This is a genomic window from Nocardia sp. CA-135953 (assembly GCF_050955735.1).
Lineage (GTDB): Bacteria > Actinomycetota > Actinomycetes > Mycobacteriales > Mycobacteriaceae > Nocardia.
Window position 1 is genome coordinate 5235686 of record NZ_CP192082.1, and the last position, 461373, is coordinate 5697058.

Annotated in this window: 440 protein-coding genes, 5 tRNA genes and 6 pseudogenes (1 of these 451 running past the window's edge); 176 read left to right on the plus strand and 275 right to left on the minus strand. The window is 65.0% G+C overall.

From position 1 onward, the window contains the following. Window positions 1–44 precede the first annotated feature (44 nt). Window positions 45–257 carry a hypothetical protein gene (locus ACQPXH_RS24055; RefSeq protein WP_433598756.1) on the plus strand — a complete coding sequence of 71 codons (213 nt, stop codon included), beginning with the start codon at window positions 45–47 and terminating at the stop codon, window positions 255–257. Window positions 258–1044: 787 nt separating this feature from the next. Then, window positions 1045–1560 (plus strand): hypothetical protein, encoded by a 516-nt coding sequence (locus ACQPXH_RS24060; RefSeq protein WP_433598757.1) that lies wholly within the window; start codon window positions 1045–1047, stop codon window positions 1558–1560. 50 nt (window positions 1561–1610) lie between these two features. Here the strand turns inward: ACQPXH_RS24060 and ACQPXH_RS24065 are convergent, their stop codons facing one another. Continuing rightward, entirely contained in the window at window positions 1611–2537 is a 927-nt protein-coding gene (locus tag ACQPXH_RS24065; RefSeq protein ID WP_433598758.1) for an SEC-C metal-binding domain-containing protein, read from the minus strand. Window positions 2538–2743: 206 nt separating this feature from the next. Here ACQPXH_RS24065 and ACQPXH_RS24070 point away from each other — a divergent pair. Beyond that, window positions 2744–3144, plus strand: a pseudogene (locus ACQPXH_RS24070) (alcohol dehydrogenase catalytic domain-containing protein); the annotation flags it as partial. Window positions 3145–3314: 170 nt separating this feature from the next. Here ACQPXH_RS24070 and ACQPXH_RS24075 read toward each other — a convergent pair. After that, complete coding sequence (locus ACQPXH_RS24075; protein ID WP_433598759.1) at window positions 3315–5123, minus strand: serine/threonine-protein kinase PknD; 1809 nt, start codon at window positions 5121–5123, stop codon at window positions 3315–3317. Between the two features lie 304 nt (window positions 5124–5427). Between ACQPXH_RS24075 and ACQPXH_RS24080 the strand changes: the two genes are divergently transcribed. The 7 genes from ACQPXH_RS24080 to mmsB all read left to right on the plus strand — a co-directional run bounded on the left by ACQPXH_RS24080 (window position 5428) and on the right by mmsB (window position 15344). Then, window positions 5428–6903, plus strand: coding sequence for a glyceraldehyde-3-phosphate dehydrogenase (locus tag ACQPXH_RS24080; RefSeq protein ID WP_433598760.1), 1476 nt, complete (start codon window positions 5428–5430; stop codon window positions 6901–6903). A 576-nt stretch (window positions 6904–7479) separates the two neighbouring features. Continuing rightward, the gene (gene araB / locus ACQPXH_RS24085) at window positions 7480–9150 is read left to right on the plus strand and encodes a ribulokinase (RefSeq protein ID WP_433598761.1); all 1671 of its coding nucleotides are present in this window, start codon (window positions 7480–7482) and stop codon (window positions 9148–9150) included. After that, entirely contained in the window at window positions 9147–9842 is a 696-nt protein-coding gene (locus ACQPXH_RS24090; protein ID WP_433598762.1) for an L-ribulose-5-phosphate 4-epimerase, read from the plus strand. The genes araB and ACQPXH_RS24090 overlap by 4 nt, the downstream gene beginning before the upstream one ends. A gap of 32 nt (window positions 9843–9874) precedes the next feature. Further along, a complete protein-coding gene (locus tag ACQPXH_RS24095; RefSeq protein ID WP_433598763.1) occupies window positions 9875–11269 on the plus strand; it encodes an L-fucose/L-arabinose isomerase family protein in 1395 nt (464 codons plus the stop codon). 16 nt (window positions 11270–11285) lie between these two features. Then, window positions 11286–12380: a multiple monosaccharide ABC transporter substrate-binding protein gene (gene chvE / locus ACQPXH_RS24100; RefSeq protein ID WP_433598764.1), complete on the plus strand. Its 1095-nt coding sequence runs from the start codon at window positions 11286–11288 to the stop codon at window positions 12378–12380. A 97-nt stretch (window positions 12381–12477) separates the two neighbouring features. Then, complete coding sequence (mmsA, locus tag ACQPXH_RS24105; RefSeq protein ID WP_433598765.1) at window positions 12478–14031, plus strand: multiple monosaccharide ABC transporter ATP-binding protein; 1554 nt, start codon at window positions 12478–12480, stop codon at window positions 14029–14031. Beyond that, window positions 14028–15344, plus strand: coding sequence for a multiple monosaccharide ABC transporter permease (gene mmsB / locus ACQPXH_RS24110; RefSeq protein ID WP_433598766.1), 1317 nt, complete (start codon window positions 14028–14030; stop codon window positions 15342–15344). The genes mmsA and mmsB overlap by 4 nt, the downstream gene beginning before the upstream one ends. A gap of 43 nt (window positions 15345–15387) precedes the next feature. Here mmsB and ACQPXH_RS24115 read toward each other — a convergent pair whose 3' ends face one another. Then, window positions 15388–16458 carry a LacI family DNA-binding transcriptional regulator gene (locus tag ACQPXH_RS24115; protein ID WP_433598767.1) on the minus strand — a complete coding sequence of 357 codons (1071 nt, stop codon included), beginning with the start codon at window positions 16456–16458 and terminating at the stop codon, window positions 15388–15390. A gap of 228 nt (window positions 16459–16686) precedes the next feature. On the opposite strand from ACQPXH_RS24115, the gene ACQPXH_RS24120 reads away from it, so the two are divergent. From ACQPXH_RS24120 to ACQPXH_RS24160, 9 genes are all read left to right on the plus strand, one after another. Then, window positions 16687–17646: an ABC transporter substrate-binding protein gene (locus ACQPXH_RS24120; RefSeq protein ID WP_433598768.1), complete on the plus strand. Its 960-nt coding sequence runs from the start codon at window positions 16687–16689 to the stop codon at window positions 17644–17646. 13 nt (window positions 17647–17659) lie between these two features. Continuing rightward, window positions 17660–19192 (plus strand): sugar ABC transporter ATP-binding protein, encoded by a 1533-nt coding sequence (locus tag ACQPXH_RS24125; protein WP_433598769.1) that lies wholly within the window; start codon window positions 17660–17662, stop codon window positions 19190–19192. Beyond that, on the plus strand, window positions 19189–20220 hold the full coding sequence (locus ACQPXH_RS24130; RefSeq protein ID WP_433598770.1) for an ABC transporter permease: 1032 nt from the start codon (window positions 19189–19191) through the stop codon (window positions 20218–20220). The genes ACQPXH_RS24125 and ACQPXH_RS24130 overlap by 4 nt, the downstream gene beginning before the upstream one ends. Then, window positions 20217–21230 (plus strand): galactofuranose ABC transporter, permease protein YjfF, encoded by a 1014-nt coding sequence (gene yjfF, locus ACQPXH_RS24135; RefSeq protein ID WP_433598771.1) that lies wholly within the window; start codon window positions 20217–20219, stop codon window positions 21228–21230. The genes ACQPXH_RS24130 and yjfF overlap by 4 nt, the downstream gene beginning before the upstream one ends. A gap of 242 nt (window positions 21231–21472) precedes the next feature. Then, window positions 21473–22486 (plus strand): NADP-dependent oxidoreductase, encoded by a 1014-nt coding sequence (locus tag ACQPXH_RS24140; RefSeq protein ID WP_433598772.1) that lies wholly within the window; start codon window positions 21473–21475, stop codon window positions 22484–22486. Further along, complete coding sequence (locus ACQPXH_RS24145; protein WP_433598773.1) at window positions 22486–23295, plus strand: SDR family oxidoreductase; 810 nt, start codon at window positions 22486–22488, stop codon at window positions 23293–23295. Before ACQPXH_RS24140 ends, ACQPXH_RS24145 begins: the two co-directional genes overlap by 1 nt. Beyond that, window positions 23292–23912: an HAD family hydrolase gene (locus ACQPXH_RS24150; RefSeq protein ID WP_433598774.1), complete on the plus strand. Its 621-nt coding sequence runs from the start codon at window positions 23292–23294 to the stop codon at window positions 23910–23912. The genes ACQPXH_RS24145 and ACQPXH_RS24150 overlap by 4 nt, the downstream gene beginning before the upstream one ends. A 58-nt stretch (window positions 23913–23970) precedes the next feature. After that, window positions 23971–25188: an acyl-CoA dehydrogenase family protein gene (locus ACQPXH_RS24155; protein ID WP_433598775.1), complete on the plus strand. Its 1218-nt coding sequence runs from the start codon at window positions 23971–23973 to the stop codon at window positions 25186–25188. Window positions 25189–25203: 15 nt separating this feature from the next. After that, window positions 25204–26259 carry a phosphotransferase family protein gene (locus ACQPXH_RS24160; RefSeq protein WP_433598776.1) on the plus strand — a complete coding sequence of 352 codons (1056 nt, stop codon included), beginning with the start codon at window positions 25204–25206 and terminating at the stop codon, window positions 26257–26259. 104 nt (window positions 26260–26363) lie between these two features. On the opposite strand, the gene ACQPXH_RS24165 is transcribed toward ACQPXH_RS24160, so the two are convergent. The 6 genes from ACQPXH_RS24165 to ACQPXH_RS24190 form a co-directional block, all read right to left on the minus strand. Next, window positions 26364–26498, minus strand: a complete 135-nt coding sequence (locus ACQPXH_RS24165) for a hypothetical protein (protein ID WP_433598777.1) — start codon at window positions 26496–26498, stop codon at window positions 26364–26366. Window positions 26499–26502: 4 nt separating this feature from the next. Then, window positions 26503–27258 (minus strand): SDR family oxidoreductase, encoded by a 756-nt coding sequence (locus ACQPXH_RS24170; protein WP_433598778.1) that lies wholly within the window; start codon window positions 27256–27258, stop codon window positions 26503–26505. A 148-nt stretch (window positions 27259–27406) separates the two neighbouring features. Next, on the minus strand, window positions 27407–27985 hold the full coding sequence (locus ACQPXH_RS24175; protein WP_051181827.1) for a TetR/AcrR family transcriptional regulator: 579 nt from the start codon (window positions 27983–27985) through the stop codon (window positions 27407–27409). A gap of 409 nt (window positions 27986–28394) precedes the next feature. Next, the gene (locus tag ACQPXH_RS24180) at window positions 28395–29810 is read right to left on the minus strand and encodes a phytoene desaturase family protein (protein WP_433598779.1); all 1416 of its coding nucleotides are present in this window, start codon (window positions 29808–29810) and stop codon (window positions 28395–28397) included. Window positions 29811–29846: 36 nt separating this feature from the next. Then, window positions 29847–31658, minus strand: coding sequence for a DUF3556 domain-containing protein (locus ACQPXH_RS24185; protein WP_433598780.1), 1812 nt, complete (start codon window positions 31656–31658; stop codon window positions 29847–29849). Window positions 31659–31748: 90 nt separating this feature from the next. After that, window positions 31749–33200, minus strand: coding sequence for a class I adenylate-forming enzyme family protein (locus tag ACQPXH_RS24190; RefSeq protein WP_433598781.1), 1452 nt, complete (start codon window positions 33198–33200; stop codon window positions 31749–31751). A 168-nt stretch (window positions 33201–33368) separates the two neighbouring features. On the opposite strand from ACQPXH_RS24190, the gene ACQPXH_RS24195 reads away from it, so the two are divergent. Beyond that, window positions 33369–34610 (plus strand): PucR family transcriptional regulator, encoded by a 1242-nt coding sequence (locus ACQPXH_RS24195; RefSeq protein ID WP_433598782.1) that lies wholly within the window; start codon window positions 33369–33371, stop codon window positions 34608–34610. 3 nt (window positions 34611–34613) lie between these two features. Here the strand turns inward: ACQPXH_RS24195 and ACQPXH_RS24200 are convergent, their stop codons facing one another. Together ACQPXH_RS24200 and ACQPXH_RS24205 are read right to left on the minus strand one after the other, a co-directional pair. Beyond that, window positions 34614–35060, minus strand: a complete 447-nt coding sequence (locus ACQPXH_RS24200) for a MarR family winged helix-turn-helix transcriptional regulator (protein WP_433598783.1) — start codon at window positions 35058–35060, stop codon at window positions 34614–34616. 132 nt (window positions 35061–35192) lie between these two features. Further along, complete coding sequence (locus ACQPXH_RS24205) at window positions 35193–35636, minus strand: nitroreductase/quinone reductase family protein (RefSeq protein ID WP_433598784.1); 444 nt, start codon at window positions 35634–35636, stop codon at window positions 35193–35195. A gap of 576 nt (window positions 35637–36212) precedes the next feature. Here ACQPXH_RS24205 and ACQPXH_RS24210 point away from each other — a divergent pair. Beyond that, window positions 36213–36950 carry a GNAT family N-acetyltransferase gene (locus ACQPXH_RS24210; protein ID WP_433598785.1) on the plus strand — a complete coding sequence of 246 codons (738 nt, stop codon included), beginning with the start codon at window positions 36213–36215 and terminating at the stop codon, window positions 36948–36950. Between the two features lie 9 nt (window positions 36951–36959). Here ACQPXH_RS24210 and ACQPXH_RS24215 read toward each other — a convergent pair whose 3' ends face one another. Continuing rightward, a complete protein-coding gene (locus tag ACQPXH_RS24215; RefSeq protein ID WP_433598786.1) occupies window positions 36960–37397 on the minus strand; it encodes an ATP-binding cassette domain-containing protein in 438 nt (145 codons plus the stop codon). Window positions 37398–37421: 24 nt separating this feature from the next. Then, entirely contained in the window at window positions 37422–38732 is a 1311-nt protein-coding gene (locus tag ACQPXH_RS24220) for a bifunctional o-acetylhomoserine/o-acetylserine sulfhydrylase (RefSeq protein ID WP_433598787.1), read from the minus strand. 226 nt (window positions 38733–38958) lie between these two features. Between ACQPXH_RS24220 and ACQPXH_RS24225 the strand changes: the two genes are divergently transcribed. Beyond that, complete coding sequence (locus tag ACQPXH_RS24225; RefSeq protein ID WP_433598788.1) at window positions 38959–39537, plus strand: DUF2267 domain-containing protein; 579 nt, start codon at window positions 38959–38961, stop codon at window positions 39535–39537. Window positions 39538–39660: 123 nt separating this feature from the next. Beyond that, window positions 39661–40155 carry a YbhB/YbcL family Raf kinase inhibitor-like protein gene (locus tag ACQPXH_RS24230; protein ID WP_433598789.1) on the plus strand — a complete coding sequence of 165 codons (495 nt, stop codon included), beginning with the start codon at window positions 39661–39663 and terminating at the stop codon, window positions 40153–40155. Window positions 40156–40302: 147 nt separating this feature from the next. Here the strand turns inward: ACQPXH_RS24230 and ACQPXH_RS24235 are convergent, their stop codons facing one another. Further along, window positions 40303–40836: a DUF3145 domain-containing protein gene (locus ACQPXH_RS24235; protein WP_433598790.1), complete on the minus strand. Its 534-nt coding sequence runs from the start codon at window positions 40834–40836 to the stop codon at window positions 40303–40305. Between the two features lie 120 nt (window positions 40837–40956). Next, complete coding sequence (locus ACQPXH_RS24240) at window positions 40957–41787, minus strand: serine hydrolase domain-containing protein (RefSeq protein WP_433598791.1); 831 nt, start codon at window positions 41785–41787, stop codon at window positions 40957–40959. Window positions 41788–41872: 85 nt separating this feature from the next. Between ACQPXH_RS24240 and ACQPXH_RS24245 the strand changes: the two genes are divergently transcribed. Then, a complete protein-coding gene (locus tag ACQPXH_RS24245; RefSeq protein WP_433598792.1) occupies window positions 41873–43060 on the plus strand; it encodes a serine hydrolase domain-containing protein in 1188 nt (395 codons plus the stop codon). Window positions 43061–43124: 64 nt separating this feature from the next. On the opposite strand, the gene ACQPXH_RS24250 is transcribed toward ACQPXH_RS24245, so the two are convergent. Together ACQPXH_RS24250 and ACQPXH_RS24255 are read right to left on the minus strand one after the other, a co-directional pair. Next, a complete protein-coding gene (locus ACQPXH_RS24250) occupies window positions 43125–44255 on the minus strand; it encodes an NDMA-dependent alcohol dehydrogenase (protein WP_433598793.1) in 1131 nt (376 codons plus the stop codon). Window positions 44256–44404: 149 nt separating this feature from the next. Further along, a complete protein-coding gene (locus ACQPXH_RS24255) occupies window positions 44405–45394 on the minus strand; it encodes a phosphotransferase family protein (RefSeq protein ID WP_433603565.1) in 990 nt (329 codons plus the stop codon). A gap of 309 nt (window positions 45395–45703) precedes the next feature. On the opposite strand from ACQPXH_RS24255, the gene pabB reads away from it, so the two are divergent. The 3 genes from pabB (at window position 45704) to ACQPXH_RS24270 (ending at window position 50845) form a co-directional block, all read left to right on the plus strand. Beyond that, window positions 45704–47788 (plus strand): aminodeoxychorismate synthase component I, encoded by a 2085-nt coding sequence (gene pabB, locus ACQPXH_RS24260; protein WP_433598794.1) that lies wholly within the window; start codon window positions 45704–45706, stop codon window positions 47786–47788. 209 nt (window positions 47789–47997) lie between these two features. Beyond that, window positions 47998–49950, plus strand: coding sequence for a TerD family protein (locus ACQPXH_RS24265; RefSeq protein WP_433598795.1), 1953 nt, complete (start codon window positions 47998–48000; stop codon window positions 49948–49950). A 130-nt stretch (window positions 49951–50080) separates the two neighbouring features. Next, entirely contained in the window at window positions 50081–50845 is a 765-nt protein-coding gene (locus tag ACQPXH_RS24270) for an SDR family oxidoreductase (RefSeq protein ID WP_433598796.1), read from the plus strand. On the opposite strand, the gene ACQPXH_RS24275 is transcribed toward ACQPXH_RS24270, so the two are convergent. The 5 genes from ACQPXH_RS24275 to ACQPXH_RS24295 form a co-directional block, all read right to left on the minus strand. Next, on the minus strand, window positions 50835–51560 hold the full coding sequence (locus tag ACQPXH_RS24275; protein ID WP_433598797.1) for a TetR/AcrR family transcriptional regulator: 726 nt from the start codon (window positions 51558–51560) through the stop codon (window positions 50835–50837). The genes ACQPXH_RS24270 and ACQPXH_RS24275 overlap by 11 nt on opposite strands. A gap of 8 nt (window positions 51561–51568) precedes the next feature. Further along, entirely contained in the window at window positions 51569–52798 is a 1230-nt protein-coding gene (locus ACQPXH_RS24280) for a cytochrome P450 (RefSeq protein ID WP_433603566.1), read from the minus strand. A gap of 202 nt (window positions 52799–53000) precedes the next feature. Further along, a complete protein-coding gene (locus ACQPXH_RS24285) occupies window positions 53001–53720 on the minus strand; it encodes a hypothetical protein (protein ID WP_433598798.1) in 720 nt (239 codons plus the stop codon). Window positions 53721–53808: 88 nt separating this feature from the next. After that, a complete protein-coding gene (locus tag ACQPXH_RS24290) occupies window positions 53809–55209 on the minus strand; it encodes a DUF1254 domain-containing protein (protein WP_433598799.1) in 1401 nt (466 codons plus the stop codon). Between the two features lie 114 nt (window positions 55210–55323). After that, a complete protein-coding gene (locus ACQPXH_RS24295; protein WP_433598800.1) occupies window positions 55324–55620 on the minus strand; it encodes a hypothetical protein in 297 nt (98 codons plus the stop codon). A gap of 157 nt (window positions 55621–55777) precedes the next feature. Here ACQPXH_RS24295 and ACQPXH_RS24300 point away from each other — a divergent pair, with 157 nt between their 5' ends. Beyond that, complete coding sequence (locus ACQPXH_RS24300) at window positions 55778–56053, plus strand: hypothetical protein (RefSeq protein ID WP_433598801.1); 276 nt, start codon at window positions 55778–55780, stop codon at window positions 56051–56053. A 31-nt stretch (window positions 56054–56084) separates the two neighbouring features. Here the strand turns inward: ACQPXH_RS24300 and ACQPXH_RS24305 are convergent, their stop codons facing one another. Next, window positions 56085–57341 (minus strand): vWA domain-containing protein, encoded by a 1257-nt coding sequence (locus tag ACQPXH_RS24305; RefSeq protein ID WP_433598802.1) that lies wholly within the window; start codon window positions 57339–57341, stop codon window positions 56085–56087. Window positions 57342–57388: 47 nt separating this feature from the next. Beyond that, window positions 57389–58282 (minus strand): DUF5995 family protein, encoded by an 894-nt coding sequence (locus ACQPXH_RS24310; RefSeq protein WP_433598803.1) that lies wholly within the window; start codon window positions 58280–58282, stop codon window positions 57389–57391. Between the two features lie 422 nt (window positions 58283–58704). On the opposite strand from ACQPXH_RS24310, the gene ACQPXH_RS24315 reads away from it, so the two are divergent. Further along, the gene (locus ACQPXH_RS24315; protein WP_433598804.1) at window positions 58705–59472 is read left to right on the plus strand and encodes a hypothetical protein; all 768 of its coding nucleotides are present in this window, start codon (window positions 58705–58707) and stop codon (window positions 59470–59472) included. Between the two features lie 94 nt (window positions 59473–59566). On the opposite strand, the gene ACQPXH_RS24320 is transcribed toward ACQPXH_RS24315, so the two are convergent. The 4 genes from ACQPXH_RS24320 to ACQPXH_RS24335 form a co-directional block, all read right to left on the minus strand. Continuing rightward, the gene (locus tag ACQPXH_RS24320; protein WP_433598805.1) at window positions 59567–60787 is read right to left on the minus strand and encodes a cytochrome P450 family protein; all 1221 of its coding nucleotides are present in this window, start codon (window positions 60785–60787) and stop codon (window positions 59567–59569) included. 12 nt (window positions 60788–60799) lie between these two features. Beyond that, a complete protein-coding gene (locus ACQPXH_RS24325; RefSeq protein WP_433598806.1) occupies window positions 60800–61258 on the minus strand; it encodes a hypothetical protein in 459 nt (152 codons plus the stop codon). A gap of 631 nt (window positions 61259–61889) precedes the next feature. Next, the gene (locus ACQPXH_RS24330) at window positions 61890–62714 is read right to left on the minus strand and encodes a phosphotransferase family protein (protein WP_433598807.1); all 825 of its coding nucleotides are present in this window, start codon (window positions 62712–62714) and stop codon (window positions 61890–61892) included. Between the two features lie 95 nt (window positions 62715–62809). Continuing rightward, on the minus strand, window positions 62810–64075 hold the full coding sequence (locus ACQPXH_RS24335) for a hypothetical protein (protein ID WP_433598808.1): 1266 nt from the start codon (window positions 64073–64075) through the stop codon (window positions 62810–62812). 536 nt (window positions 64076–64611) lie between these two features. Between ACQPXH_RS24335 and ACQPXH_RS24340 the strand changes: the two genes are divergently transcribed. The 6 genes from ACQPXH_RS24340 to ACQPXH_RS24365 are packed head-to-tail and all read left to right on the plus strand — an operon-like array spanning window position 64612 to window position 67697. Continuing rightward, complete coding sequence (locus ACQPXH_RS24340; protein ID WP_433598809.1) at window positions 64612–65103, plus strand: DNA-directed RNA polymerase subunit beta; 492 nt, start codon at window positions 64612–64614, stop codon at window positions 65101–65103. Next, entirely contained in the window at window positions 65090–65371 is a 282-nt protein-coding gene (locus ACQPXH_RS24345) for a hypothetical protein (RefSeq protein ID WP_433598811.1), read from the plus strand. The genes ACQPXH_RS24340 and ACQPXH_RS24345 overlap by 14 nt, the downstream gene beginning before the upstream one ends. Further along, entirely contained in the window at window positions 65368–65706 is a 339-nt protein-coding gene (locus ACQPXH_RS24350) for a hypothetical protein (RefSeq protein ID WP_433598812.1), read from the plus strand. The genes ACQPXH_RS24345 and ACQPXH_RS24350 overlap by 4 nt, the downstream gene beginning before the upstream one ends. After that, window positions 65699–65917 carry a hypothetical protein gene (locus ACQPXH_RS24355; RefSeq protein WP_433598813.1) on the plus strand — a complete coding sequence of 73 codons (219 nt, stop codon included), beginning with the start codon at window positions 65699–65701 and terminating at the stop codon, window positions 65915–65917. The genes ACQPXH_RS24350 and ACQPXH_RS24355 overlap by 8 nt, the downstream gene beginning before the upstream one ends. A gap of 53 nt (window positions 65918–65970) precedes the next feature. Beyond that, window positions 65971–66504: a hypothetical protein gene (locus ACQPXH_RS24360; protein WP_433598814.1), complete on the plus strand. Its 534-nt coding sequence runs from the start codon at window positions 65971–65973 to the stop codon at window positions 66502–66504. A gap of 47 nt (window positions 66505–66551) precedes the next feature. Beyond that, window positions 66552–67697: a hypothetical protein gene (locus tag ACQPXH_RS24365; protein ID WP_433598815.1), complete on the plus strand. Its 1146-nt coding sequence runs from the start codon at window positions 66552–66554 to the stop codon at window positions 67695–67697. A 304-nt stretch (window positions 67698–68001) separates the two neighbouring features. Here the strand turns inward: ACQPXH_RS24365 and ACQPXH_RS24370 are convergent, their stop codons facing one another. Together ACQPXH_RS24370 and ACQPXH_RS24375 are read right to left on the minus strand one after the other, a co-directional pair. Further along, window positions 68002–68475, minus strand: coding sequence for a hypothetical protein (locus ACQPXH_RS24370; RefSeq protein ID WP_433598816.1), 474 nt, complete (start codon window positions 68473–68475; stop codon window positions 68002–68004). A gap of 77 nt (window positions 68476–68552) precedes the next feature. Then, window positions 68553–68771: a hypothetical protein gene (locus tag ACQPXH_RS24375; protein WP_433598817.1), complete on the minus strand. Its 219-nt coding sequence runs from the start codon at window positions 68769–68771 to the stop codon at window positions 68553–68555. A 1651-nt stretch (window positions 68772–70422) separates the two neighbouring features. Between ACQPXH_RS24375 and ACQPXH_RS24380 the strand changes: the two genes are divergently transcribed. Further along, window positions 70423–71700 carry a hypothetical protein gene (locus tag ACQPXH_RS24380; protein WP_433598818.1) on the plus strand — a complete coding sequence of 426 codons (1278 nt, stop codon included), beginning with the start codon at window positions 70423–70425 and terminating at the stop codon, window positions 71698–71700. Further along, complete coding sequence (locus ACQPXH_RS24385; RefSeq protein ID WP_433598819.1) at window positions 71697–72251, plus strand: GNAT family N-acetyltransferase; 555 nt, start codon at window positions 71697–71699, stop codon at window positions 72249–72251. The genes ACQPXH_RS24380 and ACQPXH_RS24385 overlap by 4 nt, the downstream gene beginning before the upstream one ends. 300 nt (window positions 72252–72551) lie before the next feature. On the opposite strand, the gene sigJ is transcribed toward ACQPXH_RS24385, so the two are convergent. Next, window positions 72552–73442, minus strand: a complete 891-nt coding sequence (gene sigJ, locus ACQPXH_RS24390) for an RNA polymerase sigma factor SigJ (RefSeq protein ID WP_433598820.1) — start codon at window positions 73440–73442, stop codon at window positions 72552–72554. A 138-nt stretch (window positions 73443–73580) separates the two neighbouring features. Here sigJ and ACQPXH_RS24395 point away from each other — a divergent pair, with 138 nt between their 5' ends. Together ACQPXH_RS24395 and ACQPXH_RS24400 are read left to right on the plus strand one after the other, a co-directional pair. Then, entirely contained in the window at window positions 73581–74210 is a 630-nt protein-coding gene (locus tag ACQPXH_RS24395) for an NADPH-dependent FMN reductase (protein WP_433598821.1), read from the plus strand. Beyond that, the gene (locus ACQPXH_RS24400) at window positions 74176–74667 is read left to right on the plus strand and encodes a YybH family protein (protein WP_433598822.1); all 492 of its coding nucleotides are present in this window, start codon (window positions 74176–74178) and stop codon (window positions 74665–74667) included. Before ACQPXH_RS24395 ends, ACQPXH_RS24400 begins: the two co-directional genes overlap by 35 nt. Before the next feature lie 64 nt (window positions 74668–74731). On the opposite strand, the gene ACQPXH_RS24405 is transcribed toward ACQPXH_RS24400, so the two are convergent. From ACQPXH_RS24405 to ACQPXH_RS24435, 7 genes are all read right to left on the minus strand, one after another. Next, the gene (locus ACQPXH_RS24405; RefSeq protein WP_433598823.1) at window positions 74732–75469 is read right to left on the minus strand and encodes a glutamine amidotransferase; all 738 of its coding nucleotides are present in this window, start codon (window positions 75467–75469) and stop codon (window positions 74732–74734) included. 25 nt (window positions 75470–75494) lie between these two features. Continuing rightward, window positions 75495–76259 carry an ectoine/hydroxyectoine ABC transporter ATP-binding protein EhuA gene (gene ehuA, locus ACQPXH_RS24410; RefSeq protein WP_433603568.1) on the minus strand — a complete coding sequence of 255 codons (765 nt, stop codon included), beginning with the start codon at window positions 76257–76259 and terminating at the stop codon, window positions 75495–75497. A 4-nt stretch (window positions 76260–76263) separates the two neighbouring features. Further along, window positions 76264–76932, minus strand: a complete 669-nt coding sequence (gene ehuD, locus ACQPXH_RS24415; RefSeq protein WP_433598824.1) for an ectoine/hydroxyectoine ABC transporter permease subunit EhuD — start codon at window positions 76930–76932, stop codon at window positions 76264–76266. After that, entirely contained in the window at window positions 76932–77657 is a 726-nt protein-coding gene (locus tag ACQPXH_RS24420) for an amino acid ABC transporter permease (RefSeq protein WP_433598825.1), read from the minus strand. Before ACQPXH_RS24420 ends, ehuD begins: the two co-directional genes overlap by 1 nt. 4 nt (window positions 77658–77661) lie before the next feature. Beyond that, window positions 77662–78549, minus strand: coding sequence for an ectoine/hydroxyectoine ABC transporter substrate-binding protein EhuB (gene ehuB, locus ACQPXH_RS24425; RefSeq protein ID WP_433598826.1), 888 nt, complete (start codon window positions 78547–78549; stop codon window positions 77662–77664). 98 nt (window positions 78550–78647) lie between these two features. Then, window positions 78648–79745: a tartrate dehydrogenase gene (locus ACQPXH_RS24430; RefSeq protein ID WP_433603570.1), complete on the minus strand. Its 1098-nt coding sequence runs from the start codon at window positions 79743–79745 to the stop codon at window positions 78648–78650. A 23-nt stretch (window positions 79746–79768) separates the two neighbouring features. Continuing rightward, window positions 79769–81241, minus strand: a complete 1473-nt coding sequence (locus tag ACQPXH_RS24435; RefSeq protein ID WP_433598827.1) for an NAD-dependent succinate-semialdehyde dehydrogenase — start codon at window positions 81239–81241, stop codon at window positions 79769–79771. Between the two features lie 123 nt (window positions 81242–81364). On the opposite strand from ACQPXH_RS24435, the gene ACQPXH_RS24440 reads away from it, so the two are divergent. The 3 genes from ACQPXH_RS24440 to ACQPXH_RS24450 all read left to right on the plus strand — a co-directional run bounded on the left by ACQPXH_RS24440 (window position 81365) and on the right by ACQPXH_RS24450 (window position 84203). Further along, window positions 81365–82612 carry an aspartate aminotransferase family protein gene (locus tag ACQPXH_RS24440; RefSeq protein ID WP_433598828.1) on the plus strand — a complete coding sequence of 416 codons (1248 nt, stop codon included), beginning with the start codon at window positions 81365–81367 and terminating at the stop codon, window positions 82610–82612. 16 nt (window positions 82613–82628) lie between these two features. Next, entirely contained in the window at window positions 82629–83123 is a 495-nt protein-coding gene (locus ACQPXH_RS24445; RefSeq protein ID WP_433598829.1) for a DUF3830 family protein, read from the plus strand. A gap of 204 nt (window positions 83124–83327) precedes the next feature. After that, complete coding sequence (locus ACQPXH_RS24450) at window positions 83328–84203, plus strand: glycosyltransferase family 2 protein (RefSeq protein ID WP_433598830.1); 876 nt, start codon at window positions 83328–83330, stop codon at window positions 84201–84203. A 209-nt stretch (window positions 84204–84412) separates the two neighbouring features. Here the strand turns inward: ACQPXH_RS24450 and ACQPXH_RS24455 are convergent, their stop codons facing one another. Both ACQPXH_RS24455 and ACQPXH_RS24460 read right to left on the minus strand, forming a co-directional pair. Beyond that, window positions 84413–85804, minus strand: a complete 1392-nt coding sequence (locus ACQPXH_RS24455; RefSeq protein ID WP_433598831.1) for an amidase — start codon at window positions 85802–85804, stop codon at window positions 84413–84415. Between the two features lie 12 nt (window positions 85805–85816). Then, window positions 85817–86782, minus strand: coding sequence for a D-2-hydroxyacid dehydrogenase (locus ACQPXH_RS24460; RefSeq protein WP_433598832.1), 966 nt, complete (start codon window positions 86780–86782; stop codon window positions 85817–85819). 85 nt (window positions 86783–86867) lie between these two features. On the opposite strand from ACQPXH_RS24460, the gene ACQPXH_RS24465 reads away from it, so the two are divergent. The 6 genes and pseudogenes from ACQPXH_RS24465 to ACQPXH_RS24490 all read left to right on the plus strand — a co-directional run bounded on the left by ACQPXH_RS24465 (window position 86868) and on the right by ACQPXH_RS24490 (window position 91020). After that, window positions 86868–87608 (plus strand): maleate cis-trans isomerase family protein, encoded by a 741-nt coding sequence (locus ACQPXH_RS24465; RefSeq protein WP_063040696.1) that lies wholly within the window; start codon window positions 86868–86870, stop codon window positions 87606–87608. A gap of 10 nt (window positions 87609–87618) precedes the next feature. After that, entirely contained in the window at window positions 87619–88350 is a 732-nt protein-coding gene (locus tag ACQPXH_RS24470) for a maleate cis-trans isomerase family protein (protein WP_433598833.1), read from the plus strand. Then, window positions 88337–89017 carry a GntR family transcriptional regulator gene (locus tag ACQPXH_RS24475; RefSeq protein WP_433598834.1) on the plus strand — a complete coding sequence of 227 codons (681 nt, stop codon included), beginning with the start codon at window positions 88337–88339 and terminating at the stop codon, window positions 89015–89017. Before ACQPXH_RS24470 ends, ACQPXH_RS24475 begins: the two co-directional genes overlap by 14 nt. A gap of 293 nt (window positions 89018–89310) precedes the next feature. Next, window positions 89311–89460: pseudogene (locus ACQPXH_RS24480) on the plus strand (DUF5996 family protein); the annotation flags it as partial. Window positions 89461–89578: 118 nt separating this feature from the next. Continuing rightward, window positions 89579–90136: a DUF5996 family protein gene (locus tag ACQPXH_RS24485; RefSeq protein WP_433598835.1), complete on the plus strand. Its 558-nt coding sequence runs from the start codon at window positions 89579–89581 to the stop codon at window positions 90134–90136. Window positions 90137–90186: 50 nt separating this feature from the next. After that, entirely contained in the window at window positions 90187–91020 is an 834-nt protein-coding gene (locus tag ACQPXH_RS24490; protein ID WP_433598836.1) for an SAM-dependent methyltransferase, read from the plus strand. Window positions 91021–91217: 197 nt separating this feature from the next. Here ACQPXH_RS24490 and ACQPXH_RS24495 read toward each other — a convergent pair whose 3' ends face one another. Continuing rightward, window positions 91218–91415, minus strand: coding sequence for a hypothetical protein (locus tag ACQPXH_RS24495; protein WP_433598837.1), 198 nt, complete (start codon window positions 91413–91415; stop codon window positions 91218–91220). A 234-nt stretch (window positions 91416–91649) separates the two neighbouring features. Here ACQPXH_RS24495 and ACQPXH_RS24500 point away from each other — a divergent pair, with 234 nt between their 5' ends. After that, the gene (locus ACQPXH_RS24500; RefSeq protein ID WP_433598838.1) at window positions 91650–92027 is read left to right on the plus strand and encodes a DUF6508 domain-containing protein; all 378 of its coding nucleotides are present in this window, start codon (window positions 91650–91652) and stop codon (window positions 92025–92027) included. A 191-nt stretch (window positions 92028–92218) separates the two neighbouring features. On the opposite strand, the gene ACQPXH_RS24505 is transcribed toward ACQPXH_RS24500, so the two are convergent. From ACQPXH_RS24505 to ACQPXH_RS24515, 3 genes are all read right to left on the minus strand, one after another. After that, a complete protein-coding gene (locus tag ACQPXH_RS24505) occupies window positions 92219–92716 on the minus strand; it encodes a hypothetical protein (protein ID WP_433598839.1) in 498 nt (165 codons plus the stop codon). Between the two features lie 321 nt (window positions 92717–93037). After that, entirely contained in the window at window positions 93038–93406 is a 369-nt protein-coding gene (locus ACQPXH_RS24510; RefSeq protein ID WP_433598840.1) for a hypothetical protein, read from the minus strand. Between the two features lie 458 nt (window positions 93407–93864). Then, window positions 93865–94539, minus strand: coding sequence for a hypothetical protein (locus ACQPXH_RS24515; protein WP_433598841.1), 675 nt, complete (start codon window positions 94537–94539; stop codon window positions 93865–93867). A gap of 71 nt (window positions 94540–94610) precedes the next feature. Between ACQPXH_RS24515 and ACQPXH_RS24520 the strand changes: the two genes are divergently transcribed. Continuing rightward, the gene (locus ACQPXH_RS24520) at window positions 94611–94931 is read left to right on the plus strand and encodes a hypothetical protein (RefSeq protein ID WP_433598842.1); all 321 of its coding nucleotides are present in this window, start codon (window positions 94611–94613) and stop codon (window positions 94929–94931) included. Window positions 94932–94952: 21 nt separating this feature from the next. Beyond that, window positions 94953–95321, plus strand: coding sequence for a hypothetical protein (locus tag ACQPXH_RS24525; protein ID WP_433598843.1), 369 nt, complete (start codon window positions 94953–94955; stop codon window positions 95319–95321). 704 nt (window positions 95322–96025) lie between these two features. Here the strand turns inward: ACQPXH_RS24525 and ACQPXH_RS24530 are convergent. The 3 genes from ACQPXH_RS24530 to ACQPXH_RS24540 form a co-directional block, all read right to left on the minus strand. After that, window positions 96026–97375, minus strand: a complete 1350-nt coding sequence (locus ACQPXH_RS24530) for a hypothetical protein (protein ID WP_433598844.1) — start codon at window positions 97373–97375, stop codon at window positions 96026–96028. 415 nt (window positions 97376–97790) lie between these two features. Further along, complete coding sequence (locus ACQPXH_RS24535; protein WP_433598845.1) at window positions 97791–97979, minus strand: hypothetical protein; 189 nt, start codon at window positions 97977–97979, stop codon at window positions 97791–97793. Window positions 97980–98138: 159 nt separating this feature from the next. Next, window positions 98139–98309 (minus strand): hypothetical protein, encoded by a 171-nt coding sequence (locus ACQPXH_RS24540; protein ID WP_433598846.1) that lies wholly within the window; start codon window positions 98307–98309, stop codon window positions 98139–98141. 612 nt (window positions 98310–98921) lie between these two features. Here ACQPXH_RS24540 and ACQPXH_RS24545 point away from each other — a divergent pair. Further along, the gene (locus ACQPXH_RS24545; RefSeq protein WP_433598847.1) at window positions 98922–99596 is read left to right on the plus strand and encodes a hypothetical protein; all 675 of its coding nucleotides are present in this window, start codon (window positions 98922–98924) and stop codon (window positions 99594–99596) included. Window positions 99597–99645: 49 nt separating this feature from the next. After that, window positions 99646–100689 (plus strand): XRE family transcriptional regulator, encoded by a 1044-nt coding sequence (locus ACQPXH_RS24550; protein ID WP_433598848.1) that lies wholly within the window; start codon window positions 99646–99648, stop codon window positions 100687–100689. Window positions 100690–101810: 1121 nt separating this feature from the next. On the opposite strand, the gene ACQPXH_RS24555 is transcribed toward ACQPXH_RS24550, so the two are convergent. Both ACQPXH_RS24555 and ACQPXH_RS24560 read right to left on the minus strand, forming a co-directional pair. Further along, window positions 101811–102149, minus strand: a complete 339-nt coding sequence (locus ACQPXH_RS24555) for a hypothetical protein (protein ID WP_433598849.1) — start codon at window positions 102147–102149, stop codon at window positions 101811–101813. After that, on the minus strand, window positions 102149–102319 hold the full coding sequence (locus tag ACQPXH_RS24560) for a hypothetical protein (protein WP_433598850.1): 171 nt from the start codon (window positions 102317–102319) through the stop codon (window positions 102149–102151). The genes ACQPXH_RS24555 and ACQPXH_RS24560 overlap by 1 nt, the downstream gene beginning before the upstream one ends. A 560-nt stretch (window positions 102320–102879) precedes the next feature. Here ACQPXH_RS24560 and ACQPXH_RS24565 point away from each other — a divergent pair. Continuing rightward, window positions 102880–103197, plus strand: a complete 318-nt coding sequence (locus ACQPXH_RS24565; RefSeq protein WP_433598851.1) for a hypothetical protein — start codon at window positions 102880–102882, stop codon at window positions 103195–103197. Between the two features lie 246 nt (window positions 103198–103443). Here ACQPXH_RS24565 and ACQPXH_RS24570 read toward each other — a convergent pair whose 3' ends face one another. The 18 genes from ACQPXH_RS24570 to ACQPXH_RS24655 all read right to left on the minus strand — a co-directional run bounded on the left by ACQPXH_RS24570 (window position 103444) and on the right by ACQPXH_RS24655 (window position 117770). Beyond that, window positions 103444–104301 carry a hypothetical protein gene (locus ACQPXH_RS24570; protein ID WP_433598852.1) on the minus strand — a complete coding sequence of 286 codons (858 nt, stop codon included), beginning with the start codon at window positions 104299–104301 and terminating at the stop codon, window positions 103444–103446. A gap of 1845 nt (window positions 104302–106146) precedes the next feature. Beyond that, window positions 106147–106596, minus strand: a complete 450-nt coding sequence (locus ACQPXH_RS24575; protein ID WP_433598853.1) for a hypothetical protein — start codon at window positions 106594–106596, stop codon at window positions 106147–106149. A gap of 210 nt (window positions 106597–106806) precedes the next feature. Then, window positions 106807–107106 carry a hypothetical protein gene (locus ACQPXH_RS24580; RefSeq protein WP_433598854.1) on the minus strand — a complete coding sequence of 100 codons (300 nt, stop codon included), beginning with the start codon at window positions 107104–107106 and terminating at the stop codon, window positions 106807–106809. A 37-nt stretch (window positions 107107–107143) separates the two neighbouring features. After that, window positions 107144–107986, minus strand: coding sequence for a DUF2637 domain-containing protein (locus ACQPXH_RS24585; RefSeq protein WP_433598855.1), 843 nt, complete (start codon window positions 107984–107986; stop codon window positions 107144–107146). Beyond that, window positions 107983–108417 (minus strand): hypothetical protein, encoded by a 435-nt coding sequence (locus ACQPXH_RS24590; protein WP_433598856.1) that lies wholly within the window; start codon window positions 108415–108417, stop codon window positions 107983–107985. Before ACQPXH_RS24590 ends, ACQPXH_RS24585 begins: the two co-directional genes overlap by 4 nt. Further along, window positions 108414–109538, minus strand: a complete 1125-nt coding sequence (locus ACQPXH_RS24595) for a hypothetical protein (protein ID WP_433598857.1) — start codon at window positions 109536–109538, stop codon at window positions 108414–108416. The genes ACQPXH_RS24590 and ACQPXH_RS24595 overlap by 4 nt, the downstream gene beginning before the upstream one ends. Next, complete coding sequence (locus ACQPXH_RS24600) at window positions 109535–110884, minus strand: hypothetical protein (protein ID WP_433598858.1); 1350 nt, start codon at window positions 110882–110884, stop codon at window positions 109535–109537. The genes ACQPXH_RS24595 and ACQPXH_RS24600 overlap by 4 nt, the downstream gene beginning before the upstream one ends. A gap of 55 nt (window positions 110885–110939) precedes the next feature. Beyond that, the gene (locus ACQPXH_RS24605; protein ID WP_433598859.1) at window positions 110940–111260 is read right to left on the minus strand and encodes a hypothetical protein; all 321 of its coding nucleotides are present in this window, start codon (window positions 111258–111260) and stop codon (window positions 110940–110942) included. Between the two features lie 85 nt (window positions 111261–111345). Further along, window positions 111346–112344, minus strand: a complete 999-nt coding sequence (locus ACQPXH_RS24610) for a hypothetical protein (protein ID WP_433598860.1) — start codon at window positions 112342–112344, stop codon at window positions 111346–111348. After that, window positions 112341–112844, minus strand: a complete 504-nt coding sequence (locus ACQPXH_RS24615) for a hypothetical protein (protein ID WP_433598861.1) — start codon at window positions 112842–112844, stop codon at window positions 112341–112343. The genes ACQPXH_RS24610 and ACQPXH_RS24615 overlap by 4 nt, the downstream gene beginning before the upstream one ends. 29 nt (window positions 112845–112873) lie before the next feature. Further along, the gene (locus tag ACQPXH_RS24620) at window positions 112874–114958 is read right to left on the minus strand and encodes a hypothetical protein (RefSeq protein ID WP_433598862.1); all 2085 of its coding nucleotides are present in this window, start codon (window positions 114956–114958) and stop codon (window positions 112874–112876) included. Between the two features lie 2 nt (window positions 114959–114960). After that, the gene (locus ACQPXH_RS24625) at window positions 114961–115731 is read right to left on the minus strand and encodes a hypothetical protein (protein ID WP_433598863.1); all 771 of its coding nucleotides are present in this window, start codon (window positions 115729–115731) and stop codon (window positions 114961–114963) included. Beyond that, window positions 115728–116153, minus strand: coding sequence for an RRQRL motif-containing zinc-binding protein (locus tag ACQPXH_RS24630; protein WP_433598864.1), 426 nt, complete (start codon window positions 116151–116153; stop codon window positions 115728–115730). Before ACQPXH_RS24630 ends, ACQPXH_RS24625 begins: the two co-directional genes overlap by 4 nt. Then, on the minus strand, window positions 116150–116401 hold the full coding sequence (locus tag ACQPXH_RS24635; RefSeq protein ID WP_433598865.1) for a hypothetical protein: 252 nt from the start codon (window positions 116399–116401) through the stop codon (window positions 116150–116152). Before ACQPXH_RS24635 ends, ACQPXH_RS24630 begins: the two co-directional genes overlap by 4 nt. Before the next feature lie 8 nt (window positions 116402–116409). Beyond that, on the minus strand, window positions 116410–116844 hold the full coding sequence (locus ACQPXH_RS24640) for a hypothetical protein (protein ID WP_433598866.1): 435 nt from the start codon (window positions 116842–116844) through the stop codon (window positions 116410–116412). Between the two features lie 145 nt (window positions 116845–116989). Next, on the minus strand, window positions 116990–117271 hold the full coding sequence (locus tag ACQPXH_RS24645; RefSeq protein WP_433598867.1) for a hypothetical protein: 282 nt from the start codon (window positions 117269–117271) through the stop codon (window positions 116990–116992). Then, window positions 117268–117546 (minus strand): hypothetical protein, encoded by a 279-nt coding sequence (locus tag ACQPXH_RS24650; RefSeq protein WP_433598868.1) that lies wholly within the window; start codon window positions 117544–117546, stop codon window positions 117268–117270. The genes ACQPXH_RS24645 and ACQPXH_RS24650 overlap by 4 nt, the downstream gene beginning before the upstream one ends. Continuing rightward, window positions 117543–117770, minus strand: a complete 228-nt coding sequence (locus ACQPXH_RS24655; RefSeq protein WP_433193827.1) for a helix-turn-helix domain-containing protein — start codon at window positions 117768–117770, stop codon at window positions 117543–117545. Before ACQPXH_RS24655 ends, ACQPXH_RS24650 begins: the two co-directional genes overlap by 4 nt. 149 nt (window positions 117771–117919) lie before the next feature. On the opposite strand from ACQPXH_RS24655, the gene ACQPXH_RS24660 reads away from it, so the two are divergent. Further along, window positions 117920–119188: a helix-turn-helix transcriptional regulator gene (locus ACQPXH_RS24660; protein ID WP_433598869.1), complete on the plus strand. Its 1269-nt coding sequence runs from the start codon at window positions 117920–117922 to the stop codon at window positions 119186–119188. 8 nt (window positions 119189–119196) lie between these two features. On the opposite strand, the gene ACQPXH_RS24665 is transcribed toward ACQPXH_RS24660, so the two are convergent. From ACQPXH_RS24665 to ACQPXH_RS24680, 4 genes are all read right to left on the minus strand, one after another. After that, entirely contained in the window at window positions 119197–119874 is a 678-nt protein-coding gene (locus tag ACQPXH_RS24665) for an HAD family hydrolase (protein WP_433598870.1), read from the minus strand. A 24-nt stretch (window positions 119875–119898) separates the two neighbouring features. Further along, window positions 119899–120663, minus strand: coding sequence for an HD domain-containing protein (locus tag ACQPXH_RS24670; RefSeq protein WP_433598871.1), 765 nt, complete (start codon window positions 120661–120663; stop codon window positions 119899–119901). Beyond that, window positions 120564–121496, minus strand: coding sequence for a tyrosine-type recombinase/integrase (locus ACQPXH_RS24675; RefSeq protein WP_433598872.1), 933 nt, complete (start codon window positions 121494–121496; stop codon window positions 120564–120566). Before ACQPXH_RS24675 ends, ACQPXH_RS24670 begins: the two co-directional genes overlap by 100 nt. Before the next feature lie 99 nt (window positions 121497–121595). Then, window positions 121596–121669: transfer RNA gene (locus tag ACQPXH_RS24680), tRNA-Ile, on the minus strand. Between the two features lie 148 nt (window positions 121670–121817). On the opposite strand from ACQPXH_RS24680, the gene ACQPXH_RS24685 reads away from it, so the two are divergent. After that, window positions 121818–122249: a nitroreductase family deazaflavin-dependent oxidoreductase gene (locus tag ACQPXH_RS24685; RefSeq protein ID WP_433598873.1), complete on the plus strand. Its 432-nt coding sequence runs from the start codon at window positions 121818–121820 to the stop codon at window positions 122247–122249. 2 nt (window positions 122250–122251) lie between these two features. Here ACQPXH_RS24685 and ACQPXH_RS24690 read toward each other — a convergent pair whose 3' ends face one another. Both ACQPXH_RS24690 and ACQPXH_RS24695 read right to left on the minus strand, forming a co-directional pair. Next, on the minus strand, window positions 122252–122398 hold the full coding sequence (locus ACQPXH_RS24690; RefSeq protein WP_433598874.1) for a hypothetical protein: 147 nt from the start codon (window positions 122396–122398) through the stop codon (window positions 122252–122254). A gap of 66 nt (window positions 122399–122464) precedes the next feature. Continuing rightward, complete coding sequence (locus tag ACQPXH_RS24695) at window positions 122465–123463, minus strand: zinc-binding dehydrogenase (RefSeq protein WP_433598875.1); 999 nt, start codon at window positions 123461–123463, stop codon at window positions 122465–122467. Window positions 123464–124513: 1050 nt separating this feature from the next. On the opposite strand from ACQPXH_RS24695, the gene ACQPXH_RS24700 reads away from it, so the two are divergent. Continuing rightward, a complete protein-coding gene (locus tag ACQPXH_RS24700) occupies window positions 124514–124972 on the plus strand; it encodes a hypothetical protein (protein ID WP_433598876.1) in 459 nt (152 codons plus the stop codon). Window positions 124973–125129: 157 nt separating this feature from the next. Continuing rightward, window positions 125130–126527 (plus strand): WS/DGAT/MGAT family O-acyltransferase, encoded by a 1398-nt coding sequence (locus tag ACQPXH_RS24705; protein WP_433598877.1) that lies wholly within the window; start codon window positions 125130–125132, stop codon window positions 126525–126527. A gap of 52 nt (window positions 126528–126579) precedes the next feature. Here ACQPXH_RS24705 and ACQPXH_RS24710 read toward each other — a convergent pair whose 3' ends face one another. Then, a complete protein-coding gene (locus ACQPXH_RS24710) occupies window positions 126580–127488 on the minus strand; it encodes an alpha/beta fold hydrolase (RefSeq protein ID WP_433598878.1) in 909 nt (302 codons plus the stop codon). A gap of 125 nt (window positions 127489–127613) precedes the next feature. Here ACQPXH_RS24710 and ACQPXH_RS24715 point away from each other — a divergent pair, with 125 nt between their 5' ends. The 3 genes from ACQPXH_RS24715 to ACQPXH_RS24725 all read left to right on the plus strand — a co-directional run bounded on the left by ACQPXH_RS24715 (window position 127614) and on the right by ACQPXH_RS24725 (window position 129755). After that, window positions 127614–128357, plus strand: coding sequence for a glucose 1-dehydrogenase (locus ACQPXH_RS24715; protein WP_433598879.1), 744 nt, complete (start codon window positions 127614–127616; stop codon window positions 128355–128357). A gap of 500 nt (window positions 128358–128857) precedes the next feature. Then, window positions 128858–129463 (plus strand): Uma2 family endonuclease, encoded by a 606-nt coding sequence (locus ACQPXH_RS24720; protein ID WP_433603571.1) that lies wholly within the window; start codon window positions 128858–128860, stop codon window positions 129461–129463. 58 nt (window positions 129464–129521) lie between these two features. After that, window positions 129522–129755, plus strand: a complete 234-nt coding sequence (locus tag ACQPXH_RS24725) for a hypothetical protein (RefSeq protein WP_433598880.1) — start codon at window positions 129522–129524, stop codon at window positions 129753–129755. A 197-nt stretch (window positions 129756–129952) separates the two neighbouring features. Here ACQPXH_RS24725 and ACQPXH_RS24730 read toward each other — a convergent pair whose 3' ends face one another. The 13 genes from ACQPXH_RS24730 to ACQPXH_RS24790 form a co-directional block, all read right to left on the minus strand. Then, a complete protein-coding gene (locus ACQPXH_RS24730) occupies window positions 129953–130633 on the minus strand; it encodes a TetR/AcrR family transcriptional regulator (RefSeq protein ID WP_433598881.1) in 681 nt (226 codons plus the stop codon). Further along, window positions 130630–132894 carry an MMPL family transporter gene (locus ACQPXH_RS24735; RefSeq protein WP_433598882.1) on the minus strand — a complete coding sequence of 755 codons (2265 nt, stop codon included), beginning with the start codon at window positions 132892–132894 and terminating at the stop codon, window positions 130630–130632. Before ACQPXH_RS24735 ends, ACQPXH_RS24730 begins: the two co-directional genes overlap by 4 nt. 115 nt (window positions 132895–133009) lie before the next feature. Then, window positions 133010–133807, minus strand: a complete 798-nt coding sequence (locus ACQPXH_RS24740) for an N-acetylmuramoyl-L-alanine amidase (protein ID WP_433598883.1) — start codon at window positions 133805–133807, stop codon at window positions 133010–133012. A gap of 38 nt (window positions 133808–133845) precedes the next feature. After that, window positions 133846–134649, minus strand: coding sequence for a hypothetical protein (locus ACQPXH_RS24745; protein WP_433598884.1), 804 nt, complete (start codon window positions 134647–134649; stop codon window positions 133846–133848). 235 nt (window positions 134650–134884) lie between these two features. Next, window positions 134885–136030 (minus strand): galactonate dehydratase, encoded by a 1146-nt coding sequence (gene dgoD / locus ACQPXH_RS24750; RefSeq protein WP_433598885.1) that lies wholly within the window; start codon window positions 136028–136030, stop codon window positions 134885–134887. Further along, window positions 136027–136782 (minus strand): SDR family NAD(P)-dependent oxidoreductase, encoded by a 756-nt coding sequence (locus ACQPXH_RS24755; RefSeq protein WP_433598886.1) that lies wholly within the window; start codon window positions 136780–136782, stop codon window positions 136027–136029. The genes dgoD and ACQPXH_RS24755 overlap by 4 nt, the downstream gene beginning before the upstream one ends. A 10-nt stretch (window positions 136783–136792) precedes the next feature. Beyond that, window positions 136793–137737, minus strand: coding sequence for a sugar kinase (locus ACQPXH_RS24760; RefSeq protein WP_433598887.1), 945 nt, complete (start codon window positions 137735–137737; stop codon window positions 136793–136795). 48 nt (window positions 137738–137785) lie between these two features. Next, the gene (locus tag ACQPXH_RS24765) at window positions 137786–137953 is read right to left on the minus strand and encodes a hypothetical protein (RefSeq protein ID WP_433598888.1); all 168 of its coding nucleotides are present in this window, start codon (window positions 137951–137953) and stop codon (window positions 137786–137788) included. A 60-nt stretch (window positions 137954–138013) separates the two neighbouring features. Further along, window positions 138014–138625, minus strand: a complete 612-nt coding sequence (locus tag ACQPXH_RS24770; protein ID WP_433598889.1) for a bifunctional 4-hydroxy-2-oxoglutarate aldolase/2-dehydro-3-deoxy-phosphogluconate aldolase — start codon at window positions 138623–138625, stop codon at window positions 138014–138016. After that, window positions 138622–139506, minus strand: a complete 885-nt coding sequence (locus ACQPXH_RS24775) for an SMP-30/gluconolactonase/LRE family protein (RefSeq protein WP_433598890.1) — start codon at window positions 139504–139506, stop codon at window positions 138622–138624. Before ACQPXH_RS24775 ends, ACQPXH_RS24770 begins: the two co-directional genes overlap by 4 nt. Window positions 139507–139525: 19 nt before the next feature. Continuing rightward, window positions 139526–140566, minus strand: coding sequence for an ABC transporter permease (locus ACQPXH_RS24780; protein WP_433598891.1), 1041 nt, complete (start codon window positions 140564–140566; stop codon window positions 139526–139528). After that, complete coding sequence (locus ACQPXH_RS24785; protein WP_433598892.1) at window positions 140563–142083, minus strand: sugar ABC transporter ATP-binding protein; 1521 nt, start codon at window positions 142081–142083, stop codon at window positions 140563–140565. The genes ACQPXH_RS24780 and ACQPXH_RS24785 overlap by 4 nt, the downstream gene beginning before the upstream one ends. Beyond that, window positions 142074–143120: a substrate-binding domain-containing protein gene (locus ACQPXH_RS24790; protein WP_433598893.1), complete on the minus strand. Its 1047-nt coding sequence runs from the start codon at window positions 143118–143120 to the stop codon at window positions 142074–142076. The genes ACQPXH_RS24785 and ACQPXH_RS24790 overlap by 10 nt, the downstream gene beginning before the upstream one ends. A gap of 147 nt (window positions 143121–143267) precedes the next feature. Between ACQPXH_RS24790 and ACQPXH_RS24795 the strand changes: the two genes are divergently transcribed. Next, window positions 143268–144488: an ROK family protein gene (locus ACQPXH_RS24795; protein WP_433598894.1), complete on the plus strand. Its 1221-nt coding sequence runs from the start codon at window positions 143268–143270 to the stop codon at window positions 144486–144488. A 77-nt stretch (window positions 144489–144565) separates the two neighbouring features. Here the strand turns inward: ACQPXH_RS24795 and ACQPXH_RS24800 are convergent, their stop codons facing one another. Both ACQPXH_RS24800 and ACQPXH_RS24805 read right to left on the minus strand, forming a co-directional pair. Further along, window positions 144566–145264 carry a hypothetical protein gene (locus ACQPXH_RS24800; protein WP_433598895.1) on the minus strand — a complete coding sequence of 233 codons (699 nt, stop codon included), beginning with the start codon at window positions 145262–145264 and terminating at the stop codon, window positions 144566–144568. A gap of 95 nt (window positions 145265–145359) precedes the next feature. Then, window positions 145360–146286 (minus strand): PDR/VanB family oxidoreductase, encoded by a 927-nt coding sequence (locus ACQPXH_RS24805; RefSeq protein ID WP_433598896.1) that lies wholly within the window; start codon window positions 146284–146286, stop codon window positions 145360–145362. Between the two features lie 144 nt (window positions 146287–146430). Between ACQPXH_RS24805 and ACQPXH_RS24810 the strand changes: the two genes are divergently transcribed. The 10 genes and pseudogenes from ACQPXH_RS24810 (at window position 146431) to ACQPXH_RS24855 (ending at window position 154887) form a co-directional block, all read left to right on the plus strand. Further along, window positions 146431–147588, plus strand: a complete 1158-nt coding sequence (locus tag ACQPXH_RS24810; protein ID WP_433598897.1) for an acyl-CoA dehydrogenase family protein — start codon at window positions 146431–146433, stop codon at window positions 147586–147588. A 10-nt stretch (window positions 147589–147598) separates the two neighbouring features. After that, window positions 147599–148123 carry a YiiD C-terminal domain-containing protein gene (locus ACQPXH_RS24815; protein ID WP_433598898.1) on the plus strand — a complete coding sequence of 175 codons (525 nt, stop codon included), beginning with the start codon at window positions 147599–147601 and terminating at the stop codon, window positions 148121–148123. Beyond that, entirely contained in the window at window positions 148120–149013 is an 894-nt protein-coding gene (locus tag ACQPXH_RS24820; protein ID WP_433598899.1) for an alpha/beta hydrolase family protein, read from the plus strand. Before ACQPXH_RS24815 ends, ACQPXH_RS24820 begins: the two co-directional genes overlap by 4 nt. A gap of 8 nt (window positions 149014–149021) precedes the next feature. Continuing rightward, entirely contained in the window at window positions 149022–150149 is a 1128-nt protein-coding gene (locus tag ACQPXH_RS24825; RefSeq protein ID WP_433598900.1) for an ABC transporter ATP-binding protein, read from the plus strand. 39 nt (window positions 150150–150188) lie between these two features. Continuing rightward, window positions 150189–151562 carry an ABC transporter substrate-binding protein gene (locus ACQPXH_RS24830; RefSeq protein WP_433598901.1) on the plus strand — a complete coding sequence of 458 codons (1374 nt, stop codon included), beginning with the start codon at window positions 150189–150191 and terminating at the stop codon, window positions 151560–151562. Next, entirely contained in the window at window positions 151559–152410 is an 852-nt protein-coding gene (locus ACQPXH_RS24835) for a metallophosphoesterase (protein ID WP_433598902.1), read from the plus strand. The genes ACQPXH_RS24830 and ACQPXH_RS24835 overlap by 4 nt, the downstream gene beginning before the upstream one ends. Then, window positions 152411–153352 (plus strand): carbohydrate ABC transporter permease, encoded by a 942-nt coding sequence (locus ACQPXH_RS24840; protein ID WP_433598903.1) that lies wholly within the window; start codon window positions 152411–152413, stop codon window positions 153350–153352. Continuing rightward, on the plus strand, window positions 153342–154154 hold the full coding sequence (locus ACQPXH_RS24845; RefSeq protein WP_433598904.1) for a carbohydrate ABC transporter permease: 813 nt from the start codon (window positions 153342–153344) through the stop codon (window positions 154152–154154). The genes ACQPXH_RS24840 and ACQPXH_RS24845 overlap by 11 nt, the downstream gene beginning before the upstream one ends. A gap of 30 nt (window positions 154155–154184) precedes the next feature. After that, window positions 154185–154415 (plus strand): annotated as a pseudogene (locus ACQPXH_RS24850) (amidase family protein); the annotation flags it as partial. Window positions 154416–154533: 118 nt separating this feature from the next. Then, window positions 154534–154887 carry a DUF4870 domain-containing protein gene (locus tag ACQPXH_RS24855; RefSeq protein WP_433598905.1) on the plus strand — a complete coding sequence of 118 codons (354 nt, stop codon included), beginning with the start codon at window positions 154534–154536 and terminating at the stop codon, window positions 154885–154887. 184 nt (window positions 154888–155071) lie between these two features. Here ACQPXH_RS24855 and ACQPXH_RS24860 read toward each other — a convergent pair whose 3' ends face one another. The 11 genes from ACQPXH_RS24860 to ACQPXH_RS24910 form a co-directional block, all read right to left on the minus strand. Next, window positions 155072–156625 carry a PfaD family polyunsaturated fatty acid/polyketide biosynthesis protein gene (locus ACQPXH_RS24860; RefSeq protein WP_433598906.1) on the minus strand — a complete coding sequence of 518 codons (1554 nt, stop codon included), beginning with the start codon at window positions 156623–156625 and terminating at the stop codon, window positions 155072–155074. After that, entirely contained in the window at window positions 156622–158664 is a 2043-nt protein-coding gene (locus ACQPXH_RS24865) for a beta-hydroxydecanoyl-ACP dehydratase (protein WP_433598908.1), read from the minus strand. Before ACQPXH_RS24865 ends, ACQPXH_RS24860 begins: the two co-directional genes overlap by 4 nt. After that, on the minus strand, window positions 158661–165176 hold the full coding sequence (locus tag ACQPXH_RS24870) for an SDR family NAD(P)-dependent oxidoreductase (RefSeq protein WP_433598909.1): 6516 nt from the start codon (window positions 165174–165176) through the stop codon (window positions 158661–158663). Before ACQPXH_RS24870 ends, ACQPXH_RS24865 begins: the two co-directional genes overlap by 4 nt. A 28-nt stretch (window positions 165177–165204) precedes the next feature. After that, a complete protein-coding gene (locus ACQPXH_RS24875) occupies window positions 165205–165810 on the minus strand; it encodes an SGNH/GDSL hydrolase family protein (protein WP_433598910.1) in 606 nt (201 codons plus the stop codon). Continuing rightward, window positions 165807–167057: an NAD(P)/FAD-dependent oxidoreductase gene (locus tag ACQPXH_RS24880; protein WP_433598911.1), complete on the minus strand. Its 1251-nt coding sequence runs from the start codon at window positions 167055–167057 to the stop codon at window positions 165807–165809. The genes ACQPXH_RS24875 and ACQPXH_RS24880 overlap by 4 nt, the downstream gene beginning before the upstream one ends. Window positions 167058–167106: 49 nt before the next feature. Next, complete coding sequence (locus ACQPXH_RS24885; RefSeq protein WP_433598912.1) at window positions 167107–168783, minus strand: AMP-dependent synthetase/ligase; 1677 nt, start codon at window positions 168781–168783, stop codon at window positions 167107–167109. Between the two features lie 88 nt (window positions 168784–168871). Continuing rightward, entirely contained in the window at window positions 168872–169804 is a 933-nt protein-coding gene (locus tag ACQPXH_RS24890; protein WP_433598913.1) for a LysR family transcriptional regulator, read from the minus strand. Window positions 169805–170029: 225 nt separating this feature from the next. Further along, window positions 170030–171271, minus strand: coding sequence for a cytochrome P450 (locus ACQPXH_RS24895; protein WP_433598914.1), 1242 nt, complete (start codon window positions 171269–171271; stop codon window positions 170030–170032). 112 nt (window positions 171272–171383) lie between these two features. Further along, window positions 171384–172736 carry an NAD(P)/FAD-dependent oxidoreductase gene (locus ACQPXH_RS24900; protein ID WP_433598915.1) on the minus strand — a complete coding sequence of 451 codons (1353 nt, stop codon included), beginning with the start codon at window positions 172734–172736 and terminating at the stop codon, window positions 171384–171386. 79 nt (window positions 172737–172815) lie between these two features. After that, window positions 172816–174081: a cytochrome P450 gene (locus ACQPXH_RS24905; protein ID WP_433598916.1), complete on the minus strand. Its 1266-nt coding sequence runs from the start codon at window positions 174079–174081 to the stop codon at window positions 172816–172818. Then, window positions 174078–175316, minus strand: coding sequence for a cytochrome P450 (locus tag ACQPXH_RS24910; RefSeq protein WP_433598917.1), 1239 nt, complete (start codon window positions 175314–175316; stop codon window positions 174078–174080). The genes ACQPXH_RS24905 and ACQPXH_RS24910 overlap by 4 nt, the downstream gene beginning before the upstream one ends. A gap of 225 nt (window positions 175317–175541) precedes the next feature. Here ACQPXH_RS24910 and ACQPXH_RS24915 point away from each other — a divergent pair, with 225 nt between their 5' ends. From ACQPXH_RS24915 to ACQPXH_RS24940, 6 genes are read left to right on the plus strand one after another with little or no spacing between them, the layout of a single operon-like run. Beyond that, window positions 175542–177191: a fatty acyl-AMP ligase gene (locus ACQPXH_RS24915; protein WP_433598918.1), complete on the plus strand. Its 1650-nt coding sequence runs from the start codon at window positions 175542–175544 to the stop codon at window positions 177189–177191. Between the two features lie 24 nt (window positions 177192–177215). Continuing rightward, window positions 177216–178004 carry a ferritin-like domain-containing protein gene (locus ACQPXH_RS24920; protein WP_433598919.1) on the plus strand — a complete coding sequence of 263 codons (789 nt, stop codon included), beginning with the start codon at window positions 177216–177218 and terminating at the stop codon, window positions 178002–178004. A 3-nt stretch (window positions 178005–178007) separates the two neighbouring features. Further along, window positions 178008–178535, plus strand: a complete 528-nt coding sequence (locus ACQPXH_RS24925) for a PaaI family thioesterase (protein WP_433598920.1) — start codon at window positions 178008–178010, stop codon at window positions 178533–178535. Next, window positions 178532–178792, plus strand: a complete 261-nt coding sequence (locus ACQPXH_RS24930; RefSeq protein WP_433598921.1) for an acyl carrier protein — start codon at window positions 178532–178534, stop codon at window positions 178790–178792. The genes ACQPXH_RS24925 and ACQPXH_RS24930 overlap by 4 nt, the downstream gene beginning before the upstream one ends. Beyond that, a complete protein-coding gene (locus ACQPXH_RS24935; RefSeq protein ID WP_433598922.1) occupies window positions 178789–179664 on the plus strand; it encodes an SAM-dependent methyltransferase in 876 nt (291 codons plus the stop codon). Before ACQPXH_RS24930 ends, ACQPXH_RS24935 begins: the two co-directional genes overlap by 4 nt. Window positions 179665–179673: 9 nt before the next feature. Then, window positions 179674–180516, plus strand: a complete 843-nt coding sequence (locus ACQPXH_RS24940) for an acyl-ACP desaturase (RefSeq protein ID WP_433598923.1) — start codon at window positions 179674–179676, stop codon at window positions 180514–180516. A gap of 44 nt (window positions 180517–180560) precedes the next feature. Here the strand turns inward: ACQPXH_RS24940 and ACQPXH_RS24945 are convergent, their stop codons facing one another. From ACQPXH_RS24945 to ACQPXH_RS24955, 3 genes are all read right to left on the minus strand, one after another. Further along, window positions 180561–181028, minus strand: a complete 468-nt coding sequence (locus ACQPXH_RS24945; protein ID WP_433598924.1) for a PaaI family thioesterase — start codon at window positions 181026–181028, stop codon at window positions 180561–180563. 106 nt (window positions 181029–181134) lie between these two features. Continuing rightward, on the minus strand, window positions 181135–181296 hold the full coding sequence (locus tag ACQPXH_RS24950; protein WP_433598925.1) for a hypothetical protein: 162 nt from the start codon (window positions 181294–181296) through the stop codon (window positions 181135–181137). A gap of 48 nt (window positions 181297–181344) precedes the next feature. After that, complete coding sequence (locus ACQPXH_RS24955; protein WP_433598926.1) at window positions 181345–182586, minus strand: cytochrome P450; 1242 nt, start codon at window positions 182584–182586, stop codon at window positions 181345–181347. Between the two features lie 159 nt (window positions 182587–182745). On the opposite strand from ACQPXH_RS24955, the gene ACQPXH_RS24960 reads away from it, so the two are divergent. Together ACQPXH_RS24960 and ACQPXH_RS24965 are read left to right on the plus strand one after the other, a co-directional pair. Beyond that, window positions 182746–183012: a hypothetical protein gene (locus ACQPXH_RS24960; protein ID WP_433598927.1), complete on the plus strand. Its 267-nt coding sequence runs from the start codon at window positions 182746–182748 to the stop codon at window positions 183010–183012. Between the two features lie 58 nt (window positions 183013–183070). Then, complete coding sequence (locus ACQPXH_RS24965; RefSeq protein ID WP_433598928.1) at window positions 183071–184414, plus strand: TerD family protein; 1344 nt, start codon at window positions 183071–183073, stop codon at window positions 184412–184414. Between the two features lie 137 nt (window positions 184415–184551). Here ACQPXH_RS24965 and ACQPXH_RS24970 read toward each other — a convergent pair whose 3' ends face one another. Together ACQPXH_RS24970 and ACQPXH_RS24975 are read right to left on the minus strand one after the other, a co-directional pair. Then, window positions 184552–185022, minus strand: a complete 471-nt coding sequence (locus ACQPXH_RS24970; protein ID WP_433598929.1) for an SAM-dependent methyltransferase — start codon at window positions 185020–185022, stop codon at window positions 184552–184554. Window positions 185023–185034: 12 nt separating this feature from the next. Then, a complete protein-coding gene (locus ACQPXH_RS24975; protein WP_433598930.1) occupies window positions 185035–186306 on the minus strand; it encodes a helix-turn-helix domain-containing protein in 1272 nt (423 codons plus the stop codon). A 398-nt stretch (window positions 186307–186704) separates the two neighbouring features. Between ACQPXH_RS24975 and ACQPXH_RS24980 the strand changes: the two genes are divergently transcribed. The 4 genes from ACQPXH_RS24980 to ACQPXH_RS24995 are packed head-to-tail and all read left to right on the plus strand — an operon-like array spanning window position 186705 to window position 189063. Next, window positions 186705–187016 carry a hypothetical protein gene (locus ACQPXH_RS24980; RefSeq protein ID WP_433598931.1) on the plus strand — a complete coding sequence of 104 codons (312 nt, stop codon included), beginning with the start codon at window positions 186705–186707 and terminating at the stop codon, window positions 187014–187016. 44 nt (window positions 187017–187060) lie between these two features. Beyond that, window positions 187061–187336, plus strand: a complete 276-nt coding sequence (locus ACQPXH_RS24985) for a hypothetical protein (RefSeq protein ID WP_433598932.1) — start codon at window positions 187061–187063, stop codon at window positions 187334–187336. Then, a complete protein-coding gene (locus ACQPXH_RS24990; protein WP_433598933.1) occupies window positions 187323–187883 on the plus strand; it encodes a hypothetical protein in 561 nt (186 codons plus the stop codon). Before ACQPXH_RS24985 ends, ACQPXH_RS24990 begins: the two co-directional genes overlap by 14 nt. 55 nt (window positions 187884–187938) lie before the next feature. After that, window positions 187939–189063, plus strand: a complete 1125-nt coding sequence (locus ACQPXH_RS24995) for a hypothetical protein (protein WP_433598934.1) — start codon at window positions 187939–187941, stop codon at window positions 189061–189063. A gap of 170 nt (window positions 189064–189233) precedes the next feature. On the opposite strand, the gene ACQPXH_RS25000 is transcribed toward ACQPXH_RS24995, so the two are convergent. Together ACQPXH_RS25000 and ACQPXH_RS25005 are read right to left on the minus strand one after the other, a co-directional pair. Continuing rightward, the gene (locus tag ACQPXH_RS25000; RefSeq protein ID WP_433598935.1) at window positions 189234–189851 is read right to left on the minus strand and encodes a hypothetical protein; all 618 of its coding nucleotides are present in this window, start codon (window positions 189849–189851) and stop codon (window positions 189234–189236) included. Between the two features lie 311 nt (window positions 189852–190162). Further along, a complete protein-coding gene (locus ACQPXH_RS25005) occupies window positions 190163–193177 on the minus strand; it encodes an alpha-mannosidase (RefSeq protein ID WP_433598936.1) in 3015 nt (1004 codons plus the stop codon). A 209-nt stretch (window positions 193178–193386) separates the two neighbouring features. On the opposite strand from ACQPXH_RS25005, the gene ACQPXH_RS25010 reads away from it, so the two are divergent. The 3 genes from ACQPXH_RS25010 to ACQPXH_RS25020 all read left to right on the plus strand — a co-directional run bounded on the left by ACQPXH_RS25010 (window position 193387) and on the right by ACQPXH_RS25020 (window position 195116). After that, window positions 193387–193635 (plus strand): hypothetical protein, encoded by a 249-nt coding sequence (locus ACQPXH_RS25010; RefSeq protein WP_433598937.1) that lies wholly within the window; start codon window positions 193387–193389, stop codon window positions 193633–193635. 72 nt (window positions 193636–193707) lie between these two features. Then, the gene (locus ACQPXH_RS25015) at window positions 193708–194112 is read left to right on the plus strand and encodes an SRPBCC family protein (protein ID WP_433598938.1); all 405 of its coding nucleotides are present in this window, start codon (window positions 193708–193710) and stop codon (window positions 194110–194112) included. 137 nt (window positions 194113–194249) lie between these two features. Continuing rightward, entirely contained in the window at window positions 194250–195116 is an 867-nt protein-coding gene (locus ACQPXH_RS25020; protein ID WP_433598939.1) for a class II glutamine amidotransferase, read from the plus strand. Between the two features lie 137 nt (window positions 195117–195253). Here the strand turns inward: ACQPXH_RS25020 and ACQPXH_RS25025 are convergent, their stop codons facing one another. Further along, window positions 195254–195892, minus strand: a complete 639-nt coding sequence (locus ACQPXH_RS25025) for a glyoxalase (protein WP_433598940.1) — start codon at window positions 195890–195892, stop codon at window positions 195254–195256. Between the two features lie 237 nt (window positions 195893–196129). Between ACQPXH_RS25025 and ACQPXH_RS25030 the strand changes: the two genes are divergently transcribed. Further along, window positions 196130–196513, plus strand: a complete 384-nt coding sequence (locus ACQPXH_RS25030) for a VOC family protein (RefSeq protein ID WP_433598941.1) — start codon at window positions 196130–196132, stop codon at window positions 196511–196513. 109 nt (window positions 196514–196622) lie between these two features. Next, window positions 196623–197963 (plus strand): family 1 glycosylhydrolase, encoded by a 1341-nt coding sequence (locus ACQPXH_RS25035; RefSeq protein ID WP_433598942.1) that lies wholly within the window; start codon window positions 196623–196625, stop codon window positions 197961–197963. Window positions 197964–198219: 256 nt separating this feature from the next. Here the strand turns inward: ACQPXH_RS25035 and ACQPXH_RS25040 are convergent, their stop codons facing one another. After that, the gene (locus ACQPXH_RS25040) at window positions 198220–198870 is read right to left on the minus strand and encodes a hypothetical protein (protein WP_433598943.1); all 651 of its coding nucleotides are present in this window, start codon (window positions 198868–198870) and stop codon (window positions 198220–198222) included. A gap of 18 nt (window positions 198871–198888) precedes the next feature. Here ACQPXH_RS25040 and ACQPXH_RS25045 point away from each other — a divergent pair, with 18 nt between their 5' ends. The 4 genes from ACQPXH_RS25045 to ACQPXH_RS25060 all read left to right on the plus strand — a co-directional run bounded on the left by ACQPXH_RS25045 (window position 198889) and on the right by ACQPXH_RS25060 (window position 201348). Next, window positions 198889–199125, plus strand: a complete 237-nt coding sequence (locus ACQPXH_RS25045) for a hypothetical protein (protein ID WP_433598944.1) — start codon at window positions 198889–198891, stop codon at window positions 199123–199125. 306 nt (window positions 199126–199431) lie between these two features. Further along, window positions 199432–199851 (plus strand): YciI family protein, encoded by a 420-nt coding sequence (locus ACQPXH_RS25050; RefSeq protein ID WP_433598945.1) that lies wholly within the window; start codon window positions 199432–199434, stop codon window positions 199849–199851. A gap of 9 nt (window positions 199852–199860) precedes the next feature. After that, window positions 199861–201135 carry an RNA polymerase sigma factor gene (locus ACQPXH_RS25055; RefSeq protein ID WP_433598946.1) on the plus strand — a complete coding sequence of 425 codons (1275 nt, stop codon included), beginning with the start codon at window positions 199861–199863 and terminating at the stop codon, window positions 201133–201135. A gap of 30 nt (window positions 201136–201165) precedes the next feature. Then, window positions 201166–201348, plus strand: a complete 183-nt coding sequence (locus ACQPXH_RS25060; protein WP_433598947.1) for a hypothetical protein — start codon at window positions 201166–201168, stop codon at window positions 201346–201348. 5 nt (window positions 201349–201353) lie between these two features. Here the strand turns inward: ACQPXH_RS25060 and ACQPXH_RS25065 are convergent, their stop codons facing one another. From ACQPXH_RS25065 to ACQPXH_RS25080, 4 genes are all read right to left on the minus strand, one after another. Beyond that, the gene (locus tag ACQPXH_RS25065; protein ID WP_433598948.1) at window positions 201354–201554 is read right to left on the minus strand and encodes a DUF6186 family protein; all 201 of its coding nucleotides are present in this window, start codon (window positions 201552–201554) and stop codon (window positions 201354–201356) included. Continuing rightward, on the minus strand, window positions 201551–201955 hold the full coding sequence (locus ACQPXH_RS25070; protein WP_433598949.1) for a hypothetical protein: 405 nt from the start codon (window positions 201953–201955) through the stop codon (window positions 201551–201553). The genes ACQPXH_RS25065 and ACQPXH_RS25070 overlap by 4 nt, the downstream gene beginning before the upstream one ends. A gap of 237 nt (window positions 201956–202192) precedes the next feature. Further along, window positions 202193–202849 (minus strand): response regulator, encoded by a 657-nt coding sequence (locus ACQPXH_RS25075; protein WP_433598950.1) that lies wholly within the window; start codon window positions 202847–202849, stop codon window positions 202193–202195. Then, window positions 202846–203958: a sensor histidine kinase gene (locus ACQPXH_RS25080; protein ID WP_433598951.1), complete on the minus strand. Its 1113-nt coding sequence runs from the start codon at window positions 203956–203958 to the stop codon at window positions 202846–202848. Before ACQPXH_RS25080 ends, ACQPXH_RS25075 begins: the two co-directional genes overlap by 4 nt. Before the next feature lie 165 nt (window positions 203959–204123). Between ACQPXH_RS25080 and ACQPXH_RS25085 the strand changes: the two genes are divergently transcribed. Further along, window positions 204124–204816: a hypothetical protein gene (locus ACQPXH_RS25085; RefSeq protein ID WP_433598952.1), complete on the plus strand. Its 693-nt coding sequence runs from the start codon at window positions 204124–204126 to the stop codon at window positions 204814–204816. 512 nt (window positions 204817–205328) lie between these two features. Continuing rightward, entirely contained in the window at window positions 205329–205616 is a 288-nt protein-coding gene (locus ACQPXH_RS25090) for a putative quinol monooxygenase (protein WP_433598953.1), read from the plus strand. Between the two features lie 242 nt (window positions 205617–205858). Here the strand turns inward: ACQPXH_RS25090 and ACQPXH_RS25095 are convergent, their stop codons facing one another. Further along, window positions 205859–206797 carry a fatty acid desaturase family protein gene (locus tag ACQPXH_RS25095; protein WP_433598954.1) on the minus strand — a complete coding sequence of 313 codons (939 nt, stop codon included), beginning with the start codon at window positions 206795–206797 and terminating at the stop codon, window positions 205859–205861. Between the two features lie 352 nt (window positions 206798–207149). Between ACQPXH_RS25095 and ACQPXH_RS25100 the strand changes: the two genes are divergently transcribed. Next, window positions 207150–208121, plus strand: coding sequence for a hypothetical protein (locus ACQPXH_RS25100; protein ID WP_433598955.1), 972 nt, complete (start codon window positions 207150–207152; stop codon window positions 208119–208121). A 22-nt stretch (window positions 208122–208143) separates the two neighbouring features. Here ACQPXH_RS25100 and ACQPXH_RS25105 read toward each other — a convergent pair whose 3' ends face one another. Beyond that, entirely contained in the window at window positions 208144–208377 is a 234-nt protein-coding gene (locus ACQPXH_RS25105) for a hypothetical protein (RefSeq protein WP_433598956.1), read from the minus strand. Between the two features lie 1665 nt (window positions 208378–210042). Further along, window positions 210043–210177, minus strand: a complete 135-nt coding sequence (locus tag ACQPXH_RS25110; RefSeq protein WP_433598957.1) for a hypothetical protein — start codon at window positions 210175–210177, stop codon at window positions 210043–210045. A gap of 206 nt (window positions 210178–210383) precedes the next feature. On the opposite strand from ACQPXH_RS25110, the gene ACQPXH_RS25115 reads away from it, so the two are divergent. The 3 genes from ACQPXH_RS25115 to ACQPXH_RS25125 all read left to right on the plus strand — a co-directional run bounded on the left by ACQPXH_RS25115 (window position 210384) and on the right by ACQPXH_RS25125 (window position 214063). Further along, the gene (locus tag ACQPXH_RS25115; protein WP_433598958.1) at window positions 210384–210737 is read left to right on the plus strand and encodes a hypothetical protein; all 354 of its coding nucleotides are present in this window, start codon (window positions 210384–210386) and stop codon (window positions 210735–210737) included. A gap of 105 nt (window positions 210738–210842) precedes the next feature. Further along, complete coding sequence (locus ACQPXH_RS25120; protein WP_433598959.1) at window positions 210843–212096, plus strand: FAD-dependent monooxygenase; 1254 nt, start codon at window positions 210843–210845, stop codon at window positions 212094–212096. A gap of 476 nt (window positions 212097–212572) precedes the next feature. Further along, on the plus strand, window positions 212573–214063 hold the full coding sequence (locus ACQPXH_RS25125; RefSeq protein ID WP_433598960.1) for a WS/DGAT/MGAT family O-acyltransferase: 1491 nt from the start codon (window positions 212573–212575) through the stop codon (window positions 214061–214063). 75 nt (window positions 214064–214138) lie between these two features. On the opposite strand, the gene ACQPXH_RS25130 is transcribed toward ACQPXH_RS25125, so the two are convergent. The 6 genes from ACQPXH_RS25130 to ACQPXH_RS25155 all read right to left on the minus strand — a co-directional run bounded on the left by ACQPXH_RS25130 (window position 214139) and on the right by ACQPXH_RS25155 (window position 221767). Then, on the minus strand, window positions 214139–214690 hold the full coding sequence (locus ACQPXH_RS25130; protein WP_433598961.1) for a hypothetical protein: 552 nt from the start codon (window positions 214688–214690) through the stop codon (window positions 214139–214141). A 537-nt stretch (window positions 214691–215227) separates the two neighbouring features. Further along, window positions 215228–216415, minus strand: coding sequence for an McrC family protein (locus ACQPXH_RS25135; protein WP_433598962.1), 1188 nt, complete (start codon window positions 216413–216415; stop codon window positions 215228–215230). Between the two features lie 61 nt (window positions 216416–216476). Further along, window positions 216477–218222 carry an McrB family protein gene (locus tag ACQPXH_RS25140; RefSeq protein ID WP_433598963.1) on the minus strand — a complete coding sequence of 582 codons (1746 nt, stop codon included), beginning with the start codon at window positions 218220–218222 and terminating at the stop codon, window positions 216477–216479. 51 nt (window positions 218223–218273) lie between these two features. Continuing rightward, entirely contained in the window at window positions 218274–218777 is a 504-nt protein-coding gene (locus ACQPXH_RS25145; protein ID WP_433598964.1) for a hypothetical protein, read from the minus strand. Between the two features lie 113 nt (window positions 218778–218890). Next, complete coding sequence (locus tag ACQPXH_RS25150) at window positions 218891–219211, minus strand: CU044_2847 family protein (RefSeq protein WP_433603572.1); 321 nt, start codon at window positions 219209–219211, stop codon at window positions 218891–218893. A gap of 69 nt (window positions 219212–219280) precedes the next feature. Beyond that, window positions 219281–221767, minus strand: coding sequence for a hypothetical protein (locus tag ACQPXH_RS25155; protein ID WP_433598965.1), 2487 nt, complete (start codon window positions 221765–221767; stop codon window positions 219281–219283). A gap of 368 nt (window positions 221768–222135) precedes the next feature. Between ACQPXH_RS25155 and ACQPXH_RS25160 the strand changes: the two genes are divergently transcribed. From ACQPXH_RS25160 to ACQPXH_RS25175, 4 genes are all read left to right on the plus strand, one after another. Then, window positions 222136–224961 carry a S1 family peptidase gene (locus tag ACQPXH_RS25160; protein ID WP_433598966.1) on the plus strand — a complete coding sequence of 942 codons (2826 nt, stop codon included), beginning with the start codon at window positions 222136–222138 and terminating at the stop codon, window positions 224959–224961. A gap of 26 nt (window positions 224962–224987) precedes the next feature. Then, window positions 224988–225521, plus strand: a complete 534-nt coding sequence (locus ACQPXH_RS25165) for a cysteine hydrolase family protein (protein WP_433598967.1) — start codon at window positions 224988–224990, stop codon at window positions 225519–225521. Continuing rightward, window positions 225518–226537 (plus strand): HypE family hydrogenase expression/formation protein, encoded by a 1020-nt coding sequence (locus tag ACQPXH_RS25170; RefSeq protein ID WP_433598968.1) that lies wholly within the window; start codon window positions 225518–225520, stop codon window positions 226535–226537. The genes ACQPXH_RS25165 and ACQPXH_RS25170 overlap by 4 nt, the downstream gene beginning before the upstream one ends. A 210-nt stretch (window positions 226538–226747) precedes the next feature. Beyond that, window positions 226748–227149: a hypothetical protein gene (locus ACQPXH_RS25175; protein WP_433598969.1), complete on the plus strand. Its 402-nt coding sequence runs from the start codon at window positions 226748–226750 to the stop codon at window positions 227147–227149. A gap of 180 nt (window positions 227150–227329) precedes the next feature. Here the strand turns inward: ACQPXH_RS25175 and ACQPXH_RS25180 are convergent, their stop codons facing one another. The 3 genes from ACQPXH_RS25180 to ACQPXH_RS25190 form a co-directional block, all read right to left on the minus strand. After that, window positions 227330–228901, minus strand: a complete 1572-nt coding sequence (locus ACQPXH_RS25180; protein ID WP_433598970.1) for an AAA family ATPase — start codon at window positions 228899–228901, stop codon at window positions 227330–227332. A 128-nt stretch (window positions 228902–229029) separates the two neighbouring features. Then, on the minus strand, window positions 229030–229500 hold the full coding sequence (locus tag ACQPXH_RS25185; RefSeq protein ID WP_433598971.1) for an NUDIX hydrolase: 471 nt from the start codon (window positions 229498–229500) through the stop codon (window positions 229030–229032). Window positions 229501–229504: 4 nt separating this feature from the next. Next, complete coding sequence (locus ACQPXH_RS25190) at window positions 229505–230089, minus strand: XRE family transcriptional regulator (protein WP_433598972.1); 585 nt, start codon at window positions 230087–230089, stop codon at window positions 229505–229507. 314 nt (window positions 230090–230403) lie between these two features. On the opposite strand from ACQPXH_RS25190, the gene ACQPXH_RS25195 reads away from it, so the two are divergent. Next, on the plus strand, window positions 230404–230703 hold the full coding sequence (locus tag ACQPXH_RS25195) for a hypothetical protein (RefSeq protein WP_433598973.1): 300 nt from the start codon (window positions 230404–230406) through the stop codon (window positions 230701–230703). A 237-nt stretch (window positions 230704–230940) separates the two neighbouring features. On the opposite strand, the gene ACQPXH_RS25200 is transcribed toward ACQPXH_RS25195, so the two are convergent. Further along, a tRNA-Asn gene (locus ACQPXH_RS25200) sits at window positions 230941–231013 on the minus strand. Between the two features lie 212 nt (window positions 231014–231225). Between ACQPXH_RS25200 and ACQPXH_RS25205 the strand changes: the two genes are divergently transcribed. Further along, window positions 231226–231471: a hypothetical protein gene (locus ACQPXH_RS25205; RefSeq protein WP_433603573.1), complete on the plus strand. Its 246-nt coding sequence runs from the start codon at window positions 231226–231228 to the stop codon at window positions 231469–231471. A gap of 110 nt (window positions 231472–231581) precedes the next feature. Here the strand turns inward: ACQPXH_RS25205 and dnaG are convergent, their stop codons facing one another. Genes dnaG through ACQPXH_RS25220 form a run of 3 tightly spaced genes read right to left on the minus strand, consistent with a single transcriptional unit; the run spans window position 231582 to window position 235485 of the window. Continuing rightward, window positions 231582–233507, minus strand: a complete 1926-nt coding sequence (gene dnaG, locus ACQPXH_RS25210; RefSeq protein WP_433598974.1) for a DNA primase — start codon at window positions 233505–233507, stop codon at window positions 231582–231584. Between the two features lie 46 nt (window positions 233508–233553). Further along, window positions 233554–234795, minus strand: coding sequence for a deoxyguanosinetriphosphate triphosphohydrolase (locus ACQPXH_RS25215; protein ID WP_433598975.1), 1242 nt, complete (start codon window positions 234793–234795; stop codon window positions 233554–233556). A gap of 6 nt (window positions 234796–234801) precedes the next feature. Continuing rightward, window positions 234802–235485: a YdcF family protein gene (locus ACQPXH_RS25220; RefSeq protein ID WP_433598976.1), complete on the minus strand. Its 684-nt coding sequence runs from the start codon at window positions 235483–235485 to the stop codon at window positions 234802–234804. Between the two features lie 177 nt (window positions 235486–235662). On the opposite strand from ACQPXH_RS25220, the gene ACQPXH_RS25225 reads away from it, so the two are divergent. Further along, on the plus strand, window positions 235663–236532 hold the full coding sequence (locus ACQPXH_RS25225; RefSeq protein ID WP_433598977.1) for an NAD(P)-dependent oxidoreductase: 870 nt from the start codon (window positions 235663–235665) through the stop codon (window positions 236530–236532). Window positions 236533–236535: 3 nt separating this feature from the next. Here the strand turns inward: ACQPXH_RS25225 and ACQPXH_RS25230 are convergent, their stop codons facing one another. Continuing rightward, a complete protein-coding gene (locus tag ACQPXH_RS25230) occupies window positions 236536–237210 on the minus strand; it encodes an MBL fold metallo-hydrolase (RefSeq protein WP_433598978.1) in 675 nt (224 codons plus the stop codon). 30 nt (window positions 237211–237240) lie between these two features. Between ACQPXH_RS25230 and ACQPXH_RS25235 the strand changes: the two genes are divergently transcribed. Both ACQPXH_RS25235 and ACQPXH_RS25240 read left to right on the plus strand, forming a co-directional pair. Next, on the plus strand, window positions 237241–239211 hold the full coding sequence (locus tag ACQPXH_RS25235; protein WP_433598979.1) for a TPM domain-containing protein: 1971 nt from the start codon (window positions 237241–237243) through the stop codon (window positions 239209–239211). 45 nt (window positions 239212–239256) lie between these two features. Further along, window positions 239257–240072, plus strand: a complete 816-nt coding sequence (locus tag ACQPXH_RS25240; RefSeq protein WP_433598980.1) for a MerR family transcriptional regulator — start codon at window positions 239257–239259, stop codon at window positions 240070–240072. Between the two features lie 8 nt (window positions 240073–240080). Here ACQPXH_RS25240 and ACQPXH_RS25245 read toward each other — a convergent pair whose 3' ends face one another. Continuing rightward, window positions 240081–240452, minus strand: a complete 372-nt coding sequence (locus ACQPXH_RS25245; protein ID WP_433598981.1) for a hypothetical protein — start codon at window positions 240450–240452, stop codon at window positions 240081–240083. A gap of 91 nt (window positions 240453–240543) precedes the next feature. Then, window positions 240544–240966: a MarR family winged helix-turn-helix transcriptional regulator gene (locus ACQPXH_RS25250; RefSeq protein WP_433598982.1), complete on the minus strand. Its 423-nt coding sequence runs from the start codon at window positions 240964–240966 to the stop codon at window positions 240544–240546. Between the two features lie 48 nt (window positions 240967–241014). Here ACQPXH_RS25250 and ACQPXH_RS25255 point away from each other — a divergent pair, with 48 nt between their 5' ends. After that, window positions 241015–241410 carry a PPOX class F420-dependent oxidoreductase gene (locus ACQPXH_RS25255; protein WP_433598983.1) on the plus strand — a complete coding sequence of 132 codons (396 nt, stop codon included), beginning with the start codon at window positions 241015–241017 and terminating at the stop codon, window positions 241408–241410. A 12-nt stretch (window positions 241411–241422) separates the two neighbouring features. Here the strand turns inward: ACQPXH_RS25255 and ACQPXH_RS25260 are convergent, their stop codons facing one another. Beyond that, window positions 241423–242664: a phthiocerol/phthiodiolone dimycocerosyl transferase family protein gene (locus tag ACQPXH_RS25260; protein WP_433598984.1), complete on the minus strand. Its 1242-nt coding sequence runs from the start codon at window positions 242662–242664 to the stop codon at window positions 241423–241425. A 96-nt stretch (window positions 242665–242760) separates the two neighbouring features. Between ACQPXH_RS25260 and ACQPXH_RS25265 the strand changes: the two genes are divergently transcribed. Then, complete coding sequence (locus ACQPXH_RS25265) at window positions 242761–243387, plus strand: TenA family protein (RefSeq protein WP_433598985.1); 627 nt, start codon at window positions 242761–242763, stop codon at window positions 243385–243387. On the opposite strand, the gene ACQPXH_RS25270 is transcribed toward ACQPXH_RS25265, so the two are convergent. Beyond that, window positions 243384–244304: an NADP-dependent oxidoreductase gene (locus tag ACQPXH_RS25270; RefSeq protein ID WP_433598986.1), complete on the minus strand. Its 921-nt coding sequence runs from the start codon at window positions 244302–244304 to the stop codon at window positions 243384–243386. The genes ACQPXH_RS25265 and ACQPXH_RS25270 overlap by 4 nt on opposite strands. 123 nt (window positions 244305–244427) lie before the next feature. Here ACQPXH_RS25270 and ACQPXH_RS25275 point away from each other — a divergent pair, with 123 nt between their 5' ends. Then, complete coding sequence (locus ACQPXH_RS25275; protein WP_433598987.1) at window positions 244428–244868, plus strand: DUF1707 domain-containing protein; 441 nt, start codon at window positions 244428–244430, stop codon at window positions 244866–244868. A gap of 77 nt (window positions 244869–244945) precedes the next feature. On the opposite strand, the gene ACQPXH_RS25280 is transcribed toward ACQPXH_RS25275, so the two are convergent. Further along, a complete protein-coding gene (locus tag ACQPXH_RS25280; protein WP_433598988.1) occupies window positions 244946–246337 on the minus strand; it encodes a glycine--tRNA ligase in 1392 nt (463 codons plus the stop codon). 194 nt (window positions 246338–246531) lie between these two features. On the opposite strand from ACQPXH_RS25280, the gene ACQPXH_RS25285 reads away from it, so the two are divergent. The 3 genes from ACQPXH_RS25285 (at window position 246532) to ACQPXH_RS25295 (ending at window position 248395) form a co-directional block, all read left to right on the plus strand. After that, window positions 246532–246882 carry an ArsR/SmtB family transcription factor gene (locus ACQPXH_RS25285; protein ID WP_433598989.1) on the plus strand — a complete coding sequence of 117 codons (351 nt, stop codon included), beginning with the start codon at window positions 246532–246534 and terminating at the stop codon, window positions 246880–246882. Continuing rightward, window positions 246879–247319: a Fur family transcriptional regulator gene (locus ACQPXH_RS25290; protein WP_433598990.1), complete on the plus strand. Its 441-nt coding sequence runs from the start codon at window positions 246879–246881 to the stop codon at window positions 247317–247319. Before ACQPXH_RS25285 ends, ACQPXH_RS25290 begins: the two co-directional genes overlap by 4 nt. Window positions 247320–247432: 113 nt before the next feature. Then, a complete protein-coding gene (locus ACQPXH_RS25295) occupies window positions 247433–248395 on the plus strand; it encodes a hypothetical protein (protein WP_433598991.1) in 963 nt (320 codons plus the stop codon). 61 nt (window positions 248396–248456) lie between these two features. Here the strand turns inward: ACQPXH_RS25295 and ACQPXH_RS25300 are convergent, their stop codons facing one another. Next, window positions 248457–249428 (minus strand): hypothetical protein, encoded by a 972-nt coding sequence (locus tag ACQPXH_RS25300; protein ID WP_433598992.1) that lies wholly within the window; start codon window positions 249426–249428, stop codon window positions 248457–248459. A gap of 102 nt (window positions 249429–249530) precedes the next feature. Between ACQPXH_RS25300 and ACQPXH_RS25305 the strand changes: the two genes are divergently transcribed. Then, window positions 249531–250151 carry a TetR/AcrR family transcriptional regulator gene (locus ACQPXH_RS25305; RefSeq protein WP_433598993.1) on the plus strand — a complete coding sequence of 207 codons (621 nt, stop codon included), beginning with the start codon at window positions 249531–249533 and terminating at the stop codon, window positions 250149–250151. 186 nt (window positions 250152–250337) lie between these two features. Here the strand turns inward: ACQPXH_RS25305 and ACQPXH_RS25310 are convergent, their stop codons facing one another. The 9 genes from ACQPXH_RS25310 to ACQPXH_RS25350 all read right to left on the minus strand — a co-directional run bounded on the left by ACQPXH_RS25310 (window position 250338) and on the right by ACQPXH_RS25350 (window position 259148). Beyond that, entirely contained in the window at window positions 250338–250748 is a 411-nt protein-coding gene (locus ACQPXH_RS25310; protein WP_387290797.1) for a hypothetical protein, read from the minus strand. A gap of 31 nt (window positions 250749–250779) precedes the next feature. Beyond that, window positions 250780–251604, minus strand: coding sequence for an isoprenyl transferase (locus tag ACQPXH_RS25315; RefSeq protein ID WP_063040848.1), 825 nt, complete (start codon window positions 251602–251604; stop codon window positions 250780–250782). A 53-nt stretch (window positions 251605–251657) separates the two neighbouring features. Continuing rightward, window positions 251658–252443: a DNA repair protein RecO gene (gene recO, locus ACQPXH_RS25320; RefSeq protein ID WP_433598994.1), complete on the minus strand. Its 786-nt coding sequence runs from the start codon at window positions 252441–252443 to the stop codon at window positions 251658–251660. Between the two features lie 272 nt (window positions 252444–252715). Continuing rightward, window positions 252716–253627, minus strand: a complete 912-nt coding sequence (gene era / locus ACQPXH_RS25325) for a GTPase Era (RefSeq protein WP_433598995.1) — start codon at window positions 253625–253627, stop codon at window positions 252716–252718. Further along, window positions 253620–253979 (minus strand): cytidine deaminase, encoded by a 360-nt coding sequence (locus ACQPXH_RS25330; protein ID WP_433598996.1) that lies wholly within the window; start codon window positions 253977–253979, stop codon window positions 253620–253622. Before ACQPXH_RS25330 ends, era begins: the two co-directional genes overlap by 8 nt. After that, on the minus strand, window positions 253976–255325 hold the full coding sequence (locus ACQPXH_RS25335) for a hemolysin family protein (RefSeq protein ID WP_433598997.1): 1350 nt from the start codon (window positions 255323–255325) through the stop codon (window positions 253976–253978). The genes ACQPXH_RS25330 and ACQPXH_RS25335 overlap by 4 nt, the downstream gene beginning before the upstream one ends. Next, window positions 255322–255876 (minus strand): rRNA maturation RNase YbeY, encoded by a 555-nt coding sequence (gene ybeY, locus ACQPXH_RS25340; RefSeq protein WP_433598998.1) that lies wholly within the window; start codon window positions 255874–255876, stop codon window positions 255322–255324. Before ybeY ends, ACQPXH_RS25335 begins: the two co-directional genes overlap by 4 nt. A 64-nt stretch (window positions 255877–255940) precedes the next feature. Continuing rightward, window positions 255941–258031, minus strand: a complete 2091-nt coding sequence (locus tag ACQPXH_RS25345) for a PhoH family protein (protein WP_433598999.1) — start codon at window positions 258029–258031, stop codon at window positions 255941–255943. A gap of 490 nt (window positions 258032–258521) precedes the next feature. Continuing rightward, window positions 258522–259148, minus strand: a complete 627-nt coding sequence (locus ACQPXH_RS25350) for a TetR/AcrR family transcriptional regulator (RefSeq protein WP_433599000.1) — start codon at window positions 259146–259148, stop codon at window positions 258522–258524. A gap of 228 nt (window positions 259149–259376) precedes the next feature. Here ACQPXH_RS25350 and ACQPXH_RS25355 point away from each other — a divergent pair, with 228 nt between their 5' ends. Both ACQPXH_RS25355 and ACQPXH_RS25360 read left to right on the plus strand, forming a co-directional pair. Next, window positions 259377–260309: a metal-dependent hydrolase gene (locus tag ACQPXH_RS25355; protein ID WP_433599001.1), complete on the plus strand. Its 933-nt coding sequence runs from the start codon at window positions 259377–259379 to the stop codon at window positions 260307–260309. After that, a complete protein-coding gene (locus ACQPXH_RS25360) occupies window positions 260309–261547 on the plus strand; it encodes a hypothetical protein (protein WP_433599002.1) in 1239 nt (412 codons plus the stop codon). The genes ACQPXH_RS25355 and ACQPXH_RS25360 overlap by 1 nt, the downstream gene beginning before the upstream one ends. On the opposite strand, the pseudogene ACQPXH_RS25365 reads toward ACQPXH_RS25360, so the two are convergent. The 3 genes and pseudogenes from ACQPXH_RS25365 to hrcA all read right to left on the minus strand — a co-directional run. Beyond that, window positions 261476–262099, minus strand: a pseudogene (locus ACQPXH_RS25365) (16S rRNA (uracil(1498)-N(3))-methyltransferase); the annotation flags it as partial. The gene ACQPXH_RS25360 and the pseudogene ACQPXH_RS25365 overlap by 72 nt on opposite strands. Window positions 262100–262156: 57 nt before the next feature. Continuing rightward, complete coding sequence (dnaJ, locus tag ACQPXH_RS25370) at window positions 262157–263308, minus strand: molecular chaperone DnaJ (RefSeq protein WP_433599003.1); 1152 nt, start codon at window positions 263306–263308, stop codon at window positions 262157–262159. Between the two features lie 93 nt (window positions 263309–263401). Continuing rightward, window positions 263402–264433, minus strand: a complete 1032-nt coding sequence (gene hrcA / locus ACQPXH_RS25375) for a heat-inducible transcriptional repressor HrcA (RefSeq protein WP_433599004.1) — start codon at window positions 264431–264433, stop codon at window positions 263402–263404. Window positions 264434–264927: 494 nt separating this feature from the next. On the opposite strand from hrcA, the gene ACQPXH_RS25380 reads away from it, so the two are divergent. Next, window positions 264928–265113, plus strand: a complete 186-nt coding sequence (locus tag ACQPXH_RS25380) for a hypothetical protein (protein ID WP_433599005.1) — start codon at window positions 264928–264930, stop codon at window positions 265111–265113. A gap of 20 nt (window positions 265114–265133) precedes the next feature. Here the strand turns inward: ACQPXH_RS25380 and ACQPXH_RS25385 are convergent, their stop codons facing one another. The 3 genes from ACQPXH_RS25385 to hemW all read right to left on the minus strand — a co-directional run bounded on the left by ACQPXH_RS25385 (window position 265134) and on the right by hemW (window position 267847). Further along, a complete protein-coding gene (locus tag ACQPXH_RS25385; protein WP_433599006.1) occupies window positions 265134–265937 on the minus strand; it encodes an alpha/beta fold hydrolase in 804 nt (267 codons plus the stop codon). Between the two features lie 385 nt (window positions 265938–266322). Further along, window positions 266323–266538 carry a hypothetical protein gene (locus ACQPXH_RS25390; RefSeq protein WP_433599007.1) on the minus strand — a complete coding sequence of 72 codons (216 nt, stop codon included), beginning with the start codon at window positions 266536–266538 and terminating at the stop codon, window positions 266323–266325. 103 nt (window positions 266539–266641) lie between these two features. Beyond that, window positions 266642–267847 carry a radical SAM family heme chaperone HemW gene (gene hemW, locus ACQPXH_RS25395; protein ID WP_433599008.1) on the minus strand — a complete coding sequence of 402 codons (1206 nt, stop codon included), beginning with the start codon at window positions 267845–267847 and terminating at the stop codon, window positions 266642–266644. A 643-nt stretch (window positions 267848–268490) separates the two neighbouring features. Here hemW and ACQPXH_RS25400 point away from each other — a divergent pair. The 5 genes from ACQPXH_RS25400 to ACQPXH_RS25420 all read left to right on the plus strand — a co-directional run bounded on the left by ACQPXH_RS25400 (window position 268491) and on the right by ACQPXH_RS25420 (window position 273728). After that, a complete protein-coding gene (locus ACQPXH_RS25400) occupies window positions 268491–268583 on the plus strand; it encodes an Ms4527A family Cys-rich leader peptide (RefSeq protein ID WP_357470198.1) in 93 nt (30 codons plus the stop codon). Window positions 268584–268718: 135 nt separating this feature from the next. Next, complete coding sequence (locus ACQPXH_RS25405; protein WP_433599009.1) at window positions 268719–270530, plus strand: nitrite/sulfite reductase; 1812 nt, start codon at window positions 268719–268721, stop codon at window positions 270528–270530. Between the two features lie 14 nt (window positions 270531–270544). Beyond that, on the plus strand, window positions 270545–271279 hold the full coding sequence (locus ACQPXH_RS25410) for a phosphoadenylyl-sulfate reductase (protein ID WP_433599010.1): 735 nt from the start codon (window positions 270545–270547) through the stop codon (window positions 271277–271279). Then, on the plus strand, window positions 271276–272205 hold the full coding sequence (gene cysD / locus ACQPXH_RS25415) for a sulfate adenylyltransferase subunit CysD (protein ID WP_433599011.1): 930 nt from the start codon (window positions 271276–271278) through the stop codon (window positions 272203–272205). Before ACQPXH_RS25410 ends, cysD begins: the two co-directional genes overlap by 4 nt. Window positions 272206–272438: 233 nt before the next feature. Beyond that, window positions 272439–273728: a sulfate adenylyltransferase subunit 1 gene (locus ACQPXH_RS25420; RefSeq protein WP_433599012.1), complete on the plus strand. Its 1290-nt coding sequence runs from the start codon at window positions 272439–272441 to the stop codon at window positions 273726–273728. 193 nt (window positions 273729–273921) lie between these two features. Here ACQPXH_RS25420 and ACQPXH_RS25425 read toward each other — a convergent pair whose 3' ends face one another. Then, a complete protein-coding gene (locus tag ACQPXH_RS25425; RefSeq protein WP_433599013.1) occupies window positions 273922–274260 on the minus strand; it encodes a zinc ribbon domain-containing protein in 339 nt (112 codons plus the stop codon). Window positions 274261–274312: 52 nt separating this feature from the next. On the opposite strand from ACQPXH_RS25425, the gene ACQPXH_RS25430 reads away from it, so the two are divergent. Then, window positions 274313–275113: a sirohydrochlorin chelatase gene (locus tag ACQPXH_RS25430; protein WP_433599014.1), complete on the plus strand. Its 801-nt coding sequence runs from the start codon at window positions 274313–274315 to the stop codon at window positions 275111–275113. A gap of 289 nt (window positions 275114–275402) precedes the next feature. On the opposite strand, the gene ACQPXH_RS25435 is transcribed toward ACQPXH_RS25430, so the two are convergent. Beyond that, a complete protein-coding gene (locus tag ACQPXH_RS25435; RefSeq protein WP_433599015.1) occupies window positions 275403–276017 on the minus strand; it encodes a TetR/AcrR family transcriptional regulator in 615 nt (204 codons plus the stop codon). A 105-nt stretch (window positions 276018–276122) separates the two neighbouring features. On the opposite strand from ACQPXH_RS25435, the gene ACQPXH_RS25440 reads away from it, so the two are divergent. Both ACQPXH_RS25440 and ACQPXH_RS25445 read left to right on the plus strand, forming a co-directional pair. Continuing rightward, on the plus strand, window positions 276123–277532 hold the full coding sequence (locus tag ACQPXH_RS25440) for an MFS transporter (protein WP_433599016.1): 1410 nt from the start codon (window positions 276123–276125) through the stop codon (window positions 277530–277532). An 8-nt stretch (window positions 277533–277540) separates the two neighbouring features. Further along, on the plus strand, window positions 277541–278227 hold the full coding sequence (locus tag ACQPXH_RS25445; protein ID WP_433599017.1) for an SGNH/GDSL hydrolase family protein: 687 nt from the start codon (window positions 277541–277543) through the stop codon (window positions 278225–278227). Between the two features lie 604 nt (window positions 278228–278831). On the opposite strand, the gene ACQPXH_RS25450 is transcribed toward ACQPXH_RS25445, so the two are convergent. Continuing rightward, window positions 278832–279662 carry an HAD family hydrolase gene (locus ACQPXH_RS25450; protein ID WP_433599018.1) on the minus strand — a complete coding sequence of 277 codons (831 nt, stop codon included), beginning with the start codon at window positions 279660–279662 and terminating at the stop codon, window positions 278832–278834. A gap of 698 nt (window positions 279663–280360) precedes the next feature. Further along, on the minus strand, window positions 280361–282484 hold the full coding sequence (locus ACQPXH_RS25455) for an Hsp70 family protein (RefSeq protein WP_433599019.1): 2124 nt from the start codon (window positions 282482–282484) through the stop codon (window positions 280361–280363). Window positions 282485–283196: 712 nt separating this feature from the next. Between ACQPXH_RS25455 and ACQPXH_RS25460 the strand changes: the two genes are divergently transcribed. Continuing rightward, window positions 283197–283958, plus strand: a complete 762-nt coding sequence (locus ACQPXH_RS25460) for an SDR family NAD(P)-dependent oxidoreductase (RefSeq protein ID WP_433599020.1) — start codon at window positions 283197–283199, stop codon at window positions 283956–283958. A gap of 156 nt (window positions 283959–284114) precedes the next feature. Here ACQPXH_RS25460 and ACQPXH_RS25465 read toward each other — a convergent pair whose 3' ends face one another. From ACQPXH_RS25465 to ACQPXH_RS25510, 10 genes are all read right to left on the minus strand, one after another. Beyond that, on the minus strand, window positions 284115–285698 hold the full coding sequence (locus tag ACQPXH_RS25465) for an FAD-dependent oxidoreductase (RefSeq protein ID WP_433599021.1): 1584 nt from the start codon (window positions 285696–285698) through the stop codon (window positions 284115–284117). A 1-nt stretch (window position 285699) separates the two neighbouring features. Beyond that, window positions 285700–286704, minus strand: coding sequence for an AurF N-oxygenase family protein (locus ACQPXH_RS25470; RefSeq protein ID WP_433603574.1), 1005 nt, complete (start codon window positions 286702–286704; stop codon window positions 285700–285702). 126 nt (window positions 286705–286830) lie between these two features. Then, on the minus strand, window positions 286831–287487 hold the full coding sequence (locus ACQPXH_RS25475) for an Hsp70 family protein (RefSeq protein ID WP_433599022.1): 657 nt from the start codon (window positions 287485–287487) through the stop codon (window positions 286831–286833). Between the two features lie 68 nt (window positions 287488–287555). Beyond that, on the minus strand, window positions 287556–287942 hold the full coding sequence (locus ACQPXH_RS25480; protein WP_433599023.1) for a hypothetical protein: 387 nt from the start codon (window positions 287940–287942) through the stop codon (window positions 287556–287558). A 513-nt stretch (window positions 287943–288455) separates the two neighbouring features. Beyond that, the gene (locus tag ACQPXH_RS25485) at window positions 288456–289166 is read right to left on the minus strand and encodes a hypothetical protein (protein WP_433599024.1); all 711 of its coding nucleotides are present in this window, start codon (window positions 289164–289166) and stop codon (window positions 288456–288458) included. A gap of 225 nt (window positions 289167–289391) precedes the next feature. Then, the gene (locus ACQPXH_RS25490) at window positions 289392–290387 is read right to left on the minus strand and encodes a sulfate/molybdate ABC transporter ATP-binding protein (RefSeq protein ID WP_063047837.1); all 996 of its coding nucleotides are present in this window, start codon (window positions 290385–290387) and stop codon (window positions 289392–289394) included. Beyond that, window positions 290384–291190 carry a sulfate ABC transporter permease subunit CysW gene (gene cysW, locus ACQPXH_RS25495; RefSeq protein WP_433599025.1) on the minus strand — a complete coding sequence of 269 codons (807 nt, stop codon included), beginning with the start codon at window positions 291188–291190 and terminating at the stop codon, window positions 290384–290386. Before cysW ends, ACQPXH_RS25490 begins: the two co-directional genes overlap by 4 nt. Next, window positions 291187–291987: a sulfate ABC transporter permease subunit CysT gene (cysT, locus tag ACQPXH_RS25500; protein WP_433603575.1), complete on the minus strand. Its 801-nt coding sequence runs from the start codon at window positions 291985–291987 to the stop codon at window positions 291187–291189. The genes cysW and cysT overlap by 4 nt, the downstream gene beginning before the upstream one ends. Window positions 291988–292195: 208 nt before the next feature. After that, window positions 292196–293254 (minus strand): sulfate ABC transporter substrate-binding protein, encoded by a 1059-nt coding sequence (locus ACQPXH_RS25505; RefSeq protein ID WP_433599026.1) that lies wholly within the window; start codon window positions 293252–293254, stop codon window positions 292196–292198. Between the two features lie 163 nt (window positions 293255–293417). Next, window positions 293418–293507, minus strand: a complete 90-nt coding sequence (locus ACQPXH_RS25510) for an Ms4533A family Cys-rich leader peptide (protein ID WP_433599027.1) — start codon at window positions 293505–293507, stop codon at window positions 293418–293420. Window positions 293508–293613: 106 nt separating this feature from the next. Here ACQPXH_RS25510 and ACQPXH_RS25515 point away from each other — a divergent pair, with 106 nt between their 5' ends. After that, window positions 293614–294684 carry a M48 family metallopeptidase gene (locus tag ACQPXH_RS25515; RefSeq protein WP_433599028.1) on the plus strand — a complete coding sequence of 357 codons (1071 nt, stop codon included), beginning with the start codon at window positions 293614–293616 and terminating at the stop codon, window positions 294682–294684. Window positions 294685–294703: 19 nt separating this feature from the next. On the opposite strand, the gene ACQPXH_RS25520 is transcribed toward ACQPXH_RS25515, so the two are convergent. Continuing rightward, complete coding sequence (locus tag ACQPXH_RS25520) at window positions 294704–296692, minus strand: glycoside hydrolase family 15 protein (protein WP_433599029.1); 1989 nt, start codon at window positions 296690–296692, stop codon at window positions 294704–294706. Between the two features lie 106 nt (window positions 296693–296798). Between ACQPXH_RS25520 and ACQPXH_RS25525 the strand changes: the two genes are divergently transcribed. Beyond that, the gene (locus ACQPXH_RS25525; RefSeq protein WP_433599030.1) at window positions 296799–297083 is read left to right on the plus strand and encodes a hypothetical protein; all 285 of its coding nucleotides are present in this window, start codon (window positions 296799–296801) and stop codon (window positions 297081–297083) included. Between the two features lie 268 nt (window positions 297084–297351). On the opposite strand, the gene ACQPXH_RS25530 is transcribed toward ACQPXH_RS25525, so the two are convergent. The 5 genes from ACQPXH_RS25530 to ACQPXH_RS25550 form a co-directional block, all read right to left on the minus strand. Beyond that, entirely contained in the window at window positions 297352–299151 is a 1800-nt protein-coding gene (locus ACQPXH_RS25530) for a hypothetical protein (protein ID WP_433599032.1), read from the minus strand. A gap of 85 nt (window positions 299152–299236) precedes the next feature. Next, a complete protein-coding gene (locus ACQPXH_RS25535; RefSeq protein ID WP_433599033.1) occupies window positions 299237–301462 on the minus strand; it encodes a hypothetical protein in 2226 nt (741 codons plus the stop codon). A gap of 449 nt (window positions 301463–301911) precedes the next feature. Then, window positions 301912–302496, minus strand: coding sequence for a Uma2 family endonuclease (locus ACQPXH_RS25540; RefSeq protein WP_433599034.1), 585 nt, complete (start codon window positions 302494–302496; stop codon window positions 301912–301914). Window positions 302497–302604: 108 nt separating this feature from the next. Beyond that, window positions 302605–304467 (minus strand): translation elongation factor 4, encoded by a 1863-nt coding sequence (lepA, locus tag ACQPXH_RS25545; RefSeq protein ID WP_433599035.1) that lies wholly within the window; start codon window positions 304465–304467, stop codon window positions 302605–302607. 86 nt (window positions 304468–304553) lie between these two features. Continuing rightward, window positions 304554–305207 (minus strand): DUF6304 family protein, encoded by a 654-nt coding sequence (locus ACQPXH_RS25550; protein ID WP_433599036.1) that lies wholly within the window; start codon window positions 305205–305207, stop codon window positions 304554–304556. Between the two features lie 65 nt (window positions 305208–305272). Between ACQPXH_RS25550 and ACQPXH_RS25555 the strand changes: the two genes are divergently transcribed. Then, complete coding sequence (locus ACQPXH_RS25555; protein WP_433599037.1) at window positions 305273–306001, plus strand: hypothetical protein; 729 nt, start codon at window positions 305273–305275, stop codon at window positions 305999–306001. 72 nt (window positions 306002–306073) lie between these two features. After that, window positions 306074–306652: a type II toxin-antitoxin system PemK/MazF family toxin gene (locus ACQPXH_RS25560; protein ID WP_433599038.1), complete on the plus strand. Its 579-nt coding sequence runs from the start codon at window positions 306074–306076 to the stop codon at window positions 306650–306652. Window positions 306653–306711: 59 nt separating this feature from the next. On the opposite strand, the gene ACQPXH_RS25565 is transcribed toward ACQPXH_RS25560, so the two are convergent. From ACQPXH_RS25565 to ACQPXH_RS25580, 4 genes are all read right to left on the minus strand, one after another. Next, window positions 306712–307500 (minus strand): aquaporin, encoded by a 789-nt coding sequence (locus tag ACQPXH_RS25565; protein WP_433599039.1) that lies wholly within the window; start codon window positions 307498–307500, stop codon window positions 306712–306714. Between the two features lie 163 nt (window positions 307501–307663). Next, complete coding sequence (locus ACQPXH_RS25570) at window positions 307664–308506, minus strand: transglutaminase family protein (RefSeq protein ID WP_433599040.1); 843 nt, start codon at window positions 308504–308506, stop codon at window positions 307664–307666. After that, entirely contained in the window at window positions 308503–309477 is a 975-nt protein-coding gene (locus ACQPXH_RS25575; RefSeq protein WP_063046805.1) for an alpha-E domain-containing protein, read from the minus strand. The genes ACQPXH_RS25570 and ACQPXH_RS25575 overlap by 4 nt, the downstream gene beginning before the upstream one ends. Further along, window positions 309477–311063, minus strand: a complete 1587-nt coding sequence (locus ACQPXH_RS25580; protein ID WP_433603576.1) for a circularly permuted type 2 ATP-grasp protein — start codon at window positions 311061–311063, stop codon at window positions 309477–309479. The genes ACQPXH_RS25575 and ACQPXH_RS25580 overlap by 1 nt, the downstream gene beginning before the upstream one ends. A gap of 432 nt (window positions 311064–311495) precedes the next feature. Here ACQPXH_RS25580 and rpsT point away from each other — a divergent pair, with 432 nt between their 5' ends. Both rpsT and ACQPXH_RS25590 read left to right on the plus strand, forming a co-directional pair. Next, a complete protein-coding gene (gene rpsT, locus ACQPXH_RS25585; protein WP_040687883.1) occupies window positions 311496–311756 on the plus strand; it encodes a 30S ribosomal protein S20 in 261 nt (86 codons plus the stop codon). Between the two features lie 359 nt (window positions 311757–312115). Beyond that, complete coding sequence (locus ACQPXH_RS25590) at window positions 312116–312361, plus strand: hypothetical protein (protein ID WP_040687907.1); 246 nt, start codon at window positions 312116–312118, stop codon at window positions 312359–312361. Between the two features lie 49 nt (window positions 312362–312410). Here ACQPXH_RS25590 and ACQPXH_RS25595 read toward each other — a convergent pair whose 3' ends face one another. Then, entirely contained in the window at window positions 312411–313322 is a 912-nt protein-coding gene (locus tag ACQPXH_RS25595) for a helix-turn-helix domain-containing protein (RefSeq protein WP_433599041.1), read from the minus strand. Window positions 313323–313445: 123 nt separating this feature from the next. Between ACQPXH_RS25595 and ACQPXH_RS25600 the strand changes: the two genes are divergently transcribed. Further along, window positions 313446–314516 carry an aldo/keto reductase gene (locus ACQPXH_RS25600; protein ID WP_433599042.1) on the plus strand — a complete coding sequence of 357 codons (1071 nt, stop codon included), beginning with the start codon at window positions 313446–313448 and terminating at the stop codon, window positions 314514–314516. A gap of 137 nt (window positions 314517–314653) precedes the next feature. On the opposite strand, the gene holA is transcribed toward ACQPXH_RS25600, so the two are convergent. The 4 genes and pseudogenes from holA to ACQPXH_RS25620 form a co-directional block, all read right to left on the minus strand. Beyond that, the gene (gene holA / locus ACQPXH_RS25605) at window positions 314654–315625 is read right to left on the minus strand and encodes a DNA polymerase III subunit delta (protein WP_433599043.1); all 972 of its coding nucleotides are present in this window, start codon (window positions 315623–315625) and stop codon (window positions 314654–314656) included. A gap of 294 nt (window positions 315626–315919) precedes the next feature. Then, window positions 315920–318496: a ComEC/Rec2 family competence protein gene (locus tag ACQPXH_RS25610; RefSeq protein WP_433599044.1), complete on the minus strand. Its 2577-nt coding sequence runs from the start codon at window positions 318494–318496 to the stop codon at window positions 315920–315922. Beyond that, entirely contained in the window at window positions 318493–319581 is a 1089-nt protein-coding gene (locus tag ACQPXH_RS25615) for a ComEA family DNA-binding protein (RefSeq protein WP_433603577.1), read from the minus strand. The genes ACQPXH_RS25610 and ACQPXH_RS25615 overlap by 4 nt, the downstream gene beginning before the upstream one ends. A 210-nt stretch (window positions 319582–319791) precedes the next feature. Then, a pseudogene (locus tag ACQPXH_RS25620) lies at window positions 319792–320010 on the minus strand (histidine phosphatase family protein); the annotation flags it as partial. 231 nt (window positions 320011–320241) lie between these two features. Between ACQPXH_RS25620 and ligD (ACQPXH_RS25625) the strand changes: the two are divergent. The 3 genes from ligD (ACQPXH_RS25625) to ACQPXH_RS25635 are packed head-to-tail and all read left to right on the plus strand — an operon-like array spanning window position 320242 to window position 322049. Next, window positions 320242–321192, plus strand: a complete 951-nt coding sequence (gene ligD / locus ACQPXH_RS25625; RefSeq protein WP_433599045.1) for a non-homologous end-joining DNA ligase — start codon at window positions 320242–320244, stop codon at window positions 321190–321192. Between the two features lie 33 nt (window positions 321193–321225). Next, a complete protein-coding gene (locus ACQPXH_RS25630; RefSeq protein WP_433599046.1) occupies window positions 321226–321543 on the plus strand; it encodes an ArsR/SmtB family transcription factor in 318 nt (105 codons plus the stop codon). Further along, window positions 321540–322049: an SRPBCC domain-containing protein gene (locus ACQPXH_RS25635; RefSeq protein WP_433599047.1), complete on the plus strand. Its 510-nt coding sequence runs from the start codon at window positions 321540–321542 to the stop codon at window positions 322047–322049. Before ACQPXH_RS25630 ends, ACQPXH_RS25635 begins: the two co-directional genes overlap by 4 nt. A gap of 148 nt (window positions 322050–322197) precedes the next feature. Here the strand turns inward: ACQPXH_RS25635 and ACQPXH_RS25640 are convergent, their stop codons facing one another. From ACQPXH_RS25640 to ACQPXH_RS25705, 14 genes are all read right to left on the minus strand, one after another. Further along, window positions 322198–322689, minus strand: a complete 492-nt coding sequence (locus tag ACQPXH_RS25640) for an FBP domain-containing protein (protein WP_433599048.1) — start codon at window positions 322687–322689, stop codon at window positions 322198–322200. 86 nt (window positions 322690–322775) lie between these two features. Beyond that, on the minus strand, window positions 322776–323435 hold the full coding sequence (gene lexA / locus ACQPXH_RS25645) for a transcriptional repressor LexA (protein ID WP_433599049.1): 660 nt from the start codon (window positions 323433–323435) through the stop codon (window positions 322776–322778). Between the two features lie 171 nt (window positions 323436–323606). Continuing rightward, complete coding sequence (locus ACQPXH_RS25650) at window positions 323607–324449, minus strand: DegV family protein (RefSeq protein ID WP_433599050.1); 843 nt, start codon at window positions 324447–324449, stop codon at window positions 323607–323609. Between the two features lie 3 nt (window positions 324450–324452). Then, a complete protein-coding gene (gene octT / locus ACQPXH_RS25655) occupies window positions 324453–325148 on the minus strand; it encodes a diglucosylglycerate octanoyltransferase (protein WP_387291419.1) in 696 nt (231 codons plus the stop codon). 493 nt (window positions 325149–325641) lie between these two features. Beyond that, window positions 325642–326301 carry a histidine phosphatase family protein gene (locus tag ACQPXH_RS25660; protein ID WP_433599051.1) on the minus strand — a complete coding sequence of 220 codons (660 nt, stop codon included), beginning with the start codon at window positions 326299–326301 and terminating at the stop codon, window positions 325642–325644. A gap of 55 nt (window positions 326302–326356) precedes the next feature. Beyond that, on the minus strand, window positions 326357–326809 hold the full coding sequence (rsfS, locus tag ACQPXH_RS25665) for a ribosome silencing factor (RefSeq protein ID WP_433599053.1): 453 nt from the start codon (window positions 326807–326809) through the stop codon (window positions 326357–326359). 83 nt (window positions 326810–326892) lie between these two features. Then, window positions 326893–327534, minus strand: a complete 642-nt coding sequence (nadD, locus tag ACQPXH_RS25670) for a nicotinate-nucleotide adenylyltransferase (RefSeq protein WP_433599054.1) — start codon at window positions 327532–327534, stop codon at window positions 326893–326895. A 48-nt stretch (window positions 327535–327582) separates the two neighbouring features. Next, window positions 327583–328269: an RsiV family protein gene (locus ACQPXH_RS25675; protein ID WP_433599055.1), complete on the minus strand. Its 687-nt coding sequence runs from the start codon at window positions 328267–328269 to the stop codon at window positions 327583–327585. Between the two features lie 65 nt (window positions 328270–328334). Continuing rightward, window positions 328335–329075, minus strand: coding sequence for a DUF3298 domain-containing protein (locus ACQPXH_RS25680; protein ID WP_433599056.1), 741 nt, complete (start codon window positions 329073–329075; stop codon window positions 328335–328337). 117 nt (window positions 329076–329192) lie between these two features. Next, window positions 329193–331145, minus strand: coding sequence for a hypothetical protein (locus ACQPXH_RS25685; protein WP_433599057.1), 1953 nt, complete (start codon window positions 331143–331145; stop codon window positions 329193–329195). Window position 331146: 1 nt separating this feature from the next. Then, window positions 331147–333000: an HSP90 family protein gene (locus ACQPXH_RS25690; RefSeq protein WP_433599058.1), complete on the minus strand. Its 1854-nt coding sequence runs from the start codon at window positions 332998–333000 to the stop codon at window positions 331147–331149. 91 nt (window positions 333001–333091) lie between these two features. Next, on the minus strand, window positions 333092–334507 hold the full coding sequence (locus ACQPXH_RS25695) for a vWA domain-containing protein (protein WP_433599059.1): 1416 nt from the start codon (window positions 334505–334507) through the stop codon (window positions 333092–333094). A 3-nt stretch (window positions 334508–334510) separates the two neighbouring features. Further along, on the minus strand, window positions 334511–335422 hold the full coding sequence (locus tag ACQPXH_RS25700) for an AAA family ATPase (protein ID WP_433599060.1): 912 nt from the start codon (window positions 335420–335422) through the stop codon (window positions 334511–334513). An 84-nt stretch (window positions 335423–335506) separates the two neighbouring features. Continuing rightward, on the minus strand, window positions 335507–336844 hold the full coding sequence (locus tag ACQPXH_RS25705; RefSeq protein ID WP_433599061.1) for a glutamate-5-semialdehyde dehydrogenase: 1338 nt from the start codon (window positions 336842–336844) through the stop codon (window positions 335507–335509). A gap of 282 nt (window positions 336845–337126) precedes the next feature. Between ACQPXH_RS25705 and ACQPXH_RS25710 the strand changes: the two genes are divergently transcribed. Both ACQPXH_RS25710 and ACQPXH_RS25715 read left to right on the plus strand, forming a co-directional pair. After that, on the plus strand, window positions 337127–338500 hold the full coding sequence (locus tag ACQPXH_RS25710; protein ID WP_433599062.1) for a glutamine synthetase: 1374 nt from the start codon (window positions 337127–337129) through the stop codon (window positions 338498–338500). Between the two features lies 1 nt (window position 338501). Continuing rightward, window positions 338502–339557: an amidohydrolase family protein gene (locus ACQPXH_RS25715; protein WP_433599063.1), complete on the plus strand. Its 1056-nt coding sequence runs from the start codon at window positions 338502–338504 to the stop codon at window positions 339555–339557. Here the strand turns inward: ACQPXH_RS25715 and ACQPXH_RS25720 are convergent. Further along, entirely contained in the window at window positions 339554–340294 is a 741-nt protein-coding gene (locus ACQPXH_RS25720; RefSeq protein WP_433599064.1) for a DsbA family protein, read from the minus strand. The two genes, ACQPXH_RS25715 and ACQPXH_RS25720, sit on opposite strands and share 4 nt — an antisense overlap. 204 nt (window positions 340295–340498) lie before the next feature. On the opposite strand from ACQPXH_RS25720, the gene ACQPXH_RS25725 reads away from it, so the two are divergent. Continuing rightward, on the plus strand, window positions 340499–341722 hold the full coding sequence (locus tag ACQPXH_RS25725) for an RtcB family protein (protein WP_433599065.1): 1224 nt from the start codon (window positions 340499–340501) through the stop codon (window positions 341720–341722). Between the two features lie 186 nt (window positions 341723–341908). On the opposite strand, the gene ACQPXH_RS25730 is transcribed toward ACQPXH_RS25725, so the two are convergent. Further along, the gene (locus ACQPXH_RS25730; protein ID WP_433599066.1) at window positions 341909–342391 is read right to left on the minus strand and encodes a hypothetical protein; all 483 of its coding nucleotides are present in this window, start codon (window positions 342389–342391) and stop codon (window positions 341909–341911) included. 325 nt (window positions 342392–342716) lie between these two features. Between ACQPXH_RS25730 and ACQPXH_RS25735 the strand changes: the two genes are divergently transcribed. Together ACQPXH_RS25735 and ACQPXH_RS25740 are read left to right on the plus strand one after the other, a co-directional pair. Beyond that, entirely contained in the window at window positions 342717–344849 is a 2133-nt protein-coding gene (locus ACQPXH_RS25735; protein WP_433603578.1) for a RecQ family ATP-dependent DNA helicase, read from the plus strand. A gap of 206 nt (window positions 344850–345055) precedes the next feature. After that, a complete protein-coding gene (locus ACQPXH_RS25740; RefSeq protein ID WP_433599067.1) occupies window positions 345056–345214 on the plus strand; it encodes a hypothetical protein in 159 nt (52 codons plus the stop codon). A gap of 28 nt (window positions 345215–345242) precedes the next feature. On the opposite strand, the gene ACQPXH_RS25745 is transcribed toward ACQPXH_RS25740, so the two are convergent. After that, window positions 345243–345452: a hypothetical protein gene (locus ACQPXH_RS25745; protein ID WP_433599068.1), complete on the minus strand. Its 210-nt coding sequence runs from the start codon at window positions 345450–345452 to the stop codon at window positions 345243–345245. Window positions 345453–345731: 279 nt separating this feature from the next. On the opposite strand from ACQPXH_RS25745, the gene ligD (ACQPXH_RS25750) reads away from it, so the two are divergent. Both ligD (ACQPXH_RS25750) and ACQPXH_RS25755 read left to right on the plus strand, forming a co-directional pair. After that, window positions 345732–346688, plus strand: coding sequence for a non-homologous end-joining DNA ligase (gene ligD, locus ACQPXH_RS25750; RefSeq protein ID WP_433599069.1), 957 nt, complete (start codon window positions 345732–345734; stop codon window positions 346686–346688). Between the two features lie 109 nt (window positions 346689–346797). Next, window positions 346798–347754, plus strand: a complete 957-nt coding sequence (locus ACQPXH_RS25755; protein WP_433599070.1) for a D-isomer specific 2-hydroxyacid dehydrogenase family protein — start codon at window positions 346798–346800, stop codon at window positions 347752–347754. 628 nt (window positions 347755–348382) lie between these two features. Here ACQPXH_RS25755 and ACQPXH_RS25760 read toward each other — a convergent pair. From ACQPXH_RS25760 to ACQPXH_RS25805, 10 genes are all read right to left on the minus strand, one after another. Beyond that, on the minus strand, window positions 348383–348619 hold the full coding sequence (locus ACQPXH_RS25760; protein ID WP_433599071.1) for a response regulator transcription factor: 237 nt from the start codon (window positions 348617–348619) through the stop codon (window positions 348383–348385). Window positions 348620–348757: 138 nt separating this feature from the next. Continuing rightward, complete coding sequence (locus ACQPXH_RS25765; protein WP_433599072.1) at window positions 348758–348964, minus strand: hypothetical protein; 207 nt, start codon at window positions 348962–348964, stop codon at window positions 348758–348760. 121 nt (window positions 348965–349085) lie between these two features. Then, window positions 349086–350024, minus strand: coding sequence for a hypothetical protein (locus ACQPXH_RS25770; protein WP_433599073.1), 939 nt, complete (start codon window positions 350022–350024; stop codon window positions 349086–349088). Beyond that, window positions 350021–350653: a nitroreductase family protein gene (locus tag ACQPXH_RS25775; protein ID WP_433599074.1), complete on the minus strand. Its 633-nt coding sequence runs from the start codon at window positions 350651–350653 to the stop codon at window positions 350021–350023. Before ACQPXH_RS25775 ends, ACQPXH_RS25770 begins: the two co-directional genes overlap by 4 nt. Next, on the minus strand, window positions 350653–351639 hold the full coding sequence (locus tag ACQPXH_RS25780) for a ScbA/BarX family gamma-butyrolactone biosynthesis protein (protein ID WP_433599075.1): 987 nt from the start codon (window positions 351637–351639) through the stop codon (window positions 350653–350655). The genes ACQPXH_RS25775 and ACQPXH_RS25780 overlap by 1 nt, the downstream gene beginning before the upstream one ends. Then, complete coding sequence (locus tag ACQPXH_RS25785; RefSeq protein WP_433599076.1) at window positions 351636–352556, minus strand: nucleoside-diphosphate kinase; 921 nt, start codon at window positions 352554–352556, stop codon at window positions 351636–351638. The genes ACQPXH_RS25780 and ACQPXH_RS25785 overlap by 4 nt, the downstream gene beginning before the upstream one ends. Next, window positions 352553–353644, minus strand: coding sequence for an SDR family oxidoreductase (locus tag ACQPXH_RS25790; protein ID WP_433599077.1), 1092 nt, complete (start codon window positions 353642–353644; stop codon window positions 352553–352555). The genes ACQPXH_RS25785 and ACQPXH_RS25790 overlap by 4 nt, the downstream gene beginning before the upstream one ends. Next, complete coding sequence (locus ACQPXH_RS25795; protein WP_433599078.1) at window positions 353641–353967, minus strand: acyl carrier protein; 327 nt, start codon at window positions 353965–353967, stop codon at window positions 353641–353643. The genes ACQPXH_RS25790 and ACQPXH_RS25795 overlap by 4 nt, the downstream gene beginning before the upstream one ends. After that, window positions 353964–357359, minus strand: coding sequence for an AMP-binding protein (locus tag ACQPXH_RS25800; RefSeq protein WP_433599079.1), 3396 nt, complete (start codon window positions 357357–357359; stop codon window positions 353964–353966). The genes ACQPXH_RS25795 and ACQPXH_RS25800 overlap by 4 nt, the downstream gene beginning before the upstream one ends. Next, window positions 357346–360213 (minus strand): phosphoenolpyruvate synthase, encoded by a 2868-nt coding sequence (locus ACQPXH_RS25805; RefSeq protein WP_433599080.1) that lies wholly within the window; start codon window positions 360211–360213, stop codon window positions 357346–357348. The genes ACQPXH_RS25800 and ACQPXH_RS25805 overlap by 14 nt, the downstream gene beginning before the upstream one ends. Before the next feature lie 251 nt (window positions 360214–360464). Between ACQPXH_RS25805 and ACQPXH_RS25810 the strand changes: the two genes are divergently transcribed. Together ACQPXH_RS25810 and ACQPXH_RS25815 are read left to right on the plus strand one after the other, a co-directional pair. Further along, entirely contained in the window at window positions 360465–361178 is a 714-nt protein-coding gene (locus ACQPXH_RS25810) for an ESX secretion-associated protein EspG (protein ID WP_433599081.1), read from the plus strand. An 84-nt stretch (window positions 361179–361262) separates the two neighbouring features. Then, window positions 361263–361637, plus strand: coding sequence for a hypothetical protein (locus ACQPXH_RS25815; RefSeq protein WP_387291065.1), 375 nt, complete (start codon window positions 361263–361265; stop codon window positions 361635–361637). A gap of 34 nt (window positions 361638–361671) precedes the next feature. Here the strand turns inward: ACQPXH_RS25815 and ACQPXH_RS25820 are convergent, their stop codons facing one another. Together ACQPXH_RS25820 and ACQPXH_RS25825 are read right to left on the minus strand one after the other, a co-directional pair. Continuing rightward, the gene (locus ACQPXH_RS25820) at window positions 361672–362154 is read right to left on the minus strand and encodes a hypothetical protein (RefSeq protein WP_433599082.1); all 483 of its coding nucleotides are present in this window, start codon (window positions 362152–362154) and stop codon (window positions 361672–361674) included. Between the two features lie 145 nt (window positions 362155–362299). Beyond that, complete coding sequence (locus ACQPXH_RS25825; RefSeq protein WP_433599083.1) at window positions 362300–362710, minus strand: hypothetical protein; 411 nt, start codon at window positions 362708–362710, stop codon at window positions 362300–362302. A 458-nt stretch (window positions 362711–363168) separates the two neighbouring features. Here ACQPXH_RS25825 and ACQPXH_RS25830 point away from each other — a divergent pair. Beyond that, a pseudogene (locus ACQPXH_RS25830) lies at window positions 363169–363466 on the plus strand (hypothetical protein); the annotation flags it as partial. Here ACQPXH_RS25830 and proB read toward each other — a convergent pair. From proB to ACQPXH_RS25875, 9 genes are all read right to left on the minus strand, one after another. After that, the gene (gene proB / locus ACQPXH_RS25835) at window positions 363463–364578 is read right to left on the minus strand and encodes a glutamate 5-kinase (RefSeq protein ID WP_433603579.1); all 1116 of its coding nucleotides are present in this window, start codon (window positions 364576–364578) and stop codon (window positions 363463–363465) included. The pseudogene ACQPXH_RS25830 and the gene proB overlap by 4 nt on opposite strands. 210 nt (window positions 364579–364788) lie before the next feature. After that, window positions 364789–366243 carry a GTPase ObgE gene (obgE, locus tag ACQPXH_RS25840; protein WP_433599084.1) on the minus strand — a complete coding sequence of 485 codons (1455 nt, stop codon included), beginning with the start codon at window positions 366241–366243 and terminating at the stop codon, window positions 364789–364791. Window positions 366244–366397: 154 nt separating this feature from the next. Beyond that, window positions 366398–366664: a 50S ribosomal protein L27 gene (gene rpmA / locus ACQPXH_RS25845; RefSeq protein WP_364501315.1), complete on the minus strand. Its 267-nt coding sequence runs from the start codon at window positions 366662–366664 to the stop codon at window positions 366398–366400. 54 nt (window positions 366665–366718) lie between these two features. Beyond that, a complete protein-coding gene (gene rplU, locus ACQPXH_RS25850) occupies window positions 366719–367030 on the minus strand; it encodes a 50S ribosomal protein L21 (RefSeq protein WP_433599085.1) in 312 nt (103 codons plus the stop codon). Between the two features lie 305 nt (window positions 367031–367335). Continuing rightward, on the minus strand, window positions 367336–370611 hold the full coding sequence (locus ACQPXH_RS25855; RefSeq protein ID WP_433599086.1) for a translation initiation factor IF-2 N-terminal domain-containing protein: 3276 nt from the start codon (window positions 370609–370611) through the stop codon (window positions 367336–367338). Window positions 370612–371096: 485 nt separating this feature from the next. Further along, on the minus strand, window positions 371097–371513 hold the full coding sequence (ndk, locus tag ACQPXH_RS25860; RefSeq protein ID WP_433599087.1) for a nucleoside-diphosphate kinase: 417 nt from the start codon (window positions 371511–371513) through the stop codon (window positions 371097–371099). A 95-nt stretch (window positions 371514–371608) separates the two neighbouring features. Continuing rightward, complete coding sequence (locus tag ACQPXH_RS25865; protein ID WP_433603580.1) at window positions 371609–371935, minus strand: DUF4233 domain-containing protein; 327 nt, start codon at window positions 371933–371935, stop codon at window positions 371609–371611. Window positions 371936–372176: 241 nt separating this feature from the next. Then, on the minus strand, window positions 372177–373637 hold the full coding sequence (gene folC, locus ACQPXH_RS25870; protein WP_433599088.1) for a bifunctional tetrahydrofolate synthase/dihydrofolate synthase: 1461 nt from the start codon (window positions 373635–373637) through the stop codon (window positions 372177–372179). Further along, the gene (locus ACQPXH_RS25875) at window positions 373634–376312 is read right to left on the minus strand and encodes a valine--tRNA ligase (RefSeq protein WP_433599089.1); all 2679 of its coding nucleotides are present in this window, start codon (window positions 376310–376312) and stop codon (window positions 373634–373636) included. The genes folC and ACQPXH_RS25875 overlap by 4 nt, the downstream gene beginning before the upstream one ends. A gap of 402 nt (window positions 376313–376714) precedes the next feature. On the opposite strand from ACQPXH_RS25875, the gene ACQPXH_RS25880 reads away from it, so the two are divergent. Next, window positions 376715–377395, plus strand: coding sequence for an AAA family ATPase (locus ACQPXH_RS25880; RefSeq protein ID WP_433599090.1), 681 nt, complete (start codon window positions 376715–376717; stop codon window positions 377393–377395). A 10-nt stretch (window positions 377396–377405) separates the two neighbouring features. On the opposite strand, the gene ACQPXH_RS25885 is transcribed toward ACQPXH_RS25880, so the two are convergent. Both ACQPXH_RS25885 and ACQPXH_RS25890 read right to left on the minus strand, forming a co-directional pair. Beyond that, window positions 377406–378362, minus strand: a complete 957-nt coding sequence (locus tag ACQPXH_RS25885; RefSeq protein ID WP_433599091.1) for a YegS/Rv2252/BmrU family lipid kinase — start codon at window positions 378360–378362, stop codon at window positions 377406–377408. Continuing rightward, complete coding sequence (locus ACQPXH_RS25890) at window positions 378359–379936, minus strand: FAD-binding oxidoreductase (protein ID WP_433603581.1); 1578 nt, start codon at window positions 379934–379936, stop codon at window positions 378359–378361. Before ACQPXH_RS25890 ends, ACQPXH_RS25885 begins: the two co-directional genes overlap by 4 nt. A gap of 152 nt (window positions 379937–380088) precedes the next feature. Here ACQPXH_RS25890 and ACQPXH_RS25895 point away from each other — a divergent pair, with 152 nt between their 5' ends. Continuing rightward, window positions 380089–380697, plus strand: coding sequence for a TetR/AcrR family transcriptional regulator (locus ACQPXH_RS25895; RefSeq protein ID WP_433599092.1), 609 nt, complete (start codon window positions 380089–380091; stop codon window positions 380695–380697). Window positions 380698–380725: 28 nt separating this feature from the next. Then, window positions 380726–382279 (plus strand): glycerol-3-phosphate dehydrogenase/oxidase, encoded by a 1554-nt coding sequence (locus ACQPXH_RS25900; RefSeq protein ID WP_433599093.1) that lies wholly within the window; start codon window positions 380726–380728, stop codon window positions 382277–382279. Window positions 382280–382281: 2 nt separating this feature from the next. On the opposite strand, the gene ACQPXH_RS25905 is transcribed toward ACQPXH_RS25900, so the two are convergent. Beyond that, window positions 382282–382809, minus strand: a complete 528-nt coding sequence (locus ACQPXH_RS25905; protein WP_433599094.1) for a GNAT family N-acetyltransferase — start codon at window positions 382807–382809, stop codon at window positions 382282–382284. A 576-nt stretch (window positions 382810–383385) separates the two neighbouring features. Here ACQPXH_RS25905 and ACQPXH_RS25910 point away from each other — a divergent pair. The 4 genes from ACQPXH_RS25910 (at window position 383386) to ACQPXH_RS25925 (ending at window position 389019) form a co-directional block, all read left to right on the plus strand. Beyond that, a complete protein-coding gene (locus ACQPXH_RS25910) occupies window positions 383386–384903 on the plus strand; it encodes an FHA domain-containing protein (protein ID WP_433599095.1) in 1518 nt (505 codons plus the stop codon). 374 nt (window positions 384904–385277) lie between these two features. Continuing rightward, complete coding sequence (locus ACQPXH_RS25915; protein ID WP_433603582.1) at window positions 385278–387587, plus strand: FdhF/YdeP family oxidoreductase; 2310 nt, start codon at window positions 385278–385280, stop codon at window positions 387585–387587. Then, on the plus strand, window positions 387584–388417 hold the full coding sequence (gene fdhD / locus ACQPXH_RS25920) for a formate dehydrogenase accessory sulfurtransferase FdhD (RefSeq protein WP_433599096.1): 834 nt from the start codon (window positions 387584–387586) through the stop codon (window positions 388415–388417). Before ACQPXH_RS25915 ends, fdhD begins: the two co-directional genes overlap by 4 nt. Before the next feature lie 68 nt (window positions 388418–388485). Then, the gene (locus tag ACQPXH_RS25925) at window positions 388486–389019 is read left to right on the plus strand and encodes a hypothetical protein (protein WP_433599097.1); all 534 of its coding nucleotides are present in this window, start codon (window positions 388486–388488) and stop codon (window positions 389017–389019) included. Between the two features lie 63 nt (window positions 389020–389082). Here the strand turns inward: ACQPXH_RS25925 and ACQPXH_RS25930 are convergent, their stop codons facing one another. Both ACQPXH_RS25930 and mihF read right to left on the minus strand, forming a co-directional pair. Then, complete coding sequence (locus ACQPXH_RS25930; RefSeq protein ID WP_433599098.1) at window positions 389083–389493, minus strand: NUDIX hydrolase; 411 nt, start codon at window positions 389491–389493, stop codon at window positions 389083–389085. Window positions 389494–389509: 16 nt separating this feature from the next. Then, on the minus strand, window positions 389510–389824 hold the full coding sequence (mihF, locus tag ACQPXH_RS25935; protein ID WP_040687687.1) for an integration host factor, actinobacterial type: 315 nt from the start codon (window positions 389822–389824) through the stop codon (window positions 389510–389512). A 553-nt stretch (window positions 389825–390377) separates the two neighbouring features. Here mihF and ACQPXH_RS25940 point away from each other — a divergent pair. Continuing rightward, window positions 390378–390755 carry a nuclear transport factor 2 family protein gene (locus ACQPXH_RS25940; RefSeq protein ID WP_433599099.1) on the plus strand — a complete coding sequence of 126 codons (378 nt, stop codon included), beginning with the start codon at window positions 390378–390380 and terminating at the stop codon, window positions 390753–390755. A gap of 59 nt (window positions 390756–390814) precedes the next feature. Here the strand turns inward: ACQPXH_RS25940 and ACQPXH_RS25945 are convergent, their stop codons facing one another. The 6 genes from ACQPXH_RS25945 to ACQPXH_RS25970 form a co-directional block, all read right to left on the minus strand. Beyond that, window positions 390815–391165 carry an STAS domain-containing protein gene (locus tag ACQPXH_RS25945; RefSeq protein WP_433599100.1) on the minus strand — a complete coding sequence of 117 codons (351 nt, stop codon included), beginning with the start codon at window positions 391163–391165 and terminating at the stop codon, window positions 390815–390817. Window positions 391166–391446: 281 nt separating this feature from the next. Beyond that, window positions 391447–392727, minus strand: a complete 1281-nt coding sequence (gene clpX, locus ACQPXH_RS25950) for an ATP-dependent Clp protease ATP-binding subunit ClpX (protein ID WP_063044679.1) — start codon at window positions 392725–392727, stop codon at window positions 391447–391449. Between the two features lie 429 nt (window positions 392728–393156). Continuing rightward, entirely contained in the window at window positions 393157–393825 is a 669-nt protein-coding gene (locus ACQPXH_RS25955) for an ATP-dependent Clp protease proteolytic subunit (RefSeq protein ID WP_063044696.1), read from the minus strand. A gap of 47 nt (window positions 393826–393872) precedes the next feature. Beyond that, window positions 393873–394481, minus strand: coding sequence for an ATP-dependent Clp protease proteolytic subunit (locus tag ACQPXH_RS25960; protein WP_084509095.1), 609 nt, complete (start codon window positions 394479–394481; stop codon window positions 393873–393875). Between the two features lie 338 nt (window positions 394482–394819). Next, the gene (gene tig / locus ACQPXH_RS25965; RefSeq protein WP_433599101.1) at window positions 394820–396193 is read right to left on the minus strand and encodes a trigger factor; all 1374 of its coding nucleotides are present in this window, start codon (window positions 396191–396193) and stop codon (window positions 394820–394822) included. 168 nt (window positions 396194–396361) lie between these two features. Continuing rightward, a complete protein-coding gene (locus ACQPXH_RS25970; RefSeq protein ID WP_433599102.1) occupies window positions 396362–396952 on the minus strand; it encodes an FKBP-type peptidyl-prolyl cis-trans isomerase in 591 nt (196 codons plus the stop codon). Between the two features lie 271 nt (window positions 396953–397223). Between ACQPXH_RS25970 and ACQPXH_RS25975 the strand changes: the two genes are divergently transcribed. Next, window positions 397224–399710 (plus strand): phosphoketolase family protein, encoded by a 2487-nt coding sequence (locus tag ACQPXH_RS25975; RefSeq protein WP_433599103.1) that lies wholly within the window; start codon window positions 397224–397226, stop codon window positions 399708–399710. A 268-nt stretch (window positions 399711–399978) separates the two neighbouring features. Here the strand turns inward: ACQPXH_RS25975 and ACQPXH_RS25980 are convergent, their stop codons facing one another. The 4 genes from ACQPXH_RS25980 to ACQPXH_RS25995 all read right to left on the minus strand — a co-directional run bounded on the left by ACQPXH_RS25980 (window position 399979) and on the right by ACQPXH_RS25995 (window position 403013). Beyond that, entirely contained in the window at window positions 399979–401961 is a 1983-nt protein-coding gene (locus ACQPXH_RS25980) for an FAD-dependent oxidoreductase (protein ID WP_433599104.1), read from the minus strand. A gap of 495 nt (window positions 401962–402456) precedes the next feature. Then, entirely contained in the window at window positions 402457–402765 is a 309-nt protein-coding gene (locus tag ACQPXH_RS25985) for a hypothetical protein (protein WP_433599105.1), read from the minus strand. 56 nt (window positions 402766–402821) lie between these two features. Beyond that, window positions 402822–402895, minus strand: a tRNA-Pro gene (locus ACQPXH_RS25990). 44 nt (window positions 402896–402939) lie between these two features. After that, window positions 402940–403013 (minus strand) — tRNA-Gly (locus tag ACQPXH_RS25995). A 508-nt stretch (window positions 403014–403521) separates the two neighbouring features. On the opposite strand from ACQPXH_RS25995, the gene ACQPXH_RS26000 reads away from it, so the two are divergent. Then, a complete protein-coding gene (locus ACQPXH_RS26000; protein WP_433603583.1) occupies window positions 403522–404475 on the plus strand; it encodes a diguanylate cyclase domain-containing protein in 954 nt (317 codons plus the stop codon). Window positions 404476–404604: 129 nt separating this feature from the next. On the opposite strand, the gene ACQPXH_RS26005 is transcribed toward ACQPXH_RS26000, so the two are convergent. Together ACQPXH_RS26005 and ACQPXH_RS26010 are read right to left on the minus strand one after the other, a co-directional pair. Further along, window positions 404605–405420 (minus strand): Fpg/Nei family DNA glycosylase, encoded by an 816-nt coding sequence (locus tag ACQPXH_RS26005; RefSeq protein WP_433599106.1) that lies wholly within the window; start codon window positions 405418–405420, stop codon window positions 404605–404607. Window positions 405421–405493: 73 nt separating this feature from the next. Beyond that, a complete protein-coding gene (locus ACQPXH_RS26010) occupies window positions 405494–405967 on the minus strand; it encodes a ribose-5-phosphate isomerase (RefSeq protein ID WP_433599107.1) in 474 nt (157 codons plus the stop codon). A 308-nt stretch (window positions 405968–406275) separates the two neighbouring features. On the opposite strand from ACQPXH_RS26010, the gene ACQPXH_RS26015 reads away from it, so the two are divergent. Then, window positions 406276–407418: a M48 family metallopeptidase gene (locus ACQPXH_RS26015; RefSeq protein ID WP_433599108.1), complete on the plus strand. Its 1143-nt coding sequence runs from the start codon at window positions 406276–406278 to the stop codon at window positions 407416–407418. Between the two features lie 8 nt (window positions 407419–407426). On the opposite strand, the gene ACQPXH_RS26020 is transcribed toward ACQPXH_RS26015, so the two are convergent. Then, entirely contained in the window at window positions 407427–408071 is a 645-nt protein-coding gene (locus ACQPXH_RS26020; RefSeq protein WP_433599109.1) for a mycothiol-dependent nitroreductase Rv2466c family protein, read from the minus strand. A 180-nt stretch (window positions 408072–408251) separates the two neighbouring features. On the opposite strand from ACQPXH_RS26020, the gene ACQPXH_RS26025 reads away from it, so the two are divergent. The 5 genes from ACQPXH_RS26025 to ACQPXH_RS26045 all read left to right on the plus strand — a co-directional run bounded on the left by ACQPXH_RS26025 (window position 408252) and on the right by ACQPXH_RS26045 (window position 412782). Next, the gene (locus ACQPXH_RS26025) at window positions 408252–409499 is read left to right on the plus strand and encodes an NAD(P)/FAD-dependent oxidoreductase (protein ID WP_433599110.1); all 1248 of its coding nucleotides are present in this window, start codon (window positions 408252–408254) and stop codon (window positions 409497–409499) included. 97 nt (window positions 409500–409596) lie between these two features. Further along, window positions 409597–409995 carry a YciI family protein gene (locus ACQPXH_RS26030; RefSeq protein WP_433599111.1) on the plus strand — a complete coding sequence of 133 codons (399 nt, stop codon included), beginning with the start codon at window positions 409597–409599 and terminating at the stop codon, window positions 409993–409995. Between the two features lie 9 nt (window positions 409996–410004). After that, complete coding sequence (locus ACQPXH_RS26035) at window positions 410005–411222, plus strand: RNA polymerase sigma factor (RefSeq protein WP_433599112.1); 1218 nt, start codon at window positions 410005–410007, stop codon at window positions 411220–411222. 249 nt (window positions 411223–411471) lie between these two features. Continuing rightward, complete coding sequence (locus ACQPXH_RS26040; protein WP_433599113.1) at window positions 411472–411948, plus strand: NUDIX domain-containing protein; 477 nt, start codon at window positions 411472–411474, stop codon at window positions 411946–411948. A 90-nt stretch (window positions 411949–412038) separates the two neighbouring features. Beyond that, window positions 412039–412782 (plus strand): SDR family NAD(P)-dependent oxidoreductase, encoded by a 744-nt coding sequence (locus tag ACQPXH_RS26045; protein WP_433599114.1) that lies wholly within the window; start codon window positions 412039–412041, stop codon window positions 412780–412782. A 35-nt stretch (window positions 412783–412817) separates the two neighbouring features. Here the strand turns inward: ACQPXH_RS26045 and ACQPXH_RS26050 are convergent, their stop codons facing one another. Further along, on the minus strand, window positions 412818–413654 hold the full coding sequence (locus ACQPXH_RS26050) for a phosphoribosylaminoimidazolesuccinocarboxamide synthase (protein ID WP_433599115.1): 837 nt from the start codon (window positions 413652–413654) through the stop codon (window positions 412818–412820). Between the two features lie 137 nt (window positions 413655–413791). Between ACQPXH_RS26050 and pepN the strand changes: the two genes are divergently transcribed. Further along, window positions 413792–416374, plus strand: a complete 2583-nt coding sequence (gene pepN, locus ACQPXH_RS26055; protein ID WP_433599116.1) for an aminopeptidase N — start codon at window positions 413792–413794, stop codon at window positions 416372–416374. 139 nt (window positions 416375–416513) lie between these two features. Here pepN and ACQPXH_RS26060 read toward each other — a convergent pair whose 3' ends face one another. The 4 genes from ACQPXH_RS26060 to ACQPXH_RS26075 form a co-directional block, all read right to left on the minus strand. Next, window positions 416514–416978 carry a DUF5130 domain-containing protein gene (locus tag ACQPXH_RS26060; protein ID WP_433599117.1) on the minus strand — a complete coding sequence of 155 codons (465 nt, stop codon included), beginning with the start codon at window positions 416976–416978 and terminating at the stop codon, window positions 416514–416516. After that, on the minus strand, window positions 416965–417240 hold the full coding sequence (ctaJ, locus tag ACQPXH_RS26065) for an aa3-type cytochrome oxidase subunit CtaJ (protein WP_433599118.1): 276 nt from the start codon (window positions 417238–417240) through the stop codon (window positions 416965–416967). Before ctaJ ends, ACQPXH_RS26060 begins: the two co-directional genes overlap by 14 nt. A gap of 130 nt (window positions 417241–417370) precedes the next feature. Further along, window positions 417371–418975 carry a glycoside hydrolase family 13 protein gene (locus ACQPXH_RS26070; protein ID WP_433599119.1) on the minus strand — a complete coding sequence of 535 codons (1605 nt, stop codon included), beginning with the start codon at window positions 418973–418975 and terminating at the stop codon, window positions 417371–417373. 134 nt (window positions 418976–419109) lie between these two features. Further along, window positions 419110–419514 (minus strand): globin, encoded by a 405-nt coding sequence (locus ACQPXH_RS26075; RefSeq protein WP_040687594.1) that lies wholly within the window; start codon window positions 419512–419514, stop codon window positions 419110–419112. A 190-nt stretch (window positions 419515–419704) separates the two neighbouring features. On the opposite strand from ACQPXH_RS26075, the gene ACQPXH_RS26080 reads away from it, so the two are divergent. Next, window positions 419705–420412: an HNH endonuclease gene (locus ACQPXH_RS26080; protein ID WP_433603584.1), complete on the plus strand. Its 708-nt coding sequence runs from the start codon at window positions 419705–419707 to the stop codon at window positions 420410–420412. A gap of 186 nt (window positions 420413–420598) precedes the next feature. Here the strand turns inward: ACQPXH_RS26080 and ACQPXH_RS26085 are convergent, their stop codons facing one another. Further along, the gene (locus tag ACQPXH_RS26085) at window positions 420599–421159 is read right to left on the minus strand and encodes a helix-turn-helix domain-containing protein (RefSeq protein ID WP_433599120.1); all 561 of its coding nucleotides are present in this window, start codon (window positions 421157–421159) and stop codon (window positions 420599–420601) included. A 79-nt stretch (window positions 421160–421238) separates the two neighbouring features. On the opposite strand from ACQPXH_RS26085, the gene ACQPXH_RS26090 reads away from it, so the two are divergent. Together ACQPXH_RS26090 and ACQPXH_RS26095 are read left to right on the plus strand one after the other, a co-directional pair. Then, window positions 421239–421937, plus strand: coding sequence for an AzlC family ABC transporter permease (locus ACQPXH_RS26090; RefSeq protein WP_433599121.1), 699 nt, complete (start codon window positions 421239–421241; stop codon window positions 421935–421937). Between the two features lie 64 nt (window positions 421938–422001). Beyond that, entirely contained in the window at window positions 422002–422322 is a 321-nt protein-coding gene (locus tag ACQPXH_RS26095) for an AzlD domain-containing protein (protein WP_433599122.1), read from the plus strand. Window positions 422323–422590: 268 nt separating this feature from the next. Here ACQPXH_RS26095 and ACQPXH_RS26100 read toward each other — a convergent pair whose 3' ends face one another. The 17 genes from ACQPXH_RS26100 to ACQPXH_RS26180 all read right to left on the minus strand — a co-directional run bounded on the left by ACQPXH_RS26100 (window position 422591) and on the right by ACQPXH_RS26180 (window position 439818). Next, window positions 422591–423256 carry a hypothetical protein gene (locus ACQPXH_RS26100; protein ID WP_433599123.1) on the minus strand — a complete coding sequence of 222 codons (666 nt, stop codon included), beginning with the start codon at window positions 423254–423256 and terminating at the stop codon, window positions 422591–422593. A 183-nt stretch (window positions 423257–423439) separates the two neighbouring features. Then, window positions 423440–423862: an acyl-CoA thioesterase gene (locus ACQPXH_RS26105; RefSeq protein WP_433603585.1), complete on the minus strand. Its 423-nt coding sequence runs from the start codon at window positions 423860–423862 to the stop codon at window positions 423440–423442. Window positions 423863–423903: 41 nt separating this feature from the next. Next, window positions 423904–428841 (minus strand): NAD-glutamate dehydrogenase, encoded by a 4938-nt coding sequence (locus ACQPXH_RS26110; RefSeq protein ID WP_433599124.1) that lies wholly within the window; start codon window positions 428839–428841, stop codon window positions 423904–423906. Between the two features lie 681 nt (window positions 428842–429522). Then, window positions 429523–431199 (minus strand): energy-dependent translational throttle protein EttA, encoded by a 1677-nt coding sequence (ettA, locus tag ACQPXH_RS26115; protein ID WP_433599125.1) that lies wholly within the window; start codon window positions 431197–431199, stop codon window positions 429523–429525. 74 nt (window positions 431200–431273) lie between these two features. Next, window positions 431274–432500 carry a tyrosine-type recombinase/integrase gene (locus ACQPXH_RS26120; RefSeq protein ID WP_433599126.1) on the minus strand — a complete coding sequence of 409 codons (1227 nt, stop codon included), beginning with the start codon at window positions 432498–432500 and terminating at the stop codon, window positions 431274–431276. A gap of 72 nt (window positions 432501–432572) precedes the next feature. Beyond that, entirely contained in the window at window positions 432573–432761 is a 189-nt protein-coding gene (locus ACQPXH_RS26125) for a helix-turn-helix domain-containing protein (RefSeq protein WP_433599127.1), read from the minus strand. A 15-nt stretch (window positions 432762–432776) separates the two neighbouring features. Then, on the minus strand, window positions 432777–434522 hold the full coding sequence (locus ACQPXH_RS26130; RefSeq protein ID WP_433599128.1) for a replication initiator: 1746 nt from the start codon (window positions 434520–434522) through the stop codon (window positions 432777–432779). After that, window positions 434519–435514, minus strand: coding sequence for a hypothetical protein (locus ACQPXH_RS26135; protein ID WP_433599129.1), 996 nt, complete (start codon window positions 435512–435514; stop codon window positions 434519–434521). The genes ACQPXH_RS26130 and ACQPXH_RS26135 overlap by 4 nt, the downstream gene beginning before the upstream one ends. Then, window positions 435511–436149 carry a hypothetical protein gene (locus tag ACQPXH_RS26140; protein WP_433599130.1) on the minus strand — a complete coding sequence of 213 codons (639 nt, stop codon included), beginning with the start codon at window positions 436147–436149 and terminating at the stop codon, window positions 435511–435513. Before ACQPXH_RS26140 ends, ACQPXH_RS26135 begins: the two co-directional genes overlap by 4 nt. Then, the gene (locus ACQPXH_RS26145; protein ID WP_433599131.1) at window positions 436130–436297 is read right to left on the minus strand and encodes a hypothetical protein; all 168 of its coding nucleotides are present in this window, start codon (window positions 436295–436297) and stop codon (window positions 436130–436132) included. The genes ACQPXH_RS26140 and ACQPXH_RS26145 overlap by 20 nt, the downstream gene beginning before the upstream one ends. Then, a complete protein-coding gene (locus tag ACQPXH_RS26150) occupies window positions 436294–436476 on the minus strand; it encodes a hypothetical protein (RefSeq protein ID WP_433599132.1) in 183 nt (60 codons plus the stop codon). The genes ACQPXH_RS26145 and ACQPXH_RS26150 overlap by 4 nt, the downstream gene beginning before the upstream one ends. Further along, complete coding sequence (locus ACQPXH_RS26155; RefSeq protein ID WP_433599133.1) at window positions 436473–436799, minus strand: hypothetical protein; 327 nt, start codon at window positions 436797–436799, stop codon at window positions 436473–436475. Before ACQPXH_RS26155 ends, ACQPXH_RS26150 begins: the two co-directional genes overlap by 4 nt. After that, window positions 436796–438094 carry an FtsK/SpoIIIE domain-containing protein gene (locus ACQPXH_RS26160; RefSeq protein ID WP_433599134.1) on the minus strand — a complete coding sequence of 433 codons (1299 nt, stop codon included), beginning with the start codon at window positions 438092–438094 and terminating at the stop codon, window positions 436796–436798. The genes ACQPXH_RS26155 and ACQPXH_RS26160 overlap by 4 nt, the downstream gene beginning before the upstream one ends. After that, entirely contained in the window at window positions 438094–438330 is a 237-nt protein-coding gene (locus tag ACQPXH_RS26165) for a hypothetical protein (RefSeq protein WP_433599135.1), read from the minus strand. Before ACQPXH_RS26165 ends, ACQPXH_RS26160 begins: the two co-directional genes overlap by 1 nt. Further along, complete coding sequence (locus ACQPXH_RS26170) at window positions 438330–438581, minus strand: hypothetical protein (protein ID WP_433599136.1); 252 nt, start codon at window positions 438579–438581, stop codon at window positions 438330–438332. The genes ACQPXH_RS26165 and ACQPXH_RS26170 overlap by 1 nt, the downstream gene beginning before the upstream one ends. Then, window positions 438581–439363 (minus strand): DUF2637 domain-containing protein, encoded by a 783-nt coding sequence (locus ACQPXH_RS26175; protein ID WP_433599137.1) that lies wholly within the window; start codon window positions 439361–439363, stop codon window positions 438581–438583. Before ACQPXH_RS26175 ends, ACQPXH_RS26170 begins: the two co-directional genes overlap by 1 nt. Next, window positions 439363–439818 (minus strand): hypothetical protein, encoded by a 456-nt coding sequence (locus ACQPXH_RS26180; protein ID WP_433599138.1) that lies wholly within the window; start codon window positions 439816–439818, stop codon window positions 439363–439365. The genes ACQPXH_RS26175 and ACQPXH_RS26180 overlap by 1 nt, the downstream gene beginning before the upstream one ends. A 185-nt stretch (window positions 439819–440003) precedes the next feature. Between ACQPXH_RS26180 and ACQPXH_RS26185 the strand changes: the two genes are divergently transcribed. Then, window positions 440004–440741: a GntR family transcriptional regulator gene (locus ACQPXH_RS26185; protein WP_433599139.1), complete on the plus strand. Its 738-nt coding sequence runs from the start codon at window positions 440004–440006 to the stop codon at window positions 440739–440741. A 286-nt stretch (window positions 440742–441027) separates the two neighbouring features. On the opposite strand, the gene ACQPXH_RS26190 is transcribed toward ACQPXH_RS26185, so the two are convergent. The 6 genes from ACQPXH_RS26190 to ACQPXH_RS26215 all read right to left on the minus strand — a co-directional run bounded on the left by ACQPXH_RS26190 (window position 441028) and on the right by ACQPXH_RS26215 (window position 446974). Further along, on the minus strand, window positions 441028–441342 hold the full coding sequence (locus ACQPXH_RS26190; protein WP_433599140.1) for a hypothetical protein: 315 nt from the start codon (window positions 441340–441342) through the stop codon (window positions 441028–441030). A gap of 380 nt (window positions 441343–441722) precedes the next feature. Next, the gene (locus ACQPXH_RS26195; protein ID WP_433599141.1) at window positions 441723–442205 is read right to left on the minus strand and encodes a hypothetical protein; all 483 of its coding nucleotides are present in this window, start codon (window positions 442203–442205) and stop codon (window positions 441723–441725) included. Between the two features lie 364 nt (window positions 442206–442569). Then, entirely contained in the window at window positions 442570–442962 is a 393-nt protein-coding gene (locus ACQPXH_RS26200; RefSeq protein WP_433599142.1) for a hypothetical protein, read from the minus strand. Between the two features lie 297 nt (window positions 442963–443259). Then, on the minus strand, window positions 443260–443772 hold the full coding sequence (locus ACQPXH_RS26205; protein WP_433599143.1) for a single-stranded DNA-binding protein: 513 nt from the start codon (window positions 443770–443772) through the stop codon (window positions 443260–443262). 173 nt (window positions 443773–443945) lie between these two features. Next, window positions 443946–444914, minus strand: coding sequence for a threonine/serine dehydratase (locus ACQPXH_RS26210; protein WP_433599144.1), 969 nt, complete (start codon window positions 444912–444914; stop codon window positions 443946–443948). 20 nt (window positions 444915–444934) lie between these two features. Continuing rightward, window positions 444935–446974 carry a cytochrome c oxidase assembly protein gene (locus tag ACQPXH_RS26215; RefSeq protein ID WP_433599145.1) on the minus strand — a complete coding sequence of 680 codons (2040 nt, stop codon included), beginning with the start codon at window positions 446972–446974 and terminating at the stop codon, window positions 444935–444937. 222 nt (window positions 446975–447196) lie between these two features. Here ACQPXH_RS26215 and ACQPXH_RS26220 point away from each other — a divergent pair. Beyond that, window positions 447197–447273: transfer RNA gene (locus ACQPXH_RS26220), tRNA-Arg, on the plus strand. A gap of 658 nt (window positions 447274–447931) precedes the next feature. Beyond that, window positions 447932–448525: a hypothetical protein gene (locus tag ACQPXH_RS26225; RefSeq protein ID WP_433599146.1), complete on the plus strand. Its 594-nt coding sequence runs from the start codon at window positions 447932–447934 to the stop codon at window positions 448523–448525. A 37-nt stretch (window positions 448526–448562) separates the two neighbouring features. Here the strand turns inward: ACQPXH_RS26225 and ACQPXH_RS26230 are convergent, their stop codons facing one another. The 3 genes from ACQPXH_RS26230 to ACQPXH_RS26240 form a co-directional block, all read right to left on the minus strand. Next, a complete protein-coding gene (locus ACQPXH_RS26230; RefSeq protein WP_433599147.1) occupies window positions 448563–449171 on the minus strand; it encodes an Rv1733c family protein in 609 nt (202 codons plus the stop codon). A 148-nt stretch (window positions 449172–449319) separates the two neighbouring features. Beyond that, window positions 449320–449799: a DUF4383 domain-containing protein gene (locus tag ACQPXH_RS26235; protein WP_433599148.1), complete on the minus strand. Its 480-nt coding sequence runs from the start codon at window positions 449797–449799 to the stop codon at window positions 449320–449322. 152 nt (window positions 449800–449951) lie between these two features. After that, the gene (locus tag ACQPXH_RS26240) at window positions 449952–450323 is read right to left on the minus strand and encodes a VOC family protein (protein ID WP_433599149.1); all 372 of its coding nucleotides are present in this window, start codon (window positions 450321–450323) and stop codon (window positions 449952–449954) included. Window positions 450324–450439: 116 nt separating this feature from the next. Here ACQPXH_RS26240 and ACQPXH_RS26245 point away from each other — a divergent pair, with 116 nt between their 5' ends. Next, on the plus strand, window positions 450440–451099 hold the full coding sequence (locus tag ACQPXH_RS26245; protein WP_433599150.1) for a L,D-transpeptidase family protein: 660 nt from the start codon (window positions 450440–450442) through the stop codon (window positions 451097–451099). Here the strand turns inward: ACQPXH_RS26245 and ectB are convergent, their stop codons facing one another. Beyond that, a complete protein-coding gene (gene ectB, locus ACQPXH_RS26250) occupies window positions 451100–452392 on the minus strand; it encodes a diaminobutyrate--2-oxoglutarate transaminase (RefSeq protein ID WP_433599151.1) in 1293 nt (430 codons plus the stop codon). It abuts the gene before it with no gap. A gap of 152 nt (window positions 452393–452544) precedes the next feature. Between ectB and ACQPXH_RS26255 the strand changes: the two genes are divergently transcribed. The 3 genes from ACQPXH_RS26255 to ACQPXH_RS26265 all read left to right on the plus strand — a co-directional run bounded on the left by ACQPXH_RS26255 (window position 452545) and on the right by ACQPXH_RS26265 (window position 455196). Beyond that, the gene (locus ACQPXH_RS26255) at window positions 452545–453378 is read left to right on the plus strand and encodes an ABC transporter permease (RefSeq protein WP_433599152.1); all 834 of its coding nucleotides are present in this window, start codon (window positions 452545–452547) and stop codon (window positions 453376–453378) included. Beyond that, window positions 453371–454204 (plus strand): ABC transporter permease, encoded by an 834-nt coding sequence (locus ACQPXH_RS26260; protein ID WP_433599153.1) that lies wholly within the window; start codon window positions 453371–453373, stop codon window positions 454202–454204. Before ACQPXH_RS26255 ends, ACQPXH_RS26260 begins: the two co-directional genes overlap by 8 nt. 128 nt (window positions 454205–454332) lie before the next feature. After that, the gene (locus ACQPXH_RS26265) at window positions 454333–455196 is read left to right on the plus strand and encodes an ABC transporter ATP-binding protein (protein WP_433603586.1); all 864 of its coding nucleotides are present in this window, start codon (window positions 454333–454335) and stop codon (window positions 455194–455196) included. Between the two features lie 38 nt (window positions 455197–455234). Here ACQPXH_RS26265 and ACQPXH_RS26270 read toward each other — a convergent pair whose 3' ends face one another. Next, window positions 455235–455903, minus strand: coding sequence for a DUF4389 domain-containing protein (locus tag ACQPXH_RS26270; protein WP_433599154.1), 669 nt, complete (start codon window positions 455901–455903; stop codon window positions 455235–455237). Window positions 455904–456070: 167 nt separating this feature from the next. Continuing rightward, window positions 456071–456349 carry a hypothetical protein gene (locus ACQPXH_RS26275; RefSeq protein WP_397046142.1) on the minus strand — a complete coding sequence of 93 codons (279 nt, stop codon included), beginning with the start codon at window positions 456347–456349 and terminating at the stop codon, window positions 456071–456073. Between the two features lie 439 nt (window positions 456350–456788). Between ACQPXH_RS26275 and ACQPXH_RS26280 the strand changes: the two genes are divergently transcribed. Beyond that, entirely contained in the window at window positions 456789–457325 is a 537-nt protein-coding gene (locus ACQPXH_RS26280; protein ID WP_433599155.1) for a DUF4254 domain-containing protein, read from the plus strand. Here ACQPXH_RS26280 and ACQPXH_RS26285 read toward each other — a convergent pair whose 3' ends face one another. The 3 genes from ACQPXH_RS26285 to ACQPXH_RS26295 are packed head-to-tail and all read right to left on the minus strand — an operon-like array spanning window position 457326 to window position 459893. After that, window positions 457326–457622, minus strand: coding sequence for a hypothetical protein (locus ACQPXH_RS26285; RefSeq protein WP_433599156.1), 297 nt, complete (start codon window positions 457620–457622; stop codon window positions 457326–457328). It abuts the gene before it with no gap. A gap of 42 nt (window positions 457623–457664) precedes the next feature. Further along, the gene (locus ACQPXH_RS26290) at window positions 457665–458813 is read right to left on the minus strand and encodes a fatty acid desaturase family protein (protein ID WP_433599157.1); all 1149 of its coding nucleotides are present in this window, start codon (window positions 458811–458813) and stop codon (window positions 457665–457667) included. 21 nt (window positions 458814–458834) lie between these two features. Further along, window positions 458835–459893 carry a ferredoxin reductase gene (locus tag ACQPXH_RS26295; protein WP_433599158.1) on the minus strand — a complete coding sequence of 353 codons (1059 nt, stop codon included), beginning with the start codon at window positions 459891–459893 and terminating at the stop codon, window positions 458835–458837. 183 nt (window positions 459894–460076) lie between these two features. Between ACQPXH_RS26295 and ACQPXH_RS26300 the strand changes: the two genes are divergently transcribed. Next, on the plus strand, window positions 460077–460697 hold the full coding sequence (locus tag ACQPXH_RS26300; protein WP_433599159.1) for a TetR family transcriptional regulator: 621 nt from the start codon (window positions 460077–460079) through the stop codon (window positions 460695–460697). Between the two features lie 15 nt (window positions 460698–460712). Here ACQPXH_RS26300 and ACQPXH_RS26305 read toward each other — a convergent pair whose 3' ends face one another. Next, window positions 460713–461373 carry the 3' portion of an MFS transporter gene (locus tag ACQPXH_RS26305; RefSeq protein ID WP_433599160.1) on the minus strand. It continues 731 nt past the right edge of the window, so the window shows 661 of its 1392 coding nt (coding positions 732–1392); its start codon lies off the right edge, out of view — the gene reads right to left on this strand; its stop codon occupies window positions 460713–460715.

Sequence of the window (461373 nt, forward strand, 5' to 3'; positions counted from 1 at the left end):
CATCGCTCCGCCCCTTACCCCCACCTCGACCGAATCCTGACCCCATGCGCCACCAGGGTTCGCCGGATCGTCCTGTTATCGACATTGAATTTGTCGGCCAGCTGCGCCATGGTCCACTCCTCTTGGTAGAGGGCTACTACCAAGAGGGCATCGTCTTCGGTCAGTCCTTGGTGCCGTGTTTCTACATCATGCTCGGCCAGAAGCCGCAGGATGCTGGATTGGCTCAGTCCAAACCGGCGTCGAAGATCGGCGGTTGAAGCTCCTGCCCGGTAGGCCGCTGCCACTTGCTCTCCCACTGCGGGAGGCAACCGATGCTCCAACTTATGGATCCTGGGCAGAGAAGTAGCTCTGACCTGGCGTTTCTCCAACGACTTGACCAGTTCGACCAACCGAGCCAGCCGCCGCCCCTGTTCGACATCTTTAGAGTAGTGCCTAGCCCGCCCCACCGAAGAATATCCACGTCGAGACCTATTCCTATGGGACGCCTACGCCCGCGAATCGTGGGGCCGAGGGACACACTTCTCACCTTGTTACGCGAACCCGAGCGGTCGTACAGCATGGAGCACCGGTGACATGTGATGCCGACACACCGGTTCAATCGCATTGCCACGCACCACCTCGGTCGCAACTGAGCCGGATCGCCCGAACCTGATTGTCTGTCCCAGCAGCGACCATCTGGTCACCGCCGACGACGGCGGGCTAGCCATGCCCGCGCGAACATCGGAGATGCTGGTGTTACTCGATACTTCGAAAGCACCGCTGGGCGAAAGGCATTCCTTCGGCGGGTTTCGATGTCGTGTCGAAAACGACCGAAACCGGACAGCAACGGCGATCGGGCGACACGGGGACATTCCACGCCGGTAGCCCGGCTCGACGGGCCGTCGCGCATCGGCGAATGATTGCGGTGAAATAGCTGCGAAGCGTTAGGTGGGCCAACGATTTGCTTTGAAATGCGATATTGTCCGAGGGCGCGAAGATAGCCGGGAGCGATCCTGTTCAGTGCCGTTCGTCTGGGAATGTCGGAAAAACGGAACGGATGGAAGTGTGGTGAAGATCAAGAAGCTCCTGGCGACTGCGACCTTGGCCATCGCGGCCACCGGCACAACCACCGTCATGGCCTATGGTCAGGCCGGTGTGGCCTCGGACGTCACCGTCGGCGCGAACGCCGGTCCCGTCGCCTACACCACCGCCCTCGCCGCCGATCACACCAGCGCGCTGGTACGGCTTGCCTCCGGCAGATTCACACTCGGCCTCGACGCGGTCACCGTGACCGCGGACGACGGCAGCGTCGTCGGCACCATTCCGACGACGCTGCAGGCCCAGACCGGGCAGACATTCAGGCTCACGCCGGCGCTGGACAACACCGGCACGGAATTGACGCTGACCCCCGCGTCGGCCCCCGTACCCGGGCTGCACCAGGCACTGGGAAACTTCGCCGTCGTAGAGGTCGGCGAGATGATCGGTTGTGTTATCGGCATTCTCATCGGGATTTGGTTCTTCTTGGTGGGCGCCATCATCGGCTGTGCGGTCGGTGCGATCCTCGGCCAGCTCATCGCCTAGCACTCCAACCGGACTTTGTGATCTGTGGTGATGGTTGGTGGGGTAGCGGGTCAGCTGGTGGTGGGGCGGCCGCAGCATTTTTTGTATTTGGTGGTTGATCCGCACCAGCATGGCGAGTTTCGTGGGGGTGGCCAGCTGATGGTGTCGCCTTCGTCGATGATCTCGTTCATGCAGGCCAGACGTGTTTCGGAGTCGCGGGGATCGGTGCCGGTCCGGGTGGTGTATTCGAAGAGTTTCGCGACCGTCAGCGGCACCATGGTGATGTGGGCGATACCGGAGGCGGCCAGTTCGCGGTTGGCTCGGTCCCGGTCGGTGGCGAAGGTGTCGAAGTCGGTGTGTTCGATCATTCCTGGCCATTTTTCGTGTGCGCCGCGGAACTCGCCGCGAGGCCAGAACAGGATCCGTGCGTGGTGTGGTGTTGTGGGCGGTGGTGCCCAGGTCTGGGCGAGTTCGTCGATGCGTTCGGTGAGGTCCTGGACGGTTTCGTCCAGCTCGTCGGGAGGTAGGCCCTGTGCCTGGCGGATGCGTCGCCGTCCTGCGAGGATGTTGTTGGCGTAGGACATGAACCCGAATTCGGTGCCGGTCTCGGCCATTTCCTCGTCGGTGAGCCGGGAGACCGCCATGTTGAACCAGGTCAGTGCCTGTTGACGGTCACCGCGTTCTTCCAGCAGTTCGGCGGCCATGTGATACGGCGCCGGCGAGTTGGTTCTGCTGTGCCGCAACGCATCGAGCTGGGCGTCGGCGTCGGTGTGGCTGCCGAGGTCGAACAACACCTCGGCCAAGGCCACGCGGGCATTGCCGCCGTCTTCGCCGCCTGTCTCGATGGCTTGGGTCAAAAGGTCGATGGCGCGGCCGTGGTCCCCGGCCCGATGCCAGTGCTGGGCGGCCTCGAGCAAGATCTCGCCACGCTGGTCGGGATAGAGTTCGAGTTCGGCTTCGAGTTCCGCGGCCAGGGTCGCATCCGATCGTTTGCTCACACCAGCACTGTAGTTGCCGCGGATCGGTGGCGATCGAGAAGGCCGCAACAGGTGTGCGGCCGCTATTTTGTCGTGTTTGTGTGTGACACAACTGAATTGGCGACAGTCAGCTCGACCGAAACGACCATACTTCGACAGTACGGCGTGGAAGGCCCGTGCAGGTGGTCCATTCCGACGCCACGATCACTACCGGAAGGCTTCGAGCCATCGCAGTCCGGGACCGCGAAGCTGGCGTCGGCGGATCGACCCTGACCGATCTGCCGCACCCTCATGCCGCCGAGAACGACGTCATCGTGCAAGTCCACGCCGCCGGTTTCACCCGCGGCGAGCTGGACTGGCCAGGGATGTGGACCGACCGCGCCGGCCGCGACCGCACCCGAACGTCCCCGGCCACGAGCTATCGGGTGTAGTCGTCGAACTCGGCTACGGCACAACTGGTCTCACGGGTGGGGGCAGCACGTCTTCGGACCGACCGACTGGGCCCGCAACGGTTCGCTCGCGGAGTACACCGCCGTGGAAGCCCGCAACATGGCTCCGCTCCCCGCCGAGGTCGACCACGTCGCCGCAGCCGCGCTACCGATCTCCGGTCCGACGGCTTGGCAGGCGATCATCAGTGACCACGGACTGACGCTCGCCGGTCGAGGCCGGCGTGGTACCGGCGAAGCCCGCTGGCATTCCGCCACCTGCCCGCTCATCGACACCGGAAGCGCCGGCCCGAACAACCCGCCCACAACCGATTGCGGCACTGCTGGAATCGTGTCGGCCGGTCTGGGCGGTTCAGCCGACCGGGAGTTTCACCACCGGATTGGGGCCCAAGTCGGTGACGTACACGTTGTCGGCCGTGTCGACCGCTATATCCTGGGGATTCTTCAGGCCGGAGAACGGCAGCATGGTCGGCGTCGACGCGCCGGCCGCCAGCCTCACCACCCATTTGTTATCCCAGTCGACGACGTACACGTCTCCCGACGCGTCGACCGCCACACCCTGGGGGTCTTTGAGCCCGGTGAACGGCAGCGTGGTCGGTGCCGACGCGCCCGCCGCCAACATCACCACCCGCTCGGTACCCAATTCGGTGACGTACACGTTGCGCGCCGTGTCGACCGCCACACCGTGGGGACCTTGGAGCTCCGTGAACGGCAGCGTGGTCGGTGCCGATGCGCCCGCCGCCAACATCACCACCCGATCATTACCCTGGTCGGCGATGTATACGTCCCCCGCGCTGTCGACCGCCACCCCCTGGGGACTCTTCAGGCCGGTGAACGGCAGCGGGGTCGGCGTCGACGCGCCCGCCGCCAATTTCATCACCCGATCGTTACTCGTGTCGGTGACGAAGATGTTCCCCGCCGTATCGACCGCCACGCCTTGGGGATTCTTCAGGCCGGTGAACGGCAGTGAGGTCGGCGTCGACGCGCCCGCCGCCAATTTCACCACCCGATCGTTACCCATGTCGGTGACGTATACGTTGCCCGCGGCGTCGGCCGCCACGCCGGTGGGCAGGCTGACGCCGGTGAAAGGCAACGGAGTCTGCGACGAGTAGGCCGGGGCGATAGGGGTGGGCGAGTTGCCACCGCCGCCTGATTCCCGCTGGACGCCGACAATCACCGCTACCGCGGCCAGCACCGCAACCACGGCCGCGACGGCGAGCAGTCCGGCGGCCTTGGGCGACAATCTGATTCGCCGCCCAAGGCGCGCGACTACGCCCCCGCTGGTGCCGACCGCGGAATCGCCCACCGCGGCGCGTGCCGCCCCGGCCAGCTCGCGCACGGTCTGGTAGCGATGGTCGGGGTTTTTGGCCATTCCCTTGGCAATGACCGCATCGAAAGCAGCCGGTACATCGGCTGTAGTGGTGCTGGGCCGGGGCGGCGGGGTACGCAGGTGATGGGCGATCACACCCTCTATGCCCGATGTGCTCGCAAACGGAGGTCGGCCGGTCAGGCACTCGTCCAGCACGCACGCCAACGCATACACGTCCACTCGGGCATCGACCTTGGCCTCCGCGCTGATCGCCTCCGGCGCCATGTAGGCGAAGGTGCCGAGGGTCTCGCCGGTCTTGGTCAGCGTGCGGTCGTCGGCGGCGTGGGCGATCCCGAAGTCGATCAGGTAAGCGAAATCATCGGCGCACAGCAGGATGTTGGAGGGTTTGACATCGCGGTGCGCCAGCCCGGCGTCGTGGGCCGCCTGCAGCGCGCCGGCCACCTGGGCGATGATCGCCACTGCCCGCTGCGGCGGCATGGCCCCTTCTCGCGTGATCACCGTGCGCAGGTCGGTGCCCTCGATCAGGCGCATATTCAGATACAGCCGACCGTCGATGTCGCCGAAGTCGTGGATGGGGATCACATGCGGTTCGGTCAACTGTGCGACCGTCCGGCACTCCCGGCGGAACCGCTCGCGCAGCTCTTCGTCATCGGCGAAGCGCTCAGGCAACAGTTTCAGCGCCACCACCCGGTCGGTGAGAGAATCATGCGCCCGCCATACCTGGCCCATGCCGCCCTGACCCAGCAGTGACAACAGCCGATAGCGCCCGAATGCCTCCGCTGGCCCCGACCCCCGGACGGTGTTCCCGCCGCCTACTGGTGTGTCGTTCATTGTGCCGTCCCGTGACTACCTGTCTGGCTAACGGCCGTACTCGCTTGCATTCCACCCGCGCCCGCGAGCAGGTAGGTCCACACTAGTTGATTCAGGCAACCCAGATGCTCGATAGTCGAGCGCTATCGTCGGTAATCACGTGCGCGCAGCGGGGCGATGCCGGGCTGTTCCAGTTCAGGAGGTCGACAGCCAACGGCTTGCGCGCCATGACCCGACCTCACAAGGGGGGAGTCGGGCCTTGTGATAGCGAGTCCCTGGATAGCATCGATCTTCGTACAGATCGAGGAACGCCGAGGGGCTTGTGTTGACTACCGACCATCTTGACCGCTGGAACGCTCACGAGGCTTCGGCGGAGGCGATGATTCCGATCATTGGCAGGCTGTATCGCGAGAAGGGGGTGACCATCCTCCTGCACAGCCGGTCGCTGGTGAACAAGTCGGTGATCAGCATTCTGCGGACGCACCGGTTCGCGCGGCAGATCGAGGGTGAGGAACTGTCGATCGAGGAGACGCTGCCGTTCCTCGAAGTGCTCAGCGGGTTGGATCTGGGGCCCTGCAAGATCGACCTCGGCCGGTTGGTGACGGCCTATCGCATCGACGATCGCGGGCTGTCGATTCCGGAGTTCACCGCCGTAGTGTTGGCCGATGTCACCGACGGCAACAAGGCCGAGCCGCAGGGTCCGCGGGACGTGGTGCTGTACGGCTTCGGGCGGATCGGTCGTCTGGTCGCTCGGCTGCTCATCGAGAAGGTAGGGTCCGGCAATGGGCTGAACCTGCGGGCCGTGGTGGTACGCAAGGGCGGCGAGGGTGATCTGGCCAAGCGGGCGTCGCTGCTGCGGCGGGATTCGGTGCACGGCCAGTTCAATGGAACGATCAAGGTCGATGCCGAGAACGACACGATCATCGCCAACGGCAATGTCATCAAGTTCATCTACAGCGATGATCCGACGACGATCGACTACACCGAGTTCGGGATCGACGAGGCGATCCTGATCGACAACACCGGCAAGTGGCGTGACCGTCAGGGCCTGTCGCAGCACCTGCAGACCGGCATCGCGAAGGTCGTGCTCACCGCCCCGGGCAAGGGTGACGTTCCGAATATCGTGCACGGTGTCAACCACCGCGACCTCGATCTGTCCGAGCAGATCTACTCGTGCGCTTCGTGCACGACCAACGCGATCGTGCCGCCGCTCAAGGCGATGGATGACGAGTACGGCATTGTCCGCGGTCACGTGGAGACGGTGCATTCGTTCACCAACGATCAGAACCTGCTGGACAACTTCCACAAGGCCGACCGTCGGGGTCGCTCCGCGCCATTCAACCTCGTGCTCACCGAAACCGGCGCCGCATCCGCGGTCGCGAAGGCGATGCCGGACTTCAAGGCCAAAATCACCGGCAACTCGATTCGCGTTCCCACGCCGGACGTTTCGGTCGCGATTCTGAACCTGCAGCTCGAACGGGAGGTCACGAAGAGCGAGGTGCTCGAGTACCTGCGTCAGGTATCGCTGTCCGGACCGCTGAGCCGCAACCTCGACTACACCGCGGCCACCGATGTGGTCTCCAGCGATTTCATCGGATCCCGCGCGGCATCCATCGTCGACGCCAATGCCACCATCATCGACGGCGACACCGCGATCCTGTACCTCTGGTACGACAACGAATTCGGCTATTCGTGCCAGGTGGTCCGGACGGTGCAGTACATCTCGGGCATCGAGTACCCGACCTACCCGCAGGTGGGCGCGCAGGATCGCGCCGTCGTTCCCGCGGCCGCCGCACGATAGCACGCATTCGGCCGAAATCTGTTCGGCCATAGCGGTTTTCCGCGAGCATCGGCGTGGCTCACGCCGATGCTCGCGATCGCCCACGCCGCGACCGGCGACCGCAAACGGCCAGAATCCGCCGACGGTTCACTGGTCGTTACCCGACTTGGTCCGCGCAAGGATCTCTCGCAGGTTTCACCGTGGCCGTTCATGTCCGTGGATTCGACGACATGGCCAGGGCACCGGCCCGGCAGCCTGGGCTTTGCTCACTCGCCAGGCCGGAGAGCAGCGCAGACTCGATGGCTAAGTGCCGCAGGCGGCGTCGAGAAGCGTTGCCGCGGTAGCGCGGCCATGGGCGGCGGCATCAGGTTGCCCTGCGATCGCGGCGGTGGTCTGGGCCCCTTCGACGAGGATCGCGATCGTCGTGTCGTCAACCTAGCCGGTCCGCCACATCGGCGAGTGCTCCATCGCCAAAGAATGGATGCCGCGGACTCGGCTCGACGTGAGCGATAACAAAGCACTAGACAGCTGAGTCCTTGACACGGGGCAAATGTTCGCGCTAACAATGTTTGCGTTAACATTGTTAGGAGCGTCACAGTGGCGGACAGGTATGTGATCGGTGTCGACTTCGGCACGTTGTCCGGGCGGGCAGTGGTAGTCAGGGTGCGGGATGGGGCCGAGTTCGCCAGTGCGGTAACCGAATACCGGCACGGGGTCATCGATCGGAATTTGCCGGCGAGCGGCGCTGAGCTTCCTCCGGATTGGGCGCTACAGGATCCTGAGGACTATCTCGATGTGTTGCGGACGGCGGTGCCTAACGCGCTGATCGAATCGGGGGTCGATCCGGCTGACGTCATCGGAATCGCTACGGATTTCACGGCTTGTACGGTGCTGCCCACGCTTGCTGACGGAACACCGTTGTGTCGGGTGCCGGAGTTCGCGGCGTGTCCGCACGCGTACCCGAAGTTGTGGAAACACCATGCGGCACAAGCGCAGGCGGATCGGATCAACACCCTCGCCGACGAACGGGCCGAGCCGTGGATCAATCGGTACGGCGGCAAGATTTCGGCGGAATGGGAGTTCGCCAAGGCGCTGCAGATGTTGGAAGAGGATCCGGAGATCTATGCCCGCGCCGAGCGCTTCATCGAAGCGGCGGACTGGATCGTCTGGCAGCTGTGCGGCACAGAGACACGCAACGTTTGCACGGCTGGTTACAAGGGAATTCACCAGGACGGGAATTGGCCCAGCCGCGACTACCTCGCTGCGCTGAATCCGGACTTCGCCGACTTCGCCGTCGGCAAGCTGGTCCACCCGCTGTCCCCGCTCGGAGGCCGTGCCGGTGGCCTGACCGAGCGGGCAGCGGGATGGACGGGGCTGCGGCCCGGGATCGCGGTCGCGGTCGGCAATGTCGACGCGCATGTCACCGCGCCCGCCGCGCAGGCTGTCGAGAATGGGCAGCTGCTCGCGGTGATGGGCACCTCCACCTGTCATGTCATGAACAGTGATCACCTCGCCGAGGTGCCTGGGATGTGCGGGGTGGTGGATGGCGGAATCATCAGTGGCAGTTGGGGATACGAGGCTGGGCAGAGTGGGGTCGGCGATATCTTCGCGTGGTTCGTCGACTCGTCGCTGCCGGGGCGCTATCACGCCGAGGCCGCCGCGGGTGGCATGGATGCGCACGCCTATCTGAGCGAGTTGGCGCAGCGGCAGGGGGTCGGCGAGCACGGCCTGGTCGCGCTGGACTGGCACAGCGGAAACCGCTCGGTGCTCGTCGACCACGACCTGTCCGGGATCCTGGTCGGCCTCACCCTCGCGACGAAACCCGAGGACATCTACCGCGCATTGCTGGAGGCCACCGCCTTCGGCACCCGCACCATCATCGAAACCTTCAATGCCGCAGGCGTTCCCGTTCGCGAACTCGTGATCGCCGGTGGCCTGCTGAAGAACTCGTTGCTGATGCAGATCTATGCCGATGTGACGCGGTTACCGCTGTCGATCATCGGTTCGGATCAGGGCCCTGCGCTCGGCTCGGCCATCCATGCCGCTGTCGCCGCCGGGGTCTACCCGGATGTCCGTGCCGCCGCCGAGGCGATGGGCAAGGTGCACCGGAATGCCTACCTCCCCGATCCCGACCGCGCCGCCGCCTACGACGCCATTTACGCCGAATACCAAGCCCTGCACGACCATTTCGGCCGCGGCGGCACCGAGGTGTTGCACCGGCTGCGGCGCATCCGTAACGACGCACGATGGGAAGTCGCGACCGCATGAGTGAACGTAGCGAGCGAACAGCGGGCACAGCTGAGCGAACCGCCATTACCGGCCTGCGTGAGCAACTGGTCGATCTGCATCGAGAACTACTGCGCTGGGGGCTGGTGGTGTGGACCGCGGGCAATGTCTCCGCCCGGGTACCCGGGGAGGAATTGCTGGTCATCAAGCCGAGCGGGGTGTCCTACGACGAACTCACCCCGAATTCGATGGTGGTCTGCGATTTCGACGGCAAACTGGTCGAAGGCGATCTGTCGCCGTCCAGCGATACCGCCGCGCACGCCTACATCTACCGGGCGATGCCCGAGGTGGGCGGTGTGGTGCATACCCACTCGACCTACGCGAGCGCGTGGGCCGCACGCGCGGAGCCGATTCCGTGTGCGCTGACCGCGATGGCCGATGAGTTCGGCGGCGAAATTCCGGTCGGCCCTTTCGCGCTCATCGGCAACGACGATATCGGCCGGGGTGTGGTCGCGACGCTGTCGGGCCACCGCTCCCCCGCCGTCCTGATGCGCAATCACGGCGTCTTCGCGGTCGGGCCCGACGCCCGCGCCGCGGTCAAGGCGGCCGTCATGTGCGAGGACGTGGCTCGCACCGTGCATATCGCGCGCCAACTCGGTGAGCCGGTCCCCCTCGCGCAGGCCGATGTGGACAGCCTGCACGACCGCTACCAGAACGTATACGGCCAGCACTGAATTCCGGCCGCCGACAAAGGAGTACGTCCTCGATGAACCCGAAACCACGCATCGGCCTACTCGGCATCATGCAGGCCCTCTATGACGACATGATCCCGGGCATCGCCGAGCGCCAGGACCGCTACGCCCACGATATCTCCGAACAACTCGCCGATCTCGCCGACTGGACCGTCGGACGCCCGGTCAAGGACCGGCGTGACGCCGAGGCGGTCATGCGCGAATTCGTCAATGCCGATCTCGACGGCGTCATGGTGGTGATGCTCACCTACGGCCCGGCGATGCGGGTGGCCCGGTTGTTCAACGAGAACCGACTTCCGGTGCTACTGGCCAATATTCAACCCGAACCGACCGTCACCCCCGCCTGGGATATGGCGGACATGACCTATAACCAGGGCATCCACGGCGCCCAGGACACCGCGAATGCGATGGTCCGCGCCGACCGTCCGTTCACTGTCGTGACCGACGACTGGCGCACACCGGAATTCGCGGTGCGCGTTGATCGTTGGGCACGCGCCGCGCGCGCGGTCACCGCGTGGCGATCGCTGAAGGTCGGTGTATTCGGCTACGCCATGAACGATATGGGCGATATCCGCGTCGACGAGAACGCGCTATTGCGGGCGCTCGGCCCGGAGATCAGCTTCGTCGCACCCGGCGACCTCTACCGCGGCAGCCAGGCGGTGACCGATGACGATGTGGCGGCGCTGATGGCTTGGGAGGACCGGAAATTCGCGATCGATCCGGCACTGACCGGTGCGGAACGCGAAGACCACGCTCGGATGCAGATCGCCATCGAACGCATTCTCACCGACCGCGGCTACGGTGCGTACTCGACGCATTTCGACGCGATCGGCGAGGACGGCCGATTCCAGCGGCTGCCACTGGCCGCGGCGTCGAGTCTGATGGCCAAGGGATACGGCTATGGCGCCGAAGGCGATGCGATGGCCGCCGCCATGGTCTACGCGGGACATCAGCTGATCGGCGACGGCCATTTCACCGAGATGTACGCGATGGACTTCCCCTCCGACTCGATCCTGATGAGCCATATGGGCGAAGGGAATTGGCGCATCGCGCGCACCGATGAGCCGGTCCGGCTGATCCGGCGCGAGCTCGGCATCGGCAAGCTCGACGAGCCGCCGACCTTCCTGTTCCGCTACCGGCCGGGGCCCGCGACGCTGGCCTGTCTGGTTTCGCTCGGCGGCGAAAAGTTCCGGCTGGTGGTGGCCGAGGGCACCGTGCTCGACAGCCAGGAACTGCCCGCGCTGGAGATGCCCTACGGCCAGTTCCGCCCCGCGAGCGGCGTTCGGGCCTGCATGGACGGCTGGCTCACCGTCGGCGGGCCGCATCACCAGGTCATGAATATCGGCCACCACGCCGCCGACTGGCAGGTCTTCTGTCAGCTCGCCGGCATCGAGTTCGTCCAGGTCTAGTCAAGGAGTTGTGCCCATGCCCACTATCAACCGACGCGGACTCTTCGCCGGCGCCGCCGGTGTCGCCGCGCTGTTGGCCGCCGCCGCGTGTTCCGTCGAGGACAGCGGTAATTCGTCCGCGGCCAGCGGCATGATCGGCATCGCCATGCCGACGAAATCCTCCGAACGCTGGGTTGCCGACGGCAACAATATCGTCAAGCAGTTCAAGGACCTCGGCTACGACACCGATCTGCAGTACGCCGAGGACGTCATCGAAACGCAGGTTTCGCAGATCGAGAATATGATCACCCGGGGCGTCAAGGCATTGGTGATCGCGGCGATCGACAACAAATCGCTCACCGGCGTATTGCAGCAGGCCAAGACGAACAAGATCGCGGTGATCGCCTACGATCGGCTCATCCGCGACACCGCGAATGTCGACTATTACGCCACCTTCGACAACTTCAAAGTCGGTGTGCTGGAAGCGAATTACATCGTGGACCGGCTCGGCCTGCGGGATGGCAAGGGCCCGTTCTCGATCGAACTGTTCGCCGGTTCCCCCGACGACAACAACACCTACTACTTCTTCAACGGCGCCATGTCGGTGATCCGGCCCTATCTCGACTCCGGCAAGCTGGTGGTCCGCTCCGGGCAGACCGCCATCGATCAGGTGACCACGCTGCGCTGGGACGGCGCCACCGCCCAGTCTCGGATGGAGAACCTGCTCAGCGCCAACTACTCCACCACGAATATCGATGCCGTGCTGTCGCCCTACGACGGCCTCAGTATCGGCATCGTCTCCGCTCTCAAGGCGGTCGGGTACGGCCGGGGCGATAAGAAGATGCCGGTCGTCACCGGCCAGGATGCCGAGAAGGCGTCGGTGAAGTCGATCATCGCGGGCGAGCAGACCATGACCGTCTTCAAGGACACCCGTGACCTCGCCAAACGCGCCGTGCAGATGGTCAATGCGATCTTGACCAGCGGCACCCCGGAAACCAACGACACCACCTCCTACGACAACGGCGCCAAGAAGGTGCCGTCGTATCTGCTGCAGCCGGTCTCGGTCGATAAGGACAACTACCGAAAGGTGCTGATCGACTCCGGCTACTACTCCGAGCGCGACTTCGCCTGACGACCAGGGAATGCCCGCATGGCCGAGTCAGGGCCCGGAGGAGGCAGCCTGCGCAACCACGGAGGGCCCCTCGGGCATGCAGAAAAGGACACAGCCCATGACCGAACACATTCTCGAAATGCGCGGAATCACCATGGAATTCCCGGGTGTGAAAGCGCTCGACGCGGTGGATTTCGCGGTGGCCGACGGCGAAATCCACGCGCTGGTCGGTGAGAACGGCGCGGGCAAATCGACGCTCATGAAGGTGGTCAGCGGCGTCTACCCGCACGGCTCCTACAGCGGACGGATTCGCATGGACGGTACCGATGTGGCGTTCAAGGATATTCGCGGTAGCGAGGCGGCGGGGATCGCGATCATCCACCAGGAATTGGCGCTGGTGCCGCAGCTTTCGATCGCGGAGAATATCTTCCTCGGCAATGAACGGCTGCGCGGCTGGACCGTCGACTGGCACGAGACCAATCGGCAGGCGATGCTGCTGATGCGGCAGGTCGGTCTCGTCGAGGATCCCGAAACCCTGGTCGCCGCTTTGGGTGTCGGTAAACAGCAGCTCGTCGAAATCGCGAAGGCGCTGTCCGAACAGGTGCGATTGCTCATCCTCGACGAACCGACCGCGGCACTCAACGAGACCGACAGCGCGAGCCTGCTCGCACTGCTGCGGCAACTGCGCGAACAGGGCATTACCTCGATCCTCATCTCGCACAAGCTCAACGAGGTGCTCGAGGTCGCCGATTCGATAACCGTGCTGCGCGACGGCCGCACGATCGAGACCCTCGACGCGGCGGCCGCGGAGGTCACCGAGGACCGCATTATCAAGGGGATGGTCGGGCGCGATCTCGACCACCGGTTCCCGCCGCGGGCGGATCCGCAGATCGGCGAGGTGTTCTTCGAGATCGCCGATTGGAACGTCGATCACCCGACCATCGCCGATCGCCGGATCGTCCGGGACGCCGCGCTGAACGTACGGCGCGGTGAAATCGTCGGTATCGCCGGATTGATGGGTGCCGGGCGCACCGAATTGGCGATGAGTGTTTTCGGCCGGTCCTACGGCCGAAATATTCGCGGCATGATCCGCAAAGATGGTGCGGTACTGCGAGTTTCGTCGGTGCGCGATGCGATCGGCGCGGGGATCGCCTATGTCTCGGAGGACCGTAAGCAATACGGATTGATCCTCGATGAAGACATCCGGCGCAATATGACCCTGGCCAATCTTCCCGCTGTCTCCCGGTACACCGTCATCGACACCCACCGCGAGATCGTCGAAGCCGAGCGCCTGCGCACCCGGCTGACGGTGAAGACGCCGACGGTATTCCAGAAGGTCGGCAACCTTTCCGGCGGAAATCAGCAGAAGGTCGTACTCGGCAAATGGATCTTCACCGAGCCCGATCTGCTGATCCTCGACGAGCCGACCCGCGGTATCGACGTCGGCGCCAAATACGAGATCTACCTGATCGTTCACCAACTCGCCGCCGCCGGGAAGGGCGTGCTGATCATCTCCTCGGAACTGCCGGAACTACTGGGCTTGTGTGACCGCGTCTACGCGATGAGCCAGGGCCGCATTACCGGGGAGCTTCCGAAACACGAAGCCACACAGGAGGCTGTCATGAAACTGATGACACGCGGCACCGGCACAGCCGAGGCGGCACCCGAATGACATTGCTGGACAAACTGGAAGACGACGACTCCGCGGAGGTCATTGCGAAGGCCGTCGAGCAGAAACAGGTCGGCGCGCTCGCAGCGCTGCGTCGCACCCTGCGCGGCAATGTGCGCCAGTACGGCATGATCGTCGCGCTCGTGGTGATTACACTGCTGTTCCAAATCCTCACCACGGCAAAGCTTTCCGACGGCGTCAGCCTGTTGACACCGCTCAATGTCACGAATGTCATCCTGCAGAACGGCTACATCCTGGTGCTGGCCATCGGGATGATGCTGGTGATCATCAACGGGCACATCGACCTATCGGTCGGATCACTGTGCGCGCTGGTCGGTGCGGTGACCGGTATCGCCATCGTGCAGTGGCACTGGCCTTGGCCGCTGGTCGTGCTGGCGGCCGTCGCGATGGGCGCGGCCATCGGTGCATGGCAAGGATATTGGATCGCCTACGTCAAAATTCCGGCATTCATCGTCACCCTCGGCGGCATGCTGCTGTTCCGTGGTCTGGCGCAGTTGGTGCTCAAAGGCCAGTCGATCGGGCCGTTCCCGCAAGGCTTTGTGAATATCGCGGCCGGATATCTTCCGAATTGGTTGCCGCTGCATGCCGTTCAGTTCGCCGGGTTCAACGGAATCGCGATACGGCTGCGCGTCGGCGAGCTGAACGGTTTGACCTTGCTCATCGGCGTGCTCGCGGTGGCTGCCCTGGTGTGGTCGCAATGGCGGGTGCGGCAGCGCCGCCACTCCTACGGTCTGCCTGCCGGACCACGCTCGCTGTTCATCGCGAAGTTGGCGGCGCTCGGCGCGGTCATCCTGGCATTCAGCTTCGTATTGGCGTCCTACAACGGGATTCCGATAATCGGCGTCATCCTGATCGTGCTGATCGTGCTGTATTCGTTCGTCATGAACCGGTCGGTGATCGGGCGGCGGATCTACGCCGTCGGCGGCAATGAGAAGGCCGCACAACTGTCCGGGGTGAATACCAAAGCAAATACGTTCTGGGTTTTCGTGAATATGGGCGTGCTCGCGGCGCTGGCGGGTGTCATCTTCGCGGCCCGGCTCGGTGCGGCCACTCCGAAGGCGGGACAGAACTTCGAGCTCGACGCCATTGCCGCGGCATTCGTCGGCGGCGCGTCGGCCAGCGGTGGCATCGGCACGGTCGTGGGTGCGATCGTCGGAGCGCTGGTGATGGGCGTGATGAACAACGGCATGTCGATGCTCGGCATCGGCAGCGACTGGCAGCTGGTCATCAAGGGCCTGGTGCTGCTGGCCGCAGTAGCATTCGACGTCTATAACAAGAAACGCGCGGCGGCCTGAGGCTCCGTAGCGACTGCTTGCAGGTCGCTCGAAATGGTCGGCATTACCGCTGGGCCGGTGCCGCCGTGCTGTCGCGCGTGACCAGCGTCGGCACCACCGACGGCGATGCCGGTTCGACGGTGGTGCCGTCGAATTCCAAGAGCCGCAACAACATCTGCATACTGCGGCGGCCTACTTCGTCGAAGTCCTGCCGGACGGTCGTGAGCGGTGGCGAAAGGTAGGCGGCCTCCGGAATGTCGTCGAAACCGACCACCGAGATATCCGCGGGCACCCGGATACCGCGTTCGGTGAAGGCGCGCAGCATGCCGAGCGCCATCTGGTCATTGGCCGCGAATACCGCGGTCACATCGGGCTGCGCGGCGAGCAGCAGGCCCGCTTCGTAGCCGGAGCGGGCACTCCAATCCCCGCCGATCACCGGAGGGATCGGCGCGCCCGCGGCCTCCAGCGTGCGTCGCCAGCCCTCGATGCGGTCGCGTGCCTCCAGCCAGTCACTGGGTCCGGCGACCTGCCATACTGTGCGATGCCCCAGATCGAGCAAATGTTGCACCGCCAGCCGGGCGCCCTCGACCTGATCCACCGAAACCGACGGCAAGCCACTGTCCTGACCGGCCTCGACCGCGACGGCCAGCAGGCGTTCGGGCAGGTTGTGCAGTGCCGCGGCGGCGGCCATCTGCGGCGCGATGACGATGATTCCATCCACACCCTGATCGGCCAGACTGTTCGCGGCCGCCAGCACGCTGGAACGGTCCACCGTCTCCAGCGCGAAGATGTTGACACCGTAACCCGCTGTGCGAGCGGCACGTTCGATGCCGAGCAGGGTGCATGCCGGGCCGTACAGAATGGTGTCGAAACTGACCACGCCGAGCATATTCGAGCGCCTGCTGACCAGCCCCCTGGCCATGGCGTTGGGGCGGTAGCCGAGCTGTTCGACGGCCCGCAATACCCGCTCGCGGGTCTCCGGGCGCACGTTCGCACTGCCGTTGAGCACCCGCGACACGGTCTGATGGGAGACTCCGGCGAGTTTGGCGACATCGGTCATTACCGCCGGGCGCGCACCCGTCGGTCGAACCGCCGTTGAGGTATCCCCGGCGGCAAATCCGTCCCTGTCCCTCACATCCCACCTTCCAAAGCGTCGTCCCGGTTCCCCCAGGTTAACGCTCACACGGCCGGTGGCCACACCGCGGCCCCTGAACCACCGCGCTGACCTCGGCAACCTATATCCAGTCGTCGCCACCGGATTACGGCCGCGAGAGCTCTTGACTAGAGGAATGTGAGCGCTAACACTAACAGGACTATCGCACCTCGGTGCAACACGTTTCACAATTCAAGGGAGAGCCTGATCGTGTTGAAGAGGCTTCTGATTACCGCCAGCGCACTTGTCCTCACCGCAGCAACGGCCGCCGGCTGCGGCAGCTCGGGAAGCGACCAGACCGTACTCGGGTTCTCCCAGGTAGGCGCCGAAAGCGGTTGGCGCACCGCGAATACGAAATCCATCCAGGACGCCGCGGCCGCCGCCGGAATACAGCTGAAATTCGCTGACGCCCAACAGAAACAGGAAAACCAGATCAAGGCGATCCGCACCTTCATCCAGCAGCGCGTGGACGTCATCGCCTTCTCCCCCGTCGTCGCATCCGGATGGGATACCGTCCTGAAGGAGGCAAAGGACGCCAAGATTCCGGTGATCCTCACCGATCGCGCGGTCGACTCGGCCGACACCTCGCTCTATGTGACCTTTCTCGGCTCGGATTTCGTCGAAGAGGGACGCAGGGCGGCGAATTGGCTGGTCGACGCGACCAAGAACTCGAACGACCCCGTGAATATCGCTGAGTTGCAGGGCACCACCGGATCCGCGCCCGCGACGGATCGGAAGAAGGGTTTCCAGGAGGTCATCGGAGCCGACCCGAAGTTCAAGATCATCGCATCGCAGACCGCGGAGTTCACCCGCGCCAAGGGCAAAGAGGTGATGCAGGCATTCCTGGCCGCGCACCGGGATATCAACGTGCTGTACGCGCACAACGACGATATGGCGCTCGGTGCGATCCAGGCGATCGAGGAGGCCGGGCTGAAGCCGGGTAAGGACATCAAGATCATCTCGATCGACGGGACCCGAGATGCCTTCCAGGCCATGGCCGACGGCAAGATCAATGTGGTCGTCGAATGCAATCCGCTGCTCGGCCCGAAGCTGATGGAGATCACCAAGGAGGTCGTGGCGGGTCACCCGACGCCCAAGCGGATCGTCACCGACGAAGGCGTCTACACCCAGGACCAGGCCGCCGCCGCGCTGCCCACCCGGACGTACTGAGCCGGAGCAGTGCATGTCGGAACCGACTGTCACACCCGCACTTCGGATGTCGGGCATCGTCAAGCGTTTCGCCGGGGTCACCGCACTGTCCGAGGTGGACCTGCGGCTGTTCCCCGGTGAGATACACGCACTGGTCGGTGAGAACGGTGCGGGCAAATCCACCCTCATCAAGGTGCTCACCGGAATCCACGACGCCGATGCCGGAACCATCGAACTCGACGGTCGCCCGGTGCGCTTCACCGGCCCGCAGCAGGCGCTGCGGGCCGGGGTGAGCACCGTCTATCAGGAGGTGAATCTGTGCCCGAATCTGTCGGTCGCGGAGAACATCTACATCGGACGGGAACCGCGGCGGGGCGGTCTGATCCGCTTCGCCGCGATGCGTCGCGATGCCACCCGGCTGCTGGCCAGATTGCATATGAACATCGATGTGGCGGCCCCACTCGGCTCGTATTCGCTTGCGGTGCAGCAGCTCATCGCCATCGCCCGAGCCGTCGACCTGGATGCGAAGGTCCTCATCCTGGACGAGCCGACCTCATCGCTGGACACCGGTGAGGTCGAGCAACTGTTCGCGGTGATGCGCAGGCTCGCCGCCGAGGGCGTGGCGATCGGATTCGTCACCCACTTCCTCGATCAGATCTTCGAGATCTGCCACCGGGCAACCGTACTGCGCAACGGAACTCTCGTCGGGGAATATCCGGTCGCACAGTTGGACCAGAAGGATCTCATCGCGCACATGCTCGGCACGGCGCTGCGCGCGCTCGACGAGATCGAGCACGAGAAGCCGGATCCGGCGGTGGTGGCGCGCCACGATCCACTCTTGCAGGCCACCGGGATCGGCGGGCGCCGCAATTCTGTCGCGCCATTCGATCTCACCGTCCGGGGCGGCGAAGTCGTCGGGTTGGCCGGGCTGCTCGGCTCCGGCCGCACCGAGGTGGCGCGACTGCTCTTCGGCGCCGACCGCGCGTCCACCGGGAATCTCCGCGTGGCCGGCGCACCGACGGCACTGCGCTCGCCGAGCGCCGCGATCGACCACCGGATCGCCTTCTGCCCCGAAGATCGCAAATCCCAGGGTCTTATCCTCGACCTGTCGGTGCGCGACAATATCGTGCTCGCGGTCCAGGCCGCGCGCGGTTGGGCCCGACCGCTGTCGGCGCGCAAGCGCGACGAACTCGTCGCCGGGTACATCACCTCGCTGCGGATCGTCCCGGCCGATCCGGATACGCCGGTGAAATTCCTCAGCGGCGGCAACCAGCAGAAGGTGCTGCTGGCCCGCTGGCTGGCCACCCGGCCGAAACTGCTGATCCTCGACGAACCGACCCGCGGCATCGATATCGGGGCCAAGGCGGAAATTCAGCGGCTGGTCATCTCGCTGTCCGAGGAGGGCATGTCGGTACTGTTCATCTCCGCCGAACTCGAGGAGGTGCTGCGGCTCAGTCACAAGGTGGCGATCCTGCGCGATCGGCGGCTGGTCGCCGAACTCGTCAACGATGCCACTCTGACCATGGACCGCCTTACGGAAACCATTGCGAGCGGGGCGATTTCATGACGATTATCCGAAGCCACCTGTTCTGGCCCGCGTCCGCACTCATCGCATTGCTGATCGTCAACGTCGCGTTCACGCCCGGGTTCTTCTCGATCCGCATCCAGGACGGACACCTCTACGGCAGCCTGATCGATATCCTGCGCTACGGCGCACCACTGGTGCTGATCTCGCTCGGCATGACGCTGGTCATCGCGACGCGCGGCATCGACCTGTCGGTCGGCACGGTCGTGGCCATCGCGGGTGCGCTGGCTTGTCTGCATATCAGCAATATGCCGGATCAGGCCGATACCGGTGGCGTCGCCGTCGCGGTGCTGATCGCGCTCGGCGTGGCGGTCGCGCTCGGACTGTGGAACGGAGTGCTGGTGGCGCGCTTCGGGATTCAGCCGATCGTGGCGACATTGATTCTGATGGTGGCCGGACGCGGTGTCGCACAGCTGATTACGTCCGGCCAGATCATCACGATCAACAGTCCACCTTACAAGGTCATCGGTGGTGGTTATCTGCTCGGGCTGCCGGTACCCGTATTGGTCGCCACCGCAGTGTTCGCTGGGCTCGCGTTGCTGTTGCGGCGCAGTGCGCTCGGGCTGCTGCTGGAATCGGTGGGCGGTAATGCCGAGGCGGCGCGTCTGGTCGGTATCCGGGCCGGTGGTCTGATCGTCGCCGTGTACGCGGTCTGCGCGAGCTGCGCCGCGATCGCGGGACTGATGATCAGTTCGAATGTCTCCGCGGCGGATGGCAACAACGCCGGGCTGTGGATCGAACTCGACGCGATTCTCGCGGTCGTCATCGGCGGTACCGCGTTGACCGGTGGGCGATTTCAGCTCGGCGGCACCGTCCTCGGGGCGCTGGTGATCCAGACGCTCACCACCACGATCTACACCGTCGGCGTGCCGCCGGAGACGACGCTGGTCTCCAAGGCGGTCGTGGTGATCGCGGTATGCCTGATCCAGTCACCGGCGTTCCGCGCCAAGGTCTTTCGCCGCCGAACCCGACCGAGCATCGCATCGACAGCGACGGAGGCGACCAGATGAACGTGCTGACCCAGGCCCGTGCCGTCCGGCCGATGCTGCGCCGACCCGTGATGCGCGGGCACCGCAGCCGATACATCCCGGTGCTGGCGACTGCCGCACTGTTCGCCGTCATCTATGGCGTCGGGGTGATGCGCTATCCGGCATTCGGCTATCCGCAGGTTTTCGTGAACCTGCTCATAGACAACGCCTTTCTGCTCGTTCTCGCCGTCGGGACGACCTTCGTGATCCTCACCGGCGGCATCGACCTGTCCGTCGGCGCGGTGCTGGCCCTGTCCACGGTGGTCTCGGCGTGGCTGGTGACCGTCCACGGGTGGCCGCCGCTGCTGGTCATGCCGCTCATGCTGGTCAGCGGCACGCTCTTCGGCGCCGCGATGGGCGCGGTCATCCACTACTTCGAGATCCAGCCGTTCATCGTGACGCTGGCCGGTATGTTCCTCGCGCGCGGGATGGCGTATGTGATCAGCACGGATTCGATCACGATCACCGACTCCGTGTATACGGATCTGGCGCAGCGTCGCTTTCGGCTCGGCGGGGACGTATTCCTGACGGTGGGCATGATCGTCGCGCTGGTAGTTGTCGCCGTGGCCTTCGTCGTTCTGCACTACACCCGATTGGGTCGCACCGCGTATGCGATCGGCGGCAACGAACAGTCTGCGCTCATGATGGGCCTACCGGTGGCCAGGACCAAGGTCGCCGTGTACGCGATCAGCGGCTTCTGTTCGGCCCTCGCGGGCATCCTGTTCACGCTCTACACCCTGTCCGGCTGGAGCCTGCACGCCGTCGGCATGGAACTCGACGCCATCGCCGCGGTCGTCATCGGCGGCACCCTGCTCACCGGCGGCTCCGGATTCGTCCTCGGCTCAGTACTCGGCGTACTGACCCTCGGCGTAATCCAGACCATCATCAGCTTCGAAGGCACCCTGAGTTCCTGGTGGACCAAGATCTTCATCGGCGTCCTGCTACTCGCCTTCATCCTGCTCCAGCGCACCATCGCAACCCGGGACGGATAAGGACAGGTCTCGCAATCTCGAGGTTGATGCGATCAATGCCGCCGAAGCTCGCGCGGCGGTCACTACACAGCCCGCATAATCGGATCGTGGTCGGGTGCACTGTGACCGGCGCGCGCCGCGCCCGCGGCCGGATCCGACAATTGAATCCGACGTCAACTTCAACTAACCTCTGAGCCATCCGGCAACCGGCGCTCCATCGCGGACGCCCCGGTCAGCGCGCATTAACATGGAGGTTTCTGGTCGTGAAGAGCCGAGAGGTACATCTGGTGGCCCGGCCCACCGGCGAACCCGCACCATCCGATTTCCGGATGGTGACCACCGATGTCCCGGATCCGGGCAGTGGGCAGTTGCTGGTCCGCAACGACTGGATGTCGGTCGATCCGTATATGCGCAACCGCATGAACGACGTGAAGTCCTACATTCCGCCGTTCCGACTCGATGCCCCCATGGACGGCGGCGCGGTCGGCACCGTCGTCGCCTCGGGTGTACCGGGAATCGAAGTCGGCGCGACAGTGCTGCACGATCTCGGCTGGCGGGAGTACGCGCTGTTGAAGGCGGGGCAGGCGCGCGTCGTCGATACCGCGCTGGCACCGGCCGAGACCTACCTCGGCCCGCTCGGTATCCCCGGGCTCACGGCGTATGTGGGTCTGAAGGAAATCGCGCCGGTCCGTCCGGGCGATGTCGTATTCATCTCGGGCGCGGCAGGTGCCGTCGGTCTTGCCGCCTGCCCGGTGGCCAGGCACTTCGGCGCGGCCAAGATCATCGGATCGGCGGGCGGTCCGGAGAAGGCACGGCGGCTGGTCGAGGAGTTCGGCTACGACGCCGGGATCGACTACCGGGCGGGCAGTCTGGGCAAACGGTTGCACGAGGCGGCCCCGGACGGCATCGACGTCTACTTCGACAATGTCGGCGGCGACCATTTGCAGGCGGCGATCGGCTCGATGCGCGATTTCGGCCGAATCGCCCTGTGCGGAGCCGTCGCCGGGTACAACGCCGAAACCCCGCCGCCCGGCCCGAAGAATCTGGCGCTGGCGGTGGTTCGCCGACTGTCGTTGCGCGGCTTCATCGTCACCGACCATCCGGAGCTGGCACCCGAATACGCGGCGCTCGCGGCGAACTGGGTGCGTGATGGCAGCCTCCGCGTCCCCACCACGGTGCTGATCGGGATCGACACCGCTGTCGACGCCTTCCTCGGCCTGCTGCGCGGTGCCAATACCGGCAAGATGCTGGTCCGGCTGAATAGCGAGGCGAACTGATGCGCGTGCAGAACGCGGTCGCGATCGTCACCGGCGCCGCGGGCGGCATCGGCGCCGCGATCGCGCAACGCCTGCTCGAGCACGAAGGTCGCGTTCTGATCACCGACCGTGACGCGGACCGGCTCGCGGCGACGGCGAGTCGATTCGCTGAGGCATTTCCCGGCGCGGTATCCGGCCATGCCGGTGACGCCGCATCCGAATCCGATCTCCGCAAACTCATCGATACGGCCACAACCGAATTCGGCCCCGTCGACATGTTCTTCGCGAACGCCGGTGTCGGCGGCGGTCCCGGACTGGACGCCACCGAGGCGCAGTGGGAGCAAGCACTCGAGGTCAATACTTTGGCCCACGTGCGGGCGGCGCGGTTGCTCGTCCCGGGCTGGCTCGAGCGCGGCAGCGGCTACTTCGTGAGCACTGCCTCGGCGGCGGGACTGCTCACCCAGATCGGTTCGGCCACCTACGCGGTCTCCAAGCACGCGGCCGTCGGATTCGCCGAATGGCTGGCGGTGACCTACGGGGATCTCGGTGTGCGGGTCAGCTGCCTGTGCCCGATGGGCGTCGATACCGCCCTGCTCACCGGACTCGGCACGGACGGCGGATCCGCGGGCGACCTGGCCACCCGCGCCGTCACCGGAGCCGGCGCGGTGCTGGCTCCGCTCGATGTGGCCGATCGCGTGCTCGAGGCGATCGAGGCCGAACGCTTCCTCGTGCTGCCGCACGCGGAGGTCCGAGAATTCCTGCAGCGCAAGGCTGCCGACCACGATCGGTGGATCGCGGGCATGCAGCGCTATCGGAGGTCACTGTCATGAGCGGGCGCAGCGCCGTGCTGTTCGATTTCGGCGGTGTGCTCACCACCGCCGTCCTGGCCGCATTCGCCGAATTCGGCGCGGAGCTGGGCGACCCGCGGCTGCCGCTGCGACTGCTGACCCGCGATCCGGAAAGCAGTGCGCTGCTCGTGGATCACGAGGAGGGGCGCATCGGCGAGCGTGAGTTCGAGGTCGGGTTCGCGCGGCGGCTGCGCGCGCACGGCGTCGAAATCGACGATGCGGGCCTTGTCGATCGCATCCAGTCCCGGCTGCATCCCGACCCGGAGATGATCGAGCTGGTCGCGGGTGTCCGCGCGGCGGGCTATCGCGTCGGTCTGCTGTCGAATTCGCTCGGCGACAACTGCTACGCGGGCTTCGACCTGCCCGCCATGTTCGACGCGGTGACCATCTCCGCGGAGATCGGCACCCGCAAACCGTCGCGCCGTGCCTATCTCGTCGGCTGCGAACGGCTCGGTGTCGCGCCCGAGCAGACCATTATGGTCGACGACCTCGAACAGAACATCACCGCGGCCGAACTGCTCGGACTCGGCGGCATTGTGCACCGCGACGCCGCATCGACGGCGGCCCTGCTGTGGCCCGCGCTACGCACCCCCAGCTGATCCACCCACCTTGCGGCGCAGTCTCTTTCGACCACCCGCACCAACGATCGGAGCCTCGATGGACCTGTTCAGCACGTCCGAGCGCACCCAGCGGTATCAACGCGATCTGCGCGCCTTCATGGACGAATGCGTATACCCGGCCGAGTCGGAATACGAAAAGCAGATGGCCGCAGCCGGCGATCCGCACCACCATCCGCGGATCGTCGAGGATCTCAAGACCGAGGCCCGCGCCCGCGGCCTGTGGAATCTGTTCCATCCGCATCCCGAATGGGGTCCGGGCCTGACCAATCTGGAATACGCTCCGCTGGCCGAGATCATGGGCCGCAGCCCGCATCTCGCGCCGGAGGCGTGCAACTGTTCGGCGCCCGACACCGGCAATATGGAGGTGTTCACCCTCTTCGGCACCCAGGAGCACAAGGAGCGGTGGCTGGAGCCGCTGCTGAACGGCACCATCCGCTCCGCCTTCGCCATGACCGAGCCCGCCGTCGCCAGCTCCGACGCCACCAATATCCAGCTGAGCATGGCGCGCGACGGCGACGACTACGTGCTCAACGGCCGAAAGTGGTTCGCCTCCAACGCATTGCACAAGAACTGCAAGGTGCTCATCGTCATGGGCAAGACCGATCCGGACGCGCCCAAGCACCGTCAGCAGTCGATGATGGTCGTGCCGATCGACGCACCCGGGGTCACCGTCATGCGCAATCTGCCGGTCTTCGGCTACGCCGACCGCGAGGGCCACGCCGAGATCGATTTCTCCGATGTGCGGATCCCCGTCACGGATGTATTGAAAGGCGAGGGCGAGGGTTTCGCCATCAGCCAAGCCCGGCTCGGTCCGGGTCGCATCCACCACTGCATGCGCGCCATCGGTATGGCCGAACGCGCGCTGGAACTGATGTGCGCACGCGCCGAATCGCGAATCACATTCGGGCAGAAGCTGAGTGAGCGCGCCAATATCCAGGACTGGATCGCCGAGGCCCGCATCGATATCGAACAGGCCCGGCTGCTGACTCTCAAGGCCGCGTGGATGATGGACACCGTCGGCAATAAGGCGGCCCAGGTCGAGATCGCGGCGATCAAGATCGCCGCACCGGAGATGGCGCTGCGGATTGTGGACCGGGCCATCCAGGTGCACGGCGGGGCCGGTGTCACCGACGATTTCCCGCTCGCCAGCATGTACGCGCACCTGCGCACACTGCGTCTGGCCGATGGACCCGACGAAGTGCACAAACGCGCCATCGCGCGCGCCGAACTCGGTAAGTTCAGGACCGGGGCGTAGGACGGACAGGAACGTATGCAGACAAGTAGCGGGCTGATTCAGCCCACCGCGGACGCGACCGGCTTCGATATCGATGCCGCCGCATTCGCGGACTGGGTGTCCTCGCTCGGTTCGGCGTGCACCGCGCCGGTGCGTACCGAACGGGTGGGGATCGGCCAGTCCAATCTGACCTTCCTGATCACCGACGCGGCGGGGCGGCGTTGGGTGCTGCGGCGGCCGCCGCTCGGCCACCTGCTGGCGTCCGCGCACGATGTGGCGCGGGAGGCCCGAGTCATGTCGGCCCTTGCGCCCACCGATGTCCCGGTGCCGCGCGTCCACGATATCCGGCACGAGGGCGAGATCGCGCTCGTGCTCATGGAATTCGTCGACGGACTGGTCATCGACGGGGTCGAAACCGCCGAGCGAATCACCCCCGAGCTGCGCCGCAGCGCCGGGCTGTCACTGGTGCAGACACTGGCCCGCATCCATGCCGTCGATCTGGAAACCACCGCGCTGATCGACCTGGCCAGTCACAAACCGTATGCCGAGCGACAGCTCGAGCGGTGGTCGGCACAGTGGGAGAAGTCGAGAACTCGGGACCTGCCGCTGGTGGACCGTCTCACCGAGCGGCTCCGCACCGCCGTTCCCGAACAGCGCGAACTCGCGCTCGTGCACGGCGATTACAACCTCCGCAATGTGATCACCACACCGGAGACCGGTGCGATCGCCGCCGTCCTCGACTGGGAGCTGTGCACCCTCGGTGATCCGCTGGCCGATGTCGGCAGTCTGCTGGCCTACTGGCCGATGCCGGGCGAAGCGGCCATTCCGGGCACGGAAATGGTCATGCTCCCGGGTTTCCCGTCCCGTGCCGAACTGGTCGAGGAGTATCTCGCGATCACCGGACGTGACCGGCGCGCACTCGGGTTCTGGCATGCGCTCGGTCTGTGGAAACTCGCCGTCATTGCCGAGGGTGTGTACCGGCGAACCCTCGACGACCCCCGAAACCGTGCGGCCGCGGGTATTCCGACTACCGACCTGGTCGACGGACTCGCCGAAACCGCCGACCGGATCGCCACCGAAGCCGGTTTCTGACACGAAACGGCCCTGTCTCCCGATATTGCCAGGGAGACAGGCCGTTTCGCGTATTCACCCGAACGAAGTAACCGCCGGGCACAGAATGTCCGGCGGTACTTCTATCAGGGCACGAGTACCGACAGCGCTTCGGCGATGCAGGCGGGCTTGCCGATGCCCTCGCGCTCGATGGTCACCAGAGCCGTCACCTGGACCCCCGCTTTGATCGGCTCGAGGTTCTCCTTTCCGTTACCCGCCAAGCCTTCACGCAACGCCTCCGGTGAGGGTGACCCCGCCGTCGACGACGATCAGCTGGCCGGTCAACCAGGCCGCGTCATCGGAGAGCAGGAAGGCGGCGACACTGCCGATGTCCTCGGGTACGCCGAGACGCCCGAGCGGATAGGCCGCGGCCACCTGCTCCTCGCGGCCGTCGTAGAGCGCGGTGGCGAATTGGGTCTTGACCACAGCGGGCGCGATCGCGTTCACTCGGATCGACGGGCCGAGTTCGACCGCCAACTCCTGGGTGATGTGCACCAGCATCGCCTTGGTCGCCCCGTAGAACCCGATGCCGGGCGCGGGCTTGATCCCGGCAACCGACGCGACATTGACCACCGAGCCACCGTGCTCGCCCAGCCATGCCTTGTGCGCCTGCTGCACCCAGGAGATCGCCGCCAGGCAGTTCACCTCGAAGACTTTACGGGCCGCGGCCAGGTCGAGTTCGACCATCGGACCGTACACCGGGTTGATGCCGGCATTGTTGACCAGGAAGTCGACCGAACCGAAGGTCTCCAGCGTGCGCTCGATGGCCTCGGTCTGATGTTCGACGTCGTCGGCTCGTCCCGCGACGGCGATGGCGTGCTCGGGTCCGCCGAGTTCGGCGATGACCGCGTCCAGCGCGTCCTTTTTGCGGGCGGTCACACAGACCCGCCCGCCGTCGGCCACCAGCCGCTGCGCGATGGCCAGCCCGATACCGCGGCTGGCTCCGGTGACAATCGCCGTCTTTCCGTCGAAACGACCCATTACGTAAGCCTCTCCTGATGCTCGACCTGCGTGACCCAGACTCACCGAACTTGATTCCGACGTCAAGTTCAAGTGAGATCGCTCGTCACGTGATACGGGTCACATGAGTGATCGGTGCACATCGGCCGGCCGTGTCGCCGGCGCTCGGTCAGTCAGCTTCTTTCAGCTGAAGAGCGTTGAACCACAACTGATTCAGCGTTTTCACCAACTTCTCGAAGGACACCTTCCGCCCCTCGACGAATACGAAGTACGCCATGCGGCTCACCATGCTCGACAGCGCGAGCGAGGTGACCTCGGCATCCAACTCGGCGTCCACCAGGCCACGATCCTGCAGATTCCGGATCATCTCGGCATTGCGCTCGACGAAGGCCAGGGCGCGCTCGAAGCGCAGCACCCGGAACTTCTCATCGATCTTCGAGACCTGTTCGAGCACGGCCATCAGCCGCGCATTGCGCCGATACGACAGCAGGTACTCACGATTGGCGGCGGCGATCAACTCACGCGGGTCGTCGATGCCGACCCGCTCCCGGATGTGCGGGTGCAGCATTTCCTCGCGCACCTGCTCGACGACCGCGGCGAAGATCTCTTCCTTGCTGTCGAAGTAGGTGTAGAACGAACCGGAGGCGACCCCGGCTGCCTTGGAGATGTCACTGATCCTGGCGTCCAGGAAACCGTCGCGTTCGAACACCTCGCGCGCCGCGGTCACCAGTGCGGACCTGGTGCGCATGCCACGCTTACTCCGCGGGGGCACCCGACCGGGCTGGTCCTCGGTGGCTTCCTGGGCGTTCACTGCCTCACTCGCTGTCGTCCGGCTCGCTGACGTGGTGGATCGTAACGCGCCCGCCGCTCCCGCGACCCCACGACGCCGCTTGGCAACCTGTATCGGCACAACATATATTGAACATGACGCCAAATTCAAGTAACGTCCGACCCGCCGACGTTGCCTGGGTCACATCAGTTCGCGCTCACTCATGGAACCGGAGCAAGCCATGCCCGCGAATCCGGCTTCCCCGACCGCATCGGATCAGCCGACCGAGGAAGTTGAGGACCTCGGCGGGTTCGGCGATACGACCCTATTCTGCGGTCCGCGGGCATTGCAGTGCGGAAAGGGTGAGATGGATGAAAGCCGAAGCCGCTCAACGGTGTAAGCGCCGCAGGGCGCGGGCAGCGGCATTGGCTCCGCACATGCCATGGGCACCTGGGCCGGGTGGGGTGGCGGCAGAGCAGAGGTAATGGCCGGGGAGGCCGATATCATAGGGCTGCAAGGTTTTTCGCGGGCCGAAGACGAGTTGGGGAATGTCTTTGGCGCCGGTCATGATGTTGCCGCCGACGTAGTTGGGGTTGTATTCGGCGAAACCGCGAGCAGTGCGGACGACGGTGCCGACGATGCGGTCGCGGAAGCCGGGGGCGAAGGCTTCGATTCGGGCGCTGATCGCTTCGGTGGCGTCGCCGGTGAAGCCGTGCGGAACGTGGGCATAGGTCCACACCGGGTGCACGGCTCCGACCGAACGCTGGGGGTCGGCGAGGTACTGCTGTCCGACCAGGACGAACGGTCGCTCGGGCATGCGCCCGGCATGGATTTCTCGTTCGGCGGCCGCGATTTCGGCGAAACCGCCGCCGAGATGGACGGTTCCGGCCCGACGGGCGGGATCGGCGGTCCAGGGCACCCCGTCCTCGACCGCGAAGTCGACCTTGAAGGCCGCTGGCCCGTAGCGGAATCGATGATATGCCTTGGCAATTCGCGACGGAAGCCGATCGCCGAGGATTTCGGCGACCGCGGTCGGCGCCACATCCCACATGGTGATGTCGGTGGGCGGCAACTGCGACGGCGACCGCACGTGCACACCGGTCTCGATCTTCCCGCCGAGGTCGAGCAGCAGTGCGGCCATCGCATCGGTGATGCGCTGTGAGCCGCCGACGGCAACCGCCCAGCCGTGACGATGCCCCGCAGTAAGGATGCCGAGCCCGACGCTGGCGCTCAGTGGTCGGTGCAGCGGGTGGAACGCGTGCGCGGCGACGCCACCGAACAATGCCCGCGCCTGCTCGGTGCGGAAGATCTCCGCAAATAGTGATGCCGGCGCCAGCGCTGGAATTCCGAAGCGGGCCAGGCTGATCGGATGCCGGGGCAGCCGCAGCAGCGGGCCCATGATGTCCGCACCGAACCGGTCGTAGGCGGCGACCGGCCGGTCGAACAGCAGCCGCCAGGCCCGGCCATCGGTGCCGAGACCGGCGGCGGTCTCGGCGACCGAGCGATACAGCACCCCGGCGGTTCCGTCGTCGAGCGGGTGGGCGCAGTCGATCTCCGGCCACGCCCACCGCAGCCCGTAACGCTCGAGATCCAGACCACCCAGAAACGGCGATCCGACCGCCATCGGATGGATGGCCGAGCAGTGATCGTGCACGAGTCCAGGCACGATCGCCTCGCTCGAACGGGTCCCACCGCCGATCTCGTCAGCCGCCTCCAGCACGGTCACTTCGACACCGGCTCGTGCGAGAGTGATCGCGGCGGCCAGGCCATTCGGTCCGCTGCCGACGACGATGGCGGTTTTCATCGGATGTCCTTCCTGAAAACTATTGGAACACAGGCACTACGACACCATTTCCGACTCCGGTTCGGCCCTGCCGGACAAGGCGCGGAACGCCTCCTCCCGCCGCCAGGTGACCTGCAGCGGAATCGGGCCGTCCGGCAGCCACGGCTGGGCGGCCACCGCGTCGCGGACCCGCCAGGTGCCGCGTTCGATGACGCCGAGCGCGGCATCGATCACCTGATACTCCTGGGTTCCCCGATGGATCGGCTGTGATTCGACCCAGACGATGACCCATTCGCCGGGTTCGAATCCGATCCTCGCTTGTACGGCGTTGATCAGGTCCAGATTGTGCAAATGGCCATCGCCGAAGTTGAAGCCGATCAGCGAATTGCAGCCGAACTCGGCCTCGCGCACCGTCCAGCGGTCGATTTCGTGGATGTTCTTCAGCAGCAGGGAGAATAGTCCGCGGCCCTGGCTGTGCATGGACCGCCACGCGATGGTCTGCTGCATGGTGATCTCGGCGACCGCGGGCGGATAGCCCATGGCCTGCAGTTGGTCGATCTGGTTCTTCGTCGGCCGGTGCGGCAGCGCGTTCAGCTTCTCCTCCGCACCGGGTGCGAAGGCCCACAGTGCCGAAGCCCAGTTTCCGGCGTACTGGCGCATCGACGGCAGGAAAGACACCAGATCCGGACGCAGGTTGCCCAGAATCGGGAAGAAGACCAGAACCGCGACGATCGCGACGGTCAACCATGGCGAGGACATGTCGGTGACGGCATAGCCGTCCCCGGCGGGGAAGCCCAGGAACAGGAACACCGTCAGGTAAGCGAAGATGACATTCCATTCCTGCGGCACCGCCAGCGCGAACATCGAAATGATCGTCAGGTGGAACATCACCATGAGCACCACCGCCGCCAGGATGATCCACCGGTTGGTGGCGAACAGCAGCACGAGTGGGGTGGCGATCTCCACGGCCGAACCGCCGACATGCGCGGTGAGCGAGGCCAGCTTCGAGGGCCGGATATCGCGCGGGAAGTCGCGGTAGTACCGCCGCTTGACGCTCTTGAACGGCACACAGGGACCATTCGAGGTCATCGCCGACACGACATTGCTGAAGTGGTAGCCGTACTTGGAGATCCCCGCCCCGATCCACACCACGCAGATCAGCAGTTTCGCGGCGATGATCATGTCGACGAACGGCAATACCGCGAAGAACACCAGCGCGGGCAGGTACTGCTCACCACGGGCGGTGAGGAAGATCGTCTTGTCTCGCAACCCGCACAGGATGTACAGCGCAATCGGCGCGATCAGCAGCGCCGGCTGCACCAGGCCGGTGGTGTTGTCGGGCACCGCGTCGCTCAGCGCGGCACTCGGCACTCCCGGCAGCAGGATCGGCACCAGCAGACTGGCCAGGAATGCCAGATACAGCAGCACATCCACACCGGTGCGGCAATCGCCATCGGTGAACGGCACCCGCCGCCACGGCCGCAGCCGGATCGCGCCGCGCCGGGCATAGAACAGGATGCCGCCGATCATCGGCTTGAATTTGCCCGCGATCGGTCCCCACGATCCGGCGATGCCGATCGCTTCGAGCAGCACCGTCCACAGGATCAGCTTCTGATACACGATCGGCTGGTTCCACCAGTGCGCCACATCCCAGAACGGGCCGACGCCCGATGTCCAGGTGACCAGCGCGGTACCGCCCAGAACGTAAAGGATCAGCACCTTGACCATATAGATGGTGTGGATCATTTTCGGCGTGCCGAATCCGTATTCCACCCAATGCAGGGCCAGTGCTTTCATGCGCTCCATGAGCGGTTTGTCGAGAAATGTCTCCGGATCGACGGGCGGGAAGTCCGCCTCTTTGAATCCCATTGTTCGAACCTTTCATTGGCAGGATTTCGGGCAGGCACGAGCCGCATCCGAAATACCGGTGATTACGGATTGTGCGACCGGGCGGATCTGCTATGCACTCGCCGCGAGTGCACGGAGTTTTCGTTTATCGATCTTTCCGACGGCATTTCTGGGCAGTCCGTCGGCGAGGAAAATCGATACCGGCGCCTTGATGCGGGCCAGCGACCGCAGACAGTGCTCGATCAGCTCGGCCTCGGTGACTACCGAACCGGGCAGCGGGACGATATGGGCGACCGGGACCTCGCCGAGGACCGGATCGGGCGCGCCGACCACGGCCGCTTCCAACACGCTCGGGTGGGCATGTAGGACATTCTCGATCTCCTTGGGATAGATGTTCTCGCCACCGCGGATGATCATGTCCTTGATCCGGTCCACCAGCACCAGGTAGCCGTCGGCATCGAACCGGCCCACGTCCCCGGTGTGCAGCCAGCCGTCGACGATGGTGCCTGCGGTCGCGTCCGGCCGGCCGAGATAGCCGCGCATGACATTCGGCCCGCGCACCACCACCTCGCCGGGCGATCCGTCCGTGCGCAGGTTGCCGCCGGAATCCATGATCGCGACGGTCTGCCCGGGCAGCGGAAGACCGACGGTACCCGGCTTCCTTTGCCCCGCAGGCGGATTCAGCGTCGAGGCGCAGGTGCCCTCGGACAATCCGTAGCCTTCGACGATCGGTACACCGAACCGGGTTTCGAAGCGTGCGATCAATTCGGCGGGCATCGGCGCCGCACCGCAGATCACCCGGCGCAGCGACGAGGTGTCCGGGCGCAGCTGTTCCGGTTGGGACACCAGCATCGCGTAGATCGCGGGCACCGCGGAGAAATAGGTCGGCCGGACCCGCGCGACGACGTCGAAGAATGTCGATGCGGAGAACCTCCCGGCGATACTCGCGCGACCGCCCGCCAGCAGCGGCGACAGCACGCTCACCACGATCCCGTTGACGTGGAACAACGGCAGGATGAGCAGACTGTGATCGGACTCGTCCAAGCGCAGCGCGTCGATGATCATGCCGCACATAGCGGCGATATTGCCGTGATCGAGCATGACACCCTTGGGCCGCCCGGTCGTACCGCTCGTATAGATGAGCAACGCCAGACCATCTCCGACAGCTGAATCCATCATGACGTCCGTATTTGCCGACCGCCCGGCCATCTCGGCCACATCCAGCGTCCCGATGCCGCGCCCACCTTCGGTGATCACCACCTGCGCCGCGGCATCCTCGATTTGATAACGCGCTTCGTCGAACGTCAGGTCCGGATTCACCGGCGTGACCGCTGCCCCGAGACGCCATGCGGCGAACAGAATTATCACCAATTCCATTCTATTCGGCAGCGCCGCCGCCACGACATCTCCGGAACGAATTCCATGCCCATATAAAACGGCGGCGGCCGCGCGCACACGGTCCGCGAAGGCCTGATTATCCAACTGCTCACAATCATCCGCGATACAGGGACCGGTCGGATTCCGTTCGGCTCTGATATCCGGCAATTCAGCGATGTGGTGCACGATTTCCTCACCATCAGGTGTGATCGGTATTACATTCCCACGGTAGGCACCCAGCCGACCCTCGACTACGGGCCGGTATCCCAGAATTCACCGACGGCTTTGTACTGCGGGCACAAAGGGTTTCCGAATACGGCCGAACCCGACCATGCCGTCGGTTACTGTCCGGCTATGAGTGCCGGCGTGGACCCGATCGTGCGCGAGGTCGCGGGAAGTATCAAGGCCGATCTCGAGCGGCTGATCGTCGAGATGACCTCGATGTTCGTCGATGTCATCCCGGAGTTCCGGCACGACAGCGAGGTGCGGCGGCTGATGGTCGCCAGCACCTCGTCCAATCTCGTCGCCATTATCGACATGCTGGCCCTGAGCATCTCCATCGACGACATCACCGTGCCACCGGCCGCCGCCGAATACGCCCGCCGATTCGCCCAGCACGATATGTCCCTGGAAGCGCTGCTGCGCGCCTATCGCCTCGGTGAACACATGTTTTTGCAGCAGGCCATGACGATCCTGCGCGAATTGGATCGGTCCGCCGACGAGGCTCTGGTGACCATGAGCCGGATCGCCCTGCTGGTCAACAGCTACATCGACCAGGTCATCGAGGGCATCATCGACATCTACGAAAACGAACGCCGCCGCTGGGACACCCGCTCCGATGCCACGCGCGCCGCACAGATCCGTGCCGTACTCGACACCGACGAACTCGATCTGGCATCGGCCGAACAGATGCTGGCGACTTCACTGCGTGGCTGGCACCTCGCCGCCGTCATCTGGATACCACCGGGCTCCCCCGACCCGGCCGGTCTGCTGCGCGCGGGCGCGGCGACGCTGTCCGCGGCCACCGGAAAGACCGCGCTGACGATCACCGTCGATGAGCAGAACTGCTGGGCCTGGATCTCCTCCACCGGCAAACCAGATCTCGATGCCGATCGGCTCGACGGCGAGCTGCGCACGCGACCGACGCTGCGCATGGCAGTCGGGGAACCCGGCACCGGGCTCGACGGATTCCGTCGCACCTTTCGCGACGCACAGCGCGCCCGTGGCGTCGCCATCGCGACCACCCACCTCGACCGTCAGCTCACCCTACATTCCCGAATTGCCTTGGCCAGCCTGCTGATCGACCATCTCGCCGATGTCCGGGCCTTCGCCGATCGCGTGCTCGGCGACCTCATGCGCGACGATGAGGCGACCGCCCGGCTGCGAGAGACGGTACAGATCTTCCTCGATGCCCGCGGCAGCTTCACCGATGCCGCCACCCGCATGCACGTGCACAAGAACACCGTCCACTACCGAGTCCGCAAAGCCGAGGAAATCCTCGGCCACCCGGTATCGGAGAACCGGCTCGAAATCGAGGTCGCCTTGCTCGCCTGCGCACAGCTCGGACTGGATCGACCGGAGCGCCGACGCACCTGATCCTCACCCTCCCGCCAACTCCTGGGCGGCCTCTTGACCCGCCACCCCGGTTCGCTGCAGGAAGTCGGCGATCACCTCGAGTTCGGCTTCGGAGTAGCGCGAGCAGAGTTCATCCATGCGGTTGTTCATGCCGGAGAACAGCTCGAACAGTTCGGAATTCCGTTCGCGCACCGCATGCAAGGTGACCGCGCGACGATCCGTGGAGTCCGGGTCGCGTTCGCGGACGATCCATCCGCCCTTCTGCAGGCGATCCAGAATTCCCGTCATGGTCGCGGGATGCAGTCCGGCGCGGCGCGCCAATGCCGTCGGGGACATGGGGCCGTGGCGGTCGATCAGATCGAGGCAGGTCCAGTCGACGTCCTTGAGTTCGACCCGTCCGCCGAACCGTCGATTGAGTAGCGAAAGCTGAATATTCAAGTCACGCAATGCTTCCCGCACGTCGGCCGTCAATCGCCGACGGCTGCGCGTCGATGTACGACCTGCTGAACTCAATGTCCGCCACCTCGCCTACGTTCATACGGTTTTCGTATCATACGTAGGCGAGGGGCAGATACGGCTCACCGCCGTGTGCGATTCGCTCCGTCAGACCGACACGACGCGGAAGACCGCGATTCGATGCGCCGATGCGGCCACGCCATCCGGAGTGGCGGCATCGGCCAGTCCGGTGGTGACGAAACGCTGGCCGACGCTCTTCGGACTCGTCGACACCAATTCGTGCAGCAGCGGCGGGCGCTCGTCGACGGGCACCTCGACCAGGCGAGCCGTCGACGACTTTCGACCGCGCGTCAGCGTAACGATATCTGCCGCACGGGCATTCGCGACCCACGCCGCCTTCGGGAATGCCTGGAAGATGAAGCGTCCGCTGTCGAGCTGGTTCACCGCGATCGGAAAGGTCCGCAACTGCCCGCTGCGCCGCCCCGCGACCGTGAGCAGTTGCATCGGGCCGAAGGCGATGCCTATCCGCTGCAGCCCGACGATGACCTTGTTGATGGTGTTGGTTGTCCGACGGTAACTATCTGCACTCATGCACACAATCCTAGTTGAAGATTATATGAGTTTCATATCGTATATTTCACATACCAGCGCGGGTCGCTCCTGGACGAAGCGACCGACGTCGGCGATTATCACTGCCCGGACAGTCGGACGCGCCGGCGTTGGCGTATTCCATGGATGCGCCTCGCCGAACAGCACCTGGCAGCCGAGCACGTCATCTGCTGCTGCCCACCGACGATTCGTCGCCGACGTAGGACGACCACAGCTTGCGATAGGCGCCGTCGACTTCGAGAAGGTCGGTGTGGCAGCCGATTTGGAGCAGGCGGCCGTCGCCGACGACCAAATGAGGTCGGCAGCGGCGGCGGTCGCCAAACGGGTGGGCCACGACGATGGTGGTGCTGCCGGGTCTGACTCCGCGCTGGCCACATATGGCGTGGCCAGGCGCTATTCGGGGGGAACGACCCGGTGGTGTCAGATCAGCTCGAGCGCGGGGAAATGCGCTGCGAGTCGACTACCACCGGATAGAAATTCCGCTGAGCACAACCGGTGCCGACACTCGTGCGCCTCGCTAACGTTCTCAGGTCGGACCCTGTTGCGGAGGAGTGCGCGATGACCACCGAGTCGACCATCGACATCAATACCCCACTGCACCCGCTCGACGACCCGGTGCGAGCATCGCTGCGCGGTGAGCACCGCCGCTTCGCCAGTTGGGTGGGCCGCATCGGCCGCTACGACCCGGAGGTCGCCAGGTTCATCGGTCATCCACCGGTGCTGGACGAGCAGGATTGGGCCGATCTGGCCACCCTGCTCGGACCGGGTGGCAGCACCGCACTGCGTGGCAACGGCCATGTGCCGCCGGACGACTGGACCGTGCTGAACGAACTCGGTTCGGTGCAAATGGACGGCACCGCGCTTCGCGTCACCCACGATCCGGAACTCGAGGTACTCACCGCCGCCGATGTGCCGGAGATCCTGCAGCTGATCGCCCGCACCGAGCCGGGCCCGTATGCGCCTCGGACCATCGAGATGGGCACCTACCTGGGGATTCGGGTGCACGGCAGGCTGGTGGCAATGGCGGGCGAGCGCCTGCACCCGCCGGGCTGGACCGAGATCAGCGCGGTGTGCACCGACGCCGAATTCCGCGGCCGCGGCTTCGCCTCTCGGCTGACCCGTGCGGTCGGCGCGAGGATCCGGGCGCGCGGCGAGACACCGTTCCTGCACGCCGTCGCCCACAATGCGACGGCGATCAGTCTGTACGAGACGCTGGGATTCACCCTGCGCAAGCGTTCGTTGTTGACGATCGTGCAGGCGCCATCGTCTACCGGGTCAGCATCTACGCCGAACTAGCCGCCGACATCACTCCGTGCGGCTCGGGTAGCGCAGGAAGTTCCAGCATGCCCCCGGACACCTGTCGCGCCGATGTCCCTCGAATCCGGCCAGGCCGCCGATCTCGAGTCCACGCCGCACTCGGCCTCGCCTTCGGTCCGCAAGATGGTCGGTGGCAGTCCCGATGCGACGTTGCCCGCGAGGTCGCGCTACGGCAGCAACCGCGGCTCCTGGAAACCACCGCGCGGAGTGGTCGACGCCACGCATGAGCCGACCGTTCAGCACGACTTCGCCCTCGGTCGGCCCGTCCAACCCGGCGATGACCCGCAGCAGTGTCGATTTCCCGCTGCCGGACGGACCGACCAGCGCGATCACCTCACCCGGCGCGATCTGCAATTCGATGTCGCGCAGGACGGTATAGGGCGCCGAAACAGCGGCCGAGGACGCGCAATGCGACCCCGGCGGCACGACCGGCAGTGGGTGACACGTCGACTATTGAGCGGCAGCGAATCCGCCGCGGAGATCGGCGAGGATATCGTCGATTCCCTCGATGCCGACCGCGAGACGGACCAGGCCCGGGGTGACACCCGCCGCCAACTGCTCTTCCGGAGTCAGCTGGGAATGCGTGGTCGAGGCCGGATGGATCACCAGCGAACGCACATCGCCGATATTGGCGACGTGGCTGTGCAGCGTGAGCGCCTCGACGAAACGCTTACCCGCATCGACCCCACCGGCCAATTCGAAGCCGATCACCGCGCCGACGCCCTTGGGCGCGAGGGTGCGGCCGCGCTCGTACCACTGGGAGGACGGCAGCCCGGCGTAGGACACCGAGGTCACCTCCGGACGGGCCGCGAGAAAGTCCGCCACCGCCTTCGCGTTCTGCACATGCCGTTCGATCCGCAGACTCAGCGTCTCCAGACCCTGGCTGATCAGGAAGGCGTTGAACGGCGAGACAGCCGAGCCGAGATCGCGCAGCAGTTGCACCCTGGCCTTGAGGGCATAGGCGGGAGCGCCGAGGTCGGCGTACACCACACCGTGGTAGCTCGGGTCCGGCGTGGTGAAACCGGGGAACCGGCCGCTGGTCCAATCGAAGGTGCCGCCGTCGACAATGACGCCCGCGATGGCCGCACCGTGGCCACCCAGATACTTGGTCGCCGAATGCACCACGATATCGGCGCCGTGGGCGAGCGGCTGGATCAGATACGGCGTCGCGACGGTATTGTCGAGGATCAGCGGAACGCCTGCGGCATGGGCGATTTCGGCGATGCCGGGAATGTCGAAGATGTGGTTCTGCGGGTTGGAGATCGTTTCGCCGTACAGCGCCTTGGTATTCGGCCGGATCGCCGCGTGCCACTGGTCCAGATCGTCCGGATCGTCGACGAAGCTGACCTCGATGCCCAGTTTGGGCAGCGAGTACCGGAACAGGTTGTAGGTGCCGCCGTAGAGCCGCGGACTGGACACGATGTGATCGCCCGCACCGGCGATATTCAGGATCGCGAAGGTCTCCGCGGCCTGTCCGGATGCCAGCAGCAGCGCCGCGACACCGCCCTCCAGCGCCGCGATCCGCTGTTCCACGGCATCCTGGGTCGGGTTCATGATGCGGGTGTAGATATTGCCCGGCTCGGCGAGACCGAACAGCGCCGCAGCGTGCGCGGTATCCCGGAACGTGTAGGAAGTGGTCTGGTAGATCGGCAGCGCGCGGGCATTGGTCGTACCGTCCGGCACCTGTCCGACATGGATCTGCTTGGTTTCGAAGCTCCAGTCGGCGCTCGGGTCGGCCTGGGTCTGGTCGCTGGTGGTCACATCAACGGATACTAAGAAGAGCCGGGCGCGGCGTCGAGAATTACATTCAGCCGGAACCGAATCCGGGCCGCAGGCAGCGCCCTATGCGGTCACGGTTCGTCACGGGGTGCTACCCGATCAGGCGCGCAGACCGGTCGGATAGGCGTGAGCTGCGGTTATGACACATATGACGGGTTCGATCGGCCTACCCTGGGAAGTGGATTCACGAGACCGAAGGGAAGGCGAAATGAACCGCGGAGGTGACCCATTCGCCCACACCGAACAGACAGCGCGAATCTGGCTCGACACCGTTATGGAGTGCCTGGGGACCAGTGATCGCCGTTATGCGTACCGCGTGCTCCGCGCGTGGTTGCATACGGTGCGTGACCGTCTGACGGTGGATGCGGCAGCGCATCTCGGCGCGCAGCTCCCGGAGCTGTTGCGCGGCATTTACTACGAGGGCTGGCGTCCGAGCGACGTTCCGAAACGCTACGACCGATCCGAATTCGTCCAGCTGTTCGCCGCGGAGGCCACGATCTCCGATGGCGATGTGCCATTTACGGTGACCTGTTTGAGCGCGGCGCTGCGGGACCGGTTCTCCCCGGGCACGCTGGAGCACGCCCTCGAACAACTGCCACCCGCACTGCGCGAGCTCCTGTTGTCCCCCGGAACGGCCCCACCCAAGACGGCCGGGCACCGTACGGCCGACCGGTTGGATCGACTGGAACGGTCGGTCGAGTCACTCTCGGATACGCTCGCGCGCATCGATCAGCGGCTGGCCGGTATGTCATCGGATCAGACCGGTAAATACGAGGCCGTCTATTAGCCACGGTTTAACAGATAGTCCAGCGGTAACCCGCACATTGACGCTGCTCGGCGAGTACGAGATCAGCGTGAACCTCTCCGATTCCGAGGCAGCTTCCGAACCATCGATCGACCGGAGGAAACTATGGCGAATCCCACCAGCCAGCGATCCGACGTGCAACGGACGCCGGCCCGCGCGGACCTGCACAGTGCCGCGTTCACCGACCACGCGACGATTCCGGACCGCTACTCCTATGACGGCGGAAACGTTGTCCCGCCGCTCGAGTGGAGTGGCATCCCCGACGACGCCGAAGAACTCGTCCTATTGTGTGAGGACGAGGACGCACCGGGCGGCCCTTTCACCCACTGGCTGATGACCGGCATCGCGCCGAATGCGACCAGTGTCCGGGCGGACGCACCGCCGCCCATGGCCGTCGTGGGCCCCAATGACTTCGGCGAAATCGGCTGGAGCGGTCCGCGACCGCCGGCCGGCGACCAGCCACACCGGTACTTCTTCCGCCTCTACGCCCTGGACCAAAAGCCCGGATTCACCAAGGAAACCACGGCCGACGTGGTCCGCTCCGCCATCACGGACCACGTCATCGCGAGCGGCACCCTGGTCGGCCTCTTCGCCGCCTGATCCACCCGGACCGCGCATTCTTACGCCCCGATCGCCTCGGCGCGCAGGCGCGACTAGTCCTCGCGCGACAGCGGGGTGGCCGAGGGCTGCCGCGCGCCCCCGACTCCCCCAAACCTCGGCTGGCCATCACGCTGAAAGAGCGATCGGTCAGCCGACGTCGCGGCGCAGCCAGGTCACCTCGGCGCCGGATTCGGTGCCGTAGCGGTAGATCTCGAGGTCTTCGTCCCACGGAGTGCCGAGAGCGCGGTCGAGTTCGGTTGCCAGGTCATAGCCGGTGTAGTTGCCGAGTTCATTGTTGGCCTGCAGCATGGCGCGCAGACGCATTTCGCCGATGGTGACATCGCCGTTGGCGGAGGTGGAGCCGCGCCAGAGACCGAGGGTGGGCACGAAGCTGTAGCGCTCACCGTCGACGCCGTCACTGGGGTCCTCGGTGACCTCGAAGCGCAGAACCGGCCAGGAACGCAAGGATTGGGCAATTCGGGATGCGGTCCCGACCGGACCGATCCAGTCGGTGGTCGCACGCAGCTGTCCGTCGGCGGGTTGTGCGGTCCAGCGCAATTTCGCGGGTGAGCTGAGCGCCGAGGTGAGTGCCCATTCGATATGTGGGCACAGCGCAGCCGGCGATGAGTGGATATAGACCACACCCGCCGCCGCGTCCGCGAACTGACTCGATGCGCGCACCACTGACACCTCCAGCTTCGACGAGAAACGTCTTCCCCAACGATCCGTCGTACTGGCGTTGCCCGAGTGTACTGGAGTGCCCCGAGTTACACATGTTACTTCGGAGGCGTGTCCGACCTGTTACTTCGCAACCGAGTTCCGGGCGAGGATCACCTCGGCGATCACCGCATCGGAAAAGACGGGCCATGCCTCCCGAGCCCAGTCGCCGAAATTCTCGTCGCTCAAAGCGATACTCGCCACCCCTGATTCGGGATCGACCCACAGAAATGTGCCGGACTGCCCGAAATGGCCATAGGTACCTGCGGAATTCGATCCGCCGGTCCAGTGCGGCGATTTCCCGTCGCGAATCTCGAATCCGAGTCCCCAGTCGTTGGGACGCTGCGATCCGTAACCCGGCAGCACACCGTTGAGTCCGGGAAACGCGACCGTGGTCGCCTCGGTGTGGGTCTGCGCCGAAATCAGCTGGGGATCCAGCAGTTCCGCACCGAAGCGCACCAGATCCGCCGCAGTGGACCGGCCCGCGTGTCCGGCCGGACCGGCCAGCACGGACGCCGTCATGCCGAGTGGCTCGAATACCGCCTCACGCAAGTACTCCGGGAACGCGATCCCGGTCTGCTCCGCGACGAAGGCCGCGAGAATTTCGAATCCCGCGCTGGAGTAGATGCGCCGCGTCCCGGGCGCGGCAATCACCTCGGTGGTATCGAAGGCGATGCCGGAAGTGTGCGCGAGCAGATGCCGGACGGTAGCTCCCGGCGGACCAGCGGGTTGATCGAGTTCGATCGCGCCCTCCTCCACCGCGACGAGCACCGCGTAGGCGACCAGCGGCTTGGTCACCGAGGCGAGCGGGAATATGCGCTCGGTATCACCTGCCGTCTGCGCACCGTCGCGGGTGACGACGCCCGCCGCCGCATGCCGAACGGGCCAGTCCTTGATCTGCTCGAATGCACGCACGAAATGAGCGTACGAGACGCCCGTTCCCGGCGTGTCCGCACCGTCTGCATGGGAAAGTCGGTACCGCCGGTACCATCAACCGATCATGAGCGAACCCACCATCCACGGCGATGTCGCGGCCGGTTTCGGCCCCGTTGCCGACGCCTTCCGCCGCAACTTCACCCGGCACGGCGAAATCGGTGCTGCCGTGGCCGTTTACGCGGGCGATCGCCCGGTGGTCGACCTGTGGGCAGGTCATCGTGACCGCCGCCGGACCCTGCCGTGGGAGCGCGACACGATCGTGCCGGTCTTCTCCTCGACGAAGGGTATGGCCGCATTCGTTGTCGCCACGATGGTGTCGAAGGGGCTGCTGGACTACGAGGAACCGGTCGCGAACTACTGGCCGGAGTTCGCCGCGCAGGGCAAGGGCACGGTCACGGTGCGTCAGCTGATCGACCATCAGGCCGGACTTTCCGGACTCGACACCGTGGTGCGGCTGCGGCAGATCGCCGATCTCGACGGTCTCGCAACGATTCTCGCGGCGCAGCGGCCCGCGTGGCGGCCGGGCACGCGACACGGCTATCACGCCATCACCCTGGGCCTTTATCAAGGCGAACTCGTGCGCCGCGCCGATCCGGAACATCGCACACTCGGACGGATCTTCGCCGAGGAAATCGCGAAACCGCTCGACCTGGACTTCTTCATCGGCCTGCCCGCCGAACAGAGCATGGAAAGGATCGCCACCCTGGCCGCCACCGAGGGTGTGGACATCCTGCGCTACGAGCGCGATATTCCGGTGCGCATCGGCGCGGAGATCTTCGCCAAGCGCGGACTTTCCCATGCGGCACTGACCAATCCGCGCATCGGCGCACCGGTGCGGGCGCGCAGGCGTGCACTGCTCGAGTTGGAGATGCCGGGTTCCAATGGCGTCGGCAATGCCAGGTCGCTGGCCAAGACGTACGGCGCGGCGGCGGGGCGCACCGGTGCGCTGCCGATCGAGGATACGGTGCTCGATCGGCTCGCCGCCGCGGCCGCCGACGATGTGCCCGCCGATGATCTGGTGCTGCACACCAAGTCTCGCTATCACCTGGGCTTCCGCAAATCCCGCGGCTCGTTCAGCTTCGGCTCGGATAAACGCGCCTACGGCACCACGGGCCTCGGCGGCTCTTTCGGGTTCGCCGATCCGGCAACCGGTCTCGGCTTCGGCTACTCGATGAACCGCCTGGGCCTGGCCGTCCTCGACGACGTCCGCAGCCGCAACCTCCGCAACGCCCTACTCCGCTGCCCCGTCTGACCGAGATTTCCGCTGGGCAAGCCGGTTCGTCGCGGCCAGGCTCGCCGAGCGGTGACCCGGCGATTTACCAGTCGGCCTCGGTGTACTTGATGATGCCGCGAATGTTCTTGCCGTCCAACATGTCCTGGTAGCCCTCGTTGATCTGCTCCAGGGCGTACTGACGGGTCACCATATCGTCGAGGTTCAGCTGGCCCGACTTGTACAGCGACAACAGGTGCGGCGCGTCCTGGCGGGCGTTGCCACCGCCGAAGATGCAGCCCTTGACGGTCTTCTGCAGCATCGACAGCAGGAAGCTGTTCAGTTTGACGTCGTTCTCGTCCATGCGGCCCATGGAGGTGACGACCAGGGTGCCGGCCTTGGCGGTGAGAATGAGGCCCTCTTCGATGTATTCGCCGTGCATCTCACCCATGGTCAGGATGACCTTCTGCGCCATCCGGCCCTCGGTGGCCTCCATCAGCGGCATGATCGCGGCGGCCATGCTCTCGTAGGTGTGCGTCGCGCCGAACTTCTGCGCCTGCTCGCGCTTCCACGGATTCGGGTCGATGGCAACGACTTTGGACGCACCGGAGAGCACAGCGCCCTGCAGCGCGCTCATGCCGACACCGCCGATACCCGCGATCACCACCGTCTCGCCGGGCGCGACCTGGGCGACGTGGGTGGAAGAGCCGAAGCCGGTGGGGACGCCGCAGCCGACGAGGCAGGCGACCTCGAACGGAATGTTCGGGTCGATCTTGACCACCGAGGTGTGGTGCACCGTCATATACGGCGCGAAGGTGCCCAGCAGGCACATCGGGATGACATTCTCACCGCGCGCCTGGATGCGGTAGGTGCCGTCGCTGATCGCCTGACCCATCAGCAGGCCCGCGCCCAGATCGCACAGCGCCATATTGCCGCTCACACACGCCGGACAGCGACCGCAGGCCGGAATGAACGACAGGATCACGTGATCGCCGACCTGCAGATCGGCGGGGCAGTTCGGCCCGAGCTTGGTGATCACGCCCGCGCCCTCGTGGCCGCCCATAACCGGGAATGCGGGCATCGGCGTCGCGCCGGTCACGATGTGGTGGTCCGAGTGGCACATACCGGCGGTTTCCATCCGGATCTGTACCTCACCGGATACCGGATCGCCGACCTCGATCTCCTCGACCGACCACTGCTGGTCGGTCCCCCACAGGATCGCGCCTTTCGTCTTCATTCGTGTCGACCTCTCGCATGCACGGGCTTCTATGTGACTGCACCCACAGTACGAGAAAACTGTAACGCGTTCTAGTACTCGACCGAAAATTCGTCGACACGGATTGACACAACCCAGCCAGCTATCGGCAAGATCCCGACAGCCGCCGTTCACTCCATCAGACGATGCGCCCGCTCGAAGAGCTCGAGTGTGATGGCGTGCAGGAAGTCACCGACCTGCTTCGGCGCCTTGCCCGCGAATGCGCGAGCATGCGTGCCCTCCAGCACAATTCCCAGCTTGAAGCAGGCGAGCACGGTGTACCAGGTGACATTGCTCAGGTCGCGATCGGAGAACTTGCCGTAGTGCTCGATCATCTCCTCCGGCGTCGGCAGACCGCCGACCGCACCGAGCTTGCCGATCAACGCCGCGCCCGTGGTGCCGGGCTCCGGGCGGGTCGCGATCTGCCAGCCGAGGTCGAGCAGTGGGTCGCCGATGGTCGACATCTCCCAGTCGACCATCGCGGCCACCTCCGGGCCGTCGTAGGAGAACATCATGTTGGCCAGGTGGCAGTCGCCGTGCAAAATGCCGGGCGTCCACTGCGCGGGCCGATTCCGGTCCAGCCACTCCCCGACCTGTTGCACGCCGGGAATCGCGGGGCCCGGATACCCCGCATTCGCCGCATAGGACTCGAGTTCACCGAGCCAGCGCGGCACCTGACGTTCCAGGAAGCCGTCCGGTTTGCCGTAGTCCCGCAAGCCGAGCGACTGATAGTCGAGCGAGCCGAGGCGGGCGATGGCCTCCACCGCGGACAGGCCCATCTGCCGCCGGATCTCCGGATCACCCGCGTGCGGTTCCGGCAGTTCGTTCTGCGGGTTGAAGCCGGTAATGGGCTCCATCAGGTAGAACACCGCGCCGAGGACGGATTCGTCCGGGCAGGCGGCGATCACCTTCGGCGCGCGCACGCCGGTGCCGTCGAGCGCGCCGAGCAGCCGGGCCTCGCGACGGATGACGTCATTACTCTTGGCGCGCAGGTGTTTCGGGCCGCGGCGCAGCACGTAGTCCTGACCGCCGCGCGCGAAGCGCAGCATGATGTTCTGCGTGCCGCCGCCGAGCGCGGTCACTTCCTCGAACTCACCGGCAGGCAGACCCTGCTCGTCCATCCATTTACCGACGACGGCGAAGTCGACGGCTCCCCCGCCTTCCCGGACCTCTGGCCGATCGGTGAGCGCCCCACCAGTCGCGTCGCGGATCGGCGGTTCAGCGGGTTGCTCGGTTCTGGGCGTACCCGATGAGTTACCCATGTTCTCTCCAAATCAGTTGTCGCCTGAGAGCATGAATTTCAATAACCATCACGATCTCACCTCTGCGCCTCGCATCGGCCATAGTAGGGCCCAGTCACGCGCCGAACCTAACTGAAGGCACATGACAACAGTTTGCTTCGGCCGGCGCGGCGTAGGGTTCGGAGCACGATGCGCACGCTCTTGATCGACAATTACGACTCGTTCACCTACAACCTCTATCAGCTGATCAGCGAGGTGAACGGGGAAGAACCCACGGTCGTGCGCAATGACGGGGTGGACGATATCGCGCGGCTGCGGCTGGAGCGCTTCGACAATGTCGTCATCTCCCCCGGGCCGGGTCGCCCGGATGTCGGCCGAGATATCGGCATCTCGGCGACGGTGATCCGCGAGACCGAATTGCCGCTGCTCGGCGTCTGTCTCGGACATCAAGCCATCGTCGTCGTGGCGGGCGGCATCGTCACGACCGCGCCCACCGCGCGGCACGGCTATCTCGATCACATCGAGCACGACGGCGACGAACTCTTCGCCGGGCTGCCCGAGGGGTTCACCGCGGTGCGCTACCACTCGCTGTCCGCACAGCGGCCGTTGCCGGACAGCCTCGAGATCACCGCCGTCGCGGCCGATGGGGTGATCATGGGTGTGCGACACCGGAACAGACCGCAGTGGGGGGTGCAGTTCCATCCCGAGTCGATTGCCAGCGAGTACGGTGCGGCATTGCTCGGCAATTTCGCGAAACTTACTGCGGGCCGGCGGATTCGATCGAGCATCATCGCGCCGTTCGAGAATGCCGAGCCGCTGATGGGTAGACACGAGTTCCGCGAATCCCGGCGCTCCTGGCAGCTGCGGCACGCGGTGATCGAGCGGGCGATCGATACCGAGGCCGCGTTCCTCCGGCTATACGGCAACTCCCCCACCGCATTCTGGCTCGACAGCGAACATGTCGAACCTGGACTGGATCGGTTCTCCTTCCTCGGCGATGCGAGCGGACCACTGGCCGAAGTGATCCGCTACCGGGTCGGCGAGAGCAAGGTGACGGTCGAATCCTCGGACGGGAACCGGCGGACCGTACCAGGCGGAATTCTCGACTATCTCGCCGGGCAGCTACACCTCAGACATACCGAACTACCCGATCTGCCTTTCGATTTCGCGTGTGGTTACGTCGGATACCTGGGCTATGAGGTGAAGGCCGATTGCGGTGCGAATGCAGCGCATCGCGCCTCGACACCGGACGCACAGTGGATCTTCGCCGATCGGATCGTGGTCGTGGACCATGTCGGCGGGCGCACCCATCTGCTCGCACTCACCGATCCCACGCCGGAAGCCCTTCGGGCGGGCGCGGATTGGTTGCGCGATACCCGCGAGATCCTGGAATCCCTCCCGACGTGGGCGAATCCGCCGACACTCGAGGTGCGCTCGAATACCGCCGCCGTCGCACCGCTGTTCGCCCGCGGGCGCGAGCGGTATCTCGCCGATATCGCCGTCTGCCAGGAGCGGCTGCATGCGGGCGAATCCTACGAAATCTGCCTGACCGACACCGCATCCATGGCGGCCGCCGAAGCGGATGGACTCGACTTCTACCGCACACTGCGCCGCTGCAATCCCGCACCGTACGCGGCGTATCTGCGATTCGACGATCTCGAAATCGCCTGCTCCTCACCGGAACGCTTCCTGAAGGTGGACCGCGCCCGCACCGTGGAGAGCAGGCCGATCAAGGGCACCGCGCCGCGCGGGACCACGGCTGCCGAGGACGAGCGGCTGCGGCGCGAACTGGCCGACAGTCCGAAGACCAGGGCCGAAAACCTGATGATCGTCGACCTGTTGCGCAATGACCTGGGCCGCGTCTGCCAGGTCGGGAGTGTGCACGTGTCGAAATTGATGGCCACCGAGACGTATACGACCATGCACCAACTGGTTTCCACCGTGCGCGGCACGCTGCGGCCGAATGTCGATGTGATCGATTGTCTGCGTGCGTGTTTCCCGGGCGGATCGATGACCGGGGCGCCCAAGTTGCGGACCATGGAGATCATCGACGAGCTGGAAACCGAAGCGCGCGGTATCTATTCGGGCACCATCGGTTTCCTCGGTCTGGGGGGCACCGCCGACCTCAATATCGTCATCCGAACCGCGGTCCGCCACGACGGCCACTGGCGCATCGGGGCGGGCGGCGCCATCGTCCTCGACTCGGACCCGGACGACGAATACCGCGAAACCCTGCTCAAGGCCGCCGCCACCCACCGCGCCGCGCCCCACTGAGCCCGGTTATTTGCGGCGGCGGGTGCGCTTCGGGGGTGCGGGAGGCGCGGGAGGTTCGGCGGGTTTGCCGGTGAAACGACCGAGGAGACCGAGACCGGATAGCCCCGACGGCCCGGTTTGTGTCGCGTCGGCGCACACTCGCTCGCATCGCCGAAGGTATGGACCGCCGAAGTCGGCGTGTCGGTGGTTCGTGGCATAGTTCGAGCACGATGAAACTCAGTAAAGGGGCCAATGCGGCGGTGCCGACTTCCCTTCTTGCCGTGGTTGTTTCATGGCGGTCGGGGCATACGGTGGATGCGCACGCGCTGTTGCTGGCGGAGGCGGGGACGGTGCGCACAGATCGGGATCTGGTGTTCTTCAATGCACCCCGACATATGTCGCAGGCGGTGACGCTCGATCAAGAGCCGACACCCGGCACGGCGCGCCTGAGCGTGTCGCTACCGCGCACCGAATCGGATGTGGCGCGGATCGTGGTCACCGGATCGATCGACGACGGCACCTTCGGCGATATCGCGGATCTGACCCTCACCATCGAGGCCGCGCACGGGCCGATCGCCCGGTTCGAGATCACCGATCCCGACGCGGTCTCCGCGATGATGTTCGGCGAGTTCTACCGCCGCGACGGCCAGTGGCGCTTCCGTGCGATCGGCCAGGGTTGGGACAGTGGGCTCCCCGGTCTCGTCACCGAATTCGGCGTCACCATCGACGGCCCGGACGAGCCGACACCCGATCGCTCCCGCGCGGCACACGCGAATCGGCTACCCACTTTTCCAGTGCAGCAACGTGTCTCGACTGGCACGGCGCTGGCCGGATCACCCGGTCCTCAGCAGCTCGACACCGCGTCCTGGGAGCAGGACGGCACACACGCAGACCCGAATGGGCAGTATGATCGCCCCGACGAAGCACCGGCCCGACCACGGACGCTCGGCGCGCACCGCGGAGATCAGGCCGGCCACCGCACCGCCGCCACCGGCCCCCGAGACCGAGCCGACCATCGCGCCGACTTGGCCGACGACCGGCCTGCCCGGCCGCTACCGGGCAGGCCGGTCGACCTTCAGCGCCAGCGGCACGAGGTCGAACCGCCGACACCAGCACCGCCGAATCCCGAACGCGCGGACTGGCATTCGGATCCCGAGAATCCCTCGCGGCTGCGTTGGTGGGATGGGGCCGAATGGACCAGTGCCACATACGAACGGCGCCGACCTGGCCCACGCAGCTGTGAGCGATGCGGAAATCCCCGGCGCCGCAAGCTGTTCGGCGGGCTCGCGCCGTGTCAGAGCTGCGCGCATGAAATCGAGGAATTCCTGACCCACTGGCATACCCAGGCCTGGCGGGCGCTGACCGCGGCCGGACCGCGCGGTGCGGAGTGGAATGCGTTGTGGGCGTCGTTGCGGTATCAGCGAATCGATGCGGGCCTGGGCCGGGCGGCGCTGCGGGATGTGGCGCTCAACTATGTCGAGCGACTGGTCGCGTTCGCATTCGCCGATGGCGAGATCGAGCAGTCCGAGTTCGAGGCGTTCGAGTACGCGATCGAAGAGCTGGCGCTCGGCGGACCGCTGGTCGAGGATCTGCGCGGACGGATGCATCGCGGGCGCACCCTATCGCGGTTGCGCGGCGGGGATCTACCGGTGGTGCGCACGCCCGGCCTGCATCTGGATCCGGAGGAGAAGGTGCACGTGGATCTGCCCGCCGTGCACATCCGCCTGCTCGCCAAGGGCCCGAAACTCACCGATGGCAGGCTGATCGCCAGCAATAAGAAGCTGCGGTTCGTCGGTACCGATACCGGCACCGAATTGCCGTGGAACCGGGTGGTGTCGGTGCATGTCGAGCAGCGTTCGGTGGTCGTCGCGGCGACCTCGTCCCGCGGTGGCGCCATCTTCGACGTCGATGATGCGGATTACGTCGCGGCCGCGCTGGAGGGTGCGCTGCGGGTCGCCAAACGCCTGGTGCTGACGCCCGGGCAGCGCGACACGCGCAGCATCCCGCAGGAGGTCAAGGCCGAGGTGTGGCAACGTGACGGCGGCAAATGCGTCGAATGCGGCGACGGTCACTACCTCGAATTCGATCACATCATCCCGCTCAGCCGCGGTGGCGCGACGAGCGCGACCAATCTGCAGATCCTCTGCCGCGCCTGCAACCGCGCCAAGGGTGCGCGAATCTGATGCGGATACCGCACGCAATCACGCACCGGAACACCGATGTGGCGAACAATGCATATGCGAAGAAGCACGTTGAGCGGTCCGGCGTGTCACCGTAGCGTCCAATACCGAACAGAGCCGTTTGGGAGGATCAATGCAGGTAGCGGTAATCGGCGGAACCGGGGTACTGGGAGCCGGGGTAGTACGAGAGCTGAGCGCACGCGGACATCGGGTCCGCGTGGTGAGCCGAACCGCTCCGGCGGATCGAACCCTGGAGCACCGGTCCGCGGATCTCGCCACCGGCTCCGGCCTGGAATCCGCACTGGAGGGCTGCGACACCGTCGTCGACGCGGTGAGCGCCCGCAGCCGGACCCGATCGGTCATGGTGGACGGCGTGCGCCGACTACTGACGGCCGAAAAGCAGGCGGGCATCGGCCATCACGTCGAAATCTCCATCGTCGGTTGCGATCTCGTTCCCTTCGGCTACTACAACACGAAGGTGGACCAGGAACAGGTGGTCACTACCGGTGAGATTCCCTGGACACTGTTGCGCGCCAGCCAATTCCACGAACTCGTCACCGATATCCTGGCCTTGTCGGCGCGCTGGCGGCTCGCACCGCGCTCGACGGCGAAGGTACAGCCGATCGACGTCGACGCCGTCGCGGCAAGGCTCGCCGACGCGGTGGACAACGGTCCGGCCGGGCGCATCCCGGATATCGCCGGACCCACCGTGCACACCCTCACCGAACTGGCCGATATCTACCGCGAACACATCGGCCGCAAGCTGCTCCCGCTGCCCGTACCCATCCCGGGGCGCGCCGGACGTGCCCTGCGGTCGGGCGCTCTCTGCCTGCACGGAAACGGCGACGCGATCGGCATCGGCTACGCCGAATGGCTGTCTCGCCGAATCACTCGCTGATCAACCCGGCCGTGCGCCCGAGATCGGCCAGCATCGCCTCGAACAGGATCTCCGGATTCGACAGCGGGATCGGATAATTCCCGAACACCTCGAGCGTGACGTGCCCGTAGAGCCGGGCCCAGATCTGGATCATCAGATACGTCACGCCGAGGTCGAGCTTTTCGGCCGGAAATTTCTGTCCGGACTCCGAAAGCGCTGCCAGCAGCTCGGTTTGAAACAGCACGAGGTCATCGCGCAGCTCCGCCGGAATCACATCGGTCGGTGGCGTCACGACATCGTAGGTCGCCAGCAGTCGCCCGGCTGCGGCGAGGAAGATCCGGCCGAACGGTTCGTCGAACCGGCGCAGCATGCGCGCGCGGCCCGCGCCCGGCGAGGCGAACACCAGGGTGAATTCCCTGGTGTGCGCCAGCGCCCAGCGCCGAAACCCCTTGCAGATAGCGAAGAACTGCACCGCGCCGTCGTCGGGCAGCGTCGCGATCTGCTCGGACAACTCGGCGGCGAGGTCCGCACAGAACTCCAGGCGCAGATTTTCGAGCAGGTCCTCGCGCGAGTTGTAGTACCGGTACAGCGCGGGCGCGGTAATGCCGAGTTCGCGCGCGATCGCCCGCAGCGTGACCGCATCGGGCCCGTGCTCGACCAGCAGAGCGCGGGCCACCCGCCGGATATCCGCATCCGAAACCACCGGTGCCCGCCCCCGCGGCTTGGCGCTGTTCATGAAAGAATTCAAGCGTATTCGACTTCCCAGCGCTTGATGCCGTTCAACCAACCCGAGCGCAACCGCACCGGATCGGAGACCTGACGCAGGTTCGGCATCACATCGGCAATGGCGTTGAACATCAGATCGATCTGTAGCCGGGCCAGGTTGGCGCCGACGCAGTAGTGCGTGCCGGTGCCGCCGAATCCGACGTGCGGGTTGGGGTTGCGCAGCACATCGAAGGTGAACGGATTCTCGAATCCGTCCTCGTCGAAATCGGCCGAGCTGTAGAACAGCCCGAGGCGCTGTCCCTTCTTGATCTCCTGGCCGCCGACCTCGGTGTCCTGGGTGGCGGTGCGCTGAAAGGCGGTCACCGGGGTGGCCCAGCGCACGATCTCATCGGGCGCGGTGCGCGGGCGCTGCTGCTTGTAGAGCTCCCACTGCTCCGGATTGTCGACGAAGGCCTTCATGCCGTGGGTGATCGAGTTGCGGGTGGTCTCGTTGCCCGCGACCGACAGCAGGATCACGAAGAACGCGAATTCGTCCGAGCCCAGGTTCTCGCCGTTGATATCGGCATTGATCAACTGGGTGACGATGTCGTCGGCCGGGCATTTGCGCCGCTCCTCGGCCATATTCCAGGCGTAGCCCATGACCTCGGCGGTGGCGGTGTGGTGATTGCCGTCGAACTCCGGATCGTCATAGGAGATCATCTGGTTGGTCCAGTCGAACAGCTTCTTGCGGTCGTTCTGCGGCACTCCGAGCAGTTCGGCGATGGCCTGCAGCGGCAGTTCGCAGGCGACCTGTTCGACGAAGTCGCCGCGACCGGTCTGCTTGGCCTCGTGCACAATTCGAGCCGCACGCTCGGTGAGCGCCGCGCGCAGGCTCTCCACCGCGCGCGGGGTGAAGCCCTTGGCGATGATGCGGCGGGTCTTGGTGTGCTGCGGCGGATCCTGATTCAGCATCAGCATATTGCCGAGCATGTCGATCTGCTCGCGGGTGGTTTCCTCGTTGAACCGGATGATCGCGGTGTTCTCGTGCGAGGAGAACACCTCCGGATTCTTCGAGATCTCCTTGATGTGGTCGAGCTTGGAGATGACCCAGTAGCCGCCGTCATCGAAGCCGCTGGCCCGGCCGGACTGCGCGCACCACCAGACCGGGGCGGTCCGGCGCAGCTCGGCGAATTCCTGGATGGGCAGGCGGGTGGACAGCAGATCTGGGTCGGTGAAGTCGAATCCCGCGGGAATCGACGGCGTGGTCACGGTCACGGCTATCTCCTACCGGTCTGACTTGGGCTGCCAGCGGTGCCGGCGGGGCGGGCAAGAACTGTGTGGACACGTTCCGAAGCCGATAAAACCACACAACCCGTGTTTTGTGAATAGTGTTTAGTAAACCCCGTTAACTTCAGTGGCGATAGCCTAGAGGTGCCGCACTGGACCTGGGACGGCGACGACTGACCGCCGCCTATCCCGTCACACGCGCGACCAGAGCAAATAGCAAAAACGGCACGGTCGCGCTGACATCGGCCGTCTGATCCTCAGGTGTGCCGCGGGTATGTGCCGCGACCGCGAAAGTCTGGCCGAACGATGCCGAGGCCACCTCCAGCGGCCCGCTGTCGGACCAGCCCCACTTGCTGCCCTGGACGCCGGGCAGCCGTGCGGTCCCCCAGTCCTGTGCGGTGCCGTCGGCCGCCTGTTCGCCCGCCGCGGCCATCCAGCCGAAGATCGGCGACCAGGGCTCGGTGCGCTTCTTGGTCGCCAGGAAGTTGGCCACATCCGCGGTGCTGGTGTACGACATGCCCCAGGCCGGGCCCGATTTGGTAGCGGTCAGGCCGTACTCCGCCGCAATGGCGTCGAGCGCCTGCGGATACTTCGCGCCGAGTTCGTCGGCCGCGGAGTCGTCGGAATAGCGGATCATCCGCTCCGCCAACGCCAGATCCGTAGCCGACCCATCGCCGTGATGCAGCGCGTAGTCGACCATATAGAGCTTTACCAGCGACAATCCGGTGCGCATCTCGTGTTCGTTGCTGGTGCCCCACTGGACGCCGGGCAGCACCGAACGGAAGGAGAACGCGGTTCGCGACGGCACACCGTCCTCATCACCCACCTCGGCGGCGGCGACGGGCGCGGCGAATACCAGCATCGCAGCGGCGGCGACCGAGATCGGGAAAGCCAAGCGGCCCATAGTTTCTCGCTCCTATCGCAGTACGGTCAGGACGACGCCCGACAAGACGACCGGCTCAGCAGAGACATCGAGCGTTCGTACATCTCCTTCATCCGACTCGGTTCAGACTCGGCGGTTGCCAGTGACCATCGAGCGCCCGCTGCTCGGGCACATACAGCCGAAGCGCGAGCCGAAAGGTGCCGGTTTCCGGTATCGGCAGCCAATTGCCGTATGGCACATCACTTCCCGGGTCCGCCGCCTGGACGGCGAGTTCAAGCGAGCCGTCCGGCAGCGGCACAACCGGACGCTGATGACCGACCGAGAAGATGCCCGCCGGATTGGGCACCAGAAAGCGCTCCGCGGTGTAGGCGGTCAGCGACCAGAAGGCTCGCGCGGGCGGCGTCTGGCCCGAGGGAAAATGCAGTCGGTACGAGCGCGGCGCACCCTGCTCACCCGCATTCGCACTGATCTCCGGATAGACGGTGTCTTCCGGCAGATTCGCACCGAGTGCGGTCCACGCGGTCGAGGCACGCAGTGAGTAATCGGTGCCGTAGGTGCCGAGGTTCGTCGCGAAACCCCAGCCGTTCTCTCGTCTCGCTTTGGGATTGGCATAGTCCGGGATGCGCATCTGGCCCGCCGCCACCGCGGCGTTGAGGTCGGCGACCGGCGCAGCGCCGACCGTGCCGCCCGGCCGGATGCCGATCTTCGAAAACCGCTCCAGCGCGGGGGCATCGTCGCGGGCGGGCGGGTTCGTGAGCATAAGTGTGCAGAGCCGGTCGAAGAAGGCACGCCCGTCCATCCGCGCAACCTGCTGGGGCGGTGCGATCGGGGCGGCCATAACGGGATTGATCACCGGGTTCGGCCGTTCACCACGCAACCAGGCGCTCAGCGGTGCGAGCAGCACTTGCTGCTGCACGCTCTCCGCGGCGGCGAAATCGGCCTGGCCGCGCAGCTCGATGCGACCGATCAACCACGCGGTCGCGGTGGGCATCGCCAATCTGGTCAGGTTATCCGGCAGCGCACCAGACCAATTCGGGCCGGTGATCACGTAGCCGTACGGCGGGTCCTGACCGGCGCGCACCCGTGGTGCGACACTGCTGGGGTTGTGGGTGGTGTTGGTCCAAGCGTCCATGATCTGCATGAGCCAGTACCGGTCGCCGTCCATCGGCGGAACCTGTAGCACCACCGGTTCGGCACCCACATCGAGCCAGGCTGTGGCATACAGGGTGTCGATATTCGGCATGACCACCGTATTCATCGCGGGATTCACGGAACTGACGGCCCAGATCTGGTTGGCGGGCACGGCAGCGGTATTCGACTGCAGCGTGACATCCATCAGCACCAGCGGATATCCATAGATATAGGCGTCGGTAGCGATCGAACGCGGATCATTCGGCGGCGCACTGCCAGAACTCGCCACATTATCGGAATTCGTCGATTTGCCGCACGCGACCAGGCCCGCGCCCGTAACGGCACCGGCCAGCAGCACAGATCGCCGCGACATACTCATGCCTTCTCCCTACTTTCCCGATCAGGTCGGACAACTTCGAGAGAGATCAGCGGGAGTATAGCCACATATTTGCCGTAATTCGGGCAAGCGGCGACGCGGCCGGGTTTTCGCCGGTCAGCCGGTGCCGAGAATCGAATTCATAATCGTGCCCGCACTGGTGGCGACGACACCGCCGATCATGGCTCCCGCCACCATCTTCGGAGATTGCATCGCACCGCCGCTCCATTTCTCCCAGGCGAACCGGCCGCCCGCATAGATGATGCTGATTATTCCGGACAGCAGGGCAAACCAGGTCAGATAGCGCACCATCTGCAGCAGTTTGTCCGATAGCGGCGGAGCTTGCGGCGTCGGATTCTGGATCTGCGCCGACGTCGCATAGGCATCGCCGATCGACATCAGATAGATGTTCATCGTCTACTCCTCGACTATCACGCCCTTTCCATGATCCGCACATCGAGTGGTCTCGCAAGCGTGCAGGCATCGTGACTGCACGGTCGCCGAGAAACCGATACCATCTGTCGGAGAGCGCGTTAACCCCCTGTCCCGCATCCAGAATGAGCAACACGAGATGATCCTGGCCACCGTTTACGACACTTGGGCACAGATCGGCAATCCCACTCCCGAGGCCCCTCCGGTGTCCGACAAGATTCTTCAACTGGTCCGCTACTTCACCTGGTTCGTGCTGCTCGCAGGCATAGTCGCCATCATCTACGCAGGTGGCCGCTTCGCCTGGGAGAAGTGGAGCGGCGGCGGTCTGGAATCCCCGAAGATGGTGGCCGGAGCCATGATCGGCGGTGTCGTCGCCACCAGTGCGGGCACCATCATGAACGCCGTCATCGGCTGAGTCCGCGACTTCGACTGCGGACCGGCACGATTCAGCGCAGGATGCCAGCCAGCCCGGCCGCGCGCAGCCAGTCCGGGAATTCGCCCAGCAACCGGGCGTACAGCTGCGCGTCGTCCACTTGGTCGATGTCGTCGAGGGCGAAGAAGCCCGCATTGTCCACGACCCGGTCCGACATTTCGTCGAGAGTGCGCAGCAGGCCGTAGTTGGCTCTACCGAGGCCGACGAACTGCCAGAAAGCGGGCAGTCGGGACGCATCGCGCATGAGTGCGGCGATCTCACGCTTCTTCGCGAAGCCGCCGTCGGTGAAGAACAGCACCAGGGTCGGCGCATCGCCGGGCCGCAGCGAGGCGATGATGTCACGCATGATCGGCAGTTCGTCGTTGCGACCGCCGATCCTGGCGTAGTCGATGCCCTGGTGAGTGCCGGTGAGGTGCAAGAAGGTCTGGGCCCATGCCTCGCCGTGCTCGACAGTGATATCGGGCAGTTTCGCGAAGGACAGCGCGTAGAGGTATGCCTCCAGGGCACCGTCCTCGTCGAGCTGGGTCGCCACCGGGATCATCCGCTGCACAACGCGGTGCACGACCTGTTTGCTGTATTGCCTGCTCATGCTGAGGGTTTTGTCGATGACCAGGATGACGCGGGCGCGAATTCCGAAGGCGTTCTTGTTGATCAGGACCTTGGCGACTTCGCGTTTGCGCAGGTCCAGTACAGCGCGCTTCTCGAAGGAGAGTCTGGCTTCGCCCGGGACGGTGCGGACCTCCGCAGCGGCGGGAGCAGTGATCGGCACGGGCTCGTCGTCGACGCTTACGCCGTGATCGGTAATCAGTGCGGCGAATCCGCCCGCATAACCCTGCCCGACCGCGCGGACCTTCCACTCGGATTTACGCCGATATAATTCCAGTGCGATGACGACGGACTCGCTGTCGAGTCCATCGATTACATACTCGTAGAGCGCATTTCCGAATCCGTCGGCAACGGTCGCAATCGGCGGCGCAAATTGCCCGAAGGTTGCCCCGGATTCGTCCAATGTGATTACCACACGTATTTGGGCGATATCGGCGGGCACGTGGGCCGCGGAAACAATCAGCGCCGCAGGCGTTCCCGACCGCAACTCGACACCGGGCGCCTGGGGCTGATTGAAGAAGACGAAATCGGCGTCGGTGCGAACGCGGCCCGCTTCGGTCACCAGTAGTGCCGAGACATCGGCCGCGGCGATGGATCGCACCGAGACAACGACATTCGATGCCGCGAGCGGACCGTTCTGTCCCTTGACGAGTGATATGCCCACTGCGAACTCCTTGCAGTACCCGATCGAACCCGTACAGATCAGGCGTCTCACAAACCCCTGAGCAGTGTCAATACATCCAACGCCGTTTCGACGGAATCGTCGAGCAGCCGGATCTCCGCCGCGGTCGCGTCGTGCAGTCCGGGGTCCTCCAGCGCCAGGCCATTGCCGTAGATCACCACGTTGTAGCCGATATCGGCGGCCCGCAGCAGCGGACCGGTCGCCACGCCCGCACCGAGCAGCAGGTCCAGACCCTCGCCGACGAAATAGAACCGCCACAGCGGACCGAGATCGCCGTTGTAGATCTCCTTGGTCCGGTCGATGATCACCTGTCCGGAGGCCGCGATCGCGTCGACGATCTCGAAGTAGTCGGGCGCGTTCTCCGGCTTACTCTCGACCGTCGCTACGGAATGCGCGAGATCCACGCTCAAATGCGCGTTGTAGCCCGCCATGGCGACACGGGCGGGCGATACCTCACACCGGCGAGCGAGCTCGAAATACCGCGCCCACTGCGGCTCGACCGGCGCGCCGGTGAACGCCGCGTGCACATTGACCAGGAACCGCCGCAGCAATTCCAAGCTGATCGCGTGCGCGTACGCCGGATCCAGGAAAGCACTCGGATCGCGCTGCAACGGCATTACCGCCGACTGCTCCACACCGTCGAGCCCGAGCGGAAACAGCCCGCGTCGATCTCGGTGCGCGACCAGGATTTCGGTGATCTCCCGGTGGCGCGCTACCGCGGTCTCCAAGCGCTGCAACGCATCTCCGATCAACGTGCTGGTATCGGAGAGTCGAGCGATGGTATCGAGTTCGTCCGCCGACAGCGGTGTGCCACAGAACGCCGGGGCAACCGGCTCCGCGATGGCCATCGGCGTCGACCCGACGCTCATCGTGAATATCGCGGCGATCAGTCCGAGGACGGCCGCTCGCAAAGATGCTCGCACCGCCGAAGTCTAAGGGCCATTCAGGTTTCCGCCGACCAGTGACACGTCGACCCACGAATTCGCGGTCACCGTAGTGGACGGGCAATCACCACACCTCAGCGCTTCGAGCGGGACCAGCCGAAGGTCAGTGCCACGGCGCGTTTCCAGTTGTCGAATTCGTCCTGCGACTCGGCTGGGATGCCGCGAGCGCGGACCGCGAAATCACCCGCTACCGCGAGCGGGTCGAGGCCGAACTGGCAGCCAAGGCCGCCGACGACGAGTCGGCCAATGTGGCCCGATTGGTCGCCGTGGCCTGATCCGAGTCGATTCGGCCCGGTGCGCCCGCACCGGGCCGAATCGGCTCGACAAAAATGGGTTCATCCGAAAGGCGGACTGTTCCGAATGTAGGTAAGTAATCATCGATGTTCGGAATGAGGTAATCCATGGGTAAACATCGACCCACACGTCCGGTTCGTCTCATCCGTCGACGGACAGCCACACTGGTTTTGGCCAGTGCGCTTCCCCTGTCCGCCGCCCTGATCAGCACCACACCTGCTAGCGCCGAGTCGCAACCACTCGGCACCGCGACGCCCTCGTGGACTCCATATGGCCTGGCGCTCATCGCCGATCCATCGGCTCCGGTCGACGACCCCGCCGTATTCGCGGCCTTGCCGCTGCGCGACGCCACCGCATCGGTGGCCGAGCCGGACGCCACGGTGCCGGGCAGTCCGAACGCGGCACAGCCGGAACAAGTCCCGCAGGCCACCAATCACATCCGTGTCGGCAATATCCAGGTCGATCGCCCGGACTTTCTGCCGCCCGAACTGGCCACCCAGATCAATGACGCTTCGGCAGGCACCGAATCCGCGCTGTCCCAAGGCCTGCAGTCGGCAGGCGTCGAACGCGCGCGTTCCGACCAAATCGCCAGTGCTGTAGTGGGTGACGCGGTCGTAGGGGCGTCGGTGGGCTCCACCCTGGCGAGTCCGCTCGCCGCCACCAGTGCCGTCGTGGGCGCGGGCGCAGGTCTCATCGCCGGGATCCCATTCCTCCCAGCGGGCTTGGTGGTCGTCCCCATTATCGGCGCGGCCATCGGCTACGCGGTGATCGCCGTCCCGGCCGCCGCGGCCGGCGCCGCCGCGGGCGCGGCGGTCGGAGTTGTCCACGGTGCCGTCACCCCGATACCAACCGAGGAGCAACCGACGATCTCATGACGCGCGGCGCGCGGCGATTGTCGGAGATGACCGTTGCCGCAGCTACTCGGATCGATCGAGTCGGGGTGCCGCCGCGCGGCACCCCGACCACGATCTAGTCCAGAAAAACCGGCAGCGCCCGATGTCCGTTCGAAATGAAACTGCCGACCGGCGCCAATTCCGCCGGATCCACGGCCAAGCGCATATTCGGGAAGCGCTCGAAGATGGCCGGGAGAGCGATCGTCGCCTCCAGTCGCGCGAGCGGGGCGCCGATGCAGTGGTGTGCACCGTGCCCGAAGGACAGATGTTCCTTGTTGACCCGGTACAGGTCGAACGTCGCGGCGGTCGCTCCGTGCAGGTTCGGATCGCGGCCCGCGGCGGCGTAGGACGCCAGAATCGCCTCGCCCTTGGGAATTCGGATCTCACCGAGCTCGATATCCTCGGCCGCATAGCGCAATGGCAGGTGCGCGACCGGCGCCTCGTAGCGCAGCGTCTCCTCCACCAGATCCGACCACGGCACCCGCCCCTCGACCAGATCGGCGTGCTGCTCGGGATGGGTGAGCAGGATGAAGATCGCCTGATCGAGCAGATTGACCGTGGTCTCGTGACCGGCATTGATGACCAGCATCAGCGTGTCGACGAGCTCCTTCTCGCTCAGCTGCGAGCCGTCGTCCTCGTCGCGGGCGGCGATGAGGACGCTGGTGACATCGTCGCCCGGGGTCTCGCGCCGGTAGGCCACGAGTTCGCTGACGAGGCGGTACATCTCGAGGTAGTTGGCCTGCGCTTCCTCGGGGCCGAACGAGGTATCGAAGAAACCGTCGACACATGTGCGCAGACCGGGTCCGAGATGTTCGGGCACACCCATCATTTCGGTGATGATCTCGATCGGCACCGGATAGGCGTAACCCTCGCGCAGATCGGCCACCTCGCCCTTCGGAGTGGCCGCGAGCGCATTCAGCAGACCCTCGGTGATCGCCTCGATCCGCGGGCGCAACGCCGTGGTGCGACGGTGCGTGAACGCGGGCGAGACCAGCTTGCGCAGGCGGCGATGGTCCGTGCCGTACGCGGTGAACATATTGTCGACCGCGATCCACGGAAGCAGCGGCCACTCCTCGGTGATCTCGCCATTGATGAACGAAGACCAATGCTGCCGTGCGTCTTTCGATACTCGCGGATCGGCGAGCAGAGCCTTGAGCACGGCGGCATCGGTCACCGACCACGCGGGCACGCCGCCGGGCAGCGCGACCAGCGCGACCGGTCCGCGCTCCCGGATCCGCTCGTTCTCGCCTTGGATATCGGCGCCGGTCAGATCCAGGACCAGCGGTTCATGCTCCATCGTTTATCTCCTTCAGTAAACGGGCAGCGGAGGGGACTGAGGAAAAGCGACCGGCAGCGCGTACTGGGTGACCAGGTCGACCTCGCCTGCCTCACAGAAGGTGTTGATCACCGGGATGGCGATCTGCTCGACCGTCGAATGCAGTTCGTGCAGATCGATTCCGTCGATGCTGCCGGTGTAAGCCTGCCGGTAGCGAGCATGCGCCGCCCCGGCATTGCGTAATGCGTTCGGGTACCACATCATCATCGGCTTGACGGGTGAGTCGTCGGGAACCGTCTGTTCCCAATGCCGCGGATCCGCCGGAAAGTGTTCCGGATCATAGAGGATTCGCACCGCGGTCTGATACCCGACCACCAGGGTGGCGGGCACGCCAGGCGCCAACTCCATCGGCACCAGCGACCCGTACTGACTGCGAGCCTCCCGATAGGCCCGATGCGGATCGGCGGCGAACTCCGGCGTGTGCAACAGCACTCGGGGCTCATCTGGATCGAGCGGTGAGCCGTGCAGGGCGGGGCAAACTCCGGTCGCGGTGGCGTGAATTGACGATGGCGTAGTCAAGGGCGTGACTCCAGACGTTGGATCAGCAAGAAGGCCAGGATCAATGGAAGCACCGCGGCGATAACACAGCCTGCGGCCACAGCACTCAGTTCAGCCCTCCTCGCGACGCCGACCGTATGTGACCCCGGCCATGAGGTCCGCGTCGAGAACTCGGACCCTGGCCAGGCAACCACAGTCGACTGCGGTCACCCCACAGTCCCTGCAGGACAAGCGATTTCGGCGCGCAATCACTGGACGCCCCACCAGCCGCCCAGAACTCGACGACCCGGCCCACGTTATCAGTATCCGGAAGAACGCTCTCCAGATCCGACCGCAATGCCCGCATACCCCGAGCAACCGGCAAATATGTTGAGCTGCTATTGATTCACGTCTCTGATCGAAGGTCGGCTCGCAGCGCAGTCCTCGGGGGTTTACGCACTCCTCAAATGCTCGCTCGAGCCGGTGCGCGACGACGGGAGGAGTGGAGTTTACGCAGGTAGATGTGCGTGACGGCGGAGCGGTGGACGGGGCTTTCTGGGTGTGACGGAGATGCCGCGCCTGCGGCTCACAGAATGTGCCACGTGATCCGGGCATCGGCGCGTAACGCCTCGACCCGTCGCAAGACCTCGGCGGCAGCGGTAGAGCCTGGAGCCGACTTGCGGGCGTTGGTGGTGATCATGCGTAGTTCCCGAAGATCTCGCAACCATGCATAGCCCGACCATTCCCGGATATCGAGCCCATACCGTTGACAGAATTGCGTGTACTCATCAAGCGGATGATCGAAGCGTCGACAGTGAACTTCGATCGTGACGAGGTCCCATTCTGGCGGGCCGATTGCAGCGCTTTCCCAGTCGCACAGTACGGCTCGTCCGGATTGCTGATCCCATAGCGCGTTGCGATGATGCGCGTCGCCGTGGATCACCCCGGAGGACAGCTCATATCGGATCTCGGGTGCCTGCCGGGCCAGTTCTTCTCGTCGGGCGTGCAGCAACGTACGGTCGTCGGCCGACAGGATGGGACTGGTGTCGATCGAGTTACCGATTGCGACGAGCGTATGTCGAATTTGCTGGTCTGGCAGTTGGATCGGTGGTTTGGTCGGGCGTGAATGAAGCTTGGCCAGCGGCTCTGCAAGGTCGGCTGCGCTGACGATTCCGTTTTGGTCGAGATAACGCCAGAAGGTGACTGGACAGCCCGCGATCTGGAGAGGTTGATCGGTGTCGATCAGAGACACGGTCGGCACCGATTCCCGCTCGAGCCATCGCACAAGCCCGACGACGTCGATGTGCTCGTTGTGATCGGGTCTGCTGATCTTTACCACGACTGGCGAACTCGCGAGCGCATAAACGGCGTTGGTGTGGTGGCGAAGCAATGTTGCGCCGCTTGTGTCCAATCCGGCTATACGGCAAGAGGATTCGAGGACAGCTCGTGTCCGGGTGGGGGTGAAGTCGGACTCAGTGAGACGAGTGGGTTCGATGCCTCCCCGTGTCATTGTGCAGTCTCGGCACTGACGAGTTCGCGCAGGGAACTGGCTGCGCTGAGCTGTCGGCTCCCTGCGGGTAGGGCTTCGAGAACATCGGTGGCACGGGTGACGACGATGCGCGTCCGGTGCTCGTTCGGCAGTCGTTGCAGGACGTGCGCCGCCAATTGGCAACCGTCGTTTCCCGAGCCGCCCATGGCGTAGCCGACTGCGGCGTCGAGTTGGATCAACGCTGGGTCGATGACTACCGACGTTGGTTGGTAGAGCTTCAGCGCCTCGTCTTGAACGCGGCGAGCTCGAGCGATGCGCCCCATGTACGTCAGTGTTCCAGACATGTAGAGCAGCAGCCGCTTGGCGTTGAACCGGAATGCCTCGTCGCTGCTGTTGCTCGCTAAAGCGTCGGTGAGTCGTTGTGCCTTGGTCATCGCTTGTTCGGCACCGTAATCGTCTCCGATGCGGGCCAAGGCCCGCGCCTCGGCTGCCGCAGCAAGGGCAGTCTCGTCGCATGCGATATTCGGCAATAGCGCCTGCGCTGCCTGGGCCAGTGCAACGGTCTTGTCGATGTCGCCGTAGTAGTACGGCAACATTGCGTGCTGAGCACGAACTCGGGCGCGCAGTCTCAGGTTGGGGCTGTCATCTGCCGCGAGGCGCGCGGTGCCGTACCAGTAGTTCGCGCGCCCGATCTCGCCGAGTTTCATCAACGCGTCGGCAGTCAGCAAACCCAGTACCGCAGATGCCTCGGACAGGCGGGCTTGGATGGCTGCGGGTTGCCGTTCAGTGGCGAGCGTTTGTATTTCGAGCAGGTCCGGCGCAATATCGGCCAGCGCTGAGGCGGGCGGGGTAGTTGTGTATTCCAGCACATGATCGGAGACGCGCTCCTCGATCAACTCGACGCGCGCCGAGGTAACGGTGCATTTCGACAGGGTCTGGTCGACCACGACACGAACGTTGTCGAGAGCGGAGAGAAGATCGGCCTCGCCCGGCAGAGTGGGGACGGCTTGGATGATGCTCGGCAAGGCTGGTGCGGTCGGGAGGCGGCCAGCCTGCGACAAGGCAGCTTCGAAACGCTGTCGCTGGGCCTCGTCCAGTTTTCGGTATTCATCCTCGAGTAGGCGTTTGCTGCTCGGATTCAGCTGCGCGTGTGGACCTTTCGATTCCCAGTTTCGGATCGTTCGCGGTGCGCAACCGATCTTGCGTGCGAACTCATCGACGCCGTACAACGTCGCCTCGCGTAGGCACGCCACTTCGACACCCGTCCACACGAGACCGATCATCAGCTGCTCCCGAATATGTCAGTGAATCGTGGTGCCAGGCTACCCAGGGCGCAGGTGGGTGATCAGAAAATGCCGTGAGAATGCCGGTCCTATGCCTTATTGCTTCCAACATTCCAGCGCAGGCTGTGATCCAGTACCCGGCACGGGCAGACGGCGTTCCCCTCATCGGGCACCGACTCGAATTGCCGCCCGTTTGTTCGCGCCTGCCTGGCGTCGGGTGCTTACCAATGAGTCAGCAGGGAGGCGCGGGATGAGTTGGTCCGACGAGGACGGCGATGACGACAATACTGCGGCAGGTCTTCTACCAGCGGGCGGTGTCGCCATGAACGCTGAGGATTACCCGCATCGCGTTCCATTCGTCGGGCCGCCAGCAATGTATGTCGGCGCACCGGCCGATGTAGTCGAGCGCTTCGCGGGTGCCGTCCGAGAGTGGGCGGGCCAACCCGCGTTCGCTGAGTCGTCTCGGTGCCGGGGTGTCGACTCCCCCAGCACCGGGCGAACCAACACTAACCGCGACGATAAGAGGGCCTAATCCAATGGACCACAACACCTTTGGCGACACCCCGCTGTCGCGCTGCCACTTCTACCGGCGGGTGTCTGATCTGCCTGCGACCGTCGATCCGCCGCATCTGGGCCGCATTGTCATGAAGGCCGATCATGTGTGGGCGCTTATGCTTCCGGCAGACCTCGGACAATCGGTAAAAGTCCGTATGCAGCATCATGATTGGGATACTGGTCCGATTCTGTCGCATCCGCGCTCGAACCGGTGGACATACTTGGTCAGGCCGGACATCCCTGATGATGTCCGCTTGTTCGCGGAGATGTTCCGGTTGAATGTGTCGGTGGTGCGGACCGGTGGCACCGTCGCTTTGCCGTCGCCAGCCGACACGGGCGCGCAGTTCCGGCGCTGGATCGAACCGCCCCGGTGCACGTTCCGGCCGTCCGGGCTTGTGGTGGTCGATGCGATCCGCGCGTGTTCAGGACCGTATCGACCCGTGCGGAGGTGGGCCGCTCATGTCTGCATGTGATTGCGGGCCGTGGATCAAGCTGTCGATGTGCGGGATTGGGAGCTTCAACGGCGCGACCGGGGAGTTGGAGTCGGTGCAGTGCCCGTCGCGGTTCTGCATGACCATGGCACCGCTGGTCGACGGGAAGATCGGCGACCATTACGGCATCACGGACATGCTGTCACCGTTGCCGTGTCCGTGGATCGGGGTGCGGGTTGTGAACGACGTTGACGACTTCACGCCCGACGACTCGGCATCGGTCCCGCTGCCACAGGAGCAGCGGCCATGACTGCAAATACATTGGCTCCCAAGGCAATCGGTGTGCTGTCCCTCGATGTGACCGGCCCGCACCTGTTGCGGGGTGAACGGGTGATCACCGAGTTGGCGCAGCGTCGCGGCTACACCCTGACGGGGTTGGTCACCATCGGCGATGACACGTTCATGCCGACCGCGCTCATCGTGGGCACAGCGCGCAGCAAGGGGGCGGTAGTGGTTATCGCGCCGAGCATGGCCCATTTCAGTAGTCGTGTTCGGGCTATCGCTGTGGCGTGTGACCTGATCACGCCTCACAGATTCGTTGCTTGCACGGGCACCGACCGATCACGGAGCCCGCGCCATGAGTGAACAGAATTCGCCACTACCAGGTGATCCCGATGTCCACCTGTCAGTTTTCCTGCACGGTGCGCGGTTCGACTTCACGGCGTGTCTCACCGCCGCGTTGATCTTCGTGCACGAGCACCAGGCGCGGCATTTCGCCGATGCCGTCACAGTCGACCTGGGCGACACCAGCGGCTACCAGCGCCTTCCATGCGAACGGCTTTACCTGTCACCGTGAGATGAAACACTGACACCGATACGGGCCGCGACGAGAAGACCGGAGGCATCAGCGTGGGGAATGATGAACAGCTGGGTATGGATTTCGAAGTCGAACAGACCGAGTGGGGTAAGTGGGTCGACCCGGACCGGCGAGCAGCGCAGGTCCGCAAGTTCCTGGACTATGCCGGGTTGCAGCGCATTCCATCGAAGCCGTGGCCGGAAGACTCGGCGGAGGTAAAACGGCTCAATCCCATTGTTGCGGGCCTCTTCCCGGATATGGCTACCGCTATGGCCCCTGAGAACGCCGACATGGCTGATGCGTTCATTTGCTTCATCGGGGAATGTTTCATCAAGTTCGCTGGCGCGAAATGGGTCGAGTTCAAATGGTTCGGTCGCGAGAAATCGTTTTACGACCACGTCAATCCAGCCCTGCTGATGGACACCTACGACGAAGACGCGGATACGGTGTTCGGGTTGATGCGTCGAATGATCAACTATCACCCTGAAGTCGATGACGGCATGTTCTCCCACTTCGCGTCGGCGTTGCGTGAATACGCGACCTATCACGAGGAAAAGCGTCGCGAGGAGATCTCGTCCGCCATGTGACGGTTCGCCGCACGAACCATTAATTACGACGTTCCACACCTCGGGGGGTGGGTTCTGTTAGGCCGGATGGGTACTACAAAGACCGCGACAACATCGACAACAACACGCGCGGAAGGATATTCGAGAACGGGGCCGAAAGCTTCTTCCGTGATCGTGACAACGGGTATGTACAGCAGTCGCGCGGGTACGAAACAGACTCGGGCCGAACCGAGTTCGACAAGATAAGGGAACGCGACGGCGAGACTCACACCATCGAAGAGAAGTCGGGGAGAGTCGACAGTAAGAAAGACGTCAAGCAGCTGGAAGTCGTCCGAGACATCCTCGGAGAGGACGAGAATCACAACCATATACTGCGGACTGTCGAAGGCGAGTTCATTTCGAAAGATGTACAGGTACTGATCAGAGAACTCGAAGAACGATTTCCGGACCAGTTCACGCACCAGATCATCGCGCGAGATGATGCACGCGAGATTTGGGCGCGGGGACTGGAAAGGGAACCGGCTCCGCAACTTGAATTGCCCGGTGTCGGTGAGCAGGCGCGCCTGCAAAAGCAACGCCAGCGCGATGCGCGGCAGCTAGAGAAAGAGCGTCAGGAGCGGGAGAGAGCGGAGAAACCGACCCAGAGCAGAGCGGTCGAACGAGAACCCGCAGACGCACACGCCCGAGAAAACGACCCGGGCAAAGCGAAACCACCCACTGTCGCCAGAGAACGCATCGATCCCGCGCCGAAGGCACGAGAGGTCCGCGAGCGTGAGGAAGCGCAAGCGCGGGAGGTGGTCGACAGTGTGGGCGGCTACCTCAGCGATGCGCGGAAAGATCAAGTTCTGGCCGCGCGGAGGGACGAGCGAGACAACGAACGCAAAGGCGTAGTCCTCGAGATCAAACCCACCCGCGGCCACGAGCCCCCGGCACCGCCACCCCCACCGCAGCGAACCCCGGAGCACGAACGCGACGACGCCTTGGCGCGAGCGATACAGGAACGCGACAACGCGCGAGCGCTGGCGAAAGAGAATGGGCTATCGCCGCAGATGATGGGCATCCTGGGACTCAACAGCAGCGATCCACCCAAGATGATCGATGCCGCCCAGGCCCGAGCACACGCCGAGTCCGAACGGGACCGGTCGATACACCAGCAACGCGAACGTGAACGAGCCGAACGTGAACGCGAAGGCCGAGTTCGCGGCGAGCAGTAAGTAACCCACTACGTGACTTTCCGACATTCGAACTGTGGAACGCGATCGATGCGGGAAGGAATTATCTAATATATTCGGTGAATCGTTTATCATCCTTGTCGACTACGCGCGACGAATCCATACGACGATAGCCATCCGGCGTCCAAACGTCCCGCTCGTGACGCCAACCTTTTTCCGGTGTCTCGCCCCTTTGATGCGCCATTCCGTGATGGAAATGTTTAGCGTCTTTCCGACGTTGATCGTCGTAGTCGGACAAGGTTCAACCCGCCCCCGTAGGTCAAAGACTATCGAACAAACCCGGCAGTCAGCCGAGCACATGCCTCACATAGTTGAGATCATCGTGACCGGCCCACTCCAATATTTCGACCACGAAGGCTGTCTCGGCTTCGTTGCCGGGTTCCTGCACTGCCGGGCCGAATCCCTGATACAGGCCGCCTGAAGCGTGAGGGTGATTATACCACTGCATACCGCGACGATGTACGTAGCATTCACCGATCCAACGGACGAATTGATCAGCGATATCAGACTTTTCAGGATCTGTCACGGAGGCCTCGTCGGGAAAGAACTCGCTGAAAGCTGCTGCAACCCGATCTATTGCGGCGTCCGACCATATCGGTTCCGGCAAACCTGGAATAGCCTCGGTGGCGAATTTCTCCAGCTGTGCATCCATTTGTCGGAACCAGTGAACCCATTCCGGTGGCCCGGGTGGCGTCGGTGTTTTGACCTTGGCCAGGTCAACATCGCCAAAATCCATTCCGATCTGGTCCCCGCCGCCCATGCCGTTCTCCCTTTCGGTTCGTCCAAGAATTCCGTTGGCGCTCTTGCGATTCGCAACCCGCAGATCAGTGTCTCATCTCACGGTGGGAGGTACAGCCGCTCATTCGGGAGGCGCTGAAGGCCGGTGGTGTCGCCGGGGAGCACGTTTACCGCGTCGACGTAGTGACGCGCGCGATGCTCTTCGATGAACGTTCGTGCAGCGGTCACACATGCGGCGAAGTCCATCCGCACCCCGTGCACGAACACGCTCAGGTGCACATCGGGAAGGTCTGGTCGCGGGGAAGCCTGTTCACTCATGACGGCTCCGCAATCGGTCGGCGCTGGTACAGGCTACGAACTTGGTAGGCGTGATCAGGTCACACGCCAATGCGATAGCCCGGACGCGGCTGCTGAAGTGGGCCATGCTCGGCGCGATAACCGCCGCCGCTCCCTTTCCGCGTGCCGTCCCCACAATGAGAGCTGTCGGCATGGACGTGTCATCACCGACGGTGACCAACCCAGCCAGGGCGTAGCCGCGTCGCTGCGCCAACTCGGCGATCACTCGTTCGTCCCGCAACCGGTGCGGGCCACTGACATCAAGCGATAGAACACCAATTGCCTTGGGAGCAAATGTATTTGTGTTCATGGCTGTTTCTCCTGCATCGGCGGAACCGGTGTGGAGTCATCGGGCATCAAGGCGTCAACGTCATTCACAACCCGAACCCCGATCCATGGACACGGCAACGGTGACAGCAGGTCCGTGATGCCGTAATGATCGCCGATCTTCCCGTCGACCAGCGGCGCCATGGTCATGCAGAACCGGGACGGACACTGTACCGACTCCAACTCGCCGGTCTTGCCGTTGAAGCTCCCAATCCCACACATCGACAACTTGATCCAGGGCGCGCAGCCACACTCACACATGAGCCGTCCACCTCCGCACGGGCCGGTAGGGACTCGAGCAAGCACGTATCGTGTCGACCACCGCAAGTCCGGAGGGACGGAATGTGCAGCGGGGCGGTTCGATCCACCGCCGGAACTGCGCGCCTTGGTCGGCCGGCGACGGCAACGCGACGGTGCCACCGGTTCGCACTACCGAGACATCGAGGCGGTACAACTCGGCGAACAACCGGACGTCATCGGGGATGTCCGGCCGTATCAAGAATGTCCACCTGTTCCGGCGTGGATGAGATGACACCGGGCCAAGGTCCGAACCCTGTTGCTGCATATGGATTTTCACGGATTGGCCGAGGTGTGCGGGCATGGTCAACGCTCCGACATGTTCGACCTTCATCACGATTCGGCCGAGTTGAGGCGGGTCGATGTTCGCGGGCAGATCACACACCCGCCGGTAAAAAGTGCAGCGGGACACCGGAGTGTCGCCGAAAGGTATGTGGTTCATGGGGTTACAGCCTCTTGGTCGCGTTGCTCGGTACGATTCGGCTCGGTCGTAGCCCACTCGCGTAGGGCGTCTGCGAAACGCTCGACCACGTCGGCGGGGAAGTCGACAGCAACGAGGGCGGGCGGACCGACGAGCGGTGTCCGGCGCGGTAGTTGTTGTTCCGGGTTCAACATCGTGACCCTTTCGCGTTCGCTTCCTTGCGCAATTCGATTCGTGTGCACTCGACGCTGGAGGTTTTCGGCACCGCCATCGACGCTGCCGGGTCCAGGTGCCTGGACGAGGGTCCGGTATCGCTCGGCGTCGAGTGCTCTGTCAGACTCCGCCCTGGCGCGATGGTCTGGGAACGCCGAGAAGGGGGAGGTTTGAGGGAGATTCGAGGGAGAGCGCACAAGTTCGCGGTGGTCGCGCGGTCAAGGTGGAATGATTCGAGGATATTGCCGAACGAGGGGACGGCGGGGCGTGTCCGAACCGAATCACCAACTGAGCGCCGCGCGGACTCGGATCCGCTCCGCGACGACCGGGCATCCACTGAACCGGTCAGAACTCGCGGACGCGGTGAATGCGTGGGTGTATCGCCAGACCGGCCGGGTAATCCAGCTCTCCGGCAATTACGTGGGCAAGCTGGAACGCGGTGTCTTCCGCTGGCCGAGTGCTGATTTCCGCGCGGGGCTGCGGGCAGTCCTGGGCGTCGCGACGGATGCTGAACTCGGCTTTCGGCCCGCCGAGCGCGGCAGCGGCGTGGTTAGCATGGGGGCAGATACGAAGGACCCGTCGATGTTCCTGCCGAGCGCAGGAAAAGAGGTTGATGACGTGCTCCGCCGGACCTTCCTACTCAGCGCGTCAGCCGCTGGCGTGGGCGCGGTGCTCGGCTTGGAATCGGCGCGGCATGGATTCAACCGCACGATGTCGGATGGGGTGTCGGTTGATCTGGACGACTGGCATGAGGTGGTACGCGAATACGGATCCGCATACGTCACGCACACTGCGGCCGAACTGCACGAAATGCTCTTGGTAGATGTGCTGGGCCTCCAGATGGCGCTGAGCATGTCAGCGGGTGAGGGAGCGCGGCGGGAATTGTACAAAATCGGCGCGTTGCTGAGTCAGTACATGGCGCAAGCGATCGGTGACTGTGGACGGCGGCGTGAGGCCGTGCGCTGGTGGCGTACCGCGCGCAAGGCGGCTGACCTTTCAGGAGACCTGCACGCGATGGCATACATCCGGGGTCGCAAGGCAATCCGCGCCATCTACGACGGCGAGTCCCCACACGTCATCATCGAGAACATCGCAGAAGCTGACCAACTCATTGCCAACGGCCCAATTATCGGGCGGCCGAGTCTGCTCGCTGCTCGCGCGCAGTCGCACGCACTACTCGGCAACGCTGACGATGCCGAGGTGTCGTTGATTGCGTTACGGGAGACGTTCGCCGAGTTGCCAGCCACAGTGGCGAACGATCACGGCTGGCACTGCTGGGCGTATCCTGAGGAACGAGTCAGGTTCGCGGAAAGCTTCGTGTACTCCCATCTCGGTGAGACCGAAAAGGCCGAGAAAGCACAGTCAGCGGCGCTTGCCCTGTACCCGCCGAATAGTCGCCGCGGACCTGTGCAGATAGAGTTGCAGCGCGCGCTATGTCAGGTGTGTAGCGGCGACCTGAGCGCGGGAACGGCATACGCGACAACGACTTTGGATGAACTCCCGACCGAGCACCGTACGCGTTTCGTCATGGGTTTGGGAGAACAGGTGCTTGCCGCCGTGCCACCCGACCAACGGCGCATACCGACAGCCCGCGAGCTGCATGAACTCCTGTGCAACGATGCACTCGGTGCGCAGCGGGCGATCGAACAATGAAGGCCGACGCCGATAACAGCCCGTTGAGTATCGAGCGCCACGACGCTGCCGGGACGATGGCACTGGCTGACGAACTCAAGGCTGTCTATCTCGCCTCACACCGGGATCAGCAAGCCGACCCGTGGTACAGCCCCGCGAGGTTCTGGGAACGGTTGGAAGAACTGTACGCACCCATCCCAAGTTTCGAGCTTGTCGCCGGACGAGTTGGCGGCCGGATGGCCGGTTACGCATTCGGCACCCCGTATGGCAGACCGCAAGTGGTCTGGGACAAGGCCGTACACGTTTACCCCGAACTCCCGCTTGAAACGTCTGGGCCGGTGTACATCTTCCGAGAGTTCGCCGTTCACCCCGACTATCAGGGACACGGATACGCACGAATCATCCACGATGCGTTGCTATCCGGACGCCCGGAGCCGTTGGCCTATCTACTCGTCCGAGTCGGCAATCCAGCCAAAGCGGCGTACGAGTCCTGGGGTTGGCGAGTGATCGGGCAAGACCAGCCGTTTCCCGATTCGCCGATGATGGACGAAATGGTCAAGACGACGCGTTGAATCGTGCTATGGCGGTTGGGCTGTGGCGGTTTCCCGCGAGATGTACGGCAGTATCGGCGCAAATCGCCGTTTCGTGGCGCTTATTAGATCCCGGTCGCACAGGTCCGCAATCGGACGTACGCGCTGCACCATCGGCTTGTCGGCGAGCTGACCCGGTACGGGCGAACTCATCGCACTCCCGACGCACCGTCGTGCTGCGGTCTGGATCTGTTCGCCGCCGAGCCCGGCTCGGCATTCGAACAGGCGCTGTGGCAACTCGGGAATCGGTAGCCCGGCTCGCAGTTGGGACATTCCATTCGTTCAGTCGACTGTCCAGGGCCGCAGTTTCTCCGGATTCCGGATCGCCCAGATGCGAGTGATCCGCCCGTCGGCGATGTCGAAGGCGTAAACCGACACGATAGTGTCGGCGAGCTGCGCCACCAGGCCGGGCTGGCCGTTCACCGTGCGCTCGAGCAGCGTCACCTCGGGGCCTCGGGCGGCAATTTCGATCCAGGCGCGCGCGATCTGCTCACCGCCGATGATCGGTTGGCGGAAGGCCGGGGCCAGGCCGCCGCTATCGGCGGTCGCGGTCGCGGTCGGATCGAGCAAATTGATCAGGGCCTCGATATCACTTGTCTCCCAGGCCCGTTTGAAGTCCCTGACCACCTCGGAGCGCTGGGCGCTCGACGGGCCCCGCGATGTGTCGATGCGGCGGCGGGCAGAGGAGGCGAGCTGGCGGCAGGCCGCCGGAGTGCGGCCGACAACGTCGGCGACCTCGGCGAAGGAGTAGCGGAAGACGTCGTGCAGGACGAACGCCACCCGCTCGGCCGGTGTCATGGAATCGAGCACGACGAGGAAGGCCATACTGATCGACTCGTCGAGGGTGACCCGGTCGGCCGGATCGGTGGGGGCCGGACCACCGAACCATTCGGAGTGGCCGGGAATCGGCTCCGGAATCCATTCGCCCACGTACCGTTCCCGCCTGGCTCGCGCCGAGCCGAGCAGATCGAGGCAGATCCGGCCGGCGACCGTCGTCAACCAAGCGCCTGGCACCGCCACCTCATGACGCTGCCGCTCGGATAGCGCGTACCAGCGCACATACGTCTCCTGCACCACATCCTCGGCCTCAGCGAGCGAACCGAGCAGCCGATAGGCGAGATTGATCAGCTGACGGCGTTCACTGATCACCGAGCGCAGTTGCGGATCGGTCATGGTGTTCGGCTCCTTCGGTCGATGCTTCCCTCACCGAATCCGACGAAATAGCGACCCGAACTGTGAGACGACCTGACATTCCGACCGCCTACATCGTCGGGAGGTCGTGACAGTTTCAGCAGAGCAGGAGTTGCGGACATGATCAGAATCGCCATCATTCTCGGCAGTACCCGGCCCAACCGCAATGGTCCGCAGGTGGCCCAGTGGGTTCTCGACTCGGCATCGCGCCACAGCGATGCCGAGTTCGAACTGATCGACCTGCGCGACCACCCGCTACCGCATCTCGACGAGCCGGTGCCGCCGATGTTCGGCCCGTCGGTCCATGAACACACCCGCGCGTGGGCCGAGCGGATCGCCCCCTTCGACGGGTTCGTGATCGTGACCCCGGAGTACAACCACGGCCTCCCTGGCGTACTGAAGAACGCCATCGACCACCTATTCCAGGAATGGGCCGGCAAGCCGGTCGGATTCGTCTCCTACGGTGCGGGTGGCGGCGTCCACGCGGTGGACCAGCTGCGGCTGATCTGCAGCACGCTGAGCATGGCAGGCGTGGGCCCCCAGGTCACGATCTCGCTGCACCACGACTTCGAGAACTTCACCACCTTCACGCCCGGCGACCGGCACGTCACAGCCCTGAAGACGCTGTTGGATCAGCTCGTCGCATGGAGCAACGCACTCGCGCCGTTGCGGCAACCCGGCACCGATACCGCGCACACCGACGAAGGAGCCAATCGTGACGACACCGAACGACTTTCAGCCACTCGCTGACCGAACCGAAACGCGACGCGAGGTGGATGAGGCCAAGGTTCGCCAGCAAATCGACAAGATAGTCGCAGCACTGCACGCCAAGGATCTCGAGGCCCTCGAGCAGATGTACACAGCCGACGTCGTGTCATTCGATGTCGAGCCGCCGCTCCAGCATGTCGGCATAGTGGCGAAACTCGAGAATTGGACGAGGGTGTTCGCGGTCTTCGAAAGCGTGAGCTACGAGGTGCGCGACCTGACACTCACGATGGGCGATGAAGTGGCATTCGGGCACGCCTTCGCTCGTCTCAGCGGCACATTGCGAAACGGGTCGACGACGAGCGGTATGTGGGTCAGAGTCACCTACGGCCTCCGGAAAATCGACGACACGTGGCTGATCGCGCACGACCAAGTCTCGGTGCCGCTCGACATCCCGAGCGGGAAAGGAGTAGTCGACCTCGAGCCGGTGACGAAAATCTAGGACCTGCTCCCGACATCGACGAAGCCCCTGCGCGGGGCTTTCGTCAACGTCGAGGTAATCGGACCTATCCGCGGCAGTACCGCTCGATGAATCGGCGCAGAATCACGCTGGGCACCGTGATCGATTCCCGATGACCGAGCTCGATCAGATCCTCGGCCTCATGCGGTTCGAAATAGCCTGCGTGCCGATAAACTTCGATGCGCAAAGCCAGCCCATCGCTGTCCAATTCGGGATGGAATTGGGTCGCGTACACGTGCTGCCCGACGCGAATCATCTGGACCGGGCAATCGGCCGATACGGCCAGCAGCACCGCACCGGGCGGCACCTCCTGACAGGCCTCCTTGTGTCCGACGAACGCTCGGAATGTCTGTGGAATACCTGCTAGCAGCGGGTCCGTGCGGCCGTGCTCGGTCAGATCGATGGTCTGTGCGCCGACCGGTTCACCGTATTTCTGGACGCTCACCTCGCCGCCGAGCACATCCGCGAGGATGCCCAATCCGTAGCAGGCACCCAGATAGGGGAAATCCCGGCCGACGACCTCGGTCATCAGCTTCTTCAGCTTGGGTTCGAATGTCCGCTGGTACCCGTATTTCTGCTCGTCCGGACTGCTGACATTGCTCGGCCCGCCGCCGACGATGACCGCCGAGTAATCGTCGAGATTGATATCCGGGAATTCCTGATCCATCTGCACCCGGACCGTGTCCCCCTCGGCGAGGTCGGCCATGCGCAGGACGGCGCGGTATTCGTCATCCGCAGCGGGTCGCTCCGGCCGCAACTGCAGAACTAGACACGGCTTGGTCATGCTTCAGATTGTGGAAGATCGGCGGTCAGTTTTCATCCAGGACCGCCTGTAAGAATTCGCGAGTCCGATCCTGCCGGGGATCGGTGAAGATTCGTTCCGGGTCACCGTCCTCGAGCACCCGCCCCGCGTCGAACATCATTACGCGATCGGAAACCTTTCGGGCGAACTGCATTTCGTGGGTGACACAAAGGAAGGTGATCTCGGTATCGGCCGCGATATCGGCCAGCAGATGCAGAACCCCGGTCACCAACTCCGGGTCGAGCGCCGAGGTCACCTCGTCGAGCAGCAGCACTTCCGGCTCCATGGCCAGCGCCCTGGCAATGGCGACTCGCTGCTGCTGACCACCGGACAGGTGCGCGGGACGGGCGTCGATCTTGTCGGTGAGTCCGACCAGTTCGAGCAACTTTCGCGCCCGGTCCTCGGCGGCGTCCTTGGACTGGCCGAGACCGCGGACCGGGCCCTCGGTGACATTGCGCAGCACGGTCATATTCGGGAACAGATTGAACTGCTGGAACACCATCCCGATCTTGCGGCGCATCCGGCGCAGGTGCGCCGGGCCGGCGGGCACCAGTTTGTCACCGCGCCGCTGGTGACTGAGCAATTCCCCGCCCACCTCGATAGTGCCCGCGTCTATCCGCTCGAGCCCCATGAGCAGACGCAGAATGGTGGTCTTGCCGGAGCCCGACGGCCCGATCAAAGTGACGAATTCACCTGGCGCAATGGCGAAATCGAGTTCGTCCAGGCACACCGTGGCGCCGTAGCGCTTTTCCACACCGGTGAACCGGATCATCGGTTCAGACACGTCGTTCCAACTTTCGTACCAGGATCGAGCACGGATAGCTCAGCGCGAGGAAGGTCAGACCGGCCGCGAACCAGGCCTCGGGTCCCGCGCCGCCGGTATCGGCGGCGTATTCGGTTTTGACCTGATACACCATGTCCAGAATGACGATCGAGGACAGCAGCGGCACCTCTTTGAACATGGCGATCGTGTAATTGCCGAGCGCGGGCAGCACCCGCGGCACCGCCTGCGGCAGAATCACATCGACCCAGGTGCGCGTGCGCGGCAGATTCAGCGCCGTAGCCGCCTCCCATTGCGCAGCGGGCACCGCCTCGATGCCCGCGCGGAACACCTCCGAGGTGTAGCAAGCATAGTGCACGCCAAGTGCCGTCACACCGACCACCAGCCGTTGGGTGTCGATGGACAGCCCACCGAGCAGATCCGGACGCACCACCCAGTACAAGAAAAAGATCTGTACCAAAAGCGGTGTGCTGCGGATGAATTCGATGAATGCCCACAGCAGCTGATCGATCACCGGAATCCGCAGCCGCCGAATCACGGCGAAGATCAGACCGAGCACATACGCGACCAGCGACCCGAGCAGGGTGTACTGGATCGTGACGATCAGCCCGTCCCAAATGAAGGGAAAGGCGTCGAAGAAGCGGTCCCACCGCCATTTCTCCATCAGACCCCCACATGTGCCGAGAGTCGAATACTCGAAAGCTTCGGCCGCCGCCCGACCCGCCGCGCCGCCAACAACTCCAGCACCCGCATGATCACCGTGATCACCACCGCGATCAGCAGGTACACGACCAGCTGAATCCCGTAGATGACACCGAGCTCGCGAGAGAACGCTGGTACCGCACGCAGTTCATCGGCCTTCTTGAAAACCTCCGGCACCGCGATAAAGCTCAGCAGCGCAGTTGCTTTCACGAGCTGAATGAATAGGTTGTTGAACGACGGCAGCATCTCCACCACGGCCTGCGGCAGGATTACCCGCCACATGCGTTGCGCCGGTGACAGATTCAGCGCGATCGCGGCTTCGACCTGTGCCTGCGGCACGGATCCGATCGCACCCCTGACTATTTCGGCACCGTAGGCGCCGTGATTGAGACCGAGCACGATAATGCCGATGACCAGCAGCCCCTTCGCCGTCGCACCGAGCGATACTCCGAAAAAAATCGGTATCGCCACCGCGAAGAAGAACAGCTGCACCACCTCCGAGCTGCCCCGGAACCCCTCCACATAGATGCGGGTGACGAACCGCACCGGCAGATACGGCGACAGCATGGCGATTCCGGCGACGAAGGACAGCACGACGGTCAGCGCGATGCCGCCAACCGCCGCCCACAGCGTGAAAGGAAGACCCTGGAGAACCCGCTCGAGGTAGGTCGAGAAATGCGGCGACACGAGGTCAAGCCGTGCAGTACTGCTCGGCCGTGGCCGCCGGATCCGCCTCGTTCGCCTTGGTCAGGCCGAACGGCTCCACCAGCTTCAACCATTCACCGCTTTCGTGCAGTGCGCGCAGCTCGCGGTTGAAGTCCTCGCGGAACTTGTCGTCGCCGATGCGGAAGTTGAAGGTGCCGACATCCGGCTTATTGCCGAAGCGGAAGGACGGGCCGACCGCCAAATTGGCGTCCGGATTGTTCTTCACCAGCCATGCGGCCGTGACGTCCAGCATCGCCGCACCATAGACGTCCTTGTTGCGTACCGCGCGCAGGATGTCGTCCTGTTTGGCCATCGGCTCGATGAGTTGCGATGGCACGCCCGAGGATTGTGCGTAACCGTTCTCGACCGCGCCACCCAGCGTGGCTATCCGGACGTTCTCCCGAGTGATGTCCTCGAACTTGTTGATATTGCGTGGGTTGCCTTCCGGCACCAGGAATGACGAGCCGACTTGATAGTCGGGCGTGGCGAATGCCGAACTCGCACAACGCTTCGGATTGATGAACATGCCCGCCGCGACGAATGCGTAGTTCTTGGCCCGAACACCGTCGATCAATCCGTCGAAATCGGTTACTACGCCTTCGATTTCGTTTATGCCGAGTCGTTTCAATACCGCGCGGGCGACGGTCGGCGCATATCCGGTCAGCTGGCCGTCCGCACCGAGGAAGCCCCACGGCGCCTCGTTGGCGAAGCCGACCTTGATCTTGCCCGAGGATTTCGCATCCTCGTATGTCACGGCTGCCGCATCGTCGCCGCCCAATCCACAGCCCGCTACGACCACAAGGCTGGCCGCAGCCACCGCCGCGGCCATGGCGCGACGCAATCGCCTGCGTGCACCCCCGAATTCGAACTTCATGACCCAGTCCTTCCGCAGACACGCGAGTCGCCCCATGCTCTCGGATGAACTTTGCGATCGGCCTACCGAATTCTTTGCGGTCACATGACGATACGGATCTAAGGTTGTGCGAATACCGGCCCGATCTCGACCAATTCGGCCGCACGGTGCGCAATGGCACTGCCGAGTTCACCGGTCGTCGCGGTGCCGCCGAGATCCGGTGTGCGAATTCGACCTTCGCGCAGGACATCGCAGACCGCGTGATCGACTGCCGCGGCAGCCGCGTGTTCGCCCAAGTGCTCCAACAGCATTGCTCCGGCAAGAATCTGCGCGACTGGATTCGCAATGCCCTGGCCGGCGATATCGGGCGCACTACCGTGTACTGCCTCGAACATCGACGGTGCCGTCCGCTCGGGGTTGATATTGCCCGATGGGGCGAGACCGAGGCCACCTGTCACCGCGGCGGCCAGGTCGGACAGGATATCGCCGAAGAGATTCGATCCGACGATCACATCGAGCCGATCCGGATGCAGCACGATTTCGGCGGCCAGCGCGTCGACATGCAGCTGCCGGGTCTCCACCTGCGGATATTCCGAGGCAATGCGCTCGAAGATGCTGTCCCAGTACGGCATCGAGTGCAGCAGCCCATTCGATTTGGTGGCCGAGCACAAGCGGCCGTCGCGTTCGAGGGCCCGTTCGAAGGCGTACCGGATGATCCGTTCGCAGCCGACCCGCGTGAAGATCGATTCCTGCCGGACGAATTCATCGGTGCGGCCGGGATGGTGCATGCCGCCGATCGCGGAGTATTCGCCCTCGGAATTCTCCCGCACGATCAGGATGTCCAGGTCTTCGGCGGTACGGTCACGCAAGGCCGATTCGGTGCCGGGCAACAGTCGGACCGGACGCAGATTCACGTACTGGGCGAAGGCGCGACGCAGCGGAATCAGCAAACCCCACAGCGAAATATGATCGGGTACACCGGGAAAGCCGACCGCACCGAGCAGGATCGCGTCGAATCCGGCCAGTTGACCGGGCGCGTCGGCGGGCATCATCGCTCCGGTGCGCAGGTAATTCTCACAGGACCAGTCGAATTCGGTCCATTCGATACCGTGCAGCACCGCGTCCAGTACCGCTACCGCCTCGGCTGTGACATCGACACCGATGCCGTCGCCGGGAATCGTAGCTATCCGATACGTCGCCCGACCGCCACCCCGCATGGAAGCGCTCCGCGCTGCTGTACTCATATCCGCACTCCGATGTATTTGGTCTCCAGGAATTCGTCTATGCCGGTGAGTCCGCCCTCACGGCCGAGCCCGGATTCTTTCACGCCGCCGAACGGTGCGGCGGGGTTGGACACTACTCCCTGGTTCAAGCCGACCATGCCGGATTCCAGTGCCTCACACACCCGCAGTCCGCGCCGCAGATTTTCGGTGAAAACATAGCTCACCAATCCGTATGGCGTGTTATTCGCGCGTGCGACGGCTTCGTCTTCGGTATCGAATGCGGCGATCGCTGCGACCGGTCCGAAGATCTCGGTGTGGCACATCTCGGCGTCATCGGGAACATCGGTCAATACCGTTGCGGGATAGAAGTTTCCGAGACCCTCGCAGGCAACGCCGCCGGTACGCACGGTGGCCCCGCGGCGAACCGCATCGGCGACCAGACTGGTCACCTTGGCCACCGCATCGGCGTCGATCAGCGGGCCGACGACGACTCCCGGTTCGGTCCCACGCCCCATCGGCAGCGCCGTCAGCCGGTCCGCGAGCCGAGTCGCGAATTCGTCAACGACACCGCGCTGCACGAAGATTCGGTTCGCAGCAGTGCACGCCTGCCCGATATTGCGCATCTTCGCCGCGAGCGCGCCCTCTACGGCCTCATCCAGGTCCGCATCGTCGAATACGATGAACGGCGCATTCCCGCCGAGCTCCATCGAGGTGCGCATCACGGTCCGTGCGCACTGCTCGAGCAGCAACTTTCCGACGGCGGTCGAACCGGTGAACGACAGCTTGCGCGAACGGCTGTCCAGAATCAGCGGCGTCATGACCGCCGCCGGATCGGATGTGGTGATCACATTGACGACCCCCGCCGGGACGCCGACTCGATCCAGGATGTCGGCCAGCGCCAGCATCGAAAGTGGTGTCTGCTCAGCGGGTTTCACGATGCAGGTGCATCCTGCGGCCAATGCCGGACCGATCTTGCGGGTCCCCATGGCCATCGGGAAGTTCCACGGCGTGATGAGCAGGCTCGGACCGACCGGCTGTCTGGTCACCAGGAAGCGCGAACCACCCCCGGGTGCAGGCATGTACCCACCGTCCAGACGGACCGCTTCTTCGGCGAACCACCGGAAAAACTCTGCCGCATAAGCAATTTCACCGCGCGCCTCGGCCAGTGGCTTACCCATTTCCAGCGTCGTGATCAGCGCGAGTCGTTCGGTATCGGCGAGCAGTGCCCGGTGCGCGTCCATGAGGATGTCGCTGCGCTGCCTCGGCGTCGTTCGCGCCCACTCCGCCTGTGCCCGATCGGCCGCGGCCAGGGCGTCCAGTCCATCGGTCGCATCGGCATCGGCCACCGCACAGAGCAACTGGCCGGTTGCCGGATCGGTGACCGGGAGCGTAGCGGCTGTTCCGCGCCACCCGCCGTCGATGAACAGTCCGGTCGGAACCGTGTCGATCGCGGCGCGTTCGGCTGCGGTCAGGGCGGTTTCGGTGAGCATGTGAGCTCCTTTTCATTCCCGACGCGGCCTTCGGCCATTGCTGTGAACCCCGCGCCCATGTTATGCATATTGTCAACAATCCGACAATAGACAATCAGCGGATACGCGCCCGGGAGGCGGACCATGACCGAGTTATCCCCCGTTCTCAAGCAGGCCACCCCGGTAACCGTCGACCACGGATCGGGCTGCTACCTCTACGGCACCGACGGCCGCCGCTATCTCGACTTCACCGCGGGCATCGGCGTAACCAGCACCGGCCACTGCCATCCGCACGTGGTCGCCGCGGCCCAGGCCCAGGTCGCCAGCCTGATCCACGGCCAATACACCACCGTCATGCACCGGCCGCTGCTCGAACTCATCGAGCGACTCGGCACGGTGCTGCCCGAAGGTCTGGACACGCTGTTCTTCGCCAACTCCGGCAGCGAGGCGGTCGAGGCCGCACTGCGCCTGGCCCGCCAGGCCACCGGACGGCCGAATATCGTTGTCTTCCAAGGCGGATTCCACGGTCGCACCGTCGCGGCGGCGACCATGACGACCTCGGGCACCCGCTTCTCCGCAGGATTCAGCCCGCTGATGTCCGGTGTGCACGTGGCACCATTCCCCACCGCCCACCGCTACGGCTGGACCGAGGCCGAGGCCACCGACTTCGCACTGCGCGAACTCGACTACCTCTTCGCCACCGTCACCTCCCCCGCCGAAACCGCCGCATTCGTGGTCGAACCCATGCTCGGCGAGGGCGGCTACATCCCCGGCAACGCCACGTTCTTCCGTGGGCTGCGCGAACGCGCGGACCGGCACGGCATTCTGCTGATCTTCGACGAGATCCAGACCGGCTTCGGCCGGACCGGGAAGTTCTTCGGGCATCAGCACTTCGACGTCCGGCCCGATGTCATCACCATCGCGAAGGGCCTGGCCAGCGGGTTCCCGCTGTCCGGAATCGCAGCCCCACGCGAGCTGATGGCCAAGGCCTGGCCGGGCTCGCAGGGCGGCACCTACGGCGGCAACGCGGTGGCCTGCGCGGCGGCGATCGCCACACTCGAAGTGATCGAATCGGAGGCGCTGGTGGACAACGCCGCCGCGCGCGGCACGCAACTGCTGACCGGACTACGCGAGAGCGCCACCAAGGCGATCGGCGACGTGCGCGGTCTCGGACTGCTCTGTGGCACCGAATTCACCACCACCACAGGCGAACCCGATACCGCGACCGCCGTCACGGCCCAGCGGCTCGCGGTCGAGAAGGGACTACTGCTGCTCACCTGCGGTGCGTATATGAACGTGGTGCGGATGATCCCACCGCTGATCGTGACCGATACCCAGATCGACGATGCGCTCGCGATCTGGTCCACCGTCCTCGCCGAACTCCCCGCATGACCAGGAGCCAGAACCGATGCCCCGCTACATCTCGATCACACTGACCAAGGCGGGCATCACCTGCCGAGCCCGACTGCTCGACGCGGAGGCACCGCGGACCTGCGCGGCCGTATGGGACGCGCTGCCACAAGAAGGCGACGCCTTCCACGCCAAATACGCCCGCAACGAGGTGTACACCCTGCTGCCCAGGATCGTTGCGGCACCGCACCGGGAGAACCCGACCGTCACCCCCATTCCCGGCGACGTGTGCCTGTTCGATTTCGAAGCATGGGAGATCGGCAACCCGGCCTACGGCTACCAGCCCGGCACGACAGCACACCACGAGCAGGGCGCCACCGACCTCGCTTTGTTCTACGGCCGCAACAACTTACTGATCAACGGGGACATGGGCTGGGTACCCGGAAACGTCTTCGCCACCATCGAAGACAGCCTCACCGATATCGCGACGGCCTGCAACACGCTCTGGCTACACGGCGTCCAAGGCGAAACCTTGGCATTCGCCCGCGTCTGAGAATCTGGCTGCGCATCTGGTGGCCGGTGCGCTGAGGGGCAGCCGGTACGACTGGACACTGATGCCTTTCCGGTTAGCCGATCGGCTGGCATCCTGACCTGGCGACACACCGGAAGTGGTTGGGGTGCAACGAGAAAGCGCGTAACCCCGAATATGAAGGTGGTCGTCGGCGCGGCAAGGCCGAAGGGTGATAGCTTCGACGGCATGTCCAGCTCGGATGAGAAGACTGTCGGCTTGGCCTTGGTCACCTACCAGAGCGCTGAGGATTTACCTGGATTCCTGGAGTCGCTTCCGGCGGCGGTGCAGCCGTACGCGGTTGATGTGATCGGCATCGACAATGTTTCTACCGACGGCAGCGCAGACATCGTCGAAGGATTCGGCGGCCGAGTTATCCGCAATACGCGCAATGTCGGCTTGGCCGCAGCGATCAATCAGGGCGCCGCTGCAACCCGCGCAGAATGGATTCTCGTCGCCAATCCCGACACCAATCTCGTGCCTGGCTCAATCGCGGCTCTGGTCGAGACCGCGACGACGGACCAACGGATCGGGATGATCGGTCCGCGTATCGCACGGTTGGACGGCGCACCGTACCCGAGCGGGCGGCGGTTTCCGTCGCTGGCGGTCGGCATCACACACGCGTTGCTGGGTGGAATCTGGCCGGGCAATCCGGCGACTCGTCGCTACTTCGGTGCGCCCGTCACCGAAGTGAGCGATGTGGACTGGATTTCTGGTTGCTGCATGTTGTTTCGGCGCGAGGCGTTCGAAGCGGTAGGCGGATTCGACGACCGCTACTTCCTCTACTTCGAGGAAACCAAGATGGCCCTTGACATGCACCGTGGCGGATGGCGGGTCGTCCTGGACCCGAACGTGGAGATCCGCCACCGCGAGGGCGGCAGTATGCGGTCCGCGCCATTCCGAAAAGTCCGCTCTCACCACCGCAGTGCCCTGCGGTTCTACTGCGATTATCACAAGGGATCACCTTGGATCGTGTTCGCGCCGCTGGTCGCGGCCGGACTGATCGTTCGTGGTTTGGCGGCGGTGACCCGGACCGCGCTGCTCCAGTGGATGAGGAACCGCTAGACGAACGGCTGCTCGTCTAGGCCGACACCGGCCCGTAGGTCGTCAAGGAGCTTGTGGACGACAGTGTTGCCGGTGCGGGAGCTGGGCATGCACTGGTCGCAGTCGTCGTTGATCCGCATGTTCGAGGCGAATGCCCGTACCCTGCGTTTCCAGGGACTCCTGGATGATCGACTGCAGTCCTCTTCGGTGACCGATCCCGAGGACGCGACTCAGCCCAGGACGTGTTCGGCGTAGCGGGCGACCGCGAGGACCAGATCATCGGAGTGGCGCGGTCCGATGATCTGGAGTCCGACCGGCAGCCCCGCGGCGGTCTTGCCCGCGGGGATGCTGATCGCGGGCTGTTGGGTCATATTGAACGGATAGGTGAACGGCGTCCACTGCGGCCAGCCGTCGAGCCCGCTGCCGGGCGGGACATCGTGCCCCGCCTCGAATGCGGTGATCGGCATCGTCGGGGTGATCAGCAGGTCGTAGGTGTCATGGAAGGCGCCCATGGTGATGCCCAGTTGGGCGGCAACCGCGCGAGCGTCGAGATAGTCGACGGCGCTGACGGTTTCGCCGCGCTCCCACACCGTGCGCAGTCCCGTGTCCACCTTCTCGCGCGCGCCGTCCGGGAATTTCGCCAACATGGTCGCCGCACCGGCGGCCCACAGCACTTCGAAGGCGTCGCGCGGGTCTTCGAAACCTGGATCTGTGGCGATGACCCGCAGCTCGGCATCGGCCAGCCGCCGCACCGCCGAATCCACGATCGCGGCAACCTCCGGGTCGACCTGCGCATAACCGAGCGTCGGCGAGTAGGCGACGGTGAGCCCACGCACCTCACGCGATATCTGGCCGCGGAAGGTCGCCACCGTGGGCGGCAGCGCGGTCGGATCGCGCGGATCGGGCAGCGCCAGAATGTCCATGAGCAGCGCGGCATCCTCGACCGTCCTGGTCATCGGCCCGGCGTGTGCCAGCGGACCGAACGGGCTCGCCGGATACAGCGGGACCCTGCCGTGCGTCGGCTTGAAACCGACGATGCCGCAGAACGCGGCCGGAATGCGAATGCTCCCACCGCCGTCCGTGCCGACCGACACCGGACCCATCCCCGCCGCCACCGCAGCCGCGCTGCCGCCGGAGGATCCGCCCGAGGTTGTCGTGGGATCGACCGGGTTGCGGGTGATGCCGGTCAGCGGGCTGTCGGTGACCCCCTTCCAAGCGATTTCGGGCGTCGTCGTCTTCCCGAGGAACACCATCCCGTCCTCGCGCAGCCGGGCCGTGACCGGGCTGTCCACTTGCCACGGACCACTCGGATCGACCGACGTGCTGCCACGCCGAGTCGGCCAGCCCTCGGTCAGGAAAATGTCCTTGATCGAAATCGGTACGCCGTCCAGCAGCCCGCGGGCGTAACCCGAATTCCAGCGCGCCTCCGAATCTTTCGCCTGCACCAGTGCGCGATCCGGATCGACCAGACAGTAGGCATTCACCTCACCGTCGCGCGCCGCGATGGCTTCCAGAATTGCCTCGGTCGCCTCGACCGGGGACAGGGTGCCGGCCGCGTAGGCCGAGACCAATTCGACGGCGGTCATCGCGGCCGGTTGCGTATTGCTGTCCGGATAACTCATGGCAGGGCTCCTTCAGCCGGGCACGTACCCCAGCTCTTTATCGACCACGTTGTCCAAAGTCCGGCCGGCGATCCAATTATCGAAATTGCGGGTGAACGCCGTGACGACCTCGGTTCGCCAGCCGCTGAAATCACCCGAATTATGCGGAGTAATAAGCACGTTCGGCAGATCCCACAGCGGATGCCGCGCCGGCAGCGGTTCCGGATCCACCACATCGAGTGCCGCCCCGGCTATCGATCCGGTGCTGAGTGCGGCGAGAAGGTCGTCGGTCACAACGAGTTCCCCACGGCCGACATTGACAAACCTCGCATGTGGTTTCATCGCGGCGAATACCTTGGCATCGAACATTTCCCGGGTCTGCGGCGTCAACGGCGCGACCGCGACGACGTAATCGGCAATGGGAAGTTCGGCGAGCAGGTCAGTGCTCACAGTGCCGAAATCCGGGTCGGTGGCCCGCGCCCGGCGTCCCACCGCCCGCACGGTCATACCGGCCGCGCGCAATAACCGCGCGATAGCTCGACCGATCGAGCCGGTTCCGACTATCAGGACGCAGGCGCCCGAAATGCGTTCGGATTCGCGGTGCCGCCATTCGTGCCGTTGCTGCAAGCGCAGCGACCCGGACAAATCCTTGGCGAAACCGAGGATCTGCCCCAAGACGTATTCCGCGATGGCCGTATCGAATACGCCACGTGTATTGGTGACCACGACCTCGCTTTCCCGAAGTTCGGGGAACATCACCGGATCCACCCCGGTCGAACCCATATGCAGCCAGCGCAAACGATCGGCCGTGTGCCAGGCCCCGGGGATCGCGCGAGTCAGGAAGTCGTAGACGAACAACGCGTCGGCGCCGCGCAGTGCGTCGGCGAGTCCGGGCGCTTCCGTGTACCGTACTTCGGCTCGATCGGCCACGGGGGCCATGAGGTCCGCGTCGGGCACACTGTCACTGTGCAGGACGGTGACAATCGGGCCCTGTTCCACATTGACACACTAAAATCACATCGTATGATTGTCAACAATCCGATCGTTCTCGGAGGTCTGACGGCTGAGCGCGAGAGGGGCCGCATTGGAACTCGGCTTTCCCGATATCGAAGGGCCCGTTGCACAACGGGGGATCGGGATCATCGCACCGTTCGACCTCGCACTCGAACGCGAACTCTGGCGCTGGGCGCCGCTCGACGTCAGCCTGCACCTGGCCCGCACGCCGTATGAACCGGTGCCGGTTTCGATGGCGATGGCCGAACTGGTCTCCAACCCGGTACATCTGACGGCGGCGACGCGCGATGTGATGCATGTCGAGCCGGAAGTCGTTGCCTACCTGTGTACTTCGGGCAGTTTCATCCGGGGGCTCGCCTATGAGAGGTCACTGCGCGACACCATCTGCCGGGCCGGAGCGCAGGACGCCGTCACCACTTCCGGCGCGCTCGTGGAGGCGATCCAACATCTGGACATCAGCAGAGTCTCGGTCCTCACCCCCTACGACGAAATCCTCACCCACAAACTGCACGACTTCCTCGCCGAGGCGGGCTGCACCGTAATCCGTTCGGACCACCTGGGATTGGGCGGCGGCATCTGGAAGGTCAACTACCGCACCATCGCCGAACGCATCGTCGGCGCGGACGACCCGCAGGCCCAGGCGATCTTTGTCAGCTGCACCAACCTGCCCACCTACGACGTCATCGAGCCGCTCGAACAGGCGCTCGGCAAACCCGTACTCACGGCGAATCAGCTCACCATGTGGGCCTGCCTGGGCCGGATGAAGCTGCCGATGACCGGTCCGGGAAAGTGGCTACTCAACGTTTTCTGATTGGAAGAACATGCAGGCACCCACCGTCGGATTCATCTATCCGGACCACGCGGCCGAGGACGACTACCCGCTCGCCGCGTCGCTGCTCGGCGTGCGATTGCCGGTGGCCCACATCTACGGCACCGATCTGCACGCCATTCCGGAACTGCTCGATCTGGGCAGTCCGGACAAACTGCGCCACGGCGCCGCACTGCTCGCATCGGACAAGCCCGACGCCGTCGTCTGGGCTTGCACCTCAGGGAGTTTCGTATACGGACCGCAGGGTGCGCGGGAACAGGTGCGCGAGCTGGCTTCGGCTGCACGAGTACCGGCCTCGAGCACCAGCCTCGCCTTTGTCGCGGCAGCGCAGGCGCTCGACGTGCGCCGCGTCGCGATCGCAGCGAGCTATCCGGACGAGGTGGCGCGGCTGTTCGTGGAGTTTCTGGCCGATGCCGGAATCGACGTGGTCGCCCTCTCCAGCGCAGGTATCGACACGGCCGCGGAAGTCGGCACCTTGACCGCCGAGCAGGTGCGCGAGCTGGCGGCCGCCAACGATCATCCCGACGCGCAAGCGCTGCTGATCCCGGACACCGCCATGCACACCCTCGGGGTATTGCCGGAACTCGAGGCCCGCTTGGGCAAGATCGTGTTGACGGCCAATCAGGTCACCATCTGGGAGGGCCTGCGACTTACCGGCAGCACGGTGGCATCCGGGGTGCTCGGCTCTCTCTTCTCGGAAAGGCATATCCATGTCGGTCGTTGATTTCGAGCCGGTGAACCGGCAGTCGACGGCGGAAATGATCGCCGACCGGCTCCGCGAAGCGATCATGCGCGGCAATCTCGCCCCGGGCGCCCAACTCGGCGAGGCCGACCTCGCAACCCGATTCGGCGTATCGCGCGGCCCGGTCCGCGAAGCACTGCAGCGCCTGCTCACCGAGGGCCTGCTGTACAGCATCCGCAACCGCGGCATCTTCGTCATCGAACTGACCATCGACGACGTCGTCGACATCTACCGCGCCCGAACCGCCATCGAAGGCGGCGCCCTCGCCCTCATCCTCGACGGCCGCCGAGATATCACCTATGCGGCTTTGGAACACAGCGTCACCGCCATGTGCGCCCAGGCCGAAAACGGCGACGCCGCAGGCGTTTCCGACGCCGACCAAGCCTTCCACGAGGCCCTCGTAAACAGCGCGGGCAGCCCCCGCCTGGTCCGCGCCGCCCGCACACTTTTGATCGAAACCCGAATGTGCTTGGGGGCGTTGCAAACAACGTATCCGGACCTGCGTGAACAAGCACGAGAGCACGTCGAACTGCGCGATGCGATCGGCTCGGGGCCAGTGCGCAGGGCACGCACGTTACTGGTCGAGCACATGGATGACGCGGTCCAGCGCCTGCACCACCAGTACACCCTCGGTGAGCAGGCAACCTGAACATCTCGCCGGTGCTGCCCGGCTATCGTCACTGCCGCCGATCATGACCGCCTGCTGCGCGGTCCGCGCCGACATTCAGACGTTCTCGACCGTGATGTCCTCGTAGACGATCGTCACCGCTTCCCTCACCGGACTGTTCGCTCCGGCATCCAGCGACGGCCCCGCCGGTCGGACGCCCGAGCGCGCGCCAAGTACACCGCTTGACCGGCTTTCTTGTTCGGGTCCAGCACCATCAACGTGATGTCTCGGCGAGCATCATCCATATCTCGCATGGTCATGGTGGTACCCGCACCGTGGCACTCGCGCCGAAATCGGTGGCGCAGTTCTACACCGAAACTTTGCAAGCGCTGGACGAACTCGGGTTCGAGACCCGAATTCAAGGGCACCCCAATGAAGTCGAATTGTCGATCCCGTTCGCTGAGGACACCCAGCACGCCTCCTACGATCCGACGTCCGCGCGTGCGTACTGGCGGCAACTCGTCCATGCCAACCGCCCGCTCAACGAGTTTCGCTCCGAACTGTACCGGCAAGACCAGTCCGGTTCATTTCTATTGGAGCGCAATGGATCTTGCTTACACACGCTTTTCAGGACGGATCGCTCCCGAACACAGCGGCGGCGCACCGCACTGCGCCGACTGGGCCATGGTGGAGGGCGATGCACACGAACTCAGCAGCTGCGGATTCTGGCCCGGCGGCGCGGAAGGCGCGTTCTACGCCTATGCCTATCCTGAACCCGACGGCTACCGCGAACGCCGCCTGCAGGTGCCCGGCGCAATCTACGACCCCGACCTGGGTGAATTCGTCCTACCTATGAACGGTCCGCACCGCGAACGATCCGAACGCCCGAGTTCCTCCACGAAACATATGAGGCCGCAGCCGAACTCGGCCATCGGGATCGCCGCACACTCGAATGCGATCCACATCGGTGGGCTCAAAGCGAGCCGCCACGCCCTGGTCACTGCGCTGACCGTCCGCCACCGGAAACGCTCGAGCACCTCACGGCGCTTGCGCGGGTACGTTGTCGATCGCACACAACTTCTCGCCCGGCCCGTGCTGGCGCAAATGACTGCTGGGGCGCGAAACTCGGGCCAACGCTTGCTATCTCGGATCCGACGATAGGGCGGACCGACGGCCACATCAAAGGCGCCGAATAGACTAGCGTGGCAAGCATGGGCTTCGACAATGAAAAGACTCCGACCGTGGAACCCGGTTCTCCCGTCGACCTGCGGCAGAATCAGCCCCACACCGCCCGAATGTATGACTACTACCTCGGCGGCAAGGACCATTACACCGCGGACGAGGCGGCGGCTGAACAGGTCGTGGGCATCTGGCCGGGAGTGCGGGTGGCCGCCCACCAGAACAGGGCCTTCATACACCGCGTGACACGGTTCCTTGCAAACGCGGGCATTCGTCAATTCCTCGATATCGGAACCGGTATCCCGACCGAGCCGAACCTGCATCAGGTGGCCCAACAGGTTGCGCCTGACGCGCGAGTCGTCTACGTCGACAACGATCCGATCGTGCTCGTCCACGCCAGGGCATTGATGGTCAGTTCACATGAGGGGCGTACCAACTATGTCTCCGCTGACGTCACGACACCCGAAAAGATCCTCAACGCCCCAGGATTGCTCGAGACACTGGACCTGACCCAACCGGTCGCGCTCAGTCTCAACGCCCTGATGCATTTCATCCCCGACGAGCAGGATGCCTACGGCATCGTCGATACTCTGATGGCCGAGCTCGTTCCTGGCTCGTATTTGGTGATGACACACGTCACGCCCGACTTCGATCCGACGGCAATAGCTACCGTGGTCGAAATCTACCGTCGCAGCGGCCTGCCATGCCAAGTTCGAAGCCGAGACGAATTCATGCGGTTCTTCCAGGGACTAGAGCTGGTCGATCCCGGTGTAGAGGTGCCGCACCGCTGGCACCCGGACGGTCTCGCACCCCCGAAGAAAATGGACGCGCAGGTGTCCGCCTACGCGGGCGTTGCACGCAAGTAATACAACCCCCGACCCTGGAGACACCGACCCGGGACGAGGCACGGTTGTCGGTGATCAGCCAGGCATCGATACGGTCGCCGGGCTCGGCACCCGGACCGCCGTCGAACGTGATCCGCCGCCTGGACGAGAGCAACAGCAGCCCATCGGGACGGTACCGCGGCGAGTCGATACCCCTCGGTCCCAGGACGACACCGCCCTCACACGTGGTCGACCAAACCTTTGGCACCCTCGGACACGGCACAGTGCGCGCAGCAGAAGAATCGACCATCTGACTCCACTCCGTGGCCGATGATCTTGCAGTCGCAATGCTCGCAGATAGGTGCCATGCGGTGGATCGCACACTCGAAGCAGTCGAAGACATGCCGCGTTCCCTGAGCTTCGACGACGATCGGCATAGCGTAATCGTTACCGCAAACCTCACATGCGCTCATGGAACCGTAGGCTACTTCGCGGAACCGGCACCATGTTGCTACTTTCGGATTATGTGCGCCTGACCAGCTCGATCTGCGCGGTGGAGGTCATCGCCCCTAGGTCGCCGGGTCAACCTTTCTCCCGTAGACAAACTTGTTCTCGGTTCTGTTCGGGTATCCCTTCTCCTCCGCACCCAGAACACCGCCGGTTCGCTGTGCATGCCCTACGCCGTCTACAGCGACGCCGTGGGTCACGTCGAGCACGCGTTGTACGAAGTGGACGCGATCGTGGGGTTCGATTGGACGAATTGGGACGGTGTCCGGCGGCATCGAGGCGGCCAGGGTCTGGCCGATGCCCCGGTCGCCGAGGCCTGCCGAATACTGACCGCGATAATACGAGCCGAGCGATTCAGCGACGGAACGATCGGGCACGCGCTCGACGACGGCACGTTCCAGGCAGCCCTGCTGCGCCTTCGCAAGTGGTACGACGGCATAGCGACGATCCACGCCGAGCACATCCACGCACCACTAGGCCAGTCGTGGATCTCGCGACGCATCAGCGCGTTCCGCCGGTTCCAGGCGGTGCTCCGAGAGTGAGCTGACGGTTCACGTCGATACCTACACATGCTGCGACCTGCGCGGCTCGAAGCGACCAGACGCCAACACAGACTCCGAGTCGGAAGGACGGTTCACGAGGAGAAGACGTCAGTCCTGCTGGCGGACTACCGCATTGGGCTTTCGGCACGCACTCGCATGCCGCCTATCGCGCGGTTGGCCTGGATGCGCGCTCATGGCCGCTTAGCCCGTTTCCCGTGGATGCACCACCACACCGCGCCAGAGATCGTCAACGCGGAGGAGAACAGGAGTACCGCTGTGCCGTATCTGAAGTCAGCTCTGGTGATATGGCTGCGGGAGCCAGTCCATATCAGGATGAAGGCGACCGCGGTGGCGAACACGGATCCGACGACTTCGATGCATGCGAGGACGAGCAAAGCTGCAAGCTTTTGCGGGGTCTGGACTCTCTCGAACATCAGACACGCGGCGAGCAGCAGCAGAACCGCTCCGATGAGCAGCACCCAAACGCCTGGCGTGCCGAACTGACGCGACCCCATCAGCGAGTACGTAGCGTCGAAATGGGGGTCGTGCGCCAGTGGGAGAAAGAGCCCGAAAAGGACTCCGAGACCACCCAACCCCACCATCGCTCGGCCCAAGCCGCGCCCTGCTGCCTCATCGCTGGGGAGCTGGGGCAGCGGATGCACAGCCGCGGACTCATCGTTGCTCGACATGGTGATCGAGTCTGCCAGCTGGTTGGTCTGTTGCCGAGTTGTATTGAGCGACGAAAGCTGTATCTATTCAGCCCAATTGCGACCCACCGGTCTTGTCTGGGACATGAACGAACGTCCGTATACGCCGCATGGGGGCGCTGTACGAGGCGGCCGCGCGGCACGCCCAAAGATCAACGGACCGAGATCATCTCGGTAACCGCGCAAACCGAACTTCCGGAACTGCCAATTCGGGACGGATAGCCAGGGTGGCATGTGCGCCCGCTGCCCAGTCGAAGGCCCGGCGCGATACTCGAGTAGGTGCTGCACGAGTCGAGGAAAGCTCTACATAACCTCGATCCGCGCAGGCTCGGGGAGCGCCCGTGGCCGTTCATCCGTATACCAGGCGTACTCGATTCCGCTGAGCCTGCCGTTCTCGACCCACAGGATGACCTCACCGACGGGTGCCCCGTTGCGGTCCGTGACCGCTCCGCTGGCAAAGATCCCGTCCGTCGATCCGGACGTTGGCACCGCACCGGGCGGCACCGACAGGTCAACGCTGGGTGAACCGTCACCCCAGGTCGCCACGACCTGCGCGAACGGGATCTGCAACAGTAACTCGCCCGCACCGGCGGCGCCGGACGACAGCAGCTTGGTGACGACGCCGGACTCGAGCTCGGTGAGCGCCCGCGGCTGAATCGGTGTGGCACTCATCAGCCCTCCTGGTAGGTGGTGTTACTTGAACCGCTTGATCAAGACATCGGCCGGGTTCGGTAGCGACACTGGGCACTGGTCTGTGTGCCACGCGTACTCGAGCCCGTGTAGAAACCCATCCTCTGCCCAAAGGGTGATGAATCCAGTGACAGTCCCGCGCGGGTCGGTCACTTCACCGGATACCGGCAACTCGCCATCTTCGAAGCTCGACTTCGGCGCATCGGAAGAGACATGCAGATAGAGACTCGGCGACCCGTCGCTCCACTTGGCAGCCACCCGAGTGTGCGCGATTTGTGATACGAACTCACTCGCACCGGGAAAGTCGACCGACAACAATTTCCGAATGATCGACTCTTCCAACGAAGAGAGCGGGCGTGGCATTGTCGATGTTCCATTCATATTTCCTCACCTTCCAAAGCGTTAGGGAATTGCCGTACTGATCTTGAATACACCGTCAATCATCGCGCGCCCAATTGCGTCCGGAACTCCAGAATCGCGGAGCGATGGTCGCGGCAGGATTTGGCGAGGTCCTTGTATAGGGTGAGCACGCCCTCGGCGGACGCTTTCAGCTCCCGGATGTCCTCATCGGCGAGGGAGGCATCGGGAGCGGTTTCGCTCTCGAATGTCTTCGCCAGCTGGTCCAGCAACGTCGGCAGGTTGCCCACCCCCGATTCGGCGGAGGCGAGCTTGTCCCAGGAATCGGCGGCGGTCTGCAAGTCGTGGGGTTCCCCATCGGGCATCGACACGCCGAAATCCTCGAGCGCCGACACCGCGAACCCGACATCGTCGAACAGGCCACTACCCGGCCCGCCTGCCGAGGGCGGCGGTGTCACGCATACCGACCATGCCGGTAACAAATCCGCTGGTTTCGTCGGTTCCGGTCGACCGGTTCCCGCAACGTAATCCGCGAGAGCGTGGTTGTAGCCGAGCTGATTCAGTATGCCGGCGTAGTTGCCCATCGCGGTGACGAGCAGCTCGGTCATACTCCTCGCCGTGGTAACGGTCGAATCGTAGGACGTCGCCCATGCTTTGGATTCGCCCACATTGCCGCCCATATTCGCGGTTTCGCTCAGCGCGGCGATCTGTGTGGAGAAGATCCGCTGACACGCGGTGGCGTACGAATACGCTCGCAAGCCGATACGGCGCCAGTGCCGGAAATATCATCAAACTGCTCGCACCGATTCAGGTCGAAGACAAACCGGTTGTGGCGTGGTCGCTGAACGAGGTGCAACGCATCCGAAGCGGGCTCCGTGGCGACAGGCTCGCCGTCGCGAACGGTATTACCGATCTGGTCGATCTACCGTTGGCCACCGGATCCCGGATCGGCGAGACGACGGCGTTGAAGTGGAAGCACCTCGATCTCTACGCCAACAAGCCCACGGTGCTCGTTGAGGGGACCGTCGTCCGAATACGCGGCGGCGGGATGATCATCCAACCGCATCCCAAGGGTGGCCCGAATGGCAAACGCCGACTGCTGCTGCCTGAGTGGGCTGTGGAGGCTGACTGCCCGCCGCCAGTTGGATAACCGCATGAGCCCGAAGATCTCGTGTTCCCATCCCAACAAGGGACCCTGCGCGATCCTCGCAATGCCCGCAAGCAACTACAGCAGGCACTCGATCGGAGTCACCGGGATACCCCAGAAACCCCCCACGCGGCGCGCAAGACCGTCGGCACGCATCTGGCCGAAGGCACCGACGGCGGGCAATCCGATATCGGTGTAGCGGCCGCCCAACTAGGCAACACCGAAGCGGTGACACGACGGCACTACGTCCAACGCACCCATCAAGGTCCCGACGCCAGCAATCGCTTCGCGGCCTCCGCTCTGCCGGATGAGCAAAGACGGGATTGCCGCATCGAGCCGAACATGGCCATTGTGAGTGACCAGCGACGCCTGACATCGGTCATCACTGTTTAGCAAACAGCCAGCTCCCGATGCCCTGGTCAGCCAGGGCGTCGGGCGGCGGAGCCAGCAAGATGTACCCACAATTTGAAAAAGGTGAGTAACTGGTGACCTGGGCGACTAAGCACTCCAAACACCGTCCGCAAGCCCTTGACCTGGATATTTGTGGGGCGGGCGGGGCTCGAACCCGCGACCAATGGATTATGAGATCAAACACTCTCGGCGCTGTGCACACCAGCAAAGAACCTGCATGTCACAGAGCATTTCACCATAATCTATTGGTGTTCAAAGTCGCGATGAAACCACATGCCACAGGGGCCAGCGATCACGGCGAACTCTTCACGATTATGCCGATGCTCGCACGCAGGAACTGTACAAGCTCATGGCCTACGTCCCGCCCGCCGAGTAACCGCACCCAGCCCCGAAGCCCCGGCCGAGAGTTTCAGCCGGGGCTTCGTCATGTCCACCGCCGGTCGGCCACTGTCCCCTGACCGTTCCCCTGGGCTTTCCTCCACAGGCACAACGCGCTGGGCGTACGCTCTCCAGCCGAGGAAGGGCTTTGCCTGTCGTGAAATCGACTGCCCATCAGTCGATCTTGGTTCGGTGTGACATGGCCTGCGATGTGAGAAGCTGCGCAACTCGTGGAATGACCTGGGCGCTGCTCCAGGTCCCGCCTGCTCGCCGCAGGGACGGACCACCTAGAAGTTGGTGATCAGACTCTACCGATACTGCGCACCATGAACGATCGCGTCTTGGGCTATTGTGCGCACGAGCTCGATATCCGGCCCGAGGTGTCTAACTTCGTCGTCTGTAGGCAATAGCAGCTCGAGTTCCAATTGTTCGGAACTCTCCTTCGTGTGCACAATCCTGCATCGGATGTCGTAAATCCTCGCCGCAACAGAGTTGTACAACTCTTCGTCAGAAGATCTCAGATCGATGCCCTTTATTTTCGTCAACTTCTGATTTTTCGCGCAGACTGATCCTTTGATGTACGGCGTATTTAAAATATCGCGAAGCCTATCGGGTGGAGTGCAGCCGCGTATTGTCAACGTCAGCTGTTCTTTTTCTCCTTTGGTGCCCAGATGTGCGGGTCGAGCAATGTCAATTATAGTCCCTATTGATGCCGCATCATTTATGGAGAATCGGGGGCTCTTAACTCTAGTTTGAATCTGGCGAATTACTGACTCTCTAGTGAAGGAGCGGAAGTAGAATTCAAGTATTTGATAATAGGCAAGGAATTGGAGCAGTGGGAATTGTTGCGCGCTAAGTGCATACCAGTAAAGCGCATGACCTTGCGAGTCGTATTTCAGTGCAGGATACTCGGCTGGATGGGTGCCGACCTCTTTGCCCGCCGGGGTGATCGGCTGTACTCTGTGGTGAGCAAGGGCCACGTTGAGGCTATGGACCACATCCAAATCGAATAGGAAATCCCGAGCCGGACCGTCCAGCAGAGCCTTTGCTCGAGGTCCTGACACGCCATCTGGATGGCTTATCTTCAGAGTATACGATCGGGGTTTTTCTCCGCCAGCCTTGGTCAGCACGAACGATTTGCCGTGAGAAATCTCAATAACAGCGCCGTCCTGACTTTCAACACGCAATATGTACGCAGTTCGTTTCCGCGTATTAGGAGGGTCATCATCCGATAATTCAAGCCAGGGCACCTTGACTTCATACTCACGCTTCTCGATACCTGGGATTTTCTTGAGTTTCACATTCAATAGAGTCGGATAACGTCCGGTCGAGGCGGATACTAGAGCGGCCTCGACCGATCCGTCTCTCGTATCGACTACGGCATGATATGTTTCTGTAAAGCAAAAGTGTTCAAAGTTGGAGTTCAGTAGATCGTCCCAGTTGTAGGCATCTACTCGAACCACTTGAAAGTCCGACGCACCCCTAGGGATTTGGACTTTTATATAATCTGGAACGTTGACGAACTCGGAGTCTGGGTAACTGAATTCTTTAACCTCGACTCCCGTTTCCTTCGCGCGTTTCTTGATTTCATCCAGAAAGCTTAGGAGCTGTGGTGGGAGGGGTTCGTCTTCGCTTAGGTTGTACGGCTCATCGACCACGAGGAGAGTCTACGGACGAATCATGTTGTGGCTAGCGATTTTTGTGCCGGGCACACTGGCCGCGGCCTAGTTGTGCTGTCTCATGAGATTGGTGTCGTCGACAGCCGGGCGTTGCGGTAGGTCGTCGGTGTCGTGAACCAGCCAGCGCAGGAACACCACCACATGCGCATTCAGGTTGGAACCAACCTGCGCGACAGCTGCTTTGGCGCGAATACCCCCCCCAAACGCACCCCTGACCCCACGGCCGCCGACGACTCTGTGAACGCGTCGATGCTGCCCGACCGATCGCCCACGTCGCGGCCGAAGTCGGGATCTCGTGGCGCTGCCTGGCCAAGCCGCTGGATCCGCGGCATCGTCAATCTTGTCAGCGCCTTAACCTGTCGCCGCATTTCAGGAGGCTGACTTGGCAGGGCGTTCAGGGTCCGAGGATTGCCCGGATCTGGTCGGCCGCGCGGCGTGCGGTCAGCTCGTCGAGCGTTGCGATCGGTTCGTCCGCGCCCGCGAACCAACTCGGGCCGACGGTGAACGGGGCTTCGGTCAGGGCGGCACCGACGGGACCCAGATCGCAGATGATGGCGTCGCCGGACAACGGTTCGCTGACCACTTCGACGATCGCTGAGGTGCTGAAACGACTCCGGAAAGTGTGCGGCGGAGGTATGGATTTGCCCGCGAATTCGCCACGAAAAACCCGCGAAAAACCGCAGATTCGGCGGCTCCGCCTTCCTCGACAGCATCCCGACAGCAATCACCCCTGCACTCCGGATCAGGCCGGGTCGATAGGAACCAGTAGGGCAGCCTCCGTGCTGAACGGATAGCGGCCAGGCGCGGCTTTGTTGACGGATTCCACAACGGCACGGTCGCCGTCCAGCTCGAGGACCTCGAATTCCGATACGCCACCTGTCGCGAGCAGGACTCGGTCACCGATGTTCACCATGCCCGCAGCCTATCTTTTGCAACCGACCGGTTTGTGCAAGTATCGAAAGTATGTTCGATGATTGGCAGCCTGTGTATGAGGTCAACGGCCGGATCGTCACCGAACCAGAGCGGCTGTACTGGACCCGCAAGGGTTGGGTTGAACCCGCGCCGGTCAGCTGCCCGCGCGGGCACCGCTTCGGGCCAGGCCGAGCAACGGTCGGGGCCGCGCCCTGCTTGGAAGCGGGTGGTCACCATCGAGTCCACATCTGCAACTTCTGCCGATATGCGGTCTACACGCCACCGCTCACATCGAAGTGTGACCACTGATGCCTATATCGCTGGGCTGGCGCCGCTGTCGAGGTAGATCGTCGCGCGTAGCGGACCAAGCGCGGGGACACGACCACGTGCATGTTCAGGTTCGAATCGACCGTTGGCGACACATGCCGACGTGCTGGCCTTCTGTTGATGGCAACGATTCGAGCTTCATTAGGCCGCCCCCACGCTCGAATCCCCTGAAGTGTCAACGGCTTTGAAGCCCACCTGCGCCAGGACGTGTGTGTTAATCTGCCTGTGACCTGGTCATTGACCGGTTTTCAACAGAAAATTGAGGCGCGACGGAGGTATCACCACCATGAACCAGCCAATGCCGTTTCATCACCCGATCGTGATCGAACCTCCCGACGCCCCCGAGTATCTAAGCCACATGGGTATTGCCGTCCCGGACGTCACCGCTGCTATCCAGGCGGGCGATGTCTCGGCCCGGAACATGACCACGCATCATCCGGTCACGGCCGCGGGTCTCATGCGGTGGATCTATGTCGTCGGCACGATGCGTGAACGACTGGCCGTTACGAAGCTGTGGGTCGGAGACGATCCGAAAAATCGTCCCATCTCCCAACGCAAGGACGGCACATACACGCTGTCCGTCGTCGGCGGCAACGAGATCACCGGCATCATCGACAATCCGAGAGGCCCATCGGCTGCACGCCGCCGCGGCAAAGCCACTGAAGAGGCCGTGAACGACATGGTGCCACTGATCACGGTCCAAGCACTTCGCGGCAGCGCCCGCGCTGATGAGAGTGACGTGCGCAAGCAGCCACCGCAGGGGCCGTGGTTCCTGGTGTACCACCGAGACACCAACGCTGTGCGTATGGAAATATCACTGCCGCTCGGGTTCGAAGACGGCCAGTTCACAGGTTGGAATGTGCGAGTGATCCTCGATGAATGGAGGCCGGACAGTGACAGCGCGAGGCCGCGCGACATCGGAGGACAAGACGTCAACTTCAAAGTCGTCGAAGTCGGCTGAGACGTACCTGGACCCAGACAGGATCCGGATCGCACGGATGCGTCGGGGAATGACCAAAGCCGAACTCGCGCGACAGCTGTCGGTCATCCCCCGCACGATCACCCGGTACGAGACAAGTGAAGCGCCGCGGAATGTCGCCGCGGCGCTCGCGGGAGCATTGAACTTCCCCGTCGGGTACTTCGATCGCGATGGCGCGCCGATGTTCGACCCGAACGAGGTTCGTTTCCGTGCCGCACGACGAGCCAGCGCCCGCGAACGCGATGCCGCAGTCGCGGCCGGCATATCGGGCGTAGAGATCGACCGCTGGATCTCCAAACGGTTCGTCCTACCCGAGATGACACTGCCATCGCTGACCGGCAATGACCCCGAGACAGCCGCGCAGCTGCTACGCGGTATTTGGGGACTGGGAACCAAGCCGCTGCCCAACCTCGTGCAGCTGTGTGAATCTCGCGGCATCCGCGTCTACAGCTTGCCGCCGATCGCCGATGCGGTCGATGCGTACTCGATATGGCGATCCGGAACCCCGTACGTGTTCTTGGCACGCCGCAAATCCCCAGAACGGATCAGGTTCGACCTGGCCCACGAGATCGGCCACCTCGTCCTGCACGACGGTGAACCGTGCCAGACAGCTGCACTCGAGCGAGAGGCTGATGCGTTCGCCTCGGAGTTCCTGGTACCGGCGGCGAGCATCGTTGAATATCTGTCCTCGACCCCATCGGTCGCGGACATTTTGACCGTGCGTACCCAGTTCAAGGTGTCGGCGATGGCGCTGGCGATGGCGGCGCACAAAACCGACTGGATCAGCGACTGGAATTACCGTCAGATCTGTATCGAGTTGTCCACCCGAGGATTCCGGTCATCGGAACCGGGCGGGATGCCGAACTATGAGATGTCTCGGGTGTTCCCGCAGGTGTTCAGCCGATCGGGTTCGAAGGTCAGCGTCCGGGTAGTCGCCAACGAGTTGGATCTCCCTGTAGGCGACGTGCATGCGCTGACGTTCGGCGCCGAGCTGCGAGCCGCTCAAGAAACCGAGGTCACCAGCGACACAAGCCACCGCAACCTCACGGGTCAATACCGGTTACATGCGGTCTAGCTGTCAGAATCTCCTCGACAATGTGAACTCGGCTCTCCATATCCGGGAAATTCGCGCTTTTCATTCCGACCTGACCAGTTGGGTTGACGACGAAAGATCAGCGCGAATAGAACCGGTTACCAAATCGTGACTTTGGTCTGAGAGCCTTCTTACGGCGAAACCCTCAGTCCGACCTGGGTTTTCAACGTTCAGCACGCCCAACGGACGCTTAGCGGACAGCTATTTGTCATCGGTTCGCTGGGCGTTTCGCCTAATGTTCGGCCGAAAGAAACGAGTACAGTCCCTTACACACTGGGTTGGGTCGTGAGCTGGGTCACAACCCCCGCGCACGGTTGCTTGACTCTGTACGAGATACCGTATGGACGTCCTACTAAATGAAAGTGCCCGGGTCGTCAGGTTGCCGCCTGACGCCCGAGCACCAGCATCACCAGCGCGACGGTGGCCCCGAAACCAGCAGGCGCGCAAGTGATTTGGCAGACAGCCTGGTAACCGTTGGTGCCAGGCTGTCGCTATGTCAGAACCAGACACCACAAGGCGTCGAGTCCCGATACGACAATCGTGCACCAACGCAGACTGTCCCCACCCGCTCCGGCTACGAATGCCGTTACGAGGTGGTGTCCGACCGCGATGCGAATCACGATCCAGCTCATCTCCCGCACTGCATGCCAACCGATTGCGGCAGTCGGACAACGTCTTCCGAGGGGAGGGGAGACGACACAGCAGGGAGACTCGATGAACCGAAGGACGCACGAGTCGAACCGAGAGGAAAGTCTAGAGGCTGCCACCGCCAAGTTCGCAGAGCGCCATAACTTTCCACCTCGATCCGCAGGCTCGAAACGAACTTCCGGCCGATCGGACGATTCGCCGCCGAGACCGGGATGGTCACGACGGCGAGCCAGAGCTATTGGACCACATCACAACCGACAAAATCCCCGACACGCCAACCCGAATCACCGCAGATGCCGCCAACCCCTGCTAAGCCCAGTTCACTCCTAGCGAACGCAAGAACAATTGCAAGAACACGGGTTTCAGGAAGGAAGAACCGGAGAACTTGAGCTGGCGGCGAGACAAGCGAGGGGGCACCCCAGCCGGTAGCAGCTCGTCCCTTGAGAACTGCTCTGCTAGTCCGACTTCCGGCTGGCGTAGTACCACGCGAAGCTGGTGCCGAGCAGCGTGATCAGCGGCCCGAAAACGACACTGGCTATCGATTTGACGGCCTCGAGGTGGTCAGACGGCGCGAAGATCGCAGCACCGAGCAAGATAACCGTGGTCGCAGCGACCAACCAAAGCAGCTGGGAGGCAAGGGAAAAGCGGTGCCCATCCAGACGTTCTCCCACCGTGGCGACGCCGACCACCCCCTGCGGAGTCTCATCCTCAGTGATCGGCGTGACATCTATCAACCCGGACAAGGGCGGTTCGGCTTCATGGATCCCTGTTGGATCCGGATCCTCTGAGGGCATTAGACGGCGGCCTCGCTCGCACATTGATCACATACGGAATTCATGTCATGACCGCACGTCGGGCAGGCGTAGCCGTAAGACTTTTCGATGACGTCGCCCACTCCAGCATGGGGCGACTCATCCTCGGCGATCTCGCCCGCGGTCCAGTTGAGCGGCTTCTGCTCGGTCATCAGCTGCACGAACCCCCACACTGCCCCGTCGTGGATCACCACGATAACGCAACGCGACGGCCAGGAGGTGCCACTGCTTTCAAAGATCCGGCTCGTCCCCAAAGCTTTGCTACTCCCCTCGCTCGGCCGCGGTTACGGCCTTCGTACTGATCTTCAGTCGACGGCAAGGCTACCACCACGGTGCGTACCAATTACGTATCGAACACACCTAATACCAGCGTGTCATGCGTCTACATTCTTGACGAACTCAGTAATTCATCCTACTGTCAGGGACGTGATTGTTTGCCAAATGGCATAGGAGGGCGCTGTCTGACCTGGCACTTTGCCCGAAGCATGGCAAATGGTCTGCTGTGAGGTTGCGGCCTCGCAGGAACGAAGAACCGATGAAGAAGGCTCGACGCTTACAAGAGATCGGCCCAGCGAGGTTGCCGCTTCACTGGGCCGAAGTACCACACCACGAGATGAGAGCGACTCGGCAAGGGGGGAACTTTGCCGGGTCGCGACATCGTATCGATACGACGACAGCTCGAACCGTCGGGGAGGGCGGGTTCGCGTTATGCGTGAACACCGAGCTGATCGACTATGAGGGGAGCTCACGAAACATGGCTGTTCAAGATCGAGCCCATGACCCAGCCGGAACCACAACGGCAGGCAAGGCCGATGTAGTGCGGCTGTCGATCAACCTGGCCCCGGACGTCGCCGCGGTATTGCGTGACTGGGCCGAGAAAAAGCGGATCAGCGCCACCGAGGCCGTTCGACGCGCGATCGCAGTTTGGAACTTCATCGAGACGGAAAAGACCAACGGCAACACCTTCGCGGTCGTGGAGAAACTGCCCGGCGGCAAGCAACGTATCCGTGAAGTCGTCTTGATCGACTAGCTCCACACAAAACAAAACCGATGATTGTCGGAAGGCCGGGGCAGCCTACGCCCCGGCCTTCCGGCGCATCGGCAACCGCTCGTCCGCTTCAACTCAGGCCGCGATGTCGAAGAGGTCAGCTTCCGCGCATGCCGGGCCGATGCGCGCCGCGACCGATTCCGGTGACATGAGGTAAATGCCTACGAGCATCCTCAGTTCATGGTCCGTGGGATGCCAGGCGTCGACACCTGGCACCCCACAGCATGTTTAGGCAGCGTCCCGATCGCTCGGCGGAGTCCACTTCTGGTCAACGAACGCGATGAACCGTGCGATGAGGTTTTCCGCACGTTCCAAGGCGCGACGCGTGATCGACAGGTTGGTCGACCGACCTCGCGCGAGTCCGGCTTGCCGCTTGAGTTCCTCCTTTGAGGACTTCAGCAGTTTCCCGTCCAAGGTCACGGCCCGGTCTTCCTGCGCCCAGCTCAGCACAGTCGTCTCGTAGTATCGACCCGCCGACATCAGCAGGTTCTGCCGCACCCAGCCCTTCGGAACCAACAAGAGGGGCTTGCCGTCCGCAACCGGCAACTCCACGGGCTTCTCGACCCATCGACAATCTTCTGGATCCCACACCTGTCGTTTGACGGTGGTTATCCCGGACGGCTGAGCCTTGAATTCGGGGTATTTGGCCACCATCTCGGCCGTGAACATCACCAAGGCGGAGAAGATGATCCGCGTGGTCAGGTCGCTGGTGATGTCGCGGTCGATGCCCTCGACAAACAGCGGGATGGCCTCGATCTGACACAGGATTCCAACACGAAGCAGCAGTTCCATACTGGGGTCGCAGAGGGCTTCCCAGATCCATGTGCCAACAAGCTCAGCACCGCCATGCCCGTCGATCCCGGCCGCCGACATCCCGAGTCGCGTTTCCCGCGGCTCACCGAAGTGCTGCAGCAGGTCAAGTCCGCGGCGGTACTCCGACGGGCTGCCGGACATGACGCATCCGGCGACTTCGCCGAAGAAGCTGTCCATGCAGAACATCGCGTAATCGGCGAACGGCTGTGGCGCGGCCGAGACGCGAATCAGATGCGGATCGAGGAACAATCGATTGTCGATCTCGATCTTCACATCCGCGAAGGGCACCATGCCGGTGATCCCGTAGTACTCCGTGATTGTGGGCACGGAGTCTCCTCTCCACTCGCTGCCGCCCGAGAAGAGAGGGAGCCGAGGTATTGCCCTCGAACGAACTCCCGCTAGGCTGGGTAGCGACCTGCAAGTCACCGCCGCGCCCTCGAGCCGGCACCGGCCCGGTTCCGATGTCGCGGAACCGGGCCAGCTTGCTGTTGGGGGTCTTCCACCGCACGCCCGTTCACCGGGTCGCCCACGGTGGCCAGGCTTGTAGAGTCCTCCAAACCTGTGCGCCAGCGTACAACCAGCACATGACAGCGTCGTGTCTCACAAATCTGAAATGCGCACTACCAATAACACCGCACCACCAGTAGGTGAGTTATCTCACAATGATAACGGCGGGGTTACGGAATCACACAATCGTCATTTTCGCCTGATCGGACGGGGTGACCAGCACCGTTTGCGGCATTCGCACACCGGTGCGACGCAACTGGGCGTGTCGGACGGATTGATTCACTTTTCTATACAATGTGATACTCCCCACATTTGATCCTTACTGCTTGGTAAGATCTCGACTCGCACTATTGTGCGGCTCGATCGTCTGATCGACGCTGCCGCCGCAAGTAATTTTGTCAGGTACTGCCAATTGAGTTACCGGTTGGCAAGCTTGCTGCGATCCGCGAGAAGCGCGTCGATCACATTCCTGCATGGGGAGGCACGGTTCTGTCCGGCGGCTCGGTTGTGCGCCGATATCTGGTCCAGCAACCTGATCTATGCACACCCTCGCCTCACTATTAGCCTGTCAATCGCCATATTTCGTGCTGAATCGTTGCTGTCAGGATGGTTGCTCCGTTCTATCCGGGCTGCCGCCTGCTTTTTGGCCTTGGTGTGGGTCGGATTGCACAGATAGGCGGGCAGGCTCCGCCTGCCCGTTAAGGCCTGCCTTTTTCGCGTAGAGGCTCCGGCGTCAAGGGTGGCCGCAGGCCATCGGCGCAGCCGACGCCGCCAGGCGCCCTTGACGCTGGAGGGGCGCGGAAACACAATGCAGGCCGACCCACCACCAGGGCCACGCGGCCACCGGCCGCGGAAGTTCTTCCGCGAGCATCGCTCGTGCACGTGGACGTCCAGCGCCCACGTGCCAACCACGCGCTAACCAACCATGTACCACGCCAGCTGCGTGCAGTAGACCGCAGCATCCGCACCCGACGCCACCAGCCACCTCGTATGCCAAAGCACCACGTCGCAAACTTTCCGATACCACCCAAACGCAACCAATTTCTTTTTCTCTCTTCCACCACCCCAACCCTCCCCCCTTTTGATCTTTTGATTTCTGATTGCTCCCCCACCCCCACCCAGTCCGACATCTCGTTGACCACGAAGTGGGTGATGAGATGTCGGACTGGGTGGGGGTGGGGGAGCGAGCAGAAATCCCGCCCTTTGCCCAGCTCACGGGATGGTTGGGGTGGTGGTTGAGCCCACGAAAAGCTAGCACTACACAGGTGCTGGGTTTTCGCTAGAAAGTCGCGCGTCTTTCGCCTGCCGATCGACACCAAGATCGACTCCTGAAATGCTGCCGCCGCGACACGAAAAGGACCCTTCCTCAGCCGAATAGTGTGAGCCCGGCTCGTCGGTTGTTCAAGGGCGCTCCTACCGTCGCGTCGGCTGCGCCGATGGCCTGACGGCCCCCCTTGAGCAACCGCCGCTCCGGACTCGTTTCGCCTGCGGAGGAAGGGCCGGGGAACAGTCGGTGCAAAGCCTAACCACGGCACTCGAACGGCCGACCGGCTGAACACACGACGAAGCCCCGGCCGAAATCTCGACCGGGGCTCCGATGGGTGGTGCGGTTTAGTCGGCGGGCGGGATGTAGGCCACCAGCTCGTAGACGCGGCCGTAGCCGCCGCCCTCGACCGGGCCGACGTAGACCAGCTGATCGAGGCGACCGCCGATCGCGAAACCGCCGGCGCGAGCACGACGCACGCCCGCGGCGATCGCACGCTGCATATCGCGATCCAACGTGATCGAACGCAGACCCTCGTCATCGGAGTCGGCACGCTCGCCGGTCTCCAGGATCAGCGCGGAATCGACGACCGGGTCCCCGGACTGGGCGACCATCGGCTTGCGGTTGACCCAATACAGCGGCTGCCCCTGGCTGTTGTGACGGTGCCGCCGAACCACGGCCACGATCTCACCGGACACCGTTGTGTTCGGTTCGACGTCACGGCCGAACGGGTTGCGGGCGCCCTGGCTCATCAGCTCGGCGTTGATCTGGTCCAGGTCGGTCATTGCGTTGGTCATTAGATTCTCCTGCGTGGTTGAGGTGGTGAAAGGGGATGAAGGGGGCAGGCTCACTGCCTGCCCTCGAAGGGCTCTGCCCGTGTGGCGGTAGAGGTTCGCGGGTCCAGGGTGGCCACCAAGGCCATCGCCCGGCCGGGCGACGCTTGCGCCCTTGACGCGGGAGGGACCGCCGCACACCCTCCCGCACCACCAGACGAATGGTCGGCATGGTCAAGGCGTGATCTGGTACCTCCTCCACAGCTCGGGCAGCTGATCGACGCGGAACCGGAACCCGGTCTGGCGTCCGATCTCGTGGCCGGGGTGCTCATCAGCCAACTCCGCATGCGGGTAGTCGATCGCCCAGGTGAAAGACCGGCCGTTGCGCAGCCAGGCGTAGACGTCGAACCACCGTCCGTTCGCGTAGACCACAACGGCGTCGCTGCCGACGGTGTGCGGTAGTCCACGCACTGTCAGCTCGGCCCGCAGCAGCTGCCGTCTCCACCAGCGCAGATCGGAGATCTCACTTCTCACGCCTCGGAGTACACGACCAAAGAGCCCGTTCGACATTTCAGTTACCCCTTGGCAATGCGAGTTGAGTGGTTCCGCTCGCGACCAAGCGCAGGTTCTGGCCGGTGGCCGGTTCCTGCTCGGCCTTGATGCGGGCGACGATCCGGCCGACAGATCCGTGGTGCAGGCCGACAGCCGGAGCGATTTCGCGGTAGGAAAGCCCGGCCTTGTGCAGCCGCCACACTTCGCTGTCGCGCTCGGCAGTCGGGTCGGACTGCTCCGCTGTCGCCTGCGTCTCGCCCGGTGTCGCGCTGGTGTCGCTCGCTGTCGCATCGGTGTCGCCCGCTGTCGCGACATGGGCGGCATCTGTCGCCTCGGTTGTCGCGGCGCGGGGGACCTCCATCAGAGCCGTCAGAGCGTGAGTGACGGCCAGCGCGGCGACCGGGGCCGCACCCGCGACCGCAGCCGCGGCCAGCTGAGGCAGTTTCAGCCCGTCCGCATTCCAGGCGTGAACACCGTTTCCGGCCAAAGACACCAGCTCAGCGGCAGCGAGCTCGGCCCAGAAGAACCGGCGAGTTGCCGCCGGGATCCTCACGCCGATCTTCTCGCGCCGGTTCAGCGCGACCAGCGAGAACGCGGCTTGAACGATCGGCCCGTCCACGATGACCGGGGCACCCCACGCCAACCCGGACGGGATACCCGACATCATCGCGACCCCATGCAAAGCGATCGCGGACCAAGAGAACGCCGCAATGCTCACCGCCGCAAGCGACAGCAACGCGACAATCTCAGCGACATTCCAGCCCGCCGAGGTCGGCTGCGGCGACACGTCGGCGACAGCACGCGACGCGGCAGCCGTCTCCGGCGACAGAGTGTCGCCGTACTGCGACAGATCCTCGGTCATCGGTCATATCCCTCTCGGTCGGTTGACGCGGCCCACGGGCTCCACGCCGGTGTGCGGATCAGGCGTTCCTGCTCGGCGTGCAGGGCGTGCCCGTCGAGCTGATCCAGGGCGTTGTCCAGGTCGCTGGCCAACTCCCGGTTACGGTCTTCCAGCTGCGCCGCCTCGTGTTCGGCAGCATCGCGGGCCGCGACCGCTGCGGCGAGCTGCTCCTCCAGCTCGGCAGTGCGCTGATGCGCCGCGATCAGCCGCTGGGCCAACTCCTCAGCGCTCAGATCTGCCACCGACTCCGCCACCGAACTGGCCCGCACCCGCAGAGCGGGTGCCGGGGAGCCGGTCGGGGCGGACTCCCGCATCGGTGCCGGCCGGGCCGACGTCGCCAGGCCTGTGCCGACGGAGGCGGGCATGGTCGCCTCGATGGCCGGGGCGCTCACCGCTCGGCTCCATCACGCTCAGCGTTTGCCAGAGCCATCGCCAGTGCGTTGCCCGGCTGATAGTTCGCCAACGGCGACGCGCTGCTGGCCAGCTCGCGGGTACGAGCCGCGGCGAATGCCGACGACACCGGAACCGGTGCGCTGGTTCGGATTTCGGCCTGATTCGCCCACGGCATATCTCGTGCGGGCTCGCTCTGCCGTCCCTGCTCGGCGGCCCAGGTGCCGTGGCCGGTCAGCTCGGCGGCCTGCTGATAGTTGCGCCACCGGATCGGTTCCATCCACTCCGGATCGCGGGCCTGATGATCTGCGATCAGCGCGGTAGCGCTCCGCATCGCGTCCGGTTCGCGCTCCCACGCTGTGACCGCGCCGTCCAGGTGGTTCCACACATCCCGCCAATACCGCGACTCGTGGGTTTCCCACCGAGCGGCGATAGCGTCGGCGGCATCAGCGTGCCCCTCAGCCACGGGACCGTCACCGGCCGCGTCATCGGGGTCGATGGTGATCGCCGCGTTGTTGAGTTCATCGACGTGGCGGACGTAATCCGCGCGCAACTGGCGTTCCTCATCCGATTCGGCGGTGCTGTAGTACTGCGGATCGGTCATCGGAATCAACCGGTCATCCGAAGCCGACGCGGAGCGCTCGTCCACGCGCGTCACATAGTGAGATGTCAGCAGACCCCAGTCATCGCGCTCGATGCCATGCTCGGCGATGTAGCGGGCCTGATCCTCGCTGCGCGCCTCGATCGCCGACAGCACACCAACGCGCTGAATCATGCTCGTCTCGGCGCCGACGGGATCATCGCGCCACCGCTGCGTCGCGTCCGACAGATACACCCATTCGTGCATCCACCGCTGTTCACCGTTCAGCCACGGTGCCGCGTACTCGCGGTAGTCGAGCGTATCGGCCGGGTCGTAGTCCTCCGGCGAGCGCGCGACGCACGACTCGGCGTGCATGAAGTCCGCGCGCATCCGCTGCTCGGTCTCGGATTCGATTTCGTGCAGTTCGGGGCGGGTATTCTCGATCATTGGTTCGGCTTCCTTCTTGATCTGGTAGTTGAGGTTGGTGTCGGGCCAATCCATGCCGGGCGGTCGCACGCCCGGCATGGCTGTTTCGGCGCTCACCGCTCGGCCCCGTCCCGCTGGGAACCGTTGCGGGCCACGGCATCGGCCAACGCGTGACCGGGCTGGTAGTCCGCCAGCGCGGAACGTGGCGCGGGCTCGCTGGCCGATGTGGTCGCCTCGCGTGTTTGGTTGCGTGCCTGCTCGGCTTGGCGTTCGGGGCTGCCGTAGCGCTGCTCGGCCGGGGCGCGTTCGGCGAGCTTGCGTACCGCCTCGTCCCGCTCACCACGCAGCTGCTGGAGTTCCTGCATCAACTGGTCGTGGTCGACCAGCTCCGGGCGGCTGTAGGCGTCAATGAGCTGTTCTTTCAAGGAATCCCGTTCGGCGCTCACTGTGGTCAGCTGCCGTGTCAGCCGGGCGTTGTTGTCGGCCAGCTCGCTGTTGTGCTCGATCGACAGATTCAGCCGGGCCTTCAACGAATCCCGTTCCGCGCGTGGCGGCTCCTGATCGTTGTCCGTGCGGGCTTGTCCGGCGGGCCGCTCGTGTTGACCGGCCAGGGCTTTCTCCCGCGCGGCCAGCGACGCCCACACCGCGCGGTGTTCTCCGCTGTGGGAGTAGATCGGTGCCCGGTCGTCGCGGGTGTCCCAGGTCTGCGCGTGCGCGGCCACGCCGAAGGTGAGCATCAGGTCCGGGTTGCTGCGCATCCACGCCGTCGCGGCTTGCTCGCTATCGAACGACTTCGACCTGTTCGCGGTGACCCCGTTGCGGTCGGTCCACCCGACTACTGCCCGGAACCGAGCCGGGTCCTCCACCGCGCGTTCCTGCTGGTTTCTGATCTCGTCGGCCTGGCGGGCGTCGGCCTCTTGCCACTGCAAGGCAGCCACGGTGTCACGGTGAGGCAACGCGGCGGTCTCGCGGGCTACGTGCGCCCGATACCGCAGTGCCTCAATGCCTTTCACCTTGTAGGCGCGGTTGAACAACCGGCCTGTCTCGAATTCCGGGAACGCTGTGGCCGCGTCCAGGCCGTCGAGACCGATACCTTTCTCGACCTCGCTCAAGTGCGGGTTACGCAGCAACAGATCCCCCATATCGGCCCGATGTCGCGCCAGCACCTGCTGATCACGGAAACGGCGGCCGTGGTCGACGTTCGGGTCGTTCGCACGCTGCGACACCGCCAGCGCATGCACCCTGTACTTGTCGACGGCCTGCTCGGTATACACCAGATTCCGCTGCCGGGTGGCCTGCTGCTCGCGGGCCTCCTGGCGGGTGATCAGGCTGATCTCACGGCGTGCGCGGCGACGCTCCAGCCAATTCGATGCCTGCGCGTAATGACGCATCGCGGCTTGCATCGAGGCACTGAACTTGCGTGCCTCGGCGGCCAATTCGTCTTCGACACTGCGATCGGACATGATCAGATCTCCTTAAAGGGGTGGGGATTTTCGGGTTTGCGGTCAGAACGGGCAGTCATCCCACCAGGCCTCTCGCGCATGGCCCGCATGAGCGAACAGACTCGACGCCGGTGTCGTTTTCCTCATCCGTAGCCGGGTGGGCGGCCTCGTCTTCTTCGGCGCTGCGAATGTCACCGGCGAAGAAGACGCAGAAGTCGCGCCAGCCTTCTGGCCACAACCGCAGCGTCCGTTCGATCACGGTGTCGTGGTCCATGGCGTTGATTTCCTCGGTGTGCTCGGGCTCCCACAGCGGGTTCTGCTCGACACACGCCCGCAGGTAGCCACGCGCCACAGCCACCTGGGCGGTGGTCGCGAAAGGAATTTCGGTGTGATGCAAGGGATTTCCTTCCAATCGGGGTTACTGATTCACTGGGTGGCAGGCGCGGCCCGCCTGCCGAGGTCTGTGAGTTGGGTGTCTGTCGCTATGCCGCTTTCTCGTTGACTGGGAGCGGGGTACCGGATCGGCATCCGTACGGTGAGCAACCGTCTGGATCGCCGTGTTCGGCGAGGTCGTCGAAGATGTCGAGCTGCCGTTCGGCCCACTCCTTGCGGGTCACGCGGTCGATCGGTGCTTGATCGAGCGGAACGCGGGAGCTGTGCAGGAACGCTTCCCCGTTCAGCGGGGCCGCGCTGGCACCGTCCTTGCGGATCCGCCGGTCGAACTCGACGGCGTCAGCCCATTCGGCGGGCCGGTTGTCGCGCATATCGCGCCACTGGGCGTTGCCGTGAAACGGATACCCGATGCAGGCGCTTTTCGCGGTGTGCCCCCAGCCCGCCGCGACCAGCCAACGCTGACAGTCCTTGCGGGACATGCCCAGCTCAAGCAGCGGATACCGCTTGAGGGTGTAGGCGTTCTCCTGTCGGTCGTTGACTCGATGGATCTCATCGACCGAGAAACCGATCCACTGCTCGGCGACCTGCCCTTTCGGCACCCGCCGATACTTCGGTGCCGGGGCTCCCAGCAGAATCCGCACGGCACGGTTGATCGGCTTCAGCTTGTATTCACTCGTGCACTGCCGCCGACCCATGCCCTGGCGCTCACGCAGGGTCGCGGGCCGCGGTTCGCTGTACCTGACAATCACCGTGTGCCCGTTGTCGTCGGTTTCGGTGATCTCGTCGCGCACCATCGTTCCCTCGGGCGCGAGAGTGAAGTACGGAACGGACACGAACCGCCGATCCGGGTCCAAGGTGTCGACGCGCAGATTCCCGCTACTGACCCGATGCAACGGGATCCCGGCCCGCTCGAACTCGACAGCGAGCCGATCGACCTGGGCGTACACCGCCGGTGGTTCCCAGCCGGTATCCGCGAAGACCGCGCCGTCCAGACCCGGCAACTCACCGCTGCACGCCATGAGCGCCAACACGGTGGACTGCACACCCGCACCCAGCGACAACAGACGCATCGTGACCACCGCAATCACCGATCCTTCGGCGGCGTGGTGCGACGGGTCTCGTAGCGGGCGCGTCGTTGCGCCAGCTGCTCGATGTGGCGTCGGATCCAGGCGCCGGTGTCGGCGAGGGCGTAGGCGACCATGCGCACCGTCTCGACCGCCCCAGGTCGTCCGGCGCAGTGCCACCACGCGAACGCCGCCAGTGCCAGCACGTACAGCGCGAGCGGTCCGGGCAGAGGCAGCACAGCCACCGCGGTTGTCCCCGCCGCTGTGGCCGCGATAGCTGGTCCCCAGATCCTCAGTCCGTCACGGGTTTTGGTGATCCGGGAGACGTGCGGGGCGACGGCGCGGCCCACTGTGCCGCCGTCCGGAACGATCGGCACCAACAGTTGCGCCGCGAGCTTCTGCGCGGTGCTGCCTTCCATGTCGACGCTGAGTGCGTCGAGCATCTGTTGTTCGTGGGCTTGCTCGGCGGCGCTGCGTCCGCCCAGCTCTTCGCCGTGATCTTCGGGTTCGATCGGAGAAGCCATGTTTGTAACTCCTTGTCGTGTAGGTGGTTTCAGGCCGGACGGCGCTTGGTCAGGTCGATCACCGGCGCCAAACCGTCGGTGTCGTTGTCGGCTTCCGGGTCGGACATCGCGGCGATGCCGGGCAGCGGGCGCAGTCGCTTGAGCTCGTCATCATCGAGCGGGCTCACCCGGCCCCAGCGGGCGCGGCCGCCAGCGACCTGCACCACGTCGCCTTTGGCCATGGCGCGCAGCCGGTTCGGCGGAATCAGGAACTGGTCGGAGGACTGGATGTTGCCCTCATCGCCATCGCGGTTACCGCCGACGAGCTTGTGAGACAGCTCGAATTTCGGGCGGGTGCCGTAGATCTTGGCCAAGGTCTCCGGGTCAGTGGAGCGACCCAACAGAGAGCCACCCGAGGCGGCCGAGACCAAAGCCGTGCGGTTGTCGTCGTCGTGGCCCAAGCCCTGCCAAGACTGGGCGATCCACCACGAGCCGATGCCGGCCTTCCTGAGCCTTTCGACCCACTTCACCGCGCGGGTCTTGCCATCGGATACCGCGCTGAATTCATCGACCACCATCAGGCTGGTGCGACCGTGCTGCTTGTCGGCCAGCTGCTCGAACATCGTTCCCAGCGCGCCGAACTGCGCGCGAGCACGGTCGGGGGTCTTCACGCCCTCCAAGACGATGTAGATGACATCGAAGTCGGTGAGCTCCTTGTCGCCGTCGAACGCCGACCCCAGCGACCGGTACAGGTTGGCGAACTCGGCGCGAGCGGAGTTCATGACCGGCTGTTTGCCGTCGATGGTGGAGGCGATCTCCATGTCGACACCCATCACGCCCGACCACGGCGTTTCTCCGGCATGGCCGCCCCACAGCTTCGACAGCTTCTCCACGTCGAACCGCGACAGGAACTCCAGCCACGACCGCGGCGGGTTGTGCCCGATCGGAGTCGCCACGCCGTCGATCACCTCGACCCGAGCCGGGGCGTCCACGATGAGGTGGATGAGGGTCTCGCGGATCTCGTGGAAATACCGCTCGGTGTCCGTGGTCGGTGTCGAGCCGCCGGAGATCATCGCCGACAGGATCGAGCGCAGGTCATCGACACTCGCGTTCCACATGCCCAGCGACACATCATCGGGAAACACACCGATACGATCGGCCCGAACACCCATACCGCGGAACCACTTCCGCATCCGCGCCGCGACCTTGCGCGACTCCGGACCGCCGTTGCAGTCCACCACGATCACCAGCGGCCGCCCCGGACGATCCAGGCGCCACCACTGCCGATGCCGCGTCCACGTCGTGACGAACCACGACACCAACACCCGCACCATCAACGTCGTCTTGCCCGAACCGCTGGAAGCCACCGAGGTCATGTGCTCGGCCACGTTGATCCACGGCAGGATCAACCGGGTCTCGGTGCGGCCCACCAGCTGACGCAGCACCGACGACGGCGGGGCCTGATCGGTCTCCACCGCCAAACGCCCGATCACCAACTCCGGATTCAACCCACCCGTCGTGAACGGCAACCGCCGCCGCGACAACCGGGCCGCCCCACGCTGCTCACGCTGGGCCTGGGCCCACAACGCCCGCTCCGTGCGGGCCGGGGACTTCAACCCGACCGTGGCCAGCTGCACGCGCCGGTTGGTGTGGGCGATGGTCGCGGTCAACCACGACACCGGAATCAGCAGCGACGCCATCCCCAGCAGACCACCGACATAGTGACCCGCCATGAAATCGGTTGCGGCCTGCGCGAAGTCGTGCAGCGGTGCGAACACGTCCCACGCCCACAACGCCGCGGCACCGGGCATCGCCAGCACGCTGGCGAGCAGCCAGTTCCGGAGCCGTTGCGGTTTCCAGCCCAGCATGGTCGCCGGAACCAGGATCGCCACCGTGCCCAACAGGACCGTCACCAAGACCGCCGCACCCAACAGCGCACCATCGCCCACGCTGTCCCACGTCCACGACGAAAAGTCCGGCAACCAACCCAGCGGGTCATGATGCAACCCGATCGGCGGCATCTTCGGCTCGACATGAATCCCCGGATCCGGCGCCGGAGTCGGTGTCGGGGAAGCGGCTGGGGTCGGTGCGTATGGGGCGCAATCGACCGGGGTAATCATCGGAGTGCAGGTCATGATCAGACCGCCTTTCCATCGTTGCGGTCTGCGACCTGGGGAATTTCGTGATCAACGGCACCGCCCGCGATCACCCGGAGCCCGGGTCGCGAAGCGTTCGAGGACGACTCGGCGTGCTTCTTGGCCAGCACCTCGTCCAAATCGGTGAGCATCAACTTCGGCCCGTTCGACAGATCCAGACCGGCCGCCGCGGTACGGATCACGTTCTTGGTCGCCTCACCACGGCAGTAGAAGGTCAGGCCCGCACAGTCGGCGCGCTCGGCCACCTGCAGCGCCTGCGCCACCGAAGTACGCGCCGCAGCAATGCTTTTCGCGGTCAGCTCGACCTCGACCGCCCACAAATCACCAGCAGCGGTGACGTAACGGCCGTCGTGGATGTGCGGACGCGGCTGCCCGGCCTTCAGAAGACCGACCTCCGACCGCAGCTGCCGTTCAGAGATCCAGCGATCCAGATCCATCCCGGTCAACGTCAGGCGCAGCTGGAATACAGCTTTGGTGTGAGCGGCCATCTTCGGAGTGGGCACCCAGTAGCGGACCGGCCGTCCCAACAAAGCTTCCGCTGACGACTTCGTCGGAAAGATCCACGCCGGCCCCAACACCGGACGCAGCCGTTTGTCACTGATCATGCTGGCAGCAGCCCACTTCGAGACGATGCGATACGTCCGCGAGCTACTCACGCCCAGCATCTCGGCAACCACATCCATTGGTGCGCCGTACATCTCGGCCAAGATCGTCAGTCCGACCATGTCGCGCGGCGAAAATCGAATGCTCATCGATCCATCCCCTCTCGTTCGGCGCCACGCGCGAGCGAGTCAGCCAAGGCATTGCCTGTGGCCTTGTAGCCCGCGAGAGCACTGGTGGATGTGTTCCAGCCCGGACCCGGATCCCCGACCTGCTCGAACTCGGCGCGATCCACGCCGTGACGTTCCGCCGCGCGCAACTGGTGCTCACGAGTCGCCTTCTCCAAAGCGGCCAGCTGCGCGGGCGTCGCCTGCCGCTTGGTGGCGGCAAGATTGATGTCGTACAGGTGCGCCACCTGCTCACGCCCATAACGGCGGAACGGGATCTTGCCCGCAATGTCCTGACCGTTCCGGCGCAAACCCTCCGCCTCGAGCTGGCGACGAGTCCGCAAATGCGAAGGCGCGCAACGCCACTGGTAAACCGGGATACCGCCCTCGGTTGGCTGCCCGGTCATCGCCGCCACCCCGTAGGAGACGGAATATCCTGCGGCGGAACACAACCCAACTCCGAGGCATGCGCTACCTGGTCACGGCGGCACACATTCGGCGACGGCACGTAATCCTGGTAATCGATCCACGCCTTCCCACAAGCCGCGAACGCGATCAACAGACCGAACATCAGCAGCCCGAGCCGCACCAGCGGCGGCAGCAGCCCAAACAACTGCCCACCCGCGCGAGCGACCTGAGCATCGGTCTTCACCACCGGCCCGATCACCGCTCGGCCCCGTCCCGCTCATCCCGCTCATGACCATTGACCAGGTCCGCGAGAGTGTGTCCTGTGCCCGTGGCGAGGGCCGAGGTCGGTGCGGTCGTCCCAGCGGGCTGGTCTCGCTCCGGCTGTGGGTACTCGCGGACCTTCTCCGCCAACCCACGAGCCGGATGCAAGTGGAACTCCGGCACTCCGGCCATGCTGTCGACCGCATCGCCAAGCCGGATCGCGGTGTACTTGACGTTGACGCTGCCGTACTCCTCGATCGGCCTCCGATCGGCGCTTGGTGGCGGATTGTTGTACCGCTCCGCGTGAGGCTCCAACGCCCGGTAGCGGGCCTGCAATGCGATCGTGCGCTGCCGCAACAGCTCATGTGCCTGGATGATCGAATCCAACTCATCCAGCAACTCGACCGGATCATGGAACGGCTCGTTCATCGCCGCACCCCCATCCGCGGACGGAATCGCCACACGGCCACCAGGACCAGGAGCATCACCGCAACCCCGACAACCTCGGGCTGTGTCAACAGCAGATAAGTGATCGATACGGCCGCGACCGCGAAGCCAAATGTCCTGGCGCGCATCATGAATCACCGCCCTCGATGACACGCACGACCCGGTCGTCGTTATCGGCGGCCCCAAGTCGCATCAGCTGCTCATCGACCTCAGTGATGTCGATGGCCCTCTGCGCAGCGGAGAGAACTACATCCGGCGCCCAGCCACACACGAAACCCATTGCGTAATCACGCTGCTCAGCCGTCAGCGATTGCCATACCACCAGTGCTTGTCGCACGAATGGGTCAAGACCCTCGAACGGATCGGTGACTACGTCCGGTGCGACACCAAAACTCCGGGCGCGCATCATGATTCACCGCCTTGGCGGCGGCCGCTGCTACCACGACGCCGACGAGCCTGAGCCGACCTCAACGCCAGCCGGGTGTAATGAGCCTTCCGCGCCTGCGCCGCTCGGTAAGCCCGCTCTTCCGGGCTGAGCAGCCCATCGGGATCAACGAGGCGATCGAATTTGGTCAGCAGCGCATCGCGGGCCTTCGCCGTCCGGGCGGCTCGATCCGATGTCTTTGCCCAGGATTCGTGCGCGGCGATCCGCGCCTGCAATGTCCTCTCGACCGGGGTGCTCATGCCGCACCACCAGCGACGGAAGTAGGCGCATCAACCGGTTGAACGAGAGCAAGCACCGCCGCGCGACGAACGCGCCACCGGCGACCGTTGACCAGCCATCCCTGGAGGTCACCAGCCTTGATCCAGTTCTTGATGGTTTTGGCGTCGACGTCGACAAGGGACGCCGCGGTCCTGACAGTGATGAGGTCCTCAGGGACCTGGATAGAAGGGAGATTGATTGTCATCGAGAGTCCTCCTGGTAAATCCGGAAAGTTCTTCCAAGACAGACTCTCTCGACACAAAGTCCTATTAAAGGCCAAAATATGGGCCATTGATGGGACAAATCACGGCCGCTTTTGCTGCAACGGCCGCTCGAAGGCACTAGACTGTCCTCATGTCAACCGCAGGTAACGCAGCACTTCGCGCCGCCAGGCAGGCCCTCGGCATCAGGTCTCAAGCCGATCTGGCGAAGGCGCTGACTGACACGGCCCGCGAGATCGGGCTGCGGGCCGAGGTCGCTCCCCGGACCGTGCGTAGATGGGAATCGGCGGAACCGCCATGGCCTCACCACGATCACGTGTCGGCCCTTGAGGCGCTGTTTCGACGCCCGATCACCGAGCTTGGATTCACCCCTCCATGGGCAGATGAACGCCAAGCAACCGATCGCAGTGGGCTGCCTGAGCCCCGAGTCTCAGCCAGTCAACGCCTACACAACGCGGCGTCGCATCAGCTTCCACCTTCTGTTGCAACGGATTTCGCAACCGTGACTGTCTCGCATCGCCACATGTATTGGTCCATCCCCGCAGCGCGCCTTCATCGGCTTGTTGCTGAGCACGCGCAGCTCGGGATCGACCTCCTGCCACAGGTGCCTGGCACTGCGAAAGAGGTCCTCGCCCGTGCGGTTTCAGAATCAAACTTGCTCGCTGGCAGGTTGGAGTTCTTTGACCTTCAGCAGCCAGAGTCAGCGCACACAAGCCTCGTTCTCGCTCTCCAGGCCGCGCACGAGGCGTCCGACTCCCTCCTCGGCGCGGCGGCGCTCGCACACATGGCATTCGCGCCCGCCTTCTCCGGCGAACCGGCACGCGCGGAGGAAGCGCGTGAACGACTCCGCGCTGCCCGAGCCTTCGCGCGGCGCGGCGGCGCGAATGCCGAATTCACAGCATGGCTTGACGCTGTCGAGGCTGAGGTTGAAACCCGGTTCGGAGATACGCGACGCGCGCTGACGCTGATTCACCACGCCGAAGATGCATACAAGAGCTACAGCTCCGAGACTGATCCGTCTCCGTCGTGGATGGACTGGTTTTCGCCAACCCGACTGGCTGGCTTCAAGGGCAACACGCTACTGACTGCCGGGCGAGGCCGTGAAGCGCGCGAGACGCTGGTGAGCGTCATCGGCGATCTGCCTCCGGAAGAGGTCAAACAGAAACCGATCTACCTCGCAGATGCCGCTGCTGCATATGTTCTGGAGAAGAACCCAGAAGCCGCGTGCGGACTTCTCGAGGAAGCACTCGACCTCCTCGCCCGGAATTGGTACGCCACCGCGCTTGATCGAATCAAGGCTGTGCGGCAGTCACTTCGTCAGTGGGACTCGTTGCCCGCGGTCCGCGCGCTGGACGAACGTCTATACGACTGGCACACAACGGTGAACTCACTGATCAGTTAGTTGTAGTGCTACGTCGCCACGTTCTCAACGCCGACGATTCCCGGAAGCTCGTTGAGGTCACGGATTCTCCAATCGGAGAGGTCCGTGACCTCTTCTTTTTCGCGATGGATCCAACCCCACGGGCCGCGCTGTATGTACGCAGTCCGCATCCCGACTCGCTTTGCTGGTGCTACGTCGTTGTCGATCCGATCCCCCACATAAACAATTTCAGCCGCGGCGCAGCCCGCCGCCTCGATTACCTTGTGGAAGAACTCGGGGTCTGGCTTCTGGATTCCCCAATCATCCGACGTGGCAATGAAATCGGTGGGTAGATCCAGCCCGCGCAGTAGACCCCCGGCGCGGACTGTCTGATTACCGACGACTCCTACCCACACGCCCATCTCGCGGAGCTTCGACAGTGCAGGCCTCACGTCGGGGTACAGGTCGTCTTCTCCGAACCACTCAGGCTGGCCAGCATCAGCCCGCGCCTGCCGCTCGAGGTCGAGATCGAACCCAGGACGAAATACCTGGAAGGTCTCGCGGTAGTCGAGGCCGGACGCAATGACGGCTCCGAAAACTGCAGCGAACGTGTGCCGCGGCACCCCCAACCAGTCAGCCCAAGTTCCATATTCCCGGGTTTCGTCGATCAGCGTTTCGCCCACATCGAAAACCACAGCACGGATCACGTCTCTACCTGTTCCTTCCATCGAGTTCGAACTCCCACGATCTCATCAATCCTGACGTATGGCCCTGCCCGACCTCGTCCTCGCGCTCCGCGGTGACCATTTACCGGAGCGATGAGCAGCCTCCATGGTCCGCGCGCCTGCGGCCAACAGTTCCGGCGCAGCCTCGGTTACGGAACGCGAGACGACGTGGTCTGGTCCATAGCGCTCGCACACTTCGGCGAGGCGGCTTGAAATATCGGTAGTATCGCCAGTCGGCGTGGTGGTCATGTCAGCCCACCAAAGGGCATCGCGAAGCGGACTGCACTCGTCCGACCACGGCAAGGGAACCTCGCGGTTCCGCGCCTCGACTCGTGCGCATGAGTGATGTGCCACGAGCGCGCACAGCCGGGGTGGCGCCCCCTGGTCCCGAAGAAACTCCGCACCGTCAACAGGATGAAACCCTGTGCGCACCAACTGCGGCGAATAACCTACATCGTGCAGCCAAGCGGCGGCGATAAGCAGGTCGCCATCATCGACCAAGCCTGCAACAAGCTCAGCTTGACGCGCGACGCCCGCGACATGCGCGAGTCGTGTGGGGAGGTCGCTCAGCAGGTTTTGCGCGGTCCGTTCGGCCCATTCCAGAAGCTCTGCAGCCATGTCGCCACGGTAGCCGCTCTGAGGGCGATGGCCAGTCGTCAAACCCAACTCGTACCCGTCGCTGTACGGGTATCTCATAGCTTGTCCCCGAGACGCGCTCGGCGGTGGGCTGCTTTTGCGCGTTCGTCGGCAACGGACTTGCCGTATCGATCGAGCATCTGCCTCGAGCGCCATCCGGCCAGCATCATGAGGTCCTGCTCCTGGCCGCCGTTGGCGAGCCAGTTGTGGGCGAACCAGTGGCGCAACATGTGTGGGTGAATGTGGTCGATGCCCGCGGCCTGGGCGCGGCGTTCCAACATCTGCCGTATGCCGTGGTCGGTCATCGGCCCCTGCCGACCGAGCCACAACCGATCGCTCTTCTTCGCGAACGGATGCTGGTTGCGGGCCCGCAGGTACCGCCGCAGCGCGATGCGCGTCTTGTCGCCGAACGGTGACGATCGCGGCCGGCCACCCTTGCCGACGACCAGCGCACTGTCTTCCTCGAAATCGAGATCGTCCAGACCGAGGTTGGCGACCTCACCGCAACGACACCCCGTGTCCGCGAACAGACGGATGATCGCGTTGTCCCGCCGCGAATCGAAGTCGGTTCCGGCGCACTGGTCGAGCAGGGCGCGCAGGGATTCGAGACTCGGTACCGGCACGAGCTTGTCCGGAGCGTCCGGCAGACTCAGCTTGTCGAACGGGTCGGAGTCGATGATCTCCTCGGCCGCAAGGTATTTGAAGAACTGCTGAAGGCTCCGATATTGACTGCGCGCGTACTGCGGTGACAGCGGTTCACCGGTGCGGCGGTTCGTCCTCGTCAGCAGTGTCTCGATGTACCCGCCGATGTGGTCACGGGTGATCTCGGGTGCGTCCGTCGGGAGACCTTCGGAGATGAGGTAGTCGGCGAAGTAGCCGATGTGGACCAGGTAGACGTCGACCGTCTTCTTGGCGCGGTTCTTCCGCCTCAGCTCCGTCGCGAAGTCGTCGCGCAACTCACGGATGTCGTCGAGCGAAACGGTCCCCATACCGCCCGATGCTACCGCAATAATCTATTCGTGGAAGAGCGCTGTTCTAGATCGAAACCTCTCCAGAAAAACAAAAACCCCCTGCTCAGAGGGGGTTTGTGGGGCGGGCGGGGCTCGAACCCGCGACCAATGGATTATGAGTCCACGGCTCTAACCGACTGAGCTACCGCCCCGTGTGTGGTGGATACCGACAGCGTTGGGGATGGTACCGGGTGGGGTTGGGTGGGCACCACTCGGATGGGGGCGGCGTGGTGGCGGACGGTGGGGATGCGGGGTGGATAGGGTGGGGGTGTATCCCGGGAACTGGCTGGAGGGTGGGCTGTGGCAAGTTTGTTTGCGAATGTGCTGAAGGTGCATCAGTGGGTTTATGAGAAGAGTGGCGGGGTGGTGGGGCATCGGGTGTTGTTCGGGAATCCGACGTTGTTGTTGCGGACGGTGGGGCGAAAGACAGGGCAGGCGCGGACGTCGGCGCTGACGTATGGGCGGGATGGGGCGGATTATTTGGTGACCGCGTCGAATGGTGGGTCGCCGCGGCCACCGGGGTGGTTGGCGAATGTGAAGGCGAAGCCGGGGTGCGAGATTCAGGTCGGGCGACGCAAGGTAGCGGTGATCGCGCGGGCGACGCTGCCCGACGATCCGGATTATGCGCGGCGCTGGGCGATTGTCGACAAGGTCAACCAGGGGCGCTACAGCGAGTACCAGAAGATGACCAAGCGGCCGATCGCGGTGGTGGTGCTGACTCCGGTCCGCTGAGTTCAGTCGGCTTCCCAAGCCTCGTAGCCGTCGACATCGCCACGGTCCCAAGCGGACTCGCTCTGCGGCGGGCGGCTGGCCCACTGCACGATGAGAGAGACCAGGCCGAGCACAATTAGGACGACGACAACGATAACCAGCGTTTCCACCCGGGGGACGCTAGTGCTCAAAATAGGTACTCGCAGGTACCGAGACAATTTGTCTCGGTAGGCCGTTCAGACCGTAAGAAGTGTGCGTCCGATGGCGGTTCGCGATTCAATTGCCACATGCGCGCGATCGGCTTGTTCGAGCGGAAAGGACTGGCCGATAACGACTTCCAGGCGACCGGCCGCCGCCTCGGCGAGCGAACGTCCGGTCAAGGCGAGCCAATCGATATCGCCTTTTCCGGTCAGATCGAACAGCCCGAGCACGTCGATTCCACGCGCCGCCACGGCTTCTCGATCGAAGTCGGCAAATTGTCCTGCGGCAGCGCCGTATCCGATGAAACGCCCGCCGTCGGCGGCGGCTTCGATCGCGCCGGCACCTAATTCGCCGCCCGCACCGTCCAATACAACGTTCGCACCGGCTCCACCGCTCGCCGCGCGGGCCTGCGCAGGCCAATCGGACTCGGAGTAGTCGACGACCGCATTCGCGCCGAGTCGTGCCGCGAGCTCCAGTTTGGCGCTGCCACGAGCCGCGGCAATGACATTTGCTCCGGCCGCGCGGGCGAGCTGAATCAGCAGGGTGCCCAATCCCCCACCTGCCGCGGTGATGAGCACCCACTCACCGGATTGGATCGCGGCTCGGTCGAAGATGGCGAGCGCGGTCTTTCCGTCGTGGGCGAGCGCCACCGCCGCCGACAGGCTGAGTTCCTCGGGCACAGCGACCAGGGTTTCCGCCTTGGCAAGTGCCCGCTCTGCATAACCACCTACCGGCTGACCGCCTCCGATGCCGCTCGCGGCGGTATCGGTGACAACGCGCTTGCCGACCCAGCTCGGGTCGACCTCCGGACCGACCGAAGTAACTACCCCGGCGACCGCGCCACCGGGCACATACGGTGGTTCGAGCTGGAAAAACTCGGTGCCCCAACCGCTTCGGAGCTGGACATCAAGGAACATGACATCAGCGGCCGCTACATCGACGACCACCTGTCCCGGTCCGGCAACCGGCTCCGGCACCTCACGCACCGAAAGAACCTCGGGCCCACCGAATTCCGCAGCATGTACAGCGCGCATGACAACCTCCATCAATTCCTGACTCGATCCGACATGGACCAGCCTGGAACCTCGAGCAGAGTTGAGGTCAAGTCGAGCGCACCAAATTGCGCTGAGCGCGGAATTGCGGCCGACCGGGAATCGAACTCACCCACGGCGCCAACATATCCGCAGACCAACCGACGTCGGCGCGAGGCCAGGGCCTCGCCTGTTGCGGCACCCCCGACTGCCGCCGTCGCGCAAATGACCGATAGCCACTCGCATCTCCGACCGCACCGCGCGGTGCGATCAGGAACCTCCCCCGCCGCAGCTGCCACCACCACAGCCGCCGCGACTGCTGCCCCGCCCCGCCACAGCTACCCCACTTTCCGAGTCATTGCCGCCCGCATCACCGGCATCCTAGGACGAAGAACTGGGCCTCCGATCCACCCGACCCCGCGCCGCGGCGTCCGACTCGGCAAGCTGGTCACCAGCAGCACGAACCCGGCGAGCCCGCAGGACCGTAATCAGGAAGACCAGCAGCCAGCATTCAGGACCCGCCACCGCCGCAGCTGCTCCCGCCGCCACCACAACTGCTCCCGCCACCGCCGCAGCTACTACTCCCGCCACCGCAGCTGCTACCCCCACCACAGCTGCTGCCGCTGCCACCATCGTGACCATGCCCGTGCCCGTGATCATGGCCGTGACCGTGGCCGTGCCCATAACCGCCACCACCACTGCCCGGATCGAAACCCATCCCCGAATCGAACCCGGCGGCCCCGTAAGCCCAGGGCGAGTCGCCGGAGCCCCCATACCCCCGCTGCCCCCGCTGCCCGTGCTGCACTGCCCTGTTGGTCGCGCGCGTGATCAGAAATACGACCAGTGCCGTGATGCCACCACCGACCAAGAGGATGATCAGCAGCAGTACAACGAGGAAAACCGCCATTCCGAAATGGTATAGGCCTACTCCCCCACACTGAACCCACGAAAAGCAACGGCTCGCCGAACAATCACCCATTCGCCGTAGGGTGAATCGTGGCCTTCTTACGAAACCGTACCCAGCGCCGAATCGACCTGAGCGATGTCGGCCGGATGGTGGCCGCCCTCGAATTTCCCGACGCGGTTTACAAAACCAGCCCATGGCAGCCGCGGGAACTGGTGGAAACCGGGCTGCGCCAGTGGCTGCGCTGCTGCGGCGCGGCCATGCGCGACGGTCAGGTCATCGGTATGCCGTCCCATGCGGTCGACGAGGCCTGGCACGGATTCATTCTTTGCACAGAAATGTATGCCGCATTCTGCACCGCGGCGTACCGCCGTTTCCTCCACCACTTCCCGGAAGGCGTTGCGACGAAGGGTATTTCGCACGGCTCCATGAGCGAGCAACTCGGCCGCACGGTCGTCGCGTGGTCGATGGTCGCAAAGCCGGGCGAGACGTGCGTGCTCTGGGATCTCGACAGCAAGGTGGGCGTCGAGCACCCGTGGGGTATCGGTGCCGAGCGAGTTGCGGCGATCGAGGCCGAAATCGCAGGCACACCTCAGACGCTCAGGTGAGTTTCACACGTGCGGCGCAGAACATCCGCTCGCCCTCGGGCAGCGTAGCCAGCGGGGTATGGCGCCGAAAGCATGCTTGACAATAGAAAGCTCCACTGCGACCAAGATCCCCGCGATCCGGCAGTATTACTAGAACGCGTTCTAGTAGTCTTTGGCTATGGAGCGACTCACCGGATTGGATGCCAGCTTCCTGTACCTCGAGACCGGGACCCAGCACCTGCACGTCTGTGCACTGCTGATCCTGGATCCCGCCGCAGGGGGCGCGCACTACACCTTCGAAAAATTCAAGGCAGAACTCGGCCGCAGGCTGCCGCTGATCCCGCAGATGCGGCGGCGAATCCACGAGGTGCCGTTCAATCTCGATCATCCGGTGTGGGTGGAAGACCCGGATTTCGACCTGGACCACCACATCCGACGCATCGAAACGCCGCGCCCATTGGAACGCAGGGAAGTCACCGACCTGGTCGGCGAGATCGCCAGCGTGCCGATGGATCGCAGCCGCCCGCTGTGGGAGATGAGCGTGGTGGAGCACCTGACGGACGGCAAACTGGCGGTGATCTGCAAGTACCACCACGCTGCCGTGGACGGCATTACCGGCGCCAACATGATGATGCATCTGTGCGATCTGGTGCCAGGTCTCAGCGAGCCCGAACCGGCCGAGGAGTGGCATGCCGAGCCGCAGCCCAGTGACTTGAAGCTGGCGACCGAGGCGGTACTGAACCTGCCCAACAAGCTCGGTCTGGTCGGCATGGTGCCGAAAACCCTTGGCATGGTTGCCGGTTTCGCGAAGCGACGCCGAAACAGCCAGGCGGGCATGGCCTTACCGCTGACCGCACCACGTACCCCGTTCAACGGCGCGATCAGCCCGGATCGTGTGGTGGCCTGCGCCGAGGCCGAGCTCGCCGCGATCAAGGAAATCAAGACCGCCTTCGATGTGAAAATCAACGATGTCGTCCTGACCATCGTGGCGGGTGTGCTGCGCACCTATCTGGAGAAGCACGACGAGCTGCCCGACAAATCGCTGATCGCCTCGGTGCCGGTGTCGGTGCACGATGCTTCCCGGCACACCGCGGGCATCAACAAGGTCTCCTCGCTGTTCACCCAGCTCGGCACCGATATCGCCGATCCGGTGAAGCGACTGCGGCAGGTGTCCGAGGCCAACCGCGACGCCAAACAGGAACACGAATTCGTCGGCGCGGATTTCCTGATGGACTGGTCGAAGTACGCTCCGCCGAACACCTTTCAGTTGGCCGCGCGCGTCTACTCGTCGATGAAGCTGGCCGAGCTGCATCCGGTGGTGCACAACCTGGTGGTGTCGAATGTGCCGGGCCCGCCGATGCCGTTGTATTTCCTCGGCCTTCAGGTCGAGGGGATGTATCCGTTCGGGCCGGTTTTCCACGGCGCGGGACTGACCGTGACAGTGCTGTCCAATAACAGTGATCTGGACTTCGGATTCATCGCGTGCCGAGAACTGGTGCCCGACCTGCAGGCGATCGCCGACGCGGTCCCAGGTGTCGTCGATGAATTACTGACCGCGGCACGTGATCTGGGCTGATGCCCCCCGCTGCCTGTTCGCCATCGCCGCCGGGCAGGGCCGCATTCGAAGTCTATTTCTGCCTTGCGGCAACGGCGGCGCAAGCCTCCAGCAGTACCGGCACGAAGCGATCGGCCTCGAGCACGCAGGATGCGTGACCGGCCTTGACCAGATGCATGCTCGCACCGGGAATCGTGGTCGCCATCTCCAATTGCCGATAGACCGGAATCGCACGGTCCCGTGTCGTGATCACGACGGCGGTCGGCATCTTCAGCTCGGAAAGCCAAGCGGTCGCATCGAATCGGCCGACCTCGGCGATGACCTGCGCCATTGCCCAACCACTGCTGCTGCGAAATTCGGTGAGCGCCCAGCGATTCAGCTTTCCCGGGGCCCAAGTGTGCTCCGGTAATTCGGGTAGCCGGCCCACGTACTCCGCGGCACGGCGGTACGAATAGGGACCAATGGCTCCGGCCAATGCGCCGAAGGTGAGATGAAATGCGCGCTCGCGCAACTTCTCCTGGAACCGATACGGCGTCGCGCACAGCACCAGACCACTCACCCGATCCGAATGCCGTTGTGCGGCAAGCAATGCCACGACACCGCCGAGGGAGTATCCGGCCAGGATCGCCCGCTCGATATTGAGCGCATCCGCCACCGCGACGACGTCGTCGGCACAGTCCTGTACCGAGAACCGCTGCGAGCGGATACCGCGGCCGTGCCAGCGCTGATCGAAGACGATCACCCGGTAACGTTCGGCCAGCGCGTCGAGCGCCGGAAACCAGGTCAGGTAGCCCGTGCAGGCAGTGGCGTGCAGCAGGATCAGGGTCGGTGCGCCCTCGGGGCCCGGAATATCAACGACATAGGTGCGCCCGCGCCCCGGCAGCTCGACGAGCCGCCCGCCGGGCACCTGCGCGATATCGGGTACCCCCGAACGCCGGGAGAACCGCCGCATGGCCACCACCGCGGGATTCGGATTCGTCATCGGCGGCCTCCTCGCGCAGCATTATTAGAACGCGTTCTACAACGATGATGCCACAGGACTCGGTTTCGACCGGCAATTGTCTGTAACGTGTTTCCGCAAGTCGACGGGATCGAGAGGAGGCCGCGATGCGGCGGTTGACCGGCAAGGTGGCACTGATCAGCGGCGGTGCGCGGGGCATGGGCGCCGCGCACGCGCGGGCACTGGTGGCCGAGGACGCGCGGGTGGTGCTCGGCGACATTCTCGACGAGGAGGGCGCGGCCCTGGCCAAGGAAATCGGCGACAATGCCGCCTACGTCCACCTCGACGTGCGCGAAAAGCAGCATTGGCAGGATGCGGTCGCCGAGGCCGTGCAGCGCTTCGGTGCGCTGAATGTCCTGGTGAACAATGCGGGGATCGTCAATGGCAACCTGCTCGTCGACTTCGAATTGTCCGAGTGGCAGAGGATCATCGATATCAATCTGACCGGCACCTTCCTCGGCATGCAGGCCGCGACCCCCGCGATGATCGAGGCGGGCGGGGGTTCGGTCGTCAATATCTCCTCGGTCGAGGGGATGCGCGGCAGCCCCGGCCTGCACGGGTACACCGCCACCAAATTCGCGGTCCGTGGACTCACCAAGTCGACCGCACTCGAGTTGGCGCAGTATGGAATTCGAGTGAACTCGATTCATCCAGGGTTGATCCGCACGCCGATGACCGACGGCATTCCAGAGGACTTCCTGCAGATCCCGCTGGGGCGCGCCGCTGATCCGTCCGAGGTGTCGGCACTGGTGACCTATCTGGCCAGCGATGAGTCGTCCTATTCGACGGGGGCTGAATTCGTCATCGATGGCGGTCTGACCGTGGGCGTTCCGCACAAGACGTTCTCTTGAACTGCTGTCGGGCGTGTAGAACCACGGAGCAGACACCTCACTCGGCCAGGGTGCACGGTTGGTCGGGCGGACCGCACGTCCACGCCTTTCGCCATTCGACCGGACGCGAGCGGCAGCGTTTCGCGGCGGGACCGGTGGCGCCGCGGCCGATCGACCGGCCACACACGCCACCCCGACCATCGCAAACGCGCCGCCCCCGATGACAGCGAGCACGCTATGCACTACTTGCTGTAAATGGCCGCAGTTTGAGACGACAGGATAAGTCGCAGGTCACGGAGACTTGGTGGTGGCCACGAATTTCGAGACCCTACAGTTCCGGCCGCTCCTCAGGGAACCCGACTCGCCTGTTCCAGTGCATCGACCGACGCAAACCCGGTTGACGATGCACTGCAAACTGAGCGGGGAGGGAGCCAGTAGTCTTGTCGTCACCAGTGGGGTGCGTACCGGGGGAGGCCATCAAATTGTCCAATCCAGTGACCGATTCCCCGCTTCCTGAACGTATGACGTGGGACGAGCTCAACGCACTACCCGTCGGACAGGCAGAGCGAATCGAGCTGGTCAAGGGCAAACCGGTCTGGGTCAGGACAGGACCGCCGGAGCACCGGCGATTCGCCACTCGGATGCGCAACGCCCTCGAGGTATGCGCACGCGACAGCATGCGGGCGCGGTCGAGTGAATGCTGGCAGGTGGACACTGAAACCAATGTCTTTCTCAGCCACACCAAGGATGACTTCCTCGCCCCTGATTTCATGGTCTACCGCTGCCCGGAAGAGCCTTGGAAACCAATCTTCGCCGAGACCGTGCTGATCGTCGGCGAAGTCCTGTCGCCGTCCAATCACATCGGCCAGATGCTCGCGAAGCAGGCACGCTACGCCGAAGCGGGCATCAGTGAATATTGGGAAGTCCTGCTGGACCGAGAAGGCCGCCGGATCGATACGATACTGACCTACGTGCTGGCAACTCCGAGCGACCTTCCCGAGGGCGTCACACCCCTGCGGCCACGCCAATACGCCCAGGTTGGTGAGTGGTCGCCGAAAGTCGACCCCGAGATCACACTCCCGTACCCCTTTCCCATCTCACTCAGTTGGACCGACCTCGAGTACTGATCCCGCCGTTACTGGTCCCACCGTCGGATAGCCGGTCCCGTTCCGATACCCCCACCAATTGGCTACCAGGTTCCTGCCGCTGGATGGAGTTCCACCGGACGCCCTTGCCGACGCCCTCGACGGTGCCTCCGCGGCATTCCTGCACCCACGCGCCGTGGGCGATGCGGTCTTCGCATTCGCGAAACTGGCAGGTAAGCGTGATATGCGACGACTCGTCGCCCTCTTGGCCATCAATATCGACGACCCGCTCGACGCACAGCCGTCCCGATTCCGCCGCGACCGGAACAGGTAGGCCGAGCAGGCGGTGGTCGGCAGTGGTTTGGCGTGGGTGAGCCTGCGTACCAGCAGCTTTGCGGTCAACGTGCTGCAGAGCGACTGGATCGTCACCATGCCGCCTGGTGGCTGGGCAACCATCCGTGGCCGTTGGCAGATCTCCCATGCGGTGCGCACAGTGGCCGCCACCCGCGCCTTCACGGCGCTGTGCACGGCTCAGGGCACCCGCCGGTTCGCCACCGCCCACTCGGCGACGGCGTCGGGGGACACGTCTTCGCCGAGCACGTTATCGATGACGACCCGCCCGACGCAGATCGAGCGCAGTATGCGATCGGCGAAAGCCTCCACATCTCCCCACGGCAGATAGGGTTTCGCGATCAGCAGCGAGGCGACGCCGTGCGCGGTCGACCACAACTCCAAGACGACCGGCACCGGGTCACCCGGCGTGACCACGCCGAGGTTCATGCACTCGGTGACCGTGGCCGCGAGATGGGCGAAGGCGCTGCTGGTCAGCACCTGGTCGACCGCGCCCGCCGTCTCGCCGGGCGTCATGGCCAAGCGGTACTGCTCCGGATGCTCCCTGGCGAAGCGGACATATGCCAGGCCCTGTTGACGCAGACGCTCCATCGGCGAATCGTTCGGATCGGATACGGCCAGCATTTCCGCGTCCAGATCTTCGAAGACCTGGGCCACCACCGACTCGATCAGCTGATCCTTGTCGGCGAAATGGCGGTAGATCGACGGCGGGGTGACACCGACGATCTTGGCGATCTCCCGGATCGAAACCCCGTCGACGTGACCGGCATCGGCCAGCAGTTTCTTTGTGGCGTCAAGGATTTCGGCGCGTAGCTCCGCACCGGAGCCACGTGCCGAACGCTGCCTGCGGGTAAAATTCACCTTCGTCCGGCTAGTTGGTGTTTATCGGATTCGGTTGTGCCAGGCACGGTTTCGCCCTCACTCAGGCCGATCTTGGTATGCAGCTCAGCGAGTGGCGCGGGGGCCCACCAGTTCGCGGTGCCGAGCAGCCGCATGAGTGCGGGCGCGAGCACGCCGCGGATCAGCGTTGCGTCCGCGAGCACCGTCAAAGTCAGCCCCAGGCCCATCATCTGGATGAACGATACCTTCGAGGTCACCATGGCGGCCATCACGATGGCCATCAATAGTGCGGCCGCGGTGAAGATCCGGCCGGTGCGCGCGACACCCAGCGCCACCGCGCGAGTGTTGTCCGCGGCGGTGCGTCCCGACGCCAGCCACTCCTCGCGAATGCGCGAGAGCAGGAATACCTCGTAGTCCATCGACATTCCGAAGGCGAGACAGAACATCAGGATCGGCATGGTCGGAACCAGATATCCGGTCGCGTCATTGCCGAAAACGCTGGACAAGTGACCGTCCTGGAAGATCCAGACCATCGCACCGAATGCGGCGGTCAGCGAAAGCGTATTGAGGGCAAGAGCTTTCAGCGGCAGCAGCACACTGCCGGTGAACAGGAACAGCACCACGAAGGAGGCGAGCACGATCAGCCCACCGGCCAGCGGCAGGCGCGCACCCAGTGCGTCGAGGGAGTCGCGGTTGATCGCGGCGCTACCGCCGAACAGCCCCGGTCCCGGGCTCGGGACATCGCGAAGCCGGTCCAGTTGCGTCTTACCCGCGGAGGTGAAGGGATCGACTGTCGTCGCGATCGTGAGGAATGCGCCGGTGTCGTTCGTCATCTGCGGCGATCCCGTCGCTACCCGTATGCCGCCTGCGTACAGGCCAGGACCCGAGAGCACTCCGGACACGCCTTCCACCTTCGACAGCGCTGCGGCGTAATCGCCGATGGCGGCAGGGTTTCCGTGGTAGTCGTCGAGCACCACGCTGACATTGGTCGCGGCATTGGACTGGAAGTCCGAACGCAGCGCGTCGCCGACCGTGCGACTGCTGGAGGCGGCGCCGGCATTGAGTACTCGATCGTCCGGATAGCCGAATTTCACGCCGAGGAACGGGGACCCGATTGCCAGCATCAGCACGATGATCGCGATGGCGACCGGTGCGGCATGGCGCATCACCCACTGGACGGTGCGGTACCAGAAGGTCCGCTCGGGTGCGTGCTGGGCGTGCAGGTCCCGGCCGAGCAAGCGCCCCAACGGCTTTCGCAGATCCAACGCATTCACGCGGTGTCCGAGCACCATCAATACCGCGGGCAGGATAAGGATCGATGCGGCGGCGGCCGCGACGACCACCGCAACGCCGGCGTAGGCAAAGGATTTCAGGAAGTACAGATTGAACACGCCCAGCGCGGCCACCGACAGCGCGACGGTCAGCGCGGAGTACAGCACCGTGCGTCCCGCGGTCTGCACCGCGCGCACCACCGCCGCCTCCACATCGAGTCCATTGCCGAGTTCCTCGCGGTAGCGGCTGACAATGAACAGGCTGTAGTCGATCGCGAGGGCAAGACCGAGTGCCGTGGTCAAGTTCAGCGCATAGATCGACACATCGGTGAAGACCGTGAGGGTGCGCAGGATCGCCAGGGTGGTCAAGATCGCGAAGATGCCGACGGCCAGCGGCAAGAAGGCCGCCACCAGGCTGCCGAACACCAGAATCAACACGATGAACGACAGTGGGATGGCCACGCTCTCGGCGACCGCGAGATCGTGGGTGATCTGCTCGTTCGAGTCGTGGTAGATGGAGCTGAGGCCGCCCTGATCGACGCTGACGTCGTCATAGGTTCCGGTGACATCGTCGGCGATCGCACCGGCGGCCTTTTGGGCCACGGACTCCTCGCCGGTGATGTAGCCGAGCACCAGCGCGCTCTTACCGTCCTTGCTGCGCAATGCGGACGACAGCGACTGCGGCGCGTTCCAATAGGACTGGATGCCGATCACATCGCCGCGCGAGCGCAGGGTGTCGACCACTTTCGCGCCCGCGGCCTTGGCAGCCGGGCTGTCCGCACCGGCATCATCGCGAACCAGCAGAATGAGGTTGGGTTCCGCGCCGCCGAAGTTATCGGCGATCAACTTGGCGACCTGCGACGATTCGGCATCGTCGGGGGTGAAACCACCGGTCTTCATATGCGAGGTCACGGTGGCGCCGAATGCGCCGCAGAGTACGGCCAATAGTGCGGCGGCGAGCAGGATCGTCCGCGGATGCCTGGTGGCCAGATGTGCGATCCGTACGAGCATCAGCCATCTCCCCTAGTTCGACTGCCCGGGTAACAGCGTTAGCGTAACGCCGTTAACTCAGTGTCGATAGGGGCGCACAGCTAACAGATAGTGATCTCGATCACGGTTTAGGCGACTACCCCAGGAAGGCGACGATCGCATCGGCGATGGCGGCCGCGTACCTCGCCCTACCGTCGGACGATTCGATCAGCGCGGCGTCACCCGGATCGCGCATATTTCCACACTCGACCAATGCGACCGGACGTTCGGACAGGTTGAGACCCGCCAGATCCGCGCGCGGGTTCATGCCGTCGGAACCGACATAGGTCGACGGCACGAAGCCGGACCCGATCATGGTGTCGCGCAAGGTCGTTGCCAGTCGCTGCGACGGCTCGTGCTGCGCCGCGTTCAGTGGCGGCGACGAGTACGCGACATGGAAGCCGTGTGCGCCCGCGGCGGCGCCGTCTGCATGGATCGAGACGACAGCCGCTGCGCCACTGCGATTTCCGATGGCGGCGCGTTCGTCGACGCACGGGCCTACGCCCGCATCGTCGTCGCGGGTCAGCACGACAAGAATTCCGCGGGCGGCCAAAGCATCCCGGACACGGATTGCGACATCCCAGTTGAATTCGTGTTCGGTATAGCCATTGGTGGCCGACGTGCCGGTGGTGTTGCACGCTTTGGTATTTCCGCGACCGTCCGGCACCTGACGGTTGATCTCGCCGGGCTGTGCGGCATTGCCGCCATTGTGACCGGGATCGATGACGACCACGCGGTCATCGGCGATGACGCGCGGCGGGGATGTCGCCGGTTCGGCGCCGACCTGCGGCGCCGTGGTGCGCGCCGGTGACCCCGATGCGTCGTGCGCGCATCCGCCGAGCAACATGCCCCACGCGCAGATCGCGGCGGTCGTCTTCCAGCTTCGCAATGGCATGACATCGACACTGCCACAGGCTTGCGGCCGGTTCATGGCTAGCGGAAGGCCAGTGCGCCGAGCGTATCCGCGTGCCGATACTGCAGGTACTTCTTGACCGTGTCCGCGGCAACGCCGGCGTTGGCGGTGGCCACCGTGACCACGACGAACTCCTTCTCGGTCCCGTCGCGCCATTTGCCGGTGACGAAATTATCGATATAGGTGCCCGGACGCAGGTGCAAGTCCTCGTCGGTGAACTTGCCGAGCGCGGCGGTGGCTTGGCCCTCGGTCGACATCGCCATGACGAATTGGGTGATCTTCAGCCCGCCGCCCTCGGCCCGGTACACCAGTTCGGCGGCGTACTCGCAGCCCAGGCCGCTGAGCTTGCCGTTCACCTCGAAATCGCGGCAGTTGGCGTGGTCGCGGCCCTCGACCCAGTCGGCGTGCAGTTCCACGCTGTCGAACTTGAAATTCCAGTCGTGGGCGAAGTCGCTGTAGGTGAGCTTGCCCGAGGACGGCTGGCCCGGGCGCGGCGTTGCCGTGGTCGTTCGCGGGGTGCTCGTGCGCGGCGCACTCGTCGCCGGTACGACGGTGGCGGTGGCATTCGAGGCCTGCGGTCGGTCCGTATTTCGCGTGGTGATGACGACCAGGCCGACGCCGACCGCGGCGAGTACCGCGACCAGCCCGAGCACCACGGCCACGATCGCCCCGGTCTTCGACTTCGGCGGTGGTCCCGGTGTCGGCGCGCTGGGATACCCCATCGGATAGCCGGTCTGAGCCCAACCCTGCTGAGCCGGATAGTCCACCGGCTGCCCCCACGGTGCCGGATCCTGCCGCGGCTGCTCACCGTATGGATAATTCACTGCCTGCCCACCTCTCCCGCCGGGGCGGCGACCCCCACCCTGCTTCGGCCGAACCAGTCAGGTACTGATCGCGAGCCGATCCCCCGGCGTTGCAGTTATGCCAGCTCAGCCGGTCAGCAAGCGGCCCAGCGCAAGGCAGGACATTACGGCCGCGATCACCGAATCAAGCCCAGGATTGTCGCCGACCCGGGCAAATCTACGGGAAACGTCAGACGGACAACGAGGCCCAGGGGCATCACCACTCGGCGAAGGAACCGTCCTTGCGGTACCAGATCGGGTTTCGCCAGCGGTGGCCCTGTTCGGCGGCGGAAGTCACCGCAGTTTCGTCGATCTGGATGCCGAGGCCGGGGCCTTGGAGCAGGTCGACATAGCCGTCGCGATAGGCGAAGACCGTCGGGTCGGCGAGGTAGTCGAGCAAGTCCGAGCCGGTGTTGTAGTGGATGCCGAGGCTTTGCTCCTGAATGAGCAGATTGGGGGTGGCGAAGCCGACCTGGAGGCTGGCGGCGAGGGCGATGGGACCGAGGGGACAGTGTGGGGCGAGGGCGATATCGCGGGCCTCGGCGAGGGCGGCGATGCGGCGCACCTCGGAGATGCCACCCGCGTGGGAGAGATCGGGTTGGACGACGGCGATGCCCTGATCGAGCACCGCGTTGAAATCCCAACGCGAATAGAGCCGTTCACCGGTGGCGATGGGAATGCTTGTCGCGCGGGTGATCTCACCGATCTGGCCGCTGCACTCAGGGACGAGCGGTTCTTCGACGAAGAACGGCAGAAACGGTTCCAGCAGCGGCAGCACCCGCCGCGCCATCGGAATGGACAGGCGGCCATGGAAATCGACGGCGATATCGAAATCGTCGCCGGTCGCCTCGCGCACCGCAGCGACTCGATCGACAATGCCCAGGGTGGCGCGCGGGGTATCGATCAGCTCCAATTCGGCGGAGCCGTTCATCTTGATCGCGGTGAAGCCCTGCTCTTTTCGCTCTACCGCCGCCCGCGCGACATCGTCGGGACGATCGCCACCGATCCAGCTGTATACCCGGACCCGATCGCGCACCGCACCGCCGAGCAACTGCCAAACCGGAACGCCCAACGCCTTTCCGGTGATATCCCACAGTGCCTGATCGATGCCCGCGACCGCACTCGACAGGATCGGTCCGCCCCGATAGAAGCCGCCCTTGGTGAGCACCTGCCAGTGCGCTTCGATGCTCATCGGGTCCTTGCCGACGAGGTAGTCGGCCAATTCGTCGACCGCGGCGGCGACGGTGTGGGCGCGGCCCTCGAGTACCGGTTCACCCCAGCCGGTGATGCCCTCGTCGGTCTCGATCTTCAAAAAGCACCAGCGCGGCGCGACGAGGTAGGTGGTGAGTGCGGTGATCTTCACCGGGACTCCTTTCGCACGCTCCAGCCGCCGTCGACGACCAGGTTGGCACCGGTGATGAAGGAGGCGTCGTCGGAGGCGAGGAAGGCGACCGCGGCGGCAACCTCCTCGGGCGCGCCCATCCGGTCCAGGGCGGTGGCCTGGGCGGATAGCCGTCGACCTGCCTCGTCGACGTCGTCCCAGACCGGTGTGAGAATCGGGCCGGGCAGCACGGCGTTGACCCGCACGTGGGAGCGCCCGTACTCGACGGCGAGTTGCCGGACCAATGCGGTCAACCCGCCCTTGGCGGCGGCATAGACCGGGTATCCGGGCAATCCGAATTGGGCGTGCACGCTGGACACCGCGACCACATTGCCGCTGCGGCTGCGCAGATCGTCGATGAAGGTGCGCAGGCCGAGGAACAGCGGCGTCAGGTTGACCGCGAGGCCGTCATCCCATGCCTGCCTGCTCAATTCATGTGCCGGGATGGTGGCCTGCCGGGATGCGTTGCTGCACAAGAAGTCCAGCGGTCCGAACAGCTCGTTGACGCTGTTGCGTAGCTCGATCCAAGAATCCTCCGCGGACACATCACAGCGGATGAATTCGGCTCGATGACCGGCCGCACGGATCTTGGAGGCGACCTCGCGGCCACTGGGCTCGGCGATATCGGCGATGACGACCGCGGCGCCATCGGCGGCGAGCCGATGTGCGGTGGCCGCACCGATGCCGGATGCGCCCCCGGTGACGACCGCGACCCGGTCTGCCAGACGACTCATGCTGTTCCCTTCATCGGTTGATGTCGGCGCCGGTGAGCAGGCCGAGTTCGTGCCGGAACGGCAGGCCAGCCCAGTCACCGGGTACGGATACGGCGAATGCGCCGCAGGCGGCGGCCAATTGCAGGCTGTGCCTCGGGGCCCCTTCGTCGAGCACGCCGGCGAGATAGCCCGCGACGAATGCGTCGCCCGCACCAACCGGGTCGACACTGCGAATCTCCACCGCAGGCTGCGGGATCAGCTCGCCGTTGTGCAGTGCGAGCGCGCCTTCGGCTCCGAGTTTGATCACGACTTGCGAAGGCCCCAGTGCAGCAAGGGATTTCGCCATCTCAGCGGGGTTCGCGGCTGGAACCAGGATGGCCGCTTCGTCGGTACCGGCGAAGAGGATGTCGGCGCGCGAAGCCAGCTTCGAAAGTTCCACGGCCGCATCCGATTCCGACCACAATGCGCGGCGGTAATTGATGTCGAGGGACACGATCGCCCCGGCGTCGACGGCGGCGTCGAGTGCTGTGTGGACGGCGTCCCGGGCGGATGGGCTCAGTGCCGGGGTGATGCCGGTGAGATGCAGCACCCGTGCGGTGGAGATCTGGGCAGTGTCGATATCGGCGGGCGCCAGTCGAGAGCCCGCGAAACCCTTGCGATAGTAGGTGACTCGCATGTGTGCGGCGGTTCGCCGCTCGCGCAGCATCAGACCGCTCGGCAGTTCTGGATCGATTCGGCACCGCGAGATGTCGACCTGTTCGGCGCGCAGTCGGTCGAGCACCATGGTGCCGACCGCATCGGCACCGACACTGCCCACCCACGCGCTCTCGTGGCCCAGCCTGCGGACGCCGATGGCGACCGTGGCTTCGGCGCCCGCGAAGTCCATCCGCATTGCCGCACCGGGAGCCAATGGGCCGGGCGCAGTGGCGGCGACGACACCGAGTGCTTCGCCCAGGGTTACCAATCCGCCTGTCATGGCCACGACCTTCGCGCAGTGAGGTCCTCAGCATTCGAATCCCGCGACTCAGCCCTGATAGCAGGGTATTTCACACGCATCGCCGCCCGCCCGCACATCCGGCGAGTGCCGGCGCGCACAGGTAATCGGGGCGGCCACGGCGCGGCCGACCTCCCGGAAGGCCCGCAGCGCGGCGACCTTGCCCGGTGCGTCGATCTCGATTCCGCGGAACGCCACCTATGGCAACGCCCCTCGCGCACAGAGACGCGACCGGAATCAGGTCGCGCGAAACGGCTTTCATAGCAATGCCTTCCGCACCGCAGACGCGCGCTCACGCAGCGCATCCAGATCACCGCCGATACACGCATCACCGACGAGCGGCGACCCCATGCCGAGTGCGCTGGCCCCAGCATCCAAATACGCTCTGGCATCGGCGAGCCCGATGCCGCCCGTCGGCACCAGCGGGATCTCGTTCAACGGGCCCCGAATCGCCTTCAGATAGCCGGGACCGCCGACCGAGGCCGGAAAGACCTTCACCATGGTCGCGCCCGCCTGCCACGCACTGTGGATCTCGGTGGGCGTGAACGCGCCGCAGATCACCGGGACACCCAGGCGGCGGCCCTCAGCGATCACCTCGGTGCACACCGTCGGGGTGATCAGATATGCCGCGCCCGCAGCCACGGCTCGTGCGGCGTCGATGGCGGTGAGCACCGTGCCCGCACCGACCGGGTGAGCCGATCCCGCGCAATCGCGCAATGCGTCCAGTGCTCCCGGCGAGTTGAGCGTGAACTCCACCGCCGTGACGCCCGACTCGTGCAGTACGGCGGCCACTTCGGCGAACCGAGCGGCCGTCGGGGCGCGCAGGATCGCGATTACCGGCGGATCCAGGATCAGGCCGTGGTCGGTCATGGGTTGCTCACCAATCTCGCATCGGAGTAGGTATTGGTCGGTAGACCGGTCACACCCGGCCTACAGGTGAACAGCCGCCCGGCATCCGGATCGGCGGAACCTTCCGCGGCCGTGGTGATTACGAGGACATCCAGGTCCGGACCCGCGAAGGCGCAACTGGAGACCTGCGCCGGGCCGACGTCGATCACCGCATGCGGCCGACCCGATGGATCGAATGCCCGGACCTGCCCGGCACCCCACACCGCGACCCAGACGAAACCCCGCGCGTCCACGGTCAACCCATCGGGCAGACCGTCCGGGAATTCCGCAAGCGTGCGCTCTCCGCTGAAGGTGCCGGTGGCCGGGTCGTAGTCGAATGCCTCGACTCGATGCGTCGGGCTGTCCGCGTAGTACAGAGTGGTACCGTCCGGGCTCCAGCCGAGTCCGTTGGAGATCGTCACCTGCTGCCGCACGGTACTCAGCTTGCCGTCGGGATCGAGTCGATAAAGCGCTGCGGTACCTCGGATTTCGTCTTCCGACATGGTCCCGGCGAACAGTCGCCCCCACGGGTCTGCCTTGGCATCGTTCATGCGCCGCCGAACCCCGTCATCGGGCAGCGACAGCGCCGCGACCTGGGTAATTGTGCCGTCGGCGATATGCAGGAAGGTGTCGACGGCAGTCGCGATCAGCCCGCCCGATGCGCACGGCACCACCGCGCTGACCCGCTTCCCCACCGCCACGGTGGACCGCTGCACGAGATCGCCGTCACGCAGTGTCGCGCGGTGGATACGCCCCGCCGGAATGTCCACCCACAGCACCTGATCGGTGCGGTCATCCCAGACCGGCCCCTCGCACAACCTGCCCGGCCTCGGCGAGCACCGGTCGGCTTTCAGTTCGATCATCATTCGCTCCTGACGGGTGCTAGGTCGGCAATCCGACCGCACGTTCCCCGCTGCGCCGCTGCTGAATAACAACCGCCGCCACCAACAACGACCCTTGAGCGACGTTCTGCCAGAACGTATTCACACCAACGACGTTCAGCCCGTTGTCAAGCGCACCGAGCAGCACGACGGCCAGCAGCGTCCCGCCGATCGTGCCCTTACCGCCCTTCAGCGCACAACCGCCCAAAGCCGCCGCGGTAATCGCCTTCAGCTCGAGCCCCTCACTACCCGAGACCGGCTGCCCGGAGCCGGTCCGCGCGGTCAGGATGATCCCGGCGATCGCCGCCACCGCACCCGCGAGCACGAACACCGCGATCAGGTACTTGTTGATATTGATGCCGGAAAGCCTTGCGGCCGTGTCATTTCCGCCGATGGCATAGATATTGCGACCGATATCGGTGTACTTCAGCAGTACATGCATACCGATCGCGACCACCGCGAGAATGACCACCGGCACCGGCAGACCCAGAATCTTGCCGCGAGCGATGAAGATGAAGACATCGTCGCCAAGTACGAAACCCTGCGCTTTACCACCGGATATCAACTGCGCGACGCCCTTGAACGCCGCCAGGGTGGCCAGTGTCGCGATCACCGGATTGACGCGTCCGTAGACGATGATCAGCCCATTGATCGCCCCGAGGACCAGCCCGACACCGATCGCGGCCAGAATGCCCAACCAGGCATTGCCCGAGGTCGCGGTGAAGGCCATCGCGCTGATCACCGAGGCGACTCCGGCCTGCGAGCCGACCGAAATATCGAGCGCACCACAGATGATCACGACCGTCTGCACCACGGCGAGCAGACCGAAAACCGTTACCGCTTCACCGATTCCGGCCAGATTCGCCGGATCCAGATAGCCGTCGTTGAGCCAGGCGAAGATCGCGACGATCACCACCAGTGCGCCGATGAGGCTGAGGTTGCCGGTGCCGATCGCCTGCACCAGACGACGGGCGGCTGCGCCGGGAGCCGACACCGAGGGCGCGGCGGTCTTCACCGGCATCGAAAGTTGTTGGTCTGTCATGTGTTTCCTCGCGATGTATGCGACAGGTCGGCGGCCATGGCCAGCGCCAGAATCGCCTCCTCGCCGGCCTCTTCGCGGTCCAGCTCGCCGGTGACCCGGCCGTGCTGCATGACCACGATCCGGTCGGCCAGCCCGAGCACTTCGGGCAGCTCCGAGGAGATCACCAGCACCGCGACACCGGATTCGGCCAGTTCCTCGATGATGTGGTAGATCTCGATTTTGGCGCCGACATCGACGCCACGGGTGGGCTCATCCAGGATGAGCACCTTGGGTTTGCGGGCGAGCCAGCGGGCCAGCACCACCTTCTGCTGATTGCCGCCGGAGAGCTTGCGCACCTCTTGCTCGATGGAAGGCGTTCGCACCCTCAGTGATTCGACGTACTGACGAGCGAGCCGCCGCTCCTCACCGCCACGGACGAACCGCAGCCGGCGTAAGCGGTCGAGCATCGCGAGCGAAATATTGTCACGCACACCGCGATGCAGCAGCAGGGCTTGCGCCTTGCGCTCCTCGGGCGCGTACCCCATCCCGGCCCGCACCGCGTCCCGCGGTTGCCGCAGACGCAGTTTCTTGCCGTCCACCCGCACCTCGCCGGAGCGGATAGGCAGATCACCGGCCAGCGCACCGGCCAGTTCCGAGCGACCCGCACCGACCAGCCCGGCCAGCGCGACCACCTCCCCGGCGCGCACCTGCAGACTCACCTCCGTTACCTCGTCGGTGGTCACCGCATCCGCGTCGAGCACCACCCGGCCCGGCGTATTGTGCTTGCGCGCGAACAACGTCGACAGATCCCGGCCGACCATCATCCGGACGATCTCGCGATCGGTGGTGTCCGCGGTCGCGCGTTCACCGACGAGCGCGCCATCGCGCAGCACCGCGACCCGATCGGCCAGCCGGAAGATCTCCCGCATCCGATGCGACACATAGATCACCGCGAGGCCCTGCTCGCGCAATCGACCGATCAGCGCGAACAGCGATTCGGTCTCATGGTCCGACAGCGACGAGGTCGGCTCGTCGAAGGCGATCACCTTGGCATCGGTGGTCAACGCGCGCATGATCTCCACCAATTGCCGTTGCGCCGCAGTGAGTTTCGATCCGATGGTGTCCGGGTCGAGGTCACGGTCGAAGCCGAGTCGGGTGAGGTCGGCGCGCATCCGGTCGCGCAGGGTGGCCCGATCGAGCAGTCGGCCCGAGCGCCGCGGCAGCGATCCGAGATAGACGTTCTCGGCGACGGAAACGTGCGGCACGATCTCCGGCTCCTGGCCGATCACCCGGATTCCGGCCGACCGCGCGTCGGCGGGGGTGGCCAGCTCGAGTCGCACACCATCCAACTCGAGCCGGCCACCGTCCGGGCGGTGATCGCCACCGAGGATGCGGATCAGGGTGGACTTACCCGCTCCGTTCTCACCCATCAGGGCGGTCACCGCGCCAGCGGGAAAATCCAGGCTCACTTCGCGCAGGGCCGGCACCCCGGCGAAGCTCTTGCTCAGCCCGGATACCCGCAGTCCGGTCAGCTGCATGTGACGCCCGCCTGCTGCCAGTTGGTCGAGTCGACCATCTTGGTCGGCGCGTAGGCTTCGGGCGGCATCTGCTTGCCGTTCTTCAGGTAGTCATAGATCGTCTGAACCGACAGTGCGCCAACGTCTTTGCCATTGATGAACAGTGCCGCCTTGAAGCCGGTCGGCTTGCCGCCGCGCCATTCCTTGCAGGCCAGGTAGGCGCCGAGGCCGACACCGAGCACATTGTCGGCGGGGTATCCGGCGTTCTGGATCGCCGCGACGCCGCCGCTGACGTTCTCGTCGTTGCAGCCCATGACAATCCAGTTCTTCACCGACCGATTGCCCGACACCGTCGCCGAGATCTTGTTCTGCGCGTCCGACGGAGTGTTGTCGGTGCCGACCTCGATCACCTTGACGTCCACACCGGCGGCATCCTTGAATGCCTTCTGGTTGGCCTTGACCCGGTCGGTGCACACGGTCACGTCCTGTTTCCAGGCGTCGATGATCGCGGTCTCCTCCGGCTTCCATCCGGCCTTCTTGAAGTCCTGACCGGCGCGGGTACCGACCTCGGTGCCCATCTGAGTGCCGCTGAAGCCGACCCGTGGCACCAGATTGTCTTTCGCGCACGACGAGGGATCCGGCCCGTTCGCGCAGACCTGGTCATCGGAGGTCAGCAGCGCGACACCACCGGCCTTCGCGAGTTGGGCGACCTGCGGACCGACCGAAGGATCGGGCACCACGACGATCACACCGCTGGCCTTCTGGTTCACCGCGTTCTGCACCTCGGTGACCGCCTTGTTCGCGTCATTGCCGAGGTTCACCACCTTCAGATCGATGCCCAGTTCCTTGGCCTTGGCCTTCGCGCCTTCGGCCTCGCCGATGAAGTACTCCTGATCGCCCTGCTTCTGGGCGTAGACCAGGCTGATCGCGCCGGTGGTGTGCTGCGGTCCGGTCGCCTGCGAATCGTCTTTGCCCGATGAACAGGCCGACGCGGCCAGTGCGAGCGATACCCCGCAGAAAACGGCTCTGGTCCAACGGCTTCGGCGGGTCCAGGACATGGGGTGCTCCTCTGATGCTGCGCCGGGCACTCGGCGTCTTATAGTGACCTGGGTTACAGTATGACTTCGGCTAACTGTTGTAAATAGTGTTGTCAGAACTGCTCGGGTAGCGTCTGCGAATGTCCATCGGAAGGAGATGGCCCGACCGTGTACCAGCTGACCGCGCGCGACATCCGACGCCGGAATCGGTTCTATGTACTGCAGGCGGTCTATGCCGCCGAGGGCCACACCAGCCGTCAGGAGATCGCCCGCGCCACCGGGCTCTCGTTCGCCACGGTGGGCAATTTGCTCGCCGAACTACTGGATGTGGGGGTGCTCGCCGAACTCGGCTACGACGCACCCGGCATCGGGCGGCCGCGTGCACAGCTGGCGATCAATCCGGCGCGCGGCACCCTGGTCGGGGTCGATATCGCCGAAACCAGTGTTCATTTCGACCTTTTCGACCTGGCGATGACGGTGCTGCGGTCGGTGGAGATTCCGGTCGATCCCGCGGCCACCCGGCCCGAGGATGTCGCCGAGCTGATCGTTCGCGGCATCGGCGAACTGACCGCAGACGATGCGGAGCGGGTGCTCGGGGTCGGATTGAGCGTGCCGGGACTGGTGGAACCCGAGGGCGGCGTCTCGGTGTTCTCGCCGTACTGGGACTGGCACGACGTGTCGTTGAAATCGCTGCTGCAACCGCGGGTGCCCCATCCGCTGTATCTCGACAATCCGCTGAAAGCCAGTACGGCAGCGCATCTTTGGTTCGGCGCGGGGCGGGATGTGGACGATCTCATCGTCGTCACACTGCGCGGCGGAGTCGGCATCGGCGTCGTCATCGATGGCGCGCTCTATCGCGGCGTCACCAATAGTGCGGGCGAATGGGGCCACACCAACCTCGTCATCGACGGACGCGAATGCCGATGCGGGCGTCACGGCTGCGTCGAGGCCTATGTGAGCGCCCGCGGCATCGCGCAGACCCTGCGCGAAATCGCCCCGGACAGCCCGCTACTCGCCGCCGACGATGCCACCACCATCGCGGCCATAGGCGCCGCCGACGACCCCATCGCGAGCGAGGTCATCGAAAAGACCGGCAATTACCTGGGTGTCGCCGTCGCGAACCTGGTGAACCTCTTCAACCCCCGAACCATGGTCTTCGGCGACCTCGTCGCGAACGTGCTCGGCGACCGCCTCCTCGACGCGACCCGCCGCGTAGCCGCCCACCACGCCATGTCCGACCCCTTCGCCGCGGTATCCCTGCAACTGTGCACCCTCCCCCACAACCCCGTCAGCCTCGGCGCCGCCACCTTCGCCCTCGAAGGCTTCCTCGCCGACCGCGAAACCTTCGGCTCGATAGCCGCCCGCCGCGCCATCCGCTCCACCACATAGCGAAGACCCCACCCGGGGTGAGGAACCGGGCGGGGTCGGGTGTCCCCAACGAACGCCGTTGGGATCTTCTTCGCTATCTACTTCGCCGGCGGGAACGGCGGCTGGTTGATAGTGGAGAAGTACTGAATCGCCGCGCCGATGGCGACCGGGGCGGTGATGAAGATCTGACCGACCAGGGTGCCGAGGGCGCCGACCGCGACGATGCCACCGAGGCAGCCGACAGCAGCGGCCGGGATGAACGCGCCGAACAGGCCGACGATGGCGGCCGAGGCGACCGTCGCACCGGCGATACCGCCGAGGACGCAGCCGATGGCGCCGCCGCTGAGGCCGCCGATCAGGGTGCCGAGGTTGGCGCCCATGGTGATCGTGGTGGTCATGCGGGACCAGGCGGCCTGCTCACGGTCGTATTCGTTCTTCCACGGCGCCTTGTCCTCGAACGGCAGCGCGACCGGCTTGTAAGCCGCGTGCGCGATGTCGAACTGCGGGGTGAGGGTGGCGGAGTGGTCGGCGATATCGGCCACGATCGGGAATTCGAAGTCGTCGACGCGGAACTTCAGCGGCATGCCGGTGAGCACGGTGCCGTTGCTCGCCTTGATCTTGAAGACGTTGTCCTCGATGACCATGGAGCCGCCATCGGTCTTGACAATGGACTGGGTGTCGGTGGCGTAGGCCGTGAATCCGACCGCTTCGTCACCGTCGGTCTGGGCGCCGGCGGTACCGGCGGCGATGCCGACTGCGGCGACCAATCCGGCGGCCACCGCAACGATTTTCCTCATCCTTACTTCTTTCCTCTCGATTTTTCGGGGAGGTCGGGCGCGCGAGCGCGCCGTATGCCGGTCGCCGATAGCGCCGACAGCTCAGGGTTCGCCGGTCACAGGTCCAGGACGAGCACGTCCGATCCGGCCCGCGAAACGCACAGCATCATGGTGTTGCCGCACGCCTGCTCTTCGGCGGTGAGCACCGAATCGCGGTGGTCGATTTCGCCTGCGAGCACGGCGGTTTCGCAACTGCCGCAGGTGCCTTCGCGACAGGAGGTGATGATGCCGATACCGGCGGCGTCGAGAACATCGGCAATGGACTCGTCCGCACCGATGTGGAAAGTAGTTCCACTGCTTGCCAATCGGATCTCGAACGAGCCCTGCGGCGCGGTAACCTTTCGCGGCACGAAACGTTCTACGAAAACAGCCGAATCGCGCAGAGCCCCTTCGGTTTCCACGGCCACGAGTAGTGGTTCGGGTCCGCAGCAGTAGATCGCGGAATCAGGGCGTTCGGCGAGGATGTCGGCGATCGGGAGCAGTCCGTGCTCGTCCTGCGGCAGCAGTCGTGCGTGCGGGTGGCGAACGATCTCCTCGGCGAAGGCCATATGCGCCAGGGTCCGTCCGCCGTAGTACAGCTCCCAATCAGCGCCGGCGGCCTGCGCGGCGGCCACCATCGGCATGATCGGAGTGATTCCGATACCACCCGCGATGAACACGTAACTTGCCCGCTCGACGAGCTCGAAATTGTTGCGGGGAGCCGAAATACGCAACTCCGAGTCCACCAGCGCCGTCCGATACAGATATTCGGAACCCCCGCGCCCATCGGGCTCGCGCAGTATCGCGATCCGCCAGTGCAGCCGATCCGCCGGATCACCGCAGAGCGAGTACTGCCGCGCCCCCGCGGCGCCGACCGCAACGTCGATATGCGCGCCCGGCTCCCACGACGGCAGCTGACCGCCCGCAACCGGGGTCAGCTCGAGCGAGAACACACCCTCGGCCTCGTCACGGCGGGCCGACACCCGTACCGGAATGTCCGTCATCTGGTCCCCTCGGCTATCTCGTCTTCGCGACTACCGTCGCCGAGAGACCGCCGCTGCGCACCGGACGAATGCGCAGTCGATTCGCACAATCGACGTTGACTATCGACCCGACTCAGACGCCGCCCGCCCACCGAAACTGACGCCATGACCACTGTGGCGCATTTGGTGGACAAGACCACCCAGTTCATACGTGACCAGGTAATTCCGGTGGAACGCGAGGTCGTCGTCGACGGGCGCGTCATGGACGACGCGCTGCGGCTCGAATTACAGAAGAAGGCGAAAGAGGCGGGCGTATTCGGCCCGCTGTCGGCTCCGGAGTACGGCGGACTCGGCCTGGACACCCGGGCCCAGGCGCGGGTGCTGGAAGCAGCCGGAGCCAGTCTGCTCGGCCCGATCGCGGTGAACGCCTGGGCGCCCGATGACGGAAACATCCACCTGCTCGCGCACGTGGCCGATGCCGAACAGCAGCAGCGCTATCTCGCGCCGCTGGCCGCCGGTGAGGTGCGTTCGGCCATCGCGATGACCGAACCGGCCCCCGGCGCGGGATCCGATCCCGGCATGCTGCAGACCGTCGCCGAGGAGACCGACGATGGCTGGATCATCAACGGCGCCAAGCATTTCACCACCGGCGCCCAGGGTGCCGCCTTTACCATCTGCGTCGCACAGACCACCGACGGACCCACCATGTTCCTGGTGGACCAGGACAATCCGGGTCTGAAGATCGGTCGCCGGATGCCGACGCTCGACCATTCCAGCGCGCCGGGCGGACACTGCGAGATCGCCTTCGTCGACTGTGTGGTACCCGATTCCGCCGTACTCGGCGCGGTCGGCCAGGGACTCGTGCTCGCCCAGGTCCGGCTCGCGCCCTCGCGCCTGGTCTTCTGCATGAACTGGCTCGGGCTGGCCGTGCGTGCGCACCACCTCGCCATCGAACACATCAGCACCCGACAGTCTTTCGGTGTGCCGATTGCCGATCACGGTCTGGCGCAGGGACTCGTCGCAGACAGCGAGATCGATATCGCCGCGGCCCGTGGCGTGATCCGCACGGCCGCCGAGACCATCGACGAGCAGGGGCCGACATCCGCGCAGGCGCGCCACGATGCCTCGATCGCGAAAACCTTTGTCTCCGAGGCAGTCTGGCGAGTACTCGACCGGGCTGTGCAGCTGCACGGCGGACTCGGTGTCTGCGAGGACTATCTGGTCGCCCGGTTCCTGGTGGAGGCCAGGGCCTTCCGCATCTATGAGGGGCCGTCCGAGGTGCTGCGCTGGTCCATCGCCCGTCGCGCACTGCGCAATCGCTGAAGGAGACACAATGACAACGCGTGAAATCGTCGGATTCGCCGCCGCCTATCCCGGACTCGATTGCGATGCGGTCGATTACGAATATCTGCGGGTGGTATCGCAGGATATGGTGCCGTTCGGACGGCACGTCGGCACGCTGATCACCGAGATCTCGCCGGAACGCGCGATCGTGGAGATTCCCGCCGCCGACACCGTGCGCAACCACATGGGCACCGTGCACGCCGGTGCGTTGTTCACCGCCGCCGATATCGGTGGCGCGGCGGCCTTCGTCGGTGCGGCCGCGACTCGCCTGGACACCGTCGAGCGGCTGGTGCTGCGGGCGGGCACGGCGTCCTATCGCAAGCCGGCGGTCGGGCGGATCCGCGCCATCGCCACCGTCGACCAGCGTGAACTCGCCGAGGTTCTGGCCGCCACCGCCTCGAACCGGTTCGAATTGTCCGGCAAGGCAGTGCTGCTCGACGACGCCGATGTCGTCGTCGCCAAATTCACCTTCGACTACGTCTGCGATATCGCGATCACGGAGGCGGACCAGTGACCAGCACGGCACCCCAGAAAGGTTCGGAATTCCAGGCCTTGGAGTCGACCGCGGTCTCGACCGCCGATGGCGTCGAATTCACCGTCCGCTTCCTGCCCGCCGAGAAGGCCGACGCGCCGGTGGTGCTGGTTCTGCCCGCCATGGCGATGAAGGCCAAGAACTATCTCGCCCTCACCAAAGAACTGAATGCCCAGGGGCTTTCGGTCGCCACCTGCGACCTGCGCGCGCACGGTGAGGCCAAGCCGGAATTCGGGCTGCACACCGATTTCGGCTATCGCGAGATGTTGGAAATCGATCTGCCCGCGATAGTTTCCGCGGTGCGCACGCGCTTTCCGGAAGCGCCGATCCACTTGTTCGGGCACAGTCTCGGCGGCCAGCTCGCGCTGCTGTTCGCCGCCGCCGAACCCGACCAGGTCGCCGGAGTGACCGTCATCGGAACCGGCACCGTGTTCTGGTGGGCATTCGGACCGCGCCGCTGGTACGAGGCGCTGAGCCAGATCCAGTGGATCGGCTTGGTATCGCGCTGGAAGGGGCACTGGCCCGGCGGCGTGCTGATCCCCGCACCGATGCCGGGCCGGGTGATGCGGGACTGGTCGATGCACTCGCTGACCAGCTACTACCGTCCGAAAGGCACAGCGCGGCAATACAACACGCTGCTGCGCCGGATGACGTTGTCAGTGCTGGTCATCTCGCTGTCCGAGGATGTGCTCGGCCCGAAGTCCAATGTCGACTTCCTGGTCTCCCGGATGCCGAACGCCCGGGTCACCCAGTGGCATATCGACGAGAACGCGCCGGTCGACCACCGTGACCACTTCCAGTGGGTCAAGGACGCACCGGCGATCGCGGCCCGGGTGGCGACCTGGGTCCTCGCGGGCGAGCTGCCGGTCTAGGAGATCTGGTGGCACGACTGCGCATCGAGCAGGTATCCAAGCATTTCGGCACGACCTATGCGGTGCGGGAGGTGAGCCTGGATATCGCCGACGGTGAGTTCATGGTTTTGCTCGGACCGAGCGGCTGCGGCAAATCCACCCTGTTGCGGATGATCGCGGGACTGGAGGATCCGACCGGTGGCCGAATCCTGTTGGACGACACCGATATCACCCACCGGGCGCCGCAGCAGCGGGACCTGGCCATGGTGTTCCAGAGTTACGCGCTGTATCCGCATCTGACGGTGGCGAAGAATATCGGCTTCCCATTGCGGGCGCGGCGCATACCACGCGCGAAGATCGCGGCCCGGGTCGCGGAGGTGGCGACAGCGCTCGGGTTGGACGAGTTGTTGCGCCGCAAGCCTGCCGCCTTGTCCGGTGGGCAGCGACAGCGAGTTGCCTTGGCCCGCGCCATGGTTCGCGATCCAGGTGCGTTCCTGATGGACGAGCCACTGTCCAATCTGGATGCGAAATTGCGAAGCGCCACTCGGGCCGAACTGATTTCGCTGCATCGCGGGTTGGGAGCGACCTTCCTCTACGTCACCCACGACCAGGTCGAGGCAATGACCATGGCGGACCGGATCGCACTGCTCAATGACGGTCAGGTGGAGCAGGTCGGCACGCCGACCGAACTCTACGACCGGCCCCGCTCGACCTTCGTCGCCGGATTCCTCGGCGCCCCGCCGATGAATCTGTTCCCCGCGGCCGTGACCCAGCGCGACGGCCGCCTGTTCCTGATCGCCGATGGCATCGACACCGAATTGGACATAACCGCAGCGGATTTCGATGCCGACATCGAAGTCGTCGCCGGAATCCGCCCTGAACAATTGCGCATCGACTCGGCTGACCCCGGCATCCGGGGGCACGTGACGATGGTCGAGAACCTGGGCAGTGAGGAACTGATCCATTTCAGCACCGGCGAGCAGACGCTGTGCGCTCGCGCATCGCGCCCGGCCGGCGTGTGCGCCGACGAACCGATCGGGCTGCGCGTCGATCCCACACACCTGCACCTGTTCCACCCCGAATCCGGACTGCGCCTGACTTGGCGAGAGCCGCACCAGGATTCCGCCACCGATAGCGCCGTTTTCGCCGTCGCCTGATTCGTAACAACCACCCTTTCATCGATGAGGAGAACCACCGTGAAACGCACCGTGCCCGTACTGGGCCTGGTGTTCGCAACCACCGTCGCGCTCAGCGCCTGCGGCGGCCTCGGGAGCACCACCACCGATTCGAATGCCGACACCGCCCAGATCCCGGAACTGAAGCCGGATCAGCAGGTGTCCATCGTGTTCGAGTCCTACAACTACGGACTCGCCGGCGCGTGGACCGACACATTCAACTCACTGATCGCCGATTTCGGCAAGAAGTACCCGAATATCAAGGTGACCGCGCAGAAGCCGCAGGGCAACAGCCCGAACCCGGCCACCGACACCATCTCCAGCATTCAGAACCAGATGGTCGCGGGCACTCCGCCCGATGTCGCGCAGCTCGGCTTCAGCGATCTGGACTACACCATCCACCAGCTCGGCGCCAAACCGCTGGACACGCTGGTTTCCAAGCAGGAAGTGCAGCACAACTTCGACGGCGCCAAGTACCCGTACGCCCCGAAGGCGCGCACGCTCGCGGATTGGGACGGCCACACCTACGGTGTTCCGTTCGTATTCTCCACGCCCGTTCTGTATTTCAACGCCTCGCTGTTCAACGAGGCCGGACTCGATCCGGCCAAGCCGCCGGCGACCTGGCAGCAGGTCTCCGATGCGGCCGCCGCGATCACCGGCAAGACCGGTAAGGGCGGTGTGTACATCGACTGCCTGACCAAGACCGCCAAGGACTGGTGCTTCCAGTCGATGGTGCGCTCCAACGGCGGCCGGGTCATCTCCGAGGACCGCAAGACGCTGTCGTTCGCGGATGCGCCCGCGGTCGAGGTGACCCAGATGAGCAAGGCGCTGGTCGATTCGGGCAGTATGCCGAAGTTCAACCAGAAGCAGGGTTATGAGGCGTTCGCCCGCGGTGAGATCGGCATGATCCTGGAGACCAGTGCGATCCAGGGCACCTTCGTCACCGGCGCCAAGGACAAGTGGGATCTGCGCGCGGCACCCATGCCCAGCTTCGGCAGCAAACCGACCGTGCCGACGAATTCCGGTGCGTCGCTGCACATTCTGTCCAACGACCCGGCCAAGCAGCGGGCGTCGTGGGAGCTCATCAAATTCCTCACCAGCGAGGAGGCCTACACGAAGATCTCGCAGGGCATCGGATATCTGCCGTTGCGTACCGGTTTGATGGACGACCCGAACGGGCTCGAGACCTGGTCGAAGCAGAATCCCCTGCTGAAGCCGAATGTCGCGCAGCTGGCGAATATGGAGCCGTGGATCTCCATGCCGGGCACCAACTATCTGCAGATCCGTGACGGCATGATGGACGCGGTCGAGTCGATCGTATTCCAGGGCAAGGATCCCCAGCCCACGTTGACCACCGCCCGGGAACAGGGCGCCAAACTCCTGCCCGCGTCATGAGCACGGTGACCGTCGTTCAGCTGACCGATACCCACATCCGGGCCACCGGGGAACGGGTACACGGCATGATCGACACCTACGCCAATCTCACCCAGGTGCTGCAGCAGCTGCGGGCCTCGCAGCAGCGCATCGACGCGCTGGTGTTGTCCGGGGACCTGACCGATAACGGGTCGCCGGAGGCATATCGGCGGCTGCGTGATGCGGTGGAGCCGGTTGCCGCCGAACTCGGCGCGCGGACGGTGTACACAATGGGCAATCACGACGAGCGCACGGCGTTCGGCATCGAGTTGCTCGGTCTGGATTCGGTCGACCCGGACGTCACCCATGACCAGGTGTTCGACATCGCCGGACTCCGGATCATCGCGCTGGACAGCAGCACACCCCGCAGGCACGACGGGCGGCTCGAGCCAGAACAGCTGGACTGGCTGACCGATCAGCTGCGCGAGCCCGCACCACACGGCACGCTGCTGGTGCTGCACCATCCGCCGATTCCGTCGCCGGTGGCCGCGACCGAATATCTGCGGCTCGAGCAGCCGGAGTTGCTCGAAGAAGTGCTTGCCGGATCGGATGTGCGACTGATCATCTGCGGGCACAACCATTTGACGGGCGCGGCCGCGCTCGGCGGCATTCCGGTGTGGATCGGCCCCGCGCTGGCATACCGAATCGATACGATCGCGCCGATCGGGCGGCACCGCGGCCTGACCGGATTCGGTTACAGCCGGATCGATCTGCTCGGTACGACATTGGTCGCCACCGCGATCGAGGCGACGCCCGCCGAAACCGTCTACGACCGAGCCGAATCGGATGTGCTCGAGCAGTTGGCCGCACTGGCCGTCGAGGCCGGGTAGATGTTCGTAGTCGAAACACCAACTGCGGCACCGGATATTGTGCCGGTGCCGCAGACCCGCCGCCTCGCCCGGTTCCGCCGGGCGGGGCGGTTCGTGGTGCCCTACCTTTATCTCGCGCCCGCGCTGTTCCTGCTCGTCGTGTGGATCTATCGGCCGCTGGTGCAGGCGTTCGAGTTGTCGACGTACTCGTGGAATCTCTTGCCGACCTCGCCGATGAAGCCGGTCGGCACCGGCAATTACGAACGGCTGGTCGAACTTCCGGCGTTCTGGGATTCGGTCGGGCGAACGGGGGTGCTGATTCTGGGCATGCTTCCGTTCACCGTTGTGCTGCCGGTGTTGATTGCCTTGGCCAGCAGGCGGGTGCAGGGCCGGACCATCTATCACGCCTTCATATTCGTGCCGTTCCTGGTGGCTCCTGTTGCGGCGGCGGCGGTTTGGCGGTGGCTGTTGCATCCCGGCAGCGGCTTCGTCGACCAGCTGCTCGGCTCGAATCGCAACTGGGTGTACGACGCAGGCACCGCGCACGCCGTCATCATCGGGATCACCGGCTGGCAGCTGCTCGGTTTCGCGGTGCTGGTGGTGTGGGCCGGATTGGCAGGCATCAGTGGCGATTACGACGAGGCCGCGCAGGTGGACGGCGCGAGTCCGGGACAGATCCGGCGCTGGATCACCATGCCGCTGCTGTCCCCCACGCTGCTGTTCCTGGTGCTGACCACTGTGCTGCTCAGTCCAACACTGACCTTTCCGCTTATCGACTCGATGACGCAGGGCGGCCCCGCACAGGCCACCACCAATATCTATTACCTGCTGTGGGACTACGCCTTCCACAGCTTCGATGCCGGACTCAGCGCGGCGGCCGGTGTGCTGCTGTTCGCCGGATTCGGTGTGATCGCCGGGATTCTGGTGTGGATCTCGGAAAGGGTTGCCTTCCATGATGATTGACCGTCTGCGGACCGCGAGCAGCCATCTGCTGCTCGCGGTCACCGCCGTGGTGTGCGTATTCCCGATCTATTGGCTGTTCGCCACCTCGCTGCGGCGCCCCGAGGATGTCACCTCACTCTCGCCGTTCCCCTGGCCGATCTCCTTCGCCAACTACACCGATGCCGCCGAAAAGGTCGATGTAGTCGGCTTGATCGGCAATACCTTCTTCGTGGCGGCCCTGTCCGCGGCCGGACAGTTGCTGGTGGCGCTGCTCGCCTCCTACGCGTTCGCGATGTACACCTTCCCGTTCCAGCGGATCCTGTACCTCGCGTTCGTCGGCACCTGGCTGGTTCCGTTCCAGGTGACGATGCTGCCGAACTACGTGCTGCTCACCCGGCTCGGACTGGTCAACTCCCTGATCGGCGTGGTCCTGCCGACCCTGTGCTCCGCACTCGCGGTGCTGCTACTGCGCCAGCACATGGCAGGCTTCCCCAAGGAACTCGTCGCCGCCGCCAAAATCGACGGCCGCTCCTCTTGGTCCATCCTGTGGACCGTCGTCGTCCCCAACCTCCGCCCCGCCCTCGCCGCTCTGGCCATCCTGCTTTTCATCAACGCCTGGAACGAATACTTCTGGCCCGCAGTCGTTCTCCGCCAATCCAACAGCGTGCTCCAGCTGGGTTTGCGCAGCTTCATGGGCACCGAAGGTGATCAGTGGGGGCCGATGATGGCCCTGGCCAGTCTGGCCTGCCTGCCGGTTCTATTGATGTATCTGTTGTTGCAACGGCACATCGTGAATGCGTTCGTGCGGTCGGGGTTGAAGTAGCGCAGCGACCTCAGCTGGCAGCTCTTCGCCGAGTTCGATGCCGTGGTGTGCCCCATCACGCCCACGCCCGCCCACCCGCACAACCACGACGGGGGTCTGGAGGATCGGCACATCGACATCGACGGTGTCGAGTACCCGTACTTCGACCAGCTCGTCTGGGCCGGTGTGGCGACCATGCCCGGCCTGCCCGCCACCGCCATACCTGCGGGCCGGTCCCCCGAGGGCCTGCCGGTGGGAGTGCAGCTCATCGGTCCGATGTTCGAGGACCACACCCCGCTGAGTTCGTGCTCAAACCTGGGATCGGTAGGAGGCGCGCACGGCGTCTACTTGCCCCATGACATCTTCTCAACCTCCCACGAACCAACCACAGCCCACCGGCTTGGACAAAAAGACCAGCGCCATCCTGTCCTACGCACTGGGATGGCTCACCGGAATCATCTTCCTATTCGTCGGAAAGAACGATCCCGACGTGAAATTCCATGCCTCGCAATCGATCATCTTCTTCGGAGCGATCTCGATACTCAATATCGTCCTGAGCATCCTCGCCTCACTCCTGGGAGCCCTGGGGATCATCTTCAGCCTCGCCGGACTCGCAGTCGCGGTCTTCGCGATCGTCGTCTGGATCATGGCCATGCTCCAGGCGAACAACACCGGCGGTGCCCGCGCAGAGCTACCCATCATCGGAAAATTCACCACCCCCTACGCCGACCAGCTGGCCAACTCGATCAAGTAACGGCATATTCCCGCTAGATTTCCTAATCGACAACGCTGTCGGCACCCCTACCGGCAGCCAGATGCGACAGTCCGAAGATCAACGGCCCGAGGCAATCTCGGGCCGTTGACATCCGCGCGGAATATGCGGAATGGAGGGCATCTGAGTCGACACCTGCTCTGAGTTTCCGCCGTAAGTGCGAGCCCTAGAACGGTCGCGGCACGAAGCGGGTGCATTCGGCAGGCAGGCGGACGCCTGCGGTGCGGAGTTGGGCGATTCGGGTGAGATAGGCGGCGCCCAGCATCATTTGGTCGGCGATATCGGCTGAGTGGCGGTTGTCGAGGGCGGCGAGGTAGGTTCCGGCGACCCAATTGTTGAAGCCGCCCATGGCGGGGCCGCACCAGATCTGGTAGTCGGCGGTGCGGTCGGCTTCGCCGCGGATGCTCCAGCCGGAGGACAACCCGAGATACCACCGGAATACCAAGGCCATCTTGCGTTTTGGATCTTCGTCCGCGCCGACCAACTGTCCGGGGTCGCGTTCGGTGAAGTAGGTGACGCAGTCCTGCCATATTGTTTCCAGCGGCCGCCGGAACAGGGTTGCCTCGAGATCGCGGCGTAGGTCGGCGGGGATATCGTCCAATCCGGCGTATGCGCGGTAGGTGTCGTACAAGCGCTGGGCGCGGGCGGCGAACATGGTGCCTCGGCGCAGGACCTGGACCTGCACACCGAGTTCGAACATGTCGGAGGACGGCGACATGGTGCAGTCGGCGAAATCTGCTCGGGCCAGTAGCTGTTTGGTTGTTTCGCATTGGGCCGCCTCACGGGTGGCCTGATTGATCGAACCGGTCACTACATAGGCGGCACCCAGTGCGAAGGCGGCGGCCGCAGCGGCGGGTGTGCCGATACCGCCTGCGGCACCGATCCGTACCGCTGCCGCTGCGGGCACGGTGGTGGCAATCCGATCGCGCGCGGCGACCAGTTCCGGGAACAGCACGAGCAGTGGCCTGCGGTCGGTGTGGCCGCCGGAATCGGCTTCCGCGGTGATGTCGTCGGCCATCGGCACGTGCTCGGCCAGGCGGGCCTGTTCCGGCGTCAGATCACCGGATTCGACCAGTCGGCGGAGCAGAGCGATAGGTGCCGGTCGCAGGAAGGGTTCGGCGACCTCGACTCGGGACACCTTGGCTATCAGGCGATTGCGCACCTCGATCTGGCCGTGCCGATCGATGCCGAGGCCCGCCGCCCGGTATCGCACGACCTCGGTGGTCAGGCCCATGAATGCCGACGCCTCTACGCAGCGCACGCGGTGGCGCAGGCAGGAATCGACGATCGCGCGTTCCAGCGCCGGCTCCGACGGACTGTGAATCAAGTTGCAGGCGAAGGGCTTTTCCAGCGAACTGAGTTCGGCCAGCGCCGCATCCACGGCCGGGGGCGTCACCCCGGCCGCACCATACGATGCCAGGTAGCCCGCACGCGCCATCGCCGCAACCAAGGCCGGAGCGGCGATGCCATTGGCCATCGCACCTGCCGCGTAGGCCGCCCGCACGCCGTGCGTCGCGTGGAACTGTTTGTCCCCGAGCGACTCCGGCGGCAGCGGCGCCACCGCAGTGAGCACCTTCGATCGTGCCGCGACCGCCGCATCCGAGGTAGCGCCCACCCGGCCGTCGTGCCGCACGATCCAGCACGGTTGCCGCACATCCAGTAGTACGGCCGTGATGTCGTCGGCGGTCTCCGCGACGACGGTGGTTGTCGATGCGGTCACGGCCGCTCCTCTCGCTCACCGAGTTCGATTGCCAGGTCGACCAGTTCGTAGATGCGCAGACCCGGTTTCCACAGCGAACCGTCCGCGATGACGGTGACACCGTTCGCGCCCCGGCGGATTTCCTTGATATGGGCCTCCAACCGCACCGTTCCATCGGTCGGCAGGAATTGGCCGCGGTAGCGCCAGCTGAAGGCGATATCGCTAGGGATGCGGAAGACCGGATCGCCGATGGTGTCGGCGAATCCGGCGTCGAGCATCCACTCCTGGACGGCGTGGATGACCGACTCCACTCCGAGCGATCCCGGGATCACCGGGTCCAGGTAGAAGTGGCGGGCGAAATACCAGTCCGACGCGTCGATTTCGCGCAGCGAATGCAGATATCCCGCGCTGTATTTTCCGCCGCCGTCGACCACGTCGATCCGGTCGATCAGTGCCAGCGTGCGGCGGGCACACAGCCGGGCATTCGGATCCGCTCGGCGACCGACGACATCGATGGTGCGGGTGGCTTGTGGATGCTCGTCCAGCCAGGTCGGGACGGACCGTCCGGCGTCGAGGCCGGTCTGGTTCGCCAGTGCTTCGTCGCTGAAGTACCCGAACATGGTCTCGCCGGTGTAGAAGGGTGCACCGTCCACGCTCAGCGTGTAGTCGAAATTCTGCAGTGACGAGCCGGGCAGGATCGTCGTCGACAGCAGGCGCGAGGTCTGCTCGATCGTCTTGTCCCGCAGATCTACCTGGCGCAGAACGGTTGCGGTGCCGCCGAGGTTGCGCAGGCTCAGGGTGACACCCGGCTGGGTGAGGGTGGGACCGGCGTAGTAGCCCATCAGCAGTGCCGCCTGCAGCGAGGTCTCCATGTACACGAAATGCGGCATGGATTCGTTGGCGGTATCGCCGTAGTACCAGGAATCGGCAGGTGAATCGTATTCGGTGCGGTACGTCGCGCCATCCAATTTGCCACGGGCACCGTCGAATTCGAGGACACGGTCGACCAGGAGCAGCCCGCCCGTCGGCAGGCGGGTGGCTCGGACGCCGGTGTATTCCGCGAATTCGGGGCCCATGGCGATGGCCTGATCGCCGCGGGCGAGATGGGTCATGTGGAATTCGTTGAGCAGTAGGCCAGGTACGGCGGCACCTGGGCCGACGCCCGCGCCCGTCGGTTCGGCCACCGTCACGGTGACCTGCAGCGGAGCAGTACCCGCGATGGTCGCGATGCCGGTGACATGCGGTCGGGGCACCAGGTCGATTTCCGAGACTACGAATTCGACTGTGCCAGTTCTGCTTTCGGTCGTCCCCGGCTCACTCACCAGCGTGCTCCGCGAGAGGCACAGCTGTATGCCGGTGAACAGTGCGAATACCTCCGCCGCCTGTACTGCGGCCGCTCGGGTATCGCCGTCGAAATGCGCGACCAAGCGACCGTTTCCGGTCCCACCGCGCAATTCGATGGCTACGACCTCGGTGAGCACCAACAGGCCCGCCGCCGCGAGTCGCGCCACGGATTCGACGCCGGCGCGCCGATATCCGAATACGCCGGCGGCATCGCCGTCGGTGAGGCGTGTCAGCGCTGCTCTATCGAGGCTGGTGCGGGTGGTGCGGACCAGCGGCTTGAATGTCCACTCCGGTGCGGCGATGATGCGTTCGCTCGAAGTGGACGAGCCGCTGTGGCCCTGGTCCGCCGCCGGGACCTGGTGCACCGTCCGCTGCCAGATCGCCAGTTGCAGTGCGACCTGGGCGCTCAGCGCTGCGCGGTGGGCGGCGACAACACCCGAACGGATCTCGGTGAGCGGACCCGGGGTTTGCGTACGTGCCTGCGCTGCGGCCGTCGAGATTGCGACTTCCCGCACCGCAGGCAGTTCATGCGCCCTCGGCGTTTCATTGCCCGCAGGCGTTTGATGCGTGGCCTGGCCTTGGTGCACCTCCCGGCTCTCGCGGACGGCAGAGCTTTCGCGTACTGCCGGGCTCTCGTGCGTCGCCGCCGACGTGCCCCGGACGGCAGCAGTGCCGACCGGATCGAACGGCACTCCGTCGAACTCGATAACCGTCATGCCAGCCACCCCCGCACGGAAGCCTGGAATTTCGCGGTCAGATCCGGTGTCGTCACCACGGTGACATCCGAGAAGCGTTGCAGCACTGTCCCATCCGATGTGGTTGCGGTGGCGTCGATCCGGACATCGAAGCTGCTGGCCCGCGGGTTGTCCACGGTGAGCAGGAACGGCTCGTCCGTCGGCAGCTGTCGGTAGTAGTCCACGCGGCCGACGCCCAGTGGCAGACAGGCCGCCCCGAGGAGTCGGTAGCCGAGCACCGGCGGTCCCTGCAGGATCAAGTCGGCGAGGACCGGGTCGTGCAGGCGACCGGCGTAGGCGCCGTCGGCCACCCGCGCGGCGGGCAAGGCGCAATCGAATACGATCGCCTCGTCCGATGCCGCCAATACCGTGCGCAGGCCCTGCAGGGCGGGCGCGTGGAACTGGATGGCATCGCGGTAGATATTCGCGTCGCTGACCGATCCGGTCGGGATCGACCTGGTCGGCGGCTGATCGGCTCCGGCAGCCAGCAGCAGCGTCGCCCGGAAATGCAGCGCATCGTCACTGCGGACAGTCGCCTCGACGAACGCAAGGCCATCGACCGACTCGCCGGGGACGAGTTCGAGCTCGAGCTCGTCTACCGGATGATCGAACACGATTCCCTTGAGGACCTGGAAATCCCTGGCACCGACGACCATTCGGCCGGGCAGGCTGCGCTCGGCCAGATTCACCATCGCACCGAGGCCGAATGTGGCTGGAAGCACGATATGTTCGCCGATTCGGTGCGCCTGGATGATCGGATCATCGGTGAGCCCGGTGATGATCCGCCGGGCCTGCGTCGCGGGTGGAGCGACTGTCGTATCACCCGTGAGACTTTCGGCTGGACCGATCAGTACCACCGCGTCGGCGTGCCGGTCCGCAGTGAACTGTTCGGTGAAGGCCGCCGCACCGGTCTCGGGATCCAGCAGGGCGATGCCACGAGCGTGGAAATGCTCACGCAGTTCGGGCGTCACCATGCCGCCGTCCCAGGCACCCCAGTCGATCGCGGTGACGTGGCAGTCGGGATGGCGGCGCCGATAGCTCACCGCGAATCGAGACAGTGCCTCGTTCGCGGCGGCGTAGTCGGCCTGACCCGCGTTGCCGAACAGTCCGGCCACCGAGGTGAACAGCACCAGATGCCGTAGTTCGCCGAGTGCGGCCAGCACGGTGGCCAGCCCGGAGATCTTGGGATCCAGTACCCGCTCGATGGATTCGGCCGTTTTGTCGGTGAGCATGGAGTCCGCCAGCACACCTGCCCCGTGCACGACGCCGGTTATGGTGTCGCGCCACGGTGCGAGTGCGGTGCGCACCGCCGCTTCGTCGGTCGCGTCGACGGCCAGATACTCTGCCCGCGAACCCAATTCGGTCAGCGTTTCGCTGATTTCGCGGCTGGCCCTTACCTGGGCGCACGCACGCTCGATATCGCGCGGCTTTGCTCCGGTACCGGCGAGTGCGCGCACCGCGGCGGCCTTGAGCTCGGTATCGGAAACGCCTGCGGCCCAGTCCGGTTCAGGCGCCGACTCGGAGCGACCGAGGAGCACGAAGCTTGCCTCGCTCCGCTGTGCCAGCGCCCGGACGCACGTGGCGGTGACGCCACGCGCACCGCCCGTGACAAGCAGAACATCCTGTGCCGTAAGCACACTCGGCCGCTGCTCGTGACGCACGATGCTGACCGAACGGGCAGGCGCATGCGCACTGGGCACCAGCGTCCTGCGCTGCTCCGCCGTATCGATCCCGACCTCGAGCGCGTCACGTGCGCCATCGTGCAACTCCGCGGTGACCAGCTCGGCCAGTCGCACCGGTGTGATTTCCGGGTCGAAATCGAGTGCCCGGCAGAACAGCGCGGGCTGTTCGGCCGCGAGGGTTTTCACGACGCCGCCGACCCCACCGAGCAAGGCGGTGATCGGACCCGCCGTGCCGAGGAAGCCGAGGTGACCGTCGAGCCGGGTCACCGTGACGAACGCCGCCCGACCATCGGCCTTCGCCAGCCGCGGCACCGCATGACCGGCGGTCAGCACGGCCGCGCCGAGCCACCGCTGCGCGGCCTCCCAATCGGCGAACTCACAGCTCAGCACCGCGAGGCAGACATCGACGGAATCGAGATCCGACAGGCCTGCCGAATCCGTCCGATGCACCGACCAACCCTGCTCGGTGAGCACCGATTCGATGGCGGCGCAGTCGGCATCCGCTTGACCGGTGAGGTCGATCAATGCGACCGCACCGCCCTCGCGATACGGAGCGACGGCCCGGTCCGGCGACGGCAGAGTGATCAGTTCGACGGCGTACCGCGGCGTTTCGGCCGCGGCCTCAGCTTTTGGGTGGACATCACCGCCCACCGACGTCGCGAGCTCGTCGACGATCTGATCCACTGTGCGTAGTGTGCCGAGCTGCTCCGGACCGAGGCTGGGTAAGTCCGGAAACCGTTCCTGGAGTGCGCCGATCACCTGAACTCGCTTGATCGAGTCGACGCCGAGGTCGGCCTCCAGATCCATCGACGGATCCACCATTTCGACCGGATAACCGGTCTTCTCGGCGACGACTTCCCGTAAAGCGATCCGCAGGTCGTCACCCGTCGGTGCGGCCGCCGAGGTGGTTCCGGCACCAGCCGTGGGTGCCGCTGCAGCAGCAGTTCCGGCAGCACCCGCGGGTACAGGAGCTCCGGCACCAATCGCAGTCATCCCGGCAGTTCCGGCAACCGCAAGTCCGGTCGCCCCAGCAGTTCCAGGCGCAGCGGCAGTTCCAGGCGCAGCGGCAGTTCCAGGCGCAGCGGCAGGCACGCCCGGCCCCTCCGCGGCCGCCCCACCCGCACCCAGCAAATTCGCGATCTGATCGAGCGTGCGCAGCGTCCCCAACTGCTCCGGCCCGAGGTTCGGCAGCTGCGGAAAAAGCTCCTGCAGCGCACCGATCACCTGAACCCGCTTGATCGAATCCACGCCGAGATCGGCCTCGAGATCCATCGACGGATCCACCATCTCAACCGGATACCCGGTCTTCTCGGCGACGACCTCCCGCAACGCGCTCAGCAGTGCGTCGGTGGATGCCTGAGAGCTGGATGCCGCGGACTCCGTAGCCGCCACGCCGCCATTGGCCTGGAACTCGGGAGCAGCGGCAACGCCACCGTTGAACTGGGCGGCGGCGCAAGTGCCACCGTTGAACTCCGGAGTGACCGGTCCACCATTGGTGGAGATCCCCGAATGCGTCGCGGTTTCGGCAGCACCAGAGGTACCGACGCCTCCGGAAGCCAACGGCCGACGCTCAGGCGCCGACTCGATCGCGGTCTGCCGAGTGGACTCCACCCGCCGCGTCGCCGTCGTCCGCGCAACAGGCGCGAAGCCTCCCTCCAGCTCGGCCAACTGCCCGAGCACTTCACTTGCCCGCGAATGACTTTCACTGATCGCCACACCGTGGTCCTTCACGGCTTCGATCGCCCGCACGGTCGCCTCGTCGAGCGATCCGTTGCCGAGCGCCCCGGCCAGGTTACGGGCCATATCCAGCTGGCCGTCGAGGAACTGACGGTGGGTCTGTAGGTGCTGCACGAGCGCACTGCCGAGTGCGTCCGAGCCCGAGTCGTAGGGCTGATACACGGTCGTCTCCGTTGGTTCGGCGAAAGTTGCTGCCACGGGCAGCGTTTCAGGCTGAGGATCGACGACGGTGTCGACAGGAGTTGGCGCGGCGACACTGACGCGATAGCCGTCGTCGAGTGCGGCCGCATACGCCGCACGCCGGCTCGCGGGCACGTACTCGGGCGCCGAAATCGTCACGGTCATCGCACGATTCGCGGTGCGCGAAGCGGGCAGAGGCGCGGCGTGCCGGTTGATGCCGTGCAGGCCGAAGCCGAGCACGGCCAGCCGCACCGCCGCCCGTCCCAGCGCGAGATCGCTATTTCCGATAGGCCCGGAATCCGTGGGAATGGCGATGACGTCGTCACCGAGGGTGCGCCGCACCAATGAGGTCAGCACCTGCTTCGGCCCGAATTCCACGAATACCGTGCAGCCGTCCGCACGCATCGCGGTCAGCGCGGCGACGAATTCGACCGGCTTACTGAGCTGTCCGGTGAGCAGCGCGCGATTGGCCGCGACATCATCGCCATAGCGGGCGTCGGGGGTATTCGCATACACCGGCGCGTCGGGCGCACCGATCGTCACCGCCGCGGTCGCGTCGGCGAATGCGTCCACCGCATGCGCCACATAGGGCGTGTGGAACGCACCGGACACCGGCAGTGCCCGAGTGGCCACCCCACGCGAACCGGCCCGCTCGACCACGGCGGCGATCCCCGCCGGCCCGCCGCCGACAACGACCTGATCGGGCGCATTGTGGTTGCAGATCCACACATCGTCGACACCGGCGAGCAGTTCCTCGGCGATCTCCCTCGACGCGCCGAGCGCCACCATGGTCCCGGCCTCGACACCGGCTGCCGGCGTCATCGCCGCACCGCGCGCCCGGGCCAGGGCGAAGAAGTCCTCGGTGCCGACCGCGCCGGAGGCCCACAGCGCGGTGAGTTCACCGAAGCTGTGGCCCAGATATCCGTTCGCACGGAACCCGCACTCCGCCAGCGCCCTGAACTGTCCCGACGACAGCGCGCCGATCGCGGGCTGTGCGAATTCGGTTCGGCGCAAGGACTTTTCCTGCTCCGACGAGGTCTCTTCGTCGAAGGCGGGCGGCGGGAACACCACTGAAGACAGCCGCACCGGCGCGCCGGTGAATGCGACATTGGCCGCATCGAAGGCCGCGCCGACCGCCGGATTGCTCAGTGCCGCATCCGCTCCCATATCGACGTACTGACTGCCCTGCCCGGCGAACAGCGCACCGATCTTGCGCTCCGGCAATGCCGCCGCCCGGAAGTACACGCCCTCCGGGTGATCCCAGGCCACGGCCTCGGGATTGCGCACCAGTTCGTCCACCGCGAGCGCCCGCAGGTGCGCGGCATTCTCATCGTCGACCGAGACGAATCCGATGCGCGCGTGGTCCTCCGGAATATCGCCGCCGTCGACGCCATCCACGCTGCGGACCGCATCCACCAGCCCGGCCACATCGGGCGCGTGCCACAGATGCGCCTGCGCGGTGCGATGCAGTATCGGCTCGGTGCGACCGGAGTCGGCCTCCTCCAACACGACATGGAAGTTGGTGCCGCCGAACCCGAATGCCGAGGCCGCCGCCCGGCGCACCGGACGCTGCGGATCTAGGATCCACGGCCGCGTCCGAGTATTCACGTAATAGGGCGCGTCGTCCGGCGCGATCTCCGCATTGGGCGCGTCCACATTGATGGTGCCCGGCAACACCTTCTGGTGCAGTGCGAGCGCCAGTTTCATGACCGATGCGGTGCCCGCGGCACCTTTGGTATGCCCGATCTGCGACTTCACACTGCCCAGCGCCGCGAAGCGCGACTCCGAAGTCGCATCGGACAACAGCGATTTCAGCGCGGTGAGCTCGGTCTTGTCGCCGACCGGCGTACCGGTCGCATGCGCCTCGATGAGCGCGACATCCGCCGGTGAGCAATCGGCGTCGGCATAGGCCCGATCGAGGGCGACCCGCTGCCCGCCCGCCCGCGGCGCGTAGATGCTCTTCGCCCGGCCGTCACTGGAGGAACCCAGGCCGCGGATGACGGCATAGATCCGATTGCCATCGCGACGTGCGTCTTCCAGCCGGCGCAGGGCGAGCATAGTGATGCCCTCACCCAGCAAAGTGCCGTTCGCATCGGAGGAGAACGGGCTGATCTGTCCGTCCGCCGACAGCGCCCCAACCTTGCTGAAGCACATGTAGATGAAGATGGTGTTCTCGGTATCCACACCGCCGGTGATCATCATGTCGGCCCGGCCGTCCTGCAGTTCGGCGATGGCCGTCCGCAGTGCGGCAAGCGATGCCGCACACGCCGCGTCGACGGTGCAGTTGATACCGCCGAGGCCGAGTCGATTGGCGACCCGGCCCGCGGTGATATTGGCCAGCAGACCCGGGAACGAATTCGCTTCCCACGGTGCGAACGCCGCGACGAACTTATCGGCGATCGCATCGGCGTCGCTGTCGGAGAGGCCGACCGAGCGCGCCGCCTCCTTCAACACCGGTGTCGAAAGTCGTGCCGCCAGCGGATGCATCAGCGGTACAGGCCCGGTGGTGCCGAGCACGACGCCGGTCTTGCCCGGGTCGTACCAGGCCGAATCGACCGCGCCCGCATCGATCAGCAGATCGCGCGCCACACCGAGGCTGAGTGTCTGCATGGTGCTGGTGACTTCGAGCTGATTGGGCGGCAGCCCGAATTCCAGCGGGTCGAAGTCGATATCGGGCAGGAACGCGCCGCGACGCGAGTAGGTCTTATCAGGCGCGTCCTGATCGGCGTCGAAGTAATCGTCGAGGCTCCAGCGCGATGCGGGCACCTCGGTGGTGCAGTCCACGCCGTCGACGATGTTCTGCCAATACTCTCGATGGTTGTGCGCGTTGGGCAGCAGCCCGGACATCCCGACAATAGCGATCGGGTTGCGCGCCAGGCGTCTGTCGTCTGTCACGAAAGTTCCTCTCGAACCGGGTGGAAAATCAGGCGGCGACGGTCGTCGCGGTACGCGACGCGATGAGTTCGGCCGCATCCGCGGCGAACATGTGATGACCGAGCGAGCTCGGGTGCAGACCATCGGCGGTCCACACCTCGGGCCGCTCCCACTCGGTCTGGGCGGCGATATCCAACAGCAGGGTGCCGGTTTCGGCGGTGACGGCGGCCAGCACTATATTTGCGAAGTCGAACCGCTCCCGCAGCAGTGCACGGAAGCCGTCCGGCACCGGCAGCCGGGCCGGGATGTCGGGGTAGCTTGCCGTGAAAACCGTTGCGCCAGTGCTACATAACGTGCCGAAGAGGGTTCCGAGGTTGCGCTCGAAACGATCCGGGTCGAAGTCACTGACCAGATCGTTCACGCCGACGACGACACCGAAGAGGCCGGATCGCGCCGAAACCGCCCGGCGCAGTTGCTGTTCGAGCACAATGCTGGTCGTGGCCCCGTGCACACCGAAGTTGCGCACGGCGGCGGGCCGCAGGCCGAGCTGGCCGCCCAATCGGGGCACCCAGCCGCGGTAGCCGCCACCGGCCGCGGCGTCACCGCGACCCTCGACGAAGCTGTCCCCCAACGCGGTTAGGCCGGGGCCGTTCATGCCGTCACCCCGTCATTGGTGACATGCCGCGCGTCGACCGGAAAGTCGACCTTCTCGTACAGCTCGGTGAGCTCCTGCTCGCCGAAGTACTTGTCCGGCGAGTAGATTCCGGCGATCAGCCCGAAGAACTTCTTCGAGTAGTCCTCGTCATAGCTGGTCGCACGGAATACCGAGTCGTAGTACGGCGTCAGCGAGAGCTCCGAAATACTCTGTGTCAGTTCGTAAGTGCTCGCGCTCTGGGCATCGCGCTCCACCTGGTACTCGGCCAGTGCCTCGTCGAGTGGCCGGGCGCCGGACAGGCCCGCGTCGACCAGATCGGCCAGCAGCTGGGCGTACTTGAAGGCGTCGGTGATGCCCCAGCCGGTGAACGGATCCTTGTGGTAACCGGCGTCTCCCACCAGTGCCCAACCGGGCCCGTAGGAGCGGCGACGGTAGTTGTCCGGGTAGAGCATGGGCCGGAACTGCTCGACACGCTTACCCGTATCCCGCAGGCGCGCACCGATTTCCGGGTCGATCTGGTCAACGATCTCCTGCACACCGGCATCCGGATCGGTGCGGAAATCGCGGAACCGGTCGCGCTTGCGCATCACTGCGACCAGCGCGAGTCCGTCGTTGGTCGGCCACGACGCGAACTGCTGCTCACCGAATCCGGTGCGGTGCTGCATACCCCAGTCGACGCCCTCGTAGTACGAGTAGTAGACGAAGCACGCCGCCGGGGAGCCCTCGTACACCTCGGTGCCGACCGCCTTCGCCACGGTCGAATTCGATCCGTCGGCACCGATCACCAGACCGGCACGGAACTCCTGTTCCGCACCGTCGCGGACGCGCCCGCGAATGCCGACCACCCGATCCTCGTCGAACACCAGCTCGGTGACGGAGAATCCGTGGATCACCTCGACGCCCGCGTTGCCTGCCGCGTCGACCAGGATCTTGTCCAGCACGGTGCGGCGCGGGCAGTACACGGCGTCGATGCCGTCGGCCGCGACATCGGCGAAGCCCTTGATGACGATGTCGGTGTAGGAGAAGTTCAGGTGCCGGATGGGCGGGCAGCCGGAGGCCACCACCTCGTCCAGCAGACCCCACGACTTCAGCATTCCGAGTCCGGCCTGGTGAATGTAGTGGGTCGAGGGGGTGTCGCTCGGGAAGGTGGCGCGGTCCACGGCAAGGACCCGGTAACCCTTCCTGGCGAGCAGCATGGCCAGCGGGGAACCCGCAACCCGAGTTCCGACAACGATGACGTCGTACATGTTCGCATCACTTTCCGGTAGTCGAATTCGATTTCGAGATCGGCCGCGCTTATCGCGCGGGTTGGCGTGCCGGGTAGAGGTAGTCGATATCGGCGGCATAGGCCGCCGCGATCGCGGCTCGACGCAGTTTCCGCGAGGAGGTCAGCAATCCGTCGTCAACGGTGAAGTCGCCGTCCACAATTCGGAATGCGCGGATCGATTCCGCGCGGGAGACAAGGGAATTCGCGTCGTCGACAGCGGCCTGCACGGCGGCTTCGAGATCACCGTCGGGATGGTCGCCGCGCCAGCGCTGCACCTGTACCGGATCCAGCGTCACCAGTGCGGTGACGTAGTCGAGGCCGTCACCGACCACCATGCAGTTGCTCACCAGCGGATGCAGCCGCACCCGATCTTCCAGCGGCGCCGGCGCGACATTCTTGCCGCCGGAGGTCACCAGGATCTCCTTCTTGCGGCCGGTGATGCGCAGGTAGCCGTCGGCGTCGAGTTCACCGATATCGCCGGTGTGCAACCAACCTTCGTCGTCCACGACGGCCTGGTCCGCCGCCGCACCCCAGTAGCCCGGTGAGACGTGCGGACCACCGACCAGCACCTCGCCGTCGGCGGCCGCGATGGCGACCGAGGTGCCCGGAATCGGTCGCCCCACGGTGCCGAGCCGATTGGTTTCCGGGGCACTGACCGTCACGGCCGTCGCCGCCTCGGTGAGCCCGTAGCAGTTCAGCAGCACCACACCGAATCCGGCGTAGAACCCGATCGTCGACTCGTCGAGCGAGGCGCCGCCGGAGATGACCGAGCGCAGCTGCCCACCGAGCGCGGCCGCCACCGGATGGTCGGACGGGTCCGGTGTCGCCTGGTCACGCAACACTGCCAGACCGCGTGCCACCGCCTCCTGCTCCTCGGTACCGGAAAGCAGCGTTCGGCAGTACTTGCGAATCTTCTCCAGGCCGTAGGGAATCAGCGCCAGGAAGGTGGGCCGTAGCGTCGGCAGCACAGGCACCAGGTCCGGGATGCCGGGCAGCAGATGGGTGCGGCTGCCGCCGAACAGGCAGGCGAACAGGATGGTCTGGCCGAAGACGTGCGACAGCGGCAGCGCGAGCACGGTTGTGCCGTCGAACAGCTCGCCGGTCTGGCGCACGGTATTGGCCGAGGATACGAACATATTGCGGTGCGTGATCAGGCATCCCTTGGAGACGCCGGTGGTGCCGCTGGTGTAGACGATCATGGCCAGGTCATCGGCGTGCACCGCGGCGATGCGGGCTCCGAGATCAGCGTCGATCTCGCCGGCCGTCCACCCCGCGATCAGCGCGAAGGTCCAGACCTCGCCCGCACCCGCGGCCCGCAGGCGCGCTCCATCGGACTCGTCTTCGGCGACGAAATAGGCACTGCCGCTATCGCGCAGGATGTGCTCGATCTGCGTCGCCGAGGAGGTCGGATACACCGGCACGACCACCGCGCCGAGGGCGAGCAGTGCGCAGTCCAGTAGCGCCCACTCGAGGCTCGTGCGGCCGAGGATCGCGACCCGATCCCCGGCTTGCACGCCACGCCCGGCCAGCGCCGAGGCCAGCGCCCGGGCCCGCCGGTCCACTTCGGCGCAGGTGAGTTGGGTCCCGTCCGCGCCGCACAGCGAATGCCGTTGCGGATGTGCCGCGGCCGCACCGGAAATCACCGAGTACAAACTCGCGTCGTCCGGGAGGTCGATTCCGTTCTCGGTCACTGACACTGTATTCACAATGTCGAATTCTGGTCGGCGGCAACGGATTACGTCGCCGCCTATACAGAGGTTCCTACCGCGCGAATGTCATGGCCTATCGAAGGACTCAAGCCGATAGCGCGCGGGCAATATCTATACGTGCCGGTTCGGGGGAATCGATGCAATCCAGGAAAAACGAAACCGCCGGATTCGTCTCATCCGTACGCCACACCGCGTACAAATCCAATGTCGGCACCGGATCGAACAGCTTGACCGCCACCGAGCTACTGCCCGGCGCACCCATACCCATCGAGATCGCGCGCGGTAGCGAGGCGAATCCGACGAACGGACGCACCGAGACCATATGCGCGGTCGCACCGGGATCATCCGCGGTATGCGCGACCGCCAGGCTGATCCTGGTGTCCGCGGCCGCGCGGAAGATGGAGTCGTACATGGCCGGACACTGTTCGCGGGCGAACAGTACACACTCCTGCCCGGCCAGTTCGGCGAAGGGCACACCGGGCCGGTCGGCCCAGCGGTGTCTGCGCCCGACCACCGCTACCAGCGGAACCCGGTGCAGCAATCGCCGATACGAGAAGTCCGGGGTGCTCGGGTGGCCGTAGACCAGCGCCACGTCCAGCGAGCCGTCGGCCAGCGCCGCCAGCTGCGGGCCGGTGCGCTTCTCCCACAGCGACACCACGATATCGGGATGTCGTTCGGTCATTCCGGTGAGCGCCTCCGGCAGCACATGTCTGCTGGCCGGAAGGTTGTAACCGATATTGAGGGTGCCCGCGCGCCCCTCGGCGGTCGCCTTGGCGACCTGGGCTGCCCGGTCCATCTGAGCCACGATGATGCGGGCTTGACTCTCGAATTCTCGGCCCGCCGGGGTCAATTTGACCTCGTGGGAGTTACGTGCGACCAGTTGCACGCCGAGTGATTTCTCCAGCTTCTGCAGCTGGGCACTGAGACTGGGCTGCGTGAGATGCAGGCGCTGCGCTGCGCGGCCGAAATGCAGCTCTTCGGCAATAGTGATGAATGAGACCAGGTGTCGGAACTCCATACCGCCGGCTCCTTATTCCGCGTATCCAAAACGTTAGCGGAGCCAGGTAACCGAGGATGAACCGCGGTCGGACGGCTATTGCCGAGACCGTTGCTGCCGGGTGAACTGACTACCGAACGTTTCGCTGACGTGCTATATCGGAGCCGCGACCATCCAGCATGCCCGAAACGACAGGCCGAGGCAATAGCGGACCCGGTGCGCTATCACACCGGGTCCGAGCGCAACTCACTTGGCGGTGAACCTCGTCGGCAGTGATTCCAGCCCGCGAATGACCACATTCGGCTTATAGGGGGGTTCGTCCGAAAGCAGTTCGATATCACGCACTTTCCGCAACAGCACGTCGAGCAGCACCTCCATCTCCAGCAGTGCCAGAGGTGCGCCGAGGCAGTAGTGGATGCCGAGACTGAAGCCGAGGTGCTTCTTGGCCGGACGCATCGGATCCGAATACCTGGCGACGTCGACCCGGTCCGGATCGGCGAAGACGGCATCGTCGCGGTTGGCCGAATTGATCAGCACCACAACCCCTTCGCCGGTTTCGAACTCATGGCCGGCGACAGTAATCGGCCGGGTGGCGGCGCGGGTGGTGATCTGCACCGATGGCTCCAGCCGCAGCAGCTCGTCGGGTGCGGATGCGGTCAGCTCGGGACGTGCGCGCAGCGCCGCGATTTCGCCCGGATTGCGCATCAGCTGCAGCATGCCGGTGCCGATCAGATTCGCGGTGGTCTCGTGCCCCGCGACGAAGGTGGTGATGCAGGTGGCCAGCAGTTCCTGTTCGGTGAGCACATCGCCGCGGTCCTCGACCTGCGACAGCACGCTCAGCAGGTCGTCCTTCGGATCGTGGCGCCGTTCGTTCAGCAACTCACGGAAGTAACCCATGAAGCCGCGCGAACCGGCGCTGCGGGCCTTCAGCGCCTCCTCGGGCAGCGTGTAGTCGTGATCGAAGCCGCGCGCCAGGTCCTGGGACCACTGGTGCACTTGCTCATAGGCCTCCGGCGGCACGCCGATCAACTCACAGGCGATGATCAGCGGCAGCGGGTAGGCGATCATCTCGACGAGATCGAATTCGCCCGCGGCCAGGGCATTGTCGACGAGTTCCTCGGTGAGCTGCGCGATGCGCGGGCGCAGCCGGGTCACCATGCGCGGGGTGAAGCCCTTGGTCACCAGATTGCGCAGCCGGGTGTGGTCCGGCGGCTCCATCCACAGGAACGAAGTGGGCAGTTCCTCGGGCGCGTCATCCGGCGACACGGTGGGATGCATCATCGCGGCCTCTTCCGCATGACTCCACGCCGTAGTCGAAAGAACAGCCGTGCAGTCCTCGTAGCGGGTCAGCAGGTGATGGCCGAGCGGGGTCTGATGCAGCGGGCCCGCTTCGCGCAGGACCCGTGCGGGGGTGTACGGGTCGGGCCTGCCTTCCGGGCCGAATAAGTGGGCGATGGCGGTCTGGATGGCGGAATCCTGATCCGCCACCGCCGTATTCGCTTGCGACATGTCGGGGTGGTCCCTTCTGTGCGGTGCACCGCCGAACTGGCGGTGTGGCCGGTCGGAATGTGGCGGTGCGGGGCGCGACATTGCGGACCCGTCACCTCGTCGGTTCGATGAGGATCGGTGTGCGTTCGGCTGCTGCGGCCGGTTTTATGTTGCCGCGCAGCAGGATTCGGCCCGCTATCAACGGGTGCAGGAGCGCCGCGGGCGGTTCGACGAGGTTGGCTACCCGCAGAAAGGTGCGAGCGACCCGCGGGTCGACATGTGCGGCACGATGTGCCCGGGCGACATAGGCATTGGTGAGGCGCGTGCGCGTCGTACGCGGGCCGATGACGCCCGGATGGCTGAGGTCGGCACCGGCAGCGAGCTGCCACGCGACATCGACCACTTTGCCCGCGTCGGAATAGAACCGGGCGGGTAGCCCGGCCTCGGATCCGGCGCGCAGACAGTCGCGCAGGACGAGAGCTTGCTGGGCGGCCACCGCCATGCCCTGCGCGTACAGCGGATTGAAGCTGCACAGCGCGTCGCCGAGTACCAGAAAGCCTTGCGGCACAGTGGAAAGCCGCTCGAATCGGCGGCGCACCGGTGAGCGGAAACGATGCGGCACCAACTCATCGAGCGGTTCGGAGGTGGTGACGAGTTCGTGGATATCCGGTGCGGCGATGGTGGCGGCGAATTCGGCGAAGCCGTCCGGATCGGTCGGCGGATGGTCGCCGAGCATGCCTGCCAGCGTGATGTGCCAGCGGTCGCCCTCGACCCGAATCGCGCCACCACCACGGCCGTTCCGGCCGGTGGAGATGATCACCGAGGATTGGCCGCCCAATTGTCCTGGCCGCCAGCGGAAGAATCCGGAGGTGTAGCCGAGATCGACCTCGAGGCGTTCCTCCAGTGGGATCCGCGCGCCGAGGGCCGCCAGCCATACGCTCGCCCGGGAGCCGCGGCCGGTCGCGTCGACGATGAGGTCGGTGGCATGCGCCTCCGCACCGTGGCCGCCGGAGACCGATACCGCACGCACCCGCGCCGCATCGCCGATCAGACCGCGCGCCATCCCCTCGCACAGGCGCACGCCGGGTGTGGCGAGCGTCCGCTGCCGTAGTACCTCTTCCAGTAGCGGCCTGGTCGCGATTACCGAAGTGAGTCCGGTCGGGGTCGGCGCGGCCCGCAATCCGCCTACGTACCAACGCGTTCCGACCAAAGCCTCCGCGGTGGTCGCGCCCCGGTCGGCCATTTCGGAGGTGAAACCCGGATACAGCTGTTCGATGATGGTCCGGCCGCGATCCAGCAACCCGTGCAGGTGTCGTGCCTGTGGTACACCGCGTCGCACGGCGGTGCCCGCCACCATGTCGCGATCGAATATGGTGACCCGGGCATAGTGCTCGGAGAGCACCCGGGCGGCGAGCAATCCGGCGACGCCCGCGCCGAGCACCACCGCGTGCCGCCGCTCGCTCATGCCTCCGCCTCGCTGGCACTCGGCTCCGCCATGACCGAGCGATGCCCGGCTGAGTCTTCGGTTCGCTCGCTACGCTCGCTCACAGCGACACCGGCAGCGACACGATGCCGCGATGGATCAGGCTGGGCCGGTATTCGACGGTGTCGGTGGCGAGTTCGAGTTTCGGCGCCCGGTCGAGCAGGGTGCCGAGAGCGGCCTCCGCCTCGATTCGCGCGAGCGGCGCACCGACGCAGTAGTGGATGCCGAGGCTGAAGCCGAGATGCTTGCGCGCCGGGCGGTTTCCGGAGTAGCGGGTGACATCGAAGGTGTCGGCGTCCGGGTATACCCGATCGTCCCGGCTGGCCGAGGCGGTGAGTACGACCACGCCGTCGCCGCGACGAAATTCGTGCTCGCCGACGGTGGTGTCGGCCAGGGCGACGCGGATGGTGAACTGTGTCGGAGCGTCGTAGCGCAGCATCTCGTCCAGCGACGGGCCGATCAACTCCGGACTGTCCCGAAGCAGTTGCAGCTGAGCCGGATTGCGCAGCAGCGCGAGCATGCCGTTGCCGATCAGGTTGATCGAGGTCTCCATCCCCGCGACCAGCGTGAGCAGCGCGATTCCGATCACCTCGGGCTCGGTCAGCTGCGCACCGCTCGCGGCCGCCAGCGCGCTCAGCAGATCCGGTGTCGGATTCGCCTTCTTCTGCTGGATCAGCCGGGCGAAGTAACTCATGCACTCCATTGCCGCGGTGCCACGTGCGGCCACCTCGTCCGAGCCCAGCAGCGAATCCGGGTCGCTGCCCCGCGCGATCGCCAGCTGCCACTCGCGGAACAGTGCGCCATCGGCCGAATCGGCGCCGAGCAGCCGCACCGGCACCATCGCCACGGCGAGGGGTACCGCGAGATCGTTGAGCACATCGAGTTCGCCGCGCCGCACCGCCGCGTCGACCAGGTCGCTGACCACCTGACCGGCAACCGGAACCATCTCCGCCATCAGCCGCGGTGTGAACGCCTTCGCCACCAGCTTGCGGTAGCGGCCGTGCTCGGGCGGATCCATTCGGACGAACGAACCCGGAATCGCGGCGGTGGTGTCGCGGAACGGGCTGATTCCGGCGGCGTAGCCGTGACCCCAGTCCGAGCCGGTGAGGATGGCGGCGCACTCCTCGTATCGGGTGATCAAAGTGACCGGCACATCGCCGAATTCGTACGGGAACAGGGCGGCGGCATCGCGCACCCGACGGTATGCCGGATACGGGTCCGCCCGCTCGCTGGGATCGAAGGCATCGAAGGTAACGGGAATGGCGGTATGCCCACCCGTCACCCGGCCGCCGCCCCCCACGGAATCGCTCCGCGATGCTGTATTCATTTTCCCTCCAGCCGCACATGAAGTTCTGACATGCCGCGCACGACCACATTCGGCCGATACGGCGGTTCCTCGAGCAGGGTCATGGCCGCGACCCGATCGGCGATGGCACGCAGCACCACCTGCATCTCCAGCCGGGCCAGCGGTGCGCCTAGGCAGTAGTGCAGGCCGAGGCCGAAGGACAAGTGCCGCTCGGCCTTTCGGCCCCTGGCGTATCGCGCGATATCGAACTTGTCGGCGTCCGGGAAGGCCAGCGGGTCGCGGTTCGCCGAGGCCAACAGGACGATCACCGCATCACCGGGTGCGAAAGTCCGTCCGGAGACGGTGATCACGTCGTGCGCGGTGCGGGTGGTGAGGTGCACCGGCGCGTCATAGCGCAGCACCTCGTCGACGGCGGATTCGCACAGTTCCGGGAATTCGCGCAGCCGCTCGAACTCCTCGGGATTGCGGATCAGCGCGAGCACCCCGTTGCCGATCAGGTTGACGGTCGTCTCGTGCCCGGCGACAACGAGAATCAGCAGCGTGCCGAGCAGTTCGGTGCGAGTCAGGCGGGCACCCGCATCATCGGCCTGCACCAACGCCGTGATCAGGTCGTCGCGCGGGGATTTGCGGCGCTGCTCCACCAGATCGCCGAACAACTCCAGGAAGGCGTGCACCGCCGTGGTGCGCGCGGCCAATTCCCCGGGCGAGAGCAGCAGATCCGGATCGAGGCCGCGGGCGATGCCGGTCGAGATCTGACGCACGTGCTCGTGCGCCTCGGCCGGAACGCCAAGCAGTTCGCACACCATGGTGAGCGGGAGCGGATAGGCCAGCGCGTCCAGCAGATCGACCTCACCCGCGGCGAGCATCTTCGCCAGCAGCTCGTCGACCAAATGTTCGGCCCGGTCCCGCATGCCGCTGACGGTGCGCGCGGTGAATGCCTTGCTGACCAGTCCGCGCAATCGGGTGTGCTCCGGCGGCTCCATCCAGAGGAACGAGCCGGGCAGTTCGACATCGCTGTCGCCGTGCAGCAGTTGCGGTTCCTCGGCGTGGCTCCAGCGCGGGTCCTGCATGATCGTCTGCGCCTCGTGGTGACGGGTCACCAGGTGCATATCGTGCGGTCCGGGCACGAAGGGACCCGCGCCGCGAAGCACCGCATAACTGTCATACGGATTGTGTCGCGTATGCGGTGCGACGCTCTCGACGACCGCCAGCTGCACCGGGGTCGACTCCTCGACCGCGGAATGGTCGGAACTCACCGGCAACTCCTGAATGGAATACGAAATGGACACCGGGCGAAAACAATTCCGGTCCATCGTGGTGCCGTCGCACCCGGCGGTACGGCGACGATTGTCCGTTCCTATCGCGCCATAGCCCGAATACCTTATCGGGCAACGCGATTGAATGATCGCGGATGTTTATCGCAGGCCGTAATTCACAATGCGTTCAAGGCGTTGTCACAATTCGCTGTTGTCGTGGCAGACATGAATTCTGCGGAATCGGTCGAAACCCTGCCGGGCCGGCTGGCCCGGATCGCGGCCGAGCACCCCGAGGTGGCCGCCACATTTTGGTCGGTTTCGGAAACGCTGACCTACGCCGAACTCGACCGGCTCTCCCGCGGAGCTGCCGCTGCGCTGGTCCGGCGCGGAATTCAGCGGGGCGAGCCCATCGGCATCCTGTGCCCGAACGCACCCGAATTCCTGATCGGGCTGTTCGGTGTCGCGGCGGCGGGCGGTGCCGCGACTCCCCTGCCCCTGCCCGCCGGTTCCGCGCAGCTGAGCGGATATCCGCAGAAACTCGCGACGATCGTGGCGGCCGCCGGGATGCGCACGGTGCTGGTGTCGCACCGCTTCGCCGATCTGGCCGCGCTGCTCGACACCGTGGTGAACGTCGAATTGGTGGACACCGCAACACTATTCACCGAGGACAGCACCCCGCTGCCCACCATCGACGCCGACGACCTGGCCATCGTGCAGTTCACCTCCGGCAGCACCGCCACCCCCAAAGGCGTTCGCCTGACCCATCACAACGCCCTCAGCGGGCTGGCCGCGATTCGCACCGGCATCGCGCTCGACCTGACCGATCAGGGCGGGTTCTGGCTGCCGCTGTTCCACGATATGGGCCTGTTCGGTACGTTGTCGGCGATCCTGCGCGGAATTCCGGCGCACGTCTGGTCGCCGCTGGCGTTCGTCAAAGATCCGGCTCGCTGGCTCGCGGAATTCGCGGCCAGCGGCATCACGATCACCGCCATGCCGAATTTCGGCTACGAGGCGCTGCTCAACGCCATCCCGGCGGACGAGGTCACCGACTACGACCTGCGGCGCTGGCGCATCGCCTGCAATGGTTCCGAACCGATCTCCCGCGATGTGGTCGAGGCGTTCTGCGAGCGTTTCGCACCCGCCGGTTTCGCGCCCTCGACGATGTTCGGGGTGTACGGCATGGCGGAGGCCACCCTCGCCGTAGCCTTCCCACCGCTCGGGCGCGCGCCGCTGTTCGAGTGGGTCGACCGTACAGCGCTCGCGGAAGATGCTCGGGCACAGTCTGTTTCGCCCGATACACCCGGTGCGCGCGCCGTTGCCGGTGTCGGCTCCGCGGTAGCCGATCTGCGACTGCGGATCGTGGATCTCGGTACCGGCGCGGAACTTCCGGACGGCGCGGTCGGTGAAATCCACATCCAGGGCCCCTCGGTGACCGAGGGCTATCTGACCGCCGACCCGTCGAGCGTCGCGGGACTGCATACCGCAGGTTGGCTGCGCACAGGCGATCTCGGCTACCAGCGCGATGGTGAACTCTTCGTCACCGGCCGCTGCAAGGACATGATCACCGTGCGCGGCGTCAATTACTACGCCCAGGATGTCGAGGCCGCCGTGCGTGACCTCAACGGCATCTATAAGGGCCGCTGCACCGCCGCGACCGATCCCGACGGCGCGGATGTCATCGCGCTGATCGCCGAATCCGAATGCACCGGCGCCGCGGCGGAGGCACTCGCCGATCAAATTCGCGGCCGCATCTCCACCGAGCTCGGACTGGCCGCAGTCCAGGTGTATCTCGTTGCACCACGCAGCATTCCACGCACCAGCAGCGGCAAACTGCAGCGCCTCGCGGCGCGCGACCTCATCTCCCTACGGCAATGACCTTCGACCGAACTGGAGCCTCCCGTGCACAGCTATGAAGTCTTCCGTCACTACGAGCGCCTGCATTGGCGGCTGACCGATCTGGACCTCGACGCCGTCGACCACGCATTGGTCCGTCCCGAATACGTGACCCTGGCCAAGAGCGCGACCATGGGCGAATCCAATGTCATCGCCGCGGTACACGGCTTCATGAACGAATTCGTCGACGACTACGACTTCTCCACCTTCGCCGTGGTGTGGGGCTACCAGGAAGTGCAGCACCACTATGCTTTTCGCTCCTGGCTCGGCGCGGTCGGCGAGAGCGTGGACGAGAAGGCCGTCGACTCCATGCGCGAGCCGTACGCGCCCGGCAGCACCCCCTCGGCCACCCTGGCGACCAATGTCATCTCCGAACTCACGGTGAACCACATCTATCGCGCCGTCGCGAGCTGGGTGCAGGAGCCGGTGCTGAAGGACCTGCTGCTCAATGCGAGTCGCGATGAGGCCGGACATGCCCGCGAATTCATCCATTACACGACCGAACGGCTGGAGCGGCGCCCCGAGGAGCTGCCCTCGGTGCTGGAGACGCTCTACGTCTACAGCTCCGAGGCCAAGATCAAGCATCCGGTGAGCACCTTCAAGGCGGGCATCAGCGAACTCGGCGACCACGAGACCATCGACACCGGATTCGATCTGTTCCTCGAACAGGTCGCCGCCGAGGGTGAGCTGGAGGTGCTGCACGACAAGGTGCGCCGCACCTTCGCCAATATAACCGGCTTCGACCTGTCCTCGAATGCGAAGGTGCGCCGCGCCCTCGCCGACGCGATCGCCTAGCTCATGGAGCGACACAGCTCGGTTCAAGTGCCGTGGTCGGTGATTCCGGACTACCACTGCTTCGGCTGCTCCCCGCACAACGCGTCCGGGCTGCGGCTCGAGTTCGAACCGCATCCGGACGGCCTCCAGGCCCGGTTCCGGCTCGGACGCAGCTTCGAGTCCTACCCGGGGGTTGTGCACGGCGGGCTCATCGGCGTGATCTGCGATGAGGTGATGGGCAACCTCATCGTGCTGGCCCGCCACCATCCCGCATTCACGGTCTCGCAGCGCACCCGCTTCATCTCCCCGCTGCTGATCGACCGCGAGTACCACTGTGTGGCAACACTATCCGAATCGCAGCACCCGATTCAGGCGTCCGCCGAGATCCTGGACGCCGACGGCACCGTCTGCGCCACCTCCAGCGCGGCCTATCAGCCGTTCGAACTCGATGCGGTCCGCCATCAACTCACCCTCCGCGACGATGAGGTCGCCCTGCTCTCGCACGCTCTGACCACCGCGAATGCCCTCTCTTCGAATGGAGTTCAGCAATGACCCACACCGCCGACGACATCCTGCGCACCGTCACCGATATCGCCGCCGCCGAGACCGGCATCGCCGAGGCCGAACTGCGCCCCGATGTCGACCTGCGCGGCATGGCGGGCGTCGATTCGGTGCGCGTGCTGCGCATGGTCGCCAAGATCGAACGCACCTACGACATCGAGCTGGAGGACCAGGACGTGTTCGGTCTCTCCACGCTCGCCGATGTCGTCAGGGTGGTCGATCGGGCCCTGCACGAGGCGGCAGCGTGACTGTCACCGCCGATACCAACCAGCACTACGACCTGGATCCCGATATCTTCGGCCAGTTCCTCGACCCGCTGCGCAAATACAGCTCGGCGTTGTACAACTCGCCGACTGGGGGATGGCAGCCGACGGAGTCGGTGGGGCGGGTGAACACAGTCACCCTCGAGCAGGCGCAGCGGCAGAAGTTGCGCTTCGTCGCCGGTCGGCTCGGGCTGCGCGGCGGGGAGCGACTGCTCGATGTCGGATGCGGCTGGGGTTCGCTGCTCCTGTTCATGGCCGAGGAATTCGGTTGCGACACAATGGGAGTCAGCCCGGCACCGCGGCAGCACGAGTACATTGCCGAGCAGGCTCGCGCGCGTGGTGTCACCGAGCGGGTGCACACGAAGGTCGGACACTTCGAAGAGCTCGACCTGCCGGTGCGCAGCTTCGACGCGGTTACCCTGCTCGGCTCGATCGTGCATATGCCCGACCTCGGCGCGGTCTTCCGGCGCGCACGGGCGGTACTGCGGCGTGGTGGCGCACTGTATGTCTCGGAGAGCTGTTTCCGAAATGCCTCCGCCCGCAATGCCTTCGACACCCGCGTCGGCACCGAATTCGTCCGCGAGGACATTTTCGGCTGGGGTGATCTGCGCCCACTGTCGGAGCTGCTGACCGCCGCCGAGGACGCCGGTTTCTCGATCATCGCGGTGGACGACCTCACCGAGCACTACCGCCGCACCATCGATGACTGGATCGCCAATGTCGACGCGGCCGCCGAGCGCATCGACGCGCACGGCCCCGGGCTGGCCGCGAAGCTGCGGCACTACCTGGAGATCGCCAATGCCGGATGGGGTTATACGACCAAGCATTACGCGCTGACCTGTCGCAATGCCCGGTAGGAGACGCAGATGAATTTGGAGTCAGCTCTGATTCCGGTCGACGAGGTGGCCGCCGCGGTCGACGGCTTCCTCGCCGCTTCCCCGGCCACGCGGGCCTGGGATGTGGAGACCGCCTTCGACTGGTCGCTGGCCGATGCGGGCCGGCTCACCGAGGGGCAGCGCTCGGCAGTGCAGTTCGTCACCCTCATCGAGGATCATCTGCCCGGCTATTTCGATGTGTACCACCGGCATTTCCCGGTGGACGACACCGTGGACCGGGCCACCTTCGTCCACAACCGCGAGCTCTACCACTTCACCGTGCGGTGGGCGCTGGAGGAGGATACCCACGCACGCGCGCTCACCCGATACCAGGAAGCCTCCGGGATCGCTGAACGTGGGTCTCTCCGTGAAGAATTGGCGATCGAAGGACAGAAGCCGTTCGATCTGCCCTACGACCATCCGGTGCAGTTCTTCGCCTACGCGCTGGTGCAGGAGAAGGCGACCCAGATGTACTACCAGCACCTGCGCGATGTAGTCGACGACCCGATCCTCGCGGCGGTGCTGGGCCGGTTATCCCGCGACGAGGCAAGGCATTTCAGCTTCATGGCCGATGTGGTCGGACGGTATCTGCGGGTGCAGGGCGATGCGACCGTGGAGCCGATCCGCGATGTCATCGCCAATTTCCGCATGCCACTGGCCGACACCATGCGCGGCTACTGGCGGTGGGCGCTGAAGATCGCCGATGTGGCCTCCTACGACCACACCGAGGCCTATGAGCATCTGGTGAAGGTGATCGACCGGACGGTGGATGCCAGATCCGACCGGCTCGACGAATTGGTTCGTTTCATCGGCGAGTGCGACGCGCTGGCCTGACAAATAGCCCTGCCTCCACATGTTCGGAGGCAGGGCTATTTATTTCACTGCTCCGGATTCAGCACCAGAATCGTGGTCGAGCCATGCGCGATCAACTTGCCGTTCGCATCCACGATCCGCCCCTCCGCGGTCGCGGTGCGGCGTCCGACGTGAATCGCATTGGCCTCACACGTGAGCCGCGATCCGTCCAATGTCACCGATCGAATGAAGTTCACCTTCAGCTCCAGCGTCGTATAGGCCACGCCGTCACCGAGTTTCGTGAAGACCGCGCTCCCCATCGCGGTGTCCATGAGCGTCGCGATCACCCCGCCGTGCACCGTGAACATGGCGTTGATGGTGGCCGGATTCGGATCGAGGTAATACCGGGTGTACCCGTCCCCCGCCGTCTCCAGCCGAATCCCCAGCGACGCGCCGACCCCCAGATTCTCCTGCAGCCCCCGCTCGAATACCGTCGTCAATTCCTCGACGCGGGTGGCGACGGTCCCATTGCTGTGAGTATCGATGCTGGTCATAGCCTCTTCCTCCCTGGCGAACAATGCCAGCCCATTCGACCAGCGCCCGGTGAACTCCACCTGGCCACGACCCACTGCATATCCAGCTTCGATCGGCTGATCGAAATCAGAGGTCGGCGACCGCGCGCACCAATTCGGTGATCTGCTCGAAGTCCTCGTCGACGAACCCGGACTGATCGGCGGCCCGCACGATCCGGTCGACTCGCGGGCCGATCGCCCCCGGTGAATCGGGCCAGGTGAAGTCGGCAAGAGAAATACTCAGTCGCATGATCCGAGCCTGGCACGACCGAGGCGCGCCAGGGAGGCACTGTCAGTCCTAGGACATCAGCGGCGGGGCTGGTGGGAAGGTGATCGGGAGTGCGGTGAGTGCGCGGTGGAAGGGGCCCGGCCGCCAGGTCAGCTGGTCGGGGGGCACCGCGAGGCGGACCTCGGGTAGGGCGTCGAGTAGTTGGTCGATGGCGTCCTGGGCGATCATGTAGGCCATCGATTTCGCAGGACATACGTGTGGTCCGGCGCCCCAGGCCAGATGGGAGCGATTGCCCACGTACTGATTCGCGACGATCGCCGGATCGGTGTTGCAGGCGGCGATGCTGATGACGACCGGCTGGTGGGCGGGTAGCCAGACATCGTCGATCAGGATCGGCTGGCGCGGAAATGTGATGCAGACATTCGCCATCGGCGGATTGTTGAACAACACCTCGTCGAGCGCGTCCCTGGTCGACATGGTTCCGCCGAGCACGCTGCCGCCGAACCGCTCGTCGGTGAGAATCAGCAGCAGGGCATTGACGATCAGATTCCGCTGCGGTTCGATGCCCGCGCCGTACAGCGTGCCCAACTGGTGCACCATCTCGGTATCGGTCAGCGCCGCCGAATGCCGCAGCATTCGGGTGGTGATGTCGTCGCCGGGCTCGACGCGCTTGAGCTGGGTCAATTCCAGCATCGCGCCGACGAGCAACTGATTGCCGTGCTCAGCATTGATCGCCTCGAAGATCGCGGCCATACCGGTCGCGGCCTGCTGCGCGATATCGTCCGGGCACCCGAGCATCGCGTTGAGCACCGCGAAGGAGAGCGGAAACGCGTACTGGCGCACCAGGTCGGCCGACCCGTCGCCGCAGAACGAATTGATCAGCGGAACAGCGAGTTTCGCTACCGTATCGCGCAGGTGGTACTGATCGACCTTCTCCAGACCCGCGACATTTGTCTGCCGATACCTGGCGTGCGCTTCACCGGCATTGCGCAGGGAATTCGGTCGCCACTGCATCATCGGCAGCACCGGGCAGTCCGCGGCCACACTCTGCTGCCAGGTGCGCGGATCGGCCGGAAAATGATCCGGATCATTGAGGATCTGCAACGCCGAGTAATAGCCGACCACCAATGTGGCGGGCACCCCCGGTGCCAGATCCACCGGCACCAGCGCCCCGTACCGCTCCCGCATATCCCGATACACCCGATGCGGATCCGCCGCGAATTCCGGCGTGTACAACGCCACCCGCGGCCCATCCGTGTCGATCGGCGAAGTGAACGGTGCACGGCTGTGCGCCGGAGACGGCAACGTCATCGAGAAAACTCCAGGCAATCGAAATACAGGCTCTGTGAGCCTATGCACCCACCCATCGCCACGCATCCCGAACGCCGATAACACCCGCACATTGCTCAGACGAATTCGACCGAATCGATGCGCCAGTCCCGGCCGGAGCGCTGCAGGGTCACCTTGACGGTGAGCGCATCGCCCGACGAAGCCGATACCGAAATCCGAACCCTGCTCGCCAACCAGCGATTCGACCTCGTCATGATCGGCGGTGCGATACGAGCCTTCCCCGACCACACCTTGCTGTTCGAGCACATCATCAACGCCGTAATCGAGGCGGCCCCGCGGAATTCGATTCTGCTTCAACACTTCCCCCCGCGACCACCCTCGACGCCCTCCACCGAGCATCCGCATCCATGTGAACTCCGCCTGGTCGAAATGACCGTGCTTGGGTGACACCTGCCATGCTTGGGTCGCCAGCCGATACGGTAGGACGTACCGAGGGAGGGCAGTCATGGAGTTGGTCAAGGGTGCGAATGCGCCGATTGCTGCGGGTGAGGTCCGGGTCGCGGTGGTTGCCGCGGCGGCGGTGGATGTTGCGGCGCTGCTGCTGACGCCCGCCGGGAAAGTTCGCTCCGACACTGATTTCGTCTTTTACAACCAGCCGACCGCGCCTGGCGTGGAGGTGCATCCCCCGGACGCCATCCGCATTGTCCCGGGCGCGGTGCCCAGCGATATCGACAAGATTGTCGTCACCGCCAGCCTCGACGGTTCCGGGCCCGCCGACTGGGGACAGGCTGGCCCGCTGCGGATCTCGGTGACCGACGGTGCCACCGGGGCGGTCCTGGCCACCTTCGTGCCGACCGGTTTGGGCCCGGAGACCGCCCTGATCGCCTGTGAGCTCTATCGACGGCAGGGTGCCTGGAAGGTGCGTGCCGTCGGCCAGGGGTACGACAATGGATTGGCCGGTATCGCAGCCGATTTCGGGATCACTGTCGACGACGCCCCGCCCAGCACCAGCCAGCCGGTATCGCCGCCTGTCGCGCCGGGCTCGGCCCTTACCGCGTCCTCAGGACAACCGCACGCCGGGCAGCAGCACGCCGCGCCACAGCCAAACGCGGCGCCACGGCCGCACATCGAACAACTGCCCGCCGCACCACAGCCCTACGCCCAGCAACCACCCGCCGCACCCGTCGTCGCACAGCACCCGGCCGCAACGCCGTATTCGGCCCCAGCGCAGCACTCCGCCGCAGCATCGCAGTTCGGGCAGCCGACGCTGAGCCTCGACAAGGGCCGAGTCTCGTTGCGCAAGAACGAAACCGTCTCGCTCACCAAACACGGCGCGCCGCTGCTGAGCCGGGTACGAATGGGTTTGGGGTGGGACCCGGCGGTACAAGGCCGCAACATCGACTTGGACGCGTCGGTCATCGCATACGACAACCGAGCCAAGAAGCTGGTCAATGTCTGGTTCCTGAAGCAGGAGGCGTTCAAAGGCGTCATCCGGCATTCCGGCGACAACCTGACCGGTCACGGCGAAGGCGACGACGAGGTCATCACCGTCGACCTCACCGCCCTGCCACCTGAGGTCTACGCACTGGTCTTCACCGTGAACTCGTTCGCGGGCCACAAGTTCGACCAGGTGAGCCGGGCGTACTGCCGCTTGGTAGACGATCAATCCGATACGGAGCTGGTGCGTTTCGAACTATCCAAGGGCGAGCCGACCACAGGTGTGTTCATGTGCATGCTCACCCGCGGCACGCACGGCTGGAACATGACGGCCCTCGGCGAATACGCCAAGGGCATGACCGTGCGCAAGATGATCGATCCTGGCAAGCGGTTCGTGCTGACGACCCTCTGACCGCCCGCCGAGGGGACAGGCGCACCACAGCCAGCCACTACATTCGATGCAACGTAGCCGCTTCGTGGACGAATGCTCCATACCTTGTGCGCGCGGTACGGGGAATTCGCCGGGTCCGGCTTAGTGATTCGCGTCACTTAGAAATAGTCTTTCAGCATCTCGGTTGACCATGGAGCCTGGTGGATCTCGCCACGCGGCCCGAACTCCGCAAACCACGGCTTGATGTCCAGCACAGGAGTACCGTCTACTGCGTCCAGCTCGGCTACGTGCAGGTCCAAGCCGTCGACGCGAAGCAGTCGAGTTCGGGAGACCCCGAGCCAGTTGACGCGCCGCATATTTCGATGTCCAAAGATCCCGACTCTGGGCCATGCCGGGTTGTCGCGGGCACTGCGTGCACCGAAGTGCAGGTCTGTTGGATCGGTCAAGTGGAACCGGAAGACGATTTCGAGGTGGCTGAACGCGTCCAAACCCTGCACGGACTCTTCGGTGAACCGAGGGTCATCTATGCGGATGATTGCCTCGGTACCAGCCCAGTGATCGTCTGTCGGTTCGCTTCGGCCACCGATCACATGCGCGACCGGAACAACTTCGAACACTTCGTTTGCCATATGACCCCTGTCCTACATTCCACTGGAGGCTAGATATTCCGCTGCCCGCTCATCGATCTCACTCGCACCCGCAATATGCCGATACGGTGCCACCGTTGCGCGTATATCGCGGGCGACATTCCTGGTGCGCCCCGACTGGACGCCGTCCATTACGTCGAGCGCGGACGTCCATGTTGTGCAAGCCTGTTCGAGTTCGCCGCTGCGGGCCTGCACGGTACCGAGGTAGCCGAGGGTTACCGCGTGGGTCCGGGTAAATGTCGTGGCTTTGCGTTTGCGGACGCTGAGCTGGAATTGTGCGGCGGCACCGGCCATATCACCCGAATCGCGTAGCGCGCACGCGGTTTCGTGCGCAAGGCTCGCTTCAGAGAAGAAGAACACCCGAGCCGGCTCATGATCGGAGGCGGAGGCGGAGGCAAGATCACATTCGGCCTCGAGCAGGGCTTTCGCGGACTCGGCTTTCTGCCCTGCCGCGCTGAGTGCTTTGCCGTGCACAACCTTTAAGAGCGCGCGTTCACGTGGGCAGGCGCCTTGGTATCGGCTGCCGCTTACTGATGCTTCGGCAAGCTGTAGTCCTTGTTGGGGTTGGCCCAGGTCGATGGCTTGATGTGCCATGGCGCGCAGTACATGACCGGTAAGCGGGGCGTCATTTACTTCGGCGGAAAGCTTGATCGCCGTGGCGAAGTAGCGCTGCGCGGCTGCATGCTCGTCGTTGTCGAAGGCCATCCACCCCGCCAAGTATGCCAATTCGCCTGCCGCTGCGAACATTTCACGACGCACCGCATCGCTGGCAAAGGACCCTTTCAGGTACCTGGTCACCTCATTGGTCAAGTACTGGACAACAGCTGTCCGTCCATGCCCGCCGCCAAGTCGCTGGTCGATCCGGGAGAATAAGACCATCACGTCTCGCACCGCGGCTACATCGGCTTGCCCAACGTGCCGAATACCGGGCGCCTTGCCCGGCGCAACAGATGCCACCCCGTCGAGCCCCCCAGGAAGCAACACGGATGCGTTGATGGCTGTCGAGTATCCGACACGTAGGAAGGAGCGCCGTTCCACATCAGCCCTTCCGAGGTTGAGCAAGGTTGTTACAGGGTCCTGGATGGCACCAAAACGCCTTTCGTACCACGCTATGACATCGGGTGTCGGCGTGCGCTGTCCGGTCTCGTAGTAGAAGAGCGCGGACTTGCTGTAGGGGATCTGAGCAGCCAGCGTGGCCAGGGAAACGCCAGCGGCTTCGCGGACCGCTCGGAGCTGTGCGCCGACGACAGCGGCGGGACCGTCCATACCGTCGAATCTAGCCGGTCTGTGAGCGCGTCCAGCCGTTTTGTGAACGCGCTGTGGATGTCGACTCGTATTTTCCGGGCACCTCCCATGGTCAGCTGGATATGTGCCCGGAGAGACGACCCAATCCCCGTCATTGAGAGTTTGTTCCAGGGGCCGGGCGCACCTAAGCCGCAGTCGACGCACCGGAGGTCGGCAGATGCCGAACAACGAGCTTCAACAACGCGATTCGTTCGTAGGACCACCCCGCAAGTACACAGGAGCATCGGCCGAAAAGGTCGAACTCTTCGCAGAAGCGGTCCGGCAGTGGGGAACTGGTCCAGCGTCGACCGAATCGTCCCGGTGCCGGGGTGTCGAGTCCCCCGGCACCGGTGACTACGAACCACCGACAGGGGTGCGGCATGGCGCCCAGTGAGCCGAAAGCGAAGCTCTGCCCCCGCTGCACCCATGAGGACACCGGCATTTGCCACAACTGCACCACCGATATCGAGCGTGCAAGCCGCGCAATCGTTCTCGCGCTGCGCGACGCCAATTCCGGAACCGATCGCCCGGCGGGGTGGTTGCAGCGCGACGACGGATCTTGGGCACCCGTTGACGATCACGGGTTCGTCGGCCAGACATTCGCATTCGCATCGGACGACCATCACGAGTTCGACGAGCACGCCGTGATCACCGTCGAACCGATCTCGACCAACGACACCGAGGCCGACTAGCTGTGTCGACTACAGGAGTTGTATGCGCAACCGTCGCCGGGGTTGTGACATTGGGTGTCGTGGTCTTCTACGTACTGCCCTACCTCCTCGACCGCCCGGTGCACGTCGACGGGGAACGCCCCAGCACCGAAATACTCGCCCGCATCGCCCGCGACCAATGCCACCGCGCACCGGACTACCCGTACAGCATCGAGGAAGCGCGCCGCGTATTCCGTGCGCGCATCAACTGCGACGCCGACTCGTGCGGCGCCAAGCACGAGGCTGTCTGGACTTTGATCGACGCGGGGGTGCTGCGACCGAGCACACGTGTCGAACGGTGATGAGACACTGACACAATGGCAACGACGATCATACGGAGGCATCGGCGTGGGGAATGACGAACAGATCGGTTTCGATATCGAATTCGATGAGAAAACGCAAGCATGGCTGGATTGGTTTGCACCCGAACGCATCGAATCACAAGTGCAGGCGTTGCTTACCCGAACCATCTCCGACATGACCAACGATTCGCCATGGTGGAGACCGCCGATGTCGACTCGGATCATGGAAGCGGCGAAAGAGTTGTTCGGCGACCGGGCCGGATTCTTCGCCATAGAAAACCGCGACTCCGCAGACCAATTCATCCGGTTTCTTGGCGAATGCTACGTGCGCCGCGCGGGTTATGGATGGATAAACATACCGGAATGGGGTCCGCCACTGTACAACGATTTCGGGCCGTCCGTGCGGCTCGGCGACGACCGGATCTCCGACGTGTCTATGGTGTCGATAGCGAAGCGTCTTTTCGATGACAGTGACGGACCCGAGATGATCGAATACAACATCACCGAAGCTGTCCGCCGGGCACGGAGAATCCGAGCCGTCACGTAGCAGCACGCACCTGATCTAATTCTTCGCGTAAACGTAGACGGGGGTGGGTGCTGACGTGCCCGACGAATATGACGCTGTTAGACGCGATCTGTCCAATTACGAAAAGGGTGTGTATTTCGAACTGGGCAGGGCGCACGAGCGGGGGGAAACCCAGGAGAAAGGGTGGGTCCGTCAATTCGAGATCCGGACCAGTGAAGGTCCACGGGTCCTGGATTCAGCACGGACCGACGGCCGAGGAACCCGAAGTGTCGAGCGCAAATCGGGTCGGGTCAATGAGCGGGGTGCACACGAGCAGTTAAAAAAGGAGCGGGCAGGGCTCGAATCCCAGCAGTTGACACACAGCACTTGGGAAACGGTCGAAGGTGAGCAGCTTCCGGATAAAGTACGCGAGGACATGCACGAACTATCTCGCGATTTTCCTGGCAGGTTTCATCACGAGATAGTTTCCCGCACCGATGCGGCGCGAGCTATCCGGCTCGGGCAATCCTTGATGTCCAAACAACTCGAATTGATCAGGGCGTACGAGCTGACTCGTGCTGATCGCGCGCGTAAACGGTTGGAGAAGATCCGCGAGATTGTCCGGGCGCGGGAGCCGAAAGCACGGCAGGAACCGGCTCGGGAGAAACGGCGTCAGCATCGGGAGAAAGAGCCCAAGACCAGAGCGGTTGAACGAGAACCCGCAGACGCACGCAGAGAAAGCGACCCGGATAGGGCGGAACAGCCCGCCGTCGCCAAAGAGCGCACCGACCGCACTCCGAAGGGGAGGAAGGTCCGCGAGCGTGAGGAAGCGCAAGCGCGGGAGATCGTCAATAATCTCGGCTCCTTCCTCAGCGATGCGCAGAAAGAGCAAGTGCTAGCCGCGCGGAGGGAAGAGCGAGAGAACGAACGCAAGAACATAGTCATCGAGATGAAACCCACACGCGGCCAAGAACCTCCGATGCCACCACCCGTACCGCAACGGACACCGGAGCAGGAACGCGAGGACTCCCGAGCGCGAGCTAGAGAGGCCGGGCTATCGCCGGAGATCATGGGAATTATGGGACTCAACAGCGACAGCCCACACCAGATGATCGACGCTGACCAGGCAAGGGCACGCGTTGCGGCTGAAAGGGACCGTTCTCAGCAGCGTGAACGAGCGGAACGCGAGCGCCAACGCGGGCTCGGACGGGAACAGAACTGAGACGTACCGGTGAGCAATCATTACTGTACTTACCCAGTTCGCCGAGCCGGGTTGGTATGTACATCGGGCGCACGAGCCTTCGCGGCGTGACGGCCTTCATGGTCGATTATGACCAGGCCGCCCGCCGCTATGGTGAGCCGGGGCTGGACGGCTATTTCACCTGCCCGTGATCACGGCTGGCCGGTGGCGAGGGCCTGTACGGCGTCGAGGAACTCCGGGCCGCCCATGACGTATCCGCCGACGGTTCCACCGATCAGCGCACCGGCGGGGATGCTGATCCCCCATATCAGGGGCAAGCACGCTCCGAGAAGGCCGCCCACGATGGCACCGCCGACGACGCCGGGCAGGTTCTTGTTGATCTGCTCCTTGAGCCGGTCGTAGGAGCTGATGTCCTTCAGTTGCGCAATGTCTTCTGCTGTCGGGGTCGGTGTCACCGCCAGAGTGCGACCGTCCGCACCGATGTGCTGCGCAATCGCGATCGAATGCCCGTCGACGGCGAACCACTGCGGTATTTCGGTCACCGCCGCTCCGTCGCCGGACTCGAGCACCACCGCACCGTTCTGCGCGATCTCGAACTTGCCATTCTCGACGGTGGCGGTAATGACCCTGTCGACCGGCGAAGCGGTGATCTGGTAGTTGATTCCGTGATCCACACCGGAAGTCGTGTCCCCTACAGTCACCGCAGTCGGCTGCTCCGTCACGGCCGGCTCTGCATGGGCGGTTGCCGCAGTGATACCCACGGCCGAGACGGCCATGAAAACGGCAGCAGTGATCTTCTCGAACTTCATTCTTCGAATCCCTCCACTCAACTGCCCCTGATGGGCGGACCGAGTCAGACCTTATGCGTCGAATTCACTGGTTGCGGTACGCCACACACAGAAGACGACAGATTGCGCATCTGGCTGCAGGGCAATCGCCGTACCCCATCGGCTCACCGCGTGGGCGTACCGCGGGACCGGCGGTCATACAACGCTAGGCGGAAACAGCCAGCTGACTCGCGCGAACCTACCTCCTCCAAGCTGGACAAACGATCACCATGTGTTCGTGGCGGCATCGGGCGAGAGCCACCGACACCAGCGCATGGTGGTCATCAGTCCAGTTATGGGAGGGGGAAGCGGAGGGTGAGGAGTTGGAAAGGGCGTAGTTGCAGGCGGATTCCTGTGCCCTCTGGGGTTGCGGAGGTGTCTGGTGGTAGGGGGCGTTCCAGTAGGTCGCAGGTTTGGAATCCGGCGTTTTCGAAGCCTGTGGTTACCAGCGCCGATGCTCGGCCGCCGTGGGCCTCGTAGACGCGGAGCACGACATCGCCGCTGCCGTCGTCCGCGAGTTTGACGGCGCTGGTCACGACGGCGTCGTTGTCGATGATGACCAGTGGCGCAACGGGTTCGGCGACACCGGGGCGCGAGGTGGTGAGGTTGATGCGGTAGCCCGCGCGCACGGCATCGCCGATCGAAGCTCCGGGAATCAGGGCGTGCCGGAAGTGGTGCGTACCGTGGTCTGTCTCCGGATCAGGGAACCGGGGTGCCCGCAACAGCGAAAACCGCAGCGTTGTCGTTGTTCCGCCATCGACGCGAACGGTGCGGGTGACGTCATGGCCGTAGGTGGAGTCGTTGACGAGCGCCACACCCCAACCGGGCTCGGCGAAGTGGACGAACCGGTGATTGCAGGCTTCGAACTTCGCGTACTCCCAGCTGGTGTTGGTGTGGGTAGGTCGGAAGACGTGCCCGAATTGGGTTTCGGACGCATAGCGGTCGGCGTGGATGTCCAGAGGGAAGGCAAGTTTGAGGATTTTCTCGGTCTCGTGCCAGTCGACGGTGGTGTCGATATCCAGACCGCGCGCGCCCGGCCGCAGTGTCAGGGTCTGCTCGACCTCGGACGACCCGAATGAGCGGCCGATCCGCACCGCCGCTTTGTCCTTCGAACCTTGTTCTGCCGCAACGAATTTCGCCTCGGTCAGGTCGGTGACCCGGTTTCGATAGAAGAGATCGACATCCCAAGCGTCCCAAGAGTTCGGGAAATCCGGGTGTAGCTGTAGGAGATTCGCGACCGAACCCGGTGGCAGCGTCTCGCGCCGATGCTCGAGGTCGAACACCGATGCGACGAGCCCGCGCGCGTCAACTTCTACCCGCAACAGACCGTTGTCGAGGACGAACCCGCCACCCGCACGCTCGACCACCGAGCATGAATCACCCGAATCCACTGGAGCAGCCGCACCGGCTGGAACCGCGCGCCAGGTGTGCGGCGTCGGATTGAACATATTCGGTCCCACCCGCTCACCGCCGAGCACCCATTGCGCCCGCTCGATAATCGCCGTCAACTCCGCTGCCACCGCCGCATACGTCTGCTCCGCCTCGCGGTGCACCCACGCGATCGACGAGCCGGGCAAGATGTCATGAAACTGGTTGAGCAGCACCGTCTTCCAGATTCGGTCCAATGCCGCGTACGGGTACTCGAGGTTCTTCCGCACCGCCGCGGTGGCGGCCCACAGCTCGGCCTCCCGCAGCAGATGCTCGCTGCGGCGGTTGCCCTGTTTGGTCTTCGCCTGCGTCGTCAATGTGCCTCGGTGCAACTCCAGATACAGCTCCCCCACCCACACCGGCGGGTTCTCGTACTCGGCCTCGGCCTCGGCGAAGAAGCCGGATGGGGAATCCCACACCACTTTCGGCGAACCCTCGAGATCGGCCATCCTGGCGGCCTTCGCGATCATCTCCCGCGTCGTGCCGCCGCCACCGTCACCCCAGCCAGTCGGCGCCAGCGATATCGACGTACGGCCCTTCTCCTTGAAATTCCTTGCGGCATGGGCGATCTCACGCCCGTGCATCGAACAGTTGTAGGTATCGATCGGCGGGAAATGGGTGAAGATCCGGGTTCCGTCGATCCCCTCCCACAAGAAGGTATGGTGCGGAAACCGGTTGATCTGACTCCACGAAATCTTCTGTGTCAGTAACCATTTCGAACCAGCCGCCTTGATGATCTGCGGCAGCCCGGCGGCGAACCCGAAGGTGTCGGGCAACCAGGCCTCTTCGTTCTCCACGCCGAATTCCGTCAGAAAGAACCGCTTACCGTGCACGAACTGCCGCGCCATCGCTTCCGAGCCTGGCATATTCGTATCCGCCTCGACCCACATCCCGCCGGTCGGCACGAACCGCCCCTCCGATACCGCCTGCTCGATCCGCGTGTAGACCTCGGGACGGTGCTGCTTGATGAAGTCGAACTGCGCGGCCTGGGACATCGCAAAGATGAATTCGGGCTCCTCGGCCAGGAGGGCGGTCATATTCGAGGTCGTACGCGCGACCTTGCGCACCGTCTCGCGCAGCGGCCACAGCCACGCCGTATCGATATGCGCGTGCCCCACCGCGGAAATCGTGTGCGCGGACGGCACTGCGGGCTTGGCCAGCACATCGACCAGGCATTCGCGCGCCGCCGCGGCGGTGGCGTTCACATCCTGCAGATCGACGGCGTCGAGCGCGCGCTCGATCGCACGCACGATGTCGTAGCGGCGGGCAGGTTCCTCGGGCATCTCGTGCATCAGCTCACCGAGGACTTCCAGATCCTGCACCAGCTGCCAGACCTCGTCATCGAAAACCGCGAGATCTATTCTGCCCAGCCGGTATTGCGGCTCGGCACCAGCGGTGAGCTTGTCACCGAGAGCGTTCGGCGAGAAGAAGGGGATGATCGGGTTCGAAGCCGCCTCGACATGCAGCAGTACCTGCTCGCCACCGACCGCCGGTGAGGCCACCCGCACCCACTGGTTACGCGGGTGCAGCCCCTTCACCGGCGATCCGTCCGACCGATAGACCAGGCCCTCGCACTGGAAGCCCGGCATATTCCGGTCGAAGCCGAGATCGATGATCGCCTCGACAGTTTTGCCCGCCCACTCGGCAGGCACCGTTCCCTCGACCGTGAACCAGCTCGTTCCCCATGGCGCGCCCCACCTGACACCGGATTCGATGGGCGTCCGGGGCGCGGCCAATCCCTCGGCAACCGGCACCGGCTCATCCGGGGCAACCCAGACCGATGCCCGCAGCGGCACCGACTCCGGATAGATCGCCGGAACGATCCGCTCTGCGAGGACCCGCCCGAGGCGGTCTTCGATCAACCGACGGTCATCGTGCACAGCGCTGGCTCCCATCGGCCCGGAGGAGTGATCACCGACCGCCCCATTGTCCGACAGCTCAGTGAATTCCGGGTGACACCAGCCCCTTTCATCATTCCACCATTTAATGTACCGTTATTTAACGGCTCAATAAATGCGGTTTACGCAATCGGCGGACCGGACTTCGGTAACGCCGACGGACATGCAGCTGTGCGCGCTCGGGAGGCGAAATGCTCAGTCTGGAAGGTCGACTGGCCCAGCTCATCAAGGAAGCAAGAAACCTGGGCACCAGGGCGACTGTCGAGACGGTAGGTGACTTGCAATCCGCCCTCGGCTCCCTGGACCAGGAACTCGAGAGCACGGCCCCCGACGCCGGGCAGCGCCGTCAACTCGGGAGACTGCGCCGAGAAGCGGGCCTGCTTCTGGCCGATGCTCGCGCCCGAGCTGTTCTTGCGCGCGATTTCGGGGTGACGCCCTAGCGCGGGTGATGATCGACCTGGCCGCTCGAGGTTGGGAAACGCTGTGTATCGAGATGGGGAAGACTCGACCCCATGGCCACCATCCGCACCGAAATCGTCATCGATGCTTCCCCACAACATATTTGGGACGTCGTACGTGATGTCGGGGCGGTGCACACACGCCTGCTCCCCGGCCGAGTCGCCGACACCCGCGTCCAGGGCGTCGAGCGCTTCCTCACATTTCCCGACGGCCACATAATCCGGGAACTGATCATCGCCATCGACGACGAAGCCCGCCGAATTGCCTACTCCGTCGCGGAAGGCGCCAGGCCATCCCTGGACTACCACCACGCATCCTTCGAGGTCCGAAGCGAAGGCGAGCGCGGCCGCCTGATCTGGATAACCGACGTCCTGCCCGACAGCATCGCCCCCGAAATCCGAATCCGCACCGAGTACGGCATCAAGGAAATGAAACAGGCAATAGAAGCATCGGCATGAGCACCTCGATGTCCGAGGTACACAACCGATCAGCGGCGGTTTCGGCAATTGTCCTCAGCTGCGTAAAAGATCAGCTGACCTCGGACTAGGATCGCAGGGCAGTCATCACACGCGGACAACGCCCAGGCAGGAGTCCCATGTGTCGCTTGTTCGGATTGTCGGCCGCGCCGCGGCGCGTGCGGGCCACGTTCTGGTTACTGGATGCGCCGGACAGTCTGTCGATACAGAGCAGACGTGAACCCGACGGCGTCGGCCTCGGCACCTTCACCGCCGACGAGACCCCGCTGGTGGAGAAACAACCGATCGCCGCGTACCAGGACGTCCAATTCGCTCGGGAGGCGCGCGAACGAGAATCGGTGACGTTCGTCGCGCACATCCGTTACGCCACCACGGGCGGGTTGCAACCCATCAACACCCACCCGTTCGAACAACGTGGCCGCCTGTTCGCCCACAACGGTGTGCTGCACGGCCTCGACGAACTGGACGCCGAACTCGGCGACTACCTCGACCTGGTACACGGCGACACCGATTCCGAACGATTTTTCGCCCTGATCACCAAGCGCACCGACCAGCACGACGGCGACGTCACCGCCGGTATCACCGACGCGGTCAGGTGGATCGCGGACCGACTGCCCGTCTACGCCCTCAACCTGGTACTGACCACGGCAGCAGACCTGTGGGCACTCCGATACCCCGACACACACGGCCTCTTCGTCCTCGAACGCGAGCCAGGCGGTCCACAGGGCGACCGGCACCTGGACCAAGCCGGACGAGCCGGAATCCGGACCCGAAGCGGCCACCTGCGCGAATTCCCCGCGGTCGTGGTGGCCAGCGAACGCACCGACGAGGACCCACGCTGGCGAGCACTCGCACCAGGCGAACTTCTCCACGTCGACGACCACCTGCGCGTCCGATCGACCACGGTCCTGGATTCCGCACCGCGCCACCCACTCTCGCTCGCACAACTCGACACCCGCGCGGCGGCAGCACAGTCGGGTCGGTGACCAACCCCCCGACCCCGAGCCCGCTACCGCGGTAGATGTCCGACCCCACTGCAAGACTCGGGAAGGTGAGATGGGCGGTGGCGGAAGCGGGCGACGGAGCCGGTGCGGTTCCCGTTCACGACCGCGGTAGTGCAGTGCTACTGGGACGCCAAGTGAGGTTCCCACGCGAACCCGTCCGGATCGGTGATTGCTCCGACACTGCCCTCGATGACGATCCGATGCGACCCGGTTCCCTCCGGCGGCACACCAGCATCCTTGGCGGCGGCACGGCGCCCGTAGAGCGCCAGCTTGATCGAGGACGCCGGGGTTTCGAACTCGACGTACTTGCTACCGAAGCTTTTCGCAACGGCCAGGCCGTGATCGACGTAGAACTGCTTGGTCGCCTTGACATCGTCGACTCCGAGGAGGACCACGAAATCATCGATCTCGCGGGTCGCCGGACCGGTGTCCTTCTTCGACGACGTCGCGATCTTCCAGATCGCCCCGTCCGGCGCCTGGACGACGCCGCCGTAGCCCCAGAAGCTCTTCTTGGCGGGCTTCGACGTCGTCGCGCCCGCGGCGACAGCGGTGCCGATGAGGCTGTCGACGGTACTCGGCTGCGACACCACGAGCGAGAGGATGAAGCCACGGAAGCCGGTCGTCGGCGCCTCCGAGGTACGGACGCGCAGCTTGTCACCGAGACCGAACGCGGCGGTGTAGAAGGCCTCCGCGGCCACAGCGTCGGGCACCTCGAGGACGACGGATTCGATAGCGGCTTGGTTAATGGTGATGTTCATGGCACTAACGCTATTTTCTACCCGGCGACCAGCGCTTCTCGATTCCTGATCGCTTCGGCCGCGGTTGAAATCAGCCCGTCGAGGCGAGCCACCCGGCGCCTCAGGAGTATCGCGCGAACGGTGTTGTCGTTCGCCGCGCAATCGTCTCGACACCGGCCGTTGGTGAGCCGGCCGCGGTCACCACATGATGCCGTGACGCACCACCTGGAGACCGCCCGGCATCTAGGGTCTGAGCGTATGAGCTGCCGCCTGTCTGAACTGATCGTCAAATGCACCGACCCCGTTGCCCTGTCCGGTTTCTGGTGCGCGGTGCTCGACTACGTCGAGCTGAGCAGGGAGGAACCGGAGGACGGCATCGAGATCGGGCCGCCGTCCGGATTCGGCGGGGCCGCTCCGACGCTGGTGTTCAGCCGGGTCGCCGAGCCGAAGACCGCGAAGCTGCGGCTGCACTTCGACGTGAACCCGGTCGACCGCGACCAGGACGCCGAACTGGAGCGGCTGCTGTCGCTCGGCGCGCGACCGGCCGACGTCGAGCAGACCGGCGACGAGCCCTGGCATGTACTGCAGGATCCGGAGGGCAACGAGTTCTGCCTGCTGCGTCAGCGGTTGCCGGAGCTTTGATTCGCGAATAACCGAGCGCCCCATAGCGGCCCAACCGCTGGGACCCGCGAAATCTGCCCGGCATTCTTGATTCGTCCATCGCCAGCGGCGATCGAGTTACCCTGAATTGATGCGTTGGTTCCGTCGGTACGTCCTGGCCGCGCTCGCCGCCGCGGCGTCGACCTTGCTGCTGTGCACGAACTCCTCGGCTGTCCCGCCGATCCGGTCGAACGCGCTACCGGTACTGGACTCGGATTTCCTGTGGGGTGTCGCGTCATCCGGTTTCCAGTCCGAAGGCCATGCGCCCGATAGCAATTGGACGCGTTACGTCGCGGGCTCCGGCGCCGACGAACTGCGCGATTCGGTCGACTTCTACGACCGGTACGCCTCCGACATCGACCTGGCGGCCGAGCTGGGTGTGAAGGTGTTCCGGATCGGGATCGAATGGGCTCGCGTACAGCCCGCACCGGGCGCCTGGGATGCCGGCGCGTTCGGTTTCTACGACGCGGTGATCGCGAAGGTCGTGGCCGCCGGGATGCGACCGATGATCACCCTCGACCACTGGGTCTATCCCGGCTGGGCGGCCGACCGCGGCGGCTGGCGCAATCCGGGCATGGTCGGGGATTGGCTGGCCAATATGCGCACGGTCGTCGACCGCTACGCCTCCCGAAATCCGTTGTGGGTCACCATAAACGAGCCGGTCGCCTACATCGTGCACGAGACCAGCCGGGGCGCGGCGAGCGGACCCGAGATGCTCGACCGCCTCGCGCAGACCCACAACGCCATATACGACTACATCCACCAGGCCCAGCCGGGCGCCCAGGTGACCAGCAACGTCGGCTATGTGGCCGGCTCGGAAGCACAAGTCAACGGCGAGTTCATCGATCGCGTCGCCAACCGGCTCGACTACGTGGGCGTCGATTACTACTTCGCCTACGATCCGGTGCAGTCGCTGCTGAGTTCCATCACCAGGGCCATCGGGTCGGCAATGCCGCAGCTGCCCGGACAGCGCATTTGGGAACTGCCGGTCCGCACCGAGGGCATCTACTATGCGCTGCAATACTATTCGCGCCGCTTCCCAGGCAAGCCGTTGTACATTGTCGAGAACGGCATGCCCACCGAAAACGGTATCCCCCGCGGCGACGGCTACACCCGCAGCGATCACCTTCGCGACACCGTCTACTGGATCCAGCGCGCCAAGGCCGACGGCATGAATGTCATCGGCTACAACTACTGGAGCCTGACCGACAACTACGAATGGGGCAGCTACACACCACGATTCGGCCTCTACACCGTCGATGTGCGCTCCGACCCGACCCTCACCCGCCGCCCCACCGATGGCGTCGGCACCTACACCCAGATCATCGCCACCGGCGGTCTCCCCGCCGACTACCGCCCCACCCGCGGCCCGTCGATCTGTGTGCTCGTCGACCCACCGGCCAGCTGCCTCAGCCCTGTCGCAAACCCGTAGCGTGCGCCGCAGTGCAGGGACGAATCTGATCACGCAACGTGGTGCGTGATCAGCGGCTCGAAGCCGCGGAGTGTGGAACTCGTTCAGCGGCCGGCTCGCCCTGTGCGAGCAGGGAAGCCCAGGCCGAGCCGTCGACACCGGCCGGGCAGCACGGCACCGACGACGTGCACCGCGGGCCAGACCCAGTCGAATGCCGATCGCGCGATCGCCTCGACGGTCTCCGCGCCAGCCGACGCACATCACATCATCGGTTCGGTCAGGAGTCGGCGGGTGACTCCACGGCGATTTCGCCACCCAGCTCGTAACCGCCACTCAACTGCAGCCCGTCGCCACTCCAAAACCGTCCGGGGTCATACCAATTCGGGCTTCGGTCCTGCGACAACAACCCCATCGACTGATAGGTCGCGGCAACGATCTCCGCGCAGTACGCGCTTTCCAACTCCTGGACGACCGTTCGGCGCGACCAGCGGCTCGGCAGGCGGGCTCGGCCGCGTAGCCAGCGTCCAGCGAGACCGGCAGTGGAGGGAAAGGGGGTTCCGTCGAATCGGGCGACGGTGCGCAGCAAGCTGTCTTCCATCTCTTTGGTTGCCGGACGGTTCAATTGGCGCAACCAGGCCTGCTGACCGTAGCGGTGCGTCCACACCAGTACCGCATCACGCAGGTTGTGCAACTGGACGCCGCGGTGCGCGACACCCGACCACATGTCGGGCAGTGATCGGCCGAGCTCCGCATGCCAGATCAACGCGGGCAGATCATCGAGCACAACCGACATTCCCACATGGTTCACCGGACTGTTCGTCGTCATCCGAATCGCACGATCGGCCGCCGAATGCCCACGGAACAACCAGATATCGCCGGTTCTGGTGAGCTCGAGCGCCCGATCGAGACTGATGCTCGTCCCCGTCATGGAAGTAGCCTATGCGGTATGAGGTGGTGGAAGGCAGTGGGATTGGCAGGTGCGGCCGGCGTGGTGGCCACCGGCGTGGTGGTCGTGCGCGCTGAGCGCCGCCGCCGCGCCTACACCCCGGACCAGGTCCGCGAACAGCTGCACATGCGATTCGCGCAGGCGGCATCGGCCGAGCCCACCACCGAACCCGCCACTCCCCTAGCTCGGAACACCCCCGGTATCCGCAGCCGCATCCGCCGCCTGTTTCACCGTTGACTCGCGGATCGAAAGCGTGTCGTTCAACCACGAACAGGCAGAATCAAGTGATGCCGCACCGTTCGATGCCTGCTCCGGACCAGGCCCGTTATTCGGTCCGCACGGCGGCGAGCGGCTCGGGATCCCGATTGCGACGCTGCGTAGCTGGAATCGCCGATACGGAATCGGGCCGCAGCCGGAGCCGCGCTGCATGACACGCTCACCAGGTAGAGATTTTTTCGGCGGCGCGTCGATCTTCGGCATTCCCCGTTCGACTCATGGGTGAGAGGGTCCGAGAGGGACCCGGATACTCGAGGAGACAGAACCATGAAGTACATGCTGATCTGGCGCGCCACCGACGAGGCCTACGCGGGGATGGAGAATTTCGACTTCGAAAAGATGCTCGAGACCGTGGGTCGGTACAACGAGGAGATGATCCGGGCGGGCGTGCTGGTCGCCGCGGAGGGTCTCGACGATGCCACCGATGGCGTGGTCGTCGACTATTCCTCCGAAACGCCCGTGGTCACCGACGGACCGTACGGCGAGACCAAGGAGCTGTTCGGCGGGTTCTACATTCTCAATGTGGCGTCCAAGGAGGAGGCCGTGGAGTGGGCCAAGCGGTCGCCGATCACCGGTCCCGGCTTCAAGACCGAAATCCGCCGGGTCACCACGATCGATGAGTTCCCGCAGGACAACGAGTGGATCCAGAAGGAGCGCAAGTGGCGGGAAGCGACCGGTCAGCTCTGAGCGAATCGAATGGCTGAGCACACCGGCCGCGCGGCCGTCGCCGCCATCTGGCGAATCGAGTCGGCACGGATCGTCGGTGCACTCGCGCGGTACACCGGCGATTTCGCGCTGGCCGAGGATCTCGCCCAGGAGGCGCTGGCCGAAGCCCTGGTGACGTGGCCACGTGATGGCGCGCCCCGCAATCCCGCGGGTTGGCTGCTCACCGTCGGCCGGCGGCGCGCGATCGACGCGTTCCGCCGGCGCTCCGCCCTCGATGAGAGATATGCCGCCCTTGCCCGTGATCTGGGCGAGGGCGGTGTGCTCACCGGGCGCGAACCCACCCGCGAAGCCGAGGACATGCTCTGGGATCCGGATCGCATCGATGACGACGTGCTCGCATTGATATTCATCTCGTGCCACCCTGTGCTGTCACGGGAGGCGAGGCTGGCGCTCACCCTACGGGTGGTCGGCGGTCTGACCAGCGATGAAATCGCCAAGGCGTGCCTCGTACCGACCGCCACCGTCCAGGCCAGGATCACCCGCGCGAAGAAGACCTTGGCGGCGGCGCGGGTGCCGTTCGAGGTGCCGTCGGCACAAGAACGGGCCGAGCGCCTCGGCTCGGTGCTCAGCGTGATCTATCTGATCTTCACCGAAGGCTCGACGGCCAACTCCGGTGACGAGCTGATCCGATTCGAGCTGGCGGGCGAAGCTCAGCGTCTCGCGCGGGTCCTTGCCCGGTTGGTGCCGAACGAGCCCGAGGTCTACGGCCTGCTCGCGCTGCTCGAACTGACCGCGGCGCGCTTCCCGGCCCGTACCGGACCGGACGGCGAGCCAGTGTTGTTGGAGCAGCAGGACCGTCGCCGCTGGGACCGCGCCGCGATCCGCCGGGGACGGGCCGCCCTGGTCCGCGCGGAGCAGGTCGGCCGTGGCCTGGGCGCCTACGGCTTGCAGGCGGCGATCGCCGAATGTCATGCCGTCGCAGCCTCGGTCGAGACGACGAACTGGGAGCGCATCGTGCTCATTTACGAGGCGCTCGGCAGACTGGCCCCGTCGCCGGTGGTGGACCTCAACCGGGCGGTGGCAGTCTCCATGGCCCAGGGACCGGCTGCGGCGCTGCCGATCGTGGACACGTTGGCGGCTGGGGCGCTTGCGAATTCGCATCTCCTGTCGAGCGTCCGCGGTGAGCTGCTCACTCGTCTCGGACGCACCGATGAGGCGCGCACCGAGCTGGAGCGCGCGGCAGCGTTGTGCGGCAATGAGCGCGAGCGAACGGTGCTGCGGCGCAAGCTCGCTGCGCTCGGCTGACAGGCGCACACCCGCTGCCTCGGCGCCCCCGTGCTCGACCATCACGGTGTGCCGGTCGGCGGAATCAGGGTGTCGGCCCTGGCCTTCCACCTCGATCGCGCGCAGGTGCGCGCCTGCGCGCCGCTGCTGATCACCGCCGCCCGCGACGCCTCGCACGCACTCGGCCTTCCCAATTCGGCGCCACCCGCCTCGGTGCCGCGCAAACGCCGCTGATAGCTCTATCGGACGAGAAAGTGCCAGCCGACCCATGCCCATACGAGCACAGCGACGATCCTCGCCACCTGATTGCGGGTGAGGTACGCGATCGTTTCCCCCAGGGGCGCGATCTGATCCCGGCGCACATGCGTGACCACGACCACGCCGAGCGCGACCACCAGCATCACCACGAACCCGACGATGACGATCAGCCGATCGCTCATCTCACCACCAGCCACCAGCCGGCCCCCAGCCACACGAACCATCCGGCCAACCGCAGCGGCAACTGCTCTAGCGCCGGATCCAGCAGCGTCGACAAGGTCGGGTGCAGGTCGCTGGCTTGCGTCCAATTCGGTTGCCGCACAAAGGCATACATTTCCCACACCGATGCGACGACCACCAGCGTCGCCCAAACGGCTACTCCGCGCCGCAGCCGGGCGGTGCGTGGAATCTGCTCGGGTCTCGTGCGGAAGGCCAACACCGACACCACGATCACCGGCACCAGCACCAGCACGGCTGCCTGCCAACTGAACGGCCGGGTCGCGGCGCCACCCGCCGCCAGCACAACACCGACGACCAGCAGCAGCATCCGCCGCCGAAATGGTCGCGCCGATTCCCGTGTCACCTGGGCAGAATAAGCCCCTGAGCACCGAATTCGGGCGTTCGACGCCACCGACACTGTGGCTGGTCACCGGTATGCACAGCACCGACAAGCGAATCCACCGCGGTGCGCGGCAGCATCCTCACCGCCATCACCGACCACCTGGCGCCGGATTCGTGCTGTCGGTCGAGGCGATCCCGCCACGGTCGGTCACCTCGTCGCCGGCGAATTGTCAGCAGCGACGCCGCGGGTCCGCCGATCTCACATGCGACGGCGCGGTTCGAGTCCCGCATCACGTGCCGCCAGCACGGCCTGCGCTCGATCACGCAATTGCAGTTTGGCGAAGATGTGCCGCACGTGGGTCTTCACGGTCGCCATGCTGATGAACAGTTCCTCCGCTATCTCGGTGTTGGTCCGTCCGGCGCCGATCAGCGCGAGAATCTCGGACTCGCGACCGCTGAGATCGCCGAAGCCCGGCGGCAATTGCGCCGGCGCGGGCGGGCGGGCCGAGAAGTGATCCATCATTCGGGCGAGGACAACTGGCGACACCACCGGTTCGCCCGTGGCAGCGCGACCGACCGCGTCGACAAGACCGTCTGCGGTGACATCTTTGAGCAGAAATCCGCATGCGCCCGCGCGCAAGGCGTCGACGACATGCTTGTCGTGGTCGAACGTGGTCAAGGCGAGCACCCGGATACCCGCGCCGAGTCCGACGATCCGACGCGTTGCTTCGACCCCGTCGACACCGGGCATCCGCAGATCCATCAACACGACATCCGGCTGCAATGCGGTCGCCGCCGCAACCGCTGCGGCGCCATCGGCCGCCTCACCGACCACTTCCACGCCGCCGAGTTCGAGGATCGTGCGCAATCCCTGGCGCACGAGATCCTGGTCATCGACCACCAGCACGCGGGTCATCGCACACCCGCATCGAACGGGATGGTGACACTGACATCGAACCGGCCACGTTCCGCGTGCGAAGCGAAGGTACCGCCCAGCAACTCCGCCCGGTGCCTCATGCCGGTCAATCCCCGGCCCGGGCGCGGCTCGGCGTTGCGCGTCATCCGGTTCGTCGAGCGCAGCGCGACTCGATCCGGCAGCCAGTCGACGGCGATATCGACCTGTTCGCCCGGCGCGTGCCTGCCCGCGTTGGTGAGACATTCGCGCACAATGCGATTGACCGCGAAGACCGCGTTCCTGCACTCGGGCGGCGGCGTTCCGGTGACGGTGAGACTGTTCGCGATCCCGACCGATCCGGCGTTGTCGGCCAGCTGCACCAGGTCCGGATCATCTTGCACGCCTTGGTCATTCAGCGGAGCGAGCACGTTCAGGACTTGACGGATCTGCGCCAGCGTGTGATGCGCGGTCGAGCGGATCGCCTCCACCGGCACGACCGCCTTGGCGGGTGCGATCTTCAGCGCCGACGCCGCCGCTTCCGCCTGGATCGCGATGAGAGTGAGTTCGTGGCCGACCACATCGTGCAGCTCCCGGGCGATACGGGCACGTTCGGCGGCGACGGCGGCCTCCTCGGCGCGCCCGCGCTCGTACCGCAACTCCCGGGTCAACGCGCTGATCTCCGCGTTCTGGCGACGCTGAAACGCGACCACCCGGCCCGACACCACCGGGGCGACGACAGCGAGCACTCCGCCGATGGCCGCTACCGGCTGCTCCGGGCCGAGCAGTGTGCCGACGACCGCGGCCAGCGCCGCCCATACGGTGACCGCGGGCACGGCGATACCCCGGCGGCCCCAGGACCCCAAGGCATAGAACTGCAGCACCACCGCCACGAATCCCGGCACCGGGAAACCGTCGAGCGGGATCAGCCAGGTCAGCGACGAAACCAGCGCGGACGCAATCGGATACGTTCGACGCCACGCCAGCGGGAGCATCGACCCGACCACATACACTTCGCCGACACCGCGGCCCGCGATGGGAAAGATCGCGGTCTGCACCAGCCCGGCCACGACGAATACGGCCGCCAGCACCGCATCCGACGGCGTAGTGCGCAATCGTTCGGCCAGTCTCACCGACCGAGCGTAAGTGAGGAAGGAACCCGGCGTCGTCATCCCACGGGGTGAGCGTGGGACCAGCCCGCACGCCGAGCCCCTTCCCGCCCGCGGGTCGATGTGTGTCCGGGTGGCGGTTCCTACTCTTCGGTTGTCCAGATCTGTCAGTGCGAGAGGGAAAACCCAATGGACGCAATGCATCTCGATCCAGCAGCGACGCTCTCCGAGCCACAGCGCATCGGGGCCCGCTTCGGACTGGCCTTCACCGCATCCCAGCTGACGGTCATGGCTGCAATGGCGGTTTTCGTGCTGCCCCGAGCCGGTGCACCGGGCGCTGCCCCACTCGAACGCGGCGCGAACGTGCTGGACGCCCAGCTGCTCTATCGGCTCGGCAACTTCGCCCTCATGATCTCGGGAATGCTGTTGCTCGGATTTCTCGGCGTGGTGCACACGCGTCTGCGCCAAACCGATGGATCGGCAGCACTGGCGACCGTCGCGGTCGCGTCCGGCACGCTGGTGGCGCTGATCTGGCCGCTGGCAGGCATGCTGCACGACGTCGCGATCGACGCCGCCGAAGCAGGCGCAGACCCGAGGATTCTCGCCGGATGGGACTCCGTCGCGCCTTTCGGTCTAGCGCTGTCGGCGATGCCGCGACTGCTGTTCGTCGGCGCGATCGTGCTGTGTCTGCGCCGCACCCGCGCGCGCGGCGCGCAATGGCTGCGCCGCGGTGGCATCGCAGTGCTCCCGCTGAGCCTGGCGGGCAGCGCCACACTCGTCCACTCCGCACTGTTCCCGGTGTTGGCCGTGAGCACGCTCGCCTTCCACCTGTGGCTCGGTGCCGTCGCCTGGCACTGGCTGCACTCCGAGTCCCCCCGTTGATCCCCACCTCGAGGAGAAACCAATGCACCACAACGCCGCTCAGATCGATTGCCGGGCCAGGCCTGTGTCGCTGACGGACCGATCGACCGCACCGGCATGTGCGTCATGCATTTCACGCTCCGACGCGATATCGCCGACCTGGTCTCCGCAACCGCGCTGACACCGCCGACGGATACCGTGACATGGCGCTCGCCCGCTGCTGGGCGCTGTTCGCCGAACTCCTGCACCACCATCACACCGCCGAAGACACTACTGGCCGGTGCTCGCGACAGCCGTCCGGCAGCGCGGCACGGCCGCCGATCGAGCCGTCATCGCCGCCATGGAACACGAGCACTCCGAAATCGGTCCCGCCGTCGCCGAATGCCACGCCGGATTGGCGAATATGCTCGCCAGCCGAGCCGAGACAGCCGCAGTCCTCCATAAACACCTCCATCCGGCGCCATCAACCAGCCCCGCCGACTGAGCATCGATGAAACCATGCAGTCTGGAGTCCACTCACCCTGAGGAGAACCATGCTCGCAGTAACCGCCGCTGTGACCGTCAAGGACGGGTCCGGCCCCGAGTTCGAATCCGTCGTCGCCGATCTGGTCGCCCAGGTCCGGGCCAACGAACCCGGCAATCACGCCTACCAGCTGGTCCGCTCCCAGGCCGATCCCAACAATTACCGCTTCTTCGAAATCTATTCCGACAAGGAAGCTTTGGACGCCCACACCCGCTCGGACCACTTCCGCGCCGCCGGCAAGCTCATGGCGCCACTGCTGGCCGCGCCCCCGCAGCTCGAGTTCTTCGACACCCTCTGAAAACCCCACCCTCTGCGGGCCAGATCGGTCCCAGAGGGTAATCCAGCTCGCCGCACATACACCTGCCGAATGAATGCTCCGGCGGCCGTGATGGACGCAGTGGCTCAGCGAGGGCTGATACCCGCTGTGTGTCCGAATCAGTTCCGCGAGTTGGCCGGTAGCAGTCGTAATTCCGCTGTTCCATGATCACGCCCGTCCTGGACGGTGTGGAACATGGCGATCCCGGCAGCAGCACCAGCCCGTCAGCGGAGCTCGATGGGGCCACGGATCTGGCGCACCGCCGCAGTGGCCCAACCGAGGTGGTAGTGGCCGCCCTCGTCCAGGAACTTCGCACGTAGCTCGTACCAGCGCAGACCCGGATGCCGGTGGTGCACGCCGTGCAGGTTGAAGCTCAGCGCGAAACGCTCCAGCGATCGAAGCGTACGCAGGTTCATCGCCTCCAGCGGTGCGTCGAGTGCGGTGCCGTAGTGATAAGCGTTGTCCGACAGGGAGATAACCAACGCACGCCCGCCCAATGCCGCCAAAAGCATCCAGCCGTCCGCACCGTAGGCAGTAAACGCGGCGGCGTAGAGCACAACGATCGCAGCCGCGTCGACCCGGAACCGACCCAGCACGCTGGCCTGCGCGATACGTTCGAAAAGCAGTCCCGCAACGGAGTCCGGTGCGTCCATCAGCCGACCGAGGCGACGCAGCACCGAGGCAGGCAGCACGGCCAGCAGCACCGCCGCGACCTCGAGCAGGTACAGACCACCGAACAGCCGCAGGTAATACCCTGGCGCGGCCTTCAGCCAACTGGATGTCGCCGGGTCGTAGATCTCGGTGCGCTCCCTTGTCCTGCTGTACCGGTGATGCAGCAGATGGCCGGCCTTGAGCATCGCAAACGGTGCACCGTACAGCACTCCGAGCACACGCCCGAAAGCGTCGTTGCCCGCACGCGCGCGAATCAGGCTGCCGTGGATGGCCTCATGGATCAGCGACCAGAACGGTGTCGTCGACAAAACCATGATCACCAGCGTCCAGCCCCACATCGCGCCGCGTGGCAGCAGCGCCAGCGGCAGCAGGAACATCTGGAACAACCCGAGACCAATAGCGATGCCGATCAACCAACCATTGATGGCCCGAGCCGGTCGCACCGGTCTCCGGGACCCGCGAATCCTGTCACGGGTACGCACGTCGGTCATATGCTGCCCTCGTTCACATCGAGCCTGCCACGGCTCATCGTGCCACCCCCGACAAGAATCGGCCGAGGTCGAAATATGCTGCCGACCAGGAACACTCGATCTTTTCATCGAATGTCCGGACACAGTTCACCTTGCGCGGCAGCGGCAGCGGCAGCGGCAGCGGCAGCGGCAGCGGCAGCATGCTTCGGGCCGGCCGGTGTGAGCGCGACGGCCGGGCACACTACCGACGTTTCGATGGGCCGGCTTCGGGATGTCGGTCGAACAGCCGACAGTCCGATGCGACGCACGTGCCATACACTGGTCATCTCGGGAAAAGTCTCGAACAATTATGCGAACTGCTTCGAAACTCACGGTGGATTCATCGACAGGTCATGGATATTCAGCCTTCTCAACTTTTCTCAGCGAAATCTTCCGGCAACGCGCCGAGCGTGAATGCGATCCCCGAGACGTGACCGATCAAGATTGCACCACACACGGCTGGAGCATCATCACTTCAGCGGCGACACACTCCCAACTCGCCGGCGTGCTGGCCGGATTTCTCTTCACCGGAATAGTATTTCTGTTCACGCGTAGCGGTCGAGACCACACCCAAACTATCGCGCTGTTCACGGCTACCTTTTTCGTATTGGCGATCGACAGCTATGAATACAGCGTTATTGCGGGTAACAAACCTGCCGAGGGCAGGTTCGAGGAGCAATGCCCTTTCATCTGGAGTCAGATGATGCCGGCGGCCGGCTCGCTCGGCGTCGGCGGGGTCGCCCTGACGTGTGGCGTGACCTGGCTATTGGCTGATCATGCGTCGACCTCGCCGCATGTTCCTTTTTCCCCTCACCGTTGGCGATTCTGGCGCACGCCCCCGCCCCCTTCATCTCCATTGCCGACCCGCCCCGACCATACGCTGAGCAAGCTCGGCGGATTGGTGGTCGCCGCAATGGTTGCCGGAACAATATTGCTATTGATCGCAACTACGCTGGACTATTTCGAGTCCGTCTATGGCCACCGATCCGGTATCCTTTTCGCGCTCACTCTCGTCGTCGGCATATCTTTTGTCATTTCGGGTGTTACATTGACGTTCCGACGCACGTATAAATGGGTAAGAAATTCCACGCTCGGACATCCGAAATTGTTGTCGTGGGCCACGTATGTAACCATTTTGTATGGATTACTTTCCCTCGTTTATACGGGGATAGTAACCTTGATCGGAGTTGATGTCGCCGGCGGACCCGGGAATGTCGTAGTCTCGATCAGCTTTGTTCTCGGGCTACTCGGTCCCGGATTCTTGATCGGCGTTCTATTAGCTGGATCCGTGCCGAGTTCTGACTGAAATAGCTCGTCGACGCTCCTCATCATCTGGTCTGTTTCTTCGCCTTGTTCGGCTTCTTCTTCGTCTTCGGCTTGTCGTGGTCGGGCTCCCACTCGAAGCCCGCGAGGTTCTGCTCGCAGTGCCAGTTTTCGACTACGACATCGTCCTGGTCTCGTTCGCACCAGCGTTCCGTCTTGCCGCAAGAGGTGACACCGAGTCCGGCGGCTACCGCGATGGCCAAGGTGATCACAGCGGCGCGGAAGCGGGTGTTATGCATTGGGGTTCTCCGATTTCGGTGATTACGTGCAACTGCCGATTCTCGCCGGTGCTCTCGGCGACCGCCAGCCAGGCCAGCGGTCGCGGACGTGCGGTAATCCGTTGGTAGATCGACGGTTTGGGCACTAATCCTCGCCAGTCGGCCTTGCAGGAACCTTAACGATTGGTAACCGAATACCGGGGCACGGGCAGCCCGGCCGCAGGCTGCCGTGAACACCGAGGTGCCGCTACAGAGTCCGCCGCATCGGACGAGCCACATGGCTTCCCGCCCGACATCTCGTCACCGTGATCACATCCATGATGATGCTGCGGCCGTCAGCGACAGCGAGCATTCGACTTGGCCCTGGCGTCATCGAACGTCTCCGGGCAGCGAGAGACACGGCTCCGCTATTCGCCGCAGCCTTGGCACGCTACGACGGCTGGGCAATCGAGACACCGCACGCTACGAGCTCGAGAAGCAAGGCGGTACCACCGCGCAGATGCTCAACGGCAGGCGTGCCCGTGCTTCGAGTTCGCGATGCTGCCGTGGGCCGATACGGACGTACGTTCGACGCCTCGGCCCACAAATCACCGCGCCGGCCGGTCGGGCTTGGTCTGGTCGGGCGGCTGCTCGGGCTGGGTCTGCTCCGGAGTGGTCGGCTGGGGGTGCTGCTGCTCGAGCAGAGGCTCATCGGGCGAAGGCTCATGCGGCGGAGGCGGCTCGGGCAGTGAGTAGTCGGACCGGGTCACTGTGGCCGACGTAGCGCCGGCGTTGGCGATCGCAGTTCCCCCGAGCACGAGCGCCAGTGGAACCGCTCCCGCCACGACAGTCGAGACCATCTTCTGTCGACGTGGGTGGCGTGCCCTGTGCGTGCTTGTGCCCATAGATATATCCCCTTCTTACGAAAAGAGATTTGGACTCGAATATTTATATCCGACAGTATTTGTATCCGACAGCCGTATAGACGACCTCGGATTATCTCCGAGCATAGGTGACAGTTCGGCGCATGTCCATGGCACCTGTTCGATCCGTATGAGTATTCCGGTCGATGAATCAAGTGATCCGCGACTCTGAATAAGACGGGTGATTACCGAGGCAGTGGCAGTACGAGATGCTCGCATCTCGTACTGCCACTGGACTTCGCGATCAGGTGACCAGCGACGACGTGCGCGTTCACAGAAGCCGACGGTGGCATATCCGTCAACCGAGAACCAGATCCCGCCCGCGCAGGAACTTGCCTCTTGGTCTACCCCGGCATCCGAAATTTCGATTCGCACGGGTACCAGTTAATTGTTCGAACTATTTTTCGGTTCGCCACCGGGCCACCGTCGCCGGTAGCAAGGGACCAATCGGCTATTACCTCAGCCAGCTCCTGCGGCACCGTCACACGAATTACAGCCATGCGCCTCTCACTACATCATGAATCTCAAACGCCCCGGACAGTTCCGGTATCGACACACACAACGTGCGGGCACCAGCAAATCGATAGACTCGCCACCACGACGCGCTGGCCCGTTCCACGTACTGCCACATCGCTGAATCCGACCTCGTCAGTTGCCAATTCGGCGGTTCACATGCGGGACGGCCCGTCGAGGCCAGTGACGGTGAACGCCGTCGTGGCGAGATACAGGACCGGCAGCATCGATGTTTCGGCTCGTGCGCCGGCCGACGCATCACGTGAAGTGCTCACAAGCTCAGGTGCCCGAACCTGATCGCCAGCAGATTCGCTACCAGGACAGCGACGAAGACGACCGCGACCGTGCGGTAACCCACGGCCCACAGTCCGACCGCAGCGCTGCCGAAAACCACGAACTTGGTCACGACCGCGAGCACTGGGTTGTGGAATGTCGCATGCGGCGCCGCTTTTCGGCCAGACCGTTCCCTCCGCCACGGGTTACGCGGACATCCTCGGATTGGGCAACGGTGCGGAACGGGCGCGCATTGTAGATGAGCCAATGCCACGACTTCTAGAGTTCGGTGAAAACGCGTAGAATCCGAGCAGGTCGGGACAGCATTCGGAGCCCATCATGACTGAGAGAAAGAATTCACATACGAAGTTCACCCGGTTGGCCACGGCCGCCGGTATAGCCGCAGTTGCCGCGATTCCGGTCGTCGCAGCCGCGGCGCAAGCGCCTACCGCGCGCGCAGCGACGCCCACGTCCGCAACCCAACTCGTCGACAGCCCCGGTTGGGGTCACGGCGGCGGTTGGGGTTGGGGCGGCGGCGGTTGGGGTCACGGCGGCGGCTGGGGTTGGGGCGGCTGGGGTCACGGCGGCGGCTGGGGTTGGGGCGGCGGCGGCTGGGGTCACGGCGGCGGCTGGGGTTGGGGCGGCGGCGGTTGGTGGAACCCATTCGGCTGGGGTGGCTGGGGTAGCTTCTAGCGCCGGTGACCGAGCCCGGACACGCACGGCGTGCCGGGCTCGGTTGCATCAGTACCGATCATGTGAAGCCAGGTTCGACCAACCCGGGCCGGCGCTGGTGACGAGATGAAGATTGTTTGTATCGGTGGCGGGCCGGCCGGGTTGTACTTCGCTATTTCGATGAAGCGGCGCGACCCGGCCCACGACATCACGGTGATCGACCGCGATCCCCCCGGGTCCACCTATGGCTGGGGCGTCGTCTACTGGGACGACCTGCTCGACATTCTGTATCGGAATGACCCCGACAGCGCCCAGGCGGTGCGCGCCGGGTCGGTCCTATGGCGTGAACAGGCAATCCATGTGCGCGACGACCAGATCGCACATTTCGGGGGCTACGGGTTCAGCATGGGACGCGCGGCATTGCTCGACGTTCTTTCCCGCCGGGCGAGCGACCTGGGCGTCGATATCCAGCACGGGCGAGAGGTCCGCGATCTGTCCGGCTTCGACGACACCGATCTCATCGTCGCCTCCGACGGCGCGAACAGCCGGGTACGGCAGCTGGGCAATCACCGTTTCGGCACGTCCGTCACACTCGGCGAGAATCGATATATCTGGCTCGGTACCGACAAGGTCTTCTCCCGTTTTACCTTCGCCTTCGAACACACCTCGGCCGGTTGGATCTGGTTCCACGCCTACCCATCGGTTGCCGAAAAGATCAGCACCTGCATCGTTGAGTGCCAACCGCGTACTTGGCACGGACTGGGATTCGATGCCATGGACAACCTCGAGAACCTGCGTGTTCTGGAGAACATCTTCACGCGCCTTCTCGACGGTCACTCGTTGATCAGCAAGACACGAGGCGAATTCGCAAGGTGGAGCCGCTTTCCCGAGATAACCAACACGACCTGGTATCACGACAACGTGGTGCTGCTCGGCGATGCAGCGCACACGACGCACTTCACCATCGGTTCGGGCACCCGGTTGGCGATCGTCGATGCCGTCGTACTCGCGCAGAACCTGTACGAACATGCCGAGGTCGCCGACGCGCTGGAGAACTACGATGCGCAAGGGCGCGCCGCGCTGCGCCCGATACAGGCCGCCGCCCGTGCCAGCATGATGTGGTTCGAACACGCCGACCGGTATCTCGACCGCAGCGCCGTGCAGTTCGCCTATGCGATGGCGGCTCGGCACGGGCTGCAGATGCCGTGGCGATATCAGCTACACCTGCTCACACAGGTACCCACTGTGCGCAAGATCCGGCGCGCCATCGACTCCGGACAGCGGTGGTGGCGGGCCGGCCGACGGGGGGAACTCGCGATGACACTGCCCTCGCCGCGGCGCCCACCCGAACCGATCCCGACCGATCAGTCGATGTTCTGATCCCCGCACAAGCCCGGGTCAACCGGTCTGCCGCCGGAAGACCGTCGCATTCCGAAACGGACAAAACCAGGGTCGAACTGACTGTGTCCGATCATGTTGCACGGCAACAGATTCAGCGTCAGCTTGATCGAGCACCGCATGCAGCAGGACCCAGGACCACGACGAACTCTGGCAGACCGTGAGGTCGACGGTGCAGTGAGTGCGGCAGCGCCGGCATCCGAGTGAACATTCGAGGAGTCGTTTGCACAGAATTAACGTGCAGGGCACATGACCGCGGCCGACAGCACTCCACCGACCACTAAAATCAATGACGCGTCTAAAACACGACATCGGCGTCACCGCAAGAGCGCAGCGGCTCTATCGGTTCCTAGCGCCCGCAGATTCCGACAGACCATACAAGCGTCGCGGCACCATCAACCGCACGCTGAACTGAATCGGCAATCTGTCCTGAACCCAGCGACAACGCGGAGACCCTTATGTCCCACGCCGACCTGAAACCCGCCCGCCACCTGAACGTCCGCATCATGACACCGGGCCAACTCGGCAGCGACACATCCGCTGACCCGGCAACGCTGTCCCGAAGAATTCCGTTATCGGGCGACACCGGGCCATCTCGGCAACTCAGCTCGCTCGACGTCGTGCTCCTCGATGCCGAATCACCCAGCATGCTGCTCCACGTCGGAGCGGTGACGCTGCTGGAGCCACCCGCGACAGGTAGCCCGCTGAACGTCACGATACTGCGGCAGTTGATTGCGAGCCGACTACATCTGGTCGCACCCCTGAGGTGGCGATTACGCACCGTCCCATTAGGTCTCGACCTCCCCTACTGGGAAGACTGCGACACCATCGACCTCGGATATCACGTACGCGATACACGCCTACCCGAAGGTTCGACCGATGTAGCGCTGGCCGATCTCGCCGCCCGCCTACACGCCCAACCCCTGGACCGAAATCGACCGCTGTGGGAATGCCACCTGATCTCCGGGTTGACCCAAGGCCGCCAAGCCATCTACACCAAAGTGCACCACGCACTGATCGATGGCGTGTCCGGAGCCGAGGTCATGGCGGCAGTCTTCGATATCGTGCCCGAATCCCAGCCCGTACCGCCACCGCCCGAAGGGCTCCGCTTGGGACGAACACCCAATCCCGCCGAAATACTCGGCCGCGGCATCGCACACACGATGACCCGACAAGCCGATCGGATGCGCATACCGCTGCGCCTGGGACCGATGCTGCCGAACGCACTCACCGACATACCCAAAGCCAATCCCACACTGCCCGGCAATCACCCCAACGGCCCCGACCGGTCCTTCGCCTTCGCCTCGCTATCACTCGACACCGTCAAACAGATCAAGAACAGCTTCGGCGGCACCATCAACGATGTGGTAATGACATTGTGCACCACCGCATTTCGCCGCTGGCTACACGACCACGACGCAGCAGCCGACGACCCCGCCGTGGCCGCGATCCCGGTATCGGTGCGCACCCAGGAGCAGCTCGGCACCGCGGGCAACCAATTCTCCATCATGTTGTGCGAACTACCGATCGGCGAACCCGACCCACAACACCGCATGAAACTCACCCACGCCGCGATGCTGGCCGCCAAAGACCGCTTCCGAGCCACCCCACCGACCTTGCTGCACTACGCCACCGCGGCCCTACCTCAGATCCTGCACGGCCTGGCGACCCGCCTGCTCCTACGCGTCGCCGCCCCCGCACTCCCCCTGGCCAACATGATCGTGTCCAACGTGCCCGGTCCGCAGATACCGTTGTACGCCGCAGGAATTCGAGTGACCGGGACCTACCCCATCTCCGTACTCACCGACCTTTCAGGCCCACTCAACATCACCGTCATGTCCTACAACGGCCACCTCGACTTCGGCATCCTCGCCTGCACCGACACCATCCCCGACGTCTGGAACATCGCCGCCTACCTACAAGACGCACTCGACGAACTAGCTCCATAACAGCTCACCCACCGGCAAACCCTCGTGCTCGAACCTCTCAGCCCTGGCAATCGCCGGGGCTTTGTGGTGGATGCGCTACCTCGGCTTCGCAACGAGCAGCGCCCACGCTTCGGTTACGCCTGACATGACCAGCCAAATACACAGGCTAGCAATGAGATACAGCCCAAAGTCCTGGGTCACGAATCCGAACACCGGAGCTGTTCGCCCATTCGGCCACCAGGTCACGCGGTGGAATCCTCCCACAATCAAGCCCGCGTAGACGGCGAAGCTGAGCCAGCCGAGCCACGCCTGCGACTTATCGAAAGACCCAGGGGCTCTGTACTTTACGTCGTACTGTGGCTGAGAGAACGTCCGAAGATGGCCATGCCACGATCTCGCCTGCACCGATATCCCGACGCATCCGACGATGACAGCACCCAACCTCCACGGATTGCCAGGGATAACTGCGATCAGGCCGACGAACAGAGGCGCGGCCAGCTCGGTCAATGCCGATTCGGCTGCGAGCTTCCGCCGGGGATCATCAAACCATCGCCCATGCCCAAGCTGGAGCCCGACGAACAACAGCGCAAAGATCGCGCCGGCGATGCCTACGACCGTCGTGAAGAACCCCACCCACTCGCTGCGCATGGCCCAAATCATTCCGAAGTTCTGACGCCTTGTCACTGCTCCTCAGCGCGTCTCAGTACGCCTGCCGAACGTCGACTCGAGTGAACACGTGCCAGTCCCTCTGGAGACGAATCAGGGACGGATACGGTAGCGCATCACATCATGCGTCGCACGATGTCATCTCCCGGATCGGTTGCGGGTCCGTTCGGCGGTGGTGACACTCCTGAACGTTCGTGCCGTAGTCATCACCAGCGCTGGCGCTCAACATCTTTCGGCCATTGGCAGGTGGTCCGTCGCCGAGCGTCCCCTGACAGCGAATACACCGATCCGTTCCGGACGACCCATACATCAGCACTCGACAGCTTCCGCGTGCACTGCATGATGTTTGCCCCAACGCACACCAGCCCGCCCGGAGCAGTGACCGCGTATGTATCGGCCGATGTTTGTCGACGGACTGTCAGCCCGCCTCCCGTGCAGTCCGGGCAGTAGCAAGACCACGCACTCGCTGATCTCGTCGTGCCTCGGAACGCGGTGGGCAATCATGGATCCTGCGATTCTTCACTCGCCGCCGACAGAGGCGCGGTCCGAGTGGTTGCCGGTCTCGGCGATGAGCCCATCGATCGAGTTCAGCAGCTCTCGTGGAGGCAGTCTCAGCTCGAGCGCGTGGCATTGGATGGTGATATCCGCGCCGATGATTGCGACGGTGCGGGGCTCGACCTCACCTTTCGCGTAGATCAGATGACCTGTGCGGAGATGAAGTGCTGTGCAGTAGGCGGTGAGCTGGTACATGTCGGCGTTCGGGCCGAGGTTTCCGGCGTTGAGTGTCTTGTATTTTGCGTCGATCACCGTGACCGGTCTTCCGGTCGTATCGAGCCAGGTCAGGTCCGGCTCGATCGTGATGGAGCCATCGCGGTCGAGGTGCCACGTGCTGCTGTCCGTTCCTGGGCGCACCGCTTGTCCGCCTCGGCGGGCAATCGCCTCGCTCGCAGCCGTCATCAAGAAGTCCTCGAACACCTTCCACATGTCGACCACGAATCCGCGGATGGTGACCCCACCGATTCGGTGCTCGACCGAACAGTGTTGGATGATCAACTCCGCCAGGTGAAGTGCCCAGTGGTATCGACTGTTCAGCCGATTCAGCACCCAGTCAGGTTCTGCGCCGCGAGTTGGTGCGGTGACATCGGCGAGTGCTCGACGGATTCGGGCCAACCGTGTACGCAGGCGAGTTGAAATGCCTGCGGTATCGAGAAGTGCGAGGGTGGCGGCCAATAGGAGTTGATTCTCGGCGATATCTTCGTCGTACTCCTCGTAGCGGACCTCCACCGGGACTGGAAGGCCGAATCGTCGAGTCAGCTGGTCGCCCGCCCGGAGCCGACCGCGCAGAACCGCGGAGGCCTCCTCGACCTCACGGTAGCCCGACAGCAGACCTTTCGATGTCGCCCCTTCAGTGGCGACGGCGAACGCTTCGGCGAGTGCCTCGACGAAGTCGGTGGCGGTGTCGACCACCGTGGTGTGTCGGGACCACCAGGACGGGTTCTTGGCGTAGCCCATCATCCACAGTATGTTGCTGATCGGTGTTTTCGGCTCGACACGGACCGTGAGGCTACCGATGGTGACCGAGCCGACCTTCCTGGTCACCGACAGCGCGAACACCCCGGGCTCGACGGTCGGTGTGACCGCGACGAGCGAAGTCGCGGCGAGCGCAGCGGCAAGGTCGGGCGACAACCGCAGCCGTGGCCGACACAAGTGACATCCTCTGCAGCCGTACCCACATGGTGGGCGCTCGGACAGGATGACGGTTATCGGTTCATTCACCGCTGGCCAAGGCCTTCTCCAGTGCCGCGAGACCGTACCGGGCGGTGATGTCCACAGCGTGGTCGCCGAAGTGGAACTCCTCGAGCAGCGGAACGATCGCGGTTTCCCACACTTGTGCGAGTCCCCCTTCGCTGTGGACTGCGGGGCGCATGAAGTACGAAGGACCGATCTGGAAGTCGGGATCACCGATCGCGGCGTTGAGTGCGGCGTGCAGGTCCGCCACCCTCGACGGGTAGTTGCGGGCCGCGAGCCACCGCCGCAGCATCGATCGTGTCGGCTCCTGCTGCGGGTGCAGCGGAACGAACGCGAACCGCCGACGCATGGCCGTGTCCACCAACGCGATCGAGCGGTCGGCGGTGTTCATCGTTCCGATGACAAGCACGTTGCGCGGCAAGTAGAAGGGTTCGTCCCCCTGGGACGAGTACATGAGATCGATCGCCTCGTCGCGGTACTCGAGCAGGAAGTACAACTCCCCGAAGATCTTGGCCAGGTTGCCACGATTGATCTCGTCGATGATCAGCACGAACAGCTGATCAGGATGCTTGCGCGCACTTTCGCTGAGCTGACGCATGGGCCCGGACTTGAGTTCGAAGCCGACCTGCCCGTTGCCTTGCGAGGTGGGCCGGAAACCCTCGAAGAAGTCCTCGTAGCTGTACGCCGGATGGAACTGCACAATCTTGACGTTGCTGGAGTTGCCCGGGCCAGCAATATGTCGCGCCAGCGACCTCGCAATGTAGGTCTTCCCGGTGCCCGGTGGTCCGTAAAAGATCAGCTGCGGCCGATCTCGAAGCAAGTCCACGCACCGAACAAGCCAGTCGAGATCGACGTGCAACGAATCCGCCAATTCCTGGTCCGGATCCGCGATCTGGAATTCGGTGGCCGCAGGAATCAGCCCGCCGCCTACCTCGGCGATAACGTCATCGGTGGCCGCGGTGGCTGAAGACGTCGCCGGCTGCCAGATGGGCTTCCACCGGGCACTGTAGTAGTCGATCGGCTCGTTCTGCTCGGCCTCGAGCGCACGACTGATCTCGTCGAGGTCTACGTCGACATCATTCGACGTAGAACCGGAAAGGTAGGACGCGAAGGCATCTCGAATCAACCGACGGTGCGTCGTGTTGACGATCGGCCGGAAGAACTTCGGGAAAGCGAGGTATTGCAACGCGACCCGCTGCACGGGCTCCTTCGGATCCGGAACCTCGGCCAAAGCCGCCCGGAAAGCCAACGGATCCTCGGCGAGCGTCCTGCGGTCGGCATCGCTCAGCAAGTGCACGTGCAGCCCGAAGTAGATGAGAAGTTGCAGTTGTGACCACCGCCGAACACCGAAAGCCGTCCCGCCGTTGAAGGCACCGACCTGCACGGCCGCTACGACATCATCAGGAACCGCGACCGGCTCCGTCATCATGTTCAACACCTGCTGCACATGGGACGCCTTCGTTCGACCGAGGTAGTTCGACAGCGGGAGCACGTTGGTCAGTAACAGCTCAGCGAACAGCTGGATCGCCCCGTCGCTCGCATCGCTGAACTGATCCGTCAGCTTCTCGAAAAAGCCCTTACCCGAACTCACGTCCGGACGATCGACGTAGACCTCCTTCAGCTCGGCGAAATGAGCCCGCGACCAGATCAAACGACCGGGCATCAGCACCGAGCCACCCCGCACATACCCATCGACGATCAATCGACGACCCACTGCTTCGAGCTCGTCGAGGCCAGCTCGGCCCTTGGTCGTGTACTCACTCATGAGGCATCTATACCCGACCGAACGGGGCTGCCGCACAATGAGAGTCAGTAGTCATGCAGCCTGATCGCGCGCATCGAGGTGGACGAGGCCGCCGCCCGCCGGATCGTGGAGGAAGTCCTGACCGCGGCAGTAAGGGGCCGGACCGACGAGTTGGTGCGGTTGCTCACCGATGACGCCACCATCATCGGCGGCGGCGCCTTCTTCGCCACCTTGAACAGGCCGCTCGTCGGCGCCGAGCGCATCGCGTTGTTCGTGCGGCTCGCCATCAAACCTCGGGCGCCAAGTGGGACAAGCTTGGCGACAAGCCCACGCCGTACGCCCGCGCTGCGGCTGCGGGAACGCCTGAACCAGCTGCGGGCGGACGAGACCTTGCTGATCGTGGGCGGCGGCATGACCAGCATCGAGGTCGCCACCCAGATCGCCGAGACGCGCCCGGATCTGAAGGGCCAATTGCAGGAAATCGACGCCCGTGCGATGGCAAACTGCACTCTTGTCCGATCGCTCAAAGTCGATCGCCCATACGCGGTTCGGTGCATTCGCGGTGTCCGTTTCCATTCACCGGTGCCTCTAGTCAAGCGACGGGGTCTGAGCGATCGCGACCCACAGTCGTACACGTCGCCACAGACAGGGCCGACGACTCGCAGATCAACCGCAACCGCCGACTTGCTCTAGGAATGTCCACTCGATGTGGACCGAGTGGACCAACTGACTGTCACACTGAAATTTGCCTCACTTGCCGCTCGCGCTATAACTACGCCAGCTTCGGCAGTCAGTTTGATTCCAAACTCCACGGAAACGCTGTCGGGGGGCACCGCCATCTCACGAACGCCATTGAGGACAGCCATCGCCGCAGGTCTGATCCGCGCCACGGCATCTTGCAGGTTCTCTGCCGCATCGCGCACGATGTCACCGACGCGGCCCACCTTCTGCGGCCCCCCGATATCATCGGCCACCTCGACATATATTGTTGTATCGTCGTCGACGGGCATGGTCACGACTTTACTCATCATTTGTCCTCGGGTTGTGGTTCTACTTCGCCGTCTATTGGATCGGTGCGATCAACATATAAGCTCGTCACCGATCGCCGCTGCTATATTCAGATAATTCTGGGCGAAAGCTACATCATTCACGGATTTCAAGGGCATATACCCGCTCAATGCACTCGGACGGGGAGCGCGAGAAGTCACGATCGGAAGCACGTTCGTTAGAGCACGCAGTATTTCCCCGATCGGCTGATAAAGTTGTACGGCATCTACACTATCCCCTCCGATCGCTACAGATTTACGCTCAGCATAAATTGGGAATGACTCACGAACAGTCGACAAGGATTCCGGCTGATCAACGCGTTCGGCACCGCCAAGCGCCTGGACCAGAGACCGCGTTCGGAAATAGAATTGATTTGTATTGAGGTAACGGAATTCACCGATACGATCCGAAACTACGGCATGTTCGACGACAATGGTTCGCGTAACACAATTTCGTAAGACTCTCCCGAGATACCCACCCTTCTCCGTAGAAGTCTCACTGAGGACTAGCATATCGCCGGAGACATCGTGTCCCTCACTGTCGACACACCATCCGGACATATCGCCGCGAATTAGAGTTTCCCGACCGTTCCGGCTTACCGAGCCGGTGAATCCGACCGGCACAACCGACAGTATGGCGTCGATGTCAGAGTTCCGCTTGAGAAGGCCCACTAGAGCCGGATCTATTCGAAATCCCACGTCATCGGAATTGCATACAGCGACGAATTCGACCCCGCGTGACACCCACTCACTCAATAGCCCATTGATGGCGAACTGCATAATCAGCCCGAGCGGACCTGCAGACTTTCCGTTCGGGGTACCATCAGAATTTCTTAACAAGAAATCCTGTGACGCGATCGAGTGCTCCCCGCCTCGGAATATATCGGCCCGGAACCGGGGAATAGCTGGAAGGTCCAGAACAGAAATTTCCGCAGCGCGAACAGTCGAAACCCATTCATCGATTCCAGGCCGGGTATTGTGTGAAGCCGCGACAACGATCGGAATATCGCCGCCCGTTCGCTCGATCCAATATCTTGAATTTGCGATTCTGATATCCAGCCCGCTCATCGATCGACCGTTCACTTCGAACACTTTTGCGAGGGATTTATGCCGTCGCACATCGGACTCGGCGAGGTGGTAGCCACCGAATCGCCCACCGGTGCCCGCCGCCGGTAATAATACGCCGAGTGAACCACCCGCTATCGCATCCAGCCCGAGCGACTCGTCCTCTGATCCGATTTCCGGGTAATCCAGATCTTCTGTTACCGGAAAAATCTTCTCGGTACTCCGCGAGAACTCGGAAACGTCCCCGTGCAACGAATACAAGACCGCCGCACAATCCATGAACTTCTGCGCCGAAAGACCACCTCCGAAACCATTCAAGGGACCGAATGCCGGTGGACAAAACCTACGGATCGACTCGATGCACTCATCGATACTCTGGCCACAAGTGATCTCCGTCAGACGACGTTCGGCTCCTCGAACCGTGACAACCGGATCACGAAATAGAATTTCGGTAACTTCTCCTCGACTGTAGCCGAATTCCTGAAGCTCCTGCGGTAACCGCCCTCGAAGCGTTCCGCCCAGGACCAGCATCGTCTCCAATAGACCCGCAAGATAGCCATCACTGCAATGGACTAAATTCGCCCAGGCGCTGACCGGAATATCAGAAGCAGCTGTGGGAAACTGCCCTGAAGCGGCGTCACCCCGGACCGTCCCCGGGAGACATTTTTCGGGCCGATTGTCCGCTCCGATGATCCATTCCCGCACGGTACGCACTGTAGGACCATCGGCCTGCAAACCGAGTTCCACGAGATACGATCCGATTCCGCTATCACTATGAAATCGGGCGGCCAGCGCCAAACAGTGCCCGTTTATCACGACACATGGATTTCCGCCAAAGATTTTCGGATGCCGCATAGCGAATGCGACCAGCCCCGACGATATCTGTTGGATCCCCAATGGGAACGAACTATGGAACCAATCGATATCACGCCGACCATCAGACACCAGTTGAGCGGCTCTATCACCATAGCGGCGAGAAAACTCGTCGGCGCTGATCGGAGCGCGACCTTCGTTCCAGATCGACTCCAACTCGGTGGCAGTAAGATGATCCGACTGCTCCAGTACCCTGCTGGCACTGAGTACGAGCCCTCGATCGAAACTCTTACCGAATATTGCCTCGAATTCTGGCCTATCAAAGCGGGCATCGATCTGCTCCCATGACGCTTCCGACACCGGGCCACGCTCGAAATTCAGCCAGGCAGTGCTGTACAAAATCTTGGCGATATTATCGGCCTCGCCAGTCGATAACCGCCGGATACGATGGACTTCGATCCCGAACGCAATACATCTCGCCAGAATACTCGCGAGACATTCTCCGGAGCCTGCATGTGGGTTCTTGGTGGCGAGCAGAAGGCGCGCCGATGAGGCTGATGCACCGAGCCCGACAGCGACTCCGCTCCCATCCAGCGCTGCCCGCACCACCGCGCACGCAGTTTCGGCGGCCTCCGTGACCAAGGACTCCCCGCCATCCGACTCGTCGAGCCAACGATGTCTGCCGGACGGTGGCCCCTGGAGCCGAGCCCTGGTTACCCAATTGCCAATGGCCGCAGCAACATTCGAGCGGACCACTTCGGCGTTAAGCACATGAGACATCGGCTATCGGCTCGATGCGGCGGCCGACGCGAAATCCGGCTTCAATCGAACACAACCCATCGCAGTATTTTGTCATGAACGGTCCACGGCCGTGACGGATCGCCGGTCACCGGCGGGCTCATCGCACGTCGCACGCCATCGTTGCCGCGACAGACGTGGTCGACCGGAGCGAGGCAACAACACCACCGAAACCTTGGCGTGCCAATACAATCAGCGCTATGTTCTGACTGGTGCAGAGTCAGAACACACTTGAGTCCAGGGGGTGGCTCGCACGAGTCAGCGGATCACCGGGCGGTCCGATCTGCGGGGCAGGCGTCGCGGTCGACAGCCGCCACGTGCTGACTGCGGCACACGTTGTCCAAGACGCGGGAGCGACGGGCCCAGGTGAGCACGTTTTCATCGACTTTCCCCTACTCCAGTCGAGTAGATCGTCAGGCCGGAGCTCCCAGGCGGAAGTGCTTCCCGAGGGGTGGGCACTCCCAGATCTCGGGGACCACGCACTACTCCGGCTCGTCGATCCCCCAGCCGACATCACGCCGGCGCCGCTTTCCACAACCATCAGTCTGGACGGACATCCTTTTACCGCGTATGGGTTTCCCACCGGCTATGACTACTCCGTCCCATCTTCCGGCACCATCGGCAAAGCATCATCGCTGATGTGGGTGGCTCTCAACGTCGAGAACGACGTCATGATCGACCCCGGTTTCAGCGGTGGAGCGGTCTGGTCCGAACGAGAGAACGCAGTAGTGGCTCTTGTCGTCACCAAGGATGTGGCTAGCCGTGGCAAAGTCGGCTTCGCGGTGCCGATAATCCGAATAGTGCCACACAGCCCGGTGTTGTCTCGCGCCGCTTCAGCGCCTTTCGCACTATCGGAATTTCCCGAAGAGTCCGCGATCGGTTGGTTCCCGACGGCCGCACAGGACCAGAATCTGGAAAAGATACGCGCCGCATTCACAATCGCGAACAACTTAAATAGCGCGATGCTGTCTACACGGGACCGGCTCGCTATCCATACGATATTGAGCTCACTGGACGATGCGGCCGTGGATCTACTCCGCGGCGAACGCAGATCGTCATTGGCGCTCATAGAATCGGCGCTTGCCACGATGCGCGAAATGCAAATACGACCCGATGAAAATAAGCACCACTCCCAGGTGATGACCACCAATACTCGCGGCTCAGGCGCGATCATGGTCGTTAAATTCATGAATTTACACGCCGAACAACTGGTCGATCTGTATCATACGCCTATCGCACAGGCACTCTATGCAGTGCATCAGCTCGAATCCACATCGAAGAGAAATGTGACAGTCGACTTCAGTGGATCGACGATGAATGTTGCGATGCTGGATGTCGAAGGCGACCTCAGATCCAGTGTACAAGCATTGTTTGCTCTAGCGATGAGTTTTCATTTCGCAATGCTGAACAACTCATCTAGAATTGCGACTGTCATCGCATACGCCGATAGTCTGTCATTTATACAGTCGCCGGTCCTATCCGGAAGTTCTATCAGTTGTCCGGCGGTATCAGAAGCTGCGGCAGCTCTGGCGACTACCTTCGAGCCGGCCTTTCTCGTGACAGAACATGCTTTTCTAAAAATGAAAAGAACTGGCGCTATTTCAACTGGCATAGATCAGAATTTCGACTCGCTTTCAGCTATCTGTGGAAAATTCATCCCCGGCGCAGACTTCACAAGCATCGAGAATATTTCTTTGAAGTTCAGCTGCGAACTGCAGCCTTCCAGGCGGCTGAGCTTTCCCGTTATTGAAGCCTACTCTGTTCGAATCTTCACTTCCGATAGCGGACAACCGATTATAGGAACCGGGTCAGCGCGGATCGGAAACCCCAAGCACGACTATCTACATGTCGATGAAAGCTATCCGTTCGAGCGTCCTTACATAGACGAGCTCGCTCAATTCGATAATATCGAGATTGTCGGTGTGACGAACTATCGCCTCGCCGACTCGATCGACCGCGCCTGGGCCATTCGAATGTCACGGGGGCTCGGGCCGTGGCACACTCTACGCATCTACTACGCTGCCAGCGCGATACTCGAGACCCTCCTCCCCGCAGACTCTGACGTCGGGCAGTTCAGACACCGCTTGAACGCGGGCTCGCGAACGATGCAGATGCTGTTGAACTCTCGCGGACAGGCGATGGCCAAGAATTCCCGAATATCGGAGTTTTCTTTTATTCCTCCGTTCATCGGCACTTGGTTTCATTCGGACCGAAAGAGTTACTTTCGCGTCTCGCCACGGTTTCCCGATAAACCGCGTGAACAGCGAATATTCTTCAAGGTAAACGCAGAATCAGAGCTCGGACAAGATCTACTCGATTTACATAGTCGGCTGAAAGAATCTTCGCGCGACCTGTTCGAACGCACTTTGTGGCTTCGACAATTGCCTGGCGCACGTCATATTTCGGTCAGCGGATTGCACTCTTCTTCACCCGCCGTCGACAACCTACGCCTCGCAACCTCGCTGGTCATACTGCACGCCGAGACGGCAGGTGCACGTCGTCTGATACTTCAGGAAAGAACGGTCTTCAATTCGCTCGACTCCGCAGGAACTCTATCCAATCTCTCCGCCCGCGTTTTCGAAAGTGATCTATCCGCCTTCGACCCATCCGCAACTCTTACGATTGCCCCACGCGAGGAGGATGATGAAGCGGTAACTACTCGTGCGTTTCGAGCTGTCGGCATCGGCCCGAATTCGACTCCCCCGCGAGGTCTTTTTACCATCGCTTCCGCGCGAGAATGCCTGGGCGGACTCGGTCTCGTCATCGACCCGGCGCGGTTTGTCTGGCGGACTAATACCGAGCTCACATTGGGATCGAAAAGACTGTATTTCGAAATATTCACTCTCGCGCTGGAAAGGAGCCCAGTCGACGAAGTATCGCTGATATCGAAAACCAGACCATATGCCAACATGCGATTTATCGCCAAGGACGAGATAGTCCGATTGCGGCGGGATACACCAGCTCGCCTTAACACGCTTCTGCGTGAAAGACTGCACGACATATTCATGCCGATATTTCACGAACTCGATGTGGAATAGATATCCCATCCACTTATGGAGAAATTATGCACTGGGCTTGCTTGGCGATCGATCTTCAAATCGACTTATGCCGAGAAGAGCGGCGCAGAGCTATGGTCGATGACGCGATTCCGCGCATACTGCGTCTAATATCCGAATTCGATCGTCGAGCGATGCCCATATACTACACCAAATTTGAGCTGGATCCGAATGACGTGCAGTTCTCCCGTTTCGGGGATCGATACTGCATCAAGGGAAGCAATGGCGCCGAGCTAATCGATGAGATATTACCGATTCGCGGCGAGGTCATCGTTAAGGAAAAGCATTCGGCATTCTTCGGCACCGATTTGGAGGAGCGCCTCAAAGACAATGGGGTTTCAGGTATTGTCTTGACCGGGTTGCAAACTCAGATATGCGTTCTGACAACCGCCGCCGACGCGTACTATCGTGGGTTCGAGGTTATCGTGGCCTCAGATGCCGTCATCTCCACCAGGGATGATGTTCGACTTGAGGCAGTCGAATGGATCGACAAATACGTCGGCGCCGCAAAAACTGTGGAGGAGTTCATCTCCGAGCTATGACCGAGAAACAAGATTTCCATATTCCGGTCGGCATCGGGGCCGGGGACGGCCTCGGCGCCACAGCAGATCTGTTGACTACGTTGATTTTTCCAGCGTTGGGGATAGAGGAACTATCGGAGGACGGCACGCGAATCGCGGTCGATTTCGATGAGCAAGTCGTCACGACCGACATGTACACCGTCGATCCCCTCGAGTTCTCGGGTGGCGACATAGGACGACTCGCGGTATGCGGCGCGGTCAACGATCTCGCGGCCAGCGGTGCGCGGGCGCGGTTTCTCACAGTCGGTCTGCTCATCTCGGCTTCACTCGGACGAGATGTCCTGTTCCGCGTCCTGACCTCATTCGGACAAGAGGCGGAAGCATCGGGCTGTACCGTTCTCTGTGGCGATACCAAAGTTCACACAGGCCATGAGCCTCAGCTCGTTATCGCTGTGAGTGCGGTAGGGCAGCCTTTCACACCGTCTCTGTTGAGCTTGAAAGACACAAGGCCTGGAGACGTCATTGGGGTCACAGGACCGTTCGGTAACCATTCGATCGCCGTCCTGTCTGCACGGTTCGGCCTCGGTTTCGACAAAGTTGTCACAAGCGACGTCTGTGCACTCGCCGACCCCATCGAAGCGGTCGTGTCAGTGGTACCGCTGCATGGGGCACGTGATCTGACACGGGGCGGGTTGATCGGAGCTCTCTGGGACGGCGCACGTGCGACAGGACTCCATTGGGAGATCGAGGACGACACACTCGATCTGGATCTGCCCGTCAGCGCAGCGGCACAACTGCTTGCGCTGGATCCCCTGGCTTTGACGAACGAGGGGAACATGTTGTTCACCTGTCCACGTGAGTCCGCCGATCGTGCGCTCGAGATCTTGCGTGGATTCAGCCAAACGGCTAGGTCGCGGCTGATCGGATACGCCAGCACCGCTGATCGGCTTGGACCGCTCGTCAGCAAGCGCACCCCAGAAGGCCGTCAGATCTTGCTCGACTACCCGGAAGCCTTGGGTATACCGCGACTCTGCTGACCTCGAAAGCCATCCGCGCCATGGTGTTGTTACCACGCTGCCCCACAACTGCCGGAACTCCCACTGCCGCAACATTCCATGCGCGCCGAACCCAGGTTCCGGCCTGAGTTGGCTCATTTCGTTAGTGCGCGAGTTCGGGACCTCGAATCCGGTCGATCAGGGCCTTTATATCGGCGCTGACCTGCCGAGTTTGGTCAAACGGCTTAGTGCGTGACGTCAACCCCGCAACGCGCCGAGAATCTGCTGCTCGACCGGAATGTCGGGCGTGAAGGTCACCACCTGGGTCGATCACGTGGACGCGCTGGTCGAACGCCTTACATCCGCTGGATGCGACACTTCATCACGCTCGAGGGCGGCATGAAAGCCCGTGAGCGCCAAGCGATCACCGACAAGATCGCCAGACAATCCGCCGATAACTTTCCGCTGCTTCTTATCGGCACCGGATCGTTCATCGGCGAGGGTTTCGACTGCCCGCCCTCGACACCCTCTTTCTGGCCGCACCGGTCTCTTTCAAAGTCCACCTCATCCAATACGTCGGCCGTATCACCCGCTCCCATACCGACAAGACCACTGCCGCCGTCCATGACTACCATGACGTTCTCACCCCCGTGATCGCCTCATCGCTGCGCAAACGCGCCGCCGGATACACCGAACTCGGATTCCCCGGACCCACGCAGACTCGGAAACTGACGGACCACCGTTCGGCAATACCGAGCTGAGGAATCACTCCTGCGACCACACCTATCGAGCCGCCCGCCGCACCCTCGAGTCCGCCAGAACCGGTCGCCGCTGCTACACCACGGCGTAGACGGTGTTCAAGTCGACCAGCATCGGGCTGTCGACTTTCTGCGGGCGATGCCCGAGGCCTGTGCCGACAACCTGCAGGTTCTCATCGAATCCCGCTCCGCCGTAGCAGGTCAGGATGGTTTGGCTGGTGTCATATCCCTTGGCCGCCAATAATTCTCGCGCACGGCGCAAGCGGTCCACATGCCCGACGGTCATCGTGCGGTCCCATTTGACCTCACCCAGAGACAGGATGCGTCGCGGCTGCCCGGTCTCCTCTGGCGCCAGCACCGCGACATCGACCTGAATCTGCCGCTTCTCACGCGGGTCGCTGACTGTCGCGGCTGCCACATGCCCGGGCAACTCACCGAACACCTCGGGCCTCACCGACATCGCCCAGTCCCGGCAGATTCCCTCGAAATGCGGGCCCACCACCTGCGACAGGAACGTGGCACGCGAATTACGCCATGCCGCTTCGTGATTCCCACGCTCCAACCGGGTCCATTCCCGCCGCATGATCGCCTCGTAGAACACGATCAGCGGCTCAGCCACCCGATATACAGATTTGCCCCGATTGAACGGATCCGCCTCCCGGATGACCAGCTGCGCATCCTCGAGCACCGACAACGGATGCCCGATGTCGGTGGAACTGCGGCCGATGGTGTTCGCGATACCACCGCGTGTCGTGTGCCCGCCCGCGATCGCGCCCAGCACCGCGTGATACAGCGCCACATCCCGGATGTCGGTCTCCTCCGCCAACAGATACCGCGCCTCGCGGAACAGCGGCACCTGCGGATTGAGCACCGTCCGCAACACCCAGGAATCGAAATCCTGCAGAGACGCCGGTGCATCACCCGCGACGAACTCACGCCGATACGCCGGCGTCCCACCCACGATCGAATGCACCAACACCGCCAACCGCGGATCCTCGATCCCCCAGAACCGCGCCGACTCGCGATAATCGAGCGGCTTGACGATCAACTCCAAACTCGCCCGCCCACGCAACGGCGCACTGCCGGCCAGCAAGCGCCCCATCACCGACATCGCCGACCCGCACAACAACACCCGCGAACCCGCCCGCCGCGCATAACCGCGAGGGTCGAGCGCACGCTGCAACACCGACGGCAACGACGGACTGGCCTTGGTCAGATAAGGAAACTCATCGATGACGACCAGCCCATCCCCCACCACCGCGAACAACCGCTCCAACGCCTCATCCCAATTCCGAAACGCATACCGGCCACCACCGGCATGCGCAGCCACAGCCGCGCCGAAACCCTCCAGCGCCTCGACCTCAGTCGCATCGGTCGCCGTGAAGAAGAAACCCCCCACCGCGTCGGCCAACGCATCCAGCAAGAACGTCTTGCCCTGCCGCCGCCGCCCGCTGACGATCCCCAACCGCACATCCGGACTCTGCGACGTCGCGAACCGCGCCAATCCGTCCCATTCGCGGTCACGGTCGAACACTCGGTCCGGCTTCACTAAGGCGGACATAGATGGAAGTATACTTCTAAGAACTATACTTCTACATAGTGCCACTTCGGCGAGACCGTGCACAAGTGATGCAGTCGTGCACGACATCACCGTAATCGCTGCAACCGACGGGCCAAGCCGCTACAGACTGGCGCCGAGCCAGTGCGCGAAGCCGAGCAAGCCCTCGGACTGTCGGCGCCGAATCGCCCACCACGCGCCTTCCCTGCGCTGAATCTTCAACCGAGGTACGGCGCGGGTCGCCCCTCCAGGTAGTGGGTCAGCCTGAGTCGCTGCGTGTGGTGCATGTCGAGGCTGTCCAGTTCGGCGGGGGCTACAAACCGCAGTTCGGTGGACTCATCGGAGATAGCGAGGTCGCCCCCGACGACCTGGGCTAGGAAGCACACGTTGAACTGGCGTCGGACCTCCCCGTCGGTGTAGGCGATTACGTGGCGCGGATCGGTGTAAGTGCCGACGAGCCCGGTGATTTCGATGTCGAGACCAGTCTCTTCCTTGACCTCTCGCACAGCGCAGCCGGGGAGGCTGTCGGTCATCTCCATGCCGCCACCGGGCAGTGCCCATAGGCCGCTGTCGGCGCGCCGCTGTAGCAGGATTCGGCCCTGGTCGTCGCACACCACGGCGGAGGCCGCCACGACGAGACTGTTCGGCTGGGGTGCGGCGGGGTCGTCGTAGAACTCGTTGCGTGCCATCGCCTTACCCTTCCACCGGTCGGGCCGTGCGCCAGACCGCGTCGAAACTGTCGGTGTAGGTGTCGAACAGGCCACCGTCGAGGGTACGGCGCAGATGCCAGACGGGCGCGCCGTAGGCATTCACTCCCCACACGTGGGCGTTGACCATCATTTCGTCGTCGGCGCGGTAGATGCTGTTGTAGAGGGTCGTGTCGTGCGTGCGCAGCTCGACACCGGGCGTTGCATGCAGGGCCTGGTAGTGCATCAGGGCGAGACGGCAACGGGATTCGATGCCGTGCCCGAATTTCTCTTCCCTGCCCCGTTGCTGGACGTTGGCGGTATCGGCATCACCGACCGCTATCCGGATCGCGCAGCCCGCCTCGGCCCGTTCGATCAACAGATCATTGAGCCGGGGGTACGCCTCGTGAAGGAAGACCGCCGCGTACACCAGGATGTCGATGTGGTTGCGTGCTGCCGCGAACAGGTTGACGAACATCGACGCCGGGACGTCGGCCCGCTGGTCGTAGAGGGCAACGAGTTCGGGGCTGACAGCGCGGGCGCTACGCGCCTGCTGTAGGGCGGGCCACAGGGCATGGACGTCCTCACCCAAACACTCGGCAGCTTGGATTGCGGTGCGCCGCCGAGGGACTCGACCGAGGTTTACCCAGCGTTCAACCGATTTCGGGTCCACATTTGTCGCCTCCGCCAATCTCGCGTGAGTCCATCCTCGCGCCGCTATCGCGGCGCGCAACCGCTCATTCGACATACGGACGTTGTACACCCGTCGGGACGTCCCGAAGTGGGAAACGTAGGAGGTTCCCTCGTCCCGATGATCAGCGAGACGCTGATTCCAGGCCGCGCCGCCGGGTCGACCATAAATCTCCGGCGGCGGGGCACCTCAACGGAACGAAGGGGAGTAGTCGAGTGAAGCCGATCGCGCTCGGATGGATCGACTACGACCACAGCGCCGCGCCGGACTGGGACGCCGCGCAAGTGCAGCGGCTCGCGCGGCGACTCGGCTACCGGCTGGTGTGGCCCGAGCGGCCCGACCTATTGCCGTTGGTCGATCAGGTACGCAATGCCGAGGCCGATGCGGTGATCCTGCCCGCGCCCGATCACGTCGGCGCGCTCGAATTAGACGGGCTCATGCATGTTGCGGACGTTGAAACTGCTTGCCCGCGTTTGTCATTCGCGCGCTGGCCAGTACTCGGTGGTGCGTTGTGAGCACGTGGAACGTCGCCGGGTACGCGGTCGCGACCGGTCTGCCGTTGCTGGTGATAGCGGCAGCGATCTTCTGGCCCCACGACAAGGGTGGCGAGTAGGCCCCCGTCGTTGCCCCGGACCTATGCGGCTGCGGGGGCGATCTTCACCGCGCCGAGCGACTCCTGCATGTCGACCGCGAACCGGCCTAGATACAAGTCAATCCCCTACCGGTTTGCACTGGTAGGGGATTGTTTCGCGCTCCCCCATCTGGACTCGAACCAGAAACCTGCCGATTAACAGTCGGCTGCTCTGCCAATTGAGCTATAGGGGACTATCCTTTGGCTCGTCCGTACTGGGCGGGCCGAGGTGAAACTTTAGCGTATCCGCGCTCGCCTACCCAAATCGCGTCTCTACCTGGAGACATGCGGGGGCTTCGGCGTGTCCGGGGGTGGCGCGCGGTGGGGTGGATCCGGATCGACAGGCGCACTGGGCGTCGGGCAGGATGGTAGCCGCGCACAGGCACTTTGGGAGGAGCTCTACGAGATGCTGCGGTTGATCATCGGTGTTGCGGCCGGATACGTGCTCGGCACGAAGGCCGGGCGGGGTCGCTATGAACAGATCAGTGCGGCGACCCGCGCGGTGACCGGGAGCCCGGTGACTCGCAAGCTGGTTCTCATCGGGCGGCAGAAGCTGTCGGACAAGCTCAGCACCCAGGCGAAGTTGGAGCCGATGGTGCCGCTGGATGAGCGGACCACTGTTCTGGTGCCGCAGGATCAGCTGCGCCGCTGAGTTCGCGCTATTCGTTCGAGCGCGAGCCTGCTGATCGACCCGTTGTCGCGGCCGCCGCGAGAGACTTTCGCAACCGGTTGCACGACCGTTGCGACCGTTGAGCCTGCATTTCAGCCAGCGGCGAAGTCGTCGTGATTACCCATCACCTGGGCCTCCAGACTCTTGCGATACTGCTCCAACGCAACGAGGTCGCCGAACAGCTCCATATACGCCTCCTGTTGTTCCGTTGAGGAGACACGGTGGAGTTTTGATTTGAGCTCGGCAACCTGGCGCCCGACCCAGGCTTCCTGAACTCGAGCCAGGAGACCGGTAACGACGCGGGGAACGTCGTGGGCGGATTTCATCGGAATCTGTTCGCCGGAGAGTTCGGAGACCAAAGCACGCAGTGTCAGATCGTCTGTGCTGTCGGAGACGGCGTTGACCCATTCGGCACCGCTGAGTCCGGTTGCCGTGCCGCCCGCCTGGGAGATCAGGGCGCGGACGGCGGCGTAGGCCGGATGCGTGAAGGCCTCGGTCTCGATCGAATCGAAAACCGCACCGGCGATCGCCGGATACTGCAGTGCCGCACCGAGTGCTTGCCGTTGCGGCAGCAGAGTCGGGTCGTTCGGGTTGGGCCGAGCGGCGGGATGTTCGGCTACAACCGCGCTGCGCTGTGACGCGCCGCCCCTTGTGCCACGGCCGCCCGGACTCCCACCGTTGCGATTGCGCTTGGCTTCCTCACCGACCCGCCGCACCACGGTCTGGATATCGTCCCAGCCGACCCAGCCCGCGAGCTTGGTCGCGTACGCCTTGCGCAGCGCGTTGTCCTTGATCTGCGCCACCACCGGCACGGCGCGGCGCAGCGCCTCGACCTGCCCCTCGGCGGTGTCCAGGTTGTGGTCGGCGAGCAGGCCGCGAACCACGAACTCGTACAACGGGGTTCGCCGGGCAACCAGATCGCGCACGGCGCCGTCGCCGGAGCGCTGGCGCAGTTCGCACGGGTCCTGGCCGTCGGGCGCGATGGCGATGTAGGTCTGCCCGGCCAGCTTCTGGTCGCCCGCAAAGGCTTTCAGTGCCGCGGCTTGGCCGGCCGCGTCACCGTCGAAGGTGTAGATGATTTCGCCGCGCCAGAAGTTGTCGTCCATGAGCAGTCGGCGCAACAGGGCGAGATGTTCGTCACCGAAGGCGGTGCCGCAGGAGGCGACGGCGGTTCTCACCCCGGCCAGGTGCATGGCCATCACGTCGGTGTAGCCCTCGACCACCACCGCCTGGTGGCCCTTGGCGATCTCGCGCTTGGCGTGGTCCAGGCCGAAGAGCACCTGAGACTTCTTGTACAGCAAGGTTTCCGGCGTATTGATGTATTTGCCGGGCATGGTGTCGTCGTCGGAGAGCTTGCGCGCACCGAAGCCGATGACGTCACCGCCGAGATTGCGGATCGGCCACAGCAGCCGCCGGTGGAAGCGGTCGATCGGGCCGCGCTGACCCTGGCGCGAGAGCCCGGCTGCCTCGAGCTCTTTGAAGTCGAAGCCCTTGCGCAGCAGATGCTTCGTGAGCGTGTCCCAGCCCGCAGGGGCGTAGCCGCAGCCGAATTGCTGGGCGGCATTGCCGTCGAAGTTGCGGTCGGTCAAATATTTGCGCGCCACCTCGGCGTCGGGCTCGCGCAGTTTGGCCATGTAGAACTCGTGTGCGGCGGTATTGGCGGCGACCAATCTGGCCCTGGTGCCGCGGTCGCGCTGCACCGAGGTGCCGCCGCCCTCGTAGTTGATCTGGTAGCCGATCCGATCGGCGAGTTGCTCGACCGCCTCGACGAAGCCGACGTGCTCGACCTTCTGCAGGAAGGCGAACACGTCACCGCCCTCGCCGCAGCCGAAGCAGTGGTACAGGCCGTGGTTGGGCCGCACATGGAACGACGGCGACTTCTCGTCGTGGAACGGGCACAGGCCCTTCATGGAGTCCGCACCCGCGCGCTTCAGCGCGACGTACTCCCCCACCACATCTTCGATCCGGACGCGTTCGCGTATTGCCGCGATATCGCGATCTGGGAGTCGTCCGGCCACGGCGGCCAGTCTAGGCTAGTCCGGCCTCGACACGCCCAGCGGCTGGTCACGCGTCTACTCGCTCCAGTCGACTCTCGGTATAGGACGCGATCTGGTCGACGATTACCCGGACTCGCGCGGTGTCGTCGGTCGCGGCGTGCCACCACGGGAGCAGCAGCGGGTCCAGCCCGTTCGGTGCCGTCGCCAGCAGTCGGGTCGCGACCGCCTGTATCCGCTCGCGCTGCACGGCCTGACGCTGCTTGTGCACGAGATCGGACATTACGTAGCGCAGGGCGACGGTTTTGAGCATCGCTACCTCGGCGGCGACGATCGGCGGGACCTCTAGATCCGCGGCATACCGGGACAGCACCGCGCGCCCGGCGACCTCCCGCGTGGCCATGATCGCAGCCGTGGCGAACCGGCCGACCAGTTCACTCGTGAGGCGCTTCAACGCGACCGAACTGGCGAGGGTGCCGTCGTAGCAGGCGGCGTCGGCGACCACCGGCAGTTCGGAGAGGCGCTGGGCGGCACCGATCAGGTCGTCCACCGAAAGCGTCGGGTGCTGGCCGTGCCCGAGTTGGGCTAGTGCCGCCTGTTCGGACGGATCGGCGAGGGCCCGCAATTCGATGCGCCCGGCGATTACGCCGTCCTCCACATCGTGCACTGAGTACGCGACATCGTCGGACCAGTCCATGATCTGGCATTCCAGGCTCTTGCGGTGATCCGGCGCATTCTTCCGCACCCACTCGAGCCGATCCAGATCGATATCGTAGGCGCCGAATTTGGTGCCCGAACCTGTTCTACCCCAAGGGTATTTGATGGCGGCGTCGAGTGCGGCGCGGGTGAGGTTCAAGCCCGCGCTCGTGCCGTCCGCATCCAGAACCTTCGGTTCCAGCCGGGTGAGGATGCGTAGATTCTGCGCATTGCCCTCGAATCCGCCGTACGCGTCGGCGAACATGTCGAGGGCCTTCTCGCCATTGTGGCCGTAGGGCGGATGGCCGATATCGTGCGCCAGTCCGGCCAGGTCGACCAGATCCGGATCACAGCCGAGACCGTCGGCGATACTGCGCCCGATCTGAGCCACTTCGATCGAATGGGTCAAGCGTGTGCGCGGGGTATCACCGTCACGCGGCCCCATGACCTGGGTTTTGTCGGCGAGTCTGCGCAGGGCCGCGGAATGCAGCACGCGGGCCCGGTCGCGGGCGAATTCGGTGCGGTGGCCGGTTTCGAATTCACTGCGCGGCGGGCCGAGTCCGGCGGTCTTGGCTCCCTCCACCACCATTCGCTCGCGGTCGTGCTCGGTATACATCGAATCTCACTGCCCCGCTGAGTATTTGAAGTCCGACGAAAAGTGCGTGAGCTGATACCAGAGCAAAGCGCCTGTCTCCCTCGCGATTCCGTGCGCCTGCGACTCCCTGGTGTAGACGGCCGGGCCGGTCCGGGTCGGCGCGGTCCAGGCTTCGAGTCCGGCGTCGCGGGCCATGGTTCTGGTGCGCAGCGAATGCCACGGATCGCTGACCAGCACCGCCGAGGACATCTCGCGGGCACTCATGGCGGTCGCGACGGCCTCGATGCTACGCAGGGTGTCCGAACCCGTTTCCACCGCGAGGATCCGGTCGCTCGGTATGCCGCGATCCTCCAGATAGTTCTTGCCGGAGGCGGCCTCGGTGTACAGATCGCCCTCCTGCTTGCCGCCCACGGTGATCACCCTCGGTGCGACACCGGCCTTGAACAGTTTGTAGGCCTGGTCCAATCGCGCCTCGAACACCGTCGACGGGGTGCCCGAGTATTGTGCGGCGCCGAGTACCACGATCGCGTCGGCCTTGGTGTAGTCGTCGATTCGCGCGACCTGCCAAACCCGGAATGCCGTGCCGCCGACCAGCACCGCACCCATCACGATCGCTCCTATGACCAGCCGTCGCGCCCAGCGCACCAGCCCGCCTCCGACGCCGCGGGATGCGCCGGATCCGGGAGCCGAGGCCAGGGTCGCCGAATTCATCTCACCAAGTTTGCCAGGTCACCCTCGACGAGAACGTAACCGACGCATATCGATCCGCCCACACTTACCTTTCGGTTAGTACTGAACCTATTAGTCAGTACTTGTCGGTAGTGCAGCGGGTATCGAGAATGAATTCCGGCGCCGAACCAGCATCTCGATACTTTGAGGAGTGGATACATGACGACATCCGTGACGGTCCTCGGACTCGGCGCGATGGGACAGGCGCTGGCCGCGGCGTTCGTACGGGCCGGTCATCCGACGACAGTCTGGAACCGCAGTGCCGGTCGGGACACGGAACTCGTTGCGGCAGGCGCGAAATCGGCGCAGACCGTGGCCGAGGCGGTGACCGCGAGCGATCTCGTGGTGGCCTGCCTTTTGGACCATCGATCCGTGCACGCGGTACTCGACCCGGTGACCGATGTCCTGGCCGGACGCGCATTGGTCAACTTGACCAGCACCGAGCCGCGCGGGTCGCGTGAACTGGCCGAATGGGCCGCGAACCGGGGCATCGACTTCCTCGACGGCGGCATCATGGCCGTCCCGCCGATGATCGGCCTGCCTGGCTCGTCCGTGCTGTACAGCGGCTCCCGTGAACTCTTCGACCACCATCGCGCAACCCTCGAATTACTCGGCAGCGCAGAGTATTTCGGCGCGGACGCCGGGCAGGCCGCACTGATCGACTTCGCCCTGCTCGCCGGAATGTACGCCATGTTCGCGGGTTTCTATCACGGTGCCGCCATGGTTCGCACGATCGGCATGTCGGCCGAGGGCTTCGGCCAACGCGCGTCCGGCTGGATCGCTGCGATGACCGGATCACTTCCGAGGGCCGGAGCCACCATCGACTCCGGCGACTACTCGAAACCGTTCCAGCCCTTGGATTTCACCAAGGCCGCCGTGGAGGCCATCGTGTCGGCCAGCCGCGATGCGGGCGTGGCCCTGGACATCGTCGGCGCGATCAAGAATCTGGTCGATCACCAGGTCGCCGGCGGCCACGGTTCGGACAGCAGCGAGCGGATGTTCGAAAGCCTCAATCCGCGCGCCGTATGAGACCTACCAGCCGCGTTCGCGCCATTCGCCGAGGTGCGGGCGTTCGACGCCGAGCGTGGTGTCATCACCGTGACCCGGATAGACGACGGCGTCATCCGGGTAGCGATCGAAGAGCTTGGTGGTGACATCGGAGTAGAGGGAGTTGAAGTCTTCCGGATTGGTGGTGCGGCCGACTCCACCCGGGAAAAGGGAGTCGCCGGTGAACAGATGCACGCCCGGACCGTCTACCAGGGCGAGGGCGACCGAGCCCGGAGTGTGTCCGCGCAGGTGGACGACCTCGAAGGCAAGGTCGCCGACCTCGACGAGGTCGCCGTCGGCGAGTAATCGGTCGGGGCGCACCGGGAGCGGTTCGGCATCGAGCGGATGCGCGGCGGTCGGTGCACCGGTGGCGGCGGCGACCTTTTCCAGGGCCAACCAATGGTCCCGGTGCTGATGGGTGGTGACGACCAGGGCGACGCGGGCAGGCGTCTCCTGGTTGACGAGTTCGATTATCCGGTCGGCTTCGTTGGCAGCGTCGATCAGCAGTGCCGCGCCGGTGGCGGTGCACTGCACTAGATAGCAGTTGTTGTCCAGGCCACCGACGGACATTTTGATTACGCGAGCACCGGGGACGTCCCGCTGTTGCGGATTCGATCCACGGGACACGTGACCGGTGTACGGCAGGTCGATCGTGATCACAGTTCGATGCTAGCCAGCTAGATTCATCCCATGCCGTTGATAGCGCCGATTCGTCGAATCCGCAGGTTCGCCGCGGTGGTCCTCAGCGTGGCGTTTCTCTGTGTCGCGCCGGCCGGTGGCACGGCGGGCGCTGAGCCACCGCTGCGGATGGGACCGTATGTCGTCGACTCGGCGCAGGTGCTCGATCAAGGACAACTCGATCGGGTGTCAGCGGCGGTCGACGATCTCTACGCCGATCAGCAGATGCGGCTCTGGGTCGTCTACGTGCACGATTTCAACGGGATGAGTCCGCAGACGTGGGCCGACCGCACCGCGACCATGTCCGGATTCGGTGGGCGTGATCTGTTGCTCGCCGTCGCGACCGAGGATCGCGCCTATTGGTTCAAAGGCGAATTACCCAGCAGTGTCAGCGATTCCGAGTTGGACACTGTGTTGACGCGCGATGTGGAGCCCGAGCTGCGCAACGCCCGGTGGGCCGACGCCGGGGTAGCGATGGCCGACGGGCTGGATTCGGCGATGCGCGGTGGTGGGGTGAACGGACGGACGCTGCTGATCGTCGCCTTCCTGATTGTGCTGATCGTCGTTGGGCTGGTGTTGTATTCGCGCAAGCGGCGCGCCGACCGCAGGCGGGCCGAGTTGGCGACAGCACGGCGACTGGATCCCGATAATTCCGCCGCGCTCGCGGCATTGTCAGTGGATGCATTGCAGGACCGGTCGAAGGAGGTGCTGGTCGAGATCGACAATGCCGTGCGGACCAGCGCCGAGGAGTTGGCGTTGGCGACCGGTGAATTCGGCGATACCGCGGTCACCACGTTCAGCACTGCCTTGGCGAATGCGAAATCGGCTGCTGCCAAAGCATTCTCGATCAGACAGCAGCTCGATGACGATATTCCCGAGACACCGGATCAGCAGCGCGTCATGCTGGTCGATCTGATCGGCACGGTCGGGCGGGCCGATCGGGAACTCGACGCTCAGGTGGCCGAATTCGATGCGATGCGGGATCTGCTGATCAACGCATCCGCTCGCTTGGACGGGCTGACAAGGGATTTGGTCGAATTGACCGGACGCGCGCCGGGTTCGGAGACCGAACTCACTCGGCTCACCACCGCGTATCCAGCCAGCGTGCTCGCACCGGTTCGAGACAACGTGACCATGGCGCGCGAACGAATCACCTTCGCCGAGCAGAACATCGAGACGGGACGTACTGCTCTCACCCAGCCGGTCGGCAAACAGGGCGGTGCGGTCGCCGCGATCCGGGCCGCGGAAGGCGCGGTGGGACAGGCGCGCACGCTGCTCGATGCCGTCGACAATGCGGCCACGAATATCCAGCAGGCGACCGATGGACTGCCCGCCGTACTCGCCGAGTTGCGCGCGGATATCGCCACCGCGAAGGAACTGTCGGGCTATGGCGGTGTCGATCTGCACGCCGCCATCACGGCGGCGGAAACGGCCCTGACCATCGCAACCGCCACCGCGACCAGCGACCCATTGGACGCCTTCCACGACGCCGTCGCGGCCGATAACGCGCTGGACCTGGCCAATGCCGCCGCCACCGACCGCAAGCTTGCCGCCGAGGATCTACAGCGCCGGCTCGACCGGGCGCTGATCGATGCCCGCGCCCGGATCGGCGCGGCAGCCGACTACATCAGCACCCGACGCGGCGGCATCGACGCACAGGCACGTACCCGCTTGTCCGAAGCACAGCGCAATCTCGATGCGGCACAACAGCTTTCCACCAGCGATCGGGCGCAGGCCCTCACCAGCGCACACACCGCCGCCGACCTGGGTGCTCGCGCATTGCAGGAGGCGCAGGCCAGCGTGCGGGCCTGGGAGAACAGCCAACCATCATCGGGCACAGCGCAGGCCGGTGCGGTGCTCGGCGGAATTCTGATCGAGGGACTGTTGCGCGGCGCCACCCATCAACGCTCCGGCGGCTACATCCCCGGTTCGTTCGGCGGTTCCAGCGGATCCCGCCGCATCAGCCGGGGCGGCCGATTCTGAGGGGTTGACCCTGACACCGTGTGAGGCCATATACCAGGAGTCGTCATGTTCAGTATCGGAGACTTCGCCAGACACGGACGGGTATCGGTACGAATGCTGCGCCACTACGACGCGATCGGGCTACTGCGGCCCGACCGGGTCGACGCGGCGACCGGCTACCGCTACTACGAGGGCGGCCGGCTCGCTCGGCTCAATCGCATTGTCGCACTGAAGGATCTGGGCTTCACCCTCGAACAGGTGGGCCGGATCCTCGACGACATGGTTGACACCGCGGAACTGCGCGGCATGCTCGCGCTGCGCCGTGCGGAGTTGGAGCAGCAAATCAGGGGCGATCGCGCCCGGCTCGTCCAGGTCGAAACGCGACTCCGAATTATCGAGAAGGAGGGCGCTATGCCCGCCAATGATGTGGTGGTCAAATCCATCCCGGCCGTCCGGGTCGCCGAATTGACCGGCATTGCAGCCGATTTCGAGCCGCAGACGATCGGCCCTGTGGTCGGGCCGCTGTTCGACCAGCTGTGCACCCGCCTGGAACAGGCAGGCGTCGCCATCGTCGGACCCGCAATCGCCTACTACGAGGAGCAGCTGGACGGGTCCGTGCATGTGCACGCCGCTATGCCGGTCAACGTCGAACCCGCCGCGTCCTACGAATTCGCGATCTTCGACCTACCCGCGGTGCCGCAAGCGGCCACCGTCGTACACCGAGGCAGCATGGACGAGGTCCTGGAACCGTGGCAGTCCCTCGGCAAATGGATCGATGCCAACGGATACCGTTCCGCAGGCCCGGCCCGCGAGGTGACCCTCGAACACACCAAGGACCCTTCCGGCTGGGTCACCGAACTCCAGGAACCCATCCACACCTGACAGCGCGGTCAAACCTCGACGGTGACGGCGTGGTAGCCGGTTGGGCCGGAGGGGAAGGGTGAGCGTGGGGTGCCATCTTGGACTTCCCCGGAGCGGCTGATGGCCCGGGCCTGGATGGTGTGTTCGCCTGCGAGCAGGTCGAGGGTGGTGCGCCAGCGGCGCCAGGCGGTGGGGGCGAGTTCGGTGCCGAGATCGACTGGGCACCAATCGCCTCCATCGATGCGCAGCTCGACGGACTCGACGCCGTGCGGCGGCGCCCAAGCCACCCCGGCTATGCTGGCAGCGGCACGGCCTGGCGTGGCAACGTCGATGCGGGCCTGCGGCGTCACCCAGATCGGATCCGACGGCCAACCGCGCCCCGACACCGATGGCGGCGGCACCGAGCACACCCCCGCGTTCTCTGTTGGTCCGCACCGTTCGAACACCCGCTTTCCTCGATCACAACGTTTTCGCTACGAACCTACCGGCCCCTCACTGCTGTAGGGCACCGGTGAACCGGGCCAACAACTCTCGCAACTGTTCACGCTCCTGCGCACTGAAGGCGGCGGCCACGCGGCGCTCGATGGCGGCGGCCTTGGCATCGGCCTTGGCGAAGGCTTTGCGACCGGCGGGGGTCAGGCGGGTTTCGAGTACACCGCGATGCCAGGGATGCGGTGTCCGCTCCACGAAACCGCGCTCCTGCAGGTTCTTGAGCACCACTGTCATCGCCTGCGGCGTCACCATGCATTCCCGGGCGAGGGCGGCAGCGGAGATGCCCGGGTTCTCCGACAGCGCGTAGAGCGCCGCGTACTGCGGCACCGTAAGCGGTTTGACCGCCTCGTGTTTGACGGCCATCAGCTCCTGCTCGGCGCGCTTGAGGTCCAGACCGAGCCGCTGCTCCGCAGGCAATTTCATAAGTGTCAAAGATAGCTGAACTATCAAAGCCTTGATAGTCTTTGAAACATGGACGACCCCGTAATCCCCGAGAGCCACGCCGATTTGCTATCGCGACCGCTGTTCGCCCATCTCGCAACGCTCAACCCGGACGGCACTCCGCAGGTGACACCGGTATGGCAGGTGTGGGATGGCGGGCGCCTGCGCTTCACGACCACGATCGATCGACGGAAGGCCGTCAATACCAAGCAGAATCCCGAAGTCGCGGTGAGCATCAACGATCCGGACAAGCCATACCGCTACCTCGAGGTCCGCGGCGTCATCGAGGCCATCGAACCCGATCCGAACGGCGAATTCTTCGATGTGCTCGCGCGGCGCTACGACCTGCCGTATCAGCGTCCGGTCGCCGACCATCCGCGCCGGGTCGTGCTCGTCATGCGCCCGACACACGCAACCTACCAATAGCAGCAGGCGCCCTCAGGAGCTGACGGCCTCCTCCGCGAGGGCCGTCAATTCGTCGCGCACCGCGGGCACGAGCCGGTCGGCATCGCGGCCGAGCACACCGACGGTCAGTCGGCCCTCGAAGGTATAGACCAGGAAGGTGACTGCCGCCGAGGCGCCCGCGGAGGGACGCGGATGAGCGGAGACGTAAACGATCTCATAGTCGGTGAGGGCGATATTCGAGGGGATGCGGAAGGCGGGCACGGCACCGGTATTCGTCACCGCGACATGTCCGGCCAGTGAGTGGATCCGGGTTGGGCCGAAGTAATCCGGGAAGTGCAGCACCGACTGCTGGACGATGCCCTCGGCCAGATCATGCCGCAATCGGGCCGAAATGTGTTGGGCCAGTTCGAGGATGTCCGCGGAGAGGTCGACCGCCGCGGCGAAAGAGGCCAGACCCGCCATATTGGTGCCTTCCGCACGCGCGACCGGCGGGTCGAGGCGGGTGCGCATATCCACCGGATACAGACAGCCGAGCGGCACGGGATCACCGGTGACCCTGGCCTTTTCCGAGGCGAAAGCGCGCAGCAGGGCGGCGGTGACCACGCCGTTGACGGTCACTCCCGGATAGCGCCCGAGGCCGATGATGCGGGCGCTCGCCTGCTGGTCCAGGGTTATGCGACGCGGCTGGACCAGTGCGGCGGGCGCGGGGATCGCGGGTGCGCGCGGAATGACCTCGGGCTCCAGCGGCTTGGTCACATTCTCCAAACCGGAGATCGACGAGCGGGCGATTCCACGCGCCGAGGTATGCCATTCCAGCGATTGCGGATAGTCGTGCGGCACAACGGTTGTCGTCCCGGATTCGACGTAATCGGTGTAGAAGTCCCATAGTCGGGTGAGGAGTTCGACACAGTGGCCCGCGTCGGCGACGCTGTGGTGCGCGAAAAGTGTCACGCGCGAGCGGCCGCGCTCGGAGCGCACCACATCCAGGTACGCCAGCTGTCCGGCCGGATCGATCGGCTCCGGAATGCGGATGGCGTCCGGATCACCGAGGCTCGCCGTCATGCCGATCTCCGGAGCCTCGCCGCGTCGTAGCAGATAGCCGCGGCCGGTAGCGTCCTCGGCGATCCGGCAGGTCACCACCGGATAGGCGCGCTGCAGTGCGGTGAAGGCCGCCCCCAACGCATTCGTATCGAGATCACCGACGACCGTGACGGATCGCCCGGTGTAGGTCCCCGCGCGCACGAAACGTTGTTCCGAGGCACCCAACACCCGCACCAAAACCTCCTCATCCCACAACACATCGCTCAGGGTGCGGCAACTACAGACCGGGGCGCAAACCCGGAGCCGCTCCGACTGAGAGAGACTGCCCACATGAGTCCCGCGGCACACATCAGTCTTACGACGCATCTGGAAGAGCTGGGTTTTCCGTTGGTGGTAGGCCAGTTGGCGCATCCGACGGTGGCGGGCATCGCCAAGGGCGATCTGCCCGAACCGGTCTTCCGGTCCTGGCTCGAACAGGACTATCTGTTCCTGCTGGACTACGTGCGGGTGTTCGCCCGACTGGCCTGGCAGGCGCCTGCGTCACATCTGGGCGATCTGGTGGATCTCGCGCACGCGACGTATCACGAGGAGCTGTGCCTGCATCGGTCGCTGGCCGCCGAATTCGGCGCGGATCTCGATGGTGCGACGAAGGGTGCGCCGTGCGCGGCCTACACCGCATTCCTGCTGGAGTCGGCCGCGTCCTACGCCGACGGACTGGCTGCGCTGTACCCGTGCATGTGGGGCTATTCGACGCTCGGCACAATCCTGGCCGAGAATCCGCCGTCGGAACCGCGCTACCGTCGCTGGGTCGACACCTACGCCGACCCCGGATTCGCGGCGCTCACCCGCCGCTGCGGGCAGATGCTCGACGAGGCGGGTGGCGATCCGGCGCGTGCGGAAACGCTATTCCTGCAGGGCATGCGCCACGAATACGAATTCTGGGAGGTGCCCGGCTAGGGGTGCAGCACGATCTTGCCGCGGGTGTGGCGCTGCTCCAGTTCGCGATACGCCCCCTGGACCTTGTCGAGGGGATACACCGCCGCGACAGGTACCTCCACCGTGCCCGCGGCAGCCAGATCGGCGAGTTCGGCGAGTACATCGATGGTGCCCGCGGCGGCATTGCCGTCGGTCTTCACGCCGTACCTCTCGGCGGCCTCCCAGTTGACTATGGTGTCGATGCGTTCGACCGCGACGCCGAGTTCGATTGCGATATCGACATATTCGGCACCGAACGTGTCGATGAACGCGTTCACGCCATCGGGAGCGGCCGCGCGGATCCGGTCGATCAGCCCCGCCCCATAGGCCACCGGAATCACCCCGACCCTGCGCAGCCAATCGTGATTGACCTCGCTCGCGATGCCGAGAACCGTTGCGCCCCTGGCCCGCAGGAGTTGTACGGCGATCGAACCGACGCCGCCCGCCGCACCCGAGACCGCGACCGTATCGCCCGCTTGCGGATCCACGGCCCGGACGGTCGCGAAAGCCGTTGTCCCGGCGACATACAACGATCCGGCGACATCCCAATCCAGTTTCGAGGGTTTGAGCGTCACCTGCTCGGCGGGCACCACCACGTGGGTGGCATGACTGGCCCGCTCACCGGTGAATCCGAGCACCTCGGCCCCGATCTCGATCCCGCCGACACCCGAACCGATCTCGACGATGCGACCCGCGAAATCGGTCCCCTCACCCGATGGGAATGTCGCGGGCCAACGCTCGTGCAGCGCGCCCGAACGGATATACCCCTCCCCCGGATTGATACCGGCCGCCACGACCTCGACGACGACCCGACCGGGTCCCGCCTTCGGCATCGGCACCTCGACCACCTTCAGCTCTTCGATTCCGCCATAACGATCGAACTTCACAGCTCTTGCCATATCCGGCTCCCGCCTACTCGGTGACATACGCCGTCAACCGAGTAACCCCGCAGGAAATTTCCATGCACCGACGATCTTCGCGACGCCCTGCCATGGACGGCACCAGGCTCTAAGCTGATACCCGTGGGTGAGGAAAGGCTGCGGGCATCGGACGCAGACCGCGAGAAAATCGCCGAACAATTGCGGATGGCGATGAACGACGGCAGATTGTCGCTGCACGAATACGACGAGCGACTCGAACAGGTTTACGCCGCCAAAACCTATGGCGAGCTGAACCCGCTGCTCTCGGACCTGCCCGTACCGCGCAAAGCGGCGCCCGCGGCACAACGAGTGCCGCAATGGGTCATCATCATGTGGATTCCCTGGGCCGCGGTCAACGCACTGTGCATCACGATCTGGGTGGCCACCGGCGCGGGATACTTCTGGCCGTTCTGGGTCGCGGTGCCGTGGGGGTGCGCGCTGCTGATCCCGAGCGCGATCGGGATGCTCGTCCAGTCGAACCGGAAACCTGGTGCCGAATTCACCTCCGGCGCAAGAAATCCGCGACCTCCGGAATCCACTTAGCGGATACGGACCCCAGCGGCACGCCGACATGCGAAACGCCCTGCCGCGGCGCGACAGGGCGTTGATCGCCATCGAATTCAGGCGCCTATGAGATGCTGCGCCAGGTAGCCCTCGACCTTGTCCAGCGCAATCCGCTCCTGTGCCATGGAATCACGCTCGCGGACGGTGACCGCCTGGTCTTCGAGGGTGTCGAAGTCGACGGTGATGCAGAACGGCGTGCCGATTTCGTCCTGGCGCCGGTAGCGACGGCCGATGGCGCCGGCATCGTCGAATTCGACATTCCAGCTCTTACGCAGCTGTGCGGCAAGATCTTTCGCCTTCGGCGTCAGATCCGCATTGCGCGACAACGGCAGCACCGCCGCCTTCACCGGCGCGAGCCTGCGGTCCAGCCGCAGACTGATGCGCTCCTCCATGACGCCCTTGGCATTGGGCGCCTGGTCGACGGTGTACGCATCGACCAGGAACGCCATCAGCGAGCGGGTCAGGCCGGCCGCGGGCTCGATGACGTAGGGGGTGTAGCGCTCATTGGTGGTCTGGTCGAAGTAGCTCAGGTCACTGCCGGAATGCTCCGAATGGGTCTTCAGATCGAAGTCGGTGCGGTTGGCGATGCCCTCCAGCTCACCCCACTCGTTGCCCTGGAAGCCGAAGCGGTACTCGATATCGGTGGTGCCCGCCGAGTAGTGCGACAGCTTGTCCTTCGGATGCTCGAACAGTCGCAGGTTCTCCGGGTCGATGCCGAGATCGGTGTACCAGGCGAACCGGTTGTCGATCCAGTACTTGTGCCATTGCGCGTCCTCACCCGGCTTGACGAAGAACTCCATCTCCATCTGCTCGAACTCACGAGTACGGAAGATGAAATTGCCGGGGGTGATCTCGTTGCGGAAGCTCTTGCCGATCTGCGCGATTCCGAACGGCGGCTTCTTGCGCGCGGTAGTCATCACATTGGCGAAGTTGACGAAGATGCCCTGCGCGGTTTCCGGGCGCAGGTAGTGCAGACCCTCTTCGGACTCGACCGGGCCGAGGTAGGTCTTGAGCATCATGTTGAAGTCACGCGGCTCGGTCCACCGACCGACGGTGCCGCAGTCCGGGCACACCACCAGCTCCATCGAGACCGAGTCCGGATCGTCGATCTTGTGCTTGATCGCGTAGGCCTCCTGCAGGTGGTCCTGCCGGTGCCGGTGGTGACAGTTCAGGCATTCGACCAGCGGATCGTTGAACACGCCGACGTGGCCGGAGGCGACCCACACCTGACGCGGCAGAATCACCGACGAGTCGAGGCCGACCACATCCTCACGGCTGGTGACCATGGAACGCCACCACTGCTTCTTGATGTTCTCCTTGAGTTCGACACCCAGCGGACCGTAGTCCCACGCCGATTTGGTGCCGCCGTAGATCTCACCACACGGGTACACCAGACCCCGGCGCTTGGCGAGGTTGGCAACGGTGTCCACCTTCGACTTGGGTGCCACTCGAGAATTCTCCATCCACTACGAGTCGGATTCGATTGCGCCGAGTCGCTCGACTCGGCGGAAGATTGCCCTCCAGCCTATCGGCACCGGCCAACCGGTTTTGCACCGCACACGCCTAGTCGTCGGCGCGCTCGTTTGACATGCGCAACTGTGCATATCAAAATGGAATCGCTTTCCAATAAGGAGTTGGTTCGATGACCGCCGAGACCACTGCCGCCCACCCGCACAACCCGTACCGATCACCCGCGCCGGTGCCGGTGCCGACGCGGAGCGTCCTGGAGGACGCGGGCGAGTTGCTACGCGCCCTCGCCGCCCCGGTGCGCATCGCCATTGTGCTCCAATTGCGTGAATCTCCGCGTTGCGTACATGAATTGGTCGATGTTCTCGGTGTCACCCAACCGCTGGTCAGCCAGCATCTGCGGATTCTCAAGTCCGCGGGCGTAGTGCACGGGGAACGCTCCGGCCGGGAAGTGCTGTACGAACTCGTCGACGACCACCTGGCGCATATCGTGGTCGATGCCGTGGCCCATGCCGAGGAAGGGTGATCGTGCCAGACAAGACGGCCTTGCCGGAAAAGCCGGTGGGCATTCGCAGTACCCGCCAGCGCAGTGCGATCGCCGCACTGCTCGGTGATATCGAAGAGTTCCGCTCCGCGCAGGAGTTGCACGACGAATTGCGCCGCCGCGGCGAGGGCATCGGGTTGACCACCGTCTACCGCACCCTGCAGTCGCTGGCCGATGCCGGACTCGTCGACGTATTGCGCACCGACACCGGCGAATCCGTGTACCGACAGTGCTCCACCGGCCACCATCACCACCTGGTCTGCCGACACTGCGGTCGCACCGTCGAGGTCGAGGGCCCGACGGTCGAGGCATGGGCCGAAACCATCGCTTGCGAACACGGATTCACCGAGGTCAGCCATACCATGGAGATCTTCGGAACCTGCTGCGAATGCGCGAAGGTGCACCGCACCAAAATGTGATGGCGGTCACATGGTTAACGGCGCTGGCGCCGAGGAAGATTTCATTGCGAATCACATAACGTCCGGGGGTTCCGGGCGTCGCGCACTGAGATCGAAATCTTCTGGGAGGCAGCGTGCGATCGACCACTTTTGCGGCGGACAGACGCCGGAAAATCACCACAATCGGAGCGGCCGTACTCATCGGCAGCTCCGCCCTGCTCATGACCGCGTGCAACGACAAGGACACCAAGTCGGGACCGACCACGACGGCGTCCGCGCAGAACACCGTCGGCCAGGGCCAGCAGCCGGGGGCGAAAAACGGCCAGTCGACCGTCCGCAATATCGGCAGGACCGGATGGTACGAGGGCTTCGATATCACGGTGGACAAGGCGACCGTGGTGCCCGACGAATACGGCGGCGCCAAGGTGCTGATCGATATCACTTACAAGAACACCACCCCCGACAACAACACGATCAGCAATAACACCTACCTACAGGTCGACAAGGAAGTCGATGGTGGTGCGAGCTTCGACTCGCCGACCGTGCCCGGAAAGGGTTCGGCCACTGGCAAAGTCACCACGTCGGTCAAGACGCTGCACGATGCCGAGCACCTGCTCGACACCATTACCGTGATCTATGGGCAGGCTTCGGATAACCAGACCAAGATTCCGCTGAGGGCCTCAGCTCAGGTCGAAGGTGTCGCGCCGAAGACTCTGAAGGTCACCGGCAAACTGGTGCAGGATCAGACGACGATCGAAATCACCGGCGGCACACTGGCTCCGAGCTACACCAAGAACGAGCGCGACAAGATGGATCTCTCGTTGCACGTCAAGATCATTGGTGGACCCGGGATCGCCGCGGGCGGACTGAATGTCTTCTACGACTACTTCACCGTGAAAACCCCCGGCGGCCAAACAATTCCGGCCGATATCCGCGGGCCGATCAACGAACTGCTGAATGCCAACGAAACCATCGACAACGCGAAGAATTACGTCGTTTTCGTGGTTCCGTCCCCGGCCACCGGCACCTACGTGGTGACCTACGACGCAAACAAGGGTGAGGGCGCCGCCCCGAACTTCTCCTTCACCATCTCCTGACAGACCGACCGACCACAGGCCACCACTGCCGAGCAGTGGTGGCCTGTGGTCGATTTCGGGATCAGACGGCGACCTGTGTGCGGACCGGGGTGGAGTCCGCTGCCGGACGCCGTCCGCGGAGTGCGCCGACACCCAGTAGCACCAGGGCGGCGAGCGCCCAGACGGTAAGGACCACAAGGGGTTTGGTGGCGGCGGCACCGTCGAAGAAGGCGACCGAGCGCAGCAGTGATGCGGCGGCGCCCGGTGGCAGCAATTGGCCGATGGCGCCCCACGGCTGCGGCAGCAGTTCCGGAGCCGAGGTCGCGGCCGAGAACGGGTTGCCGACCAGGAGCATGGTCAGCGCGGCGATGCCGATCCCCGCGCGGCCGATCGCGCTGGACAGGCCGACGACCGCGCCGGAGACCGCGAAGGACACCAGACCGGCGACGGCGGCCAGCGTCAGATAGGGACCGGGAACCACCGACATCCAGGTCTGGATGATGACGATACTCAACAGCCCACCCGCGATGCCGAAGGTGATCAGTCCGATCGCCCTACCACCGACCGACGGAATCAACAGGCTGAGTACCACACCCGCCGCGATACCGGATATGACCAGCGGCAATACCATCGCACCGAAGGCGGTGCCGCGCGGATCGTCCGGATCGGCGGCCACGACATCCTCGACCGGCGTGGCCGGCACACCGGACAGCTGCTGGGCGATCGCGGTGAGCTGTTGCGCCACAACGGGACTCGCGCCGGAGGCGACCAAGACGCGCGGGGCGCCGCCGCCGGTGATGACGGCGCCGTAGACGTCCCGGTTCTCGATCGCCTCGCGCGCCGCCGCTTCGTCGGCGGGATTGCTGATATCGAAGGCATCGGGATCGTGCTGGGTCAGTTTCTCGGCGACCACCGCGGCCTGCGGGCCGCTGACGGCGATGGGCAGATCGCGCGGCGCGATATGGGCCGCGGGCCAGGCGAAGGCGGTCAGCATCAACGCCTGGAGCAGGGCCGCAGCGACGCCGACACCGACTGCCCGCTGGATCGTATTCATGACGTTCTCCCCAAAATCGAATGACCGTTCTCTTTCGATGTGGATACCGTCGCACGATCACGGGAGCTTGTCAAGAACGAGCATTCGCTTTACTTTGGAGCCATGCCCAGAGTCAGTGAGGAACACCTGGAACGTCGCAGGCAGCAGATCCTCGATGCCGCGCAAGTCTGTTTCGCCCGCAAGGGTTTCTACGAGACCTCGATGCAGGACATCTTCACCGAATCGGGCCTGTCCGCGGGGGCGGTCTACCGGTACTTCAAGAGCAAGAACGACATCATCGCCGCCCTGGCCACCGATACCATGGTCGAGCTGCGCGCCACCATGACCAGGGCGATCCGGTCCGATCCGCTGCCCACCCCGGCCCAGTTCGTCCAGCTCATCGCCGAGTACATAGTCGCGCACAGCGGTCCGGCTGGTCCGGTCCGGCTCGCCCCACAGGCGTGGGCACTGGCACTGGTGCACGAGGAGGCAGCCGTATACATCAAGGACGCCGTGCGCGCGATGCGCGATCGGTGGTTCGAATATGTCGAACGCATGGTGCAGGTCGGCTGGTTGCCGCCGGACGCCGATGTCCGCGCGGTCGCGATGGCGCTCATCGGCTTGGTGCCGGGATTCATGTTGCAGCATTTGATCGTCAGCGACGTGGATCCGGAAACGCTGGCTCGCGGCGTGCAGACCCTGCTCCCCTTCGACCGGTCAGCCGCCCACTCCAGCAACATGTAGTCCGAGCGCACTCCGGTCGTCCCAACAACGATCGCACACCCAGTCGCTACCTCGCACAAGTTGCATGTGAGGTAGGCGCTGGTTTTGCGGCAGCGAAGTCCCGCCGCGGTCGAGCGCTCAGAGCCAGCCGAGACGTTCGGCGGCGCGGACGGCTTCGGTGCGGGTGCTGGTCATGCGGTCAGCGGTTCAGGGCAGCAGTCCCTGCCGCGCTTTACCCGCGCCGGAGAGCACGAGCAGCAGCATGGTGGCCAGCGCCTGATCGTCCAGACCGGCGGCCGGAAAGGTGTAGCGCAGCATGACATCGGCCTGGTTACCGCGGGTGATCAGGGTGATCGAACCGAACTGAATCGCGCTGTTGCGCTCGGCGACTCGCTTGTGCAACTGCGGCTTGAGCGGCCGGTCCCAGGCGAGCACGCAGGTCAGCGTCAGCACATCCAGGCCGGGTGCCAGCGTTACCGCGCGCAACGAGCACAGCGCGCCCTCGTATTCGAAGCCGATCGAACCCTCCGGGTCGACGCGCACATCGACGTCGTAGAGCGATAGGCAGGCACCGGCGCGGGCCTGTAGCTCTTGTTCGGGGGTGACTGCTGCGTCCATGTCGGTGCCGCCGTTCATTTGCTGCCGCCGTTCACTTGGTCCCCCCGAAGCGGCGATCACGCGAAGCGTACTGGAGACAGGCCTCCCACAAGTTGCGCCTGTCGAAATCGGGAAACAGGGTGTCCTGGTAGACGTACTCGGCGTAGGCGGACTGCCAGATAAGGAAGTTCGAACTGCGGAATTCGCCGGACGGGCGCAGGAACAGGTCGACGTCCGGCATATCCGGCTCGTCCAGGTATTTGGCGATCGTCGCCTCGGTCACCCGCTCCGGATCTATCTCACCCGCGGCCACACGACGCGCGATTTCCCTTGCCGCATCGGCGATTTCGGCGCGACCACCGTAATTGACGCACATGGTGAGGGTCATCACCGTGTTGTCCTTGGTCAGCTCCTGCGCGGTCTCGAGTTCGTTGATCACGCTGCGCCACAGGCGCGGTCGCCGCCCGGCCCAGCGCACTCGCACACCCATCTCGTGCATCTCGTCGCGACGGCGACGGATGACATCCCGGTTGAACCCCATCAGGAAGCGCACTTCCTCCGGGCTGCGCCGCCAGTTCTCGGTGGAGAAGGCGTAGGCCGAGAGCCACTTCACGCCGATCTCGATGCAGCCCTCGACGGTGTCCATCAAGACCGCCTCACCGCGCTCGTGCCCCGCGGTGCGCGGCAGCCCGCGCTCCTGCGCCCAACGACCGTTGCCGTCCATCACCAGCGCCACATGCTTGGGCACCAACTCCGCGGGCAGTTCCGGCGGCGTCGCCCCCGATGGATGCGGCGACGGCGGGCGGACGGTGCGTTCGGCACCCGACCGTGCGCTGGTCGACCTGGTCGGCGCGGCAGAGTCTCGACGGAGGATCACGGCACCTATCCTGCCTGATGGTTGTGGAGGGATTGCGACGACGTCTCGCCTCCTCAGCCCGCCTGTGCGGCGGTTGACGGCTCCAGCCCGGTCGCCGCGTCCGCCGAACGTGAACGCTCGATCAGCGGAAGGGTGCGCAGCTGACGCTCGAGATGCCACTGCAGATGCGCCGCGACCAGGCCGCTGGCCTGTCTGCGGATCTGATCGGGGACCTGCTCGACGTAATCCCACTCGCCTTTCAGCAGAGCGACCAGCAGATCGAGCACGCCCGGGGCCGGAGTGGCCGACCCCGGGGGGCGGCAGTGCACGCAGACCGCACCACCCGCGGCGACATGGAACGCACGATGCGGGCCGGGTGTCGCACAGCGCGCGCATTCGTCCAGCGCAGGTGCCCAGCCCGCAAAACCCATGGCGCGCAACAGATATGCGTCGAGAATCAGCTCATGCGGGCGCTGTTTGGCGGCGATCGCCCGCAGCGCGCTCGCGGTCAATGCGTGCAGCTTCGGTGCGGGCGCGCGCTCCTCACCCGCCAGCCGCTCCGCGGTCTCCAGTACCGCGCAGGCCGTGGTGTAGCGGCCGTAATCGTCGACGATATCGGCGGCGAATGCCTCCATGGTGTGCACCTGGGTGACCGTGTCGAGATTGCGCCCCGGATGCAGCTGCACGTCCACATACGCGAACGGCTCCAACCGCGCCCCGAACCGCGACTTGGTCCGCCGCACCCCCTTGGCCACCGCCCGCACCAACCCGTGCTGCCGCGTCAGCAACGTGACAATGCGATCCGCCTCCCCCAGCTTATGCTGGCGAACCACCACCGCCTCGTCCCGATACAACCGCACCTGCCCATCCTTTCACGAATGGCCGACGCCCACCGTCGGGCACGAGCTCGAATCGCACTCTACGAGAAGTCGTTGATCCGGCGTAGCAGTTGAGCACCGGGGCTACCCACCGCGACGGTGTCGAGGAGCGCCACCGGATAGGCGGTGCGACGCGTTGGCACCTTGGGCAGTGACCTCCCCCGTGGTTCCGTACTACGACGGTACAAGACCTTTACGGTGCGGTTTCGCCACCAGCGTTCGAGGAGGCCCCCGTTTCTGGGGGCTTTCCTGCGTCAGAACCCGAGCTTGCCGAGCTGTTTCGGGTCGCGCTGCCAATCCTTGGCGACCTTGACATGCAGGTGTAGGTAGATGCGGACGCCGAGGATGTGTTCGATTTGCTTGCGGGCGTTGGTGCCTACCTCTTTGAGGCGGGCGCCGCCCTTGCCGATGACGATGGCCTTCTGCGAGGGGCGTTCGACGTAGAGCAAGGCGTGCACGTCGAGCATGTCTTCGTTTTCTTCGCGCGGGAGGACTTCTTCGATGACCACGGCGAGCGAATGCGGGAGTTCGTCGCGGACGCCCTCCAGGGCGGCCTCGCGGATGAGCTCGGCCATGAGGGTTTCCTCGGGCTCGTCGGTCAGCTCGCCGTCGGGGTAGAAGGCCGGGCCCTCAGGCATTTTCGAGGCGATGACGTCGACGAGGACCTCGACCTGTTCGCCTTTGACGGCGGAGACCGGTACGACGTCGTGCTCGGGGCCGAGCAGTTGCGACAGCGCCATCAGCTGTTCGGCGACCTGGTCGCGACTCACCTTGTCGATCTTGGTGACCACACCGAGCAGCGTGGTCTTCGGTGCCATCTGCTTGATCTGCTGCAGAATCCACTTGTCGCCGGGTCCGATTTTCTCGTCGGCGGGAATGCACAGCGCGATTACATCGACTTCGGAATACGTATCGCGGACAAGGTCGTTCAGACGCTGGCCGAGCAGCGTGCGCGGGCGGTGCAGACCCGGGGTGTCGACCAGGATGAGCTGGGCGTGCTCGCGGTGCACGATGCCGCGGATGGTGTGGCGGGTGGTCTGCGGGCGCGAGGAGGTGATCGCGATCTTCTGGCCGACCAGCGCATTGGTCAGCGTCGACTTGCCGGTATTCGGGCGGCCGACGAAACAGACGAAGCCGGAACGGAATTCGGTGGACTTATCAGCCACCCTGCACCTCCGCGCCCGCGGCATCGTCGACGATCTCGAAGACCGCACCGGAGCGGTCGGTGAAGACGATGCGCGCCTCGGGCGAAACCTCGCGAACCGCGGAGACGCCCGCATCCGACAGTTTGCCGCTGACGACCACGGCGGCTTCGAATCCCTCTGCGCCACTGGAGATCGCGGCCGCGACGGCGGCTTGCAGGGCGGTCAGTCGCAGGGACTGCAGGGCGACATCGCCGGCCGCGTAGGTGCGGCCGTCGGTATCGCGGATGGCGGCACCCGAGTTACCGCCGGTGCGGCCGAGCGCACCCTTGGCCAGCACCACGAGTTTGGTGTCTTCGGCGTCCAATTCGGTCATTCGCTGTCTCCGTTCTCATCACGATCGGTCGGGACTTCCCGCTCGGATCCGTTACTTTTACGCTTGCCGTTGGCCTTCTCGGCATGCGATTTCTCCGGTGCCTTGCGCACCACGACGGTGTGCACCCGCACCCGTCCCCGCGCGTCCGCACCGCCTTCGCCGCGCAGCACCAGGCCGTGCGCGACGGCTTTGGAGCCGGGCAGCGGCACCCGGCCCAGTGCGTGGGCGAGCAGGCCGCCGACGGTATCGACGTCCTCCTCCTCGATTTCCAGGCCGTACAGTTCGGCCAGATCGTCGACCGACAGTCGTGCCGAAACCCGGTAGCGGCCTTCGCCGAGGTCTTCGACGGGCGGGGTTTCGTCGGTGTCGTATTCGTCGGCGATCTCACCGACGATCTCCTCGAGCACATCCTCGATGGTCACCAACCCGGCAATGCCGCCGTATTCGTCGACCAGTAGCGCCATATGGTTTCTGCGGCGCTGCATTTCGTCGAGCAGGCTGTCCAGCGGTTTGGAGTCGGGCATGAACACCGCAGCGCGCATGGCATCGCGCACCTGCACCTTGCGGCTCCTATCCGCGTACGGCACAAGGTCTTTCAGGTACACCACGCCGAGAATGTCGTCGACGTTCTCGCCTACCACCGGAATGCGGGAGTGACCGCTGCGCACCGCGAGCGACATCGCCTGCGCCGCAGTCTTATCCGCCTCGATCCAGACCATTTCGGTGCGCGGGACCATGACCGCGCGCGCCGGGGTATCGCCGAGCTCGAAGACCGACTGGATCATGCGGCGTTCGTCGTCGGCCACCACACCGCGCTCACTGGCCATCTCGACGACTTCCCGCAGCTCGATCTCGGATGCGAAGGGGCCGTTGCGAAATCCCTTACCCGGGGTGATCGCATTACCGATGAGGATCAGCAGCCTGCTGACCGGACCGAGCACCGTGCCGATGAACTGCAGCGGCAGCGCCGAGGCCAAGGCAATGGAGTAAGCGTGCTGACGGCCCAGTGTGCGCGGTCCGACCCCGATCACCACATAGTCCACCAGCACCATGACGGCCGCGGTGAACAGCAGCGCCCAATTGTCGTCCCACAGCGGAATCAGCGCCGCCGCCAACAGCACCGTCGCGCAGATCTCGCACAGAATACGAAGCAGCACAAGCAGATTCACATATCGCGGCCGATCTGCCACGATCCTGGTCAGCCGCACCGCGCCGGGCCGCTCCGCCCGGACCATATCGTCGAGACGCGCGGGTGAGATGGTGTTCAACGCCGAATCGACTCCGGCGAACACTCCGCCGACCGGGACGAGCAGAATCGCCAGCAGGATCAGGGTCAGCGAATTCACGCGGGGCCCAGCGCCTCACCGGGCGTTGTGAAACCGGCCTTCCCCAGCAACCGGGCATCGCGCTCGGCCAATTCGGCGCGCCGCTGAGCCTCGCGCAGGCTCTCGTACCACTCCTCGAGCAGTCGTGCCTGCAGTGCGAACATCTCCTTCTCCTCCTCCGGCTCGGCGTGGTCGTAGCCGAGCAGGTGGAGCACGCCGTGCACGGTGAGCAGCGCGAGTTCGTGATCGAGCGAGTGACCGGCCTTACGGGCCTGGCCTGCGGCGAAGTCGGGGCACAGCACAATATCGCCGAGCATGGACGGACCCGGTTCGGCACTGTCCGGTCGACCACCGGGCTCCAGTTCGTCCATGGGGAAGGACATGACATCGGTCGGGCCGGGTAGGTCCATCCAGCGCATGTGCAGATCCGCCATGGTGTCGAGATCGACGAGCACCATCGACAACTCGGCCGCCGGATGCACGTCCATCCGGCCGATCACGAATCGCGCGACGCTGACCAGGTCTTCTTCGGGTACGTCGACACCCGACTCGTTGGCGATCTCGATGCTCACCTGATCAGGGTATTCGGTGTGTCCGGGCCCGCACCGCGCGGCTGGCCCGGACACGTCCGACGCACTATCGCCGATCTCCCCGGCTCGCGGCGCGGCGCTGTGCGCGATTGCCCGGATAGTGCGGTCCGACCTGGGTTACCCGCTCGGCCTCGGCCCGCTCGTAGGCATCGACGATATCGGAGACCAACCGGTGCCGAACCACATCGCTGCTGGTCAGCGTAGCGAAGTGGATGTCATCGATACTGGTGAGAATCTCACTCGCGGCACGCAGCCCTGAACGCGCGCCATTGGGCAGGTCGACCTGGGTGACGTCACCGGTAACTACTATCTTGGAACCGAACCCCAGGCGAGTGAGGAACATCTTCATCTGCTCGGCGGTAGTGTTCTGTGCTTCGTCGAGAATGATGAACGAGTCGTTCAGCGTGTTGTGCGTAAGAAGAAAGTCCTCGGTCACGTAGAGCGAATCCGCTGCCGCGACCTGGATACAGACAGCTTCCTCGGTACCTGCGGGTTCGATCCGATCGATGTAGCGCACGGGGGCTCCGCCCCCTGATTCGCGATACTTCGCAAGTTTCCGCGCCATCCGGAAAGGCTCGACATCCGCCGGAAGACGCAGATCGAGGATGTACGCATCATGCCGGTGGTGCAGGCCACGCACAGATCCCGGCAAACGACCAGCCGCAGCCCGCCTACGCCAGTAGGCGATCCCGCCCAATGAGCGGACCAGGAACAGCACATCATCGCGCAGTTGCGCGGATGTTGTCGTGTACTGGACGCGACAAGTCCGATCACGCTGTGCCACCTGGCCTCCGTCGGAGTCCAATAGGCCCTGCAGAACCGCCAGGCGCACCTGCGACGAATTGAACAGGTAGACGGCTGGCACGAACTTGGTCTCCGACTTACATCCCCAGAGCCCGAGTCCGCGCATCACCGCTGGCACTGGGTTCTCCAGTGTGATGACATCCCCAGGCGCCGTGGTCCGGTTGAGCACATAGTCGACACTTGATCTGCGCCGTACTGTCACACCAGGCATCACGTCTTGCGGGAAAGTCACCGGCTGACCGTCCGCAGTCGTGAAGCTGGGCATCGTTCTGCCGGATGTGCAACCGTCACCGAGTAGCAATCCCAATGCATAGGGATCCATCGGAACCGGCTGCGGTTCGAAGCAGACGGGCTCACTCAACAGCGGTAGTTCATAGCGGTGGTAGTGCGCAGCCCGGAGATTGCCGATCATCTCCTTGGTCTCTAGCACACGCGCAGGCTTACCTCTCCGACGATCGGATCGGGTGTACACCGACCACAGATGGTCAGACGAAGCCAAAACAGAGGCACCGTCTTGGGTGTGAACACGGTAGATCTCCTTGGGCCCTTGCGGATAAACGCCCAGTACCGGCGTCGGGCGCCCATTCGAGCCTATGACGAAGTCGCCGACCTCGAGTTCACCGATCGGCCGAAACCCGGTGGGCGTCAAAACGTTGGTGAACACCGGTTGTGCACGACCTCGCATGTACGCCAGCGGTGCCACCTCGATGACGCCGGCCGCCATCAGCTTCGGAATGGCCTCCGGATCCATCATGTCGTGTAGTGCGTCGTAGAGCGGGCGCAGATAGGGATCGATCTTCTCGTTCAGCGTGCCGGGCAGGAAGCCGAGCCGCTCGCCCGCCTCGACCGCGGGACGGGTGAGGATGATCCGGTTGACCTGCTTGGACTGCAATGCCTGCACGGCCTTGGCCATCGCCAGATACGTCTTGCCGGTACCCGCGGGGCCGATGCCGAACACGATGGTGTTGGCGTCGATCGCGTCGACATAGCGCTTCTGGTTGAGCGTCTTGGGCCGGATGGTTTTACCGCGCCGGGACAGAATGTCCAGGCTCAGCACCTCGGCCGGGGATTCCGAGGAACCCTCGGTGAGCATGGATACGGTGTGGCGCACCGCCTCCGGGGTCACCACTCGATTGCGACCGGTCAGCGCGACGAGCTGTTCGATCACCCGCTCGGCGAGCGCGACATCGGCCGCCTTGCCGGTGAGGGTGACGGAATTGCCGCGGACATGTATATCCGCATCCAGCAACTGCTCGAGTTCACGCAGGTTCTGGTCGGCCGAACCGAGGAAGGGGAACACGGATTCGGGAGCGAGTTCGATGCTGGAACGCACGGTGCGCGCTGCCGGGCCTGTACCGTTGTCCGCACCCCGGGGGATGGAGGCCGACGAAGTCGGTGGGGTGGGTAAACTCCCGCCTGCAGTGGGGGTAGTCGGGTCGCCGATCTCGCCTTGTGTTCTCAAAAGTGGCTGTAGCCTGCTTTCCGGTCTCGAATTGCTGCGTCGTTGATGAAAGTTTAACGCGCCCCACTGACAACAGGCAGTGAATAAACGGCTACCGCGGCAGCACTCGGAGCAGCGATTGCCTGCTGATCGCTGCTTCGGCGCATGCTCGGACACGCGGCGGCGGGAACCCGGCAGCCCGCATCCGGCACGCCTCCTTCGGCACCCGTGAGGACATCTTGTTCTCGATGAACCACGGGTAGCGCTGCTGATGGGCGGCCCGCCACAGCTTCTCCAGCAGCAGTACCGTCCAGGAGGTAGACGCCGAGGCTCGCAGGATCGTCTGCAGTACAGACCCATGAACCCGTGACCGGACAACGGGTCAGCCCCCGCGTCGTCCGTCCACCCTGGGTTGGGCGATGATCGCGGCTCCCATCCAGCGTCGTAGATAGCGACGAAGTTCGTCTTCGCTCCGGGGCGGATTGCCCGGAGAAATGAAGAACGACTGCATCGTTCGCAGGATGTATTCGACGAGTTCGTGCAGCGACGCGTCGTCGTATCCGTAACGCGCCCAATCGACATCGAAGCGTTTGATCATCGTCATGCCGAAGGTTTGTGCCGCTTCGGAGGTGAGGCCTTCGGGGTGCACATTCGAATATGTGCTCGACAGCAGAATGCCCAGGTGAGGCGTTCGACGCACATCTGAAAGCGTGAAGACCACGCCCTCGGTCATGGCTTCGACCGGATCCTCGATACCGCTGACCTGCTTTGTCAGCCGGTCCAGAAAGCCGTCGACCGAAGCGATGGCCGCGGCCTGCATCAGCGCGTCCGCACTGGGGAAGTATCGATACACCGTCTGACGGATGACACCGAGCGACTCCGCGACGTCGGCGATGCTGATCTCCGCACCCGTCCGTCCGATCAGATCTACCGCGGCGGCGACTATTCGACAGGACGCTTCTTCATCGCTGTTCGGCGGACTCCCGCCCCACCCGCGCCTTCCTGCCAATGCTCGCTTCCTCGGTTCGAACGATGTCCCTCGCATGCGAAACCGACAGCGGGACATCCCCGCCGACCGTCCAGTTCAGGGGCTCGACGCTACCACAGGGGCGTCGTTGTCCCAGCTCGAGCAATATCATCATACACTCGGACCGACATGTGTATGATCACCGATATCGAGGCTTCGGCACGTCCGAACACGGCTACAGTCCCCTTTCGAAATACGAGGTACAGCCAAGTGACCGATCTGCAAGTCCGGAAGATGCGATTCGCATTCGCGGACTACGACGTACCGTTCCTGTGGAACGAAGAGAATCCGGCCTTCTCGTCCATGGCGAACGCGGTGTCCTTCCTGGCCATCGGCTTCGAGAAGATGATCGTCAATATGATTCGCGAGGCCATGCCGCGGATAACCGATCCCGCGGTCGCGGAGGAAGCGGACGCATTCGTGCGTCAGGAGGGCCAGCACTCGACCGCCCACCGCCAGCATGTCAATGGCCTGATCAGGCGATACCCCGGGCTCCAGGAGACCCTCAACGAAGTGATCGCGGAATTCGACCGCCTCACCGTGCGCACCTCGCTGGAATATCGGCTCGCCTACACCGCCGATCTGGAAGCCACCTTCACCCCGGTATTCAAACTGATGCTCGACAACGATTCGACCCTATTCCGGCCGGGCGACGACCGTGTCGCATCGCTGTTCATCTGGCACTTCGTCGAGGAAGTCGAACATCGAAGTTCGGCTTTGATCATTTTCGATTCGATTGTCGGCAGCGACGGCTACCGGATGCGCATGGCTCCGTCGATCTTCCGGCACGTCATGAAGGTCGTCAAGGTGGCCTGCGCAGGCTTCAATAAGCATGTGCGGCAGGAGGATCGGCGCATCGATGCAATGGCGATGTTCGCGATGCACCGGGGTAAGCAGAAGGTGCGGAAATTGTTGCGGCTGCCCGTCGAGGACAACGGTCCGATGTCGCGCGCGTTCGACGATCTACGACTCGGCGAACAACTGATCGCGCTGGCGGGCATCATCCGCAGTCAATTGCCCAAGCACAACCCGGATCACGAGAAACTGCCCGCACTCGCCGACGTGTGGTTCAAACGGTATGACGCCGGTTACGACGTATCACATTGGTATACCGCCGATTCCGTTACAGCGCAGGGGGACTGATGGCCGATCATTGTGCACCCACCTTCGACGAACTCGCGAAGGCGCTCGGCTTTTCCTGTCAGGAGGCCGGTGGACTCGTCGAGGTGCGAAACCCCTTCGCATTGGAGAACTGGACGCTTCCGGTGCTCGAGTTCACCATCGTCCTCGGCGCGGTGCTCGCGCTGATCTACGCGATCGTGCGCCTGCGACGTCACGGCGATCCCACCGATCTCGTGGTCTGGTTCGGCGCGACCGCATATCTGTTCATCATCGAACCGCCGCTGTACTTTCCGGCGGCCTTCGGTATCGACGCACACGTCGACACGATGTTCGCGCACAATGTCTTCACCGTGGATTTCCTCTGGGGTCGGCTCCCCCTCTATATCGTGGCGATCTATCCATTGATGGCAACGTTGGCCTTTGAAATCGTCCGAATGCTGGGCGTTTTCCGTCGATACGGTGTTCTCGTCGGCGCCGTCTGCGTAGGCTTCGTCCACCACGGCTTCTATGAGATCTTCGACCATCTGGGACCGCAGTTGCGCTGGTGGGAGTGGTCGACCGAAAATTCGCTCAATCAACCGATGTTCGACTCGGTTCCGCTGCCGAGTGTGGTGGTATTCGCCGCGCTGTGGCCGATGTCGCTGGCGTTCTTCGTCCAGTTGTTCGTCGGTCGTCATGTCGACCATGGGCACGGTTTCACTGGACTGCAATTGGTGTGGCGCACTGTCGTCATCGGCATTCTCGGATCTTTGGGTACGGGCGTATTGCCGATCCCGGCAACGGTTTTCGGCGCCGGGAGCACCACGTTGCGGGGATTCCTTTACGCGGCCGAATTGGTCATCCTCAGCATTGTCGCGATTCCGATTCTCACGCGCCAGTGGCTGCGGCTACGGCGAGACCATTCGGACTACACGAACCGCTTCGTACGGATTTACAGCGTCGTGTACCTCGGTGTGATGGCATTGCTCTGGATAAGCGCGCTGCCCGATTACTTCGCTGCCGTCGACGGTTCGACGAGCAATGGCGACCCCATCGGGAATCTCTGGTACACGCTGTCGTGCTTCGCGGTCGCAGTACTTTGCGTGCTAGCGATCTTCACGGTGCCGTACCGCGCAGCCGAGTCGCTACCAGCGGGAGGTCAACGCCCCCAAGGCGCCGAGAGCGACGGCGGCGGCGGTGGAGGTGCGCAAGACGGTGGGGCCGAGCAAGGTTACGTCGGCGCCCGCAGCAGCGAAGGCGGTGAGCTCGGAGTCGTCTAGACCGCCTTCGGGGCCGACGATGAGCAGGATTTCGGTGGCCTTGTCGAAAGGCAGCTCGACGAAGCGGGCGGTGCCCGATTCATGTAGCGCCACCGCGATGCCGCCCGCGGCGACGACCCCGCGGATCTTGTCGAGCAGGTCACGGGTGCGGTGCAGATCGGCGACCTCGGGGATGTAGGCGCGGCGAGACTGCCGTGCGGCCGAGCGGGCGGCAGCACGCCATTTCTCAACGGCCTTGTCCGCCTTGGCTTCCCAGTTGGCGATGCAGCGCGCGGCCTGCCACGGGATGACGACATCGGCGCCCGCCTCGGTCATCAGCTCGACGGCCAGCTCCGAGCGGTCGGACTTCGGCAGCGCCTGCACGATGGTCACCCGCGGCGTCGCGGGCGCGGCGAGCACCCGATCGAGCACCTGCAGCTCGAGCCGATCCTTCTGCGCCGCAACGACTTCCGATGCCGCGAGCAAACCGGAGCCGTCGGACAGTGTGATCGGCTCACCGACCCGGATGCGGCGCACCGTCGCGGCATGGCGTCCCTCCGGACCGTCCAGCACCGCGATGCCACCCGGCTCCGGAATGTCGGCGAGATAGAAGACCGTGGCGGCCAACGCCTATCGCCCGCTGAACGACGCTCGCAGCCGGGCGAACAGGCCGCTGCTGTGCTCGGACTGCGCCGACATCACCTCGGCGCGATCACCGGTGCGCATGCCCTTGTAGTTGCGCAGCAGATCGGTGGTCTTGGCGTCGAGTTTGGTCGGCACCACGATGTCCAGATGCGCGAGCAGATCACCGCGCGCTCCGGAGCGCAGGCGCGGCATGCCGTGGCCGCGCAGCACCGAGATCTCACCCGGCTGGGTGCCCGGCGGAATGGTCAGCTCGGTCGGGCCGTCCAGGATGGTGTCGATGACGACGGTGGTACCGAGTGCGGCATCGACCATCGGCACGCGAATGGTGCAGTGCAGATCATCGCCGTCGCGAACGAAGACATCGTGCGGCTGCTCGACGATCTCCACATACAGATCGCCCGCGTGCCCACCACCGGGACCGACCTCGCCCTGCGCCGCGAGCCGCACCCGCATGCCATTGGCGACACCGGCCGGAATCGGCGCGGCGATCTCGCGCCGCGCCCGAACCCGCCCGTCGCCGCCGCACTTGTGGCACGGATCGGGAATGGTCTCACCCGCGCCGCGACAGGTCGGGCACGGACGTGAGGTCAAGACCTGACCGAGGAACGAACGCTGCACGGACTGGACCTCACCCGCACCACCACAGGTCTCGCAGCGCACCGCCTTGGACTTGCCGTTGGTGCCCGCGCCGTGGCAGATATCGCAGAGGATGGCGGTGTCGACGGTCAGATGCTTGGTGACACCGACCGCGCATTCGGCCAGGCTGAGCCGGGTCCGCAGCAGCGAATCCGCACCGGGCTGCACCCGGCCGCGCGGCTTGCGCGTCCCGCCGGAACCACTCATACCGCCGAAGAATGCCTCGAATACGTCGCCGAGCCCGCCGAAACCGGCGCCGGAGAACCCCGCCCCACCACCACCGGCCTCCAACGGATCGCCGCCCATATCGACGACGCGCCGCTTCTCCGGGTCCGACAGCACCTCGTAGGCGGTCGACACTTCCTTGAACCTGGTCTGCGCCGCCTCGTCGGGGTTGACGTCGGGGTGGAGCTCCCGCGCCAGCTTGCGGTAGGCGCGCTTGATCTCCTGGTCGGTCGCGTTCTTCGCAACGCCGAGCAGTCCGTAGTAGTCCCGTGCCACTTTGAGTTCTCTAGTCCTTGGTTTGCAACAGCATTAGTCGGATGCACTCAACTTTATCCGCCGGAGGATCGAGCGTATCAGCGACGGTGGCCCTCAGCGCTCCGCGAGCACCTCACCGATATAACGCGCAACGGCCGCGACCGATGCGATGGTTCCCGGATAGTCCATCCGGGTCGGACCGAGCACGCCCATACCGCCGAGCACCGCACCCGCAGCACCGTAGCCGGTCGACACGACCGAGGTTCCGCGCATCTGCTCCACCTGGGTTTCCTCGCCGATGCGCACCGTGATGGTGCCCGGATGCTGGGCGGCCGCGAGCAGCTTCAGCACGATCACCTGCTCCTCCAGTGCCTCGAGCACATCGCGCAGCGAACCGGGGAAGACAAAGTCGGCGGCATTGCGGGTCAGGTTGGCGGTGCCGCCGAGCACCAACCGCTCCTCCGGATGCTCGACAAGGGTCTCGACGAGCACGGTGGACACGCGCACCAGCACATCCTTCAGCCGCACCGGCGCCCGCTCGGGCAGTTCGGCGACGGCCGCGGAGGCCTCGGACAGGCGCTTGCCGTCCATCGCACCACCGAGCATGCCGCGCAGCGCGGCGAGGTCCTGATCATCGACGAGTGCGCCGAGTTCCACCAGACGCTGGTCGACGCGACCGGTATCGGTGATCACGACCAGCAGCAACCGCGCCGGATTCAGCGCAACCACCTCGATGTGGCGGACCGTGGAGGCCGACACCGTCGGATACTGGACGACCGCGACCTGACGGGTGAGCTGAGCAAGTAGCCGAACACCGCGGCGCAGCACGTCGTCGAGATCGACGCCGGACTCCAGGAATTCCATGATCGCCCGGCGCTCGGCCGGCGAGAGCGGCTTCACCTCGGAGATGCGGTCGACGAACTGCCGATAGCCCTTGTCGGTCGGAATGCGACCGGAACTGGTGTGCGGCTGGGTGATGTAGCCCTCTGCCTCCAGCACCGCCATATCGTTGCGAACCGTCGCGCTGGACACCCCGAGGTTGTGCCGCTCCACCAGGGTCTTCGACCCGATCGGCTCCTTGGTCGCGACATAGTCCGCGACGATCGCCCGCAGGACCTCGAAGCGCCGATCCTCGGTGCTCGACATGGGCCCCACCTCCTCGCTCGTCCTCGGGTACGTCGTAACGGTCACGTGCGCACCGTCCGCATCGACCCGAATTCGATGCAGGCTACTAGGTACGTCTGTTTATCCAGTCTAGTTGGCTATTCGACAATTGCCCGTTCGCACACCCTGGACGCATGTGACCCAGATCCCCTCGACACCGACAGACGTTGTGCCGGAGCGAGATCCGACTGCTGACCGCACCGCGCAGCCAGTGTGAGAGGGGATTCGAAAGCCATGAACAAACCGGACTATCCGCAAATCCTCGCGCCCGCCCGCGACTCCACCGATCGGCCTCCGCCCCTTCGGGTTGCCGCCGCAAGCGCTGGACTACCACGTACTGCATGTGCCACAGAAGGTCGACTGGGGCGTCACCTTCATCCCGGCCGAACCGGGACTACACCTTCTGCGCATCGGACCACCGCCATGGCGAGCGCCTTGGTCCCGCTTCGGCGGCCACCCATGCCCGCGCCGACATCATGGCGCGGGTCACCGCAGGCCACCAGACCCGCGTCTACTCCCGGGCATCCGTGGCCGTCGGCACCCAGGGCCGACTCGGACCACAACCACGGCGCTGGATCCCCGGCATAATCGGCTGGCTGTTGTTCACCTCTACAGCGATCCTGGCCATGGTGCTCGGCGCGTACCAAGTGCTCACCGACTAGGCCTGGTGATCGGACCCTGGTTATCGACCGGCGGCGGCTTCTACTACGGCGGCCACCTCGGTGGGGCGAGAGACCAGAGAGGCGTGGGATGCGTCGATTTCGCTGGTGCGGGCACCCATGCGGTTTGCCATGAAGCGTTGGGAGGCAGGGGGAATTACGCGGTCGTCGGCTGAGACGAGGTACCAGCTGGGGGTGGCGGACCAGGAGGGGGCGCCGGAGGGCTCGAGGTTGGCCGATACGGCCAGGGAGTGTTGGTGGGCGATCATGTCGGCGGCTACTTCGGGGGATACGTCTTGGGCGAAGACGGAATTGAAGTAAGCGGGGGCCACATAGCCGTCGATGTTCTTGCCTGCCAAGCCATTTGGATCGTCGACGACGCGCACCTGGAGCGCCGGGGGCAGCAACTGGCTGCCGGGGAAGCTGATCGGGTTGATTTCGAGAAGGGCGGATTCGCCTTGCACTGGTGCGAAGGCCGCAATGTAGACCAGCGCTCGGACTTTCGGATCGTGGACATTGGTGATGACGAAGCCACCATACGAATGGCCCACCAGGACAACAGGTCCGGCGATGGTGTCCAGGGTTCGCTGGATTGCCGCGGCGTCGTAGGCAGGGCCGCGCAGCGGGTTGTCTGGAACAACCACTTGATAACCATGGTCGCGCAGCGTCGCGGCTACGCCGTTCCAACTCGTGCTGTCGGCGAAGGCGCCGTGCACGAGCACGATCGTCGGGAGGGGTTCGGCAGTCGCGGGGGCCACCGCGAGGACGGGCACGAAAGCCAAGGTGAGCGCCGCGATGCAGGCGCGGAGACTACGGGTGAATTTCATCAGAGTCCTGCCTGTCGTCATTGATGTTGTCGGCTCATGATGTTGTCGGCTCATGATGTTGTCGGCTCATGATGTTGTCACCTTTTGCCGAGCCTCGACATGCAGACGGACTGATCAGTCGGTTACGGCGCTCTGCGTGAGCACCGACTATCGCGCATCAACCCGCCCGAATTGGTGCACGACGACGCGGAGCCCAGAGCGCTTGTGACGCCAACTCCGCGCTGCCGCAAAGGCTCGAGCACCTCGCATCGCCGTTACTATCTCGCCCCCAGTCGACGTTGTGTGAGGTAGTAACGGCTTGCGCGGGAGGCGTCACCCGAGGCGGATGCCGTTGCGGCAGATGGCACCCCGAGGCGACACGGAGCGAGAGCGAACTAGCCCGCTGCTAGAGCTCGGACGCGGTTTTTGCCATCTTGCCCGCCAGTGCGTCGAGGCCGAGCATGGCGAGTAAGGACTCGCAATCCGTTGCGTTCTCGGCGTGGCTGGCGACCGTCCTGGCGGCTATCGCGCACTGTCTCGCATTTTCGGCCTTCTCGGCGGCGCGCGCCTCGGCGAACTCGCTCTGCTCAGGGATCAGGGTGATGTGTCGTGCCGGTGGCATAGGACTCCTTGGGTTGGTCCGAAGCCTACGCGTCTTTACCGATCTGTGATAGCGCAACGGCCGGTATCCATGAACCCGGCCGTGAAGTGGTGATAAGTCGGAGTCAGGTCAGGAGGTCTCGAACGACGCCGTCGGCGAGTAGGCGGCCGCGATCGGTGAGGACCAGACGGTCACCGGAGCGAACTGCCAGACCATCGGCAATGATTCGGGTTGCGGCGGCGGATTCCGTCGAGGCCAACTCGTTCAGCGGCAGGCCGGTGCGCAAGCGAACGGCGAGCATGACGCGTTCGGTGTGCTGTTCGTCGGCAGTGAGCGTTTCCCAGCCTGCCGCGGGAAAACCACCGCGCGCGACGGTATCGGCATAGCGCGCAGGGTGTTTGACGTTCCACCAGCGCACGCCGCCGACGTGGCTGTGCGCGCCGGGTCCCGCGCCGAGCCAGTCGCCGCCGTCCCAGTACCCGAGGTTGTGCCGACAGCGCGCGGAATCGCCTGCGGCCCAATTGGACACCTCGTACCAAGTGAGGCCTGCCGCATCGAGACGAGAGTCGATGCGCTCGTAGCGGGCCGCGAGCACATCGTCATCGGGAGCGGGCAGTTCGCCGCGACGCACGCGACGGGCAAGTGCGGTGCCGTCCTCGACGATGAGCGAGTAGGCCGAGACGTGGTCGACGCCCGCGCTGAGCACCGCATCCAGACTCGCGTCCAGATCGCTGTCGCGTTCCCCGGGCGTGCCATAGATGAGGTCGAGGTTCACATGGTCGAATCCGGCAGCGCGAGCCTCTTTCGCCGCGGCGACGGCTCGGCCCGGCGTGTGGGTGCGGTCGAGCACCTTCAGCACATGCTGGGCCGCGGATTGCATGCCGAGCGACACCCGGGTGAATCCGGCCGTGCGGATGCGTTCGAAGAACTCCGGTGCGGTCGACTCCGGATTGGATTCGGTCGTCACCTCGGCATCGGCGGCGAGGGTGAAGTTCGCACGCACCGAGTCCAGCACGTCCGCCAAACCGTCACCGCCGAGCAGTGACGGCGTGCCACCGCCGACGAAGATCGTCGCCACGTCGGGCGTGGCGGTCGGCAGCGCAGCGAACCGTTCGGCCGCCGTCGCCAGTTCGCCGCGCAGTGCTTCGAGCCAGGACTGCGGCGATGCCGAGGTGCCCAACTCGCCGGCGGTATAGGTGTTGAAATCGCAATATCCGCAGCGTGTCGCACAGAACGGCACGTGGATGTAGATCCCGAATGGCCCGCCGCCGAAGTCGCGCAGCACCAGGGTTGGCGTCTCGGCTTCGATCGGGGCGGCGGCGGAACTCACCTCTCCAGTGTGACCGCCGCTCCCCCGGGGCGTTGCGGTCGGGTTCAGTCGGCGACCACGGTGTTCTGATTCGGTGAGCAGCCAGCGGCCCGTCCTCCTTGGCTATGACGTACATCGGTGAGCCCTGACCGGACAGTCGGCCCGCGCCGTCGAAGTACAGCTGGACCACCTTGACCGCGCGGCCAGGGCAAACGAGCAGCACATACCCGACCGCGTAGGTCGCGGCACCGTCCTGCATCGCACCCGGCAGCACCTGTGCGGTGAACTCACCGATGGCCGCGCGGCCGAACAGCACTTGCCGCCACCGGTCGTCCGGACGGCGTCCTCGCGGAACAGGCCGACGAACTCGTTCTGCTGGGAATGTTGAATGGTGGCGAAGACCTCGCGGATGGCGTCCAGATCGGTATCGGTACTCATGCCACCGACACTCATGCCACCGAACTTGCTACCTCGACCTAGCTCGAGGTCAACCCGAGTGACTCGCTTCACCGGCGATGATCTTGACAATCGTGCGACGCATTGCGGCCGCTAACTATGACAGCCATCACAATCGACCCGCATAGTCCAGGGAATTTCCCTCGATTTCGCGGGAAATATGGCCGCGAGGTCGGAAGGGCCACCCTGACATGGCACAATGGGCCGCATGCGCGGATCTGGAGTACGACTTGTGGCACGTCGCCACGTCGACTACAAGCGCGTCTGTAGCGCCTGCTGTCTGCCCGGTTCTCTTCGGTAGCTCAGCGGCGCGCATTCCCGGGTTTGCCCGGTGATTCCCGATTTCGACGGACATCGGCCCGCTGACACCGCAGGCGTGAGTCAGCCCCTCACGCCTTCAGCACGGATGTACCCTCACCCAGCAGGAGCGACCCCCATGACGTCGAGCACCGACGCCGGTCCCACGGATCAGCCCCAGCCGGAATCCCGGCCTGGGCAGCACGCGCGGCCGGTCCGCCCGGCCTCCGAACGACGGGTCCGCCCGGACCGTCCCCGGTCCGAGGCAGCGGCCGGCCCGCGGGTCCGCACGGGTAAGCCGGTGCGCCGCAAGGCCGAGGGCCAGTGGGCGCTCGGCTACCGCGAGCCGCTGAACCCGAACGAGCAGTCCAAGAAGGACGACAACCCGCTCAATGTCCGGGCCCGGATCGAGAACATCTATTCCAAGCAGGGCTTCGACAGCATCGACAAGGGCGATCTGCGCGGCCGGTTCCGCTGGTGGGGTCTCTACACCCAGCGCGAACAGGGCTACGACGGCACCTGGACCGGTGACGAGAACATCGACATTCTCGAGGCCAGGTACTTCATGATGCGTATCCGCTGCGATGGCGGGGCATTGAATGTCGCGCAACTCGAGACCCTCGGCGGGATCTCCACGGAATTCGCCCGCGACACCGCCGACCTGTCCGACCGCGAGAACGTTCAGTACCACTGGATCGAGGTCGAGAACGTCCCCGAGATCTGGAAGCGGATCGAAGGCGTCGGCCTGAAGACCACCGAGGCGTGCGGCGACTGCCCACGCGTGGTGCTGGGCTCGCCGCTGGCCGGTGAATCGCTGACCGAGATCATCGACCCGACGCCCGCGATCGACGAGATCGTGCGCCGCTACATCGGCAAGAAGGAATATTCCAACCTGCCGCGCAAGTTCAAGACCGCGATCTCGGGCCAGCAGGATGTGGTGCACGAGATCAACGATGTCGCGTTCGTCGGGGTGAATCACCCAGAACACGGCCCGGGTCTGGATCTGTGGGTCGGCGGCGGTCTGTCGACGAATCCGATGCTGGCCCAGCGCGTCGGCGTGTGGGTGCCGCTGGACGAGGTTCCCGATGTCTGGGAGGCCGTTGTCTCACTGTTCCGCGACTACGGCTACCGCCGCCTGCGCACCAAGGCCCGGCTGAAGTTCCTCATCAAGGACTGGGGCATCGAGAAGTTCCGTCAGGTGCTCGAGGACGAGTACCTGAAGCGCAAGCTGATCGACGGCCCCGCGCCGGAGCAGCCGAAGAAGCCGATCGATCACGTCGGCGTGCAGAAGCTGCGCAACGGACTCAATGCGGTCGGCTTCTCCCCCATCGCGGGCCGGGTTTCGGGCACTGTCCTGACCAAGGTCGCCGAGGCGGCGCAGAAGTACGGCTCGGACCGGATCCGGTTCACCCCGTACCAGAAGCTCATCGTGCTCGATATCGCCGACGACAAAGTCGACGCGCTGATCGATGAGTTGGAACCCCTTGGCCTGCAGGCACGTCCGTCGCTGTGGCGCCGGAACCTGATGGCCTGCTCCGGAATCGAATTCTGCAAGCTCTCCTTCGCCGAGACCCGCAAGCGTTCCCAGGCGCTGGTGCCTGAGTTGGAGGAGCGGCTCGCGGATCTCAATGCGCAGCTGGATGTTCCGGTGACCATCAATATCAACGGCTGCCCGAACTCCTGCGCGCGCGCCCAGGTCGCCGATATCGGCTTCAAGGGTCAGCTGATCGATGACGGCGCCGGGAATCATGTCGAGGGTTTCCAGGTTCATCTCGGTGGCAGCCTCGGCTTCGACAGCGCCTTCGGTCGCAAACTGCGTCAGCACAAGGTGACCACCAACGAACTCGGTGACTACATCGAACGGGTGGTGCGCAATTTCATCAAGCACCGCGAGGACGGCGAACGGTTCGCTCAGTGGGCGGTTCGTGCCGACGAGGCCGACCTTCGGTAAATGGGAGAACTAGCGTGACAACGGATCAAGTAACGGCGGACCTGCCCGCGAAGCTGTCGGAAGACGAACTGCGGGCGATCGCCGAAAAAGGTGCGGCCGAACTCGGTGCCGACGCGACGGCTCTGGATTTGCTGCGGTGGACCGAGGACGTCTTCGGCACCGGCTACATCGTCGCCTCGAATATGCAGGACGGCGTGCTGGTTCACCTTGCCGCCCAAGTGCATTCGGGTGTGGACGTGCTGTTCCTGGATACCGGCTACCACTTCGCCGAGACCATCGGCACCCGGGATGCGGTGGCGGCCGTATACGGCATGAATGTGATCAATGTGCGGCCGGAAAGCACTGTGGCCGAACAGGATCAGCTGCTCGGCAAGGATTTGTTCGCGCGCGATGCCGGTGAATGCTGCCGGTTGCGCAAGGTTGTGCCGCTGAAGCGCTCGCTCGGCGGTTACAACGCCTGGGTCACCGGCATCCGCCGCGTGGAGGCCCCGACCCGGGCCAACGCCCCGCTCATCTCGTTCGACGAGGCGTTCGGACTGGTGAAGATCAACCCGATCGCCGCCTGGTCCGACGATGAGATGCAGGCCTATATCGAACAGCACGGCATCCTCGTCAATCCCCTGGTGGAGGAGGGATATCCGTCCATCGGCTGCGCTCCGTGCACACGGAAGCCGGAGCCGGGCTCCGATCCGCGAAGCGGCCGCTGGGCCGGCCTCGCCAAGACCGAATGCGGGTTGCATCAGTCATGACCGAAACCATCAGCGCACGTTCCTTGGGCATCACCGATTTCGACACCCTCGCGGCGTTGGAGTCGGAGTCGATCCACATCTTCCGTGAGGTGGCAGGCGAATTCGAGCGGCCGGTGATCCTGTTCTCCGGCGGTAAGGATTCCACGGTGCTGCTGCACCTGGCGCTCCAGGCCTTCTGGCCCGCGCCGCTGCCGTTCGCGCTGCTGCACGTCGACACCGGGCACAACCTGCCCGAGGTGCTCGAATTCCGCGACAAGGTGGTCGCAAAGTACGGTCTGCGACTGCATGTCGCGAAGGTCGAGGACTACCTGGCCGACGGCCGTCTCACCGAGCGCCCGGACGGTATCCGCAATCCACTGCAGACGGTTCCACTGTTGGACGCCATCACCGAGCACCGCTTCGACGCGGTCTTCGGCGGTGGCCGCCGCGATGAAGAGCGTTCGCGCGCCAAGGAGCGTATCTTTTCGCTGCGCAATGCCTTCGGGCAGTGGGATCCGAAGCGGCAGCGGCCCGAGCTGTGGAATCTGTACAACGGCAAGCACGCTCCCGGCGAGCACGTCCGGGTGTTCCCGCTGAGCAACTGGACCGAACTCGATATCTGGCGCTACATCGCGCGCGAGGACATCGATCTGGCGAGCATCTACTACTCGCACGAGCGTCCGGTGTATCAGCGCGACGGCATGTGGATGACGCCCGGGGTCTGGGGCGGCCCGCGCGATGGTGAGGTGCTGGAGACCCGTTCGGTGCGCTACCGCACCGTCGGCGACGGATCCTCCACCGGCGCAATCCTTTCCGACGCAGCCGATAACGAGGCGATTCTCGCCGAGGTGGCCGCGTCCCGTTTGACCGAGCGCGGCGCGACGCGCGGCGACGACCGAGTGTCGGAGGCCGCGATGGAAGACCGCAAACGAGAAGGCTACTTCTGATGCGTCCCGAACTACTCACCGGACCGAGCGCGGCGCACAGTGTCCGACCCTGGGCAAGCGACGACCGAGTATCGGAGGCCGCGATGGAAGACCGCAAACGAGAAGGCTACTTCTGATGCGTCCCGAACTACTCACCGGACCGAGCGCGGCGCACAGTGTCCGACCCTGGGCAAGCGACGACCGAGTGTCGAAGGCCGCGATGGAAGACCGCAAACGAGAAGGATATTTCTGATATGTCCGACCTACTGAGGCTGGCCACCGCCGGTTCTGTCGACGACGGTAAGTCCACCCTGGTCGGACGCCTGCTCTACGATACGAAATCCGTACTGGCCGACCAGATCGACGCCGTCACCCGCGCGTCGGTGGACAAAGGTCTTGCCACGCCGGATCTTTCGCTGCTCGTGGACGGGCTGCGCGCGGAACGCGAACAGGGCATCACCATCGATGTCGCCTACCGCTACTTCGCAACGCCCAAGCGGTCTTTCGTGCTCGCGGATACACCCGGGCATGTGCAGTACACCCGCAATACCGTCTCCGGCGCGTCCACCGCGCAGCTGGTAGTCCTGCTCGTCGACGCGCGCAAGGGTGTCATCGAGCAGACCCGTCGCCATGCCGCGGTCCTCGCGCTGCTCGGCGTGCCCAAGCTGGTGCTCGCGGTGAACAAGATCGACCTGGTCGATGATCCTGCGACCGTCTTCGCCGCGATCTCGGCCGAATTCAACACCCTCACCAGCACACTCGGCTGGGCAGCCGAGGATGTGTTGGAGATTCCGGTGTCCGCACTGCACGGCGACAATATCGCCTCACGCTCGGCGAACACTCCGTACTATGACGGACCTTCGCTGATCGAGCACCTCGAATCGGTGCCGGTGGATGCCGACAGCTCGGGCGAGCACGCGATCGGCCTGCGCTTCCCGGTGCAGTATGTGATCCGTCCGCGCACCGCCGAATACCCGGACTACCGCGGCTACGCGGGCCAGATCGCGGCGGGCTCGGTTTCGCCGGGCGACGAAATCGTGGTGCTGCCCTCAGGTATTCGCTCGACCGTCGAGCGGGTCGATACACCCGACGGTGAGCTCGCGGTCGCACAGGTCGGCCGCAGTGTCACGCTGATCCTGACCGACGATGTGGACATCTCGCGCGGTGACATCATCGCCTCCCCGGCCGATGCTCCGGAGCCGATCGACACCTTCGACGCGACCGTCTGCTGGCTCGGCGACAAGCCGCTGCTTCCCGGCGCACGACTGCTGCTCAAGCACGGCACCCGCACCACGCAGGCGATCGTCGGCGCACTCGTCGAGCGGTTCGACGAGCAGAACCTGACCGCCGAGGCGAGCCCGGAGTCGTTGGCGCTCAACGATATCGGCCGCATCTCCGTGCGCGTCGCCGAGCCGATCGCGGCCGACGACTACCGCGTCAACCGGCACACCGGCAGCTTCCTGCTCATCGATCCGGCGGGCGGCAATACCCTCGCCGCCGGTCTGGTCGGTGACGTGCTGACCGCGGTCGAGGTCGGAGTCTGACAGCGTGTCTGAAACCCTTATGGGTATTCGGACACCGCCCTTCTCGGGTGTCGCCGGTTCACGCCACAGTCGAGGTGTGAACGTCGGTTCGCGCGTCACCCGGACTGGTTTCACCGGCACCTGCGGGGTGCTGGTCAGCGCCTTCCCGTCGGCGGGCGTTGGTGTCCCGGCCTCCCGCTCGGGGGTCCGGGGATCAAGGAGAGTCTTCGTGTTGGATCGTCGGCCATGCTGCGAGGTCGACCGCCGCGTTGTGGTCGCGGTCGCCGCGATATCCGCAGGCGAACACCCGATCCGACAAAGTCAGTTCGGTGTTGACCGTTTCGCATTTCGAGCAGCCTTTACTCGACGCGAACCAGCGGTCGGCGGTGACGCTGCGCCAAGATTGCTTGTCGCGCAACAGTCGTGCCAAGTCGGACCATCCGGCGTCATTGACCGCGCGCGCCAGACGATGGTTACGGAGTTTCCAGATGGGTTTTGAGGTGAATTCGCCCGGTGGTATCGGCTCGGTGGCGCGGCTGCCGGGCGGATCCATGTGGGCGGAACTGGAGCGATTGTCCAAGCACGGACGCGGACCGAGTAGACCGATGTTCGGGCCTGTCCGGGTCACGGCTGCCACACCGATCGGCGGACACGCGGAGCCCAGGCCTGCGCTCATCGCGGTGGCGCACGGCAGTCGGGATCCGCGCTCGGCCGCGACTATGTCGGCGGTCGTCGCCGATATTGCCGCCGCCCGGCCGGATATCGATGTGCGGCTCGCCTTCCTCGATCTGAATGCACCGTCGGTCGAGCAGGTGGTGAATGCCGTTGCCGCGCAAGGGCACACGCATGCGGTCGTGGCACCGTTGCTGTTGGGCAGCGCACATCATGCGCGAGTCGATCTACCCGGACTGCTTGCTGCCGCCGGCACCGCCCACCCCCAACTCGCGCTGACGCAAGCCGACGTTCTCGGGCCGGACCCCCGACTCATTACTACCCTCCGCGACCGCACCCTGACCGCACTGAGTCCGGCTGCGGGTGACCTACGGCCGCGCCAACGACTGGGGGTCGTCGTGGCTGCAGTTGGGGCGGCATCGACGACGGCGAATGCGCGGACCAGCGAGGTTGCGCGACAGCTCACGGCGATGACCGGCTGGCTTACCGAGGTCTGCTTCGCCACCACCGAACCTTCTGTCGCCCAGGCAATTTCGCGTCTGCGCGCCTGGGGTGCCGAGCAGGTACTCATGGCGCCGTGGTTCCTCGCGCCGGGGCTGTTGACCGACCGTTTGGTGGCCGCCGCGCCCGATGTGGTGCATGCAAAGGTCATCGGGCCGGATACAGCGTTGACCGGAATAGTTTGGGACCGCTACGACACCGCGCTCATCGGCGCGTTGAGCCTCTCTGCCTGATCTTCGGCCGCACAGCCTCCGAATAATTTTGCACAGGAGGCGACCTGAATTTCGACGAGCACGGCAAGATCGACGACTTCATGGTGATGGCGCATCCGCTCTCGGCCGCACAGGCATTGGCCCCGCGCATGGGCGAACAATTCGAGCAGATCAAGGCCGAGGCCACCGTGCAGATTCAGCGTGCGGCGGCGCAGGCGTGACCGATTACGACGCCCTTGCCGCGATTCAAGGCACCCGCTCCGGGTGATTCTTCACGCGTGGCTGCGTCACGACGCGTAAGCAGAGGATCTCAGCCCAGCAACCCGTTCACGATGGTGCGCGCGGTGGCGACACCGCGATCATCACCCATCTGCAGGGCGGTATTGGCCGCACTGATCACCGCATCGAATTCGAATGCCATGGCATCGGCGTCGCGGCCGGCGAGATCGCCCTGGTCCTGCGCGTGCCGAATCTGCTTGGCCAAGAAGTCGAGCCATTCGCCGCGATCCTCGGCGATGGCATCACGGACCGGGCCGGGCTTGCTGTCGAATTCGGCAATGGTGGCCACGCGGAAGCAGCCGCCCGGAAAAGTCGGGTCGGTGATGTGGTCGAACCAGCGGTCCATGATGGCGCGCAGCCGGGGTAAGCCGCGCGGTTCGCCGAGGTTGGGCGCGATCACTCGTTCGACGAAGGCCTCGCGGGCCACCTTCACCGCGGCTACCTGCAGCGCTTCCTTGGTGCCGAACAGAGTGGCTATCCCGCTTTTGCTGATGCCGAGATCGGTCGCGAGACGACCGATGCTCAGGCCGGTCAGTCCCTCGACCGAGGCCACGTCGGCGGCATGTCTGGCAATCGAGGCCCGGGAGCGGGCGCCCTTCGCGAGACGTTGATCGGTGCCCTGCGCGGTGGTTGTCGACTCGGCCATGAGGCCATTCTTCCACTTCCGGGTTGCAAATACGAACGTACGGTCGTACGTTTATTGCACGAACGGTCGTACGTTTAGATTTCGCCTCACCGAAGGATCTCCCTCATGACCGAAGTGTCCGAGCGGACCGACAGTCCGCCGACCTCGAAGGCCGCCGTGCGCACGCTCGTCATCGCCTGTGGCGCGGCGTTCATCGCCTTCCTGGATCTGTCCGTCGTCAATATCGCGTTTCCCTCGATCGCCCGCGACTTTCCCGGGACCGCGACAACCACGCTGACCTGGGTGGTCAGTGGATATGCCATCGCCTTCGCGGCACTGCTCACCCCGGCGGGCCGCTTCGCCGACACACTGGGACGGCGCAGACTGTTTCTGATCGCACTGGCCGGTTTCGCCGTGACATCGCTGCTGTGCGGACTCGCGCCCACCGCGGGTTGGCTCATTGCCGGACGCCTGCTGCAAGGTGCGACGGCGGCGCTGATGGTGCCGTCCGCGCTCGGACTCGTCCTCACCGTCACCCCGCGCGAGAAGATCGGTGCGGCCATCGGAGCCTGGTCGGCCGCAGGCGGTTTCGCCGCGGTGGTCGGTCCGGCGATCGGCGGCGCGCTGGTCGAGGCCTTCGGCTGGCGAGCGGTATTCGTCATCAATATCCCGGTGGCGATCGTGCTGATCGCGCCCGGGCTGCGTATTCCCGTGCCCGATATCCGTCAGCCCGGCAGCGCGCTGCCAGACCCCATCGGGACCATCGCCATTGCCCTTGGACTCGGCGGCGTGGTCGCCGGGGTGACCGAGGGGCAGCGATGGGGCTGGACCGCACCCGGCACACTCGCTGCACTCGGCGTCGGCGCACTGCTGATCGTGGCCGCGCTGATTCGCTCTGTGCGACACCACAATCCGGCCATCGCGGTCGAATTGTGGCAGAGCAAGCCGTATGCGCTGGCCAATGCCGCCTCGTTCGTCTTCGGTGCGACCATGTTCGCCTGGCTGCTCGCCGGACCGCTGTTCCTCGATGCGATCTGGCAGTATTCGGTGCTCGGCTCGGCCGCGGCATTGACGGTGGGCGCGGTGTCCTCGATGGTGACCGCGACGATTGCCGGTCGCGTCACGGCGGCGAGCACGCGGCGCTGGCTCGGTGTTCTCGGGGCGCTGATGTACACCGGCACCAATGTGTGGATGAGCACCGATACCTTCGGGCCGACACCGGCGCTCTGGTCCGCGTGGGTACCGGCCGGGCTGTTCGGTGGCGGTGGCGTCGGGATCGTCGTGACGGTGCTCGGCACCGCCGCCGCGAGTTCGCTGCCGCCGCAACGCTTCGCGGCCGGAATCGGGATGAATCTGACGGCCAGGCAGGTGGGCGGTGCGCTCGGTGTCGCGGTACTGGCCGCGGTCTTCGCCGCCAATGCCGAAGATGCGCTGGCCGCCTTCCACACGCTGTTCGCCATTTGCGCGGGCATCGGTATCGCGTCCGCAATGGTCATCGCGATTCCGGCGCGCATTCCTGCTGCCGTTACTAGCTAGGAGTCACCTTGACGCACAAGGATATTCGTACCGAAGCCAACGACCCGATGCTGTTGTCGAACACCGCCGCACTCGAACTGCTCGCCGACGCACCCTGGCAGCGCTATGCGGTAATCGGGGATTCGATAGCCCATGGCGTCGGCGATCCGAGTCCCGGGTACGACACCACCGGATGGGCAGATCGCGTCGCCGCGGTATTGACTGCGACGAATCCCGCTCTCGCATATCTGAATACCGGCCGGATCGGCGCGACGTCCGCGCAGGTACGCGCCGATCAGCTGCCGCAGGTACTCGAATTCGCACCGGACCTCGTGCATATCAGCTGCGGCGGAAACGATCTGTTCACTCCCGGCGGCAATCTCGACGCGTTGCGCACGAATCTCGACACGATCTTCGGCGCGCTTGCCCGCGGCGGGGCGCAGGTGAGCACCTTCACTCTCGCCGATGTGTGGGACGCGGAACGGATGGCGCCGATGCGTCCGATGCGGGACCGGATGTCGGCGCTCAACGACATCACCCGCGAGTTGGCCGCTCGTTACGACGCCGTGCTGGTGGAGTTCTGGGACCATCCGCTGCGACTGCGGCCGGATGTGATGAGCGCCGATCTCATTCACTTCACGATGAGCGGGCATGCGGTGGTGGCCACCGAAATGGTGCGCGCACTGCACGGACTGCTGCCCGAACCCGCGCATTGATCGAAACCAGGCACCAGGGCCGCGTTCGAGCTTGTCACTCGGACGCGGTCCCGTGGTCTTCTTTCGACGCTTATGCCCCGAGGGCGACATCGTCTCGGCGTACAACCGCCGAGCCGGATACCTGATCGACGTTCGCGAACGCCGAATCCCACCAGCCCAGGTCAATGGCCGAACCAGCACTCCAGGATTTGGCCGAGCGGGTACTCACAGGGTCGACCCGCCCCTTCGCGACGCCACCCGACGCATACCCCGCGCCGAGAATGCGTTGGTGGAGAGGCACTCTCGACAATTGCCGCCACCAACGCATGGTGATCACCAGCCCAGGCCAATAGCCAGGCCAGCGCTCCAGGAGTTTGACGGAGCGGGTAGTCACAGGGTCGCCCCGCCCCTTGGCGACGCCACCCGAGGAATGCGTGGCGGCGCGGCGCTCTCGAGGGAGCATCCCGACCTTCGCCGTGCCCTGAGAATCCAATAGCGGCCGAGTCCGCACAGCGCCCGCCCGCCCCCATAACATCACAAACGGCTTACCTTGCCCGAGAATGCGTTGGTGGAGAGGCACTCTCGATACTTGCCGCCACCAACGCATGGTGATCGTCGGTCCAGGTCAGTGGCCGAACCAGCGCTCCAGGATTTTGGCGACGCCGTCGTCGGCTACGTCGTCGGCGACTTCGTCCGCCCAGTTGCGGACCTCGTTCGGTGCGTTCGCCATCGCTATGGAATGGCCTGCCCAGTGCAGCATTTCGCGGTCGTTGTAGCCGTCGCCGATGGCGAGGGTGGCGGAGCGGGGGATGCAGAGTGCGGTGCGCAGGCGCTCCAGTGCCCAACCCTTGGAGACGCCACGGCGCGAAACAGTAAGCCACGGACCGAATTCGCCGTGCACCCAGCTCGCATCCGGTACCCGCAGTTGGGTGAGCAGGCGCAGCATCTCTTCCAGGGAACCGTCGGGCCACCAGCCGTTCAGTCGCGGGGTCGGCTCGCTGCTCAACGCGCCGTCATCGACGAGAACGTATTCGCCGATGGAGAATTCGCCCGGACTGACACCCGTGGCCCAGGTGCCGATGCCGACCTTCTCCACCGCGAAGATCATCTCCGGAAACAGAGCCCGCAAGGCGACCACTGCGGGCCCCGGATCGAAGGTCTGCACCGCCACCGGCTCTCCCCTCGCCACATCGATGTGCACCGCCCCGTTGGAACACAACGCATGGCCATCGATAAGCCCGAGCTCCTCCAGCACCGGCCGCGTCGTCATCAACGTCCGCCCGGTCGTCACAACCACATGCGCCCCCGCCGCCACCGCCGCCCGCACAGCGTCGATCACCCGTTCACTGACCGGCGATCCCGTCTGCAGCAACGTTCCATCGACATCCAGCGCAATAAGCCGAGGTCCCCCTTGTGCCACCAACCCATTGTGCATCGCTATGGCACTCGGCGTCATTGAAATTCGACCGGTCCGAATGTGCGTGGCGCTCGCTGACAGACCAGCGAAACGAACAGTCGCAATCCTTCACGGAACTTGCGCCCTATATCAGCGCCCAGAAGACGTGCGAATTCTGACAAATGGTGTGGATCTCTGCCCAGGCATGACAGGCCGTCTCGTCACCAACAGCCATGCGGACCAGCGACTTTCACCCAACCGCAGATGCTGCAGCCCGTGACCATTCGCAGGCGCTGTCCCGTCGCTATGCTGTGGTCTCCACTCAGTGCCCACCCCCAGAGCCGCCACCCAATGATCCGCGGGATCTCGGCACGAAGTGCCACCTGCACCAGTGCAGCCAAAGCAGCGATGGCGGCGGCGCACGGCAGCACTCCATCTCGGGGGTCGTGGCGGTCGAAGCGGATGGTCGCCACCGTCCTCGGTCGGCATGGTGTCGAGGTCGGTGCACACTGCACGCGCATCTTGTATTCGACGCTGCGCGGCAGGCGAAGAAGTCCGCGACCGTGTCCTGGGATCCTCCCGAACGCGCAACCGCGGACTACCTGCGGGCACCGAGCACCAAAGGCCAACATCGTTCCACGGACCGACGCAATCGCAAGCTCAAACCCCAGCCCGCGCTCAGTAGACGATCGCCCTCCGCCGCCAGCCTCCATGCAGGCGATGCGCTGCGCGGCACACCCGAGGAGTACTACCGCGGATTACCTGCGGGCACCGCCGCCACCACCGGAGCCCCCCGAACCGTGTGAGGTGATACCACCGGTGGAAGCGCCGCCGGTGCTGGTGCTGCCGCCGGAAGTGGTTCCGCCGGAGAACTTGCCGTTGGAGGAGGGGCCTCCGGTCGAGCCGCCCGACATGCCACCGCCCGTCGATCCACCTGACATACCACCGCCCGTGGAACCACCCAAGGCACCGCCACCCGTGGAACCACCTGAAGTACCGCCACCTGTCGAACCCGATCCACCACCACCCGTCGAACCACCCGACATACCACCGCCCGTCGAACCACCCGAGGCACCGCCACCCGTGGAACCACCCGAGGCACCGCCACCCGTCGAACCACCCGAAGCACCACCACCCGAGGCACCACCCGAGGCACCACCACCCGTCGAACCACCCGAAGCACCACCACCCGAGGCACCACCCGAAGCACCACCACCCGAGGCACCACCCGAAGCACCACCACCCGAGGCACCACCCGAAGCACCACCACCCGTCGAACCACCCAAGGCACCACCACCTGTCGAACGACCCGACATACCACCACCCGTCGAACCCGATCCACCACCCGTGGAGCCGCCCGAGGCACCCCCATTCGCAGCATCGCCCGAGGTACTGCCCGACGAACCGCCACTATGGGAATTTCCCGACGTCGAGCCGCTGGTTCCCGAAGTTGTACCGCCGGACGCATCACCCGTGCTGCCATCCGACGCGGCTCCGCCCGATGCCGCAGTCCCGGTAGATGTTTCGCCGGTGCCCGGTACACCGGTGCCCTTCGAGGGCCCACCGGTACCCGGAGTCGTCGTGGTGCCAGCCGGAAGGGCGGGAGTCGAATTGGTCGGGGCGGGAACCGAACCCGGAAGGCTGACGCTCGGGATGGGCGTACCAGCGGGAGGCAGGTACGGCATGGCCGGGATCGTTCGCGGGCTTCGGTTGAATGGCAGCGGGTTCAGGAACTGAGCGGGGTTGGCATAGGTGACGCCACCGGAATGTGCTGTTCCACCGCCTTCGCTGTGGCTGCCGCCGTGTGCCTCGGCCACGGATGGACCGATCGTTGGTCCGCTCCGCGTCGTATAGGCGACGGGAGCGATCCCGTAGGCCGGTCGACCGGAATAGCCGAAGCCCGCCGTCGTGGTCGCCCAACCAACCGCTGCGGAACCGGCCTCCGCGAGCGCTTCGACATCGGGCTCGAGCAGCAGGTTGTCTATCGGGAAGCTGCCCGGCAAGGCATCCACCAGGGACGGCATCTGCGAAGTGTGCGGGCCGCCGAATACCGTGACAGCCGATACGGCCACTGCGGAAGCCACTGCGGCACTGGAGAATACCGCCACCTTCGGCGCTCGATGCCGGCCACCGGTCGACAGCGGTGCGAAGCTGCGGGCCGCATAGCCGGCGGCGCCTACGGCGACGGTCTGCCCCGGATCGCTCGACATCACCACCGGTCGGCCGAGTTCGGCAAGGATGCGCGCGACCTCGACGGGACGGGTGGCGCCACCGACCAGCAGGATGCAGCTGACATCGGACAGGCGCCGTCCCGTCGATTCCACACATTCGTGGACCACATCGAGGGAATCCCGGATGTGCTGGGCGCGCATAGTGGTGATATCGACAATCGAGGTCATCTGCAGCATCGACCCGTTGTCGCCGGGTTCGGCGACCCGGGCATACCGAGCGATCATCGAACCGAGCGGCCGACCGCCGAAATCATAGGAGCGCACGGACTTTCCGACGATCGGGTGATCGTCCCAGTCCGGTCCGACCCGGACCATCGACACATCGAGGCAAGACCCGCCGAGGTCGTACACCAGCACGAACCCGGACTCGAGCGGTCCGCGTTCCTGTTCGAGCCACTCCGCGGCCGCGACGGGTTCGGGTATGAGCAGCACATCCGCGGCACCGGCCAGATTCAATGCCTGCCGCAGCAGCGACAGCTGCTTATCGGAATAGCATGCGGGATAGGTGGCCACGGCTCCAGCGGTCGGCGGGAAGGATTCGAGCAGGCCGTTCACCACGGCGGCGACCAGGTTCGCAGGTGACCAGAGCCGACCGCCCACGACAATCGACTCCGGGTCTCGCGCCAGATCGGCGAAATCCGTTACAGCCATGTCGAATTGGGGGATCCCCCCGATTCGGATGTCACCCCCACTGTCGAAGGTCACTGCCGTGCGGCGTGTCCGCACCGACGACAACGGTCGCTCGCCGGTCACCATAGCGGATACGGAGTTCACTGAACCGATGCTGAAACCCAGACCTGTAGTCATTCGCTATCCCGTCAACGCACCGAGACCACGTCCATCACACAGGAGATCCATGTGGCCGCGGTCGCTTCCCAAACAGCACCCACAGGTTAGCTGCTGCTGGATCGATTCGGATGTCGAATTGATATGAAACGTTCGACTTACGTTGACTCCGTTTAGAACTCCCAGCTAGATCGCATGAAAAAGATTCATCCAGTCCTCTGGACGTCCGGCGTTTCGCGACCGATGGCCCGATTCCACTGCGGTAAACCAAGTTCCGCTACGGTGCAGTAACTCGAAACGAGCCCCAGATCCGCCAAGCCGAACAGAACTACCCAGAACCGACAACACACACCAACTGGTCGGTAACCAATCCGTTGCCAGCACTGCGGATTTCATAGGACGGGCGTATCGACTGCCAGAATATGATGCGTCAAATTTCACAGCTGATTTCCGCTAGCAGCACCGTTCCCCGACCGCTTGACTGGATTCAGTAATGAGCAAGCGCACGGACGAACCTAGTTCCCGCGCCGGCTCATCGCTAGTGAAATCGCAAGAACTAGAAGGGAATTCGAAGACGATGTCGACACGTTTCGCGGACAAGGTCATGCTCATCACCGGCGGCAGCTCGGGTGTCGGCAAGGCGGTGGCCATGCGGGCCGCAACCGAGGGCGCGGCCGTGGTGCTCGGCGCACGTGGCAAAGACGCGGGCGAGCAGGTCGCGGCCGATATCCGCGCGGCGGGTGGCCGGGCGATCTTCGTACCGACCGATGTCACCGTCGAGGATGAGGTCGCCCGGCTGACACAGGCGGCCCTCACCGAATACGGTCGGCTGGACGCGGCATTCAACAATGCGGGCGCCGTCAATGCCTTCGGCTCGATCGACCAGATCGACGAGGCAGGCTGGCGCGCCGATCTCGAACTCAATCTGACCAGCGTGTTCTACGGTCTGCGCCACCAGGTTCCGGCAATTGTCGCCTCCGGCGGCGGCGCGATCCTCAACAACGCCTCGAACCTGGGCGTGGTCGGCATGGGTTCGGTGGCACCGTATGTGGCGGCCAAGCACGGCGTCGTCGGGCTGACCCGCGCGGTCGCGCTGGAGGCCGCTGAACAGGGTGTTCGTGTCAATGCGCTGGTCTCCGGCGCCGTCGATACGCCCGCTTTCCGCAACTCGATGGGTGCGACGCCCGAGGGTGAAGCGGCCATCGCCGCACTGCATCCGCTCGGCCGGATCAGCAAGCCGGAGGAGATCGCGTCGTTCTGCGCCTACCTGCTGAGCGATGAGGCCAGCTTCATTACCGGCGCGGCGCTCGCGATCGACGGTGGGTTCACCGCCAAATAGTCGCCAATCGGCACCTCGGCCCGACATTCGCCCTCATCGCGTCGCCGTGCGCCGAGGTGCCGACCGTCGTCACGGACCCTACCGTGTACACACCATGTCGGCGGACGGCGAAAACCGTTACACAGCGCGAATACGACATGGGCGCGTTTGCGACGCTCAGGCGCGGGCGAGCAGGCTGCGCACGATGCCGGTTCGCACCGCGTTGCGGTGGGCCAGGACCGAGGGCCGACGGCGGTGCACCAGTTGATCGAAATCCTCCGCCTTACTCGCCGGTTCACGTAACCGACCGGCATTGAAGTCATCGGCCAACTGCCGAACCGTCTCCTGCGCGCAGGATTTGTTGGTACCGATGAATCCTGTGGGTCCACGCTTGATCCAGCCGGTGACATACACTCCGGGCAGCACCGCACCACCGGACTTTTCCAGCACGCGGCCGTTCAGATTCGGGATCACGGCGGCTTGCTCGTCGAACGGCAAGCCCGGTAGGGCCACACCGCGGTAACCCACCGAGGTGAGCACCAGTCCGGTATCCAACCGCTCGGTCTCCTCCGTCGCCACCGCACGAACGCGACCATCCGGATCGGTGACGAGTTCGTTGCGGCTCAGCTCGATGCCGGTCACCTCGTCGGCCCCCAGCATCGCGGTCGGCGCGACCAGATACCGGAAGACGATCCGCTTGCGCGCACCGAACTGCCGCCCCGCTACGGAGTGCAGCAGCCGCAGCTTCTGCTCGACCTGATACGGCAGTTCCTCGGTTACCGCGGGCAGTTCACCCTCGATGGCGATATCGACATCCGCGCCGAGCAGCCCGACGAATTCCGGTACGGTAAAAGCGGATTCGACCGGACCGCGCCGACCGAGCACTACCACTTCTTCGATCTTGCTCTCTCGCAAAGCTTTCAGCGCATGGGGTGCAATATCAGTGTCCGACAACGCTTCCGGATCGCTGGTCAGAATGCGCGCCACATCGAGCGCCACATTGCCATTGCCGACGATGACGGCCCGGCGCTGCGACAGATCGAAGGTGCGCCCGGCGTGATCCGGATGCCCGTTGTACCAGGCGACGAAGTCGGTGGCAGATACATTGCCCGCCAAACCTTCGCCAGGAATATCGAGCTTACGATCCGAGGACGCACCGACCGCATAGATCACCGCGTGGAAGTGCGCGAGCAGCTCCTGATGCGAAATATGCTTACCCACTTCGATATTCAGGTACGAATCGAAACCAGGTTGCGCCGAGATGATATCGAAGAGCTTGTTGACCTGCCGGGTCTTCGCGTGGTCCGGCGCGACGCCGTACCTGGCGAGTCCGTGGGGTACCGGAAGCCGGTCGAAGACCGTCACAGTGACGTCGGGCTGGGTCAGCAGTTCATCGGCCGCGTACATGGCCGAGGGACCGGATCCGATTATCGCCACCCGCAACGGCTTACGCTCAGTGTGGATCTCGGCCACGGGCACCGGCTTGGCCAGCAGCGGCCGCGGCCGCGGCCGCCGATAGAAGTCGGCATTGATCTCGATGAACGGCTTCTGCTCGTCGGTCAGCTTCTTCGACGACGTGATTGCATCGACGGGGCACGCACTCGCACATGCGCCGCAGTCCACGCACGCCTGCGGGTCGACATACAGCATCTCCGCCGTCAGGAAATCGGGTTCGTCGGGCGTGGGATGGATGCAGTTGACCGGGCAGGCGTAGACGCAGGACGCGTCGCTACAGCAGGACTGCGTGACGACGTAGGGCACGTCAGCCGGCCTTGGCCGTACGCAACGGCTCCGAGCGGTAGCGGGTGGTGTGGCCGTCGATATTCAACAGCTTCCAGACCGCCTTGCCGATGGGGTTCATCAGGCCGATGTCATTGGCCAGCGTGCGCACATCGCCGAAGAAGTCGCTGAACTCCTGCTTGGCCTGCTTCGAACCGTAGAACAGCTCCTTGCGTACCCCGTCCGGGATATCGAACTCCTTGAAGAACGACCGGGGCGGGGTGTAGATGGAGCGGCCGAGGATGAACATGACGATCGGCATGACGATCGAGAGCACCAACTTATTGGCCGCATTCTTCTCAGGCACATGCTGCTCGAGGAATTCGTGCGCGAAGGAGATGTGGCGCGCTTCCTCGGCGACGTGAATCGCCATTACGCCGCGCATGATCGGGTGCACGTCCTCGCCCGAGCGCAGGATCGCCTTCTGGATGTGGTCGATCGGCTCCTCACCCGCGAGCACGGCCATGAAGAACAGATTCGGGAACAGGGCGGCCACCGGCGCACCGATGTATTTGAACTTGCGCACGAGCGGGCCCATACCGGGAACGTCGAGGCCGATCCGGTTGACCATCTCTTGGAACATCAGGGTGTGGTTGTGCTCCTCGATCATTTCGTGGGAGCAGTAACGGAATTCGGGCGAACCGTTGGGCAGACCGAAGCTGTGCGTCACCATGCCGCCGATCAGAATGGATTCGAACTGCAGACCGACCTTGGCGACATTGGCTTGGCGGTACTTGCCGATCGCGATCTTCCGGTCCAGCGGCAGCGCCTGGTACCAGGGGTGGCGACCGAGCGCATCGCCGGATACCGGGAGCACCCAGCGCTCTTCACCGGCATCGGCGGCGAAATCCGGATTGTCCCAGTCGATGTCCTCGAAGGGGTCGAAGTGCTTGTTCACCGAACCTTCGGAGAGCAGCAGCAGCTTGGCGGCATACTCCTGCGCCTTCGCCAGATCGGGATCGACTGCGGGCGTCACGGCTGTAGACATCGTCGTCACTGCCTCTCCTCATGGGACAAATTTACTGTATCCCATGGTTACACCTACGAGGAGTCACGTCAACCTGGCCCATGATCGGCATTCCCGGCGACGATGCGGTGCGCCGCCGGTGCGCCTTTACCGCAGCCCGAGTTGCGACAAGCCCGCGACCACCGTGTCGGCGGGCAACGCCAGCGCGAGCACTACTCCAGCGGCCGACATCCCCGCCGCGATCGCCACCCGGGTCAAGCGGCGCTTGGTGCGCCGTGAAAGTAAGAGAGCGCGCGTCTTTGCTCTGCGCGGTCTGCGCCGAGGGTGATGTCCGGTGACCTCCTCGTCCGCGGCGGCCGCGCGACGCGCCAAGATGGCGGCGCCGTCGGCGATCGTGCGTTCCGGATCCGGGGCCGTGATCACCGGACGCGCCAGTTCACCGGCGAGCACCTGGGCTACCTCGACCGGCCGGGCCGCGCCGCCGACCACCAGCACGCAGTCCACATCGGCCATGGTCACATCCGCCATCCGCAGACAGCGATAGACCAGCTTCAGCGACGATCGGATATGGATGGTGCGCAATTCGTCGGCGGTGGCACCGGTGACCGCGCCGGAGATGGCGGCGGGCACGGTCCCGTTCCCGGCCCGCGCGGCGACCAGCGCGCCGAACGCCCGCCCGCCGAATTCCGTCGAACGGATCGGTACGCCGACAATCGGATTGAGCGGACAGCCCGCGCCGACTCGCACCAGGGTGACATCGAGACTTGCTCCCCCCAGGTCATAGACCAGGGCTAGGCCCGGCATCAACGGTCCGCGTTCGACCTCGAGCCAGGTGGCCGCCGCGACGGGTTCGGCGACCAGCGCGACATGAGTCAGGCCGATCCCGTCCAGCGCGCACGCAACTCCTCCAACTGGCCTTCGGTGTAGCCCGCCGGATGCGTCAGCGTGACCCCCGCATCGACCGCACGACGATCGCGACGCGCCTCGGTGATCAGACAATCCGTGACGACCGCGATCAGATCGGCCGCGGTCAGCGCGCGGTGCCCTACCCTGGCCTGCTTGGTCGTGCGTTGACTCAGATCGGCGAATTCGGTGACGGCGCGCCCGTGTCGCGGAATCATGCCGACCCTGGCCATTCCGGTGCTGTCGAAGGTGAGGGTGGTGCGGCGGGTGACCGCGCGCGAGCGTTCGGCGGCGGAGCGGCGACCGGGTGGAGCCTTGGCCGAACCCTCCTCCGCCAGAGCGGAAACCGTGTTCACCGTGCCTATGCTCAAACCGAGACCAACCGCCATCGCAATCCTCTGATCGCCGAGCCGATTTGCTTCGAACCTTGTTCACGCAACCACTCCGCGACCGGCCTGCCAACCACCGGACACACGGTTGTCCGCATGCCGCCGCCACTGACACAGGTTGCATCGCAATAGCGCCGATCCCGGCCGACCTGGCACGGGAGCTGACGCGCCGATTTCTCGGCCGGATCTTTTACGGCGCGCCGAGATTCAACGATGCCCTGTTGCTGTTTGCCAGCAGGCAGCCAGCCCGGCGCCCCGGCTTCCGATACACGTTCTCACATGCGCAAATAGCCACCGATCTCCCCGCAATCGAGATTGCCGAACAGGTCACAACACGCCGATCCCGAGCCATATCGAAACCGAACCAGTCCGCCACCGCGCGGACGGACCGATCCGGCAACGAGTTCCGATCTCCCGCACCGGAATTCGCGAGCGATTCCAGTGTGGGAAATCAAAACCACTACACCCATTGGCAACTCATCAGCAACAGCCCAGCACTGCTTGGGCACTCACCGCCCGCCGCACCGGTCCTTGCCGTGGTCCGAGCAATCGCGACACCATCTGCGCGGCCTGCTCCTGCCACCGCGCATACGCTATCGGAAAGCCGGAGCGCTGCGCGGCCTGCGCCGCCTGCCACAGCGGCATCGCGTGGTAATCAGGCGCGTGGACCAGCAGCGCGTCCAGGAATCGATCGGTCGCGTACCGCGGATCGGTGAGTTGCTCAGGCGGGCCCCAGCCGGCGGACGGCCGCTGCTGGAACACCCCGAGCGAGTCGTGATCGACCGCCGCGGTCACGTTGCGCAACAACGATTCCTGCATTGCGGTGGCCAGCGCGACCACCGCCGCATAGGCGGGCAGATCACGACGCAGGACCACTTCGACAATCATTCGCGCGTTATCCCACTGCTCCGGATTCGGCGTGAAATGCCGTTGCTCGCCCTCGATTCCGCGCGGTATCAACTGTGCCGGAGTGAGACCGACATATGAGTTCGGGATCGGCTTCCCCACCGATTCCGGACCGATTGCGGCCACTTCGGGCGAGTCCGCGGGAATCTCGGTAATGACCGGACCATCCGGTGCGCGCACGGCCGGCGTTCCGGGTGGTGGTGCGGCGATCGCCGAGCCGGATTGGATCAGCACCGCGACGCCGGCAACGGCCAGCGCCAGAAATATCTGTCTTCGAATCGACATGGTGATCGTTCAACTTCCCGCCGCCCGCATACGGGCCGCGTTCGACGACCATTGCGAATGCTCACATCGGATTACGTTCCGATAATTCACCGGAACCCACTAGCGGGTGTTTCGCATTCAGCACAATATGACGTGGAAACCGGAGTTCGGTTTCGACACGCCAGGAATGGCCACGGATTTCGCAAATGCGGAATCCGCAGCCATAAAGCGGAGTCGAATTCGCGCTTATCCCGCAGGCAGTTCCGGAATACGGGTGGCGCGGGCGTAGACGGTTTCCCCGTCGCTGAGCTGCAGCGCCTCGGCGTCACCGCGGGTCACCTGCGCGGCGAACAGATCGCCGGTGGCGGCATTGCGCAACTCGACGCGCACCTCGAATCCGAGGTGCACAACGCGTTCCACGGTGGCGCGCGTGACGCCCGCCGATTCGGCGGTTCCCTCGTCCTTCGCCAACGCCATACTGGCGTCGCGGCCGACGCGAATATCGTGCGGACGCACCAGATGTCCGTTGAGCCGGGCCACCGCACCGAGGAACGACATCACGAATTCGTTGGCGGGCCGGTCGTAGACGTCCTCCGGGCTGCCGACCTGTTCGATGCGGCCCTTGTTCATCACCGCGATCCGGTCGGCGACGTCGAGCGCCTCCTCCTGGTCGTGGGTGACCAGCACGGTGGTCACGTGGACCTCCTCGTGCAGTCGGCGCAGCCAGGTGCGCAGATCGGCGCGCACCTTGGCATCGAGCGCGCCGAACGGCTCATCGAGCAGCAGCACCTGCGGGTCGACCGCGAGCGCGCGAGCCAGTGCCATGCGCTGACGCTGACCGCCCGAGAGCTGAGCCGGGTAGCGATGCTGGAAGCCGTCGAGGCCGACGATGCCGAGCAATTCGTCTACGCGCTTGGCGATTTCGCTCTTGGGACGCTTGCGGATCTTGAGTCCGAAGGCCACGTTATCGCGCACGGTCATATGCTTGAACGCGGCGTAATGCTGGAATACGAAGCCGATATCGCGCTTCTGCGGCGGTATGTGGGTGACATCGTTGCCCGCGATGGCGACGACGCCGGAGTCCAGCGATTCCAGGCCCGCGATCGAGCGCAGCAGCGTCGACTTGCCCGAGCCCGACGGGCCGAGCAGGGCGGTCAGCTCCCCCGACGGGATCTCGATGCTGACATCGTCCAGGGCAGCGAAGGAACCGTAGTTCTTCTTCGCATTGGTCACGGTGATCACTTGGTGCCCCGCTTACGTTCGAGGAGGGTCATCAACAGGAGGACTACGAGGGCAAGGCCCATCAGCAGGGTCGCGGCGGCGTAGGCGCCGAAGGTGTTGTGGTCGTTGATGTATCGACCGTGTACGAGCAGGGTCAGCGTCTGCGATTTACCCGGCAGCGCGGAGGACACCATGATCACCGCGCCGAATTCGCCGAGCGCACGCGCGACGGTCAGCACGACACCGTAGGTCAGGCCCCAGCGGATCGCGGGCAGAGTGATCCGCCAGAACGTCTGCCAGCGGGACGCGCCGAGGGTGGCCGCGGCCTGCTCCTGATCGTCGCCGATCTCGTGCAGCACCGGCTCGACCTCGCGCACCACGAACGGCAGCGTGACGAAGATCGTCGCGATCACCATGCCGGGCAGATTGAAGATCACCTTGAAGCCGACGTCTTCGAGTCCGCCGAACCAGCCGCCGGCACCCCACAGCAGGATCAGCGCGACACCGACCACGACCGGCGAGACCGCGAAGGGCAGATCCACGATGCCCTGCACCAGCGTGCGGCCCGGGAACTTGCCGCGCACCAGGGCGATCGCGGTGACGATGCCGAAGATGACATTCACCGGGACCACGATCACCACGATCAGGATCGACAGCTGGAATGCCGAGATCGCCGCGGGAGTGGAGATCGAGTCGATGAACGCACCGATCCCCTTTTCGAAAGTGCGCCACAAAATGATGATCAGGGGTAGGACCAGCAGGACGAACAGGTAGCCGAGCGCGACCACGCGCAGCGAAATACGAGTCGGCCAGGACAGATTCATCGCGCCTCCTCCTCCTTGCGCGCCGTGCGCTCGGCCCACAGCCGCAGCACCAGCAGCGTCGCGAACGAGATGACCAGCAGTGCGACCGACACCGCAGCCGCATTCACCGGCCGATCGATCTCGATCTGCTTCTGGATGTACTGCGAAGCCATTTCGGTCTTGCGCGGAATGGCGCCGCCGATCAGCACCACCGAACCGTATTCGCCGATGGCGCGGGCGAAAGCGAGCCCGCCGCCGCTGATGATGGCGGGCGCCAGGGTCGGCAGGACGATGCGGCGGAAGGTGGTCCAGTTGTCCGCGCCGAGGGACAGTGCGGCTTGCTCGACCTCCCGGTCGGCCTCGATGAGCACCGGCTGTACCGAGCGCACCACGAACGGCAGCGTGACGAACGTCAGTGCCACCACCAGGCCGGGCTGGGTGGCATTGAGGTGGATATCGATCGGACTCTGCGGACCGTAGAGCGACAGCAGCACGATGCTCGCGACGATCGTCGGTAGTGCGAACGGTAGGTCGATGAGCGCGTTGACGATGCTCTTGCCCGGGAACTGGTCGCGGACCAGCACCCAGGCGATCAGCGTGCCCATCACCACATTGATGACCGCCACCACCACGGAGACGAGCACCGTGATGCGCAGCGAGTCGATGGCCGCGGGTGCGGTGATGGCATCCCAGAATCCGGACCAGCCGTCATCGAATGAGGTGACGGTCAGCGCGGCCAGCGGTAGCAGCACGATGATGCTGAGCCAGAGCACCGCGGTGGCGATGCCGAGCGGACCCACCGAACCGGTTACCCGCAGCCACGACCAGGTGCGACCGGCTGCCTTGGGTGTGGCGTCTTCGGAGCCACCGGGAGCGGGCGCATGCCCGATCCCGGTGCTGCTGCTGTCAGTCACGATCGTCCAATATCCTGCTTCGATTTGCGGTGCGTGCGGTGCCCTTCGTGGTTACGCAAGCTGCCTGCTCCGGGCCCGTCGCACACATCACGGGGTGTTTCGGATCACCGACCTACTTGGTGGCCTTGTCGTAGATCACCGCGACGGAACCGGTGTTCGCGGTGAACAGTTCCTTGTCGACGGTCTTCCAGCCACCGAGATCGGCAATGGTCCACAGCTTCTGCGGAGTCGGGAAGTCCTTGGCGTAGTCGGCGGCCACCTTCGGGTCGACCGGGCGGAATCCCGCCGAGGCCCAAGCCTTTTGGCCCTCGGTGGTGAACAGGAAGTCACGGAAGGCGTTCGCCGTATCCAAATGCTTGCTGTTCTTCAGAACCGCGACCGGGTTTTCGATCTTGAAGGTGGTCGGCGGCACGATGTGCTCGATCGGATCGCCGTTGCGCTCGGAGAAGATCGCCTCGTTCTCATAGCTCAGCAGCACGTCACCAGTGCCCTGCAGGAAGGTCTCGGTGGCCTCACGGCCCGACTTCGGCTGCACCTGCACATGCTCCTTGGAGATGAGCTGGCTCAGGTAATCCAGACCGGCCTGCGGGTTCTTGCCGCCGTCGCTCTTGGCCGCATACGGCGCGAGCAGATTCCACTTGGCCGAGCCCGAGCTGAACGGGTTCGGGGTGACGACCTGAATGCCCGGCGCGAGCAGATCGTCCCAGTCCTTGATGCCCTTCGGATTGCCCTTGCGGACCACGATCGCGACGACCGAGCCGAACGGAATTCCCTTGGTGGCGTCGGCATTCCAGCTCGGATCGACCAGGCCGGCGTCGACCAGGCGGGTGATATCGGGCTCGACCGAGAAGTTGACGATATCGGCCTCGGCGCCGTCCTTGACCTTGCGGGACTGATCGCCGGAGGCGCCGTAGGAGCCGTTGATCTGGACGCCCTTGCCCTTATCGGTCTTGTTGAACTCCGGGACGACCTTGTCGAAACCGGGCTTCGGGACGGCGTAGGCGTAGAGGTTGAGGGTGCCGCCGCTTCCGTCCGGCCCACCTCCGCCCACGGTGTCACTCGCTCCACCACCGCACGCGGTGAGCACGACGGCGGCGACGGCCGTTAGCGCGGCGATCACCGGGCGACGGTGCAATCGGGAGGATCCGAGGAGCAAGGACCTGGGTGACATGGGTGGAACCTTTCCTATGCGCTCCGCCGCGACGTGGACTAGTTGTCGCGGCGGTAGAACTGCGGCGCGACTTGTCGACCGAAGGTCGGGATACGGACACTGCTGCGAAAAAGTTTGCGCGCCAGTCTAGAGAAAGATGGGTGCGCAGCAGCGCCGGCGCCGATCAGCGACAGAGAATGTCCGCGACCGCGAGATTGCCGACAGCGATCAACGCCAATTCATGGCGGACCCGCGGGACGGCAATCGAAGACACGGGCAGACTGTATCAGAGGAAACGTCACCAGTTCGAATCAACGCTAGCTATCCGCTTGCAGGCGGCAAAAACCGACAAAGTTCCTGGAAGAGGGGGGTTTCATCCCATGACTACCAGCCCGGACCGCGTACGCACCCGGTTCCCCGATATCAGCACTCGCGCGTGGGAGCATCCCGCCGACCGAACCGCGTTGGTGACGCTGCGTTCGCTCGCCGGGTTCGACACCGTTTTGCGAACCTTGTCCGGATTGCTGCAAGAACGCCAGCACCGCCTGCTGTACCTCGCGACCGCGGTCCGGGTGGACGAGCGCCAGTTCCGTTCGCTGCACCAGTTGCGTCACGACTGCGTGGAAGTCCTGGACGCGCGCATCACGCCCGAGATGTTCGTCTTGCAGAGCCCGCACGTGAATGCCTTCACGATCGGCATGGACCAGCCGTTCATCGTGCTGACGACCGGGCTGATCGATCTGATGGACACCGAGGAACTGCGCTTCGTCGTCGGTCACGAACTCGGGCACGCGTTGTCCGGGCATGCGGTATACCGCACCATGCTCATGCATCTACTGCGCATTTCGGCCAATCTGGGCTGGATGCCGGTCGGTGGCTGGGCACTGCGCGCAATCGTCGCCGCACTGATGGAGTGGAGCCGCAAGTCCGAGTTGTCCGGCGACCGGGCCGGACTGCTGTGCGGTCAGGACGTCGAGGCGTCGGTGCGGGTGCATATGAAGACCGCGGGCGGCACCTGGATCAAGGAGATGAATCACGGCGCGTTCCTGCAGCAGGCCGATGACTACGAGCGCTCCGGCGATCTGCGCGACGGTGTGCTGAAGCTGCTCAATCTGGAACTGCAGAGCCATCCGTTCTCGGTGCTGCGAGCCGCCGAACTGCGCCGCTGGATCCAATCCGGCGAATACAACCGGATGCTCGGCGGCGACTACCCACGCCGCGAACACGATAAGCACACCAAGATCAGCGATGAGATCAAGGAGGCCGCGCGCACCTATCGGACGAACTTCGACCAGTCCGAGGATCCGCTGATCCGCACCGTGCGCAATCTCGGGCGCGATGTCGGATCCGCGGTGAGCACGGTCGGTCAGGAGGTCGGCGAGACGGTATCCAAGATCGGCAAGCGGTTCAACGACTGGCGCACCGGCACGGACCGGGAATCGGACGAATAGCAACCGCTCTCGCCAAGCCTCAGGTCGGAATGCTCGCCGGTGTGTGTGCCGGCTGGAACGCGCCGGAGGTGTGCGACTGCTCGGCCCTGATCACGTGCGTCACCGCATTGATCAGCGCCAGATGGGTGAAGGCCTGCGGGAAGTTGCCGAGATGACGTCCACTGCGCGAATCGATCTCCTCGGCATAGAGTCGCAGCGGACTCGCGTAGCCGAGCAGCCGTTCGCACAGATGCCGGGCCCGCTGCAGTTCACCGATCTCCACCAGTGCCGACACCAGCCAGAACGAGCAGATGGTGAAGGTGCCCTCCGCGCCGGTCAATCCGTCATCGGTGGTTTCGGTCCGATAGCGCAGCACCAGGCCGTTCTCGGTGAGCCGGTCGGCGATCGAGAGCACGGTGGCGCGCACCCGATGGTCGGTGGGCGGCAGGAAGCGGTTCAGCACCACCAGCAGCAGTGACGCGTCCAGGGTGTCGCCGCCGTAGGTCTGGGTGAAGACACCGTTGGCATTCACGCCGTTGGTGAGGATATCGGCCTTGATCTGGTCGGCGATGGTATACCACTCGGTGGCGCGCTCGTATTCGCCGTGCAGTTCGGCCAGCTTCGCACCGCGGTCCAGCGCCACCCAGCACATCACCTTCGACGAGGTGAAATGCTGTGGCTCACCACGCACTTCCCAGATGCCGCGGTCGGGCTCCTGCCAGCGCGCGATGGTCGCCTCGACCTGGCGCTCCAGCAGCGGCCACAGCGACTCCGGCACCTGTTGGCGGGATTTCACGTGCAGGTACACCGCGTCGAGCATGGTGCCCCAGATATCGTGCTGGTCCTGGTTGTACGCGCCGTTGCCGATGCGCACGGGTTTGGCGCCGTCGTAGCCGGTCAGGTTGTCGAGTGTGGTCTCGGTGAGGTCGCGCTCACCGCCGATGCCGTAGAGCACCTGCAGCGGAACGGGTTCGCCGTTGTCACCGGTGGTGGCGTCGTTGAGGAAGGCGAAGAAGTCGTTGGCCTCGCGGTCGAGACCGAGGGTGTACAGACCCCACAGTGCGAAGCTGGAATCGCGCACCCAGGTATAGCGGTAGTCCCAATTGCGTTGTCCGCCAGGGGTTTCCGGCAGTGAGGTGGTTGCTGCGGCCATCAGCGCACCGGTCGGCGCGTAGGTGAGTCCCTTCAGCGTCAGCGCACTGCGCTGTAGGTAGTTGCGCCACGGATGATCCGGGAAATCGCCGAGGGTGATCCACTGCCGCCAGCATTCGGTGGTCTGCCACATCTTCTGCGCCGCCTCTTCGAAGGTGCGCGGTGCGGGCAGTTCCGACCAGGTCAGCGCGACGAACACCTCGTCGCCCTCCTTCATCCTGGTCCTGGCACGGGCCTCGCGGCCCTCGAGTCCGAGCCGCAGGTCGGTGGTCAGCACCAGCGTCGGGCCCACGCTCGGGTCGGTGGTGCGCACCGCGGTGGCCTCCTCGTACACCTTGCCGGTGTACTCCCAGCGGGCCGGGGCGCGGTGGTAATCGAAGGCGGGTTCACAGCTCATCTCCAACTCGACCGTGCCGTTCACGCACTTCACCGTGCGCAGCAGGACGTGCTCGGCGTCCCAGTCCATCGGCGTGCGGCGGTGCGTTTTGCTGCGCTGATCGTTGTTGTGCCAGGGGCCGAGTACCAATGCGTCACGCACGATCAGCCAGCCGGTCTCGGACTGCCAGGTGGTCTCCAGGATCATGCCGCCGGGCAGATACCGTCGCGCCGCGGGCACATTGACCCCGTACGGGCCGATCCGGAAATGACCGGCACTGCGATCGAGCATCGCGCCGAAGATGCTCGGCGAATCCGGCCGTGGCACGCACATCCACTCGACGCCGCCATTGCTGGCGATCAGACAGCTGGTCTCACAATCGGACAGGAATGCGTAATCGTCGATCGGCGGATAGGTGGCATGCTGACGCATGTCACTCAGCTGACTGAGCACGGGCAGGTCGGCAAGTTCTTCTACGGTCAGATCATCGGAAGACGCCATACCTCATCTTCGGTCCGTCTGCCCGCGTCGTCCACCGAGCGCGCCGAAACCCGGCCCCCACGCGGTGCCGACGGCGCGGCGAATTCAACACGGCTAGGCTGGTGCCGTGCATCAGATTGCAGGGTGGTGGGACGGCTTCGAGCTGTGGGTCGCGGGATTGCCGTTTATCCCGCAGTTCATCGTGGTGTTGGTCGGCATGGTTCCGGTCAGCTTCGCCATCGCCTACCTGCTGGACCGACTGCTGCGGGTCTCGCTGCAACTGCTCGGCCGTAATCGCGCGACCTCGACGCCGCTCACCGCCGAGGATGTGGTGGGTCCCGAGCCCGCCCTGATGCCCGAGCCGATCGCACCACCGGTGGTGCGCGAGACCGCGCAGAGCGGGGCACGTTGATGCCGCGTTCCCGCGTCCAGCTCGCCTTGATCGCCCTGCTCGTGCTCGTCGTCATCGCCTGGCTCGTCACCCGCTAGCCGAGTCGTCCGCACCGGTCGCTTACTGCTCAGCCGACCTTGGGATGGCTCGACTTAACACAGCCCGTATCGCGCTCTGGATTGCGTACGGTCCTCCCGATGCGGTCACCCCGCGACTGGCTGAGCGGCCACACCGCGATCTGTTTGTGCGGCACCCTGCGTCCTGCTGACGTGCCCCCGCCGCGACTTGCTTACGCGGCCGCGCTGATCCCATCGGCCTCGGCGCGCAGCCCGCGCAATCTACCGAGTTGCACATCGAGGTCGGCGATGCGTTCCTCGCGGTGATCGCCGTATTTTCCGTAGGCCACCTCCGCGACGCGCAACCGTTCGTCGGCGGCGCGGAGTACATCGGTGGCGATATCGGTGAAGTGATCGCGCAGCGTGCGCTGCATGGCGCGCAACCGATTTCGCGATTCCTTACCGACCTGGAAGATCACGTCGTCCATGAGTCTGGCCACCGAAACCTTGGCCTCGGCCTGGCGGCGCTGCTTGCGTGCCTTGCGGTCGTCCCACAGCGCATTCGCGCCGAGCAGCAGCGCGGCGGCGGCCGAATACCAGTTCACCAGTGGCATTTTCAGCAAACTGGTGAGCACACCGACCATGAGCAGACCGCCGTAGGACCCGCGCATGACGGTCAGGAATTGGCCGAGCACACCGGCTTTGCCGCTGGTCAGCGGATCCAGCGACGCGACATGGTCGAGCACTTCACCGGGATTTTCCAGGCGTAGGTCCGGTAGCGGCGGGGTGCGGTGATCGGCGGGGAATTTGGCGGCCACCTGTTCGGACAGCTCCACCACCCGGTAGTGCGCCACCACGAAATTCTCTTCGACGGCCTCGCAGATGCGCGCATCCAGATCCGCGCCGAAATCCTGCCAGCGGCGGGCCGGATCGGTGTTGGCGATCTCGGCCTCGGCATCGCGCACCAGACTGCGCAGCCGGTGCCGCAGGTCGTGTTCGATATCGGCCATCAGCTCGGTACTGCCGTCACCGAGGGTGACCTGCCAATTGGCCGAGCGCTGCCGCAGTTGGTCGGCCTGGTCGCGGGCGGCGACGAGTTGTTCGGTGATCTCCACCCGGCGGCGCGGATCGCGCAACGCCTCGGCCTCGGTCCGCAGGGTCACGGCCAGGTGGTCGGCAACCAGACGGATGTCGTTGGCCGCGGCTTCCAGGACCAGGCTGTCGGCCCTTGCCAGCACATAGTCACGCAGGTGGTCGACCAGTTGGGGTACACCGGATTCGATATCGCGCTGATAATTGCCCGCCTGCAGGTGCAGCAGCGCGGAGACCGGCGCCACCGCGAAACCGAGACCGGCCGCGTCCAATAGCTCACGATTGCGCTGCTGGGTGTGCTGCCAGTGCGGGTGCAGGTCGATCTTGTTCAGCGCACAGATGACCGTCGGACAGAGCTGCTGGATTTGCTCGAGGTAGCCGATCTGTTCCGGGCTGAACTCGGATCCGGCATCACCGACGTAGAGCACGGCATCCGCGGCGGCGATCATCGACCAGGTGGTGTGATCGTCGCCGTCGCCACCTGGTGCGTCCATCAGGACCAGGCCCTCGGCGAGCAGCGGGCTCGGCTCGGTGAATTCGGCGCGGATCACCCCGTCGGCGGCCAGCGCGGGCCCCGGGTCGAGCGGATCGACGGGCTGGCGTTCGATCCGGCCCGCGCCCAGCGATTTCACCAGCACGGCGGTCGGCTCCGGTCCGAACTCCGCGATCACCGGAACGCTCAGCGCACTCTCGGTGGCGCTCAGCTGCGCCCCGATCAGACCGTTGACGAGGGTGCTCATACCGTTCTTCGCGGCGCCGACGACCACGAGGCGCAGCCGGGTGTCACCGACCCTTGCCCGGACCATACTCAGTCGGCCATCCAGGTCTTGCCGCCCCGCGGAGCGGGTCATCTCCTGCAGTTGATCGAGAATTCCGATCACTGGCGCCATCGCCGCCGGATGTTTCACCGTGGCGGCCTCCAGCCCAGCTGCGGCAGACAACCGCTCCTCCTAACTGTCGTACGAATATCGCGTTCGACGATGACATGCGCCGGCGCGACGGATGCGCGCGACCCCCGTGCGGCTCCTAGAACAGGTTGATATCCAGGCCCGCTACGAAGTGGTGGCCGTCGTCCACACCCGGATCGGGCAGCAACGGGGTGGACAGCCCGGCCGCCATGAGGGTCAGTGCCGTGTGATCGGGCTCGTATACCGGGTGCGCGAAATCGGCCGGATCACCGAGGTCGGCGGCGATCGGGTGCGCGGGCGGCGTCATCGGGGTGACCGGTGCGGGCATGGTCGGCGCGGGCACATGCGGCTGCTGAGTCGGGATCGGCGCCGGGGAGTGCGCGGTCGGGATATCGATGTCAGGGGTCGGCTGGACTGTCGGGGCGGAGTGGGTCACTGTCGGCACCGAGACGGTCGGGACGTCCACGGTCGGGTCGTCGATGTCCGGCTGGGTGGTGTGTGTGTTCGGGGTGGTGCCGCCGTTGTGACCGGTGCTGGTTCCGCCACCGTTGCCGGCGCTCGGGATCGTCACATCGTCGTCCGGAATCGTCGGCGTCGCGGTGTGGGTCGGCGCGTGCGTGGTGGGAGCCTGTGTGGTCGGCGCGTGGGTCGCGGTCGGGATCTTCGTCGTCCCCGTGGCATCCGTGTCCGGAACAGCGGTGTGGCCGGGCTTGGTGCTGCCCGTATCGGAGGTCTTGGTCGGATGCCCGGTGGTGTTGTCGCCGGGGATCGGCACTGTCTTGGTGACAGTGGTCGGCGTGTTCGTCAGAGGTGTCGTGGTCGAAGACGAATCGTCGACCACGACCGGATGCTTCGCAGGAACGGGCCTCGGCTCGAACAGCGCGGGCACCGTCGCGGCGGGCGCGGTCAGCGGCGACGGACCCGCCGGGGCGACGAGGACATTGGCGACCGGGGTGCTCGCCACATCCGGCTGAATCGTGGTCTGCAGTGGGGTGGCCGCAACCGGCGCTGCCACCGCTGCGGGCGCTACGACCGCAGGGGCCACCGCTGCGGGCGCGACGGCTGCGACCGGAGCGGGCAGCGGCGCCGCGAACGGCTGCCCGGGCTGCACCGCGACGGGCTGCACGGCCGAGTACTGCGGGACGGATCCACCCACGGGCTGGGCGCCGACCGGGTTGACCGTGCCGTTCGTGCCGGCATTGTCGAGGCCGGAACGTCCGGTGGCGCCGGCGGTTTGGCCGAGCCAATCGGAGTACTTGTCGATATTGTCGCCGACCCGGCCCCGCCCGACCTCTACCTTCAGCGCGCCCTCGACCTCGACCTTGGACTGTGTGGCGAGGAACACCCCGTTCGGGCCGGCACTGAAGTTCACTCGGAGTTCGGTGTGCACGCTGAAACCGGCTTCGGCATTGATGAATACGCCGAGAGCATCCGGGCTGCCGACACCGTGGTACATGTCGGCACCGTGGTACATGTCGGCACCGTGGAATGCGTCGCCACCGTGGAGCGCGTCGTTGCCATGGAACAGCTCACCACTGCCCCCGGTCGCACCGCTGTGAAACATGTTGCCGCCGTAGAACGGAACGTTGCTCGCGACCGCATCGCCGTCGTCGGAGTTTTCGGCATCGCTGCTCACCGACTCGCTGATGGCCGTCCCCGACGTCGGAACACGGGGCAGGGTGAAGGGATTCGAACCCGGGGCGAGCAAGCCGTTCGGGCTGGGGAGATTCGGGCTGGGGAGATTCGGGCTGGGAAGGTTGAAGCCGTGGCCGCCCTGACCGAGGTCGAGTCCGGGCACGTTCCCCAAGCCGGGCACGTGTCCGGTACCGAGATCGAGGCCGGACTGCGGTGAGTCGCTGTGTAGATCGAGGCCGGACCGTTCGCTCTCGGTTCCGAGCGCGAGGCCGGGCTGATAGCTGCCGTACCCGGTGTTCTGCCATGGCTGCGGTGAATGCTGCTGCGGCACAGGCCCGATGTACACACCCGAATTGGGCACATTGGGAATGGTGAAGGGCGCGTTGACGCTCACATCGCGCGGGGTCGGCGTCGACGAATGCAGTGGTGCGGGCGGTGTCGCATTCGGGTCCGGATCCGGGAAGGTGACCACGGGACTCGGCACATCCGCATCGGGGTCGCGGGTGTAGGCCGAAGTCCAACTGTCGAGCCGTTGCCCGCCGGGATGTACAGGTGCGGTACCGCCATTGGCGGCGACCAGCGCGCCGCCGGTCACATACGCGCCCGCCCTCGCTACCCGCGCGACGCCGGTGGCAACGCGATAGGCGGTGTCGCCCGCACGGTCGTCAGCGTCGGTGGCATCGCTGTCGAAGGGCAGGTCACTCGTCATGCAAGCTCCACTCTCAGGTTTCCAGCATCCTCACCACGCCGGGCAGACCGAGTGAAGATCACCTAACGATATTCCGGAAAACCCAACTGTCACATTCTGCGGGTCCGCAGAGCATACGACTGTGACGAGCAACATAACCTTGCCATCGGAGAAACCAGAACGGAAGCCCCGCTTCTGCGGGCATCCGAATCGAGGGCCGGTGTTGCCATCGGACCTGTTCGAGCGCTCCGAGCCAGCGCCACGCCGCGGCCCCGAAACCGTGTCGACGAGACTAGCTCGTCGACGGCCACGCGTACAGCCCGAAGTCGGTGCGCCGCAAGAGATCTCTAATAATTGCTCGAGAGATGGTGAAGTTCGGCTCCCTACCGTCGGTCTCGCCGGGACGAACCGCACCGACCGGATGGTGGCACCCGTCTGCTGGTGCGCAAATCCGAACGAACAGGCTGAGCTCAGCTGATCCAGTCCCGCAGCGGTGCTGTGTCGAGCGTGACACCAACTGGGAGGGGTAGCGTCACCTCGAGCCCGACGACATACCGGTGCACGTCCAGGTATCGGCCGTTTTCCGGCTTGCTGTACACCACAACCTCGGCTGAGTCCCGGTCGATGAGCAGATAGATCGGGATTCCGGTCTCGGCGAAGGCCGTGGGCTTGTCCACGCGGTCACGTTGGTTGGTATCCGAGTCCCACGACGTGACCTCGACGGCCATCAGCGCGGCATGAGCCGACGCCCACTCTCCTTGTCCCAAGAACGCGTCGATTGGTGCAAGTACGGCATCTGGGCGTGCGCGCCCTTTGCGGTAGGCGCCCACCTCCAAGCCCTGCACTGCAAGATGTAGAAACAGACGAGGACTCAACGGCATAAGCGCGAGAAGCAACCAGTGCAAGATCCGGTTGTGCTCAGCATCGGGCACCGGTTTGACTCCCAGTCGTCCGCCGATCAGTTCGACACGCATACCTTCGGTCTCGCGTTCGACCGCACGGGCGATCGCCTCGAACTCGGACGTGAGGATTGGGTCCTCGTGCACTGCCGTCACCGCCCACCTCCCCGGTTTCTGCCGACCCGACAATGAATCCTGCCTCATAGCCGTCCCCGCTGAGGCATTATCTCCCGGTTTTCCGATCGACGCCCGAGCGGCTTCCCCCTACTTCTGCCCCCTCGGCTTATCGGAGGCCGCGTCGGAGGAGAGGGCGGCTACGAAGGCTTCCTGGGGGACGTCCACACGACCGATGGTCTTCATGCGCTTCTTGCCCTCCTTCTGCTTCTCGAGCAGTTTGCGCTTACGGCTGATGTCACCGCCGTAGCACTTGGCGAGCACGTCCTTGCGGATGGCGCGAATGTTCTCGCGGGCAATGATTTTCGAGCCGATGGCGGCCTGGATGGGCACCTCGAACTGCTGGCGCGGAATGAGTTCGCGCAGTTTGGTGGTCATCTTGTGGCCGTAGGCCTGCGCGGCGTCGCGGTGCACGATCGCGCTGAACGCGTCCACCGCCTCGCCCTGCAGCAGGATATCCACCTTGACCAGCGCCGACTCCTGCACACCCGACTCCTCGTAGTCGAGGCTGGCGTACCCGCGGGTGCGCGACTTCAGCGAATCGAAGAAGTCGAAGATGATCTCGGCCATCGGCATGGTGTAGCGCAGTTCGACTCGGGTCTCGGACAGATAGTCCATGCCGCCGAGCTCACCGCGCCGGGCCTGGCACAGCTCCATGATCGAGCCGATGAATTCACTCGGCGAGATGATCGTGCACTTGACCACCGGCTCGTACACATGCCGGACCTTGCCCTCGGGCCAGTACGACGGATTGGTGACGACGTGCTCGGCCCCGTCCTCCATCTCCACCTTGTAGACCACGTTCGGCGCGGTCGAGATCAGGTCCAGATCGAATTCGCGCTGCAGGCGCTCGCGGGTGATCTCCATATGCAGCAGGCCGAGGAAGCCGCAGCGGAATCCGAAGCCGAGCGCCACCGAGGTCTCCGGCTCATAGGTCAGCGCGGCGTCGTTGAGCTGGAGCTTGTCGAGCGCGTCGCGCAAATCCGGATAGTCCGAGCCGTCGACCGGGTAGAGACCGGAGTACACCATCGGCTGCGGCTCGCGATAGCCGATGAGCGGTTCGCTCGCACCGCCGCGCGCGGAGGTCACGGTATCGCCGACCTTCGACTGGCGCACGTCCTTCACGCCGGTGATCAGATAACCGACCTCGCCGACGCCGAGGCCCTGGGTTGGCTTGGGCTCCGGGGAAACGATGCCGACCTCGAGCAACTCGTGTGTCGCGCCGGTGGACATCATCTTGATCTTCTCGCGCGGAATGATCTTGCCGTCCACCACGCGAACGTAGGTGACCACGCCGCGATAGGTGTCGTAGACCGAGTCGAAGATCATGGCGCGCGCGGGCGCGTCCGGATCGCCGACCGGCGCGGGCACCTGCTTGATGACCTCGTTCAGCAGCTCGGTGACCCCGACACCGGTCTTACCGGAGACCCGCAGCACGTCATCGGGTTCGCAGCCGACGATATGTGCGATCTCGGCGGCGTAGCGGTCCGGATCAGCGGCGGGCAGGTCGATCTTGTTCAGCACCGGGATGATCGTCAGATCTTTGTCCAGCGCCAGGTACAGATTCGCCAGCGTCTGCGCCTCGATGCCCTGCGCCGCGTCGACCAGCAGCACCGCGCCCTCACACGCCTCCAGCGCGCGCGACACCTCGTAGGTGAAGTCGACGTGGCCGGGCGTATCGATCAGGTGCAGCACATAGTCGGTGCCGTCGACCTGCCAGGGCAGCCGCACATTCTGTGCCTTGATGGTGATGCCGCGCTCGCGCTCGATGTCCATCCGGTCCAGATACTGGGCGCGCATCGCCCGCTCCTCGACCACACCGGTGAGCTGCAGCATGCGGTCGGCCAGCGTCGACTTGCCGTGGTCGATGTGCGCGATGATGCAGAAGTTCCGGATCCGGGCGGGATCGGTGAACGTGGTGTCGGCGAAGCTGGCGGGCACTCCACTCCTCATGGGTATCGGCAAACTGCCATCCATCGTCCCATGGGCGAGGTAGCGGCATTGTCAGCGGTTCACCGTTCCGCGTTCTGTACCACTTTTCAGCCGCGGTAGCCGGTGCCGGGAATGCGGAGCGTGTAGTCGGCGCACAGATAGGTCTCGGGTACCTGCTCGGTCACCGGCACCGCCAAATAGTCGTCCTTGGTGCGGACCGCGAGGTACTGATCCTTGGCATCGCGATGACACCACATGCCGGTGAGGCCGTGGCCGTACGGCGAGTAGTCGGAGAACAGGCAGGTAATGCAGGAGAGCAGGCGAATGTCGTCCGGGAACTGTTGTCCGAGCCGGAACAGCGCGTCCTCGAAGTATCTGTCGGTGCGCTGGTAGGTCAGCCCTTCGATCTCGATGGCGAGTTCGAGCGAATCCCCCGCCCCATCGGGCGGCAGAGTCAGCCGGAAGTGGATCACACCGGGTCGGCGCTGGTCGTGCACCTGGACCGAGCAGGGCAGTTCGCCGGAGAATGCGCAGCCCGACAGGACATCCCACTGCTCGACGGGCAGTCCGGCCCGCAGTGCGGCGCCCTTGTCATAGGGGCCGAGCGCGTCGAAGTCCGGGCCCGCCACCGGAACGCCACGGATCACTGTCCGGATATCGAACCGGTTCGCACCCCAGTGCCGTGATGGCCCGAGCCGCCACATGATGCGCTCGGTGCCGTGATCGTCGGTGTAGGTTCCCGGAAAAACCTGCGGCTGCACAGCTGGATCCTTCTTCCACGACGAATTGCCCGACTCTAACGGAGAGTTCGCCGTATTTTCGGCGGGTGGAGAAATTGGTTTTCGTCCTGCGCCGATCCGATGCCGAGGCGACCGAGTCGTGGTGCGAATCGCTGCGTACCACGGTGGCCGCGCAACTGGTCGACCTCGGGGTTGCGGGTGCCACCGTCTATGTCCGTGATGCGGCGGTGCAGGCCGCGCTGATGCGAATGGTGACGCTCGACCCGCCGATCGCCGCGGCGGTCACGGTCTGGGTCGAGCAGAGCTACGGTCCCGCGGCCACGGCCGCGGCGGAAATCCTCGCCGACTTCGCGACCGCAGCACACGGCTACCTGGTCACCGAGTCGGTGCCGCTGCGGCTCGACGATTCGGTCCCGACCCGCACCGAGGGCTTCGGCAACCTCGCCTTCCTGCGTCGGCCCGCCGAACTCACGCAGGCGAATTGGCTGAGTGACTGGCAGGGACGACACACCGCCGTGGCCATCGAGACGCAGTCGACGTTCGGCTACACGCAGAACGTGGTGGTCCGGGCGATCACCCCGGACGCGCCCGTCATCGATGCCATTGTCGAGGAACAGTTTCCGGCCGCGGCGCTCACCGATCCGCTGGTCTGGTACAGCGCGCGCGACGCGGCCGAGTTCCAGGACCGGGTGCGGCGCATGCTCGACTCGGTCGCGCGGATCGGTGCCGATCGCGACCTCGATACCGTCTCCGCCAGCAGATATCCAGTGCTGCAACCGTTTTCGACACGGACAACGCAGCGGGCCGGCGCATGATGCGCGAACTCGCCCTACCGGGCGGTAGGCAGTGCTGATGAGAACGCGAGATCGCGCCGTTACCATCCAAGGATGGCCCGAACTTGGAACACGATCGGCAAGCAGCTAGGCCTCATCGCGAAGGAGCAGGGTCCCAAGATCGTCAAGCAGCAGGGACCGAAGCTGGTGGACAAGCTGCAGCGCTCATCGCTGTTCGAGCGCGCGGTCGGGTCGCTGGCGACACGTAAGGCGCCCACGGTCGCGATCCGGCCGACCGCCTCGACCCCGGTACCGACCACCGAGCGGGCCAGGCAGATCGTCTACTGCCCGCAGCTGGACGGTCGGGCCGATCCAGGCGAGATCGTGTGGACCTGGGTGCCCTATGAGGAGGATCCGAACAACGGTAAGGACCGCCCGGTGCTCGTCGTCGGGCGCGACCGCCGGACCCTGCTCGGCCTGATGCTGTCGTCGAATCCGGAGCGCGCGCACGATCGCGACTGGGTCGGAATCGGCAGCGGCAGTTGGGATCACGAGGGCAGGCCGAGCTGGGTCCGCCTCGATCGAGTACTCGACGTCCCGGAGGACGGCATCCGTCGCGAAGGCGCGATCCTCGCCCGCAAGACCTTCGACCTGGTCGCCCACCGCTTATGCGCCGAATACGCCTGGCACTGACTGGAAATCGGGCGACTCCCGCGGCACTCGCTTGTCGGCCTGAGGGCGCAGCGAGGCGGTCAAGACACCATCTCGCGGGAACGTCCGTAGAGCAGGCCGTAGACCAGCGCGCCGAGTACGCCACCGATGAGGGGGAACACCACGAAGACCCAGACCTGGGGTCCCGCGCCGTTCTGGTAGAAGGCGACGGCGAGGCTGCGGGCCGGATTCACCGAGGTGTTGTCCACCGGGATCGAGATCAGGTGGATGACCGCGAGCGTGACGCCGATCGACAGGCCGGCCAGCGGAATATCGGAGATCTGGTCGGTGGAGGCCAGCACCACGAATACCAATAGCGCGGTCAACATGACCTCGATGATGATCGTCGCCGACAGGCCGTATCCGTTCTCTATCACCACCTGTCCGAGCGGACCGCGCACAGCGGACGGACTGTGCTTACCCCAGCCGTTCGCCCCGAGCCCGTTGACCGAGCGATCGTAGGAGGGGAGATTCTTGGCGATCGCGAACAGCACGATTCCAGCCAGGAATCCACCGATCAGCTGCGCGATCCAATAGCCGACCGCGGAGATCACCGAAAGCCTGCCGAGCAGCAACTGCCCGAGGGTCACGGCCGGATTCACATGGCAGCCGGAGATCGGCCCGATCGCGTAGACCAGGAACAGCAGAGACAGGCCGAAGGCCAGTGCCACACCCAGCGGCCCGACGCGCTCACCGGCCAGTACCGCGGTGCCGACACCGCTCATGACCAGAACGAACGTGCCGAGCGCCTCGGCGGCCCACTTCTTGGCCTCCGGCGTCGGCTCCAGTTCGGTGACTTCCTCGACGACTTCCTGAGCAGTGGGAGACATACGCGCCACCTTCCGAGAGGATCTTCCCCGTATGCACGGGGTTTGCCTTGGACCTGCTACGAAAATCACGGCTGATGTGAAATTGGACGTTACGCGAGACGGGTGAGCACTACAACGCTGACCCTTTCCAGCGACCCACAAGCGATCGCTACTCCGGGCCGGCCTAGGCGAGCCGGGTGATTTCCACGACAACCTCCAAATCGGTCGAACCGCCGCCGGAGAAGATCCCCTTCAGCGGCGGCACATCCGCATAGTCGCGACCGACGCCGACGGATATGTGCTGTTCGTTGATGGCGATATTGTTGGTCGGGTCGTAGCCCCACCAGGCACCGGTCCAGGCCTCGATCCAGGCGTGCGACTGTCCGGCGACCGTCGTATTGATCTCGGCGGCCGGATTGGGATGTAGATATCCGGAGACGTAGCGGCTGGGAATCCCCATGCTGCGCAATAGAACCAGGGTCAGATGCGCGTAATCCTGGCATACGCCTTGACGTTCGGCGAAGGCCTGCACGGCCGAGGTGTGCACCGAGGTGGTACCCGTGATGTAATTCATTTCGCCGTGCACCCATTCGGCCGCGCGCACAACGGCTTTCGCGGGCGGAACACCGCGCGCGAGCTGTTTCGCGATCGCGGCCAGTTTCTTGTCCCGCGGCACATATGCGGTGGGCGAGAGCATTTCGTCGAAACGGTCAACGATGTGATCGGAGTTCAACTCCTCCCAGGACAGCTCCTCGGCCGGACCGGCGAACGGTTCGGTCTCCACCACCGATGATCCGGTGACCTCCAATTCGGTATGCGGCGCGTGCAGATCGAAGGAGGTGACCGCGGTGCCCCAGTAGTCGGTGTAGCGATATGACCGGGTGGAGGGCACCGTCTCGACCCGATTCAGGATGACGTTCTGCCTGCCGTCCGCGCGCGGAGTGAGCCGAGCCTCGTTGAACGACCGGGTAACCGGGGCGTCGTAAACATAACCGGTAGTGTGCACCACCCTGATCCGCCAGCTCACAGCTCTCCCTCCACCTGCGCATGGTTATCGTGACTGCTGCGCAGATCGGTCCAGGCCACCCACGGCGCGGCGTGGAAGTATTGCAGTGCGATCGCCTCGCTGACCTCGCGACAGGTCTTCTGCAGCGAAAGCAGGCGATTCTGCAGATCCTCCAGCAGCGCACCCGGCGGCAGGAATTCGAGTTCACTTCGGGCCCTGCCGAGCAGCCGCTGCGCCTCGTGTCGTGCGCCGACCCGGCTGCTGGGGCGCTGATCGAGTTCGGCGAGGCAGGCCTCGGCCACCCGCACCGAATGAAACACCGAACGCGGGAAAAGCCGGTCCAGCAGGATGAATTCGGCGACCAGATTGGCGTCGAGAGCGCCGCGATGGGTGCGCAGATAGGTGTCGTGCGCGCCCGCTGAGCGCAAAACCGTCACCCAAGCCGGTGACGAGGTGCGGTCGCCCGCGCGCGAAAGCAGCAGGCGCACAGTCATATCCACGCGTTCTATGGAGCGGCCGAGCAGCAGGAAGCGATAGCCGTCGTCGCGGCTGAGGGTGGAATCGGAGAGTCCGGCGAACATCGCCGCCCGATCCTTGATGTAGTGGAAGAATTCGTGCGGGCCGAGACCACGGGCGGCCTTCTCGGTGGCCGTGAGCCCGATGTAGGTGGCATTCAGGCACTCCCACATCTCGCTGGAGGTGACTTCGCGTGCGCCCCTGGCATTTTCGCGAGCATTGGCAATCGAGTCGACAATGGAGTTGCCATGGTCGTGACTGAAGGCCACCAGGTCGGTGACCGACCAGACATCGAGTTCGACGTCGGGCGGTTCGATTCCCAATACCCGCAACAGGACTCGCGAGGTGCGGTCGGGATCCACCGTGGCGTCCTCGAGCAACTGATGCACCGCGACGTCGAGGATGCGGGCAGTGTCGTCTGCGCGTTCGACGTATCGTCCGATCCAATAGAGGGATTCGGCGTTGCGGGCCAGCATCAGCGCGTCACCCCGCTCTGCTGCTGACCCGCACCTGGTCGCTGACTCTGTCGCATCGATCCCAGCCGCTGCTCCTGTTGTTGCTGCTGCTGTTGCTGATTCGACTGCGCCGCGGTCAATTCCCGGCCGAGTTCGCGCTGATCGGATTGCGGCGGGTCGCTCACCAACTCCTCGCCCGCGAGCTCACGGTCGGCGGGTGAGGCGCGCCCGGCCAGCACCCAGGTGTCCTTACTGCCGCCGCCCTGACTCGAATTGACGACCAGTGAACCCTCCGGCAATGCCACCCGCGTCAAACCGCCCGGCAGCACCCAGATGTCGTCGCCGTCATTGACCGCGAAGGGCCGCAGGTCGACATGACGGGGCACCAGCTCGTTACCGATCTTGGTCGGCACGGTGGACAGCTGCACCACCGGCTGGGCGATCCAACCCCGCGGATCCGATTTGATCTTGCGCCGGATCGTATCCAATTCCCGTGGCGTCGCTACCGGACCGATGACGATGCCGTAGCCGCCGGACCCCTCGACCGGTTTGATCACCAGTTCGGCGACGCGATCGAGCACCTCCTCGCGCTCGTCGTCGAGCCAGCAGCGATAGGTATCGACATTCGGCAGCACCGGTTTCTCGGCGAGGTAGTACTCGATGATCGTCGGGACATACGCGTAGGTCAGCTTGTCGTCGCCGACGCCGTTGCCGATCGCGCTGGCGATGACCACATTGCCAGCGCGCGCGGCATTCACCAGTCCGGCGACGCCGAGCACCGAATCGGGCCGGAAGTGCATGGGGTCGAGGAAGGTGTCATCGATGCGGCGATAGATCACGTCGACTTGACGCTCCCCCGCCGTGGTCCGCATGTAGACGACATTGTCGCGGCAGAACAGGTCGCGCCCCTCGACCAGTTCCACTCCCATTTGCCTGGCCAGCAGCGAATGTTCGAAATAGGCCGAGTTGTAGACGCCGGGCGTGAGCACGACGACCGTCGGGTCGGCCTCGTTCGGCGCGGCCGAGGCGCGCAGCGCGGCCAGCAGATGCGTCGGATAGTCGCCGACCGCGCGCACCCGGTGCGAGGAGAACAGATCCGGGAAGACCCGTGCCATGGTGCGCCGGTTCTCCATGACATAGGAAACCCCGGACGGTGAGCGCAGATTGTCCTCGAGTACCCGGAAGTCGCCGCGCTCGTCGCGAATGAGATCGATCCCCGCCACATGGATGCGCACCCCGTTCGGCGGCACCAGTCCGGCGGCCTCGCGGTGGAAGTGCTGACACGAGGTGACCAGCCGCTTCGGGATGACCTCGTCACGCAGGATGTTCTGCTCACCGTAGACATCGGCGAGGAACAGCTCCAGCGCCGTCACCCGCTGCTTGATCCCGCGCTCCAGCTTGGCCCATTCGGCGGCCGCGATCACCCGGGGCACCAGATCGAGCGGGAAGGGCCGCTCCTGTCCGGAAAGCGAGAAGGTAATGCCCTGATCGATGAAAGCGCGGTCGAGCGCGTCCGAGCGGGCCGCGAGATCGGCCACGTCGATCGGCGCGAGCGCCGAGAAAATTCCCCTATATGGCTGACGCACCCGGCCCTGTCCGTCGAACATCTCGTCGAAGGCGTCCGCGTACCGGCCGGGACGATAGCCCGCGAATAGTCCGGATGTTGTTGCTCTGCAGTTGCCGTTCGCATGCCCGTTCGACCGGACACTGGTCAGCGCAGGAGATCGTGCCGAACGTGGCGGCGAGGCGGGAGTCATGCAAAAATCGTGCTACACGCAGCGTTGATGCCGTGTGAGACGCAGGTAAATTTCTTGCATCACGCTGGGTTTACGCCCCCTTACAGCGGTCGGTAGCGTTGCCGGTCGAGCCGTTCGCGCGGTTGCGATTTCGCATGCCGCAGCGGTGGTGATTTCGTGTGCGACGCGGCGGCTGGTACCCTCGATCTTCGGCGTCGCGTTACCTGATCACTCCGGTTTCCAACGCGCGCTCGCGAACTTTTCAGCACAGTCCACCAGCGACAGGAACACGAGGAAACAGGCGTGGCCAACATCAAGTCCCAGATGAAGCGGATCCGTACCAACGAGGCGGCGCGCCAGCGCAACCAGTCGGTCAAGTCCGAGCTGCGCACCGAGATCCGCAAGGTCCGCGAGGCCTTCGCGGCCGGCGACAAGGCGAAGGCCACCGATCTGGTTGTCAGTGCCAGCCGCAAGCTGGACAAGGCCGCCTCGAAGGGCGTCATCCATGCCAACCAGGCCGCCAACAAGAAGTCGGCGCTCGCGCTGGCGCTGAACAAGCTCTGATCGCACCGGTACCGCCCGCGGTACCACCCATACGTTGACGCAGCCGTCGTGGCCTCGATGATCACGGCGGCTTTTGTCGTCGCTGATCGACTATTGCGAGGATCACTTTCGGCCCGGCAGCCGGAAGTTAGGTATTCGTTGAGCAATACTTCAGCAATCACTCGCTGCGGCGTCTATGCGGCCTCCTGGGCGTTGAGCGGAACCGTCTCGACAGGAGCCAGGTCATCGAGAGTGCCCTGGGCAAATCGGCAGGAAAGCGGCGACCCCGCCCACATCCCCAGGTCATCCCCGCATCCCATTCCTGAAGCCGAATTCTGATCGGGCACCACAGGTCGGAGGTTCCCGCTACGATTCGGCGCATGGTTACCGTGTACGCCAATCAGACGCCGGTTCGCTCCGAAGATCTGCCGGACATCATCCGCGCAGCCGAGGTCCTCGGCATCGGACTGAAGATCGAGAACGTCATGGTCCCCGATGAGGAAGGCGGCTACTCGCTGGAGTGGATCGTCACCAGGGACGAGGAAATTCCGGTCTACGAGGAGTGGGAGGGCCGGTACGAGGAGTCCGAAGAGGACATCGAACTGGTTCTCAGCTCGGTCGAATAGATCCCCGTGAATCCGCACCCGCACCGAGCGGGTGCGGATATCTGAGTGCTCAATCCAGGTCGGCGTTCAAACGATCCAGCGCGGCCTGGGACTCCGCATCGGCCGCGCGATAGATGATGATGCGCTGGTCCGGATCCTGTAGCGGCATGAGCACTTCGAAATCGACCACCAGCGGCCCGACCTCTGGGTGGTGTAGCGGCTTCCTCCCGCGCCCCTGCACCCGGACGTCGTGTCTGGCCCACCCCTGCGCGAACTCCTCGCTGCGTGCGGTGAACTCGGCGACCAGATCGGCCAGTTCCCGATCATCCGGATGGGCCGCCCACGCGGCGCGCAGATCGGCGATGCCCTCGCGAATGATCCGATCCCGGTCGCGGTAGAAATCGCGCATCGCGGGATCCAATAGGCACAGCCACATGGAGTTGCGCTGCCGTGGCGGCAGGGCACCGAAGTCGACGACCAACCGCGCCATTTCCGGATTCCACGCCAGGATGTCGTAGCGGTGGTTGACCAGCATCGCGGGCAATGGCGACAGATCACGCACCAGCAGCTCCAGTGCGGGCGCGGGGACGGTGCTCGGTTTCCCGGCATTCGGCTGGCGCTGCTGGGCCAGATCGAAGAGGTAGGCGCGCTCGTCGGTATCGAGGCGCAGCGCGCGTGCGAGCGCCTCCAGGACGTCCGCGGATGGGCGCAGGCCGCGCCCCTGTTCCAGCCGCACGATGTAGTCGGTGCTGACGCCCGCCAGCTCGGCGACTTCCTCACGGCGCAAGCCGGGGGTGCGCCGAGCCTGTTTGCGCGGGGGCAGCCCTAAGTCGCCGGGATTCAACCGCTCGCGCCGAGCGCGCAGAAAGGCCGCGAGTGCTTGTGCCCAATTCGCGGAGCTCCCTGGCCCGCCGTGGTCACGTAAGCTACCGCCTCCGGGCCTGAGCTCGCCCCGCTGTGTCGCATTCACCGTGCTCGTCATCGCCCTCGATCTTACGGCTGACTAGGACTGGCCTTCCCAGGAAAAACCTTCCCTTACCCACACTCTCGTGCCGTTCCAGACTCGATGACACCGGAAACAAAGTACGAACGACAGGAGTACGACATGTCCGGAGCCCGCACCCTCGATACCTACCGGTTGCTCGGCCGCTCGGGTCTTCGGGTGTCTCCGCTGTCCCTCGGGACCATGACGTTCGGCGCCGATTGGGGTTGGGGCGCCGATAAGGACGAGGCCCGCAAGATCTTCGACACCTACGTCGAGCGCGGTGGCAACTTCATCGATACCGCGAGCCAGTACACCAACGGCACCTCCGAGCAGCTGCTCGGCGAGTTCAGCGCCGCCAACCGCGAAAGTCTGGTGCTGGCAACGAAATACACGATGCTGCGGCGGCCGACCGATCCCAACTCCGGCGGCAATCACCGCAAGAGCATGGTCGGTTCGGTGGAGGCCAGCCTGCGTCGGCTGAACACCGACTACATCGACCTGCTGTACCTGCACGCCTGGGACTTTTTGACCCCGGTCGAGGAGATCCTGCGCGCCATGGACGATCTGGTCCGCGCCGGGAAGGTGCTCTATGTCGGCATCTCCGACGCACCAGCCTGGCAGGTCGCACGCATGCAGACCATCGCCGACCTGCGCGGCTGGTCCCCGCTGATCGCGCTGCAGATCGAGTACAGCCTGATCGAGCGGACCGTCGAACGCGATCTCATTCCGATGGCGCAAGAACTCGGCCTCGGCGTGGTGCCTTGGTCACCGCTGGCCAGCGGGGTGCTCACCGGCAAGTACAGCCGCGCCGATTTGGCGCACGACGCGGAACGCTCACCCGAGGGCACCCGCAAGAACGTGGCGGCCGCCAACGGGTCGCTCACCGAACTCGGCCTGGTGATCGCCGACGTAGTGAAAGATGTTGCGGCACAAGTGGGTAAGACGCCGTCACAGGTAGCGCTCGCCTGGACACTGCAGAATCCTGGCGTCACGGCGCCGATCATCGGCGCACGCACGGCCGCGCAGTTGGAGGACAACCTCGGAGCGCTCGAGGTCGAATTCGACACCGCGCAGCTGGACCGGCTGCAGCAGGCCAGCGCGATCGAGTTGGGTTTTCCCCACGACATGCTCGCCCGCCCGATGACCCGCGGCGTGACCTTCGGCGACCTGAAAATCGAAGGCCGCATCTGAGTTTCACCTCATGCGGTGGGTGCGAGCGGCGCTCGCACCCACCCCATCGGTACGTCGGCGACCTATCAACAAGATTTCGCTGAACTCGACCCAATCTCAGCGGCTATCCGCTGCGTAAATGTTGTCGCGGGCCCGCGTCAGGTTGCGGAGTGCAGGTCCAGGATCTGTGTTAGTGCGTGTTCCAAGGCGTAGTTGGCGTCGGCGGCACCGCCCTTTACGTCGGCATTCAGTGTGGCGACGACTTGCAGGGCCGTACCGATGCTGGCCTGGTTCCAGCCCCGCGCTTGGGCTTGGGCCTTCTTCACCTTCCAGGGCGGCATGCCCAATTGCTGGGCCAGCTTGAACGGATCGCCGCGGCCCGCGGATCCGACGCGGGCAATGGTGTGGACGGAGTCGGCGAGTGCGTCGGCGAGCAGTACATGCGGTACGCCGCGGTCATTGGCCCAGCGCAATGCCTCCATGGCACCGGGGCGATCGCCGGCCACCGCGAGTTCCGCGACATCGAAACCGGAGATCTCGGCCTTGCCGGAGTAGTAGCGGCGTACCGCCGCGATATCGATCTTGCCGCCGGTATCGGCGGCCAATTGCGAACAGGCGGCGGACAATTCCCGCAGATCCGAGCCGATCGCCTCCAGCATCACCTGCACGACCTCGCCCGAAACCCGCACCCCGGCATTGCGGAATTCCCCGCGCACGAACTCCACCCGCTCAGCCGCCTTCGTCAACTTGGCGCAATCATGTACCTGTGCACCCGACTTCTGCAGCGCAGGGGCCAGCGCCTTGGCCCGGCCGCCCCCGGAGTGCAGCACCACGAGCACCACACCTTCGGGCGGATCCGCGGCGGCGTCGGTGATCACCGCGACCGCCTCCTTACCCGCCTCCGCCGCCGACTCGAGCACGATCACCCGATCCTCGGCGAACAGTGAAGGGCTCAATAACTCCGCTAGCTCCGCGGTGCTGGCATCCCCGGCCCGCAGTCGATCAACGGGTACCGCGTCGGGGTCCGGCGCATCGGCCCGCACCTGCGCCGTAATCCCCGCGATGGCCCGTTCGACCAACAGCTCTTCATCGCCGAGCACCAGGTGTACTGCCGCAGTCCGTTCGGTCACGATTGCACCTCGCTTGGCTCCGTCGTGCCCGACGGTGCTGTGTCTCTGGTTCGCTCGCTGCGCTCGCTCACGCGAGCATCCTACGGTTCGTCACCGACACGTCCTCACACCTCACCGGCACCTCCGATTTATCACCGTAGGTGTTCGAACTCGGACCTCCCTGTCGTCCGGCTGTCCCTTCGTCATCCAGAACCAGACGCTGCAGTCGGCAGTCGTCCGGACGCGGGGTCCAACCAAGACCTGCGCTCGGAAGCTGCCCCGAGTCGATCAACTTTGTCCAGATCGGCGCACGGACTATCGGGACGGCGATCTGGCTCGTCGAGCCGTCAGGGTTCGCAGCTGACGCCCCTCACCTAGAACCAGGACGTCGCCTTGTTGATCGGTCCGGGCGACTGTGACACCCAGCTCGGCCAGATCCGCGAGCACACCGGGGTTCGGATGGCCGAAGGTGTTGTCGGCACCGACGCTGACCAAGGCGAGTCGAGGGTGGACGGCGGCGATGAATTCCTTGGTGGTCGTTCGGGATCCATGGTGTGGCAGCTTCAGCACGTCGGCCTGAAGAGAAGCACCCGAGTGAAGCAGTCGTTGTTGCGCCGGCGCCTCGATATCGCCGGTGAGCAGAATTCGGCCCGCGGGAGTGGTGGCGGCGATGACAATCGAGCGGTCGTTGGCATCTTCGGTGCTCGGTGGGTCGGTCGGGCGGTGCGCGAGTGGGGCCGGGGCCAGTACGTTCAGTTCGACAGCGCCGAAACGCAATACCTGTCCCGAGGACAGCTCCAGCACCGGGATGTGGGCCTGTGCCGCGAGACTGGCGACTTGCTCCGGACCGCTGACCGACGCGCCCCGATCTCGCGAGGAACGCGGTGCATTGGACGTGCCTGTCGACTCGACTGAATCCGCCTCGGATCCGTTCGAATTCGATATTCGCACCTCCCCGGTGCTTGCGGATTCGGCGTCGACCGTTGTTCCGGACAGCTCGCCAGGCCCGACACCCAGGGCGTCGACCGTCCGGCCTTGTAAGGCACCGGCCAGACCAGCGATGTGGTCGGCGTGCGGATGCGTCAGCACGAGAAGCGAGATCCGGTTGATGCGCAAGCGATTCAGACAGGTCCGCATGATGCGCGAGTCCGGACCGACGTCGATGACCACCGCCGTGTGATTACCGACAGACAATGCGAGTCCGTCACCCTGTCCGACATCACAGACAGCCAACACCCAGCCGCCGGGTGGCCAGCCCGGATGCCATACCCGCACCGGAATCAACACGACCGCGACGCCGAGCAGAATGACAGCGGCAAGACGACGCATTGCCGCCGACCGTAATGCCAGCACAACGAGAACTACTGCCGCACAGGCGATTGCCCCGCCGGTGAGCCCACCCCGCACGGAGATCTCCGCGCCGGGCACATTCGCCGCGTGTTCGGCGACGAACAGCAGCCACCACAATGGCGGTTGCGCGCAACGCAGTATCAATTCGGCCAGCGGAGGCCAGGCCGCGGCGAGCGCGGCGCCGACAGCCCCGAACACCGTGATCGGTGCGATTACCGGTTCGACCAGGATATTCGCGACGATCGCAACCAAACTGAGCCGTCCGGTCAGCGCGATCACCAGCGGTGTCGTCACCACGAACGCGGCGGCCGATACCGCGACGATCTCGGCCGGCACCCGCCACCAACCGCGGGCGCGCAACCAGTCCGCCCAACTCGGCGCCAACAGGATCAGTCCCGCGGTCGCCAGTACCGACAGTCCGAATCCCGCGCGCACCGCCAGTTCCGGCCACAGCGCGAGCAGACCGATAACCGCCGTGCAGAGCGCGGGCAATGCCTGCTTGCGGCGTCCGGTTATCAAGGCGAGCAAGGTAATCGCCCCCATTGCTCCCGCCCGTAGCACACTCGGATCCGGACGTGCCACCACAATGAACATCAGCAGTGCCGCCGCCGCGACCGCCGCACCGACGCGCGGGCCCAGGGTGAGCAGCCGCACCGCACCGAGTACAACCGCCAACAAGATCGTGAAATTGGCCCCGCTGACCACGCATATATGCTCCAGCCCAGCGATTTCGAACTCCTCGCGGACTTCGCCGGACAGCGCGGACGTGTCGCCGACCACCAGCGCGGGCAGCAGCCCGGCCTGTTGTTCGGGCAGTACGCGTGCGGCCGACGCGAGGTCGGTGCGCACTGCTGCGGCTATCTGTTGCCACCAGGGCAACGCGCCGACCACCACCGGCCGTCCCTGGGCGCGCAGCGTGGCGACAGTGAGATCGCGGTGCCACGGCAGCTCCGGCTTGGCCCGAAACTCCACCGCTCGTCCGGGCAGCAGCTCGCCCCAATCCGCACCGGATCCGAGAACCACCACGGTGCCACCCGCCCGTACCGTCGAACCGCCCTGGCGGTAGTCGCGTAAGTGTGCCCGCACCGTCCACCGTTGCTCACCCCCAAATGCGCTGGACCGGACCGGTTTCGGATCATCGAGGGGTGTGACGACCACACGCACCGAAGCCGCCGTGTTCCGCAACGGATGCGTCGCCACCCGGTGCTCGCGCCACGCCCCGGCCACCGCGAACCCGGCACCGAGCAGCAGCGCGGCAAGTGTCGCAACGGCGACTACCCGCCACCGCTCGCTGGGATGGGCCACCGCGCGCAACAGCGCCACCCAGAGCCCGATCGCGAGCAGTACCAGCACCGACGCCAGCACCAGACCGGCCACCCATCCCACCGTCAGTGCGACAATCATTGCACCCCAACAACTCAGCGCCGCAGGCAGCAACCGTGCGTCGAGCACCGGTACCGCCTCCATCGACGGCTCGCCATCCTCGGCAGCCCGGCGATCGATATCGCCCTGTCCGTCCGACACACCCTCGAATGCGGTCATATCGTCACCAGATCGCGCAGACGGGCGAGGCGGGCCGGGCCGATGCCGTCGACCTCGCCGAGTTGGGCGACATCTGTGAATCGTCCATTCGTGGTGCGCCAGGTGACGATGGCGCGGGCGGTGACCGGCCCGATGCCGGGGAGGGCATCCAGTTCGGCTTCGGTTGCGGTATTGAGGTCGACTTTGCTCGATGGACGTTGCGCCGCAGCGGAATTCGAAGGCACGGCGCCTGGCGGCCGTCCGCCTGCACTGATCGTGGCGCTGCCGAGTTGCGGTCCCGCATTCGGAGCACTTGGACCAACGAGAACCTGGTCGCCGTCCTGGAGACGCTGGGCGAGATTGAGTCCGCTCAGATCCGCGCCGTCCTTGGCACCACCAGCGGCGTCGAGTGCGTCGGCGACCCGTGCCCCGGCGGGCAGTCGAACCAGGCCGCCGCGATGCACGAGGCCGACCACACTGATCACTAATTCCGTTGTGGGACTGGTGGTTACCGGAACGGCGGACGGTCCAACTCCGGATGATGCCGCCATGCCGGCGCCGGACAGCCCAGCCGGTACTGTGCCGGCGCTGACGCGCACCGCCGACGGCAGCGGCACCGTCTGTGCGACCGGTCGCTCACGCAACACCACGACGGCAGCGACGACCACCGCGGCCAGTCCGACCGCGACGAGCGTCACCAGTCCCCGCCACCCCGGATCCAGTCGAGTGCCCCGAAATCGTTCCGGCACAAGCCGATCCCGCCAGGCCGCGCGCCGCTGCGGCACGTCCAGCCAACTCGGTGTCCGTACCTCGCCGACCCCGTCGTCATCATCCTCGAGATCGGACCCGGCCGCCTCGGTAGACGAAACCTCGGGATCGGACTCCACCACCTCGGATAACTCCTCGTCATCCCACCGCCCACCGCGAACCGGCGGCTTGCTTCGCCCCGATCGCTTTCCGGACCTCGACGAACGCGGCGAACTTCGGCACAGCTCGGCGTCGGTACGCACCGGACTTCCGGCGCCGATCGTTCGGCTGGCACCGACTCGCTCGGTCAACACGCTCAGTCGTCGGCGAATCCGCTCGCGCTCGTCATGTCGGGACATGGCGGCGACGCTAGTCCCGCGGCGAGGTCGGGAATCAGTGCCGACCAGGCGAAATAAAAAGTCTGTTGATAACTCCGAACCTGTGGATAACCCCGCCGCTGGATCAGGTTCGCGAGGCGATGAGTACCGTCGTGGTGAACCGAACCATGAAGGAACCGCCCGCCGCATCAATGGCAGCCCGGACACCTTCCAGCACCCATCCTCGCGCAGCTCCGTGATACTTCCCGGAGCAGCATGGAACCGGGCGTAACCGAGTGATTCGATCGGCAACATCGTCCACGCCGCAATGACGAAAGTGATTGCGCCACCGTGGGTCACGACGATCTGACGGTCGCAGTCGCGCTCCCGGATCGCGTCCATCGCCGAATAGATGCGCCGCGCGAATGCGGCAATGGTCTCCGATTCCGGTATGCCTTCATCGTGGCCCATTCGGTCCCCGACGGCGGGCGGCGGCACGAATCGCTGATCCAGCCAATGCTGGGGACGTCGACGTGGTCGTGACTTCGCTGGCCGTGCCAGGCAGGGGCGGAGGGGACACCGACGACAACAACAGGCCGAGCCGGAAAACGGGCAGCGATCAATCAGCTATCCAGACCAATCGGTACTATTCAACTGATCTTCATCTCCGGCGGAAGGCCAGGCGATGGTGTCGAGGCGAATGTGACAAGGCTGCCCCGGTATGCGGCGATGCTGGCGCTCGCGGGCCGCCTCCCCAGCGGTGACCAACGCTGGGCATACGAGGTGAAATTCGACGGTATTCGCGCCATCGGGTACATAGACCGCGATCTGCGCCTGATCTCGCGCAACGGCAACGACATCACTGCCGCGTGGCCCGAACTCGCCGATCTCGCCCCGGCGACCCCACCCTTCGTCATCGATGGCGAAATCGTCACCTTCACCGCCGACGGACGCAGCTCCTTCGAAGCACTGCAACCACGCATGCACCAGCGCAATCTCGCAGCGATTCGAAGCCTCGCCAAGTCCGTGAAAGCGACTTACCTCATTTTCGATCTACTCCATATCGGCACCCACTCTCTGATCGATCTGCCTTACGAACAGCGTCGACAACTGCTGGAACAACTCGACCTCCAGGGCCCGCACTGGCGGGTTCCGCCGCGCCTGCACGGCTCCGGCGCCGACGTCCTCGCCGAATCGCGACAGCTCGGCCTCGAAGGGATCGTGTGCAAGCGCCTCGACAGCCCCTACCTGCCCGGGCGACGCAGCCCGCTGTGGACCAAGGTCAAGAACGTCAACGACCAGGAAGTCGTCATCATCGGTTGGCGCCCGGGTGCCGGCAGACGGGCCGGGCGCATCGGCTCATTGCTCATGGGCATCTACGACGACGCAGGAAAGCTGACCTATATCGGCAATGTCGGCACCGGATTCACCCAGGCAATGCTCGACGAGCTGAAGGCGAGACTCCAACCGCTGCAACGCAAGACGCCCACCGTCGACACCATTGTTCCCGACGCCATCTGGGTCGAGCCCCAGCTTGTCGGTGAGGTGTCGTTCGCCGAATGGACCGGTGACGACCGACTTCGACACCCGTCCTGGCGCGGACTCCGTCTCGACAAGCAACCACGACAAGTGACACGAGAGTATATGTCTTGACAGTTATATAACTGATGAGGAATAGTTGGTCGGGTGACGACACCGAAGGCATTTCAGGCGCTGGCCGAGCCGAATCGACTGGCCATCCTCGAGGTGCTGCGCGAGGGAGAGCAACCGGTGGGAGTGTTGGCGCAACGGTTGAGCCTGAGCCAGCCCGCGGTGTCGAAACATCTGCGCATGCTCAAGGATGTCGGGCTGGTCGAGGTGCGCTCGGATGCCCAACGTCGCCTCTACCGCATCAGGCTCGATCCGCTGCTCGAACTCGACGACTGGCTCGAACCCTACCGCCGGTTGTGGAGCGCGCGCCTGGACCGACTGGAAGAACATCTCAACCGACGGAGGCAATCGTGACCGACGCTCAACTGATTACCGATGGCGCACGACCGGCCGTACGACTGGAGCGGCGGCTACCCGACCCGCCGAAAGTGGTGTGGCAGGCCATCACCCAGCGAGAACAGCTCGAGTCCTGGTTCCCCTGCGACGTCATCGTGGACGGCGGGGTCTGGCGAGTTGGCGCTGCGATAACCTTCCGCTTCCCGAGCGATGTCATCGACATGACGCTCAGCGGCGAGGTGCTGGCCGTGGACGAGCCGAATCTTTTGTCCTTCACCTGGGGCGAAGAGACCCTGCGCTTCGAGCTGACCGAGTACGAAGGCGGTACCCGCCTGGTGCTGGTCGACGAACTCGCACCGGGCGCGGCGGCACGCAATGCCGCGGGTTGGGACGAGTGCCTGGACCGTCTTGTCGGGGTTGCGCCGGCACCCGATGCCTGGAAATCCCGCTTCGCGGTCTACTCGGCGGCATTCGAGTCGGCTCTCGGTCCCCAGGAAGGCCCACCCGCCGATTACCAGGGCTGACCCGAAAGAGTGATTCCTCTCCGGATGAGTGGGTCCGGACCGGATCCGGGCCTGCTCAACCGGAGAGGAATCGTGGGCATTCCGAGTTCTGTTGAGTGTCGGCACATGGCATCTACCTCCATTTCATTGCTGGGACCGAATAGATGGATTAGGTGAACAGCCTGGTGACGAAGGCGTTCATGTTGACTCGGACCCGGTCGATTTTGGTCTCCTCGGTGATGAGATCTTCGCGGTACCGATTGCCGAGCGCGGGCGTTCGCTTACCGCGCGCGTAGAGCGAACACGCCAGATCGGTGCACATGTAGGTACCGACCGAGTTGCCCCGGCGTCCGGATTCGCCCGCCTTGTGCGCGGTCATCAGCGAGACGCCCCCACCGGTGTGCGAGGTCAGACAGATCGCGCACATCTGGGTCCGGCCGGATCCGCCCGTTTCGTAGCGCAGCGCGACGCCGATGATGCGATCGTCCTGCGGCACAACGAGATAGCCGCGGCCGGGCAGCGACGGATCGCTCCAGCCGAGGAAATCCAGGTCATCCCAGGGCTGTGCGTCCAGGTCCCGAGGCACCGGCAGTTTCTTGGCGGTCGTCTTGGAACAGTTGATGAACGACGACCTGATGTCGCGTTCGGTGACGGCTTTCATGACGGCATCGACTCCTTCGATAGATCGGTTGACAAACCGAAGGAACGCTACAGCTGGTCATTAGCCCAGGCAACGGATTTTCGCGCTCACACGCGGCGCATCACCGACACGACCTTCCCCAGCACAACTGCCTCGTCACCATCGATCACGTCGTAGGCCGGATTGCGCGGTTCCAGATAGACATGGCCGTTGCGACGCCGATAGACCTTGACCGTCGCCTCCCCATCGATCATCGCGGCGACGATGTCACCGGAATGCGCCTCGTGCTGTTTGCGGATCACCACCAGGTCGCCGTCGCAGATCGCCGCATCGATCATCGAATCGCCGCGCACGCGCAGCCCGAAAACCGTTCCGCGCCCTACGATTTCACGCGGCAACGTCATCATGTCGTCGGCGTGCTCCTCGGCGAGGATAGGCGTACCCGCCGCGATATCACCGACAACCGGAACCGCGACCGAATCCTCGGCCTGCTCCGGAGCCACCGATGCTTGCAGGAACATACGCACATCGATCGGCCGCGACATGGTCTCGCTGCGCCGCAGAAATCCCCTGTCCTCCAAGGACTTCAGATGCTTGGAGACCGAGGAAGAGGACCGCAGGCCGACCGCATCGCCGATCTCCCTGGTGTTCGGCGCGTACCCGTACCGCAGCACCGAGTCCCGGATCGTGGCGAGGATCCGCTGCTGACGCGGCGGCAGGGTCGAGGTGTCGAGGTGCTCGAAGGCATCGTGGTCGTATCCGGTCACCCAGAAATCCTAGAGGTGCGCGCGGACAATTCCCCGCTTTGTCACATCCGGCCCGCCCGCGTCGTCATACCGGTGAAGAGCAGCACATGCGAACTTTGTGGGAATCATGGCGACCATCCACGCCATTCGACCGGAGATGCGGCACACTCGCGAGTGCTGGACCGTGGCCGATCAGGCGCAGCCGCCGGGGACCACCAACACACCGACCGCACCGACGCCGAGATGGACGGCCAGCGTCGGCCCGAATTCCGCGACGATCAATTCGCGGATGCCGGGCAGCGACTCGCGCAGTTGGGTGGCGACGGTATTCGCGGCATCCTCGGCACCCAGGTGTTGTACGGCGACGGCGGCGCCATCGTCACCCGCCGCATCCACCGCTGCCGCAACGAGTTTGGCGTAGGCCTTTGTGCGAGTACGAACCTTTTCGCGCAGTTCCAGGCGACCCTCGACGATCTGCAGCAGCGGTTTGCTCACCAGTTCGCTGCCGAAAAAGGCTGCGGCGCTGCTCAATCGGCCGCCACGGCGCAACTGCTCGGTGCGGTTCACCAGGATGAAGGTGCGTGATCGACTGGCCGCGGCGACGGCCGTGTCATAGACGACATCCAATGTCGCGCCACTGTGCGCTCGGCGCGCGGCGGCGAGCACCGGCAAGCCGGTAGCCAGGCCTGCACCGAGTGAATCGACCAAACGGACCTGATCGGCGGCATCCATATCGCGGACCGCCTGCCGTCCCGCCTCCCAGGTACCGGAGAGTTGGCGCGAAAGATGTACCGCGACAACGCCGTCCCCATTGCTGCGCTCCAGCGCCTGCTCGTAGACGGCACGCAGCTCACCGGGTGAGGCCGCCGAGGTCGTCACGGTATCCGAACCGTAGTCGATATCGATGGCGTCGACGCCTTCGCGGATGGTGCGGTCGCCGACCAGCACATGCAGTGGGACAACGGCGATGTCCAACTCAGCGACGAATTCGGCAGGGAGGCTGGCGGACGAATCGGTGACGACCACAACGGCCACGGACTACCGAACCTCCTGCAAGGTCTTCACCATCGAATTCGCGACCGCGGTATGTCCGGCCCAGCCCCAGTGGATGCCGTCCGGATTCGCGTCGCCGGAGAAGATGTCCTCGCGCACCGCTTCACCGAGATCGACCAGCGGGACAGAAGTCTTGTCCGACCATGCGCGCAGTGCCTTGACCGCGGGCTCCCGGCCACTGTGCACATGCCCGTAGGCGGCGCAGTTGTGCACGGACGGCAGTACCGCGACGACCGGCAGATCCGGACGCAACTGGGCCAGCGCCTCGCGCGACTGCTCCAGGTAGTCCACGCTCACCTTCGGCGGCAATGCCACGGGGCGACCGAGTTTCGACAGCTTGGGCTGCAGCCAGTTGTAGGTGGCGCGGACCCCACGACGCAGCACGGGCGGACGTACATAGCGGATCAACTCGCGCAGCGCGGTCGGCAACGGCGAGGGCAAGGTATCCATGCCGCCGACCGCGAAGACGACCGCACCCGCGCGCGGCACCGCGGCCCACACCCGGGGGTCACCGATCAGTGCCCAGTACGCGTCCCGGCAGGTCCAGCCGATCCGCCCGATCAGCTCGACGTCCCAATCGAGTTCGGCACCGACCAGATTCGGCCAGATCTTCGGATGGTCCGCGGGCAGGCCGCCCTTCGGACCGAAGTAGGACAGCGAGTCCGCGATCACCAGCAGCACCGAACGATCCGATTCCTCGGTCGAAGCCGGTTCGGCCGTAACCGCATCGGCAACCGATTCGAGCGAGGGATCGTCGACGACCGAATCCACTGTGGATTCGTCACCGCTCACCGAAACCGCAACGGTGATGTCGGGCTCGGATTCCGCTGCGGAGCTAGTGGATTCGTCTTCGGATTCAGCGCCGATCGTCGACGCCGCGATATCCGTATCGGAAGCCGCCGCAACACCTTCCGGTGGTTCACTTGCTGGTTCCGCCGGCTCCGCGCCGGTTCCGAACTCGGTCGTGTATGCGGCGGGCTCCTCGTCACCTTCCCCGGAGTCGGCGGCGGCAACCAATTCGTCGCTGCCGGACTCGGCCGACTGCGACTCGGCTGGTTCCTCCGGCTCGACCGTCTTCACCAGGGGAGGTCCGAACAGCGCGTCCGGGATCGCCCGTTCGGGCTTCGCCGAAACCCGACGGAACAATTCATCCGGTACCTGCCGAACCGGTTCTTCAGAGGACATCCGGGGCCACCTTCGCCGCTGCATTCCACACATCCAGGCGCCAACCGGGCTGATCGATGCTCGGACCGTGACTGCTCAGCTGCACCCAGCTGGTATTGGCCAATCCCCCTAGGGCAGGCCAGTTTCGCGGCGGCAGGTCGAGCAGCGCGGCCGTCAGGGCGGCGATCAGCCCGCCGTGCGCCACCAGGATGATAGTCCGGCCTGGCCAATCCTGCCGCTCGGCGAATAATTCTCGAACAACCGGTAGGGACCGTGCGCCGACCTCGAGCTTGCTCTCACCGCCGGGCGGGGTATAGGCCGCATCCAAGCGCCACGCGATCCGCGCGCCCGGATAGTCGGCGTCGAGCTCCAGATGGGTCAACCCCTCCCAGTCGCCGAGGTGGGTTTCGCGCAGCCGCCGATCCGGGACCACCGGAACATCGGTGTGGTCGGCCAGTGCCGAGGCGGTATCGAAGGCGCGCCGCAGATCGGAGGAGACGATGGCGATCGCATTGCGCGAAACCAGTTCGCGCGCGGCCTCTTTCGCCTGACGACGACCGAGCTCGGTGAGATCGGTGTCGATCTGCCCCTGCATCCGGTCGGAAGCATTCCACTCGGTCTGCCCGTGCCGCAGCAGGATCAGGTTGCGGACGCCGGCATACTTGCTCACAGCTGCGCCTCGCTCCGCTCGGCTCCGCTGCGAGCAGGCTCGCAGTATTGATGGTTCACTCGCTACGCTCGCTCACGCGTTCTTCCCCCGCTTCACCACGCATCACGACACCCCGGGACTCGGTGTGCTCGAACACCTCGGTCCCGGCCGCGATCCCGTCCACCGGAACCGCCGGACAATCCTTCCAGAGCCGTTCCAGCGCATAGAAATTGCGTTCGTCATTGTGCTGGATGTGCACGACGATGTCGACGTAATCCAGCAGTGCCCACCGGCCCTCACGGGTCCCCTCGCGCCGGACCGGCTTGTGCCCGGCGTCGCGGAGCTTCTCCTCGACGTTGTCGACGATGGCATTGACCTGACGCTCGTTCGGCGCGGAGGCGATCACGAAGCAGTCGGTGATCACCAACTGTTCGGAGACGTCGAGCACCACGACGTCGGTGGCCAGCTTCTCGTCCGCCGCGCGCGCGGCGACCTGCGCCATCTCCACCGATTCGACAGATGCGCTCATGCCGCCACCTGGCTGCCGCTCGACTCCGGCACGACCGCAAATGCGACTGTGTCTTCGGCTCGCTCGCTCTGCTCGCTCACGCCTTAATTACCTTCCACTCCTACGGACACGTATAAATGCCGCTTCGATATGTACTGCACGACGCCGTCGGGCACGAGGTACCACACCGGCCGGTTCTCCGCGGCGCGACGACGGCATTCACTCGATGAGATCGCCAACGCCGGGATCTCGATCATGGTCACCGCATCGACCGGCAGGTCACGCAGATGCTCCTCGAGATGATCGGTGTTCAGCTCGTACCCCGGTCGGCTAACTCCGACGAATTTCGCCAGTTCGAACAACTCCGCCCAATCCTGCCACGTCAAGATGTTGGCGAGCGCGTCAGCTCCGGTGATGAAGTACAGCTCGGCATCGGGATGCTTGGTGCGCATCTCACGCAGGGTGTCGACGGTGTAGGTAACCTTGCCCCGGTCGATATCGGCCCGGCTGACCGAGAACCGGGGGTTGGAAGCGGTCGCGATCACGGTCATGAGGTAGCGATCCTCGGCCGGGCTGACCTGCTTATCGGCCTTCTGCCACGGCTGTCCGGTCGGGACGAAGATCACTTCGTCCAGTTCGAACCGGTTCGCGACCTCGCTGGCGGCGACGAGGTGGCCGTGGTGGATGGGGTCGAAAGTGCCACCCATCACCCCCAGCTTGCGTCGACGCCGACCGTTCTCCTGCATGAGAGCCGAGCTTAACCGGTCGGTTCGGTCCGAGCCGGGGCCGGACGGTCAACTGCTGACGACCGCCCGCAGACCCGGCTTCAGCACGCCGTCGAGTTCGGACCACGGGATCGTGATGTCGATATAGCCCAGCGCGTGCGAGGCGATCTCCCCGAGATAGACGCGCAGACCGTCGGGCATGGCCAGCCAGTCCTTGAAGTTCTCCACGGCCGGTGCGATGCGCTGCTTGTCGTAGGGGTTCGTACCGACGCGGGTCTTGGGGATCTGCGCCTCTGCCTGCGCCGACAGTCGATCGAGGGCCTTCGGCAGATCGGTGAACAGATCCGGCAGGGTGAGCGCCTTGCCGGTGTCGATATCCGTCACGTGGGTGCGTTTGAAGGTGGTCGGATGCAGCTTGCCGCCGTCGACCTCGACCTCGATGCCGAGCACACCGCTGAGCACATGGCGGCCGATATGCGCGACCTCACTCTTGTAACCCTTCACCGCCCGGTCCTGCGCGGCGGCCCGCAGGTACGGATCCAGCTCGGCGCGCAAGCCGTCGTTGAATTCAGTGCGCGCATCCTCGGTTCCGCCTTCGACCTGCGGCAGGTCGAAGGAGTACCAGGGGCCCTCCAGCCGAATCGAGGTCGCCGTGAAGGGCGGTGCCGGGGGCGAATCGGCCCGGTCGGCGGCCCCGCACGCCGTCAGTACGGCGAACAGGACGCCGACCAGGACAGCGGCGGCGGTCTTCCTCATTTCGCCTCCCCGAATAGCTCGCGTTCGTGCCCGAGAACGTACCACCGCGAGCTGTCGGGGGTTCGTCAGCTGCTGACGACCGCGCGCATCCCCGGCTTCAGCACGCCGTCCAGCGCGGACCATGGCACGGTGACATCGATATTGCCCGCGGCGTGCGAGGCGATTTCACCGAGATAGATCCGCATACCCTCCGGCGTGGCGACCCAGGTCTGGAAGTGTTCGGCGACCGGGGTGAGCAGGCTCTTGTTGTAGCCGGTCGCGCGCGGATCCTGCTGCACCTGGGCCTCGGCCTGTGTCGAGAGCGTGCTCAGGCCCTGCTGCAGATCGGTGAACAGGTCGGGCAGGGTGATGGCCTTGCCGGTATCGATGTTGGTGACATGCGCGGCGTGGAAGCTGTTCGGGTGTGCGGCGCCCTCGGAGTACATGACGACGACCAGATGCCCGCTGAGCACCTGCGAACCGATGCGGACGACCTGACTGTCACCACCGGTGACCGAATCGCCCGGACGGCTGATGCGGCCGATCCACTCCTGCGCCGCGGCCTGCACAGCCGCGTTGAATTCGGCTCTGGCATCGGCCTTTCCACCGCTCACCTGAGGCACGTCGATCTTGTACCCAGCACCCTCGAGATGAACTGTTGTCGCGGTGAAGGTTTCGGCGCGAGGCGATCCGGCGACCGTCACCGACGTGGGCGGCGTCGACGACGCCGACGATCCGCCCCCGGTCGTCGGCGATTCGTCCGGCCCACATGCCGTGAGTACTGCGGCGCTGGCCAGCGCGCCGATAACAGCAGCGGTCTTCTTCATCCGGAGCTCCGAATCGACAATGCACCGAGCCGATCTCGGTGTCCTCCCCAACAATGCCGATGCCACCTAACAGTTTTCTTATCGTGCGCAAATCATCGCGAGCTGGTCGCTGGGTGGTCAGTGGTCGTCGTCGCGCTGCATGTCGGCGAGTTGGATACGGGTGTTGAGGAGTTCGGTGGCTACCTCGGGCGAGGGGGATGTTTCGGCGATGTTCTCCAGTTCGGCGAGTAGGTCGCGCATGGTCGTGAGCCAGGGGCGGTCGGATTCCAGGCCGGCGCCGTAGAGCTGTAGCCAGGCGGCGGAGCGTAGGCATTTGGCTCGGGGGCCGATGCGGTCGAGGATGCCCCAGAGGTGGGCGGCACGGAGGAAGGCGACGACAGCTTGTTCGTCTTCGCCGCAGTAGTCCAGCACCGAGGCGGCCGACCCGGCGAGCTCGGCTTCGAGTTCGACGCGGTCGGGGTCGTTGTGGACCAGACGGGCCGCCTCGACGAATTGCTGTGCCGCATCACGGAACCGGTTGATCTTGCGCAGGGATTCGCCATATTGGCGGCGCACGATCGCCAATTCGGCGGGCGGGTACGGCTGCGCACCGGTCGCGAGGGACTGCTCGAAGAGGGCCGCCGCCTCCCCGTGCCGTCCGGCCCGGTGGCAGGCTCGCGCGGCGACGAAGGTGAGGTGTATCGCATCCGCCGCCGAAATCGGTTCCCACCGTGCGGCCGCCGTGAGCGCCGCATCGGCCAGTTCGTATTCCCGGCCCTGCTGTCCGGAGAGCACCATGACGAGCTGAGAACTCAACCGAGCGATATGTTCGGCGGGCAACGCGGTCGCGCCGACCGAAAGTGCTCGGCGCAGATACTGTTCGGCATCCTTCGGATTGTCGACGAGGCGTACTGCGGCGAGCTCGGCCAGCTGCAACGCATCTTCGGCTTGTTCCTCGACGGAGGCGGTCTCCGCAGGCACTACATCGGCAACCTTGCGCGGCAACGTCTTTCGCGCACCGAGCGGAAGATGTTCGACCAGCGGTTGTCGCGCGATCCGGGCCGCGACGCGCTCGCTGAGCACCGTATTGCCATTGCGCGCGTCATAACGTGCGGTGAGCTCGCCGATTTCGACGCTCAGCTTGTCACGTACCGAATCCACCGTGCCCACACCGACTTCGAGTGCACCGAGATCCAGCTCGGTCAGCCGCCGCAACAGCACGCACACTCCCGATATGAAGGCCAGCCGAATGGCGGCGTCCGCGCCGGGATCGGTCAGCCACACCGCATGCTCGGCCAGCATCTCCAGACCACGCGCCTCGTTTCCGGTCAGTGCGCAGAACTCGATGTGCTCACCTACCGAGCGACGCAGATCCGGAAGGTGGCGCACCAGTGGATAACCCGTCAAATGCGCACTGCGTGCCTCGGCGGTGCGCCCGGTGCGCAGCATCGGCAGCAAGGCCTGCCCGAGCACCCGATGCGGCTCCTCGGCACAGCTGCGCGCACCGTCGATGACCGGACGCCAGCTCTCCAGTGCGGACTCGTCGTCACCGGCCTGCGCGTGGTTCGCACCCCACTGGTTACGTTCACAGGCATCGCAATCGGACATGCCGTCGCGCGGTGCCGCACGGGCGGCGTCCAGCAGTTCGGCGGCCAAGCCGTCCTGACCCAGTTCCCGCGCCAGATCGGAGCGCAAGGCGAGCACCGGACGCGCACTGTATCCGCGCTGCCGGTAACGACTTTCGAGCTCGTCGAGCCAGCGGTAGGTGGTCCGCAGCGGCACCGCGGGATTCTCGATCAGGCCCCAGGTCAGCCATTTCAGATACCAGTGCACCGAATGCGTCATCGGGCCGAGTTCGGCCGGGAAATCATCGTAGATCCGCAACAGCCTGCCGTAGGCGACCGGTGCCAGATCGCGTTCGCCCGCATAGGCATACGCCTGGGCAAGCTCCAACAGGACACTCCCCTCCAGTGCTCGGTCCGCACCCGACTTCGCCTCGGCGGCAAGCATTTCCAGTCGTTCGGTGCGACCGCGCCCGGGTGGCAGCGAACGGCTCTGCGCCAGCGCGGATCGGATCTCGGAGGTATCCATTTCAGGCCTCCTCCGCGGTCTCGCCCGCCGCACGCCGGGTCGCCCAGCTGAGGAATTCGCCGAAAGCGCGATTGAGCAGCGCGGTATCGGCCGGTCGCAACGGCCGGTGCGTCATCAATAAGGCTTGGCCGTAGAGCGATTCGACCGCGGTCCGCAGGAAGGCGGGGTCGTCGATCCGGCTCAAGCGTCGGACCACCGGGCTGTTGTGGTTCAACACCAGTTGGGCACGGGGTGTGCTCGCCTCCAGCGCGCCGAGGATTTCGGTCCAGAGCTCATCGGCGCCGACGGTGGTCTCGACCCGTGCTCGCTCATTACGCGCATCCCGACTGTCCAGATGCAGTGCGGGCACCGAAACCGGATGGAACGCACGCAGAATCACATCGCAGGACAGCGAATCCAGTGCGGTGCGTGCCGCGGCGAGTACCGGAGCCGACAAGAGTTCCTCGGCGGGATCCACCAGGTCGAGGGCGGCCGTAACCGCGGCCGCGTCCAGCTCGGTCACCGTGACACCAGGCAGGATCGTCGGCAGCAGCGCGACGAGTTCCGCATCGTAGGTATAGCCGCCGTTGACGACGCTGATGCCTTGCGCGGCCGCGGTGGCGGCCACTTGACGGAATTCCTCCACCGTCGCCGTCACACGCACGGTCGGGTGGTTGCGCGCGAATTCGGTCAGCGGTACCCGGCCGTCGGTGGTCTCGAACAGCAAGTGCGGCACCATGATCCGCAGCATGTCCGGCGAATGCCGCGCCATTGCTTTGACACCGAGCGCGTGCACGGACAGGAATGCGGCGAGCCGCTCGGGCTGTTCGGCGGCGATTTCGGTGAGCCAGTCGCGGATACGGTCACCGAGGCTGTCGCGGACGATGGCGAGGCGTTCGTCTTCGTAGAGGCCCTCCCGCGAGGCGGTCGGGCGCAGGCTGTCGGTATCGATGACACAGCGCACGAAGAAGGCCCAGTCCGGCAGCAGTCCGCGCACCGCGTCACCGAGCAGCATGCCCTTGAGATACACCCGGTGTGCGCTGCTTTCGGCGGGATTGCCCGGCTGTGACAGCACGAAGGCGACCCCGCTGACCCCCGCCAATTCGGCATCGAGATCGATCACATCCAGCGGGGTGAACCCGAGGACGCGCTCGCCGTACTCGAACAGCGCCGCACGCCGCTGGGCCGGGGATGCGTAGGCGCGCCGCCACATCGGCGGACCGTCGGTCGCGCGCAGTCCGGCACCATTCGCCTCGACCGTCACCTCGTAGGGCAGCAGCGAACCATAATCGCGGACCAGGTCGAGCACCCGCCCCGGTGTGAACCACGCCTGCGCACCGGCTCGAGGCGTGAGATGCACCGTGGTGCCCGGCTCTTGCTGACCTGCCGGATCGAGCAGACGCAGCGAGTAGGTGCCGTCGGCGGCGGCCAGCCATTCCACGGGCGGAGCGGCCGGGTCGATGGCCGAGCGGGTGACCACGCGGATCGTTTCCGCCACGGTGAAGCACGCCAGCAGCCCGATACCGAACTGCCCGAGGAACTCTCGGCGCGCACCCTCGATTTCGTCACGCTTCGACGAATGCCCGATGGTGGCGAGGAAGCGGTGCACGTCCGCCTCGGTGAGACCGATGCCGTGATCGGTGATCCGCAGTCCCGATTCGTCGACGACCAGCCGAATCGCGGTGGGCGCCAACGCATCGCGCTGCCTGCGCGCGGTGACGGCATCGACCGCGTTCTGCAGTAGCTCACGGATGTAGACCCGGGGACTCGAATACAAGTGGTGCGAGAGCAGATCGACGATTCCGCGCAGATCGACCTGGAACGAATATTCCCCACCACCGCTGCGGCCAGACCCGGCCGGCGCGTTGTTCACCATGGACCGAATCCTGGTGCGCAGCGCCAATAGTTCCCTTAACGAATGCTGATGGCGTTAACGGGGACCGATAGTGAGTTCGGTCACAATCGCGTCACACCGGTAGCAGCCGGGACACCACCGTGGTCAGTTGTTTGGCCGAGCGGCACTCGTGCATCTCGATCACTTCGCGATACCTGTCGGCGGCGGAATCACCGGTGCCCCAGTTGCTTTCCTTCTCCGGATTGAGCCAATGCGCGTGCTTGGCGGTGCGCACCAGCCCGCGCAGCGCATTCAGATCCGGATCACGGTAATTGGTGCGGGCATCGCCGAGAATCAGCAGCGAGCTGCGCGAGGTCACCGCATCGGGCCATTGCTCGACGAAGGTCGACAGGGCATGGCCGTAGTCGGAGTGCCCGTCCAGTCCGACCACCTTGCCCTCGGTGAAGATACGGGCCATGGACTGGTGCAGCTGGGTGTGCGGATCGAAGAACCGGGTCACCTCATCGGTCCGGTCCACGAAGGCGAATATCCGCACCCGGGAGAACTGTTCGCGCAGCGAATTGACCAGCAAGAGAGTGAAGTTGCTGAATCCGGCCACTGACCCGGATACATCGCAGAGCAGCACCAACTCGGGTCGACCCGGTCGCGGTTTGCGATTCACCAGGTCGATGGGCACGCCGCCGGTCGACATGGATTTACGCAGCGTCTTGCGCAGATCGATCTCACCGCGACGAGAATGCCTGCGCCGCACGGCAAGTCGGGACGCCAGGATTCGGGCCAGTCGCTGGGTGCTGCGCCGCAACTCCGCCAGCTCGGTTTCGGAGGCACGCAGGAAATCGACATCCTCGACTTGGCGAGCGACGGCATAGCTCGCGACGCGCTCCTTGCCGATATTCTCGGCCACCCGCCGGTGCGTTTCGGCCTCCACGATGGCGCGGAATCCGGCGATGCGCTGCCGGCCGATGCGGCGGGCGATCTCGGTGTCGAATTCGCTGGTATCCGGTCCGACGGCCAAACCCTGCAGAATCCTGGCCAGCAGTGTTTCCGGCTGTACCTCGCGCAGCGTCCGGTACGCGGAGAAGGAGGGTCCGCGCGAAGATTCGTACCGACCGAGCTGTTCGACCAGCTGTGCGGCGATCATTTCCTGCTGCTGCGTCGATTCCTCCCTGGTCAGCAGTTCCGCGAGTAGTCCGCGCAGCACGGGAATGTCGATCTCACCGGACGGCGTGCGCGGAACATCGAGATCATCCGCAGTGCTGCTACGCGCGCCGAGGGCCGCCGGGAACCACAGGTCGAACAGGCCGTCGAAAGTACTGCGATGGGTGGTGCGGCGCAGTAGCGAGCAGGCCAGACCCTCGCGCACGACCTCGCGGTCCATCAGATCCAGCACCGACACCACACGGCCCGCGTCCACCGTCTCCGACGGACCGACCGGGATGCCGCGCGCCCGCAGTGCGTCGACGAAACCGACGAGATGTCCCGAAATCCCGTGCGGCGCTTCGAGTGTGGGCTGCGATCCGGCCGCCACGGCTCAGGCCAGCTTCAGCTCGGCCAGCGCGCGCTGGTGGTCGGCCTGGTGCTTGAGCACGACACCGAGGGTGGCGCGCACCGTCGTTTCGTCGAGATCCTGCAGACCCAGCGCGAGCAGGGTACGTCCCCAGTCGATCGATTCCGCGACGCTCGGCAACTTCTTCAGCTGCATCCCGCGCAGCACGTGCACGATCCGAACCAACTGGGCGGCGACCGAGGCGGACAGCTGCGGAACACGGCTGGCCAGAATGCGGCGCTCGAGTTCCTCGTCCGGGAAGTCCAGGTGCAGGTAGAGGCAGCGGCGCTTGAGCGCTTCGGACAGTTCGCGCGTCGCGTTGGAGGTCAGCACCACGAACGGTTTGCGGCTGGCGGTAATCGTGCCGAGTTCGGGGACGGTGACCGCGAAATCACTGAGCACCTCGAGCAGCAGACCCTCGATCTCGACATCGGCCTTATCGGTTTCATCGATGAGCAGCACGGTCGGATCGGCGCGGCGGATCGCGGTCAGCAGCGGGCGCGAGAGCAGGAATTCCTCGGTGAAGACATTTGCCTTGGTCTCTTCCCAGCCGTGCTGCGCTGAATTCCCCGTCGCTTCGCTCGCCCGACTGGACGCCTGGATCCGCAGAATCTGCTTGGCGTGATTCCACTCGTACAGCGCGCGGGCCTCGTCGACGCCCTCGTAGCACTGCAGCCGCACCAGCTCCGCATCCGCGGTCTGCGCGACCGCCCTGGCCAGTTCGGTCTTACCGACACCGGCCGGACCCTCGATCAGCAGCGGCTTACCGAGCCGATCGGCCAGGAATACCGAGGTCGCCGTCGCCTTATCGGCCAGGTAACCGGTCGTGGCCAGCCGCTCGATCACATCGTCGACCGAGGTGAAAATCGGCTCCTGCACTGCGCTTTCGGTACCCACGTAGCGTCCTTCCATTCATTCCCACCCGTAACGCTACGGGAGTCCCCGAAGCAAGCACTCGCCGGTTCTTACACCGAACGAAATCTAGACCGGCCGGATCTGGCCGTCGCCCCAGACAATCCACTTGGTCGAGGTCAGTTCCGGCAGCGCCATCGGGCCGCGGGCGTGCAGCTTCTGCGTGGAGATGCCGATCTCCGCGCCGAAGCCGAACTGCTCACCGTCGGTGAAGGCGGTGGAGGCGTTCACCATGACTGCGGCGGCATCGACGCGGTTGGTGAATTCGCGGGCCGCGGCCAACTCAGCGGTGACGATGGCCTCGGTGTGGCCGGTGCCCCAGGTGTTGATGTGCTCGACGGCCTCGTCGAGATCCTTGACGACCTTGAGCGCGATATCGAGGGTGAGGTATTCCTCGCCCCAGTCCTGATCATTGGCGGGCACGAGTCCGGGCAGGTCGCCGTGCACGGTGACGCCATGACGTTCCAGCGCCTCGATCAGCCGGGGCACGGCGGTGGTGGCGATCGCGTCATCGATGAGGACCGTCTCGGCGGCATTGCACACGCTGGGACGGCGGGTCTTGGCATTGATCAGGATCTGCTCGGCCATCTCCAGATCGGCGGCTTCGTGCACGTAGACGTGGCAGTTGCCGGTACCGGTCTCGATGGTTGGCACCTGCGCGTCGCGGACCACCGCATTGATCAGGCCCGCACCGCCGCGCGGGATGACCACGTCGACCAAGCCGCGAGCCTGGATCAGATGGGTCACGCTGGAGCGATCGCGGCTGGGCAGCAGCTGTACCGCGTCGGCCGGAATGTCCAGTGCGACAAGAGCTTCCCGCAGCACGGTGACGAGTGCGGCGTTGGAGTGCGCGGCCGAGGAAGAACCGCGCAGCAGCGCCGCATTACCGGATTTGAGCGCGAGTCCGAATGCGTCGACGGTGACATTGGGGCGGGCCTCGTAGACCATGCCCACGACGCCGAGCGGCACCCGGACCTGACGGATCTCCAGCCCATTCGGCAACGTCGACCCGCGCACGACCACGCCGACCGGATCGGGCAGCCCGGCCACCTGACGCAGCCCGGACGCGATGCCGTCGATGCGCGCCTTCGTCAGCCGCAGCCGGTCCAGCAGGGACTCCTCGGTCCCCGCCGCCTGCGCGGTCGCGATGTCCTCGGCATTGGCGGCGAGCACAGTATCGGCCGCCGCGAGCAACGCATCCGCGGCCGCATGCAGCGCCTCGTTCTTCTGCGCCGTGGTCAGCTGTGCGAGCGTGCGCGAAGCAACCCGAGCCTTGCGCGCGGCATCGTGCACCGCTTCGCGGATATCCTGGCCGGTCGTCGTCCCTACCGTCATAAGTGACAGCCTACTGACCGGGCTCAGCACCCATTCCCGCGAGTGCGCGGAGTCGACCAGCACGTTCGACATCCAACCGCCCGGCACCGAGTTCGCTCAGCAACTGATCTTGCAGCCGCTGCCAGTGCCCCGTCCAGATAGGCCGCCGCACCATCAGGCCGGCGCTCGCCGAGCGCAGTCGAAACGCGGCACGACACGCTCCGCGGCCCCGCCATATGACTACGCTCGACGGACCTCGATTACCGTCGATCATTAGCCGCGACGACGGGAGCGGCGTGCCTGCCGTCGAACTGGCCGCGATGAGGTGGGCCGAGTCCGTCCCGAAGCGGGCGAGGGCGGATTATCTTGGGACTCATGCCCACCATGCCGGATCGGATACCGGCCGAGGGTGCCCACGATGCGTTGATCGGGCACCTCGAGGCCCATATGGTTGCCATGACATTTGTGGATAATGCCGGGATAACCAGGGTGAAGACAGTGCCGAAGGGGCGGTTGGCACAGGCCGCCAAATTCGGCATCGGGGTGTCGCCCTGTTTCGAGACGTTCACCTTCGATGATCTGATGTCCGTCGGGCGATATCTCGGCGGGCCCGATGGTGATCTGCGGCTGATTCCCGATCTGTCGCGATTGACCGAACTCGCCTGTCAGCCGGGGTGGGCCTGGGCGCCCGCCGATAAGTACACCCAGGACGGCACCCGCTTCGTCGCCTGTCAGCGCGCCTTCGCGACCAGGCAGGCGCAGGCGGCGCAGAAAGCCGGGCTGCGGATTTCGATGGCATTCGAGACGGAGTGGTCGGTCGGGCGCGGGGATGTCGAAAACGATTTCGTCCCAGCGGTATTCGGACCCGCCTACAGCTTGATCCGGTTGAGTCAGGTGGGCGAGTACGCCAGTGATCTCATCGCGGCGCTGGAGCGTCAGGAGGTCGCTGTCGATCAGTTCCATCCGGAGTACGCGCTGTCGCAACTGGAACTGTCGGTCGCACCCAATGATCCGGTCGCTGCCGCGGATGACGCGATCCTGGTGCGGCACACCATCCGGCAGGTGAGCGCGCAATACGGTTGGCGGGCGCTGCTCGCGCCGTGTATCGAGCCAAACGGTGCGGGTTCCGGTGCGCACCTGCATTTTTCGCTGCACGACGACGAAGGACCGCTCTTGGCGCAGGGCGAGGGACCGCATGGCATGCGCCACGCAGGCGAGGCGTTCCTGGCCGGTGTGCTGCGGGAACTGCCCGCATTGGTCGCGATCGGCGCGGGCAATCCGGCGAGTTTCCTGCGGCTGCAACCCTCGCGGTGGGCCGGGGTCTGGCAGTGCTGGGGCCGCGAGACGCGGGAGGCGGCGCTGCGCTTCATCACCGGCGTGCGGGGCACCGAGGAATGGGCAGCCAACGCCGAGGTCAAATGCTTCGACGCGACGGGGAATCCGTATCTGATCGTCGGTACGGTCATTGCCGCCGGACTCGCCGGAATCGCCGAGGAATTGCGCCTGCCCGCCGAAATCAGCGGCGATCCAATGGGATTCGATGCCGAACAACTGATGCTGTCGGGTGTGCGACGGTTGCCGACCAGTTCGATGGAGGCCGCCGACGCACTCGCGGACTCCAAGGTGCTCGCCGAGGCACTCGGCGTCGAACTGCACGACGCGCTGCTCACGGTGCGCCGCGCCGAAGCCGAACGCTATCGGGATATCAGCCCGGCCAAGGTGATCGAGATGACCCGCTGGCGGTTCTAGCGTGCTCACCGATGGTGTCGCACTCACCGATCACCATTGTCACGGCGTCGTCGCCACGGATCTGGACCGCCCCGGCTTCGAGCGACTGCTCGGCGAAGGGCAGCGCGGCACCTTCGATTCCGCTATCGGTCTTGCCGTAAGACGTTGGTGCGCACCGATTCTCGACCTGGAGCCACATGCCGATCCGGAAAGGTATCTGGCGCGCAGGGCCGAACTCGGCTGGCGTGAAACGACCACCCGACTGCTGCGCGCCTCCGGCACCACGCGATGGTTTCTCGATACCGGATTCGGCGGTGGCCGAGCGGAATTCGCCGCTGTCGCTCCTGGCGAGGTGCGCGAGATCGTCCGGCTCGAACAGATAGCCGAACAGGTGATCGCCGAAGTCAGCATCGCGACAATGCCTTTCGAGGATATCGAAACGACATTGCGCGGTCGGGCCCGAAATGCGGTCGGCCTTAAGACAATCGTGGCCTACCGCTATGGTCTGAACTTTCCCGTCACCGATGCCCTGCCATCGACGATCATCCACGAACTGCGCCTCACCGATCCGGCGACGCTCGGCTGGCTGGTCGGACTCGGTGCCCGCATCGGAGCGGAATTCGGCCTGCCGCTGCAGTTCCACACCGGATTCGGCGACACCGATCTGCGGCTCCAGCACACCGATCCGCTGCTGCTCACCGACTTCCTGCACGCCACCGCGGGCTCCGGACTATCGGTCATGCTGCTGCACTGCTGGCCCTTCCACCGCAATGCCGCCTACCTCGCGCACGCCTTCGACCATGTGCACCTCGACCTCGGCCTGACAATCCCCTACGTGGGACAACGAGCCACGGCGGTACTCGGCGAAGCCCTCGAACTCGCGCCGTTCCGCTCGATGCTCTACTCCTCCGACGGCTACGGACTCCCCGAGCTGCACTACCTCGGCGCACTGCTGTGGCGGCGCGGTCTCGGCCGACTACTGGACGAATGGATCGCCGACGACGCCATCACCCTCGCTGATGCCGAAGGGCTCGTCATCGCGATCGCCCGTGGCAACGCCGTGCGCACCTACCCCTAGCGTGCGGCGGCGATGGCGGCGGCGAGTCCGTTCGACAGCTGGCTGGAGTCGAGTTTCTTACCGTTGACGAAGACGGTCGGAGTGGCGTTGACGTCGCCATTGAGGACCTGCTCGGTCTTGTCACGGAGATAGGTGTCGTATTTGCGATCGGTTATGCACTGGGCAACCGACGGGTCGGTGTAGCCGGCATTCTTGGCGATCTCGACGAGTTTGCTATCGGGCAGGCCACTGCCGCCCTCTGCGGGCTGCTGTTCGAACATCGCGGCGAACCAGCCCTGATACTTCGAACGGTCTTGTCCGGCAACACAATACGACGCGTTCGCGGCGCGCGAGGAGTACTGGGTGCTCGAGGCGCGGTCCAAGAACGAAATGATGTCGTATTCGATGATCGCCGTGCCGTTCTTGGCGGCGTCTTCGAGCGTCTCGGCGTTGCGTTTTTCGAATTGTTTGCATGCGGGGCACTGCAGGTCCGCGACCACGCGAACGACGACCTTCGCATTCGAATCGCCGACGCGGACCGCACCGGTGGCGGTCACGCCCGCCGGGGTCGTCCCGGAACCGGCGCCCGCTGCCGTCGCGGCGCCCGAAACGACGTTGCTCTTCTGCACCACCACGACGCCGACCACGCCCACGACGACGAACAGCACTGCGGCGACCACCACCAGAACGACGACAGCGCGGTTGCTGGACCGGGACGGTGATGGCGGAACGGCCCATCCCCCCTGAGGGTTGCTCACGGTACCTTCACCACGCTTTCGCTCGCCGAAAAGTTCCGTCCCGCACGATAGCCGGTCGCCGAGCGCGGCATGCACGTCCGGTCGCGCGCTGAGGACGCCTGACCGCCGAATCCTGCTGTCTGGTTCTCGAATATTGAAGTGCGCACAGCCCTGCGTGAATCTAGCGTTGACAGGGAACAGACCGAACGAGAAAGGACGCTTCCCATGTTTCCCGTCGAGCTGCGTGGCACCAGGGCGCAGACGCTCATGTGGGCCAACGAGCACGAAATCGAGCAGTCCGCGCTGCGGCAGCTGCGGAATATCGCGCAACTGCCATGGGTCCACGGTGTCCGCGTCATGCCCGACGTGCACCTCGGCAAGGGGGCGACCGTCGGCTCGGTGATCGCCATGCGCGACGCCGTCGCACCCGCGGCTGTCGGCGTGGATATCGGCTGCGGCATGGAGAGCGTGAAGACCGACCTCACCGCGGCCGACCTGCCGGACAATCTGCATTCGCTGCGCTCGCGCATCGAGGCGGCGGTGCCGGTGGGGTTCCAGGCGCACAAGAACGCGGTCGACGTTGCGAAGCTTGGCGCACAGTTCGTCGCCTCACATGGCGAGTTGGCCAAGCACGTCGGCGGCTGGAAGCGTTTCTGGTCCGAGTTCGGCTCGCTGAATCCTGGCGTACAGGCGCTCGAGTCCAAGGCACACAAGCAGATCGGCTCGCTCGGCTCAGGCAACCACTTCATCGAAGTCTGTCTGGACGAACACGATTCGGTGTGGATCCTGCTGCACTCCGGTAGCCGCAATATCGGCAAGGAACTCGCCGAGCGGCATATGACGGTCGCGCGCGCATTGCCGCACAACCAGGACCTACCCGATCGCGATCTGGCCGTATTCCTTTCCGGCACACCGGAAATGGAAGCCTACCGGCGCGATCTGACCTGGGCGCAAGAATACGCCGCACGCAACCGCGCGGTCATGCTGTCGCTCGTCTGCGGTGCCGTGCGCGCGGAATTCGCGGGGCGCGAGGTGCGTTTCGACGACCCGATTTCTTGTCATCACAACTACGTGGCGGAGGAGGAGATCGACGGTGTGCCCATGCTGGTCACCCGGAAGGGTGCGGTGCGGGCGGGCGCTGGCGATCTGGCATTGATTCCGGGTTCGATGGGCACCCGCTCATATGTGGTGCGCGGCAAGGGAAGTCCGGCCTCGTTCCAGTCGGCGTCGCACGGTGCGGGTCGGCGGATGAGCCGGAATGCGGCGAAGAAGCAGTTCACCGTCGCAGACCTGATCGCGCAGACCGAGGGCGTGGAATCGCGCAAGGATGCGGGTGTGGTCGACGAGATCCCGGCCGCGTACAAGGACATCGACGAGGTCATCGCCGCGCAGAGCGATCTGGTCGATATCGTCGCGACGCTGCGTCAGGTGCTGTGCGTGAAGGGGTGAGACGTGGCCGAATTGCGGTGATTACAACCGCAATTCGGCCCGAGCGAGCTCCGCGATATCCAAGGTGCTGCGTTGCCACATTGCGGAGCCGCCACTCGCGGACCGGCACGCTGAAAACTGTGCGTCCCAGAAATTCGGGCAGAGCCGAATTACGTTTAACAACAACGCAATTCGTCCTGAACGTATTCAGCGCCGCCGCATCGTACCCGCGACGCCCGCACCGAGCAGCAAGACGCCGAGAATGAATGCGTATCCACTCGTCACCCAGGTGATCAGCGCTAACCGCATCTCATCGGACAACATCGGCAGGTCGTCGTGAATGATCCGCCAGGTGTCATCCGGGAACAGGAAGTACACGAATCCCGGCACCACACCCCACACCAGACCGGCCAGCACCGTTCCGGCCGGTGCATATGCGGCGAGCGCCGCCACGAAGAGCAATAGAAGCGCCCCACCGACGATCTGGAACGTCGACCCCGCCCGATTGGCCGCGGACCCGAGAATTACCCACTGCCGGGTATCCAGTGCCGCATGCGCGGCAAGTCCGATCCCGACCGGGGTCACCACCAGACCGGTCAGTATCCCGAAAACGGACCGCCCGAATCCACCGGTACTGCGGAATTGAGCACCGGGTGGCGCCCATCCCGGCGGCGGCTCGTAGTTGGTCATGACTGCCTCCTGCGCGGTCCCACGGTGCGGAGCAATGATCTCACTCTATTGTCCTTTGCCCAGGGATATTTCGCCCTTTCGGCTGCGGTGCCGGTCGCCGGAGAGTCGTGACTCGCCGCCCCGGACTCGCCTGTCACTGTCGCGGGCATGCCCGTCGGCGTCGAAACGTTTCGTCGCGAATACAACAGGGTGCGCCGCCCTGGCGAGGCCGGAGACATCGGGTGTCTACCGGTAGCGCGGACGGACCTTCGATCCGCAGAGCCTTTCGTCGAACGGATACCGCGCGGCACGGTCGTCAGCATCGGTGTCGGTGGCATCGGGCACGATGGAGCGCATGACCACCGCGGCCGGTACTTCAGCGATCGACCTCACCGCGCCCGATCTGCGGGAACGGGCCGAAGAGTTGCTGCGCGACCTCGCGGGACCGCGGGCGAGACTGCGCGAGGATCAGTGGACGGCGATCGAGGCGCTGATAGTGCGGCGGCGGCGGGCCCTCGTGGTCCAGCGCACCGGTTGGGGTAAGTCGGCGGTGTATTTCATCGCGGCCAAGCTGCTGCGGCGGGCGGGGCGCGGGCCGACGGTGATCGTGTCGCCGCTGCTGGCGCTGATGCGCAACCAGGTCGCGGCCGCCGCGCGGGCGGGTGTGGTCGCGGCGACCATCAACTCGGGCAATGTCACCGAATGGGATGAGATCCACGATCGGGTGGCTGCGGGCGAGGTGGATGTGCTGCTGGTCAGCCCGGAGCGGCTGAACAATCCGGACTTCCGCGACCAGGTATTGCCCAAGCTGGCCGCCGACGCCGGACTGGTCGTGATCGACGAGGCGCACTGCGTCTCGGACTGGGGTCACGACTTCCGGCCCGACTATCGCCGCATCCGCACCCTGATCGCCGATCTCGGCTCCGATGTGCCGGTGCTCGCCACCACCGCCACCGCCAACGATCGGGTGGTCACCGATGTCGCCACCCAGATCGGCACCGACACGCTGGTGCTGCGCGGAACCTTGGACCGCGAATCGCTGCACATGTCGGTGGTGCGTTTCGACGACGCCGTCGAGCGCACCGCATGGCTCAGCGGACACCTCGGCGAGTTGGCAGGCTCCGGCATCGTCTACACGCTCACCGTCGCCGCCGCGCACGACCTCGCCGACGTGCTGAATTCGCACGGACACAATGTCGCCGCCTACACCGGGCAGACCGATACCGCCGAACGCGAGGCGCTGGAGGCGGCACTACTGAACAACGAGGTGAAGGCGCTCATCGCCACCTCGGCGCTCGGTATGGGCTTCGACAAACCCGATCTGGGTTTCGTGGTGCACGTCGGTGCGCCGTCCTCCCCCATCGCCTACTACCAGCAGGTGGGTCGTGCCGGTCGTGGCACGGATCGCGCCGAGGTGGTGCTGCTGCCCGGTCCGGAGGATGCCAGGATCTGGAGTTACTTTGCCTCCGTTGCCTTTCCGCGCGAACACATCGTGCGCTCGGTACTCGACGCACTGGATTTCGACCGGGCCATGTCGACCGTCGCGCTCGAGCCCATGGTCGAGCTGAACCGCTCGCGCCTGGAAATGGTGCTCAAGGTGCTCGATGTGGACGGCGCGGTGCGGCGGGTGCGCGGCGGCTGGATCGCCACCGGAGCGCCGTGGGTCTATGACACCGAACGCTACGAACGTCTCGCCGCGGCCCGCGAGGTCGAACAGCAGGCGATGATCGACTATCAGCGCACCACCGGCTGCCGGATGCGATTCCTGCGCCGTCAACTCGATGATCCCGGCCTGCCCGCACTCGAAGGCGACGCGCCCGGCTGCGGCCGCTGCGACAACTGCACCGGCACCCGCCTCGATACCACCATCGACTCCTCGGCCATCGCCGCGACCCGCGCCCGGCTGGACCGTCCCGGCCTCGATCTCGCCCCGCGCAAGCAGTGGCCGACCGGGATGGCGAAACTCGGTATTCCGTTGTCCGGCAAGATCACCAACGGTGCGGAGACCGGACGTGCGCTGGGTCGGCTCACCGATCTCGGCTGGGGTCAGCGCCTGCGCGCGCTGCTGGACGCGCCCGACGATCCGGTTCCGGATGCGGTCTTCGATGCCTGTATCGCGGTGCTGCGCGAATGGAATTGGACCACGCGACCCGCCGCGGTCATGGCTCTCGAATCGCACCGCTATCCGGTGCTCACCGCCACCCTCGCCGCCCGCCTCGCCGAGGTCGGTCGTCTGCGTGACCTCGGCACCTTGCAATTGCGTCCGGACCGGCCGCCGGTGTCCGCCGCGAACTCGGCCCACCGGGTGGCCGGACTGTTCGATTCCTGGCTGATCCCGAACCTGAGTTCGGTGGACGGTCCGATCCTGCTCGTCGACGCACTCTCCGATACCGGATGGACGCTGACCGTGGCCGCTCATGCGCTGCGCAACGCGGGGGCACCGGCAGTACTGCCGTTCACACTCGCCACGCAGACCTAGACTCACGTCCGCGAGTCCGATGTTTGCCGCGCTGCAATGTCGACAGGACCGGATTACCGGCGTAGGTGATCATCGCGGATCTGCCCCACGCCTTCGGTCATTGCGGATCTTGGCGAAGCCGCAGCGGTCCGCCACCGCAACTAACAATGTGGCAAATATTTGGCTAACTAATGTTCCGGACCGGAATTATCGGTCACGATATGCCCATGTACTCGAACCTGCCCGCAAAACGGCTGCTAGAAGAGGTCAAGGCGCGGTACGGCTCCGCCGAGGGTTTCTTCGAATCCTTGGACAAACAGCGCATCGACCCGATGGCCGACACCACCGAGCTACCACCCATGCCGGAACTGCGCAGGCCCGATTGATCCCGCGTCGGTGACTGCCGGACACGCCCTACTGGCGCGCGTCCGGTAGTCGAAGCGTCGGCGGGTCCGGCTCGATCCGCACGGTGTCGCTCAGGCTGGTGTCCGGTGGTATAGGCCTGCGCGGCTCGCGGACGCCCGCGGCACCGCCACCGGCCTCACCTGGCCCCCGATCACCACCGGCGGGCACCGCGCCCCGGCCGAACAGTCGACGAATCGCTCGCATCAGCTTGGTCATCATCTCGCCAGTGTGCGCCCCTTCGACTCGGATGGCATCGGTGTTCACAACTGGCGAAGCCGCGGGTCAGCGGGGTCGCGGCGAGCAGTTCGACGATTTCGGCGGTGCTGCCGGTTTCGCCGAGGCGCGGGAAGATCTTGCTGATGCTGTGCTGGTGGGCCTCGGCGTCCGAGTCGGTCATGGCGTCGACGGCCAGAGTGATGTGATAGCCGTGTTCGTGCGCGACCTGTATATCCCGTGGGATGCGGGCGGCGGACCCACCGAGCCGTTATCGTCGGACAGGTGGCCAGTAAGTCCGCGGCGCCCGCAGTCGAACTCGATGTCGGCGACCGCACCGTCCGCATCACCAACCCGGACCGGATCTACTTCCCGGAGTCCGGCGCGACCAAGCTCGACCTGGTGCAGTACTACCTGAGCGTCGGCGACGGCATCGTCCGCGCGCTGCGGGACAGGCCGTGCATGCTGCACCGGTTCCCCAAGGGGCTCGCGGGCGACAAGGTGCATCAGAAGCGGCTGCCAGCCGGCGCGCCGGACTGGATTCCGACGGTGCGCGTCTTCTTTCCGCGCTACAGCCGACATGCGGACGAACTCTGCGTGGACAAGCTGGCCGATGTCATCTGGGCGGTGCAGATGTCCACGGTCGAGTTCCATCCGTGGAACTCGCGCCGCGATGACACCGAGCGCCCCGACGAATGGCGCATCGACTTGGACCCGATGCCGGATTGCCCGTGGTCGCGAGTGCAGCGAGTCGCGGGCGTCGCGCAGGAAGTGCTCGACGAGCTTGGCGCGGTCGGCTGGCCGAAAACCTCCGGCGGCAAGGGCATGCACATCTATGTGCGCATCGCGCCGGAGTGGGGTTTCACCGAAGTTCGGCGGGCGGCGCTGGCCTTCGCGCACGAGGTCGAGCGCCGCGCACCCGACGATGTGACCACCACCTGGTGGCGCAAGGACCGCGATCCGAAACTGCTGTTCGTCGATTACAACCAGAACGCCCGCGACCACACCATCGCCGCCGCCTATTCGGTGCGCGGCGTCCCGGAGGCGACGGTCTCGACCCCTATCCGCTGGGACGAGATACCCGACGTCGACCCGCGCGACTTCACCATGAAGACGGTCCCCACCCGCTTCGCCGAATTCGGCGATCTGCACGGGGGAATCGATGAGGCAGTGTTCCGCATCGACCAACTGCTGGAGTGGGCCGAACGCGACAATCTGGACGTCGACCTCGACGAAGACTGACCGCAGCCGAGTGGCCATGGACCGGACAAAAGGCACCGGTGCTACGGTTCGCTTCGGAGTCAGCCGCAGGCGGCGTGCCAGTGGTTTTGCCCGCGACAGGAGGTCGTCCATGAGCCCCACCGAGGTTCCGGTGCCGGTCGCGATCGGCCCGTCGACGCCGGCGCCGACGTTGCTGCGCAAGGCCGTGGTCGAGGGCGGCGCGACCGTCGCCGATCTGCCGCAGGCTCGAGCCTTGATCTGGGCGGGCGGGCCAGGCGAATTCCCGGACGAGTTGCCGCCATCCGTCGAATGGGTGCAGTTGCCCGCGGCCGGTGTCGAGGACTGGTTCACCGCGGGCATTCTCGCTCGGCATCCGGAGGTTCGGTTCACCTCCGCCGCAGGCGCTTTCGCCGCGAGCGTGGCCGAGCACGCACTGATGCTGCTGCTCGCCGGAGTGCGCTATCTGCCGGAGCACCTGCGGGCGGGCAGTTGGCGACAGTACGACTTCTTCCCCCATGTCGGCACACTGCACGGCAAGACGGTGACCATTGTCGGAGCCGGCGGGATCGGGCGCGCGCTGATTCCCATGCTCGTCCCGCTCGGCGCGCACATCATCGCCGTCAATCGCTCGGGGCGCCCGGTGACCGGACCCGGCATCCCGGACACCGTCGAGACCCTTCCGGCCGAACATCTCGCCCGCATCTGGCCGCGCACCGATCACGTGGTGATCGCCGCCCCCGCGACGCCCGAGACGAAACACCTGGTCGGAGCCGAGGAACTGGCCCGGCTGAAACCGTCTTCCTGGGTGATCAATGTGGCGCGCGGCAGTCTCATCGATACCGACGCACTGGTGGCCGCACTGGCCTCCGGCGCGATCGCCGGCGCCGGTCTCGATGTCACCGATCCCGAACCGCTGCCGGACGGCCACCCGCTTTGGGTGCTACCGAATGCCATTGTCACACCGCATGATTCGAATCCCCCGCAGCTGCGGCTCGCCGCTTTCGCGGACCATGTCGGGGCGAATGTGCAGCGCTTCACCACCGGGCGCGATCTGCTCGCTCCGATCGATATCAAACGGGGTTACTGACCCACCCAGGCCCCAGATCGGTGCCCGGCTTCGACTACGCGCACTGGTGATCCACCGCGGCGCGCTTCAGGACCCCTGTCGCGAAGACTGAACGGTCAGCGCGCCATTCCCTCGGACTTGATCGAGACCTGGCGCATGATGGCCGCGCCGTAAACAGCCTGTTTAATCGCCATGACGAGGGCTTTCAACGCCTGCGAGTCGTGGACGTTGGCGGCCGAAACCGGTCCGATCGCTCGATGTCACGCTGCGCCGCGAGTTGGGCGATTACCTCGCCACCGTCGCGGAGCGCGAACGCGGACGTACCGGTTCATTGCCCGACGCGCCTTGACCGCCAGCGAAATTCGCTGGGGTGCGCGTTGGTTTCGGGGGTTCACGCCGCCGATTGTCCGAGCTCGGGCCGACCGAGCGTTTCGGCTCGACAGGCTCGGTGCTCGGGGCACAGATAGACAAATCCGGACCGGATGAATGCCGGGTCCAGTCGCTGTGCGAACGTCAAGTTTTCGCGACGCCAGCAATCGCCGCATACCACCGTGTTCATGTGGCACCTCATTCCGCTCACGGGACGTGTGACCAAGGATTCCCAATTCCGGCGAAATCAACGCGGCGTGAGCCCATGGCAACACAACCGTTACTTCGGACCCGGGTTCCTGCTCGCCCAGGCCGCGATCTGGCTGCGGTTGGTGAATCCGAGCTCGGTGAGGATGTGTTGGACGTGGTTCTGCGCGGTGCGCTCGGATAACACCAGCACGGTCGCTATTTCGCGGTTGCTCTTGCCTGCGGCGACGACAGCGGCAACTTCGCGTTCCCGTGGGGAAAGCGTCGCGCGGTTCAGCGGTGCCGCGGCGAGGGCGCGCAGGCGCTGCACCCAGGGGCCATACCGTAGGACTCCGCCAGTGGCAGTGCGGATTTGGCCATGGTTACGCCGTCCTCGGGGGCGCCGCGGCGGATCAGGAGGTCGGCCAGTGCACAATCGGCTTCCACGGCGAGGCAGCGGGCGCCGATCTCACGACAGATCTTGCGCGGTGCCGAGATCCTGCTCGGCGATGGCCGAATCGCCGAGGGCTGCCGCGAATTTGCCGAGCCGCAGGGATGAGGTGATGTCCATTACCGCCGCAGACCACGTGGCCGTCGCGATCGTGGCCGTGGCACTGCGCGAACTAGCGGATACCGTCATCCAGGCCGAGCCGCAGCGCGTAGTCCAGATCGCCATGCCCCTGCGCCGAACTCCACGCCGGAGTCGGAGGGCTCGGTTGTGGTGCGCGTCGGAACAGGCATGGATCTCGGATCGGTGTGCTTGCCGATCGGATGACACCTGCTGCGTGGCGTCGGACTTACGTCAGGGTGATCGCCTGCACGATCAGCGCGATGTACAGCGTCAGGATGAACAGGACGGCTGGGAGCACCGGATAGTCCGGCTTGCTGCCGCGCACAAACTTCACAGCTCCCCAGATGGGAAGTAGTAAGAGCGCCAACGGAATCCAGGCGACCATCGCCCGCGGTGATGTATGCGTCCATGGTTGGACAAGGGTGATGTCGGTGGCGGCGGCGATGGCGGCACACAGCAGTCCGAACGCGGTGCTGCCGGTCGCGCCGAGCGCATTGGAGTAGAAGTGCTCGTCGGGGCGTGGACTGCGAGATGTCTTGCGGGCGAATTCGAATTGCAAGAACGCGCCCGCGAAGATCAGGGCCACGGCCGCGGTCGTCCAGGTGGCGCGAACCTCACCGGTGTCAGCGGCCGACAGGACGACGTAGGCGGTAACCAGGAGTTGAACCGGATAGGTGACGGCCAGATTCGCCAGAATATCGGTTCGAATGGTTGCCGATAGGCGCTCGAGACCCCACAGCGCCAGGCCGTAGACAAGGACGGCGGCGATCATGAGCGCGGAGACCACCGAGAGCGTCAGGCTGGCGGCGATCGTGCCGACGGCGATGACGGCCATGGCGGCACGCAGTTCGAAAGCGGAGATCGCGCCGGTGACCAACGGGCGGTCCGGGTTGTGCACGCGGTCGTAATCGAGATCCTTCTGCTCGTCGACCATGCGCAGATACAGCAGGACGGACGCGACGACGACGATACGCAGAACGGTGGCCCCCGTCGGATGCCAGTCCGAATCCGGTTGTGACACAAGGGCCGCGGTGCCCTCCAATGCCAGTACCCATAGCACGCCATACAGGACGTAGTGCGGCTTGTACATAACCGCGGTGAAGCGGCCGATGCGCACCGCGGAATCGAGGAAACCAGAGGGTGACGTGCCGGCGACCTCGCTCATGCCTCGCTCCACCGATCCCACATGGTCACCTCCGCGGCGGGCGTGCGCCGCAACCCCGGCCCCCGAGTGCCGGGCAGCAGATGCGCGACCGGCAGCATGGCGACCTGGGTGACCTGCTCGAACGGAATCCCGAGCAGGTCGGCGATGTCTCGCTCATACGCCAGATGTGCGGTGGTCATGGTCGAGCCGAGCCCACGTTCGTGCAGCGCGAGCATGAAGTTCCAAACCGCCGGGTAGATCGAGCCGTAGAGACTGGCCAGCAGCAGCGGCGATGCGTTCGCGGGCAGGCGACCGAGGGAGCACACGATGACCAGCGCGGGCACCTCGTGCAGATGCGCCGCGAGATGCTGCCCGGAGGCCAGATCACCGAGTTGGTCCGGACGGGGTGTGCGCGCGGAAAGGTAAGCGGCGAAACCCTTTCGGTAGTACTCGGCGATCTGCTGTTTGGTCGCCGGATCCTCGATCACCAGGAATCGCCACGGCTGACGATTGGTGCCGCTCGGCGCGTGCACCGCGATATCCAGACAGTCCAGCAGGTCTTGGTGCGCGACCGGACGCGTCAGGTCGAGCCGGCGGCGGAAGGCGCGGGTGGTGGTCAGCAGGTCGGTGCCCGAGAACTCCTCGCCCATCAGACTCCTTCTGGGTCGGCCTCGGAAACCAGTGCGTCCTCGGCGAATTCGAGATCGATCTGGGCGGCCACGGCATCGGCTTGGCGGATCTCACAGTGGATGACGGTATTGCCCGCCCCTTGGTCGGTGATATCCGCGGTGCATTCAGCGGGCAGGTCGAGCTCGACGAATCGGTCGAAAGTACTTGCCACACATTCGAGTTGGGGCAGATCGCGCACGACCATCGACAATGCGGTCTGCCGGCAGGCCTCGATGAGCAGACTGCCGGGCACATGGTCGAGTTGGTGGTCGAACAGGAACGGATGGCCGAGATCGGGTACCAGCCGCGCCCGTGCGACCGCGCCGTCGCGCACCGGGGAGCCGATCACCACATTGCGCCAGTTCTCCCGACCCACCGCGGCGGGTGCGGCGCGTTCGGTCAGTGCCGAGGCGCCGCGAAACTCGCCGAGCCCCAGGCTGTCCCGGAATCCGCTGCGCAGCCCCGACCATTGTCGCCCGGTCACCCAGGAGAAGGATCCGTCGACCGTCAGCATCGGCTCGCCGTCGGATTCGATCTCGAGCACCATATCGAGCCCCTGCAGCACGCCACCGCGCTGATGGCACTGCCGAACACGCACGTGCATCACCAGATCGGCGGGCGCGGTGCGCACCTCCCACGCGGTCGTATCGGATCCGGTGCCGTTGAAAGTGCGTACCACGAATGCCATTTCGTTCGGCACTCCGTAGAACTTGTGCGTCAATGCGATGGCGGCCTGCCGGGCAGCCTCCATGACCACCAGCGGATCATGGCGCACCGCGAGCGATCCGGCGTGGTCGCCGTAATACGCATGCATTCTGGGTAGTTGGGCTCCGGCGACGAAGGTGTGCTCGCCGACGGCGTCCAACGAGGTGACGAAAACCTCCGAGACCGCGCATCGGTGTGCGAGTTCCCGGGAGATCGTGCGGGTATGGCTCGCCGTCTGTACGGCGGCCGCGTCTGTGGTCACGTTCGACCCTCCAACCATTCTTCGGCGGACACCGGTCGCAACGTCTGCGACGCGGTGCCGGTCCGCATGGGAAGTACATAGGATCCGAGTACGATCGCCGACCACGGATCCAGATCCCGGCCATCGGCCCAGGCTCGATACAGCAACTGCGCGCAGTCCGCATCCGAGGCCGGATCGAAGCCGGACGGGGCCGCCCTACCGGCCCGTGCAAAATCGTCTAGCACCCGGTCGAGCGCGTCCGCCCGATCGAAGCTGCGCGCGGGGGTGCGCGCATACAGTTCCTCGGCGATCGCGGCCGCGTCCGCCGCGCCGTCCGCGCCGCCGCAGGCTTGTGCGATCACCGCTTCCCGGCTCCATTCGTCCAGGTAGATGGCGAGTTCCCGCAGTACGTCGGCGGGATCGTCGGGCGAATGCACCAGGTTCAGCAGGTAGTTGTGACGGCCGAGCAGATACCGCAGCTCACCGGGGCGGCGCTTGCGCGGATCAGTGGCGCCCTTCGCCTCGGTCAGCCGCACCGGTACGGGCAGCTCGCCGTCGGGCGCGTGCACGACGAGTACGAGCACATCCGAGATGGCGACCAGCAGATCGGCCAGGCGGCGGCGTTCGGGAGAGGCGATATTCCACGCGAAGTACCACAGTGCGCGGGCCAGATGCCGGTCGACCGGCACGCGGAACGCGCTGACCACCCGAAAACCGTTGTCGGCCAGCCAATTCAGGGTCGGCTCGACGGAACGCGCGACAATCGCGTCCGGCTTGAGCAGCAGCAGGGAATGCTCTCTGGCGAATTCGGCCGCGTCGACGCCGAGTCGATCGAGCTGATCCACCGTTTCCTGCACGTAGGTGTCGGCAACGTAGGCGTCGACCTTCTGCGGAGACGGCGTCAGCGCGCTCAGCAATTCCCGCAACACCTCACTCATGGGGCCGCTCCGTCGAAATCGTTGCTGGCCAGGATGTCCGCTATCGAGGGCAGCGGCATGCCGAGGTATCCCGATTCCAGGCAGTAGTCCAGCAGTACCCGCAGATAGTCCTTGCCGCTGGCCGGGGACGGTTTGCCGAGCAGCACGTCGGCGCGGGCGGTGTCGAATACCAGCCGCCGCCGGAAATAGCTGGTATAGAGCGAACCGATGCGGCGGTAGTACTCGCGCTCGATCGGCTCGAGATCGTCCTCGGCGAAGGTCGCCTCCGGCACGAAGGTGGCGACCTCGAAGGACGGATATTCGGCGAGCACATCGGAGACCTCGCGCAGCGAGAGGGTGTCGCGGCCGAGAGCGTGCAGCGTGCGATTCTGTGCGGAGTCGAAATCCAGAACGGCCGCGGCGATTACATCGGCGACATGGTCGACCGGCGACAGCGACAGCGTCGCGTCGTAGCGGCCGGGCAGTGAGCGCAGCTTGCCCTCGACCATGAGTTTCACGACGGTGTAGAGGTTCTTGTACTCCCGGATCGTCCCGGTATCGCTCGCTCCGGTCACGATGCCGGGGCGCACGATGGCCCACAGCAGGCCCTGCTCACCCGCCGCCCGTACCAGCTTTTCGGCGCGAAACTTGCTGTCCTCGTAGCCATTTCCGAAGGCCTGACCGGCGTCGAGTTCGTCCTCGGTGATGGTGCCGCCCCGCATACCGCATACGTAAGCGGTGCTGACGTGTACGAGCGGCACCTCCCACTCGCGTGCGAGCGCGATGGCATTCGCGGTGCCGACCACATTGAGTTCCTCGTAGTCAGCCGCGGATGCGTCGAATGCCGTTGTGGCCGCGCAGTGCACGATGAGGCCGACCCGCTCGGCCAGATCCTCGGTATCACGCTCGGACAGGCCCAATCCGGGCAACCGCACGTCACCCGCGACGGCGGTACCGGCCTCGATCAGGGTGCCGTCATTGCGCACGATGGTCGAATTACTGTGCAGCACAGCGGCAACCGGCCGGCTCGCGGCCGCGAGCCTGGCCACGACCTCGGCGCCGACCAGTCCGGCCGCACCGGTCACCAGCACTGTATCGCCGGAGTTCACAGTGGCACCTCGGCAGCGGCCGAACTGCCCGAGACCAGGGCGATCACGGCATCGACCCGGCGCACACCCACCAGTTGCTCGGGTCGGTAGCGCGGCAGTTCGAACGCACGCTCGAGGACGACGGTGAGTTCCATCAGACGCAGTGAATCGAAGCCGAGATCCTCCACGAGGCGGTGCTCGTCGGACAATTCGGCGGGCGGTTCCGGGGCCATGGCGAGGACGATCCGGCGCACCTTGTCGGCAGTCGTGGTACCAGCCACCGCGGGCCCACCCGTCACCCGGCCGCCACCCCTCATCGAATCGCTGCGCGATGCTGCCCTCACGGCTCTCCCTCCCGCAGATGCGGTTGTTGGCCACCGGAGGCCAGCAGATCGCGGGCCTCGTCCAGCGGCAGGTCGGTATTCAGATACCCGGCGATGCGCAGCCAGTCGTAACCGATCGCCAGCGTGCGCCGCCACTGCTCACGTGAATCGAAAGAGGCCGGGAATCCCGTTGTCGTCGCCGCCCCCGCCGCGACCCATCGGACCAGTGTGACGAAGTCGTCCAGCACCGCGAGACCCGCGAGAGTATCTCCGCCCGTTCCGATTATCTCCGAGAAGCGGACCCGCCGTGCCGATTCCAATTGCGTCAGCAGATCGTCACGACGCAGGGCATGGTTCGGCAACATCCGGCGCAGGGTCTGCGCGGGCGCGACGTCGGCGGGCAGCGAGTGAATCCCGAATGCGGACAACAAGACACGGACTGCCATGGCGATGAGCCGGTGTGCGGCGATATCGGCGACGGCGCCCTGGGAGTTCTTGACCGCACCCGCCAGGTCCTCCCTGGCGTTCTCCAGGACGACATTGGACCACACCAGATTCAGCGCGCATTCGGTGAATCTGGTCGCGGGCAGTGGCGACAGCGTCGCGATCACATCGTCGCGGGTGGCGCCGGTCAGGCCGAGGGCGGGCGCGGCCGCGTAGGGCACCGGGGTGTACGGCTTCACCGGCTCGCACATGGCCAGCGCGGGTTCGATGAGTTCACCGCCGCGCCACTGCAATCCGGTCAGACCGAGTCCGATGAACTCGAGCAGATCCTCGGCGATGTCATGTTCGGCGCGGCCGAGGACATCGCGCAATGAATGCCGGAACACCACCGAACGCCAGGCACGGGCCGCACTGTCCGACAGTGCGAAGACGTCATGATCGTCCCGGATCACGTGGATGTGCCCGCCGATCGTCCAGGTGGTGACTCCTGGACGGCGTGCGAACAGGATCTGGTGCGGGTCATCGGTGATCTGGGGCACCCCGAGCTCCGCCGCCAGCGCCCAAACCTGTTCCCACGCGAGGTGTTCGGTCGGCTCGGTGAGGTCGTTGTAGTGGTCGATGAGCGCATCGGCTCCGATGCGGTCGAGTTGGTGCGGCAGCCACTTGGTTTCCAGGTAGCTTTCGCCCTTGCGGGCAGCCCAGCCCTTCATCGCCTGGACCAGTCCGTCGCGCGCCCAGTCGGCGGCCTCGGCCTCGGCGTGCAGGGCCCGCAGTGCGACCGCGTATCGCAGCGCCTGCGTCGCGCGTCTGGTCCACCAGTCGGCCACCAGCGCCGTGAACCTCGCATGCGGCAGCAGTGCACGCAATTCCGCGACGTTCGGTTCGCCGGGCCGAACCACGGTCGCGCGCAGAAATCGCTGACACCGGTTGAGCAGATCCTCGTCGATCTTGTCCGAACCACTCGCCGCCAGCTCCAGCTGATTGCGCAGCTGCGCCTCGGACCGCGTCCGCACCTCCACGCGCCGACCATCGATGAACAACACCGTCGGCAGTGTCGGCATCTCCTCGTCACCGGGGGCGACGACCAGGAAGTCGATATCGGATCCGGCATTGCCGAATCCCTCCGCCAGCGAACCCTCGAACAGGACGGTCGAATCGGGCGGTACCGCAACACTTTCCAGTGCCCCATCGAGCAACTGTCGCACTCGTTCGGCAGGCAGCGCGGGCACGGCATCGCCGGTAGCCGGGCTGTCCATACGCGGTTCCGATTCGGTGGTGGCGTCTGCCGCGTGCACCACCGCACCCGCCAACGCGCCGTCCGCGAACAGCTGCCACATATGCCTGCGCCGCGGTTTACCACTCGAGGTACGGCGGATGATGCCGCGCGGGCCGGTCACGATGTGCACCGTCTGCGCGGGGCCGAGTTCACCGCGAATGATTCTGCGCGCCTCGGCAATCCAGTCTCCCGGTGCCGATTCGGCGAACAGCGCGATGCCCTGGGCACCGGCCTCGGCGATCGCGACGGCGGCGAGTTTGCCCTTGGTGATTCCGGTTTCCTGGGCCACCTGGGATTCGATGTCCTCCATGAACACCGACCGGCCGCGGATTTTCAGGCTCGACCCCATCCGGCCGAGGACGAAAACCTCACCGTTGTACAGGAATCCGGCATCGCCGGTGAACAGCACCCGCTCGACGATCCGCGTCGACGAACCGGCGGTCGGTTCGCCGGAGTAACCCAGCGCGACCGAATCCCCGACGACGATCATCTCGCCGAGGGTGCCGTCGGGCAGTTCCCGCCCGTCTTCGTCGACCACCCGCACGGTCGATTCTGGCGTCGAGTAGCCGAGTCCGGTGATCCAACCGGAGCCCTCGACACGGCGCGTGTCATCTAGCAATCCTTCGGCCCGGATCGTAATGGGTTGGCCGAAGCGAAGATTCGGATTGTCGAGCCGCAGTGCGGTGACGGGCCGGTTGCGCGCGGAAGAGGTGACCATCAGCGTGGCCTCGGCCAGACCATAGGCGAGGGTGTACGCGTTGGTCGAAAAGCCTTGTCTGCCGGCCAGTCCCGCGAAGGACTGAAGATCGGCCACCTCCACCGGCTCGGAACCGACGGCCAGTGTGCGCCAGCCGGATAGATCCAGATCCGCGATCTCCTCCGGCGCGACGCGATGTGCCACATAACCGAGCGCGAACGACGGCGACGGCGTGTGCTGTGCGTGCGACATGGCGCGTAGCCAGCGCGCTGGATCGCGGACGAACTGGTCCGGACGCATCAGATACAGCTCGCCCTGATTGGTCACGGTGGTGAGGAATGCCCCGACCAGGCCCATATCGTGATACAGCGGCAGCCAGGAGACCATGGTTTCGCCGTGCCGCCAGTCGATCAGCGTCGAGATCATCGCGATGTTGTTGGCCAGGTTGTGCCAGCTGACGCGTACCCCGCGCGGCGTTCCGGTGGACCCGGAGGTGAATTGCAGCAGCGCGCATTCATCGGGCTCGCCGAATTCGCGCTCCATCGGCGCGGGACCCACATTCGCGGCATCAATCACCAGCGGTTCGTCCGTGCGGCCCGCCGCCTCCGCCGCTTTGCGCACCAACTGCTCGAACTCGGTCGAGGTCACCACCAACCGCGGCCGGGCCTGCTCCAGAATCGCCGCGATATGGGCGATGATCTGGTCGAGGTCGCCGAACATCGGCGGCGCGACCGGAGTGAAGACGCCACCGCAGGCCCATACCGCGTAAAAGGCGGCGGCACAGGGGAATCCGGTCGGCATGATCACGCATGCGCCATCGCCGCTGCCCATACCGTGTTCGCGCATGCGCGCCGCGATCGACCAGCTCAGCTCCGCGAGATCGTGATAGCTGCGGTACTCCCAGCCGTCGGCCTCGTCGGCCAGGTGGATCCCGGCGTCGCGTGCCGGATCGGCCAGCCAATTGCGAACTGCGGCAACGTCTTTATCCGGCTTCATCCCGCAGCTCTCCTCCCGACAGCACGGTAACGGTACCGTTCGTGCCGTCGACCCGTATTCCCATACCCGAACGTATCTTCTTGGTCAGGTCCTTGACCTGGACCACCGTCGGAACTCCCAACTCCCGTGCCACGATCGCGACGTGGGTGAGGGGACTGCCGCGCTCGATCACCAGCGCCGACGCCGAGGGCAGCGCGGCCACCCAACCCGGATCGGTGCGATATGCCACCAGGATGCCGCCTGCCACGTCGCGTGGCTCGTCGACGACCACCGCAGCGCCCTCGACGATTCCGGATGCCGACGGCGTACCGGGCAGGACGGTGCCGACAGTCGCGGCCGGGGTGTCGGTGACCGGCACCCAGCCCTGGCGCGCGAGCTCGGCGCGCCCGAAGGTCGGCCCCGAGGTTACGAAGCGAGCGGGGGCGACAAGCTCGGCGTCCCTGGCGCGCTGGGCTTTCCGTGCGGCGACCAGATCGCGCAGGCCGCCGCTGGCGACTGCTTGCGGGTCGCTCGAAACGGCACCGCTGGCGACTGCTCGCAGGTCGCTCGAAACGGCACCGCTGTCGTAGCAGTTGCGCAACTCCTGGACGGTCAGCGCGAAGACATCGTCGAATTCGTCGATGACACCGCGCGCGACCAGATCTCGGCCCATTGCCCGGATCATCCGCTTGACCATGCCGAAGGCCCTGGTGCGGCAGAACCGCAGCCGCTCCCGATGCGCGGCGCACCGATTCACCTTGCCGCGCAGGCGCTCATAGATCCGCCGCCGGAAGCCGCGCAGATTGGCGTCGAGGTACTCGTCGGCCTCCGCACCGCGGCTGTGCTGCGCCTCCGCACCGCGGCTGTGCTGCGCCTCCGCACCGCGGCTGTGCTGCGCCTCCGCACCGCGGCTGTGCTGCGCCGCCTCCCCGACGCGGCCGATCGCGCTGCGCAGCATGACGAAAAGGCTCGCGGGCTCCTCACGCAGATCCGGGGTTTCCAGCTTCAGTTCGTCGAGGCTGCGGTAACCGTAGCGATCGATGTAATTCTCGATCCGGTCGCGGAATTCGGTGCGGTCACGCATGGCATCGTAAATCTGTTCCGGTGCTGTCGAATTGATCAACGACACCAGTTCGGGATCTTTGCGAATGAACTGCGCGAGCTCGGTCATGGCGCGGGCCGGTTCGGCGGATTCGACATCCGCGCCGGGGCCGACGACGGCGTACAGGAACCACTCCGGCGCCTTCGGCAGCAGCAGTTTGGTCAGCAGATACATCAAACCGGTGCAGGTCAACAGGATTGCGTCCAGGACCATCAGCGGACCCCAGCGCTCGACCAGGTCCCGGTCGACCTCGCGATAAGCCGCGTAGGCCTGTTCGCCGGTCAGCGTCGAGTAGTCGAGCGCGTCGTATTCGTCGTAGACGCGGTAGAAGTCGCTCATGAATGTATCGACCATCTCGTCGATACCGAACAGCCGCCGCAGATAGGTCACCGTCGTGATCGCCCGTGACCGCAGCCGGGCCAGCGGTGTGCGGAAGGTGAACGGGTGCAAGGTCTTCGCGATCTCGTCGGGCAGCGGTTCGTCGACGCCGAGCGCGGCCTCGAGCACCTTACGGTTCAGCGGATATCCGGGCGCGATGCCCACCATCCGGTACCAGTGCAGCAGGTTGTAGTAGACCCGGCCGTGAAAGTAGCCGAGTAGCACCGGAGTCCAGCGATCGGTCTGGCGCAGTTGCGCGTCGGGCACCCGCAGCGATTTCGCGTAACCGTGGTACACGCGGCCGTAGATGTCGGCGGCGGTCGTGTAGGTCAGCGGGGAGGTGATGCCGCTGAAACTCTCGATGATGTTGGAGTTGTCCCAGATTCGCTCGTCGCCGTCGGCGAGCACCTCACCGGCGCCGCGCAGTACCGCACCGCGCACCGGGCCGTCGGTGACCGCCGTAGTGATCGGCCGCGACTGCAGGAACCAGAGGCCATCTGCATCGATGGCCCACTCGATGTCCTGTGGCGCACCGAAATCGGCCTCCAGCTTGCGTCCCCACTCCACCAATTCGGCCAGTTCGGCATCGACGAGCACCGCGCTCTCGCGGCGCTCCGGCTCGACCTCTAGCGTCGTGCAGCCCTGCTCGCCCGCGGGTACACAGCTTCGATCCTTGTCCCCCACAGTCGTTTCCAGCACCGTGCCGGAGGATTTGTCGACCACGACCGAATCGGCGTCCACCGCGCCCGACACCAACCCCTCACCGAGCCCGTACACCGCACTGACGACCAATTCGTCTGCGGCGCCGCTGATCGGGTTCGCGGTGAACATCACTCCGCTGGATCGCGCATCGATAAGGCGTTGCAGGACAACGGCCATGGCGTCGGCGCGCGGCTGCCCGTGCGCGAAGGCATAGCGGATGGACCGTTCGGAGAATGCCGAGGCCCAGCAGTCGCGCACGCGCGCCGCGACCGCGTCGACACCGTTGACATTGAGGAACGAATCGAACTGGCCCGCATAGGACTGGCCGGGGCCGTCCTCGACGACCGCCGACGATCGAACCGCGACCGCGACCGCCCCCAGGCGGCCGTAAGCGTCGGCGATCAGTTCGAGTACCGGCTGCGGCAGTGGCGCATCGACGATCGCGGCGCGTAGTTCCGCACCGGCGGCCAGCGCCGAATTCAGATCGTCCGATGATGTGACATTCAACACAATAGGCGCCAAATCGGCGCCTGCATCGGTCGCGATCAGGAATCGGTTGAAGACGTCGGTGCCGAGCACCACCCAGTCCGGGACTCGGAAGCCACCATTGTGCAAGGTGTACAACCCACGCGCTTTACCCCCGCCTAGCGCGGCGAATGTCGCCGAGTCGGTCCACGGTCCGAGTACCTGCAAGACTTTTCTCCCATCACCCCCGTTCACCGCACCGGAGCAGGCGCTCCGGCACCACAAGGCAGTGCAAATCGAAGGGGCTGTCTGGATATATCCGAGATTTGCTTTCGGCGTTAGCCCGTAAACCTTGGGTACTGCTTGGTAAAGACTTGGTTCGAACGCCCAGAGGCACCAGTAAGCTGACCATTTCGAGCGACCTGCCAGCAGTCGCTAGCGGTGCGATGACGTTTGTGGGTTGTAAGGAGTGATTCGGCGTGGGTTGGACCTTCACCCCGGACGAGTTCGCCCATGTCTGGCGCGAGACCGAAATGGACCGTCACCCGTATCCGCTGCGCATTCTCGAGACGCCGCGAACCGAGGCCGAGGCCGACAAATTGCGCGCACAGTTGGAGGAGCGACTACCGCCGCGCAGCGATCCGGACCTATCGGCGTGCCTTCGGATCATGGCCGCACCGCAGACCAGGATCGTGGCGATCGGCGGCGGACATGGTCCCGGCACCGAGATCCGGTTGCTGGCCTCTGCGATCTACGACCGCGCTGTCCTCGCCATCCAAGAACCCGGTACCGGACCGGACTTCGGTGGGCGCGTACGACTTTCGATCGGACTCAGCGCCAAACTCGGCGCGCGGATCGCCGCGTTGCTGCCCGCGGTCCCGGCCGGACACGAACCGGCGCGGGCGGCATCCGCCGATGCGATCCGCGACGACGAGACAGTGGTCGTAGCGCAGCGAGCGGTGTCCTCGATCCGGCGGCTGCTGCTCAAGCCGCATACCGCCGAGGGACATATCCGGATCGAAGGGCGGCTGGACCACCCGTCGCCACAGCCGCCGGTCCACTACACCTGGATCGATGTCAAGGGCGACGGGCGCTATCTGATCAAGGCGGGCGATACCGTGCACATCGTGCCCGCCTCGGCCGAACAACTCGCCACGCAACTGCAGAAACGTATTCCCGCGCAGGCCCGATAAGTCGTCACCGGCCGGAACTATTTCATCCGGAGGCATGGCCAACGGCTAGTCTGAGGCGGACCGACCGATCCCCGGGGGTGGTTCATGACGATCGAGAGCAGCCGAGCCGATATTGCCCGCTTCAAACAGGAGGCGCAGGCGGGCACCGTCAAGTTCGATCCGGAAGCGGCGCGACGTTGCGCCGAAATGTACGACAACCAAGCCGACCGACTCATCTATCTACGCCAACGTCTCGAATCGGCGGGCGAGCTGGACGGCTTCGGCGGATTCATCTCCGCACAGCAATTAGAGGCCGGATTCGCGCACAAGGCCCGCGACGCCGCAACCCTGCTGGACCACTACATCGAAGCCGCCTACCGCATGAAAGAGGCTTTCCTGATCAGCGGCGGGCTATTCGAGGAGGCCGATGCCGCGAACGCCGCGGCGCTGCGTGCGATCGAAACGCGGGTGCCGCGATGAGTGGTGATGCCGCGCAAGGCGGCTGTCGCGCGGGTCAGGACGCGGGGACAAGCGTCTGCGAGGCGCGGCGATGAGCGGTAATGATCCCGATTACATCAGCTCGATGGAGCATTTCGAGTCGATGAAGCATGAGGAGATCTACACCAAGACCCAGCAGATCGATGCCGCGCAGATCCTCAATGCATCGGTCACATGGCTGGAAGTCGCAGGGACACTGGCCAGTTCGTTTCCATTGACTCGAGCCGGCTCGGATCGGGTAATGAATTCGATGGCCTGGGAGGGCGCAGCCGCCGAAGCCGCCTATGCGAGTGCCCGCAGCTACGCCGACTCCGTCGATGAACTCGCTGCGATCATGGGACAGGTCGGCACCCGCCTCGGTGCGGTGGCCGCGGCCGCCGAAGCCGTGAAGATCGCCGTTGTACCACCGGGCAATTCGGGCCCGATCGGCACTATAGCCCGACTGCTCGAAGCCGCCCATGTGATCAATGCGCAAATGGCGGAAGAGGCGCTGCGCCAAGAAGCCGTCCTCGCCATGAACATGATCTACAAACCCGCCTACCAAATGGCAGGTACCGCCGTCCCCGCCCTCCCGGCACCCCCCGCCTTACCCGGCGCGACACCGTCGGCCCCCGGTAAGCCCGGCGCCCCTAAAATTTCACCCTCTACCCCGGAATCCCAAGCGCCACAACCAACTCCGGACTCAACAACACCAGCACCTGGCGCCCAGAATTCCCAGCCACCACAACCCACCCCAGCACCCAGCAGCCCAGCACCCAGCACCCCGGCACCCAGCACCCCGGAACCTGCTCCGTCCACTCCGGAATCTCGAGCACCACAACCAACTCCGGATCCGACGGCACCCGCGCCGACAACTCCGGCACCTGGAACCCCGGAGACCAACGCACCGCAACCCAACCCGGATTCCCAGGTGCCACAGCCCACCCCGACACCCGGCACACCGGAACCGGCACCAACCCCCTCGACACCGGAATCTCGAGCACCGCAACCCACGCCGGAGTCCCAGGTGCCCCAGCCGACCCCGGCTCCGCCGCCTCAGCCTGCTCCAGATCCACAGCCGTCCCCTGCACCTGTCACACCGGAATCTCCAGCGCCGCAACCAACAGCGCCCCCGGCACCGGAATCCCAGGCGCCACAGCCCACCCCGGCCCCACAGCCCACCCCAACGCCGGAACCATCAACCCAGCAAGCACCTCCCCCGGCCCCACCCCAACAGGCCCCACCCCAACAGGCCCCAGCCCAACAGGCCCCGCCCCCAACGCAGGAGACCCAACCTCCCGCACCCGCGCCGGCACCCCCTACCCAACAAGCACCCCCACCCCCGGCCCCCGTCCCGTCGCAACCAACCCCTGCCCTGCCCGACCCCGGCGGCCAGCCCGGCATCACCGGCCCCATCCCCGACCAAACCGGCCCATCTCAACCCCCACCAACCACCAACCAACCCGGCGTCATCCCAACTCCAGACAGTGGTCAGCGATGAACTACTCCCGACAAGCAAGAATCAGCCAGGTTCGAGGGCCGATTCGGTGACGCCGGTGGACGTGAACTGGACCTGTGGCTACATCGAGCCGCAGTCGATCTCGTCGCGGTACATCCGGAACACGCGCATCTGGCGCGACTGGCCTGGCGAGAATACGGCAAAGGGCGGCATGCGGCCGCTCTGAACTACGGCGACTGCTACGCCTATGCGTTGTCGAAGGTGAGTGGCGAACCTCTGCTTTCAAAGGCAACGACTTCCCCGCACCGACATCACTGCGGTTCAGTTGCCGCAGGACGATACGGAAGGCGAATCGCCGGAGGCCAGCCGCTAAATCTTGACCAAGTCGTCGGCGTGGATTACCGGGCGTTGCATGGTGTCCGGGAGTTCGGTGGTGGAGCGGCCGAGCATGCCGGAAAGTTCGGTGCTGTCGTATTCGACTACGCCGCGGGCGACTATGCGGTTGTCGGGGGCGATGAGGTCGACTACGTCGCCGCCGTAGAAGCGGCCGCGGACGCCGGTGATGCCCGCGGCGAGCAGGGAGCGACGCCGGTGGGCGACGGCTTGGACGGCGCCCTCATCGATGAGGATGGCGCCGCGGCTGTCGGCGGCGTGGCGGACCCAGAATTTGCGGGCGGAGAGGCGGACCGGGCGGGCGGCGAAGGCGGTGCCGACGGTGCCCGCGCTGAGCGCGATATCGGCCTCGGTGGCGGCGGCCAGCAGGACGGGGACGCCCGCGTCGGCGGCCAACCGGGCCGCGGAGAGCTTGGAGGCCATGCCGCCGGTGCCGAGTGCGCCGCCGCTGCCCGCGATGACGCCGTCGAGGTCGGCGCTGCTGCGGACCTCGGGGATGAAGTTGGCGGCGCCCTTGCGCGGATCGCCGTCGTAGAGGCCCTCGACATCGGAGAGCAGCACCAGCGCGTCCGCGCCGACCAGATGGGCGACCAGTGCGGCGAGGCGGTCATTGTCGCCGAAGCGGATCTCTTCCGTTGCGACGGTGTCGTTTTCGTTCACGACAGCAACCGCACCGAGCGAGCGCAACCGGTCCAGGGTGCGCTGGGCGTTGCGGTGATGTTCGCGCCGGGAGAAGTCGTCGGCGCTCAACAGCACCTGCCCGACGGTCCGCCCGAACCGCGCGAACGAGGTCCCCCAGGCATGCGCCAATGCCAACTGGCCGACGCTGGCTGCGGCTTGCTTGGTTGCCAGATCCCTTGGGCGACTTGTCAATCCGAGCGGCGCGATGCCCGCACCGATGGCACCGGAGGACACCACGACCACATCGGATCCGGCCCGCATCCGTGCCTCCACCGCATCGGCAAGCCGATCCAGTCGCGCCATATCGAGACCCCCCTCAAGGCTGGTCAGCGCTGAAGACCCGATCTTCACCACCACACTGCGCGCCGAAGCAATCGCCGTCCTGGCTTCACTCAGCCCGGACTGCGGCATCACCTCGGCCATCCCCGAACTCACCTGCATCGCAACCGAACTCCCTGTACCGCAACAGAACTCGTCGTACCCGCAGGGCGCGACATCGCACCCAGAACGCGCTGGCCGCCACCGAATTCCGACACACGCCAGACGGGCGAACCGAACCGCGGCGCTCGCCGTAACGCCGTGCCAGACCCCGGCGCACACCACAAGCCCACGGCGTTCACGTTATTCCTCGTCGTCCTTGACCAGACCACGGCGTACTCGGGACGCGTGTTTGCGTTCGGCGGCACCGATCCGGTCGTTCTGCTCCAGACGGATGTCGGTGCCGCGGCCGGTGGGCACCATATCCACACCTGCGGAGATCTGCGGCTCCCAGTCGAATGTGACATCGCCGATGGTGACCGGCGCACCGGGCTCGGCGCCCTGCTTCACCAGTTCATCTTCGACGCCGAGGCGGGCCAGGCGGTCGGCGAGGTAGCCGACGGCTTCGTCGTTGTCGAACTGGGTCTGGCGCACCCAGCGCTCCGGCTGCGGCCCGCGCACGATGAAGCCACCCGGCTCCTCGGGATCGGCGATCACGCTGAAGCCGGACTCGTTCACTGCGATCGGACGGATCACCGGACGCTTCGGCGCGGCCTTCGGATGCGCGGTCCGATACTGCTCGACCATCTCGGCGAGCGCAAAGGTCAAGGGACGCAGGCCCGCCCGGCTCACCGCCGAGATCTCGAAGACCGGCCAGCCACGTGCGGCGAATTCAGGCGTGACCATCTCCGCCAACTCGGCGGCATCGGGCACATCGACCTTGTTCAGGATCACCACACGCGGCCGATCGGCCAGATCACCGAGACCGGTATCGGCATCCAGAGCCGGTTGGTAGGCCGCGAGTTCGGCCTCGAGCGCATCGACATCGGAGACCGGATCGCGTCCCGGCTCGAGGGTCGCACAGTCGACGACGTGCGCGAGCACCGCGCAGCGCTCCAGATGCCGCAGGAAATCCAGCCCGAGCCCACGCCCCTCGCTCGCACCCGGGATCAGACCGGGCACATCGGCGATGGTGAAGGTGGTGTCTCCGCTGGAGACCACACCGAGATTGGGCACCAGCGTAGTGAACGGATAGTCCGCGATTTTCGGCTTCGCGGCCGAGAGCACCGACACCAGCGAGGACTTCCCCGCCGACGGGAACCCGACAAGCCCCACATCGGCGACGGACTTCAGCTCGAGGACGAGATCGCCTTCATCGCCGTCCTCGCCGAGCAATGCGAAACCGGGCGCCTTGCGCGCCTTGGAGGCCAGCGCGGCATTACCGAGTCCGCCGCGTCCGCCACGGGCCACGATGAACTTATTGCCCGAACCGACCAGATCGACGAGCACCTTGCCGTCGTCGTCGAGCACCACGGTGCCATCGGGCACCTTCAGCACCAGATCGGTGCCCTGCTTACCGTCACGATTGCTGCCCTCGCCCGGCTTGCCGTTGCTCGCCTTAGCGTGCGGATGGAAGTGGAAGTCCAGCAGGGTGTGCACATTCGGGTCGACCTCGAGGATCACATCCCCGCCGCGTCCGCCATTGCCGCCGTCCGGACCGCCGAGCGGCATGAACTTCTCGCGGCGCACGGAGGCGCAGCCGTGACCACCCTTGCCCGCACGCACGTGCAATACGACACGGTCGATGAATTTGGACATGTCCGAATCATCCTCCTCGGTGGTAGCCGTAGCGACTGCTTGCCAGGTCGCTCGAAAGAACCTGCATTATGGGAACGCGATCTTTCGAGAACGCGAAAAGCGGGCCAGGGAATGCACCCTGACCCGCTCAGCTTTTCCGGAATGCCAGAGGCGGTCAGGCCTCGGCCGGCTCCGGAACCACGATGTTGACGGTCTTGCGGCCACGCTTGGTGCCGAATTCGACCTTGCCCGCCGCGAGGGCGAACAGGGTGTCGTCGCCGCCACGGCCGACGAGCACACCGGGGTGGAAGTGCGTGCCACGCTGGCGAACCAGGATCTCGCCGGCCGAAACGGCCTGGCCGCCGAAACGCTTGACGCCGAGTCGCTGAGCATTCGAGTCGCGACCGTTGCGCGAGCTGGATGCACCCTTCTTATGTGCCATTTCTGAACTCCTGTGAAGTAATTCGAGAAAGCGCGGAGGCTTACTTGCGGAGGCTTACTTGATGCCGGTGACCTTGAGGACCGTCAGCGGCTGACGGTGACCCTGACGCTTGTGGTAGCCGGTCTTGTTCTTGAACTTGTGGATGCGGATCTTCGGGCCCTTGGTGTGCTCGACGACCTCCGCGTCCACGGAAACCTTGGCCAGCTTGTCCGCATCGGTGGTCAGCTCGGTGCCGTTCACCACGAGAACCGGGGCCAGCGCCACGGACGAACCCGGCGCACCCTCGATCTTCTCGACCTTCACCAGGTCACCGACCGCGACCTTGTACTGCTTTCCGCCGGTCTTGACGATCGCGTACGTTGCCATCGGTCGGCTGCCCTTCTTCCTGTAATGCGCGCGGCTCGCGCTCGCGCGGCTGCGTGCTCCCGCTCGGATGACTCCGGCTGGAAACCACAGCACTCTGGTCTGGTAGTCACCGCCGCCTCAGCAACCTGATGGCTCTCGGCTTCGAGCCGAGTCACAAACACAGCGCAGACAAGCGCTGTCGCCGGGCAGCGACTGTCCAAGATTACAGGACGGGTACCACCCCGACCAAACCGGTGCCCGTGAAAGGCAGGACCCCCGTCGCGGAATGCGGCGGGGGTCCCAGGTTTTCGATCCGATTATGGCGATCAGTTCGCGTCGTCCACCGGCGGTCCGGCCGGACGACCGACGGCCCGGCGGCGGGGCTTACGCGTCGGCACCACGACCGGCACATCCGCCGTGTAGTCAACGACGGGCCCTGCCGCGCCCTGATCCGCCGTCGGCAGCACGAAGACGGCCCCGGCGCTGTCGGCGGCCGGTGCGGCGGCCGAACGCGCGACGCGACGTCTGCGGCCGGTCGAACGGGGCGCCGCGGATTCGGGCACACCGTTGGACGATGTCGCAGCCGGCTCCACCGCGGGCTCAGCGGGTTCATCCGCCACGGACGTCGCAGCCGCGGCAGCGACCGGTGCGACTTCGCCGGATGCGGACGCGACCGCCTCCTCGGCCACCATTTCCGCCTCCGCGGCTTGCTGGGTTACGGCTTCCGCGACTTCCTCGGCCACCGCCTCCGCGACCGCCGCGACCGACTCGGAGACGACGACCTGCTCGACCGGCGCCGCATCGCTTGCGGCGACGACATCCGCAACGGCTTCCGCCACCGCGACGTCCTCGAGGTCCGCCACATCCTCCGCGTGCACTTCCTCCGGCTGATGCGCCGCCATCGCCAACGCCACCGGATGCGCACGCTTGACCGCGATCTCGGCCTCGTCTTCGGCGGGATGCGCGGTGCCATTCGCGGCCGCGGCGGGCGCACTCGCCGCCGCACCCTTGTCCCGGCCACGCCGCCGCCGCGATCCGGTCTCCCGGCCACCGCGCGTGCTGTCCTCGGCACCGGTGAGCTCCACCGGGTAGGTGTGCACGACGATGCCCCGACCATGGCAGTGCTCACAGGTCGTCGAGAACGCCTCGACCAGACCGGTTCCGAGCTTCTTGCGGGTCATCTGCACCAGGCCGAGCGAGGTCACCTCGGAGACCTGGTGGCGGGTGCGGTCGCGGCCCAATGCCTCGGTCAGCCTGCGCAGCACCAGATCCCGGTTCGACTCCAGCACCATATCGATGAAGTCGACGACGATCATGCCGCCGATATCGCGCAGCCGCATCTGGCGCACGATCTCCTCGGCCGCCTCCAGGTTGTTCCTGGTGACCGTCTCCTCCAGATTGCTGCCGCCCGCGCCGGTGAACTTGCCGGTATTGACGTCGATGACGGTCATCGCCTCGGTCCGGTCGATCACCAGGGTGCCGCCCGAGGGCAACCACACCTTGCGATCGAGCGCCTTGGCGAGCTGTTCATCGATCCGGTAGGTCTCGAAGACGTCGATACCGTTGTCCTCGTGCCGGGAGACCCGGGCGAGCATGTCCGGTGCGACCGTGCGGATGTAGTTCTCGACCGTGCTCCAGGACCGCTCACCCTCGATGACCAGCTTGGAGAAGTCCTCGTTGAACAGGTCTCGGATGACCTTGACCAACAGGTCCGGCTCTTCGTACAGCGTCTTGGGCGCGCCGTTGTCCCTGGCCTCGGCGGCCTTCTCGATGGTGCGCCAGGTCGCCTGCAGCCGCTCGACGTCGCGGGCCAGTTCGGCCTCGCTGACACCTTCCGATGCGGTGCGGATGATCACTCCGGCATCGGCGGGCACGATATCGCGCAGGATCTCCTTGAGCCGCTTGCGCTCGGTATCGGGCAGCTTGCGGCTGATACCGGTGGACGAACCGCCGGGCACGTACACCAGGAAGCGTCCGGCCAGGCTGATCTGGGTGGTCAGCCGGGCCCCCTTGTGCCCGACCGGATCCTTGGAGACCTGGACCAGCACCTGATCGCCGGGCTTGAGCGCCTGCTCGATCTTGCGCTCCTTACCGCCGAGACCGGCGGCCTCCCAGTTCACCTCACCGGCGTAGAGCACACCGTTGCGGCCGCGGCCGATATCAACGAATGCCGCCTCCATCGAGGGCAGCACATTCTGCACCTTGCCGAGGTAGACATTGCCGACCATCGACGCCGAGCCGGTATTGGTGACGAAGTGCTCGACCAGGATGTTGTCCTCGAGCACCGCGACCTGGGTCGCGGTCGGGTGCTCCGAGAAGGTCTTCTCGCGCACCACCATGACCCGGTCCACCGCCTCGCGGCGGGCCAGGAACTCCGACTCGGTCAGGATCGGCGGGCGACGGCGACCGGCCTCGCGACCGTCACGCCGACGCTGCCGCTTGGCTTCGAGCCGGGTGGAACCGGTGATGCCCTGCACCTCGTCGACCGTGGCGCGGCCGCGGCTCTTATTGCGCGGCTCACGCTCGTGCACGACGGTGTTCGGCGGATCGTCATCGGTGACGCCCTCGCTATCGGCGCCCTCCCCCGCGACCTTGCGGCGACGACGGCGACGGCGACGGCGACTCGAACCCTCCGGCACACCGGATTCGTCGTCCTCGGTCTCGGTGTCTTCGCCGGGCTCGGCTTCGGCCTCGCTCTTGACCGCGGCCTGCTCGTCTTCGGCGCCCTCGTCCGTGACTTCGGTGTCATCGCCCTCGGATTCGGCGTCGGTGTGCTGTTCACCCCGGCCACGCCCCCGACCGCGACGGCCACGGCGACGACGACGCGGCTGATCCGCCTCGCCCTGCTGTTCGGCGGACTCGTCCTCGGTGGTTTCGGGCTCTTCCTCGACGGTTTCGACCGCGGCTTCCTCGGCGCGACGGCTGTCGCGCTCGGCCCGACGCTGTCGACGCGCCTCTTCGGCGGCCGCGGCGTCCGGCGGTAGGAACAGCGGTGCGGCGACCGAGGCAGCGGCCTCGAAGACGACCGGCGTCGCTACGTGCGGCTCTTGCGGAACCGAATGGGTGAACAATTGCACCGAGGGCTGATGCGCCGCGGGCTGCTCCCCCGATGGCAGCGATTCGGACTGGTCGATCGGCTGGTCCGGTGCGGAAAAAATGGGCCCCGGCTCGGGCTCGGCAGCTACCGGCTCGGCAGCTACCGGCTCGGCCGCCACCGGCTCGGCCGCCACCGGCTCGGTCGCCGCCGGCTCGGCAGCTACCGGCTCGGTCGCCGCCGGCTCCGGCGCAACCGGCTCGGTCGCCGCCGGCTCCGGCGCCGCTGGCTCGGGCCCGGCCGCAACCGGCTCTTGCGCGGCGGTCTCGGGCGCCTCGGGTTCGACGACCTCTGATTCCACGGTGCCGAACGCATCGCGGACAGATTCCGCTACCGCTCGATCGACATTCGATTGCGCACTACGTGCGTCGGCACCCAACTCGGCGAGCTTGGCCAGGATGCGTTTGCTGGTTACCCCCAGCCGCTTGGCAAGCGCGTGAACTCGGATTCGCTCCGGCAATTGTTCGGCATCCTGTGATGTTGTTGTCAGCGGCTCTTGATCGGCCACGAAGTCTCCTCGGGTCCCCGGGCGCGTCCCTCCTGGCAGGAGTGACGCGGCCGACGCGGGGGCACTGTCCGTTCACCTCACGCGGTTGGCGCGAGGTCAAGTGGTCTCGCCCCGCGTGTCCGGTTAACGCCCATGGTTTTCGTCGGTCGGGCTAGCTGGTCACGCGGCGCCTGGCTGTTGGCTGAACTCCACGGCGCGAGCGCTCATCCAGCGTGCCGACGCGAACCTCCGGCCCTAGCAACGGGCCAGTTGTTCGTAGCAGCGATGATCGGCATCGAACCGCAGTGTCATCCGGTTACCGTCCGGCACCGATCGTCCGCGTACCTGCGCGAACAGTCGGTGTCGTCAGCAACCACTGCCAGTATCCCACACAGTGCGGCGACGTCTCTCCATCGCCGCACGACTTCGCCTCGCTGGCGCTCGGCCACGCCCCGCGACGACACCGGCTGTGTTGCCTGTTCGCGCAGCCCACGCCTCGAGGCCTATCAGGCCGGGAACTCGGGAAACCAGAGTGCGATTTCCCGCTTGGCCGATTCCGGCGAATCGGAGCCGTGCACCAGGTTCTCCTGGGTCTCCAGCGCGAGGTCGCCGCGAATGCTGCCGGGGACGGCCTTCTCGACCGGATCGGTGCCGCCGGCGATCTGACGGAACGCCGCAATGGCGCGCGGACCCTCCAGGATGGCCGCGACGACCGGGCCGGAGGTGATGAACTCGATCAAGGAGCCGAAGAACGGCTTCTCGACATGTTCGGCGTAGTGGCCGCGCGCCAACTCGTCGGATACCTGCTTCAGCTCCAGGGCGGCGATCTTCAGCCCCTTGCGCTCGATCCGGGCCAGCACCTCACCGACGAGGCCACGGGCCACACCGTCCGGCTTGATGAGTACCAACGTCTGCTCAGTCACGGCGCACAGCCTAATAGGCGATACTCCCGGTTACCGAACCGGCGGCTCGGAAGAGCCCTGGATGCTGACCCTTTCGAGCGACCTGCAAGCAGTGGCTAGCGTTGACTGGGCAGCAGGCCGAGTTCCATCCGGCGCTTGACGTCGGCACGCAGCACCAGGATGAAACCCCAGACGACGGCGAAGAAGACACCCATGACGCCGATGGAGATGTGCACGAAGACGCCGAGGATCAGCAGGACTTGCAGGCCCAGATTGAACGGGATGGCCCATGGGCGGCGTTGCAGTCCGGCGCCGAGGATCATCACCAGCGCGAGGACGACGAGGTAGCCGCCGGAGAACCAGCCGATACCGCCGCCGACGGACCCGACCACGGGCAATGCGAGCAACACCGTGATCGCCTCGAGGATCAGTGTGCCCGCCATGACGCCGCGCAGCCCCTTCCACGGGTCTGCGGCGGGCGGGGGGACCTGCGGCTCGCCGTCGGCCCGCGCGGGCTCGGCGGCGTCGCCGGTCGACTCGGTCACGCTGTCTCCTCCTCGGCATTCGCGGGCCCCACGTGTTTACTCATGCTGCCGCATCCGAACCGCGGCTCATCCGGTGTTCATAGCAGTATTCGCGGGGCCCTCCGTGTTTACGCACGCTGCCTCCTCCGTGCCTGAACGCTCATGCCGGGTCCTTCCCGAACAGGGCGCGTGCCGCACCGGCGGTGACCACCGATCCGGTTACCACGACCCCCGCACCGGAAACCATCTCGCCCGCATCGCCGACCTCCTCGGCAATGGCAATGGCCGTTTCCAGCGCATCGGGCAGGGTGTCGGCGGTGACCACTCGTTCGTCACCGAAGCGCTGCACCGCGAGGTCGGCGAGGCGTTCGACATCCATGGCGCGCGGCGAACCGTTGTTGGTGACGACGATCTCGTCGAATACCGGTTCCAGCGCGTCCAGGATGCCCGCCACGTCCTTGTCGCCGAGCACAGCGACGACGCCGACCAGCTTGCGGAAGTCGAATTCCGCGGTCAGCGTCGCGGCCAGGGCCCGCGCGCCCGCCGGATTGTGCGCGGCGTCGATGAAGATGGTCGGGGCATTGCGCATGCGCTCCATCCGGCCGGGGCTGGTGACATTCGCGAAGCCCGCCCGCACGGCCTCGATATCGAGCTGCCGATCCGCACCGGCACCGAAGAACGCCTCGACCGCGGCCAGCGCGAGTACCGCATTGCGGGCCTGGTGCTCACCGTGCAGCGGCAGGAAGATCTCGTCGTAAATCCCACCGAGCCCCTGTAATTCGAGCTGCTGGCCGCCGACCGCGATCTGGCGGGCCAGCACCCGGAACTCCGAACCCTCGCGCGCCACCGCGGCATCGACCTCGACGGCCCGGCGCAGCAGCACGTCCATGGCCTCGGGTTCCTGTTCGGCGATGACGGCGACGGTATCGCGCGGCACCAGGCTCTCCGGGGCACGTTTGATGATCCCGGCCTTCTCCCCCGCGATGGAAGCGAGATCGTCGCCGAGGAAATCGGTGTGGTCCAGCCCGATCGGGGTGATCACCGCGACCTGTCCGTCGATGACATTGGTCGCGTCCCAACGGCCGCCCATGCCGGTCTCGACGACGGCGACATCCACCGGCGCCTCCGCGAAGGCGGCATAGGCCATGCCGGTGAGCACCTCGAACTTGCTCATGGCCGGACCGTCCGCGGCGGCGGACTGCTTATCGATCATTTCGATATAGGGCAGCAGTTCGCGGTAGGTCTCTACGTACTCGGCCGGGGTGATCGGGGCGTTGTCGATGCTGATCCGCTCGGTGGCCAGCTGCAGATGCGGGCTGGTGATCCGGCCGGTGCGCCGGTGCAGCGCGGTCAGCAGCGCATCGATCATCCTGCTCACCGAGGTCTTGCCGTTGGTGCCCGCGATGTGGATGGCCGGGTAGTTCTGCTGGGGCGAGCCGAGCAGATCCATCAGCGTCGCGATGCGGGTGAGCGAGGGCTCGATCTTGGTCTCCGGCCAGCGCCGATCCAATTCCGCCTCGACCAACGCCATTTCGGCCAGATCCACCGGGGACGGCCCTGAGCCGAGCCGCCGCTTCGGGTGCTCGTCGTCGGCGTACTGGGGTTCCGGTTCGGCGTTCATCTGCCGCTCAACTCCGCGAGCCGGGCGCCGATGCGCGCGACCTCGCCCTCGGCGACATCGCGACGTCCCTTGATCTTGTCGACCACCTGATCCGGCGCCTTGGCCAGGAACGCCTCGTTGCCGAGTTTGGCTGTGGTGGTGGCCAATTCCTTCTCGGCCGCGGCGAGGTCCTTCTCCAGGCGGCGGCGTTCGGCATCGAGGTCGACCGCGCCGGAGGTGTCGAGTTCGACCGTCACGGTGGACCCGCTCAGACGCACCTCGACCGAGGCGGTCGCGGCGAATTCGGCACCGGGCTCGGTGAGCCTGGCCAGGTTGGTCACCGAATCGTGCAGTTCGGTGAGGCCGGCGGTATCCAAGCCGATCAGCTTGGCCGCCACCTTCTGTTTATCGGCCAGGCCCTGGTCGCTGCGGAAGCGACGGATCTCGGTGATCAGGCGCTGTGCATCCGAAATCCGTTGTGTGGCAATCACATCCGCGGCCACACCGGTGGCCTCCGGCCAGGTGGCGACGACGACGGATTCGCCGCCGGTCAGCGCCCGCCACAGCGATTCGGTGACGAAAGGGATGACCGGATGCAGCAGCCGCAGCACCGCGTCGAGCACATTGCCGAGCACGATGCTCGTCGACTCGGCGCGCGAACCACCGGCGGCGAACTGCACCTTGGACAGTTCCAGATACCAGTCGCACAGCTCGTCCCAGGCGAAGTGGTACAGCGCCTCGCAGGCTTTGCCGAATTCGTAGGCGTCGAAGGCCGAATCCACCTCGGCGCGAACCTGGTCGAGCCGATCGATGATCCAGCGGTCGGCGTCGGTGAGTTCGATCCGATCGGGCATCGCGCCGGCCTGTGCGCCGTTCATGAGCGCGAATTTGGTGGCGTTGAACAGTTTCGTGACGAAGCTGCGCGAGGCAAGGGCATGCGATTCGCCGACCGAGAGGTCGCCGCCGGGCTGTGCACCGCGCGCCAGCGTGAAGCGCAGCGCGTCCGCGCCGTAGGAGTTGATCCAGTCGAGCGGGTCGATGCCGTTGCCGCGCGATTTGGACATCTTCTTGCCGTACTGATCGCGAATCAGGCCGTGCAGGAACACATCCTTGAACGGCACCTGCTTCGCGCCGGCCTTGCCCGCGGTGAGCACGTGATCGTCGGAGACGAAGGTGCCGAACATCATCATCCGGGCCACCCAGAAGAACAGGATGTCGTAGCCGGTGACGAGAACGCTTGTCGGATAGAACTTCTGGAGCTCCTCGGTGGAATCGGGCCAGCCCATGGTGGAGAAGGGCCACAGGCCGGAGGAGAACCAGGTGTCGAGCACATCCGGGTCCTGCACCCAGCCCTCGGGGGCGGTCTCGTCCGGACCGACGCAGACCACCTCGCCGTCGGGGCCGTACCAGATCGGGATGCGGTGGCCCCACCACAGCTGCCGCGAAATGCACCAGTCGTGCATGTTGTCGACCCATTCGAACCAGCGCGGTTCCTGGCTGGTCGGGTGGATCACGGTGTCGCCGTTGCGAACCGCGTTACCGGCGGCCTTGGCCAGCGACTCCACCTTGACCCACCACTGCATGGAAAGGCGCGGTTCGATCGCTTCGCCGCTGCGCTCGGAATGTCCGACGCTGTGCAGGTACGGCCGCTTCTCGGCGGCGATCCGGCCCTCGGCCGCGAGCCGCTCGCGCACCTTGACCCGCGCTTCGAACCGGTCCATACCGTCGAATTCGGTTCCGGTGCCGGTAATCCGGGCGCGCTCGTCCATGATGTTCGGCATGGGCAGGTTGTGCCGCAGGCCCATCTCGAAGTCGTTGGGGTCGTGCGCGGGCGTGATCTTCACTGCACCGGTACCGAATTCGGGATCGACGTAGTCGTCGGCGATGATCGGGATCTGACGTCCGGTGATCGGATGTTCGAGAGTGCTGCCGATCAGATCCTGGTAGCGCGGATCCTCCGGATGCACGGCCACCGCGGTATCACCGAGCATGGTCTCCACCCGGGTGGTGGCCACGATCACATGCGGCTCATCATCTTTCAGCGAGCCATAGCGCAGCGAAACCAGCTCGCCCTCGACGTCCTCGAACTTGACCTCGATATCGGAGATGGCGGTGCGCAGTTGCGGCGACCAGTTGACCAGACGCTCCGCCCGGTAGATCAGGCCCGCGTCGTACAGGCGCTTGAAGATGGTCTGCACGGCCCGCGAGAGCCCGTCGTCCATGGTGAAGCGGTCGCGGCTCCAGTCGACGCCGTCGCCGAGGGCGCGCATCTGCCACTGGATCTGTCCGCCGGATTCGCGCTTCCAGTCCCAGACTTTGTCGATGAACAGTTCGCGGCCGAAGTCTTCCTTGGTCTTGCCGTCGACCGCGAGTTGCTTCTCCACGATGGTCTGGGTGGCGATGCCCGCGTGGTCCATGCCCGGCAGCCACAGCACCTCGTAACCCTGCATGCGCTTGCGGCGCGAGAGGGTGTCCATCAGGGTGTGGTCGAGCGCGTGGCCCATGTGCAGGCTGCCGGTGACGTTGGGCGGGGGCAGCACGATCGAGTAACCGGGCTTGTCACCGGCGGGGTCGGCGGCGAAGTAACCAGCCGCTACCCAGCGCTCGTACAGCTCGGCCTCCACCTCGCTGGGAACCCAGCTCTTGGGGAGGGCATCGGCACGATTACGCGTGTTGTCAGGGGCTGCGCTGGTCACCCAGGCATTCTAGTGGGATGCCCGCTGAGCTCATAAAAGGGCCGGGGCATAAAGTGGCGGAGTCTTCGGTGGATGAGGGACACCGAAGACTCCGCCTACACCTGGAGAGCTTACCGCCGAAACCGGCCCGAGCCCCGAATCCACAACTAATTCTCAGCTTCTTGACGAGTTCATTACGTGGTCACCCGAACGGCACTTTCTCCCGCGTCTGATGCCCGGACACCCGGGATGCTGGGCCGACTGGAAGGGCAGTGACAACCCGGCTGTGCTTGTGCGCGATCGGGGGTCCGCAGTGGGGGATGACCCCTGGGCGTGACGGGCGGTACCCCACCTCTCGAAATAGCCAGCAAAATCAGGGTTTTCCCGGTTGCCTAATCGAATCTGGCTGGGGAGCCTGGAAGAGTGAACCCTCCGCTTGATTCGCCTTATCCCGGTTCGCAACCGCGACTCCCCGATATCCGCGTCGTAACACCGGATTCCGTGCACGATCTGCGCGGCCGCACGATCGAGGAACTGCGGTATCCGGCGCGGTCGGCGCTGCTCGTGGCCGGGATTCCGGGAGCGGGCAAGAGCACGGCGTTGCGATTGTTCTTCGGCGCGCAGGCCGATGCCGAGGAGCCGCCGCGCGGCCCAGGGGGCACGGTGGTGCTGGATTCACACCATTCCCGAAATCGATGGCGGCACAAGCTAGGTCGACTCCCGTATCCGCTGTGGCGGCCGGTGGTGCACGTCGCGCATTACGCCGGAATCCGGGCCGCGCTGCGAGACGGTGCCGGACCGGTCGTGATCCATGATTGCGCCACCTTCGGCTGGGCCCGACGAATGATCGGTCGCTGGGCGACGCGCTACGGCCGGGAGCTACACGTGATCCTGCTCGATGTGCCCGCCGGTGTCGCGCGCGCCGGTCAGCACGCCCGCGGCCGCCGGATCAATCCGATCTTCTTCACCCTGCACTGCCGACGCTGGGATCGCCTCATCCGCACCGTCGACTCCGGCCGGCCACTTCCGCCCGAGCCGGTGTCGACGATCGTGCTCGACCGGACCGCCGTCGACCACCTGGGCCGGGTCAGTTTCGCGGCTTGACCAGTAGCAATCATGGAACCAGCACGGTAAGCGCGCCGGGGACCGCGCGGAGCGAGACGGGGAGGGTGCCCGCCGGTTCGCCGTCTGCGGTGGCGGGAGCGCCGGGAGCGGTCAATGTCACCTGGGCGACGCGATACTGCTTGGACTCCGGGTGATCGATTCGCTTACCCGCCGACAGTGCCGGCAGCAGGCGAAGCATATCCAGGCGCGAAACCGCGCCTACGACAGTCAGATCCAGTAGCCCGTCGTCCATGACCGCGTCCGGACAGACGCGCATGCCGCCGCCGTAGGTGCGGGTATTGCCGATGGCCACCATGACGGCGGCGGTCTCGATGACGGTGTCGGCGTCGGGATTGTCGAGTGCGCCGGGCACGACGCCGGACAGCTCGATTCGGTACGGCACGGCGAAGCGGCCGGAGATCTCGGCCAGTGCGGCGAAGGTGTAGCGCAGCGGGCCCTTGGGCCAGCGCATATCGTTGGCGCGCAGGGTGACTCGCGCGTCGAAGCCGGTGCCGGTGACGGTGGCGAACCACTTGGGGGTGAATCCGGGGACTGGCGATTCGATGCGGCCGAGGTCGATGGTGCGGGTGCGACCGCCGAGGATCAGGTCCGCGGCCGCGACGGGATCGTTGGTGGGAACGCCGATCTCGCGCGCGAGATCGTTACCGGTGCCCGCCGGGACCAAACCGAGCGGCACGCCCGTCTGCGCGATGGCATCCAGTACGACGTTCATCATCCCGTCGCCGCCGATACAGACCACCGCGTCCGGCTCGGCGCTTCCGGTGAGCGAATCCCGGACCTGACGCACGGATTCGGCGGCCGAAGGTGCGCGCACCTCGGTGACCTCGATACCCTGTGCGGCGAAGCGCGCCAGCGCGGCCGCGGCCACCTCCTGCCCTCTGCCGACACCGGACTGCGGGTTGGTCACCACGGTTACCGCACGCACCGGGCGCGAATCCTGTGTCACGGGACCAGCTTTCCGGGGTTGAGGATGCCCGCGGGATCCAGTTCCCGCTTCACCGCGCGCAGCACCCGCACGCCCAGATCGCCGATCTCGTCCGGAATCCATGGGCGGTGGTCGGTGCCGACCGCGTGATGGTGGGTGATGGTCCCGCCCGCGGCCACGATCGCGTCACCGACCGCGCGTTTCACGGTGTGCCACTGGGCGATCGGATCGTCCAACTGCTTGGCGATGACGGTGAAATACAGCGAAGCTCCGGTCGGATAGGTGTGCGAGATGTGGCACATCACCAGCGGCGGGGTGCCCTGCCCGGTAAGCGAATCCGTCAGTGCCGTGGTCACCTTCGCCTTGAGCTCGACCAGCTTCGACCAGGTGGTCGCGGTTTCCAGGGTTTCGCACAGCACGCCGAGATCGAGCAGCGCATCGCGCATATAGGGCGCGGCGAAACGCCCGTGCTCCCACTCCTCGGCCGGAATCCGGCCGAGCGCCTTCCCGCCTGCCTCGATGAGCAGTGCACCCGCCTCGGCGCGGCGGGCCGCGACATGGGCCTCGGTGCCTTCGAAGGTGGTGATGGCAAGGCAACCCGCCACCGCCTCACCACCGATATCCGCGGATCGGGCCAGGTTGACGCCGGTCTCGACCTCATCCGAGAGGCGCAACACCGTCGGTGCCGCGCCAGCCTGGACCACCGACCGCAGTGCGGCGGCTCCGGTTTCGAAGTCCGGAAACGACCACGCCTGGTAGCCGATGGTCTCCGGCATCGGATGCACCCGCAGCGTGACCTCCGTGATCACACCGAGCGCACCCTCCGACCCGACGAACAGTTCACGCAGGTCCGGGCCCGCGGCGGAGGCGGGTGCGCGGCCGAGTTCGATGGTGCCGCTGGGGGTCGCGATCTTCAGGCGCTGGACCATGTCGTCGAAGCGGCCGTAGCCCGCCGATGCCTGACCGGAGGACCGGGTTGCAGCGAATCCGCCGATGCTGGCGAATTCGAAGCTCTGCGGGAAGTGGCCGAGCGAAAGTCCATGGGCGGCAAGCAGTTCCTCGGCCTTGGGGCCGGTTAGTCCCGCGCCGAGGGTTGCCGTGCCGCTGACCGGGTCGATCTCCGAAATACCGTCCAGGCGGCGCAGATCCAGCGCGATGACGGTGTCGAAGCGACCGCGGACCGGATCGACGCCACCGACCACGCTGGTACCGCCACCGAAGGGGACGACCGCGATGGCATTGTCGGCGCAGTAACCGAGCACCGCGAGTACTTGCTCGTGATCGGCGGGGAAGACGACGGCATCCGGGGCGTCCTGCGGACCAGCGGCGCGACGACGCAGCAGGTCAGGGGTGCTCTTACCGCCCGCGTGCAGCAGACGATCGTGGTGGTCGACCGAAATGCCGCCCACGCCGACCACCGCGACCAACCCGTCCCGTTGAGCCGGCGTCAGTGTCGACTCACGTAGCGGCACATCGCCCTCATCGCGGCGCGCCACCGGATCACCGGACACTCCGAATACCTGTGTCAACAGGTTCCGGATCGAAGCCGAAAGCGGCTTGTGTCCGGCGGGGATGCCCCAGGCGTCCCAAACCATACTCGCCGCGTACGTCGGCGCGCCCGGGTTTGCGGCGGGCGCCCCGGTCCCGGACGATCCGATTTCGTCGGTGTGCTGTTGCGTCTCGACCATGCGTTACAGTTTGACATAGACTGTCAAGCAGTAACGATCAGACATGGTGGTGATACTCGATGACCTCCCCGGCCTCCGCCCCCGATGACGCGCTCTCGGCGACCGATCTCGCGATCCTCGACGCGGCCAGGGCCTGCGTGGAGGAGTTCGGGGTGCGCCGCACCACGCTCACCGAGGTGGCCCGGCGCGCCGGCGTCAGCAGACCGACCGTCTACCGGCGCTGGCCCGATACCGGATCGCTGGTGGCTGAACTGCTGGTGCGCGAACTGCGCGCGATCGTCGCCGACGCCATGCCGACCGCAGGCGATGCGCGCACCAGGCTGGTCGAGGGCGTGGTTGCCGGGTCGGCCACAATTCGCTCGAATCCGTTGTTCGGCAAGATCTTTCGCACCGATACCGATCTGATGCTGACCTATGTCTTCGGCCGCCTCGGCCGCAACCAGCGCGCGCTGGTCGAGCTGTTCAGTGCGGGCATCCGGGAAGGCCACCGGGACAGCACGATTCGCGCCGGTGATCCAGTACAGATGGCGACAATGCTGCTGCTCATCGCGCAGTCGGCGGTGCAATCGGCCGGTACGGTCGCGCCGCTGCTGACCGGGCCCGCGCTCGATACCGAATTGACCCGTGCGATAGATGGCTACCTGGCTCCCGTCGACAACTCGCGATGACCTCCTCAGGCAATCGAAAAGGATTGTAATGACCGCTAATTCGGCTGATACCCACGGCAATTCCGCGCTGAATGCCGGACGCCGAAACCGTGAGCTGCAGCTGCTCGGCGACGGCGGCGAAATCGATGTGCTGGTGATCGGCGGCGGCGTGACCGGTGCCGGTGCGGCGCTCGATGCCGCCGCACGCGGGTTGCGAACCGTGCTGGTGGAGCGGCACGATCTGGCGTTCGGCACGAGCCGGTGGAGTTCGAAGCTGGTGCACGGCGGACTCCGGTATCTGGCCAGCGGACAGGTCGGCATCGCACACGAAAGTGCGGTCGAGCGTGGGATTCTGATCACCACCACCGCACCGCATCTCGTTCGCCCCCTGCCGCAGCTGGTGCCGCTGCTTCCGGAAATCGGTATCGCACAACGGACTTTGATTCGCGCGGGCTTCGTCGCCGGAGATGTGCTGCGCCGCAGTGCGGGCACTTCGCCTGGGACACTGCCGCGTTCGCGTCGGGTCGCAACCGCCGAGGCGCTGCGGTTGGCGCCGACCGTGCGTCGCGACGGGTTGCGTGGCGGCCTGCAGGCTTGGGATGGACAGCTGGTGGACGATGCGCGCCTGGTAGTGGCGCTCGCGCGGACCGCGGCCGCACAGGGCGCAACGGTCCTCACCCGCGTGGAAGCCCTTGACGTGACCGGAGATTCGGCCACCCTGCGCGACACCCTGACCGGCGACACCATGTCCGTCCGGACGCGCACGGTCATCAATGCCACCGGCGTCTGGGCCGACCAAGTCGACCCGAGCATCGAACTGCGCCCGAGCCGCGGCGCCCACCTGGTCTTCGACGCCGAATCATTCGGCGGTCTGACCGCCTCGCTGACCGTCCCCGTACCCGGCAGCACCAGCCGCTTCGTCTTCGCCTTCCCCGCCGCGCACGGTCGGGTCTACGTCGGTCTCACCGATGAGGACGCCCCCGGTCCGGTCCCCGACGAGCCGAAGCCCACCGAAACGGAAATCGATTTCCTTCTCGATACCATCAACATTGCTCTACGAGAGCCATTGGCCCGCAAGGATATTCGCGGAACCTACGCCGGACTGCGCCCGCTACTGAAGACGTCCGGTAACAGCACCGCCGATATTTCCCGCCGACACGCGGTCCTGCACTCCCCCACCGGCGTCGTCACCATTGTCGGAGGCAAACTCACCACCTACCGCCAGATGGCCGAGGACGCCGTCGACGCGGCCACCGCGCATGGCAACCTCATCGCTTGGCCGTGCCGAACCGAGCGACTTCCGTTGGTCGGCGCGGTCTCCGGCGCCGCACGCGACCGCATCAACGCCCCGACCGTGCTGGTCGAGCGCTACGGCAGCGAGTCCGTGGCCCTACTCGAACTGGCCGACCGGAATCCCGCCCTGGCCGAACAGGTCGCGCCCGGACGCGACGTCACCGCAGCCGAATTCGCCTTCGCGATCACACACGAAGGCGCGCTCGACACCGACGATCTGCTGGACCGCCGCACCCGGATCGGTCTCGTCCCCGAGGACCGCGCCGCGGCCCTACCCGCGGCGGAGGCAGCCTTCGCGCGGCAGCATTAGCTTCAGTCCAACTGCCAGGCGTCGAGTTCGGCTCGCATGGCGGCGCGCGGCCAGAGGTCGAGGCCGTGCGCGGCCTCGGCGGCACGAATTTCGCGTAGTTCCGCAGTCTCCTCGGCGGCGGTCAGAAAGCGGAAGCCGAGCCGTTCGTAATACGGGCCGTTCCAGGCCACATCTACGAAGGTGGTCAGCGTGATCGCCCGGATCCCTTGGGCTTTCGCCCAGCGCACGGCATGGTCGATGAGCCGCTTGCCGATCCGCTTGCCCGCGTGATCCGGATCCACCGAGACCTGGTCGATGTGGGCGTTACCGTCGACGATTCCGAGGATCAGATAGCCGATCGGGCGGCCCGCGTCATCGGGGTAGATCCAGGCGCGCCCCGCCCGCTGGAAATCCCGGAGCGTATCCAGTGACGGCGGCTCGTCATCGGCAACGGCCATCATGCCGATGTCGGCGAATGGTTTACCCGCCACACGCTCGATATCTTGCAGTGTCGGCAGGTCGTCCTCGACCGCCGGTCGAATCATCCGCATGGACAATTCTCCCACGACATTCATTCGACCGGAGTCGCCAGGATGCCGTTGACCAGTGCACGCAGCGCCCAGCAGGGACCGATCGTCGCCACCGCCCGCCGGCATCTGTTCGCGCATGCCGACCAGCGTCGGGTATCGGTCGGCGGGGGAGTTCGGCGAAGTGCCGGGCGACCTCGGCGACATAGTCCTGCTCGTTGGTGTCCCTGGTGTTGTATGCGCGTGGCGACAGGAGATGGCCGAATTCATTCCCGCCCGCTACGCCGACGGGCTCCTCACTACTGGCGCCGCTGCGATGGCATTCCCACCCCGATCACCCCCTCACCGCTGAACCTTTCTGAGGCAATCGCGATCCGTCGAGCACAGTCATATGGCGGTGCCGCAGGACGTGTCGTGCCGCGTTTCGACTGCTCTCGGCGAGAACCGGACCTGATGCCGCGCCACCCATCTGGAGTGATGCACGACACTTCGGCGATCGGAGCGGATAGAGATCATTGCGCGCGCGCTCGCAAGGGCCGGTGTCGGGTGTTGGGCACGTTCTATGCTGGACGCCGGTAGTGGTCGGGGAAGGAGGCGCGAGTGCGGAATGACGCGTCTACGGTGGGGATCGCGCTCGGCGATGGTCTGATCGCACGATTCGGTGCGGTCGTCGTGTATCTCGCGGGCGAAACCCCTTCCACGGACCGCATACTCGGTGCGATCGAGGCGGTGGCCGATACGCGCCATCCCGGGGCGGCGATCGCGCAGCGGCTGGCCGCAGTGGTTTTCGGCGGCAATTCCGAACCGCCACCGTTCGGCGTCATCGCACCGACGGCCGACGGTACTGTCATTCTGCTGCGCGGACAGGTCAGCGCGGAGATCCAAGGCGCGGAAGGAACCCGGCGACTTTCCGGAGCCCGCGCGTTCACCTGGGTAGACGAAATCGTGCGAGAACCGGTGCGCCGGATCTCGGTCGGCGGCGATACCGCCTTCCCGATCCACGAACTCCCACGCACCGACCTGCGCGCCGGAATCGTCCCAGGCAGCGGCTTCGTCCTGCGAATGGCCGCCCGCCGCACCGGAAAATCCACACCCGCCCGAGCCCGCACCACCGCCACCTCCACCGCCGAGCCGCCACCCACCGCTCCGGCCGGATTGGAAGCCCTGCGCGAGCCGGCGAAATCCGAGCCCACCCCGACCGGGCAACGCGTCGGCACTCCCCGCCACACGAGATCTGCCCAGCTCAGCAACTCAGCACAAGCCGCCGAGACCGTGCGCACATCCGGATCAATGCACTCCGGCCGGTCCCCGCAATCCCGCACCGAACCCACCGCACACGACGAGCCAACCGAAAAGGCTGGCCCCACCGGATCGATGCAGTCCGGCCGGTCCTCGCAACGATCGGCCACGCAGGCCGTCGGATTCGGCGAGGCGATCGATAAGGCCGCGGCTACCGGATCGAAGGCCGATGCCCAGCCGATCGAAGCATCGTCGGAGGCGCGGCCGAGTAGTTCGGCACCGTCCGGTGAATCCGGGCAGGTAGGCGCACCGGAGGAAATCAGTACCCAGGCCATGTCCGCCCAGGAACGCGATGAGGCCGCCGGAACACGGTCGGGTGTGGCAGCGCGGCCGGAACCGATTGCACTGCACAAGATTCCGGCGTTGCAGGGGGTACGACCGCGACCATTACGACCGGTAGGCAGCGCGAAAAACCCGGAAAACTTGGGGGCGGGACAGCCCGTCGGCGCCCTGGTTCTCGCGGATGGCTCCGCGTTTCCGCTGGACCGACCGTATGTTGTCGGCCGCAGCCCGATGATCGACGAGACGGTGCGTGCCGCCACGGCCACGCCCCTTGCGGTCCCGCGCGACCGTCACGTCTCGCGGGTGCACGCATATGTCTCGGTCGACCGCGGCAAGGTCTACGTCCGCGACGCCGCAACCCCCGCAGGCACTTTCATCGCCGCCCCCGGCGCCGACGAATGGACCCGCATCGGCACCACCCCCACCGAGTTGCATCCCGGTTGGAGCCTCCGCATAGGCCAACGCATCCTCACCTACCGCACCGAGGCCCACCCGAAACACCCGACCGAGGCCACCAGCAAACGCCGCCGCTCCTGAGCAGCTCGTACCATCGGCCCGACCAACACCAGACCTGCCCGACGCAGGAGGCGCACGCGGGCACCCGCAACGGCAGCCGGCACAGCTCCCGTGCCGCCGCCAGCGTCCCCATCGCCCATGCCTCAGATCGATTTGATCAGTAGCAATGGTAAAGCCCGCACGCACCGGCGCGGAGCCTTCTCGCCGAGCCCGAACCAGGCGAAAACCGCTGGCTACCAGGTAGCGTCACCGATGTAACCGACACCGACCAGCCACTGATGCATACGATCCGAACCAGGTGGTACCCGTCGGGCAGGAGCCGCAACATGAGCACCCGGGATCAGGACAAAGGGTGGGTCCGCGACAAACTTCGCGGGGAGAGGACAATATCGGGCATGCACCGCAATGGGCCGACACAGGACATCGACGAGTCCGAATTGACCGTCACCCAGCCGAAGGAGCAGGCGGCGGGGGTGACAGCTGTGGCTGTTGCGCTCAAACGCGGGGTCGAGGAGATGGGGGTGCTGCGCACCGCGCGCACCTTGGCCCGCCTCAACCAGGTGCACGGCTTCGACTGCCCGGGCTGCGCCTGGCCGGAGCCGACCGGGCATCGCCGACCGGCCGAGTTCTGCGAGAACGGCGCCAAGGCCGTCGCCGAGGAGGCGACGCTGCGCACCGTCACCCCCGAATTCTTCGCTCGGCATTCGATCGAGGAACTGGCGAGCAAATCCGGTTACTGGCTCGGCCAGCAGGGCCGCCTCACCCATCCGATGGTGCTTCGCACCGGCGCGACCCATTACACGCCCATCGAGTGGGACGACGCCTACCAACTCATCGTCGAGCACCTGCGCGCGCTGACCTCCCCCGATGAGGCCCTGTTCTACACCTCCGGCCGCACCGCCAACGAGACCGCATTCCTCTACCAACTGCTGGTCCGCAGCTTCGGCACGAATAATCTGCCGGACTGTTCGAATATGTGCCACGAATCCTCGGGCGCCGCGCTGACCAGCTCCATCGGCATCGGCAAAGGTTCGGTCTCGATCGACGACTTCGGCAAGGCCGATCTGATCATCGTCGCGGGCCAGAATCCGGGCACCAATCATCCGCGCATGCTCAGCGCGCTGGCGGACGCGAAGGCGAACGGCGCCAAGGTCATCGCGGTCAACCCGCTGCCGGAGACCGGACTGCTCGGCTTCCGCGACCCACAGACGGTCAAGGGTTTCACCAGCGGCGTCACCATTGCCGACGACTTCCTGCAGATCCGGCTCGGCGGTGATATGGCGCTGTTCCAGGGCTTGGGCAAACTCCTGTTCGAGGCCGAGGACCGCGCACCGGGCACGGTGGTCGACCGCGAATTCGTCGATGCGCATTGCGCGGGCTTCACCGAATACGAAAAGAATGCGCGCGCAGTCGATCTCGGCACGGTGCGGGCGGCAACCGGGCTCACCGACGACGATTTGTACCGCACCGCAACACTTTTGGCCGAATCGAAGAACATCATCATCTGCTGGGCAATGGGCCTGACCCAGCAGAAGCACGGCGTCGCCACCATCGAGGAGGCGACCAATCTGCTGTTGCTGCGCGGCATGATCGGCAAGCCCGGTGCGGGCGTCTGTCCGGTGCGCGGCCACTCCAACGTCCAGGGCGACCGCACGATGGGCATCTGGGAGAAGATGCCCGACACGTTCCTCGACGCACTCGACCGCGAATTCGGCATCACCAGCCCGCGCGAACACGGCTACGACACCGTCGATGCCATCCGGGCCATGCGCGCGGGTGCGGCACAGGTGTTCATCGGCATGGGCGGCAATTTCGTGTCCGCCACCCCGGATACCGGGGTGACCGAGGCCGCGCTGCGCAGTTGCGCGCTGACCGTGCAAGTCTCCACCAAACTCAACCGCAGCCACGTCGTACACGGCGCGACCGCACTCATCCTGCCCACCCTCGGCCGCACCGATCTCGACCTGCAGAACGGCACGAAACAGCAAGTGTCGGTGGAGGATTCGATGTCGATGGTGCATCTGTCCACCGGTCGGCTGAAGCCGGTCAGCGAGCAATTGCGCAGCGAGGTCGCCATCGTCTGCGAACTCGCACAGACGCTGTTCGGCGCCGGGCACCCGGTGCCATGGGAGCAGTATCAGCAGGATTACGACAAGATCCGCGATGCGATCGCCCGAGTCGTCCCCGGCTGCGACGACTACAACAAGCGGGTGCGCGACCGCAACGGCTTCGTATTGCCGCATCCCCCGCGCGACTCCCGTGAATTCCACACCGCCACCGGCAAAGCTAATTTCGCGGTGAACGAATTGACCTGGGTCCCGGTGCCCGAAGGCCGGTTGATCCTGCAGACCCTGCGCAGCCACGACCAGTACAACACCACCATCTACGGCTTGGACGACCGATATCGCGGTGTGCACGGCGGCCGCAAGGTGATCCTGATGAATATCGACGACATCACCGAATTCGGATTCGTGGACGGTGATCTGGTGGACCTGGTCTCCGAATGGACCGACGGCACCGAGCGCAAGGTGACCGGCTTCCGCATCGTCGAATACTCGACCCCGCGCGGCAATGCCGCCGCCTACTATCCCGAGACCAATCCACTGGTTCCGCTGGATCACGTTGCGGCACGGTCCAATACCCCGGTGTCCAAGGCCGTGACCATCCGGGTGGAGCCGCACGTCCATGTGGGGCAGCCATCGTGAGTAGAGTGACCGCGCGCCGCAAGACGCGCCGCATCTCGCCCAACGGCGTGATCGAACGCCCGGATTCCGTCGCGGTAGAAGAACCGTTGGAGTTGCGCCTCGACGGCCAATCGCTCACCGTCACCATGCGCACCCCGGGCAGCGATATCGAGTTGGTGCACGGATTCCTCCTGGGCGAAGGCATTATTCGAACCGCCGAGGATGTGGTGAGCGCGCGCTACTGCGCGGGCACCGACGAGAACGGGCAGAACACCTACAACGTCCTCGATGTCCACCTGCGCAACCCGATCCCAGTGCACGGCCGCAACTTCCTCACCACCGGCGCATGCGGCCTCTGCGGCAAAACCGCACTCGAGGAGGTCCGCACCCAGACCAGATTTCCGCTGCCGACCACCTCGATCACCGTCGACACCGAAACCCTCGCTGCCATGCCGGACCAATTGCGCATCCGCCAAACGGTTTTCGACGCCACCGGCGGTCTGCACGCCGCGGGACTGTTCACCACCGACGGCACCGCACTCGCCGTGCGCGAGGACATCGGCAGGCATAACGCCGTCGACAAGGTACTGGGCTGGGCCGTGCTCGAAAACCGCATCCCCGCAAACGATCTCGTGCTCATCGTGAGCGGCAGGGCGTCCTTCGAACTGGTCCAGAAGGCCGTGATGGCGGGCATCCCGATGCTCGGCGCCGTCTCGGCCCCCAGCTCGCTGGCCATCGATCTGGCCGCCGAATCCGGCCTCACCCTGGTCGGCTTCCTGCGCGGGGACACCATGAACATCTACTCCCGCGCGGACCGGCTGACCATCACCGACGAGGTCGCCGCCTATTGATCGTGACCCGAGGTCCGACCTACGGTTGCAGCACCAGATCCCTGGTTCGGCGATGAACGGAGAGACCGATGCGGATCACGGTAGATGGCAAATCCGGTGGGCTACGCGTGCGGATGCGGTTCGAACAGCAGCGCAATCGCTGGCTCGCGGTGCGAATCATGTTGGGGATATTGGCATTTCAGGGCGCAGTCGTCGGGCTGTGGGCGGTCTCGGCACCGTACTCCTGGTACACCAGCTTTCCCGGCTTCGGCATGCAGTGGATCTCCGCGGACGGCCCGTACAACCACCATCTGGCCTCCGATGTCGGCTCGTTCTTCCTGGCGCTCACCGCAGTGACACTGGCCGCGCTATTCCTCGGCGGCAGCGCACTCGCCCAGGTCGCGGGCCTGGGCTGGCTGGTCTTCGGCCTTCCGCACCTGATCTATCACGCCTTCCACAAACCCGCCGATATGGGCGGGGCCAGTTTCACCGTCAGCGTCATCGGTGCGGCGCTGATCGTCGCGCTCGGTCTGGCCCTGATCCTGGTCACCCCGCGTGGGCCGCAGTTGCGCGATCCCGCCCCGATCACCTTCCAACGCCCCCGCCGCCGCACGAATCGCTAGACCGCCGAAACAGTGACGCCCCACAGCGCATGCTGTGGGGCGTTCTCCGTGCGAAGTGAGCGTTCAGGACGCGTGCCAACCTCCGACCTCGGTCAAATGGTCGAGGGCCTGCACAACGGCCGGCGCACACCGGTGTCCGTCGTCCGGTCCGAGCCAGGCCATCTCGGCGATCTCCGCCGCCGGAGCCGGCGCGCCGTGACCGGGTGCGCGGAAGCAGTGCATCTCGACCAGCGTTCCGGGACGCCCGTGGGCAGGGGCAGTAATCGTCACCACGGGCGTGATCCGGTGCGCCTCCAATTCGACGCCGACTTCCTCGCGAACCTCCCGAACGAGCGCTCCCGCCAGGGTTTCTCCGGGCTCGGGCTTGCCGCCCGGCAGATAGAAGGCGTCGCGTCCCTCGGTCCGGACCGCGAGTAAGCGGCCGTTCTCGACACATAGCCACGCCACCGACGTAAGCGTTCGTTCCCCGATCATGGTCCGACTTTACTTGTCAGTCCTTCAACGCTTCGAGCAACGCCGCACGCTGGCGGGCGCCGAGTCCACCGATCCGGCGGTCCTCGGGAATCTCCGCCTGGTCCATCAGTTTGGCCGCCTTGACCGGTCCGACACCGGGCAGCGCCTTGATCACGGCAGCGACCTTGGTCTTCTTGACCAGGTCATCGCTGTCCGCCTTCTTCAACAGGTCGGCGACCGAAACCTTGCCGGCCTTCACCTTGCCGATCAGTTCGGAGCGCGCCTTGCGGACCGCAGCCGCCTTGGCCAACGCCTCAGTGCGCTGTTCCGCGGTCATGGTAGGCAGTGCCATGTCTCCTCCGCTTTCACTCGTCACTCGAACATCTGGTTGACCGGACCGAGTAAACAGCACGACGAGCACCACACAAGCTCGACACACCGGGTTCGAGCAGCGAGAAATAGCGACGAGTTTTCTGAAACACCCCCGCCCCACCGGGCTGAAGATCCGTGCGGACCAGGCGAAAGGACAAAAGGAATCCAAAAAGCTGTGGCGGCGGTAACACACGGAGGGTTTCTGGCGACACCAAAAGCAGACGCACAAGTGCGGGACAGAAGGTTCAACGGCGAACCAGGGAGTCAATGGCGACTCCGAGCCCGGGCACGATCGGGCGGCACAGTGATGTGACAAGCGGTCGTCACCGTATCCAGCAGCACCAGCGCGCCAACAAGATTGCCGAGGGGGCGAGGGATGGGCCCGTTCGGTGCGCAATACAGTCCGACGAGTGCTGGCGCGGGGGGCATCTGCGCCAGTACGTCCGCCCAGCCAACGGGATTCCATGTCACGCGATCACCGGACGCTGCTACGCTCAGAGTTAGAACACGTTTCAATTCGTGAGAGGTTTTCCATGGCAGCCAAGATCCGCGATGTGATCGCACAGTACGTGAAGTTGGTCGGTTCCGGCCCGACCGAGGCGATCATCGACCTCTACGCACCCGATGCGGTGGTGGAGGACCCGATCGGCACCGAACCCAAGCGCGGGCACGACGCCATTCGCGAGTTCTACGAGGTGCTCGGAAACCTCGATCGGGAAACCGAGCTGCACACGGATTCGGTTCGAATCGCAGGCAATCACGCCGCCTTCATGTTCACCGTCGTCACCAAGTCCGGCGATCAGCGCTTCACCCTCTCACCCATCGATGCGATGGACTTCGACGACGAGGGCAAGATCATCGCCATGCGCGCCTACTGGAGCCAGGACGATATGCGCAACGAAGCATCCTGAGTCCACACAGACCGTGGGTGCGGCAGTCGAATTCGACTGCCGCACCCACGTTTCGACTATCAGGCGCTCGCGCGAGCAAACTCGAGCGGTTTCGGCCGCGCGACCGCGGCGAGGCTCGGGATGACATCGAAGACCGCGGCATGACCTGCGACCTCGAGTAACCGATCCACGCAGCGCGGGCCCGTGATCAACTGGAGTCGACGGCCGCTGTGGCCGAACCAGGATCGGGCCTCCATCAACACCCGCAGCCCGGCGACGCCGAAGAACGTCACCTGCGATAGGTCGATAACCACCACCGCGCCCGCCGTCGGCAGTGCCGCCAGCAGAGACTGCCGAAGGGCGTCGGCCGTCAGGTAGTCCATCTCGCCGCCGACGGCACACAAGGTGACCGAATCCACCGGCGGCGACACGACTACACACAGACGCTCGGCGGATCGCTTCGGTCCGGATCCGTCCGCGGCAGCGATACGTTGATCTGAGGAAACAAGAACTGTCGACATAAGGACCTCGGTCCGTCGCATCCGCCGGGCAGAAACCATTGTCGGCGGGAACTTTTCGCCCCGATCATCCAGGACCAGGACTGGGCTGGTTACTCAACCGTGACCTACGAGTACCCGAACCGGTAGGCCGATACACATCGAGTGGGCCGGGAAATCTCCGGCCCACTCGTGACGTATGCATACTGCGGCTGCTACGCCGACTTCTCCCGGCGCTCGGCGCGCTGCGCCTTGCGCGGCACAATGGTCGGCAGCACATTGTCGTTGACGGTGTCGGCGTTCACGACCACCTTGGCGACGTCGTCGCGGCTGGGGATGTCGAACATCGCCAGCTGCAGGACCTCCTCCATGATGGCGCGCAGACCGCGAGCGCCAGTGCCGCGCAGGATCGCCTGATCGGCGATCGCCTCCAGCGCGTCATCGGTGAATTCCAGGTCCACGCCGTCCATCTCGAACAGCCGCACGTACTGCTTCACCAGTGCGTTCTTCGGCTCGGAGAGGATCTTGACCAATGAGTCCTTGTCCAGGTTCGTCACCGAGGCGACGACCGGGAGGCGGCCGATGAATTCCGGGATCAGACCGAATTTGATCAGATCCTCCGGCATCACCTCGGCGAAGTGGTCATCGGTATCGATCTCCGCCTTGGACCGCACCTCGGCGCCGAAGCCGATGCCGCGGTGTCCGGTGCGATCGGAGATGATCTTCTCCAGCCCCGCGAACGCACCCGCAACGATGAAAAGCACATTGGTGGTGTCGATCTGGATGAATTCCTGGTGCGGATGCTTGCGTCCGCCCTGCGGCGGCACACTCGCCTGCGTACCCTCCAGGATCTTCAGCAGCGCCTGCTGCACGCCCTCACCGGAGACATCGCGGGTGATCGACGGGTTCTCGCTCTTGCGGGCGATCTTGTCGACCTCATCGATGTAGATGATCCCGGTCTCGGCTCGTTTGACGTCGTAGTCCGCGGCCTGGATCAGCTTCAGCAGGATGTTCTCGACATCCTCACCGACATATCCGGCCTCGGTCAGCGCCGTCGCGTCGGCGATGGCGAACGGGACGTTGAGCATCTTGGCCAGCGTCTGGGCAAGGTAGGTCTTACCGCAGCCGGTGGGACCGAGCATGAGGATATTGGACTTGGCCAGTTCGACGGTCTCGCCGCGGCTGTCGCGACCCTTGTCGCCCGCCTGGATGCGCTTGTAGTGGTTGTAGACGGCCACCGCGAGGGTGCGCTTTGCGGTGTCCTGCCCGATCACGTAGTTCTCCAGGAAATCCCGGATCTCGGCAGGTTTGGGCAGCTCATCGAGTTTGACCTCGCTGGACTCGGCCAGCTCTTCCTCGATGATCTCGTTGCATAGATCGATGCACTCGTCGCAGATGTACACCCCTGGTCCCGCAATGAGCTTCTTGACCTGCTTCTGGCTCTTTCCGCAGAACGAGCACTTCAGCAGATCGCCGCCATCTCCGATGCGCGCCATCTCGTGGGTCCCTACTTCCTTGTCCGCGTGCAACCGTCTATCCAGGTTGCCAGCAATCCGCCACCCTCGGGTGTAATCACGAACACCTCGAGCCATTCCGACGGTTCGAGCACTGCCGTCAACCGGGAGCAAAGGTCCCTAGGTCGACCGTACCCGGTGTGTGCGACGGAGGTCGACAACTCGAGCATGTTTCTCACGGGGGTCGTCCGAGTTCTCACCACTATGGAACACGTTCACCCCGATCGACGGCCATCCGACACTCCTGGCCGCCCGCCTCGGAAACCCTTCCGCCGGACACCCTTCCGGCCGGTCGGCTTCCCTGAAGAAATTCCGGCCGGGGCACATGCCGAGCGGCATATGGCCCGGCCGGAATTTCCTGACATAGAGCAACTTACGAGCGATCGGCGCGCCGGGCCCGGCGCGTCCGCCCTACTTCTGGGCGCTGAGCTTGCGGTAATCGAAGACCGTGTCGATGATCCCGTATTCCTTGGCATCCTCGGCCGTCAGGATCTTGTCGCGGTCGGTGTCCTTGCGGATGGTGTCCGCATCCTTACCGGTGTGGCGCGCCAGCGTGGTCTCCATCAGGCGACGCATGCGCTCGATCTCGGCGGCCTGGATCTCCAGGTCCGAAACCTGCCCCTGGATGCCACCCTCCAGCGACGGCTGGTGGATCAGCACGCGGGCGTTGGGCAGGCAGGCGCGCTTGCCAGGGGTACCGGCCGCGAGCAGCACGGCCGCGGCGGAAGCGGCCTGGCCCAGGCAGACGGTGGCCACATCGGCACGCACGTACTGCATGGTGTCGTAGATCGCCATCAGCGAGGTGAACGAACCACCCGGCGAGTTGATGTACATGGTGATGTCGCGGTCGGGATCCAGCGACTCGAGCACCAGCAGCTGCGCCATGATGTCGTTGGCCGAGGCGTCGTCGACCTGCACGCCGAGGAAGATGATGCGCTCCTCGAACAGCTTGTTGTACGGGTTGGACTCCTTGACACCGAAGCTCGAGTGCTCGATGAACGAAGGCAGGATGTAGCGCGACTGCGGGCTCGCCGGGGCGGTGCCGCCGAGGCCGGCGCGCGGGTCGAACAGATTGGCCATCTTCGTCTCCAAAGTCGTTGAGGGGGAACGGGGCAGCTCGGCAGTTGCTAGTTACCCGCGCCGTTCGCCTGCGCCGCATGGGTGATCACGCGGTCGATGAAGCCGTACTCGAGGGCCTGCTGCGCGGTGAACCAGCGGTCACGGTCGGCGTCGATGGTGACCTGCTCGATCGGCTTGCCGGTGTGCAGCGACTGCAGCTCGTTGAGCTCGCGCTTGGTGTGCGCGAACTGCTCGGCCATGATCGCGATATCGGCCGCGGAACCACCGATACCCGCCGACGGCTGATGCATCATGATGCGCGCATGCGGCAGGGCGTACCGCTTGCCCTTGGTGCCTGCGGTGAGCAGGAACTGACCCATCGATGCGGCCAAGCCCATGCCGTATGTGGCGATATCGCACTCGGCGAACTGCATGGTGTCGTAGATGGCCATACCCGCGGTCACCGAACCACCCGGCGAGTTGATGTAGAGCGCGATGTCGCGGGTGGGGTCCTCCGCCGTGAGCAGCAGGATCTGCGCGCACAGTTTGTTGGCGATGTCGTCGTCGACCTGGGTGCCGAGGAAGATGATGCGCTCACGCAGCAGGCGCTCGTACACCGAATCACTGAGGTTCAGACCAGCAGTCGCGGATGTCATGACGACCCCTGCCTTGTTCATTGTCACGGATACCTGCCTTCTCTTACCGGCTCGTTGCTGATACCGAACAGCCATCTCTGGTTCGCTTGTCACAAACATTAACGAAGCCGGGGCGGCACCGAACTCCTGGTACCGCCCGTCTTCGCTCACAGCGCAATCTCGCTGACGCTCGATTGCACTGTGCGCGAGAGCGCACTGTGCTTTTGGTTCACTCGCTACGCTCCTTCACGGCGCAATCTCGCTGACGCTCGATCGCACTGTGCGCGAGAGCGCACTGTGCATTTGGTTCACTCGCTACGCTCCTTCACAGCGCAATCACCAAACCACATACGTCCAGATCACGCTGCTCCTCCATGGAATTATTCGGCGCTCGCGGCGGTGGTCTCTTCGGTGCCCTCCGGCTCGGAACCCTCAGGGGCGCCGAACATTTCGGCGGTGTCCACGGCGTTGCCGTCGGAGTCGGTGACCTTCACCTTGCCGACCACACCGGCCAGCGCCTTACCGCGACGCACGTCCGCGAAGACCGCGCCGAGCTGGCCCGCCTGCTGCACCTGCTGGATGAACTGCTCGGGCGAGAGGCCGTAGCGCTGCGCCTGGAACAGGATCCGCTCGGTGAGCTCCTCCTGGCCGACCTGGGTGTTGTCCGCCTCGGCGATGGCGTCCAGCAGCAGCTGGGTCTTCACCGACTTCTCGGCGGACTCCTTGGTGTCCTTGTCGAATTCCTCGCGGCTGGAACCCTGGGCCTCGAGCGCCTCGGCGAGCTTGACTTCGTCGTGGTCGAAGCCGTGCACGGCATCGTGCACCACGGCGTCGATCTCGGCCTGCACGACCGCCTCCGGCAACGGCACCTCGACCTGCTCGAGCAGGGTCTCGAGCACCTTGTCGCGGATCTGACCGGCCTGCTCGACCTTCTTGACGCGCTCGACCCGGTTGCGCAGGTCTTCCTTCAGCTCGTCGAGAGTGTCGAATTCGCTGGCCAGCTGGGCGAAGTCGTCATCGGCCTCGGGCAGCTCGCGCTCCTTGACCGAGCGCACGGTGACGGTGATGACCGCCTCCTTGCCCGCATGCTCACCGGCGACCAGGGTCGAGGTGAACTCCTTGGACTCGTCGACCGAAAGCCCGTCGAGCGCCTCGTCCAGGCCCTCGATCAGCTGACCGGAGCCGACCTCGTGGGACAGGCCGGTGGTGGCCGCCTCCGGCACGTCCTCGCCGTCGACGGTGGCCGACAGATCGATGGAGACGAAGTCGCCGTCCTGGACCGGACGCTCGACACCGGTCAGGGTGCCGAAGCGCTGGCGCAGCGACTGCAGCTGCTCCTCGATGTCCTCGTCACCGATGGTGAACGAGTCGACGGTCACCTCGATGCCGTCGTAGGCGGGCAGGGCGATCTCCGGGCGCACGTCGACCTCGGCCGTGAACGCCAGCTCCTGGCCGTCCTCGATCTTGGTGATCTCGATCTCGGGCTGACCGATGACCTTGACCTCGGAGGTGGCGACGGCCTCGCTGTAGCGGCCGGGCAGCACGTCATTGACGACCTGCTCGAGGATCGCGCCGCGGCCCAGGCGGGCCTCGAGGAGCTTGGCCGGGGCCTTGCCCGGACGGAAGCCGGGGATGCGAACCTGGTTGGCCAGCGCCTTGTAGGCCTTGTCGAAGTCCGGCTTCAGCTCCTCGAAAGGCACCTCGACGTTGATCCGGACCCGGGTCGGGCTCAGCTGCTCGACGGTGCTCTTCACGGACATGCTCCTTGTTCGTTGGTTCTGGTCGACTTGCTTGTGGCCGACTTGCTGGGGGTAATCACGAGCGAAATCGCCGCACGGCTCAACGTGCGTATCTCGACCAGGTTAGTTGACCCGTCGCGGCGGGCTGCAGGCAGCACCACCGCCGCGGACTACGCGTTGCGATTACTTGCCGACGCCGACCGCGTCGGTGACGAAGACCAGCGTTTCGTTGGGCTTGATGCCATTGCCGCCCGCGCCGTACCCGAGGTTCGGCGGGATGATCAGCAGCCGCCGCGCGCCCGCCTGCACGCCGACCAGCCCCTGCTCCCAACCCGGAATCACCTGTCCGGCACCGAGCGTGAGCTGGAAGGGCTTGCCGCGGTCGAACGAGCTGTCCAGCTTCTTCTTATCCGACCAGGTGATCAACGTGTAGTTCATGGTGAGCGGCTGACCTGCGACCGCACCGGGACCGCTGCCTGGAACGAGATCCTTGACCAGGAGCTGGGTCGGCGGGGTGCAAGTGTCCGGGATAGTGATCTTCGGCGTCGCACCGAAGCCGCCGACCACCACGATGTCGTCGGCGGTGCATTCGGCGCCGGTGTTCTGCGCGGGCAGCTGACCGAAGGTGGGCTGCGCCGATGCCGCTGCGGCCGATGACGTGGCGGCAGAGTTGGTGGCGGACGAGCCCTTGTCATCGTCTGAACCACAGGCGGCCAGCGCGAATGTCGCCGCGGCGATGGTGCCGATACCGATGATCCTGCGCAGTGTTTGCATGCGGCGGACCATAATCCACCGCGACTCGCTCGGCCCAACCACCCGCCGATAGCGCGACGACGGATGGCACCGGATCGGGTGACTTCCGGCACCAGACGGACCTTCGCGGACGCGAGACCGTAAGAACCGATCGGCGCGCGCCCGCGTAGGTAGGCTGGCTGTGAATTCTCCATCCGGCGTTATCAATCGACGTCGGCAACCGCGCAGGACCCGGTAACCGGCGGTCCCTCCGGGTGCCGCCGCTGATGCCCGAATGTGAGGAGAGTCGAGCATGACACAGGTAGCCAGCGCTGGGGGCGATACCTCGGCCGACAATGTCGAAAACAGCGGCGGCGTCGAACGCAGCGGCGGCGCGACCGTCGCTCCCCGGCCGTATCGGCTCGCGGAGGCACCGGGCCCGCTCGATCGCGCGGAACTGGAATCGCTCGACGCGTGGTGGCGGGCCGCGAATTATCTGGCGGTCGGCCAGATCTATCTGATGAGCAATCCGCTCTTGCGCGAACCGCTGCGGGCCGAACACATCAAGCCGCGGCTGCTCGGACATTTCGGCACCGTGCCCGGCCTGAATCTGGTCTGGGTACATGCCAATCGGGCGATCCGGCAGCGAGATCTCGATGCGGTCTTCGTCGCCGGACCAGGACACGGCGGACCGGGGCCGAATGCCTGTGCGTGGCTGGAGGGAACGTACTCCGAGCTGTATAGCCATGTGCCCCAGGACGAGACCGGGATGGGCGCGCTGTTCGCCCAGTTCTCCTTCCCGGGCGGGGTGCCGAGTCACTGTGCGCCGGAGACGCCCGGTTCCTTCCACGAAGGCGGTGAGCTGGGCTATTCGCTACTGCACGCGTTCGGGGCGGTGCTGGACAATCCGGATCTGACAGTGTTCTGCGTGGTCGGCGACGGTGAGGCGGAGACCGGCCCGCTGGCCACCAGCTGGCATGCCGGTAAATTCGTCAACCCGGCGCGCGACGGTGCGGTGCTGCCGATCCTCGCGTTGAATCAGTACAAGATCGCCAATCCGACCATCCTGGCGCGCATTTCGGAATCGGAATTGCTGATGCTGATGCGCGGATACGGCTATGAGCCGATCGTCGTCGCGGGCAGCGATCCCGCGAACGTGCACCAGGAAATGGCCATTGCTGTCGACACCGCGCTGGATCGCATCGCGGAGATTCAGCGGACCGCACGCGCGGGAACCGATGGGGCGCGCCCGAGTTGGCCGATGATCGTGCTGCGCACACCGAAGGGATGGACCTGCCCGCCGGTGGTCGACGGCGATCCGGTCGAGGGCACCTTCCGAGCACATCAGGTACCGCTGGCGGCCGCGCGTACCGATGACGGACATCGGGCGGTGCTCGAACAGTGGTTGCGGTCCTATCAGCCTGAGGAGCTCTTCGATGCCTCGGGCGGGCCGCAAGCGGCGCTGCTCGACCTGGTGCCCGATGGCGATCGGCGGATGAGCGCGAATCCAATTGCCAATGGGGGCATGCTTGTTCGGGATCTGCGGCTGCCCGATTGGCGGTCCTACGGCGTCGAAGTGCGTGAGCCGGGCGCGACACAGCACGAGGCGACCCGGGTGCTCGGCGCGTGGCTGCGCGATGTCACCGCGGGCAATGCGGACAACTTCCTGACCTTCGCCCCCGACGAATTGGCGAGCAATCGGCTGCAGGACATTCTGCAGGTCACCGGTCGTGACTGGCAGGCCGAAATCGGTGAATTCGATGTGGATCTCGACCGCACCGGACGGGTGATCGAGGTGCTGTCCGAGCATATGTGCCAGGGGCTGCTCGAGGGATATCTGCTGACCGGCAGGCACGGGGTGTTCACCTGCTACGAGGCCTTCATCCACATCATCGACGCGATGTTCAATCAGCACGCCAAATGGCTGGACGCGAGTGCGGCGGTGTCATGGCGGCGACCCATCGCGAGCCTGAATTACCTGCTGTCATCGCATGTTTGGCGACAGGACCACAATGGCTTCACCCATCAGGATCCCGGATTCCTCGATGTCGTGCTGAACAAGAAGCCATCGATCGTGCGGGTGTATCTGCCACCGGACGCGAATACGCTGCTGTCGACCTACGATCACTGTCTGCGTTCACGGCATTACGTCAATGTGGTGGTCGCCGGGAAACAGCCCCAGGCGGACTGGCTTTCGGTTTCCGATGCCGCGATGCACTGCGCGCGCGGTGCCGGAATCTGGGGCTGGGCCGGACAGAACGACGATCTCGGCACCACGCCCGATGTCGTACTCGCCTGCGCCGGAGATGTGCCGACGCTGGAAACGCTCGCGGCGGCGGCGATTCTGCGTGCGCGGCTGCCGGAACTGCGGATGCGAGTGGTGAATGTGGTCGACCTGATGCGGCTGCAACCATCGGACGAACATCCACACGGCCTGTCCGATAGCGAGTTCGACACACTGTTCACCCGCGACCGGCCGGTGATCTTCGCATTCCACGGGTACCCGTGGCTGATCCACCGACTCACCTACCAGCGCACCAACCACAGCGAGTTGCACGTGCGCGGATACAAGGAAAAGGGCACCACAACAACACCTTTCGATATGGTGATGCTCAACGATCTGGACCGGTACCACCTGGTCATGGACGTGATCGACCGAGTGCCGACCTTGCGGGAGAAGGCGGCGGGACTGCGACAGGAGATGGTCGACGCCCGCTGGAAGGCCCGCGCCTGGACTCGCGAACACGGCGAGGACATTCCAGCGGTCGCCGACTGGACCTGGCCGAACATCAGTCTTTGATAAGCCCCGCGAAACTTCCTTGCGTGCGGTGTGCGGCTCGGCGACGATCGCAAGATGCTGTTGACGATCACCTGATATCTGGGCCGGGTGGGCAGATAGCGACCGGCGGTGGCGGGCCGACTCCATGGCACTGTCCTATTCGACCGGCAAGGACGTCACCGCGACGGTCGCGCATCGGCTCCCGTTGATCGCCGACCGAGCGACAGCCGCACCCCTGTCTCAGGTGCGGCCTCCGGCATATCGCGCCTGCTGACCGGCCGGGCAGGGCTCAGGTCAGTCGCGCGGCCAGCCGCGACGCGTTCATATGAGCGATGGCTTCGATACTGACCATCGGGTTCACCCCCGACGAGGTCGGGAAGCAGGAGGCGTCGGCGACAACGACATTCGGCGCATCCCAGACCACGCCGTCCGGATCGGTGGCCGAATCCGCGCGCGAGCCGCCCATGCGTGCCGAGCCCATGATGTGCAGCGCACCCATCGCGCAACGGCCGGGATCGTAACCGGCGCGCAGACATTCGGCGACGAATCTGTCGTGTGAGCCCGCGACACCGGGTTCGTAGACCGGTCCCGACTGGTGCCCCGAGAAGATCCGGAGCGCCCCTGCTGCTTCCAAAATCCTTGCCGCACCCGCGATTCCGGCATGCATATGCGCTTGGTCGTATCCGGACAGGCGGTAGCGGACCACCGCATCGCCCGCACGGTCGACCGATACCGTACCGTGGTCGCGGTCCCGAGTGATGACACCAACGGCGACGGTGTGTGCGAGGTTGTGCATGATCGCCCGATGCTGCGCCGCACCGGTCCAATTCAGAAACCCGACCGTCATGCCGGGCGTCAAAGGCCCGGTCTCATAGATCACGCCGTACCCGTGGCCGTCGAGGTCACGATGCTCGCAGGAGTACCGCGTCTGCATGCCGCCCTCCCACGGCCGGAGCTGCTCGTCGAAGGTGCCGAAGACCGCTGTGGCCGGATGCAGTCGCAGGTAGCGGCCGATATTCCGGCCGGATATGCCGGAGCGACGCAGCAGCGCCGGTGTCTGGATCGCACCGGCCGCGACGACCACCGCGCGGGCTCGGATGGTGACCGCGTCGCCCTGCGACGTAACGGCCTCGACCCCACTGGCGCCGCCATCCCGCAGCGTGATCGTGCGCACCTCGGTATCGATCAGTAGCCTGGCACCGTGCTCGGCGGCATCGGCGAGCCAGGTCTTGGTCACCGACTGTTTCGCCCCGATACGGCATCCGAAACCACAACGGCCGCACTCGATTCCGGCATCACAATCGCGCACATTGCGCGGCATCGCATCGACATGCCAATCCAATGCGTGCAGTCCGCGTTCCAAGACGGTATCGCGCCCGGAGGCACCGGAGTGGTCACCGTTGACACCGAGCCTGGCCACCACCGCGTCCAGCGCCTCGGTGTACTCGTCGGCCGCGAACTGCTCGGCGCCCAGGCTCGCCCATTCCTCGCGCACATCGTCGGGCGTGCGGAACGAGGTGGTCCAGTTGACCACCGTGCCGCCGCCGAGACACGATCCGGCGACCAGGCCGAGCTGCCCCTCCTGCGTGGTCGCCGGGCCCGGGGCGTACAGGTTCAGCAGTCCGGCGAGTTCGCCGGAGCCGAAGTCCGCGTCGTCGTAGTACCCGCCGCGTTCGACGACCACGACATCCAGCCCGGCCGCCGCGAGCACCGCCGCCGCGGTGCCACCGCCCGCACCGGATCCGACCACCACCACATCGCAGTCGAGGGTCGTATCACCAGTCGGACGCACCGGAGCAAGGGCGGGCTTCGGTGCATCGGTGAAAGCGCCGAGCGGTCCCGGAAATCCCATCTCCCGCCAGGCCGGATTGGTCCCAGTCGAGCCCGGTGTGGCGTAGTAGGCCGTCAACGCCGCACCCTTGAGCGCCTGGAAGACCGCGCGCTTGCGGCCCAGCCGGGAGCTGCCGAGTCGCACCATGGCCTGTTCGCGTTCGTCCTGGGTGAGATCGGCGAACCTGCGCGGACCCGCCCCGATCAGCAGCCCGAAGCCGCGGGAATTCCATACGCGCAGCAGGGTTTCGAAGGCGCGACGCTCCGCGGCACTCGGGTTCCGTGCGAGCAACTGCTCGACGGCATCGACTGCTCCCAACCTCGACGCGGACGGCAACTCCGCACCGTCCCCCGGCGCGAAGGTGTCGCAAATGAGCCCGAGCGTCGTGCGCTCGGCGAGGGTCAACGCCATCGTTCTCCTACTCGAAAACAGAACGGTCATTAACTTAACCTATCGGCGTCGAATCCGCCGACGATCGCCCCGACCGTTCCCTGCCAGCACACGCGACTGTCTGCACGTCGGTTCAGCATTCCCAGATCGGGGAAGCGTCGGCATCGGGTGCTGCCACGTGAGCAGCCGAGTTCACTGCCCAGGGTGTGTGGCCGCGCCGCGAGCGGTCCGCCCGCCAACCAGCGCCACACTCCCCGAATACGCCTACGCGCCTAGCACAATTCATCACTGTCCGTGGCGGAACCCCACGATCTCACCGTGGTTCGCACTGCTCGAGATCAAGAACCGCGCTGTGCGCCACCACCGACAATCCGGTGCGCGAGGACGCGACGCATCAAGCGCCGCACGAGATTCCAGGCCCCGCCTACCGGCGGACCGCCGCGCAATCCGACAATCCTCGACATCACCGAACTTTCTCGACACCGGAACAACCCCCGGGCGAAGCGCTGGCTATCTACGGGTGCGATTACCAGCAAACTATTCCGACTACCGATCGTCCTCAGCTTCGCCAGCGCCTCCCAGCGCCCTCAGGATGCGATCCAACTTCCAATCAACATCGGCGAACCGACCATTGATCTCGGTCCTGAGACTGCCGATCTCCTCGATAACCGCCTCATGGTCGCGCGCCACCTTCGCGTCCAACGCGGCGAGGTCGGTCGGCGAACCAGCTTTCGCCGTCACCTCCGCCTGCCGCATCGTCAACGCGGCCACGAGCGTCTCGAGGTTGGTTACCCGATCCTCCAACGGTGCTGGCATTTGAATCCTCTCGAACATCACCGGACCGACGATGCCCAAGAGAGGGAACGGGATTCCGCCCTCACCCCTCCCCGAGCCCCCACTTGCTGCTTCTGTCGGGGTGACAGGATTTGAACCTGCGACCCTCCGCTCCCAAAGCGGATGCGCTACCAAGCTGCGCTACACCCCGTGGCCTCGCGGCGAAAGACGGTGCCGACGAGGATGAATCCTGCGTGGAGCGGGTGACGGGAATCGAACCCGCACCATCAGCTTGGAAGGCTGAGGTTCTACCATTGAACTACACCCGCAGGCATACGACATCTGATGGGATCGCCACGATGTCGTGTGCGAACCGACTGTACCGAATCGGGCCTCGGATACGCCAATCAGCCCCCACCAGAGCGTCCATCGGGCCGATGCGGCCGCGATCCGGTCAACGGTAGCAGGTCGCTATCACTGAACGAGTCGAACCGGTGAGTGAGCCGGAAACCTTCCGTTTCGGCGTGCTGTCGGCATGTCGGTCCGCGACTTTCCGGCGAACAAAATTGATGTGTAACGCCGGCGGTGGGACAGCGATGACATACCCGATCGCCATTCGCGAGGTAACGATAACTCGTTATAAAACGGCGTTTTTCAGTGCCGAGTGGCTTGCTAGGATCCTTTTTGCCGGACGGGGGTATCTGGAAAGGGGGCGGTGAGCGTGCACCAAGCGAGGTGGACACAACCGCATAGCAGTGGGAACGAGCGGGGCGACGCCGGCACCTGCGTGGGAACAGGGCACCCGGGTACCGACATCACCGGTAGCGGGTGAGTGCGATGTCTGCGGATATCGAGCCACCCGTAAGGCAGATGGCAGGCGCGTGGGCGCGTGCGGTCTGCGCGGAACCGGGATCACACGCGTCACCACAACAGTTGCAGCCGGTATTGGTCGAAATCATCGAGCGGCTGCTGCTGCTGGCCAGGTCCGAGCCCTTCCCGGTGCCCGAGGCGCGGAACTTGGGGGCGCGGCTGGTCGAGGCGCCGTTCGAACGGACCAGAATGCTGGCCCAGGCCACCCGCTGGCTACTCGGCTTCCCGGCGGGGGCGCCCGGGTCGCTGGTTGCCACGCGCTGGCCGCTGGTGGCCAGTCAGGCCATCGACAGCTATGCCCAGGCGCTGCAGGAGCGGGCGCTGGCCCAGCAGGAGCAACACATTTCGGCCGCGGTGTCGTTGCGGGTACAGGAGATCGCCGCGCTACAGCATCGGCTGCGGCACGAGGCTACCCATGACGCGCTCACCGATCTGGCCAACCGGACGCTGCTGCAGGACAAGGTGCGGCTGATGGCGGCCGATCCGAACCGCGGCGTCGGTCTGCTGCTGATCGACCTGGACCGGTTCAAACAGATCAACGACAATTACGGACATGCCGTCGGCGACGAGGTGCTCGTCGAGCTGGCCCGCAGGCTGCGCGAGATCTGCCCGCCGGATACGGTCATCTGCCGCTACGGCGGTGACGAATTCGTGCTCGCCACCAACCCGCTGCACAACACGCTCGGCGAAATCGCGGATCGGATCGTGGCCGCGCTGCGGGATCCGGTGTGGTCGACGGCCGGTCCGGTGCCGGTTTCGGCCAGTGTCGGCACCGCATACTGTCCGCCGGGCGACTCCTGCGATTTCACCGATCTGCTGCGTCGCGCCGATCGCGCGATGTATTCGGCGAAGACCGCGGGCGGTCGCCGCTTCGCCCTCGCCGACTCCGATAAACCCGAAATCAAGGCCGTCGCAGGCTGATCGAAACATGCCCCCGGGTCACCCCAGAGGGCCCTCCGGTCAGCTGACGCCGTCATGGAACGCGAAGGCGCCGACAAGCCGGTCCGCATCGCCCAGATGGTGCACCGCTACTTCCGGTAGCGCTGAGGTTCAGCCGGCCTGACAGGTGGGGCACCAGAAGAGGTTTCGCCCCTCCAGCACGGTGTGTGCGACCGGGGTGCCGCAGAGGCGGCAGGGGCCGCCGGGGCGGCGGTAGACGTAGGTGCGTGGGCGGTCGGCCGCGTAGGAAGGTTCGCCGTGGTCGTGTTCGGGGCGGACGACGACCATCTTGCCGACTCGAACGCCCACTCGCATCAGCGCGACCAGATCGGTCCACATCGCGTCCCACTCGTCGGCAATGAGCGCGGTGCCTGGTCGGTGTGGCGAAATACCGTGCCGGAAAAGCAGTTCCGCGCGATACACATTGCCGACGCCGGCGAGCACCTGCTGGTCCATCAGCAGTGCGCCGATGGACCTGCGCGAGCGATGAATTCGACGCCAGGCCCGTTCGGGATCGGCGCCGCGCCGCAGCGGATCCGGGCCGAGCCGCTCGGTCAGCGCCGTCACCTCGGCGTGGGTGTACACCTCACAGACGGTCGGGCCGCGTAAATCGGTGCCGTACCGGCGGTCATCGGCCGACGCGTCACCGACGATCCGCATCCGCACCTGGCCGACCGGCTCCCCCATCGGCAGCGGCACCTCCGTGAACACCCCGTACAACCCGAGATGCACATGTACCACCAGACCCGACTCGTAGTGGTGCAGAAGGTGTTTGCCCCAGGCCTCGGCTCGCGTCAGCACCTGTCCGTCGATGCGCGCGGCACCGGAGGCGAACTTGCCCTGCGGACTGGAGACGCGCACCACTCCCCTGGCAAAGCGTCGCTGGTGCAGCCGTGCGAGCCGATGCAGCGTATGCCCCTCAGGCACGGACATCCTCTCTGTTCCGCCGCCGATGCGACCCGACACACCCGGGTCGCATTGCGGGACGACGGATTACACGTCAGTAAGCCGGAACAGCCGGGGCCACACCGGTCTTCTCGTACTCGGCCAGGATGTCGATGCGGCGCTGGTGGCGCGGCTCCTCGGACCACTTGGTCGCGACGAACGCGTCCACGATGGCCAGCGCCTCCTCGGTGGAGTGCATGCGGCCGCCGATGCCGATCAACTGGGCATTGTTGTGCTCACGGGCCAGCTGGGCGGTCTCCACGCTCCAGGCCAGGGCGCAGCGGGCGCCGGGCACCTTGTTCGCGGCGATCTGCTCACCGTTGCCGCTGCCGCCGAAAACCAGCCCGAGGCTGCCCGGATCGGCGACGGTGCGGCGGGCAGCCTCGATGCAGAAGGCGGGGTAGTCGTCGAGTGCGTCGTATTCGAGGGCGCCGCAGTCGACGACCTCGTGGCCCGCCTGCTCCAGATGGGCCTTGACATGATTCTTCAGTTCGAAACCGGCATGGTCGGCACCCAGGTATACGCGCATGGCTGCGATTGTGTCAGGCGTGTTTCGCGTGCCGCCCGGTGGGCGGCACCACTGTCATAGTGCACCTGGCGACACCGTCGACTCGGGATTGTGCTCCCTCGTGGCAACGGACCCGCAAAGCGATCGTTGACAGCAGAAGTTCCCGTTGCCGATGGCTCCGGGGCGCGGCCGTCCACACCGCCGGGCATTAACACCACTGGCCACCGTGGCGAATCGACAAGTATGTCAGCGGTGTTCGCGGCCACCGGTACCGACCGCACGCCGACAGCGCCGAACCTCGTCCCCAGCAAATGAATAGAGTTCTTCGCATGCAGCCGCAAGACTCCCAGCCGCCCCAGCAGCCGGGCGAACCCGCCGATCCCTATTCCGCTCTCAGCGGATGGGCGCAGGCTCAGGACGCGACCGCCACTGCGCACAATTCGCCGCAGTACCCATCGTCGCCGCAATACCCCGCCGCGCCGTACCCCGGATTCCCCACACCGCACTACGGACCCGCGCCGTCCGGATACGGCGTGGCTCCGGTCCCGCCCGGTACGCCCCCGCAGCGGCAGCCGCGCGGCCTGTCCCCGTTCGGCATGCCCGCACGGCATCCGTGGGAGATTCCGCTGCTGGTCGTCGTCTGTGTGATCACCACGTTCGCGATGCTGATCGCGGTGGCGGTGTGCATCGATCTCGTACTGGATGGGACGCAGCCGAATATCTATCTGATCATCCTGGTCTTCGCGCCGATCGTGGTGTGGTTCCTGCGCGGTATGGGCTACGCGGCCATGCGGGTCAACGGCGTCAAGATGTCGCCGACCCAGTTTCCGGAGGGCTATCAGCTGGTGGTCGAGGCGGCGGCCCGGTTCGGGATGGCCAAGGTGCCAGATGCCTATGTCGTGCTCGGCAACGGCCAGATCAATGCCTTCGCCTCCGGTCACGGGTTCCGCCGCTATGTCGCGGTCTACAGCGATCTGTTCGAAATCGGCGGCGCCGCACGCGAACCCGAGGCTCTCGCCTTCATCATCGGTCACGAGGTCGGGCATATCGCGGCCGGGCACACGTCGTACTGGCGTCAGCTCGGCATGTTCGTGGCACCGTCGCTGCCGATCATCGGCAGCTCATTGATCCGATCCCAGGAGTACACCGCCGACAACCACGGCTATTGCAACCGGCACGTCGGCGCACCGGGTGCCATGGGCACCCTCGCGGCCGGCAAGTACCTGAACAAATTGGTCGGCTTCGATGAGATGGCCGATCGGGCCACGGTCGAGAAGGGCTTCTTCGTCTGGATCAGCAATGCCATGTCCTCGCATCCGGTGCTGACCTGGCGCATGTGGGCACTGCGCGACCGCAGCAGGCACGGCAAGCTGTTCTGGCGACCGAACCGACCAGCCGGTGCGCCACCGGCCGGTCCATACCCGAGCAGCTACGGCGAGGTTCCGGCGTTGCCGCCGAAACCCGTGCCGTAGGTCCGCGGTCAGTCGAAGGACGGATCCTCGGTCCTGGTCCGCTTCAACTCGAAGAAGTGCGGGTAGTCGGCCAGCGTGACCGCCGCATCCCACAGCTTCCCGGCCTCCTCGCCGCGCGGGATGCGCGACAGCACCGGACCGAAGAAGGCATTGCCGTTGATGTGGATGGTCGGGGTGCCGACATCCGGACCGACCTTGTCCATGCCCTCGTGATGGCTCTTGCGCAGCGCCTCGTCGAATTCGGTGCTCTCGGCGGCAGCGGCGAGTTCGGCGGGCAGGCCCGCCTCGGCGAGCGAATCCGCGATCAACGCCGCGAGGGATTCCTCGCGGGAGTCGCGCTCGTACTCCTCGCGACGGTTGTGGATGCGGGTGCCCATCGCGGTGTAGAGCGGGGAGAGCACCTTGTCACCGTGGGCTTGCGCGGCGGCGATCGCGACCCGGACCGGACCCCAGCCGGTGGCGAGCAACTCCTCGTACTGCGGCGGCAGCCCCTCCTTGCCCTCGTTCAGCACCGACAGGCTCATCACATGGAAACGGGCCTCGATATCGCGGACCTGCTCGACCTCGAGAATCCAGCGGGAGGTGATCCAACACCAGGGGCACAGCGGGTCGAACCAGAAATCGGCAACGTTCTTGGTGGTCGTCTCGCTCACAGAGCTGTTCCTCTCCATCGCACGCTCGTAACGCGCGGGTTCGCCGCGCCACTATCCGTGGCCAACCACGCGGGCGCGCGATTCGTTCCCGGACCGGACACCCGATTTTCCGAAAGGCGGCCCGGGGTCCCAGTAGGGTGACACGCAGGCGTCAGGTTCCCTCTCGACAAGGAGTCCGTAATGACCTCTGATCAGCATTTCGTCATCGTCGGCGGCGGGCTGGCCGCGGCTAAACTCGCGGAAGCACTGCGCGCCAACGATTTCGCCGGAACCGTGACGCTGATCAGCGCCGAAGAATACCTGCCCTATGAGCGACCACCGCTGTCCAAGGAACATCTGGCAGGCAAGAAATCACTCGAGGAATTCACCGTCGATCCGGGCCAGTGGTACCGCGATCACCATATCGACGTCCGGCTCGGCACCGAGGTCGGCGCGATCGATCCGAGCGCGAAAACCGTGACGCTGCCGGATGGTTCGACACTCGGCTACGACAAGCTCGCACTCGCGACCGGCTCGACACCGCGCCGCCTGCCGATTCCGGGCATGGATGCGCGCGAGGTGTACACGCTGCGCACCATCGGCGATTCCGACAGCCTGATCGAGCTGTTCGGCTCGGCCCGGCGGCTGGTCATCATCGGGGCGGGCTGGATCGGGCTCGAGGTCGCCTCGGCCGCGCGGGCCGCCCAGGTCGAGGTCACCATTGTCGAATCCGCCGAACTGCCACTACTGGCGGCGCTCGGCCCCGAAATGGGTGAGGTCTTCGCGGATCTGCACCGCGACCACGGCGTCGACCTGCGATTCGGCGCGCAGGTCGAGGCGATCACCACTCATCAGGCCGGGGCAATCACCGCTAGTCAGGGAGGGGTGGAGCGGGCGAGCGGCGTCCGACTCACCGACGGCACCGTGATCGAGGGCGATGCGGTACTCGTCGCGGTCGGCGCACGGCCGAATATCGAACTGGCCGCGAACGCGGGGCTCGCGACCGATGGCGGCGTACTCGTCGACGCGAGCCTGGCCACCAGCGACCCGGACATCGTGGCGGTCGGCGATATCGCCGACGCACAGCATCCGGTACTCGGACGTCGAATTCGGGTGGAGCACTGGGCGAATGCGCTCAATCAGCCCGCCGTCGCGGCGCAGACCATGCTCGGCAAGTCGGCTTCCTACGAGCGCCTGCCGTACTTCTTCACCGACCAATACGACCTGGGCATGGAGTACACCGGATACGCCGCGACCAGTGAGTACGCACGGGTGGTCGTGCGCGGTGATGTGGCGAAGCGCGAGTTCGTCGCATTCTGGCTCGATGCCGAGAACCGGGTGCTGGCGGGGATGAATGTGAACATCTGGGATGTGACCGACCGGATCAAGGAGTTGATCGGTCAGCAGGTCGATCCGGAACAGCTTGCCGATACCTCCGCACCACTGTGATGCGGATCACTATCGTGGACGCGTCGAATCGGCGCACCCAGCTCCGACCTCATCGCGAGCGCGCCGCAGGGGCGCACCGCGGGCTAGGAGACCGGAAATGAAATACATGCTGCTCAAGACCTATGGGCCTGCCGCCAGCTGCGACGTCCCGATCACCGAGTGGACGCCGGAGGAGATCAAGGCGCATATGGACTTCCAGCGGGCGCTCGGCGCGGAGCTGGCCAAGACCGGTGAACTGGTCGACGCACAGGGCCTGGCCGGGCCGGACGAGGCACGACTGGTCAGTTCGGACGGGCGCTCGGCACCGGTCGTCACCGATGGGCCGTTCCCGGAGACCAAAGAGTTCCTGGCCGGATATTGGATTGTCGATGTGGAAAGTCCGGAGCGTGCACTGGAAATCGCCGCACAGGCGTCGGCGGCCCCCGGACCGGGCGGTAAGCCGATCGGCGAGTACATCGAGGTGCGCGCGGTGATGGGTGCCCCAGCGACCGAGTGATAGTTGTTCATGCACGGAGCGCCGCCCATCGAGGACCTGCTGCGCGAACTCGCGCCGCAGGTCCTCGGCACGTTGGTACGCCGATCCGGCGATTTCGACACCGCCGAGGACGCACTGCAGGAGGCGATGCTCGCGGCGGCGACCCAATGGCCCGCTGATGGACTGCCGGATAATCCGCGCGCGTGGTTGATCCAGGTCGCGCAGCGGCGGGTGGTCGATACGGTGCGCGCCGAGGTGGCCCGGCGACGCAGGGAGACAACGGTTTTCGAGCGCGATGTGCCCGATGCCGAGGCCGTCGATCGTGACGATACGCTCGCCGTGTTCTTCCTCTGCTGCCATCCGGCGCTGTCGTCCGCGAGTGCCATCGCGCTGACATTGCGTGCGGTCGGCGGGCTCGGCACGGCGGAGATCGCCAATGCCTTCCTGCTGCCGGAAGCGACCATGGCGCAACGGATTACGCGTGCGAAGAAGAAGCTGGCCACGCTCGAACGACCGTTCGCCCGGCCCGGTGACGCGCAATGGCACGAGCGGCTCGGTGCGGTGCTGCATGTGCTGTACCTGATCTTCAACGAGGGGCACACCAGCACCGCGGGACCCGACCTACAGCGGACCGACCTCTCGAACGAGGCGATCCGATTGACCAGGTCGATCCATCGGCTGCTCCCCGGCGACACCGAGGTCACCGGGCTACTGGCGCTCATGCTGCTCACCGACTCCCGCCGCGCCGCACGCACCGGTGCGCACGGCGAATTGATTCCGCTCGCCGAACAGAACCGCGCACTGTGGGATCGCACGTTGATCGTCGAGGGCATCACGTTGACCACCAGCACACTCGCCTCGGGTCTCACCGGTCCCTACCAGATCCAGGCCGCGATCGCCGTACTGCACGCCGAGGCGCCGCGTGCCGAGGACACCGACTGGCGACGAATCCTGGCCCTGTACAACATGATCGAGCGCATCGCGAAGAACCCGATGGTCACCCTCAACCGCGCCGTCGCGACCGCCATGGTGCACGGCCCCGCCGCCGGTCTCGAACTCACCGACACCCTCGACGACCAGCTGGCAGGCAATCACCGCCTCGACGCCGTCCGCGGCCACCTACACGAAATGGCAGGCGATTTCGCCGCGGCCATCACCTGCTACACGTCCGCCGCCAACCACACCACCAGCACCCCCGAACGCGACTACCTCACCCTCCGCGCCGCACACCTCCGCCACGACGCCTGACCCAATTGTGGGTATGCCAGATCCGCGTCTCGCGGATGGCGCCGGACTCCAGCGCCGCGAGCTTCGATTGCACGGCGCAGACTATCCGGCAGCGCGAACGTGAACGTTCGGAACGTGAACGGGAGGGGCGGCACCGCGGCGAATAGCGCACCCAGGCGGGCGGGAGCGTGAATAGATCTCAGGCCCGCACCTTCGCGGACCCGTCGTGTCTTGTGCGCCGGGACGGCTGGAGACGGCAGACTGCTTGGTGTGGCAGGCAAATTCAGTGCTGGGATTCTATTGTTCCGGCGGAACTCCGGTGATGTCGAGGTGCTGATCGGGCATATGGGTGGACCGTTTTGGGCGCGGAAGGATGCGGGTGCCTGGTCGATTCCCAAGGGTGAGTACGAGCCGGAGCACGAGAGTGCCGAGGTGGCCGCGGCGCGGGAGTTCCTCGAGGAACTCGGGCTGCCCGTGCCTGCGTGCGAGCGAGTGCCGTTGGGCGAAGTCCGTTATGGCAGTGGCAAATCCACCAAAATCCTCACCGTCTGGGCCGTCGAAGGCGATCTGGACCCATCCGCAGTTGTCCCCGGCACCTTCGAAATGGAATGGCCACCCAAATCCGGTCGCCTCGCCACCTTCCCCGAAATCGACCGCGCCGCCTGGTTCGACCTGCCCACCGCCCGGGAAAAGCTCGGTACCGGCCAACGTCCCTACCTCGACCGCCTAGCCGAACACCTCGCCTGACCGGTCCAACAAACTGCACAGCCCGCGATTCAGGAGTTCCGGACACGATCTCTTGACTTGGAGCGCACTCCAAGGCTTACGTTCGCTGTCATGGACGAACGCATCATGCTCGCCAACCGTGTCGCTCTGGTCACCGGCGGATCCCGAGGCATCGGTCGCGGCATCGCGCAGGCGCTGGCCCGCGCTGGGGCGGTAGTTGCTGTCAACTATCGCCATCGGCAAGATGAGGCAGCCGCGACGGTTGCCGAGATCGAACGGGCCGAGGGCACAGCGATCGCGGTGCGGGCAGACGTTGCCGTGCGGGCCGAGGTGGAGGCGATGGCCGAGCGGGTCAGCTCCGAGCTCGGTCCGATCGACGTGCTGGTGAATAATGCCGGTATCGCCACCATCCGCAGCGTGGACGACATCACCGAAAGGGACTTCGACGAGACGCTGGCGGTCAATTTGAAGTCAGCGTTCCTGTGCACCCAGGCCGTAACCCCCGGCATGCGGAAGCGAGGCTGGGGACGGATTGTGAACGTCTCGTCCGTGGCGGCTCGTGGAGCGGGCAGCGTCGGTGTGCATTACAACGCGTCCAAAGCGGGTCTGGAGGGTCTGACGCGCGGCTACGCGGCGCGTCTTGCCGCCGATGGGATCACAGTCAATGCCATAGCACCTGGACTCATCGACACGGAAATGGCCGTGCCACTGAAGGAATCGGGTGTCGCGGACCGTCTGCCGGTCGGCCGCATCGGCACACCCGAAGAGATCGGTCAGGCGGCACTCATGATCATCGGCAACGGTTTCCTCACCGGACAGACGATCGCGGTCAACGGCGGCGGAAGCTTCCTCTGAGACCCGCCCAGACGGTCATAGTGGCGCACCAGACCTCAGCGGGGCGCGTCGACCCAGCGCTGCCCCGTGATGAGCTCGTATGCCTCCATGTACTTCTGCCGAGTCGCATCCACGATCTCCGCGGGGATCTCCGGACCCGGGTACTCCTTGTTCCACCCCGTGGACGTGGCCCAATCGCGAACGAACTGCTTGTCGAAGGAACGCTGGGGACGCCCCGGCTCCCATTCGGCACCGGGCCAGAAGCGGGAGGAGTCGGAGGTCAGCACCTCGTCGCCGAGGGTGAGAACGTCGCCGTCCCAACCGAATTCGACCTTGGTGTCGGCGACTATGACCCCACGAACGGCGGCGTGCGCGGCACCGCGGGTGTAGATCCGCAGAGTACGGTCACGCAGTTGCTCGGCGACCTCGCGGCCCTCCTGATTCACCACATCAGCGAAGGTGATGGGCTCGTCGTGGCCCTCGGAGGCCTTACTGGTCGGGGTGAAGATCGGCTCGGGCAGCATGTCGCCATCGCGCAGACCGCGCGGCAGTGCGACGCCGGAAACCGTCCCGGTGCGCTGGTACTCCTTCAGCCCCGACCCGGTCAGATAGCCGCGCGCGATGCATTCGACCTGCACCATCTTCAGCGGCTTGACCCGGATGCCGCGCCCGGCGAATTCCGCGGGCACATCGGTCGCGGAGACCACATGGTTGGGCACATCGGTGAAGAATTCGAACCACCAGTTGGACAGCTGAGTCAGCAGCGCTCCCTTTTCCGGGATCGGCGTCGGTAGCACCACGTCGTAGACCGAAACCCGGTCCGACGCCACCAGCAGCAGGGTCTCGCCGTCCTCGTAGAGGTCGCGCACCTTTCCGGCGTGGATGTGCTTCACGTCGCAGCTCCGATCCTGGTCGCTAGGGTTCAGGGGAAAAGTCCCGCGCGGGCAACCTTACCGAGGTGGCATTGTGGTGAGTGCTGTGCCCGCCCGGGGGCCGCCCGTGCATGTTCTTCGAACCACGAAGGAGTCCAATGTCCGCACCGAACCTGACTCGCGACCAGGCGATCGAACGCGCCTCGACAGTGCAGGTCGAGAACTATCGCATCGAGCTCGACCTGACCGACGGGGCGGGGCAGCCGGGCGAGCAGACCTTCTTCTCCCGCAGCACGGTCACTTTCACCGCGACCGCGGGCGCGGGCACGTTCATCGATATCGTCGCCCGCGGGGTCCGCTCCGCCGTGCTCAACGGCACGCCGATCGACGTCACCGACTACGACGAAGCCAAGGGCATCACGCTCAACGGTTTGGCCGAGCGCAACGAACTCGTCGTCGAGGCCGACTGCGAATACTCCAATACCGGTGAGGGCCTGCACCGCTTCGTCGACCCCACCGATGACGCGGTCTACCTGTACTCGCAATTCGAAACCGCCGATGCCAAGCGCATGTTCGCCTGCTTCGATCAGCCGGATCTCAAGGCCAGTTTCGATATCAGCGTCACCGCCGCACCGAGTTGGAAGGTGATCTCCAACGCCGCCGCGGTCGATACGCTCATCGCCGACCCCGGCAAACACCTGTTCCGCACCACCCCCCGGATGAGTACCTATCTGGTCGCACTCATCGCGGGCCCGTACGCGGAATGGACCGACGCCTACACCGACGATCACGGCACCATCCCGCTCGGCATCTACTGCCGCTCCTCGCTCGCCGAACATATGGACGCCGAGCGCCTCTTCACCGAGACCAAGCAGGGATTCGGCTTCTACCACGACAACTTCGGTGTGCCGTACGCCTTCGGCAAGTACGACCAGCTGTTCGTCCCGGAGTTCAATGCGGGCGCGATGGAGAACGCCGGTGCCGTTACGTTCCTGGAGGACTATGTCTTCCGGTCCAAGGTGACCCGTGCCTCGTATGAGCGCCGCGCCGAAACCGTACTGCACGAGATGGCGCATATGTGGTTCGGCGATCTGGTCACCATGAAGTGGTGGGACGACCTGTGGTTGAACGAATCGTTCGCGACCTTCGCCTCGGTGCTGTGCCAGTCCGAGGCGACCGAATACACAAGTGCCTGGACCACTTTCGCCAATGTGGAGAAGTCCTGGGCCTACCGCCAGGACCAGCTGCCCTCCACTCACCCCATTGCCGCGGATATCCCGGACCTGCATGCGGTGGAGGTCAACTTCGACGGAATCACCTATGCCAAGGGCGCTTCCGTGCTCAAGCAGCTCGTCGCGTATGTCGGTCTGGAGCCGTTCCTCTCGGGTCTGCGCGCCTACTTCACCGAACATGCCTACGGCAATGCCACTTTCGACGATCTGCTGTCGGCGCTGGAGCAGTCCTCTGGCCGTGACCTGTCCGGGTGGGGCGCGCAGTGGCTCAAGACCACCGGCTTGAATATCCTGCGGCCGGACTTCGAGGTCGACGCCGAGGGCAAGTTCACCTCGTTCGCCGTGGTGCAGGAGGGTGCGGCACCTGGTGCGGGCGAACGTCGCGTCCACCGCCTCGCCGTCGGCGTCTACGACGACCAGGACGGAAAGCTGGTGCGCACCAAACGCGTCGAGCTCGATCTCGATGCCGGCGAGCGCACCGACGTCCCCGAGTTGGCCGGCGTGCCACGCGGCAAGTTCGTGCTGGTCAACGATGACGACCTCACCTACTGCTCGGTGCGCCTGGATGCCGATTCGCTCGACGTGCTGGTCAACCGCATCGCCGATATCGCCGAACCGCTCCCCCGCACGCTGGCCTGGTCGGCCGCCTGGGAGATGACCAGGCAGGCCGAATTCCGGGCCCGCGATTTCGTCGCCCTGGTCCAGCGCGGCATCGGCGCCGAATCCGAAATCGGTGTGGTGCAACGACTCCTGATGCAGGCCAACACCGCGATCGGCAGCTACGCGGATCCGGAATGGGCCGCCACCACCGGCTGGCCCGCATACGCCAACCGGCTGCTGGAGCTCGCTCGCGAGGCCGAGGCGGGTTCGGACCACCAACTCGCCTTCGTCAACGCACTCACCGGCGCCAAGCTGTCGGACTGGCACACCGAGGTGCTGGGTGAACTGCTCGACGGCGATCCGGCGAAGGTCGGCCTCCCGGGCCTGATCGTCGACACCGATCTGCGGTGGCGGCTGGTGACCGCGCTCGCCGCCGCCGGTGAGATCGACGCCGAAGGGCTCGCCACCCCCACGATCGATACGGAGCTGTCCAACGATCCGACCGCGGCGGGTAAGCGGCACGCCGCGGCCGCGGCGACGGCCCGCCCGATCGCCGAGGTGAAGGAACAGGCCTGGACGACGGTGATGTCCGACGATTCTGTCCCGAATATCACCGCCCGTTCGATTGTCGGCGGCTTCGCGCCCAACGGCCAGGGTGAGCTGCTGACGCCTTACGTGGAGCGATATTTCGCCGAGGTCCCCGGCGTCTGGGAGCGCCGCTCCAGCGAGGTCGCGCAGACCGTGGTCATCGGGCTCTATCCCGCCTGGGCGATCAGCGAGGAAGCCGTCGCGACGGCGGACAAGTTCCTCGCCGACGACCATCCGCCTGCGCTGCGCCGCCTGGTGATCGAGGGCAAGGCGGGCATCGAACGCTCATTGCGCGCCCGCGCCTTCGACGCCCAGGACTGAATGTTCTCGCGACGCTGAGACGAGGGCGTGCCATCCATCGTGATGCGCGCGCCCTCTTCACGTTTCGACAGCCGAAACGCAACCGGCGCGTTCACCGCAGCGGTGAACGCGCCGGAACACGCGGAGTGCGACTACTGGATCAGCGACCGATGGCGGCGGCCATCACGCGAACCGCGGAGACCAGGCCGTCGATGAGCTGACCCTGTCGGAACGAGCTCAGTGCGGCGGTGACGCCGAGCTGGCAGACGCGGTCGTTGGCGCGATCGGCGACCTCGTGGCCGGAGCGCACCTCGATGGCCTTGTCATTGGGCGAAACCGCGATGAGCACCGAACGCGCGGCCTCGGGGGTCGCGGGGAAGACCGCGTCCGCACCGGCGGCCGGATCCGCGCCGAGATCGCCGATGTAGATGTTGAAGCGCACCTTGGTCGCGCGGGTCGCCTCGGTGAGCACATTGTCAATGGTGAGCCGCTCGTCATCGCTGAACGGGGCTTCCTTGAACACCGCACCGGCCTCGTGCACACCCGAGACGCGGCCGCTGCTGGTGACCACCGAGCCGTGCGGCAGTTCGGATTCGACTACCGCGGGCCAATTAGAACTTGCCACTTGCCCGGCCTCCGATCAGCTCCACGCCGGTGGATTCGATTGCCGCATGGTGCCCATGCGATGACTCAGCGTGGTGACCCGATCCGGTCACCTCGTCGGTAGCACTCCACAGCACGGGAGGCTGGGTCCACTTCTGACCGAGATCGAAGTGGACCGGCTTCTCGCCGGGCAGTGGCTTGCCGAGAAACGACAATCCGGCGATCGCGCCGTAGATCACCAGCGGGATGCCGAGGAAGATCAGCACTGTCTCGAGAATGCTCACGGAACAAAGGTAGACGATCCTCTGTAGTAGTTCGCGCTCTGGTCGAACTCGTGTTGTCCGCTCACGACTGCGCCTCGCCAGCACTCGGCTCCGTCGTGCGCGGTGCGCGCTGTCACTTCGCTGCGCTCGCTCACACCAGCCAGGCGGCGGCATTCGCGGGCAGCTGTCCGTTCACCGGCGGGGCGCTGACGAGCAGGACATCGCCCGGCGGCAGGGAGATCGGTACCGGGGATGCGTTCAGCACGCAGACCAGTCCACCCGGTCGCCGGAAGGCCAGGCAACCCGCCGGACTGCCGTACCACTCGATCCGCGGACCCGCGAATTCCGGTCGGACACCGCGTAATTCGATCGCCAAGCGGTACAGCGACAGCGTGGAGCCCAGCGCCTCCAACTGCGCCTCGACCGATGACGACGCCCATTCCGGCGGCATCGGCAGCCAGGACTGCCCGGCCGTGGTGAAGCCGAACGGCGGCGTCGCGCCCTCCCACGGAATCGGCACCCGGCAGCCGTCACGTCCGCGCTCGGAATGTCCGGAGCGTTCCCAGACCGGATCCTGCAGCACCGCCTCGGGCAGATCGTCCACATTCGGCAGTCCGAGTTCGGCACCGTTGTAGATGAACACGGCACCGGGCAGCGCCAACTCCACCATGATCATCGCCCGCGCCCGCGCCGTCCCGACCGGACCGCCGCCGTAGCGGGTGACCTCGCGCTCGATGTCGTGGTTGGACAGGGTCCAGGTGGGCGAGGCGCCCACCGGCGCGACGGCCGCGAGCGAATTGTCGATGGCGGCCCGCACCGGATCGGCGGCGAACTCCGCCTCGGCGAGACGGAAATTGAAGGCCAGGTGCAGTTCGTCTGGTCGGACGTACTCGCCGAATCGGATGTTGTCGTCGACCCATACCTCGCCGATCGAGACGGCGTCCGGATACTCGTCGAGCACCTTGCGGATGCGGCGGTGGATCTCGTGCACATTGGGATTGTTGAAGCGCGGGTCGCTGTCGTCGTGCACGAGCATCTTGGTATCGACGCGCACCATATCGGGCAGTCCGTCCGGTTTGGCCATGCCGTGCGCGACATCGAGGCGGAAGCCGTCGACGCCGCGGTCGAGCCAGAATCGCAGCGTCTGCTCGAAATCGGCGGCGACCTCGGTATTCTGCCAGTTCAGATCGGGTTGCTCGCGCGCGAAAATGTGCAGGTACCACTGGCCGGGGGTGCCGTCTGCCTCGGTGATCCGGGTCCACGCGGGTCCGCCGAAGATGCTCGGCCAGTTGTTCGGCGGTGTGGCCCCGTCGGGTCCGCGGCCGTCGCGGAAGATGTAGCGCTCGCGTTCATGGCTGCCGGGTGCTGCGGCCAGTGCCGCAGCGAACCACGGATGTTGGTCACTGGTGTGGTTCGGCACCAGGTCCATGGTGACCTTGAGATTGCGGTCGTGCGCCTCGGCGATCAACTCGTCCATCGCCGCCATACCGCCGAACAGCGCGTCGATATCGCGCGGATCGGCGACGTCATAGCCGCCGTCGGCCATCGGCGATCGCATCACCGGACAGATCCAGAGCGCGTCCACCCCGAGCAGTTCGAGGTAGCCGAGCTTCTCGCGAACTCCACCGAGATCGCCGATCCCGTCACCGTCGGAGTCAGCGAAGGATCTCGGATAGACCTGGTAGAACACGGCCGACCGCCACCAAGGTTGGTCGGTGCGATCCACCGATACCGGCACGGCAGGTGTATCAGTCACATCCGCAATAGTGCCAAATATTTTCGGTGAATTCGCCCAGGCTCAACTATGTTCTGCGACATCAGGCAAATTTTCAGCGTTGCATAACCTCAGCCGAAACCCCGGCGCTGACCCTGCAACTGGACGAGATGATCTCACCAGGCCGCATTCATCAGCGAATTTGCCGCCATCTCCAAATAGTCGAGCAATGCTTTGCGATGTTCGTCGTCCAGAATTTCCGGTTCGATTTCCGCCACGCCGATGTGCATGCAGCGCAGCCACGCGTCGCGCTCCACCGGACCGATTTTGAACGGCATATGCCGCATCCGCAGCCGCGGGTGCCCACGTTCGTCGGAGTAGGTGCGCGGCCCGCCCCAGTACTGCTCCAGGAACATGCGCAGGCGCCGCTCGGCCGGTCCGAGGTCCTGCTCCGGGTACAGCGGGCGCAGCACCTCATCGGCCGCCACCTCGCGATAGAACGCCGCGACGATCCGCTGGAATGTCTCCGCACCACCGATCGCCTCGTAGAACGACGTGGCTGTCTGCTCGCCGGAACTCATCAGGTCCTCTCGATCGGGGCCAATGTGCCGCCGTCCATTGTGCCCGCGTTACGAACGGGCGGCCCTTCAACCACAGTTCATCCGACATTGTGCGAAATCACCGTGCAATAGCAGGCGTTCCATGGTCAACTGGGTGGCAGTCTCTGCCGAGATACCACATGATCTTGATTACGAAGAAACCGGGGTCACCATGAAGCAGCGGCACGGCCGATCACATGAGGCCAGGACGCACCGACAACTCCAGCCCGCCGACGTCCACAATCGTGGGTCGGGGGCTACTCCGCTGCACATCTTGTCCGACCACCATCCGGGTGCCCATCGCACCGGTGAGCCTGCTCACCACATTCCACACCTCACACCCGTCCAGAACGAGGCCGCCAGCTGGTTGAAGCGCCGGGTGCTGCTTCTGAATGCCACCTACGAGCCGCTCACCGCACTGTCCGCGCGCCGCGCCGTCGTACTTCTCATCTGCGATAAAGCCGACACCGTCCACCACGACCCCGAGGGTTCGGTGGTGCATTCCGCCGAATCCGCAGTCACGATTCCCTCCGTTATCCGGCTGCGCAGCTATGTGCACGTGCCCTATCGCGCGCGCGTCCCGATGACCCGTGCCGCCCTCATGCATCGCGACCGCTACCGCTGCGGCTATTGCGGTGGGAAGGCGGAGACCATCGACCACGTCATCCCGCGCAGCCGCGGCGGCGAGCATTCCTGGGAGAACTGCGTCGCCAGCTGCGCGCCGTGCAACCACCGCAAGGCCGACAAGCTGCTCAGCGAGCTCGGGTGGACATTGCGTTCGCCGCTGGTTTCGCCGAAGGGGCCGCATTGGCGGCTGTTGTCCACGACCTCCGAGCTGGATCCGGTGTGGTTGCAGTATCTGGGCGAGGGCGCTGCCTGAAGCCTCGAAGTATGCGTGGCCTGAGCGGATTTCGCATGGCCTCAGGCAAGATGCCCGGCCGGAGGTCGTGACGACCAGGATGTCGCCGTCGCCCCTTCATGGCGGTGCGGCAGCGATGTGTTCTGGGGGGTCGTCGCCGGGCCGGAATTCGACAGCCCGATGATCGTCAGGATTCGGACGAGCCGGTCATGTGTATTCGACGACCAGCGTTGCCCAAGTGTCGGGTTCGAGGGCTTCGAAGACGTGTGATGCGTCGCCCGGGTAGGCGATGTAATCGCCGGGCGCTAGCTCGACGGGTGCGTCGATCGGGCCGACGAGCGCGCGTCCATTGGCGAGGAGCACGTGCTCGACCACGCCCGGGATATGCGGCTCCGATTTGCGCGCATGGCCGGGTTCGGACGTGATGCGGAACAGATCGCGGCGGGAGTTGGCCGGACCGGCCGCCAGCAGCGTTGCACGGTACTCGGACTCGGCGGCGGCGACCACCGGCCCCTCCCCCGCGCGGATGACGTGAACAGTGGGCCGCGGCGGGTCGAGCAGCCGCGAGAAGGGCATATCCAGGGCGACGCACAGCGCCCACAAGGTCTCCAGGCTCGGATTGCCGGTGCCGGATTCCAGTTGGGACAGTGTGGATTTCGCCACACCCGCGCGGTTGGCGACCTCGGTGAGCGATAGCCCGGCGCGGGTGCGTTCGCGGCGCAGGGCAGCGGCGATCACCGCCTGCGGCGCTGTCGAACTCTGCTCCATTTCCGCTCCCGTCAAGTAACCGGCCGCCCAACAGAGAACCATATTGACGAATCGTCCCGCCATGTTCACTATAAGCTACATGCGTTCGATATGGCGAACACTCGATCGGGACACCCTCTCCGGGATCGCGGCGGTACTGCTCGCGGTCGGGCTGATCGGCGTTTCCTACGGTGCGACCGCTGTCACCTCCGGGTTTCCGCTCTGGGTACCGATCGTGCTCGGGGTCGTGGTGCTCGCGGGTGGTGCGGAGTTCCTGTTCATCGGGATCATGGCCGCCGGTGGCAGCCCGATCGCGGCGGTACTGGCCGGATTGCTGGTCAATGCCCGGCATCTGCCATACGGACTGTCGGTGCCCGATGTGGTCGGCACCGGATGGCGGCGGCGCATCGGGGTGCATGTGATGAACGACGAATCCGTCGCGCTGGCACTGGCCCAGCCCGATGTGGCGCGACGGCGGGCCGCGTATTGGTTGAGCGGGTTGGGCGTGCTCATCGCGTGGCCGGGTGGTGCGGCGATCGGTGCGCTGATCGGGACGGTGGTGCCCGATACCGGTGCGATCGGGTTGGACGCGGTGTTCCCTTCGGTGCTGTTGTCGCTGATCATGCCCGCCTTGCGAGCACGCGGCACGCTGCGCGCGGCCCTGATCGGGGCGATCGCGGCTGTGGCCAGTGCACCGTTTCTGCCTGCGGGAATGCCTGTGCTGGTGGCGCTTTCGGGACTGTTTTTCGCGATCTCGAAACGGGGTAGCGAAACGCCAGGCGAGGCACAGGCATCATGAGCGAGCGCGACGACAACGTAGCCGCGAGTGACATGACGCAGCCGCGCACCGACGAGGGGCAGGTATGAGCACACCGATCTTGCTGGCGGCCATGGGTGCCTTGTCGGCCGGAACCTATGCCTTCCGTTCGTCGGGTCCCGCTCTGCGCAACCGCATCCGGTTCCCGGAGCGAGCGACAAGACTCCTGGAGATCGGCGCCGTCGTGCTGTTGGCCGCGATGGTCGCCGTCACCACCCTGCCCACCGGCTCCCACCACCTCGGATTCGCCTTGCCCGCAGGAGTTTTGGTCGGTGGCCTGCTGGCATGGCGCAACCAACCGATGCTGGTGGTCATCCTGGCCGCGGCCGGTACCACCGCCCTGCTGCGCCTGGTAGGCGTCGCCTGACTTCCGCATGCTCCTCGCGAAGGACACCCGGTACTCATGGTGCGCTTTTACGGCAAAGGGCAGATACGTCTTTCAGGACTCCGCGAGCAGGATCCCGATCCCAAGCGGGTGGAGGAATGGCACTGGCTGGTGCGGAGACCGCCGTCGGCAACGCCGAATGCGATCAGCCGCATCCTTTCTCGGGATCCACCCGTGTCGGATTTCGCGCTGGGTGCGAATCCCCATAGAAGACGGCGAAATTCGCGCGACCGGCACCGACGACTCGGAGTCAGCTGGGGGTCAGTGGGATTCCACCACCTTGACGCCGGGCGACAGACCCGTAGCGTGCGTCGAGACGCAACCAGGTCTTGGTGGCGCGGACGCGAACGATTTCGGTGGGCGGAATGCGGCGCGGGTCGGCCTTATCACCGGAGTGTGGGATGAAATCCATTGCGGTAAGGGCGAATACGACCCGCATCGGGACCAGCACCTGAGCCTCGGCCGCGGATACGGTGAGTACCGTCTGGTCCAGTAGGGAGGCCGGTGGGCCATGGTTGCTGCCGTGCTCCTTTGCCAGCGCCGCACCCTGTTCGGCGAGTTCGACGAGGGTGCGGGCGGGCACATCGTCGACATGTTCGAAGCCGACATCCGGCGGCAGCGCACCGCGCCAGGCCGAATCCATCGAGTAGCCGAGATCGATCGGACTGCCGGACGGCAAACCGGCAAGCACCAGGTCGGCACCGACCGTGACATCGTCGACGCCGAGCTCGGCGACCACGGTGCGCACCGCGAGCGCCTCGAAACCCGTTGCCACCCATGCGGATACGTACCGCTCCCCGCGACGGCGCATACGCACTATCGCCGCAGGATCCAGCCGAATGGCCCGGCTCAGAAAAGTCGCCAGATTCTCCCGCTCAGCCGGATCGGAAACCTCGAGGACGCGCTGTCCCGACATCACTGCTCCCCATCACCACATCGCGGCCGCCGACGCACGACGACCGCAGTCCGCCACCACCGCTACGCAACCGGATTCAGCCATCACCACGCGAGCCGACGCCGATGACCGCTGCTCGACGACCGAAGCCGGCCAATACCGCCCAGCGATCCGACTCCGCCGTCCGAACCACCCGGCAATCGCTCACTCTTTCCACTCGGCGAGGTAATCCCGTTCGGAATCGGTGAGCCGACGCAGGCGCTGCGTACGCATATCGAAGGCCGCGATCTGAGTGGAGGCGATCACCGCGGCCGGCGAGTCCGGGGCCGCGCCATTGGCCCGGACCTCGTAACCGATGGTGAAGTCGACCGCACGCAGCTGCTCGATCCACATGGCGATATCGAGCGGGGTGTCCTCGTGGCGCAGCTGGCCGCGGTAGCGGACCCGAAGGTCCGCCAGCACACAGCCCTCGCGCAACGGCGCGGTCGGGCGTCCGTCCTCGAACAGCCACGGAATCCGCGCCTCCTCCAGCAGGGTCACCATGCGGGCATGGTTGACGTGCTGGAACACGTCCATGTCCGACCACCTGACGTCTACCTTGGCGTGGAAGCGCTTGGGCAGCAGCAGGCTGCCACCGAGCGCGCTCCCACTACCGTTGAGCGATCTGGTCAACGCGGTACCTCCGATTGAGCGCCCACCCCGCTCACCATGCTTCGCACTTGCCGCGCTGCAACCGACAGCGTGGCGAGATCGTGGGTTCCGGACTCGAACAACTCCGACAGCGCGGCCCGAGCACGCCCGAGCCGGGACTGGTTCTTCGACTCCCAGTATGCAATCTTCTCGTCCGCTGTCTCCTCCGGATCGCCCCCGGAGAGCACGTCGAGGGTCAGCGAGCGCAGCGATCCGTACATATCGTCGCGCAGTGCGAGCCGGGCCAGCGCATGCCAGCGATCGCCGCGTTCCAGGTGGCTGACCGCCTGCAACAGCCAATCGATCTTGAGGTGATCGTTGAGCGCGTAGTACAGCGAGCCGACCTCCTCACCGCTGCGATCGGTGATATCTGCGATATCCAACACATCGAGCAGCGGGAACAGATTCAGCAGCCCGAAGACCTCGGTGGCGAGGTCGGTCGGCGCGCCGCGGACGATCACTTCGGCGGACTGATCGGTCAGCGTCGCGACGTGATGTCCGCGCAGCCAGCCGGGCACCTTCGGCGCCAATTCCCGCACACCTCGGCTGTACCGGTTGATCTCCGCGCCGACCGCGATCGGCTGCGGACGGTTGCTCAGCAACCAGCGCGAGGCGCGATCCAGCGTCCGTTTGGTCTCCAGCTCGAGTTCGTCGCGCACCGACACCGCGGCATCGGTGGCCCGGATCCGCGCCCACATATCGTGCAGATCGAAGATCTCGCTGGCCGCCGCGAATGCGCGCACGGCGTCGGACGAACTGGCGCCGATCTCCTCGTTCAACCGATGGGCATAGGAGATGCCGCCGTAGTCGACCATCTCGTTCACCACCATGGTGGTGGTGATCTCGCGACGCAGTCGGTGCCGTTTGATGGCAGTCCCGAAACGCTCGCGCAGTGGTGTCGGGAAATACTCCGGCAGCCGGGTGGCGAAGTACGCGATATCCGGCAGATCGGTTTCGAGCAGATCGGCCTTGAGCGAAAGCTTCACATGCGCCATGAGATTGGACAATTCCGGCGACGCCAGACCCGTGCCCTCTTCGATCCTGCGCTTGATCTCCACCTCCGAGGGCAGCGCCTCCAGCTCGCGATCCACTCCGCGACGCGCCTCCAGATCTTCGATGAGCCGCTGGTGCACGTTCAGCATCCCGGCCGCCTCGGCCCGGGAAATGCCCATCAGGAAATTCTGGGAGACGTTGTCCTGCAACACCATCTGGGCGACCTCATCGGTCATCGAGGCGAGCAGCGGATTGCGTTCGGCCTCGGGCAGTGCGCCCGCGCTGACCACGCCGTCGAGCAGCACCTTGATATTGACCTCGTGGTCGGAGCAGTCGACACCGGCCGAGTTGTCCAGTGCGTCGGTGTTCATCTTGCCGCCGTTGCGGCAGAACTCGATTCGACCCAGCGCCGTCGCACCCAGATTGCCGCCCTCACCGATCACCTTGACCCGCAGCTTATTTCCATTGACGCGCACTGCGTCATTGGACTTGTCGCCGACCTCGGCATTGGTCTCGGTACTCGCCTTGATGTAGGTGCCGATGCCGCCGTTCCACAGCAGCTGAACCGGCGCGAGCAGAATCGCCCGCACCAGTTCCGGCGGTGACAGCGCGACCACATCATCGGCCAGCCCCAACGCCTTGCGGGCTTGCGGGCTGATCGGCACCGACTTCACGGTGCGATCCCAGACGCCACCGCCGGTGCTGATCAGCGAGGTGTCGTAATCGGCCCACGACGAGCGCGGCAGTGCGAACATCCGCTGCCGCTCCCGGAACGAGGTGTCCGAAACGGGCTCCGGGTCCAGGAAGATGTGCCGGTGGTCGAAGGCCGCGACCAACCGGATGTGCTCGGACAGCAGCATGCCGTTGCCGAAGACATCGCCGCTCATATCGCCGACCCCGACCACGGTGAAATCGGTTGTCTGCGTGTCGATATCCATCTCCTGGAAGTGGCGCTTGACGCTCTCCCACGCGCCCTTGGCGGTGATGCCCATCGCCTTGTGGTCGTAACCCACCGAACCACCGGAGGCGAATGCGTCACCGAGCCAGAAGCCGTAGCGCTGGGCCACGTCGTTGGCGATATCGGAGAAGGTCGCGGTCCCCTTGTCTGCGGCCACCACCAGGTAGGTGTCATCGCCATCGCGGCGGATGACTCGCTCGGGCGGCAGTACCGCACCGGTCGCGCGGTCGACATTGTCGGTGACATCGAGCAGACCGGAGATGAAGGTCCGATAGCATTCGACGCCCTCTGCACCGAGCGCCTGCCGATCCGCGGTCGGATCACCGGTGGCGGCGGGCGGCTGCTTCACCACGAATCCGCCCTTGGCACCCACCGGCACGATGACCGCGTTCTTCACCGCCTGCGCCTTCACCAGACCCAGAATCTCGGTGCGGAAGTCCTCCAGACGGTCCGACCAGCGCAACCCGCCACGCGCCACCGGACCGAAGCGCAGATGCACGCCCTCGACTCGAGGTGAGTACACGAAGATCTCGAATTGCGGCCTCGGCTTGGGCAATTCGGCGATCTCACGCGGTTCCACCTTCACCGAGATGTATCCGCGCGAATTGCCCTTGGCATCGGTTACGTAGTAGTTCGTCCGTAACGTCGCCTTGACCAGCGACAGGATCGCACGCAGGATACGGTCGGCGTCCAAGCTGACGACCTCATCGATGCGGCCGCGGACCCGGGTCTCCAATTCGGCGGCGTGCTCGGCCGATTCGGTATCCGGATCGAACCGCGCCGCGAACAGCTCGACGAACAGCCGCGCGATATCCGGGTAGGCGAGCAGCACCCTGGTGATGTTCGCCTGGCTGTACGGGAAGTCGGCCTGCTGCAGGTACTTCGCGTACATCCGCAGGATCGATGCGGTACGCCACGTCAGCCGAGCGCGCAACACGAGTTCATTGAGCCCGTCGGCTTCGCCACGTCCGAACCAGACCGCTTCGAAGGCCTCGGTGAACCGGTCGTGCAGCCCACGCTCCTCCGATTCGAGCGCATCGGCTCTCGCCGAAGACTCCAACAGTTCCGCATCCAGATCCCGGTCCAGTGAACTGCGCAGCAATTCCGGGCGAGCCAGCAAGCCGAAGTCATAGATCCAGCGTTCCCCGCCGTCATCGCCGAGTACCGGATCCAAGAGAATCTGATACGGCCGCTCGTCGACCACCTCGACACCGAGGCTCTGCAGCACCGGCAGCACCTGGCTCAGCGAGATGCCGCTGCCGCCGATGTAGAGCGTGAACCGCCAGGAACCAGGCACCGAATCCGCACGGCGATACAGGTATTGGTCGATGGAACCCGGCGCGATGCCCTCCAGCCGGACCACATCGGCAAGTGCGCGCTCGGCGGCGAAATCCTGTTTGTACGCCTCCGGGAATGCCTCGGCGTAGCGCTGCACCACGCCGGGATCAAGCACGGTCGAGGTGCTCACCGCATCGTTGAGGCGGTCGTCCCAGGTGTGCGTCGCCTCGGCGAGCAGGTTCTGTATGCGCAGCCGATTGGCCTCGGAGGTGTCGGCCTGGGCCATCGATTCGCGCGGCACCCCGAGCTCGGACTCCGGCATGCGCACCGTGAAATACACACTGGCCAGCTCGCTTTCGCTGACCCGCGCGGAGTAGTCGATGGAGACGCCGCCCAGTTCGCGCACCAGGATTTCCTGCATCTCCAACCGCACCCGCGTGGTGTAACGATCCCGAGGCAGATAAACCAGGGAGGCGACGAACCGGCCGTAGCCGTCGGAGCGCAGGAACAGCCGAACCTGTCGGCGCAGACCGACATTCAGCACCGCGGTCGCGGTGCGACGCATGGTCTCGACATCGGAGGAGAACAGCTCGGTGCGCGGGAACGACTGGATGACCTCGAGCATGGCCTGTCCGGAGAACGAATCCAGATCGAAGCCGCTCTCCTCGATCACCGAACGCACCCGGCGCGCGATCACCGGGATATCCAGGACGTTCTCGTGCACCGCGGTCACCGTGAAGACACCGATGAACAGGTGTTCGCCGACGATCGTGCCGGACTCGTCGAAGTCGGCGACGCCGATGAAATACGGGTACACCGAGCGGTGCACGGTGGCGGGTACCAGCCCCTGGGTGAGCATGAGCAGTGTGCGGTCGCCGGCATTGATCGGCACCCGGAAGTCGGTGCCGACATCGGGGCGCAGCACGCCGAGGCAGGTACCCGGCAGCGGGTTCGAGATCGCCTGTCCCTGGTCCGGGCTGAGTTGATAGCGGGCATAACCGAGCACGGTGAAATTGCCACTGTCCAACCAGCGCAACAGATTCGCGGTATCGACCAGATCGGTATCGGGGAACGGCGCGTGGCCGGATTTCGCCGCGACCTCCAGTTCATCGGCCAGATTGCTCTGCACCTGTTTGATGGCCTCGGTATCACCGATGACCTGGCGCACATCCGCGACGACATCCGGCATCGACTGCGCGATCCGGTCCAGCAGGGCCGCACTGGTCGACGGGTGCAGCTGCAGATGCATCCACGATTCGCGCAGGCCCTCGGTGCCGTTGCTGTCGACCTCGTGTGGCACGGCGCTGATCAGCCGCCCGTCCTGATCGCGCGTCACCTCGAAGATCGGGTGGATCACCTCGCTCACGCTGACGCCCATCCGGCTCAGGAACGAGGTTATCGACTCGACCAGCAGCGACATATCGTCGGTGACCAATTGCACTGCGGCGCCGAGGCCGGAGCCGTCGTCGGGGTGGTAGACCCGCACCAGTGCCCGCCCGACGGGGCGGGTCATCGCGAGTTCCATATGCCGCCGGAAGATCTGAGTGATCCCGGTGATCGCACAGTCCACATCGCCCGCGTCGACGTGGCGGAAATACGCCTCCTCGAGGGGTGCGAGTTCGCCGCGCAGCGACTGCGGCAAACTCGCGGCCCACGCCGCACTGGACAATTCGGACGAGACCGTCATTTTTTCGCCAACTCCTCGGATTCGGTTCCGCAACAAAGTGACGCCGGTCCGACAGTAGCTGTGCCATGCTGACGAGTGGGTGAATTCCCTTCTAAATGCAGGGTGTTCACCAATACCGCAACGTTCGCCGCTTGATAGCCGAGGTCGATGGTCCCGGCACAGCTCCCGATCGGACCGGCAACGTCAGGTAGACGCAATCGCGGTGGTAGCGACCCAATGCCCGGACTGCGCCTGCGCATGCACGCCCCCCACCATAGTCAGATCTTTGGAAGAGCGTGTGCCGACCGTATTTCCTTCGACGGAGACACCGCACGGTGCGTGCTCGCCGCAATTCCTTCGGCAGAACAATGATCCGCTGCTGCGGAACCGACGGCCCGCCCCGGAACCAATCGAGTTCGGCCCGCCAGCCGGTGAGCTTCTTGTCGAGCCCAGCAGCGCCGATCCTCCCCCCATCCCCTCGCTCACGAGTCCGGCCACCACCCGCCACCTCCGCAACGGCATCCGAAACCAGATCCATCTGCCGCTTTGCCGGGTTGAAATATGGTTATTTCGGCTCGACTCAGCCGCCCTGCGAATGCGGAGGAGGCGGCCTAGAGAGCCCCGCACGGTGGGCGCCAGGCCGCCGCAAAGCCGATCCGGCGGGGCAGGTGCACACGGCAACCGCTCCGCCGGACGCCGGACTCAGTCGCGAGTGAGCTTGCGGTGCGTCACCCGGTGCGGGCGGGCCGCCTCCGGGCCGAGGCGCTCGATCTTGTTGGCCTCGTATGCCTCGAAGTTGCCCTCGAACCAGAACCACTTGGCCTCGTTGTCGGTGTCACCCTCCCACGCCAGGATGTGGGTGCAGGTGCGGTCGAGGAACCAGCGGTCGTGGGAGATGACCACGGCGCAGCCCGGGAACTGCTCGAGCGCGTTCTCCAGTGAACCCAGCGTTTCCACGTCGAGGTCGTTGGTCGGCTCGTCGAGCAGGATCAGGTTGCCGCCCTGCTTGAGGGTGAGCGCCAGGTTCAGGCGGTTGCGCTCACCACCGGAGAGCACCCCGGCCGGCTTCTGCTGATCGGGACCCTTGAAGCCGAAGGCACTGACGTAGGCGCGCGAGGGCATCTCCTGGTTGCCGACCTCGATGAAGTCCAGCCCCTCGGAAACGACCTGCCAGACATTCTTCTTCGGGTCGATGCCCGCGCGGTTCTGGTCGACGTAGCTCAGCTTGACGGTCTCGCCGACCTTCACCTCACCGCTGTCGGGCGATTCGAGCCCGACGATCGTCTTGAACAGTGTGGTCTTGCCGACACCGTTCGGACCGATGACACCGACAATGCCGTTGCGCGGCAACGTGAACGACAGATCCTTGATGAGCTGACGATCGCCGAAGCCCTTGTCCAGATGGTCGACCTCGACGACCACACTGCCCAGGCGCGGACCCGCCGGGATCTGGATCTCCTCGAAGTCCAACTTCCTGTGCTTCTCGGCCTCGGCAGCCATCTCCTCATACCGACCGAGGCGGGCCTTGTTCTTGGCCTGGCGGGCCTTGGCGCCGGAACGCACCCAGGCCAACTCCTCCTTGAGCCGCTTCTGCAGCTTCTGATCCTTCTTGCCCTGGACCTCGAGACGCTGGGCCTTCTTCTCCAGGTAGGTGGAGTAGTTGCCCTCGTAGGGGTAGGCGCGGCCGCGGTCGAGTTCGAGGATCCACTCGGCGACATTGTCGAGGAAGTACCGGTCGTGCGTGACGGCGAGGACGGCGCCCTGGTAGGAGGCCAGGTGCTGCTCGAGCCACAGCACGCTCTCGGCGTCGAGGTGGTTGGTCGGTTCGTCGAGCAGCAGCAGGTCGGGCTTGCTGAGCAGCAGCTTGCACAGTGCGACGCGCCGGCGCTCACCACCGGAGAGGTTGGTGACCGGCTCGTCCGGCGGCGGGCAGCGCAGTGCGTCCATGGCCTGCTCGAGCTGGGAGTCGACATCCCAGGCATCGGCGTGATCGAGGTACTCCTGCAGCTTGCCCATTTCGTCCATGAGCTCATCGGAGTAGTCGGTGGCCATGAGTTCGGCGATCTCGTTGAAGCGATCCAGCTTCACTTTGACCTCGCCGAGGCCCTCCTCGACATTGCCGCGGACCGTCTTCTCCTCGTTCAGCGGCGGCTCCTGCTGCAGGATGCCCACCGTGGCACCCGGCGAAAGGAAGGCGTCTCCGTTGTTCGGCTGGTCCAGTCCGGCCATGATCTTCAGCACGCTGGATTTACCCGCGCCATTGGGGCCGACGACGCCGATCTTCGCGCCGGGAAGGAAGTTCAAGGTGACATCGTCGAGCACGACCTTGTCGCCGTGCGCCTTGCGAACCTTCTTCATTTGGTAGATGAACTCAGCCATACAGGGAAGCCTATCGGTACGAGGAAAGATCATTACGCCCCCTGCTGCCCCACCTTGCAGCTCACGGGCCGGTTTCATTCAACCAGGACCATATCCGAAGGATTCCCCGCCCCATCCTCATCCAGGTCCACGGCATGATCAGGCCGTCTCTGGGCCGTCGCGGGTTGAAATGCCGCCCCGATCGCGGTGCGCGCACGGTCATGGCTGGAGGCGATCAGGTGGGCGTAGTAGCGCAGCGTGATCGCCGCATCCGAGTGCCCCAGAAACTCCGCGAGCTCGTTGATCGAGACACCGTTGCCGAGCAGATCCGATGCGAACAGGTGCCGCAGCGCATGCAACCCATCAACCCGCCGACGCCGTGTCAGCTTCGCCCCGCGGAACGCCCCCGCCCACACCGTCGCATTGAACAGCTCCCCGTACCAGGTCTTGCCGTCCTCGCGAGTCATCAGCAGCTGTACCGTCTCGGGCCGTCCATCGGGATGCCGCCAGGGCAGCGTCACCGGCACCGGCTCGAACAGCTCCATATAGAGATCGATCTCCTGCAGCACCTCGGCCGCCAGCGGTGCGACGCGGGTCTTGTTCCCCTTGGGCAGGGAGAAAACCGGCACGCCCTCGACACGGCGAATCTGGCGTTGTATGTCCACGAGCCCATCGGCACGACGGATATCGTCCGGCGAGAACCCAAGAATCTCCCCTTGGCGTAACCCGATGCCCCGACCGAGCGGCACCACGATCTTGTTCCGATCCGGCAGCGCCGACCAAATCGCGCGAGTCCGTGTCTCGGTCCACGGGATGATCTTCCGTTGACCACCCTTCGGCGCGATGACTTCCTTACTCTTGCAAGGGTTTTCGCGAATCCAGCGGCGCGACTTGGCGAGCTCCATGATCGAGGAGAACTGTTTGAACAGTTGCGCCTGATACACGGGATCGAGCCCGCGGCTTTCCATCCAATCCAGCCATTTATGCACCTGCTCGATCGACGCTGCCGACTGAACCGTGTGCTTGTCGAAGAACGGCAAGATCTGATTGTTCAGCTGGCTTTGCACGGTCTCGCGGCTGGACCGATCCGGCGATGTGCCCTTCACCCAGTCGGCCGCGAGCTCCTTGAACAGCCTCCGACCCGACCGAGGATCAACGTAACTGCCGTCCAACAGCGAGGAATCCACCTGGGTCCGGAAAGCTTCGGCCTGTCTCTTCTTCCCGTTCGGAAAGGTCTTGGAATCCTCTGTGCCATCAGGCGCGATGTAACGGACCTTGTACCGATTGCCCTTGCCGAACAAACTCGTCTTGACCCGAATCACCCTGTCCGGATTGTCGGGATCAGGGACGTCCGTGTACCACCGATCTTGCACATGCGACATCGCGAGCCTCGACTATGCCGCATCGTCCACGGGCAACTGATCGAACCAGTCGCGGACCGCAGCGGGATTCCAACGAAGATGCTTGCCAACCTTCCGGGCTGGTGGGCCGTACCCCTTCTTTCGCCACTCCCGAACCGAATCCACTGGAACATTCAGGAATTCGGCTACGTCATCAATGGTCCAACGCTGTTCGTTCTCCACTTTTCCTGTCCTCCCCTATGCCGCCACCGGTAGTTGCTTAAGGTTTTCGTCGCCTGGTGGCCCCGCAGCCGAGAGCATCTGTGCTTGCTGGTACTGGGCGCGTTGCTGCATTTTTTGCGTCATCAGCTGCATGACCATTGCGGCTCGAGTCGGGACGTTGGGGTCACCGGGTTTGGCCGGGGTCACCTTCACGTCCTCGGCATCCCAGCGTTGTTCCATGCCCGCTCCGGCGAGCAGTTGCTTAACGTGTTCGCGTCGTTCGTTCGCGTGGTCTTGCTGGGTCTTGCCCGTCCAGAGCGTGGAGACCATGTACTTGTTCCCGGGCACGCCCAGGTGGTCACGCTTGTGTGCCTTGCCCCGGCACTTGCCCGGAATCGTCTTCTCGCTGGCCCCATTGGGGACGATGCCGTAGCGCAGCCACACCGGGCAGTTCTCCGAGCACGGGGTGCGCTGTAGCTCGGCGTGAAGGCGGCTGTAGTGTGCCGCGGTGCGCTTGTTCGGCGGCTCCAGGATCTCGGCCGTCGACTTGGTGAGGTACTTCGCGATGTAGCCGATCGCGGCATCAGCCTCCGGAGAGTCCTTCATGATGCCCTTCATCGACTGGCGCGGCATCCGCGTGCCGAACCGGATCGTGTGCGCAGGCTCGCGATCATCGCAGGTGTCCATGACGTCCTGGGCTTCCTCGAACCCGATCAACGGGACCTTGGTGTCCGGGTCAACGAAGGTGCCCGCCCGGTAGTCCCACACCGGCATACGGCCCTCGCTGTACTGCTCGAACTCCGGACCGAAGTGCGGCCACCAGATGTGCTTGTAGATGGCGGCCGTGACCTGGCGCAGGATGCTGCGAGAAACCCGAGTGCGCAGCAGCACATGCAGGTGCGGGGCCCCGCGCTTCTGCGGTTCCACCACGCCGAAGTACTGGATCTTGTAACCCAGCACGCGGCGGAGCTCTTGGAACCAGCGGTTCACCAACCCGGTGAAGTGAACGATGTCGCGTGCCGCTTGGGCGTAGTCGTAGCTGTCGGGATCGATCGGTGAGCCGTCGCCGCAGACTTCGCCCTTCTTGTTCACCGCGCCGTCCTGATGGATGCGGCCGTAGCTGGGCAAGGTGAGCGTGACGAACATCGACATGCGGTAGCGGCCCAGCACCGCCTCATCGATCGTGCGGCCAGTGACCTTGAGCCGGGGAAGATCCGGCATGTCATCACGGCGTCGAGTCGAGCGCTTGCGCCGCTTCTTCGGCATCTGCTCCAGCGGCGGGAACATCTTGCGGGCACCGGTTTCGCGGAGCTCCTTGTCCAGATCCTCCACGATCTCGCGGATACTGGCCATCAGTTCCCGGTCGTCGTCTTCCTTGGCCGCTTGGTAGTCCATGAACATCCGCGACCGGGCATCGACCAGCGCTATCTGTTCAGCGGTGACCGGGTCTTTCTCCCGTACCGGTTCGTGGTCGAGGTGCCAGCCCTCATGGATCTGACCAACCCGGATGGCGCGCTTGCGTTTCGCGCAGGCAGGGCAGACTGATTCCAGGGTGTTGCCACACGCGGCACCGACCGGTCGACGCTCCCCCGTCTTCTGATTGACCGCCCACATCGGGACCGGGCGGCGACACGAACCCCACTTGTCTGCTGCCGCCTCAGCCATCGCCAGCCAATCCGGAGCCGCAGCACGATCCTCGGCCGTCGCATGGAAGGTCAACCCCGCCAGGTTCGGCTTCGTGACGCCTGTATCCGGGCCCGCGCTGGTGTGAAGGTCGGTCATGCTGCCTCACTTGCCCGCGCGATCGGGGCCCCGGAGACGCAGCCATACGGTGAGCAGCCGGATTCGTCGCCGTCGTCGGGTTCGAGGTCGTCGAATAGATCGAGTTGGCGGTCTTTCCATTCGGTGCGGGTGATGTGGTCGATCGGTGCGAGATCCAAAGGGACACAGGAGCGGTGCAGGAACGCTTCACCGGTCAGCGGGTCCGCGCTGGCACCGCCCTTGCGGATGGCGTGATCGAAGGCGACCGCATCGGCCCATTCGGTTGGCCGGTTGTCGCGCATATCCCGCCAGTAGTCGTTGCGGTGGTGCGGGCAGCCGATGCAGGAGGACTTCACTGTGTGCCCCCATCCGCTACGACGCAGGTAGCGTTCGCAGTCCTTGCGGGACATGCCGAGTTCGAGCAGCGGGAACCGTTTGATCGTGTACTTGTTCTCGCGGCGGTCGTTCACCCGCTGAATCTCGTCGGTAGAGAACCCGATCCACTGTTCAGCGACCCTGCCCGCAGGGACGCGCCGATAGTTCGGTGCCGGGGCCCCGAGCAGGATCCGGACCGCGCGGTTGATGGGGCGGATCTTGTACTGGTAGGTGCACTGGCGGCGGCCGATGCCTTCGCGTTCACGGCGTGTGGCTGGCCGGTCCCGATATCCGACGATCACCTCATGGCCGTTATCGTCGGTTTCGGTGATCTCCTCGCGCACCATCGTTCCCTCGGGAGCGAGGGTGAAGTACGGGATGGAGACGAATCGTTTCTGCGGGTCCAAGGAGTCCTTGCGCAGGTGGCCATTGCCGACCTGATGCAGTGGAATTCCAGCGGTAGCGAATTCGGCCTCCAGACGTCGCACCTGGTCGTAGACGGCTGGAGGTTCCCATCCGGTGTCGGCGAAGATCGCACCATCCAAGCCGGATAGTTCCCCACGGCAGGCCATCAACGCGAGGGTGGTGGATTGGACACCGGCACCCAACGACAGCAGCCGTAACGTCGGTGTGCTCATGCCGCGTTCCCCTTACCCCAACGGTGGTCGCCATTGATGCCAGGCAGGGCAATGGGTTCGGCGAGTGAATCACGCTGGCGGAAAACCAATTCCACCGTTCCCGGGCCGACGATGGCCGCGCGGCATTCCGGGGCCCCGAACGCGTGGGCCAGGTGTTCGACCCGGTTCTCCCAGTCGGCGGGACAGTGGCCTTCCAGCATCCGCACCCGCAGCCGATCGACCGATTCGCCGATCTCCACACTGCGCAGCGGTGGAACGAGGGTGTGCTCACCCCGTTCGATACTCAGCCCACAAGCGGTCATCAGCCGAATCCAGCGCCGCCGATACCGGAACCAGGTCAGGAACCGGCGACGTGCCCGTCGAGATACCCACCGCTCGAAGGTCTCCGGACGCTTCGCACGCCAGAGCACCATCCCTGCGATGAACACCCCGACCACCACGACACCCACCGGCCAACCAAAGAAGAGGCCGGCCGCGACCGCCAACCCCAACGGGATCGAGATCATCGGGAACAACACCGCCCACCACACCGCCACACCAGCGGCGATGAACGCCCACCACACCGTGTTCAAGACCGCGAGCCCGATCAGGTCCATCGGGTCACGCTGGTCGCGCTTACTGGTCGTTGTGGTCATGGTCTTCTTCTTTCGGGTCGAACAGGCTCAGTTGGCCTCGACACGGCGCATGGAGCTCCAAATTGGGGCGCTTGCGCCGGATGCTGGCCGCCGCGGCGGCAACGATCGGATTCACCTGCGGTGCAGTGGTTTTCGGTTTGCTGGTCATGCGGCCCAACCTCCGTCGTCCAGGCTGGAGTCCCAGCCGGGAGCGTCACCGGTTTCCACCAGCAGCCGCACGGCGATATCGATCGGGTCCAGGCCGGAGCGCTCCAGGTGGCAGCGGCGGCGGGAGCGGATGTCGATCACGGCATCGGAGTCATCGCGGCGGGTGTTTTTCTCGGTCATGGCAGGGCCTCGATTTCAGGGATGCCGCACACGGTGCAGGTGCGGGAGCGAGTGGAGATGCCCAGCAGCCGTGTCACGGTCTGCCAGGTGTCGGGGTAGCTGTGGCCGTGTTCTTCGCAGCGGGCAGCGGCAAGGCAGCCGTCGCAGATGACCTTGTCGCCGTCGTAGAGCCACCCCACGCCAGCGGAACGGGCGTTGAGGTAGTTCACGGCCTGGTGCACGGAGGTGAAGCAGATGCCCTCTGTGCCGTTTTCGGAGTAGATGTCGCCGCAGCGGTCGCAGTAGATGACCACGTGTACCTCGTGAACGAATCCGGTTTTCATGCCGCCACCGACCCTTCGTCGCCGAGGTCATCAGGATCGAAACCGCTGTAATCCTCAGTAGGACCAGTGATTTCCGGAGCAGGCGAGTAGGTGTCGACAATGCGGTCGATCTCCTCATCGGAAACCCAGAACGCGCGGACCCGCACGAATCCTGTGGTGCCGTCCTCACCGACGAAGCCGACACCGGGAGTGTGCTCGGAGATCTTGTCGCACAACGCGCCCCGATCCTTCGCGCCCTGACCGTGGACCATGGCCGTTTGAGTCGGCTCGTCCAGTCGCAACCCGATCCGTACCGGGAACAACTGCCGGTTCGGCATCGTCTCCTTCGACGGGTCCTGCAACGCAGCAACGACTGACACCGCAGCCGCACGCCCTTGGGACAGCAGCAGACCAGTCAGGCGCCGGAACTCCTGCTGCTCTTCACGTTCGGCATAAGACGACAGAGACGCGGCTTCATCGATGATGATCAGGATCAACGGTTCATCGGTGCTGGGGACGAGCTTGCGGATACCAGCAGCGCGCATCCGCGCCAGGCGTTCACGCATCTCGTGGACGGCTTCGCGCAGCATCGTGAGGATGGTGGTGGTGTCGGTCGCGAACCGGGTGAACAGCCGATCTTCACCACGCCCGAACTCCGCACCGCCTTTCGGGTCGGCCAGCCGAACATCCACCACGCCATCACGGATCGCCGGACCGATACCGGCCAGGACCGACCACAGCACCGAACCCTTACCCGAACCGGTGGCACCGGCGAGCAGGATGTGCCCGTAGAGCACCCGCAACCGCCAGGTGTCGAAATCCTCGGTGACCCCGACCGGGACCGCCTCCAGGTCCACACCGTTGTGAACCACATCCGACGCCGTTGTCGGGGCAGCGAGGGTGTCATACGCCCTCACCTGGAGACGGACCCAGCTGGGTTCAGGTGAGAGCGCCCTCACCTGCGGGACTTGCAGATAGGTAGCGAACTGGTTCAACGTCTCTTCGTCGTTCCAGTCCGACAGCGACTGACCACCGAGCATCATCACGTCCACATCCAGGCCGTGACGGCTGTAGGCGTAGCCCTCGAAATACGGGAACCCACCCTCAACAGAGCCGAGCCCCAGGGATGCGAACATGATGTTGGTCTGAGCCGGATCAGCCAGAATCGAGACAGCCGTACGCAACTCCTCAGGAGCATCAGCGGCGATATCGGCAGCGGTAACCGGGCGGGGCCCCGCACCGAGATGGCGCATCCACACCAGACCACCCGCAGCCGCGATCGAGCCACCAGTGACCAGCAAGCTTGTCAGCGACATCACGCCACCCCCCGCAGCGGCTCGAACGCCAAAGCCACCGAATGCTCAGCCAGCACATTCGGCAAGACGTGGGAGAGCACACGAGCATCCGCGACGCTCAGCCGTACCTCAGCACCGCCCACCAGGAACGACACCGCAGCATCGGACTCAACAGGCTGGAAGCGTTTCGCAGGAACGTATTTCACGTTGCGCAGACGACCCGATACCAGGCTGGAGTTGGGAACGGAACTAGTCATCACGCCGCCGCCTTCACCAGGTCGACGCGAGACGCGGCAGCTTCGAGGGCATCGGCGATACCGGCGTCGAGCAGACCACGAAGTCCTCGCGCCTGCTCCACCGACAGATGCATTCCGCAGTAATCGCCGAGGCGCACGATGATCTTGCCGTCGAAGTAGACCACTGTGAACGACACACCATGGTGAGCCATGGTCACCAGCACGTCATCATCGCGACCGGTTGTGTGACGCGGGTAGAACTTTGCAGACATCAGAGACCCCCAACAGGGACAGCGATCGGCAGCATGGTCTGAGCCGGTCGCGGGGAACGAATGGACTGCACCGGAGCCACCGAAGTCAGCGGACGAGACTCAACCGCCGCAGTAGCAGGTGCGGAAGTAGACGCGTAGTTCGCCGCAGTGCGAGGCGAAACACCCAGAGCCTTACCGATTTGGGTGTAGGACTTACCGTCAGCCCGCATAGCCACAGCACGAGCGACCGTCGCCGGATCACGCCGAGGCCGACGCTTCTTGGGAACCGACACCGGGACAGGTGCAGGAGTCGGAACCGCATCGGCCCGTACTTCCTCAACTTGTTCAAGCTCGACGGCCGGAACTGGCTCAGCTTCCGGAACCGACTGCCGTTGTGCCGCACGGAACAACACGACCAACCCGTGTGTGTCCACCAGCAGCGAGATAGGAGCCACAGCAGCCACCAGCGCTGATGCCCACCACGGAAGTTCACGACCAGCAGCGACCGCGTGCAGGGAGTTACCGACCACCGAGACCGCCGCCCCGACCATCAACACCCACGTAAACCAGCGCCGCTCAGGGCTTTTCGCGAGAACCACCGCCCCCAGCGTCGCCAGGACGATGGTGCCGTCCACGATCACCGGGAACAGCCACGCATCCTTGGCCGGGATATGGGCGAGGACCGCGAGGTCCCGCAGGGTAGCGAAGGACAGGCGGAAAGCCGCAGCCCCGACACCAGCAATGATGATGACGGCGGACCAGCGCACCACACGCATCCCCACCGACTGATCCGCCGCTTTCATCACGCCGCCTTGGACTGACGCGAAGCGCCCGGATCAGCCGGAGCCTGCTTCGAACCCGACGTGTCGCCCTTGATGCCGGTCGCGCGAATGTTCCAGCCGATCGACTTGAACTCCCCCGAACCCACGATCTTCGGCTTGATCTGCAAGCCCTCCAACTCGATCGGAGTCATCCCCGGAACGATCTCCGCAGCAGCAGGAACCGGCTGCACATCCGAAACGAAAACGACTTCGAAGCTGGCCTGCTTCGCGTTCGGCGCGGTCGGATCAGTGACCGTCGCCTTCCACAGCCGCTTACCGGTGCCGTTCCCATCGCGATCCAGATCGACCCTCTGAATCACCGGGGCGTTCCGATCCTTCTGGAACTCCGTCACCGGCTGGACGTTGCCGAGCAGGTACAACCCCTTCTCGAACGCCAAATGAAACACCGGCTCCAACCACACATCCTTCAAAGCCATTGCCGTATCTCCTTCTCTCGATCACACTCACGTACTAGTACGCCGTATTCACATGCTAACACGCGAGTGCGTTCACGCACCAGTATGTACTAGTACGTGATTTCGAAGACGTTCAAGATCGACTAAATCCCCAGGTGATAGGCTTGTACATCAGCTAGTACGTACACAACAGGAGGTCGTATCCGATGTCGCCGACCGTGAATCGGCCAGCTCCCCCCTACCTCCAAATTGCCGAGCACTTTCGGAAGTTGATCAAGAACGGCGAGTTGGCCGAAGGAACCAAACTGCCAACTGTGGCCGAACTCGCGACAGGGTGGGGAGTGGCTGCCGGTACTGCCGCCAAAGCCATCACCCAACTCCGCACCGAGGGGTATGTCACCAGCAGCAATCAAGGCACTTTCGTCTCAATTGCGCACAAACAGACAACCGGTCCAGATCGTCTGCAAATGCTTCGCGCAACTGGAAACGGTTATCGCCCTGGCGAATCTGTCGAGGTAATCAGCTCCGAACTAACCGAAGCGAGCGCTGAAGTCGCCACAGGCCTTGACGTCTCGGAAGGATCATCCATCGTGCAACGACGACGGGTCTACCGAGACGACCTCGGTATCGTCACTGTTTCGACATCGTGGTTACCTGGCGAGTTCGCCGAGTCCGCTCCCGAGCTGTTGTCGACCGACCCGCTGCCCAAAATGACATTCGGACTGATCGAGGAACGAACCGGACGACGCGCTGTCATTCGCCGAGACGTAGTCGCCATCCGGACGGCACCGGCCGACATCGCTTCGATACTCGGCGTTGAGGTCGACTCGCCCTGCCTGACCATGACCAACCTCTATTGGGACCAAGACGGCCAACTCACCGAGTATGCCGTTGACTACCTTGGCCCCGGCCGCGAACTCAGCGCCGAGTACGCGCTGGACTAAGACAAGTTGCCAGACACGAAAACGGCTGGGAACCTCCATCACTCGTCCGTCGATTGGAGCGTCCCAGCCGTTTTCGTGTCTTCGCATCGACATCGTTGCGCAGTACTTGCTTAATTCGGCTATATAAACCCAAGAGCGGCGGCGGCCTAGTGGCCGCCGCCGCCGCGCTTCGACACGCAACGCGATTCCCTGAACGGCGGTCACCGCGGCGCGTCGGCGCGTCGGCGGCAGCCACTAGGCCGAAACCGCATACGACTCTGACCAGCCCATTGCCACGCCCCTACTGTCAGGCCGACAGTTCCACTCGCTCTGGCAGCTCAATAGCTCGCGCTTTCGCCTCTCGACGAGTACCCGGATCGATCGACCAGATGACGTCCACCCTGCAACCAGGCAGGTGCCGCCTGATCGAATCCAGCACCTTCGCTACGAGCTTCACTAGATCGTCCTCGGCCTCGGAAACCGGAGTATCAAACTCCCATCCGTCCGGGTCTTCGTCGTCCTCGTCCACGACATCGACCGGCGTGAACCCCTCGCAATATCCACTCCAGTAGCCCCCGAATAGGCCCTCCACCGCCGGGACCCACTCCAGGTCCACGTCCACCCGCGCCTTCTCCGGTAGATCGCGCTGGGAGGGTGAAGACACAGATGGAGGCGGGGAAGAGGCAGGGCCAGGACGAATGCGGGCCTTCTGCTCTGCACGTTCACGCGCACGGCGCTGCTGACGAGACTCGGTCATCACTCGATGGTCCCCCGAAACCAATTGCCGAACAACCATTTCCAGCATTCCGGAGAAGTCACCAGGCCCTGCATCACGCCTAAAGAACCACGTCTCGGCTTGGGTTCCCGCCTCCTCATGGCCCCATGATCTGACTTCAGTCCGGGTGAGTAAAGGGCGCTTCGCGTCGCTACGCGATGCCTACGGCACCCTTGACTAACCCTCCCTCAGCACAGGACGGCCAGTATGAGGAAGCGGGGGACTAGCTAGCCCACAATCAGCCCCGAGGACTTGACCACCAAGAAGTCATAGGTCCAGGAGTCTTGAGTAGAACCATCGATTTTCACACGCCAGCGATAGATCTGACCTGCGGTAAGAGGAAGTCCTGTCGCAAAGTTCAGGACGATCTGACTCCTCGGCCGTAGTCCTGCTTCTGCCGGTCGTAGAACCTCAGCTGCGCCAACCCGTACGTATCGAGGTGCGTCGACAGGGTTCGGTGGACCGGGCAACTCCACGATCGCGCCGGTGTCATCTTCAAGCAGCAACTCGATCGCAGGACTGTGACCGCCGAACTTGCTATCGAAACTGATCCAGGCGACGACAGTAAACGGAACAGTTACCCCTACGTTGAAGTCGTACCCCACGAGAGATATCGATCCGCCGACCATGTTGATCTTTTGCCCCTGGTCCACCGCAGCGTAGTCGGCGAGCGTCATAGAGACGTGAGCCGTATCGGCAGCCTCGCTCACCGCGTGTGTGCCTGTTCGGCCGCACTCGCCATGCCAGCGGCTGATGTCGCAGGATGCCCATGATGGCTGCCCAACCCGCTAGCTGGCCGCCCGATCGCGATCTCCCGTAACCAAGACTCGAACTGACCGGGACTCGGCGCAACATCTTCATGCAGGTTGCGCCAGTCAACCGCCACGTAAACGATTCGGTCTGCCTGGCTTATCGCTGTCACACAGCCTCTGCCCACAACGTTCGACTCCGGTTCGCGGACCGCCACCTCTTGGCCCTCGCGAGGGAAGTCACCGCGGACATCCTCAAACCCGGAGTACGTCTCATTGTTCGCAACCCTCACATTCGGATCGATGTAAATCTCAGTCGCCATTCTCATCTCTCCATGCGCTCGAACGGTTCGACGAACCGCTTCGCGTCCTCCAAGGTGGGCGGATCTCCGAGTATGACCGAAAAATGGGCTTCCGGCTCCCCATCGTACCCATCCTTGACAAACTTGAATCCTCGCTCCATCAGCTCTAGCGCAGTAGTGCAAACCCAGTACCGGTTGTTGTTCGCGGCACCGAGCCCATTCTGGACGGTGATGTCGAGGATTCGATCACGGAGTTCCGACTCCGTCTCGCCCTCCTCCTGAACACCACACCACACCGAGACGGCATGATGGCCGCCTTCTGAACGCCGAGCATCCAGGGCTGCGCGCTTAATGAGTGACTCGGGTTCCATGGGTCGGAACCGAATGACAAGCGCTTTCGGGTCGACCTCCGGCACACGAGCAGTCTAGGTCTCCCCAAGAACGGGAGCGAGGGCAAGTAGACGATTCTCCTTTCGGTCCGAGCCCCCAGGCCGTCTACAGGCCGTCAGAGGCCCACCAGAGTCACCTCCCCGCACCCATCAACACCCGAGATCACCTGCCGTTGAGCAGGATTCGAAACCATCGGCCGACCTGGGCTTATGTGATGCCGTTCATTTGGTAGATGAACTCAGCCATACAGGGAAGCCTATCGGTGTGGGTATGGATGGAATGCAGCAGAGCCACCACTGTCGCCGGGGGGATACGGCCTGCGGTCAAGCGTCGACGGGCTCGGTATCTGCAAGCCGGGGCGGTGCCGAAGTCACGGACGTCGCGTCCTCCCCCGGTTCCTCCCCATCGACGCGTGCACGGTCATCAGCGCTGGATCGGTCACAACTATTCCGTGCCAGGGTACTGGGTCCCGACGCCGCGCCCGAAACCGCGCGCCGGACCACCTGTGCGGTGCAGCGGGACAGGTCGGGCCCGATCGAGGTGGCGCGCATCTCGACATCGCGCCGCTCGACGCCATCCCTGGCCCGGTACTCGTGGGTGCGCAGCTGCCCGTAGGCGATGACCGGATCGCCGCGCCGCAACGAGGCGTCGACACCGACCACCAGACGACGCCAGCAGCTGACGGTGAGGTAGAGGGTCCCGCTGTCGACCCATTCACCCGTCTCCGGATTGAACCGCCGGGAATTACTCGCCATCCGGAAGCTCACCACCTGCTCACCATTGGTGAGATCGCGCTTGACCGGATGGGTCACCACGGTCCCGATCACGGTAACCATCGATTCATACATCATTCCGCCCCTTTACATTTCGATCCGTCCGGCTCCCGGGTACCTCACCGAGATGCCCTTTCAGCCTGACGGCTCCGCACCCCCTCCGGCCGACCCGATTCCCGAATGTGGACAACCTCGCCACATGTGGACAGTCGCCGCTTCAACAATCCCCGCGCGAGTTAAAGCACCGCCAGATCGGTATTGGCGCCACACAGCACGATCACCGGCCGCTCACCCTCGGCAGGCACATACGCACCGCTCTGCACGGCGGCCAATGCCGTCGCCCCGGCAAGTTCCACCACGATACGGAACTCGCGCCACAGATATTCGCGAGCGTTCGTGATGGCGTCATCGGTCACCAGCAGCGACCGGACTTCATAGCGTCGCGCGACATCCAGCGCGATATCCCCGATTCGATTGGCGCCCAAGGAATCCGCCGCGATGCTGCGGACGTTCACATCCACCGGACGGTCCGCCCGCAGCGCGGCGTTCAGTGCCGGAATGCCCTCCGGTTCGACGCCGACCACCTGCTGGCGCCGCCCCAATGCCGCCGCGATCCCGGCGACCAACCCGCCCCCACCGACCGAGACCAGCACCGGCGGCCGCCCGCGCACCTGCTCCTCCAATTCCAGCCCGACGACACCCGCGCCGGCGACCACGGCAGGCAGGTCGTATGCGTGCAGCTGCAGCGCCCCCCGCTCTTCGGCGAGTTCGGTCGCGTACCTGTAGGCCTCCGCGTAAGTCGTTCCGTGCCACAGCACTTCGGCGCCGTAGGACCACATCGCGGCCACCTTGGTATGCGGCGCCGACTCCGGAACCACCACCGTGCACGTCTTGCTGAGACGAGCCGCGGCCAGAGCGGCCGCGATCCCGGCGTTCCCACCGGAGGCGATGACCACGTGATCGACCTGAGCCGAGGACTCCAGCAGTGCGTTGAAGCTGCCGCGCACCTTGAATGTCCCACCGTGCTGCAGGTACTCGAGTTTCAGTGTGACCGGAACCGGCCCGGTCGGTCCGATGATCGAGGTATGGAATACCGGCGTCTTGCGCACCTGGCCGGCCAGCCGTCTGCGGGCCGCCCGCACGTCGGATCGATATACCCGTCGGGCGTGCCTGTCCTCGACCACCGCGGTACTCCGCTCACTCACGCTTGCACCTCGATGGGAGCTCAATGACGTATTCCTCGATCACGTTTGGCCAGCTCGGCGAACATGGCATTGTGGGCGGCCAGCTCCGCGTCGTGATCGCGATCGGCGGCCCGGTCGGTCCGTTTCGCGAGTTTCGCATCGCTGCGCGACCACTGGATGAGCAGCGCCAACATCACCACGACCAACGGCACCTCACCGCTGGCCCACGCCAGGCTACCGCCGGTGCGCTGATCACCGAGCAGGTCACTGTTCCAGCCGAGGGCAAGGCTGCGGAAGAACCATCCGCCCATCACGGTGGTCATGCTCATCAGCGCGATGCCGAAGAAGGCGTGGAAGGGCAGGGATCCGAACACCATGCCCAGCTTGGTCAGCGGCTGCACCTGGCGCGGCTTGGGGTCGATGCCGATGACCACCCAATAGAACAGATAGCCGCTGAGCAGGAAATGCAGATTCATCATCAGATGCGCCGCGTGCGAGTCGACGAACGAGTCGTAGATACCGCCCATATACAGGGCGTAGAACCCGCCGACGAAGATCACCGACGCGACGATCGGATGGGTCAGAAAACGCGAGACCGGATTGTGCACCGCGGCAAGAATCCACTCCCGCGGCCCGGGGACGCCGCCGCGCCGCGCCGCAGGCAACGCCCGCAGCGCCAGGGTGACCGCACCGCCGAGCGCGAACAGAATCGGCGCAAGCATCGATAGCGCCATGTGCTGTCCCATGTGCACGCTGAAGACTGCGGGCGAGTACCGCCCGACCCCCGACGAGGTGGCGAAAAGCATGATTGCGCAGGCCGACAACCACGCGATGGTCCGCCCGACCGGCCAGGCATCGCCCCGGGCGCGCAACCGCCACACCCCTAGCAGATACAGCACGGCGAGCACGATGGCCAGCGTGCCGAAGATCAAATCGAAGCGCCAGTCGAACAGTATTCGCGAGGCCGCCGGCGGACCGTCGAGGTTGTATCCGAGTTCCACCTCGGCCGGTGTCGGCACACTGGTCGGCGGCGGTGGCGGCGTCCGCCCCAACCCGACTGCCAGGCCCATCGTGGCCGCGAAGATCAGCACCTCCAGCCCACCGAATCGGATGAGCGCGGCGCGGTCACGCGGATTCGCCACGAGCGCGGGGAGGCTGGCGCGGCGCTGCAGATATCCGAACACGCCGAGCACTGCGAGTGCGCAGGCCTTGGCGATCACGAGTCGGCCATAGGTGGTGGTGAACAGGTCGCTCCACGGCACGCGTACCCAGGAATTGATCACACCGCTGACGCCGATCACGACGAAGGCGATGGTGGCGGCGAGCGAGAACCGCTTGGCCGCGACATCGGTGTGCGTGCCGCCGCGCAGCGCATGCGCGAGCACCGCGAACAATCCGCCGACCCAGACCGCTGCCGAAACCAGGTGCAGGATCAGACTGTTCGTGGCTAAATCGTGCGCGCCTCCCGCGGAGGAATGCCCGGTCAGGGCCAGCGGCATCATGGTCACGATCGCGCCGCCGAACAGCACCGGGGTCCAGCCCCAACGCAGTGCGAGTCGGCAACCCACCGCGACGATCAGCGCGAACACCACCGTCGTGCGCCACGCCTGAGCCAGCTCCACTTGGTCGATCGCGCGCCACAGCTGCTCCGGCCGCCAGATCTGCCCGAACGGCTGCCCGGTGGTGTCCGACACCGTCAGCGGTATGAGGAGTGCTGCACAACACGCCCAGGTCAACGCGAAGTTCGAGGCGCGCCGCACCGCCCGATATCCGCCGAGATCGAGCAGCCCATCGGCTTGCGGCGGCACCAGGAATGCGGCGAGCAGCAGCGAGCCGACGGTCAGCGCGGCGGACAGATCGGCGAGTGCGCGCACCGCGGGCAAGCCGTAGGTGGTCAGCGGTCCCGGATCGGGAATGCCGAGCAGACTCAGCGCCTGCGCCGCCGACAGTCCGACGATCATCGCGGCGACCACCGCAGCGATGGCACCGGCCAGCGCCGTCAATGTCGCGAAGGTCGCCCCGGAGCCCGGCTTACCCGTTTCGAGCTCGGGTGTGACGGACAGGTCCTGCGGTGACGACATGGCACTGAGCGTAGTCGGCCATCGATGCGTGGCCCGGCGGGGTTTGGGCCGATATGGTGGCTAACGGATCGGAGGTGCGATGTCGATCATGCCGCGACTCGCTCGGCCCGCACACCGTAGGTGGCTGAAATATTGCTGAGGCTAAGAATCTAGCCTTCTGGACGGTCGCTATACTTGGCGCGCTGGACAGCACGGCCAATGTCGGCCATGGTGGAACCCACTGCCTCCGTAGCTCAGTTGGATAGAGCAAGGGCCTTCTAATCCCTAGGTCGCAGGTTCGATTCCTGCCGGGGGCGCCACGCAGCCGTCCGCTCGCGTTTATGCGGGCAGACGGGTGCCGCGCACGTCGTCTCAACCTCTGTCGACCGTCCGCGGATCCAAGTGCGGGGGCTCGTCCCTCAGTCACACCAAGGAACTCACCGATTCAGTTGTCACGTCTGTGACCGATTTCCCGTCCGAATAGCCCGAAGTATGCAGAGGTCACGGCCTGCCGTGGGATAAGTACCACGCCAGAGCGCCCCCTAAACGGGGTAAACCAGACTTCTTCAGCGACTCGCCGAGCCTCAGCCGGTGTGTCCGATGAGACGGTTCGGAGTCCGCCGCAATCCGGATGGCCTCGGCCGGGTTTCGGCGGCACATTGTGAACCAGCTCCCGACCAGTCCTTCCGGTCGAACACGGCGGCTCCGGCATCACGATCGCCCACGGTTGCGCCCGCGAGGTGTCGGCGCTCATCGATACGCTGTGAGCCGAGGTGAGTGCGGATCCGGACCGCTCATCGGCGTAGGTGCACCCGCTGTCGATATCCGAGCACTGGGCAACGTTACAGGACCTCCACTGTGAGATAGCAAACACCGCGACGGCGGCATATCCGGTGAACCAAATGGTTGCGGTCGCTCGTGGTACCGGGGACGAGATGCGGTGTGCACCTTGTCGAATTGCGACGAAGGGTTCGAAAGATGCGTTCAGCCAACCGTTTTCAGCGTGCCGCGGTGCCGGTCGCGGCCGCCGCTGTCGTGCTCGCGGGTCTGCTCAGTGCCTGTGGCGACGAGAAGGGCGCCCAATCGCCGGCCCAAACGTCCACTGCCGCGAGCGTGGCGCCCGTCGCGGGACAGGCGCCCACGGTAGCGAAAACGCAAGGCTGGTTGAAAATCTACGACGGCACGGCCCCAGCCGGAACCGCCAATGCGGTGCAACTCCGGGTGACCAGCAATCCTGCTGTCGGACAGTATGTTTCGGACGGAACCGGCCGATCGCTGTACCGCTTCGACAAGGATACGGCGAATCCGTCGGTATCCAACTGCGCCGGGCAGTGCGCCGTCACCTGGCCGCCGCTGACCGTGACCCGCGATCAAGTGCTCTATGCCGCTGGCGTCGATCCCCAACTCGTCGGATTCATCGAACGTGCCGACGGCTCCTGCCAGATCACCATCGGCGGCTGGCCGGTGTACTACTTCTCGAAAGACACCAAGCCCGGTGATCTGCTCGGCCAAGGTGTCGGCGGAACCTGGTTCGCGGTAGCGCCGAACGGCGGCAAGGCTCTGGGCAAGTGAGCACAGCAGCCCCGGAAGCCAGGGCCGCTATGCGATTTCAGCTGCTGCCCTGCCCGGTGGGGTGGCTGAACTGGCGCCACTCCTGATCCAAGCGAAGATGGCGGCGATGGTTCAGGGCCCAGGCGGTGCACCAGACGACTACTGCCGCGCCGCACCAGATTTCGAGTAGAACGGCGATACCGACACCGATACCGTGCACGGCGGCGGCACTGGACAGTTCGGGCGGGGTGGTCGGTGTTCCGTCCGGCCCCAGCCAGACGGGGGCGGGCTGGCCCGCTCCGGCGGCATCGGGGACACCGACGGTCGCGGTGCCGGACTTGCCGTCGTGGGTCCAGGAAACCTGTGCCTCGAAGTGATCGCGCACCGCCCCGCCGCGGTCCGCGACGGGTGCGGCGACCCGGGCGGGGGTTCCGATAATGGTCCCTGTCACAACGATTTTCGTCGCGTTTTCGGTGTGGATCCGTTCGGATGCCGAGCTATAGGCCGCGGTGCCCGCCGCCGCGGCGGCGGGCACGGCGCTCAGCAGCACCAGGACGGCCAGAATGCGGACGAACCCCTCCACCCGATCGGAGACCCGCATCAGCGGACTGGGATTCCAGGGCTGCATCCGCCAGCTCCGCACCGGCCATGTCGGCGACTCCGACACCTACATCACCTCCTACGACGGAGCCCGCGAGCCGCGCGACTCCTACCCCGGGCATTCCCCCGCGCCGCCAGTTGATGCACCGGCGGAATCCCGGAACATGGACAAACCCCGCTCGGCGCACACCCGAGCGGGCTTCATCGGCTCATACCTATTGAATCGACGGACGCGGCGACCCGGTTACGCCTCGGCTGCCCGACCACCCGAGCGCCGCCCCGACGGCGACCATGCCGACGCCGAGGGCGAAGTGCAGCCAGTTGTCGGCGGTGTTCACCGGGACGAAGTTCGCATCGCTGTGCTGGTCGATGACCAGCCCGTACAACCACAGCACCAGGTAGATGATGCCGCCGCCGAGCAGGAACGCCCGGGACGCGAGCGCTGTGCGCGATGCAAGCAAGCCGGCTACGCCGAACACAAGGTGGACGATGTTGTGCAGGATCGAGACGTTGAACAACCCGAGGAGTTGGGCGTCGGAGCTGTGTCCGGCCCATTCCATGCTGTCGTAATTCGTGGTGATGCCCGGTATGAAGCCGAGCACGCCGACCACCAGGAACACCGCGCCGACCGCCGCCGCCGCGATGCGCAGCGACGTCCAATGCGCGGCTGAGGTTTGCGCGTGATGCGCGGCCATGGTGACCGCCTCTCCCGAACCAGGCGTCCGAACAGGCGCCCGTTTCGTGCGACTGATTTCGATGACTGCCGGTTTGTGGCAGTCATCTGCGTCATACCCGTGCGCTGGGTGGACAAACGAATAAACCCGCAGGTCCAGCGCGCACACCTGCCCTACAGCCAAATGAGGCAGAAGGGATGTCCGACGGGATCGGCATAGACACGGAACTGCTTGTCGTCGTTTGCTTGCACCAAGCGCGCACCGAGTGCGAGCGCTTTCGGCTCGGCCGCTTCGATCTCGTCCACCAGCACATCGAAATGCACCTGCTGGGACGCTTCCGGATCCGGGAAACGCGGTGGTCGATACTGCGGCGCGTATTGGAATGCCAAGCGCCTGCCGCCGGGTTCTTCGATGACGACCCAGGTGTCATCCGGCGCATCGGTCGGTTCGGCGCCGAGCAGCCGGGCATAGAACTCGGCCAGCTTCGGCGGATTCGGGCAATCCAGCACGACAGTGCGCAGACTTCCGACGTTGCCTTCGGTCATCATTCGACCTCCTGTATGTCGCGGAAATGCTCATCGCGTACCCGCGCGCGGACACTCGAATCCGCCTGCAGTGGTATGGGCGGAATCTGCATTAGCGTCCCGTCGGGAGGTTTCAGTTGCCGAAACGCATAACGCTGCTCATCGTGCTGCTGTCCGGCGTCGCCGCCTGCACCAGTACACCCAGGTCCCATCTGCCCCTGCCCTACCACGGCGATGCCGACCAGGTCGTCACCGTCGTCGCCGAACACGCCGCCGATAGCACCGCGACACTGACTGCGTGGCAACGCATTTCAGGTGGCTGGCACGCCGCTATCGGTCCGCTGCGGGCCTATGTCGGGCGCGACGGCATCGGCCGTGCCAGCGAGGACTCGGCGCATACTCCAGCCGGTGTGTGGACGCTGAGCGAGGCGTTCGGGACCGCGCCGAACAACGGGACCCGCCTCCCCTATCGCCAGGTCGGCGCACAGGACTGGTGGGTCTCCGATACCGGCTCGCCGAGTTACAACCACTACGCGCAATGCACCACCGGCACTTGCGAATTCGATGAACATGCCAGCGAGAACCTGGGCCAGGCCGGTCCGGCGTACGAACATGCCGTGGTGATCGATTACAACCGTCAGCCCGTCGTCGCGGGCGCGGGTTCGGCCTTCTTCCTCCATGTCGAGACCGGACGCCCGACCGCCGGGTGCGTATCGGTCCCGGCTGCCGACCTCGAAGCCGTTATGCGATGGCTGGATCCGAGCGCACACCCGGTGATCAATATCGGCAGCAAGTGACTATCCGCAGATCTCCTCCACCGCACCGGCGAGCAGCGACAACCCGAGATCCAATTCGTCGTCGCTGATTGTCAACGGCGGCAACAGCTTTACCACCTCGTCGGCCGAACCGGAAGTCTCCACGAGCAGCCCGCGCTCGAAGGCGAGTCGGGACACCTTGCCCGCGTGCGACGCTTCCTCGAATACGATGCCGTGCACCAGTCCGCGCCCGCGCGTCGAGACACCGGGGAACGCCGCCGCGATTTCGGCGAGCGCGCGTGCCGTGCGCTCCCCTTTGGCCACCGTCGAAATCTCCAGCGCGCTATCGGACCAGTAGTGTTCGAGCGCAACCCGTGCGGTGACGAATGCCGCATTGTTGCCGCGGAAGGTGCCGTTGTGCTCACCGGGCGCCCACTGATCGAGTTCGGGCTTGAAAAGCACCAGTGCCATGGGCAACCCGTACCCACCGATGGATTTCGACAGCGTCACGATGTCGGGAGTGATGTCCGCGAACTCGAACGAGAAAAACCCACCGGTCCGTCCGCAACCCATCTGCACATCGTCGACGATCAGCAGAATTCCGCGCGCTCGGCACAATTCGGCCAGCTGCCGCAGCCATTGCGAGCGTGCGACATTCACCCCGCCCTCGCCCTGCACCGTCTCCACGATCACCGCGGCGGGCTTGTCCAGCCCCGAGGACGAGTCGTCCAGGGCCCGCCGCATCCAGCGCAGGTCATCGGCCGTATCGAGGAAGCCGTCGTAGGGCATGGGCATCGCATGTGGCAGTGGCACACCGGCAGCTGCGCGTTTGGCGGCATTGCCGGTCACCGATAACGCGCCGAGCGACATCCCATGGAAGGCGTTGGTGAAGTTGAGAACCGTCTGGCGTCCGGTCACCTTGCGCGCCAGCTTCAACGCGGCCTCGACCGCATTCGCGCCGGTCGGACCGGGAAACTGCACCTTGTAGTCCAGTCCGCGTGGCTCGAAGATCGTGTCGCGCAACGCCTCGAGCAGGCGTCGCTTGGCGACGGTCGACATGTCCAGGCTGTGCGTGATCCCGTCGCCGACGATGTAGTCCAGCAGCGCCCGCTTCAGCACCGGATTGTTGTGGCCGTAGTTGAGTGCGCCCGCGCCCGCGAAGAAGTCCAGGTAGTCCTTGCCGTTCTCGTCACGCAGCCAGGCCCCGCTGCCGGTGTCGAAGACGGTCGGCCAGGCCCGGCAGTACCCGCGCACATTCGACTCGAGCGTCTCGAAAACGGTCGACGCGGTGTTGTTTCGAGCGACCTGCGAGCGGTCGCTGGCGGCGACAGTCATTCGACGATCCTTCCTGTCGTGCGCGAGCGCCCACGGGGCAAATCTGAAGTGACTGTGTTTCTAACATTGGTGCAGCGGGTTTGTCGCACTTTTCCAAAAATCGCGCGCTTACCTACCGCGCGTCCCCCGACGCACCGTAGAGTCAACCGTTTGTGGAGGGCAACAGATTGCAGCTGACCTCACTTCGGACCGCGCGGCTGTACCTCTACCTCATCCGAGCCGGTTTCCGGCGCCAATCCCAGTACAAACTAGCGATGTTCGCCGGTCTGTTCACCAACTGCGTCTTCGGATTCGTGCGCGCGGCGGTGATGATGGCCGCGGTGCGCGCATCCGGCGGCTTCAGCGGTTACGACGCGGGATCGATCGGCGCCTACGTCTGGCTGTCCCAGGCCCTGCTCGGCGCGACCCAATTCATGGGACCACCACTGGAATTGGTGGATCGGGTCAAGAACGGCGACATCGCGATCGACTTCTTGCGTCCGGTCGATGTCCAATTCAGTTATCTCGCCATCGATCTCGGCCGCGCGTCGTGCACGATCCTGCCGCGCGGCGTGCCGAGCGTACTGGTCGGCGTGTTCACCTTCGGGCTCGTCATGCCCGGGACAGCAGGCCCCTACATACTCGGGCTGATCAGCGTGGTAATGGCCGTCTCGTTGTCATTTCTATGCCTTTTCGCCGTCGGATTGATCGGGTTCTGGGTAGTGGAAACCCGCGGGCTCCGAGTGCTATACCAGATTTGCGGCACGTTCCTGGCCGGGTTGTTCGTGCCGGTCCACATGTTCCCGGCATGGCTGCGCACCATCGCGCATGCCACCCCGTTCCCGTCGATCCTGCAGTCGCCGATCGACATCCTGTCGGGCCGGGTCGTGGGGGAGGATGCCGTGACGGTCGTTGCCGTACAAGTGTTCTGGGTGCTCGCGGTCGGCGCGGTGGGCCGGGTGATGCTGGCGGCCGGGCGCCGCAGGCTGGAGGTGCAGGGTGGCTGAGCCCCCGTATACGCCCGTACCGGCCGGTACCTGGCTCACTCCCTACGCGGCGGTGCTGCGGTCGCGGATGCGAGCCCAGCGCGCGTACCGATTGTCCTTCGCCAGTGAAGTATTCAGCGCGTTTTTGATCGGCATCGTCGAATTCGCCGAGGTGTGGGTCATCTACCACAATGTCCGGGTGCTCGGCGGGCTCGATCTGGACGGCGCACTGCTGCTGTTCGGCCTGAGCAATTCCGGATTCGCACTGGCCCAAGTGCTATTCGGGCACCTGGATTCACTGCCGACACTCATCCGCCTCGGCGTGCTCGACGCCTATCACCTGCGACCCCAGCCACTCCTGTTGCAGCTCATCACCAGTGACATCTCGCTGCGCCGATTCGCCCGCGCCTCGGTGGCGATCATCGTGCTCGGATTCGGCCTCGTTCGCAACGATCTCGCTTGGGTTCCGCAAACTCTCGCACTGCTGGTCATGAGCCTGCTCAGCGGCATCGCCCTGTTCGGCGGCGTGTTCGTCTGCGCCGCCGGCGCGCAGTTCTACCTGATCGACGGCGCGGAACTGACCAACAGCTTCACCTACGGCGGCTCCTTCGCCGCCATGCAACCGGCTTCGGTATTTCCGACATCGCTGAAGCTGGTATTCGGCTTCGCCATTCCGGTCGCCTTCACGGCGTATCTACCGACCATCGCACTGCTGCACCTACCCGGTCCACCGTTGCTGCCGTCCTGGCTGGCCTGGTGCGCACCGTTGGCGGCGCTGTGGGTGTGGCTGCTCGCGTTGGGTTTGTGGCGACTAGGCACTCGGCACTATCAGGGAGGCGGCGGATAAGCGTGGCGGACAGCGAGCTATCGGACTCGATCATCGAGATCGAGAACCTGACAAGGCAATTCACTCTGTATCGGAAGAACGGGCAGCGCTGGCGACGCAGCCGCGAAACGCTCACCGCGGTGGACCGGATGACGTTTCGCATCGAACGCGGTTCGGCGGTGGGCTATATCGGCGCGAACGGGGCGGGCAAGTCGACCACGATAAAAATGCTGACCGGCATCCTGGTCCCCACCTCGGGCACAGTGCGCACCTGCGGCCTGGATCCGGTGCGCCAGCGGCGCGAACTCGCCGCCCGGATCGGGGTGGTGTTCGGGCAGCGCTCCCAACTGTGGTGGGATCTGCCACTGCGCGAATCGTTTTCGATTCTAGCCGCGATCCACCGGCTGGAATCCGATGTCGCGCATAAACGTACCTACGAGTTGGTCGAACAACTGGAGATGGCCGAGACACTCGACACTCCGGTGCGCCAACTCTCGCTCGGCCAGCGCATGCGGGCCGAAGTCGCCGCGGCGCTGCTGCACTCCCCCGAATTGGTCATCCTGGACGAACCGACCATCGGTCTCGACGTGCTGTCGAAACAGCGACTACGTGAGTTCCTGCGCACCGAACGTACCGAGCGCGGCACCACGCTATTGCTGACCACGCACGATACGGGCGATATCGAACGGCTCTGTGACCGGGTGCTCGTCGTCGACCGCGGCAGTCTGGTGTACGACGGTTCACTGACCGGCCTGGCGGTGCGGGTGGGCGCGCGGCGGGTGCTGGTCGTCGATCTGGCCGAACCGACCCGCGATATCGATGATCTGCCGAGCGCCGAACTGTTGACCAGCGAGGGCGGGGGCATGCGCCAGCGACTGGCTTTCGACGCCGAATCCACAACCGCCGCACAGGTTCTCGCCGCCGTCTCCGATCGCGCCGAGGTGCGCGACCTGTCCATAGAGGAGCCGGACATCGAGGACGTGGTCCGGCGGATCTATGAATCCGCCTGGTGACCGACGCCGCGTGTCCGGCTCGGCGATTCGGTTGATATTCAGTTGTTCTCGGGTTCGCGAGGGCCCTGGTCGAGTCGGAACGGCGGGTATTCGTCACGCATCAGCGAGGCGTAGGCGCCCACCCGGATGGACCACCGGTGCAGGCCGAGCAGGAAATCGAACAAGGCCTTGGGATATACCGCCGTGCACAGCAGTGCTACCACCGCGACCAACACCAGCACATTGGCCAGCGTGAATCCGCCCCAGCCGTACTTGCCGCCCATACCCGCACTGAATATCGCACCGACGATCAGATAGTGCGGAATGGCCAGCAGCCACCATTTCACCAGCACCAAGCCACGACTCAGCTGCTCGGGATAGTCGATTTCCAGATCCGCCGGATAATCCGGATCCGACTGCAGACTGAACGGCGGATACCTATCTGTGCCGAGCACCGAGTAGGCGTAGAAGCCGACCCGCCATCCCCATCGCATGACGCCGACATTGAAGTCGAACAGTGCGCGCGGATAGTTACCGGTGATCAGAATCGCGAAGAATGCGACCACCGAGACGATCACGTACGCGATGTACAGGAATACCAGAATAATGACGTGTGGGATGGCCAGGATCCATTTGACCAGCCACATCCAGCGCGATAGCGCGGGATCGAGATCTCCTCGGACTCGAACCGGATCGGCCGCGACGGCGACGGTCTTTTCGGGCTCCATGATCGATGCTCCTTCCAGGTGCTTCGATGCCTCGGCAACGAGTGGAATGTCCCGATTGTCCCGTATCGCACATCTGGTCGGACCACGTTCCGATACCGACTCGCCAACGAAAAGGTGGCCGACGTCGTGGCGAATCGCGCAGTGCCGCAACGGCCCTGCCGCGGGCCTCAGCTCGGCGCCTGCCCCTGGGCCGAGTACAGACTGACCTCGCCCTCCTCACCGAGGAAGGCGTTCACCAGCATGATCTGCCCTGCCTCCAGCTCGTCCGGGTCGGGAGCGCTGGTGGTGATCGAGATCTGCGGAATCACCGCCCAGTTCACGACATAGCGTTCGGGCGGGCCGTCGTCGTCGGACAGTCGCGCGAGCCGAAACACCGACACCGTCTTGCGGAGGATGAGCGTGCGCACGACCTCGGCGATTCGCTCCGGATCCTCCAGCGCGAACATGAACCCGAACGTCAACTCGGGCGAAGACACATAGGCGGGCACAAACACCGAGGCTAGTCGATCGAACGGCGTCGTGCGCGCACCTCGCCGGAAGTGGTTGCTGCCCATGCGCTCAGCGATTTCACGAAGGTAGGAAAGTCCGCAGTTGTGTGACCGATCCGTAACGGATCATAACGATTTCCCGGCAGCTCATCTGTTTCTACACCATTCTATTGCGCCGATTCGGCTATCGCGCTTTCCTGAAAAGGTCCCGATTTTCTCGGGCCGTCTTCCTCATCGCATCGTCGCGGATTTCCCGGTTTCTTTGCCGTGCTGGTGGACTGTGTGGAGGCGATCCGGCTGCGGGGCTGCGCCGGAGCCGAGGGGTGCCCCTCCCCGAAATCCTCCTCGGCCCTGGCGCATCCAATACACACCCATCGCCACCGCAGGGGCGTGCACCATGCCTACCGAATATGCCGCAGGTCGTATCGAAGCCGACGAGCTGCCATCACCATCGGCGCTACTGCGTGCATTTCGCGAACCCGACGATCCGAATCGATATCGCCACCGTGTCCTGGCCGCGGGACGCGCACTGGTCGAATGTCATGAACGCAGGCGCAAGGCTCTGCAGGCTGCGCATGCGCCGGACACGCCGAGCGGCCGCGTAGCACAGTGCCTGCAACTCGTGGACGACCTCGATGCACACCGAACCGAACTGGTCGGCCATATCGATAATTGGGTAGCCGGCAATGTGGAACACCGCACCGGCGCCTCGCTGCACACCGAGACGCTGGGCGCAGTCATCGATCGAATGGCGGCGAAATGGGTTGCGGCACAATATGCATTGGGTATGTCGGCACCGATCGGACCACCGCATCCACTGCAACTGGACGATGACGCCCAGCTGCAGTGGAGCCGATTGGCCGAACTGGCCGACGGGTACAAGGACCTGATCACCGATGTGACAGAGCACCGGCGCAGGCTGCCGGTGTGGTGATCACCGGGGGTTTTCTGCCCCCGGCTCGACCACCCCCGGCTCGACCACCCCCGGCTCGACCACCTCTGCCTCGACGAACGGCGCGCTCGGCTCGACCTCCGCGTCATAGGACACGTCGGCCTCGTCGACGAGATCGTTCCCGTGTTGCGCCGCGGCATCCTTGCGCGCGGCGGCCGCGGCCTCGTTCATCTCGATCGCGTCGGTGATCCACTCACCGATCTCCCGGGTGACTTCCGCGACGGTGCCGGTGATGATGTTCGCAATATTTCCGACATGTCGTGCACCAGAGGAAGTCAATTCTTGAATTAGATCCTTGTTGCTTTCGAATTTCCCGATCATTCACACGCCCACTTCGGTTGTTTTCCGCTGTCGCATCACGATAACACCGGGCGTGGACTCCTTCCCGACCAAGAACGGCGGCAGTGCCAGCTTGAAAATCTTCAGCCAGACCGATCCGACTTGCTTACCGAGCGAACCGGTGTTGTACGGCAATCCATACTTCTCGCACAGTTCCCGAACCTCCGGCGCGATCTGCGGATAGCGATTCGCCGGCAGATCCGGGAATAGGTGGTGCTCGATCTGATGCGACAAATTCCCGGACATGATGTGGAACAGCTTGCTGCCGGTGATGTTGGCCGAGCCGAGCATCTGCCGGACGTACCACTCACCGCGAGTCTCTTCGGCGGTCTCGGCTTCGGTGAACGTCTGTACGCCCGTGGGAAAGTGGCCGCAGAAGATGATGGAGAAGGCCCAGAGGTTGCGCACCAGATTGGCTGCGGCATTTCCGGCGAGGGTACCGACGAACAGCGGACCGGTCAGCGCCGGGAACAAGAGGTAGTCCTTGAGCACCTGTCGACCGGCCTTGTGCCACTGGCCCTTCAGCAATCGCTTGATATCCGACCAGCTCTTCTTGCCCCGGATGATGTTCTCCACCTCCAGGTCATGGCCCATCACACCCCATTCGAACAGCACCATCAGCGCGAAGGCGTAGAGCGGCTGGCCGAGTCGCAGCGGATTCCACTGCTGCCCCTCGTCCATGCGCAGGACGCCGTAGCCGATGTCGCGATCCATGCCGTGGATATTGGTGAAGGTGTGGTGCATGTAGTTGTGCGAATGCTTCCACTGGTCCGCCGGGCAGACCGTATCCCATTCGAACTCACGGGAATTCAGGCCGCGCTCGCGCATCCAGTCGTACTGGCCGTGCATGACATTGTGGCCGATCTCCATATTGTCCAGGATCTTCGACACACTCAGCGCGGCCACCGCGGCCAGCCAGAACGGCGGCAGGAAACCGAGATACATCAGGCCGCGCCCGGCGATCTCGAAACCGCGCTGCGCCTTGATGATCGAGTAGATGTATTCGCGGTCGGCGTCGCCGAGATCGGCGACGACGCGGGCGCGCAGGTCGTCGAGGGCCCGGCCGAGTTCCTCGACCTGGTCCGGGCTCAGCACCAGCGGGCCGTCTTTCGTTTCGGTCAGAATCGTCATTGCTTCGGTCCCCTTGCTTTGTCAGATATCGATGTCGACGTCGCCGACGGGCGCGTTGATGCAGAGCTGGATGGGCTGGTCCGGATCGCTGTCGGTTTCGCCGGTGCGCACATTGCGGGTGCAGCCGCTGCGCCGAACCGCGGTGCAGGAGAAGCAGATACCCATCCGGCAGCCGTACTCCGGTGTCAAACCCGCGGCCTCGGCCTGCTCCAGCAGAACCGCGCCGTTGTTCTCGGCGCTGCGTCCGCTGGCCGAGAAGCTCACCGTGCCGACCGCCTCGTCGGCGTCGACGGGGGTGCTGGACAGGGTGAATTCCTCGGTGTGCAGCCGCGCGTCCAACTGCTCTGCCTCGAAGATCTTGCGCACCGCGTCCATCAGGCCCTTGGGCCCGCAGACGTAGGTCTCGCCGTCGGCGAACCATGGTGCGACGGATTCGAGTTGGTCATAGTCGAAATGGCCGGAGCCGTCGCCGGGATAGCGCAGTTCGATGCGGAAGTTCTGGTTCGCCTGTGCAATCGCCTCCAGCTCCGCCCGATGCGGCACCGTCTCCGACGATTTGGCGTAGTGCAGGAAGGCGAGTTCGCCCGGATAGCCCTCATCCGCCAGCGTGCGCAGCATGGACAGCACCGGGGTGATGCCGCTGCCGCCGCTGATCAGGAGCACCCGCTCGGGGCGCGGTTCGGGCAGTCGGAAGACACCGGCGGCCGGTTCCAGGCTGACCACCATGCCGGGTACGGCGTTGCGGTAGAGGTATTGCGATACCAGGCCACCCGGATGCGCCTTGACCGTCAGTTGCAGGTGCCGGTCGCGCCTACCCGCCGGATTGACCGGTGAATAGCACCTGGTGTGCCGGATGCCTTCGATGACGACGCCGATCTGCACGTATTGCCCCGCGACGTGGCCGCGCCACTGCCGGCTGGGACGCAGCGTCAGCGTCACCGAACCCGGCACCGATCGGCGGACGTGGGTGATCTCCGCCCGCAACTCCCGAACCGTCAGCGTGGGGCGGACGAGTTCCAGGTAGCGGTCGAGCGGGTGCGGTGTGGTCAGGGTTTGCACCAGGTCGATGAGTCCCACCATGCGGTTGCCTCTGCTTTCGGGCCGCGGCGTACTCCTGAACCCTCATCGGCGAAGATTTCAGTGCACGCCTGTACACTCAACAAGTGTGACCGATGGACCGGGTCCAGTGTCAACCAGGAACGGATGTGACCCGAACTACATCCTAGGAATAGGCGAATGGTGAACGGCTGTATGCTCACTGTGATGACCGAGACCGCAGCTACCCGGGGCGAGCGCAAGGAGCGCACCAGACAGGCCCTGCTCGACGGCACACTCGCGCTGGCCGCCGAACGTGGCTTCGGCGCGCTGAGCCTGCGCGAGATCGCCCGCTCCGCAGGCATTGTGCCGACCGCGTTCTACCGGCACTTCGCCTCACTCGACGATCTCGGGGCGGCACTGGTCGACGAGGGTATCCGGGCACTGCGCCTGGCCCTGCGGCAACTGCGTCGCACGCCCGATGCCCGACTGTCGGAGACCGTGCGGTTTGTCTTCGGTCAGGTCGCCACCAAGCGCGAACTCTTCGGCTTCATCACCCGCGAACGCCGCGGCGGCTCGGCCGCCCTGCAACAGGCCATCGCACTCGAACTGCAATTGATCGTGCGCGAACTGGTCGTCGACCTGTCGCGCATTCCGGACCTGGACTCCTGGTCCCCCGACGATCTCGAATTGGCCGCCGACCTGATCGTCTCCACAGTCGCCGACTGCATTGCCGACTACGTCGCGGCCACCCCGCGCGACCAAGCCTCGATCATCGACCGCACCATCCGCCAGGTCCGTCTCATCGCACTCGGCATGGCCGCCTGGCGGCCCGCCAAGGAGCGCTAGGCAATCGATCTCGCCCTACGCGGCGGGCTCAACCGCGGGATCGGGCTTACGGACCGGCAGCAAGGCCGCCAAACCGATGGCGAGGACTACCAGAATGCCGACAATGCCCGCCCGGTCGGCGTCGAAAGCCCAGACGAAGAAGCCGAAAAGTGCTGGAGCCAGGAAGGATACGGCGCGACCTGTGGTGGTGTAGAGGCCGAACATCTGGCCCTCGCGGCCGGGTGGGGCCAGGCGGGTGAGGAAGGAGCGGGCGGCGGATTGGGCGGGGCCGACGAAGATGGTGAGCAGTAGACCGAAGACCCAGAACATGGCCGGTCCGGACACGATCAACAGCGCGGTGCCACAGATCACCATGGCGATCAACGAGACCACGATCACGATCTTCGGGCCGACGCGGTCGTCGAAACGACCGGCGGTGACCGCGCCGAGTGCCGCAACCACATTCGCGGCAATGCCGAACAGCAGCACATCGGAGTCGGCGATGCCGTAGACCCGCACGGCCAGGATCGCACCGAAGGTGAACACACCGGCCAGACCATCGCGGAAGATCGCGCTGGCGATCAGGAAGCCGACGGTGCGTCGATCCACCGCCCACAGCTCGCGCAGATCCCGCCACAGCACCCGGTACGAGCCGAACAACCCGGCCTTCGCCGCGCCGGGATCGGCATCGGTGGGC

Bases quoted from the DNA above. Each gene is read 5' to 3' on its own strand.
- ACQPXH_RS24350 (WP_433598812.1), top strand. From the start codon at position 65,368: ATGACTGCAAATACATTGGCTCCCAAGGCAATCGGTGTGCTGTCCCTC.
- ACQPXH_RS25425 (WP_433599013.1), bottom strand. From the start codon at position 274,260: ATGGATCCGCCCGGCAGCCGCGCCACCGAGCCGATACCACCGGGCGAA.
- ACQPXH_RS24300 (WP_433598801.1), top strand. From the start codon at position 55,778: ATGATCCTGGCCACCGTTTACGACACTTGGGCACAGATCGGCAATCCC.
- ACQPXH_RS24705 (WP_433598877.1), top strand. From the start codon at position 125,130: ATGGAGCGACTCACCGGATTGGATGCCAGCTTCCTGTACCTCGAGACC.
- ACQPXH_RS25120 (WP_433598959.1), top strand. From the start codon at position 210,843: ATGAAGATTGTTTGTATCGGTGGCGGGCCGGCCGGGTTGTACTTCGCT.
- ACQPXH_RS25685 (WP_433599057.1), bottom strand. From the start codon at position 331,145: ATGGATACCTCCGAGATCCGATCCGCGCTGGCGCAGAGCCGTTCGCTG.
- ACQPXH_RS24665 (WP_433598870.1), bottom strand. From the start codon at position 119,874: ATGGAAGGAACAGGTAGAGACGTGATCCGTGCTGTGGTTTTCGATGTG.
- ACQPXH_RS24720 (WP_433603571.1), top strand. From the start codon at position 128,858: ATGACGTGGGACGAGCTCAACGCACTACCCGTCGGACAGGCAGAGCGA.
- ACQPXH_RS24740 (WP_433598883.1), bottom strand. From the start codon at position 133,807: ATGCCATTGCGAAGCTGGAAGACGACCGCCGCGATCTGCGCGTGGGGC.
- ACQPXH_RS26275 (WP_397046142.1), bottom strand. From the start codon at position 456,349: ATGTTCGCGCTGGAGGATCCGGAGCGAATCGCCGAGGTCGTGCGCACG.
- ACQPXH_RS26095 (WP_433599122.1), top strand. From the start codon at position 422,002: ATGAGCACACCGATCTTGCTGGCGGCCATGGGTGCCTTGTCGGCCGGA.
- ACQPXH_RS25905 (WP_433599094.1), bottom strand. From the start codon at position 382,809: ATGCGGATGATTCGACCGGCGGTCGAGGACGACCTGCCGACACTGCAA.
- ACQPXH_RS25580 (WP_433603576.1), bottom strand. From the start codon at position 311,063: ATGTTCGACGGACAGGGCCGGGTGCGTCAGCCATATAGGGGAATTTTC.
- ACQPXH_RS25970 (WP_433599102.1), bottom strand. From the start codon at position 396,952: ATGCAAACACTGCGCAGGATCATCGGTATCGGCACCATCGCCGCGGCG.
- ACQPXH_RS24055 (WP_433598756.1), top strand. From the start codon at position 45: ATGCGCCACCAGGGTTCGCCGGATCGTCCTGTTATCGACATTGAATTT.
- ACQPXH_RS24550 (WP_433598848.1), top strand. From the start codon at position 99,646: ATGACCAAAGCCGAACTCGCGCGACAGCTGTCGGTCATCCCCCGCACG.
- ACQPXH_RS24800 (WP_433598895.1), bottom strand. From the start codon at position 145,264: ATGAGGAAAATCGTTGCGGTGGCCGCCGGATTGGTCGCCGCAGTCGGC.
- ACQPXH_RS24600 (WP_433598858.1), bottom strand. From the start codon at position 110,884: ATGTCCGATCGCAGTGTCGAAGACGAATTGGCCGCCGAGGCACGCAAG.
- folC (WP_433599088.1), bottom strand. From the start codon at position 373,637: ATGAACGCCGAACCGGAACCCCAGTACGCCGACGACGAGCACCCGAAG.
- ACQPXH_RS24540 (WP_433598846.1), bottom strand. From the start codon at position 98,309: ATGGTGAACATCGGTGACCGAGTCCTGCTCGCGACAGGTGGCGTATCG.
- ACQPXH_RS25450 (WP_433599018.1), bottom strand. From the start codon at position 279,662: ATGACGCCGAGTGCCATAGCGATGCACAATGGGTTGGTGGCACAAGGG.
- ACQPXH_RS24620 (WP_433598862.1), bottom strand. From the start codon at position 114,958: ATGACCTGCACTCCGATGATTACCCCGGTCGATTGCGCCCCATACGCA.
- ACQPXH_RS26170 (WP_433599136.1), bottom strand. From the start codon at position 438,581: ATGTCTGCAAAGTTCTACCCGCGTCACACAACCGGTCGCGATGATGAC.
- ACQPXH_RS25890 (WP_433603581.1), bottom strand. From the start codon at position 379,936: ATGGTTTGGGACGCCTGGGGCATCCCCGCCGGACACAAGCCGCTTTCG.
- ACQPXH_RS25535 (WP_433599033.1), bottom strand. From the start codon at position 301,462: ATGACGAGTGACCTGCCCTTCGACAGCGATGCCACCGACGCTGACGAC.
- ACQPXH_RS25380 (WP_433599005.1), top strand. From the start codon at position 264,928: ATGGCGCGGGTCACCGCAGGCCACCAGACCCGCGTCTACTCCCGGGCA.
- yjfF (WP_433598771.1), top strand. From the start codon at position 20,217: ATGAACGTGCTGACCCAGGCCCGTGCCGTCCGGCCGATGCTGCGCCGA.
- ACQPXH_RS24770 (WP_433598889.1), bottom strand. From the start codon at position 138,625: ATGACCGACCACGGCCTGATCCTGGATCCGCCGGTAATCGCGATCCTG.
- rsfS (WP_433599053.1), bottom strand. From the start codon at position 326,809: ATGAGCGCATCTGTCGAATCGGTGGAGATGGCGCAGGTCGCCGCGCGC.
- rplU (WP_433599085.1), bottom strand. From the start codon at position 367,030: ATGGCAACGTACGCGATCGTCAAGACCGGCGGAAAGCAGTACAAGGTC.
- ectB (WP_433599151.1), bottom strand. From the start codon at position 452,392: ATGACTGTCGCCGCCAGCGACCGCTCGCAGGTCGCTCGAAACAACACC.
- ACQPXH_RS24650 (WP_433598868.1), bottom strand. From the start codon at position 117,546: ATGAGCACCCCGGTCGAGAGGACATTGCAGGCGCGGATCGCCGCGCAC.
- ACQPXH_RS26110 (WP_433599124.1), bottom strand. From the start codon at position 428,841: ATGACGGTCTCGTCCGAATTGTCCAGTGCGGCGTGGGCCGCGAGTTTG.
- ACQPXH_RS25095 (WP_433598954.1), bottom strand. From the start codon at position 206,797: ATGACCGACGTGCGTACCCGTGACAGGATTCGCGGGTCCCGGAGACCG.
- ACQPXH_RS24230 (WP_433598789.1), top strand. From the start codon at position 39,661: ATGGCGAATCCCACCAGCCAGCGATCCGACGTGCAACGGACGCCGGCC.
- ACQPXH_RS25390 (WP_433599007.1), bottom strand. From the start codon at position 266,538: ATGCCACCGGCACGACACATCACCCTGATCCCTGAGCAGAGCGAGTTC.
- ACQPXH_RS24545 (WP_433598847.1), top strand. From the start codon at position 98,922: ATGAACCAGCCAATGCCGTTTCATCACCCGATCGTGATCGAACCTCCC.
- ACQPXH_RS24805 (WP_433598896.1), bottom strand. From the start codon at position 146,286: ATGACGGACATTCCGGTACGGGTGTCGGCCCGCCGTGACGAGGCCGAG.
- ACQPXH_RS25755 (WP_433599070.1), top strand. From the start codon at position 346,798: ATGAGCCCCACCGAGGTTCCGGTGCCGGTCGCGATCGGCCCGTCGACG.
- ACQPXH_RS24640 (WP_433598866.1), bottom strand. From the start codon at position 116,844: ATGAACGAGCCGTTCCATGATCCGGTCGAGTTGCTGGATGAGTTGGAT.
- ACQPXH_RS25615 (WP_433603577.1), bottom strand. From the start codon at position 319,581: ATGTCCCGACATGACGAGCGCGAGCGGATTCGCCGACGACTGAGCGTG.
- ACQPXH_RS24195 (WP_433598782.1), top strand. From the start codon at position 33,369: ATGAGTGCCGGCGTGGACCCGATCGTGCGCGAGGTCGCGGGAAGTATC.
- ACQPXH_RS25930 (WP_433599098.1), bottom strand. From the start codon at position 389,493: ATGATCGGGGAACGAACGCTTACGTCGGTGGCGTGGCTATGTGTCGAG.
- ehuB (WP_433598826.1), bottom strand. From the start codon at position 78,549: ATGAAGTTCGAATTCGGGGGTGCACGCAGGCGATTGCGTCGCGCCATG.
- ACQPXH_RS25485 (WP_433599024.1), bottom strand. From the start codon at position 289,166: ATGTCGATTCGAAGACAGATATTTCTGGCGCTGGCCGTTGCCGGCGTC.
- ACQPXH_RS24900 (WP_433598915.1), bottom strand. From the start codon at position 172,736: ATGAGCGAGCGGCGGCACGCGGTGGTGCTCGGCGCGGGCGTCGCCGGA.
- mihF (WP_040687687.1), bottom strand. From the start codon at position 389,824: ATGGCACTGCCTACCATGACCGCGGAACAGCGCACTGAGGCGTTGGCC.
- ACQPXH_RS24630 (WP_433598864.1), bottom strand. From the start codon at position 116,153: ATGACCGGGCAGCCAACCGAGGGCGGTATCCCGGTTTACCAGTGGCGT.
- ACQPXH_RS25865 (WP_433603580.1), bottom strand. From the start codon at position 371,935: ATGGCGGGCACACTGATCCTCGAGGCGATCACGGTGTTGCTCGCATTG.
- ACQPXH_RS25640 (WP_433599048.1), bottom strand. From the start codon at position 322,689: ATGAAAGCCGTCACCGAACGCGACATCAGGTCGTCGTTCATCAACTGT.
- ACQPXH_RS24835 (WP_433598902.1), top strand. From the start codon at position 151,559: ATGAGCACGGTGACCGTCGTTCAGCTGACCGATACCCACATCCGGGCC.
- ACQPXH_RS25265 (WP_433598985.1), top strand. From the start codon at position 242,761: ATGAGTCCCGCGGCACACATCAGTCTTACGACGCATCTGGAAGAGCTG.
- ACQPXH_RS24075 (WP_433598759.1), bottom strand. From the start codon at position 5,123: ATGAACGACACACCAGTAGGCGGCGGGAACACCGTCCGGGGGTCGGGG.
- ehuD (WP_433598824.1), bottom strand. From the start codon at position 76,932: ATGGAGAAATGGCGGTGGGACCGCTTCTTCGACGCCTTTCCCTTCATT.
- ACQPXH_RS25440 (WP_433599016.1), top strand. From the start codon at position 276,123: ATGACCGAAGTGTCCGAGCGGACCGACAGTCCGCCGACCTCGAAGGCC.
- ACQPXH_RS25205 (WP_433603573.1), top strand. From the start codon at position 231,226: ATGCTGCGGTTGATCATCGGTGTTGCGGCCGGATACGTGCTCGGCACG.
- ACQPXH_RS25300 (WP_433598992.1), bottom strand. From the start codon at position 249,428: ATGAATACGATCCAGCGGGCAGTCGGTGTCGGCGTCGCTGCGGCCCTG.
- ACQPXH_RS24865 (WP_433598908.1), bottom strand. From the start codon at position 158,664: ATGACGGTTATCGAGTTCGACGGAGTGCCGTTCGATCCGGTCGGCACT.
- ACQPXH_RS24175 (WP_051181827.1), bottom strand. From the start codon at position 27,985: ATGCGCACCAGGTCCGCACTGGTGACCGCGGCGCGCGAGGTGTTCGAA.
- ACQPXH_RS24955 (WP_433598926.1), bottom strand. From the start codon at position 182,586: ATGACGTTGCCGTCTCCGGCGCACAGCCGTGCACCGTTCACTTCGCCG.
- ACQPXH_RS24875 (WP_433598910.1), bottom strand. From the start codon at position 165,810: ATGAACGGCCCCGGCCTAACCGCGTTGGGGGACAGCTTCGTCGAGGGT.
- ACQPXH_RS25560 (WP_433599038.1), top strand. From the start codon at position 306,074: ATGGCCCGAACTTGGAACACGATCGGCAAGCAGCTAGGCCTCATCGCG.
- ACQPXH_RS25305 (WP_433598993.1), top strand. From the start codon at position 249,531: ATGCCCAGAGTCAGTGAGGAACACCTGGAACGTCGCAGGCAGCAGATC.
- ACQPXH_RS24490 (WP_433598836.1), top strand. From the start codon at position 90,187: ATGGGCTTCGACAATGAAAAGACTCCGACCGTGGAACCCGGTTCTCCC.
- ACQPXH_RS25220 (WP_433598976.1), bottom strand. From the start codon at position 235,485: ATGAATTCGGCGACCCTGGCCTCGGCTCCCGGATCCGGCGCATCCCGC.
- ACQPXH_RS24845 (WP_433598904.1), top strand. From the start codon at position 153,342: ATGATGATTGACCGTCTGCGGACCGCGAGCAGCCATCTGCTGCTCGCG.
- ACQPXH_RS24815 (WP_433598898.1), top strand. From the start codon at position 147,599: ATGACAACGCGTGAAATCGTCGGATTCGCCGCCGCCTATCCCGGACTC.
- ACQPXH_RS24345 (WP_433598811.1), top strand. From the start codon at position 65,090: ATGTCTGCATGTGATTGCGGGCCGTGGATCAAGCTGTCGATGTGCGGG.
- pepN (WP_433599116.1), top strand. From the start codon at position 413,792: ATGTCCGCACCGAACCTGACTCGCGACCAGGCGATCGAACGCGCCTCG.
- ACQPXH_RS26180 (WP_433599138.1), bottom strand. From the start codon at position 439,818: ATGGCTTTGAAGGATGTGTGGTTGGAGCCGGTGTTTCATTTGGCGTTC.
- ACQPXH_RS25065 (WP_433598948.1), bottom strand. From the start codon at position 201,554: ATGAGCGATCGGCTGATCGTCATCGTCGGGTTCGTGGTGATGCTGGTG.
- ACQPXH_RS24560 (WP_433598850.1), bottom strand. From the start codon at position 102,319: ATGACCGAGCAGAAGCCGCTCAACTGGACCGCGGGCGAGATCGCCGAG.
- lepA (WP_433599035.1), bottom strand. From the start codon at position 304,467: ATGAGGAGTGGAGTGCCCGCCAGCTTCGCCGACACCACGTTCACCGAT.
- ACQPXH_RS25505 (WP_433599026.1), bottom strand. From the start codon at position 293,254: ATGTCACCCAGGTCCTTGCTCCTCGGATCCTCCCGATTGCACCGTCGC.
- ACQPXH_RS25610 (WP_433599044.1), bottom strand. From the start codon at position 318,496: ATGACCGCATTCGAGGGTGTGTCGGACGGACAGGGCGATATCGATCGC.
- ACQPXH_RS25740 (WP_433599067.1), top strand. From the start codon at position 345,056: ATGTACTCGAACCTGCCCGCAAAACGGCTGCTAGAAGAGGTCAAGGCG.
- ACQPXH_RS24760 (WP_433598887.1), bottom strand. From the start codon at position 137,737: ATGACAGGCGGATTGGTAACCCTGGGCGAAGCACTCGGTGTCGTCGCC.
- ACQPXH_RS26290 (WP_433599157.1), bottom strand. From the start codon at position 458,813: ATGACGATTCTGACCGAAACGAAAGACGGCCCGCTGGTGCTGAGCCCG.
- ACQPXH_RS24970 (WP_433598929.1), bottom strand. From the start codon at position 185,022: ATGGCAAACGAAGTGTTCGAAGTTGTTCCGGTCGCGCATGTGATCGGT.
- ACQPXH_RS24655 (WP_433193827.1), bottom strand. From the start codon at position 117,770: ATGACAATCAATCTCCCTTCTATCCAGGTCCCTGAGGACCTCATCACT.
- ACQPXH_RS24090 (WP_433598762.1), top strand. From the start codon at position 9,147: ATGAGTGAACGTAGCGAGCGAACAGCGGGCACAGCTGAGCGAACCGCC.
- ACQPXH_RS25800 (WP_433599079.1), bottom strand. From the start codon at position 357,359: ATGAAGCCGGATAAAGACGTTGCCGCAGTTCGCAATTGGCTGGCCGAT.
- ACQPXH_RS25575 (WP_063046805.1), bottom strand. From the start codon at position 309,477: ATGCTGGCCCGCAACGCCGAATCCCTCTATTGGATCGGACGATACGTC.
- ACQPXH_RS26010 (WP_433599107.1), bottom strand. From the start codon at position 405,967: ATGCGCGTATACCTGGGTGCCGACCATGCCGGTTTCGAACTGAAGAAT.
- ACQPXH_RS24555 (WP_433598849.1), bottom strand. From the start codon at position 102,149: ATGCCCTCAGAGGATCCGGATCCAACAGGGATCCATGAAGCCGAACCG.
- ACQPXH_RS25360 (WP_433599002.1), top strand. From the start codon at position 260,309: ATGGCCGATCATTGTGCACCCACCTTCGACGAACTCGCGAAGGCGCTC.
- ACQPXH_RS24370 (WP_433598816.1), bottom strand. From the start codon at position 68,475: ATGGGCGGCGGGGACCAGATCGGAATGGATTTTGGCGATGTTGACCTG.
- ACQPXH_RS24210 (WP_433598785.1), top strand. From the start codon at position 36,213: ATGACCACCGAGTCGACCATCGACATCAATACCCCACTGCACCCGCTC.
- ACQPXH_RS24775 (WP_433598890.1), bottom strand. From the start codon at position 139,506: ATGATCGAACTGAAAGCCGACCGGTGCTCGCCGAGGCCGGGCAGGTTG.
- ACQPXH_RS24810 (WP_433598897.1), top strand. From the start codon at position 146,431: ATGACCACTGTGGCGCATTTGGTGGACAAGACCACCCAGTTCATACGT.
- ACQPXH_RS26100 (WP_433599123.1), bottom strand. From the start codon at position 423,256: ATGTCGGGACAGCGCGTCCTCGAGGTTTCCGATCCGGCTGAGCGGGAG.
- ACQPXH_RS24980 (WP_433598931.1), top strand. From the start codon at position 186,705: ATGGCGCCCAGTGAGCCGAAAGCGAAGCTCTGCCCCCGCTGCACCCAT.
- ACQPXH_RS25215 (WP_433598975.1), bottom strand. From the start codon at position 234,795: ATGTATACCGAGCACGACCGCGAGCGAATGGTGGTGGAGGGAGCCAAG.
- ACQPXH_RS24715 (WP_433598879.1), top strand. From the start codon at position 127,614: ATGCGGCGGTTGACCGGCAAGGTGGCACTGATCAGCGGCGGTGCGCGG.
- ACQPXH_RS24340 (WP_433598809.1), top strand. From the start codon at position 64,612: ATGGACCACAACACCTTTGGCGACACCCCGCTGTCGCGCTGCCACTTC.
- ehuA (WP_433603568.1), bottom strand. From the start codon at position 76,259: ATGATCCGGTTCACCGGTGTGGAAAAGCGCTACGGCGCCACGGTGTGC.
- ACQPXH_RS25240 (WP_433598980.1), top strand. From the start codon at position 239,257: ATGTTCAGTATCGGAGACTTCGCCAGACACGGACGGGTATCGGTACGA.
- ACQPXH_RS24700 (WP_433598876.1), top strand. From the start codon at position 124,514: ATGGTGGCCGCCCTCGAATTTCCCGACGCGGTTTACAAAACCAGCCCA.
- ACQPXH_RS26080 (WP_433603584.1), top strand. From the start codon at position 419,705: ATGAAGCAGCGGCACGGCCGATCACATGAGGCCAGGACGCACCGACAA.
- ACQPXH_RS24500 (WP_433598838.1), top strand. From the start codon at position 91,650: ATGCCCTACGCCGTCTACAGCGACGCCGTGGGTCACGTCGAGCACGCG.
- ACQPXH_RS24150 (WP_433598774.1), top strand. From the start codon at position 23,292: ATGAGCGGGCGCAGCGCCGTGCTGTTCGATTTCGGCGGTGTGCTCACC.
- ACQPXH_RS25735 (WP_433603578.1), top strand. From the start codon at position 342,717: ATGGAGCGCATGACCACCGCGGCCGGTACTTCAGCGATCGACCTCACC.
- ACQPXH_RS25330 (WP_433598996.1), bottom strand. From the start codon at position 253,979: ATGACCGAATTGGACGCCGAAGACACCAAACTCGTGGTGCTGGCCAAG.
- ACQPXH_RS25400 (WP_357470198.1), top strand. From the start codon at position 268,491: ATGCGCGGATCTGGAGTACGACTTGTGGCACGTCGCCACGTCGACTAC.
- ACQPXH_RS26280 (WP_433599155.1), top strand. From the start codon at position 456,789: ATGCCTACCGAATATGCCGCAGGTCGTATCGAAGCCGACGAGCTGCCA.
- ACQPXH_RS24445 (WP_433598829.1), top strand. From the start codon at position 82,629: ATGCCCCGCTACATCTCGATCACACTGACCAAGGCGGGCATCACCTGC.
- ACQPXH_RS25270 (WP_433598986.1), bottom strand. From the start codon at position 244,304: ATGGCAAGAGCTGTGAAGTTCGATCGTTATGGCGGAATCGAAGAGCTG.
- ACQPXH_RS25675 (WP_433599055.1), bottom strand. From the start codon at position 328,269: ATGAGGAAGACCGCCGCCGCTGTCCTGGTCGGCGTCCTGTTCGCCGTA.
- ACQPXH_RS25470 (WP_433603574.1), bottom strand. From the start codon at position 286,704: ATGTCTACAGCCGTGACGCCCGCAGTCGATCCCGATCTGGCGAAGGCG.
- ACQPXH_RS25180 (WP_433598970.1), bottom strand. From the start codon at position 228,901: ATGTCGTGCACGACTGCATCACTTGTGCACGGTCTCGCCGAAGTGGCA.
- ACQPXH_RS25030 (WP_433598941.1), top strand. From the start codon at position 196,130: ATGAGCTGCCGCCTGTCTGAACTGATCGTCAAATGCACCGACCCCGTT.
- ACQPXH_RS25025 (WP_433598940.1), bottom strand. From the start codon at position 195,892: ATGAACATCACCATTAACCAAGCCGCTATCGAATCCGTCGTCCTCGAG.
- ACQPXH_RS25705 (WP_433599061.1), bottom strand. From the start codon at position 336,844: ATGTCGAACGTGCTGGTCGACTCCGCGCACTCGCGGGAATGGGTGCTG.
- ACQPXH_RS24170 (WP_433598778.1), bottom strand. From the start codon at position 27,258: ATGGGTCGTTTCGACGGAAAGACGGCGATTGTCACCGGAGCCAGCCGC.
- ACQPXH_RS25460 (WP_433599020.1), top strand. From the start codon at position 283,197: ATGTCGACACGTTTCGCGGACAAGGTCATGCTCATCACCGGCGGCAGC.
- ACQPXH_RS24930 (WP_433598921.1), top strand. From the start codon at position 178,532: ATGACCCACACCGCCGACGACATCCTGCGCACCGTCACCGATATCGCC.
- ACQPXH_RS24265 (WP_433598795.1), top strand. From the start codon at position 47,998: ATGAAACTCAGTAAAGGGGCCAATGCGGCGGTGCCGACTTCCCTTCTT.
- ACQPXH_RS26175 (WP_433599137.1), bottom strand. From the start codon at position 439,363: ATGAAAGCGGCGGATCAGTCGGTGGGGATGCGTGTGGTGCGCTGGTCC.
- ACQPXH_RS25765 (WP_433599072.1), bottom strand. From the start codon at position 348,964: ATGGCGATCTGGACTACGCGCTGCGGCTCGGCCTGGATGACGGTATCC.
- ACQPXH_RS24625 (WP_433598863.1), bottom strand. From the start codon at position 115,731: ATGAGCATTCGATTTTCGCCGCGCGACATGGTCGGACTGACGATCTTG.
- ACQPXH_RS25310 (WP_387290797.1), bottom strand. From the start codon at position 250,748: ATGGACGCAGCAGTCACCCCCGAACAAGAGCTACAGGCCCGCGCCGGT.
- ACQPXH_RS24320 (WP_433598805.1), bottom strand. From the start codon at position 60,787: ATGGAGCATGAACCGCTGGTCCTGGATCTGACCGGCGCCGATATCCAA.
- ACQPXH_RS24270 (WP_433598796.1), top strand. From the start codon at position 50,081: ATGCAGGTAGCGGTAATCGGCGGAACCGGGGTACTGGGAGCCGGGGTA.
- ACQPXH_RS25115 (WP_433598958.1), top strand. From the start codon at position 210,384: ATGACTGAGAGAAAGAATTCACATACGAAGTTCACCCGGTTGGCCACG.
- ACQPXH_RS26000 (WP_433603583.1), top strand. From the start codon at position 403,522: ATGTCTGCGGATATCGAGCCACCCGTAAGGCAGATGGCAGGCGCGTGG.
- ACQPXH_RS25770 (WP_433599073.1), bottom strand. From the start codon at position 350,024: ATGAGCGAGGTCGCCGGCACGTCACCCTCTGGTTTCCTCGATTCCGCG.
- ACQPXH_RS25710 (WP_433599062.1), top strand. From the start codon at position 337,127: ATGCCCACCATGCCGGATCGGATACCGGCCGAGGGTGCCCACGATGCG.
- ACQPXH_RS25250 (WP_433598982.1), bottom strand. From the start codon at position 240,966: ATGAAATTGCCTGCGGAGCAGCGGCTCGGTCTGGACCTCAAGCGCGCC.
- ACQPXH_RS25405 (WP_433599009.1), top strand. From the start codon at position 268,719: ATGACGTCGAGCACCGACGCCGGTCCCACGGATCAGCCCCAGCCGGAA.
- ACQPXH_RS26025 (WP_433599110.1), top strand. From the start codon at position 408,252: ATGACCTCTGATCAGCATTTCGTCATCGTCGGCGGCGGGCTGGCCGCG.
- ACQPXH_RS25745 (WP_433599068.1), bottom strand. From the start codon at position 345,452: ATGATGACCAAGCTGATGCGAGCGATTCGTCGACTGTTCGGCCGGGGC.
- ACQPXH_RS24710 (WP_433598878.1), bottom strand. From the start codon at position 127,488: ATGACGAATCCGAATCCCGCGGTGGTGGCCATGCGGCGGTTCTCCCGG.
- ACQPXH_RS24205 (WP_433598784.1), bottom strand. From the start codon at position 35,636: ATGAGTGCAGATAGTTACCGTCGGACAACCAACACCATCAACAAGGTC.
- ACQPXH_RS25090 (WP_433598953.1), top strand. From the start codon at position 205,329: ATGCTCGCAGTAACCGCCGCTGTGACCGTCAAGGACGGGTCCGGCCCC.
- ACQPXH_RS24155 (WP_433598775.1), top strand. From the start codon at position 23,971: ATGGACCTGTTCAGCACGTCCGAGCGCACCCAGCGGTATCAACGCGAT.
- ACQPXH_RS25285 (WP_433598989.1), top strand. From the start codon at position 246,532: ATGACCGCCGAGACCACTGCCGCCCACCCGCACAACCCGTACCGATCA.
- ACQPXH_RS24890 (WP_433598913.1), bottom strand. From the start codon at position 169,804: ATGGAGTTCCGACACCTGGTCTCATTCATCACTATTGCCGAAGAGCTG.
- ACQPXH_RS24945 (WP_433598924.1), bottom strand. From the start codon at position 181,028: ATGACCAGCATCGATACTCACAGCAATGGGACCGTCGCCACCCGCGTC.
- ACQPXH_RS24430 (WP_433603570.1), bottom strand. From the start codon at position 79,745: ATGCGGGGTGGCGGTCGGGCGACGTATCGGATAGCTACGATTCCCGGC.
- ACQPXH_RS25165 (WP_433598967.1), top strand. From the start codon at position 224,988: ATGCACTGGGCTTGCTTGGCGATCGATCTTCAAATCGACTTATGCCGA.
- ACQPXH_RS24375 (WP_433598817.1), bottom strand. From the start codon at position 68,771: ATGAGTGAACAGGCTTCCCCGCGACCAGACCTTCCCGATGTGCACCTG.
- ACQPXH_RS25130 (WP_433598961.1), bottom strand. From the start codon at position 214,690: ATGCGCAGCGAGTGGGTGGGGTTCTTCACGACGGTCGTAGGCATCGCC.
- ACQPXH_RS26155 (WP_433599133.1), bottom strand. From the start codon at position 436,799: ATGAAAACCGGATTCGTTCACGAGGTACACGTGGTCATCTACTGCGAC.
- ACQPXH_RS24485 (WP_433598835.1), top strand. From the start codon at position 89,579: ATGGATCTTGCTTACACACGCTTTTCAGGACGGATCGCTCCCGAACAC.
- ACQPXH_RS24780 (WP_433598891.1), bottom strand. From the start codon at position 140,566: ATGACAGACCAACAACTTTCGATGCCGGTGAAGACCGCCGCGCCCTCG.
- ACQPXH_RS25565 (WP_433599039.1), bottom strand. From the start codon at position 307,500: ATGTCTCCCACTGCTCAGGAAGTCGTCGAGGAAGTCACCGAACTGGAG.
- ACQPXH_RS24615 (WP_433598861.1), bottom strand. From the start codon at position 112,844: ATGGCTTCTCCGATCGAACCCGAAGATCACGGCGAAGAGCTGGGCGGA.
- ACQPXH_RS26205 (WP_433599143.1), bottom strand. From the start codon at position 443,772: ATGGTTACCGTGATCGGGACCGTGGTGACCCATCCGGTCAAGCGCGAT.
- ACQPXH_RS24145 (WP_433598773.1), top strand. From the start codon at position 22,486: ATGCGCGTGCAGAACGCGGTCGCGATCGTCACCGGCGCCGCGGGCGGC.
- sigJ (WP_433598820.1), bottom strand. From the start codon at position 73,442: ATGACCGATCCGCAACTGCGCTCGGTGATCAGTGAACGCCGTCAGCTG.
- ACQPXH_RS25520 (WP_433599029.1), bottom strand. From the start codon at position 296,692: ATGGCGTCTTCCGATGATCTGACCGTAGAAGAACTTGCCGACCTGCCC.
- ACQPXH_RS24250 (WP_433598793.1), bottom strand. From the start codon at position 44,255: ATGAAGACGAAAGGCGCGATCCTGTGGGGGACCGACCAGCAGTGGTCG.
- ACQPXH_RS24455 (WP_433598831.1), bottom strand. From the start codon at position 85,804: ATGAGTTATCCGGACAGCAATACGCAACCGGCCGCGATGACCGCCGTC.
- ACQPXH_RS24435 (WP_433598827.1), bottom strand. From the start codon at position 81,241: ATGCTCACCGAAACCGCCCTGACCGCAGCCGAACGCGCCGCGATCGAC.
- ACQPXH_RS25000 (WP_433598935.1), bottom strand. From the start codon at position 189,851: ATGAAGTTCGAGAAGATCACTGCTGCCGTTTTCATGGCCGTCTCGGCC.
- ACQPXH_RS24290 (WP_433598799.1), bottom strand. From the start codon at position 55,209: ATGAGTATGTCGCGGCGATCTGTGCTGCTGGCCGGTGCCGTTACGGGC.
- ACQPXH_RS24285 (WP_433598798.1), bottom strand. From the start codon at position 53,720: ATGGGCCGCTTGGCTTTCCCGATCTCGGTCGCCGCCGCTGCGATGCTG.
- ACQPXH_RS24925 (WP_433598920.1), top strand. From the start codon at position 178,008: ATGGAGCGACACAGCTCGGTTCAAGTGCCGTGGTCGGTGATTCCGGAC.
- ACQPXH_RS24160 (WP_433598776.1), top strand. From the start codon at position 25,204: ATGCAGACAAGTAGCGGGCTGATTCAGCCCACCGCGGACGCGACCGGC.
- ACQPXH_RS26045 (WP_433599114.1), top strand. From the start codon at position 412,039: ATGGACGAACGCATCATGCTCGCCAACCGTGTCGCTCTGGTCACCGGC.
- ACQPXH_RS26225 (WP_433599146.1), top strand. From the start codon at position 447,932: ATGCGTTCAGCCAACCGTTTTCAGCGTGCCGCGGTGCCGGTCGCGGCC.
- ACQPXH_RS24440 (WP_433598828.1), top strand. From the start codon at position 81,365: ATGACCGAGTTATCCCCCGTTCTCAAGCAGGCCACCCCGGTAACCGTC.
- ACQPXH_RS25455 (WP_433599019.1), bottom strand. From the start codon at position 282,484: ATGGCTGTAACGGATTTCGCCGATCTGGCGCGAGACCCGGAGTCGATT.
- ACQPXH_RS25045 (WP_433598944.1), top strand. From the start codon at position 198,889: ATGAGGTGGTGGAAGGCAGTGGGATTGGCAGGTGCGGCCGGCGTGGTG.
- ACQPXH_RS24180 (WP_433598779.1), bottom strand. From the start codon at position 29,810: ATGAAAACCGCCATCGTCGTCGGCAGCGGACCGAATGGCCTGGCCGCC.
- ACQPXH_RS25435 (WP_433599015.1), bottom strand. From the start codon at position 276,017: ATGGCCGAGTCGACAACCACCGCGCAGGGCACCGATCAACGTCTCGCG.
- ACQPXH_RS25690 (WP_433599058.1), bottom strand. From the start codon at position 333,000: ATGGTGAACAACGCGCCGGCCGGGTCTGGCCGCAGCGGTGGTGGGGAA.
- ACQPXH_RS24125 (WP_433598769.1), top strand. From the start codon at position 17,660: ATGTCGGAACCGACTGTCACACCCGCACTTCGGATGTCGGGCATCGTC.
- ACQPXH_RS26165 (WP_433599135.1), bottom strand. From the start codon at position 438,330: ATGACTAGTTCCGTTCCCAACTCCAGCCTGGTATCGGGTCGTCTGCGC.
- ACQPXH_RS24255 (WP_433603565.1), bottom strand. From the start codon at position 45,394: ATGGACGAGCAGGGTCTGCCTGCCGGTGAGTTCGAGGAAGTGACCGCG.
- ACQPXH_RS24950 (WP_433598925.1), bottom strand. From the start codon at position 181,296: ATGCGACTGAGTATTTCTCTTGCCGACTTCACCTGGCCCGATTCACCG.
- ACQPXH_RS26035 (WP_433599112.1), top strand. From the start codon at position 410,005: ATGCACGGAGCGCCGCCCATCGAGGACCTGCTGCGCGAACTCGCGCCG.
- ACQPXH_RS25430 (WP_433599014.1), top strand. From the start codon at position 274,313: ATGTTCGGGCCTGTCCGGGTCACGGCTGCCACACCGATCGGCGGACAC.
- ACQPXH_RS25475 (WP_433599022.1), bottom strand. From the start codon at position 287,487: ATGCCGGGCCTAGCCCTGGTCTATGACCTGGGGGGAGCAAGTCTCGAT.
- ACQPXH_RS26130 (WP_433599128.1), bottom strand. From the start codon at position 434,522: ATGACCGACCTTCACACCAGCGCGGGCCCGGATACAGGCGTCACGAAG.
- ACQPXH_RS24450 (WP_433598830.1), top strand. From the start codon at position 83,328: ATGTCCAGCTCGGATGAGAAGACTGTCGGCTTGGCCTTGGTCACCTAC.
- chvE (WP_433598764.1), top strand. From the start codon at position 11,286: ATGCCCACTATCAACCGACGCGGACTCTTCGCCGGCGCCGCCGGTGTC.
- ACQPXH_RS24660 (WP_433598869.1), top strand. From the start codon at position 117,920: ATGTCAACCGCAGGTAACGCAGCACTTCGCGCCGCCAGGCAGGCCCTC.
- ACQPXH_RS24790 (WP_433598893.1), bottom strand. From the start codon at position 143,120: ATGTCCTGGACCCGCCGAAGCCGTTGGACCAGAGCCGTTTTCTGCGGG.
- cysD (WP_433599011.1), top strand. From the start codon at position 271,276: ATGACCGAAACCATCAGCGCACGTTCCTTGGGCATCACCGATTTCGAC.
- ACQPXH_RS26030 (WP_433599111.1), top strand. From the start codon at position 409,597: ATGAAATACATGCTGCTCAAGACCTATGGGCCTGCCGCCAGCTGCGAC.
- ACQPXH_RS25955 (WP_063044696.1), bottom strand. From the start codon at position 393,825: ATGGCCAATCTGTTCGACCCGCGCGCCGGCCTCGGCGGCACCGCCCCG.
- ACQPXH_RS25105 (WP_433598956.1), bottom strand. From the start codon at position 208,377: ATGCATAACACCCGCTTCCGCGCCGCTGTGATCACCTTGGCCATCGCG.
- ACQPXH_RS24355 (WP_433598813.1), top strand. From the start codon at position 65,699: ATGAGTGAACAGAATTCGCCACTACCAGGTGATCCCGATGTCCACCTG.
- ACQPXH_RS24505 (WP_433598839.1), bottom strand. From the start codon at position 92,716: ATGTCGAGCAACGATGAGTCCGCGGCTGTGCATCCGCTGCCCCAGCTC.
- ACQPXH_RS24905 (WP_433598916.1), bottom strand. From the start codon at position 174,081: ATGAATACAGCATCGCGGAGCGATTCCGTGGGGGGCGGCGGCCGGGTG.
- ACQPXH_RS26085 (WP_433599120.1), bottom strand. From the start codon at position 421,159: ATGGAGCAGAGTTCGACAGCGCCGCAGGCGGTGATCGCCGCTGCCCTG.
- cysW (WP_433599025.1), bottom strand. From the start codon at position 291,190: ATGAATCTGTCCTGGCCGACTCGTATTTCGCTGCGCGTGGTCGCGCTC.
- mmsA (WP_433598765.1), top strand. From the start codon at position 12,478: ATGACCGAACACATTCTCGAAATGCGCGGAATCACCATGGAATTCCCG.
- ACQPXH_RS25940 (WP_433599099.1), top strand. From the start codon at position 390,378: ATGGCAGCCAAGATCCGCGATGTGATCGCACAGTACGTGAAGTTGGTC.
- ACQPXH_RS24495 (WP_433598837.1), bottom strand. From the start codon at position 91,415: ATGCCGATCGTCGTCGAAGCTCAGGGAACGCGGCATGTCTTCGACTGC.
- ACQPXH_RS24185 (WP_433598780.1), bottom strand. From the start codon at position 31,658: ATGGGATTCAAAGAGGCGGACTTCCCGCCCGTCGATCCGGAGACATTT.
- ACQPXH_RS25725 (WP_433599065.1), top strand. From the start codon at position 340,499: ATGTTTCCCGTCGAGCTGCGTGGCACCAGGGCGCAGACGCTCATGTGG.
- ACQPXH_RS24695 (WP_433598875.1), bottom strand. From the start codon at position 123,463: ATGCGCGCTGTACATGCTGCGGAATTCGGTGGGCCCGAGGTTCTTTCG.
- ACQPXH_RS26295 (WP_433599158.1), bottom strand. From the start codon at position 459,893: ATGGTGGGACTCATCGACCTGGTGCAAACCCTGACCACACCGCACCCG.
- ACQPXH_RS24735 (WP_433598882.1), bottom strand. From the start codon at position 132,894: ATGCTCGTACGGATCGCACATCTGGCCACCAGGCATCCGCGGACGATC.
- ACQPXH_RS25775 (WP_433599074.1), bottom strand. From the start codon at position 350,653: ATGGGCGAGGAGTTCTCGGGCACCGACCTGCTGACCACCACCCGCGCC.
- ACQPXH_RS24585 (WP_433598855.1), bottom strand. From the start codon at position 107,986: ATGACCGAGGATCTGTCGCAGTACGGCGACACTCTGTCGCCGGAGACG.
- ACQPXH_RS26090 (WP_433599121.1), top strand. From the start codon at position 421,239: ATGCGTTCGATATGGCGAACACTCGATCGGGACACCCTCTCCGGGATC.
- ACQPXH_RS24095 (WP_433598763.1), top strand. From the start codon at position 9,875: ATGAACCCGAAACCACGCATCGGCCTACTCGGCATCATGCAGGCCCTC.
- ACQPXH_RS24510 (WP_433598840.1), bottom strand. From the start codon at position 93,406: ATGAGTGCCACACCGATTCAGCCGCGGGCGCTCACCGAGCTCGAGTCC.
- ACQPXH_RS25170 (WP_433598968.1), top strand. From the start codon at position 225,518: ATGACCGAGAAACAAGATTTCCATATTCCGGTCGGCATCGGGGCCGGG.
- ACQPXH_RS24385 (WP_433598819.1), top strand. From the start codon at position 71,697: ATGAAGGCCGACGCCGATAACAGCCCGTTGAGTATCGAGCGCCACGAC.
- ACQPXH_RS25515 (WP_433599028.1), top strand. From the start codon at position 293,614: ATGACTACCAGCCCGGACCGCGTACGCACCCGGTTCCCCGATATCAGC.
- ACQPXH_RS24670 (WP_433598871.1), bottom strand. From the start codon at position 120,663: ATGGCGCTCGAGGCAGATGCTCGATCGATACGGCAAGTCCGTTGCCGA.
- rpmA (WP_364501315.1), bottom strand. From the start codon at position 366,664: ATGGCACATAAGAAGGGTGCATCCAGCTCGCGCAACGGTCGCGACTCG.
- ACQPXH_RS25225 (WP_433598977.1), top strand. From the start codon at position 235,663: ATGACGACATCCGTGACGGTCCTCGGACTCGGCGCGATGGGACAGGCG.
- ACQPXH_RS24475 (WP_433598834.1), top strand. From the start codon at position 88,337: ATGTCGGTCGTTGATTTCGAGCCGGTGAACCGGCAGTCGACGGCGGAA.
- ACQPXH_RS26215 (WP_433599145.1), bottom strand. From the start codon at position 446,974: ATGTCGTCACCGCAGGACCTGTCCGTCACACCCGAGCTCGAAACGGGT.
- ACQPXH_RS25785 (WP_433599076.1), bottom strand. From the start codon at position 352,556: ATGAGTGAGGTGTTGCGGGAATTGCTGAGCGCGCTGACGCCGTCTCCG.
- ACQPXH_RS25595 (WP_433599041.1), bottom strand. From the start codon at position 313,322: ATGACGAGCACGGTGAATGCGACACAGCGGGGCGAGCTCAGGCCCGGA.
- ACQPXH_RS24315 (WP_433598804.1), top strand. From the start codon at position 58,705: ATGGGTAAACATCGACCCACACGTCCGGTTCGTCTCATCCGTCGACGG.
- ACQPXH_RS24395 (WP_433598821.1), top strand. From the start codon at position 73,581: ATGATCAGAATCGCCATCATTCTCGGCAGTACCCGGCCCAACCGCAAT.
- ACQPXH_RS24295 (WP_433598800.1), bottom strand. From the start codon at position 55,620: ATGAACATCTATCTGATGTCGATCGGCGATGCCTATGCGACGTCGGCG.
- ACQPXH_RS24245 (WP_433598792.1), top strand. From the start codon at position 41,873: ATGAGCGAACCCACCATCCACGGCGATGTCGCGGCCGGTTTCGGCCCC.
- ACQPXH_RS26075 (WP_040687594.1), bottom strand. From the start codon at position 419,514: ATGAGTTCCGGCGAGCAGACAGCCACGTCGTTCTACGAGGCGATCGGT.
- ACQPXH_RS25960 (WP_084509095.1), bottom strand. From the start codon at position 394,481: ATGAACAAGGCAGGGGTCGTCATGACATCCGCGACTGCTGGTCTGAAC.
- ACQPXH_RS24880 (WP_433598911.1), bottom strand. From the start codon at position 167,057: ATGTACGACGTCATCGTTGTCGGAACTCGGGTTGCGGGTTCCCCGCTG.
- ACQPXH_RS25980 (WP_433599104.1), bottom strand. From the start codon at position 401,961: ATGACCGTTCTGTTTTCGAGTAGGAGAACGATGGCGTTGACCCTCGCC.
- ACQPXH_RS24785 (WP_433598892.1), bottom strand. From the start codon at position 142,083: ATGCAGCTGACCGGACTGCGGGTATCCGGGCTGAGCAAGAGCTTCGCC.
- ACQPXH_RS25020 (WP_433598939.1), top strand. From the start codon at position 194,250: ATGTGTCGCTTGTTCGGATTGTCGGCCGCGCCGCGGCGCGTGCGGGCC.
- ACQPXH_RS24755 (WP_433598886.1), bottom strand. From the start codon at position 136,782: ATGAGTCGTCTGGCAGACCGGGTCGCGGTCGTCACCGGGGGCGCATCC.
- ACQPXH_RS25055 (WP_433598946.1), top strand. From the start codon at position 199,861: ATGGCTGAGCACACCGGCCGCGCGGCCGTCGCCGCCATCTGGCGAATC.
- ACQPXH_RS25680 (WP_433599056.1), bottom strand. From the start codon at position 329,075: ATGAAGAAGACCGCTGCTGTTATCGGCGCGCTGGCCAGCGCCGCAGTA.
- ACQPXH_RS24405 (WP_433598823.1), bottom strand. From the start codon at position 75,469: ATGACCAAGCCGTGTCTAGTTCTGCAGTTGCGGCCGGAGCGACCCGCT.
- ACQPXH_RS26135 (WP_433599129.1), bottom strand. From the start codon at position 435,514: ATGAGCACACCGACGTTACGGCTGCTGTCGTTGGGTGCCGGTGTCCAA.
- ACQPXH_RS25185 (WP_433598971.1), bottom strand. From the start codon at position 229,500: ATGGCACGCAACGAGTTCTACGACGACCCCGCCGCACCCCAGCCGAAC.
- ACQPXH_RS25925 (WP_433599097.1), top strand. From the start codon at position 388,486: ATGCGGATCACGGTAGATGGCAAATCCGGTGGGCTACGCGTGCGGATG.
- ACQPXH_RS24645 (WP_433598867.1), bottom strand. From the start codon at position 117,271: ATGATGCGCGCCCGGAGTTTTGGTGTCGCACCGGACGTAGTCACCGAT.
- ACQPXH_RS24915 (WP_433598918.1), top strand. From the start codon at position 175,542: ATGAATTCTGCGGAATCGGTCGAAACCCTGCCGGGCCGGCTGGCCCGG.
- ACQPXH_RS24940 (WP_433598923.1), top strand. From the start codon at position 179,674: ATGAATTTGGAGTCAGCTCTGATTCCGGTCGACGAGGTGGCCGCCGCG.
- ACQPXH_RS24130 (WP_433598770.1), top strand. From the start codon at position 19,189: ATGACGATTATCCGAAGCCACCTGTTCTGGCCCGCGTCCGCACTCATC.
- ACQPXH_RS25085 (WP_433598952.1), top strand. From the start codon at position 204,124: ATGGACGCAATGCATCTCGATCCAGCAGCGACGCTCTCCGAGCCACAG.
- ACQPXH_RS25730 (WP_433599066.1), bottom strand. From the start codon at position 342,391: ATGACCAACTACGAGCCGCCGCCGGGATGGGCGCCACCCGGTGCTCAA.
- ACQPXH_RS24965 (WP_433598928.1), top strand. From the start codon at position 183,071: ATGGAGTTGGTCAAGGGTGCGAATGCGCCGATTGCTGCGGGTGAGGTC.
- obgE (WP_433599084.1), bottom strand. From the start codon at position 366,243: ATGTCCAAATTCATCGACCGTGTCGTATTGCACGTGCGTGCGGGCAAG.
- ACQPXH_RS25915 (WP_433603582.1), top strand. From the start codon at position 385,278: ATGCACCGCAATGGGCCGACACAGGACATCGACGAGTCCGAATTGACC.
- ACQPXH_RS26270 (WP_433599154.1), bottom strand. From the start codon at position 455,903: ATGGAGCCCGAAAAGACCGTCGCCGTCGCGGCCGATCCGGTTCGAGTC.
- ACQPXH_RS25145 (WP_433598964.1), bottom strand. From the start codon at position 218,777: ATGGAAACGGACACCGCGAATGCACCGAACCGCGTATGGGCGATCGAC.
- ACQPXH_RS25235 (WP_433598979.1), top strand. From the start codon at position 237,241: ATGCCGTTGATAGCGCCGATTCGTCGAATCCGCAGGTTCGCCGCGGTG.
- ACQPXH_RS25010 (WP_433598937.1), top strand. From the start codon at position 193,387: ATGCTCAGTCTGGAAGGTCGACTGGCCCAGCTCATCAAGGAAGCAAGA.
- ACQPXH_RS26300 (WP_433599159.1), top strand. From the start codon at position 460,077: ATGACCGAGACCGCAGCTACCCGGGGCGAGCGCAAGGAGCGCACCAGA.
- nadD (WP_433599054.1), bottom strand. From the start codon at position 327,534: ATGCAGGAGAACGGTCGGCGTCGACGCAAGCTGGGGGTGATGGGTGGC.
- ACQPXH_RS25040 (WP_433598943.1), bottom strand. From the start codon at position 198,870: ATGACGGGGACGAGCATCAGTCTCGATCGGGCGCTCGAGCTCACCAGA.
- ACQPXH_RS25895 (WP_433599092.1), top strand. From the start codon at position 380,089: ATGACCTCCCCGGCCTCCGCCCCCGATGACGCGCTCTCGGCGACCGAT.
- ACQPXH_RS25255 (WP_433598983.1), top strand. From the start codon at position 241,015: ATGGACGACCCCGTAATCCCCGAGAGCCACGCCGATTTGCTATCGCGA.
- proB (WP_433603579.1), bottom strand. From the start codon at position 364,578: ATGCCGCAGTCCGGGCTGAGTGAAGCCAGGACGGCGATTGCTTCGGCG.
- ACQPXH_RS24675 (WP_433598872.1), bottom strand. From the start codon at position 121,496: ATGGGGACCGTTTCGCTCGACGACATCCGTGAGTTGCGCGACGACTTC.
- ACQPXH_RS25050 (WP_433598945.1), top strand. From the start codon at position 199,432: ATGAAGTACATGCTGATCTGGCGCGCCACCGACGAGGCCTACGCGGGG.
- mmsB (WP_433598766.1), top strand. From the start codon at position 14,028: ATGACATTGCTGGACAAACTGGAAGACGACGACTCCGCGGAGGTCATT.
- ACQPXH_RS25015 (WP_433598938.1), top strand. From the start codon at position 193,708: ATGGCCACCATCCGCACCGAAATCGTCATCGATGCTTCCCCACAACAT.
- ACQPXH_RS25420 (WP_433599012.1), top strand. From the start codon at position 272,439: ATGTCCGACCTACTGAGGCTGGCCACCGCCGGTTCTGTCGACGACGGT.
- ACQPXH_RS24335 (WP_433598808.1), bottom strand. From the start codon at position 64,075: ATGATCGGTCTCGTGTGGACGGGTGTCGAAGTGGCGTGCCTACGCGAG.
- ACQPXH_RS25900 (WP_433599093.1), top strand. From the start codon at position 380,726: ATGACCGCTAATTCGGCTGATACCCACGGCAATTCCGCGCTGAATGCC.
- ACQPXH_RS25975 (WP_433599103.1), top strand. From the start codon at position 397,224: ATGACACAGGTAGCCAGCGCTGGGGGCGATACCTCGGCCGACAATGTC.
- clpX (WP_063044679.1), bottom strand. From the start codon at position 392,727: ATGGCGCGCATCGGAGATGGCGGCGATCTGCTGAAGTGCTCGTTCTGC.
- ACQPXH_RS25150 (WP_433603572.1), bottom strand. From the start codon at position 219,211: ATGCCCGTCGACGACGATACAACAATATATGTCGAGGTGGCCGATGAT.
- ACQPXH_RS25035 (WP_433598942.1), top strand. From the start codon at position 196,623: ATGCGTTGGTTCCGTCGGTACGTCCTGGCCGCGCTCGCCGCCGCGGCG.
- ACQPXH_RS24840 (WP_433598903.1), top strand. From the start codon at position 152,411: ATGTTCGTAGTCGAAACACCAACTGCGGCACCGGATATTGTGCCGGTG.
- ACQPXH_RS25600 (WP_433599042.1), top strand. From the start codon at position 313,446: ATGTCCGGAGCCCGCACCCTCGATACCTACCGGTTGCTCGGCCGCTCG.
- ACQPXH_RS24470 (WP_433598833.1), top strand. From the start codon at position 87,619: ATGCAGGCACCCACCGTCGGATTCATCTATCCGGACCACGCGGCCGAG.
- pabB (WP_433598794.1), top strand. From the start codon at position 45,704: ATGCGCACGCTCTTGATCGACAATTACGACTCGTTCACCTACAACCTC.
- ACQPXH_RS25815 (WP_387291065.1), top strand. From the start codon at position 361,263: ATGACGATCGAGAGCAGCCGAGCCGATATTGCCCGCTTCAAACAGGAG.
- ACQPXH_RS25125 (WP_433598960.1), top strand. From the start codon at position 212,573: ATGTCCCACGCCGACCTGAAACCCGCCCGCCACCTGAACGTCCGCATC.
- ACQPXH_RS25140 (WP_433598963.1), bottom strand. From the start codon at position 218,222: ATGAGTGAGTACACGACCAAGGGCCGAGCTGGCCTCGACGAGCTCGAA.
- ACQPXH_RS26160 (WP_433599134.1), bottom strand. From the start codon at position 438,094: ATGTCGCTGACAAGCTTGCTGGTCACTGGTGGCTCGATCGCGGCTGCG.
- ettA (WP_433599125.1), bottom strand. From the start codon at position 431,199: ATGGCTGAGTTCATCTACCAAATGAAGAAGGTTCGCAAGGCGCACGGC.
- ACQPXH_RS26150 (WP_433599132.1), bottom strand. From the start codon at position 436,476: ATGACCGAGAAAAACACCCGCCGCGATGACTCCGATGCCGTGATCGAC.
- ACQPXH_RS25385 (WP_433599006.1), bottom strand. From the start codon at position 265,937: ATGAAATTCACCCGTAGTCTCCGCGCCTGCATCGCGGCGCTCACCTTG.
- ACQPXH_RS24975 (WP_433598930.1), bottom strand. From the start codon at position 186,306: ATGGACGGTCCCGCCGCTGTCGTCGGCGCACAGCTCCGAGCGGTCCGC.
- ACQPXH_RS24225 (WP_433598788.1), top strand. From the start codon at position 38,959: ATGAACCGCGGAGGTGACCCATTCGCCCACACCGAACAGACAGCGCGA.
- hrcA (WP_433599004.1), bottom strand. From the start codon at position 264,433: ATGTCGAGCACCGAGGATCGGCGCTTCGAGGTCCTGCGGGCGATCGTC.
- ACQPXH_RS26185 (WP_433599139.1), top strand. From the start codon at position 440,004: ATGTCGCCGACCGTGAATCGGCCAGCTCCCCCCTACCTCCAAATTGCC.
- ACQPXH_RS26240 (WP_433599149.1), bottom strand. From the start codon at position 450,323: ATGACCGAAGGCAACGTCGGAAGTCTGCGCACTGTCGTGCTGGATTGC.
- ACQPXH_RS24275 (WP_433598797.1), bottom strand. From the start codon at position 51,560: ATGAACAGCGCCAAGCCGCGGGGGCGGGCACCGGTGGTTTCGGATGCG.
- ACQPXH_RS26265 (WP_433603586.1), top strand. From the start codon at position 454,333: ATGACGTTTCGCATCGAACGCGGTTCGGCGGTGGGCTATATCGGCGCG.
- ACQPXH_RS25590 (WP_040687907.1), top strand. From the start codon at position 312,116: ATGGTTACCGTGTACGCCAATCAGACGCCGGTTCGCTCCGAAGATCTG.
- ACQPXH_RS26145 (WP_433599131.1), bottom strand. From the start codon at position 436,297: ATGACCAGCAAACCGAAAACCACTGCACCGCAGGTGAATCCGATCGTT.
- ACQPXH_RS26015 (WP_433599108.1), top strand. From the start codon at position 406,276: ATGCAGCCGCAAGACTCCCAGCCGCCCCAGCAGCCGGGCGAACCCGCC.
- ACQPXH_RS26235 (WP_433599148.1), bottom strand. From the start codon at position 449,799: ATGGCCGCGCATCACGCGCAAACCTCAGCCGCGCATTGGACGTCGCTG.
- ACQPXH_RS25075 (WP_433598950.1), bottom strand. From the start codon at position 202,849: ATGACCCGCGTGCTGGTGGTCGATGACCAGGATCTCGTGCGCCAGGGA.
- ACQPXH_RS26140 (WP_433599130.1), bottom strand. From the start codon at position 436,149: ATGACCACAACGACCAGTAAGCGCGACCAGCGTGACCCGATGGACCTG.
- ACQPXH_RS24575 (WP_433598853.1), bottom strand. From the start codon at position 106,596: ATGACCAACGCAATGACCGACCTGGACCAGATCAACGCCGAGCTGATG.